Annotated in this window: 374 protein-coding genes, 5 tRNA genes and 2 pseudogenes (1 of these 381 cut by a window edge); 165 read left to right on the top strand and 216 right to left on the bottom strand. The window is 38.7% G+C overall.

What is annotated here, in order from left to right; all coding sequences use genetic code 11:
- Positions 1–155: 155 nt before the first annotated feature.
- Positions 156–228, bottom strand: a tRNA-Thr gene (locus ACSZOX_RS06190).
- A 252-nt stretch (positions 229–480) separates the two neighbouring features.
- On the opposite strand from ACSZOX_RS06190, the gene clpB reads away from it, so the two are divergent.
- A complete protein-coding gene (gene clpB, locus ACSZOX_RS06185) occupies positions 481–3,090 on the top strand; it encodes an ATP-dependent chaperone ClpB (protein WP_437918955.1) in 2,610 nt (869 codons plus the stop codon).
- A 74-nt stretch (positions 3,091–3,164) separates the two neighbouring features.
- Here clpB and ACSZOX_RS06180 read toward each other — a convergent pair whose 3' ends face one another.
- Complete coding sequence (locus ACSZOX_RS06180) at positions 3,165–4,505, bottom strand: PDZ domain-containing protein (protein WP_437918954.1); 1,341 nt, start codon at positions 4,503–4,505, stop codon at positions 3,165–3,167.
- 182 nt (positions 4,506–4,687) lie between these two features.
- Here ACSZOX_RS06180 and ACSZOX_RS06175 point away from each other — a divergent pair, with 182 nt between their 5' ends.
- Both ACSZOX_RS06175 and ACSZOX_RS06170 read left to right on the top strand, forming a co-directional pair.
- Positions 4,688–5,719: a L,D-transpeptidase gene (locus tag ACSZOX_RS06175; RefSeq protein WP_437918953.1), complete on the top strand. Its 1,032-nt coding sequence runs from the start codon at positions 4,688–4,690 to the stop codon at positions 5,717–5,719.
- 74 nt (positions 5,720–5,793) lie between these two features.
- Positions 5,794–6,564: a murein L,D-transpeptidase catalytic domain family protein gene (locus ACSZOX_RS06170; RefSeq protein ID WP_437918952.1), complete on the top strand. Its 771-nt coding sequence runs from the start codon at positions 5,794–5,796 to the stop codon at positions 6,562–6,564.
- 109 nt (positions 6,565–6,673) lie between these two features.
- Here the strand turns inward: ACSZOX_RS06170 and ACSZOX_RS06165 are convergent, their stop codons facing one another.
- The 7 genes from ACSZOX_RS06165 to ACSZOX_RS06135 form a co-directional block, all read right to left on the bottom strand.
- The gene (locus ACSZOX_RS06165) at positions 6,674–8,887 is read right to left on the bottom strand and encodes an NADP-dependent isocitrate dehydrogenase (RefSeq protein WP_437918951.1); all 2,214 of its coding nucleotides are present in this window, start codon (positions 8,885–8,887) and stop codon (positions 6,674–6,676) included.
- Between the two features lie 215 nt (positions 8,888–9,102).
- Positions 9,103–9,741: an NAD(P)H-binding protein gene (locus ACSZOX_RS06160; protein ID WP_437918950.1), complete on the bottom strand. Its 639-nt coding sequence runs from the start codon at positions 9,739–9,741 to the stop codon at positions 9,103–9,105.
- An 11-nt stretch (positions 9,742–9,752) separates the two neighbouring features.
- Positions 9,753–10,796 carry a 2Fe-2S iron-sulfur cluster-binding protein gene (locus tag ACSZOX_RS06155; protein ID WP_437918948.1) on the bottom strand — a complete coding sequence of 348 codons (1,044 nt, stop codon included), beginning with the start codon at positions 10,794–10,796 and terminating at the stop codon, positions 9,753–9,755.
- 113 nt (positions 10,797–10,909) lie between these two features.
- Complete coding sequence (infB, locus tag ACSZOX_RS06150) at positions 10,910–14,020, bottom strand: translation initiation factor IF-2 (RefSeq protein WP_437918947.1); 3,111 nt, start codon at positions 14,018–14,020, stop codon at positions 10,910–10,912.
- A gap of 106 nt (positions 14,021–14,126) precedes the next feature.
- Positions 14,127–15,368 (bottom strand): transcription termination factor NusA, encoded by a 1,242-nt coding sequence (nusA, locus tag ACSZOX_RS06145; protein ID WP_437918946.1) that lies wholly within the window; start codon positions 15,366–15,368, stop codon positions 14,127–14,129.
- A gap of 2 nt (positions 15,369–15,370) precedes the next feature.
- A complete protein-coding gene (rimP, locus tag ACSZOX_RS06140) occupies positions 15,371–15,835 on the bottom strand; it encodes a ribosome assembly cofactor RimP (protein WP_437918945.1) in 465 nt (154 codons plus the stop codon).
- A 102-nt stretch (positions 15,836–15,937) separates the two neighbouring features.
- Positions 15,938–16,711, bottom strand: coding sequence for an XRE family transcriptional regulator (locus ACSZOX_RS06135; RefSeq protein WP_437918944.1), 774 nt, complete (start codon positions 16,709–16,711; stop codon positions 15,938–15,940).
- A gap of 112 nt (positions 16,712–16,823) precedes the next feature.
- On the opposite strand from ACSZOX_RS06135, the gene ACSZOX_RS06130 reads away from it, so the two are divergent.
- Positions 16,824–17,147: a GIY-YIG nuclease family protein gene (locus ACSZOX_RS06130; RefSeq protein WP_437918943.1), complete on the top strand. Its 324-nt coding sequence runs from the start codon at positions 16,824–16,826 to the stop codon at positions 17,145–17,147.
- 64 nt (positions 17,148–17,211) lie between these two features.
- Here ACSZOX_RS06130 and ACSZOX_RS06125 read toward each other — a convergent pair whose 3' ends face one another.
- A complete protein-coding gene (locus ACSZOX_RS06125) occupies positions 17,212–20,352 on the bottom strand; it encodes a DPP IV N-terminal domain-containing protein (protein WP_437918942.1) in 3,141 nt (1,046 codons plus the stop codon).
- Positions 20,353–20,405: 53 nt separating this feature from the next.
- A complete protein-coding gene (locus ACSZOX_RS06120) occupies positions 20,406–22,610 on the bottom strand; it encodes a transglycosylase domain-containing protein (protein ID WP_437918941.1) in 2,205 nt (734 codons plus the stop codon).
- A gap of 357 nt (positions 22,611–22,967) precedes the next feature.
- On the opposite strand from ACSZOX_RS06120, the gene rpoN reads away from it, so the two are divergent.
- A complete protein-coding gene (gene rpoN / locus ACSZOX_RS06115) occupies positions 22,968–24,431 on the top strand; it encodes an RNA polymerase factor sigma-54 (RefSeq protein ID WP_437918940.1) in 1,464 nt (487 codons plus the stop codon).
- 10 nt (positions 24,432–24,441) lie between these two features.
- On the opposite strand, the gene dinB is transcribed toward rpoN, so the two are convergent.
- Positions 24,442–25,524: a DNA polymerase IV gene (gene dinB, locus ACSZOX_RS06110; RefSeq protein WP_437918939.1), complete on the bottom strand. Its 1,083-nt coding sequence runs from the start codon at positions 25,522–25,524 to the stop codon at positions 24,442–24,444.
- A gap of 184 nt (positions 25,525–25,708) precedes the next feature.
- Here dinB and ACSZOX_RS06105 point away from each other — a divergent pair, with 184 nt between their 5' ends.
- From ACSZOX_RS06105 to ACSZOX_RS06090, 4 genes are all read left to right on the top strand, one after another.
- Positions 25,709–26,932, top strand: coding sequence for a porin (locus tag ACSZOX_RS06105; protein ID WP_437918938.1), 1,224 nt, complete (start codon positions 25,709–25,711; stop codon positions 26,930–26,932).
- A 148-nt stretch (positions 26,933–27,080) separates the two neighbouring features.
- Positions 27,081–28,193: a lipid-A-disaccharide synthase gene (lpxB, locus tag ACSZOX_RS06100; RefSeq protein ID WP_437918937.1), complete on the top strand. Its 1,113-nt coding sequence runs from the start codon at positions 27,081–27,083 to the stop codon at positions 28,191–28,193.
- 55 nt (positions 28,194–28,248) lie between these two features.
- Entirely contained in the window at positions 28,249–28,881 is a 633-nt protein-coding gene (locus ACSZOX_RS06095) for a hypothetical protein (RefSeq protein ID WP_437918936.1), read from the top strand.
- Positions 28,882–28,934: 53 nt separating this feature from the next.
- Positions 28,935–29,960: a WD40/YVTN/BNR-like repeat-containing protein gene (locus ACSZOX_RS06090; protein ID WP_437918935.1), complete on the top strand. Its 1,026-nt coding sequence runs from the start codon at positions 28,935–28,937 to the stop codon at positions 29,958–29,960.
- Between the two features lie 43 nt (positions 29,961–30,003).
- Here the strand turns inward: ACSZOX_RS06090 and trxA (ACSZOX_RS06085) are convergent, their stop codons facing one another.
- The gene (gene trxA, locus ACSZOX_RS06085; RefSeq protein ID WP_437918934.1) at positions 30,004–30,321 is read right to left on the bottom strand and encodes a thioredoxin; all 318 of its coding nucleotides are present in this window, start codon (positions 30,319–30,321) and stop codon (positions 30,004–30,006) included.
- A gap of 105 nt (positions 30,322–30,426) precedes the next feature.
- Positions 30,427–34,851 carry a DNA polymerase III subunit alpha gene (dnaE, locus tag ACSZOX_RS06080; protein ID WP_437918933.1) on the bottom strand — a complete coding sequence of 1,475 codons (4,425 nt, stop codon included), beginning with the start codon at positions 34,849–34,851 and terminating at the stop codon, positions 30,427–30,429.
- A 286-nt stretch (positions 34,852–35,137) separates the two neighbouring features.
- Between dnaE and ACSZOX_RS06075 the strand changes: the two genes are divergently transcribed.
- The 12 genes from ACSZOX_RS06075 (at position 35,138) to ACSZOX_RS06020 (ending at position 49,842) form a co-directional block, all read left to right on the top strand.
- Positions 35,138–36,532, top strand: a complete 1,395-nt coding sequence (locus ACSZOX_RS06075; RefSeq protein WP_437918932.1) for an aminopeptidase P family protein — start codon at positions 35,138–35,140, stop codon at positions 36,530–36,532.
- A complete protein-coding gene (locus ACSZOX_RS06070) occupies positions 36,522–38,699 on the top strand; it encodes a DPP IV N-terminal domain-containing protein (protein ID WP_437918931.1) in 2,178 nt (725 codons plus the stop codon). Before ACSZOX_RS06075 ends, ACSZOX_RS06070 begins: the two co-directional genes overlap by 11 nt.
- 57 nt (positions 38,700–38,756) lie before the next feature.
- A complete protein-coding gene (locus ACSZOX_RS06065) occupies positions 38,757–39,278 on the top strand; it encodes a DinB family protein (RefSeq protein ID WP_437918930.1) in 522 nt (173 codons plus the stop codon).
- Positions 39,279–39,374: 96 nt separating this feature from the next.
- On the top strand, positions 39,375–40,250 hold the full coding sequence (locus tag ACSZOX_RS06060) for a carbon-nitrogen hydrolase (RefSeq protein WP_437918929.1): 876 nt from the start codon (positions 39,375–39,377) through the stop codon (positions 40,248–40,250).
- 1 nt (position 40,251) lies between these two features.
- On the top strand, positions 40,252–41,325 hold the full coding sequence (locus ACSZOX_RS06055; RefSeq protein ID WP_437918928.1) for an agmatine deiminase family protein: 1,074 nt from the start codon (positions 40,252–40,254) through the stop codon (positions 41,323–41,325).
- 164 nt (positions 41,326–41,489) lie between these two features.
- The gene (locus tag ACSZOX_RS06050) at positions 41,490–41,705 is read left to right on the top strand and encodes a hypothetical protein (RefSeq protein ID WP_437918926.1); all 216 of its coding nucleotides are present in this window, start codon (positions 41,490–41,492) and stop codon (positions 41,703–41,705) included.
- A 193-nt stretch (positions 41,706–41,898) separates the two neighbouring features.
- A complete protein-coding gene (locus ACSZOX_RS06045) occupies positions 41,899–42,948 on the top strand; it encodes an acyltransferase family protein (protein ID WP_437918925.1) in 1,050 nt (349 codons plus the stop codon).
- A 427-nt stretch (positions 42,949–43,375) separates the two neighbouring features.
- On the top strand, positions 43,376–44,014 hold the full coding sequence (locus ACSZOX_RS06040) for a response regulator (protein WP_437918924.1): 639 nt from the start codon (positions 43,376–43,378) through the stop codon (positions 44,012–44,014).
- Between the two features lie 136 nt (positions 44,015–44,150).
- The gene (locus tag ACSZOX_RS06035; RefSeq protein ID WP_437918923.1) at positions 44,151–44,825 is read left to right on the top strand and encodes a hypothetical protein; all 675 of its coding nucleotides are present in this window, start codon (positions 44,151–44,153) and stop codon (positions 44,823–44,825) included.
- 6 nt (positions 44,826–44,831) lie between these two features.
- A complete protein-coding gene (locus ACSZOX_RS06030; RefSeq protein WP_437918922.1) occupies positions 44,832–46,907 on the top strand; it encodes a hypothetical protein in 2,076 nt (691 codons plus the stop codon).
- Positions 46,908–46,912: 5 nt separating this feature from the next.
- Positions 46,913–48,193, top strand: coding sequence for a hypothetical protein (locus ACSZOX_RS06025; protein ID WP_437918921.1), 1,281 nt, complete (start codon positions 46,913–46,915; stop codon positions 48,191–48,193).
- A 293-nt stretch (positions 48,194–48,486) separates the two neighbouring features.
- A complete protein-coding gene (locus tag ACSZOX_RS06020) occupies positions 48,487–49,842 on the top strand; it encodes an MATE family efflux transporter (protein WP_437918920.1) in 1,356 nt (451 codons plus the stop codon).
- Positions 49,843–49,851: 9 nt separating this feature from the next.
- Here ACSZOX_RS06020 and ACSZOX_RS06015 read toward each other — a convergent pair whose 3' ends face one another.
- A complete protein-coding gene (locus ACSZOX_RS06015) occupies positions 49,852–51,765 on the bottom strand; it encodes an AAA domain-containing protein (protein ID WP_437918919.1) in 1,914 nt (637 codons plus the stop codon).
- A 320-nt stretch (positions 51,766–52,085) separates the two neighbouring features.
- Between ACSZOX_RS06015 and ACSZOX_RS06010 the strand changes: the two genes are divergently transcribed.
- Together ACSZOX_RS06010 and ACSZOX_RS06005 are read left to right on the top strand one after the other, a co-directional pair.
- Positions 52,086–52,262 (top strand): hypothetical protein, encoded by a 177-nt coding sequence (locus ACSZOX_RS06010; protein WP_437918918.1) that lies wholly within the window; start codon positions 52,086–52,088, stop codon positions 52,260–52,262.
- A gap of 208 nt (positions 52,263–52,470) precedes the next feature.
- Positions 52,471–52,992 carry a hypothetical protein gene (locus ACSZOX_RS06005; RefSeq protein WP_437918917.1) on the top strand — a complete coding sequence of 174 codons (522 nt, stop codon included), beginning with the start codon at positions 52,471–52,473 and terminating at the stop codon, positions 52,990–52,992.
- Between the two features lie 144 nt (positions 52,993–53,136).
- On the opposite strand, the gene ACSZOX_RS06000 is transcribed toward ACSZOX_RS06005, so the two are convergent.
- The gene (locus ACSZOX_RS06000) at positions 53,137–54,558 is read right to left on the bottom strand and encodes a PLP-dependent aminotransferase family protein (protein WP_437918916.1); all 1,422 of its coding nucleotides are present in this window, start codon (positions 54,556–54,558) and stop codon (positions 53,137–53,139) included.
- Positions 54,559–54,641: 83 nt separating this feature from the next.
- On the bottom strand, positions 54,642–55,019 hold the full coding sequence (locus tag ACSZOX_RS05995) for a hypothetical protein (RefSeq protein WP_437918915.1): 378 nt from the start codon (positions 55,017–55,019) through the stop codon (positions 54,642–54,644).
- 209 nt (positions 55,020–55,228) lie between these two features.
- On the opposite strand from ACSZOX_RS05995, the gene ACSZOX_RS05990 reads away from it, so the two are divergent.
- On the top strand, positions 55,229–55,615 hold the full coding sequence (locus ACSZOX_RS05990; protein WP_437918914.1) for a hypothetical protein: 387 nt from the start codon (positions 55,229–55,231) through the stop codon (positions 55,613–55,615).
- Between the two features lie 105 nt (positions 55,616–55,720).
- Here the strand turns inward: ACSZOX_RS05990 and ACSZOX_RS05985 are convergent, their stop codons facing one another.
- The gene (locus ACSZOX_RS05985; protein ID WP_437918913.1) at positions 55,721–55,918 is read right to left on the bottom strand and encodes a DUF6965 family protein; all 198 of its coding nucleotides are present in this window, start codon (positions 55,916–55,918) and stop codon (positions 55,721–55,723) included.
- Positions 55,919–55,967: 49 nt separating this feature from the next.
- The gene (locus ACSZOX_RS05980) at positions 55,968–56,690 is read right to left on the bottom strand and encodes a glutamine amidotransferase-related protein (protein WP_437918912.1); all 723 of its coding nucleotides are present in this window, start codon (positions 56,688–56,690) and stop codon (positions 55,968–55,970) included.
- Positions 56,691–56,942: 252 nt separating this feature from the next.
- Here ACSZOX_RS05980 and ACSZOX_RS05975 point away from each other — a divergent pair, with 252 nt between their 5' ends.
- The 4 genes from ACSZOX_RS05975 to ACSZOX_RS05960 are packed head-to-tail and all read left to right on the top strand — an operon-like array spanning position 56,943 to position 59,375.
- On the top strand, positions 56,943–57,407 hold the full coding sequence (locus ACSZOX_RS05975; RefSeq protein WP_437918911.1) for a VOC family protein: 465 nt from the start codon (positions 56,943–56,945) through the stop codon (positions 57,405–57,407).
- Complete coding sequence (locus ACSZOX_RS05970) at positions 57,400–58,044, top strand: alpha/beta hydrolase (protein WP_437918910.1); 645 nt, start codon at positions 57,400–57,402, stop codon at positions 58,042–58,044. Before ACSZOX_RS05975 ends, ACSZOX_RS05970 begins: the two co-directional genes overlap by 8 nt.
- 37 nt (positions 58,045–58,081) lie before the next feature.
- On the top strand, positions 58,082–58,759 hold the full coding sequence (locus tag ACSZOX_RS05965) for a hypothetical protein (protein WP_437918909.1): 678 nt from the start codon (positions 58,082–58,084) through the stop codon (positions 58,757–58,759).
- Between the two features lie 28 nt (positions 58,760–58,787).
- Positions 58,788–59,375 carry a Crp/Fnr family transcriptional regulator gene (locus ACSZOX_RS05960; protein ID WP_437918908.1) on the top strand — a complete coding sequence of 196 codons (588 nt, stop codon included), beginning with the start codon at positions 58,788–58,790 and terminating at the stop codon, positions 59,373–59,375.
- A 73-nt stretch (positions 59,376–59,448) separates the two neighbouring features.
- On the opposite strand, the gene ACSZOX_RS05955 is transcribed toward ACSZOX_RS05960, so the two are convergent.
- From ACSZOX_RS05955 to ACSZOX_RS05940, 4 genes are read right to left on the bottom strand one after another with little or no spacing between them, the layout of a single operon-like run.
- Complete coding sequence (locus ACSZOX_RS05955) at positions 59,449–60,717, bottom strand: TolC family protein (RefSeq protein ID WP_437918906.1); 1,269 nt, start codon at positions 60,715–60,717, stop codon at positions 59,449–59,451.
- Between the two features lie 2 nt (positions 60,718–60,719).
- Entirely contained in the window at positions 60,720–61,853 is a 1,134-nt protein-coding gene (locus ACSZOX_RS05950; protein WP_437918905.1) for an ABC transporter permease, read from the bottom strand.
- 1 nt (position 61,854) lies between these two features.
- Positions 61,855–62,805 carry an HlyD family secretion protein gene (locus tag ACSZOX_RS05945; protein ID WP_437918904.1) on the bottom strand — a complete coding sequence of 317 codons (951 nt, stop codon included), beginning with the start codon at positions 62,803–62,805 and terminating at the stop codon, positions 61,855–61,857.
- Complete coding sequence (locus ACSZOX_RS05940; protein ID WP_437918903.1) at positions 62,786–63,487, bottom strand: ABC transporter ATP-binding protein; 702 nt, start codon at positions 63,485–63,487, stop codon at positions 62,786–62,788. The genes ACSZOX_RS05945 and ACSZOX_RS05940 overlap by 20 nt, the downstream gene beginning before the upstream one ends.
- 217 nt (positions 63,488–63,704) lie before the next feature.
- On the opposite strand from ACSZOX_RS05940, the gene ACSZOX_RS05935 reads away from it, so the two are divergent.
- From ACSZOX_RS05935 to ACSZOX_RS05920, 4 genes are all read left to right on the top strand, one after another.
- A complete protein-coding gene (locus ACSZOX_RS05935; RefSeq protein ID WP_437918902.1) occupies positions 63,705–64,052 on the top strand; it encodes a hypothetical protein in 348 nt (115 codons plus the stop codon).
- A 62-nt stretch (positions 64,053–64,114) separates the two neighbouring features.
- Entirely contained in the window at positions 64,115–65,116 is a 1,002-nt protein-coding gene (locus ACSZOX_RS05930) for an ABC transporter transmembrane domain-containing protein (RefSeq protein WP_437918901.1), read from the top strand.
- Positions 65,106–66,464 (top strand): HlyD family secretion protein, encoded by a 1,359-nt coding sequence (locus tag ACSZOX_RS05925; protein WP_437918900.1) that lies wholly within the window; start codon positions 65,106–65,108, stop codon positions 66,462–66,464. The genes ACSZOX_RS05930 and ACSZOX_RS05925 overlap by 11 nt, the downstream gene beginning before the upstream one ends.
- Positions 66,465–66,474: 10 nt before the next feature.
- A complete protein-coding gene (locus ACSZOX_RS05920) occupies positions 66,475–67,911 on the top strand; it encodes a TolC family protein (RefSeq protein ID WP_437918899.1) in 1,437 nt (478 codons plus the stop codon).
- Positions 67,912–67,984: 73 nt separating this feature from the next.
- Here the strand turns inward: ACSZOX_RS05920 and ACSZOX_RS05915 are convergent, their stop codons facing one another.
- The 3 genes from ACSZOX_RS05915 to ACSZOX_RS05905 form a co-directional block, all read right to left on the bottom strand.
- A complete protein-coding gene (locus tag ACSZOX_RS05915; protein WP_437918898.1) occupies positions 67,985–68,215 on the bottom strand; it encodes a hypothetical protein in 231 nt (76 codons plus the stop codon).
- A 188-nt stretch (positions 68,216–68,403) separates the two neighbouring features.
- Entirely contained in the window at positions 68,404–69,024 is a 621-nt protein-coding gene (locus tag ACSZOX_RS05910) for a hypothetical protein (protein ID WP_437918897.1), read from the bottom strand.
- A gap of 150 nt (positions 69,025–69,174) precedes the next feature.
- The gene (locus ACSZOX_RS05905; RefSeq protein ID WP_437918896.1) at positions 69,175–70,419 is read right to left on the bottom strand and encodes an LVIVD repeat-containing protein; all 1,245 of its coding nucleotides are present in this window, start codon (positions 70,417–70,419) and stop codon (positions 69,175–69,177) included.
- Between the two features lie 377 nt (positions 70,420–70,796).
- On the opposite strand from ACSZOX_RS05905, the gene ACSZOX_RS05900 reads away from it, so the two are divergent.
- Complete coding sequence (locus tag ACSZOX_RS05900; RefSeq protein ID WP_437918895.1) at positions 70,797–71,495, top strand: 3-keto-disaccharide hydrolase; 699 nt, start codon at positions 70,797–70,799, stop codon at positions 71,493–71,495.
- Positions 71,496–71,571: 76 nt separating this feature from the next.
- Here the strand turns inward: ACSZOX_RS05900 and ACSZOX_RS05895 are convergent, their stop codons facing one another.
- Positions 71,572–71,958, bottom strand: coding sequence for a DUF4260 domain-containing protein (locus tag ACSZOX_RS05895; RefSeq protein ID WP_437918894.1), 387 nt, complete (start codon positions 71,956–71,958; stop codon positions 71,572–71,574).
- 55 nt (positions 71,959–72,013) lie between these two features.
- Positions 72,014–72,928: a LysR family transcriptional regulator gene (locus tag ACSZOX_RS05890; RefSeq protein ID WP_437918893.1), complete on the bottom strand. Its 915-nt coding sequence runs from the start codon at positions 72,926–72,928 to the stop codon at positions 72,014–72,016.
- Between the two features lie 127 nt (positions 72,929–73,055).
- On the opposite strand from ACSZOX_RS05890, the gene ACSZOX_RS05885 reads away from it, so the two are divergent.
- Positions 73,056–73,631: a DUF1003 domain-containing protein gene (locus ACSZOX_RS05885; protein ID WP_437918892.1), complete on the top strand. Its 576-nt coding sequence runs from the start codon at positions 73,056–73,058 to the stop codon at positions 73,629–73,631.
- Between the two features lie 713 nt (positions 73,632–74,344).
- Here ACSZOX_RS05885 and ACSZOX_RS05880 read toward each other — a convergent pair.
- On the bottom strand, positions 74,345–74,812 hold the full coding sequence (locus ACSZOX_RS05880; RefSeq protein WP_437918891.1) for an acyl-CoA thioesterase: 468 nt from the start codon (positions 74,810–74,812) through the stop codon (positions 74,345–74,347).
- A 39-nt stretch (positions 74,813–74,851) separates the two neighbouring features.
- Positions 74,852–75,688 (bottom strand): AraC family transcriptional regulator, encoded by an 837-nt coding sequence (locus tag ACSZOX_RS05875; protein ID WP_437918890.1) that lies wholly within the window; start codon positions 75,686–75,688, stop codon positions 74,852–74,854.
- Positions 75,689–75,794: 106 nt separating this feature from the next.
- Here ACSZOX_RS05875 and ACSZOX_RS05870 point away from each other — a divergent pair, with 106 nt between their 5' ends.
- A complete protein-coding gene (locus tag ACSZOX_RS05870) occupies positions 75,795–76,706 on the top strand; it encodes an AEC family transporter (RefSeq protein WP_437918889.1) in 912 nt (303 codons plus the stop codon).
- A 12-nt stretch (positions 76,707–76,718) separates the two neighbouring features.
- On the opposite strand, the gene ACSZOX_RS05865 is transcribed toward ACSZOX_RS05870, so the two are convergent.
- Both ACSZOX_RS05865 and ACSZOX_RS05860 read right to left on the bottom strand, forming a co-directional pair.
- Positions 76,719–78,062 carry a GH1 family beta-glucosidase gene (locus ACSZOX_RS05865; protein ID WP_437918888.1) on the bottom strand — a complete coding sequence of 448 codons (1,344 nt, stop codon included), beginning with the start codon at positions 78,060–78,062 and terminating at the stop codon, positions 76,719–76,721.
- Between the two features lie 457 nt (positions 78,063–78,519).
- Positions 78,520–79,446, bottom strand: coding sequence for an alpha/beta hydrolase (locus ACSZOX_RS05860; protein ID WP_437918887.1), 927 nt, complete (start codon positions 79,444–79,446; stop codon positions 78,520–78,522).
- Positions 79,447–79,712: 266 nt separating this feature from the next.
- Between ACSZOX_RS05860 and ACSZOX_RS05855 the strand changes: the two genes are divergently transcribed.
- The 10 genes from ACSZOX_RS05855 to ACSZOX_RS05810 all read left to right on the top strand — a co-directional run bounded on the left by ACSZOX_RS05855 (position 79,713) and on the right by ACSZOX_RS05810 (position 91,469).
- Positions 79,713–80,087 (top strand): winged helix-turn-helix transcriptional regulator, encoded by a 375-nt coding sequence (locus tag ACSZOX_RS05855; protein ID WP_437918886.1) that lies wholly within the window; start codon positions 79,713–79,715, stop codon positions 80,085–80,087.
- Between the two features lie 28 nt (positions 80,088–80,115).
- Positions 80,116–80,679, top strand: coding sequence for a helix-turn-helix domain-containing protein (locus ACSZOX_RS05850; RefSeq protein ID WP_437918885.1), 564 nt, complete (start codon positions 80,116–80,118; stop codon positions 80,677–80,679).
- Positions 80,680–80,850: 171 nt separating this feature from the next.
- On the top strand, positions 80,851–83,268 hold the full coding sequence (locus ACSZOX_RS05845; RefSeq protein ID WP_437918884.1) for a heavy metal translocating P-type ATPase: 2,418 nt from the start codon (positions 80,851–80,853) through the stop codon (positions 83,266–83,268).
- 293 nt (positions 83,269–83,561) lie between these two features.
- Positions 83,562–83,780, top strand: coding sequence for a heavy-metal-associated domain-containing protein (locus ACSZOX_RS05840; RefSeq protein ID WP_437918882.1), 219 nt, complete (start codon positions 83,562–83,564; stop codon positions 83,778–83,780).
- Between the two features lie 748 nt (positions 83,781–84,528).
- Positions 84,529–84,978, top strand: a complete 450-nt coding sequence (locus tag ACSZOX_RS05835; protein WP_437918881.1) for a DUF3347 domain-containing protein — start codon at positions 84,529–84,531, stop codon at positions 84,976–84,978.
- Positions 84,979–85,138: 160 nt separating this feature from the next.
- Positions 85,139–87,391 (top strand): multicopper oxidase family protein, encoded by a 2,253-nt coding sequence (locus ACSZOX_RS05830; RefSeq protein WP_437918880.1) that lies wholly within the window; start codon positions 85,139–85,141, stop codon positions 87,389–87,391.
- A gap of 2 nt (positions 87,392–87,393) precedes the next feature.
- The gene (locus ACSZOX_RS05825; protein ID WP_437918879.1) at positions 87,394–88,305 is read left to right on the top strand and encodes a helix-turn-helix domain-containing protein; all 912 of its coding nucleotides are present in this window, start codon (positions 87,394–87,396) and stop codon (positions 88,303–88,305) included.
- 398 nt (positions 88,306–88,703) lie between these two features.
- Entirely contained in the window at positions 88,704–89,765 is a 1,062-nt protein-coding gene (locus tag ACSZOX_RS05820; protein ID WP_437918878.1) for a fatty acid desaturase family protein, read from the top strand.
- Between the two features lie 368 nt (positions 89,766–90,133).
- Positions 90,134–91,243 (top strand): DEAD/DEAH box helicase, encoded by a 1,110-nt coding sequence (locus ACSZOX_RS05815; RefSeq protein ID WP_437918877.1) that lies wholly within the window; start codon positions 90,134–90,136, stop codon positions 91,241–91,243.
- A gap of 31 nt (positions 91,244–91,274) precedes the next feature.
- Positions 91,275–91,469: a cold-shock protein gene (locus ACSZOX_RS05810; protein ID WP_437918875.1), complete on the top strand. Its 195-nt coding sequence runs from the start codon at positions 91,275–91,277 to the stop codon at positions 91,467–91,469.
- A 207-nt stretch (positions 91,470–91,676) separates the two neighbouring features.
- Here ACSZOX_RS05810 and ACSZOX_RS05805 read toward each other — a convergent pair whose 3' ends face one another.
- Positions 91,677–92,108 (bottom strand): cold-shock protein, encoded by a 432-nt coding sequence (locus tag ACSZOX_RS05805; protein WP_437918874.1) that lies wholly within the window; start codon positions 92,106–92,108, stop codon positions 91,677–91,679.
- Between the two features lie 434 nt (positions 92,109–92,542).
- Here ACSZOX_RS05805 and ACSZOX_RS05800 point away from each other — a divergent pair, with 434 nt between their 5' ends.
- Positions 92,543–93,013 carry a hypothetical protein gene (locus tag ACSZOX_RS05800; RefSeq protein ID WP_437918873.1) on the top strand — a complete coding sequence of 157 codons (471 nt, stop codon included), beginning with the start codon at positions 92,543–92,545 and terminating at the stop codon, positions 93,011–93,013.
- Positions 93,014–93,422: 409 nt separating this feature from the next.
- Positions 93,423–94,175: an NUDIX hydrolase gene (locus tag ACSZOX_RS05795; protein WP_437918872.1), complete on the top strand. Its 753-nt coding sequence runs from the start codon at positions 93,423–93,425 to the stop codon at positions 94,173–94,175.
- 80 nt (positions 94,176–94,255) lie between these two features.
- Here ACSZOX_RS05795 and ACSZOX_RS05790 read toward each other — a convergent pair whose 3' ends face one another.
- The 4 genes from ACSZOX_RS05790 to ACSZOX_RS05775 all read right to left on the bottom strand — a co-directional run bounded on the left by ACSZOX_RS05790 (position 94,256) and on the right by ACSZOX_RS05775 (position 98,166).
- Entirely contained in the window at positions 94,256–94,804 is a 549-nt protein-coding gene (locus ACSZOX_RS05790; protein ID WP_437918871.1) for an NADPH-dependent FMN reductase, read from the bottom strand.
- A 124-nt stretch (positions 94,805–94,928) separates the two neighbouring features.
- Positions 94,929–95,705: an aldo/keto reductase gene (locus ACSZOX_RS05785; RefSeq protein WP_437918870.1), complete on the bottom strand. Its 777-nt coding sequence runs from the start codon at positions 95,703–95,705 to the stop codon at positions 94,929–94,931.
- Entirely contained in the window at positions 95,705–96,046 is a 342-nt protein-coding gene (locus ACSZOX_RS05780) for an aldo/keto reductase (RefSeq protein WP_437918869.1), read from the bottom strand. Before ACSZOX_RS05780 ends, ACSZOX_RS05785 begins: the two co-directional genes overlap by 1 nt.
- A gap of 227 nt (positions 96,047–96,273) precedes the next feature.
- Complete coding sequence (locus tag ACSZOX_RS05775) at positions 96,274–98,166, bottom strand: glycoside hydrolase family 35 protein (protein WP_437918867.1); 1,893 nt, start codon at positions 98,164–98,166, stop codon at positions 96,274–96,276.
- Between the two features lie 440 nt (positions 98,167–98,606).
- Between ACSZOX_RS05775 and ACSZOX_RS05770 the strand changes: the two genes are divergently transcribed.
- Positions 98,607–98,963: a DUF2200 domain-containing protein gene (locus ACSZOX_RS05770; RefSeq protein WP_437918866.1), complete on the top strand. Its 357-nt coding sequence runs from the start codon at positions 98,607–98,609 to the stop codon at positions 98,961–98,963.
- A gap of 25 nt (positions 98,964–98,988) precedes the next feature.
- Positions 98,989–99,489 (top strand): GNAT family N-acetyltransferase, encoded by a 501-nt coding sequence (locus ACSZOX_RS05765; protein WP_437918865.1) that lies wholly within the window; start codon positions 98,989–98,991, stop codon positions 99,487–99,489.
- A 33-nt stretch (positions 99,490–99,522) separates the two neighbouring features.
- Here ACSZOX_RS05765 and ACSZOX_RS05760 read toward each other — a convergent pair whose 3' ends face one another.
- The 3 genes from ACSZOX_RS05760 to ACSZOX_RS05750 form a co-directional block, all read right to left on the bottom strand.
- On the bottom strand, positions 99,523–100,776 hold the full coding sequence (locus ACSZOX_RS05760; RefSeq protein ID WP_437918864.1) for a Na+/H+ antiporter: 1,254 nt from the start codon (positions 100,774–100,776) through the stop codon (positions 99,523–99,525).
- 92 nt (positions 100,777–100,868) lie between these two features.
- Positions 100,869–102,395, bottom strand: coding sequence for a SulP family inorganic anion transporter (locus ACSZOX_RS05755; RefSeq protein WP_437918863.1), 1,527 nt, complete (start codon positions 102,393–102,395; stop codon positions 100,869–100,871).
- Between the two features lie 287 nt (positions 102,396–102,682).
- A complete protein-coding gene (locus tag ACSZOX_RS05750) occupies positions 102,683–103,756 on the bottom strand; it encodes a glycoside hydrolase family 43 protein (RefSeq protein ID WP_437918862.1) in 1,074 nt (357 codons plus the stop codon).
- A 249-nt stretch (positions 103,757–104,005) separates the two neighbouring features.
- Here ACSZOX_RS05750 and ACSZOX_RS05745 point away from each other — a divergent pair, with 249 nt between their 5' ends.
- The gene (locus tag ACSZOX_RS05745; RefSeq protein ID WP_437918861.1) at positions 104,006–104,926 is read left to right on the top strand and encodes a sensor histidine kinase; all 921 of its coding nucleotides are present in this window, start codon (positions 104,006–104,008) and stop codon (positions 104,924–104,926) included.
- Here the strand turns inward: ACSZOX_RS05745 and ACSZOX_RS05740 are convergent.
- Positions 104,851–105,525 (bottom strand): hypothetical protein, encoded by a 675-nt coding sequence (locus ACSZOX_RS05740; protein ID WP_437918860.1) that lies wholly within the window; start codon positions 105,523–105,525, stop codon positions 104,851–104,853. The two genes, ACSZOX_RS05745 and ACSZOX_RS05740, sit on opposite strands and share 76 nt — an antisense overlap.
- A gap of 394 nt (positions 105,526–105,919) precedes the next feature.
- On the opposite strand from ACSZOX_RS05740, the gene nhaA reads away from it, so the two are divergent.
- Positions 105,920–107,092: a Na+/H+ antiporter NhaA gene (nhaA, locus tag ACSZOX_RS05735; protein WP_437918859.1), complete on the top strand. Its 1,173-nt coding sequence runs from the start codon at positions 105,920–105,922 to the stop codon at positions 107,090–107,092.
- Positions 107,093–107,145: 53 nt separating this feature from the next.
- Here nhaA and ACSZOX_RS05730 read toward each other — a convergent pair whose 3' ends face one another.
- The 16 genes from ACSZOX_RS05730 to ACSZOX_RS05655 all read right to left on the bottom strand — a co-directional run bounded on the left by ACSZOX_RS05730 (position 107,146) and on the right by ACSZOX_RS05655 (position 127,332).
- Positions 107,146–108,495 (bottom strand): sigma-54-dependent transcriptional regulator, encoded by a 1,350-nt coding sequence (locus tag ACSZOX_RS05730; RefSeq protein ID WP_437918858.1) that lies wholly within the window; start codon positions 108,493–108,495, stop codon positions 107,146–107,148.
- Between the two features lie 139 nt (positions 108,496–108,634).
- Positions 108,635–110,368 carry an ATP-binding protein gene (locus ACSZOX_RS05725; protein WP_437918856.1) on the bottom strand — a complete coding sequence of 578 codons (1,734 nt, stop codon included), beginning with the start codon at positions 110,366–110,368 and terminating at the stop codon, positions 108,635–108,637.
- Positions 110,368–111,489 (bottom strand): sensor protein KdpD, encoded by a 1,122-nt coding sequence (locus tag ACSZOX_RS05720; RefSeq protein ID WP_437918855.1) that lies wholly within the window; start codon positions 111,487–111,489, stop codon positions 110,368–110,370. The genes ACSZOX_RS05725 and ACSZOX_RS05720 overlap by 1 nt, the downstream gene beginning before the upstream one ends.
- Before the next feature lie 63 nt (positions 111,490–111,552).
- Positions 111,553–112,635: a porin gene (locus tag ACSZOX_RS05715; RefSeq protein ID WP_437918854.1), complete on the bottom strand. Its 1,083-nt coding sequence runs from the start codon at positions 112,633–112,635 to the stop codon at positions 111,553–111,555.
- A gap of 98 nt (positions 112,636–112,733) precedes the next feature.
- Complete coding sequence (locus ACSZOX_RS05710) at positions 112,734–113,297, bottom strand: K(+)-transporting ATPase subunit C (protein WP_437918853.1); 564 nt, start codon at positions 113,295–113,297, stop codon at positions 112,734–112,736.
- A 60-nt stretch (positions 113,298–113,357) separates the two neighbouring features.
- A complete protein-coding gene (gene kdpB / locus ACSZOX_RS05705) occupies positions 113,358–115,367 on the bottom strand; it encodes a potassium-transporting ATPase subunit KdpB (protein ID WP_437918852.1) in 2,010 nt (669 codons plus the stop codon).
- Between the two features lie 20 nt (positions 115,368–115,387).
- Entirely contained in the window at positions 115,388–117,076 is a 1,689-nt protein-coding gene (gene kdpA / locus ACSZOX_RS05700; protein ID WP_437918851.1) for a potassium-transporting ATPase subunit KdpA, read from the bottom strand.
- Positions 117,077–117,270: 194 nt separating this feature from the next.
- On the bottom strand, positions 117,271–117,348 hold the full coding sequence (locus tag ACSZOX_RS05695; RefSeq protein WP_320186646.1) for a potassium-transporting ATPase subunit F: 78 nt from the start codon (positions 117,346–117,348) through the stop codon (positions 117,271–117,273).
- 80 nt (positions 117,349–117,428) lie between these two features.
- Complete coding sequence (locus tag ACSZOX_RS05690) at positions 117,429–117,767, bottom strand: DUF7674 family protein (RefSeq protein WP_437918850.1); 339 nt, start codon at positions 117,765–117,767, stop codon at positions 117,429–117,431.
- 469 nt (positions 117,768–118,236) lie between these two features.
- The gene (locus ACSZOX_RS05685; protein WP_437918849.1) at positions 118,237–119,250 is read right to left on the bottom strand and encodes a DJ-1/PfpI family protein; all 1,014 of its coding nucleotides are present in this window, start codon (positions 119,248–119,250) and stop codon (positions 118,237–118,239) included.
- An 11-nt stretch (positions 119,251–119,261) separates the two neighbouring features.
- Positions 119,262–121,592 carry a TonB-dependent receptor gene (locus ACSZOX_RS05680; RefSeq protein ID WP_437918848.1) on the bottom strand — a complete coding sequence of 777 codons (2,331 nt, stop codon included), beginning with the start codon at positions 121,590–121,592 and terminating at the stop codon, positions 119,262–119,264.
- A gap of 309 nt (positions 121,593–121,901) precedes the next feature.
- Positions 121,902–122,924, bottom strand: a complete 1,023-nt coding sequence (locus tag ACSZOX_RS05675; protein WP_437918847.1) for a cytochrome-c peroxidase — start codon at positions 122,922–122,924, stop codon at positions 121,902–121,904.
- Between the two features lie 53 nt (positions 122,925–122,977).
- Positions 122,978–123,841 carry an MbnP family protein gene (locus ACSZOX_RS05670; RefSeq protein WP_437918846.1) on the bottom strand — a complete coding sequence of 288 codons (864 nt, stop codon included), beginning with the start codon at positions 123,839–123,841 and terminating at the stop codon, positions 122,978–122,980.
- A 48-nt stretch (positions 123,842–123,889) separates the two neighbouring features.
- Positions 123,890–125,869, bottom strand: a complete 1,980-nt coding sequence (locus tag ACSZOX_RS05665; RefSeq protein WP_437918845.1) for a TonB-dependent receptor — start codon at positions 125,867–125,869, stop codon at positions 123,890–123,892.
- Positions 125,870–125,880: 11 nt separating this feature from the next.
- Positions 125,881–126,807 (bottom strand): hypothetical protein, encoded by a 927-nt coding sequence (locus ACSZOX_RS05660; RefSeq protein ID WP_437918844.1) that lies wholly within the window; start codon positions 126,805–126,807, stop codon positions 125,881–125,883.
- A gap of 153 nt (positions 126,808–126,960) precedes the next feature.
- Complete coding sequence (locus ACSZOX_RS05655; RefSeq protein ID WP_437918843.1) at positions 126,961–127,332, bottom strand: hypothetical protein; 372 nt, start codon at positions 127,330–127,332, stop codon at positions 126,961–126,963.
- Positions 127,333–128,109: 777 nt separating this feature from the next.
- On the opposite strand from ACSZOX_RS05655, the gene ACSZOX_RS05650 reads away from it, so the two are divergent.
- Positions 128,110–128,982: a helix-turn-helix domain-containing protein gene (locus tag ACSZOX_RS05650; RefSeq protein WP_437918842.1), complete on the top strand. Its 873-nt coding sequence runs from the start codon at positions 128,110–128,112 to the stop codon at positions 128,980–128,982.
- Between the two features lie 100 nt (positions 128,983–129,082).
- On the opposite strand, the gene ACSZOX_RS05645 is transcribed toward ACSZOX_RS05650, so the two are convergent.
- Together ACSZOX_RS05645 and ACSZOX_RS05640 are read right to left on the bottom strand one after the other, a co-directional pair.
- Entirely contained in the window at positions 129,083–129,796 is a 714-nt protein-coding gene (locus tag ACSZOX_RS05645; protein WP_437918841.1) for a superoxide dismutase, read from the bottom strand.
- 155 nt (positions 129,797–129,951) lie between these two features.
- On the bottom strand, positions 129,952–130,287 hold the full coding sequence (locus ACSZOX_RS05640) for a winged helix-turn-helix transcriptional regulator (RefSeq protein WP_437918840.1): 336 nt from the start codon (positions 130,285–130,287) through the stop codon (positions 129,952–129,954).
- 247 nt (positions 130,288–130,534) lie between these two features.
- Between ACSZOX_RS05640 and ACSZOX_RS05635 the strand changes: the two genes are divergently transcribed.
- The 4 genes from ACSZOX_RS05635 to ACSZOX_RS05620 all read left to right on the top strand — a co-directional run bounded on the left by ACSZOX_RS05635 (position 130,535) and on the right by ACSZOX_RS05620 (position 132,871).
- A complete protein-coding gene (locus tag ACSZOX_RS05635) occupies positions 130,535–131,173 on the top strand; it encodes a peroxiredoxin-like family protein (protein WP_437918839.1) in 639 nt (212 codons plus the stop codon).
- Positions 131,173–132,042, top strand: a complete 870-nt coding sequence (locus ACSZOX_RS05630; RefSeq protein WP_437918838.1) for a DNA alkylation repair protein — start codon at positions 131,173–131,175, stop codon at positions 132,040–132,042. Before ACSZOX_RS05635 ends, ACSZOX_RS05630 begins: the two co-directional genes overlap by 1 nt.
- Before the next feature lie 65 nt (positions 132,043–132,107).
- A complete protein-coding gene (locus ACSZOX_RS05625) occupies positions 132,108–132,431 on the top strand; it encodes a YnfA family protein (RefSeq protein ID WP_437918837.1) in 324 nt (107 codons plus the stop codon).
- A 95-nt stretch (positions 132,432–132,526) separates the two neighbouring features.
- On the top strand, positions 132,527–132,871 hold the full coding sequence (locus ACSZOX_RS05620) for a HopJ type III effector protein (RefSeq protein ID WP_437918835.1): 345 nt from the start codon (positions 132,527–132,529) through the stop codon (positions 132,869–132,871).
- Positions 132,872–133,009: 138 nt separating this feature from the next.
- Here the strand turns inward: ACSZOX_RS05620 and kdsA are convergent, their stop codons facing one another.
- A complete protein-coding gene (kdsA, locus tag ACSZOX_RS05615; protein ID WP_437918833.1) occupies positions 133,010–133,825 on the bottom strand; it encodes a 3-deoxy-8-phosphooctulonate synthase in 816 nt (271 codons plus the stop codon).
- A 15-nt stretch (positions 133,826–133,840) separates the two neighbouring features.
- The gene (gene recQ / locus ACSZOX_RS05610; protein WP_437918832.1) at positions 133,841–136,030 is read right to left on the bottom strand and encodes a DNA helicase RecQ; all 2,190 of its coding nucleotides are present in this window, start codon (positions 136,028–136,030) and stop codon (positions 133,841–133,843) included.
- A gap of 101 nt (positions 136,031–136,131) precedes the next feature.
- On the opposite strand from recQ, the gene ACSZOX_RS05605 reads away from it, so the two are divergent.
- The 4 genes from ACSZOX_RS05605 to ACSZOX_RS05590 all read left to right on the top strand — a co-directional run bounded on the left by ACSZOX_RS05605 (position 136,132) and on the right by ACSZOX_RS05590 (position 139,337).
- On the top strand, positions 136,132–137,094 hold the full coding sequence (locus tag ACSZOX_RS05605; RefSeq protein ID WP_437918960.1) for a KpsF/GutQ family sugar-phosphate isomerase: 963 nt from the start codon (positions 136,132–136,134) through the stop codon (positions 137,092–137,094).
- A 112-nt stretch (positions 137,095–137,206) separates the two neighbouring features.
- Entirely contained in the window at positions 137,207–137,581 is a 375-nt protein-coding gene (locus ACSZOX_RS05600) for a DUF1573 domain-containing protein (protein WP_437918831.1), read from the top strand.
- A 145-nt stretch (positions 137,582–137,726) separates the two neighbouring features.
- Positions 137,727–138,929, top strand: coding sequence for a pyridoxal phosphate-dependent aminotransferase (locus ACSZOX_RS05595; RefSeq protein ID WP_437918830.1), 1,203 nt, complete (start codon positions 137,727–137,729; stop codon positions 138,927–138,929).
- A gap of 114 nt (positions 138,930–139,043) precedes the next feature.
- Positions 139,044–139,337: a hypothetical protein gene (locus ACSZOX_RS05590; RefSeq protein WP_437918829.1), complete on the top strand. Its 294-nt coding sequence runs from the start codon at positions 139,044–139,046 to the stop codon at positions 139,335–139,337.
- 21 nt (positions 139,338–139,358) lie between these two features.
- Here the strand turns inward: ACSZOX_RS05590 and ACSZOX_RS05585 are convergent, their stop codons facing one another.
- Entirely contained in the window at positions 139,359–139,475 is a 117-nt protein-coding gene (locus ACSZOX_RS05585; protein WP_437918828.1) for a 30S ribosomal protein THX, read from the bottom strand.
- Between the two features lie 97 nt (positions 139,476–139,572).
- Positions 139,573–141,048 carry an IMP dehydrogenase gene (guaB, locus tag ACSZOX_RS05580; RefSeq protein ID WP_437918827.1) on the bottom strand — a complete coding sequence of 492 codons (1,476 nt, stop codon included), beginning with the start codon at positions 141,046–141,048 and terminating at the stop codon, positions 139,573–139,575.
- Between the two features lie 222 nt (positions 141,049–141,270).
- Here guaB and ACSZOX_RS05575 point away from each other — a divergent pair, with 222 nt between their 5' ends.
- The 4 genes from ACSZOX_RS05575 (at position 141,271) to gap (ending at position 146,748) form a co-directional block, all read left to right on the top strand.
- Entirely contained in the window at positions 141,271–141,765 is a 495-nt protein-coding gene (locus tag ACSZOX_RS05575) for a hypothetical protein (protein WP_437918825.1), read from the top strand.
- Between the two features lie 231 nt (positions 141,766–141,996).
- A complete protein-coding gene (gene secDF / locus ACSZOX_RS05570) occupies positions 141,997–144,999 on the top strand; it encodes a protein translocase subunit SecDF (RefSeq protein ID WP_437918824.1) in 3,003 nt (1,000 codons plus the stop codon).
- Positions 145,000–145,135: 136 nt separating this feature from the next.
- Complete coding sequence (locus ACSZOX_RS05565) at positions 145,136–145,744, top strand: redoxin domain-containing protein (protein WP_437918823.1); 609 nt, start codon at positions 145,136–145,138, stop codon at positions 145,742–145,744.
- Positions 145,744–146,748: a type I glyceraldehyde-3-phosphate dehydrogenase gene (gene gap / locus ACSZOX_RS05560; protein ID WP_437918822.1), complete on the top strand. Its 1,005-nt coding sequence runs from the start codon at positions 145,744–145,746 to the stop codon at positions 146,746–146,748. The genes ACSZOX_RS05565 and gap overlap by 1 nt, the downstream gene beginning before the upstream one ends.
- Before the next feature lie 51 nt (positions 146,749–146,799).
- Here the strand turns inward: gap and ACSZOX_RS05555 are convergent, their stop codons facing one another.
- Both ACSZOX_RS05555 and ACSZOX_RS05550 read right to left on the bottom strand, forming a co-directional pair.
- Positions 146,800–147,576 (bottom strand): TIGR02757 family protein, encoded by a 777-nt coding sequence (locus tag ACSZOX_RS05555; RefSeq protein WP_437918821.1) that lies wholly within the window; start codon positions 147,574–147,576, stop codon positions 146,800–146,802.
- Positions 147,576–149,177, bottom strand: coding sequence for a Na+/H+ antiporter (locus ACSZOX_RS05550; protein ID WP_437918820.1), 1,602 nt, complete (start codon positions 149,175–149,177; stop codon positions 147,576–147,578). The genes ACSZOX_RS05555 and ACSZOX_RS05550 overlap by 1 nt, the downstream gene beginning before the upstream one ends.
- Positions 149,178–149,288: 111 nt before the next feature.
- Between ACSZOX_RS05550 and rlmF the strand changes: the two genes are divergently transcribed.
- Positions 149,289–150,197, top strand: coding sequence for a 23S rRNA (adenine(1618)-N(6))-methyltransferase RlmF (gene rlmF / locus ACSZOX_RS05545; RefSeq protein ID WP_437918819.1), 909 nt, complete (start codon positions 149,289–149,291; stop codon positions 150,195–150,197).
- Positions 150,198–150,271: 74 nt separating this feature from the next.
- Here rlmF and glmM read toward each other — a convergent pair whose 3' ends face one another.
- Positions 150,272–151,654 (bottom strand): phosphoglucosamine mutase, encoded by a 1,383-nt coding sequence (gene glmM, locus ACSZOX_RS05540; RefSeq protein WP_437918818.1) that lies wholly within the window; start codon positions 151,652–151,654, stop codon positions 150,272–150,274.
- Between the two features lie 173 nt (positions 151,655–151,827).
- On the opposite strand from glmM, the gene ACSZOX_RS05535 reads away from it, so the two are divergent.
- Positions 151,828–152,427: a phosphatase PAP2 family protein gene (locus tag ACSZOX_RS05535; protein ID WP_437918817.1), complete on the top strand. Its 600-nt coding sequence runs from the start codon at positions 151,828–151,830 to the stop codon at positions 152,425–152,427.
- A gap of 139 nt (positions 152,428–152,566) precedes the next feature.
- Here ACSZOX_RS05535 and ACSZOX_RS05530 read toward each other — a convergent pair whose 3' ends face one another.
- Positions 152,567–153,037 (bottom strand): MarR family winged helix-turn-helix transcriptional regulator, encoded by a 471-nt coding sequence (locus ACSZOX_RS05530; protein ID WP_437918816.1) that lies wholly within the window; start codon positions 153,035–153,037, stop codon positions 152,567–152,569.
- 134 nt (positions 153,038–153,171) lie between these two features.
- Here ACSZOX_RS05530 and ACSZOX_RS05525 point away from each other — a divergent pair, with 134 nt between their 5' ends.
- The 5 genes from ACSZOX_RS05525 (at position 153,172) to ACSZOX_RS05505 (ending at position 158,579) form a co-directional block, all read left to right on the top strand.
- Positions 153,172–153,411, top strand: coding sequence for a FeoA family protein (locus ACSZOX_RS05525; RefSeq protein ID WP_437918815.1), 240 nt, complete (start codon positions 153,172–153,174; stop codon positions 153,409–153,411).
- A gap of 1 nt (position 153,412) precedes the next feature.
- A complete protein-coding gene (feoB, locus tag ACSZOX_RS05520) occupies positions 153,413–155,515 on the top strand; it encodes a ferrous iron transport protein B (protein WP_437918814.1) in 2,103 nt (700 codons plus the stop codon).
- 7 nt (positions 155,516–155,522) lie between these two features.
- A complete protein-coding gene (locus ACSZOX_RS05515) occupies positions 155,523–155,675 on the top strand; it encodes a FeoB-associated Cys-rich membrane protein (RefSeq protein ID WP_437918812.1) in 153 nt (50 codons plus the stop codon).
- 124 nt (positions 155,676–155,799) lie between these two features.
- The gene (locus ACSZOX_RS05510) at positions 155,800–157,116 is read left to right on the top strand and encodes a DUF5103 domain-containing protein (RefSeq protein WP_437918811.1); all 1,317 of its coding nucleotides are present in this window, start codon (positions 155,800–155,802) and stop codon (positions 157,114–157,116) included.
- Between the two features lie 35 nt (positions 157,117–157,151).
- Positions 157,152–158,579, top strand: a complete 1,428-nt coding sequence (locus ACSZOX_RS05505) for an amino acid permease (RefSeq protein WP_437918810.1) — start codon at positions 157,152–157,154, stop codon at positions 158,577–158,579.
- A 79-nt stretch (positions 158,580–158,658) separates the two neighbouring features.
- Here ACSZOX_RS05505 and ACSZOX_RS05500 read toward each other — a convergent pair whose 3' ends face one another.
- Complete coding sequence (locus ACSZOX_RS05500) at positions 158,659–159,516, bottom strand: aminotransferase class IV (protein WP_437918809.1); 858 nt, start codon at positions 159,514–159,516, stop codon at positions 158,659–158,661.
- A gap of 16 nt (positions 159,517–159,532) precedes the next feature.
- Complete coding sequence (locus tag ACSZOX_RS05495; RefSeq protein WP_437918808.1) at positions 159,533–160,570, bottom strand: RluA family pseudouridine synthase; 1,038 nt, start codon at positions 160,568–160,570, stop codon at positions 159,533–159,535.
- Between the two features lie 51 nt (positions 160,571–160,621).
- Between ACSZOX_RS05495 and ACSZOX_RS05490 the strand changes: the two genes are divergently transcribed.
- Positions 160,622–161,509: a 1-aminocyclopropane-1-carboxylate deaminase/D-cysteine desulfhydrase gene (locus tag ACSZOX_RS05490; protein ID WP_437918807.1), complete on the top strand. Its 888-nt coding sequence runs from the start codon at positions 160,622–160,624 to the stop codon at positions 161,507–161,509.
- Between the two features lie 2 nt (positions 161,510–161,511).
- Here the strand turns inward: ACSZOX_RS05490 and ACSZOX_RS05485 are convergent, their stop codons facing one another.
- Positions 161,512–162,153 carry a carbohydrate-binding family 9-like protein gene (locus ACSZOX_RS05485; protein ID WP_437918806.1) on the bottom strand — a complete coding sequence of 214 codons (642 nt, stop codon included), beginning with the start codon at positions 162,151–162,153 and terminating at the stop codon, positions 161,512–161,514.
- A gap of 10 nt (positions 162,154–162,163) precedes the next feature.
- The gene (locus ACSZOX_RS05480; protein ID WP_437918805.1) at positions 162,164–163,276 is read right to left on the bottom strand and encodes a phosphotransferase enzyme family protein; all 1,113 of its coding nucleotides are present in this window, start codon (positions 163,274–163,276) and stop codon (positions 162,164–162,166) included.
- 211 nt (positions 163,277–163,487) lie between these two features.
- Here ACSZOX_RS05480 and ACSZOX_RS05475 point away from each other — a divergent pair, with 211 nt between their 5' ends.
- Complete coding sequence (locus ACSZOX_RS05475; RefSeq protein WP_437918804.1) at positions 163,488–164,816, top strand: hemolysin family protein; 1,329 nt, start codon at positions 163,488–163,490, stop codon at positions 164,814–164,816.
- Between the two features lie 12 nt (positions 164,817–164,828).
- Here the strand turns inward: ACSZOX_RS05475 and trxA (ACSZOX_RS05470) are convergent, their stop codons facing one another.
- Together trxA (ACSZOX_RS05470) and ACSZOX_RS05465 are read right to left on the bottom strand one after the other, a co-directional pair.
- Positions 164,829–165,125, bottom strand: coding sequence for a thioredoxin (trxA, locus tag ACSZOX_RS05470; RefSeq protein WP_437918803.1), 297 nt, complete (start codon positions 165,123–165,125; stop codon positions 164,829–164,831).
- A gap of 40 nt (positions 165,126–165,165) precedes the next feature.
- Positions 165,166–166,017 carry a glycoside hydrolase family 25 protein gene (locus ACSZOX_RS05465; protein WP_437918802.1) on the bottom strand — a complete coding sequence of 284 codons (852 nt, stop codon included), beginning with the start codon at positions 166,015–166,017 and terminating at the stop codon, positions 165,166–165,168.
- 58 nt (positions 166,018–166,075) lie between these two features.
- Between ACSZOX_RS05465 and ACSZOX_RS05460 the strand changes: the two genes are divergently transcribed.
- The 3 genes from ACSZOX_RS05460 (at position 166,076) to ACSZOX_RS05450 (ending at position 167,870) form a co-directional block, all read left to right on the top strand.
- On the top strand, positions 166,076–166,960 hold the full coding sequence (locus ACSZOX_RS05460) for a bestrophin family protein (RefSeq protein WP_437918801.1): 885 nt from the start codon (positions 166,076–166,078) through the stop codon (positions 166,958–166,960).
- A 90-nt stretch (positions 166,961–167,050) separates the two neighbouring features.
- Positions 167,051–167,138, top strand: a tRNA-Ser gene (locus tag ACSZOX_RS05455).
- A gap of 348 nt (positions 167,139–167,486) precedes the next feature.
- Complete coding sequence (locus tag ACSZOX_RS05450) at positions 167,487–167,870, top strand: VOC family protein (protein ID WP_437918800.1); 384 nt, start codon at positions 167,487–167,489, stop codon at positions 167,868–167,870.
- Between the two features lie 334 nt (positions 167,871–168,204).
- On the opposite strand, the gene ACSZOX_RS05445 is transcribed toward ACSZOX_RS05450, so the two are convergent.
- The 4 genes from ACSZOX_RS05445 to ACSZOX_RS05430 all read right to left on the bottom strand — a co-directional run bounded on the left by ACSZOX_RS05445 (position 168,205) and on the right by ACSZOX_RS05430 (position 173,522).
- Positions 168,205–169,494: a hypothetical protein gene (locus ACSZOX_RS05445; RefSeq protein ID WP_437918799.1), complete on the bottom strand. Its 1,290-nt coding sequence runs from the start codon at positions 169,492–169,494 to the stop codon at positions 168,205–168,207.
- 315 nt (positions 169,495–169,809) lie between these two features.
- Positions 169,810–170,430, bottom strand: coding sequence for a response regulator (locus ACSZOX_RS05440; protein ID WP_437918798.1), 621 nt, complete (start codon positions 170,428–170,430; stop codon positions 169,810–169,812).
- A gap of 46 nt (positions 170,431–170,476) precedes the next feature.
- Positions 170,477–172,501, bottom strand: a complete 2,025-nt coding sequence (locus ACSZOX_RS05435) for a tetratricopeptide repeat-containing sensor histidine kinase (RefSeq protein ID WP_437918797.1) — start codon at positions 172,499–172,501, stop codon at positions 170,477–170,479.
- A gap of 43 nt (positions 172,502–172,544) precedes the next feature.
- On the bottom strand, positions 172,545–173,522 hold the full coding sequence (locus tag ACSZOX_RS05430; protein ID WP_437918796.1) for a hypothetical protein: 978 nt from the start codon (positions 173,520–173,522) through the stop codon (positions 172,545–172,547).
- Between the two features lie 831 nt (positions 173,523–174,353).
- Between ACSZOX_RS05430 and ACSZOX_RS05425 the strand changes: the two genes are divergently transcribed.
- Positions 174,354–174,719 carry a response regulator gene (locus tag ACSZOX_RS05425; RefSeq protein WP_437918795.1) on the top strand — a complete coding sequence of 122 codons (366 nt, stop codon included), beginning with the start codon at positions 174,354–174,356 and terminating at the stop codon, positions 174,717–174,719.
- 226 nt (positions 174,720–174,945) lie between these two features.
- Here ACSZOX_RS05425 and ACSZOX_RS05420 read toward each other — a convergent pair whose 3' ends face one another.
- The 4 genes from ACSZOX_RS05420 to ACSZOX_RS05405 all read right to left on the bottom strand — a co-directional run bounded on the left by ACSZOX_RS05420 (position 174,946) and on the right by ACSZOX_RS05405 (position 178,116).
- Positions 174,946–176,028, bottom strand: a complete 1,083-nt coding sequence (locus tag ACSZOX_RS05420) for a TCR/Tet family MFS transporter (protein ID WP_437918959.1) — start codon at positions 176,026–176,028, stop codon at positions 174,946–174,948.
- 10 nt (positions 176,029–176,038) lie between these two features.
- Positions 176,039–176,695, bottom strand: a complete 657-nt coding sequence (locus ACSZOX_RS05415; RefSeq protein ID WP_437918794.1) for an AraC family transcriptional regulator — start codon at positions 176,693–176,695, stop codon at positions 176,039–176,041.
- A gap of 113 nt (positions 176,696–176,808) precedes the next feature.
- Entirely contained in the window at positions 176,809–176,955 is a 147-nt protein-coding gene (locus ACSZOX_RS05410) for a hypothetical protein (protein WP_437918793.1), read from the bottom strand.
- Between the two features lie 75 nt (positions 176,956–177,030).
- On the bottom strand, positions 177,031–178,116 hold the full coding sequence (locus ACSZOX_RS05405; protein ID WP_437918792.1) for an SH3 domain-containing protein: 1,086 nt from the start codon (positions 178,114–178,116) through the stop codon (positions 177,031–177,033).
- Between the two features lie 493 nt (positions 178,117–178,609).
- Here ACSZOX_RS05405 and ACSZOX_RS05400 point away from each other — a divergent pair, with 493 nt between their 5' ends.
- The 3 genes from ACSZOX_RS05400 to ACSZOX_RS05390 all read left to right on the top strand — a co-directional run bounded on the left by ACSZOX_RS05400 (position 178,610) and on the right by ACSZOX_RS05390 (position 179,963).
- The gene (locus tag ACSZOX_RS05400) at positions 178,610–178,783 is read left to right on the top strand and encodes a hypothetical protein (RefSeq protein ID WP_437918791.1); all 174 of its coding nucleotides are present in this window, start codon (positions 178,610–178,612) and stop codon (positions 178,781–178,783) included.
- Positions 178,784–179,039: 256 nt separating this feature from the next.
- On the top strand, positions 179,040–179,492 hold the full coding sequence (locus ACSZOX_RS05395) for a hypothetical protein (protein WP_437918790.1): 453 nt from the start codon (positions 179,040–179,042) through the stop codon (positions 179,490–179,492).
- A gap of 6 nt (positions 179,493–179,498) precedes the next feature.
- Positions 179,499–179,963, top strand: a complete 465-nt coding sequence (locus ACSZOX_RS05390; RefSeq protein WP_437918789.1) for a hypothetical protein — start codon at positions 179,499–179,501, stop codon at positions 179,961–179,963.
- 1,187 nt (positions 179,964–181,150) lie between these two features.
- On the opposite strand, the gene ACSZOX_RS05385 is transcribed toward ACSZOX_RS05390, so the two are convergent.
- The 4 genes from ACSZOX_RS05385 to ACSZOX_RS05370 form a co-directional block, all read right to left on the bottom strand.
- A complete protein-coding gene (locus ACSZOX_RS05385; protein WP_437918788.1) occupies positions 181,151–183,370 on the bottom strand; it encodes a glycosyltransferase in 2,220 nt (739 codons plus the stop codon).
- 254 nt (positions 183,371–183,624) lie between these two features.
- Positions 183,625–183,858, bottom strand: a complete 234-nt coding sequence (locus ACSZOX_RS05380) for a hypothetical protein (RefSeq protein ID WP_437918787.1) — start codon at positions 183,856–183,858, stop codon at positions 183,625–183,627.
- 302 nt (positions 183,859–184,160) lie between these two features.
- On the bottom strand, positions 184,161–184,352 hold the full coding sequence (locus tag ACSZOX_RS05375; protein ID WP_437918786.1) for a cold-shock protein: 192 nt from the start codon (positions 184,350–184,352) through the stop codon (positions 184,161–184,163).
- A 537-nt stretch (positions 184,353–184,889) separates the two neighbouring features.
- Positions 184,890–185,213, bottom strand: coding sequence for a hypothetical protein (locus ACSZOX_RS05370; RefSeq protein WP_437918785.1), 324 nt, complete (start codon positions 185,211–185,213; stop codon positions 184,890–184,892).
- Positions 185,214–185,730: 517 nt separating this feature from the next.
- On the opposite strand from ACSZOX_RS05370, the gene ACSZOX_RS05365 reads away from it, so the two are divergent.
- Both ACSZOX_RS05365 and ACSZOX_RS05360 read left to right on the top strand, forming a co-directional pair.
- Entirely contained in the window at positions 185,731–188,301 is a 2,571-nt protein-coding gene (locus ACSZOX_RS05365) for a phosphatidylglycerol lysyltransferase domain-containing protein (RefSeq protein WP_437918784.1), read from the top strand.
- 79 nt (positions 188,302–188,380) lie between these two features.
- On the top strand, positions 188,381–188,866 hold the full coding sequence (locus tag ACSZOX_RS05360) for a DUF6265 family protein (RefSeq protein WP_437918783.1): 486 nt from the start codon (positions 188,381–188,383) through the stop codon (positions 188,864–188,866).
- A gap of 19 nt (positions 188,867–188,885) precedes the next feature.
- Here ACSZOX_RS05360 and ACSZOX_RS05355 read toward each other — a convergent pair whose 3' ends face one another.
- Positions 188,886–189,329: a hypothetical protein gene (locus ACSZOX_RS05355; RefSeq protein WP_437918782.1), complete on the bottom strand. Its 444-nt coding sequence runs from the start codon at positions 189,327–189,329 to the stop codon at positions 188,886–188,888.
- A 62-nt stretch (positions 189,330–189,391) separates the two neighbouring features.
- Between ACSZOX_RS05355 and ACSZOX_RS05350 the strand changes: the two genes are divergently transcribed.
- A complete protein-coding gene (locus ACSZOX_RS05350; RefSeq protein WP_437918781.1) occupies positions 189,392–190,006 on the top strand; it encodes a TlpA family protein disulfide reductase in 615 nt (204 codons plus the stop codon).
- Between the two features lie 87 nt (positions 190,007–190,093).
- Here ACSZOX_RS05350 and ACSZOX_RS05345 read toward each other — a convergent pair whose 3' ends face one another.
- Entirely contained in the window at positions 190,094–190,801 is a 708-nt protein-coding gene (locus ACSZOX_RS05345; protein ID WP_437918780.1) for a hypothetical protein, read from the bottom strand.
- A gap of 193 nt (positions 190,802–190,994) precedes the next feature.
- Here ACSZOX_RS05345 and ACSZOX_RS05340 point away from each other — a divergent pair, with 193 nt between their 5' ends.
- Complete coding sequence (locus tag ACSZOX_RS05340; RefSeq protein ID WP_437918779.1) at positions 190,995–191,567, top strand: Crp/Fnr family transcriptional regulator; 573 nt, start codon at positions 190,995–190,997, stop codon at positions 191,565–191,567.
- 65 nt (positions 191,568–191,632) lie between these two features.
- Positions 191,633–192,070, top strand: a complete 438-nt coding sequence (locus ACSZOX_RS05335) for a carboxymuconolactone decarboxylase family protein (RefSeq protein ID WP_437918778.1) — start codon at positions 191,633–191,635, stop codon at positions 192,068–192,070.
- Positions 192,071–192,200: 130 nt separating this feature from the next.
- On the opposite strand, the gene ACSZOX_RS05330 is transcribed toward ACSZOX_RS05335, so the two are convergent.
- The 3 genes from ACSZOX_RS05330 to ACSZOX_RS05320 form a co-directional block, all read right to left on the bottom strand.
- A complete protein-coding gene (locus tag ACSZOX_RS05330; RefSeq protein WP_437918777.1) occupies positions 192,201–193,208 on the bottom strand; it encodes an SDR family oxidoreductase in 1,008 nt (335 codons plus the stop codon).
- A gap of 81 nt (positions 193,209–193,289) precedes the next feature.
- Entirely contained in the window at positions 193,290–194,270 is a 981-nt protein-coding gene (locus ACSZOX_RS05325; RefSeq protein ID WP_437918776.1) for an SDR family NAD(P)-dependent oxidoreductase, read from the bottom strand.
- 95 nt (positions 194,271–194,365) lie between these two features.
- Complete coding sequence (locus tag ACSZOX_RS05320) at positions 194,366–195,523, bottom strand: zinc-dependent alcohol dehydrogenase (protein ID WP_437918775.1); 1,158 nt, start codon at positions 195,521–195,523, stop codon at positions 194,366–194,368.
- A gap of 524 nt (positions 195,524–196,047) precedes the next feature.
- Between ACSZOX_RS05320 and ACSZOX_RS05315 the strand changes: the two genes are divergently transcribed.
- Positions 196,048–196,665, top strand: a complete 618-nt coding sequence (locus ACSZOX_RS05315) for a hypothetical protein (protein ID WP_437918774.1) — start codon at positions 196,048–196,050, stop codon at positions 196,663–196,665.
- Positions 196,666–196,755: 90 nt separating this feature from the next.
- Here the strand turns inward: ACSZOX_RS05315 and ACSZOX_RS05310 are convergent, their stop codons facing one another.
- From ACSZOX_RS05310 to ACSZOX_RS05300, 3 genes are all read right to left on the bottom strand, one after another.
- Positions 196,756–196,941, bottom strand: coding sequence for a CsbD family protein (locus tag ACSZOX_RS05310; RefSeq protein ID WP_437918773.1), 186 nt, complete (start codon positions 196,939–196,941; stop codon positions 196,756–196,758).
- Between the two features lie 138 nt (positions 196,942–197,079).
- The gene (locus ACSZOX_RS05305; RefSeq protein ID WP_437918772.1) at positions 197,080–199,218 is read right to left on the bottom strand and encodes a catalase; all 2,139 of its coding nucleotides are present in this window, start codon (positions 199,216–199,218) and stop codon (positions 197,080–197,082) included.
- Between the two features lie 112 nt (positions 199,219–199,330).
- Entirely contained in the window at positions 199,331–199,546 is a 216-nt protein-coding gene (locus tag ACSZOX_RS05300; RefSeq protein WP_437918771.1) for a hypothetical protein, read from the bottom strand.
- Positions 199,547–199,724: 178 nt separating this feature from the next.
- Here ACSZOX_RS05300 and ACSZOX_RS05295 point away from each other — a divergent pair, with 178 nt between their 5' ends.
- Positions 199,725–202,310, top strand: coding sequence for an ATP-binding protein (locus ACSZOX_RS05295; RefSeq protein WP_437918770.1), 2,586 nt, complete (start codon positions 199,725–199,727; stop codon positions 202,308–202,310).
- Here ACSZOX_RS05295 and ACSZOX_RS05290 read toward each other — a convergent pair.
- The 8 genes from ACSZOX_RS05290 to ACSZOX_RS05255 form a co-directional block, all read right to left on the bottom strand.
- A complete protein-coding gene (locus tag ACSZOX_RS05290) occupies positions 202,297–202,734 on the bottom strand; it encodes a hypothetical protein (protein WP_437918769.1) in 438 nt (145 codons plus the stop codon). The genes ACSZOX_RS05295 and ACSZOX_RS05290 overlap by 14 nt on opposite strands.
- 914 nt (positions 202,735–203,648) lie before the next feature.
- The gene (locus tag ACSZOX_RS05285) at positions 203,649–204,284 is read right to left on the bottom strand and encodes a CHAP domain-containing protein (RefSeq protein ID WP_437918768.1); all 636 of its coding nucleotides are present in this window, start codon (positions 204,282–204,284) and stop codon (positions 203,649–203,651) included.
- Positions 204,203–204,574, bottom strand: coding sequence for a hypothetical protein (locus ACSZOX_RS05280; RefSeq protein WP_437918767.1), 372 nt, complete (start codon positions 204,572–204,574; stop codon positions 204,203–204,205). Before ACSZOX_RS05280 ends, ACSZOX_RS05285 begins: the two co-directional genes overlap by 82 nt.
- Before the next feature lie 44 nt (positions 204,575–204,618).
- On the bottom strand, positions 204,619–205,497 hold the full coding sequence (locus ACSZOX_RS05275) for an IS3 family transposase (RefSeq protein WP_437918766.1): 879 nt from the start codon (positions 205,495–205,497) through the stop codon (positions 204,619–204,621).
- Complete coding sequence (locus ACSZOX_RS05270; protein WP_437918765.1) at positions 205,476–205,778, bottom strand: transposase; 303 nt, start codon at positions 205,776–205,778, stop codon at positions 205,476–205,478. The genes ACSZOX_RS05275 and ACSZOX_RS05270 overlap by 22 nt, the downstream gene beginning before the upstream one ends.
- A 16-nt stretch (positions 205,779–205,794) precedes the next feature.
- On the bottom strand, positions 205,795–206,115 hold the full coding sequence (locus ACSZOX_RS05265) for a hypothetical protein (RefSeq protein WP_437918764.1): 321 nt from the start codon (positions 206,113–206,115) through the stop codon (positions 205,795–205,797).
- Positions 206,116–206,191: 76 nt separating this feature from the next.
- Entirely contained in the window at positions 206,192–207,100 is a 909-nt protein-coding gene (locus ACSZOX_RS05260) for a hypothetical protein (protein WP_437918763.1), read from the bottom strand.
- A 122-nt stretch (positions 207,101–207,222) separates the two neighbouring features.
- Complete coding sequence (locus ACSZOX_RS05255) at positions 207,223–207,351, bottom strand: hypothetical protein (protein WP_437918762.1); 129 nt, start codon at positions 207,349–207,351, stop codon at positions 207,223–207,225.
- Positions 207,352–207,652: 301 nt separating this feature from the next.
- On the opposite strand from ACSZOX_RS05255, the gene ACSZOX_RS05250 reads away from it, so the two are divergent.
- Positions 207,653–208,180, top strand: a complete 528-nt coding sequence (locus ACSZOX_RS05250) for a hypothetical protein (protein WP_437918761.1) — start codon at positions 207,653–207,655, stop codon at positions 208,178–208,180.
- A 206-nt stretch (positions 208,181–208,386) separates the two neighbouring features.
- Positions 208,387–208,725 (top strand): hypothetical protein, encoded by a 339-nt coding sequence (locus tag ACSZOX_RS05245; RefSeq protein WP_437918760.1) that lies wholly within the window; start codon positions 208,387–208,389, stop codon positions 208,723–208,725.
- 35 nt (positions 208,726–208,760) lie between these two features.
- Here ACSZOX_RS05245 and ACSZOX_RS05240 read toward each other — a convergent pair whose 3' ends face one another.
- From ACSZOX_RS05240 to ACSZOX_RS05230, 3 genes are all read right to left on the bottom strand, one after another.
- Complete coding sequence (locus tag ACSZOX_RS05240; RefSeq protein WP_437918759.1) at positions 208,761–210,119, bottom strand: RagB/SusD family nutrient uptake outer membrane protein; 1,359 nt, start codon at positions 210,117–210,119, stop codon at positions 208,761–208,763.
- A 174-nt stretch (positions 210,120–210,293) separates the two neighbouring features.
- Complete coding sequence (locus ACSZOX_RS05235; RefSeq protein ID WP_437918758.1) at positions 210,294–213,461, bottom strand: SusC/RagA family TonB-linked outer membrane protein; 3,168 nt, start codon at positions 213,459–213,461, stop codon at positions 210,294–210,296.
- 15 nt (positions 213,462–213,476) lie between these two features.
- Positions 213,477–214,940: a TlpA family protein disulfide reductase gene (locus ACSZOX_RS05230; RefSeq protein ID WP_437918757.1), complete on the bottom strand. Its 1,464-nt coding sequence runs from the start codon at positions 214,938–214,940 to the stop codon at positions 213,477–213,479.
- A 605-nt stretch (positions 214,941–215,545) separates the two neighbouring features.
- On the opposite strand from ACSZOX_RS05230, the gene ACSZOX_RS05225 reads away from it, so the two are divergent.
- From ACSZOX_RS05225 to ACSZOX_RS05215, 3 genes are all read left to right on the top strand, one after another.
- The gene (locus tag ACSZOX_RS05225; protein WP_437918756.1) at positions 215,546–216,073 is read left to right on the top strand and encodes a hypothetical protein; all 528 of its coding nucleotides are present in this window, start codon (positions 215,546–215,548) and stop codon (positions 216,071–216,073) included.
- A gap of 91 nt (positions 216,074–216,164) precedes the next feature.
- On the top strand, positions 216,165–216,548 hold the full coding sequence (locus ACSZOX_RS05220; protein WP_437918755.1) for a hypothetical protein: 384 nt from the start codon (positions 216,165–216,167) through the stop codon (positions 216,546–216,548).
- 45 nt (positions 216,549–216,593) lie between these two features.
- Positions 216,594–217,676, top strand: coding sequence for a DUF4365 domain-containing protein (locus tag ACSZOX_RS05215; RefSeq protein WP_437918754.1), 1,083 nt, complete (start codon positions 216,594–216,596; stop codon positions 217,674–217,676).
- Between the two features lie 24 nt (positions 217,677–217,700).
- Here the strand turns inward: ACSZOX_RS05215 and ACSZOX_RS05210 are convergent, their stop codons facing one another.
- Together ACSZOX_RS05210 and ACSZOX_RS05205 are read right to left on the bottom strand one after the other, a co-directional pair.
- Positions 217,701–218,402, bottom strand: a complete 702-nt coding sequence (locus tag ACSZOX_RS05210; protein WP_437918753.1) for a hypothetical protein — start codon at positions 218,400–218,402, stop codon at positions 217,701–217,703.
- Positions 218,402–221,428 (bottom strand): HsdM family class I SAM-dependent methyltransferase, encoded by a 3,027-nt coding sequence (locus ACSZOX_RS05205; RefSeq protein ID WP_437918752.1) that lies wholly within the window; start codon positions 221,426–221,428, stop codon positions 218,402–218,404. Before ACSZOX_RS05205 ends, ACSZOX_RS05210 begins: the two co-directional genes overlap by 1 nt.
- Before the next feature lie 254 nt (positions 221,429–221,682).
- On the opposite strand from ACSZOX_RS05205, the pseudogene ACSZOX_RS05200 reads away from it, so the two are divergent.
- From ACSZOX_RS05200 to ACSZOX_RS05190, 3 genes and pseudogenes are all read left to right on the top strand, one after another.
- Positions 221,683–222,167 (top strand): annotated as a pseudogene (locus ACSZOX_RS05200) (ATP-binding protein).
- A 45-nt stretch (positions 222,168–222,212) separates the two neighbouring features.
- On the top strand, positions 222,213–223,193 hold the full coding sequence (locus tag ACSZOX_RS05195; protein WP_437918751.1) for an ISL3 family transposase: 981 nt from the start codon (positions 222,213–222,215) through the stop codon (positions 223,191–223,193).
- A complete protein-coding gene (locus tag ACSZOX_RS05190) occupies positions 223,165–224,103 on the top strand; it encodes a hypothetical protein (protein WP_437918750.1) in 939 nt (312 codons plus the stop codon). Before ACSZOX_RS05195 ends, ACSZOX_RS05190 begins: the two co-directional genes overlap by 29 nt.
- Before the next feature lie 265 nt (positions 224,104–224,368).
- Here the strand turns inward: ACSZOX_RS05190 and ACSZOX_RS05185 are convergent, their stop codons facing one another.
- The 8 genes and pseudogenes from ACSZOX_RS05185 to ACSZOX_RS05150 form a co-directional block, all read right to left on the bottom strand.
- A complete protein-coding gene (locus ACSZOX_RS05185; protein ID WP_437918749.1) occupies positions 224,369–225,127 on the bottom strand; it encodes a hypothetical protein in 759 nt (252 codons plus the stop codon).
- A gap of 2 nt (positions 225,128–225,129) precedes the next feature.
- Positions 225,130–225,768, bottom strand: a complete 639-nt coding sequence (locus ACSZOX_RS05180) for a hypothetical protein (protein WP_437918958.1) — start codon at positions 225,766–225,768, stop codon at positions 225,130–225,132.
- Positions 225,759–225,912: pseudogene (locus ACSZOX_RS05175) on the bottom strand (RHS repeat-associated core domain-containing protein); the annotation flags it as partial. The gene ACSZOX_RS05180 and the pseudogene ACSZOX_RS05175, both read right to left, overlap by 10 nt.
- A gap of 265 nt (positions 225,913–226,177) precedes the next feature.
- Positions 226,178–226,549, bottom strand: a complete 372-nt coding sequence (locus ACSZOX_RS05170; protein ID WP_437918748.1) for a hypothetical protein — start codon at positions 226,547–226,549, stop codon at positions 226,178–226,180.
- A gap of 15 nt (positions 226,550–226,564) precedes the next feature.
- Positions 226,565–226,789, bottom strand: coding sequence for a hypothetical protein (locus ACSZOX_RS05165; RefSeq protein ID WP_437918747.1), 225 nt, complete (start codon positions 226,787–226,789; stop codon positions 226,565–226,567).
- A 55-nt stretch (positions 226,790–226,844) separates the two neighbouring features.
- A complete protein-coding gene (locus ACSZOX_RS05160) occupies positions 226,845–227,360 on the bottom strand; it encodes a hypothetical protein (protein ID WP_437918746.1) in 516 nt (171 codons plus the stop codon).
- Positions 227,361–227,363: 3 nt separating this feature from the next.
- Positions 227,364–232,022, bottom strand: coding sequence for a DUF6443 domain-containing protein (locus ACSZOX_RS05155; RefSeq protein ID WP_437918745.1), 4,659 nt, complete (start codon positions 232,020–232,022; stop codon positions 227,364–227,366).
- A gap of 11 nt (positions 232,023–232,033) precedes the next feature.
- Positions 232,034–235,534 (bottom strand): hypothetical protein, encoded by a 3,501-nt coding sequence (locus tag ACSZOX_RS05150; RefSeq protein WP_437918744.1) that lies wholly within the window; start codon positions 235,532–235,534, stop codon positions 232,034–232,036.
- 813 nt (positions 235,535–236,347) lie between these two features.
- Here ACSZOX_RS05150 and ACSZOX_RS05145 point away from each other — a divergent pair.
- On the top strand, positions 236,348–236,692 hold the full coding sequence (locus ACSZOX_RS05145; RefSeq protein WP_437918743.1) for a thermonuclease family protein: 345 nt from the start codon (positions 236,348–236,350) through the stop codon (positions 236,690–236,692).
- Between the two features lie 4 nt (positions 236,693–236,696).
- Here the strand turns inward: ACSZOX_RS05145 and ACSZOX_RS05140 are convergent, their stop codons facing one another.
- The 9 genes from ACSZOX_RS05140 to ACSZOX_RS05100 form a co-directional block, all read right to left on the bottom strand.
- Positions 236,697–237,956, bottom strand: a complete 1,260-nt coding sequence (locus ACSZOX_RS05140; RefSeq protein WP_437918742.1) for a type II toxin-antitoxin system HipA family toxin — start codon at positions 237,954–237,956, stop codon at positions 236,697–236,699.
- A 1-nt stretch (position 237,957) separates the two neighbouring features.
- Positions 237,958–238,239: a helix-turn-helix domain-containing protein gene (locus ACSZOX_RS05135; protein WP_437918741.1), complete on the bottom strand. Its 282-nt coding sequence runs from the start codon at positions 238,237–238,239 to the stop codon at positions 237,958–237,960.
- A gap of 470 nt (positions 238,240–238,709) precedes the next feature.
- Positions 238,710–239,024, bottom strand: a complete 315-nt coding sequence (locus ACSZOX_RS05130) for a hypothetical protein (RefSeq protein WP_437918740.1) — start codon at positions 239,022–239,024, stop codon at positions 238,710–238,712.
- Between the two features lie 25 nt (positions 239,025–239,049).
- Positions 239,050–239,505, bottom strand: a complete 456-nt coding sequence (locus ACSZOX_RS05125) for a hypothetical protein (RefSeq protein ID WP_437918739.1) — start codon at positions 239,503–239,505, stop codon at positions 239,050–239,052.
- A 781-nt stretch (positions 239,506–240,286) separates the two neighbouring features.
- Entirely contained in the window at positions 240,287–240,568 is a 282-nt protein-coding gene (locus ACSZOX_RS05120; protein WP_437918738.1) for an Imm27 family immunity protein, read from the bottom strand.
- Complete coding sequence (locus tag ACSZOX_RS05115) at positions 240,565–240,759, bottom strand: polymorphic toxin type 10 domain-containing protein (RefSeq protein ID WP_437918737.1); 195 nt, start codon at positions 240,757–240,759, stop codon at positions 240,565–240,567. Before ACSZOX_RS05115 ends, ACSZOX_RS05120 begins: the two co-directional genes overlap by 4 nt.
- Positions 240,760–240,819: 60 nt before the next feature.
- Positions 240,820–241,608, bottom strand: a complete 789-nt coding sequence (locus ACSZOX_RS05110) for an ankyrin repeat domain-containing protein (protein WP_437918736.1) — start codon at positions 241,606–241,608, stop codon at positions 240,820–240,822.
- A 513-nt stretch (positions 241,609–242,121) separates the two neighbouring features.
- Positions 242,122–242,571, bottom strand: a complete 450-nt coding sequence (locus ACSZOX_RS05105; RefSeq protein ID WP_437918735.1) for a hypothetical protein — start codon at positions 242,569–242,571, stop codon at positions 242,122–242,124.
- Positions 242,572–242,610: 39 nt separating this feature from the next.
- Entirely contained in the window at positions 242,611–243,036 is a 426-nt protein-coding gene (locus ACSZOX_RS05100) for a hypothetical protein (protein ID WP_437918734.1), read from the bottom strand.
- Between the two features lie 102 nt (positions 243,037–243,138).
- Here ACSZOX_RS05100 and ACSZOX_RS05095 point away from each other — a divergent pair, with 102 nt between their 5' ends.
- Positions 243,139–244,062 (top strand): tetratricopeptide repeat protein, encoded by a 924-nt coding sequence (locus ACSZOX_RS05095; RefSeq protein WP_437918733.1) that lies wholly within the window; start codon positions 243,139–243,141, stop codon positions 244,060–244,062.
- A gap of 271 nt (positions 244,063–244,333) precedes the next feature.
- Here ACSZOX_RS05095 and ACSZOX_RS05090 read toward each other — a convergent pair whose 3' ends face one another.
- The 6 genes from ACSZOX_RS05090 to ACSZOX_RS05065 form a co-directional block, all read right to left on the bottom strand.
- Complete coding sequence (locus ACSZOX_RS05090; protein ID WP_437918732.1) at positions 244,334–244,618, bottom strand: PaaI family thioesterase; 285 nt, start codon at positions 244,616–244,618, stop codon at positions 244,334–244,336.
- Between the two features lie 105 nt (positions 244,619–244,723).
- Positions 244,724–245,134: a DUF2000 family protein gene (locus ACSZOX_RS05085; RefSeq protein ID WP_437918731.1), complete on the bottom strand. Its 411-nt coding sequence runs from the start codon at positions 245,132–245,134 to the stop codon at positions 244,724–244,726.
- Positions 245,134–246,096 (bottom strand): bifunctional helix-turn-helix transcriptional regulator/GNAT family N-acetyltransferase, encoded by a 963-nt coding sequence (locus tag ACSZOX_RS05080; RefSeq protein WP_437918730.1) that lies wholly within the window; start codon positions 246,094–246,096, stop codon positions 245,134–245,136. The genes ACSZOX_RS05085 and ACSZOX_RS05080 overlap by 1 nt, the downstream gene beginning before the upstream one ends.
- A gap of 20 nt (positions 246,097–246,116) precedes the next feature.
- Positions 246,117–246,935, bottom strand: coding sequence for a 3-methyl-2-oxobutanoate hydroxymethyltransferase (gene panB / locus ACSZOX_RS05075; RefSeq protein WP_437918729.1), 819 nt, complete (start codon positions 246,933–246,935; stop codon positions 246,117–246,119).
- A gap of 372 nt (positions 246,936–247,307) precedes the next feature.
- A complete protein-coding gene (locus ACSZOX_RS05070; RefSeq protein ID WP_437918728.1) occupies positions 247,308–248,084 on the bottom strand; it encodes a pentapeptide repeat-containing protein in 777 nt (258 codons plus the stop codon).
- 234 nt (positions 248,085–248,318) lie between these two features.
- Positions 248,319–248,753: a hypothetical protein gene (locus ACSZOX_RS05065; protein WP_437918727.1), complete on the bottom strand. Its 435-nt coding sequence runs from the start codon at positions 248,751–248,753 to the stop codon at positions 248,319–248,321.
- 436 nt (positions 248,754–249,189) lie between these two features.
- On the opposite strand from ACSZOX_RS05065, the gene ACSZOX_RS05060 reads away from it, so the two are divergent.
- From ACSZOX_RS05060 to ACSZOX_RS05025, 8 genes are all read left to right on the top strand, one after another.
- Entirely contained in the window at positions 249,190–249,888 is a 699-nt protein-coding gene (locus ACSZOX_RS05060) for a DUF1963 domain-containing protein (RefSeq protein WP_437918726.1), read from the top strand.
- Positions 249,889–250,165: 277 nt separating this feature from the next.
- Positions 250,166–250,360, top strand: coding sequence for a hypothetical protein (locus ACSZOX_RS05055; RefSeq protein WP_437918725.1), 195 nt, complete (start codon positions 250,166–250,168; stop codon positions 250,358–250,360).
- Positions 250,360–250,806: a hypothetical protein gene (locus tag ACSZOX_RS05050; protein ID WP_437918724.1), complete on the top strand. Its 447-nt coding sequence runs from the start codon at positions 250,360–250,362 to the stop codon at positions 250,804–250,806. The genes ACSZOX_RS05055 and ACSZOX_RS05050 overlap by 1 nt, the downstream gene beginning before the upstream one ends.
- Before the next feature lie 53 nt (positions 250,807–250,859).
- Positions 250,860–251,342: a CPCC family cysteine-rich protein gene (locus ACSZOX_RS05045; RefSeq protein WP_437918723.1), complete on the top strand. Its 483-nt coding sequence runs from the start codon at positions 250,860–250,862 to the stop codon at positions 251,340–251,342.
- A 72-nt stretch (positions 251,343–251,414) separates the two neighbouring features.
- Positions 251,415–251,684, top strand: coding sequence for a hypothetical protein (locus ACSZOX_RS05040; RefSeq protein ID WP_437918722.1), 270 nt, complete (start codon positions 251,415–251,417; stop codon positions 251,682–251,684).
- A gap of 25 nt (positions 251,685–251,709) precedes the next feature.
- Positions 251,710–252,174: a hypothetical protein gene (locus tag ACSZOX_RS05035; protein WP_437918721.1), complete on the top strand. Its 465-nt coding sequence runs from the start codon at positions 251,710–251,712 to the stop codon at positions 252,172–252,174.
- 614 nt (positions 252,175–252,788) lie between these two features.
- Positions 252,789–253,325, top strand: a complete 537-nt coding sequence (locus ACSZOX_RS05030; protein ID WP_437918720.1) for a hypothetical protein — start codon at positions 252,789–252,791, stop codon at positions 253,323–253,325.
- Positions 253,304–254,143 carry a DUF2625 domain-containing protein gene (locus ACSZOX_RS05025; RefSeq protein WP_437918719.1) on the top strand — a complete coding sequence of 280 codons (840 nt, stop codon included), beginning with the start codon at positions 253,304–253,306 and terminating at the stop codon, positions 254,141–254,143. Before ACSZOX_RS05030 ends, ACSZOX_RS05025 begins: the two co-directional genes overlap by 22 nt.
- Positions 254,144–254,222: 79 nt before the next feature.
- Here the strand turns inward: ACSZOX_RS05025 and ACSZOX_RS05020 are convergent, their stop codons facing one another.
- From ACSZOX_RS05020 to ACSZOX_RS05010, 3 genes are all read right to left on the bottom strand, one after another.
- Positions 254,223–254,474 carry a hypothetical protein gene (locus tag ACSZOX_RS05020; RefSeq protein ID WP_437918718.1) on the bottom strand — a complete coding sequence of 84 codons (252 nt, stop codon included), beginning with the start codon at positions 254,472–254,474 and terminating at the stop codon, positions 254,223–254,225.
- A 14-nt stretch (positions 254,475–254,488) separates the two neighbouring features.
- Complete coding sequence (locus tag ACSZOX_RS05015; protein WP_437918717.1) at positions 254,489–254,920, bottom strand: TetR/AcrR family transcriptional regulator; 432 nt, start codon at positions 254,918–254,920, stop codon at positions 254,489–254,491.
- A gap of 65 nt (positions 254,921–254,985) precedes the next feature.
- Positions 254,986–255,801: a universal stress protein gene (locus ACSZOX_RS05010; RefSeq protein ID WP_437918716.1), complete on the bottom strand. Its 816-nt coding sequence runs from the start codon at positions 255,799–255,801 to the stop codon at positions 254,986–254,988.
- 627 nt (positions 255,802–256,428) lie between these two features.
- Between ACSZOX_RS05010 and ACSZOX_RS05005 the strand changes: the two genes are divergently transcribed.
- Genes ACSZOX_RS05005 through ACSZOX_RS04995 form a run of 3 tightly spaced genes read left to right on the top strand, consistent with a single transcriptional unit; the run spans position 256,429 to position 262,166 of the window.
- Entirely contained in the window at positions 256,429–257,577 is a 1,149-nt protein-coding gene (locus tag ACSZOX_RS05005; protein ID WP_437918715.1) for an efflux RND transporter periplasmic adaptor subunit, read from the top strand.
- 18 nt (positions 257,578–257,595) lie between these two features.
- Positions 257,596–260,754, top strand: coding sequence for an efflux RND transporter permease subunit (locus tag ACSZOX_RS05000; protein ID WP_437918714.1), 3,159 nt, complete (start codon positions 257,596–257,598; stop codon positions 260,752–260,754).
- On the top strand, positions 260,754–262,166 hold the full coding sequence (locus ACSZOX_RS04995) for an efflux transporter outer membrane subunit (RefSeq protein WP_437918713.1): 1,413 nt from the start codon (positions 260,754–260,756) through the stop codon (positions 262,164–262,166). Before ACSZOX_RS05000 ends, ACSZOX_RS04995 begins: the two co-directional genes overlap by 1 nt.
- A 165-nt stretch (positions 262,167–262,331) precedes the next feature.
- Here the strand turns inward: ACSZOX_RS04995 and ACSZOX_RS04990 are convergent, their stop codons facing one another.
- The 4 genes from ACSZOX_RS04990 to ACSZOX_RS04975 all read right to left on the bottom strand — a co-directional run bounded on the left by ACSZOX_RS04990 (position 262,332) and on the right by ACSZOX_RS04975 (position 265,717).
- Positions 262,332–263,087 (bottom strand): LytR/AlgR family response regulator transcription factor, encoded by a 756-nt coding sequence (locus ACSZOX_RS04990; RefSeq protein ID WP_437918712.1) that lies wholly within the window; start codon positions 263,085–263,087, stop codon positions 262,332–262,334.
- The gene (locus tag ACSZOX_RS04985) at positions 263,062–264,210 is read right to left on the bottom strand and encodes a sensor histidine kinase (RefSeq protein WP_437918711.1); all 1,149 of its coding nucleotides are present in this window, start codon (positions 264,208–264,210) and stop codon (positions 263,062–263,064) included. The genes ACSZOX_RS04990 and ACSZOX_RS04985 overlap by 26 nt, the downstream gene beginning before the upstream one ends.
- 9 nt (positions 264,211–264,219) lie before the next feature.
- Positions 264,220–264,483 carry a hypothetical protein gene (locus ACSZOX_RS04980; protein ID WP_437918710.1) on the bottom strand — a complete coding sequence of 88 codons (264 nt, stop codon included), beginning with the start codon at positions 264,481–264,483 and terminating at the stop codon, positions 264,220–264,222.
- Between the two features lie 313 nt (positions 264,484–264,796).
- Positions 264,797–265,717 carry a LysR family transcriptional regulator gene (locus ACSZOX_RS04975; protein ID WP_437918709.1) on the bottom strand — a complete coding sequence of 307 codons (921 nt, stop codon included), beginning with the start codon at positions 265,715–265,717 and terminating at the stop codon, positions 264,797–264,799.
- 93 nt (positions 265,718–265,810) lie between these two features.
- Here ACSZOX_RS04975 and ACSZOX_RS04970 point away from each other — a divergent pair, with 93 nt between their 5' ends.
- The 3 genes from ACSZOX_RS04970 to ACSZOX_RS04960 are packed head-to-tail and all read left to right on the top strand — an operon-like array spanning position 265,811 to position 268,028.
- Positions 265,811–266,431, top strand: a complete 621-nt coding sequence (locus ACSZOX_RS04970; protein WP_437918708.1) for an NAD(P)H-dependent oxidoreductase — start codon at positions 265,811–265,813, stop codon at positions 266,429–266,431.
- Between the two features lie 18 nt (positions 266,432–266,449).
- Entirely contained in the window at positions 266,450–267,469 is a 1,020-nt protein-coding gene (locus ACSZOX_RS04965; RefSeq protein ID WP_437918707.1) for a YncE family protein, read from the top strand.
- A gap of 40 nt (positions 267,470–267,509) precedes the next feature.
- Entirely contained in the window at positions 267,510–268,028 is a 519-nt protein-coding gene (locus tag ACSZOX_RS04960) for a hypothetical protein (RefSeq protein ID WP_437918706.1), read from the top strand.
- 132 nt (positions 268,029–268,160) lie between these two features.
- Here ACSZOX_RS04960 and ACSZOX_RS04955 read toward each other — a convergent pair whose 3' ends face one another.
- The 8 genes from ACSZOX_RS04955 to ACSZOX_RS04920 all read right to left on the bottom strand — a co-directional run bounded on the left by ACSZOX_RS04955 (position 268,161) and on the right by ACSZOX_RS04920 (position 277,624).
- On the bottom strand, positions 268,161–270,149 hold the full coding sequence (locus ACSZOX_RS04955; protein WP_437918705.1) for an ATP-binding protein: 1,989 nt from the start codon (positions 270,147–270,149) through the stop codon (positions 268,161–268,163).
- Between the two features lie 237 nt (positions 270,150–270,386).
- The gene (locus ACSZOX_RS04950) at positions 270,387–272,021 is read right to left on the bottom strand and encodes an alpha-L-fucosidase (RefSeq protein ID WP_437918704.1); all 1,635 of its coding nucleotides are present in this window, start codon (positions 272,019–272,021) and stop codon (positions 270,387–270,389) included.
- 369 nt (positions 272,022–272,390) lie between these two features.
- Positions 272,391–273,161 (bottom strand): class I SAM-dependent methyltransferase, encoded by a 771-nt coding sequence (locus ACSZOX_RS04945; protein ID WP_437918703.1) that lies wholly within the window; start codon positions 273,159–273,161, stop codon positions 272,391–272,393.
- Between the two features lie 412 nt (positions 273,162–273,573).
- Complete coding sequence (locus ACSZOX_RS04940; RefSeq protein WP_437918702.1) at positions 273,574–274,053, bottom strand: cupin domain-containing protein; 480 nt, start codon at positions 274,051–274,053, stop codon at positions 273,574–273,576.
- A 22-nt stretch (positions 274,054–274,075) separates the two neighbouring features.
- On the bottom strand, positions 274,076–275,134 hold the full coding sequence (locus ACSZOX_RS04935) for an alpha/beta hydrolase (RefSeq protein WP_437918701.1): 1,059 nt from the start codon (positions 275,132–275,134) through the stop codon (positions 274,076–274,078).
- A 26-nt stretch (positions 275,135–275,160) separates the two neighbouring features.
- Positions 275,161–276,240 (bottom strand): alpha/beta hydrolase, encoded by a 1,080-nt coding sequence (locus ACSZOX_RS04930; RefSeq protein ID WP_437918700.1) that lies wholly within the window; start codon positions 276,238–276,240, stop codon positions 275,161–275,163.
- Between the two features lie 132 nt (positions 276,241–276,372).
- A complete protein-coding gene (locus ACSZOX_RS04925; RefSeq protein ID WP_437918699.1) occupies positions 276,373–277,107 on the bottom strand; it encodes a carboxymuconolactone decarboxylase family protein in 735 nt (244 codons plus the stop codon).
- 85 nt (positions 277,108–277,192) lie between these two features.
- Positions 277,193–277,624, bottom strand: a complete 432-nt coding sequence (locus ACSZOX_RS04920) for a nuclear transport factor 2 family protein (protein WP_437918698.1) — start codon at positions 277,622–277,624, stop codon at positions 277,193–277,195.
- A 278-nt stretch (positions 277,625–277,902) separates the two neighbouring features.
- On the opposite strand from ACSZOX_RS04920, the gene ACSZOX_RS04915 reads away from it, so the two are divergent.
- From ACSZOX_RS04915 to ACSZOX_RS04870, 10 genes are all read left to right on the top strand, one after another.
- The gene (locus tag ACSZOX_RS04915; protein ID WP_437918697.1) at positions 277,903–278,796 is read left to right on the top strand and encodes a helix-turn-helix domain-containing protein; all 894 of its coding nucleotides are present in this window, start codon (positions 277,903–277,905) and stop codon (positions 278,794–278,796) included.
- Between the two features lie 384 nt (positions 278,797–279,180).
- Positions 279,181–280,077 carry a DMT family transporter gene (locus ACSZOX_RS04910; RefSeq protein ID WP_437918696.1) on the top strand — a complete coding sequence of 299 codons (897 nt, stop codon included), beginning with the start codon at positions 279,181–279,183 and terminating at the stop codon, positions 280,075–280,077.
- 279 nt (positions 280,078–280,356) lie between these two features.
- On the top strand, positions 280,357–280,980 hold the full coding sequence (locus tag ACSZOX_RS04905; protein ID WP_437918695.1) for an HD domain-containing protein: 624 nt from the start codon (positions 280,357–280,359) through the stop codon (positions 280,978–280,980).
- Positions 280,981–281,713: 733 nt separating this feature from the next.
- Positions 281,714–282,469, top strand: a complete 756-nt coding sequence (locus tag ACSZOX_RS04900; RefSeq protein ID WP_437918694.1) for an SDR family NAD(P)-dependent oxidoreductase — start codon at positions 281,714–281,716, stop codon at positions 282,467–282,469.
- A gap of 4 nt (positions 282,470–282,473) precedes the next feature.
- Positions 282,474–282,950: a MarR family winged helix-turn-helix transcriptional regulator gene (locus ACSZOX_RS04895; protein WP_437918693.1), complete on the top strand. Its 477-nt coding sequence runs from the start codon at positions 282,474–282,476 to the stop codon at positions 282,948–282,950.
- A gap of 110 nt (positions 282,951–283,060) precedes the next feature.
- Positions 283,061–283,765 carry a helix-turn-helix transcriptional regulator gene (locus tag ACSZOX_RS04890; protein ID WP_437918692.1) on the top strand — a complete coding sequence of 235 codons (705 nt, stop codon included), beginning with the start codon at positions 283,061–283,063 and terminating at the stop codon, positions 283,763–283,765.
- A gap of 69 nt (positions 283,766–283,834) precedes the next feature.
- Positions 283,835–284,464 (top strand): hypothetical protein, encoded by a 630-nt coding sequence (locus ACSZOX_RS04885; RefSeq protein WP_437918691.1) that lies wholly within the window; start codon positions 283,835–283,837, stop codon positions 284,462–284,464.
- Between the two features lie 35 nt (positions 284,465–284,499).
- Positions 284,500–284,946 (top strand): SRPBCC family protein, encoded by a 447-nt coding sequence (locus ACSZOX_RS04880; protein WP_437918690.1) that lies wholly within the window; start codon positions 284,500–284,502, stop codon positions 284,944–284,946.
- Positions 284,947–284,950: 4 nt separating this feature from the next.
- On the top strand, positions 284,951–285,418 hold the full coding sequence (locus ACSZOX_RS04875) for a GyrI-like domain-containing protein (protein WP_437918689.1): 468 nt from the start codon (positions 284,951–284,953) through the stop codon (positions 285,416–285,418).
- A 141-nt stretch (positions 285,419–285,559) separates the two neighbouring features.
- Entirely contained in the window at positions 285,560–285,892 is a 333-nt protein-coding gene (locus tag ACSZOX_RS04870) for a DMT family transporter (RefSeq protein ID WP_437918688.1), read from the top strand.
- Between the two features lie 214 nt (positions 285,893–286,106).
- Here the strand turns inward: ACSZOX_RS04870 and ACSZOX_RS04865 are convergent, their stop codons facing one another.
- Complete coding sequence (locus tag ACSZOX_RS04865) at positions 286,107–286,451, bottom strand: winged helix-turn-helix transcriptional regulator (RefSeq protein ID WP_437918687.1); 345 nt, start codon at positions 286,449–286,451, stop codon at positions 286,107–286,109.
- 113 nt (positions 286,452–286,564) lie between these two features.
- Between ACSZOX_RS04865 and ACSZOX_RS04860 the strand changes: the two genes are divergently transcribed.
- A complete protein-coding gene (locus ACSZOX_RS04860; RefSeq protein WP_437918686.1) occupies positions 286,565–287,629 on the top strand; it encodes an NADH:flavin oxidoreductase in 1,065 nt (354 codons plus the stop codon).
- A gap of 139 nt (positions 287,630–287,768) precedes the next feature.
- Here the strand turns inward: ACSZOX_RS04860 and ACSZOX_RS04855 are convergent, their stop codons facing one another.
- The 11 genes from ACSZOX_RS04855 to ACSZOX_RS04805 all read right to left on the bottom strand — a co-directional run bounded on the left by ACSZOX_RS04855 (position 287,769) and on the right by ACSZOX_RS04805 (position 300,219).
- A complete protein-coding gene (locus ACSZOX_RS04855; protein WP_437918685.1) occupies positions 287,769–288,569 on the bottom strand; it encodes an endonuclease/exonuclease/phosphatase family protein in 801 nt (266 codons plus the stop codon).
- Between the two features lie 7 nt (positions 288,570–288,576).
- Positions 288,577–289,437, bottom strand: a complete 861-nt coding sequence (locus tag ACSZOX_RS04850; protein ID WP_437918684.1) for an endonuclease/exonuclease/phosphatase family protein — start codon at positions 289,435–289,437, stop codon at positions 288,577–288,579.
- 119 nt (positions 289,438–289,556) lie between these two features.
- Entirely contained in the window at positions 289,557–291,158 is a 1,602-nt protein-coding gene (locus ACSZOX_RS04845) for a RagB/SusD family nutrient uptake outer membrane protein (RefSeq protein ID WP_437918683.1), read from the bottom strand.
- Positions 291,159–291,160: 2 nt separating this feature from the next.
- Positions 291,161–294,433, bottom strand: a complete 3,273-nt coding sequence (locus ACSZOX_RS04840) for a SusC/RagA family TonB-linked outer membrane protein (RefSeq protein ID WP_437918682.1) — start codon at positions 294,431–294,433, stop codon at positions 291,161–291,163.
- An 87-nt stretch (positions 294,434–294,520) separates the two neighbouring features.
- A complete protein-coding gene (locus ACSZOX_RS04835; RefSeq protein ID WP_437918681.1) occupies positions 294,521–295,558 on the bottom strand; it encodes a FecR family protein in 1,038 nt (345 codons plus the stop codon).
- A 36-nt stretch (positions 295,559–295,594) separates the two neighbouring features.
- Positions 295,595–296,170 (bottom strand): RNA polymerase sigma factor, encoded by a 576-nt coding sequence (locus ACSZOX_RS04830; RefSeq protein WP_437918680.1) that lies wholly within the window; start codon positions 296,168–296,170, stop codon positions 295,595–295,597.
- Between the two features lie 273 nt (positions 296,171–296,443).
- A complete protein-coding gene (gene yddG / locus ACSZOX_RS04825; protein ID WP_437918679.1) occupies positions 296,444–297,346 on the bottom strand; it encodes an aromatic amino acid DMT transporter YddG in 903 nt (300 codons plus the stop codon).
- Positions 297,347–297,355: 9 nt separating this feature from the next.
- Complete coding sequence (locus ACSZOX_RS04820) at positions 297,356–297,757, bottom strand: type 1 glutamine amidotransferase domain-containing protein (protein WP_437918678.1); 402 nt, start codon at positions 297,755–297,757, stop codon at positions 297,356–297,358.
- Between the two features lie 321 nt (positions 297,758–298,078).
- Positions 298,079–299,005 (bottom strand): hypothetical protein, encoded by a 927-nt coding sequence (locus tag ACSZOX_RS04815; protein WP_437918677.1) that lies wholly within the window; start codon positions 299,003–299,005, stop codon positions 298,079–298,081.
- Between the two features lie 193 nt (positions 299,006–299,198).
- Positions 299,199–299,741 carry a hypothetical protein gene (locus tag ACSZOX_RS04810; RefSeq protein WP_437918676.1) on the bottom strand — a complete coding sequence of 181 codons (543 nt, stop codon included), beginning with the start codon at positions 299,739–299,741 and terminating at the stop codon, positions 299,199–299,201.
- Positions 299,742–299,745: 4 nt separating this feature from the next.
- Complete coding sequence (locus ACSZOX_RS04805; RefSeq protein ID WP_437918675.1) at positions 299,746–300,219, bottom strand: RNA polymerase sigma factor; 474 nt, start codon at positions 300,217–300,219, stop codon at positions 299,746–299,748.
- A 456-nt stretch (positions 300,220–300,675) separates the two neighbouring features.
- Between ACSZOX_RS04805 and ACSZOX_RS04800 the strand changes: the two genes are divergently transcribed.
- Positions 300,676–300,861 (top strand): hypothetical protein, encoded by a 186-nt coding sequence (locus ACSZOX_RS04800; RefSeq protein ID WP_437918674.1) that lies wholly within the window; start codon positions 300,676–300,678, stop codon positions 300,859–300,861.
- 191 nt (positions 300,862–301,052) lie between these two features.
- Here the strand turns inward: ACSZOX_RS04800 and ACSZOX_RS04795 are convergent, their stop codons facing one another.
- Positions 301,053–302,330 carry a DUF4374 domain-containing protein gene (locus ACSZOX_RS04795; RefSeq protein ID WP_437918673.1) on the bottom strand — a complete coding sequence of 426 codons (1,278 nt, stop codon included), beginning with the start codon at positions 302,328–302,330 and terminating at the stop codon, positions 301,053–301,055.
- 13 nt (positions 302,331–302,343) lie between these two features.
- Positions 302,344–304,458, bottom strand: a complete 2,115-nt coding sequence (locus ACSZOX_RS04790; RefSeq protein WP_437918672.1) for a TonB-dependent receptor — start codon at positions 304,456–304,458, stop codon at positions 302,344–302,346.
- A 200-nt stretch (positions 304,459–304,658) separates the two neighbouring features.
- Between ACSZOX_RS04790 and ACSZOX_RS04785 the strand changes: the two genes are divergently transcribed.
- Positions 304,659–305,639, top strand: coding sequence for a helix-turn-helix domain-containing protein (locus ACSZOX_RS04785; RefSeq protein WP_437918671.1), 981 nt, complete (start codon positions 304,659–304,661; stop codon positions 305,637–305,639).
- 10 nt (positions 305,640–305,649) lie between these two features.
- On the opposite strand, the gene ACSZOX_RS04780 is transcribed toward ACSZOX_RS04785, so the two are convergent.
- Together ACSZOX_RS04780 and ACSZOX_RS04775 are read right to left on the bottom strand one after the other, a co-directional pair.
- The gene (locus ACSZOX_RS04780; protein WP_437918670.1) at positions 305,650–307,191 is read right to left on the bottom strand and encodes a PepSY-associated TM helix domain-containing protein; all 1,542 of its coding nucleotides are present in this window, start codon (positions 307,189–307,191) and stop codon (positions 305,650–305,652) included.
- Positions 307,188–307,475, bottom strand: a complete 288-nt coding sequence (locus ACSZOX_RS04775; protein WP_437918669.1) for a hypothetical protein — start codon at positions 307,473–307,475, stop codon at positions 307,188–307,190. Before ACSZOX_RS04775 ends, ACSZOX_RS04780 begins: the two co-directional genes overlap by 4 nt.
- An 899-nt stretch (positions 307,476–308,374) precedes the next feature.
- On the opposite strand from ACSZOX_RS04775, the gene ACSZOX_RS04770 reads away from it, so the two are divergent.
- Positions 308,375–310,168, top strand: coding sequence for a chloride channel protein (locus ACSZOX_RS04770; RefSeq protein ID WP_437918668.1), 1,794 nt, complete (start codon positions 308,375–308,377; stop codon positions 310,166–310,168).
- A 247-nt stretch (positions 310,169–310,415) separates the two neighbouring features.
- Here the strand turns inward: ACSZOX_RS04770 and ACSZOX_RS04765 are convergent, their stop codons facing one another.
- The 3 genes from ACSZOX_RS04765 to ACSZOX_RS04755 form a co-directional block, all read right to left on the bottom strand.
- The gene (locus tag ACSZOX_RS04765) at positions 310,416–310,631 is read right to left on the bottom strand and encodes a tetratricopeptide repeat protein (protein WP_437918667.1); all 216 of its coding nucleotides are present in this window, start codon (positions 310,629–310,631) and stop codon (positions 310,416–310,418) included.
- A 21-nt stretch (positions 310,632–310,652) separates the two neighbouring features.
- A complete protein-coding gene (locus ACSZOX_RS04760; protein ID WP_437918666.1) occupies positions 310,653–311,537 on the bottom strand; it encodes a tetratricopeptide repeat protein in 885 nt (294 codons plus the stop codon).
- A 362-nt stretch (positions 311,538–311,899) separates the two neighbouring features.
- Positions 311,900–313,876, bottom strand: a complete 1,977-nt coding sequence (locus ACSZOX_RS04755) for a beta-N-acetylhexosaminidase family protein (protein WP_437918665.1) — start codon at positions 313,874–313,876, stop codon at positions 311,900–311,902.
- A gap of 386 nt (positions 313,877–314,262) precedes the next feature.
- Here ACSZOX_RS04755 and ACSZOX_RS04750 point away from each other — a divergent pair, with 386 nt between their 5' ends.
- The 3 genes from ACSZOX_RS04750 (at position 314,263) to ACSZOX_RS04740 (ending at position 315,879) form a co-directional block, all read left to right on the top strand.
- On the top strand, positions 314,263–314,727 hold the full coding sequence (locus tag ACSZOX_RS04750) for a hypothetical protein (RefSeq protein WP_437918664.1): 465 nt from the start codon (positions 314,263–314,265) through the stop codon (positions 314,725–314,727).
- A gap of 184 nt (positions 314,728–314,911) precedes the next feature.
- Positions 314,912–315,340, top strand: a complete 429-nt coding sequence (locus ACSZOX_RS04745) for a DUF5367 domain-containing protein (RefSeq protein WP_437918663.1) — start codon at positions 314,912–314,914, stop codon at positions 315,338–315,340.
- Positions 315,341–315,627: 287 nt separating this feature from the next.
- Entirely contained in the window at positions 315,628–315,879 is a 252-nt protein-coding gene (locus tag ACSZOX_RS04740) for an RNA polymerase sigma factor (protein WP_437918662.1), read from the top strand.
- Between the two features lie 310 nt (positions 315,880–316,189).
- On the opposite strand, the gene ACSZOX_RS04735 is transcribed toward ACSZOX_RS04740, so the two are convergent.
- The 6 genes from ACSZOX_RS04735 to ACSZOX_RS04710 form a co-directional block, all read right to left on the bottom strand.
- Positions 316,190–317,362, bottom strand: coding sequence for an NRAMP family divalent metal transporter (locus tag ACSZOX_RS04735; protein ID WP_437918661.1), 1,173 nt, complete (start codon positions 317,360–317,362; stop codon positions 316,190–316,192).
- Positions 317,359–318,117: a LamB/YcsF family protein gene (locus tag ACSZOX_RS04730; RefSeq protein WP_437918660.1), complete on the bottom strand. Its 759-nt coding sequence runs from the start codon at positions 318,115–318,117 to the stop codon at positions 317,359–317,361. The genes ACSZOX_RS04735 and ACSZOX_RS04730 overlap by 4 nt, the downstream gene beginning before the upstream one ends.
- Entirely contained in the window at positions 318,107–319,066 is a 960-nt protein-coding gene (locus ACSZOX_RS04725) for a biotin-dependent carboxyltransferase family protein (protein WP_437918659.1), read from the bottom strand. The genes ACSZOX_RS04730 and ACSZOX_RS04725 overlap by 11 nt, the downstream gene beginning before the upstream one ends.
- On the bottom strand, positions 319,056–319,751 hold the full coding sequence (gene pxpB / locus ACSZOX_RS04720; RefSeq protein ID WP_437918658.1) for a 5-oxoprolinase subunit PxpB: 696 nt from the start codon (positions 319,749–319,751) through the stop codon (positions 319,056–319,058). Before pxpB ends, ACSZOX_RS04725 begins: the two co-directional genes overlap by 11 nt.
- 209 nt (positions 319,752–319,960) lie before the next feature.
- Positions 319,961–321,649, bottom strand: coding sequence for a sodium:solute symporter family protein (locus tag ACSZOX_RS04715; RefSeq protein ID WP_437918657.1), 1,689 nt, complete (start codon positions 321,647–321,649; stop codon positions 319,961–319,963).
- A 36-nt stretch (positions 321,650–321,685) separates the two neighbouring features.
- Positions 321,686–323,959: an FAD-dependent oxidoreductase gene (locus ACSZOX_RS04710; protein ID WP_437918656.1), complete on the bottom strand. Its 2,274-nt coding sequence runs from the start codon at positions 323,957–323,959 to the stop codon at positions 321,686–321,688.
- 166 nt (positions 323,960–324,125) lie between these two features.
- Here ACSZOX_RS04710 and ACSZOX_RS04705 point away from each other — a divergent pair, with 166 nt between their 5' ends.
- The 4 genes from ACSZOX_RS04705 (at position 324,126) to bla (ending at position 328,847) form a co-directional block, all read left to right on the top strand.
- Complete coding sequence (locus ACSZOX_RS04705; RefSeq protein WP_437918655.1) at positions 324,126–325,151, top strand: LacI family DNA-binding transcriptional regulator; 1,026 nt, start codon at positions 324,126–324,128, stop codon at positions 325,149–325,151.
- 283 nt (positions 325,152–325,434) lie between these two features.
- The gene (locus ACSZOX_RS04700; RefSeq protein ID WP_437918654.1) at positions 325,435–326,136 is read left to right on the top strand and encodes a hypothetical protein; all 702 of its coding nucleotides are present in this window, start codon (positions 325,435–325,437) and stop codon (positions 326,134–326,136) included.
- A gap of 309 nt (positions 326,137–326,445) precedes the next feature.
- Positions 326,446–327,573, top strand: a complete 1,128-nt coding sequence (locus ACSZOX_RS04695; protein WP_437918653.1) for a DUF4861 family protein — start codon at positions 326,446–326,448, stop codon at positions 327,571–327,573.
- A gap of 353 nt (positions 327,574–327,926) precedes the next feature.
- Complete coding sequence (gene bla / locus ACSZOX_RS04690) at positions 327,927–328,847, top strand: class A beta-lactamase, subclass A2 (RefSeq protein WP_437918652.1); 921 nt, start codon at positions 327,927–327,929, stop codon at positions 328,845–328,847.
- A gap of 114 nt (positions 328,848–328,961) precedes the next feature.
- Here the strand turns inward: bla and ACSZOX_RS04685 are convergent, their stop codons facing one another.
- From ACSZOX_RS04685 to ACSZOX_RS04670, 4 genes are all read right to left on the bottom strand, one after another.
- Positions 328,962–329,420 (bottom strand): hypothetical protein, encoded by a 459-nt coding sequence (locus ACSZOX_RS04685; protein WP_437918651.1) that lies wholly within the window; start codon positions 329,418–329,420, stop codon positions 328,962–328,964.
- Positions 329,421–329,502: 82 nt separating this feature from the next.
- Positions 329,503–330,750, bottom strand: coding sequence for a hypothetical protein (locus tag ACSZOX_RS04680; protein WP_437918650.1), 1,248 nt, complete (start codon positions 330,748–330,750; stop codon positions 329,503–329,505).
- A 408-nt stretch (positions 330,751–331,158) separates the two neighbouring features.
- A complete protein-coding gene (locus ACSZOX_RS04675) occupies positions 331,159–333,498 on the bottom strand; it encodes a beta-galactosidase (RefSeq protein WP_437918649.1) in 2,340 nt (779 codons plus the stop codon).
- A 346-nt stretch (positions 333,499–333,844) separates the two neighbouring features.
- Positions 333,845–334,588 (bottom strand): DUF2971 domain-containing protein, encoded by a 744-nt coding sequence (locus ACSZOX_RS04670; protein ID WP_437918648.1) that lies wholly within the window; start codon positions 334,586–334,588, stop codon positions 333,845–333,847.
- A gap of 632 nt (positions 334,589–335,220) precedes the next feature.
- Between ACSZOX_RS04670 and ACSZOX_RS04665 the strand changes: the two genes are divergently transcribed.
- From ACSZOX_RS04665 to ACSZOX_RS04655, 3 genes are all read left to right on the top strand, one after another.
- Positions 335,221–335,592 carry a hypothetical protein gene (locus ACSZOX_RS04665; protein WP_437918647.1) on the top strand — a complete coding sequence of 124 codons (372 nt, stop codon included), beginning with the start codon at positions 335,221–335,223 and terminating at the stop codon, positions 335,590–335,592.
- A 21-nt stretch (positions 335,593–335,613) separates the two neighbouring features.
- A complete protein-coding gene (locus tag ACSZOX_RS04660; RefSeq protein ID WP_437918646.1) occupies positions 335,614–336,369 on the top strand; it encodes a hypothetical protein in 756 nt (251 codons plus the stop codon).
- Between the two features lie 1,008 nt (positions 336,370–337,377).
- Positions 337,378–338,934 (top strand): glycosyltransferase family 39 protein, encoded by a 1,557-nt coding sequence (locus tag ACSZOX_RS04655; protein WP_437918645.1) that lies wholly within the window; start codon positions 337,378–337,380, stop codon positions 338,932–338,934.
- A 160-nt stretch (positions 338,935–339,094) separates the two neighbouring features.
- On the opposite strand, the gene ACSZOX_RS04650 is transcribed toward ACSZOX_RS04655, so the two are convergent.
- Entirely contained in the window at positions 339,095–339,436 is a 342-nt protein-coding gene (locus tag ACSZOX_RS04650) for a hypothetical protein (RefSeq protein WP_437918644.1), read from the bottom strand.
- A gap of 145 nt (positions 339,437–339,581) precedes the next feature.
- A complete protein-coding gene (gene mnmE / locus ACSZOX_RS04645; protein WP_437918643.1) occupies positions 339,582–340,958 on the bottom strand; it encodes a tRNA uridine-5-carboxymethylaminomethyl(34) synthesis GTPase MnmE in 1,377 nt (458 codons plus the stop codon).
- A 214-nt stretch (positions 340,959–341,172) separates the two neighbouring features.
- Between mnmE and ppk1 the strand changes: the two genes are divergently transcribed.
- The 4 genes from ppk1 (at position 341,173) to ACSZOX_RS04625 (ending at position 345,870) form a co-directional block, all read left to right on the top strand.
- Positions 341,173–343,242 carry a polyphosphate kinase 1 gene (gene ppk1, locus ACSZOX_RS04640; protein WP_437918642.1) on the top strand — a complete coding sequence of 690 codons (2,070 nt, stop codon included), beginning with the start codon at positions 341,173–341,175 and terminating at the stop codon, positions 343,240–343,242.
- 123 nt (positions 343,243–343,365) lie between these two features.
- Positions 343,366–343,752, top strand: a complete 387-nt coding sequence (locus ACSZOX_RS04635; protein ID WP_437918641.1) for a hypothetical protein — start codon at positions 343,366–343,368, stop codon at positions 343,750–343,752.
- A 135-nt stretch (positions 343,753–343,887) separates the two neighbouring features.
- A complete protein-coding gene (locus ACSZOX_RS04630) occupies positions 343,888–344,832 on the top strand; it encodes a helix-turn-helix transcriptional regulator (protein ID WP_437918640.1) in 945 nt (314 codons plus the stop codon).
- Between the two features lie 78 nt (positions 344,833–344,910).
- Complete coding sequence (locus ACSZOX_RS04625; RefSeq protein WP_437918639.1) at positions 344,911–345,870, top strand: glycoside hydrolase family 43 protein; 960 nt, start codon at positions 344,911–344,913, stop codon at positions 345,868–345,870.
- A gap of 76 nt (positions 345,871–345,946) precedes the next feature.
- Here ACSZOX_RS04625 and ACSZOX_RS04620 read toward each other — a convergent pair whose 3' ends face one another.
- The 4 genes from ACSZOX_RS04620 to ACSZOX_RS04605 form a co-directional block, all read right to left on the bottom strand.
- On the bottom strand, positions 345,947–346,420 hold the full coding sequence (locus ACSZOX_RS04620) for a DinB family protein (RefSeq protein ID WP_437918638.1): 474 nt from the start codon (positions 346,418–346,420) through the stop codon (positions 345,947–345,949).
- Positions 346,421–346,544: 124 nt separating this feature from the next.
- Positions 346,545–347,141: a hypothetical protein gene (locus ACSZOX_RS04615; protein WP_437918637.1), complete on the bottom strand. Its 597-nt coding sequence runs from the start codon at positions 347,139–347,141 to the stop codon at positions 346,545–346,547.
- Between the two features lie 15 nt (positions 347,142–347,156).
- Entirely contained in the window at positions 347,157–347,753 is a 597-nt protein-coding gene (locus ACSZOX_RS04610; protein ID WP_437918636.1) for a DUF502 domain-containing protein, read from the bottom strand.
- A 13-nt stretch (positions 347,754–347,766) separates the two neighbouring features.
- Positions 347,767–350,196 (bottom strand): bifunctional UDP-N-acetylmuramoyl-tripeptide:D-alanyl-D-alanine ligase/alanine racemase, encoded by a 2,430-nt coding sequence (locus ACSZOX_RS04605; RefSeq protein ID WP_437918635.1) that lies wholly within the window; start codon positions 350,194–350,196, stop codon positions 347,767–347,769.
- A gap of 68 nt (positions 350,197–350,264) precedes the next feature.
- Between ACSZOX_RS04605 and ACSZOX_RS04600 the strand changes: the two genes are divergently transcribed.
- Positions 350,265–350,744: a regulatory protein RecX gene (locus ACSZOX_RS04600; RefSeq protein ID WP_437918634.1), complete on the top strand. Its 480-nt coding sequence runs from the start codon at positions 350,265–350,267 to the stop codon at positions 350,742–350,744.
- A gap of 545 nt (positions 350,745–351,289) precedes the next feature.
- A complete protein-coding gene (locus ACSZOX_RS04595) occupies positions 351,290–351,724 on the top strand; it encodes a tail fiber domain-containing protein (protein ID WP_437918633.1) in 435 nt (144 codons plus the stop codon).
- A 78-nt stretch (positions 351,725–351,802) separates the two neighbouring features.
- Here ACSZOX_RS04595 and ACSZOX_RS04590 read toward each other — a convergent pair whose 3' ends face one another.
- Entirely contained in the window at positions 351,803–352,858 is a 1,056-nt protein-coding gene (locus tag ACSZOX_RS04590) for a porin (protein ID WP_437918632.1), read from the bottom strand.
- 466 nt (positions 352,859–353,324) lie between these two features.
- Here ACSZOX_RS04590 and ACSZOX_RS04585 point away from each other — a divergent pair, with 466 nt between their 5' ends.
- The 3 genes from ACSZOX_RS04585 to ACSZOX_RS04575 all read left to right on the top strand — a co-directional run bounded on the left by ACSZOX_RS04585 (position 353,325) and on the right by ACSZOX_RS04575 (position 354,914).
- Positions 353,325–354,629, top strand: coding sequence for an ammonium transporter (locus ACSZOX_RS04585; RefSeq protein WP_437918631.1), 1,305 nt, complete (start codon positions 353,325–353,327; stop codon positions 354,627–354,629).
- 122 nt (positions 354,630–354,751) lie between these two features.
- Positions 354,752–354,824: transfer RNA gene (locus ACSZOX_RS04580), tRNA-Gly, on the top strand.
- 5 nt (positions 354,825–354,829) lie between these two features.
- Positions 354,830–354,914 (top strand) — tRNA-Leu (locus ACSZOX_RS04575).
- A 49-nt stretch (positions 354,915–354,963) separates the two neighbouring features.
- Here ACSZOX_RS04575 and ispE read toward each other — a convergent pair.
- Positions 354,964–355,776, bottom strand: a complete 813-nt coding sequence (gene ispE / locus ACSZOX_RS04570) for a 4-(cytidine 5'-diphospho)-2-C-methyl-D-erythritol kinase (protein WP_437918630.1) — start codon at positions 355,774–355,776, stop codon at positions 354,964–354,966.
- Between the two features lie 101 nt (positions 355,777–355,877).
- On the opposite strand from ispE, the gene ACSZOX_RS04565 reads away from it, so the two are divergent.
- The 7 genes from ACSZOX_RS04565 to bglX all read left to right on the top strand — a co-directional run bounded on the left by ACSZOX_RS04565 (position 355,878) and on the right by bglX (position 370,763).
- Positions 355,878–358,724 carry a triple tyrosine motif-containing protein gene (locus tag ACSZOX_RS04565; protein ID WP_437918629.1) on the top strand — a complete coding sequence of 949 codons (2,847 nt, stop codon included), beginning with the start codon at positions 355,878–355,880 and terminating at the stop codon, positions 358,722–358,724.
- 284 nt (positions 358,725–359,008) lie between these two features.
- Positions 359,009–362,161 carry a SusC/RagA family TonB-linked outer membrane protein gene (locus ACSZOX_RS04560; RefSeq protein ID WP_437918628.1) on the top strand — a complete coding sequence of 1,051 codons (3,153 nt, stop codon included), beginning with the start codon at positions 359,009–359,011 and terminating at the stop codon, positions 362,159–362,161.
- Between the two features lie 18 nt (positions 362,162–362,179).
- Positions 362,180–363,604 carry a RagB/SusD family nutrient uptake outer membrane protein gene (locus tag ACSZOX_RS04555; RefSeq protein ID WP_437918627.1) on the top strand — a complete coding sequence of 475 codons (1,425 nt, stop codon included), beginning with the start codon at positions 362,180–362,182 and terminating at the stop codon, positions 363,602–363,604.
- 64 nt (positions 363,605–363,668) lie between these two features.
- Positions 363,669–365,303 carry a glucoamylase family protein gene (locus tag ACSZOX_RS04550; protein WP_437918626.1) on the top strand — a complete coding sequence of 545 codons (1,635 nt, stop codon included), beginning with the start codon at positions 363,669–363,671 and terminating at the stop codon, positions 365,301–365,303.
- Between the two features lie 3 nt (positions 365,304–365,306).
- Positions 365,307–366,686 carry a glucoamylase family protein gene (locus tag ACSZOX_RS04545; RefSeq protein WP_437918625.1) on the top strand — a complete coding sequence of 460 codons (1,380 nt, stop codon included), beginning with the start codon at positions 365,307–365,309 and terminating at the stop codon, positions 366,684–366,686.
- Between the two features lie 5 nt (positions 366,687–366,691).
- Positions 366,692–368,437: a family 43 glycosylhydrolase gene (locus ACSZOX_RS04540; RefSeq protein WP_437918624.1), complete on the top strand. Its 1,746-nt coding sequence runs from the start codon at positions 366,692–366,694 to the stop codon at positions 368,435–368,437.
- A gap of 43 nt (positions 368,438–368,480) precedes the next feature.
- Entirely contained in the window at positions 368,481–370,763 is a 2,283-nt protein-coding gene (bglX, locus tag ACSZOX_RS04535) for a beta-glucosidase BglX (protein WP_437918623.1), read from the top strand.
- Positions 370,764–370,905: 142 nt separating this feature from the next.
- Here the strand turns inward: bglX and ACSZOX_RS04530 are convergent, their stop codons facing one another.
- Positions 370,906–371,733, bottom strand: a complete 828-nt coding sequence (locus tag ACSZOX_RS04530; protein WP_437918622.1) for an aldo/keto reductase — start codon at positions 371,731–371,733, stop codon at positions 370,906–370,908.
- Positions 371,734–371,871: 138 nt separating this feature from the next.
- On the opposite strand from ACSZOX_RS04530, the gene ACSZOX_RS04525 reads away from it, so the two are divergent.
- Positions 371,872–374,544, top strand: coding sequence for a DNA gyrase/topoisomerase IV subunit A (locus tag ACSZOX_RS04525; protein WP_437918621.1), 2,673 nt, complete (start codon positions 371,872–371,874; stop codon positions 374,542–374,544).
- Positions 374,545–374,641: 97 nt separating this feature from the next.
- Here the strand turns inward: ACSZOX_RS04525 and msrA are convergent, their stop codons facing one another.
- Together msrA and ACSZOX_RS04515 are read right to left on the bottom strand one after the other, a co-directional pair.
- On the bottom strand, positions 374,642–375,157 hold the full coding sequence (gene msrA, locus ACSZOX_RS04520) for a peptide-methionine (S)-S-oxide reductase MsrA (protein WP_437918620.1): 516 nt from the start codon (positions 375,155–375,157) through the stop codon (positions 374,642–374,644).
- 169 nt (positions 375,158–375,326) lie between these two features.
- On the bottom strand, positions 375,327–376,340 hold the full coding sequence (locus ACSZOX_RS04515) for a N(4)-(beta-N-acetylglucosaminyl)-L-asparaginase (protein ID WP_437918619.1): 1,014 nt from the start codon (positions 376,338–376,340) through the stop codon (positions 375,327–375,329).
- Between the two features lie 219 nt (positions 376,341–376,559).
- On the opposite strand from ACSZOX_RS04515, the gene ACSZOX_RS04510 reads away from it, so the two are divergent.
- The 4 genes from ACSZOX_RS04510 (at position 376,560) to ygiD (ending at position 380,627) form a co-directional block, all read left to right on the top strand.
- Entirely contained in the window at positions 376,560–377,777 is a 1,218-nt protein-coding gene (locus tag ACSZOX_RS04510) for an NlpC/P60 family protein (protein ID WP_437918618.1), read from the top strand.
- Positions 377,778–377,787: 10 nt separating this feature from the next.
- Complete coding sequence (locus ACSZOX_RS04505; protein WP_437918617.1) at positions 377,788–378,834, top strand: dipeptide epimerase; 1,047 nt, start codon at positions 377,788–377,790, stop codon at positions 378,832–378,834.
- Between the two features lie 2 nt (positions 378,835–378,836).
- Positions 378,837–379,667 (top strand): helix-turn-helix transcriptional regulator, encoded by an 831-nt coding sequence (locus tag ACSZOX_RS04500; protein ID WP_437918616.1) that lies wholly within the window; start codon positions 378,837–378,839, stop codon positions 379,665–379,667.
- A gap of 78 nt (positions 379,668–379,745) precedes the next feature.
- Positions 379,746–380,627, top strand: coding sequence for a 4,5-DOPA dioxygenase extradiol (ygiD, locus tag ACSZOX_RS04495; RefSeq protein ID WP_437918615.1), 882 nt, complete (start codon positions 379,746–379,748; stop codon positions 380,625–380,627).
- A gap of 72 nt (positions 380,628–380,699) precedes the next feature.
- Here ygiD and ACSZOX_RS04490 read toward each other — a convergent pair whose 3' ends face one another.
- Genes ACSZOX_RS04490 through ACSZOX_RS04480 form a run of 3 tightly spaced genes read right to left on the bottom strand, consistent with a single transcriptional unit; the run spans position 380,700 to position 385,246 of the window.
- Entirely contained in the window at positions 380,700–382,382 is a 1,683-nt protein-coding gene (locus ACSZOX_RS04490) for a sodium/sugar symporter (RefSeq protein ID WP_437918614.1), read from the bottom strand.
- Between the two features lie 48 nt (positions 382,383–382,430).
- Positions 382,431–383,759, bottom strand: coding sequence for a xylose isomerase (gene xylA / locus ACSZOX_RS04485; RefSeq protein WP_437918613.1), 1,329 nt, complete (start codon positions 383,757–383,759; stop codon positions 382,431–382,433).
- Between the two features lie 5 nt (positions 383,760–383,764).
- Positions 383,765–385,246, bottom strand: a complete 1,482-nt coding sequence (locus ACSZOX_RS04480) for a xylulokinase (protein WP_437918612.1) — start codon at positions 385,244–385,246, stop codon at positions 383,765–383,767.
- Between the two features lie 92 nt (positions 385,247–385,338).
- Here ACSZOX_RS04480 and ACSZOX_RS04475 point away from each other — a divergent pair, with 92 nt between their 5' ends.
- Entirely contained in the window at positions 385,339–386,358 is a 1,020-nt protein-coding gene (locus tag ACSZOX_RS04475; protein WP_437918611.1) for a LacI family DNA-binding transcriptional regulator, read from the top strand.
- Positions 386,359–386,376: 18 nt separating this feature from the next.
- On the opposite strand, the gene ACSZOX_RS04470 is transcribed toward ACSZOX_RS04475, so the two are convergent.
- The 3 genes from ACSZOX_RS04470 to ACSZOX_RS04460 form a co-directional block, all read right to left on the bottom strand.
- The gene (locus ACSZOX_RS04470) at positions 386,377–386,634 is read right to left on the bottom strand and encodes a hypothetical protein (protein WP_437918610.1); all 258 of its coding nucleotides are present in this window, start codon (positions 386,632–386,634) and stop codon (positions 386,377–386,379) included.
- Between the two features lie 7 nt (positions 386,635–386,641).
- On the bottom strand, positions 386,642–388,798 hold the full coding sequence (locus ACSZOX_RS04465) for a cation:proton antiporter domain-containing protein (protein ID WP_437918609.1): 2,157 nt from the start codon (positions 388,796–388,798) through the stop codon (positions 386,642–386,644).
- Positions 388,799–388,919: 121 nt separating this feature from the next.
- Positions 388,920–390,134: an ABC transporter permease gene (locus ACSZOX_RS04460; protein ID WP_437918608.1), complete on the bottom strand. Its 1,215-nt coding sequence runs from the start codon at positions 390,132–390,134 to the stop codon at positions 388,920–388,922.
- Positions 390,135–390,224: 90 nt separating this feature from the next.
- Between ACSZOX_RS04460 and fmt the strand changes: the two genes are divergently transcribed.
- Positions 390,225–391,139, top strand: a complete 915-nt coding sequence (gene fmt / locus ACSZOX_RS04455; protein WP_437918607.1) for a methionyl-tRNA formyltransferase — start codon at positions 390,225–390,227, stop codon at positions 391,137–391,139.
- Positions 391,140–391,144: 5 nt separating this feature from the next.
- Here the strand turns inward: fmt and ACSZOX_RS04450 are convergent, their stop codons facing one another.
- On the bottom strand, positions 391,145–391,360 hold the full coding sequence (locus ACSZOX_RS04450) for a helix-turn-helix domain-containing protein (RefSeq protein ID WP_437918606.1): 216 nt from the start codon (positions 391,358–391,360) through the stop codon (positions 391,145–391,147).
- A 346-nt stretch (positions 391,361–391,706) separates the two neighbouring features.
- On the opposite strand from ACSZOX_RS04450, the gene ACSZOX_RS04445 reads away from it, so the two are divergent.
- Positions 391,707–392,567 (top strand): sigma-70 family RNA polymerase sigma factor, encoded by an 861-nt coding sequence (locus ACSZOX_RS04445; RefSeq protein ID WP_274265926.1) that lies wholly within the window; start codon positions 391,707–391,709, stop codon positions 392,565–392,567.
- A gap of 208 nt (positions 392,568–392,775) precedes the next feature.
- On the opposite strand, the gene ACSZOX_RS04440 is transcribed toward ACSZOX_RS04445, so the two are convergent.
- Positions 392,776–395,631: a M16 family metallopeptidase gene (locus ACSZOX_RS04440; protein WP_437918605.1), complete on the bottom strand. Its 2,856-nt coding sequence runs from the start codon at positions 395,629–395,631 to the stop codon at positions 392,776–392,778.
- A 119-nt stretch (positions 395,632–395,750) separates the two neighbouring features.
- On the opposite strand from ACSZOX_RS04440, the gene xerD reads away from it, so the two are divergent.
- The 6 genes from xerD (at position 395,751) to ACSZOX_RS04410 (ending at position 401,513) form a co-directional block, all read left to right on the top strand.
- Positions 395,751–396,659 carry a site-specific tyrosine recombinase XerD gene (gene xerD / locus ACSZOX_RS04435; RefSeq protein WP_437918604.1) on the top strand — a complete coding sequence of 303 codons (909 nt, stop codon included), beginning with the start codon at positions 395,751–395,753 and terminating at the stop codon, positions 396,657–396,659.
- 69 nt (positions 396,660–396,728) lie between these two features.
- Complete coding sequence (locus ACSZOX_RS04430) at positions 396,729–397,043, top strand: hypothetical protein (RefSeq protein WP_437918603.1); 315 nt, start codon at positions 396,729–396,731, stop codon at positions 397,041–397,043.
- Between the two features lie 45 nt (positions 397,044–397,088).
- A complete protein-coding gene (locus tag ACSZOX_RS04425; RefSeq protein WP_437918602.1) occupies positions 397,089–399,413 on the top strand; it encodes a TonB-dependent receptor in 2,325 nt (774 codons plus the stop codon).
- Positions 399,414–399,422: 9 nt separating this feature from the next.
- Positions 399,423–400,052, top strand: coding sequence for a hypothetical protein (locus ACSZOX_RS04420; RefSeq protein WP_437918601.1), 630 nt, complete (start codon positions 399,423–399,425; stop codon positions 400,050–400,052).
- 91 nt (positions 400,053–400,143) lie between these two features.
- Positions 400,144–400,215, top strand: a tRNA-Arg gene (locus ACSZOX_RS04415).
- A 107-nt stretch (positions 400,216–400,322) separates the two neighbouring features.
- Positions 400,323–401,513 carry a tyrosine-type recombinase/integrase gene (locus tag ACSZOX_RS04410; RefSeq protein ID WP_437918600.1) on the top strand — a complete coding sequence of 397 codons (1,191 nt, stop codon included), beginning with the start codon at positions 400,323–400,325 and terminating at the stop codon, positions 401,511–401,513.
- A 115-nt stretch (positions 401,514–401,628) separates the two neighbouring features.
- On the opposite strand, the gene ACSZOX_RS04405 is transcribed toward ACSZOX_RS04410, so the two are convergent.
- The 24 genes from ACSZOX_RS04405 to ACSZOX_RS04290 form a co-directional block, all read right to left on the bottom strand.
- Positions 401,629–402,279, bottom strand: coding sequence for a thymidylate synthase (locus ACSZOX_RS04405; RefSeq protein ID WP_437918599.1), 651 nt, complete (start codon positions 402,277–402,279; stop codon positions 401,629–401,631).
- Between the two features lie 159 nt (positions 402,280–402,438).
- Positions 402,439–403,191, bottom strand: coding sequence for a hypothetical protein (locus ACSZOX_RS04400; RefSeq protein WP_437918598.1), 753 nt, complete (start codon positions 403,189–403,191; stop codon positions 402,439–402,441).
- Positions 403,184–403,474, bottom strand: a complete 291-nt coding sequence (locus tag ACSZOX_RS04395) for a hypothetical protein (RefSeq protein ID WP_437918597.1) — start codon at positions 403,472–403,474, stop codon at positions 403,184–403,186. Before ACSZOX_RS04395 ends, ACSZOX_RS04400 begins: the two co-directional genes overlap by 8 nt.
- Positions 403,474–404,184 (bottom strand): CHAP domain-containing protein, encoded by a 711-nt coding sequence (locus tag ACSZOX_RS04390; RefSeq protein ID WP_437918596.1) that lies wholly within the window; start codon positions 404,182–404,184, stop codon positions 403,474–403,476. The genes ACSZOX_RS04395 and ACSZOX_RS04390 overlap by 1 nt, the downstream gene beginning before the upstream one ends.
- A gap of 81 nt (positions 404,185–404,265) precedes the next feature.
- Positions 404,266–404,823: a hypothetical protein gene (locus ACSZOX_RS04385; RefSeq protein ID WP_437918595.1), complete on the bottom strand. Its 558-nt coding sequence runs from the start codon at positions 404,821–404,823 to the stop codon at positions 404,266–404,268.
- A 20-nt stretch (positions 404,824–404,843) separates the two neighbouring features.
- Positions 404,844–405,014, bottom strand: a complete 171-nt coding sequence (locus ACSZOX_RS04380; protein ID WP_437918594.1) for a hypothetical protein — start codon at positions 405,012–405,014, stop codon at positions 404,844–404,846.
- Positions 405,015–405,098: 84 nt separating this feature from the next.
- Positions 405,099–406,298 carry an AbiH family protein gene (locus ACSZOX_RS04375; protein WP_437918593.1) on the bottom strand — a complete coding sequence of 400 codons (1,200 nt, stop codon included), beginning with the start codon at positions 406,296–406,298 and terminating at the stop codon, positions 405,099–405,101.
- An 89-nt stretch (positions 406,299–406,387) separates the two neighbouring features.
- The gene (locus tag ACSZOX_RS04370; RefSeq protein ID WP_437918592.1) at positions 406,388–407,230 is read right to left on the bottom strand and encodes a hypothetical protein; all 843 of its coding nucleotides are present in this window, start codon (positions 407,228–407,230) and stop codon (positions 406,388–406,390) included.
- A 23-nt stretch (positions 407,231–407,253) separates the two neighbouring features.
- Positions 407,254–409,596: a hypothetical protein gene (locus tag ACSZOX_RS04365; RefSeq protein WP_437918591.1), complete on the bottom strand. Its 2,343-nt coding sequence runs from the start codon at positions 409,594–409,596 to the stop codon at positions 407,254–407,256.
- Positions 409,597–409,605: 9 nt separating this feature from the next.
- Positions 409,606–410,514, bottom strand: a complete 909-nt coding sequence (locus ACSZOX_RS04360) for a hypothetical protein (protein WP_437918590.1) — start codon at positions 410,512–410,514, stop codon at positions 409,606–409,608.
- 4 nt (positions 410,515–410,518) lie between these two features.
- Positions 410,519–413,227: an Ig-like domain-containing protein gene (locus ACSZOX_RS04355; protein ID WP_437918589.1), complete on the bottom strand. Its 2,709-nt coding sequence runs from the start codon at positions 413,225–413,227 to the stop codon at positions 410,519–410,521.
- A complete protein-coding gene (locus tag ACSZOX_RS04350; RefSeq protein WP_437918588.1) occupies positions 413,227–416,949 on the bottom strand; it encodes a hypothetical protein in 3,723 nt (1,240 codons plus the stop codon). Before ACSZOX_RS04350 ends, ACSZOX_RS04355 begins: the two co-directional genes overlap by 1 nt.
- Positions 416,950–417,130: 181 nt before the next feature.
- On the bottom strand, positions 417,131–417,643 hold the full coding sequence (locus tag ACSZOX_RS04345) for a hypothetical protein (RefSeq protein WP_437918587.1): 513 nt from the start codon (positions 417,641–417,643) through the stop codon (positions 417,131–417,133).
- A gap of 35 nt (positions 417,644–417,678) precedes the next feature.
- Entirely contained in the window at positions 417,679–417,963 is a 285-nt protein-coding gene (locus ACSZOX_RS04340; RefSeq protein ID WP_437918586.1) for a hypothetical protein, read from the bottom strand.
- Positions 417,957–418,520, bottom strand: coding sequence for a hypothetical protein (locus ACSZOX_RS04335; protein WP_437918585.1), 564 nt, complete (start codon positions 418,518–418,520; stop codon positions 417,957–417,959). Before ACSZOX_RS04335 ends, ACSZOX_RS04340 begins: the two co-directional genes overlap by 7 nt.
- On the bottom strand, positions 418,517–419,059 hold the full coding sequence (locus tag ACSZOX_RS04330) for a hypothetical protein (protein WP_437918584.1): 543 nt from the start codon (positions 419,057–419,059) through the stop codon (positions 418,517–418,519). The genes ACSZOX_RS04335 and ACSZOX_RS04330 overlap by 4 nt, the downstream gene beginning before the upstream one ends.
- 4 nt (positions 419,060–419,063) lie before the next feature.
- Positions 419,064–420,113 carry a hypothetical protein gene (locus ACSZOX_RS04325; RefSeq protein WP_437918583.1) on the bottom strand — a complete coding sequence of 350 codons (1,050 nt, stop codon included), beginning with the start codon at positions 420,111–420,113 and terminating at the stop codon, positions 419,064–419,066.
- A gap of 87 nt (positions 420,114–420,200) precedes the next feature.
- Entirely contained in the window at positions 420,201–421,241 is a 1,041-nt protein-coding gene (locus ACSZOX_RS04320) for a hypothetical protein (protein WP_437918582.1), read from the bottom strand.
- 27 nt (positions 421,242–421,268) lie between these two features.
- On the bottom strand, positions 421,269–422,150 hold the full coding sequence (locus tag ACSZOX_RS04315; RefSeq protein WP_437918581.1) for a hypothetical protein: 882 nt from the start codon (positions 422,148–422,150) through the stop codon (positions 421,269–421,271).
- Between the two features lie 9 nt (positions 422,151–422,159).
- Positions 422,160–422,351: a hypothetical protein gene (locus ACSZOX_RS04310; protein ID WP_437918580.1), complete on the bottom strand. Its 192-nt coding sequence runs from the start codon at positions 422,349–422,351 to the stop codon at positions 422,160–422,162.
- Positions 422,351–422,950, bottom strand: coding sequence for a hypothetical protein (locus tag ACSZOX_RS04305; RefSeq protein ID WP_437918579.1), 600 nt, complete (start codon positions 422,948–422,950; stop codon positions 422,351–422,353). Before ACSZOX_RS04305 ends, ACSZOX_RS04310 begins: the two co-directional genes overlap by 1 nt.
- A 159-nt stretch (positions 422,951–423,109) precedes the next feature.
- Positions 423,110–424,477 carry a hypothetical protein gene (locus ACSZOX_RS04300; RefSeq protein ID WP_437918578.1) on the bottom strand — a complete coding sequence of 456 codons (1,368 nt, stop codon included), beginning with the start codon at positions 424,475–424,477 and terminating at the stop codon, positions 423,110–423,112.
- Entirely contained in the window at positions 424,477–426,246 is a 1,770-nt protein-coding gene (locus ACSZOX_RS04295; RefSeq protein WP_437918577.1) for a hypothetical protein, read from the bottom strand. Before ACSZOX_RS04295 ends, ACSZOX_RS04300 begins: the two co-directional genes overlap by 1 nt.
- A gap of 54 nt (positions 426,247–426,300) precedes the next feature.
- On the bottom strand, positions 426,301–427,395 hold the 3' portion of the coding sequence (locus ACSZOX_RS04290; protein WP_437918576.1) for a hypothetical protein. The gene runs 438 nt beyond the window's last position; only the last 1,095 of its 1,533 coding nucleotides appear in the window; its start codon lies off the right edge, out of view; the stop codon is at positions 426,301–426,303.

The following is a 427,395-nucleotide window of genomic DNA, read 5'->3' as shown; positions in this document are numbered from 1 at the left end:
TCGTGCATCTCAACAAAATATCAAGCTGCAAATATCTGATTATTTTTTCTCCTCTCCACAACTTTTGAACATGATCCAAACAAAGACGCTACTAATCTTTGCTCAAAACGCAAAAAAGCGGCTTTTTTGTGTAAAAAAACCGCTTTTTAAATATGAGCCTCCTATCGGAATCGAACCAATGACCTACTGATTACAAGTCAGTTGCTCTACCAGCTGAGCTAAGGAGGCCTACGAAACGTATTGTGTTTCTGTGATGCAAATATCAGAACTTATCCCCTATTATGCAAGCCTTCTTTTAAAGAAAAACAGAAATAAGCTGATATACAGCCTAAAAAAATAGCAAAAAGTCATTTTGACACTAAAAAACAAAATAAACTGTCATTTTTTCCGAAAAACAATAAAAAAGCAAAAAGGCATTCAAATTGTTTAGTAAATATTAGAATTGGATAACAAGATTTTAAATTAAACAACTAGACTTATATGAATTTTAATAACTACACTATCAAAGCTCAAGAAGTCATACAAAAAGCTTCTGAAATTGTCCAGGGAAACCAACAACAGGCGATTGAACCAGCTCATATTTTTAAGGCGCTTTTAGCAGTTGACGAACACATTATACCACATCTACTAAAAAAACTGAATGTAAACATCAACTACTTGGCTTCTGAAATCGACAAACAAATAGATGCACTACCAAAAGTAAGCGGAACTAATGTTTATTTAAGCAGCTCTACAAATACGGCTCTACAAAAAGCACAAAGTTACCTTAAAGAATTTCATGACGAATTTATCTCTATAGAACACATTCTATTAGGCTTACTTACAACGAACGATAAAGTAAGTACGCTCTTAAAAGATCAAGGAGTCAACGAAAAAGACCTTAAACTAGCCATAAAAGAATTGCGGGGCAACAACAAGGTAACAGACCAAAATGCCGAAACAACTTATAATTCCTTGGGAAAATATGCTCGAAATCTAAATGAATTTGCGGAATCTGGAAAGCTAGATCCAGTTATAGGAAGAGACGAAGAAATTCGTCGGGTGATGCAAATACTTTCGAGACGAACCAAGAATAACCCTATTTTAGTTGGCGAACCTGGAGTAGGCAAAACAGCTATAGCTGAAGGTATCGCTTACCGAATCATAAAAGGAGATGCACCTGAAAATTTGAAAACGAAAATTGTGTACTCGCTTGATATGGGGGCTCTTATTGCAGGGGCTAAATACAAGGGCGAATTCGAAGAACGTTTGAAATCTGTTGTAAAAGAAGTTTCCGAGAGTGACGGAGAAATAATACTCTTTATTGATGAAATACATACTCTTGTAGGCGCAGGAGGTGGTGAAGGCGCTATGGATGCTGCTAATATATTAAAACCAGCGTTAGCACGTGGGGAATTGAGAGCTATAGGGGCAACAACATTGAATGAATATCAAAAATATTTTGAAAAGGATAAAGCCTTGGAGCGACGCTTTCAAAAGGTGATGGTAAGCGAACCCAATACCCAAGATGCTATATCAATCCTAAGAGGTTTAAAAGAACGATACGAAACACACCATAAAGTAAGGATATTGGATGAATCTATCATTGCTGCTGTAGAGCTTTCCCAACGTTATATCACCGATCGCTTTCTACCAGATAAAGCAATAGATTTGGTGGATGAGGCTGCCTCTAAACTTCGCTTGGAGATGGACTCGGTGCCAGAGAATGTAGACGAATTGGATCGTAGAATCATGCAGTTAGAAATTGAAAGGGAAGCAATAAAACGGGAAAATGATCACAAAAAAGTTAACGAGCTTTCGGAGACAATCGCTAACTTATCCGATGAACGGGACTCACTGAAAGCCGCTTGGCGATCTGAAAAAAGTTTGGTAGACCAAGTAAATCTAGAAATACAAAATATTGAAGATTACAAATTGGAGGCTGATCAAGCTGAAAGAGCAGGAGATTACGGCAAGGTGGCAGAACTCCGTTATGGAAAAATAAAAGAAGCACAAGATCATGTAGAAAAACTAAAAAAGGAACTTGCGGAAAAACAACAAGACAGCCGCATGCTAAAGGAGGAAGTTACTGCTGAGGATATTGCTGATGTTGTTTCTCGTTGGACAGGGATACCTGTGAACAAAATGGTGCAATCTGAGAGAGAAAAACTATTGCGCTTAGAGGATGAGTTGCACAAACGCGTAGCAGGACAAGAAGAAGCTATTGAGGCAATCTCTGATGCTATCAGACGTTCTCGCGCAGGATTAAGCGATGCAAAACGTCCAATAGGTTCATTCATCTTTCTAGGTACTACAGGTGTTGGTAAAACAGAGCTAGCCAAAGCATTAGCGGAATACTTATTTGACGACGAACAAGCTTTGGTTCGAATAGATATGTCTGAATACCAAGAGCGACACGCGGTCTCCAGATTGATCGGAGCGCCTCCAGGCTACGTAGGTTACGATGAAGGTGGGCAATTAACAGAGGCTGTACGTCGTAGACCTTATTCCGTAGTTCTTTTAGACGAAATAGAAAAAGCACATCCAGATGTCTTTAACATCTTGCTACAAGTATTGGATGACGGACATTTAACGGACAATAAGGGGCGAATCGTTAACTTTAAAAACACGATCATTATCATGACCTCAAATACAGGGTCACCCATTATTCAAGAAAATTTCTCACAATTGAATGATGGAAACAGAGATGAAATTGTCGCAAAAACGAAAGATGAAGTATTTGCTTTGTTGCAAAAAACCATTCGTCCAGAATTTTTAAACCGTATCGATGAAGTCATTATGTTTACGCCGCTGAGCCGTACTGAAATTAGCAACATTGTGCGACTGCAGTTCCATCGCATACAAGATCAACTTGCCGAACAGCATATTTTACTTTCAGCTAGCGAAGATGCATTAGATTGGTTAGGTCAACTTGGCTATGACCCTATCTATGGAGCACGTCCTCTAAAAAGAGTAATCCAGAAACGGGTGCTTAATGAACTATCTAAAGAAATACTTTCGGGAAAAGTATCTAAGGATGCAAGTATAGAGCTTGATGTATTTGACGGACAGTTTGTTTTTCTTAATAAAAACGCACTTCCAGACAACTAAGAAAAAATAGTTCCTCCAAAAAAGAAAGAATACAAAGTACAAATCAGAATGTATTTCGATTTGTACTTTGTACTTTAATATGGTATAGGATCAACTAAACGGAAGGTCGTCGTGAAAACTTTTTCATTCCTTTTTAAAGTTAGTTTTAAAGTATCGCCAGGATGAGATTGCAGCTTAGAATTGATTTTAGACAAGGTTAAATTACCAACCTCCATTCCATTAATTTTCAGCAATATATCATCGGCGCATACACCAGCATTAGCTGCTGGTGAGTTTTTCCTCAAACCTGAAATTTTGTAAATAGCTTTCAATACAAATTTATACTGCAGACCGCTGTTCGATAAATTAACCTTTATTTCATTATTTCCCGCCAAAGAAGAACGCTCATTCGGCGAATTAGAAGAAACCGAAACAAGTTCTCTTACCCATTCTATACCATCGTGTTTAATATCGACGCCAGCCATATTCATCAAGAATGGCTTTTTGAAATGCCTATTCTTATCCAAATAAAAAATTCGTCTTTCATAGTCTATTAGGATATGAAAACGTTGAACGACCTGGCTCCCAATCGAACCTACCCTATTTCTAGCCAACTTACTCAAAAAAACAGCATTGGAATCTGGATAAGCTACTATCGGATAGTCTAATGTAAAATCCTCTAAAACCACTTTCCGAATTCGATTTCTCTTCCCATAAATAACACCATTAAACCCTCGCCCTATATATTCTTCCACGTAAGGAGATCGAACAACATGATTTTTCAACACAAAAGGAAACAACATAATCGGATCTGTATTCCCTAGATCCAAAAGCACCTTGCCAGCCATCCACTCGTTGTCTGCCAGCCATCTAACTTGAACGTATGGTCGTTCATTTTCTACCTGCAAATTGGCGGCCCTATATCTCCGTATTATTCTAGTATAATCATATCCTGGTGGAAATAAAGTAATCTTTTCTTTGATGTAGTCTATTTTTACAGCAAAACTATTGAAGAATTTTGAACCTATAATGCCGTTAATTGCCACGCCTATATCACTAGACAAATCAAGGTCTGTAGCATGTATAACATACAGCCAATGTAAAGAGTCGATTGCTACATCTCCAACCTCTACCGTATTTCCTTTCGATAAAATACCTTCAACGCCCCCCTCAGTACCTATACCATGAAAACGCATCTTATTTTGATTTTTTAACATCAAAGAATCGTCTGCTTGAGCAAAAAGAATGGTTTCTTTTACTCCCGTATCAAGTAAAAAAGTCAAGGGAACACCATTTATTTTCACCGGTATCAAGATAATATTATTTACTAATTCAAATTTTAAAGAAAGTGGTCCATCGTCCATCAACTTAAAAAATCCTTGACCATATCCCTGAAAAGAAATACAAATAAACCAAAGGCAGATCAAATGTTTCATTTATAACTGGTACATATACGAAGATAACGATTGTATATAGAAAATAGAAATATGATTACTAAGTAATTATAAACGGCATATGAAGATCTTTATAGCCTGTTTATTTTATCAAATACCTATGAAGTTTTACACTTTTTATGTATGTTTGAGAAAATCAAAGATATAACTTATAGACGTCATATATGAGCGTATACACAAAGCTTCTAGCTCTCTTAATCTGCTTTATATCCGTATGTTGTACCCAAAAGCAGGAAGTTAAAAATGATCCTGAAGCGCAAAAACGTACAGATTCTTTGGAACTTGTGAAAAAAGCTGAGGAGGAAGCTCGCAAGAAACCGAAAACAGCCGAAGACATTACATTAAGCAAGGAACTTTCCTATGACAAACATACGTTAGAGGAGTCTTATCCTTATAAGGATACCTCACGTCATTTTCAAATGGAAAAAATCAAAGAAAAACTAGCCTTAGTTGAGAATTTTCAACGTGTCCCTGCAAACTATGCTGTATTACAAAACTACAAAAACAGAAATCAGGAAGCTCCTCTCGTAAAAAATTATCACAGAAATGAATACACTCGAATTTCGGATTCTTTAGGAAACGAACGCTATCAATCTGCGCCACTGTACGTTGTCGGAGAAACAAAAACGCCTACACTATATGGACGAGACGGATTTCTTGTCAAACTACAAAGTGCAGATACCTTAGATATGGTCAAAGTCGAAGGTATATCATTTGAAGGTGTATTTGAGGTTCCAAAGCGATATGTTAAGAGCTTAGGTGATACCGTGAATTTTCATCATATTGCATTTGTCGATGTCACCAACCAAAATATATTAACCGCAGAGCGTCAGGGCGATTGCAAATGGGTCATAAAAAGTATGAATCCTGCTACAACTGGCAGACATAAACCACCTTATGCCCAAGAAACCCCTACAGGAATGTACGTCATTCAAGAGAAAAAAACTAAAATGTTTTATTATAAAGATGGTACAACTTCTATCGAAGGGTTCGCCCCTTACGCCAGTCGATTCACTAACGGTGCCTACATACACGGAGTTCCCGTTAATAATCCAAAAGGAGCAATTATTGAATATAGTTGGTCACTAGGTACCACACCCAGATCGCATATGTGTGTGAGAAATGCATCTTCTCATGCAAAATTTATCTTCGATTGGGCAAAAAAATTTAATGCACTAGTGATAGTGATCGATTAAATATTTACATTTTTTTAACATTTTGACAATCAATTTATTAATAACTTTGCAGACGGATTAAAGATTTTGTGCTTATGCGTAGTTTATTTTTTGTATTGTTGACGGGGTTATTGGTGAGTTATATACCTACGACTTTAAAAAAACATTTTCCCGACCATCCTTCTAAACCAATTTCAAAAAAAGAAAGAGAACCAATATCCGAAGCAAATTTGTTGTATGACAAAATGAATTTGGGAGAAGTCCTCAAATTCGAGGCTTTTGAGCAAGCTTTGCAAGGTTACCATACTTTACACCCTAAAAAGACAAATATTCTCACGGTAATTGATTTTACCCTACCTTCTACAGAAAAGAGAATGGTTGTTATTGATATGGAAAAAGAGAAAGTACTTTTTAGAACAATTGTTTCACACGGTAGAAATTCAGGCGAGAAGTACGCAAAATCATTCTCTAATAAACACGGATCGTACCAAAGTTCCTTGGGCTTTTTTTTAACAGAGAATACTTATCAAGGAGGCAATGGTTACTCGCTTGTATTGAATGGGCTTGAGAAAGGAATTAATGACCAGGCCAAAGCTCGTGCAGTTGTAATCCATGGAGCTGATTATTGCAGTGAATCTACTATAAAATCTACGGGAAGACTTGGTAGAAGTTATGGATGCCCTGCTTTGCCAAGAGAATTGACAAAACCCATTATTAATGCAATCAAAAATGGATCTTTGTTATACATCTATGCAGATAACCCGCAGTACTTGGCTAAAACGACGGTATTAAATACAATATCCTCAAGGGGGTTACTCGCTCAGCATAATGAAATAATGGGAGATAGTTTGGAAAATCTAAATTAATCTTTTTGAGAAAAAATCTTATACGATAGCAAAAATATTCTAAAACATTTTCAGTAAAAAGGCCAATCGAGTAGATTGGCCTTTTTATTATATTTCGATTATATATTATCTACAATGAATCAATAACATTATTCAATGTTTCTGATGGGCGCATCGCATGACTTGCTAATGCGTCATTTGGAAAATAATATCCACCAACATCTTGTGCATTACCCTGTGCTTCAATCAATTCCTGATTAATTTTAGATTCATTATCAGCTAAGGCCTTTGCTATCGGGGCAAATATCACTGCCAAATCTTGATCTTTAGATTGACCAGCTAATGCTTCAGCCCAATATAATGTTAGATAGAAATGCGATCCTCTGTTATCGATCTGACCGACTTTACGAGCAGGAGACTTATCATTTGCCAGAAACTTCTCGGTAGCGGAATCAAGTGCATCTGCCAAAATTTGTGCTTTTGCATTGTCTTGTGTTTGCGAAAGATGTTCAAAAGAAGCACCTAATGCCAAGAATTCCCCTAATGAATCCCAACGAAGATATCCCTCTTCCAAGAACTGCTCAACATGTTTAGGAGCTGATCCGCCAGCACCTGTTTCAAATAACCCTCCACCATTCATTAAAGGAACAATCGAAAGCATCTTAGCAGATGTGCCTAATTCTAAGATTGGAAATAAATCTGTTAAATAATCACGAAGTACATTTCCTGTTACGGAAATCGTATCCTCCCCTTTGCGAATGCGTTCTACAGAAACTTTCGTAGCTTCTACAGGAGATAAAATGCGAATATCCAAACCTGTGGTATCAAAATTAGGTAGATATGCGTTCACTTTTTTTATAATTTCACGATCGTGAGCGCGATTTTCATCCAACCAAAAGATTGCTGGTGTAGCGGACAAACGAGCACGATTTACAGCTAATTTAACCCAGTCTTGTATAGGAGCATCTTTAGTCTGACACATGCGGAAAATATCGCCTGCTTCTACTACCTGATCCAAAAACAATTTTCCATTTGCATCAACCACGCGAATGGTACCTTTTTCCGAAGCTTGGAAAGTTTTATCGTGCGATCCGTATTCTTCTGCCTTTTGCGCCATAAGGCCCACATTCGGAACAGACCCCATTGTCCTTGGGTCATAAGCTCCATGTTCTTTACAATCAGCTATAACTGCTGCATATACACCAGCATAAGAACGATCGGGAATAATAGCAAAAGTATCTTGTTGTTTTCCCTCTTTATTCCACATTTGGCCTGATGTCCGAATCATAGCCGGCATCGAAGCATCTACGATAACATCAGAAGGAACATGCAGGTTTGTGATACCTTTATCAGAATTGACCATTGCTAAATCAGGTCCATTTTCAATAGCAACTTGAATAGCCGATTTGATATCTTGTTCTTGTGTATGTCCTGCAATTTTAGCGTAGACCTCACCTAGCCCATTATTCTTGTTAATCCCGAGATCAGCAAATAACTGACCATATTTAGCGAAAACGTCTTTAAAGTAAACCTCAACAATAGCACCGAAAATAATAGGATCAGACACCTTCATCATTGTAGCTTTCAAATGAGCCGACAATAAAACACCGGCAGCTTTTGCTTCTTCAATAGCGTCGCCTACGAAAGACTTTAATTTAGCAAAATTTAATACAGAAGTGTCAATCACCTCTCCAGCTTTAAGATTTGCTAATCCTTTAAGCTCTTTTACAGTACCATTTTCGGAAACAAACTCAATTTTGAACTGTGTATCTGTATCTATTGTAACCGATTTCTCTGTCGCATAAAAGTCTCCATCAGTCATCGATACTACTTTCGTCTGGCTTGTAGATGCCCAAGCTCCCATACTATGTGGATTTGCCTTTGCATAGTTCTTAACTGCCTTTGGAGCACGACGGTCTGAATTTCCCTCACGAAGAACTGGATTTACAGCAGATCCTAATATTTTAGCATAAGTAGATTTTACAGCTTCCTCTTCTGCATTTACTGGAGCATCGGGATAATTTGGAACGTTGTAACCTGCTTTCTGCAATTCAGCGATAGCACCCTTAAGTTGCGGAATAGAAGCCGAAATATTAGGCAACTTTATAATGTTAGCCTCGGGCTCTGTAGCCAATTTTCCTAATTCAGCCAAGGCATCACTGGTTTTTTGTTCCGCAGTTAGATGATCAGGGAAATTAGCAAGAATACGTCCTGCCAACGAAATATCTCTCAATTCAACATCGATATCTGCTGTTTTAGCAAAGGCTTGGACAATTGGTAAAAACGAATAAGTTGCCAATAACGGCGCTTCATCTGTTTTCGTGTAGATAATTTTAGATGACATAATTTTCTATTGGAATATTACAAATTTTCTGTGACACCATAAGACCCCTCCAAGGAGATGTCTATTTTTAAATTCGCCTAAAGATAAGCATTTGCAAGCAAAAACGCCATAATTGAGTGAATTATGGCGGTGTCAAAATAATATTTGACAACAATGAATTAGTTTAACGATACTCGTAGGAAAATCGCTCATTTCGTTTCCTAATCCGGATCTATTTACCACTCAAAATAGACTTGAGGAGACGCTATAGATATTCCATGCTGTGAACGAAAAAGAGACTTTACCATAACCGTAGCTAATGCTGAAGTCGTAGTCGCTCTAAATGAAGGAAAAAGCCCCATTCGGTTAATAAACTGCAAAAGCTTTCCAGCAATAATTTCCATCTTCCGTGTCGACTCTGGCCTAATAATAAAACTTGGCTGTATGATATGGATAGACGAAAAATTAAGTGCTTTTATCTTGTCTTCTAACGTGCCCTTCATACGGCTGTAAAAAAATATAGCGTTATGCTTTGCTCCAATCGCAGATAAAAGAATGAAATGTTTAACACCGACCTTCAAAGAAAGTTTAGCGAATTCGAGCTGATAATCGTGATCCACACGCCATTGTGCAGCTTCACTTCCTGCATCAGCTTTGGTAGTCCCTAAGCATGAAAATGAAACATCTGCTTCTACATCTTCCATGTACTCTCCCAAATGTTCGAAATCAACCACAATTTCTTTTAGCTTAGGATGTTTCTGAAAAAAATTCCGACGTACAAATACAGTGACTCGATGAAAACGATTGTCTTCGAGTAATTGATTAACAAGTTCTCTTCCTGTAGCACCTGTAGATCCAATAATTAATGCGTGCATACTCACAAATTTTATAAAACTTTGATTACAGTTCGTTCTGTCAATGGATGAGCGACACAAATTAAGCATCGACCATTCGCTACTTCCCGGTCTGTCAAAACCTCATTATAGTCCATCCTTACACTTCCCTCTACACATTGCGATATACAAGTACTACACATCCCTGATTTGCATGAATAAGGAAGCCTGATTTTATGTTCTAAACCAACGTCTAATATTGTTTTATTATAAGGTATCGTCAATTTGTATTCATGATCTTGGAACTGCAATACAATATCATAGGAAGTCATATCTACAGGTTGCTCTTCATGCTCGTCCTCATCTTCCTCCTCTTCTGGAAAATGGAACGTTTCGCGACGAATATTTTCATCTGGATACCCCATTCCCAACAATGTAAACCGGACTAAATCCATGTAAAAAACAGGTCCACAAGTGTAAAAAATAATATCTCCATGCTCAGGCATATTCTCTTTAACAATGCGAATAAGAAATTCTCTATTAAGGCGAGCATTTAATAGATTCTTTGCGTTAGAGAAAATCCAAACAATCGTAAATCTATCTTTGTATTCTTTTTGCCAGTCTAGTAATTCGTTATAAAAAACAGTTCTTTCGGGCGATCCATTACTATAAACCAACACAACTTTTGTTCGTTTTTCTGCAACTAAAGCTGTTTTCAAAATAGAAAATAATGGGGTTACCCCTACACCCGCTCCGAAAAGAATTAGGGTACGCTCTATTTCATCTTCCGGCTCGTAATAAAATAAGCCCTGCGGCGCCAATACTTCGATACGATCACCAACCCGCATTCGATGATGCAATAATCTCGAAATCTCACCGTTATCGACCCGCTTCACGGTGATTCCGATAGGTTCATCGATATCTGGCGAACTACTAAATGAATAAGAACGCCTCACTTCTCGTTCTCCAAATAAAAAGGAAAGTGTAAGAAATTGTCCAGCTTTATAACGAGGATAATTCCCAGAAAGATCTCTAAATGTTAGTGTTATATTTTCATTAGGTTGGCGAATGATATCAGAGATTTCAAATGTGTACATCCCGTAAAATTAATTTAATTCCAGAGAAAAGTCAAATAGACAACAACTATAGAACAAAAAAATCCTGATAAGTTCTTCGCCTATCAGGATTTCTATACTTTAGAAACTCAGTATTAGAGTTTACGTTTTACTTCTACTTGTTCGTAAGCTTCTACAATATCTCCCACTTGGATATCGTTGAAACGATCGATGTTCAAACCACATTCGTAACCTTGTGCAACTTCTTTAACATCGTCCTTGAAACGTTTTAAAGATGCTAATTTTCCAGTGTGAATAACAACACCATCACGAATCACGCGTATATCATTACTTCTAGTAATCTTACCTTCACGAACCATACAACCCGCAATAGTTCCCACTTTAGAAATTTTGAAAGTTTCTCTAATTTCCACTTCAGCAACTATTTTCTCTTCAAACTTAGGAGCCAACATACCTTCCATAGCTGATTTGAGTTCGTCGATAGCATCATAAATAATCGAATACAAACGAATATCGATCTGCTCTTGCTCAGCAAGTTTTCTAGATCCTTGAGTTGGTCTCACTTGGAAACCGATAATGATTGCATCAGAAGCAGAAGCTAACAAAACATCAGATTCGGAAATTGCCCCTACAGATTTATGGATAATGTTAACCTGTATTTCGGCTGTAGAAAGCTTCAATAAAGAGTCTGACAACGCCTCAATAGAACCATCCACATCACCTTTCACGATTACGTTAAGCTCTTTGAAATTACCAATTGCCAAACGACGTCCAATTTCATCAAGTGTGATATGTTTAGTTGCGCGCATACCTTGTTCACGTTGTAATTGAAGGCGTTTATTTGCAACCTGACGAGCCTCTGATTCACTCTCAAGGACATACAACTTATCACCAGCAGTCGGTGCGCCAGACATACCTAAAATCTGAACAGGTATTGAAGGACCGGCCTCTTTCACACGCTCACCTCGTTCGTTAGTCAATGCCTTAACTTTACCAGAGTGCGATCCCGCAAGGATAGCGTCTCCTACGCGCAATGTTCCACCTTGTACCAAGACCGTAGTAACAATTCCGCGACCTTTATCTAGAGCAGCTTCAATAACAGAACCGACAGCACGTTTCGTTGGATCAGCTTTCAACTCTAATAACTCCGCTTCTAACAAAACCTTCTCCAACAACAACTCCACATTCTCACCTGTTTTTGCAGAAATTTCCTGGGCTTGATATTTTCCGCCCCAATCCTCTACTAAGATGTTCATTGCAGAAAGTTGTTCTCTGATACGATCCGCATTTGCACCAGGTTTGTCAACCTTTGTAAATGCGAAAACAATCGGAGAACCTGCTGCTTGTGCGTGATTAATCGCTTCACGTGTTTGTGGCATGACAGCGTCGTCAGCAGCAATAACAATGATAACAATATCTGTAACCTTAGCACCACGAGCACGCATCGCCGTAAAGGCCTCGTGACCTGGCGTATCTAAAAATGTAATCTTACGACCATCATCCAATTTCACAGCATACGCACCAATATGTTGCGTGATACCTCCGGCTTCGCCTTTAGTAACATTGGCTTTTCTAATATAATCTAATAACGAAGTCTTACCATGATCGACGTGTCCCATCACCGTGACAATAGGGGCACGAGAAATCAAATTCGCTTCATTATCTACCTCTTCCAATTCGGTTACTTCCTCATCTTCAGGTTTAATAAATTCAACTTGATAACCAAACTCATCAGCAACAATAGTCAATGTTTCAGCATCTAGACGTTGGTTAATGGAAACAAACATACCTAAGCTCATACAAGTAGAAATAACTTGTGTCACCTGTACATCCATCAAGTTTGCCAACTCATTCGCCGTTACAAATTCCGTCACGCGCAAAATTTTAGATTGCGCTGCTTCCTCCATTGCTGCTTCCTCTGCAGAAAGAGCTATATCGTCACGTTTCTGACGACGTAATTTAGCACGTTGTGCAAATTTACCCGATTTTCCAGCGCCGCTCAAACGAGCAAGCGTTGCTTTGATTTGATCTTGGATTTCTTTTTCTGAAGGCTCTTCCTTCGGAGTTTCAGGTTGACGGCCTCTTGCTTTATTGTCATGACGACCTTTCCCAAATCTGTCCTGCGAATTGTTTCCTTGGCGATTTTGTTGCTGTCCAGCACCATGTTGTCCGCCAGTACGGTTAAATCCACCACCACGATTATTGTTGTTATTGTTATTATTATTGTTCGTGTTGGTATTATTTCCAGAATTTCTATTATCCCCAGAGTTCCGTTGACCTTCGGTAGCATTTGGATTAACAGGAGCATTAGGATTCTTGTTCGAACGCTTCCGCTTCCGTTTATTGTCGTTATGCGCCGAATTAGACGAAGAAGCTACCGGCTTGCGCTCTACAGGTAATTGAATCTTTCCAATCACCTTAGGGCCCGCTAACGTCTCCGAACGCGCACGTATAACCTCATTTTGTGGTGCCTCTACTACTGAAGGTTTAATTTCTTCGGCTTTCTCCACGGGTTTGGTTTCTGTAATTTCTTTATTCATGTCGGCCTTAGGCTCGTTTTTAATTTCTTCTTTAGGCAGCACCTCTACAACCTTCTTTTCGGCAATAATCTCGACTTTCGGTGCTTCCACTTTAGGCGCTTCAATTACAGGTTTTACCTCTTCCTTTTGTACAGGCTGTGGCTCTTCTACAGGTTTTGTTTCTATAACCTCTTTAACCTCCACAACTGGTTTTACCTCCACAACTGGCGCTGGCTCTTGGATCTTCTCCTCGACAGGTTCTACCTTTTTTGATTTTCCTCTATTTAAACTATCTAAGTCAATTTTCCCAACAACTTTCAAATGGCCTTGACCAACGTCCTCTTTTTTCGGTTGTTCTTCGGGTTCCGTTTTCACTGGCGAAGGAGCTTCTTCAACAGCAGCGGTATTTTTTATTAGAATCTCTTTAGAATCCGTTAGATCTTCTTGAATGTCTTCTTTAGATTCAGAAGGATTTACTCCACCTGTTCCGGCAACTGACTCTTCACGACGAATCTTACCGATAACAATCTGCTTCGCTTCGTCTTTTACGATTTTGTCTCCTTGAAATTCTTTTAGAAGAATAGCATACATATCTGGCGATAACTTAGTGCTCGGCTTTGAATCTACATCAAATCCCTTCTTCACTAAGAAATCTACAGCAGTACCTATCCCTATGTTAAGTTCTTTTGCTGCCTTAAGCAAGTTTACGCTTTTTCCTTCTGTCATCTATTAATTACCTTCTAATATTAAGTACTACAAAAATATGTTTTTTTACACTGAAAAAACAATTTCAAATCAATTGTTTTTTCAGTGCTTTTACTCGTCAGAGATCTTATTCAAACTCTGACCTGAGGATACGTACAATTTCTTGTATTGTATCTTCTTCTAAGTCGGTACGTCTTACAAGCTCCTCTTCTGTTAAAGCTAATACAGACTTGGCTGTATCAAGTCCTACACGTTTAAATTCGTCTATGATCCAGCTATCAATTTCATCTGCAAATTCTTCGATATCCACATCTTCTTCCACCTCATCATTTTCTCTATACACATCTATTTCATAACCCGTCAATTTTCCTGCAAGCTTAATATTATGCCCACCACGTCCTATTGCTAAAGAAACCTGATCAGGCTTTAAATAAACAGCAGCTGTTTTATCATCTTCATCTATTTTAATTGATGAAATACGAGCAGGGCTCAATGCACGAGTGATATAGAGCGAATGATTCGATGTAAAGTTAATCACGTCAATATTCTCATTTCTCAACTCACGCACGATACCGTGAATACGTGATCCCTTCATCCCCACACAGGCTCCAACTGGATCTATTCGGTCGTCATAAGATTCTACAGCAACTTTTGCTCGTTCACCTGGTTCACGAACAATTTTTCTAATTGTAATAAGACCATCAAAAATCTCTGGAACTTCTAATTCAAATAAACGTTGCAAAAATTCAGGTGCAGTACGCGAAATGATAATCTTTGGATTATTATTCATCATGTCCACCTTAAATACTACCGCGCGAATACTATCTCCCTTTTTAAAATAATCTGCTGGTATTTGCTCTGTCTTTGGCAAAATGAGTTCATTTCCATCTTCATCCAATACAAGAATTTCTTTCTTCCATATTTGATAAACTTCACCAATTACTAACTCTCCCTCGCGATCTTTATATTTCTTGAAGACCTCATCTTTCTCAAGTTCTAAGATTTTTGAAACTAGCGTTTGACGTGCTGCCAATATCGCACGACGTCCAAAACTCTCTAAAGTAATTTGTTCAATATAATCATCTCCAACTTCCAAATCAGGATCATATTGATGCGCTTCAGCTAACTCAATTTCAAGATCATCGTCTTCCGAAAAGCCATCTTCCATAACGACACGCGTTCTCCAAATTTCCAAGTCTCCGTTATCAGGGTTTACAATAACGTCAACGTTTTCATCCGTACCAAAACGTTTACGGATCATGCTACGAAATACTTCTTCCAATACCGTAATAACAGTAGGACGATCGATATTTTTAAAATCTTTAAACTCTTGAAAAGAGTCTATCAAATTGATATTGCTGCTGCTCATTTTTACTTAAATGAAATTAACACCTTTGTTTCTTTTATATTCTCCATTGGAACCTCAGATTGTTGTAACACTTCCTTCTTTCCTTTTTCTTTTATTCTTTCATTAATCAGAACACTTGATTCACTTACCTCTAGAAGCTTTCCTTCACGTTTCGTACCATCCAATTGTGTGATGCGAATATCACGTCCTTTATTTTTAGCATATTGTCTATACAATAAAAGAGGTGTATCTATACCAGGAGACGAAACTTCCAAACGATACTTTTTATCAATAACATTCTCTTCTTCCAAATGAAATCCAACATGTCGGCTTACCTTAGCACAGTCTTCAATTGCAATACCGGCATCTCCATCCAATAGAATTTCCAAAATATTGTTATTGTGCATCTTTATGCGAACAATAAACAGATCACTCCTATCTGCAATCTTTTCTTCTACCAATTCGCGAACTCTTTCCTCTATCTGCATATTAAATTTCAATAAGTGAACTAAAAAAGGGGGCATACTATGCCCCCTCTTCTTCAGATAATACAAAGGTACAAATATCTTTGTAAAGAAACAAATATGCTTTTATTTATTATCAACTACGGAGTTAATTGTTTTCTGCATTTGCGCCATCATAGCAGTCAATGTTTCCATTGTAGGCTCAGGACTAGGTTCCGGTAAAACCGTGCTAATGAATGCCTTTGCTTTCCATACTTCCACAATATCTTGCGCCGGCACCCAATAAGGCTCATAAACCTTATTGTCTGACAATAATTTCAATCCCTTATCATCTTTAAACTTAGAAGCTACCCTTTTATAAACCACACCTTCTTCTTTTGAAACTACAACATATGTCTGATTGGGCTTAATGTCGTGCCAATTTTCAACATATTCGCCAACAATAACGCTTCCGGAAGGCAATGGCAACATGGAATCTCCTTTAATCTCAAACGCTCTGTAACTCCCCTGATTAAACATCGGCAACGAAAACTTCGGCAACTCTGCAACATATTCAGGGTCTCCATAGCCATTTAAGTAGCCCGCGCTGGCTTTAACGGGTACCAACTCAATATTTTCTCTTTGTTGACCATCCACCGTCACACTCAATATACGAAGATTTGAAGCATTACTTTTGGGAGTAGGTTTCCATTTTTCATCAATAATATCATGTGCCAATTCGTCCATCGTAAGATCATAAAACTCCGCTATCTTTTTTAGCAACTCATACTTTGGTTCCGCGCGATCCTCTTCATAAGCACCAACAGAAGCTCTTTTTATTTCTATTACATCAGCAAACTGCTGCTGTGTTAAGCCCTTTCTTTTTCTTAAAAATTTCAGGTTCGATGCAATATTTGACATATTTTTTTATTAAAAATTTTTAAATACTAATTTTATTAGTATTATTGTGCCAATAAAATTAGTAAATAAGTTTGGCACCACCAAATTTATTAGTAACAAGCATCATTTTATCATGGAAAGACACTTTGTTTACATTATCACAGACAGCAACAGAACTTATCTAGAAGTTGGTTACTGCAATGACATCCAAACACGTTTACAAGAAATAAGAGATACTTCAAATGTATTATTTAGCGGCACACCTAAATTAACGAATGTCGTATACCTTGAGGAATATCATGCTTTGGATAAGGCTATCAAACAACAACAACAACTCAATTTCTTTACGCGGATGCAAAGGGAAAAACTTATTCGCTTAAAAAATCCAAATTGGCTAAACCTAGGAATCAATACAACTATTCCCGCAAACAAAAAAGTCGTTGTTTACGCCTCTTAAGCGAAACAACGACCTTAACAACCTTTTCCCAACATGAACCTACTGCACAAATCTAAATATTAGACTACCAGCCCGGCATAAAGTTTAAGCCAAATGTCCCAAATTTTGTTCTCGACTTTATAAAAGGTACCGCGTAGTAGGGCTCAATAATCATGGCACCAAATAAGTTGATCCGTAAGGATACCCCTGCACTAAAGATGGGGATACGGTAATTTTCATCGTAACCATATATAGGATTTCCATCCTCGTCATTGATAGGACTTCCATCACTGTTCTTTTGTTGAACAATAGGCTTCTTATCTATACTGCCTACAATTTTGTTTCCGCGACTCCAGGCTAAGCCTCCATCAAAAAACAAATTCAGATCAGAGAATAAAAATCCTGATTTTATAGTCGCAAGCTTCTCCGGGCCTGTAAAAGGCAAACGGAGCTCAAAGTTACCAACCACCACCCTAGACCCCATCAAATCATTAAAAGATAGATCACCCACTTTCTGAGGGTCTAAATTATCGAAACCGCGAACAAAGAAAGGGTAACCAATATAATTTCCCCTTAATTTATTCTCATCCGTACCAGAACGCACATAAGAATAAAGGCGACCAGCAACCGTTATTGGCTTAAATCTCAGGTAACGTCTCAAATCCAACGTATAGGTCGTAAAATTTAAGTCTCCAACATACTGCCCTGCACCAATACGGTATCTATATCCCTCTAAGGGAGCTGCCATACCAAAGACAGATTTATCACCGACAAAGGAAGCACTGGCTTGCTGAACAAACAAAGGATCAAGATTTCCAAAATTCAAGGCATTCGCCTCCTCATTTGATAATTTCTGGCGGTTACCATAAAAATAAGAATTTCGACTCCATTTTTCTGCACGGTAGCCGTATCGAGCTACAGCCCCTCCAATTTCAAACCGATGATACCGATTAAATGGATAGGCAACAAAGGCATCCAGCTGTGTTTCATATTGCCTAATCAAATAATCATTGATAACCACCTCATCCCCATTTCCCAAATCCTCAATTGCATACTGACTAAACCCATACCGATAAGGCACATGGGAAATCGAGCCTCCCCAGTTCCATCGGCTTTTTTGATTCACATAAGCAAACTGCCCCCCAAAATCATAAATCTCTCCATTTATGTTCAAGGTTGTATAAATCTGATTGTACCCCAGTATATCCGAGAAAATTCCAAAAACTCCTCCGGCCATCCCAGCTCCATAACGTGAACCCACAGTCATTCCCACACCAGAGTTTGCTAAATAATCCAATTTAAATTTAGAACGATAAGCAACAGGATTAATCTGTGTATCGCCTATCCGCTCATATACGTTGAAATTTTGCAGATTCGTATTAACCACATTAACGCCTCTATTCAAATGGGGTGGCAACATTGCTGCTGTAAAATCAGAATCCCCAGCATCAACAACCTTGGGCGTAAATTCTGACACACGAGCCTTATAAATATTATATTGATTTCCCCTGAAATAGGAATATACAATATCATCTTTCCTAGAAACACTCATTGCGGGCGAATACTCTGTAATCCCACTAATACCCGTAAAATAATCCGTCATCTGCTCTACGGCTAATGTAGCAAGTGAATAACGGAATAAATTCCGGTAGCCATCGCCATTAGATAAAAAATAGATATATTTCCCGTCGCCTGAAAAATGAGGATTTAGGTTATTGCCCCCTGGAAAAACACGAATGGGATCCACCCGATTTGAGTTAACCTCCAACATTGCTAATCCCATCGGAATATCCACCGCTCTAGAGTCACTTTCATACGCGACTCTATCTGTACTAAATACAATATATTTACCATCCGGCGAAAAGCTAGGTTGAAAATCAGAGTATTTATCGTTCGTCAATTGAAGTAATTCTTTCGTTTTGAGGTTATACGTATAAATATCGCTTTGTCCCTCCTTCAATCCTGAAAATGCAACTGTATTTCCATCTGGAGCGAAGCTGATATTTGTAAACTCCACGATTTTACCCATTGCCTCCACAGCTATAGTCTTCCCTGTGCTGACATCGATTATCATCAATTTATTTTTACCATCGCTAAAAATGCTAAAGGCAAAATGCTTACTGTCTGGCGAAAAATCACCTGCGGATTCTAAATAGCTAAATTCGTCAATATCCTTACTCGTTGTCCTACTGCCCAATTTACGAATAATTTGTCCTGTTTCGGCATCAGCTAGGAACAAATCAATACCGAACAAATCTTTTTCAGACATAAAAGCTACATATTTACCATCAGGAGAAATTGCCGGTGCCACATTCATACGACCACCATTACGCGAAGTGATCAAAGCCTCCCCAATCGGATTTGAAGTTGTGTCTTTATTCAAACTCTTGAAGGTAGCCTCCATGCTATTTCTCCAAAGTGTCGACATCGTTTGTGCGTCATATCCGAATACCCTCTTCATAGCAAACTCGTAGCCATACTTTGCCGTCTCCAAAAACAGCGGCATAATAATCGTATCTCCATATGTCGCACCTACGTAAGCCCAAAAAGCCTGTCCGTAGCGATATGGAAAATAGTTGTAAGACTGCTCCGTTAGTTGCTTTAATGAGGGTATATCATTTCTCGCATATGCATCACGCATCCACATGGCCGTGAATGCATCTTTTTTTCCAATAGAAAGATATTCAGCCATCCCTTCCACCATCCACAATGGGATATTAGCAACACTCTCCAATCGCGTAGTATCTCTTCCTTCCATTAATATCCGGTATTGAAAAGCATGGACCATCTCATGTCCCAATACATGTCGCGTTTGTTGGTTGATCTGCATAATCGGCATCACAACGCGTTGCTTGAAAGCCTCCGTAACGCCGCCCGTCCCTACCGATATCTCACCAGAAATTGCAGTCGTTTGTTGAAATTCGGGATGGTTATTATAAATAATAATAGGATTCTTACGCAAGAAGGTATCTTGAAAAACTTGCTGATGCATTCCATACCATACCTCTGCTTCTTTCGCGAGCCACTGCATAACGCTATCGTTCTTCAGATAGCTATACATCTCGAAGTGAGGCGTTTCCTTTACCTCGAAATCAAGCTTCTTATAGCGCATCTTATTCTGACCAAAATACTGCGCTCTAAGTGAAAACGGAGCAACGAAAACAAACAACAACACAACGATCATCAACTTCGTCTTCACCATGCCAAATATGTGACATGTATTCATAATGTAATAATGTAGTTAGGATAATTTAATGTTAAACTCTCAATTTGCCAAATTTATATTTCGTCCGATTCCGACTCTGTAACCTCAGTTTCAACACCATCTGAAGATATTCCACCTCCTTCAAAAGATTCCAAACTATCTAATTCGTTATTTGCTGTACTGTCAGAAGGTGTTTCAAAAATAATTCGAGGACTAGGACAATTATACGTTTTCTTAATCTCTACCGTAGATTTAGGAAACTCACCTAGTGTAACTCCCAGCTCTGGGTGCTTATACAGCTCTTCCATAAAGCGCGCATAAATTGGCAAAGCCGTTTTTGAACCCTCCCCCGAATGAGAGTTTTTAAAATGTACACTCTGCTCGTCACACCCCACCCAAACGCCTGCAACAAGATCTTTTGTCAACCCCATATACCAACCATCTACATAATCAGACGATGTTCCTGTTTTACCACCGATTTGGTTGTTGTCATCAAATAAATCCCATTCCCATAATGCTTGCGAAGTACCTCCTGGCTCCTCAATCGTACCGCGTAACATATAAGTCATCAACCACGCATCCTCTGGATCAACAACCTGTTTTTCTTTTGTTTCAAAAGAAGCCAACAACTTACCATCTGCATTGTAAATTTTAGACACCAAAATAGGATCCACCTTTTTTCCTGCATTCATAAACGTGGCATAGGCATTGACCATCTCAAACACAGAAACATCATTTGAACCTAATCCTACAGACGGCACAGACTCTAAATGACTTTCAATACCACAGCGATGTGCTGTTTCAACGATCTTATCCCAGCCAACATCACGCGTAATTTGAGCGGTTATCGTATTCAACGAACGTGCCATGGCCCAACGAAGAGACATATTCCGATAAGAAAAATTCCAATCTGCATTTTTAGGCTCCCAAACTTCGTTCTCTCCCTTTTTATTCACAAATTCCAAACGGACGGGCTTATCCTCATAAGTATCGCAGGGGGTTTTTCCGTTTTCTAACGCAGTTAAATAAACAAAAGGCTTAAAGGTAGAGCCAGCTTGCCGCTTTGCTTGATTCACGTGATCAAACTTATAGAATTGATGATTAATGCCTCCTACCCAAACTTTAATATTTCCATTATAGGGATTCATAGCCATTAATCCCGTGTTCAACATCGTTAAATAATGTTTTAAGGAATCCATTGTAGACATTTCAACCTCTTTTTCCCCATCCCAGGTAAAGATGCGCATCTTTTTCGGCTTACTTAAAATCTGAAAAACCTGTGCTTCGTTCTTATACTTTTGCATCAAAGCCGTAAACAGCGGCAATTTCTTTACTCTATCTTCTAAAAAATTAGGCAAAACATTTCCACTTTTATCTCGCCAGGGAAGTTCATTACCCCAAGTGTTATCTAATCGGCGCTGCAGTTCTTTCATTTGCTTTTCGACAACTTCCTCAGCGATAGTTTGCATTCTAGAATCAATGGTTGTATAAATCTTTAGTCCTGCTGTATGTATATCTAATTCGTTATCAGCACTCCATTTCTCCAACCATTTTTCTACCGCCGCGCGCAAATAAGAGTCATTGCTCTCCCGTACTTCTTGATTCGTTAAGTCTAAATTTAAAGCTTCCTTCGAAAGTGATACAACCTGTTCTTTTGTCAAATACCCTTCTTTTTGCATCTGGCCAAGTACGACATTTCTACGTTCCAGAGACCTCTTCGGATTACGCATCGGGTTATACAATGTTGTACCTTTCAGCATACCGATAAGAACTGCCGCTTCTGTTACACGCAAATCTTTCGGATGTTTATTGAAATAACGAATAGCTGCAGATTTGATACCGTAAGCATTATTACTAAAGGAAACGGTATTCAAATACATCGTCACAATTTCATTTTTACTATATTTACTCTCCAACTTATAAGCCGTCATCCATTCTTTGAATTTCGTCACCCCCATTCTCAAAAATGGAATTTTCCCCAATAGCCCCTGCGATTGGTTGTATCGCGTGCGATAGAGATTCTTCGCAAGTTGTTGTGTAATCGTACTAGCCCCTCTTTTATCCCCCCGCAAAGTGGATATCACACCTGAAAAAAGTCCAAAAAAATCAACACCATGATGTTGATAAAACCGTACATCTTCCGTGGCAATAAGTGCTGCCAAAACATTTTCAGAAATACTATCATAGGACACAGGATCACGGTCCTCTTCGAAATATCGACCAATTAATACAGAATCAGCAGTATATAGCTCCGACGAGACATTCAATGTTGGCATCATAATATCCTTTTTCGTTGGAGAATACCCAAACAACCACAAAAAATTGAGTTGAACAGCACACACAAGGATAATAAGGCTATAAATTATAATTAAAAAATAGCGGAGAAATTTGTTTTTAACCCTTCTAAACATACGGTAAAGATGAAAATTGTTTTTCGAAAAACAGTCATTTAAGATAAAAAACACAAAGCTGTTTTTCTAAATTAACGAATTTTAACACTTTATAGATACGAGGCAATCGATGACAACAGATCGCCTTACAAGCAAAAATTATACCTAATCTTTACGAACTCCCATTTACTATTTATTTTCTTGATTTATTTAAGTATTTTTACGTTTGAAAAGATGTATTAGACAATGTTAAAACAAACACTACAGCAAAAGTTACTACAAAAACTTTCGCCACAACAGATACAGTTTATTAAGTTATTACAAGTTCCAACAGTTTCCTTAGATGCAAGAATAAAGGAGGAATTGGAAGAGAATCCAGCTTTGGAAGATGGGAGCTTAACGAATATGAATGATCCTGTTGAAGAATACCCCGATCGTGACCCTGACGAAAGTTATGAAGAGGATTCTTCGGATTTTGAAGAAGAATTCAGTGTTGACGAATATATACAAGAGGATGATTACAGTGATTATTCTTCCAATTATAGTGGTGATGATGATGACGACCGTAAGGAGATACCTATTGCTATACAGGATTCTTTTTTCGAAACATTGCAAAATCAACTTGATCTGCTTGCGCTCTCTAATCAAGATTATTTAATTGGTCAACAACTCATTGGCAGTTTAGACGATGACGGCTATCTCCGCAGACCTATATTATCTTTGATCGATGACCTGGCATTTTCGCAAAATGTAATCGTAGGCGAAAATGAAGTGGAATCTATGTTAAAAGTTATTCAAGATTTCGAACCTGCAGGTATAGGCGCTAGAGATCTTCAGGAATGTTTACTTATACAATTGCGAAAAAAAGACAGCTCCAACCCTATTATTTCTCAAGCAATTAAAGTTGTTGAAAATTTCCTAGAGGAGTTTACGAAAAAACATTACGACAAAATCGAAAAACAGTTAGGGGTCGATTCCGGAGAGTTGAAAGATATTATAAACGAAATACTCAAGCTTAATCCGAAACCAGGCGACTCAGGAGCTGCTGCGGGAAAACAACTGCAAATAATACCAGATTTTCATATCACAAATAACGATAGTGTATTACACTTGACCCTAAATGGGCGTAATGCGCCAGAGTTACGTGTATCACGTTCTTATCAAGAAATGTTCGAACATTACGAAAAAGCGGAAAAGAACGACAAAAAAATGAAAGAGGCTGTACAGTTTGTAAAACAAAAACTGGATTCAGCAAAATGGTTCATTGATGCCATCAAACAACGACAACAAACCCTCCTGAAGACTATGAACGCCATAATGGAATACCAATATGAGTATTTTTTAACGGGCGACGAACGACTTCTTAAACCAATGATTTTAAAAGATATAGCCGATAGAATCGAAATGGATATTTCAACAGTATCAAGGGTTGCAAATTCAAAATATGTGCAAACAGAATTTGGAACTTATCTTCTAAAATCATTTTTCTCCGAAGCTATACAAACAGACTCTGGTGAAGAGGTTTCTAATAAAGAGGTTAAAAAGATTTTAGAAGAGTGTATTGCCAATGAAGATAAAAAGAAGCCATTGGCTGACGAAAAACTAACGGATATTCTTAAAGAAAAAGGCTATTCTATCGCAAGAAGAACTGTTGCGAAATACAGAGAAGCAATGAATATTCCCGTAGCAAGATTAAGAAAGGAGCTATAAGCTCCTTTCTTTAAAACAAATACAGTTGTTTACTTTCTATTTTTTCGAGATCTACGTCATAAAAATTGGATAAGGTGACACCTAGAAGACGTACACGTCGATCCTCTACTTCGATTTTATCAAATAAATCGACCACTTGTTTAAAGATTTCATCGCCCATATCGAAATAATAAGAAGTAGTCTTACTCCGAGTTATTTGCGAAAAATCGGAAAACCTCAATTTTAAAGTCACCGTACGTCCCTGTTTAGTCTTCACCTTTAATCTTTTCTCTAGCTTATGGCACAACGTATTCAACTCTTCTAACATATCCTTGCGGTCCTTGATATCTACAGAAAATGTATCTTCAATCCCTATGGATTTTGAAATACGGTTTGGCTTTACCGGCCGATAATCCTCACCACGTACCATATTAAAGAAGAACTTTCCCGACTTACCAAACTTCCTCGTTAAATCAAACTCGCTAACCAACTTCAAATCAAGTCCCTTATGAATCCCCATTCCTTTCATCTTTTGTGCCGTAACCTTACCAACGCCAAAGAAACGTTCAATAGGTAAGTTTTCTAAAAAAGAGATGACTTTAGAGGGTCCTATGAAAGTCAACCCGTCTGGCTTATTGTAATCTGAAGCGATCTTTGCGATAAATTTATTCACAGAAATTCCTGCTGAAGCAGTCAAATCAAGCTCCTCCTTAATAGCGGATCGAATAGCTTTTGCGATTTCAATAGCAGAGCCTATACCAAGTTTATCTTCCGATACATCAAGAAAAGCTTCATCTAATGAAAGTGGCTCAACCAGATCGGTATAGCGATAAAAAATAGCACGCACCTTCTGTGACACCTCTTTGTAAACATCGAATCTAGGATGACGAAACAGCAGTTGAGGACAAAGTTGGAGAGCTTGTCTTGAAGACATAGCCGAGCGAACACCAAATTTTCTTGCCTCATAACTTGCGGTAGCCACAACACCTCGTCCATCCGGCGATCCACCTACCGCTAGAGGCTGTCCACGTAATTCCGGAAAATCGCGCTGTTCTACAGAAGCATAAAATGCATCCATATCAATATGGATTATCTTCCTTTGTATCGCCTTCATACTGTTTAAAAGAAACTATAAACTTTGTTAAAATTAGTCAAAATAGGATACAAAAGAGAAGCAAGGGTAAACAAATGACTCCTTCTTAAAATAAAAAGGAAGCGGCTTCTGTTTTAGGGAATAGTCGTATCTTTGCGCCATAAAAAAACAACCATATCACACAAGTTATTTACCATAACTGACAATGAAAAGTAAATTAAAATTATTCCTTTCAGCGCTAGGAAGCCTATTTTTAGTCGCATCTTCTTTCGCACAAGAACGAGATGATCGCGCAACCATATTGAATTTCAAGGGTATACAATACCTCAGTAAAGACTCTTTATTCTACACAAATTTTCGGTTTCGAATGCAAAATCGCGCTGGGTTTAGCAACGTCATCGATGGTGAAGACAATGGAAAGTTTGATGCACGAATCCGCAGATTGCGATTGCGCGTAGACGGCTATATTTATACGCCAAAGGTCTCTTACTCCATACAATTGGCCTTCACGCGTTCCGATCAAGATTTTGACGACACAGGAGTTGCCAATATCGTTAGAGATGCAGTTGTTTTTTACAATTTTACCCCTGATTTCTACATTTCATTTGGACAAAATAAACTTCCCGGCAACAGGCAACGTGTAAATTCATCAGGTCAACTACAATTTGCCGATCGGTCGCTAGTAAACAATCACTTCACATTAGATCGTGACTTCGGTGTTTCTTTTAATTTGAGTAAAAAAATTGGTGATATGCCATTCAATGCAAAAGCAGCAATATCGACAGGAGAAGGACGTGTGGCCGCTGGAACAGATGATGGTTTGGCTTATACGGGAAGAATAGAGTTTTTGCCATTGGGTAAATTTACCAATGATGGCGATTATTCTGAGGGCGATCTAGAACGCGAGAAAACGGCAAAACTTTCCATTGGAGGAGGCTACAGTTATAACGATCGCACAACGAGAGAAGGTGGGCAACTGGGGCGATATGTTAAAAATCCTTTCACCTTAAAAACAAGCTTCGCAGATGCGATTTTCAAATACCAGGGATTTGCCTACCAAATTGAATACATGCGACGCGATGTTGACAATCCATTTAATTACGTCGACGACAAACTCAACCAAGTTGATGGTCCAGAAAATGAAGAAACGTACGCTTACAAAGGATGGGGAATAAACCAACAAACCTCCTACCTTCTCAATAAAGGTTATGAAATGGCGGCACGTTATACTTTCGCCAAGCCCCATCAACAGATCCGTTCATTTGAAGATCAGACAGAAGTTATTGAGATAGGACTAACTAAATACGTAAAAGCACACAGGTTAAAACTGCAGCTAAACGCGAACTATACACTTAAAAACGGTGACTTCCAAAATACGAACCAAAAAAATTCTTGGGGAGGCATGCTTCAGGTTGAACTCGGAATATAAAGAAGTATTTCTCGCATCGAATTTAAAATTATCTTCTAAAAAAGAGCCCATGTTAGGGCTCTTTTTCATTTCTATTTATGAACTTCTCCCCCTTTTTGCATCATTTAAATAAAGAATCCCGTATCTTTAGGGTGCACAATTTTAGAATATGAAGTACTATCTTATTGCAGGAGAAACATCAGGCGATTTACATGGCGCAAACCTTATTAAAGCGCTAAAAAAAGAAGACACAGCCGCTTCTTTTCATATTGTAGGTGGTGATCAAATGGCTACTGCATCTGGCGAAAAACCACTAATTCACACCTCTGAAATGGCTTTCATGGGCTTTATTGAGGTTATCAAGAATCTGGGGAAGATCAGCAAAAATCTGAAACGTGTAAAAGAAGATTTATTAAAAAATCGTCCCGACACTGTCATATTGATAGATTTTCCTGGTTTTAACCTTAAAATCGCCGAGTTTGCAAAAAAAAATGGTATAAAGGTGTGCTACTACATCTCTCCAAAAATATGGGCTTGGAATCAAGGACGAGTACATAAAATCAAGAAAATCGTCGATCACATGTTTTGCATTCTTCCATTTGAAGTCGATTTCTATAAAAAATATTACTATAACGTTAATTACGTGGGAAACCCTTTGCTAGATGCCATCGATTCCCATGTGTATAACGAAAACTTCATCCAAGACAATTTATTAAATGAACGTCCTATCATCGCTTTGTTACCAGGAAGTCGACAGATGGAAATCGACAAGTTGCTTCCCGAAATGGTGGACCTTTATTATCTTTTTCCTGCTCACCAATTTGTAGTAGCCGGTGCGCCAAATTTTGACAAATCATATTATAAAAACTTTATTGGAGATTTACCTATTCAAGTCGTTTTCGAACAAACATACGATCTGCTCAAGCATGCCGAGGCGGCGGTTGTAACTAGTGGCACAGCAACATTAGAAACCGCTATTTTAAAAGTCCCACAAGTGGTCGTATATAAAGCAAACAAAATTACGGTTTGGATTGCTAGATTTCTTGTGAAAGTAAAATTCATCTCGCTAGTGAACCTTATCAATGGCTTTCTGTCGGTACGCGAATTGATTCAAGAAGATTGCAATACCAGAACAATTGCAGACGAGTTAGACGATCTCATTAACAAAAATGACCACCGACTAAGCGTCTTAGAAAATTATGATATCTTAGAAAGTAAATTAGGTACACCAGGCGCATCTGAAAAAACAGCGAAGCTAATTGTGGAATATTTAAACCAATAATAATTAAACCTTTAATACGTAAGGCTATTCTAACAAGTAGAAAAATATAAAGCTTATGAAATTACGACATCTATTTTTCATGCTATTGACGACCGTTAGTATGACAGCCTTTGGACAGACTTACGAAGAAAGTATTTCTAAACTTAACCTAAACAAAAAAGAAAAAAAATATTTCAACAACCGGGATTCTGCAATTGTTTTACACATCGATACGTTAATCATGAAAGACAAATCATCTTTGCAATTCATCGGAAAAAAGAATGTACGATTAATTGTTAAACACGCAGAACTTGGTAAAGGTGTTTTTTTTAGTGGTACGGGAAGACAAAATGATGCATCGGATTTCGATATTGACATCAACTTTTCAAAATTAGGCTCCCTTTACGTAATTGCTCGCGGACAAGATGCTATTAATGGCACACGAACCTTTCCAAACGGAAACGGTGGAACAGTCAAACTAACCTATAGTGCAAACGGTATTACCCCGCAAACAACGGACAAAAAGAGTGCTCAGTATTTGTACGTAGATGCATCAGCGGGTGGCAGAACCACAAATCCATCCAGTGATCTTAGTCAAATCTACTCCACTATTGCGCGTTCAGCTCCTGGTTTAAGAGGAGTGCCACAAGGTCAGATATACTCGGGATCGCTCGGTAAAGAAGGAACGATAGATATTCAAAAAAAATAAATATTGATCACGTTAATCGCTTATTTTACTTAGAAAATCCAACAACGATTCCAATGAAATTATTTCCCCTATTGCTTGTTTTATTCAGCACTTTCTTACAAGCAAAATTATCGATTGCACAAAAGATAGAAATCCTTACACAACTTGATCATACGAGTTTTAGAGGCGTTCAAGTTTACAAAAATAATTGCATATGGGTGAGCGGCAATAATGGGACAGTAGGAAAATCAACAGATAAAGGCCACACTTGGTCTTGGGTGTCTCCAAAAGGATACGAAAAATATGACTTCCGAGATATCGAAATTCTGTCTGAAAAAGAGGTTATTATCGTAAGTGCAGGAAGTCCAGCAGTCGTATTAAAGACTATAAATGGCGGGTTGAGTTGGAAAGAAGTTTATCGCGATGATCGTCCCGAAATTTTTTTAGATGGAGTATCTTTTCGAGGGAGCGAAGGTTTCATTATAGGCGATCCTATAGACGGTCTTTTCCAACTATTGCAATCAAAAGATCGAGGTAACACTTGGACCGATGTATCCAACTTTATGTTCCTTATTGCTGATAATGAAGAAGCTGTGTTTGCAGCTAGCGGAACCTCTATTCAATACCTAAATAATAATCTTTGGATAGGAACAGGCGGGGCTTCTGCGAATATTTTTAAAAGAAATGAGAAAGCCCGAACAATGGATAAATACCCATGTCCTATACTTCAGGGAAAATCGAGTCAAGGTATATTTTCAATAGACTTTCTAAACGACAACATTGGTATTGTTGTAGGAGGAGATTATCTAAACGATAAAAATGTCGAAAACACGGTTTTGCTCACTTTCGATGGTGGTAAGAATTGGGAGAATCCAACAAAATCAACCAACGGATTCAAATCATCCGTAAAATACATCAACAGTAAAGTGCTGATAGCAACTGGAACCTCAGGTACAGACATATCCACTGATGGAGGAAACCAATGGAATAACATCTCGTTATTAAGCTTCAACAGCCTAGCAACAGCTAAAAATAGATCAGAAGTATATTTAGTGGGAAGTGATGGTTCTATAGGAAAATTATCACTGGCTAAAAAATAAACAAAAAAAAATAGCTCGTTGAATTCAACGAGCTATTTTTTGATTAAAGCTGTTTGGTTAACTTCTCTACCAACACAGACTTTGGTACAGCGCCAATTTGCTTATCAACAATTTCTCCGTTTTTGAAAAATAACAAAGCAGGAATATTGCGGATACCGTATTTAACAGAAATATCAGGATTGTGATCGACATTTACCTTACCAATCACAGCTTGACCATCATATTCTGTAGCAATTTCGTCCACTACTGGACCAACCATACGACATGGACCACACCATTCTGCCCAAAAATCTATCAAAACGGGTTTATCAGATTTGAGAACAAGTTCCTCAAAATTGCTATCTGTTATTTCTAATGCCATATTAATTATATTTATTTTTTACAATTCTTTAAATTTTCCTATACAAAGATAGAGATTTGACAAAAGATAATCGTCATCGATCATTCATAAAATTTCTATAGCCTATCAATTTAATCTATAATTTATCCCCTCTAGTTTCTCTAAGCCATCTAAAAATTCATTCGTCAAATTTATTTTCAAAGATTTCGCAGGCATCTCTATAGCCAGCTCATCCTGAACATCGAGGATTTTGAATTTCAATTGACAGTTAGATTCCGCTCCTTCTATTTTAGTAGACTCTACCAAATTATGAACTACTTGAACCAATTTATCATCCAATAGGTGAAGAGGCAACTGTATTGTAAATGACTTAGCCATCTTATCCCTAAGATCAGATAATAATTGAATATTTTTCAGCTCAAAACCCCAATTACCAATCTGCTTAAAACGTTCCTGAACCAAGCCTCTAATCTGTACGAAAAATCCCTCTTGTAAATAGCCTTTAAACTTAACATAGTCTTCTCCAAAAACCATGATTTCGAAAGATTCACTGTAATCTTCAATAATAAAGGAACCAAAAGGCTTTCCCGACTTGGCTACTCGATGGTTTGCAACCGCTATTATACCACCAATAACAACTTCTTTATTTTTGATTCGATTAAACTCTAAAAGCACCTCTTCCTCTACCTCACTCGCTTTTACTTTATTGATCAGTTGAAGTTCACTCACATTATTGGAACAAAAATGTTTAATCTCAAATTTATAGTTATCCAAAGGGTGACTCGTAAGGTAAATACCAATGACATCCTTTTCGTATTTCAGTTTTTCTATAAGTCCCCAAGTCGGACAAGGTGCTAAAACAGGCTCAGGCAACTCAGTAGCTGCTGACCCTCCAAACAAACTTGCCTGAGCAGAACTTTCATTTTCTTTTATTCGGTTGCCAAACTTTATAGCCTTCTCCAAACCGGTAGAATTGTCACCATCCGTATAAAAATATTGCGCTCGATGTGTCTCAACAAAACTATCGAAACCGCCAGCATAGGCCAAACTTTCGAAAGCCTTTTTATTTGCAGACCGAAGATCAATTCGTTTTGCCATGTCAAATACAGATTTATACTTCCCTCCTTTTCCTCTAGTCTCTACAATCGTATCCACAGCACCAGCCCCAACTCCCTTCACAGCCCCCATTCCAAAACGAATAGCCCCTTGCTCATTTACAGTAAACTTATAGTGCGATTCATTCACATCAGGCCCTAGCACCAATAATCCCATACGCCGACATTCCTCCATAAAGAAAGTAACTTGCTTAATATCATTCATGTTATTAGACAGTACAGCAGCCATATATTCAGCAGGATAGTGAGCCTTTAAATAAGCTGTTTGATAAGCCACCCAAGCATAACAGGTCGAGTGAGATTTATTAAAAGCATACGATGCAAAGGCCTCCCAGTCTGTCCATATTTTCTCTAATACTTTTGGGGCATGCCCTTTTTCGGCAGCTTGGTTCACAAACTTCGGTTTCATCTTATCAAGAACCGCCTTTTGTTTCTTACCCATAGCTTTCCGCAGAACGTCAGCATCCCCCTTGGAGAATCCTGCAAGCTTCTGAGACAAAAGCATTACTTGCTCCTGATATACAGTGATACCGTAGGTTTCCTTTAGATATTCCTCACAAGCATCTAAGTCATAAGTGATGGGTTCAATTCCGTGTTTACGTTTAATAAATGACGGAATATATTCCATAGGTCCAGGTCGATACAACGCATTCATAGCGATCAAATCCGCAAAAACCGTAGGCTTCAACTCCTTCATATATTTTTGCATACCAGGCGACTCATATTGGAACACACCGATTGTCTCTCCCCGTTGGAATAATTCGTAAGTCAAGACATCATCTATAGGAAATTTGTCTGGATCAAGTTCTACACCATGACGTAGTTTCACATTTGTGACCGTATCCTTAATTAACGTGAGGGTCTTCAATCCTAAGAAGTCCATCTTCAATAAGCCGGCACTCTCGACTACCGAGTTGTCAAACTGCGTGACAAAGAGATCCGAGTCTTTTGCTAAAGAAACTGGAACGAAATTCGTAATGTCATCGGGTGTAATAATCACTCCACAAGCATGTACTCCCGTATTACGCATTGACCCCTCAAGCACTCTCGCTTGTTTTATGGTCTCCGCCTCCAAACCGGCACCATCTGCCAGATTTTTAAGACGGTTGACCGCTTCAATCTCCTCTGTGCGTAAAACCTCCTTCAGTCCTTTCTCATCCATAGCGAAGATCTTATTTAACTTTAAGTTCGGGATAAGTTTCGCAATTTCATTCGCATCTTGTAAGGGCAAGTCTAAAACACGTGCAGTATCCTTTATCGACGACTTAGCAGCCATAGTACCGTACGTGATAATCTGTGCTACCTGCGAGGCTCCATATTTATCAATTACATATTGCATCACCCGTCCACGACCTTCATCGTCAAAATCCACGTCAATATCGGGCATAGACACACGGTCTGGATTCAAAAAACGCTCGAAGAGCAAATCATATTGAATGGGATCTAGATTTGTTATACCAAGACAATAGGCAACAGCCGATCCAGCAGCCGATCCACGTCCTGGACCTACAGATACACCCATACTTCGAGCAGCGGCAATAAAATCCTGAACAATAAGAAAATAACCAGGATAACCTGTACGTTCTATTGTAGCTAATTCGAAATCCAAACGTTCCGTTACTGTCTCATTTATTTCTTCATAACGTTCTTCAGCTCCACGATAAGTCAAATAACGCAAATACGCATTCTCACCTCTTTTCCCTCCATCCTGCTCATCCTCTGCATGTAGAAACTCTTCCGGGATATCAAATTTTGGCAGAAGCACATCGCGATTAAGGGAATAGATTTCGATCTTATCAAGTATCTCCTGAATATTTACAACGGCTTCAGGTAAATCTGCAAATGCTTTCTTCATTTCATCAGCAGATTTAAAATAGTATTCCTGATTAGGTAGTCCAAAACGAAACCCTCGACCACGACCTTTTGGAGTAGATAATTTTTCTCCATCCTTTACACACAGCAAGATGTCATGTGCATGTGCATCCGCTTTGTTTACATAATAGGTATTATTAGTCGCTATCAACTTAACATCATGCTTTCTAGCCAATTGAATTAATGTTTCATTGACACGATCCTCATCTTCCTGACCATGTCGCATTAATTCCATATAAAAGTCTTCGCCAAATTGTTCCTTCCACCATAACAAAGCCTCTTCTGCTTGGCTCTCGCCAATATTTAATACTTTATTAGGAACTTCCCCTTGTAGATTTCCGGAAAGCACAATTAAATTCTCTTTATAACGTTCTACAACAGATCTATCAATACGAGGCACATAATAAAATCCTTCCGTATACGCCGCAGAAGCCATTTTAGCAAGATTATGATATCCCTGTTTATTTTTGGCTAAAAAAACAATTTGGTAACCGTTATCTTTCCTACTTTTATCCTTATAATCTTCGCATACATAAAATTCACCGCCGACAATTGGCTTGATAATACGACCTTGGGCAGGCTCTCCCCGCTCTTCAGCCTCCGCATTCTTCGCCTCAACCTCTTTGTTGTATCCTAAAGCTTTATTCACAAAATGAAATGCTCCCATCATATTACCATGATCCGTCAAGGCAACAGCAGCCATATTCGCTTTAGCGGCTGCATCGACAAGCGCACCTATCGATATAGTAGATTGAAGAACAGAGAATTGAGAGTGGTTATGTAAATGAACAAATTCGGCCGCATCTAACGCTTTTTTTAGCTCTTCATCAACAATTGTTGTTGACGTATCCGTTTTTGTTTTTTTACGGATTTCTTCTGAAGCCGCTTTTAAATTGATATGCTTTAGACCGACAGAAGCTATTAAATCCGGGTTATGTTCTTTGAAATTGACAAAATACCCCGTATCTGTCTGCAGATCTGTTGGCGTAAAAACTTCCCGACGTACCAACTCGAAGAAACACCGGGTTGTTGCTTCAACATCGGCAGTAGCATTGTGTGCTTCAGCAAAAGGAACTCCGAAAAGATATGCATGTAGCTCAGTCAAATTCGGCAATTTATAACGTCCCCCACGTCCACCGGGAAGTTGTAAAAGCTCCGCTGTAACCTCCGTACAAGTATCTAAAATAGGCATTTCCGACATTGGTGAATCCACGTTATATCGAAAAAATTCGCAGCCCATTATATTAATATCAAAACCAATATTCTGACCAACAACAAATTTCGCTTTCGCTAATGCTTCATTAAATTTTACCAATACGTCAACCAAAGGCACACCTTCTTGTTCTGCCAAAGCAGTAGAAATCCCGTGTATTTTCTCGGAATCATACGGGATATTAAATCCGTCCGGTCTAATCAAAAAATCTTGATGCTCAACCAGACGTCCCATCTCATCATGAAGCTGCCAAGCTATTTGTATACATCTAGGCCAGTTATCCGTATCCGTAATAGGTGCATCCCACCGTTTGGGTAAACCTGTTGTCTCTGTATCAAAAATAATATACATGCTATTCCTTTTCTCTTCAAACAAAGTTAAAAATTACATACAGCAATTTTGCAGACAAGTAAGCAAAATATATTCCATAAAGAGATATCACCATGAGCACTAAGCAATAAAAACTTTTACGAGTAAACAGAATGTTCACAATGTAATAAAGATCGCCATTTCGAAACTTCCGTAAAATGTGATTAATGTTCGACAAAATATAAGAAAGCTTTTTTTATCTTTTTTATCACATTTACCGCGGAAATAAAACAAAAAGAATAAATTCACCATTTCAAATACAGTTATTATGTTTTCAGCTCAAACATATGAGAGCCGTCGAGCTCATCTACAAAGAATTGTGTCAAACGGAATTATTTTGCTCCTCGGCAATGCCGACAGCCCGATGAATTTTGAGCACAATATCTACCCTTTTCGTCAGGACAGCACTTTTCTTTATTACTTTGGGATCAAAGAACCCAATCTCGCCGCTATCATTGATATTGAAAATCAAGAAACTATTGTTTTTGGAAACGAGTTAACCATGGATCAGATCGTTTGGATGGGGCGTCAAGAAACAATCCAAGAAAAATGTTTTAATTCAAACGTTACTAAATGTTTACCATTTTCCGATTTAAGTAATTATTTAGAAAATGTAATCAAAAGAAAACAAACTGTCCATTATCTTCCTCCTTACAGATCATCCAACAAGATTTTATTAAGTAATCTTTTAGGAACAAAAATTTCAGCATTAAATCCTTCGGAAAAACTAATTAAAGCTGTCGTTGCGCAACGCTCCATAAAAGAAAAACAAGAAATTATAGAAATTGAAAAGGCGTTACAGACTTCTGTTGATATGCATTTACTCGCCATGAAAATTACGAAAGCGGGCATGAAAGAAAAAGAAATTGCAAATGCAATACAACATCTCGCTGCCGACCAAGGCTGTCCTTTATCCTATCCTCCAATTGTTACCATTCATGGCGAAATATTACACAACTCCTACCAACAGCACACGTTAGAAAAAGGACAACTATTATTAAACGACTCCGGTGCGGAAACAGACATGGGATATGCAGGAGATTTGACCAGAACATTTCCTGTTGGCCCCCGTTTTTCCGAGACCCAACGTGCAGTATATGACATCGTATTAAATTCTTTTACCACAGCTAGAAATCTCCTGCGCCCAGGTATAGCTTTTAAAGATGTGCATATGCAAGCCTGTCAAGCACTAGTAGAAGGGCTAATCGAACTTGGACTAATGCGGGGCAACCCAGAGGAAGCAGTACAAAATCATGCACATACGCTTTTCTTTCAATGCGGACTCGGCCACATGATGGGATTAGACGTACATGACATGGAAGATCTTGGCGAACAATACGTGGGTTATACCACAGAAGAACCAAAAGACACGAATACTTTTGGATTAAAATCATTACGCTTAGGCAGACAGCTCCAAGAAGGGTTTGTTCTTACTGTAGAGCCAGGTATTTATATTATCCCCGACTTAATCGACCAATGGCAAGCAGAAAACAAGCTTAGCAACTTCATAAACTATCAAAAAGTAAATGAGTTCAGGAATTTTGGCGGAATACGAATAGAGGATAATTTTGTCATTACTCCGGATAGTTATCAGCTACTGGGTCCCGAATTACTAAAAACAACAATTGAAATCGAAAACTTTAGATCCCAATATGTTTCTTAAAATCAAACTTTTAAAGAAGATAGCAACAATTTTCATTGTTGTTACTACAACTTCATCTGCACAGGCGCAACTGCAGTGGACAGCAGACGGCATGGGTTATTACGCGTTTACTGATAAAGGCATAGAAGTTATTGATGCACTTCAGCCCGAAAATAGGACACTATTTTTAGGTAATGCCGAATTACGACCAGCAAATGCCAGCCAAGCACTAGAAGTGCAGAGTTTTCAGGTTTCACCTAGCGGAAATAGTCTTTTATTGTTTACAAATACCAAACGTGTATGGCGTGAAAATACGCGCGGAGACTACTGGATATTTGATAAGCAAACCAAGAAACTAACACAATTGGGCAAAGGGCTAACATCGTCTTCGCTCATGTTTGCTAAATATTCACCCGATGGATCGCAGGTAGCTTATGTATCCAAACACAACATCTTTATCGAGAATCTGACCAACCACCAGATCCAAAAAATAACAGATGATGGAACGGATCGTATCATTAATGGTACATTTGACTGGGCATACGAAGAAGAATTTGGCACACAAGACGGATTTAGATGGTCACCCGATGGCTCAAAAATCGCATTTTGGAAACAGGATGCCAGAGATACTCGCAACTTCCTCATGATAAACAATACGGATAGCATCTATTCTTTCACGATCCCCGTAGAATATCCAAAAGTTGGGTTTCCACCATCTCCCACTAGCCTTTGGTTATACGATACTTCAACAAAAAAAACAAGACAAGTGAAAGATCTATTGTCTTCTGTAGACAGCTATATTCCACGCATGGAATGGCTACCAAACTCCGAAGGGCTTATTTTTCAAACGCTTAACAGAAAGCAAAATGAAAGTAGCATCGTGGTTTCTTCCATTCAAACCGGCGAAAGCAAAATAATCTACAAAGAACAGGACGAAGCATGGATAGATATCAAATCAAGATGGAATAATGGTGATCCAAGCGGTTGGGACTGGATCAACGAAAACAAAGAGTTTCTATGGGTCTCCGAAAAAGGAGGATGGAGACAATTGTACGCTATTGATTTAACCGGCAAAGAGCGACTATTAAGCAAAGATGCATTTGATATCATCCAAATAGATCAATTTGACCAAAAACAACAGCTGATATATTTTACAGCTTCACCAAAAAATGCAACACAGCAATATCTGTATAAATTAAGTTTAAAGGGTGGAAAAGCGAGTCGAGTAACGCCAGAAAACTATACAGGGACAACAAGTTATACCATTTCTCCAAATGGGAAAATCGCATTATTTCAGACCGCGAATACAAGTTCTATAGCTGCGAATGCCGTTGTCTCACTTCCTGAGCACAAACAATTGGTTGCTCCGCGTAGGACAATGGAAGCTCCCGTTGATGATGCAAAAACAGAGTTTTTTCAAGTAACCACTATCGACGGAATTACTTTAGACGGTTGGGTAGTGAAACCAAAGAACTTCAATCCTTCAAAAAAGTACCCTATTGTATTCTACGTATACGGAGAGCCTGCTTCACAAACCGTTACGGACAATTTTTACACTGGAAAAAATCGGTTGTACAATGGCGACATGGCAGCCGATGGTTATATCTATGTTTCCTTAGAAAATCGTGGAGCTCCAGCTCCAAAGGGCAGAGCTTGGCGCAAATCCATTTACAAAAATATAGGTATAATCAACATCCGCGATCAAGCGATGGGTGCAAAAGAAGTATTTAAATGGGGGTTTGTAGACACGACACGCGTCGCAGTATGGGGGTGGTCAGGCGGAGGAGCAACTACGCTGAACCTATTAGGACAATATCCTGACATTTACCAAACAGGTATATCTGTTGCTCCGGTCACGGATCAACTTCTTTATGACAATATTTATCAAGAAAGATACATGGGACTTCCACAAGAAAACATGGAAGACTTTGTAAAGGGATCTGCGATAACATACGCAAAAAATGTGAAAGGCAACCTTCTACTGGTACACGGAACGGGAGATGATAATGTACATTACCAAAATGCTGAAGTTTATATCAATGAGCTAATCAAGCATAATATCCCTTTTCAGATGATGTCGTATCCCAATCGAAGTCATTCTATTCACGAAGGCGAAGGAACATCCAAGCATCTTTCACAGATCTATACGATATTTTTAAAACAACATTGTCCTCCGGGGGCAAAATAAAAGAAAGGAGAGGCACAGCCTCTCCTTTTTTATCATTTATGCCTATCTTTAGTTATCATGGCAGACCAACATAATAAATCTGAGGTATGGATGCGCGGACCTATTGCAAATGTTCCTGCATTATTACAGCCCGTTGCACATGCCTTACTTCAGGTAGAAGAAGACATTGTACTTTATACCAACGACATCCAGGAAGAACTTCTTTTTGAACGTCCCGAAGGATTGGCATCTCCAGCATTTCACATACAACATATTGCTGGCGTTATCGACCGCATGTTTACTTATGCTAAAGGAGAAGCATTAACGGAAATCCAATTTAACTATCTAGCGCAGGAAGGACAAAAAGTAGATAACCTAAAAAAAATCGATCTATTAAAGAATCTTCATCTTAGCATTCAACAAGCAATTCAACAGTTGGCTAACACTGCTGAGGACGAATTGACTGCGATACGACACCTTGGGAGACAGAAAATCCCTACCACGCTTTTAGGATTGGTCTTTCATGCCGCAGAACATAGTCAACGTCATGTCGGTCAACTATTGGTTACAGTGAAGTGGTTAACCGCAAAAGCCCTTTAACACCTGTAATTTTACCTTTCTACTACCAGCCATAGTTAAATTTTCGATCCAATAATAGTATCTTTGTCCTTGTAACGAATAAAAACGAGGCTAGTAATGAGAAACGTAAAAGTTGGTGTTGTACAGATGAGCTGCACCGCAAACAAACAAGAAAATCTGGATAAAGCTATTTTGAAAGTGAGAGACGCCGCTGCAAAAGGTGCACAAATTGTCTGTCTGCAAGAGCTTTTCACTTCTTTATATTTTTGTGATGTAGAAGATTATGACAATTTTGACTTAGCGGAATCAATACCGGGACCTTCTACAGATGCCCTTTCTGTTGTAGCAAAAGAACTGGGCGTCGTCATAATCGCCTCCCTGTTCGAAAAGCGTACAGAAGGTCTTTATCACAATACCACAGCCATTTTGGATGCCGACGGAAGCTACCTCGGTAAGTATCGCAAAATGCATATTCCTGACGATCCTGCATTCTATGAAAAATTTTATTTCACACCTGGCGATTTAGGTTATAAAGTATTTCAAACCAAATTTGGCAAAATTGGAATTCTAATCTGTTGGGACCAATGGTATCCTGAGGCATCGAGAATTACTGCACTTATGGGAGCCGAGATCTTATTTTATCCGACGGCAATAGGTTGGGCTACCGATCAAGACGAAGAGACCAATGCCGACCAATACAATGCATGGCAAACCATCCAACGTTCACACGCAGTAGCAAATGGTGTTCCTGTTGTTTCGGTAAATCGTGTAGGCTTTGAGCAAAATGGTGCGATGAAATTTTGGGGAGGAAGCTTTGTTGCCAATGCGCAAGGAAAGTTGCTTTACCTTGCATCGCACGAAGAAGAAGAAACTACGGTCATTGAATTAGATTTAGCGCAGAGCGATTATTTCCGTAAGCACTGGCCTTTCTTACGCGATCGCCGGATTGAAACCTATTCCCCAATTACAAAACGTTTTATTGACGAAGATTAAAATGTCGAAAAATATACCTTTTCAACTTTCTTATTTTGATAATTCGCCTAAAAAATTAGGCTTTTCATTCCCCGCCGAATGGGCAAAGCAAGAAGCAATGTGGCTCAGTTGGCCTCATAAAGAGGCTTCTTGGCCGGGGAAAATTGAAAAAATATACGCACCTTATTGTCAATTCATCAAAGCGGTTGCCGAACATCAAAACGTACGAATCAATGTCCTTGATGAAAAAATGAAAGAGTTTGCACTCGACGAATTGACAAAAGTTGGAGCTAGGCTTGAAAATATAGCCTTTTTCTTTAACCCAACAAACGATGCTTGGTGCCGAGATCACGGGCCTGCATTTTTATTAGCGAAAGACAGTAATCAAAAGGCTGTTGTCGATTGGGGATATAATGCCTGGGGAGGAAAATACCCCCCCTTCGATCTCGATGATGTTGTTCCTACCCGCATAGCTCATCATTTTGACCTACCACTTTTTACGCCAAATATCGTGATGGAAGGTGGATCAGTCGAATTTAACGGTGCAGGAACCATCTTAACGACAACAGCATGCCTGTTGAATGAGAACAGAAACCCCCACCTAAATAAAGAGGAAATAGAAGTATATCTCAAAGAGTTTTACGGACAGGACCAAGTTCTTTGGCTAGAAGATGGTATTGTCGGAGACGATACAGATGGCCACATCGATGACATCACTCGATTTGTCAATGAGAATACCGTTATTACCGTTGTAGAGGAGAATCCCGAAGATGAGAACTACGCCATTCTTCAAAAGAATCTGGAGATATTAAAGACATTTCGTTTGCTAGATGGAAAACCGTTGAATATTGTGGAACTGCCAATGCCCGGCCCAGTTATCTACGAGGATACGCGCTTGCCAGCTTCCTATGCCAATTTTTACATCGCAAACGAAGTTGTAGTTGTTCCAATTTTTAATGATCCGAATGACCAACGTGCATTAGAGATTATACAATCCTGTTTTCCAGAGAGAAAAGTCATCGGAATTGATTCTGTAGACATTATTTGGGGACTGGGAAGTTTCCATTGCTTAAGTCAGCAAGAGCCAATTCTCTAAATTGATTCTATAATACTCCTTGAACCGTCTTATTTGAATATAGAAATAAGACGGTTATTTTTTTAACATCGAAAAACAATTTTCCTAGTTCTTTTATTACCGGTATTTCTTTATTTGAACTTTTATACCGTATTGTGGTTCTCTCCATAAATATGGAGGAAAAAATGAGAATAACAAATATTCAGATCAATGATACAGCAGTTCATAACGAGAACTCGTTGCCAAACATTACCCTTAATCTAGATGTCAATATCGTTTATGAAGGCGATACCAAGGAATTTGAAAGCGCATCAGGAATAGATACCACCACCTTGAAGGATAGCGTTACAAAACGCTTAGTTCAAAAATTGACCAACTTAAATCTCGCAGAAGAAAAATAGAATGTCATTTTTACGTCAGTAAATGAATTTTACGATACGATTTTTACAATATATCCGTTTTTAAAGCATTCATAATTTAGGTTAATAATTGGTTAGTAAAGCCTCCCCTTGCTCCCGCTTGGGGAGGTTTTTCATTTGTCTACAAAAATATTATCTTAGCCCTTAGAATACATGCTCTTATGTCTATAATTTTATGATACAAAGACCACATTTTATTGTGTTAGATGGTTTAAGAGGTATAGCTGCAATAGCGGTAGTTATATTTCATTTTATGGAATGGGTTTTTCCCGATTTCAAGGATAATTTTATTGGACATGGATTCTTGGCTGTAGATTTTTTCTTCTGTTTGTCAGGTTTTGTGATGAGTTACGCCTATGACGAAAAGATAAAAAAAATAGGTTTAAAAAAATTCTTTATTTCTAGACTCATCCGTCTACACCCTCTAGTCTGCATTGGCTCAATACTTGGCATTATTTCCATGATATGGGATCCCTTCAACACAGAGACATCGCGCAGTTTCGGAGAGTTAGCTACCGTTTTCGTATGTTCTCTCTTACTCATTCCATACCCCATTCTTCCAGAAAAATTCTTTAATTTGTTTAGTCTCAATGCACCAGCCTGGTCTCTTTTCTGGGAATATGTTGCAAATATCATTTATGCTATAGGTATCATCAAACTATCCAAAAGATTTCTCTCTCTATTATTCTTTCTGGCAGCATTGTTTTTAATATATATTAGTTATCGAGACGGAAACTTAGCAGGTGGATGGAGCAAAGACAACTGGGAAGTTGGTGGAATACGACTAGCCTACTCATTCTTTGCGGGTCTTTTACTACACCGAAACCAAATGATAATAAAAAATGGAGGAGGGCTTTACCTATCATGTATCTTGTTAGTCATCGCGTTCATCACGCCTTTTTTCACGTCAAACTGGCTTTTTGAATCTTTCATTGTTATCCTATATTTTCCATTTATCATTGCATTGGGAGCGGGAACAACCGTCGAAGGCAAAACCTTATCTATTTCTATAACTTTAGGTAATATTTCCTATCCTTTGTACATGACGCACTATTGGGCAATTTGGATTTTTGGATATTATCTCAAAAGTCCTATTTTCGACAAGCAATTGTTGCCTTTCATCGTATCGCTTGGTTTAATTGCGTTGATTTTTTTCGCTCATTTAGTAAGTCATTACGTCGATGAGCCCATTCGCGATTACCTCCGTAAGAAATATCTGAACTGATGTCGACATACCTTCTTCCTGGTAACTTCATACTAAACAGCAGATTAAATCGTTATTAACATGAAGATTTATATTTCATAATAGATTAAAAATTAGTTTAACAAATCCTGAAGTCCCAGCTTCAGGATTTATTTGTTAAAGAAGCGTTAAATGTAAAAGCAAATTATACTAATGAAGAGTAAGAGACGTTATTTATGTATAATTTCATAATTTAGGTTAATAATTGGTTTGGTAAAATCCTGGAGTTCCCCGCTTCAGGATTTTTTATGGTTGCATAAGCGCCCCTACTTCACGTGTCTTCTATTTAAAATACCCGAAACCGGGGATGGCTATTTTCTATTAATTTAGGATATTTGTTTTGTTATGGATATCCATTATGGATATCCGTTACGGATATATACACAATATCTATTCTACTTTATTAAATATGATAAAAATTGCTATTACTGATGACCACCCCCTATTGCTCGAAGGCTTAAAGAATGTACTAGCACAACAAGATTACTTGCAAGTAGTCGGAGGCTATTCCGATGCACGGTCTATGCTCAACGAACTAGAAAATAAGGAAGTGCATATACTTCTATTAGACATCAATCTACCTGATGCAAATAGCATTGAACTCATAGCACCTCTAAGAAGCAAATATCCAAATATGCACATCATTATATTAAGTGTACATAATGAATATGCTGTTATTAATAGTGTTTTGGAAGAGGGTGCACATGGATACATCCAAAAAAATGCATCCGTAGAAGAAATACTTGCCGGTATTGAAAGCATTATTAGCGGAAAGAAATTTCTTTGCACACAAACGAAGAAGATCGTAGAAAGCAAGACGCAACACGGACTGAACAGTGTACCAAAATTAACACGCAGAGAGAAAGAAATACTTGTTGAGGCTGCAGCAGGGTTAACAACAATTCAAATTGCCGATAAGCTTTTTATTAGCCCGCATACAGTAGAAAGTCATCGAAAAAATCTAATTGAAAAATTTAAATCATCTAACTTAAGCTCCGCTATAAAACTGGCCATAGAGTATGGTTTAATTCGGCAAATCACATCTTAGATTTATCAAAATATTATTTTGTAAAACATAAAATGAATAACCAATAAAATTAGGAAAGGTTTTTGCTTATCGATAAAGCACATCGACATTAGCTTATAAATTTCTAGAATAATAGACATTTGGAATATATTTAAATATGCAGAAAATACATATATTAACTCTTTTTATCATTGGCAGTCTTCTTTTTAGCAGCTGTTTAGATTTCGTAGAGCAGATTGATATGCACAACGATGGTTCTGGTAGTATCAAGGCAACATTAAACCTCAGCAAAAGTCGTACAAAAGTTGCTTCACTGATGAAACTCAAGAATGTAAATGGAATAAAAATCCCTACGGAAGCTTCCATAAAGCAAGAAATGCAAAATGCGGTAAACACGTTAAAAAATACTGCTGGTATAAGCAATGTAAAATACAATTTAGATTTCGACAACTACATTGCGACCCTATCCTGCGATTTTAAAACGATCAATGCATTAAATACATTTAGTAGTACCCTCTCTAAGCAATTTAAAATACAAATCACAAGTTACAACAACTATAGTTTTAATCCTAACACACAAACTTTCGTTCGTAATTATACACATACGACTAATCTCGCGAAGGAGTTTTCAAAAATAGCCAAGGAAGACCAAAAGCTGTTTGAAGATGCATATTATACGAATATCATTCGCTTTCAAAAAGGCGTTAAATCACAAACAAACAACGCGGCGAAGCTTTCCAGTAATAGCCAAGCTGTACTGCTAAAAATCAAAGCAACAGATCTAATTCAAGGATCTTCAAGTTTAGCCAACACCATTACTTTATCGAAATAAATAATCATGTTAACAAGAAAATACATTTTATCTACAGCTTTAGCTTGTGCAACCGCATCCTTTGCTTATAGCCAAGACCTATTACAGCATGTGCCACAAGAAGCAGAACTCGTTCTTGTCGTCAATAACCAAGCGATTGTAAAACATAGCTCATTTGAAAAAATTAATGCTGTACTTCATAAATTAGGTGCATTTGAAGCCTTCAATAGCCAACAGCAGACCAATGCGCAAAACATCAATGATCTAGACATAGCTTATGACAGAAATGCATATGTATATAAAACGGATACCGACAGCGCATATTATGTAGGTATCTGGCTTCCGTTGAAAAACGGACATCACATTGAGCAGATATTCTCAAAAGATTTCACCCTACAGCCAGCAGTGAATAACTTTCAACGTGCAACCTCTGCCGATAAACAAACGCAGTTCGCGTGGAATGCAAATAGTTTATTCATCTTGACCGGTAGTTCAAAAAATGGTTTCTTTTCGGATGACGAAGTTGCTAACCGGTATGGGATAGAACCTGGAATTACAACAGCCGACGATTCATATTGGTACAGCGATACCGCGAGTGCCGTCGCAGATTACGATTACTATGCCGACACAGTCGTCGCTGCAGATAGCTCTTACTACGAGTGGACAGATGACGAACGTGAAGCACAAAGCGCCGATGAAGTAGGCTTCCCACCCCCTGCATTACCTACAATTGTCGATACTGTCAGCACCGATTGGGAAGCCTATTCTTTTGATGATACGTTGGACATCAAGCCAAAAGTTTACGATGAATACGCTGTAGATTCGGCTACTAGTGAGGGATACTACGAAGATTCAGATATCTACGACAGCTATTCAGACGATATGTATCAGGAAGAATTAGCTAGAAATGCCATGAACGACTCTATACAAAAAGCAGCTTTTGCCTCTTGGTTGGCGAATACTGTAGAGAGCCAACTCGTCTCAGAGCAAAACGTATCCTTGCAAAAAGAGATCCTACAATTTGATAAAAATAATACGCTATTGCATCTTTGGGTAAAGGATCTAAACAATTTATACAGAAATATGTTGCCATACGATGTCTTCCGTATGGGATTTGGTATCGATATGAAAAACCTAGACTATGGCTATAAAGATGCAACATTAGACCTCATACAGGACAAGCATACCTTAAAGGTAACCGGAGCTATCACCGTAGATGATGATGTGAAAAATGTGTTTAACCAAGTCTATAAAACAAAAGTAAATAGAAAATTTGCTAAATATATTCCAGAAAAACATCTAGGATACCTGTCCATCAACATCAGCACAGAAGGCTATCTAAAAAGTCTACCAACATTGATGAACAAATGGTATGCACCATTGGTCTATTCTTACAGCGATCTAATCAGTATCGCCGGAACAGCTTTAGACATTGCACTCGATGAAAAAGCATTGGCCAAAGTTATACGCGGTAATCACCTCGTATTCATCAACGACCTTAAAAAAGTAACCACAGAATATATCGACTACGAATATGATGAAGATTACAACTACAAAGAAGTCAAAAAAACCAAGGAAGAGGAAATACCTAACTTTCTTTGGATGCTAACATCAGAAGATCAGCGCATATTCAAAGGGCTATTAGCGTTTGCAGAAAAGAAAAAACAAGCTACGCAGGATAATGGCATTTACAAAATATCAGAGAAACCTACTTCTACACCTTTTTACATTTTATTTAAAGAAGATATCATTTTTGTAGGCAACGATGAAACACAAATCAAACAGATACAGAATAACACATTTGTTGCTAACCGGGATCCTAAAGTCAAAAAAGATATTTTTTCAAATAGCTTAACAGCTACCGTCCACACTTCTGAAATTCCAGAGGTCATCAACAAATTAGGGGTGCCTATCGTAGGGCAATGGCATAATACTGTAAACGAACTCGCCAAATACGGCGACGTAAGTATCAAAGCCAAAGGAATGAAAAAAAATAAAATAAACGGTGAATTTTCCATCGATTTTCCAAAAGAAGAAAATAATGCTCTACAATATCTTCTACAGTACATTATCACGAATGTTGATTCTCAAAAAGGATTTTAGTTTAGATGAAAAAAGCACTGCTCTATATATTCGGAATACTTGCCCTGATTACGATCGGGACAAGTATTTTCTATTGGGTTCGAAAGAAAAATGCCCTTCAACACTATGTATCTGTTGAATCTCAATCCGTTATTGCAGTTTCCCTTGACGATATCGTAATAGACAACATGGACCAACTCTTTCGAGATCGCAAAAACAACGAAGATTTTAATTATCAATTTTCGGATTCATTGTGGTTCGATCTCTGGAATTCAGGACTAAAAATACCTGCTAAGGTCTACTTGTTTAGTATAAAAGATCAAGCTCATACATTCTACAGCATCCAACAGGTTTCTAATCAGAAGAAGTGGAAAGATTTCTTGCATAAATACAGCGAAAAGCCAAAAGAAACGGAAGCTCAAAATGATCCTTCACAAATTATTAACTTAAATAAATATGTATACCTGATTCACAAAAATGATGATGTCATTCTTTGTTTCTCGCTGGATACAGTTGCATTCGATAAGACAATAGAAAACCAGCTACTAAATAAAGAAAACTGGACCGCTGTCAAAGATTTAACCGGTTTTCAGGAAACATATTTTAGCGACCATATCACTTTATGGAACGCCTCTGCAAATCTTAATCTAAAAGCACATATTTCTGGGAAAGACATAAAGATAGCAGGTAGCTGGACTACAAAAAACACTTTTAAACATGATTATCTATCTAGAAGCATAGCTATTCAAGATAAGGCGGTCATCTTTTCTAACAGCTTGCCCCTTTCCGGATTTCCTCTCCTGAAAACGGCTATGCATCAATTTCTTGGCATTGATTCCGCGACCTTAACTACCGAGAATATTGATTATATGGATTTTACAGTGACAAATAGAGAAACACTGCAACCCGATACTATTATAACATACGACTACGATGAAAACTTCAATAGTGTAGAGAAAAAAGAAATTCGCCAAATTCCTGTTCCACTTATTGAGGGTATTTGGAAAGCGGATGAGATGGTGGGCAAAAAATTTCCTAATAAGATATTCTATACGCTCTATCAAAGTTCGCAAAACGGCTTTACCAGCTATTCTACAGATGAAACCTCGTTACAAAAGATATCTTATACTATGAATGAAAACGCAAGTCCGCTACAGTTGTATCTGAATTTTTCAAATTGGCCTGAGGCTTGGTCAATAGGTACTTTACGACATCTTAAAGAAAGTAATCTACATGTAACCATTCAAACAAATCTAGAATCGAGTAATCAAATAGCAATCAAAGGATATATTGGTTATCGTCGTTAAATCGATTACTTAATAGTATTCCGATTACAAAAAGTTCTTTATTGATAAAGAACTTTTTGTAATTATAGATAAATCAAAAATATTTCATCTACAAAAAAATCATCCAACGAAGTATCTATATTTCTATAAAGTCCGGTACGCATTTAAACAATATCAACCTTATCCGTTTAGCGGACATTTTACTCCTTATCACATACCTTGCCCTGATTTCATTCTCCTAGCTTTGTAGAAGTTGAAAAACACCGTAACTAGAGAACAGGATTATATTTAAGATTTTAAGCCCTTAATTTACAATGGATACCAATAAACAGCTTATTTTAAATGGGAACTTAGCAAAAGTGATGTGGACTATGTCGTGGCCAGCAGTTTTAGCTATGGTGCTCTATGGACTGAATAATTTTTTAGATGGAATTTTTGTAGGCCACCTCATCAATAACACAGCCTTAGCTGCTGTTGGTATTGCCTACCCTTTGGCTCAATTAGTTCAAGGTTTCGGTTCCTTGATAGGAACTGGCGTTGGTTCCGCAATAAGCATTTGGATCGGGAGAGAGCAAAAGGAAAAATTAAACAACGTTTTTGGATCAGTCAATTACCTCGCGCTTCTTTTCTCTGTACTAATTACCATTCCTTGCTATATCTTTTCAAAAGAACTCGTTTATATGATGGGGGGACGAGGCGAAATATTGTCATTAGGTATTGATTATTTTAGAGCGACAATATTGGGCAGCTTTTTTTGGATTCATGGACTAGCTCTAAATATGATAATACGATCGGAGGGTCAAATGAAAACAGCTGCTTGGATGATTGCATTGGGTTTGATTGTCGATATCGCATTGAAGCCTCTATTTATAGATACATTCGGCTGGGGAGTATCTGGGGCTGCCTGGGCGACCAACGTATCTATGATAATATATACAGCATTAGGTATATGGTATTACGCTAGTGGAAAGTCATCGTTTAAAACCAAATTCTGGTCATTGAAAAAAGATATGACGGTTCTAAAGGAGACAATTTCCTTAGGTATGCCGGGATTCATTATGATGGTGATGATCGTCGTTCAAAACATTGTTGTTTTCAATTCATTAGCCAAATACGGAACTGAAATAGACATTACCTTTTTCACGGCCGTAAATCGCTTCTACATCTTATTGAATACCCCTCTTTGGGGACTTATGCGTGCCTTGCAGCCGGTCGCAGGTATGAATTATGGAGCTAAACAATATAAACGAACCGTTCGTTCTTATCGCCTATTTTCTCTTACAGGATTGATCATCCTCTCCCCTTTTTGGTTATTTGTTATGTTTTATCCGGGAGATGTCATGTCGATTATGATTCCAAACATTTCATTTAGCCACGAGCAGCTACTGAACTTCCGTGTGTACATGAGTGTTTTACTAGCCCTTCCGTTTGTATTTATGGCTATCGTTTGGTTTCCTTCAATAGAAAATGCTAAACCAGCTACTTTTATCAGTATACTTCGGCAAGTCGTTTTCTATATTCCATTGCTGCTTATTGCCCCTAAATTTTATGGAGTAAACAGTATCTATTATGTAAGCGCTGGCATTGATTGGCTTATCTTTTTTATCATTCTTTATAACGTCAGGAAAAGTGCATCCCAAATGTATAAGTTGCAAAATGCGACCCCATAATCGTGCGAACTAAACTTGAATATTCCATTCCCAGACGCTACGGTATCTATCAATAGACTCTACATAGCGAAGAAAATTCTTATAGAAAGGATGTTGCCCCATCGTACTACTATCCCCTACTACGATCAACTTTTTCTTAGCCCTTGTCATCGCTACATTCATCCGTCGGGTGTCCGCAAGAAATCCAATCTGTAGGTCGGAATTACTTCTTGTCAAACTCAGATAAATAATATCCTTTTCCTGTCCTTGAAATCCATCTATTGTGCTGACACGTATTAAGTAAGCAAATGGTGCTAGTGTATCCTCTGAGGCGATTATCTCTCTCAGCAACAAGACCTGACCTCGATAAGGAGCAATCACGCCAATACTCGGAAAATGTCCGTCTTCATAACTTGTTTTTAATTCGAGCAATAATGAGCAAAGGTGTGCAACCACAAAACGAGCTTCTTCTACATTGTAAATAGCTTTCTCGACAAATGTTTCTTCAAAGCCAGCTCCAGCTGTATCGATAAAGAGGATAGGCTCATCATCACGAGGTAAAGTCCGATCGGATACGGACGTATCCGCGATTAATTTATCTGCGTAAAACACCTGTGATGGATAGCTCATAATTTGTCTATGCATTCGATATTGCACATCCAATAGCGAAACCTGTTCTGGATAATGCCCTACTAATTTTTCGAAAAGCGTATCATAAAGGCCTTCACCGGGCCGGTTACTGGATCTTACCGTAGGTGGAAGCTGGCAATGATCACCCGCCAATACCAATCTATCGGCTTTCAAAATAGGAATCCAGCATGCAGGCTCCAGGGCTTGTGCTGCCTCATCAATGAAAACAGTATTATAATGTCTGTTTCGGATTACATGATGGTTCGCTCCGACCAAAGTTGCCGTAATCACTTGCACTTTATCTAAAATATCTTCCACGATAAAGTCTTGAATACGGTCGATCTCCTTTCTTAATTTACGAGCCTCATCAAATAACGCTTTTCGTTGTTCACGTTCAGTTTTGCCAAAGTTCCGTTTATATTTATGAGCCATCTCGGTATAGGCACGAGCTTGTTTCTCTAAGGACTTGACCTCTTTATTCGCCGAGTGAACATCGACTTTTGCATCCAATGTCAACTTCTGGAGATGCTCCGATACCTTAACAGGATTACCAATTCGAACAACAGCAATACCTATCGCCTCCAATCGCTCGGTTAAAAGATCAACGGCTAAGTTGCTCGGTGCAACAAGCAACAACTGCTTCTTTTCTTTTTTCAGCAACGCTGCGACAGCATGAACCAATGTTGTAGTCTTACCAGTACCTGGTGGACCATGTAAAATTGACAAAGGACTCCCCCTTAATATGTGTTGTATTGCCTTATTTTGACTGGCATTGAGATCCTTATTATCATAAACGCGTTCCTCTTCTCTTTCGTAAATAACTTCTTCTCCCATCAACTGGCGAATAAGTTTTCCCTTCATTTCATCCGAACTAAGCTCATCCGCAAAAACAAGCGCATCGCTCATTTCCTTATAAGAATTTTCATCGAACAACAAATCCACCCCTAATTTGCCTCTTCGACTCCAGTCAGGTAATTCCTCGGTACGAAAAGAAATCCGCATCGTGTCACGATTCACAAACGCGATAACTCCATCAATACGATCTTCGTCCGGAGCATGGTTAGAAAATAAGGAAACAGGCATACCAAATCTAAACTTATGCCCCTCCTCTACATTATTTGTTTTGAGAACCGTTATCGTCAAGTAATCTCCTCTTCCAAGTTCGCTGTTTACAACAGAAATGGGAAACCAGGTCACGCCAAGCGCTCGTCGCTCATTCAGTGAACTTTTTAATAGTAGAGCCTCATGCTCTGCCTTATCGTAGGCATGTTCTTCATCCAGTAAACCAGCGAGTTGTTGAAAATAATCCTTCATTAGCTATCCCCATTTGCGGTAAAAACAAACCTACTCAAAATATTTGATTTGATTGAAGGTCAAAAAACCAATGAGCTAAGACAATAATTTTCACTAAAGCTCATTATTCTGGCGGATTCTTAGGGCATCTTTTATAATGGAGAAAATCAGGTAATCATCCGAGACCACAAATCAATCCATCAAAAATCGAATCAGAATAATCCAGACTAGCCCCCATTAAAAAGAGTTAACTAAAAGATAATTCGTTAAATTAGTTTAAAACATTATTGTATTTCGATATGTTTTTTATATTTGCCGCCAGTTTTAAATAAAACAACAACATGAAAGAATTATTAGAAAAAATCAACTCAGAAATCGAAGCATTCAAAGTAGATGCGGAATTACAATTGGAAAAAGGAAATAAAGCAGCAGGAACAAGAGCCCGCAAATCGACACTTGCACTTGAAAAACTTTTAAAAGACTATCGCAAAGTATCTTTAGAGGAAAGCAAAAAATAGTTTTTATATCATATACAGCCCTACTATTTCGTGGGCTGTATTTTTTTAATATGTTATTGACATTACCTAAAATACCGCAATTAGGATAATTAATAAATCGCAGCACAACACAGTATATAAGCACAAAAAAAATTGAAATAAAAAACCTATGTTCACACTAACGGTATGATTTTAGCTTATTAAATCATAAAGTTTAAACGAGTAACATATGAACAGAAAAATAAAACTAGGTATCGGTGCATTCCTACTTTTCTCTCTCCTTTCCAGCTGCGGAAAAAAAGACACCGTCAGCGGCGATGTGAAATTAAATTCCCTTCAGGTAAAAATCAACGGAAAAGAAAAAAGCTTTTCCAATGTACAGGCTCGATGGGTAGATGGCGGTAATTACCTCGAGATAAATTCAACAGATAATGGAAGTGAATGGGTCAGTATTACCGTATTATCAGAAACAACTCGTGTGTCTACCGGTCAATATAGTTTAGATGACGAAAGTTTATTTACTATTTTGGGTGTTTACTCTTTGACGAATAACCAAGAACAACTAAATTATACAGCAACCCGAGGTACACTTGCTCCAGAAGACGCCTTTAGTCTTAAAATTGATAAAATAAATAATACACATGTCGAAGGATCATTTTCCGCAGTTGCGGTCCGTGTCGAAGGAGCGACAACATTGGATGCTGTAACCCTAACTGATGGAAAATTCAACGTAGATATCGATGCAAATTAAACGTTAATAAACTTAAAAACAACATAATAAAAGACCGATCAGAAAAATTCGATAAATCTAATTTTATGACATTTTTCAAAAAACGTGATCAGCTCTCTCGACAGCTAGTCTAAAATTAGTATAGTCGGTCTTTCTTTATACACATTACACAACCGCTTTTACAATCTGGCCTAATCTCTTCAAATCATACCGCAGCTTGTCATTCCAATCAAGCGCAAAATTCAAGCGCATACAATTGTTGTACCGTTCTTGCAAGGTAAATATACGTCCAGGAGCAAAACTTATGTTTTGTTGTATGGCACGATCATATAAAACCGCAGTATCGACATGCTCAGGAAACTCTAACCAAAGTACGAAGCCGCCTTGAGGCTGTGAAATTTTAGTGCTATCCGGAAAGTATTCCTCAATAGCCTGTTGAAACCTTAAACAGTTTGTATAAAGTTTATTTCTAAAGTCGCGAAGATGATGCTCGTATCGTCCATGCTCCATAAAATCTGCCACAACCTCCTGATACAGAACTGGAGTCGAAAGCGTTTGTAACAGTTTTTGTCGAATAATTTTCTCTTTATACCTTCCAGGCGCAACCCAACCAACACGATACCCAGGCGCTAATGTTTTCGAAATAGAACCGCACCACATAACAATACCAGCTTCATCAAACGCTTTACAAGGCTTTGGCCTTGTGGCTCCAAAAAACAGATTTCCATATAAATCATCCTCAATAAGAGGTATATTATTTGCCGTAAGCATGTCAACTAATTCTTTTTTATGTTGTTCTGGCATGAGGCTACCTAATGGATTACTAAAATTTGCGGTAAAACAACAAACATCAATCTTATGTAAGACCTTTCTTAATGCATCTAATTCTATACCTGTAACTGGATGAGAAGGAATTTCGATAACATTTAGTCCCAATGATTTTGCAATTTGTATTGTACCGAAATACACGGGAGTTTCAATAGCAATTGTATCGCCGGGTTTAGTGACAGCAATCAAACAATTGAAAATGGCATTCATTGCCCCCGAGGTGGTTACTAAATCATCCTCCTTCAAATGCCCTTCAAATAAGATACTCCATTTTGCAATGGTCCTTCTCAAATTTAAGTTGCCCTGAACAGGCTCATATCCCGTCCCTCCATCATGTAATCTCCTAACAGTGTTAACCAATGTTTTATTCAACTTTGCAATCGGCAACATGCTTTCTCCAGGAACTCCTAAGGAAAACTGCGTTATATCACTACGTTTCAATGTATTAAAAACTTTATCAACCAGATCTAAAGAAGGTTGATCTTCCGTCGCAGGATTCAACGCGCTGACCGAAGGAAGCCCAAAGCGCCGAAGAGATGTCTTACTAACATAGTAACCGGATCGAGGTCTAGATTCAATCAGAGATTTACTCTCCAAACTCAAAAAAGCTTGTTTTACCGTATTAATACTTACGTTATACATCTTCTCTATCGAGCGGATAGATGGTAGTTTATCTCCCAACTTTAGGGTCCCAGCTAAAATTTGTTCTTCTAAGAGAGATGCAATCCCTACATACAGCGGTTGTTTTTTCAATGTCATTTCTAGCTCTAATTTAGGAGGCAGTTATGAAATAAAATAATTCATATACCACACAAACATATTATGAAAAAGCTGAATTTGCGCTAAAATTTATTAATCCAAGTTAATAAATCTTCCGTAGCCATAGTTAATTTTTTTATAGTCCCCTGATCATCGCCAAATACGGCATGGAAATTTTTCTCAGCGAAATTCCTAAGTGATATTTGCAATAAAACATCGGGTTGGTCTTCGAGGAGATAGCAACTTAACTCAACCATCCCACGCTTATTAACAGCAGCAGCGGCAAAACCAATAACAGCTTTATTTTGAATTGCAACAGCCATGGGCAAACCAAAGTCTACTCCTACTTTTTTACTCAAATTATCCTCAGTAGATCTTTCTTTATAAAGGTTAATTATCCCCCTCAATTCCGCTACCGAAACCTGTTCGATGCTAAAACCATTATTGATTACTAATGCCATAGACGTTATCTTCTTAAAGTCTGCAAGTTACCAGATCTACCAAGTAGGATACAGACACAGAAAACCTTATTATCTAAGACACAGATTAATCTAAAAAGATCAAATTATCTTACAATGGAGTATAATATCACCAATTTCAGCTAGAGACCCCTTGGTATTTATTTTGTATTTTTACCATGATGCGTAATAAACCTTTCGATTTAATTAGAATGAATTCAGTGGTAAAATTCTCTCTTTTGATGACGATAATTTTATTGCTAGGCTGTGATCCAGTTCGCGTATTCCAAGTAAAAGCATTAAAAGAAGAAAGCGAGTTGTATGTTTATTTAAAGAAAAGTAAAGATATAAGTCTTTTCGGAATACAGACGCACACTTTACGTGTATCTTTAGCTGAAAATCCAGAATACAAGATACACTTTGGGATAGGAAGCTGGACTGAGGCGGAGATTTATCAAGTGCTAACATCCAGTATAGACTCCATAATTATATACCAGAATTTAGAAAAAAAAATGTACAAAAGCCCTAAAGATATCCACAACTACTTAAAATCACAACGTAGGATTTTCCATAAAAATGTCATTCTCATTGAGAAATAGATCAGCGGAACAACAATAAATTTAGTCTCTAAAAAAAATAGGGATTACCCACTCTTAATAACTCCTCCTCTGCATCTGTATCCCTCCTTTGGTATCTATCCAAACCTACTTGGTAGCCTCATAAAACTTTAGAAGCCTTACATAAGCCGGTGATTTTGATAAATCCTTCTTCCACAGGTCCACCATAATAAACTGTATCTTTAAAAACTGATCCACATCCACCACAATTTGATCTTCACTGATTGCAATTGGAGCAATAAACTGTTTCCCAGCAAAAGCCTGCTTTAGTTCTTCGATTGTCATACCGCGAAGTTAGCAAATGTTCTGTAGAGCTATCGACAAAATTTTAAACTCAATGACTATTATTGTAACTTTCGACAAGTCTATCTAGAAATAGGTACAGTATATCATTCATTTGGCTATAATCAAATGTGCGTATGCTGTCGGGGGCTTGAACAAATGCATGTTGTTTGCTAGATTCCTCCAGATCTTCTTCCGAGGTAATCAATAGTTCAACCAATTCGGGAGTAAGCTCCATATGACATTGAAATCCATAAACCAATTTTGAATAACGTACAATTTGACGAGGACATCCTTCACTCTCCGCCAAAACATCGCTTCCGTCTACAAGTCCAGGCATATCATTATGCCAATGTCCCACAAGCAATGGCGAACTGAAACCTCCCATATGCCAATCTTCTTTCCCTTTATCGGTCAAATAAATAGGAAACACACCTATTTCTCGCTGTGGACTCGCTTTATAATCACCTCCCTTTGCCATTCCGATTAGTTGTGCCCCAAGACACACGCCTAGAACAGCCTTGCCCGCATCGATACAAGATCTGATAAATGCAGCTTCTGCATCAGCATCAAAATAGGGAAACTCCTCTTTTGTACTTGCAGGAGACTGCGGTCCCCCCATAACAATTAACAAATCTATGTTATCAACAGTAGGGGGCAGCAAATCGTATTCAAAAATTCTAGTAAAGGAAACGCTATAATCTCGTTTCATTGCCCAAATGAGATAGGCTCCTGGGGCTTCAAATGATTCATGCTGTATAAAGTGAATATGCATTATTTGTTAATTTTAATTTCAGAAAAAACAGATACAGATTTTTATCGAAAATAACGATTCTAATCTGAATTACGCACTAGCAGATTTTATAAATGCGATATGAACATGACAAAAAATATATCTCCGAAATCCCCCACCCTGCCATTATTTTGTAAAAATTGAGAGCGGAAAGGAAAGAGTTTGTACAAAGTTTTCTAATTTGTCTCGCATAGAAATAAATACCTCGTTAAAAGATTCAATTAAAAAGGCAACATGATACAAGGACTTTACGAAACACACATTCAAGTGAGAGATTTAGAAATATTGACAAAGTTTTACACCGAAATATTGGGATTGAAATTTGCCCATCGCGACGAAAACCGTCCTATTGTATTTCTTTGGATTGGGGAAGATAAAAATTACATGTTGGGCCTCTGGGAAGTCACTGAAAATTTTCAACCTAGGCATTTCGCTTTCCGGAGCAGTACCGAGGATATTTTAAATTATTCTAATACTTATCTTACGAAACGTAACCTCAAACCTTATAATTTTTTAAAAAATGAAACACAGACTCCAATGGTATTTGCTTGGATGCCGGCTCTAGCAATTTACTTCAATGATCCTGATGGCAATCAATTAGAGTTTATCTCCATACTTGAAGGTGATCCGAATCCGCAACTGGGTGTAATTTCCTATGAAAACTGGCTGATGAACAAACAAAATAATCCCTTTGAATAGCGAAATTTATATTATCAGTGGACTTGGTGCTGATGAACGAGCCTTCCAAAAACTAGATTTTTCCGGTCTAGATGTTCATTTTATAAAGTGGATTCCACCTTTTTCAAATGAAAGCATGTCCACATATGCTACCCGATTGAAGTCACAAATCCTTACAGAAAACCCTATTCTAATTGGTTTGTCATTTGGAGGAATGTTAGCTGTGGAAATTGCAAAACTAATACCTACAAAAAAAGTAGTACTTATAGCCTCTGCCAAGACACGGTACGAGATCCCGTTTTACTATAAAATTGCAGGATATTTGAGGTTTAATGATCTTGTTCCCCCAAAACTTTTAAAGAAGGCGAATAGCCTTACCTTCTGGCTGTTCGGGGCATCCTCGACAGAAGACAAAGATCTTTTGGCTAAAATACTGTTCGATACCGACGCACAATTTCTTAAATGGGCATTGTGCGCCATCACTAAATGGGATAACAAAACGATCCACACGAACTGCATTCATATTCACGGCACACAGGATCGTATACTCCCTTTCCATAATGCCAATGCAAATATTGCGGTGCAGAATGCCGGCCACCTCATGACATTAAATAAAGCAACTGAAATCAGCGAAATCTTACGCTTATTATTGCAATAAGAAAATTGCTATGGCTAAATTTATGTAATTTTATACCATGAATATATATGTTGTTGGATCAGGCAAATTGGCCACCGCTATTCTTACTGCTTCTATAGAAATAAGTGACTCTCCCATAAGAGCATGGAAAGGAACTCCCAATACCCTCGAAAAATCCGTGCTTATTCACGCTGGATCGGGAAGACAACTTCAGGAATGCCGAAATTTTTGCCAAAAGACCCAGTCCATTTTCATTGAATTAGCTACTGGGCTGGAAACAGCATTTTGGGAAGTAGATTTCCCTATGATTATCTGTCCTAATACATCAATACTGCTCCTCAAGACGCTCCATATGCTAAAAGAAAATGGCTGGAAATTTGCGAATTGCGATATCGAGCTGACAGAATCTCATCAATCCAGCAAATCTACAGAACCTGGTACCGCTTACAAAATTGCTGATTATGTGGGGGTTCCACACACAAAAATTGTATCTATCCGCGATACAAAAATACAAGAAGAAGAATTAAGAATACCAAAAGCTTATCTTCATAAACACGCCTATCATAAGCTTACCATAAAGGATGGCAGTGATGAAATAACATTATCTATTAAAGTTTTAGGACACGACAGCTACGTATCTGGTGTGAAGAAAATTGTGCAAGCGTGCTTAGCTGCTGATAGCCTGGAAAATCGGTCATATGACGTTCTCGAATTAGCCGATATGGGATTACTTTAACGTATGTATATCTGAATTGCCAAATACGATGCAAAAAAAAGCAATAGACAACTTCATAGCGCAAATGTGCGGGTATTCCCCCTTATCACAGGAGACAAAAGAAGCTTTGCTAAATATCTGTACAAAACATGTGTTCAAAAAAAATGATCTTATTCTTCAAGCAGGCAACCTAGCTCGGTATTACTATTTTGTTCATTCAGGACTGTTAGGTTATTATACCAATGACGAAAAGGGAAATACCATCTACAAAATCTTTTTTGAGGAAGATACTTTTTGTGCCTCTACCGCCGCAATCATAGAAGAAAAAACAAGTGAGTTTAATATTATTGCATTAGAAGATACCGAAGTTGTTCAATATCCTGCCAAACCATTTCGTGAACTTGTAAAGAAATTTCATGATTTAGCTTTATTCCAAATTGCATATCTTGAAAAGAATTGGGTTGTAAAAAAAGAACCTTTAGAAATCAACCTGAAGTGGGAAACGGCTAAAGATCGTTATATAAAATTATATGCGAACCAACGTCTATTTAAACGACTCAAACAACATCATATCGCTTCCTTTCTCGGCGTAACTCCTACGCAATTAAGCCGGATTCGTAAAGAATTAAATTTCTGAATCCCTGAACTAGAGACGTCGTTAGTTGCAAGGAACACCTACCTAGCAAATTACATGATCATAAATAGTAAAATTACTCCATCGAAACTTTTAGAAGATCGTAGAGTATATTCCAGACCTCTTGTTGTGCTTGAATATGATCTGTATCGGCTGTATTATATTCTGTAATTAATATCCGTCCTTCTTCATATGCATTCCTAGCGATCTCTTTTTGGCTTAAGGCTAAATTTTCAATTTTCTTATAACTTTCTAACTTCAATTTCGTAGCCGATATTTTCGCACGCTTTTTATCGTTATCAATTTGCCAATTATACTCCGCTTCGTCGAGGTCCAACTTAGCAATACGCGCATTCAACATCGCGCCCCGCAAAGGAGTAGATTTTAAAATATGGGCCGATAGAGGAATCTTCACGGCTATATTGGCGAAGCTATTACCATACCATCTTTCCCGATTGAAGAGGTCAAATTGGTTACTAAAAAATTGAGTGCCATATGCCGCATTAAATGTAATCTCGGGTAATAACTGTCTTTTTATCTGTTGAATTTGCATTGTGGCAATCCTATAATCCAACGACGCTATTTGGCCTTCAAAATCTATTTCATCTTTATCCAAAACAAAAGTCAATATATCCTCTATCCCGGAAGACAATTGAAAAATGGTATCTAAGTTGACATAACGACGCAACTCAAGATGACTTTCTTCCAAAACAGAATAGGCTTCATAACCACGAATCTTTCGACGTTCCATCTCTTGCTCCGCCATCCTATATTGCTGTGCACTGGCTCGTCCGGCGTTAAAGCGCAACTCGGTAACTTTTAAGATATTATTGTAAATCGAACAGTCTTTCAAAGCGGACTGGTATTGCAAGCTGGCTAGCACCGATGCCGCATATGCCAAGGTCGCATTTTTTTTCAGTTGTTGTTCATCTTCTCTGCCTTTAGTTTCTATTTTATCCAACATTAGACGACCTTCTTCTTCAATACCACGCTGCATGGGGTCAAAAATCTTCCACTCCATTTGTACAGCCGATTTTGCAATCCATCTCGTAGAAAAACGAAGTGGAATAATTGCACCATCTGCCGCATTCGCATCAAAAGCAATAGCGGGAACAGGTGTGGTTGGTATAATAGCGTTATATTGATGGGTTAAATCGCCATATATAACTGGAAACCTAGTCAAACGATTTGTTCGATTCTCCTCGCGTTTAACGCCAATTTTCAAAGTCGTCCTCTGGTAATCACGGCTATCCTTAAGATTTTCCCACAGCTCCTGAATGGACATCGCCTGACTAAAGGCTGTTAACGGGAGCAAGAACAACGTGTAAAATAGAAACTTTATCATAACTAAAAAACTGAAGCTGGCTCAACTTTGGATATTCTACGTACCGCAAAAAGAGACCCTCCCACCGATATGACAATGGATAAAAACAACAACATCAAAGAGAAGCCCAAAGATAAATCTATAGCAAGACCACTTTTAGCAACGCCTAATTTAAAACCCCATAACAACAACATAGCCAATCCGTAACCGATCAAAGCAAATAAAAAAGATTGAGTCACGATCAACCGACTTACGTATGTTCCCTTCGCACCAATAGCCTTTAAAGTACCGTAATCTTTTAATCGATCTAAAGCTGCAGAATAGAGTGTGAGGCCAATAATGAAGAAACCGCTCACCATAGCAAACAAAACCAGAGTACCAAAACTCATCCCCATATTCGATGTAATCAAGATCTCTCTAATAGAAGATTCCCGCAGTCGTTGTATATCCCAAGCGCGAAGATTAGGATACAATGCATTGATCTGTTCTATGACCTGTTCCTTCATGCTTTCCTTTGACAATCGCACAATAACTATACTTACTTTTGTTGGCGAAACATTTCCAAAATGACGTGCATTTGCCAAAGTCGTATACATGAGACTTGCACCGAACGCCTGGGCATTATTTGTGATGAGACCTATCTGCGCACTCTTGCCATTAATCTCGATTGATTTTCCCAAACGAATATCCGTTCCCCAATTTTTCGCGTTGTATATTTCTGCAGATACAGCAAAAGGTGCTATCAAGTTTTTAAGTTCGCCCTCACGAATCCTATTACTTACTGGCCCCATCCGAAACATAGGACTTGCAGCCCCTACCAATGTCACAGGAGCTGTCTTTCCATCTAAAAAAGTTGCTTGACCACTTGTTATTACGACAGGACTTGTCCACTCGACGTTGGGAAGACTCGCAATCTCCTGTACCAGTCGTTGATCAATACTATTTATAGCATTTATGTTCTGACTTTGCCCTTCGATAACCCAGATTTCATTATCCCCGACCGGCGCATTATTAATGAGATTTCCCATCAAATTCATCAAAAAAAACAGTAAACTCAACTGTTGACCAATCAAAAAAATGCTGATCACAATAGCTGCTACAATTCCAACACTCTTCGCTCGATCAAATCGAATAAACTTCCATGCCAGTCCAATCATATTAGCGAATTTCTATTATACATTCCAGCTTCGCATTTACCAACAAATGACTCGACTTTTCGGGTTTAACATGAATTCTACGCACACGACGATCTTGAGCCTCATTTGCGTTCTCGTACAGGATCGATTTATTGGTTAAAGTAGGACTTAAGTAGTTAATTACACCTTGTCCAATACTATCTTTGGTGTCCACTCTATAAAATCGAACAGCTTGCCCCACTTGAATTTGATCGGCAAATAATTCGTCAACTTCAGCCTCTATATGTAGCGAATTCACATCCGCAATCTTACCCACATCCGTATAACCAGACAAAGATTGCCCCACGGCCAATTGTAGCTCTGTGATCACCCCCGTGCGAGCAGCTTTGACAATAAGTTCTTTTTGGCTACTCTTCGCTTTCTCCACAACAATCAACTGTTCTTGCTTTTGCTTTTCACCTTTAACAATTTCTTGTCTTATCTCCCCAACTCGCTTTCGTTGCTGATGAAATGAACTTTCATCAGCGTCCATATTTTCTCTCGTTTCTGCCTGATGCATAAAGAGAGTATAAGAGGTATTGAATTTCTTCTGCAAAGAAGCAAGTAAAACTTCCTCTCGAGCCAACTCTTCATTAAAAGCCTGAACCTGCGCTTTAAGGACTTCCAATTGTGCCTCAGCTTGGTTGACATCAAAGCGAATATCGTCCGATTTCAAGATGAACAAATCTTGTCCTTCAATTACGGAGTCCCCTTCTGAAACTAAAATCTGATCTACAATTCCAGTCATTGAGGTTGATAAACTCACCCAGCCATCTTCCGGAGTCACCTTACCAATCGAAACCACAGTTTTTATATCATCGAACGCATGCTGATCGTCCTGTTGCTCTACTTGACGTTTTTCCTGCCTACAGCTCAAACAAAAAAAAGCTATACAACAGATAAACAAAAAGTTACTAATTAGTCTTGTCTTCATCGTTAATTTTGTCCGATACCATCCCTTCTTCCACATAAACAATCTGATCTGCATATTTTTTTAATCTTAAATCATGGCTTACAACGATAACAGCTTTGCCAGCGCGAGCTAGCATTTGCAAGTCACTCATAATCGCTACAGCACTTTTAGCGTCCAAAGATGCGGTGGGTTCATCACATAAAATCATAGATGGGCTAGTTACTAATGATCTTGCAATAGCTACTCTTTGCTTCTGCCCCCCGCTCAACTCCTTTGGTAAACTCCGTGCACGACTCAACAATCCGACATTATCCAAAGCCTTCACAGCCATGTCACGGGCCATTCTTGTTTTTAGTCCTTGCAACAATAATGGTTGCATTACATTCTCCACGGCATTCAACGGATCGAGTAAATTGAATTGCTGAAAAACAAAACCTATCTCCTTCAACCGAATCGAAGCCAATTGATTCTCCGTTAAACCATTTATAATTCTCCCTCTGTAATACATGTTTCCATTGGTTGGATAAATAACCATGCCCAGAATCGACAACAGTGTGGTTTTTCCACTACCAGAAGGTCCCATAATCAATGTTAATCTATGCGTATGAAAAGACAAATCTGTCTTCGATAAGGCAACAATTTTCGTATCTCCAGTTTGGTATATTTTTTCGATACCTTCTAACCGAACAATTTCTTCAGACATTGTTACTGATGTAATATTAAAAAGACCAATTTACTAAAAACTACAGTCTCCAAGAAACAAGATAACGAGTAAAGTTATAATTAACTTCATTTCATTCCCTCTCGAAAATCCTAACACGTAAAATCTTTATGACATATCAAAAAAACAAATGCGTTTTTCACAAAGACTTAACAGTTTGCTGACAGTTTTGTATCATTGTTATCGTTATTTTTGCAAAATGTTGGGTACGTTAAGAAACGGAAACAAATATCTTCTTCAGTTCATAAGTATTTCCCTTTTAATGCTATTAGCATTGAAAACGGGAGGGCTTTTATTCAGCCTGTTTCCGGGAAAACACCAGTTAGTTTCCAACGTAACACTAGACATCGAAGAGTCAGAAAAGGACGAAAATAAAGAAATTGACAAACGATATGGAAAACTCGTTTGCTTAATCACATTCACAGATCATAATATAACACCTGTTGAACGTTATAAAAAGCTCATTCGGAACAAATACCGCATATTTTCTATAGAAGAACACCAGGAGATCATTCCCTCCCCGCCTCCAGACAACATAGTTGTTTAAAGCATTATTTTGTTTATGGTCTAGTTCACTACACCCTTTTTTATCACATTTACTTTTAATTTATGACGCAAAAACAAGGCGGACCTACGCCCTTGCAACGCTTAGTCAAACTTTTACATCCTGAGCGTAAAACCATTAACTACATCTTTCTGTACGCCATTGTAATTGGCGTGTTCAGTTTGACGATCCCTGTCGGTATTACAGCGATATTTAACCTACTGAGCAACGGAGCCATGTATAGTTCCACCTATATACTCATCGCCTTTGTTATTTTCGGAGTAATTATTGCCGGATTTCTTTTAATAGGGCAACTCAGCTTAGTAGAATACTTGGAACAGAAGATTTTCCTAAAATCGGCAGTTGAATTTGCCTACCGTTTACCACGCATTAAGCGCAGCGAATTAAAAGGAGAAAACTTAGTAGAGTTAGTAAACCGATTTTTCGATGTTATTATCATCCAGAAAGGACTTATAAAATTACTCATTGACATTATTGCAGCAGTAGTCACTATCTTTTTTAGTGTCATTCTACTTTCTTTCTATCATCCTGTTTTTTTAACGTTTGGATTAGTGGTTATTATCGCCATTGCATTTATAGTAGTTTTATACTACAGACAGGGTATGAAAACGAGTATCCAAGAATCAGAACACAAATATGAAACAGTAGCTTATTTGGAAAGTGTAGCAGAGAATATTGAAGAATTCCGAAATGATGAGCGTAAAATGCAGGAAGTCATTAAGCATACTGATCGTATCAGTAGTCAATATTTAACTTCAAGAAACCAACATTTTAAGATTTTAAAACGTTTTTTTGCCGGTTCAGTAGTAATACGTACACTACTTTTTGGGGCAATGCTCCTATTAGGATCTTATTTCGTTGTGGAACGTCAAATGACTTTCGGCCAGTTTGTAGCAGCGGAAGTTGTCATTGTCCAGATAGGGTATGCGATTGAAAAGCTATTAACGAATCTCAGCACTATATTCGATATGCTAACCGGAAGTGTCAAATTAGGAACAGTAACAGATCTAGCGTTAGAGGAGGGCGCAACTCCATATGGCGGATAATAGACATACAACCGAGAAAATGCTTACATGGGAGGATCTTTCGGTAGAGGGACGCGAAAAATTATTGAAAGAACGTGGTTCTATTGTTTTGGGTCGTCTTCTTATGATTGCAGCAGTGATCTTTATCTTTATCTTATTTTTACCTTGGCGTCAAACCATCCCTGGAAAGGGTATTGTCACCGCTTTACGCCCCGAGGATCGCCCGCAGACAATACAGAATCAAATAGGTGGCCGAATCGAACGATGGGCTGTCCGTGAAGGAGATGAGGTCAAAAGAGGCGATACGATACTCGTCATCTCTGAAATTTCTCAATCTTATTTTGATCCGGAGTTACCTTTACGTCTTCAAGAACAATTGGACGCCAAACGCAGTAGTGAAGACGCTGCACTACAAAAAATGAAAGCAACGGAGGCACAAATTAATGCACTTGGTAGTGGATTACATTACCAACTCGAGTCTGCTCAAAATAAAGTCCTTCAATCGCAAAACGTCGTTAAAATTGATAGCGCAGATTTACTAGCTACACAGAGCCTGTATGAAACGAGTGTGGCACGTTTGACACGGTACGAACAAGGATATAAAGATGGCCTCTTTTCATTAACAGACATCGAGACAAGACGGTTAAACTTGCAAAACGACCGCGCAAAAGTTGTGAGTGCAGAAAATAAACTCACAAACTCTAGACAAGCGTTAGTAAATGCATCTATAGAGTTGGATAATATCAAGGCTAAATATCAAGAATCCCTAGCTAAAGCACAATCTGATTTAGGATCCGCATTATCTACCAAAGCGTCAGCACAAGGTGATATTGCGAAATTACGCAATGAAATTACGAACATTGATATACGTCGAGGCTTATACGTTGTTCGTGCACCTCAAGACGGATATATTGTAAAAACGCTAAAAGCTGGTATAGGTGAAAACATAAAAGACGGCGAATCTGTGGCTACATTGCAACCAAAAAAGCCATTGTTAGCAGCCGAATTATACGTCAATGCAATAGATGTCCCTCTAATTTTGGACGAAAGCGATACACGTTTACAATTCGAAGGATGGCCTTCTGTCCAATTCTCAGGATGGCCCTCTGTAGCAGTAGGTACTTTTGCCGGTAAAGTGACAGTAATCGATAAAGTAAGCAGTCAGAATGGCCAATATCGTTTATTGGTGAGACCTGCCGATCCCGTTCCTGAGGGAGATGAACCGTGGCCAGTACAATTACGGCTAGGTTCCGGAGTGTATGGTAGAGTTGTTCTAAATTCTGTACCATTATGGTATGAAATATGGCGTCAATTAAATGGTTTCCCTCCTAGTTTAGAGCGAGAACCTAAAGAGGAAACTTTAAAATAAAAGCTATATCATGATGAGACCCTGCTTTTTTCTTATGGCTTGGCTACTTTTAAATTTTTCAATAACGAGTATTGCCCAGGAAAAGAAACAAATAGCACCACAGACAACCTTCACCATAGAAGACCTCGAAGACTTACTCTTGGCTAATCACCCTGTTGTCAAACAGACTGAACTTCTAAGCGAAACTGCAAAAGTTCAAATTGCACAGGCGTTGGGAAAATTTGACCCAACACTGTCTAGCTCATTCCAAAATAAACATTTTGGAGAAACAAGTTATTACAATCAATGGAATAGCGAACTTAAAGTACCGCTTTGGCTTGCGGGTGCAGACTTAAAAGTTGCCTATGATCGTAATGTCGGAACCTATACAAATCCACAATCGAGGACCAATAATGCAGGTTTATCGGCCGTAGGATTAAGTATTCCTTTAGGTCAAGGAATGTTTATCGATAGCCGTCGAAATACGCTTTGGCAGGCCAAAGCAATGCTACATTATGCAGAAGCCGAACAAGTTAAACAAATCAATGCTATATGGTTTCAAGCGGTATCAGACTATTGGAACTGGTACTACGCTTATCGTCAATATTATTTACTAAATGAAGGTGTAGAGCTAGCCGAAACCCGATTCAGAGCAATTAGTGAGCAAACTGAATTAGGAGACAAGCCTGTTATCGACTCTATTGAAGCCGCTATAACAGTAAAAGAGCGAAAAATGGAATTGGCGAAGTATGAAATCGAACTAAAGAATGCGAAATTAGTATTATCCAATCACTTATGGAACGAACAACAAACTCCCGTAGAATTGCCAGATCATGCTATCCCACATCAGGTCGATCAACAGAAACTAATTCCAGATAGCCATCTTTTACTAGAGTTATTGGAACAAGCTCAAGACCAACATCCAGAGCTTCTGAAATTGGAGAGTAAAGATCAACAATTATCAATAGAAGAGCAATATAGAAAGGAAATGCTAAAACCTAAAATGAATCTTTCGGGAACGCTAATTTCCAGTCGACGCAATTTTAGCGAATCTATTCCGGCTTATTATGACTTCAATTGGAGCAACTATAAACTTGGTTTCGAATTTATATTTCCAATATTTCTGAGAGCCGAACGAGGTAAACTCAAAGAAGTACGATTTAAACAGGAAGAACTTCGCTACGAGCAACTTATTGCCAGTAGAAAGATACAAAATGACGTAACCACAAAATACAATGATCTTACTGCTTACAGCAAGCAAATCGAATTACAAATCGAAAATATAAGCAATCAGGAGATACTACTACGTGGTGAATTACAAAAATTTGATCTAGGGGAAACTACGTTATTCATCATCAATAGTCGGGAGAGTAAGCTTATCGATATGCAAATGAAAAGAGAAAGTCTAATAGCTGCTTATCAGAAAGCACTAGCCGAACTATTTTATAAAGCAGGAACTCGATTATAGCTTGAAAAACAAAAACTGTCCATTACATTTTTTTGTGATGGACAGTCTTTAAGTCTCCTACTGAAAAATACACTTACTTCTGCGCGTGCTCCCGAAAAAGCTTCTCAACATCATCAAACCAATTCAATCTATTGCCGTGAATATCTAAATATTGATTATCTCTATATACGACAATAACTTGATCATTAGGCACACATACATACTCTCCAAGTTCTGGATTCGTTTTTACTAAAACACCTTTGACTGAAACTTCCTCTACTGTTGGGACTGAGTATACTGTCCCATTTTGATTTATGGTAAACATAATCGCAAATTAAAATAATCTTTTAACGGCTTTAAGTTGACTTTGAATCACTGTCGCCACAAATATACTATATTTTTTAGCAACACAAATGATAAAAAATCAAAAAACTTACTATTAACTGACTATTAAACAATTATCCTTTTTTTCTGTGCAATGGCATCCTTTCTAAGAAAATACATTGCACATCCCTAAAAACCAAAGCCAAACATGATAGCTACACGGTGTAGAAGGTACTTATTATCTTGCCTGTAATCATATCCCTCCAGCCTATTATCGTCAGCGATTGGCCCCTGTTTCTCGGCTGTGTATGTATAATTTGAAAAATGCGTTTCTCTAAACTGTTGAAATCGATATCCAAGGCTCAACGTCCAAAAGTGATCTCTATGGGGTGATTTCAAGCGTAATCCAAGCTGAGGATTAACGAACAATCCTCCACGATAGCGGTACATTTCATTTTCTATTTTATTCTTTCCGTTCAAAAAAGTAAAATTGTATCCTATATCTAAATCAGAAAAAATAGAAATTCTACGTTTGGGATTGAAGTAGTAACGTCCCTTCGCTGATAAAGGAACTGACCAAAATTTCCGATCTTCATTAACTGGGAAACGACTAACCTCAATAGTTACACCCGTTGCATAATGATCACCTACATGTATACCGTTAAAGCTACGGATTGCTAATCCTGACTCTAAAAAAACTGGCCCATAGGTAATTACACCTATTTCATTATGATTGGTAAATTTAGTGGTTTGTGCCTGGGATATTCCCATATAAACGAGAGTAAAAATGACGTACAATATTTTTTTCATCAGTATAAGGTTTTCTGTAAAGAGAGATCGATATGGTTGACAGCAAGCAGGTGAAATCTTTATACGAGCATATTAAAAAAATGCAAAACGGCTTATTTTTTCCAGACCAACCTGCTCAGGGTAATTCAGCTCAATAATATCAACTTACTTTTAATTGGATTGTCCCACAGAGACACAACTTAATAATTTCAATGCCGACGGAGAGGAATAATCGTATTGACAAACGCCTTCTTCTCCAATTACCACCAAAGATTTAGGACCTACAATAACATCTGTTGCATGCTTATCCTTTAAATGTTGCAACATACCGGTTGTTATATTATTGACATCTGATATTTGAAAGCTTTTCAGCCCAAATTCTCCCTCAGCTAAATAAAGTACCTTATCAGCCAATCCCAAACCATGAGGATTTTGCATTTCGTAAGATTTCACCAACTGTGGTTTTCGAAGATCTGTAATATCAATAACTTCTAATAGATTTTGAGAACCTCCACATAAAGCACCAGTACGCAACGTAACAAAAGCATAATCATCATTAACTACAACGGGATCGCATGCTCGAATATGGCGATACTGCGAAATTAGTTGAGGGGTCTCCGGTTGTAGAATGTCAAAAATGAACATACCTGTATTTGATCCTACAAATAAATTTTCTTTATATGGAAAGATCGTTTCTATCCCCCAACCTAGCGAAATGTCTTTCACAAAAACAGGAGCACTTTTTTCACTAACATTGAAAAGATGAAGCTGCATAAAATCTACTGCGTAAAGATGATTTTTCGCCAACGTAAACCTAGCCATAGAACCTCCCTGACCGTAAGACGAGTTACTATCGTAATAAATTATCTCCGTGTCTTTTTTGATATAGGGTGAATATTCCTTGTAATCCTCATAACTTACCAACGTATCTTTATACCCTGTCAGCACACCATCTAGCCCTCCAGCGTAGAATACTTCAAGATTGGAGTTAATAAGCTTAAAAACATTCTCCTTCCGATCCACCAAAACAGGTCTTTCAGGATTATGAATATCAAAAGTTAATAAATCCATATAACTATCAACATATAACATACCATCGTTAATAGCCATATCTACATTACCAGGAACGTTCAAAAATGATAACGCTACTGGACTTGAAGGATTAGCATTGTTGTATATGTGCACACCTTTCAAAGGTTCATTAATAAATAAAAAATTTTGGTAAAGGTAAATTTTACCCGTTTTTTCTAAAGGCTGCGGAAAAACAACCATCTCATCTTCTTCTAGCCGAAAATTGGACATCGGTTCAAAAACGGGAACTGTTACCTTATAAAGACTATTGGTTTCAATTCTATCACACGACGCCATAAGGCAAACTAAAAGAAAAAATAATGCTAACTTCTCTGTTATTTTCATAATTTAATAGTTGATTGTACTTATTAAAACGCAATACAATAAGCTACGCTACACCTACTATTATTTTTTTTAAAAAAATTGAATAATTCATTTTTTTGAACGATAACTATCAAATATTAATCCGTCAATAAATACGATTCTTATCTTATTTGGAACAAAACATAGCCATTGTATTATCCCAAACAAAGACGCTCCGGTTTACTATTTGGTCAATTTTCAGATCACATCGCTTTTTACTGTCTATCTTTTTCTATTTTTACTTATGGAAATATTCTGCTACATTAGAAAGTAACTAAAATACCATAGACATAATGAAAACTACCGCTTATAAATTTCCAACTTTCAGCTTCATAAGTTCAACGTATTTTGTTTTGATTATGTTAGCTCTGTTTTTTTGTCTTTTGACAACATCTTGTAAGGAGAAAGAAACGGTTCCCAATACATTAACAGACAAAGAAAAAAATGAAGGATGGCAACTATTATTTGACGGAAAGACGCTAAAAAACTGGCATATCTATAATCAAGGAGAAGGACCTTCTTCTTGGCTAGTTAAAAATGGAACATTGTACTGCAATCCTAACAGCGATGCAAAAAAGGGTGATCTAGTAACAAACGAAGAATTCGAAAATTATGAACTTTCATTTGAATGGAAACTTGAAAGTGAAGGAAATAGCGGCGTATTTATTAATGTGATAGAACGGCCTGACATCGATGCAACTTACCATTCTGGCCCAGAATATCAACTATTAGAAGATACACATCCGGATTTTGACAAACCTCTTAAACGTTCAGGTTGTTTATACACTTTTTCACCTCAGAAAAACTTTGTCAACACAAAAAGCAAAGGGCAATGGAATCTTTCTCGTATTATACAAAAAGAGGGCAAGGTTAACTTCTATCTAAATGGGGAAGAAACAGCAGAAATGGACTTCAAATCGCAAAAATGGCAACAACTTGTAAGGAGTAGTAATTTTAAAGATTATCCTGAATTTGGTAAGCATAGTTCAGGTAAAATTGCCCTTCAAGATTGGTCAAGAGGTGTTTCTTTTCAAAATATTAAAATCAAAAAAATCTAGCCATTGACATACGAGCTAGCGAACAACATATAGCATCTCGTCATAGATTGCAATATGTTGGGCTAGTTTATCATATTCATTTCGCTTTATTTTTGCCTATCCAACCTAAGCTTGTGTGCCTAAAATCATCTGAGAACTTCAGTCCGTAACCAAAGATACGATCAAAAGAGGCGTGTCCAAATACCACAATGCCTGCAAAAATTAAAACATCGAACTGCGCAAAATATCCCAAGGAAATTAGCCCAACTGCTATAGCACGATGATGAAAAAGATTGTATACATAGGCCCCAATTTTCGGATTTACCAAGTACCCCAACATAGAAATGTCAGGAGTAAAAAAAAGTAGTACAAGACTCCAGAAAGGCAAACCTAAATTGTAAATAGCCAATCCATATAATGAAGCCACAGTAAAGGAAATTTCCTCTATTCTAAGTGACAAACGCATACCTCTTTCTTTTTCCATAATGTAAATATACTCCCCTACAAATCTAGAGGTTTCATTCGGTATATCACTCCGGTTATCTTGCATCTTCTACATCCCACTTCGCTTTAAAAAGCAGTTGCAGACGCTGGATTTCTTTATCATATATCGTTTTTTTTCTCGTTCCGAAATACAGTGTGTTCTCTAAAGGCACATTTCCTTCCCAGACCAATTGAATATCACCTGCCGCAATTGCATCCCTGCAAAGAAAATCCGGAACAACCGAAAACCCTTTTCCATTACTTAAACAACGAATAATAGAACTGATATTAGGCACTATGTAATTGGGACTAAAATCGGGATGTTGTCCAAAATGCTTGATCCAAAAATTTCTAAGATGCTCCATATCCGCCGCCGTACTATACCATAATTCGTTCTTTAATACATGTATAGCCTCTTGAAATCTACCTTCTCCTAATAAAGTCTTCAATTCCGTAACCTTCGTTTCGTTTCCCGCGATCAATACTACTCGTTCCTTAGAGAACGGCACATATTGCAAATTTTGCTGCGCCCCTTTTTGTGGCGTGACAATTAAATCCAGTAAGCCATTGTCTAAATCTTGTTGCATCTTCGGATAATCGCCGAATTTGATAATCAAATTAAAAGGCAATTCCCTAATATGCTCTTCCAATGTATATTGGAAAGTCTCGAAACACATCCCGACGCTAACAGTAGACCGTTCTTCATTAGAACGTCGCTGAAAATGCTGTTCGCCACTTTCCAACTTTTTTAACGGATCGAAAATAAAATTATAAAGAATTTTCCCTTTTTCTGTCGGTACCATTTTTCTTGCCGAACGGTCAAAAAGTTTATACCCCGTAAATCCCTCTAGCGAATTTAGGTGCAAACTAACACCCGGTTGCGAAATAAATAGCTCCTGAGCAGCCGCAGAGAGCGTCCCCGTTTCATATATCGCTTTAAAAGTCCTCAGCCATTCCAAATTCCAGCGCATATCTATTATTTTTATGATACAAAAATACAATTTAAGTTATTTATTTTAGATATTATTACCAAATGAATAGGACTTTATTGCAAAAATAATTCATTATATTTACTCATACACTTAACTCCACTCTATTATGAACGACAACCAATTTGACAATAATGAGATAAATGAAATGGTTCAACAAAGTGACGAACATATTCGAAAGCTTCATGAAATTGTTCAAAAAACCTTAGAAGAAGAAAAGTTAATCGTCAATAATTTATTGAATCCTCCTGCTGAAATATTAACCCCAGGACAACAGGTCTCCGATAAAGTAGCGCGATTTGGAGGCAGTTGGAAGTTCATTATCATATTTACCGTTCTTTTAGCGTTGTGGATAGTGTACAACAGCTTCGTTGCAAAACAGGATCAATTCGACCCCTATCCTTTTATCTTAATGAATTTAGTGTTGTCTTGCATTGCAGCCTTACAAGCTCCAATTATTATGATGAGTCAAAATCGTCAGGAAGAAAAAGATAGGCAACGCGGAGAAAACGACTATTTAGTGAACTTAAAAGCAGAATTAGAAATCCGAAGTCTTCATCAAAAAATCGACATGCTCCAGGAAGAACAAATTAAACAATTATTCGACTCTCAGGTAGCACACCTCAAATTACTCAATCAAATGGCTGAGAAAATTGAAAAACTAGAAAAGGATGCAAAAGATTAATGGCGAAGTTTTCGAAAAGGCAAAGCATCTAATTCAAGATCTGAAATGGATTCCACTTTATAGAAGTAATCAAACAAATTAAAAAAATATATCCTAAACCTCCCGATATAAGTGTAGGCATATATGCGTGGCATTGTGCGCATCACTTCGCACATATACGACTTGCAAAAAACACTTAGTAGATTATTTTAGGCGAGGTAATAGTCCTCGTCTAAAATAAATCTTTAAAATAAATTAAGAAGTCTTCTGTAACGTATTTGGGTCTGGATATACAAGAATAAAAATCGCCGATGAAAAACCAATGTCGTTGGCACAATGATGTATACAACGGACAGCATCCCCATGCCATAAAAAAAATTTTGTTTAGACGGATTCTTGAGGTAATATCCAATCCAAGTGATAACAATAAGATTCCATGCACACATGGATGTCATCAGAAATACCCTTAACTTTTGTAGTGCAGGGCGAAATTCTTTTTCATTTTCTTTCATTACCTATTCAAATAAAATTCATAAAAATAGACGATATCAAAACCAACCTAGTCATTACAAATGATGAAACATACAGCTCAAAATAAAATGAAGTACTTCTCAATCTCTTTTCTTGTAAACTTATCAAAGTTGCCGTATAACTAACATCGGTTTATATGGATAATAGTTTTTTTTATAGCAAATAAAGTTACAATTTTAATAGAAAATATCTGATAATCAAAATCATAAAAAGGGCTTCATCTCCTCCTCTATTTGTTTGCGCAACGACATCAAGCGCTTCGCATATTGTTCCTGTTGCCTTTCTTCCTCCGTTGAGGGAACCCACAAAGGAACAGGCACAGCTTTGCCATTTTCATCTACAGCAACAAAAACGATAATGCAATGTGTTTTTTTTATAAAATCTGGAGTCTTCAAATTTCTCGAAAACACATTTATGGAAATATGCATACTTGTTGAACCGGTATAAATCACATGAGCTTCTACTTTAACAATTTCACCGATTTTAATGGGTTGATAAAAACGAATTCCTCCAACATACACAGTCACTGAATAATTTCCGCTCCAGGTACTCGCGCAAGCATAACCTGCTTGATCAATCCACTTCATCACACTCCCTCCATGCACATTCCCACCATAGTTCACATCTGAAGGCTCCGAGATAAATTGAAATGTAATTGGATTATTTTCCATAAATACCAGATTAATGTAACATAAAAATACCTACCTAAACTACGATAAATTTCTAATATGTCCAGCTTTATCAGCCTGTATCATCCTATTATAAAAAACAAAAAGATGGCTCGCGTCAGTGAAACCAAATTCCTTTGCAATTTCTTTCATCGTAAAATTTTTGGATTCTATGCGTCTCCTTATCAACGGAAATCGAACTGCGTCTATATATTGTTTCAACCCCATGTCAAAGTTTCTTTTAAAATAAAGACTAAAATAGCTTTCAGCTCTATTAAATATCTTAGCCATCTCTTTTGTACGAAGCCTTTCTGGATGATAGATATTACGGTGAATATAAGATAACAATTCCTGTGATCCCACTGGTGTCATCGAAAGCCCCTCCATTGCATACCCTTTTTTTTCTATAACAAGAGCAAAAATCGAAAGAAATTGCTGCCATACAAACAATGACGTTGGAACATCCTCCCGTGGCTGATATTCTTTAATATTTTCAACAATTCGCATAAGTGCTTGCTTTGATTGGAGAGAAAATTCTATAGAAGTTTCGCGGATTGACCTGTCAGTCAAAATCCTCTCCATATATGTTGAAATTCCCTGAAATCCACGCCGCTCCCAAAATTCAAAATAAGATTCCGTAAACTTAATAGCAAAGAAGCTTGTTTTCTCTAAGATGGTAAAAATATGATGATCCATAGGAGAAACTAAAAAAAGACTGCCTTTTCCATAAGATAGCTTGCGATCATTTAAACTATGAACACCGCCTCCCTCCAAAATATACATCAGTTCAAAGTAGTTTTGACCATGTTCTGGCAGATCAAAAAACTCTTTTTCAAACTCCATAATCCCCATCACCTCAAACTGTTTAAACCTTACCATCTTGTTTTATTTAGAAAATAACCTAAAAATACATATAAATATCAATTTTATACATCAACATGCATCATATCGGTCGATAATTTTGCCTACTGAAAAAACGATAACAATGGTAAATGTCGCCCTCATTATTTTTTGTACACTAGCAGGTATCCTCTTTAAATACTATGGACTTATTGCAAAAGAAGCTTACAAAGGAATTAATGTTTTCATTCTATATATTGCACTGCCAGCGGTATCTTTTAAATACATACCGCAACTTAGCTTGTCTAAGGGCTTAATATTCCCTGCACTATCGTCGCTATTAGTCATGATAGGTGCTTATATTTTTATGTACTGTTATAGTAAATACAAAAAATACAATAGAAGAACAAGGAGTAGTTTGGAAATTGCAAGTGCTTACAGCAATACTTCTTTCATAGGCTTCCCCTTAATCATTGCTTACTACAGTGAACAAGACCTCGGCATTGCGATACTGTGTGACCAAAGTATGTTTTTGCTTCTTTCTACTATTGGTGTGATAAGTGCGCTAAAAGGAAACAAAGGTTCAAAATCGCCGTTAACTCTAAAAGTAGTATTGAAGCGATTTGTGAGTTTCCCACCGGCTATAGCCTGTATACTTGCCATCGTACTCTCATCACTATTCGATATGACGAAAGCCGAGCCTTTCTTCGACAAACTAACAGCTACCGTAGGCCCTTTAGCCCTATTTTCGTTAGGCTTGCAACTCAATATCAAGGGTTGGAAGGAAAGAGTATCCCAAATATCGACTATCTTACTTTACAAGCTCTTATTAGCACCGTTACTCGTATTAATTGCAGCCTTGGTGTTGGATATCGAAGCGAATACTGCACGAATTAGTATTTTCGAAGCTAGTATGCCTACTGTAATTACAGCATCCATAATTGCCGAACAATTCCATTTAAATGATAAACTCATCAATCTTACCATCGGCATGAGTATTGTAGTTGGCTTTTTTACCACGGGTCTATGGACACTGGTTATTAACAGCTTTTTCTAGCTAGCTTTTCCCTCATTTGTATTCCTGCAAAAATTGCGCATACCACCGTCCCGATGATTTTACAATACGGCGTTGGGTTTTAAAATCAACATGTACCAAGCCAAATCTAGGATGATACCCCTCCGCCCATTCAAAGTTGTCGAGAAAAGTCCAGACAAAATACCCTAAAACGTTTACACCATCGTGCTTTGCACGAAAAACTTGTTCAATAGCTCCTTGCAAATACTTCAGTCTTTTGAGATCATCAACCTCATCATTTTCTACTTCATCAGCAAAAGCCGCTCCATTTTCGGTAATAATTAAAGGTGGAATATTCGCATATTCACTGTATTTTTTTAACATGTGATAGATTGATTCGGGATATACTTCCCAATTCATAGCCGTTAATTCTACATTTCGCTCCTTCGCACTCACTATTTTTGCTTGTAGGAAAGGTACGAACATAGAATACCGTATAACTTCCCGGGTGTAGTTCTGGATACCGATAAAGTCCATATCAAATGCTAAGTCTTTTTCATCTTGCTGCTTTATATATTTTTCAATTCGATTAAGCACTTTAATTTCCCCTGTTGGATACCCCAATCCTAGTAGAGGTTCTATGAAAAATCTATTCAGCAGAGTATCTGCTTTTCTAGCAGCAATAACATCCTTCTCACGCAAGCTAAACGGCTCCACATGCGAGCAGGAAAATGTTGTCCCTACCCGACTATCACGTTGTAGAGACTTAATAACACGAGCACCTGAAGCTTGCGATAATGCTGCATGATGGGCTGCTGCTAAAAAATTATCTACTCCTTTTCGCCCAGGTGCATGGACACCAAAAAAGTAACCTGCAGCCGTAAATACTGTAGGTTCATTTAACACCATCCAATTATTGACGCGATCACCAAAATACTTGACACAAACTGAAACATATTCGCGAAACCAATCTTTACTATCCCGGTTTACCCATCCTCCCTTTACCTCAAGCGCATGTGGAAGATCCCAATGATAAAGAGTAATCCAAGGAGTTATCCCCAATTCTAGCGATAAGTCTATTAATCTATTATAAAAATCTATTCCAGCTTGATTTACATGCCCAATCCCATTTGGCAATATCCTGCTCCATGAAATCGAAAAACGATAATGACCTATATTTAAGCTTCGCATTAAATACAAATCATCCAAATAATTATTATAGAAATCACAAGCGATCTCGCCGTGATGGTTTTGAAATATTCTATTTTTTTTCTGGACAAAGACATCCCAAATCGAAGGACCTTTCCCATCTTGATTATGAGCACCTTCTATTTGATAGGCAGCCGTAGACACCCCCCATATGAAATCTTCACCAAAGGCTTCTTTAGTTAAAAGCATTGATTTTTAATGACCTATATTTTAGGAAAAGATACAAAAATCTTCATACAACTGAAAGTTCCTAATTTTTATGAAATCTCAATGGAGAATAGAAAGAACTAAACTGTGTTAAAAACATCCTGAAGACAATCCGTTGGAAAAAATAAATAACTGATTTCATATGTAAATTATTATTTATGAGTGTTAGATTTCATTGGAATAAATGAGCTCGTTTCACTCGGTTTGTTTTTTAAAGATCATACGAAATGCACAACTTATTTTCATTTCTATCTGTATGTTGCAATAGAGAACATTTCATATGTATTTATTTTTATTAAACAGAATTAAATTAAACTCTATAAATAAAGCATTTTCATATGAAGTCAAGATTATCAGGCGGTTAATTTTCTGCAAACAAAAAAGACAATTCTATTTTCTTTCAAACAAATCGATCCTACGAAAACATCTACTTCTCAGTTCACAGATCCAAACAATTTCCGATGAATAAGGCTATTCGAGCTGTCGCATCTTCTACTTCTTTAAAAGCAGCCCCCATATGCATAAATCCGTGAATCATTTCAGCGTAATCAACAACTTCCACTATCGCTCCTGCATTGGCAATTTTTTCCGCTAGTAACTTCCCCTCGTCATGCAATGGATCATGCTCAGCTAACAATACCAATACAGGCGAGATATCTTCAAAAACATCGTTTAAAATCGGTACAGCCCGTGGATCTATGTTATTGCTGTCATCAGACAAATACATGGACCAAGCTTCTATACCACTGGCTTTACTTAAAATTGGGCCGTCAGCATATTTCATCCACGATACTGTATTCAACTTATTATCGGTAGCAGGATAAATCAATACCTGAAACTTTAATTGCTCTTTCATTTTCATGGCAACAGCCAATGCTAAAGCTGCACCCGCACTATCTCCCACTATACCGACCTGATTCCCATCAATATGTAATCTTTGCGCATGCTCCAACAACCACCCCGTTACAACCAAAATATCTTCAATGCCTGCCGGGAAAGGATATTCAGGAGCAAGCCGATAATCAACCAGTATCGTGACTGCCTTTGTCGCATCTGCCAACTTACGGGCAATGGCATCATGAGTTTCCAGGCCTCCAGACATAAACCATCCCCCATGAACATAAATAATTGCTGCTGAATTTCGAGTTTCCAATCCTTCCGGGCGGTAAAGCCGAACCGCTATTTGATGGTTTGCCGCAGGTATATCGAACTCTTCAATAACACGAATCTTAGTTTTCGTCCCACTAAGCTGTCCTGCCATATATTCATAGCCTTTACGCGCTGCGTCGACAGAGTCGCTAGCCCCAAACACTTTGATCTGCTGAACATGGGCATTTACATTTTTTACCTTTTCTGTTAATTTCATATCTTATCGAATATCATAACAATGCCATATCTCCTTTACCATATCGCATCAATTTACTTTACAAAGCTATACGAAAACTACTATTTATCACTGATAAACAACCGAATGTGCGATACAGACATTTTTGTATGTGCTATTTTTAACGTACCATTTTCTAAACCTTTTCAACGAATCAACAGCTGTACTAAAAAACGGAAAGAATTCTTTCTTAGATTTGTTACCAAACAATAACAAGCCAAAACTGAGCTTTCAAGAATAGTTTGAGAATGGGAAAGAGAAAAGAGAATTCAACAAACATGCAAAATGAGAAATACATCATCACATGTGATCTAGCCTACGCTGTTTGTAAAATTGGTGGTCGCTGGAAATTACTTATATTAGGAAAACTCGAAAACGGCAAACTTAGATTTGGTGAAATAAGACAGCAAATCGAAGGAATAACGGAAAGAATGTTAACGTTGCAACTGAAGGAACTTGAAAAAGAAGGATTAATCAAAAGAACGGTGTATGCAGAAATACCATCACGTGTGGATTATGAACTAACAGCAATCGCCAAAGACCTAATCCCTATTTGGAGACAACTGGAAAAATGGGCTGTTAAACATAAATTTGCAGTTGGTTTTAATCAGGAAACAAAATAATACTAAATACATCTAGTAAACCCGACATATGAGGACATTATTCATCAAAAACATGGTTTGCAATCGCTGTATAATGGTTGTACAGAATGAACTAAACAGACTACACTTAGATACAAAGAAGATAGAATTAGGAGCCGTTGAATTTAAAGACGATTTAACAAAAACACAAATAGATACGATAGAACGAGCGCTGAATCCTTTCGGTTTTGAACTTATAGACGATAAAAAAAGTCGGCTTATAGAAAAAATTAAAAATGTTATTATTGAACTCGTACATTATCAGGATAACGAGGTCAAAACAAATCTTTCCGATCTATTAAGCCAAACCCTCAATCACGACTATAATTATCTTTCGAACCTTTTCTCTGAAATAGAGGGCAAAACAATCGAAAAATATTTCATTGCACAAAAAATAGAGAAAGTGAAGGAGCTTTTGGTATACGATGAGCTATCTTTAAGTGAAATAGCGAATCGTTTAAACTATTCGAGTGTTGCGTATTTAAGTAACCAATTCAAAAAAGTGACGGGCCTTACCCCTAGCCATTTCAAACAAATACGTAACGAAAAAAGAAAGCCTTTAGACGAAGTGTAAATCTTACAAATCAATCCCATAATAGTGTAACCCCTTAAACACCTTTTATCTAGAAATTTGTAACATAAGGAAAAAACAAATCGTTCCAATAATATCCTCGCTAGTTTATTGAAAAAGCGAGAGTGGCGAACGTTTTAAATTATCAAGAATAGACATTTTCGATAAAACATTATGGCTACAAATAACGAAAATACGACGATATATATTCCGCTTGAGAATGTGGAAAGTGAACACTGTGCAACGATTATTGACAGAGGACTATCTCAGGTTGAGGGAATAAAACAGCATCATGTAGAACTCAACAATAAACGAGCAGTTATACAAACGAACAATCAAGAAACAGTAGAAAAAGCAATTTATTCCATTCGAAATCTGGGCTATACTGTTCCGACTATAAAAAAAAATTATCCTGTATTAGGCATGAGCTGTGCTTCTTGTGCCAGCAGTGCGGAAAACATTGTAAAATATGAACCTGGTATTATAGATGCATCGGTGAACTTTGCCACAGGCAATTTAACGGTTGAGTACCTCCCCAACATGCTCAGTGCCGCTGAAATCCAGAAAGTCATACAGGAAGGCGGATACGATTTACTGCTTGAAGATGAATCTCAACAGCAACAAACCTTGGAAAGTATGCATGCTGAGAGGTTCGAAAAGTTAAAAAAGAATACAACTTGGGCCGTTCTTCTATCTATCCCGGTGGTGATCATCGGAATGTTTTTCATGAATGTCCCTTACGCAAACGAGATTATGTGGGCGTTTTCAACTCCAGTTGTCCTCTGGTTAGGAAAAGATTTCTTTATTAATGCATGGAAACAGACAAAACATCGTTCTGCTAATATGGACACATTGGTAGCGTTAAGCACTGGAATTGCTTATCTATTTAGTGTGTTTAATATCTTTTTCGCTAATTTCTGGCATGAGAAGGGCATACATGCACATGTTTACTTCGAAGCTGCCTCCGTCGTTATTGCATTCATCTTGCTCGGAAAGTTACTCGAAGAAAAGGCGAAAGGAAATACCTCCACTGCTATCAAAAAATTAATGGGATTGCAGCCGAAAACACTATTAGTTATCCAGCCCGATGGCACAGAGAAGCAGATTCCCATTGCTGATGTAAAAATAAATGATGTTGTTCAAGTCAAACCTGGAGAAAAAATCGCTGTAGACGGGGTCGTCCTATCGGGAAATTCTTATGTGGATGAAAGCATGTTGAGTGGAGAGCCTGTTCCGGTCTTAAAGCAAGCACACGACAAAGTGTTTTCAGGAACAATAAATCAAAAAGGAAGTTTCCAATTTAAAGCGCTTAAAATTGGAAAAGATACGATGCTCGCCCAGATCATTAAAATGGTACAAGATGCACAAGGCAGCAAAGCGCCTGTGCAAAAGATGGTTGATAGAATTGCAGGTGTTTTCGTCCCTTTAGTTATCATCATTGCACTGATAACCTTCGCCTTATGGTTCTTCTTAGGGGGAAATCATAGTTCGGTCCAAGGTTTGCTAGCAGCTATCACCGTTTTGGTTATCGCATGTCCATGCGCGTTAGGTCTAGCGACACCTACAGCTATTATGGTTGGGGTGGGAAAAGGTGCTGAAAATGGTATCCTTATTAAAGATGCAGAAAGCTTAGAGCTGACAAAACACGTCAATGCTATTATTTTAGACAAAACCGGTACAATTACAGCCGGTAAGCCTGAAGTTGCACATATAGAATGGCTCGATAACGACAACAGTGCCCAGAATATCTTGGCAAGCATGGAGCGAAAATCGGAACACCCCTTAGCTGACGCTGTAAGTAGATATTTATCAGAAACATCAAGTGTAACGCTATCAGCGTTCGAAAGCATAACCGGCAAGGGAGTTAAAGTAATTTACAATAACGAACACTATTATATAGGTAACGAGAAGCTTCTATCAGAAAACAAGATCAATATAGCGGTCGAACTCTTGAGATATGGACAGGAATGGGGACAACAATCTAATACAGTAGTTTGGTTTGCAAACAGCAAGCAAACTTTAGCCGTTATTGCCATTTCCGATAAGATAAAAGAGACTTCAGTTACCGCAATAAAAGAGCTACAAGACATGGGGATTGAACTCTACATGCTGACAGGTGACAACAAAGATACAGCAAGCTCCATTGCTCAGAAAACAGGAATAAAACATTATCAAGCAGAGATGTTACCTCAGGACAAGGCTGCTTTTGTAAAGCAATTACAGCAACAGGGAAAAACTGTAGCTATGGTTGGCGATGGAATAAACGACAGTACAGCATTGGCTACTGCTGATGTAAGTATTGCTATGGGTAAAGGAAGTGACATCGCAATGGATGTTGCCAAAATGACGATCATTTCCTCTGATCTGAGCAAAATTCCTCTAGCTATTCGCCTGTCAAAACAAACCGTAGCCACCATCAAACAAAATTTGTTTTGGGCTTTCATATACAATATGATAGGTATTCCGCTAGCTGCAGGCATCTTGTATCCTATTAATGGCTTTCTATTAAATCCCATGATAGCAGGTGCAGCAATGGCTTTAAGCAGTGTCAGTGTAGTAAGCAACAGTTTACGACTAAAATGGAAAAATTAAAGAAGAACATATGTCACTTTCTCAGCATAAAATCAATTGGAACATCACACTTATTGCTATTTCCTTTTTGCTGATCGCGATATCAGTATGTTATCAGCCGAAAAACAGCACACAAAGTATGAAAAGCCAACAAGAAAACCGGTCATTAGAATAGAATTATAGCAACCAAGCACGATGAGCAACGTAACTTTGTGCAAAGCATCTGTAAATATTATAAAAACAACAAATAAAAACACAAAGAATAAAACAATAAATCTTGCGAAATTTGAAAGAACAAATAAAGTCGAATAATCATGGAAAATAAAAATCTTCAATTTAAGACAAACATTAATTGTGGAAATTGTATTGCCAAAGTAAAACCTCATCTAGATAAACTAGAAGGGATTCTTGATTGGAATGTAGACACCGAAAATCAAGACAAAATCCTCACGGTACAATCCGAAAATGTTACAAAAGAAGACGTTATCAACGCAATCAAAAAAACTGGTTTTATTGCGGAACCGTTGGACTAAATACAGATTTTTCTACTGTCAACTATGCACAATAGACAGTAGAAAATTTCTATTTCAATAACAACAACTTATTTTTGAATTCGTGAGTCTCTATAAACCATATATCTTAATAAAAATAACGCTTGTGTTTTTTGCGCTCATTTTGCATTCGAAGACAAGCTATGGCTGTAGCGACCACCATCAAAATATCAAAAGCAACCACAGGAAACTTGACTATGCATCGGAGGAACGAAAAGTTGATCATCTAAAGCAAGCTTCGATTAAACACGCTGAACAACAAGAGGACAAGGTAAACGATGAACACCACTGCTGTCACGCCTGCGGACAAGCCTCTTGTAAATGTTGTATGGCGAGTCAATACGCCTTCCTAATACCGTATCCATATATTCTTCCGAAAAGTTTCACCGAGACTACAGATAAAACTAAAAACTTCTATTTTGACTTAAAAAATATTTCATCAGGACACTTATTTGTCTGGGTTCCTCCAAAAATAAATCGATCTTTCGCTTGATTAAGTTATGGTTTTATTCCTGTCGTATAAGCTTAAATTACATCGGATAAGTATTTGTGGTAAGCTATACGAATAGTAAATTCATGTACTCAAAAAATCACGATAAAGCGCAATAGAACGACACAATAAATCAGAACCAAAGAAAAGACTTTATGCACAGCACTGGATTCGAACACGTATATTCCAGTAAAAGATAGCATTGATATAGTTGGCAACAGACATAAATAAATTATACATATGAAAACATTAGTTTTAGCAGTTATCCTTATAATAACCAACAGTGCGGTTTTTGCACAACAACATACAGAACAATTATTAAACAGTTATTTGACCGTAAAAAATGCATTAATTGCAAGCGATAGCAAAACAGCTTCAAGCGCAATTGCAACTTTTCATGGTATCCTACAAAGTGAACAGAACTTTGAACAAAAATCTGTATTGCTAGAATCCGTCGAAAAATTTAAAAAATCAGGTTCAAATTTAGAAAAGCAACGTGCGTCTTTTAATGCATTATCAACCATTATGTGGACTGTTGTCAAAAATGCACCAAAGAATAGCACATCTCTGTATTACCAGTACTGTCCAATGAAGAAAGCTTATTGGGTAAGTAAAGAAAAAGATATAAAAAATCCATATTATGGATCGAGTATGCTCTCATGTGGCAAGGTCGTGGAAACAAAAAATTAGTTCGAACGAACAACAACATAATTTCCTAAGAAGACAGTCGGTAGCGAACACCCGCCTTAATTTATCAAAGGTCGTTGTCTTTACGTATACACGACTGTCTCTTTAGCCTATTTATTGTGACCTTACTGACAAAAAAATCAGGTATAACTTCTAGGAAGCCATGATAAACAAGAAACAGCTACTCCACATATTTTTTATAGTTTTCACAGCTATTCCGACGACATTCGCACAAAGAAAGGTTCATTACGATCTCTACGTTACCGATACACTTGTAAACTACGCTGGAAAACAAAAGCGCGCTATTGCGGTAAACGGACAGATCCCAATGCCTACCCTCGAATTCACACAAGGTGACACTGCCGAAATCGCAGTACACAATCTATTGAACGAAGCGACATCACTACATTGGCATGGTATATTCCTTCCCAATAAAGAAGACGGTGTGCCTTATCTAACGCAGTTACCTATAGCTGCAGGCAGTACCTATACCTATCGTTTTCCGATCAAACAACACGGCACTCATTGGTACCATTCGCACTCCGGATTACAAGAACAAATCGGGATGTACGGTAGTTTCATCATCCATAAAAAAAAATCAGATAGCACCTTTCGTAAGAATATCGACGATTTACCTCAGATTCCAATTATGCTGAGCGAATGGACAAATTTTAAACCAGAACAGGTTCAACACATGCTTCACGCTGCCAATGATTGGTTTGCCATAAAGAAAGGCGCCACACAGACTTACCTCGAAGCCATCCGTGAAGGCCACTTGAAAACAAAAATCACCAATGAATGGAAACGCATGCTAGCCATGGATGTGAGTGACGTGTATTATGATAAAGTCTTGATGAATGGTGAACACGAATCTTATTTAAAAAGTATTGAAGGAAAACATATTAAAGCCGGTGATAAAATCAAATTAAGGATTTCCAATGGCGGAGCATCCTCCTACTTTTGGTTGAGATACGCCGGTGGAAAAATATCTGTTGTAGCCAGTGATGGCAACGATATCGAACCAATTGAAGTCGACAGACTTCTAATCGCTGTTTCGGAAACCTACGATCTCGTCGTTACAGTTCCCGAAAATGGCCATGCTTATGAATTTCAAGCGACTACAGAAGACCGAACACAAACAACAAGTATTTTTATAGGAGATGGTATCCGACAGTCCATTGACGCTTTGCCCCGACTAAAATATTTTGAAGGAATGAAGATGATGAACGACATGATGAAGATGAACGGAGATCTGGATGATATGGGGATGTCAATGAGCTTAAATCAGATGGATATGAATGGTGTTATGTATCCTGAAGTGTCGGGAGATGATGTTCATCAGCAAAAAAAGACCGTGCAAGCAGATCACAAACACTTGGGTACCATTGAAACACAACGTAAGGAAATCATTACGTTAAACTATGCCATGTTTCGGTCGCCAACAAACACAAAGATTAATCCTCCTGCTCCAGTAAGAGAGATGACATTTACGTTAACGGGTAATATGAATCGATATGTATGGAGTATGGACAATCGTGTACTCGCTGAGTCTGATAAAATTCCGGTAAAAAAAGGGGAAGTTCTTCGAATTACTCTACACAATAATTCCATGATGCGCCACCCTATGCATCTCCATGGGTTTGATTTTAGGTTACTAAATGGACAAGGCGATTATTCTCCATTGAAAAACATCATCGATATAATGCCTATGGAAACTGACACTATAGAATTCAAGGCTGATGAAGAAGGAGATTGGTTTTTCCATTGCCATATTCTTTATCATATGATGGCGGGAATGAATAAAGTTTTTTCTGTTGGAAAATACGATAATCCGATATTATCAGACAGAGAAAAAGCATACCAGCTACTACAGCATGAAAGTAACATGCCTCATTTCACTGCAGAAAATGATTTTGCTACAAACGGAAATGATGGTTCTGCAATGTTTATGAATGCACGATGGAGTCTTGGTACGGAATGGCGACTGGGGTACAATAATATGCATGGTTACGAGGTGGAAACACATTTAGGGCGTTTCATTGGAAAAATGCAGTGGTTAATGCCTTTTATAGGTTTCGACTGGCGTTATCGAAAAATGGGGATGGATGAACACGAGAAAAATATCTTTGGCCAAGCAAATAAAAAAGACAACAGAACAGCCGTTAGTCTAGGCCTTATGTATACCCTACCTATGCTCATCAATATCCAAACAGAAGTTTACCACGACGGCATATTCCGCGTCTCGTTGATGCGCAAAGATATTCCGCTAAGTAAACGCATACGCGGAGGTTTCATGATCAACACCGATCGGGAATATATGGGCGACCTACGCTATATCATTACAAAAAACATGGGAATCCGCGGACATTACGACAGCGACATGGGATTCGGTCTAGGATTATCACTAAATTACTAAGCATGGAAATCAATCGTAATAATCTACAAAACGAAGAATTTATTCCATTCTCAGAAAAAGAGACTGAGATTATCAGCACAGCAGGTGGAATATTTCGTTTTCAAGAAACATCCTTTGATGGCCTTCAGTTTGTTAAGTGTAACTACTCCCTCCTTGAAAAAGAAAAACTGCATATCCATATTGAAAAAGAGGTGTTGGAAATGCACTTCCGCTTGCAGGGTACGAGTCAAATACATCGGAGTAAAAGTCCAATTCATTTGGAACAGGGAAACAATATGTTAACTTATCAACGAGATGATGTGCAAAAAGTGATTCTTAATCCTGTAGAATACGGTACATTTCTAGAAATTCGAATTGGCAAATCACAGTTTGAAAAATTCATGCACGAGGATATCGTCCAAAGTACTCGGAATCTCTTTTCTGGATCTGCACATCAAATCACCCCTACCATGCGACTACTTATTGCTGATATGACAAATAATCGCTATCAGGGAAAAATGAAAGCATTGTTTCTGGAGTCAAAAATGACGGAGCTTTTTCTTCTCCAGTTACAACAAAAAAGCGCTATAAGACCTCAATCAAACACGTTAAAAAAATCCGAGATAGAACTTCTATATGCTATTAAAGAATATATTACGAGAAATAAATATAACTACCTAAGTCTCGACCAACTTTCCAAACAATTTGGCATTAACAAAACAAAACTAATGCGTGGATTCAAAGGTATTTTCGGGCAGACAATCTACCAATATATAGTAGAGCTCAAATTAAACAGCGCAAAATCGATGCTGATCAATGAGGATAAATTTGTCAATGAAGTTGCTTACGAGATCGGTTATAAAAATCCCCAGCATTTTGTTGAGGCATTCAAAAAGAGATTTGGAATATCCCCTGGAAAGCTCAAGTCAAAATAAATTCGTTTAAGCTTGCTGTCCGTATCTTATCACTGTCAAAAACGATCATAAATGATTTAAACACGTATTTACACCTTTTTTTGAATTTGTTTTTCCATCGAACAAAAAAGGCATAGTATTTGATAATTTATCATTAGGTTAATAATTGGTTTGAAAAGCTTCGAGTCGCCCGATTTCGAGGCTTTTCTTTTTTGATCTCTTATTTTCTTGACAACATTTCAACTAAGTAATAGGTTTTTAAACGATTAAAAATAAAGCTCATCTTTAAATCTCCTTTAAACTTTAACAATCATTTAACTTATCGATCTATGCCTTATCATTAATTAAACTTACCTTTGGTGAAGTTGGTCTGTTTATACTAACTTGCAACAATATGTATACTTTTCCATTCGCCTTCGATGAGCCAATCCATAAAATTTAGTAATGTCAATACCGTATTTTCGAAATCTTTGAAACAAAAGATTAACGATCACTTTACCAGTACTCTTCAAAAGAAAACCGGTAATAGAAAAATATTCATCAAAGCAACCATCTTACTCGCCGCTTTTATAATTTTATATGCTGTTCTAGTCTTTGTGCAACCCCACTGGTCTATAAGTATCGTTTTATGCATTCTTTTTGGCTCAAATTTAGCTGCAATCGGATTTAACATCATGCATGACGCGGGACACAACTCGTTCTCTGATAACAAGAATTTAAACACTGTTCTGTCCTACACATTAAATCTATTAGGTGGTAATATATTCTTCTGGAAAATAAAACATAATATAGCACACCATACATATACCAATATCGATGGAGAAGATCATGATATCGAAGTTAAGTTTATGCGTATACATCATGATCAAAAATTAAAAAAACATCACCGTTACCAACGGTTTTATTTCCCTTTATTGTACGGAATTTCCTATCTCGCGTGGATTTTCTATCAGGATTACGAAAAGTATTTCAGACAACGAATGGGAGTAAGTTCTGAACGCTTTAACTTTCCACTTCAAGAGAAGATTATTTTTTGGACAAGCAAAGCACTGCACTTCGGTCTATTCATTATTGTTCCTATTTTGTATGTTGGTTTTTTACCAACATTTATCGGACTTTTAATTGCTGGTATGGTTTGTGGCATGAGCTTAGCGACTGTATTCCAATTGGCCCATGTCGTTTCCGAAACTGAATTTAAAACCATCAATCTTGCAAAAGTTGAAGAAGAGTGGATGATCCATCAAATACAGTCTACAGCCAATTTTGCTACAAGAAACAAAGTATTAACTTGGATACTCGGAGGTTTAAATTTTCAAGTTGAGCACCATCTTTTTCCAAAAATCAGCCATGTACATTATCCTGCCCTTAATCGTATCGTGCAACAAACATGCAAAGAGTACAACATTAAGTATAACGAATATAAATCATTCTGGAGTGCATTTAGATCGCATATCAATGTCATACATTCGTTGTCGAGATAACAACTAACATCTCAAAATTTGAATAATAGAAATAGGTGTTTACAATAAATAATCGAAAAAACTTTCGTTTACCATTAATTTGCTCTACTTTTGCTGTAATACAAGGCTCTGCCTACGCTCCATACTATACTGGTCGATACACGACCACAAGTCATGAAGCATTATCAGTTGCCACTTTAAAGTTATCAACAATATATACAGCATACATTTGCTGAGTGGCATTGAAGTTTTTCGTTTAGTCTCCCTCCGTATATTTCTGTTAACAACAAAGTACATTGTTTTGCCCTAGCAAGTAAGCAATACCTTGTAACATTTTTTATAATCTTCGCTTAAAAAGGGATTATTATAAATGAAAAAGATAAGAAAGAATGAATTTCAACAACATAGGGATAATAGCTCCCATTTTTGATGCTATTAAAGAGATAGGTTACACAGAACCTACAGAAATACAAAAACAAGCCATTCCTATCATATTGTCGGGTAAAGATATTATAGGATGTGCACAAACAGGGACGGGAAAGACAGGCGCATTTGCGCTACCTATTCTTCAGTTGTTAACGTTAGAAACAAAAAAAAATAAAAATCCTCGCGCATTGGTGCTTGTGCCAACAAGAGAATTAGCCCTACAAATTGATCAAAGTGTAGCAGGTTATGCTAAGCATATTGCTGTCCGCCATCTCGCTATCTATGGCGGTGTTTCCGCTCTAAAACAGATTGACCAACTCCAAAAAGGAATTGACATACTTATCGCTACCCCAGGTCGGCTGTTAGATCTTGTGTCGCAGGGTCATATTACGCTTAGCGATATACAATACCTCGTATTAGACGAAGCGGATAATATGCTCGACATGGGCTTTATCCATGATCTGAAACGTATATTAAAACTCGTTCCGCAAAAAAGACAAACACTATTCTTTTCCGCGACCATGCCACAAGCTATTCGTAAGTTGGCGGATAGTATATTGAGTCATCCAGCAGAAATTAACGTAACTCCAGTTTCCTCTACAGCAGAAAAAATAAGTCAATCTGTCTTCTTCATAGAAAAGAAAGAAAAAACGGCACTTTTGACTAAAATATTAAAAAAAGAGAAACAAATTCAAACGCTTATTTTTACGCGAACAAAGCATGGTGCAGACCGATTATCTAAGTCTTTAAGCAAGAGTGGGGTGGTCAGTGCTTGCATTCACGGAAATAAATCGCAGAACGCAAGGCAAAATGCGTTAACTTCTTTTAAAAATGGTACGATTAATGTACTGATAGCAACTGATATTGCAGCACGTGGAATTGACATCAGCGAATTGCCTCAAGTAATTAATTACGATTTGCCGGAGGATTCGGAGACTTATGTGCATCGGATAGGTCGTACGGGGCGTGCTGGAAAAGAAGGAAAAGCCTATTCATTTTGCAGTGAAGAAGAAAAACCACTGTTGATGAAGATACAAAAGCTAATCGGGTTTCAGTTACCCATAACAAAGTAAATAACAATTTATCAATTAATATAATAATACAATGCAAGAAGGAACAGTAAAATTCTTTAACGAGACTAAAGGTTTCGGTTTTATCACACCAAAAAATGGCGGTGCAGATGTTTTTGTACACTCTTCAGGACTTACTAGCCAAGTTCGTGAAAATGATACAGTAACTTACGAAGTAGAAAATGGAAAAAAAGGACTAAATGCAGTCAATGTTCGCGTAGTGCGATAGTTTCATATTCCAAAAAAACCTAAAAGGCGTCTAAAAAGTTTCGTACTAATCTTCACTTCATTTATCAACGACAAAGTCTTTGATGTAATGTAGTCAGAAAATGTCGTTCTTTTTAGACACCTTTTTTTATTTACTATACACTTTTAATGAAAAAACAAAAAGCCACCCTTTCTCGAGCAGCTTTCATTTATCAATAATATTGAAGTTTTATAGTATAATTTCCACCTCGGAAATTTGATTTCCTTGTTTAGATCTTCTCGACTTATACTTGACTTTTTGGTTCAACTTTAATACCATGCCAGCAAGGTTATCATTAAAATAAACTGTTTCTCCAGATTCATTATCACGAATAAAGCCATAGTGACCTGTCTCATTGTAATAAGACACTTTTCCGTACAAGTAATCATCTTCCGAGACCACCGGTCGATGCAAATCTTCTTCTTTAAATTTATAAGTCTGCGTCGGAGGTGTAGACGATATGTTTCCGAATTCATCAACATAGGCAAACATCTCTTCTAAAGATTTCCCCTTATCGTTGTTTGCCTTATTCGACTCACGTCTCTCTTGTTTTTCCTGTTTTTTTTGTAGCTTTTTTTTAGCTGTTTCTTTTTTCTTGAATGTTAGTTGACTTTTCGCCATTAAATAGAATTAATTTTTTATAGTAATTGAAAGGTATAAGTTCTTAAGACAGCGAACACAGCTTGGAGATAAGAAATAGATGCCTCTATGAATAGATCAAAGATACGAATATAAAACGATAAAAGAGAAAAAACGAATGCAATTGCCATTTCCTCCCCATTTGTTAAAGCCGACATTTATGTGTTTTTATTCGTTGCTACTACCGTAATAATGACAGCATTAGTCCATTCTATTCACCACATGAGCTCGAAACATGCCTACATTATGATAGCAATAGCATGCAAATGATAAGTCGACTATTTTTTTTTTCAAATGTACTATTTTACAAAACTGTGGTTTATCGCCTACAGCCAAAATAACTGATAATCGTTATTTTTGATCAAATCAAATACCGTAAAATCCTGAACAAGCTTTCAGCTTATCTATTTAAACTTATGGAAAATATTTTTTTGCGTAGAACCCTTTTTGTTTTCATCCCCCTTTTATTCGTTACCTTTCTCAGTTTTCCACAAGGCAAAATAGCATTTAAAAGTAAAGACAACATCAGCTTATTCTACAGTACGAAAAAAACAACAAAAAACTGGATAAACATCAGTATCAATGCAAGCCCAACAAAAAGCTTATATACCCTGCATGCAGAAAACATGGATGCTCCTGTTTCTTTCGAGATTACCGATGCTTATAAACTAGATGACAGTTACTATGCTATTCCGGTAACGATGTTAGGTTCTAAATTATACTTTATTTTCTCCCGTCAATACAGCAGAGCATTGTTAGTTAGCGATAATAAAAAGACAATCCCTCTAAAAGTTGAATTAACGAAAGTAAGCATAGACGGCAATCAAAAAAGCGAGGGACAAGTGAAATTGGAAAATATGATTTCATTGTTAGAATTATTAATCTAAGTTGCGAAAATTCATGCGGCACTTTTCAGAAATGAGTCTCCCCGTTTCAAGCTATCTTACGTTAAGATTAACAATTTGTTACGTTTCAAATTTTAACAAAAATTAAATAAAAAACATTCTACTTTCGCAGCAAGTTTCGTGATGAAACAACGCGCAGAGTACTCAAATTAGGGAGTTAGGGAAGGTTCGAATCCTTCCTCTGCAACTATATAAAATGTCTTATCTTTTGTTTGCTTTAAGGTTCATTTCAAAAAGAAAAAGTTACCCGACTTCCTTAATGCAGAAACATCTATTTTTAGAGTTGTTACAACGTAAAATTTCAAAAAAAACAAAGCAAATATTTTATTAATCGCAAAATTTAAGGATTTATTATATTTTTGGTATTTAACAGTAATGGCAATACTAAATTATGACAGACTTTAAACAGCAGATTATTCAGGGATCTATAGAAGCCTACAAGAAATATGTGCCACATATTTCCATTGATACAGTGATTTTTGGATTTGAGGAGCATGAGCTACACGTACTGCTTTTAAAAATGAACTACAACCAGCAATGGTTTCTCCCAGGAGGCTACCTACTTAAAGAAGAAAACTTAGAAGAAGCAGCAAATCGCATATTATTTGAAAGATCCGGTGCTGAGAACATTTTTTTGAAAGAATTTGGTGTATTCGGAGATTATGGGCGCACACAAGACGCCTTTAAGGATTTCGACAATAACCTTTGGCACAAACAGAGATTTATTACCATAGGATACTATGCCCTCGTAAATTATCGAACAGTTAAACCCATTCCCGACATTTACAGTGAGCTTTGTCAATGGGTTCCGTTAACCAAACTCAACGAAATTTCTTTGACCATGGATCATAGCAAAATCATCCAAAACGCCTTACAAACATTACGTACGCAGCTCTCCTACCAACCCATTGGTTATAATTTACTTCCTGAAAAATTTACCTTAACCGAATTTCAACGACTCTATGAAATTATATTAGGAAGAACCTTAAATCGCGGTAATTTCTACCGAAAAATTAAAAATCTAGGTATTTTAAAAAAATTAGAAGAACAACGTTCTGGAGGAGCACATCGTCCAGCCGACTACTACATTTTTGAAGAAGACGCATATAACAAAGCTTTAGAAACAGGAATAGATAAATGGTAGAATGCACAATCGACACATCCTACCATCTTTTAAACGATTTTCAACAAATCGTTTTTTTATGACTTTTGTCCAAAGGCAAGCTATTTCAAAGTGGGTTCATCGTCTACTAATGCCTTGAAAGCCTCGATAAAAACCGAAAGATCACGAATCAGTTCCTCATCTGATACCTCTCCCGAAGCACTGAACTTCCCTTTAATACCTTTTATCAATAAGGTTGTATTCGTATTGAATCTCGCCATAAGGGTCTTCATTATCAGCTGAAGCTCCTCATGCCCTTTTTCACCATGTGCTGACGCTGTAATTATTCCTAAGGTCTTATCTGAAAAAATAGTCGTCGATACACTCCATTCAATAACATTCTTTAATCCGCTTGGAATACTAAAAACGTACTCAGGGGTACACATGAGCACCGCATCCGCATCGGAAACATCTTTCCTAAATTTCTGGACAGCGTCGGGAACCTCGCCAACAGACTTTTGCGGATCAAAATGAGGCATTTTCTTTAAATCCTCAACGACAGATACATCGAATAGATGGTTTGTCTGTGCTATGAAATACTGAATGAGTCTTTCATTAGATGATGTTGTACTTGCACTTCCATTAATCACCAGAACCTTTCTTTTTTGCATTTCACTAAAATATGCATTATAAAGAGTCCGACCTATAATTTAGAATAAGATTCGCGCAAATCGCCATCTTAGACTTGTAATAAATATCTAAAGAACCCGATCAAGCCCAAACCTCGTTTTTTATTTATTTTTCAGTTTGTTGTGCAGATGTTCCCGTGTACCGTTCCCCTGTAATTTTTATTCCATTAAGTGCCGTTGTCAGACTCTGCAATTCATCCTTTGAAAATGTATAATATGTTGCTCCCATGTTTTCTTGTAGGTGCGCCAATTTCGTTGTTCCAGGAATAGGTACTATAAATGGTTTCTGTACTAGTAACCAAGCTAAGGCAACCTGCGCCACCGTCATCCCTCTTAAATCACCAAACTCCTTCAACGTATCGATAAGTGGCCAATTCGCTATGACATTTTCAGCTTGATAACGAGGTAAAGAAGGTCTGTTATCATTATTTGCATTGTATCTAGAGCGTTCGTTTAAATATCCGGTAATCATTCCCCTACTTAATGGACTATAAGGTACAAAACCGATACCCAACTCTTCACAAACCTGGATAACATCATTTTCTGGCTGACGCGTCATTAAAGAATACTCACTTTGTAATGCTGTAAGCGGCTGAACAGCATGTGCCTTTCTAATATTCACCTCACCGGCTTCACTTAAACCAAAATATTTCACTTTACCCTCTTGAATAAGATCTTTAACGGTACCTGCAACGTCTTCCATCGGAACAAGCGGATCAACACGGTGTTGATAGAGCAGATCAATATAATCCGTCCGCAAACTTTTCAAGGAATGCTCTACGACAGCCCTTATACGTTCTGGACGACTATCCAATCCATTATGGGGTCTACCATTCCTGAACCCAAATTTGGTCGCTATAACAATTTCCTTTCGAAAAGGCATTAAGCCTCCCCTATTAATTCCTCATTCGAAAGTGGACCATAAGCCTCGGCAGTATCAAAAAAATTCAACCCCATATCGTAAGCTTTCCCGATTAAATGGAACATTACTTTCTTATCCGGCACAAAACTACGGTGGTAACTCATCCCCATACATCCCAAGCCCAGTGAAGAGACTTTTAATGCGGCATTTCCTGTACCTAAGATACGTTGTGTCTTATCGCCCCCTGTTGAAAACTTATCGCTATTTTCCTTTTCAGTCCCAAAAGCACTTGACATTAAAAATGTACTACCTAAAACTGCTGTGGACTTCAAAAATTTTCTACGCATATTATCTTCCATCATTTTACTATTTAACGTTCAAAATAAATTATACCTTTCAAGTCAAAAAGGATAAAGCAAATTTCAGAAGATTGCACTGTATCTCGTTTATACAGATTACTGCATTTCTTACCCTTATTACAGTTTGTAAAAACGAACGCTTGCAGATGTTGATAAATAAAAAACCTACTTTAGGTCACCGATTTAGTTGACTTAAAGTAGGTTTACTTTATACTTCTATTTAAGTACGATTACAAATTTAAGGCATCCAATACTGGCGTCTTAACGGTATGTAAGCTTGTTTGCACCTTTTGATTCATTTGATCAAATACAACGATGGTATTTTTTCCTTGCCGCAAATATACACCAGGAATGAACAACGTTTGTTGAGGCCCCACTTTCCAGTACCTCCCTATATTTATTCCATTCACAAATACCACTCCTTTTCCCCAACTTTCCATATCTAGAAAGGTATCTCCTACTTCAGACAAGTTGAATTCACCCGTATATAAAAAAGGGATATTCTTAGTGTCTCTTACCGCCTTGGTATTGCTTGTTTTAGCACCTTTCAATAACAATCCTAAATCCGTTTCACTATCCATAGGAACTGGCGTACTTATCCAACTTCCAGAGATTTCCACGTCATTAATAAGAACAGGACTAATAATCCCCTTTGTATTATGAATAATTTCAGCCCCATAATTTATTCTACCCATATTTTCTACTACAATTTGAAGCGTTGAATTAAATGGAACATCAATAGGGATTTCAAAGCTATTATCGTAACGATTTAACTCACCTACAGGTTCCCCATCCACATACACCATTGCATAATCACGTAATCCTTCAACCACAAGGTTCCCTTGGATGGGTTGATTAAATTGTCGCGAATAAATAACATAACCAAAAGGATGAGCGAGCTCCTCAAAAGTCAGGGGCTGATCACTTTCCTTTCCTTTCAATTTTGTAACAGCATCAAGCAAATTTATCGATTTAGCTAAAGAAATATTAGAAATTTCAATGACAGGAAGACGAGGAGGAACTTCTGGCACATGGTAATCGACATGTTTAAGCATCAACTCCCGGATAGCATCATATTTTGCTGTACTCCAACCGGCTTCGCTAATAGGCGCATCGTAATCATAACTCGTAAGATCGGGCTGTATACCATGTTGTTTGTTATAATTCGCTCCACTGGTAAATCCAAAATTTGTCCCACCGTGGGCCATGTAGTAATTAAAAGATACCTTATCCTTTAAATAGATTTCAGTCTGTGCCGCAATTTTTTCTACAGAAACCTGAGGAAAAGGCTCAGCCCAATGACTTAACCAGCCGGGATAGAATTCCGCAACCATATAAGGCCCCTGTCCTCCATGATATTGATTAACCGCTTTCTTTAGATTATCAACATTATCCTCTCCGTTAGCCGTTGGTAGTGCCCCTGCTGTAGCACCTCCTTCAAAAAGCCATGTCCCGTCTGATGTAAATAGAGGTACATCAAATCCCGCTTCTTCCAATTGCTTTTTAATTTTAGCGTTATAAGCCCTATGTTCCTCAAGGGGAATATCTTTTCGTTGGCTGACGTAAGAACCGAACTCATTTTCGGCTTGAACCATAATAATAGGTCCGCCTTTTGTAATCTGCAAACTTCCAATCTCTTGCCCTAAGCGTTTTAAATACTTCTCTGTGTAATTTAGAAAAGCAGCATTATCGCGTCTAATTTCTAAGCCAGGAATGTTCTGAAGCCACCAAGGGTATCCGCCAAATTCCCACTCAGCACAAGCATAAGGTCCTGGACGTAAAATAACCATCAATCCCTCTTCTTGTGCTGTACGTACAAAAGCAGCAAGATCGTGGTCTCCAGCAAAATTCCATTGTCCTTCTTTTGCTTCATGAAAATTCCAAAAAACATAAGTAGCCACTGTATTCAATCCCATAGCCTTCAACATCTGTAGCCGATGTCTCCAATATTGATGAGGAATACGCGCATAATGTATTTCTCCGGAATGGATCTGTACCGGCTTACCATCGTACAAGAAATTACCATCGCTAATTTTAAATTGATGCTCCTGCGCTTGTAAATGCACAGAAAAAGCAGAGCCCATAAGAAGACCCGCTAATACCACATGTTTATATATTTTCATTTTCATATACGATTTTAATAGTCAGATCGAACGTGAATCCTGTTTATTTATACGCTTTTTGTCTTTTACAATCATCGATATCTACGTTTTTATTATTCTTTACGAATAGATTCTCCACTAAAAAACGGATAATCAACATTTACCAAAGAGCTATCTTTCAGATATAGGAAATCGGGCTCTCACTTTTTAAAAAAATAAACAATGGTTAACAAAAACGATATAGCAAATTCTCATTCACCCACTGCTTTTAATAGAATTGTAGGCAAAAGTAGTAAAACGTTATAGAAAATAGAGTCATGAAGCTTTTTTTAAATTAGCTTCCTAAGCTCTTTTCACTACTACTACAATTTTCTTGTCTTATGAAAAGTATATAAAAACTAGATAGTATTAAATTGCAATATCAAAAAAGAATAAATTTACACTGTAATAATGCATTGAAGATGAACAAAAATTACGAAAGAGTCTATAAAATGTCTTTTGCCACCGTATATCCTTTATACATACAAAAAGTGGAAAAAAAAGAACGGACAAAAGAAGAAGTCGACAAAATTATATATTGGCTGACAGGGTATGATGAAAAAGCCTTACGTCAATTAATCCATGAAAAAACAAACTTTGAAACATTTTTTGCTCAAGCTCCCCAGTTAAATCCCAATGTTTCAAAAATTACAGGCATCATTTGCGGCTATCGCATAGAGGAAATTGAAGATGAACTCATACGGAAAGTTCGTTACTTAGACAAATTAATAGATGAGCTTGCAAAAGGAAAAAGTATGGAAAAAATTCTAAGAAAATAAAAAAGGATAACAGTAAATTTGCCGCATGAGGCAAGGATTAGTTTTCGAAAAGTATACCGTTAAAGATTTTGCAATTTATTATTCTTTGGTAAAGGATGATGATGTTATGAAATACATTACGGGAAAAGGAATGTCAGAAAATGAAGCGCAACAAAAATTTGATTCCATACTGTCCATTAATGAACAAGAAGATGCACTCGGTTATTTCAAACTTTTAGATCAAAAGGGCTTCTTAATTGGTGATTGCAAACTTGTAAATTATGAAAAAGATCCCGCGGTCTTTGAAATTGGTTATTTACTAAAAAAAGCATATTGGAATAGAGGCTTAGGCACACAGGTATGCGAAAATCTATTAGCACTTGCTACGAAGCTCGACTTTTACAAAGACATTGTAGGCATAATAGATCCTGACAATATTGCATCGAAAAGGTTATTGGAAAAATTTGGCTTCAAAAGCTATTTTATTGGCATAGAAGATCAGCTTCCTACACAAAAATTAAGGTTATTAAGAACTTCAAAAAAATAAACCGAGCATATTTCGGACAATAACTGAAACGTGTCAGTTTTTTGGCTTTGCTATAAATGGCAGCAACAATCCTTGTCCCACAATCGTCAACAATACAACGACCGACGTAATATAAATTATATCATTTTTCATAGGGAAAGGAGCCCCATTATGTAATATATGAGGCAAACCTATAGCCAAGGCTAGCGAAATAATGCCCCGCATGCCCGACCAGCTTATAATCATACTTTCTTGTACACTAAGCAATATAGACTCGGGGATGTTTCGTTTACGCTTTCCATCTTTACCATTTCGAAATGCTTTATATAATCTTCTACGTTGTGTAAATACGCTTAGTGTACGAAGGATCAACGCTGTAAGTGTAATAACAAAACCATACATTCCGTAAATCCATAATTGATCTGTACTCAATTTCTTTACAACAATGGGCAATTCCAACCCGATTAGAATAAAAATTAATCCGTTGAGCAAGAAAGTAATCATATCCCAAATATTTTCTGACTGTACTTTTAAACGTTCAGGAAATCGAACGGCACTGAGTCTCGACAAGCTAAATCCCAAGGTCACCACCGCAATAACACCCGACGTGTGGAAGTGTTCGGCAATCAAGTACAATACAAAAGGAGATAAAAGGACGAGGCTAAGCACAGCAATATTATTTTCGCGCATCAACTTTAACAGAAAGCCAAGAAGCTTCGAAAAGAGAATCCCGATAAAAAATCCGCCCGCCAATAAAATCACAAAAGATAACGTTGCATCCCAGAATACGAAAGCAGTTCCTCCCAAAGCTGCTAACGCAAATTTAAATGCAACCAACGCCGACGCATCATTCAAAAGGCTCTCTCCTTCTAAAACTGTATTCGTCAATGAAGACAATTTCATTCCCTTAGTAATGTTTAAGGCTGCTACAGCATCCGTTGGGGCAAGAATAGCCCCCAGTACAAAGGCAAGAGGCCAAGACATACCTGGAATGACATAGTAAGAGACTACAGCTATACCAAGCGTAGTAATAAATACCAAACTAAAAGCTAATCCCGATATCGTATAAATATTCGCTTTAAATTCTGGCCAATGAATTTTAAAAGAAGCATCATATAACAATGGCGGTAAAAAAAGTAAGAAAACGATTTCAGATTCTATTTCTATAATGGGCATCCCCGGAATATAACCAACCGCGATCCCAGCTAAAATTAAAACAATGGGTGAGGATATTTTGATTTTATCCGCCAACGTGCTTAAAATGACCATTAGCCCCAAAAGCACTAAGATTATCGCATAATTCTCCATATTATGTTGGTTATAGTACCCTACTAAGGTAGATTATCAAATTAGTTTCTGCAAAGTAAATCAATAAGATCAAAAATAGAGAAGCAATTACGTTAGTCTTTAGGAACTACCCTGTAAGTGGGATCTTCAAGAATATCGACTTCGACTATGCCTTTAGCATTATGAATTAATATACGACAATCCTCACTTAGATGCTTAAGCCGAACTTTCTTTCCTAATCTGGTATATTTTTCTGTCAGCTTGTTTAATGCATCGATAGCAGACATATCAACTACCCGACTTTCTTTAAAATCAATAACGACGAGCAAAGGATCTTCTTCGATTTCAAACTTCTCTAAAAAGGCAGTTGTTGACCCAAAAAAAAGTGGACCGTAAATCGCATAATGTTTAACACCATTTTCGTCTAGGTACTTACGCGCCCTTATACGTTTTGCGTTATCCCAAGCAAATACGAGTGCCGAAATAACAACACCTACGAGAACAGCCAAAGCTAAGTTATGAAGTAGGACCGTTATTGCTGCGACAAGCATGCCTACAAAAATATCCGATTTTGGAAATTTGTTTACGATACGTAGGCTCACCCATTGGAAGGTATCGATAGCTACCATCATCATCACACCAACGAGCGCAGCCATCGGAATCTGTTCAATAAATGGTGCGCCAACAAGAATGACCAACATAATCGTGGCCGCACCGATAAATGCAGCCATACGAGTCCGAGCCCCCGCATTTAAATTCACTAACGTTTGTGCTACCATTGCACATCCCCCCATTCCTCCAAAGAAGCCATTCACAATGTTTGCCGTTCCTTGGGCTAATGCTTCCCGATTAGCTTTGCCTTTCGTATTCGTAATTTCATCGACCATATTAAGCGTCAACAATGTCTCAATAAGTCCTACACCTGCCATTACTAAAGCATATGGAAAAATAATCTGCAGCGTTTCAAAAGTCCATGGTACCATGGGAATACTGAAACTTGGAAGCGAACCGCTAACAGAAGCAATATTCACGACTTTTTTAGTGTCGATATCAAATATGTACACCAGAGCGAATACCGCAAGTATAGCTATTAAAGAAGCCGGGATTACTTTGGTAATCTTTGGCACAATGCGCACAATCAATATCGTCAACAACGTGAGCCCAATCATCGTATAAAGTTCATTCCCCCCCATCCATCCTGATCCCGATGATATTTTAAACTGAGCTACCTGTGCCATAAAGATGATAATAGCCAACCCATTTAGGAAACCATACATCACTGGCTGCGGAATCAGGCGAACAAATTTTCCCAATTTAAAAATCCCCACCAACAATTGTAAAACCCCTGCAACAATAACCGCAGCAAATAAATAAGAGACGCCATGTGCCGATGCCAATGCTATTAACACCACAACCGTAGCTCCAGCACCTCCAGAAACCATTCCTGGCCTTCCCCCAAACACAGCGGTAACCATCCCCATTAATACGGCTGCATAAAGCCCTGTTAGAGGCGACAACCCGGCAAGAATAGCAAACGACAACGACTCCGGAATCATGGTCATGGCTACGGTCAAACCCGCAAGGATTTCGTTTTTTATATTGACTGATCGAAAAAACGGTAAACCAACTACTTTTGCCATATTACATCAATAAAAATCTTACGAAAAACAAGAAAAAGAAGAAGATTTTACAACCTCCTTTAGGACATAAGATGTTCATTAGTTAATATTTACACTAGACCAATACCACTTTAACTCCGCCTATTTTCCTGTTTTTTGCGCAAATATACATATAATATGAAATTGTAAAGCCGCTAGCACGCTTAAACAACGGGAACGAATTAAAATGTATAAAGCACCAGAAATAAATGAAAAAAAGTAAAACAAGCGTCTTAGAAAAAAGAATTCATTTGTTGTGTTTACGTTTTTTAGAATTTGATATCAAGCCCCCAATAAGAAACGAGTTGTTTCGCTTCTTTAGCAGTCAAATGAATGACCGAACCATGTTTTGGCGAAGTAAAATTCGTTGTCTTCATTTTCCCCTCGTTGAAACGTCCCAGATTGGTAAAAGTTTTGAAATCGCTCGTTTCGCTAAATCCGAAGTTATGAGGACGAATACTGTAGATATCATACATCAAAACCCATTTCTCTTCCCCAATTCGTTTCCAAATATTAGGTGCTTCACAGGAACCTTCTTCAGGATCATACCAACTCGGATCATATTGATAACCGGTTTGGATTGAATCCGAAACAGCCTGCTTAATCCCTGGTGTTCCATCGTGCGACACATAAAACAAATGAAACTTACCATTCACATCGGTAATATCACCATCGATATAATCCTTGTTATGTTTTGGGTATTGAAAAAGCAGCTTTGGCTCGCTGTCCAATTTGTTGCATTCCTTATTGAGATAAGCATAATAAATTTTGTTTAAACCATTCCTAAAACGCAATGAGAAATACATCATCATTTTTCCGGCACGCGCATCGTAAATAAGTTCTGGTGCCCAAGCACAGCCTATACCTTCCCATCCAGGAAAGGCCTGATCCACCCTCAACAATGTGTGAGACCAATGAATCAGGTCTTTCGACTTCATTAATACAATATTTTTGTTGTTGCCCCAACCAAATTCCCGACCATCGCGCTCCCACTCCGTAGGTCGATAACCTTGCTTTTGCGCATAAATATGCAAGTCCGTCATTGCCATATAAAAATAACCGTCAACGCCCCGCGTAATGTACGGGTCACGGATGCCTTTCTGCTCAGCGATTGTATCCCCTGCAATAATCGGGTTACCATTATTAATATCCGTAAACGTGTAACCATCTTTACTCAAAGCGAAATACAAACCATGCGTCTCATCTTTAAAGTAAACCATAAGATAAGCGGCCATATCTTCCTCTTTTACTGCCGTTGATACCTGCGCGTGTATTGACATAAATGAGGCTACGTAAAAAAGACTGAGCATAAAGATCCGAAGATGCAACATAGAAATTTTCATTGTTATATATCATTAGTTAATTTATCCATTAGAGGAAAAGTACCAAAAGCTGTAATTCGCTTGACGGTTTTCGTAAGTTTCAATACAGTATCTTGGTTAGCGTACTAACAACAAATGTATAAAATACATTTATTATTTCCTATAGATCATTTTACATAATTAACATAAAGATTTTCAGTAAATTAAAAAAAATTAAACTCGAAATAAAATCCAACGAATTTGCTTATGTTTGCAGTATCATAACACACTATGTCAAACATTTCTTCCCAACAGATTATCGTGGCTTTGATCGTTGCCATTGTTGTCAGTAAAATACTTATTGGTATTCTAATCTACCATCTTGTAAAAAGAAAAAAGCAACTAAAAAAAGAACGGGCCATACTAAGCAAGAGAAACCTCCTCATGGAAAAACATCTTCTTGTTATCCGTTCACAGCAAGATGAACTGAAGAGCACGGAGAACCTAAAAATGAAGGTATTATCGATCGCATCGCATGACCTCCGCTCACCTTTTAACGACCTGAATGCCCTTTTCGAGCATTTCGACTTATTAGAGATGAACCCAGAAGGTATAAAAAGATCATTGTCAACTGTCCGTGATCAAATGCGTGCCTCTCAAATGCTACTGGACAATGTTCTTATGTGGACAGTGAATCATATCCGAAATGATCAGGAAGCGTTAAAAGTCCGATTTTCAATTTCAGAACAAATCGAGAATACATTAGCTATTTTTCAAGTTCAAATTCAAGAAAAACAACTACAGATTACTTGCGATCTTTCTGAAGATGATTCCGTTTTGGGGAGTGTCGAAGTATTCAATCTGGTCACCCGTAATATTATCAGCAACGCTATAAAATACAGTAATACATTAAGTGTGATTAAAATTGGGACAAACAAAGAAAATCAATCCGTGACACCGTCTATTTATATTAGAGACCATGGTATTGGAATGGACCAGAATACACTCGAAAAAATACAGCAAGGCGATTACCAGACCAGCAAAAAAGGCACAGAAAACGAAAAAGGATCTGGGGTTGGGTTATCGCTGTGTCATGAACTTATTGGCATGCAGGGTTGGCACATGAACGTAATTAGTCAAATAGGTAGAGGTACGACTTTTGAAGTATTCCTTCCTATTGAAAAGACTAATCTATCCCAAAATCCTACGTGATGCTTTAAATTACATCTGACAGCAATCATAATCGCAACAAAAGCAATTGTCATTGAACCAACACCAGTTGTCGTCGGCACAAAAGCAATTGTCACTGAACCAATACCAGTTGTCACCGACACAAAAGCAACTGTCATTGAACCAGTACCAGTTGTCATCGACACAAAAGCAATTGTCATTGAACCAGTACCAGTTGTCATCGTAACAAAAGCAACTGTCACTGAACCAATACCAGTTGTCATCGACACAAAAGCAACTGTCATTGAACCAGTAACAGTTGTCACCGATACAAAAGCAACTGTCATTGGACCAATACCAGTTGTCATCGCAACAAAAGCAACTGTCATTGAACCAACACCAGTTGTCATCGACACAAAAGCAATTGTCATTGAACCAGTAACAGTTGTCACCGATACAAAAGCAACTGTCATTGAACCAACACCAGTTGTCACCGACACAAAAGCAATTGTCATTGAACAAATACCAGTTGTCATCGACACAAAAGCAACTGTCATTGAACCAATACCAGTTGTCACCGACACAAAAGCAATTGTCATTGAACCAATACCAGTTGTCACCGACACAAAAGCAACTGTCATTGAACCAATACGGCATTGATCTACGATTTCTAATGGAGGAATTCAGCGGTAATGGCTGCAATGTCTCTAATTGAAAACATTTCTTTTCGAGGATCTAACACTTGTATTTTAAGCCTGTGCTATTGGTATTCCCACTCCTCAGCAGTCTCTTCATTTTTTTTGATAAAAATCGCCCAAAACACCTATTTTAGCAAATAACAACGGAAGAGTAATCCGTCAATTTGAATTTCTTTAAATTATAGAAATTTCATAATTTAAAGTATCCTATATCCAAAAAACAAAAAAGTGTTCGAAACTCATCAGAACTACACATTTCAAACGATAAATAATCTAGGGAACTCCCCTCTGACACTATTATTAATAACCTGAAAAAGAACACAAAAGATAGACAAATATGAATAAACTAATTAATCTAAGTGTTTTTAAAAATTTCTTCCAATCCAACAATGCAAGTGGGATTTTACTACTCTTCTGTGTAATCTTGTCAATGGGAATAGCGAATAGTCCCTTTTCTAGCTATCTTCAGCATTTGTTAGATACAGAAATTGGTTATCATTCAGAGTCCCTTCATTTGAGTTACAGCGTATTGTTATGGATCAACGATGGGTTAATGGCAATATTCTTTTTGATGGTGGGTTTGGAAATAAAACGCGAAGTGGTTGAAGGTGAGCTTTCCTCTCCACGTCAGGCATCACTACCCATACTTTGCGCTATTGGGGGAGCTATAGTGCCTGCAATCATTTATTTCATCTTGAATAATGGAACAGAAACCGTACATGGTTGGGGGATTCCCATGGCGACAGATATTGCCTTTGCACTTGCTGTTATCGGTTTGCTTGATAAAAGAGTTCCTGCTAGCTTAAAGATTTTTCTCGCAGCATTGGCTATCGTCGATGATTTGATCGCGATATTGGTTATCGCACTATTTTACTCTAATGGGATAGAAACCTCTTACCTACTCTACGCCGCTGGCGGTATGGTTTTACTTTTTATCATGAATAGGCTCAACGTCCAAAATCCATACTTATATTTAATTCCTGGAATTTTCATATGGTATTTTGTGCATCATTCAGGCATTCATGCTACAATTGCTGGCGTACTTGTAGCAATGACCATACCGACAAATGAGACCGATCAGGAGTCGCCACTGGAAAGACTGGAACATGCCCTCATTAAGCCAGTGAACTTTATTATTATACCTCTTTTTGCCTTCGCCAACACAAATATCTCCCTGGAATACGAGATGTTAGATGGTCTGATTGCGCCGATAGGGTTGGGAATTAGCCTTGGACTACTTTTAGGCAAGCCTATAGGTATTCTCATAATGGCATTTATATGTTCGAAACTTGGAATCAGCACTCTTCCTGAAGGAAGTTCATTTAAACAGCTATTGGGAATTGGATTGTTGGCAGGTATCGGTTTCACGATGTCGATTTTTATTTCTTTGCTATCTTTCGACAACGATCTCTTCATTAAAGAAGCAAAACTATCCATACTGATAACGTCGATACTTGCTGGGATACTTGGTTTTTTTTTCTTAAAAAATTTAAGTAAAAAAACAATTTAGCTTTTGAAACTTCCCGCCGCCAAACCAACACGAAAATGGCGGCGAGGAAATAATCATTTGCCCAAGTTAAACTCTTCGATCTTTCTATATAACGTAGATAAACCAATTTGTAACATTCGTGCGGCCTCTGTCTTATTTCCTTCCGCTAAATCAAGTACTTTCTTTATATGTCGCTTCTCGACGCTGCTGAGTGAAAACACGGAAGAAGATTCATTATTTTTACCAGCATCTTCCAATATCTCATGAGGTAAATCATGAACTTCCAAAGCCTCGGTCTCTGTTAATATTAAACTTCGTTCAATCACATTTTTTAACTCCCTGACGTTTCCTTTCCATTGATACATTTGCAAACAACGGATAAACTCGTCGGAAATAATTGGATTTTTTTTACCAATTTTCGCAGCAAAGCTTGCTGAAAAAATTCCTGCCAGTTCAGGAATGTCCTCTAATCGTTCTCTTAGTGGCGGAAGTAATAATTGAAACGTGGAAAGTCTATAGAATAAATCCATCCTAAAATTGTTTTTTTCTATTTCTTGCTCCAGGTTTCTATTTGTTGCGGCAATGATCCGGACATCTACCTTGCGAGGACGGGTTTCTCCGATCTTCAAATACTCACCAGACTCCAATAACCGTAATAACTTTGCTTGCAAATCTATATTCATTTCTCCGATTTCATCCAAAAAGAGCGTTCCCTTATCCGCTTCTTCTATCAACCCTTTTTTATCGCCTTGGGCACCAGTGAATGATCCTGCACGATAACCAAAAAGCTCACTTTCTAGAAGTTCCCGACTAAAAGCCGAACAATTTATTGCAACGAAAGGTGCATTCTTCCTTCCACTTGCATAATGTAGTCCATTCGCAAAAACCTCTTTCCCCGTTCCGGTTTCTCCCAGTAAAAGTACGGAGGTATCAAGTGGTGCGACTTTTTCCGCCAAAGCTATTGCACGTTTTAACGCTAAAGAATGACCTATTATCTTATCGAAAGAGTACTTTTTATATGTTTTATCCTCTAAATGTGCAACCCTTTTTGCTAAAGCTACTTTTTCCGCGGCTCGATTGATCAAAGGTAAAATCTTATTATTATCATTCCCTTTAGTCAAATAATCGAAGGCTCCGTACTTTATTGCACTCACACTATCTGGAATATTACCATGAGCCGTAAAAAGAATCACCTCAACCAAAGGCTGCGCTTTTTTCAATTCCACAATAAACTCGACACCATTACCATCAGGCAATTTAACATCGCATAAGACCACATCCAATTCCGTATGTGTTATCTTTTTTCGAGCTTCCCCCAAAGACCCTGCCTGTAAAACTTCAAAGCCTTCGCCCTCGACAGAAATTATACGGGCGACTAAAGCTCTCAACTTCTCCTCGTCATCAATAATTAGAACCTTGCTCATTATTATTTAATTTTACTCATTTATACTAATCTATTCTGGTTCAATATTATACTGTTATCAAAATAGCAAACTCAAAACCATATCAAAAGACACGAAAAAAAGAAACCATTGAAATGAATTTAGCATTTCAGTTCATTTTTTAGGCAATCCCCTTCAACAAAAAATAGAACTTACTTCCCGCACCGTAATCACTATGCACACCAATCTGTCCTCCCTGTGCTTCAATAAATTCTTTGCTTATAGACAACCCCAATCCAGTACCACCTTTCTTCGCCCCAGGAATTCTAAAATAGCGTTCAAATATTCTATCTAGATATTTAGGCTCAATTCCCTGTCCGCCATCAATTACAGAAAAAAAAACTTTATCATTTGATCTACGAACTTCAATATTCACTGGTGCATTTTCGTAGGAGTAACGTATAGCATTGGATATAAAGTTAGTTAAAACCCATGCTGTCTTCTCATTATCTGCATAGACGTAATCTAGCCCATCTTCGATATTCACCTGTAAATCAATATTTTTCTGAATGGCAGCGGAACGGTTAGCATTCACCGCGTAATCGATTATAGGTGCAATTTCCGACTGATGTATATTTAGTTGGATGGAACCACTTTCCAGTTGTGCCATGTTGAGTAACTCGCCCGTTATTCCCAATAAACGTTCGGTATCTTCACGAATACCCATCACTAGATCTTGCTGCTCTTGGTTCAAGCTTCCTACACGTTCATTTTCGAGCAGCGTCACCCCCATTTGAATGGAGGCAATTGGTGTCTTAAACTCGTGAGACACTGTTCCTATAAAATTGGTCTTGGCAAGATCCAGTTCTTTAAACGGAGTAATGTTCTTTAATAGCACAACATGTCCTATAAATTCTGGTTCCCGTTCACCTGTCGGCACAATATGAATATCGATTATTTCCTTTTCAAAATAACTTTCTTTGTTGTCTGCATAAATCTTCAACGAAGCATGATCAATCTGCTGTGTATTGTCATTCCCTACAATACCTTGGAACACATTTCGAATAAGATCATTTCCCATGGCTATCTCCTGCACTTTTTGTCCTAAAATCTCGTCAATCTTTAGTCCGGAAATTTTTAATGCTTCATGGTTTGCAAAGATAATCTGCTCGTGCTCATCAAGACCAAAAACGGGATCATGCATCTGCTCGATAATGGCTTCGATACGTTTCTTACTGCGCAAGAGTTTATCAAGTTTGCTTTCCGTGTACTCTTCCAATTTTTCGGCCATCGTATTAAAGGAACGAGCTAGTTCACCAAATTCATCGTGGCGTTCAAAATGTACACGCTCCCGATAATTCTGATTCGCTATCTCCCGAATGCTACCAGTGAGTTCTTTTATAGGATTTGCAATCGCTGGGGGCAAATTGATCAAGAGCGTAAAAGCGATAACGAAGCCCAGCGTTCCAGCAAAAGATATCACTATTATCGCAGTATCGGCACTCTCTTCGGCTATCTTCTCTTTACGACCTATTGACTCCATATTTATATCCATCAGCTCGATCAGATCTCGACGGATGGCACCTTTCACCTCCGAACTACTACTATTCTCCTTTAGTGCGTCAAAATGTTGTGCCAAAACCCCTGTAATCTCTAACTCACCTTCTTCGGTTATATTAGCCTTTTGTTTTTGCAGATATACATCGAAACGAGGGAAAGCCGTGGGGTCATTTGGGAGATCCTCAAGCGTACCGAGCATGCCTCGAACATGTTGAATACTGCTATAATTGGAAGCAAGGATATTGGCCGTATCTTTCTTCAATCTATTGAAATACCAACCACTCAACGCCGACAGTAGGAATATGACCAGGAACAGCATTCCGATGCCCATGGTCAACTTCGTCTTTATTTTCATTACGATAAAATTACCAAATCTATATTATCACTGGATAACTTGTTTAAAAGTGTTCTAAAGGTATCGGTTGCCATAATTACCTTTGCCAAATTCAAATGTGGCTTGCCTATACAGACCGTTGTTATTTTCCTAAGCTCGCATTGCAGCATAATTTCTTTTGCCACTTTTTTTCCCTCTACTTTGATGATCTCTGCACCAAGCTCGGTAGCCAGTTTAAAGTTATTGATCAAATGCCGTTGTTTATCCAAAGCAATTCTATCCACTCTTTCTTGGGGCTGTTGTACATATAACACGTACCAACTGCTATTGTAATACCCTGCAAGTCTAGCCGTTTTACGAATAACTGTTTTTGCTGTCAGCTCATTCGAACTGATACAAGCTAAAAAACGTTCTTTCTTAACAAAGCGATGCTGGATCACTTCAGTTTCAACTTTACGTTGTACTTGAGATGCAACTTCTTTCAAAGCAAGCTCGCGTAACTGCAAAATATGTTCGTTCTTAAAGAAATTCTGGAGTGCCTGCGCTATTTTAGATTGCTCATAGATCTTTCCTTCCTTTAAGCGTGTTATAAGCTCTTCAGCGGTTAGATCGATATTCACTACCTCATCAGCTTGATCGACAACGCTATCTGGAATACGTTCCGACACCACGATACCTGTTATTTCGCGTATTTCCTCATTAAGGCTTTCAATATGTTGAATGTTGACGGCACTAATGACATTGATGCCTGCGTCTAAAATCTCCAAAACATCCTGCCAACGTTTTTCGTTCTTGCTCCCTTCGATATTGGTGTGGGCCAGTTCGTCTACGATAACAACTTCGGGACGTATCCTAATCACGCTCTGTACATCCAGCTCTTCGAGTTCTTTCCCTTTGTAAAACAGTTTTCTCCGCGGTATACAGGGAAGGCCATCCAGTAAGGCATGTGTATCTTTTCGCATATGCGTTTCGATATACGCAATGCGAACATCGATTCCATTACGAAGGAGGCTGTGTGCCTCCTGTAACATGCGAAAAGTTTTGCCTACTCCGGCACTCATGCCGATATAAAGCTTAAACTTTCCACGTCTTGACTTTTTGATAAGATCCAAAAAATGCTCAGGATTCTTTCTTTCGTCCATTATGCTGTTTTGAAATAAAAGTACCCTCCATAATTTGCATGGAGGGTAAATATAAATATACGATTAAAAACGTACCGCTAAAGAAGTAATGGCCAGGGTATTACCCTTTTTCTGTAAGCCATCCCGATCGATAAAGATATTATCCTTGCTGCTCAACGTCTTTACTTCTGTACGCCATACCAAATTCGGCATGATCTTATAATCAAGATTTAGTGAACCTCCAAATGTCTGGAACCCATTTTCTGATGCTGTGACGACAATTACTTGATTTTTATCCTTGTAGTATTCGCCTCTCGCGGCAATGCTGACACGTTCAGTTGGTGAATACTTAGCAATTAAAACCGGAGAATACCACGTATTGTAATCGCTGCTACCCTTCTCTTTTTGCTGTGCACCTATATCAAAACCCGCAGTTAAAGAAAACTCATTGCTTAACGTAAACTGTCCATAAAGATTATGGAAGTAGCGCATCAAACGATTCTCATCAGGCATGTCGTTGCCAATAAACGAGCTGCTATTTAAAGTCACTCGATCACTAGGGCGGAACGTCAATTGATGTCCAAAAGCCGGTGTAGAATTACCCTCGACGCGTTGAATACGTTGCCAGCCATTCATAATAAATAAAGCCATGTCCCATTTACCGTTCGGAGAACCGTAAAAAAGCTTCGCCCCGGTTTCAAAATATGGTGAATTATCTGCAAGCATACTTCTTGTCAACGTAAAACAGTCTGCACCTATAGCACTTTCAAAACCAATATGTGAAGGTAAAATACCTGCGTCGAGCCATAAATTATGGTCTTTCGATAGTTTAAACCCTACATTTGCCTCAAATACATTCTTTAAAACACCAGGCTCTGCGGCATAGTTAGCGTTCATGTAGGAACCAACGCCAATACCTAAATTGGCACGTACATTATCTTTCTGATAATTTACTTTAATCAAGCCAAGGTTGAGGCTGAATTCATTATTCCGGTTATGGCTATAAACAAACCCCGGACGACTGTTATTCTGTGGATTATGAAAATCCTGTTGGTAATAGACCTCTGCATAGCCCGAAATCGTTAACGGGTTGGTTTCTGTTTCTTGTGCACAAAGGCTTCCAGTTACTCCGGACATCACTGCCAAGAGCATCGCAATTTTTCTCATTCTCTTAAAAAATTAGTACGTATATATAGATGGATCGAACTGAGACGACTGCGCACTTGATGTATCAAAAACAAGCACGCAGCGTTCAGTTTTATTATTTAGCTCTTTATTTTATCTAAGGCCAGATTTAGTTGTAATACATTAACACGGGTTGTTCCAAACATGCCCCATAAAGGCGCTTCAACGTGCTGATCAATAACCTTATTGACCACGTCAAGGTCTAGGTTACGAATTTGCGCAATGCGCTGCGCTTGGACTTTTGCCCCCTGCACAGAGATGTGAGGGTCAAGACCACTACCACTTGCCGTCACTAGATCTATCGGGATCTGCGATACAGAAACCCCCGGGTTGTGTGCCAATAGCGTATCGATTCGTGTTTGCACCTCTGCGAGGTAATCCTCATTGAATGGTCCCTTATTGCTGCCCGCCGATCCAGCTGCATTATAGCCTACAGCAGACGGACGCGACCAGAAGTATCTGTCCTGCGTAAAGGATTGACCGATATTGCTATAATATTTTTTACCATCGACCATAACCGTCTGTCCTTCCCCCCCACCCAAAGAAAGTTTGGCAATGCCCCAGACGACAGCCGGATAGATTACTGTAAGCAGTACGATCAACACGATCGTCAACTTTATAGCGGGAAATAAATGTGTTTTCATTTTTTTAGTTTTAGCTTTTGTACGCAATACTCTTGTAATCTAAAAATCCTTTAGAAGCCTCTAGATAAAGATCGAAACGAACATATCGATCACTTTGATCCCCGCAAATGGCGCCAAAACTCCGCCCAGACCGAAGATCAATAGGTTACGACGCAGCAATGCACTTGCACCAATAGGCTTATAATTCACCCCTTTTAGGGCCAATGGTATAAGCATCGGAATAATTATGGCATTAAAAATTACAGCAGACAATATCGCACTCTGTGGACTCTGCAGATTCATAATATTCAATCCCTGTAGAGCAGGAATAGCGGTTATAAAAAGTGCTGGAATGATGGCAAAATACTTGGCAACGTCATTAGCAATACTAAAGGTAGTCAGCGTACCACGTGTCATAAGAAGTTGTTTACCTATTTCAACCACTTCGATCAGTTTGGTTGGGTCGTTGTCTAGATCCACCATATTACCAGCTTCTTTTGCTGCTTGCGTTCCGCTGTTCATCGCTACGCCCACATCGGCCTGTGCAAGTGCGGGCGCATCATTGGTACCATCCCCCATCATGGCTACTAAACGGCCTGAAGATTGCTCTTTTTTGATGTAATTCATTTTATCCTCAGGCTTCGCTTCTGCAATAAAATCATCAACGCCTGCTTTTTCTGCGATATACTTTGCTGTAAGCGGATTGTCTCCGGTTACCATGACTGTTTTGATTCCCATTTTACGCAGGCGTTCGAAACGCTCCTGAATACCGGTCTTGATGATATCCTGCAGTTCGACGACACCAAGTGCTACCTCATTTTCGCAAACTACCAAGGGTGTACCTCCATTTTGGGAGATTACACGAACGGTTTCTTCAATTTCTATTGGAAAACTGTTCCCTGCTGCGAGCACGATGCTCCGTATGGCATCGGTCGCTCCTTTTCGTATCCGCGTTCCAGCAAAGTCAATTCCTGAACTACGCGTTTCTGCCGTGAATTTGATAAACGAAGGATCTTTTACACCGTAACTTAATGGATTGACGCCAGCAAGCTCGATCACAGATTTACCTTCGGGCGTCTCATCAGCCATCGAACTCAATACGGCGGCCTTGGTCAACACCTCCCTATCCACACCATTCGCGGTATGGAACTGGGTAGCCTTGCGATTACCGATCGTGATTGTCCCCGTCTTGTCGAGTAGCAAGACATCGATGTCACCCGCCGTTTCAACGGCACGACCACTTTTCGTTATCACATTGGCACGGAGCGCTCTGTCCATACCTGCAATACCGATCGCCGATAAAAGACCACCGATAGTCGTTGGAATCAAACAGACAAATAACGAAATGAAGGATGCAATCGTGATCGTTACATTTGCGTAATCAGCGAACGGTTTCAATGTTACCGATACAATGATAAAGACCAACGTAAATCCAGCCAATAGGATTGTCAGGGCAATCTCATTAGGCGTCTTCTGGCGGCTTGCACCTTCCACCAGGGCGATCATCTTATCCAAAAAACTTTCACCGGCTTGCGTTGTTACCCGCACAATGATACGATCAGAAAGTACCTTTGTACCACCTGTCACCGAACTTTTATCGCCACCAGATTCCCGTATTACAGGAGCAGATTCTCCAGTAATAGCACTTTCGTCGATCGTAGCCAAACCTTCTATAATCTCACCATCAGAAGGGATCACGTCTCCGGCCTCACAGACAAACACATCGCCCTTTTTGAGCTGTGAAGAAGATACCGTTTGACCGTCCTGCAACCTTGCCGGCGTTTCTTCGCGCGTCTTGCGCAAGCTATCCGCTTGCGCCTTACCACGTGCCTCAGCAATGGCCTCAGCAAAATTGCCAAACAAAAGCGTTAGCAACAGGATGATAAACACCGTAAAGTTGTAGCCTATGCTACCTTGCGACTGCTCGCCAGTTAGAATCCAAAGGCACACTACGGCCATGATCAGGGTGCCCACTTCCACAGTGAACATCACTGGGTTGCGGAACAATATTTTAGGGTTCAGTTTTACAAACGATTGTTTCAACGCCTGCTGAACCATCTCTTTTTGAAACAATGATTGATTCTTGCTCATTTCTTAATTTTTATAGGCTATTAGATCATGGAAAAATATTCGGCTATCGGTCCGAGGGCCAGTGCCGGGAAAAATGAAAGGGCAGCAATGATCACGATTACCGTAAAGATCATCATGCCGAAAGTACCGGTATCGGTCTTTAGTGTACCATTTCCTTCAGGGACATATTTCTTCTGCGCCATGAGGCCAGCTATTGCCACCGGACCAATGATAGGTAGAAAACGGGACAAGATAAGTACGATACCCGTTGTGATATTCCACCAAAGGGTATTATCACCAAGCCCTTCAAATCCACTACCATTATTGGCTGATGCCGAGGTGTATTCGTAGAGTATTTCACTGAAGCCGTGAAAGCCAGGGTTGTTCAGTGTTGAAGCTCCCTGCTCGGGAAAAGCTGTTGCCAAACCGGTGCCGACCAAGATCAGGAAGGGATGTACCAGAGCAATGATCATGGCGATCTTCATCTCTCGTGCTTCTACTTTTTTGCCCAAAAATTCGGGTGTACGCCCCACCATCAAGCCGCTAATGAATACGGCAAGGATGATGTAGATGAAAAAGTTGAGCAGTCCTACGCCGCAACCTCCATAAAAGGCATTGACCATCATGGCCAACATTTGGTTCATGCCCGATAGCGGCATCGTACTGTCGTGCATGGCATTGACCGAGCCGGTAGAGATAACAGTAGTCACGATACTCCAGAAGCCTGAAGCTGCAGCTCCGATACGAGTTTCCTTGCCTTCCATAGCTCCCAAGCTATTATCTACGCCCATTTGCGTGATGGCCGGATTGCCCTTCATCTCCATGAGTACATTCGGAACCGTCAGGATAAGGAAGCCTATCGTCATCACGCCGAAGATGATCCACGATAGCTTCTTTCGACGGATAAAATGTCCAAATGCGAATATCATAGCTAGCGGAACGATCAACTGCCCGATCATCTGCGCTATATTACTGATGTAGCTCGGATTTTCGAGCGGGTGTGCCGAATTTGCTCCATAAAACCCACCACCGTTGGTACCTACGTGTTTAATGGCCACGAAAGCGGCGACGGGCCCTCGGGATACTTCGACCGTATCGCCCTGCAATGTTAACATCGTGTCCTTTCCTTGAAAGGTCATTGGCGAGCCTTCAAAAACGAGGACCAACGCTAAAATAAAAGATAGGGGCAATAATATGCGTGTAGACGATTTCACAAAGTATTCGTAAAAATTACCAAGTCCGGTAACCGTTTTATCCCGGAAAGCACGGAAAAGCACGACCACGGCTGCCATGCCCGTTGCTGCAGAAACAAACTGTAAGAACATCAACCAGAACTGGCCAAGATAGCTCAGCCCGGACTCGCCCGAGTAATGCTGCAGGTCACAATTGACCAAAAAGGATATCGAGGTATTGAAGGCCAAGTCCGCAGACATACTTGGGTTACTATCGGGATTCAAAGGGAGCGATCCCTGCGTCATCAGGATCAGCATGGAAAGGATGAACCAAATTAGGTTAATGGTCAACATGGCCATCATATGCTGTTTCCACCCCATCTCAACATGTGGATCAATGCCACTTACTTTATAGAAAAGCTGTTCTAAGGGGTCAAAGACCTTATCCAAAAATGTACGTTCACCAGCGTACACCTTGGCTATGTATTTACCAAACGGTATCGCCAGGATAACCGAAACGATAAACATGAAAATAATTCCAAAGATTTCTGTATTCATTTTTTAGTTAATTTTTGTGATATAATGCTGAATTATATTGCATTTAAGAGACCGGACGAAGCTATTTGAACTGTCTTTACAAAGAGACCGCTTATGAACTTTCGGGAAATTTCAATAGGGACGGCCAAACCAAAACTTATCCAAACAATTCGCATAAAAAGCTTCCAAACTTTTCCTTTCAAGGGTTCCCTTTTTTAAAATTTCTCCGGTTTGATAAGCACGTAGCAGATATATCCAAAAACTGCCAGTGCCACGATAAATAGTAGTGCCATTTTATTGCTTTATTAATAGATGTTCATTAATTTGTCTTTGATAGATCTCGATAAAGACCTTGGGCATTTTACTGGTCATTTCATGCCAACATGCAAGGTCGGAGCACCGTTGAAAGCTGCCCAATTAAGAGACTTGATAGGCTCTCTTCTTTGGAAATAACCATGAGAAATTCATTTTCTTTAGCGTTGCGCGTATAGCGACTTCCCCCTTGATAGAGCAAATTGACCACTTTGAAAATTATCGGTATACGTTCTTCAGATTGCGTATCTATCCTGGAAAATCCCTGCAAACAGATATCCGCAAGCTTCCGCAACAGGATATAAGACGCCATTTCCTTCTCTTGGTAAAAGTCATTCGGCATATCCGATACAACTTCGGGTATCCACTGGCGAATCATTGACACAATTTTTGTTTCCACGGCTAAATCTTTTCAAAAAATCCCACGGATTTGGCAAGAAGCCAAAAGCAGACCAGACCAGTTATTATCAGTATTATAGCTAACATATTGATATCGTTACTTTTTTATAGATTAAACTTATTTACCTTTTCCTTGTATCATTAACCGTGGTAGAAATATCCCAAGAACTTTTCGAGTTGTCTCCCATTAGATCGCACAGAGATTTCGTAATGCTTTTTTTTTGAAGTTTCCTTTTTCATTTCATATTTGTTTTGGATGGGCATGCCAAAAGCTATTCCATTTTTAAAAAAAAACCCAAAACAATCTGACTAAAAACACTTTACAGCTTTAATCGATTAATTAGCGAAAAGAAAACCTTATCAAAATGACAAGCTTTTTTCTCATTTTGATAATAGATAGGATATAGATATTTGCAAAAAAAAGCGGGAACTGTTGTAGCCCCGCTTCTATTGTGATTATTTTTTACGTTTTATTTCAAATATTCTTCTGGATCATTCTTGAATTTCTCTTTACAAAAAGAAGAGCAAAATCCGTAAGTCTTTCCATGGTAATGTAGTGTATCGGCCAATTCTGCTGAAACAGACATGCCACAAACCAAGTCATCGTAAGTCGTTGCCAAAGTCGTATTATTCGTTGTTCTTTTTACATCTTGTTCCGATTCTTTACGAGTGTTCTTATTTGCTGGTTCCGATTTCTCAAGATCCTCCACCCCTAATCCAATATCAAACATCTCCGTCATCATTTTAACCACAGCTGGATCTGCTTTTTCTTTTGAACCTTTATCTACAGGAGGCTGTGGATCATACTCCATACTCAATTGTACAAATTCAGCATAGGTTTTACCTTTTGCCTCCTTTACCATGGCCAAGCCCATATCCATGCCAGCAGACACCCCTGCCGCTGTCCAATACTTTCCGTCCTTTACCCATCGTTTATTCTGATAATGCGCTCCGTATCTTTTCAACATTTCTTCTGCACGATACCAGTGACTTGTTGCATTTTTACCTTCTAACAATACTGTGGCTCCCAGTATCCAAGCTCCATTACATACACTTGCAGTATAGGTACTGGTTTTATCTATCTTTTTAATCCAATTTAAAACCAAAGAATCTTTAGTCAATTTATAGGTCGCGTCATTTCCGCCAGGAATAATCAATACATCCAAATGGTTAATTTCTGAAAATTCGTGACCTACTTTATAGGTATTTTCTGTACCTTTCACTTCTCCCTTTTTTGCTGCGATAAGAAAACTTTTGACGCCCATAATACTATTGAGCTCTGTCTGTATACCAACAAAATCTAAGTCATTAAAACCATCATATGCAAGAATTCCCACAGAGTCGATTTTTAGCTGATGGTTCTCTTCATGACTTATTCTCGCGGCTAATTCTTCTGTAGTTTCTTGTACTTTTTTTTCAACTTTTGTGGTACATGAAACCAGCACTATAATACTAAACATCAATATTGATACTATCTTTTTCATTTTTATTATTTTTAAAATCTGTAAGTTGACGTAACACCATACATTCTTGGATTTCCCAACATATAAGAACCGTAGCCCCAAGACATATAACGTTTATCATTAAGATTTCTGCCCCATGCTGCTATCTCAAAACGTTCGGCAGTAATACCAGCCCGTGCATTGATAATTCCATAAGCGGACTGATAATATTGATTGACGAAATCCAAATAATAGTTGCCGACGTATTTATATTCAGCTCTTGCGAATAAAGATATGCTCCGCTCATTCTTCGCAAGAGGATAATTATATTGGGTCGCCAGCATACTCAAAAAGTTGGGGTTATTGATGGGGCGATTGTCTTTGTAATCAATAACGGAGGCCGAGGTAAGATCATACATTTCCAATTTTGCATATTTGGCATCTGACCAGGCAGCATTCCATTCTATAGACAGATTGTCTACCGGTACTGCGGCAATTTCAGCTTCAATACCTAAATTATTCATATCTCCCGCGTTGAGTATAAGGTAGTTTACCCCATCGTTTGATGTACTCACTTGTTGATCTTTCTGCTGTAGATAAAATGCAGTAACATTGATTTTTAGTTTGTTGGAGAATAAATTATTCTTGATAGCCACTTCGTAATTATCAGATTTTTCCGGTTTATAATACCTGTAATTGGAGGCCGTTGCCCCCATATTAAAACCACCGACACGGAACCCTTTCGCATACGAGGCATATAAAAGCGAATTTTCTGTGAGCTTGTAGGCCAAAGTCACTTTTGGCGTAAAAGCATTGAATGTTTTGCTATTGGTTTCCAAATCTGTTAAAGGCGTCTGTACACTATTTTTTTCATAGTCGTTGGTTTCGTCCTGCTTTCTTCGCTCCGATTCATAGCGGGCTCCAGCTGTAATATCTAATTTATCTGTTAAACTGTAAGTCGCCTGTCCAAAGAATGCAAGCCCCCAATTTCTGCGTTCATCATAGGTTAAAGTCCTATAAGGAGCGGATGGGTCATATACGGCATAATCTTCATCATAGTACACATCAGTGTTCGTTTTTATTTTTTCTGTAAAGAGATAGGTACCGGCCGTCCATTTGAATTTGTTCGCCCCAGCTGGAGAAGAAAAACGAAACTCCTGTGTAAACTCTCGTGATTTGGTCGCCGTTTTCCCACTAATAAGATTTGCCGATGTAAAATCGTAATCAAAACGGTTTGGAATCCAGATATGATATGCAATTCCAGATGTTATTGAAATGAAATTAAACTTGTCACCAAAATAGTTGGCCGTTGCAGACACATTGGTATTCGTTCTTTTTTCTGTGTTGTCCCAGTTACTATAAGAATTATATCCATTTGTCCAAGCTTCTTCATAGGATGCTGACCAAGGATAAGCTCCCTTGTCTTTATTTTTTTCCGTCTTAGCGTTTACTAACAGTTGCCACTTGTCGTTGAGAATATACTTTAAATTACCATTGATATTAAAAGATCTGTGATGATCGAAATCATCCGTGTTTAGCGTAGGATTACGGTATATACTGCCTCTGCCATTGTATTGCCCAGATACATTGAAATAGAGTCTGTCTTTCAAAATCGGCGTATTCAATCCGAGCGTATAACGTTGTTGCCCATAATTTCCAAAATCAGCCTCTGCGTAGCCATGTACTGAGTTTGTTGGTTTCTTGGTGATAATATTTACCACACCGCTAAAGGCATTTCTACCGTACAGAGCCCCTTGCGGACCACGTAATATTTCGATACGTTCTATATTATTGAAATTTATTGGTGATGAATAAAAATCAAATTGATACACGCCGTCAACATACGTAGCAACAGATTGTTCCGTTGTAAAGCCCATCGTCCCTCGAATATTGAAAAAGTTAGAACCGGAACTGTTGCCATGTTCCAGTACAAAAAGGCTAGGTGCTAGTGCCGATAAATCAGCCACATTCCAAGCTCGGTATTCATTTAACTTCTTTGCACTAAGCACAGAAATCGCAGCAGCCGTTTTTTGCACATCCGTTTCTGTTTTATCACTACCTGATACGACCACTTCCTCCAGCACCCGAGTGTTGTCTTGCAGTTCAATGTCCAATGTTAGCTCTTCACTATTAACGATAACCGCTTTAATTTCCCCCGCACAACCTCTAGCTTCAACCTTAATTTGATACCTTCCCCTATTCAGATGAAGAGAAAATTTTCCTGCATTATCAGAAGTAGTCTGTATTACACTATTTAGTATAGAAATATTGGCGTTAGGAATTACCTCACCTCGCTGCGATTTTATTGTACCTCGGATGTTTTGGGAAAAACCGCTTGTTACCCAAAGGCAGAGTATGAATGTTATGATATTTTTGGAAAACATGTTTTATTTTTTTTATAGAATAGGATTGAGATCGGATATCCATCTCTAACCATCACATGGTCGATGAACGATTGTTCAAATTCCCGAGATAACTATCTTCTAAATAGCATGTGACGAATAAATCACGCACACATATAGGATTATGCTCAGATCATTATCTTATCCGATCGATTGACAGCCATCAAAGTTAGACGATCAGATAATAGAAAACCGTGTTAAAAAATTGACGCATATATTTATCTTCTTCTAGTCGCCAATTAACTCGAATTATATAGGGTAAAAAAAAGCAAATGATGTAAAAAATAATATTTAATCAACGACAAAACTTTCGTCGTTCAATGTATTTAAGAACGATATAATGGCGTCCTTTTCGGATGCTGTTAGCGGTATTCTGTTACCGTTATCTTTTAAAATCGGATCCAGGTTATCTGCTTCCAACACGCCTTCGTCGAAATAGTCCAACACCTCTTTTAATGTCGCAAATTGACCAAAACTACCGTATGGTGCTGTATAACCAATATTTCTTAAAGAAGGTACTCGAAAGCGCATATAATCAGACATTACACCCGTCACCCGTGCGCGTCCTGCCTCTTCCGAGCTACTGTTTAAAGGAAAACCAACATTTCTAAACGTTTGATCCGTAAAAAGTCCTGTACTATGACAACTTGCACATTTCAACTTAAACAGTTGAAAACCCTCCGCTTCTATTGCAGTAAACTCCTCCCCTTCATTTCGCTCCACCCGATCATACTTGCTGTTTGACGATATCAAAGTGTATTCATATTGGGCGATACTTCGGTAGATTCTTTCGGCGCTGATGTTTTCATCACCAAAGGCCTTCTGGAATAAAGATTTATAGCTGGTATCGGCTCCAATTTTACTGATCACCTCCAGGATGGACGAATTCATTTCCTCATGTGTTATAATTGGGACTAACGGCTGCTTTTCCAATTGTAAAATATTACCATCCCAATTGTAAAATTGCATAAATGCCATATTTTGAATTGGCGGGGCATTGCGAAGCCCTTCCCTTCCATAAATCCCAAGTGCTTTAGGATTATTATCCGCAAACGCATGGGACGGATTATGACAACTGGCACAAGAAATTGTATTATTTCCACTTAACCTCTTCTCATTAAACAATTTTTCACCCAGCGCCACCCCGAACTTCGTTGGTAAATTACTGTTCACCGCACTATTCAATGCGGGAAATCCATTTGGAATTTCGATCGGAATCTCGGGATTATCAAACACAAACGAATCCAAATCGTCTGCTCTCTCACAAGATAAAAGAAGTAAAAAAGCGGAAATAATAGCTAATATTTTTTTCACAACAATAAGCAACTAAAAACAGGAGAGCCGCTGACGAAGCTCTCCCGACTCAATTAATTTGCGACGTTGAGGACAGAGAACATCCCAGTAACATCACTAGAACCATCTCCTCCTAGATTATTAACAAATTTCAACATCTGAACAGCTGTATGGATATTAGGAGTAGCATTGTCATCCATACCGGTACCGGTACTCAATGTAATTGTATTTGCCTTTCCACTCAATAACATATCAAAGTCAGCTTTAATAGTAATTACAGGCGAACTTTCTCCTACAATGGCATGTGTGCTAAGATCCAATATAATATCGCGATAGGCGTCTACACCTTGCGTATAGTTCCCTTCACTACCTTCAACCGTACTCCCCGTATGTATTGAAAGCGTTTTATTATCGGTATCGTAAAATCCCTCAATTTTTGTAAAACGATAACCTGTTCCCCACTCCCACATCATCTCGGTATCATTTGCACCTGCTGTAGCGTAAAAAACAGGGAATTTAACCTGATCCAACGTATTGATATCTTGTTTAATACCTAAACCGAACTTAATCTGTTTGTAATCTCCTGATGGTATATCCGTTAGTACATAAGCCAGTGTCGATAGTTTAGATTGGTCCAGCACCGTAGCTCCTTGATCCAAATCATTGACATGATAAGGAAACTCAGTGCCGTCGGCTTTAATCAAGCGGATATTACTAATAACATATTTCAATTCAGAGAAATGGTGTACTTGCCCTTCCGCCGACGTATTCACAGTAGCCGTCGTTGACGTGGCTCCACCGAGTACAATAGTTTGATCTGCAAATGTATTGTTAAACTGCAATGTGACATTGTTAGCCACGGGATTGTCGTTTTTACTGCACGACATCAAGGTAAGTGAACAGATAACTGCTGATCCAAATTTCTTCAAGTTATTCATTGTTAATTCTTTTTAAATTAAAAAATAAAGTAATCGTTAAGTTGTCTTTTAGAATTTTACTTTTAATGACGCAAATAAATTGCGTCCCATTCTGGGGATATTACCCCAATCGGCATAAGTGCTATAATATTCGTTAAATAGATTTTCAGCTCCAATCTGTAATACCGCTTGACATTTTCGTAATTGAAAACCATAATCAGCAGAAATATTCCAAATCGAATAGGCAGGCGTCTGATCTTCACCGTAAGTTGGGCTGTAATTACTCTGCGTCAGATCTCCGTTCCACGAAGTTTGTATGGCAAAATCTTTATGGGTAAAGTGAAGTGCAGTCTGATAACTTAACGGACGGATAAAAGGCAAATTCGTACCAAGTTTATCTTTGCCTCTGGCATAGGTCAACAAACCATCCCAATGCAAGTTGTGCAAGATATGATAACTCCCTTTCATCGAAAAATTAAACAAAGTAGCATAGTCCAATGATGTGTATCCTTTGACACCTACCGACTGATAGTTCATAGGACTTCCTAAACTCAAGATGCTACCGACAATATAATTTTGAATATGAAAGTAATTCGCTTTAGCTTCCAGCGAAAAACGATCCTTCTTATACCCCGCACTGGCATTTAATTCATAAGAAATCTCATTTTTTAATTCTGGATTTCCAATATAATCGTATCGATCAAAACTGTTATAAATATAATAGCCGTAAGCTTCCGATACCGAAGGAGCCCGGTGACCATAGCCTGTTCCTAACGATGCATAGAAATTATTCCATTGCACGTCGTAGCTTGCGTTCACGCTTGGCAATATTCGAGTCTTCTCTTGCGCAGCTCCTGGATAAAAAATCCAATTGAACTCCACATACTTTGAATGATTATAGTTTATCCCTAGGGCTCCTCCAACATGCAATTGACTTTTCGCCGATAGTTGCCAAGCATTATTCATGGATAGTCCTGCATAACGCGTAGTCACCCATGGCCAACTGTAAGCAAACATCGTCCTCTTGCTACGATCTTGCGGATACATTCTCATCTCAGCAATCGACACATTATCATACGCATTCAATTGTATTTCAGAAGAATAAATACCACTTTTCAAATTTATTTTGCTCAAAAGACCATAGGTCGTGCTCCAACCGGGCATATCCATGTGCACCAGATTTTCTGGCCGATTGGTATCGTCCATATAGTGCTCCACAGCGTTAAAGTAGATTTTGGAATCCCAAACTTTGATTAATCCATTTTCAAACAGCCGCTTATACGATAGCGAGGTAATCAATGCTCGTGATAACCACAAATCCATTGGCAATGCCGGGAAGCCCACGTCTTTCGCCTGATCAAAAATAGCGTCAACGCGCAAAGAGGATAGCTCGCTTGTTTTATAAGCCAGCCCTAAGGAGGTATTAAACTTCGTATACTGCGAATGCTTTACTTCCTGATCATTTCCATCCGAATAATTACCGGCTTTGCGAAACGACACACTCGCATCAGCAACGAACTTGGCATCCGAATAAGAGAGGTTTCCTTGGTTAAAAAACTGCTTATTATTAAACTCAAAACCAGTTTTATAGGCTCCATTCCATTCTTTGACCGGACTAAAGGGAGTATTCTTTCTCTTCAAATCAATACTTCCCCCTACGGTAGCCCCATGCATACTTCCAGCCTGTCCAGACGTAATATCTACTCCCGCCAAGTTATTTGTTTCCACATAAGAGGTTATTGGATCCATTTTATCAGTGCACGCACCAAAAATGTGCATTCCATCTATCGTCAATGTAGTACGTTCCGAACTCATATTATTTAAAAGGGGTTCCCAAGCATATGCCCCTCTCTTAATAAAGCTAATTTGCTCAGACGAGGCCAAAAACTCATCAACCGATACCGACATCTTCATATCGGTTTCTATCTTCTTTTTCACAAGCCCACTCACTTTTACCTCTTCTATATGTCGGGTACTATCGGGTTGTACTTGCGCATTCCCTTGCATTGCAACCAAAAAGAGGATTGCAGCTATGCCTATTCTTTTCATCAACATGGATTTTAAAATAAGATATCAAGGTGTAATTCACTTCTCACCCCCTCTACTCCCGGCGTAAAATCATCTGGTACCACCGTCCCCTTTAGGATCTGACCATTCTGATTCAACATAATAAAATTCAGAGTCCAATTTCCTGTCATCGTGTAGTTAACCACCCCATGATATAAACCATCACTTTGCTGCGTCAAATCTTTGTTATTCAACGAAGAATGGTTTCCCATCGAAGGTTCGGGCATACGCGGATCCAGTTGCAGCGTGTAGTTCTCTACCTTGGAATAGGAAAACTGTGTCGGATCAGGAAATGCAGCGGATGATGGTTCGCTAGGCTTATCCATTTTGTATATTCCCGCCAGCAATTCATTTTCAGCCACTTTAGGTTTCTGTGGAGCGACCAATGCTATAACATATTGTTCCTCATCTTTTCCCGTGAACGTGGTCATGTTTAAATTCATATTGGTCTGTTCCTTAACCGTTATATCGGTATTCGTTGTATATGTTTTTCCTTCAACGACAAACCCAACATAAAGGCTCCAAGTGGCCGATGCAGAACTTTCATTCGTAAAAACAGCATATCCAGGGAAATATCCCTTATCCACATCTTCCGTCAAACGGTATTGATGTGGACACGAAGACAGTTCTCCACTACTATCGTTCATAATAGGTAAAAAGGTAAAAGATTCCGCCTTCACTATCTCGTTCGTTAAACTGTTTGTAATCTTCACATGAAGCTCATTGTACCCCTTATACAACGTTCCATTCAATGCATCTACCTGAACCCTGTAATTGCCGCTCGTAAGTGTTAAAGCCTCTTTAAATTCGTAGTATTCAGTAACCACTGTATCGATTTCAGCTTCATAGTCTGTTTTATCTTTCGTACAGGAAGTAACCACAGCACATACAGCTGTGAGAAAAAATAATAGGATTCTCATTCGAGCGTATTGTCTAGTAAAAAATGAAAAATAATAGGTGTCTCGTATCAGAAATTGCAAGTAAACAAAACCGATATAATTGGCAGACCAATCGCAAAATACCTGAATAAATCCATGATATTAATTGCGGCAAACACCAATAAGTTAATACGTTTAGACAATAAAAAAGGGAGGACGAAAAATAGCGTTACAATGTGTATACGCATATAAAGAATCTTTAAAAGAAGTAGAGGTTTCCAGAAAAAGGTCCTCTTGTGGGAGAGAAAATAAGAAGGAAATTTTTTCCTCCATCACGACAAATTGCTCACTGCTGACGACTGCTTCGCGTGCTTCTTTCTCTGCACGTTTTTGGAGTTTCTTCATCAGCACACATTGTCCATTACAATGTAATGCTGGTTTCGATTTATTTTCGCAGAAATTAATATATTCTTGTCGGTGCAGACTGTAATCCATAACAACACCCATCCTATTAAAGATCTGAAATAATACAGTGATCAACAATATATGTGCTACGGCAACTTTCATTTTATTTTTTCCGATACAAAAATAGTATTTGTACAAGAGAATGTATTTCGATTTTCGGACCTATTTTTCTCAATTTTCGCACAAATTCAAGAATTTCATCTTTAATTAAGCTAAAAGCAATATCTTCTGTTGAGATAAAAGGAATATAATTGCATATGAAATGAACTTTCTATAAGTTTGTACCAAATGAAAAGGGCATGTATATACGGTCTCAGCTTGCTGATCTTCTTGCAATCTTGTGTAGGAGGACTTATCATTACCGCATTTTACGCAAATCAAACATACATTGCGAATAACCTGTGTGAGAATAGAGACAAACCTCAACTACATTGTAACGGTCAGTGTATACTTATGCAAAAGCTTCGCAAAGCACAGGAGAATGAAAAAAAAGAGGTAGATGGAAAAATAAAAGAAACATCTTATTTTTTCACATCCCATTCCATACATTTGATAAACAACTCGTTTACCCCTGTATGTGCTCATCTGCCTAATTTCGATATGCGATCCTCCCACTACTCCTTTACGATACATAATCAAGTCCACCGTCCGCCTATTGTATAGCTATATATCGGATATTACGATATCGATTACACGATATTTTGTCCGATGTTCTTACTTCCCTATCTAAGGGATGGCTTCCGCTATTTCACTTTTTAAGTTCCTTCACAAGAGATTTTCAGCGAACAGTGAGGTTACCATAATGAATCAACCAATCTTTAAGAATTGAAATAGTTGCTGCTTATAGCCTATGGTATCTATTTACCTTTTGACACGATAATGCATACGAAAAACGAGAGTATCAACACATTAACATTAAACGATTTGGTCCCTGGTCATCATGGATTTGTTATAAAATCACTGCGTGAACTATTCGGTACAACATCTCCCTACCAAACAGCAAATAAACGTACCTATTATTGCATCATGTACCTAATCGATGGTCCATTAGCATTGCATATTGACCAACGAAGAATTATTTTAAAGCCACAGGAAATCATCGCATTAAACCCGAACTGTGTCATGAAAATCGAGCTAGCTAATTCAACACCTGAAGGTTGGTTAATTCTATTCGAAGAGTCTTTTTTTACACAACGCTACAACGATAATATGCTCTATCATTTCGCATTTTTAAAAGAAGACTTCTCCCAAGCCCTGCCTGTTTCTTCACACGAGCAGAATAATTGGGCAACCGTAATACAGGCTATGCAGAAAGAGTATGAGCAACGTCATGCAGATGCTAAAAATATTCTACGCTCCTATCTCAATATTATATTAGGTACCCTAGAGCGAAATATGCAAGAACAGCCTATAGTATCCCGGCCAAATGAAAAAGAGGAAAAAATTATTGCCTTTGAAAGATTATTAAACGAACATTTTAAAACGCAGCGCTTTCCTTCTTTTTATGCGGACAGGCTTTTTATATCAACAAATTATTTAAACAGACTTTGCCAAGCAAGACGGGGAATTTCTGCTGGGCAAATCATACGGAACCGCATACTACAAGAATCAGAACGATTGCTACTGCATACATTTAAGAATATTTCTGAAATTGCATTTGAGCTCGGATTTGAAAGCGCTCCTTATTTTATTACATTCTTCAAACGGAAACATTTACAAAGTCCTGAAGAATATAGAAAAAAATTTCGGTAATGATTCCACGTGTTTCCCTTAAAAAATTCCCCGAAAGTCTGTGACTTTCGGGGAATCGGGATTAACATCCGCTCCTTTATAAACAGGAATAGCTATTAATCTACTTGCTATCAAAATTTTTCTGAGCTTCGTCCCAATTAACTAAAGCCCACCAATTGGATACATAATCAGGACGTTTATTCTGATATTTTAAATAATATGCATGTTCCCAAACATCGAGTCCAATCACCGGACGCCCCTGTAAAGCGACACCCTTCATCAATGGATTATCCTGGTTTGGTGTTCCACCAACCTTCAATTTTCCATTTTCTACGACTAACCAAGCCCAACCAGATCCAAACTGTTGTGTAGCTGCTTTTGCAAATTCTTCTTTAAGCTTGTCCAAGCTACCGAAATCACGGATTATAGCAGCCGCCAATGATCCTGTTGGTTTGTTATCTGGTTTAGGCGCACGCAGTATACGCCAAAAAAATGCGTGATTATAAGCGCCTCCAGCATTATTACGCAATTTGGAACTATACTTAGTTATATTTGCAAATAACTCCTTTTCATTATTTACTACAACATTTTCCTGTGTTAACGCATCATTCGCATTTTTCACATAAGCACCATAATGAAGATCATGGTGAATTTGCATGGTACGGGCATCAATCACGCTCTCCAAGGCGTCATAGGCATAGGGCAAAGGTTCTTGTTTAAAGCTTAACTTATCAGCAGAAAATAAAACTGATTCCATTCCGTTACTCGCTTTTACAGCAGCCATGCCGGCAACCAAACCCAAGCTATTTTTAATAAAAGATCTTCTGTTCTTCATGTTGACATTTTGTGCTATCAATATACATATTTATTTGACTTAGCTATGTTAAAATAACGACAAACAATATATTGTTACCCTTTCTTGACAAGTAAACCCAAAAGCCGTTATGCTATTGCCTCAGAAAGTATCGCAACACCTTTCCATGCCACCGCTTACATCTTCCTTTCTAACAACGTTGCGCCCCAGTTATTTAAGCCCCAAAGTATCTCCACCAGTTCAAGGCCAATGGGCGTAAGTGTGTACTCTACACGCGGAGGTAATTCATTAAAGCTCTTTTTCTCCAATATACCTGATATTTCCAACTCTTTCAACTGTTGGTTTAACACGCGCCTGTCGACTTTTCCTATACCACGTAAGAATTCACTCGGCCGCTTCTCCCCTTCATTAATCCGCCAAATGATCGGAATTTTCCATTTTCCGCTTATGGCATTAACAGCAAATTCGAGTGGACAAATTTTCTCTTCTATAGTAACTTCTTTCGTTTTCATGTACAATGCTTAATCATTAGCAACAAATAAACGCATTACGCACAAGTGGCCATTTTATACCTTTTAGCATATCGACCGATTGAACTCCCATCAATCGATATCTTTTATCCTAATAAATAAACAAAGTATATTCCTCGCCACAACGTAGCTGGTACAAAAGTGACTTTTTTATCCCCTAGAGACTATTTTATGCGGTATTGCTTTTTCAATATTCGTTTCGAAACTTTGCAAAAATAGAAAACAAAACATGAATAATCTAGAGAAACAAATAGACGAATTGAACAGAAATTTAGCAACCGATCTGCCTGCTCATATCTTGGAAGCCTTTCAGACTTCTATTATCGAACTTAAACAACAACATTTTGAAAAAAAAAGTATCCAAGTGGGTGATAAATTCCCTCAATTTTCCCTCAAAAATACAAAGGGGGAATACCTATCTCTCCAACATCTCCTAAAGAAAGGTAAACTCATTATAGCATTCTTCCGTGGAAGTTGGTGTCCGTATTGCAACTTGGAGTTACAAGAACTGCAACGTCGACTAAATGAATTACAAGAAAAATCTGCCACACTCGTTGCTATAAGCCCTCAAGTAGTCGTAGAAAATACAGCACTTAAGTCAAAGCATCATCTTCAATTCGAAATATTACAAGATCTAGACAACCATTTAAGTAAACAACTGGGCATTGCTTTTACACTTTCACCATCATTTTTACCTCATTACCAATCGCTAGGCATACATCTAGAAACGTATAACGGAAATGACAAAAATGAACTTCCCATACCTGCTGTTTTTATTGTCGAAAAAGACAAAACGATAAGTTATCGTTTTCTAGACAGCGATTATATGAATAGAATAGATATTCAAGCCCTTATCCAACATCTCTAATGACCGAAACTCGAAAAGGAACCCTATCAAGGCAACATATCCCTGTAGACATATTAGAACAACTGAATCAGGGACTTATTCCATCTGCAAATCTGACGGAATGGTTAGCTATAGATCAACGATTGCTATTGGAAAACATCTTAAAATACTGCAATCGCAGCAGCTATTTGAACGCTATTCTAGCGCTCTTGAATAAGCTAGCAAAAACAACGGTTGTACTTACCTGCAAAACTATAGCAAAAGGGTTAAGCGATCAAATAAAACAACGAAAAGACCACGAATTACTCATTATATTATCCACTCATACTGCAGACATGGTCCGCTGTTGGGGAGCTTTTGCCCGCATATATCTTTGCAGCTCCCCTTTACAAGAGGTCTTTGAACAGATTAAACCATTTGCTGACGACCCACATTTTGGTGTGCGTGAAATTAGTTGGATGGCTATTAGAAGTCACATAAACGCCCATCTGGACGAAAGCTTATCCATTCTCTCCCATTGGGCATTAGACGACAGCTCTTATATCCGAAGGTTTGCTACCGAATCCACGCGACCAAGAGGTGTTTGGTGTGAACATATAAAGCAATTGAAAATAGAGCCTGAGCGCGCACTACATCTCTTAAACTTACTAAAGGCCGACGAGTCAAGATATGTGCAAGACAGCGTAGCGAACTGGCTGAACGACGCTGGAAAACACGTCCAGATTTCGTTGTTGCACTCTGCTGTGAGTGGGAAAAACTCCCCACAAACAAAGCGAACAGTTACATTATTAAACGGGCCTTACGCAACATACCATAACGCAAAGATGTCTCAGGTAGTATATCTCAGGAGAGGCTATTTTTTCATAGGACAACAAGTAATTTACACGTAGCGATTCAAACAAAAACATATTTATTAGCTACATTCGTATTCATTAATCTCATTACCCTTAATAATATGTTAAAGTCAATTCCTATTTTTCTTTTAGCAGGCCTCTGCGAAATCGGAGGCGGATACCTTGTTTGGTTATGGTTAAAGGAAGATAAGCCATGGTGGTTTGGGCTACTAGGCGCTGTAGTACTTGCCTTTTATGGTGTAGTTGCCACTTGGCAGACGGAAAACTTTGCACGCGTTTACGCTACCTATGGAGGTATATTCATTGTCCTCTCTATACTTTGGGCTATAAAATTTGATGGATTTAACCCCGACAGATACGATATCATTGGCGCTGGAATTGCATTGATTGGTGTAGCAATCATATATTATGCCCCTAGACATTAACGCTTCGACAAATTATCTAAACACGATAACCGTACATTTTTACGTGAAATCCGGCAATAAATAATAAGTTTGTACGAAAATCAAATTTCAGTTTCATGCAGGACCAAATCAACACATTATTGGATGAGCTCAGAGCAGGCAAGCTTCCATTTAGCCAAGTGATTCACTTTATCGAAGAGCGCTACATTCATTACCCTACAGCATTTAAAAATGGAAATGCACAAAATGAGGAAAATCAAAATCAAGGCAGCGCCAAAGTCTTTGCTTTTGCAAAAATTCATGAACTCTCCAAAGAAAACACCCTACTACTTTTCGCTGAGCATTACCAAGCAGTATTGGATACTCCAACAGCCAACGACCACCAAAATATCCGTCAATTCATGGAATGTGGTTGGGAAGGTATTACATTTAACGGTGAAGCCCTCAAGGCGAAAATATAACGAAACATAAATCAAGTGTCATCTGTTACGGACGAACAAGCATGGTCTTGTACGTAAAAATCGGATCAATCCTTATGTACCCTCTAATAAAAAAGGCTTAGGAAGATTCCTAAGCCTTTTTTAAACCTTATCATTTCATTACAAGATCGCTTCGCGAACACGCACCAGTTTCGCTAATAAACCATCAAGCAAATCCAGATGTAGCATATTGGCGCCATCCGATTTGGCATTAGCGGGATCCGGGTGAGTTTCGATAAATAAGCCATCAGCACCTACAGCAATAGCCGCTTTAGCGATCGTCTCTATCAATGCGGGTTTTCCCCCTGTTACACCAGAAGTCTGGTTGGGTTGTTGAAGCGAATGCGTACAATCCATAACGGTTGGCACACCAAAAGCCCGCATTTCAGGAAGTCCTCTAAAATCAACAATTAAATCTTGATAGCCGAACGAATTTCCACGATCAGTTAAAAAGATTTTTTCATTGCCAGATTCTTTCACCTTATCTACCGCAAATTGCATTGATCCTGCAGATAGAAACTGTCCTTTTTTGATATTCACCACCTTACCCGTTTGCGCGGCAGCGACCAACAATTCCGTTTGTCGACATAAAAAAGCTGGAATCTGTAACACATCGACATATGCCGCAGCCATAGCTGCTTCATGACTTTCGTGGATATCGGTTACCGTTGGTACCCCGAATGTCTTACCCACCTTTTCCAAAACCTTTAGTGCTTTCTCATCTCCAATACCTGTAAAGGAGTCCACTCTCGATCGATTTGCTTTGCGGTAAGACCCCTTAAAAATATAGGGAATATTATATTTATCTGTAATGTTAACAATGCGTTCTGCAATGCGGAGGGCAATGTCTTCTCCCTCTATCGCACATGGGCCAGCCATTAAAAAAAACTGCGAAGAACCACCATTTTTTATTGCCGGCAAATACTGTTGAATCATATATTCTCTTTCTAACTAATTTCCTAATTCCGATATAAATTTGATGCGCATCAGCTGAATATCCTCAAAGGTATAATCTTCTTCTCCCAATTCATTCAAAGCCTCTGCTATAGAATCTACTTCCGCTGTTTTGAAATAGTCGTAAACCTCATCCTGACGATCCCGATCGATCATTTCATCCACAAAATACCCGATATTCAATTTGGTACCTGAATTCACAATAGACTCCACCTCTTTCAATAAATCTTCATAGCTAATCCCTTTAGCCGAAGCAATATCATCTAAACCGATTTTTCGGTCTATATTCTGAATAATTGAAACTTTCAGCGCCGATTTATTAGCCGTACTCTTGACCACAAGATCTTGCGGTCTATCGATGTCATTCTCCTCGACATATTTCTTAATGAGATCAACGAAAGGTGTTCCAAACTTCGTCGCCTTACCTGCACCCACTCCCTGAATTTGTTTTAATTCCTCTAAACTAACGGGATAATGGGTACACATCTCGTCCAATGAAGGATCTTGAAAAATCACGAATGGAGGTAACGATTTTTGCTTTGCCATGCGTTTCCGAAGATCTTTCAGCATCTTAAGCAACTCCGCGTCCAAAGCACCTGTTCCCTGTCCGACTTCCTCTCCTTTATCCTCATCCGCTCTTTCCATAGGACGGTTTAAAATAAATTTTAAAGCGTATGGATTAACGATATATTTTTTACCACTCTCTGTCAGCTGCAAAAGGCCATAATGGTCGATATCCTTTTTTATAAAATCATTCAGCTCAGCCTGTCTAATCAACGACTTCCAGTAATTAACGCCCAACTCCTTGCCTTTTCCAAACAGCGGATGTAAATCATGTTTATACGACGAAATAGGCTGGTTGTTCTGACCGATCATGACGTTGATAATGTGGTGGTCGTCAAATTTCTCACCTTGGCTCTTCAAAAAGTTCAAAACTTCCAATAGAGACTCTTCTGCATCGAAAAAAGTTTTCTGTGTGCGGCAATTATCACACATGTTATTACAACCTGTCTCGTCAAATCGCTCGCCAAAATAATGAAGAATCTGTTTCCGACGACACACCGCTGATTCTGAGTAGTCGATAACCTCTTTCAAGATCTGTGTTCCAATTTCACGTTCAGAAACAGGTTTATCCTTCATAAACTTGGTAAGCTTCTCGATATCTTTCTCCGAATAAAAGGCTAAGCAATATCCTTCACCACCATCACGTCCAGCTCTCCCCGTCTCTTGGTAGTAACCTTCCATTGACTTAGGAATGTCATGGTGGATCACATAACGAACATCTGGCTTATCAATCCCCATTCCGAACGCAATGGTCGCTACGATGACTTCGACGTCCTCCATCAAGAATTTATCCTGAGTGTCTGCTCGTGTCTTTGCATCCAGTCCCGCATGATAAGGCAATGCTTTTATACCGTTGATATTCAACACTTCGGCAATCTCTTCCACCTTCTTACGGCTCAAACAGTAAATTATTCCTGTTTTTCCGGCATTCATGCGAATAAATTTCACAATCTCTTTAACCACGTTTTTCTTCGTACGCACCTCATAATAGAGGTTGGAACGATTAAACGATGACTTAAAAAGCGTTGCATTGTTCATCTGCAGGTTTTTACGGATATCTGATTGCACTTTAGGTGTAGCTGTTGCTGTCAATGCAATAATAGGAATTCCCTCTCCGATGGCATTAATAACCTGGCGAATCTTCCGATATTCGGGGCGGAAATCATGTCCCCATTCGGAGATACAATGCGCCTCATCCACAGCGACAAAAGAAACCTTGGTATGTTTCAAAAACAACGCATTTTCTTCCTTCGCCAAAGATTCGGGTGCCACATACAGTAATTTCGTCTTCCCTTCCGTGACATCCTGTTTTACTTTCGTTATCTCGCTTTTGTTTAAAGAAGAATTTAGGAAATGCGCTATACTGTCATTCCCACCAAACGCTCGCAATTGATCGACTTGGTTCTTCATAAGTGCAATCAATGGAGAGATCACGATAGCCGTTCCCTCGCTCATCAATGCTGGTAATTGATAACATATGGATTTTCCTCCGCCCGTAGGCATAATAACGAACGTATCCTTTCTATTTAGGATATTCGTTATTATTGCTTCTTGATCTCCTTTGAATGTATCGAAGCCGAAAAATTCCTGTAAGTTGTCAAATAGTGATTTTTCTATTTCCATTGACTATAAAACAAAAATTAGATGGACCTTTGACTCTTTTTTGAGTTCTAATAAACGTACTTTTGTAGTTTCGTTAAATAAAATTAGATATTTTTTCTGTGATACACAACATCGATATCAAAAAGACGGCTGTAGAGACCTTAGAGCTTGAAGCATCAGCCGTACAGAATCTGACAAAACTGATTCGCGAAGATTTCGTTCATGTCGTAAACCGGATCTTCGAACTCCAAGGTCGCGTCATCGTTACAGGCGTCGGAAAAAGCGCAATCATCGCACAAAAAATGGTGGCTACATTCAACTCAACCGGAACTCCTGCTATATTTATGCATGCTGCCGATGCAATTCATGGCGACCTCGGAATCATACAAGAACACGATCTTATCATCGCACTTTCCAAGAGTGGCAATACTCCAGAAATCAAGGTACTGATCCCCTTCTTAAGACAACGAGGGAATACATTGGTAGCGTTGGTAGGCAATCTAGATTCCTTCTTAGCCAAACATGCAGATTTCATTCTAGACACCACGGTAGAGCGAGAAGCCTGTCCAAATAATTTAGCACCTACGACCAGTACCACCGCCCAATTAGCTATGGGCGACGCACTAGCTGTCTGCTTACAAACCTGCCGACAATTTTCCGATCAAGATTTTGCCAAATATCATCCAGGAGGTACTTTAGGGAAGCAACTTTACCTCCGTGTATCCGATTTATCGGACAGCAATGGTAAACCCGAAGTTCATCCTCAGGCAAGCATCCGGGAGGTAATCATCACCATAACAAAATTTAGACTTGGAGCTACTGCCGTCATTGATAAAGGCATTATTCTCGGAATTATTACTGACGGTGATATCCGAAGGATGTTGGAAAACCATGAAAATCTTACGGGGTTAACCGCCCAAGATATCATGGCAAAACAGCCAAAGAACATTGAAAAACAAGAACTTGCTGTTGAAGCACTGCATAAAATGCGTCTTCATAATATATCGCAATTATTGGTCACACAGCATGGCATCTATCATGGAATCATCCACATACAGGATCTCTTGAAAGAAGGTATCATTTAAACCTTCTGTAATATTTTTGTTCAAATACAATAAATTACGCCGGAAAGCTTGGAGTTATTCGTAAGTTTGGCTCATATTTTGTTGATTTTTTAGCAGACAAGAAAAGAATAAAATGAAAAAGACGATTGGAATATTAGCAGTTTTAGTAGCGATTATAGGATTCACATCTATGGCATTGGCCATCGGCGAATTCAAATTTGAAAGTGAAACCCATGATTACGGAAGCATTCCGCAAAACAAACCTGCATCGTATGACTTTAAATTCTCCAATACAGGTGATGCTCCGATTATCATCACAGAAGTAAAGCCTTCTTGCGGATGTTCGGTGGCAGAATTCACAAGAACACCAATTAAACCCGGAGAATCAGGCACGATTACGGTAACTTATAATGCGGCAGCGAAAGGCCCTTTCACAAAACAATTCACAGTGAAGTCTAATACGAAAACCCCAGTAAAGACATTGACTGTAAAAGGAAACGTAGAATAATAAAAATCCACATCTAATACATAAAAGCCATCTGTAGATGGCTTTTTTTATTTCTCAACTCGTTAAAGAAACCACGCACAGACGCTGTGCAAACATTTTTCTTTTTCTTAATTTTGCAACACACAAAAAACAAACTACACAAGAGATGCCAAAAATATCACAAAAAGGCCTTGATATGCCAGCTTCCCCCATAAGGAAACTGACACCTTTTGCGGACCAAGCAAAGAAAGATGGAAAGAAAATATACCATCTCAATATCGGCCAACCCGATATTGAAACCCCAGAGGGGATGCTAAACGCATTAAAAAACGTAGATTTTAAAGTTTGGGCCTACACGGCATCCGAAGGAACTGCAACCTACCGAGCCAAATTGGCCTCCTACTATAACAAACGAGCATACAACATTGCGCCAACAGACATCCTTGTAACCAATGGTGGCTCAGAAGGTATCTTGATCGCTATGCAAGCCTGTCTTAACCCTGGTGAGGAGATCATCATCCCTGAACCATTCTATGCCAACTACAACAGCTTTGCCTGCGCTGCTGACATCGTCGTGAAGCCAATTATGTCGCATATTTCCAATGGCTTTGCCTTGCCGGAAATTTCAGTATTCGAAAGCTTAATAACAGAAAAAACAAAAGCTATAGCAATCTGTAACCCTAATAATCCAACAGGTTATTTGTATTCAAGGGAAGAATTGGAAGCTTTGAAAACATTATGCATAAAGCATGACCTTTATCTGTTTTCAGACGAAGCTTATCGCGAATTTTGCTACGATGGACGTGAATTTATTTCACCAATGCATATGGAAGGACTAGAAGAGCATGTCGTCGTATTTGACACGGTATCAAAACGTTATTCGGCTTGTGGCGCCCGTATCGGTTGTTTGATCACAAAAAATAAAACACTCTATCAGGTAGCCCTTAAATTTGCACAGGCTAGACTTAGCCCCTCATTGGAAGGACAAATCGCTGCTGAGGCTGCTGTCGATACTCCAGACAGCTATTTTGAGGCTGTCTCAAAGGAATATACCGCACGTCGCGATACGCTTGTATCGGGACTAAACGCTATCCCAGGTGTATTTTGCCCCAATCCAGGTGGTGCATTCTATGTCGTTGCAAAACTGCCTATAGATAATGCAGACCGTTTTTGCCAGTGGATGCTGGAAAGCTTTTCATACCAGAACCAAACCGTTATGATGGCTCCAGCCACAGGATTTTACAGTACACCTGGTGCAGGCGAAAATGAAGTACGCCTAGCTTATGTACTATGTGAGTCAGATTTGCAAAATGCCTTAGCATGTTTAAAGGAAGCACTAATTGTTTATCCAGGTCGACGCGATAATTAGACAGTATCCCGTTAAAATATGTTAAAGGGGGAAAACACTTGTTTTCCCCCTTTTTCAAAACATTAGTTTCCTCTCAAACGTTATTTAGTTAGTATTAAAGCAAAAATCAACACTATGGATAAATTGAAGAAATTTGATTTAATGGCTAAAATCACACGAGAACTCGAAGATGTCAGAAATAGCCAACAAGCTGTTTTAGAAAAAATTGCTAAGATAGAAGTCGACAATATTGAGCTCGGCGACAAAACTATTGAAAATAAAATCCCTGACATCTATCAACGGACAGCCGATAATTCCGAGGCGATCAAAGAAATCTTGGATTCTTTTCAGGAGAAAACAGATGAGTTTGGAGAGAAAAACAACATCGACAAATTAAGAGAACAGCAAACGATCGCAAATCTCAAATAATACTAAAAAAAGAAGGAGCCTTTAAGCTCCTTCTTTTTCTTTTACCAGTTTTATTCGAGGTCCATTCTTCGGTCTTTTCTTTCCGTGAGACCCCTTAATAATTTTACCTTTTCTTGTTTTTTTATCTCCTTTTCCCATAGTGCTAAGTACTTTGAATTTAAAAAATTAATGTTCATTATGAGCAATTTAATAAAAACAAACCTTAAAACCAAAGGTTTACCATATTTTTTAGAAACTAACCTCTACTGTTGTAGTTCGGAGCCTCTTTCGTAATAGAGATATTATGCGGATGAGATTCACGTAAACCAGCACCTGTAATACGTACAAATTGTGCCTCTTTTAATGTCTCTATATTCGCGGCACCACAATAGCCCATAGAAGCTCTTAGCCCACCAATATATTGATATACCACCTCAGCCAATGTTCCTTTATACGGTACGCGACCAACGATTCCTTCTGGCACTAGCTTCTTAATATCATCCTCTACATCTTGGAAATAGCGATCCTTAGAACCTTTTTCCATCGCCTCCAACGATCCCATACCTCTATAAGACTTAAATTTACGTCCTTCATAGATAATTGTCTCGCCTGGAGCCTCTTCCACACCGGCAAATAACGATCCCGCCATAATCGTGTCAGCACCAGCAGCGATAGCCTTAGCAATATCACCTGTCTGTTTTATACCACCATCGGCAATCAATGGCACCCCAGTTCCTTTTAAGGCTTTTGCCACTTCGTACACCGCATACAACTGTGGTACCCCCACACCTGCAATGATACGTGTCGTACAAATAGAACCAGGTCCAATACCTACTTTTACAGCGTCGGCACCAGCATCAGCGAGCGCTTTAGCAGCCGCTCCCGTAGCAATATTTCCTACGATCACCTGTAATTCTGGAAATGTATTTTTTACTTCTTTCAATTTATCAACCACACCTTTCGAGTGTCCATGCGCTGTATCAATGGTTACAACATCCACACCTGCTTTCACCAATGCGGTAACACGTTCTAGTGTATCAGCGGTAACCCCTACGGCTGCCCCTACTAATAAACGACCATGACTATCTTTAGCCGCATTTGGATAATGCTTATACTTTTGAATATCCTTGAAGGTTATTAAACCTTTCAAGTTACCTTGCGCATCAACAACAGGTAATTTTTCGATTTTTTGATTTTGCAAAATCTCTTCAGCCTGGATTAAATCAGTTCCTTCTGGAGCAACAACCAAGTTTGTTTTTGTCATCAACTCATTGATAGGCTTAGCCATATCTTTTTGGAAACGTAAATCTCTATTTGTTACAATCCCAACAAGCTTACCACTTTCATTCACGATCGGAATGCCTCCAATTCTATGTTCTTTCATAATCTTGAACGCGTCTCCTACAGTAGAGCCTTCGAGCAAGGTTACCGGATCTTGAATCATACCACTTTCAGAACGTTTTACTTTACGCACTTCAGCAGCTTGTTCTTCAATGGACATGTTTTTATGGAGCATACCGATTCCGCCTGCTTGCGCTATTGCGATGGCTAACTCAGCCCCTGTAACAGTATCCATCGCCGCAGACACTAAAGGAATATTTAATTTAATTTTTTTTGTAAGCTTCGTGCTTGTATCAACATCACGAGGTAAGATTTCTGAATAAGCTGGGATCAGTAAAACATCATCATAAGTAAGACCTTCAGCTACGAATTTTTGTGGATCTAATTGCATATGGCAAATATCTTTGGAGTTTCTATTTGCCAGGCAAATTTACGATTTTCAATCAATTTATCAAAAAATAATTCTTTTTTATCAAACAATGACATTGAGATTAAAAAGCAACTTTTATAAATTTCAATACCACTTTCATTTTTTTGGCAAACTATTTGCAAAGTAGGGCATATGAGTGTTATCGATGAGCGATGACTTTATGAAATTATAGATTAAACACACATGAAAAAAGTATTTTTATCCCTACTAGGTTGTACGCTTTTAGTAGGAGGTGTTCAAATTGTAAATGCACAAACGCCTTACAAGACAGCTATTGGTTTAGGAATTGATGTAGGCGACGGACCAACCTTAGTGGGGCCACAAATAAAACATTCGTTTGGCGGGGCAAATGCCGGTAATGCACAAGTACTGTTTGGTGATGATGTCGTTACGTTAGGCGTAGATTATTCATACAACCAACAAATTGCAGGTACAAATGGCCTAGGATGGTATGTAGGTATTGGTCCTCAGTTAAGTTTTGTAGATAGAGATCGCAGTTGGTATGGTGGAGAGGATGAGACTTACTTTGCTATTCGACCAGCCGCAGGTTTGGAATACAAAATCCCCACAGCTCCAATAGGATTTCACTTCGACTGGAAGCCTTGGTGGAATCTTTCACACAATTCAAACTTTGAACCAGCACGCTTCACGTTAGGTTTCAAATTTACCATAAAATAATTCCTTTTTAACAGTTTAAAAAAGGTCTATATCTTATTGATTTAGACCTTTTTTTTTGTTTTATACATATTCAGGAAATAGTAATTATAAATTTTGCTTGCATATCTATTCAATAATGTTTTCTTTCTACAAAATTTTTATACCTTTGCGATTCTTGGCTAGGTATTATTAAGCTAAATCGTACTTAAAAATTAATATAAACTATATCAAACAAATACACGAATACAGACAATGCAGAGTAAAGGGCTGATTAAATTTCTGGTAATAGTGGTGTCAATAGCATGCCTCTATTCCTTATCATTCACATTTGTTACACGAAAAGTAGAACGAGATGCTGCTGAATACGCAAAAGGCGATATGGCCAAAGAAAAAGCGTATTTAGATTCCATGGCAGGTGAAGAGGTTTATAATTTGGGACTTGCAAAGTTCACTTACAGAGAAGCTAAAGCACACGAATTAGCGCTAGGGCTTGACCTAAAAGGTGGAATGAACGTTACCATGGAGATCTCCTTGGACGAGTTGATTAGAAACTTGGCAAATAATCCCAAAGATGACAAATTCAATACGGCTTTGGCGTCTGCTTTGGAAAAGAGCAAATCCGTAAACAAAAGTGTAGTTGATCTTTTTGTCGAAGAGTATAAAGCGTCTGGCGCATCTACTCCTCTAGCAACATTCTTCGCAACAAAAGATAACTCCGCGCTTATTAAAGCGACAAGCTCCGATTCAGAGGTGCGCAATTTCTTGAGTAAAGAATCAGACAATGCTATTCAGAATTCGTACAAAGTATTACGTACGCGTATTGACAAATTCGGTGTTGCATCGCCTAACATTCAAATCCAACAAGGAACGAATCGTATCTTAATCGAACTTCCAGGTGTTAATGATGAAGCTCGTGTGCGTAAACTCCTTCAAGGATCTGCAAAATTAGAGTTTTATCAAACGCACGATAATTTCCAAGTATATCCATTGTTGGAAAACATCAACGGTATCTTGGCCTCTACCATCAAAGCCACAGCAGCAACTGCTCCTGCAAAACAAACGGTAGCAAAAGACTCTGTAGCGACAGATACAACGAAAAATGACGACAATTTATTAGCGAACTTAGGTGCAGCGAAAAAAGATAGTACAGATTCTACAGCTGTTTCTTCAGAGTTAGCATCAAACAACCCATTGTTTGCGATCCTAAACCCTGCTACATATACTGCGGAAAATGGTCAACCAAGCTTAATGCCTGGTCCAATGGTAGGTATTGCAAACTTAAAAGACACAGCGCGTGTAAATGCATACTTGAATCGCCCTGAAGTAAAGTCAACAATTCCTGCGAATCTAAAATTACTTTGGGCTGTAAAACCTGATCAAAAAACACCGAACTTCCTTTCTTTATACGCGATCAAAACCGCTGGTCTAGAAAATGGAGCAGTAATGACAGGAGATGTGATCACGGATGCACGCGACAACTTTGACCAACAGAACCGTCCTGTAGTTTCAATGGAAATGAACACAGACGGTGCACGTCAATGGCGTAAGGTAACTGCTGATGCTGCACAAAATAAAGAAGCAATAGCAATCGTATTAGATGGTGTCGTTTACTCCGCTCCTTCTGTCAATGAAGAGATTCCAAATGGTAGCTCCCAAATTTCAGGAAGCTTTACCATCGAAGACACAAAAGACTTAGCAAACGTATTAAAAGCAGGTCGCCTTCCAGCAACAGCAAAAATCGTAGAAGAAGCTATTGTAGGTCCATCACTTGGTCAAGCAGCTATCGATGCAGGTGTTAACTCTGCTGTCATTGGTATCGTTGTTGTTATGATCTTTATGATTGCCTATTACAACCGTGCAGGTATTGCAGCAAACATCGCTGTTCTATTCAACGTATTCTTCTTAATGGGTATCTTAGCGTCATTAAATGCTGTACTTACCCTACCTGGTATTGCCGGTATCGTATTAACGATGGGTACTGCCGTGGATGCGAACGTACTTATTTACGAACGTATCCGAGAGGAACTTCGCGAAGGAAAAAGTATACGTCAAGCCATTGCAGACGGTTACAAACATGCGATGCCTTCTATCCTTGACTCCCAGATTACGACATTCCTTGTCGGTATGGTTTTGTTCTTCTTTGGTAGTGGTCCAATCTTAGGATTTGCAACAACGTTGATGATCGGTATTATCACGTCCTTGTTTACATCTATCTTTATCTCTCGCTTAATATTTGAATACATGTTGAGCAAAGACATCAAGATTTCTGTATCCTACCCTTGGTCTGCAAAAACACTTCAGAATGCAAATTTCCAATTTATTAAAAAACGGAAGTTATTTTATGCCATATCTGTTGTTGCTGTTGTTATTTCCGTAGCATCAATCTTTACCAAAGGATTCTCATTAGGTGTTGATTTCAAAGGAGGCCGTACTTACACTGTACGTTACGAAAAGCCAGTAGATTTGGAAGATGTTCGCCAAAACTTAGATGCCGTCTTCAACTCGACAACAGAAGTAAAAACATTCGGTAACGAAAATCAAGTACGTGTAACAACAACGTACCATATTGAAGAAACAAGTGATGAAGCGGACAAAGAAGTTTTAACAAAATTAAACGACGGTTTATCTAAAATTTCTGGAAACAAACACGAAATCCTTTCTTCACAAAAAGTAGGACCAAGTATAGCTACAGATATTAAAGATAGAGCAGTTTGGTCTGGTGTATTTTCTATCTTAATTATCGCTGGTTATATCCTTGTACGTTTCCGTAAATGGCAGTATTCGGCTGGAGCAGCTGTAGCTACAGTACACGATGGTGTGATCTTGTTAGGTTTGTTCTCTATTTTGGATGGTTTAGTTCCATTCTCATTAGACATCGACCAACACTTTGTTGCGGCTATTCTTACCGTATTGGGATACTCTGTAAACGACACGGTCGTTGTATTCGACCGTATCCGTGAAGACCTGAATAAACCAGGTGCGCACAGCAAGGATTTTGGCGAAGTGGTTAATCATGCAATAAACACGACATTGAGCCGGACAGTAATCACATCATTAACGATCATCTTCGTATTAGTCGTGTTATTTATCTTCGGTGGTGAAGTAATTAGAGGTTTCTCTTTCGCTATTTTGATCGGTATCGTAGTAGGTACTTATTCATCTATCATTTTAGCAGCACCTGCTGTTTATGACTTAGGAAAAGGAAAACATCTTTCCGAAGAAAAAGCACAAACACCAAAAGTAGTCACTCCTTAATATTAAGGTAAAACTATAAGGCGGAAAGGCTTCTGATTTTTTCAGAAGCCTTTCTTCATTTTATCATCATTTAATCAATTTCTATCGTAGCTTGAAGCAATTTTTCCTAGTTTTGGAGATTAAACATGTAAAACGAATGAAATACTTACTCTCGGGTTTTGCCCTATGTGCACTCACTTATTTTAGCGCCTGTCAATCAAACAGTGGCAATAATTCCTCAACAGAAGTACAACAGTCGGCAGACCATACGGGCCATCAACATGCGACTACTTCAGCCGCTCAACCGGCAGCACAACCAGCTACCCCTCCCCTTGTAAAAGAAGCCGCAGCTACTATTCCTGCGTTCAAATTTTATAAGGTTAAGTCAGGCATAGGCTTCACAAATGCCGATGTTCCTAAGAATAGAACCACAGTATTCATCTTATTTGACCCTAACTGTAGCCACTGTCAACATGAAGCAGGCTTATTGGGAAAAAATTACGCTAAAATAAAAGATATTAATCTTTATTTCGTTTCCATGAATGATCCCGCATTAATGGTTTCCTTCTTAGAAACATTTGCAAAAGAACTTGTTGACAAGCCTAACGTAGAAATATTGTACGACAGAAATCAAGAATTTATTCAAAAGTTTCATGTTCCGTCCCAATTTCCTGCCAACTACGTATACGATTCGAATAACAAGTTAAAAAGCAACTGGGATGGTGAGAAAGATATTGATGTCATACTCGCTGAATACCTTAAATAATGAGGGTTGCTATCAACGGATTCGGTCGAATCGGTCGTAACACATTACGGAACATATACCGAAGAAATCTGCAACAGCAAATAGAGGTCGTTGCTATCAATGACTTGACTGATACAGCTACCTTGGCCCACTTGCTGAAATATGATTCCGTACATGGGCCTTTAGCGCTTGCTGTGGACCATGATGCTGATCATATTTATATCGGCGGATCTCCCATAAAAGTATTCAAAGAAAAGGACCCGATTAACCTCCCTTGGAACGACGAAGGCGTAGCTGTCGTTGTCGAGTCGACAGGCTTGTTCACGACAAAAGAGAAAGCATCCTTACATCTAAAAGCGGGGGCCAAACAAACAATCATTTCGGCTCCCTCACCAGATAAAGATGTGCCGACCATTGTACTAGGTATTAACGATACTTCGTTCGATTGGGAAACAAGCTTGTTTTCCAACGCTTCATGTACCACCAACAATGTCGCTCCGCTGGTCAAAATTTTGGATGAAAATTGGGGAATCAATGATGGATATATCACCACAGTGCATTCCATGACCGGTGATCAGAATTTACATGACGCACCACACCGCGACCTAAGAAGAGCAAGGGCAGCCTCCTCTTCCATCATACCGACCACGACAGGTGCAGCAAAAGCGATCACCAATGTTTTTACACATCTCGAGGGTAAGCTTGGCGGGGCGGGCATTCGCGTTCCGGTATTAAATGGATCCCTAACGGATTTTACCTGTACACTTCGAAAAGCTACTACTGTAGCGGAAATCAATCAGAAATTCAAAGAGGCCGCCGAAGGCGAACTGAAAAATGTATTATTTTACACGGAAGACCCTATCGTCTCCGTTGATATTATTAACAATCCCTATTCTTGTGTATTCGATGCACAGCTAACGTCCATTGTGGGTGGTTTAGTTAAGGTCGTAGGTTGGTACGACAACGAATTTGGATACTCCAACCGGATGGTGGACCTGCTTGAAAAATTAGCATCCATTCGCTAAAAAAAACGGTTGGCTCAAGGAAAGCCAACCGTTTTTTCAAATGACCTAAGCTTAAATTTCACCTTCCACCCCTATACCAAAGAGCGCAAAATCGTATTTAACGGGATCTAGCGGATCGAAAGCCTTTAAATTGTTTGTCAGCTCTACGGCGGTTTTCCAATTGACTTTATCGGAGCTAATCAAACCAAAATGACGTGCCACACGTTCAACGTGCACATCGCAGGGGCAAATCAAATCCTGTGCAGCAATACGGTTCCACAGACCAAAATCCACACCTTTTTTATCCCCACGCACCATCCAACGCAAAAACATATTGAGGCGCTTACAGCTCGACTTTTGTAAAGGAGAACTAATGTGCTTCTTCGTACGTATAGGATGATCCGGTAAAGAAAAAAAATAAGCCTTAAACTCGTTCAATGCACGTTCCATAGAAAACGGTTCCCCATATTGCCTATGTATCAAAAAAGCATCTTCTAATGAACTGAAACGCTCATAGTGGAAGCGTAAAAACGCTACGAAATATAACAAATCGGTATCGTTAAATGTACGATGTTTGAAGCCCAGCAGCTGACGTAAATCGACATCCTGATGTTCCATTACAAAACGGTAAGGCTCACCACCGAACCGATCAATAAGCTCTTTACATTTATTAATGATTGTTTTACGCTGTCCCCATGCTAGAATAGAAGCAAAGAAACCCATAATTTCAATATCTTGCTTCAATGAAAACATATGCGGAATACATATCGGATCGTTCGCAATAAAACCAGGTTGATTAAATAGCTCGACTTTACGATCTAAAAAATCCTTTACATCAAAATCCGCCATTAACCGTGTATTAGGCGTGATTCTTCCAAATCCAGATTATGTTCCATCTGCTTAATGACATCGCTATCAAATTTCTTCTCACTGCGAAAGCGTTCAAGACCAGATCGACGTACCTGTATAAGTTCCAATGCCACTTTAGTATATAATGCTCTTACACCACTTAGGCGAATCTTAGCTTCATCATCCAGTGCATCTTCCGTCGCACGAATACTGCGCTGATATTGTTCCTTTACGCGGGCAATCGTTTCATATTGCTCCATCTCGGTTGTATAATGTTTGTCCAGATACGTAATAGCCTCTTTCGCCAGCGCCAGACGAATAGATTCTATTTGAACTTTTTCTGGAACTTCATGATCCATTTCCTCCAGTCCTACCCACCGAATAATAAACGGTAGAGTTAATCCCTGAAACACCAACGTAACCAGGATCACCACAAATGTGATAAACAAGATCAGATTTCGATGCGGGAATAGCTCACCATTGGCCAAAGTAAGCGGTATTGCCAAAGCCGAAGCCAACGACACCACACCACGCATTCCAGCCCAACCCACTACCAAAGGGAGCTTCCATCCCGGACTGATTTCCTTTCGTCGGATATGTGGAAAAATTAATCGCGGCACAAACGCCGATAAATAAACCATCAAGACACGCAATACAATAACAATCGCACTAATCAGCAAGGCATATTCAATAGCTTCCTCCAAAGAATAGCCGTCCAATCCATTCACAATAACAGGAAGCTCCAGTCCTATTAGAATAAATACAAAACCATTCAATAGAAAACCAGCTGTAGCCCAAACTTCTTTCGTTTGAATACGGGTATGATGATTCATATAATCTTTTGAGCGATACGAAAGAAAAAGCCCTCCACTTACAACAGCAAGCACACCAGACCACTCAAAATGTTCAGCAACGATATACATAATGTAAGGCGCTATCAACGTTATTGGCGTGGTTATACTCGATGATTTTGCGACATAGCGTAAGAAAATATACAAAACATGTGCAATAACAAGGCCTACCACAACCCCCATAATCGCTAAAATGACAAATTCTTGCGCAGCCTCCTGTAAAACAAACGTTCCCGAAATAATCGCCCCTAAAGCAAAACGAAAAACCGTCAACGAAGCTGCATCATTTACCAGACTCTCGCCTTCCAAGATCGTGACACCACGTTTGGGAATACTAACCCCTTTCAACACCGAAGTAGCAGCTACAGCATCAGGAGGAGATATAATTCCGCCCAAGAGAAAACCAAACGCCAATGTAAAGGCGGGAATGATGGCAACAGAAAAGTAAGCAACAGCCAAAGAAGTTACGAATACCAAGCCAAAGCCCATAATAAAGATCGATCGCCGCCATTTTAGAAAATTATCCCACGAAGTATACCAAGCCGCTTCAAAAAGCAATGGAGGCAAAAACACTAAAAAAATGATATTCGGGTCTAAACTCACCCGAGGAGCACCTGGAATCAGCGAAATCAACAATCCACCGATAACTAACAAAATAGGATAAGAAATTTTCAGCCGTTGACTGAGCACAAAGAGCATCGCCATGAAGAAAAACAACAACATGACTAGCAACACATTTGATTCGATCATTTATATAAATACGTTATTTAGTACTGTACATTTTAGAATCGTAAATATAACTAAGTTTCAAGAAAGACAACAATAATAATTGGTACCTTTGTCTACAAAATCAAAGAGTAAATGTCGAAAAACACGCAAAAGAAAAACTTTCACCCTCGTAATATACATGCTTCGGGCTATGATTTAAAAAAATTGTCAGCTGCAAACCCTACGCTAAAACAATATCTTCTAATCACACCTGCAGGAACAGAATCCATTGACTTTGCTAATCCTTTGGCTGTATTAGAGCTGAACAGAAGCTTACTAGCACACCATTATCAAATCAATAACTGGTCTATAGTAAAAAATAGTCTATGTCCTCCGATTCCAGGGAGAACAGATTACGTACATTACTTGGCAGATCTCCTCGCTACTGATCAAGAGGGAAATATTCCGAAGGGAGATAAAGTTCGGATCCTGGATATTGGAACGGGTTCTTCCTGCATTTATCCAATTTTAGGGCAACGCATTTACCAATGGAGCTTTGTCGCTACAGACATTGAAGAAGCTACCTTGCAACACGCACAAAACACGCTAAAATCAAACGCCTCTCTCAAAAGAAATGTTACGCTCCGATTGCAGCCCGATAAAGCACACATATTCAAAGATATCATATTACCCGGTGAACGCTTCGATGCTGTATTGTGTAATCCTCCTTTTTTTAAATCCAGAGAAGATAATTGGCAAAAAACAACAAAAAAATTCAATAACCTACACCGGAATAAAGAACAAGTGCCTGTTCAGAATTTTGGCGGGCATCCCAACGAATTGTGGTGTGAAGGAGGTGAACGTCAATTTATTCGTACAATGATCTATGAAAGCATGGACTATAAGAATCAACTCGGATGGGTAACAACGTTGGTATCTGATAAAGAGAATTTAAAACCACTGATTTCTATACTAGAGTACCATAAAGCAGAAAAAGTAGAAATTATTCCGATGTCGCAAGGCAACAAAACTATACGGATCCTCGCTTGGAAATGGGCTTAAAAAATAGGATCAGGTTTCTAATAAAAAAGGGTAATTAACTACAATTACCCTTTTTTATTACATTGTCTTTATTATTACTTTATAATTTCCTCGATCTCATTCATCATACGCTTCGCAATTGCTTCCGCCGCTTCAGGAGTAGGCCCTTCAGAATAGATTCGGATAATAGGCTCCGTATTAGATTTTCGCAAGTGAACCCATTCCTTTTCAAAATCTATTTTCAGGCCGTCAATGGTCGTACATTTTTCATCTTTATACTTCTCTTGCATTTTGACCAGTAAATCATCAATATCTAAAGTTGGAGTAAGCGTAATCTTATTTTTAGACATAAAATATTGGGGAAGTTCAGCTCTGTAAGTAGACACTTTTTTACCCAATTTTGCCAAATGACTTAAGAAAAGCGCTACGCCAACGAGCGCATCTCGTCCATAATGAGAATCCGGATAAATAACACCTCCATTTCCCTCGCCACCAATCACTGCATTGACCTCTTTCATTTTGGTCACGACATTAACCTCTCCTACTGCCGCGGCATAATAAGTCCCTCCATGCGCTATAGTTACATCACGTAATGCACGAGTAGAAGACAAGTTAGAAACGGTATTCCCTTTGGTATTAGCCAAAATATAGTCGGCTACCGCGACCAGTGTATATTCTTCACCAAACAAGTCGCCATCTTCCATCATAAAAACCAAACGGTCCACATCTGGATCCACTGCAATTCCTAAATCGGCTGCATTGGAAACTACGGCAGCAGATAGATCCGTTAAATGTTCTTTAAGAGGTTCCGGATTATGCGGAAATTCGCCATTAGCCTCACAGTGAATCGGATAAATTGTCTTCACTCCAAGTTGCTCCAACAGTGCAGGAATAAAAATCCCTCCCGAACTATTTACAGCATCCACAGCAATCTTGAAGTTAGCCTTCCGAATAGCTTCCTTATCCACCAATGGCAGCGCCAAAACAGCATCAATATGCTTCTGCAGGTAGCTATTATCTTTATATTCTTTTCCTAATTTACCGACTTCAGCAAAATCAAAGGCCAAACTTTCGCCCAAAGCCAATACCTCTTTCCCCTCCAGATCGCTGATAAACTCCCCTTGGCTATTCAGCAACTTTAAGGCGTTCCATTGTCCTGGATTATGCGAAGCCGTCAGAATAATTCCACCAGCCGCACCTTCCATAGGCACCGCGAGCTCGACAGTAGGTGTCGTAGACAAACCAAGATTAATCACATCAGCTCCAATACTCTGCAACGTTCCAATGACTAAATTGCTAACCATCTCTCCTGAAATCCGTGCATCCCTTCCTACCACTATTTTAGTAGAAGCAGCATCTTTAAGGAGTATCTTTCCAAAAGCCGCTGTAAACTTCACTATATCTATGGGAGTAAGTCCGTCGCCAGCCTTTCCTCCAATTGTTCCACGAATACCTGATATCGATTTAATAAGTGTCATATCCAATTGTTTGAAGCGTAAAAATAGGGTATCCGATCAAATTTTCATACAAAACTTTCAATTTTGCAGCGAAAAGGCTACTTTTGACGCAACTGTGTTTCATTTTGTTAAAACACGATAATATTTATATTTATTAACTACTTTTGGGAGGTATTTAAAGATCTACGGTGTTTATGTTGAACCAACTCATTCATTTTGACCAAGAAATATTTTTGGCCATTAACCAAGGTTTGAGCAATCCATTTTTCGATTGGCTTCTCCCTATCCTTCGCAATCCCTATACTTGGTCCCCACTATACCTTTTTTTGATTATTTTCTTTATCAAACATTATGGTAAAATGGGGATTTTGATTGTCGCTTTTACCTTAGCTAACTTCGGTATATCAGATGCTGTATCCTCACATCTCATCAAGAAAAATGTGAAACGTGTACGTCCATGCAATGATCTTGTATTCAAAAATGAAGTCAATATACGCGTAAGATGTGGTTCAGGATTTAGTTTTACGTCCTCCCATGCCACGAATCATTTTGCTATGGCCTTCTTTTGGATAGCACTATTTCGTCGTCGTTGGAAACACGCCTTATGGCTCTCTATCACTTGGGCATCTCTAATTAGCTTCTCCCAAATTTACGTTGGCGTGCATTATCCTGTAGATGTCATCTGCGGGGCATTGTTGGGCGTTGCAATCGGCTTAGGTGTAGGTTATCTCTTCAAGCGCTTTTTTCCAAACTTCCTCCGTGAAAACCCAGTACCTGAAGTAGCTGCGACATAATCTCCGCAATGTACTGGTTCATTTATCAGCTCTCTTAGCTTTCTGGAATCCGCTTATTTCAAAGACAAAATAAGATAGGTATATTTCGCTATATATAGCCTTGATAAGCAGCAAACTGATCATCAAGGCTATATACAGTCTATTTTTCGTTTTCCGCTATTTCACCGCGGAACTTGTCAAGCAGGCTACTCAATTTAGCCGCCTCTTTCTCATTGATATTTGATGGAAGTACGTCCATCAGCAACATATCGTCCTCCATTTCTTCAAGAAGATCCAACCCTTTTTGGGTAATAAAAAGATCAACAGCACGTTTATCATCCCTATTTTTTGCACGCGAAGCCAATCCCTTGGCCACGATTCGATCGACAAGACGTGAAATATCAGGCGTATTGCTAATCATACGAGACCGTAACAAATTATTTGTTGTCGGTTCTGGTAGTTGTCCCCGTAGAATACGCAAAGCGTTAAACTGTTGCAACGTAATCTTCTTTTTGGCAGCTCTTTTTTCTAAAACAAGACCTAACCAACTCGCTGTAAACAAAACATTTACCGTAGCCCGTTGCCAATCATTCGTGAATTTTTTCACTTTAAGCTCTTCTTCAATTTTCATGGTCAGTTTATATTAAAAACAAAAGTGTGACAACTTAAAGCACCTAGAATAAATCTAAATTGGTTATCTTTGGACGCACACTGCGAAATAATTTTCAACACGAATATAAATTTTATTATTATTTATCACAAAGAATGCAAAAAAGTTTTAGTCTCGACGTCTTGAAAGTGGGTGAAATAGCGCAAATTAGCGAATTAAATGAGGTAGAATTACCTGCAAAATTCTATGAAATGGGATTATTACCTGGTTGTACCATCGAAGTAAAACATAAAGCTCCCTTCAACGGTCCAATTGGTTTACATCTTCATCAGTCAAATGCCATCATAGCCATCCGTAAATCTGAAGCCATCCATATTCTAGTCGAGAAAAAATAACATGAGTAATCCAATAATCGCCCTTTTGGGTAATCCAAATGTAGGGAAGACATCTTTATTCAACCGAATTACCAAACTGCATCAGCATGTGGGCAACTATCCCGGTATCACTGTTGAAAAACGTGAAGGTACCGTAAAAGCCAATGGAAAAACATATACTATTATCGATCTTCCGGGAACTTATACTTTATTCCCAACCTCACTAGATGAGGAAATCGTATATAATACCTTAGCAAATAAAGATAACAAATCGTATCCCGATCTTGTTGTCGTCGTAGCAGAGCCTAACAATATAAAACGCTCTATCGTACTGTATCAACAGGCACGGGAGCTTGGCGTACCGGCTATTTTCGTTGTCAATATGGTCGACGAACTAAAAAGCAAAGGATTGGAGATCGACTATGGCAAACTAGAGGCTTTTTTAAACACTAAAGTATACACAACAGATGCGCGTAGCGGAAAAGGCGTTCAACAGCTTATCCAAGCTTTTGACGAACGTCCTGCGCACTATATAGGCAAATTTAAATTAGACGAAACCTACCACGCCGCATTAGATGATGCTAAAAAGGAATTTCCCCTGCTTACAGAATACCAAACCTGGCATTATTTAACCCAAAGCCATGTATCTTTTCTTTCGGACAAAGAACGTCAGAAACTGAACGATATTCGCCAACAACATGAAATAAAAGGGCACACACTTCAAAAATGGGAATCCGTTGAAAGAAGTGCACAAATCGAGAAGGAATTAAAACAGATTGTTTTCCTCTCCGAAAACCGCCATGTGAATACAACAAATAATATAGATAAGATTTTGCTTCACCCTATTTTGGGATATGTAATTTTCTTTGCTATACTATTTGCTATTTTCCAATTGGTTTTCACCTTGTCGGCACCGATCATGGATTGGATAGACGAAAACTTCTCCGCACTGGTAGATTTTATGTCTAGCACACTCCCTGAGGGGCCAGTTTCCGATTTAATAACCCAAGGCATACTTGCAGGTATCGGCGGTATCGTCATTTTCGTACCCCAAATCGCCATCCTCTTTTTACTCGTATCTTTAATGGAAGAAACCGGTTATATGAGCCGGGTAGTATTCCTGATGGACAGATGGTTACGACCTTATGGATTAAACGGAAAATCCGTCATCCCTTTGATGTCAGGTGTAGGCTGTGCCATTCCAGCTATTATGGCTGCCCGGAATATAGAAAACACAAAAGAACGACTGATCACCATGCTGGTCACTCCATTTATGACCTGTGCCGCACGCCTTCCCATCTATGTCGTACTTATTGCTTTGGTTATTCCAGATGAAAAATTCTATGGTTTTGGTTTACAAGGTCTGGTATTGAACCTGCTCTATATCCTTGGTGTCGTAGCAGCCTTGTTATCGGCATGGGTTTTAAATAAAATCATAAAAACATCCCATAAATCGTTCTTAATATTTGAACTACCGTCATACAAAACGCCAGACTGGAAGAATGTGATCACCAATGTTTGGGATAAAACATCTGGATTTTTGTTTGGTGCAGGTAAGATCATCTTAGCCATGGCTGTGATTCTATGGGTACTAGGAAGCTTCGGTCCTAATGATCAGTTCAGCGATGCCGAACGATATGTAACAGCAGCAAACCCCAACCTATCCGAAGAAGAATTCGCAGAAGAAGTCGGTTCGTTCAAACTGGAACATTCTTTCCTAGGCTATATCGGAATGGGCATAGAGCCAATTGTAGCGCCATTAGGTTACGATTGGAAAATGGGTATTGGACTAATTTCTTCCTTTGCCGCAAGAGAAGTTTTTGTAGGTACCATGGCTACCGTATACAGTTTAGGAGATGAGGTCGATATTGAGGACGATGCACAAAAAGAAACACTATTAAGTCGAATGAAATCGGAAATCAACCGAAATACAGGACAACCGGCATACAATTTTGCTTCAGGATTATCGCTATTATTATTTTATGCATTTGCCATGCAGTGTATGAGTACAATTGCCACAATGAAAAGAGAAACAGGCTCCTGGAAATGGACATTGATACAAACGTTTATGATGACGGGCCTTGCATACGTTGTTGCCTTTATTGTTTATCAGGCATTAAAATAAAACATATATGAGTTTAATCATCCAATACATTATCGTAGCACTTGTCTTTATCGTTGCTTTAGCTTACATCGTCAAGCGTTTTGCTCCATCGAAAGGTAAAAATGCAGGATGTGGTAAAGGTTGCGGATGTGCGATGACAGAAACAGAACAAAAAAAGTAGCCTAGGCTACTTTTTTTGTTATTTGACCTTTACTCTTGACAACTAAGAGTGCTTCAATAAAGGAAACAAATAAAAAAAATCCATTGAAGCATGGATAATATAAGCCTTTTGTTATTTTTACAAGATGAACAAGATAATAGCGACCCGATTATTGACTTTGTTGTTCATGGCAATTACTATTTTCCCTACAAACGCTCAAAAAAAGAAAAGAGAAAAAGTAAGCTTTGAGCAGTCACCAAGACAAACCTTGGTATACGACAACATTGCCTATCTACCTGTTATCCGTAGTGTTCAGTACTATCCTATTGGTAAAGAAAATCAGCTTCCCGTCTATAACCTAGGCAGTAGCGACCAGCTCCAACTTACATTTGACGATCTTCGAGGAGATGTCCGCAACTATTACTTTGGCATAGAACATTGTGACAAAGACTGGACGCCTAGCCGCGTCAATATCCTCGACTACGTTCAGGGCTTCAATGAAGACCGTATTGAAGATTACAGCGCCTCCAAAGGTACCTTTCAAGCTTACACACGTTATTCACTAAAATTTCCATCGGCCAATCTCAAACCAAAATTAGCCGGAAATTACATTCTAAAAGTGTACGAAGATGCCGACAAACAAAGACTCATACTCAGCAGACGCTTTTATGTACTTAATAATCTCGTCAACATTACCGCCGACATTGTCCCCTCGCTCAACGTATCCAAACGACTAAGCAACCAAAAATTAAACATCACCTTAAAAACAGGATTAACCATTCCCAATCCCCAACGCGATTTAAGCATTGTGGTGATGCAAAATCAACGTCCAGATAATTTGATGACCCTACAACAACCCAATTTTTCAGGGAATAACGAGTTCCGCTATACACATAGTGAGACGTTCGATTTCGAGGGGAACAATGAATTCCGTTTTGTTGATCTTCGAAGTTTCCGAATTGCTTCCGAACGTATAAAGAATATACAGATTGATACGACGGTACATGTCAGACTCTATAGTGACGAAGACAATAGTCAGGACACCTATGCCGCTACTTTTGATGAGAATGGTCGTTTTTATCTTCGAAATCGAGATATTGATGATCAAGATACAGACGGCGATTATGCAACGGTTCTCTTTTCTTTACAGACCGAACAAAAAATAAAAGGAAACATCTATCTGGTTGGAGGGTTCAACAGTTACCTACGCCAAGAAGAAAACAAGCTTCAATACGACGATAAAACTAACCTATGGGAAGTTTCGTTGCGTCTGAAACAAGGACTTTATGATTATACCTATGTGTGGGAAGATGAGACTGGAAAAGTACACAGCAGTACGTTTTCGGGCAGCCACTTTCAGACTGGCAACGATTATCAAATACTGATCTATAATCGCAAAATAGGTACGTATTGGGATGAATTAGTAGGCTTTGGAGAAAGAAGCATACACAACAGAAAATAAAAGAACGTATAACATTAACACTATACCCTATCATCTTGGAAACAAATTCTTCAGAAAAAAACAAACTTAAAAGAGGACTAAGTAACAGACATATACAACTCATTGCCTTAGGAGGAGCTATAGGTACGGGATTGTTTCTGGGGATTGGCCAAGCTGCTGTTTTAGCAGGACCTTCCGTTATCTTAGGTTATGCCATCGCCGGTATGATTGCCTTTTTCATTATGCGTCAATTGGGCGAAATGGTCGTTCAAGAACCTGTTTCAGGAAGTTTTAGTTACTTCGCCAACAAATATTGGGGGTCTTTTGCAGGCTATGCTTCTGGCTGGAACTATTGGGTACTTTACCTCTTAGTAAGTATGGCCGAACTGACTGCCATAGGTCATTACGTTCAGTTTTGGTGGCCTGAAATTCCACTATGGGTTTCCAGTCTTTTCTTTTTTGTGGTAATCAATGCACTAAACCTTGCCTCTGTCAAAGTTTATGGTGAAACGGAATTCTGGTTTTCCATCATTAAAGTCGTAGCCATAATAGCAATGATCCTATTCGGAACTTACCTGTTGATCAGCGGCAATGGAGGTGAGCAGGCATCAGTTAACAACCTTACCAATGATGGAGGATTTTTTCCCAAAGGTTGGTTAAGCACATCAGCAGAGGGCTCCTATCAAGGTTTATTAGCGGCATTGGTGATGATTATGTTTTCATTCGGAGGGCTAGAGTTGGTCGGTATCACTGCTGCAGAAGCCGAAAATCCCGAAAAGAATATACCAAAAGCCACCAATCAAGTGCTTTGGCGTATTTTGATTTTCTACATCGGATCTCTCCTTATTCTATTTTCGCTCATGCCCTGGCGGCATATTACCTCCGAAACCAGTCCTTTCGTGGAAGTCTTTGCTAGTCTCAAAGGCATGCAATTCGAGTTGTTCGGTTCCACCTACTATTTCACGAATATCATTGCGAACATACTGAATCTAATTGTGTTAACAGCAGCACTTTCGGTCTACAACAGTTGTGTATACAGTAACTCCCGAATGCTTTTTGGATTGGCTGAACAAGGAAACGCACCAAAGTTTCTCACGAAACTCAACAACAACCATTCGCCTATTTACGCTATACTAGTTTCCGCAGGTCTCGTTGCACTTTGTATTGTAATTAATAAAATCATGCCCGAGAAGGCCTTAGAAGTACTTATGAGCCTTGTCGTTTCCTCTCTTGTCATCAACTGGATCATGATTTCGCTCACACATATCTTCTTCAAGAACAAACTTAATCAACGAAAAGAGACGGCGAAATTTCCAACAATTTTATACCCTATAAGCAACTATTTCGCACTACTTTTCCTCTTAGGTGTATTGGTTATGATGTGGTTCACCGGTTTAAAGATATCTGTAGAGCTCATCCCAATTTGGCTCATCTTACTTTACATCAGTTACCGCCTAGTACAAAGAAATAAAAGCAGACAATAGAAAAAATAAAAAGGGCTTACTTGTTGCTTTTTCGCCTGCAAGTAAGCCCTTACAAATTTGTTGAGATCAGCCCTCGTTATTACTGTTCCTCCGTATATGACCAAGTTTGTAATTTTTCCTGCAGAATTCTGGATATTTTATTAAAATATCTTTTTTGCTTATACCCCATCACCCATTGCACCCCCTGTACTGCATTGGTACAAAAAATTTCATCAGCCTGTTTCATAATTTCCGGACTAATCTGAGCCTCTACTACCGGGATATTCTCATCGGCAGCCATATCCATCACCACCTTACGCATCGTACCAGCTACACAGGCTTCAGTCAGTGCAGGTGTGTATAAAATCTTATCGTAATACACGAAAATATTCGATGTGAGTGCTTCACACAAGTAGCCCTCCTGATTCAACAGAAAGACCTCGTCGTAATCGAATTTCTTTTTATAAATACCCGCCATCACGTAGATAAGCGCATTATTCGATTTCAAATGCGATAGCCCGCTATACGGTTTTTTAAATTCGGTATAGAGATCCACAATAAGCCCCATTTTGCGATCGCGAGAAGACGGAACAATACGAGCTACTTGAATAGTGTAAACAGGTTTATTCGTCTCCGGTGAATAGATTCCTCCACCAGCACGGTATACAATAAGCCGCACACGAGCATGCTGGCCGATCATATTGTTTTTCCGGATAAGCTCTTCTGTTTTGGAGCGGATGAAGAAACTATCAAATTTGATCGCTTCGTCAATCTGTAAGGTATTCATAGCACGCTGCAAGCGTTCGATATGCAAGTCCAAAAAACGTATATCGCCATCTTTCCACAGCATGGTTTCGAAGATACCGTCGCCGTAGCGCAACGCTCGACTCTCGATACTCGCTATATGTTGATTCTCCGGGAAAATTTGCCCGTCAAAATTAAAGTAATGTAATGACATAAGTGTATATCTTCTATTAAGATAGTTCGTCGGTAGTAGAATAGGATCTCCATTTATCCAAAGCAAGCTGGAAATCCTGCGGTAGAGGCACTTCAAATGCTACAGCTTGTTTCGTTTTCGGATGCACAAAGCCTAGCGATTTTGCATGTAGCGCTTGTCTAGGTAATAACTCAAAGCAATTCTGCACAAACTGCTTATACTTATTAAATACCGTGCCCTTCAAAATCTTATCACCTCCGTACGACTCGTCCGAAAACAACGGGTGTCCTATCGACTTCATATGTGCTCGGATCTGATGTGTGCGACCTGTTTCCAGCTCACATTCAATCAACGTCACATACCCCATTCTTTCCAAAACTTTATAATGCGTAACCGACCACTTCCCTCTCTCCTCATCGTCATATATATCCATAATACGACGATCTTTCATATTTCGACCGATATATCCAGAAATCGTGCCATCATTTTTTAAGTCGCCCCATACCAACGCCACATACTTTCGCGTAATCGTATGATCAAAAAACTGCTTCGCTAAGAAGGTCATTGCCCATTCATTTTTAGCAATAACCAATAAGCCCGAAGTATCCTTATCAATACGGTGGACCAAGCCCGGCCGTCCTGTATTTCCCGGAAGTGTTGGTAGTTGATTTAAATGGTATGTCAACGCATTCACCAAGGTCCCTGTATAGTTATTGTATCCCGGGTGAACAACCATCCCTGCCTCCTTATTAACCAATAATACGTCATCATCTTCGTAAAGAATATGCAACGGAATATTTTCAGGATATACTTCGGTATCACGAGGTGGATCAGGAAGCACCATCGTTACCACATCCAAAGGTTTAATCTTATAACTGGCCTTTACTATTTTACCATTTACCAAAACCGATTCCGCATCAATGGCATTTTGAATTCGGTTTCTTGATGTATTTTCCACCCTGTTCATCAAGAACTTATCCAACCTAAGCAAGGCCTGTCCTTTAGGTGCTTCTATGCGCAAATGCTCAAAAAGCTCTCTCTCTTCTTGTTCTTGAAAATCTATTTCTTCAGCCATCACGCAAAAGTATTGAAATCCTTTAAAATCTACTAACTTTGACAACATAATATGTTCAAATTTGATTTTTATAGTCCGGAAGAAGAAATTATATTGCCTCTCTACCAAGAAAAGCAAGTACGCGTGTTTGTCAAACGTGATGACCTTATACATCCCTACATATCAGGAAACAAATGGCGCAAACTCAAATACACGCTCGAAGAGGCTAAAAAACAAGGCAAAAAATTGTTGATCACATTTGGTGGAGCATTTTCAAACCACCTATTGGCCACAGCCTGTACGGGCGCAAAATTTGGTTTCACAACCCATGCTTTTGTACGAGGTGAAGAAGTAGAAAACCCTGTATTACAACTATGTAAACTATTTGGAATGCAGCTACAGTTCACCGATAGACAAGCCTATAGAGACAAGCAAGCCCTATTTCAAAAACACTTTGGCCAAGTTCCAGAAGCCTATTTCATTGACGAAGGAGGAGCAGGAACAACTGCCTTAAGGGGTTGCAGCGAACTCGTAGCCGAGCTCCAACAAAGCTACGATCACATGTTTTGTGCCTGTGGCACAGGAACAACAGCAGCGGGTATTTGGGAAGGAATTCAACAATACAGCCCAACAACCCAGCTACAGGCGGTTCCTGTTTTAAAAGGAGGGCAATTCGTTCGAGATGAAATGGAAAGTCTAGGTATTAAACAAGTAGATCAGATAAAATTCCATTATGACTATCATTTTGGAGGTTATGCAAAGACCACTGCAGAATTAATAACCTTTATCCAATCGTATACACAAGCTACGGGCATACTGATAGAACCTATCTATACCGGAAAGCTATTTTTTGCACTTCACGATCAACTGGAAAAAAATCAAATTGCCGCAGGCTCCAAAATCCTTGTCATTCACACCGGTGGACTTACAGGACTATTGGGGATGCTCCATAAATTTTAAGGCTATTCAAACCCAATTTCGGCGAAAAATTCAGGTAGATGAAAGTTAGGCTTTGGGGATTCAATAGCTGCCCAGGAAAGAAAATGCGGTTCAGGCAAGGTGTCTCCACATTTATAGAAGTTCCCATGTACCGATAGTCCCTGCAGCGAAGCTATTGCAGTATATTCGAAAACTGCTATAGGAATTGTCCAGATACTCCCCCAGCTCTTAGCACCAGCTTGAGAGGTAACAGTCGTCGCAACAGCCACCTCCTCGATTCGCTCTGCGGACAAACGTGTTCGCTCGGCACGAATAGTAGACCCGTAAGCTATTAATCCCGTTCCAAGCACATTAAATTCCAAGTTGTAATAATGAGCGCCAGCATCAAAAGAAATAAAAAACTCCACGCAACTGTCTTCATAAACAGCCTCATTAGAACGTACATGCTGTGCCTTCACAAATTTCTCTTCGACACTAAAGTGGATAAATATATGCTGATTGTCATGCGCTATCTGGAAGTTGACCAAGGGACGATAAGGGTAATCATTCGGCCAATTCACTTGCGCCAGACTGTACCAAGGCAAGGACGCCAACTGCATTTGCAACCTATGATAGTTAACCACCGTTCGATCTACTGCCATTTGAGGCACACTTAATTTACTCATATATTTAATATTAACTATCCAAGCTCTTTTGCAACAACGATTCCAACAGTCCCTGTTGTCGTTCCATTTCGTCTACTAATTTAAGCTGCACCTTCGTTCGAACCAAATTATGCGTAGGATAATTTATTTTATAATAAGTATCCCCGTTTAAATAATCCGTCAAAAATCGAACAGCTTGCATAAAAGGGAGAAGAAAAACACCATCTAACAACGAATCAAGCTCCGGCTGCGTCAAAAATTCCTTCGCCTGATTCAAATAGCCCACCGCAAAAGCCTCATATAATGAAAGATTCAACCTTACTTTTGCCAAATCCTGCTCATCTTCTGCGGCCTTATTAATTATCGTCCGGATCGCATCCCCAAAATCATAGGCGACCACCCCTGGCATCACCGTATCCAAATCAATCACACATTGAATCTGATCTTGTTGATTAAGTAATATGTTATTAAACTTTGTATCATTATGTGTTATACGCAAAGGAATAGTCCCATTCTCTATACCTACCCGTATTCGACGCATCCGGCTTTCCCTTTCAAAAATATACGTCAACAACGATTCTACAGCAACCTTTCTTTGCTTCACATCTGCCGCCATAGCTTTCCTCAGATTATTCATACGGAAATCGATATTATGAAAATCAGGCAAGACTTCGACCAATCCGCGAGCGTCCAAATCAGCCAATAATTTTTGAAACTCACCAAAAGCCTGACCAGCGGCAGCAGCCTGTTGCGTTGTTTCCACAATATCATAGGTCTTTGTTCCCTCCAACAAAAGAAACAGCCGCCAATAAGCCCCATTTTCATCCACATGATAGGCTTTTCCATCTAACGTAGAGAGCAAGGTAAGTGTATGGCTTTCCAGCCACTCCAAGCCTCGGTACGCAAGTTTAGCTTTGAGATGAGCGATAACCAAGCTCGTATTGTGCATCAAACCGTCCACATTCGGGAATATCGTATGATTAATGCGCTGCAAAAGATACTTCTTCCCTTCTCTTTGACCCGTTGTCACCCTAAAAGTGTCATTTATATGCCCTGAACCAAAAGGTTCAACAAGCTCGATATCTCCCTCTATTTCAAAGTGATCGGCTGCATTTAAAATACTTTTACTAAGCGTATTAAACATAAAGAAAATAAAAAGATAAAACGTAATTTGCTGATTCAGGCGGCAATATCATGAAATAATATCAAAGAGAAAAGCTTTCCGCGCACACAAACGATTGTTCTTTTTCCCTACAAGAGAAAGTTGAGCTAATTTTAAAAAATAACGCAGGTTTTTTCCAGAATAGTTCCCTTCCCAAAAAAGAATTCGTATTTTAGGATTCAAAACGCATTCTATGCTCACCGAGATTATCATAATTTTAGCCTTAATCCTATTAAACGGTATTTTATCCGCTTCAGAAATATCCATTGTATCCAGTAGAAAGGCCAGATTACAAGCCGCAGCTGAAAAAAACAACAATTCAGCTAAAATCGCATTAAAATTAAAAGACAATCCAAACCAATTTCTATCTACGGTGCAGATCGGTATTACGTTAATTGGGATATTAACCGGTTTTTTTAGTGGCGGAACCATATCGACCTATTTAAGCCAGGTCTTTAGCCAAGTTGCATTCTTAGCGCCTTATAGCGATCAACTGTCGGTAATACTCGTTGTCCTCATCACAACATACCTTTCGTTAGTGATAGGCGAACTTGTGCCCAAAAGGATAGGAATGGCTATCCCCGAAACCTATGCCTCGTTTATTGCGGCCCCCATGCAAGTTCTTAGCAAAATCGTCCGTCCTTTCGTTTGGCTTTTAAGTGTATCCACAGACGCAATTGTTCAACTATTGAATATCAAAGTCTCCAAAAACACCGTTACCGAAGAAGAAATCAAAGCCTTAGTAGACGAAGGCGTAGACAGTGGCGTCATTGAAAACTTCGAACACGATTTCATGGACAGGCTTCTGGTTTTGGGCGATAAACGCGCAATCAACCTTATGGTTCACCGCTCCGACATCGACTGCATCGATCTCCAAAACTCCTTCGAAGAGAACAAGGCCATTCTCCGAGGATCTGAACACACCGAATTTCCTGTTGTCGACGGAGGCTTCGATCAAGTCAAAGGTGTCATACATGTCAAAACCTTTTTAAAGAAATACATAGACGACGAGGCCATACATTTAGAAGAATTGGTACAGCCTATCCCTTTTGTCAATGAAAACACTTACGCCTATAACGTACTCAATGTTTTCAAAAATGCAAAAGCCCAACTGGCGGTTGTAATTGATGAATACGGTATCCCACAAGGAATTGTGTCGATCAAGGATATTGTGCGCACGCTGTTTGGTGAAATGGATGCTGATGATATGCAGCGTACAGACGCCCATATCCGAAAGCGCGAAGACGGGTCATTTCTTGTTGACGGAAGAATACAGCTGAGTGACTTTCTCAGCTATTTTCAAATCTACCTTTCCGAAGATGAGGAAGAGGAAATCAATAATATCACTACCCTAGGCGGACTTGTATTTCTCACGCTAGACCATGTCCCTGAGGAAGGGGAATATATTCACTTTAAAAACTACAAACTGGAAGTGATCGATATGGATGGACACCGCATTGACAAAGTACTCATTAGCAAATTGCCCGTGTTGACCAATAATATCACGGAAAATGAAGACTAATGCCGGTTTGGTCTAACGGAACGATGTGACAGTAGCCACAAGATCCTGTAGGGGAAGCACACCACTTTGCCGCCATACCTGTTCACCTGCTTTGAATAAGATCATTGTCGGCACCCCTTGTACACGATAGCTAGATGCCAAAGCATTGTTCTTATCCACATCAATTTTCACGATGGAAATCTCCTCCCCAAAATGGGTCTTTAAGTCCTGAAGGATGGGAGCCAGCATTTGACAAGGACCACACCAAGTCGCCGAAAAATCCACCAAAACCAGTGGATGTTTTTTTATGATTTCATTAAATGTTGCCATATTCTACTAAACATTATTCTGAGGTAAAAGTTCTTCTCAATTAATAAGGAATCGCCAGCTCTTCCAAATCCTCTATATCACCTTTAAACATATTTAAATCAACGTTCCCTACGATTCCACTCACGGCTCCCCGTTCTGAAAACTGCCAAAAATCCCAATGCTTTTTGGGTTTATCGACCCAAAAATTATAATTCGCTATCCACAGCACATAATCCGAAAATTCCTTTTCAAGAAAGTCTGTAAAATAGCTATCGCCAGAATACAATATCGGTTTGATCCCGTAGTGCCCTTCCACTTCATCCAACCAGCGCTTCAACCCTACCTTTAGTGAATCCATAGGCTGTCTACGAGGACGTTCTTCGATATCCAATACCGGTGGTAAATCCCCAGGTTTTAACTTCACCGTACGAATAAAATTACGGGCCTGTTTTTTCGAATTTTCATTCGGTCGGAAATAATGGTAAGCCCCCCGCAACTTCGTACGGCTCTGCGCAGCATCCCAATTTTCATCAAAACGGCGATCCACGCCACGTTCCCCCATCGTCGCACGGATAAAGACAAAATCTAACGGCACCTCATCGTGAATGGTGTTCACCTCAATCCAGTTGATTCTACCCTGATACTGCGAAATATCTATACCGTAGATATAGTCATCATGTCTCGCCATCAACTCCAAGTTACGCAAGCCATGTTCATTAGCTGTATGTGTTTCCCCATGATCTTCGCCGTATACCCACTTTTTAATGGAATAAGAAAGATCCGTACGCCAAACAATAATTCCTCCCAACAACACAACAACAGCAGGGATAACAATACTCCATACGAGAAACTTACGATTTTCGTCGGGCACAGTTTTCGGCTTTCTCTTGACAGTTCTCTTGGATTTTGCCATATTGCGGTGAAAATAGCGAATTATTTTTTATTAGCAATTTAAAACATAAAACTTCCATATGCGCGTCTACAACTCCAAGGAATGGTTCACAGCCACGGTCTTTTTCCACCGCAGCGACACCTTCCGCAAGCTCACCCCTTTTCTTATTCTTATGGCGTTGTATTCATGGGGAATAGCCTATTGGGAGTTAGAATACCTCAAGCTATCTGAAAAAAGCTGGATTAAGAACATTACAATGGTACACAGTCTATTGGGTTTTGTACTCTCATTGCTGTTGGTATTCCGCACGAACACGGCCTACGACCGCTGGTGGGAAGCCCGAAAGCAATGGGGCACACTGACAAACGTCAGCCGCACCTTGGCCTACAAACTCAACAGCTTTATCGATGAAGAAGACAAAGTAAGCCGTAGTTTCTACCGCAAAGCCATACCGATGTATGCAGAGACCCTGTTCAACTTTTTACGCAGTGATTACACCAAATTCATGCTCGATGAGAGGGAACATCCCGAGTTGAAAAAGCTAGACGAAAAAAAGCATGGACCAAACCAAGTTGCTTCATTAATTTTCAAGAAAACAAATGCACTTTACAAAGCACAGCAGATATCCGGCGAGCAGTTTATAATTCTGAATGATGAATTACAAAGTTTGACGAATATATGTGGAGCCTGCGAACGTATCAAAAATACCCCGATTCCCCTTAGCTACAGTGCATTTATTAAAAAATTCGTAATCGCATACTCCGTCACACTTCCGATTGGCTATGTTTTCTCCATGGGCTATTTTGTAATCGCAGCGGTGCCATTCATATTTTACGTGCTTGCCTCGTTGGAGCTGATTGGAGAGTCAATCGAAGAACCATTCGGCGTAGATGCAGACGATTTACCTATAGACAAGATCAGTTTCAATATAAAAAAGCACGTTCATGAAGTGCTAGAACCCTAATAAAAAAATAATCTACCTCATTTTCAACAGGTAAAAGCATAGGACAAAAATAAGTTTTGCAGAACAGCTCAGAATTTCTACTTTTGTCGCGGAGAGTTGGCAGAGTGGTCGAATGCGGCAGTCTTGAAAACTGTTGACTGTAACAGGTCCGGGGGTTCGAATCCCTCACTCTCCGCCAAACAAAAGCAGCTTTTTTAGCTGCTTTTGTTGTTTATAGAACGGCTAAATTTGAACCGAAGCGCGGACCGGGGTTCGATCCAAGGACGGTTCAGGGATAAGGTGTAGAACTATGCGGCTGAACCAATCCCTCACTCTCCGCAAAAAATAAAGCCCAATAACATTCGGGTTCTGTTTTTTACACGGATTTCCAAACGTATTTTTAAGAGTAGATCTGAAAAGGATGCCATGGGAATGGATTATACGATTTTACATCTGCCATACGAAAGAAAATATGAATATTATATCCAATCAAGGTTATCATCCTTGGGAAGAAGAATCAAGAATATATCAGATCGCACTCTAAAATATGACAAATCAAAAAACAAATCCAGTCGTTTATTTTGAAATACCCGTCAACGATATGCGACGAGCTATTACCTTTTACCAAACGGTATTTGGTTTCACCTTCGAACAGGAAGAATTGGATGGTTATGATATGGCATTCTTTCCGCTCAACGACAATCAGCCCGGCATCACAGGAGCACTCGCCAAAGGCGATGTGTACCAACCCTCTCACCAAGGGGCGATACTGTATTTTTATACAGAAGACATCGACAGCGCATTGGAAAATGCCTCTCGTTTAGGATCACAAATATTGTATCCCAAAACAATCAATACAGATCATGGTTTTGCTGTCGCCGAAATCGAAGACAGCGAAGGAAACAGAATTGCTCTGCGACAGACTATTTAACGACAGGATTTTATATAAAAAAGAATGACACAAAAAAGCCCCTATCGATCTAAAATAGAGATCTTAGGAAAAAAGGCACAGTTTTTTATAAATTATGCGAACAACAGAACCGGCTTAGGTTCGCCCCCGACAGATTAACAATGAAGCGGTCATCCTTCAAAATCACCACAATAATGATCTTTAAAAAGAAGTAAAGCCTCTTTGGGGTAAAGTATCTGGGGACAGTCTTTTGTTGTTTAATTCGAGTTTTTTTCCATATTATCCTAGGTGACAGATAAACTTGCCAAATCTTTCTTTTGCCGTACTTCCTATGCACATGTAAACGATGGTATCATTAGCAGTTGTAATAAGGTTCAGGAATACGAACTTTTTTATGCGTTAGCTGTTGCAATTCCTTTTCAAATTGGTCAAAGTAATGCGTATTTTCCGTATAGACATATAGATCACTACCTGTTTTAAGATGCACCATAAAGTCGGCATATCCTGGACCTTTTGCGGGTAATATATTTTGAAACGTAAAATGATCAATCGCTTCAACATCTAAGATCAGCGCCGTATCCGTTCCTACAAATCCAATTTTGTTATTCAGACGATCTATCCAAATACCACTTTTTCCTTTTAATAAATCTTTTACTTCTGCAGGAATATGTTTGATATTGCCATTATCTAGGTGACTAATGTTAATATCTAGTTTTTTGTGCAAAGGAAGAATCGCAGAAATTTCCATTTGCTCTTCGTATGCTTCATTATCCAAGAAATGGTCGTAGGCGCGTGTATTGTAAAAATGAAGCGATGTACTGCCATCATCGTAACTATATTCATCGTACGTATAGCAAATAGATGCCTCTATGCCTTTTGCAAAATTAAACCGCAGATAACATTGGTCATTTCTTTCATACCCATATTCGTCGACATCTATCTCTTCGTTAAGCCATAGTTTTCGTAGTTGTTGATAGCTTCTATCGGTATTTGTATCATCGTATAGATTGATGAAATATTCTTGTATAGGACGATTTGAGAGTGTATTTTCTACGTACAATTCAAATCCTTGAATCACGATTTGTTCGATACGAACAGGATACTTAAATCGCAAATATCTAGCTCCAAAATCTGTAAAGTAGCTTTCTACCAAACCCGATGCTTCCAACTCATCATGTGTCGTATCCCAAGAGAGCATCCGTTTGGGTTCTGCATAAACTTCATAACCAAAATCTGCATCAAATCGCTCTTCGTCGAGTATTTGATAGTTTTGAACCATTTTCTTGGTCCAAATTTTCACTTTTTCATCCTCTTTTTTTTCTCTACAAACCCTTAAAAAAGTGTCGTCATCAAAACTAAAACGATGAGATAGATCGTGATACACCTTCTCAAAACCTTGTAATTCTGTGGAGATATAGTGTTGATGATCGGCAAAAACAAACAAGTAAGGAACTCCTCCCAAAACTTGCACATAAGCATATTTTAGTGTTCTAAGATCTGCTTTTTCTATACCACCTATGTCTTTATAAAAAAGCGTATTTACTTCTATCCAAATTTCTTCTTTCGTATCTATAGTTTTCATTCTTTTATGCTGATACTTTGGTGCTTTCATCCATTCTTTGAGATATTTTAAAACCTCAATCATGCTGTAGTCTGGTTTTAAACTCTTCTAAAGTGGTAATTTAATTATCAAAAAAAGAAATAGCAAGTCTGATGCCGAAACACATGTTTGTATTCAAGAAAAAATTTCATTAAATCTTTTCTATTATATTTTCTTATCGATTTTAGTTGACTTCCTTCATTTACTAAATGGAAAGTCATTTTTTTCACTTTGTTGACATCCCCTTATCAAGGTGATAAAAAAGTATACTAAAACGACGAACAGAATCTCCTTTATCGGCTATATTTTGGCACAAAATATACCTAATCGATCCAATAGCAATCCACAAAAACGACTATTTTAAATAAATTTCATTTCCGTTGCTTTATGAATTAAGGATGCCGAATTGCTTACGTTGAATTTTTGCAATAAATTTCTTCGGTGACTTTCCACGGTAAGTGGGCTGATAAACATGAGCTCCGCAATCTGTGGAGTCGTCTTTCCGTTTGCCATGAATTGCAGTACTTCTTGTTCTCTTTGCGTAATTTTGGGAACGGTGCTGTCAAATCCCTTCATAATCGACTCCACGTCTGCACTGAGGATACTAGCACCTTCCATGACGTCTTGAATGGCACAGATCAGCTCGCTGGCAGAAACATTTTTAAGTAAATACCCTGATGCACCTGCATCGAGCATACGCTGTACAATACTACCTTCGCTGACATTGCTAATGGCTATCACCTGCGTGTTTGGGTACATTTTTTTTATAGCCACCGTAGCATCGATCCCGTTCATATCCGGCATATTGATGTCCACCAACACAACATCTACCCTGTTGCTTTGAAGAAATTGCAGAGCCGCCGTTGCCTTGTCGAACGAATCCAATAATTTTATCTGCGGATGATCCCGAAGGATAAACTCAAAGCCGTTTAAAACCAGAGGATGATCGTCTATGATCATTACTGAAATCATCGTATTCATAGCTGTCTTGTTTTTAATTGTTCATGAGCTTACTATTTTCCGTGATTTAGCGGGTTGGTATCTGGATATGAAAAGAAGATCCCTTGCCAGGGTTGCTGTCTATTTCGAAAAAACCATTAAGTAAAGCCACACGGTTACGGATATTTTCCAGCCCCATTCCACTATTTTCGTCCCCTTGGATGCCTGCTACAAACCCTTTGCCATTGTCTTCTACCGATAGGTACAACACATCCCCCTCTTCAGCACACTGCACCCATATTTGAGCAGCTTCGCTGTGTTTCAGTGCATTGGTCAACAGCTCCTGCACAATACGGTATACCGCAATCATCAAGGGGTGAGGATAATTCTCTTTTAACGCAGCAGAATGGAAATCAATCATTACGGCGGGCTGCGTTAATCCCTTGCATAAATCTTGCAACGCATCGCGAAGACCACGGTACAGGAGTGTATCTGGCATCAGATTGCGCGAAATACGACGGAGTTCATTTACAGAACGGTCATGCTGTTGAATAATCGACTGTAGATTGCTAATCGTAGAAGCATCTACTCGATTCCCTTTCAAGGCGTCTGTTACAGCCGAAAGTTTCATTTTCACATTCGCTAGCATCCCTCCCAATCCATCATGCAGATCTCTGGCTACTCGAATCCGTTCTCGTTCCTCACCTTGCAACATCGCGTTGTAGAGATTTAACTTTGTTTCCTGCTGATGAGATTTCAATTCCTCCTTTAGCAACAGTTCTTTTTGTGCTAAGATTTTTTTCTTGTTTTTTTGCGTATAATACCAGCCAAAACCAATCAAAAACAGCAAGATGCATACCGCAATAGCAACCATCGTCAACGTACGGGATTTCTGTAAGGCAATCGATTGTTCCTGATGTTGGGATTTAATCTGCAATAGTTCCTTTTCCTTTTCTGTATTTTGGTATTTCTGCTCCAATTCCAATATATACGTCCTATTATGATCTGCAAATAAACTGTCAGATACATCCTTGTATGCTTCATACCAATGGATCGCCTCTTTGTATTGGTTGAGTTCAGTAGCGGTGGTTGCAAGATCGTGGTAGACCATTTGTTTATTGGCAAAAGAGGCCGATTTTTCAATGTAGGGAAGCAGTTCCAATAGTTTGTTCTTCGCCTCTTGCTGTCGTTTATTCTGTTGATAGGCTTTAAACTGATCGTAAAGCAGCGCGGCAATAGATGCATCATTGTTTATTTTTTTTGCAAAAGCCAATCCTTCAGAAAAATGTTCTTCCGCTTTTGCAAAATTTTTCATAGCAGCATGATAACTGCCTGCTACCGTATGGTAATTGGGCATGTAAGCAGAATTGGGAACAACCGTAGCTGTAAAGGCAGCCGCATCTAACATCCTTTTAGACCGATGATAATCCTTATCATACAAAGCGTTTCTTGCTGCATTGACATACAGCGTTAATTTCTCCTCCGATGCGTTATTTTTATTGCGCAGTAGATCCAACGCTTTATCGTAGTATTGATTGGCTTTATCGTATTCCTGGAGATTCATCAGGTTTATCGCTACGTTTTGATAATTGTTCCCGAGAAGCGTACTATCTTTCGCCTGCTGGGCCAGCGGAATAACCTTGTCCAGTAAAATCTCCACATACTCATGGGCCTTGCCTTCACGTTGCAAAAGAGCGCCATAACTGCCCCAAAGACGCGCTCGGTAACGGTAGGCCTTTGGTATTTGATCAGTTTTAACATCTTCTAGTAGGCGATCAGCTTCCATATACAAGTCTTTGGCCTTATTCGGTTCCTTGTCAAAATAAACGGAAGCACGATAAAACGCTATTAACCCCTGATAATAAACTGCTTGTCTTTTTTCTTTTAATAGATTTTCCGCTTCAGCGATATAATGAAAAGCTTTAGAGCTGTCGTGATCAGACCAGAAGAAACTTAAATCCAATAAGGCAACAGCTTTATCTTCCCGATTTCCGATCTGCTTCGCAGCCTTATACAGACTGTCGCTGTAATGGGATAGCTGACTTTCAGTCTGCCCATACGCATGGGTTGATAGGACTAAAAAATATAGAACTATAAAATGGAATATTCTCAAAATACGTAATCATTTATCTATAAGTCACGGGAATATACGAAAATTATCGCCATACCATTTGACCTCCACCCGACTCAATCTTATCTTTTCCTTTCCAGATAACAGGAATCACTCCGGGAGAATTGGGTTCATTTGGATCTACATTGTACTGCTCACCGTCGTTGGGAATAATCTTCAAGTACCACGAATAGCCAAAAACTCCAGTTTGACGGTAATGGCTTCCAACAAGTAGATATTTTCCATCTGGCGAGAATAGCGGAACGGATTCGTTGAAATTACTGGTTGTCACTTGTTTCAAATTGGAGCCATCGATATTCATCGTATGCACGTGGTTTGCAATCTGCATCGCAAGCTGGGTGCCTGCTTGATTTACAGCCAGCTCGCCCCAATCCTGATAATTCATTTCTTTGACTAAGCTCCCTGAATTATATGGCGGTGCAAGGCGGATAATATACTTTCCATGCGTGAGGATAAAATGATTATTTGGCAACCACAATACGCTTACATTAAACTCGATAGGCTCTCCGTTGATATTTGTAATTCGGGTAACAAATTCTCCATTTCTTTTTAAGATGGTAATACCATCTTCCTCATCATTGGACGTTACTGCGATCAACGTATTATCGGGTGATAGGTAACCTTTGCAATAAGAATTGCCTGCAGGACTGTTATAAATAAACTCTTCAACAACATTGCCGTTATTGATGTCGCTGATCGTAAATCGAACATCATATTGCCCGATCGTACTCGCGTTGACCACGGTTAATTTCCATTTACCATCCCTTGAAACGTCAATGTTATTAAGCTTGCTGTCATCCGGTATAAAAGAACTGCCTGTCCCATCCGGTAAACTTATCTTCAGTATACCTTCGCTAGCCCAGTTGTAATAGATCGTTCCTTTCAAGTCAGCAGGGTACATTCCGTTGACTCCCCCCACATCGTTACCATCATCTTTAGAACAGGCCACAAAAAATAGAAAACACAAAATGCAAAGCCCGATTGTTGTCCTGATTTTTTCCATATGGATTATGTTTTATTACTCAACTATCAAAATTAATAGGGAACGAGAAACTTATCAATCCACGAAAACTAGGGTTTTTAGAAATGAGCTTGGGAAAATGTGGTAAAAGCCAATCCCCCATTTCCCGCAAGCAAATCAAGTCCGACGACAGGCGGGCTCTGTTATTTGTAGGTATTTCAAAATCTTTTTGAAGAAATAGTATAAAAAAAACAACGAGCGGAGCAGATTACTTTATTTGATTTAGCCTCGAAGTACGTATTTGCAACAGCCTTCGCATAAAAGCATAATATTCTTGAATCTGTAATAATGTTGATACTTCTTCATAGTAACCGAAGGCAATTTCGCTAGGTGTTAGCTCAAAATAAGTCTTTGTAATCCAACGATAAAATCATGTAGATTTCTTAAAGGAAATCAATGACAGAAGTGGTTTACGCAGATATTTATAGAACTGTTTGAATGCGAAAGATACAAACACCGTTAAAAAATTGGCTACTACACCAGTGTATCCGATTTTGGCAACAACAATCGTACATACGCTGTTTACGACAAAAAAATAAAATTATCACAGTATTCGCAATTAGAGGTGTGCAAAAAGAAACTAGCATAAAGAAGACTTTGAGGTCATTGATCAGCTATGCGAAAACAAAGGCATTTCATTCTACAATATAACTTACTATATTAAAAAGTTGGCCGAATTATTGCTGTAATTTAAAAAGCTCAAGACATAGTTTGCTGTAATTCTTTCTCTTTTCGTATTAAACCATAATATATACAGAAATTCGAAGTTTTCATTCATTGCCCAGGGTAGAAGGAAAATTTAATCTCTCGAGAATGGTATATAAAAATGATGTAATGGTATGCGATGATAATTTTGCAATATTGCATGTTATAGAATTAATTCTTCAATCGCACGATATTGAAGTAAGATCCTGTATAAATAGTTCAACTTTAATAACCGAAATTACTAAGGAATGTCCCAAATTATTAATAATTGACCTTTGGATGCCTAAAATGTCAGGTGATTATATCGTACGAAAACTAAGAAATAATCCAGATTTTAATGATCTGATAATTTTATGTATGTCCGCAAGCCTAGATGGTAGAGACGTCGCTACGAAATCCGGAGCTGACATATTCATTTCCAAACCTTTTGACATGGAAGATCTGATAAACGTTGTTAACAATGTAATGAAATAGATTAATGAATTATAAAGATTATACTAAGTAGTTCTAGATTTCATTTTCTTGTGATCCTTTTTTGAAAGTATCTCTTTATACAATTATGGATAGAAACGAAATACTGTTGTAAACCTATTTCATATAGATGAAATAGATCAGAAGTCGCAAATAGTCTTAAAAAAACTATTCGATTCTACGCTCTAATCTCTTAATAGCATACTTATTTATACACAAAAATCACCGTCTATTGTCTTTCTCTTTTTCGTTTGAAAATAAAATAGACAATTATCAGGCTTGAGAACATCAGTATGGATGCCAGTACGAATGGCGCACCCGAAAATTGAAAAGCTACATCCTTTTGTGTAAAATAGGAAAACAAACCCGTCATGACAGGCGGACCGACGATTGAAGTAGCGCTCACTAAGCTGCTCAATGTTCCCTGAAGCTCCCCCTGTTCATTTGAGGGCACATTTTTAGTCATAACAGATTGGAACGCGGGGCCGCATAGCCCCCCAAGGCTATAAGGAAGAAGAAAGGCAAACATCATCCAGCCCTGCCCAGCAAAGGCAAACAGCAACAAGCCTAGCGCATAAAAGAAAAGACCGTAATATATATTCTTCTTTTCGCCAAATCTAGGCATTGTCCAACGGATAAGAAAAGCCTGTACCAATCCCAATAGTAGCCCTAGAAATCCAAGCGAAATCCCCACCATTCGTCCATCCCAACCAAACTCATACATCGTAAAAAAATGCCAATTGCTCTGTACCGCGTGCAGTCCTATATAAGTCAATAACATAGCTGCCATTATACCCGATATCTGGGGATGTCTTCCTAAAAACTTAAATAATCCTATCGGGTTTGCACGCTGCCAACTAAACTCCCGACGCTTTTCCTTATCCAGACTTTCGGGCAGTATAAAATATCCGTACAAGAAGTTTAACAGACACAGTCCCGCCGCTACGTAGAACGGCACTCGAGCGCCATAATGCCCAAGAACCCCGCCAAGTACAGGGCCGATAACAAAGCCAAGTCCAAAAGCAGCTCCGATCATCCCAAAATTCTTTGCTCGATCTTCATCCGTAGATATATCAGCAATATAGGCACTTGCTGTCGACATGCTAGCACCAGTCAAACCGGCAATAACCCGACCTACAAAAAGCCAACCGATAGCAGGCACTAGTGCCAAAAAGATATAATCTAAAGCAAAGGCGAACAGGGAAATTAAGATAATAGGCCGCCTACCATACTTATCGCTAAGATTACCAACGATGGGTGAGCAGATAAACTGGGTAAAAGCATATGCAAAAGCAAGCCATCCACCATATATCGCCGCCTGACTAATATACCCACTGCAAGACCGACTTACCGGTATGTTGTTTTAGAAAAGTAGAAAGATATTGCGGCGTCAGATGTAGCTTATCCGCGTAGAAACTCACCGTACGCTCCGCATGTGCATACTTTGAAATCAACACATAAAACTCGTCAATAAGTTCATGCGTACGGCTTTGTACCACACTGTTCTTTTCCGGCCGCACAGCGTATTTCTCCGCGATCATCGATACCAGCGCTGCAACTAGATATTGTAGCATTTCTGTTTTTTTACGACTTGTTGTTTTCTTATAAAAACGTTCCAATAGACGTATTAAATCCTCTTGGAGATTTACTTCTTCTGCCGAAGGCCTAATGATCGGTTGCCAACGTACATAATCATTCATCACAAGCTCCCGCATCATAGTGAATCCAGAGATGAAGTCTGACGAAAGTCCGACAGTTACAATCTCGGCATCGGGACTTAATGATTTGGTATCTATCATGAGCTGCGGTTGCAAAACAGCAATATCTCCAGCCGTAACTTCATATTCCAAAAAGTGAAGCTGTACCTTCATCGTTCCGCGCATCAAAAAACCCAAAAGTAAACCATCAAAAAGACGGCTATTGGGTTGAATTTCGAGATCCGGGCTACCTCCCTGTCGAAAAATGACTATCCAGTCCATTTTGGTAGACGGATCTATATTATAAAGCTTATGAATATTCTCTAGAGTCAGGTGTAACGCCATTATAAATTCCGTTGAGCAAGTATTTAAATTTCACAGCATAGGCCATGATCTCAGTTTTGATCAATATACTCTATTGCCTTTCTGATCCACATATCCCCTCCTCCTTCCACATCCTCTACTTTCTGTACAATAGGAATATCAATTTTTACCCCTACCCGTTGATTAAGTCCCCAATTCGGATAAAATGCACCCGCCATAGTATATACAAATCTTATTCCCCGCGGCAAAAAAGAATTTTCGGTCTGCGGTAATTTAGCGTCCCAATGGAGGTACTACACTATTTTAATTCTCATATACTGGCATTTATCATTCAATTTTCCGTCAGCCCCCCAGAAAGCATTAGCGTGGTTCGCTGCCAAATAAAAATAACCATCAGCCCCCCAAAACATAGCAGCCTGCTGTTCATTCGGCATCCAGTTTTTAAAGCTCGCATCCATAACCTTGTTCAGCTTATTATCAGCAACAGTATAAAGCTCCAAATCAGCCGTAATCTCGTAAGGGTTTGCATAAATACACAGTACATACTTCCTGTCCGGTGAAACATAGGGATAGTCCACAAAGATATTCGTTTCTTCACCACTGGTCTTATCAACAAAGCGATAGTCAGCGCTTTCCCAATAGGATCCCATAATAAGGTAGTGATTCAAAAATGCTATTTGCCCCACATACTGAAACTCCTGAATATCAGCTTCCGCATCAGGCTTATCAACATAGGTTACCGTTTTTTTATCGCAAACCAACTCAATGACACCATTAGTCTTTCTATGCGCGGCAGTATCCGCCAGTAGAAAATTCACAGCAGTACTCTTCTTACTGTCAAATAGCGCCTTATTGATTAGTTCCAACTGAACATGTTCGGTAAGCTGTTTTCCATTTTCATAGGTTTCGGTTTTTTGATTTGCGCTCAGTAAAGAAACAATATTAAGATCCGAAGGAATGAGTGTTATCTCATCGATTGCGCCCGTTTGACTTTTTAACACATACACCTTCTCCCAACCATTACTTTCGATCTCCTTACCATCTTTCGAAAATTTTCGGGTAACTCTATCCCTTACCCCAAGCCATTGCTCCGTCTCTTCAATAACATCCAAACGGGTTCCGAACGCATAAACCCCTAGAGATTTCGCCTCCTTATTGGCCTGCTGCTTCATTGCTGTTCCATTTCGGTCGATGACATACACCGTTCCAATCACTTCCGTCTGATCATAATCGATCGGGTTGCCCATATTGTCATCCATTGGCGTTACCGTATCAGCAAGTGAATCCTGAACAACATGCGTTCTCGTTTGTGCATTGTTGTTACAGCTAAAAAATACAAAAAGCGATGCCAGATAGACAAAATAGTTCAATTTCTTCATAAAGAGTATTATTAACATACCCGGAATTTACATTTCAGCGGCTTTCGAAACTAAGAATGTGCCATCTTGAGAACAAGATTAAACTGCAAAAATCAAACTTACAAAGTCACAATAACAACCTTATTATGAACAATTTAATAAAGATATTTTTACTTCCCAAAGCATCCTGCCCAAAACCGGATATTTTTAAAAATAGAAAAATCTAACGATACTTACAGAAGGAATACAGCATATTTTTAGAATAAATTTAAACAGGAAAATCCTCTTAGCAGCAATACAAGAATAGAAAACCTATATTTCCACCATTCAACAACCGTTACAATCCAGTTTGTAGCTTAGCCAACCAACTACATATGTGCTAAACAAAAACAGCAACGTAGGTCACCTCTTCGATAATCGGATGTACACGCTCCAGCGTACAGCAAGTACCTGACAAACAGGCTACCCTAAACATCTACCTCATAGCCGCACAACACAGTAACTCCTATGAAGTATGGAAAAAATGAGATCTCCCCAAGAGCCTACCGCAGCGCAGACAACTGAACTTGAAAAATCAGGGAAACTCGCTTGTACCGAAACAAAAAAAGTAACCTTAGTCGATGGGAAGATAACGGTGCCAATCGAACTAGCAAGACAGGCCGTGGCTTTGGTCAAAATAGACTGGTAATCATCTCATAAAAAAATGAAAAAAAAATCGATTTTTGGAAAAACCAAGAATCGATTTTTTTTCACGAACAACATGCACGACTAAGTGCTATATCAAGTCTACAATGATTTAAAACCCCAATTAAATCAGGACTGTACAGGATGCCAAAGCAAAAAAATAAATCTATATTCACTGCACGTAACCAATGAGCGCAGGGAAAAGTGCGGCAATCTAGCTTATTATTTAGTCATTATTATAAACCTTTAAACAAAAATTAATGAGAAAAATCATGCTTAGTATGGTACTTTTATGGATCAGTGCCACTGCATTCGGACAAAGTATGGATTGGAGCTTCCTTGCTTCAAATCCCGGTGTTACCTATGTCGATAATACCAAATTAAGTTTCACCAGCACAGATGGTCTATTGAAAGTAGAGTATGAACTCGTAAAATCGATCAATGGCGACAACATTCTGTATTACGACATACAAGTGAGCCCGCTGTCCGGCGACCCCGTAACATCACTCGAATATCATGGCTACAGCGAAGGTTCTATTTATGAACCCACTGAACTAACAACACTTTGGGATAATTACGAAGGCTCACCTTTATCAGGCAGTGTCATACTCCCTCAGAATGACCCAGAAACTTTAAATCTTGTCGTCAATGTTACCACATCATCGAACATAAATCAGTATTTCGGACTTTTTACTACTTATTACCCCAATTAAAACAGCATGAAAAAAATAATTTTTAGCATCCTCCTTTTATGGATCAGCACGACCGCTTTTGGACAGACTATCGACTGGTCAGACTTCCACTTTTCAGCTCCTCCGGGAGGAACACTGTACCACGATAACAGCACACTCTATTACGACTCCGGAGATGGAAAACTCAGTTTTACATACGAACTATTACATGATGGAAGAACATTAAATTATGAAATAAACGTCAATGTACCTACATCTTCTTCCAACTACTGGTTTTACAGCGGAGCATACGAAGACGATTACATGGGCGCTCAGTTCTGGAACCTCGATTATCCTAGCTATGCACTAGGCACACAAACCTTTTCTGGCAGTATCTATTTGGACTACACAGCACCCACTCCTGTAGGATTTCATACCGGAATAGAAACAACAAGCGGAGCATGGGAATCATGGGGCGGACTCGTCTTTGCTACTTACTATCCACCCAACTAAAGATTGTTCATGTTGGTAACAGTTACAAAGACGGCCAATTGGCCGTCTTTGCTATTTAAAAATAACAGCCCTAGAAACAGCACTCCTTTATTATGATGGTTCAAAACACGTAAACAATGTCATTTATCTATTTGACAACAACGAATACCTGGCATCTGCCCTCCTTTTCAAATCGAGTCCTTCAACTCTGGGCGAAGATGTTGCAGAATTCTACTTAGAACGATACGATCTATTAGGCAGAAGCAACAACGTATACTATTTCACGGGAAGGGATCTTGAAACCCTCGTCGGTATCACCATTGACAGCAAACTCGGATTAATAGGCTCATATGAAAACAACACACTCAGAAGTAGATCAATCTCAAGCCAAAAAGGATTTTAGCACAAAAAGGGCGTTTCAAAAATTGAATATCTTAATAAATACATCGATTAATCTAAAAGAGCGCCTCTGTTGTCTGAGACGCTCTATATTATTTCTGACAACGAACCATTACGTTAGGGTTTATCCGACATCACTACCAATGATCTGAAAAACCGCTCCTTGCTTTAACATCAATACATCTTATCATTGAAGATTTCTTAACGAAAGTACGCTAACGACACTTTGGGTCCCTGTAAATCGCAACCTATCATATTATATAACTTATACTCGAATAGAAGAAATGTAATCCGTTGAAAAAAATCGTTTATTAAAACGAAAATTAGATCTATTTCTAAAATAAAAAAGTTAAGAGCGGCTGTTACAAAAACCTGATACCAGCAAAACATTCAGGAATATCTGTATAATATATCACTTCTTTTTCTTACTAAACACATTTACCGTATCTTTTGACGGCGTATCTTTCTCTTTTTGATAGGAAGATTGCGTTTTTTCTTTTGTGCTTTTTACTTTTTTCTGATCTTTGCTCATGATGAATAGATTTAAATTTAATGGTCTAATTTTCTTCAACGTCGTCCTTACATTGAAAATTGGTAAGCAAACATAGGGAACCGACGCATATTATTCGTTTTTGAAGGTCCAGAATGCTACGTGCTTTAAAGAGAAAGGGATTATATCCGATCTAAAAAATAAAACCTATCGTTTTATTTCTATATAATCCGCCCAAAGGGTTAAGTAAATGCGGATATTCTTTTTAAAGGTACAAATAATAATTGATATTCAAATAATTACACCTGCTCCTACATTGCTAGTTTTCTTTTCGTTGAGTGTAAGAACACATAATTAACCTGGCCATAAGATAGCTCACCGTAGATTCTGCACCTTGATTAATATTAACAGCATTTTCCTCCAAGCCATCGAAGCATCCGCCAGTTATGGGATTGTAAACTATTTGTCTAATATTGTTACGACCTAGAAACCAATCGAATGCAACATTCAATAATTCCCGATAGCGGTAATTGTCACTTTCCCTATAAAAGCGGTCAAGTGCTATTATAGTATATGCAACATCAATAGGTTGCTCTCCCCCTAGAGCGTTATTAAGTGGCTTATCGCGGTATGCCCATCCTTTGTTAGAAATTACCCGTATTCCGTCAACTCGTACAATCCGCTCAAGCAGAAAATCAAATGATTTATAGGCAATAATCTTATACGTTGACTTTCCAGTAACCTCATAAGCACAAAGCATAGCCTCCGGAATTGCACTGTTAGCATAAGTAAGGTATGATTCATACCAATTCCACTCTTCTCTGCTTTCATGATTAAACATAGCTGCTAGCCTATCAGCAAATACTTCGACATACTTGTCGTAATCAGCTTTCTTACTACAACTCAATCCTTTAATAATAAAGGCCATGGCCCTTGGAGAATTATAACGTAGAAAGTTAACTGAGGAACGTTCCGTGAGGTCTGAAGCAAGTTTAGTCAATGCCTCAGGCAGTATATCCGACATTCCCAAAAGTTCTCCCAGCGCCCAAATGGCACGTCCATTCGCATCTTCTAGGTTCTCCTCCTGGTTCTTCGCGAGAAAATTGCCAAACTTATCTACATAGTTCAAAAATGTTCCATCTTCTTGCAAACAGCGCGCAATGAAACAAAGGTATTTGTCTATTACGGCAAGATCCTCGTACGACTCAAAAAGCTTATAATGATGTAACATTGCTATAAGTGCACGAGCATTGTCATCGAGAGTATAGCCACTTTCCAGATTAGGGGAACAGATATGAGCGAATTGCACAAGACCAATATCTGTAGTCATTCGGAAAATATGATCCAAATTTATTGGGGGAAAGGAATAAATTATATCCCGTTGCCCACCAACAAGATTTTCAAATATATCTACATGTGCCACAGCCACATTCTGCCAAGAAGTGGTCACCATATTTCGAAGATTAATATGACGAATTGTTTCCAATTGCTTCGTATCATCCAGAATTTGATTCACTGCACTAGCCAACTGTAGAGGAGCATCAAAATCTATCATGATACCCATATCTGCATTTAAAACTTCAAGAGCATGCGGTATAGGTGTTGACACAATTGGACACCCTGTACTCAGTGCATAGGAAAATGTACCGCTTACAGCCTGCCATGGATCTTTAGAAGTAAAAAGATAAACATCTGTAACCAGCAAATAAGAAAGCAAATCTTCTGTCGCCAAAAATTCATTTACAAAGCGGACATGCCCTGAAATACCATAAGTCTCTACTAAACCTTCAAGCAACGTTCTGTACCGCTCACCTTCTTGTTGCAACAATGTCGGATGTGTCATTCCTAATATAAGAAATATAACTTCAGGAGTTTTTTTTATAATTTCAGGCAAAGCTTCCAATGTAGTCTCGATACTTTTCCCTGGTCCCAAAAGACCAAAAGTGCTAAGCACCTTTTTACCAACAAGGTCATATCGATGAAGAATATCATTCTTATCCGTCGCCGGAGCTAGATGTGTGCCATGTGGGACGATAATAACTTTATCTGGATTGATATGATAGTCATTAACAAGGAGTCGAGCTGAATCTTTAGTCATCACAATCACTTTGGTACAAGCATTCACTATAGCCTGTACTTCCTCCAGCATTTCTTTGCTTGGAGCAGGAAGTACCGTATGGAATGTCAAAATGATATCTTTTCTTATTTGACACAGCCATTCATAAAAAAAATCTTGTTGCCCTCGGAATAGACCAAACTCATGTTGAATAAAAAGCAAATCAATGTCCGCAGATGAATTCAAATGCACCAACAAGTCATTAAATGAATCCTCCTCTGAGATGTTAAGAACGTAGTCATGGACAAAATCATAGACGAATTTGTTAGCTTCGTTTTCAATTGGAACAGGGATCAGTTCGTATGCATGGAGAAACTTATCAGAGATCGCCGTCATGAGATCTGTAGTATACGTTGCAATTCCACAGGCGCGTGGCGGAAAAGTAGACAGGAATACTATACCTTTTTTTTGTGTAATTGTCATCTGTTATGTTAGATTAATATCCTGAAAACAAACATCCTGCATCTTCACAAGACCTAGCTACTTAGGGATATTTATAAATAGATAAAATAAGAATCACCGAATATCAAAATTGACAATCTTGACAAGATTCATAAAAAAATAAACTTGTCCCCTATTTAAAAACAAGGGAAAGTAAATGGATAAAAAGTAAGATTAATGTAATACACTTTATCCTTCGATCAAGACATAAAATATGCTAAACAAAACTTTCAATTCTATAGATGGTCGAACACTGGAATATCAAGTTTTCTGAACTTATCCCTAACATAAAATAATTCTTCTTCAGAAATAATTTCACCATACTGCATTGAGCGTGATCGCTTAACAGTAAAAAAATATTCAAAAAGTTCCTCTTCTGTTTTATCTTTTACTTCAGGAAACTGACTTTCCAAAAGCTCTCGGACTTGGTCAATATAAATCAAGACCTGCGACTTGCTAATTGCTTTCATATGTAAATAATTATTTATAAGTGTTAGATTTCATTGGAATAAATGAGCTCGTTTCACTCGGTTTGCAATCATGGACATTTCATATTTTGTATCGGAAATCAAATGTTATAAATCATAATTTCAAGAACAGTAATGCAAAAAGTGAAAAGGCACTCGTGTCTTAAAAGCGTAGAATAAGCAGCTAGTATCAGGAGTGTAGTTAAGTCTAGATATGGAGCTGCTAATGTAGAAAAATAGAGGCGGGTGAACGAAAAAGCCGTTCAAAACGGAGAACGGCTTTTTACACTATTTGCAAGAAAATTTTAGATCAACTTAACATTTACTGCGTTCGGGCCTTTCTGTCCCTCTTCTACATCGAAGGATACATGGTCGTTCTCACGAATATCCTCTGTAAGTCCCGTGGAATGTACAAAGATCTCGCGACCTCCCTCCGTTGGAGTAATAAATCCGAAACCCTTAGTTTCATTAAAAAATTTCACGACACCTTCTTTCATGATGATTAAATAAATAAAAAAAATAATTAACTGATGTAAACATACGATAAATTATTTAATAAAAAGTTATAAAACATTTTATTACTCAGCAATGACATATAAAAAAGATGGAGAAAATACCACTCTACTTTCATGTTCATTAAGATATTATCAACATATTTTCGTTTTACTCATTAAATTGAAATACGACAACCTCTAAGCATACAAGTAAAAGCACTTCATTTACACTCGTTTCAAAACCTTATAGTGACTACATTTCCGCGCAGAATTATCGAATAATTATTTTATTCACCTGAATATCTTCTTTAGCAAAACAAGGCTGTAGAAAATAAAATACATTTTTTATTATTTTTTCTAAAACAATTAGTGACCTTCATTGTTATCAACTAAGCTTATGAAAATTATACTTTGGGGAGTCCTCGTGCGGAGTGGTAGGGGGATTTTTTCACCCCACTACGCTGATTCATATTAATCCTGAAAAACAAACTTCTAATATTCTCAACGAGTAAACTTAGGTAAAAAATAGATCAAGAGTTCTTATTTTTCGAAACGGAACGTATCAAAACTATCTCGAAAATGACCCAAAAGAACTTCCACAAACTTACTTAATACAAAAGCCTTCATATCTTCATTAGGTACATACCCACCTCTCCAATGCCGCGTAGAAATCAATAAATTGTCCGTTCCGATCTCCGGTACCAATAATACTTTCTCCGACCATAGTTTAGGCGTGTAGTTATAGCAGATGCCTCCATTATCTCGATCGATTACCGTCCATGTGTGCAGTTCTCCCGATCTCATCGCGGGCGTTATCTTATTGTACAAATTCAAAGCGTCAATAGTAAAGATTGCTAACTTCATACCGTTAAAAGTGTAATAATAAACTAAAATATAAAAATAAAGTATATTAATAAACAATAAACGTAGAAATAAATTTCTTCGTATGGATAGAAAGCGGTGAACTATTCAATGAGCTACCCTTCAGCCGTTTATTTTTAGCAAACAGTTACAGCAAGACAACATCTTATCGGATTTTAAACATGGAGATTCAAGGATAATTATCAACAAAAAAAGCCCCCTTACAGTCGGGCGACGGCAAGGGGCTACAAACCAATTATTAACCTAAAACAAATATAGGTTTTTTATTCAAATTATTTTGCAAAAATTAAAAAAAGAATTTGTTATCCGATTTTTTCTATTCGGACAACCTTTAAACGATGGTGTGAGATAAGATTTGCTCATAAGCAATATTCCATGCAAACATTCTATCAACACTATTGTTTTATTGCTGTTATTGTAAGAACTTAACCGCATGAAAACCAATATATTTAAGCATACTATAGAGACGTAAATCGCACGCTAAATCCTCATTAACCTTATGAAACTGCATTTAAAAGCCAATAATTATTATTTCAAAGAGATTCTAGCCTTTCTATTCCTTATTCTAGCAGCTTATTTTTTCCGTAAACAGTATGCAGAAGTTGCCAATGCAAGGAAAGTAATCGAGCAAGCACAACCGCTGTATGTCGTTATAGGATTACTTGTTACGCTGATATACATTCTTTTACAAGCCTTTATGTATATCTATTCCTTTAAAGCTGTGCGCTCCCCTATCCGGTTGACAGAAGCCTTGCGCCTTTTTCTCAAACGGAACCTTGTCAGCGTGTTTCTTCCCGGAGGCGGTGTCACTTCGCTCGCTTTTTTTACAGAAGAAATCGAGCGCAAAGGAATCAGTAAAAACAAAATAGGCTTTGCTTCCTACATATTTGGCATGGCAGGCATTGCCTCTCTCGCTTTTGTAGCCTTGCCTGTCATTGCCTATCTAAGTCTTACAAAGAGTGCCTCATCAAGTACATGGACAGCACTCATCGGTTTATGTAGTTTAATCGTCTTACTTATTTTAGCAACCTACTCGTTTATACAAAAAGGATTTGTGTACAAATTACTCTACCGTATTAGTCCACAGTTTGAAGTATTAGCAAACGAAATCAGGCAGGGAAAATTTCAAAAGCGCCCCTTAATTTACACTTTTGCTTGCTCTATTGGCGTTGAAGTAGTCGGCATCTTACACCTGTATATTGCCATGCAGGCACTAGGCGTACCAGCTTCTGTCGAAAGTTGTGCAGCTGGTTACATCATTGCGACCCTATTTTTTGCGATATCACCATTTTTGAGAGGCTTAGGTGCCGTAGAAATATCATTAATATTGGTACTTCAATCTTATGGTATGTCGCAAGTCGAAGCCCTATCGGTAACCTTACTCTATCGGGTATTTGAATTTTGGCTCCCCTTACTGGCGGGCATCGCCGCCTTTTTCTTCGTCCGAGGGAACATCATCTTACGATTGCTCCCCGGGGTTTTACTGGCGCTACTGGGCTTCGTCAATATTATTTCGGTACTCACCCCTCCCTTCAGAGATCGCGTGCGTCTTCTCGAAAACTTTCTTCCCTTAGATCTTATACATTTTTCATCCGTTGCCGTATTAATTTTAGGCATCCTATTGCTATGCTGTGCTGCTTTTCTCGTGCGCGGATTACGTAACGCATGGTGGCTGGCCCTACTGTTCGCAAGCTTAAGTTTCGTTGGAAACATCACCAAAGGAATTGATTACGAAGAAGCTTCCTTGGCTTTATTTACTATAATCGTCTTAGTATTCACCCGCAATAACTATCGATTAAAGGGCGACCCGCACTTGCAAAATTTTGGGATACAAACCTCCCTTTTTATTTTGCTAGCTGTATTGGTCTACGGAACCATTGGATTTTACTTGCTAGACAAGAAGGATTTTAACGTAGACTTCTCCTTCTGGGAATCGATCAAAAGCACTTTTCGAAGTTTTATTTTACTCGATCCAGATCCCGAACCAGTCACACGCTTTGGGCTAGGTTTTGTACGTTCGATCAATTTCCTCGGCGGAATATCGTTAGCCTTACTCGTCTATGTATTTATTAAGCCCTTTATTTTCCACGTCACACCCTTGGAACAAGAACGCGCGCAAGCCATGCAACTGTTGCAACGCTTTGGCCGAACAGCCGATGATTACTTTAAAACCTATCCCGACAAAGCGTACTTCTTCAGCAAAACAACAAGTGGATTTATTGCCTATAAAACATCTGGTGGTTTTGCTATCGTTCTTGGCGAACCCGTTTGTACAGACGATCAACAAATCATTCAGCAAGTCATAGCCGAGTTCGAACGTTTCTGCTTCGATAATGGCTTAAAAACAGCCTATTACAAAATAGCCGAAGATAGGCTATCCATTTTTCAATCTATCGGAAAAAAAGCATTACCACTGGGCCAAGAGGCACGCCTGCATCTGCCTTCGTTTTCGCTGGAAGGCAAAGAGCGAAAGTCGCTCCGAAATGCGCTCAACGCACTGCAGAAAAAGGGATACAGTGCGGTCGTTCATGCTGCCCCTATCAAAGATGGACTCCTTCAAAAACTAAAACACGTGTCTGACGAGTGGTTAACAAGCATGGAGCGAAAAGAAATTATTTTTTCATCAGGCATGTTTGATTGGGAGGAACTCAAAACACAAACAATAATCTGTATTGAAAATACAGATGAAAAAGTCGTTGCTTTTTTGAATATTATACCCGACTACGCGCCAGATGAAGGAACCTACGATCTAATCCGAAAAACCGAAGATGCACCGGCAGGTGTCATGGATGCGTTAATCGTTGCTATTATCGCCGAGCTCCAGTTGAGCGAAAAACAATACCTCAACATGGGCATGGCAGCCATGTCTGGAATCGACAAACCGCAAGGATTGCCTGAATGGGTGATGAAATTTGCATACGAACGCTTAAGGCAATTCAGGCATTACCAAGGGCTCTACGATTTTAAAGATAAATTTGGACCGCAATGGGAAACAAAATACTTGATCTATGAAAATCATTATGACCTAGCCTCCTTGCCCTTGATTCTTTCGAAGATCATGAAGCCATAATTAAAAAACAAAAAGCACTATAAATAAAGCATTTATAGTCACCGTTTTTTGTATATTTAAGATATTAAACAGTAATACTATGAAAAGTGTCGCTATTCTATTCGTCTCCCTATTGATTTTGTCTTGTAACCAAGCAAAAAAAACGAACCAGACTGAAAATACAGCATCAACTACCGAAAACAATGAAAGTTTAGATTGGCTGGTCGGCAATTGGAAAAGAAGCAACGAGGAAGCCGGCAAAGAAACATATGAATATTGGAAAAAAATCAATCCAACCCAATATTCAGGAATTGGATTTACGTTGCAAAAAGGCGACACAATAAGTCAAGAAAAAATGGATATCATCGAATCTGATGGAAAATGGAACCTGTTTGTAAAAATGCCAGCTGAAAAAGAAGCCACAAAATTTATGCTCATTGAACTGAAAAAGAATGGATTCACTTGTGTAAACGACTCTATAGACTTTCCGAACAACATTCAATATTGGATGGAAGGAGAAAAGTTAAAAGCCAAAATTTCTAACGAAGAAATGGAGATCCCCTTTGATTTCGTGAGAATAAACTAAACAGTGTGTCTACGCTCCCTTACTGAGTTTCCATTTTATCCGGCAAGAAAGTATAGTCTACACTATCGAAGCTAACCGTGCCGGGTTCATGGTAAGGAATACCTAGGTACACTTTCTCTACTCCCCTTCCGCGCAAGAGCGAATCTCCACGGACAAGCAAAGCAATAGCTCTCCTTTTCTTGTGTCTGCTCCCAAATGGCAAATAATAAAAATCGCCTAAGAGCGTATCTGCAATAATTTTTCCCTGCACTTTTCCAGAATCGATCACATGCCCCGGTTTCCTTATTATTAAACTCCCGAAAAAGCTCTTGTCATACAACGTTAAACGGAGTAAAGCGGTATCGCGATTATGAATGGCTGTATATGAATTACTCGATCGATCATTGTTCGTACCGCAGCTTTCTATTCCTATTGCGAATAAAAAAAATAGGAAGAAGATAAAACGAGTTCTGATTATTAACATGTATGTTTTATTTTTAATCCGTTTTAAATTTAATCAGGATAAACGAATATCAAATCAAGATTATGGCAAATACTAATGAAAAGAAGGATGTAGCCAAAGGACTTTGGCAATACATCCGGAAAAATAGTTTAACTGTACTGCTCGTCATCTTTACAGGAGTAATGCTCCTTAGCCCCGAAGCAAAATCATTCGTGCTGCGGCAATTAATAAAAACAGGAATTTTTAATACCAGCATCGATAAAGAAGTAGATCGTCAGATTTCTGCACCTATTGATTTTGATTTTATCGACGAAAACGGGAACCATCGCAATACATCTTCCTGCAGAGGAAAAGTTGTCTTTATCAATTTCTGGGCATCCTGGTGTCCGCCCTGTCGTGCAGAATTTCCGTCGATCGAAAAGCTTTATTCCACCGTTAAAGATGACCCGGATATTTTCTTTTTGACTATCAACGAAGACAGCAACCTTTCATTGGCAAAAGCGTATCTCAACAAAGAAAAATTTACCGTGCCTCTTTATACCACACACGGTCCTGTTCCAGAAGAGATATACTCGGGACGATTACCGACAACTGTTATATTGGATAAAAAAGGAAACATCAGACTTCAGCATACACGTTTGGCAAATTATGGTACAGAGAAGTTTATCGAACAACTGAAAGCATTGGCAGCGGAATGAAGAAAAGTAAAGCTCAGCGGCTTAAATTGGCCATAGAAAAATGGCCTCCTCCTATAAACTTCAAATGAGGAGGCCATTTTTTATCCATTAATGATCATGCCCTTCTTCGGCATGCACTTCAAATTTTAAGGTTAGTACATTCTCACCGGCAAAAGCCTCTTCATAATCTTCGCGGTTCCAATCCACTCGTTCGATCGATGCCTTAACGCCTGCATCAAGCTTGCGAAGCACAAATACCAGTTCTTTAGCTCCTTCATTTTGATGGCCAATAGTAAAGTAAGATAATACCCCCGTCATTTCGTATTTACCATCTATCGCAGTACCGTCAGCATAAGTGACCTCACGAGGTTGAAAAATAGCCCCCGTTTCATCTGTGGTATTCGGATTAAGAATAAAATTTCCGCCAACTATAAAAGCTTTGTACTGATCCGCAGCAGCCTTATTGGCTATAAACTCGTTCTGAATTTCCTTTCCGTTATAATCCCAGACTTTCAGTTCCATCTTGTATACAGCATCCGCTTCCAGATGCAAATGACCATTTTCTGTCGCATTTCCGGCATCGTCAAAAGAAACCACAATTTTCTCGCCCTCCGTACCGGCATCAAGTCCGTGGAAGTGATCCCCATGTGCTTCAACAGTCTCGCCACTAACTTCAGTAAACGTAATTTGAGAACGTTGAATACCCTCCTTTTGTGGTTCCACAGCATCATCACTACTACAAGAAGAAAGTGAAGTAGCCGTAAATCCAACAATCATCATCGCTAATAACGCTTTACTCATTTTTCTAATTTTCATTTTACTTTGATTTTTATAATAGATGTTAATTTGATTCTTTAGAAATGTGCGACCTATTCAAACGCAACAACATTGCAAATATAAACTATTTAAATATAAATGCAACAAAATAGCATTTATATTTAATTTCTATTTTTCGAATTATCAGCTTCCCTTCCGCAAACAATTTCCCTTGTTTTTATATCTTCGTCTTATGGAAGTCTTAGCACATCACATCCAAAAGTTTATACAGGTTTCGGAAGAAGAACTCGCGGAAATCGTTCAATATTTTAAACGATTGCATGTTTCTAAGAAAAAAAATCTGATCGTCGAAGGTGAAATCTGTAAGCATATTTACTTTGTGAGCAAGGGTTTGCTGCGTAAATTTTTCATCAATGACAAAGGCATTGAACGTACCACCGAATTTGCATTGGAGAGTTGGTGGATGATGGATGTACTTGCGTTTAAGCATACCAGTACAACTGAATTCCATATCCAAGCGGTAGAGGACTGTGAAATACTCGCGATAACAGGCGAGAACTATAAGCTTCTCCTCAAACAGCATCCATCCATGGAGCAATATTTTAGACTAATTTTTGAGAAAGCGTATGGTGCAATGCAAATGCGTATAAAATTTCTTTACGACTTTTCCAGGGAAGAGTTGTACCACCATTTCCGCGCGCAACAACCTGAATTTTTACAACGCGTGCCACAGTATCTGATCGCTTCCTATCTTGGTTTTACACCAGAATATCTCAGCGAGATAAGAAAGAAAAACATTTCTTAAACCCGTTTAAGTTTTTTAGCCATCAGGCCGTGTAGCTTTGGAATATAAATCAAAACGATCACACAATGCAAACACGATTAGACATCAACACCGCTGATCCGAAAGCCTTAAAGGCAATGTATGCGCTCGAAACTTACCTCGCGAGCAGCGAACTTTCAACCACTTTGAAAGAACTCATCAAAATCAGATCTTCCCAAATTAACAACTGTGCTTTTTGTATTAACATGCATACCACAGACGCGATCAAAAACGGAGAGACAGCCCAACGTATCTTTCTGCTGAGCGCATGGAAAGAAGTCGCCGATCTGTATACCGAAGAAGAGCAGGTTGCGCTAACCATGACCGAGGAAATTACCCTTATTGCCAACAATGGATTAAGCGATGCGACCTATCAAAAAGCATGCAGCTTATTTTCAGAAACACAAATTGCACAAATTATCATGGCTATTGCCACCATCAATGCCTGGAACAGGATTGCCGTCAGTACGCATAAACCCATTTAACAATCGTTCTTTCAAGATCATCCTGTTATTGCCGGTAGCAAAAAAGAGGATGATCTTGAAAATGCTTTACAGCAGCTGATTTGGCCGCATCAGACAATCGATCGAGTATATAAATAAGGAATCAAGTAGTTTATGGATGTCCTCCGCCACCTGCAGCACCATAGATTTGGCCTGTTGAAAAACTAGCTCCATTGTCGGCCAATTGCACGAAAATTGAAGCCAGCTCCGCAGGCTGCCCCGCGCGCTGCAAGGGTGAATCGCCGCCGAAGTTTTCCAGTTTATCCTGCTCTTGACCACCACATACTTGCAATGCCGTCCACACAGGCCCCGGTGCTACACCGTTTACCCGAATACCTTTAGGTCCCAATTGCTTGGCAAGTGATTTTACATAAGCCACATTTGCCGCCTTGGTCTGCGCATAATCAAATAAATTCTCGCCAGGGTCATAGGCTTGCACAGATGCCGTCGCAATGATCGACGATCCTGCTGGCAGATGGGGCAATGCAGCCTTTGTAATCCAAAAAAGTGCATAAATGTTGGTCTTCATTGTGGCATCGAAACTATCATCACTAATGTCTAAAATTGATGGATTACTTTTTTGGTAGCCCGCATTGTTTACCAGTAAATCAAGTCCCCCTAGTTCCGCGACCGTTCTTTCGACAAGTTCCTTACAGAAATTCTTGTCCGTAATATCCCCTGGCACAGCAACCGCCTTTCGTCCTGCTTCTTTGATCAGGGCAATAACCTCTTTTGCATCCGGCTCTTCTGCCGGGAGGTAATTGATGACCACATCAGCCCCTTCCCTTGCGTAAGCGATAGCAGCGGCACGCCCTATGCCCGAATCGCCCCCAGTAATAAGGGCTTTACGTCCTGTCAGACGTCCGCTTCCCTTATAGGATTTTTCGCCATGATCGGGCAGTGGATCCATTTTGGAAGCCAAACCGGGGTGTGGCTGCTTTTGCTTTGGATAAGGCGGTTGAGGATATTTGTCCACTGGATTTTCCAATACATTTATATTTCTATTGGTCGAAACGTTAGCTTCTGTCCCTATCGCTGGAGCAACCACCAACGTAGCCACAGTTGTTCCCATGCCTTTAAGTGCCTGTCTTCTACTCATGATACTATTTTCTTTTTTCATATGTAAATTATCTGTTTTTTTATGGCCATATGCATCTTATTCTATAGATCCCTATTCTCTCGTTTGTGTGCTGCCTATACTTTAAATCTGGTTGTATTTCCGGGCCGCATTGTCGGATGACAATGATAGTAGATTACGACTAAGCGGCGACTCACTTTCATATCCTTTTTTTACCGTGGTATCTTGGCTACGAGGCAGCAGGCGATTTGCCAAATTTAGGGCGCTTCCCAGCAAGTCGGGGCAAAAGGCTTGCAGCGCAAGAGCAAGTTTGGCGGTATGCGTGAGAACAATTTCGGATTTGCCGGATTCGACCCCATCCACAATCTGCTTAGCAGCGTGGGCTACGCTCTGCGAAAGGAAGGGAAGAGAATCTACAATCTTAAACCAAGCGTATTCAAGCTTATGTTGTCCCTTTAGAAAGATATTTCTAGGGCTCCCTGTACGCATTAAATTAGGAACTACTGTTGTCACCCGTATACCTGCAGGAGCGAGTTCCGTTGCCAAGCCTTGACTTAAACCCATCAGTGCAAATTTACTCACGCTATAAGGTAACATATGAGGTACGGCAATCTTACCGCCTATCGACGCAATGTTTACAATTTGTCCGGCAGAACGTGAGACAAAATGCCGTGAGATCGCTTCTGCACAATAGAGGGCTGACCAACAATTTGCCTCCATCACGTGCTTATAATCTTCGACATCCATTACTTCATGTGGCCCAACCAACATCGTCCCGGCGTTATTTACAAGTACGTCGACCCGGCCATAGTATTCGATTACCTTGTTCATCACTATGTCTACCTGCTTTCGGTCGCTGACATCGGCTTGATGAATAAAAACATCTGCCCCCATCTGGACAAGGGATTGCATGGCTATTTCCAAATGCTCCGCACTTCTACCACAAAGTGCTAGAGCAGATCCCCTTTTAGCGAATTCCTGTGCTAAAGCAAATCCAAGACCGCGTCCGCCACCGGTAATAAGTACAACTTTTCCTCGGAGGGTCATTCGATCATGCCGCCTACGTACAGCTTTAAAAGCTGCTGTCGTCAACGCCCCTACCATTGCAATTTTTAAAATTTTCCCTAATCCCATTATTATGTTGTTTTTTCAAATCAAAATAACAGTGATATCGTTACGTCGATAGCCTGTGTCTTAGTTTACGGCTTGAGTACGACCTTAACGCAATCATCCTTCTTTTTATCAAATATTTCGTATCCATGTTCTGCCTCCGATAGCGGAAGACTGTGCGTAATGATATCATCGAGGACGACCTTGTCATCATTGACAAGTGCTATCAGTTTATCTATATAGTTTAAAACCGGTGCCTGCCCCTGTTTTATTGTAAGCCCTTTATCGAAAATACGATGTAACGGAAAATTATCGTATGGAGAGCCATAGACGCCCACAATAGATACCGTCCCCATTCGACGCACCGCTTTGAAGCACATATCCAATACCTTCATCGATCCCACCTCAAAATTGACGGTGGCCTTCACCTTATCAAAAAAGCCCCGCTCGGGTTCAAAGCCTACTGCATCGACACAGACATCCGCGCCGCGTCCTCTTGTCATTTCTCGAATCGCCTCAACCACATCCACATCACGGGGATTCAACGTATCCACATTGTTCACAGCTTTGGCTTTAGCCAACCGATAATCTAGCGGGTCTATTGCAATCACACGCCCAGCGCCATTTAACCAAGCGGCTTTCTGAGCCATAAGCCCGACGGGGCCCGACCCGAAAATAGCGACTACCTCGCCTCCTTTCAGCTGTGCCCAATCAATTGCCGACCATCCCGTTGGAAAAATATCCGTCAAAAAAAGCGCTTGTTCATCGCTCAGATGATCTGGTACAATGCGTGGACTGATATCGGCATAAGGAACGCGAACATATTCAGCCTGTCCTCCTGAATAACCGCCATAAAGATCCGTGTAGCCAAATAGAGCTGCACCTTTTTGATCCAGCAGGTCGCCATTCGGGCCATAGTGTTTGTAATTGGAATGTTCACAGGCAGGAGATGCATCGTGCGTACAGAAAAAGCATGTCCCACAAGCTATAGGAAAAGGAACGACAACGCGATCTCCTTTTTTCAAGTTTGTAATCTCTGCACCTACTTCTTCCACAATTCCCATAAACTCATGCCCCATAATAAGATCCTCCTTTTGTGGTACAGCCCCGTTGAAGATGTGCAGATCGGAGCCGCAAATTGCGGTCGCTGTAACCTTTAAAATAACGTCGCGAGCATCGAGAAGTTTAGGATCTTCGACATTATCTACACTGATATGCCCGGGCTTATGGAATACTGCTGCTTTCATAGTTATTATTTTTTTTATAAAACATCACTGCCATTATTTATGGAGCATTTTAACGCTGCAGAGCGATTTTTAACAAGAACGGGATAGTTGCAGCTTTTGTTTCAGCGAGCCAAAAAGCCTAAATAAGATACAAAAAAGTGGTATGGCTTAGTTTTAACGAAAACGGGCTTAGAGACCTCAATAAAAGGCTTTTGAGGAGTGGATCCTTAAACGAAAAAATACCTACTTCGAAAAGTTATTACGGTAAATGATCTAATAGCCGAAATTCAGCAGCTTTCGTATTTCGCGCCTGCAATCAGAAACACGCGCCCTTGCCCAATAAATTATACGTGATTCGTGCGCGGAATTTACCCGTTTATATCTTTACTACTGTTTTATTCTTCGCTTGGTGGTATTTCACACATTATTTCACACAGAACAGCTAACGACATTATCTTACTACAATCGCATTATCCATTTTGTTAAAAATAAATTAGTTCCCAAAACTATTTTTTAACAGAGGCTTTCTTTAATAAAAGTACAGCATGGAAAAATTTCAAATTCCCCAACAACAAGATGGGAAACAATTGGACTTACGTGCAGTTGAACATTATGAGAGTGAAGCAGCTACCACAGCTGCTTACCAGCAAGCGAGAAACAGATTGCTGGACGTAAATAATTGGCATATCGTTGCCGGAAGTGCAACAAGTGCAAGGTTTACACTATGCGATGGATTTGCCAATGAAATTACAGGAAATGCCCGCATAGGAGATTACGTTAAGATCGATATTCCAGGACCCGGAAGTTTTCTCGGCGATGGATTTGATTGGGTTAGGATTACCCTACTTGAGGAACTTAAAGATGCTATACGAATAACCCTGCAACCTACAGCAATGCCTAAAACAACAGCAGTCCCCGAGAAAATGGAACAAAACATTTCGGCACATTTTTTTAATAGGCAAGCAAGCAGTACATTCACGCTATGTGTTCAAGAACACAAATTAATTGTGCGATATTATGGTCGCAATGAACAGATCAACCTTCAAAGCACAAATATCTTGGAAAAAATAAGAAATAGCGCTGTTGGTGTAGCTGCGAAATTAGGTTTTTCCTCCCCGCAATGGGAAAAACTAACCAAAGGATTTTTACGACATGATACGTAACAAAAGTGCACAAAAAAACTGGAGCGTATGGTGTTACGTTATCTCCAGTTCTATCAGTTAAACTTAGAATCAATTTAAAGATCATTAAATTTAAAGATCATTCAGCCAGCTGTTGACCTCATCTTTAGTTTTTCCCGTCTTTTTTTGCAACTTGCCCAGTAATTCCTCTTCCTTGCCTTCGGCATACAAGAGATCATCGTCTGTTAAGTCGGCATATTGCTGTTTGACTTTTCCTTTAATTTCGTTCCAACGACCTTTCCAAGTTAATTCACTCATTATAAAACTCCTTTCTTTTACTAAAGAACGAGCGAAACAACAAATGGTTCAAAGGAAAGTTGTATTATTTTAAATTCTTAAAAAAACAAGTATCATAGTCTACTAACCATAGTGCTCCTGTATTAGCTAAGCTTTTTGCTACACCGCAATTTTAACAGTATGCGGCTCACGCTCCCAATTTCTATGCATCGCCAATGCCTTGATAAAATCCTTAGGACTCCCGTCTGTAAAGACCGCTTTATCATCCAAAAAATCCTTTGCTACCGAAAGGTCTCGTAGTTTTACAGCCTTGCCGAGGAATGCTATCGTCTTACAGTGCTTTATTGCCTCATTGATAAACTTAATTGTTTTTCCTTGTTCAGCAAGTGATGCAACACTTTTCTCCCCGCAAGGAATAAAAACAGCATCATAGAATACACTTTCCGTCGTAGAAAGTTGGGCATCGACCTTATGTTTCATACCTTGGCTACACGAGATTATCCCACCACTTGGCGATACTATTTTCACGGATGCACCTTCAGCCTCGAGTGCCTTTTTAAACTTTTCAAAGCCCTTCATATCAAAACCGTGATCAACTAAAACCGCAACCTGACGGCTTGCTATCGGAGAAGGTTTTTCTTTATCCTGGCTGAGCGCTGCTGAACGTTCTAGGTAGTTTTTCAGCTTGCCTGGTTGCTGCGTAGACGGATCTTCATCCGCCCCAATATTCATATTCATTGGTCCTTCTATTTTTTTAGGAATTGCAAGTCCAATGTTATCCGATACACGTTTAGCGAGAGAACTGTCGATGTGGTTAAGCAGATACAGCATGCGTGATTTGATGGCATCTATTTGACACTTTCCTAGTTCAAAAGAGTATGCGCCGATCAGGTGTTCTTTTTCCCAAGCAGATAAACTTCGATAAAATAAGGCTGGTTGAGAAAAATGGTCTTTAAAACTTGCAGATCTCGCGCGTACTTTCTTACTGTCTACACGTTCTTCGTAGCTATTAAAGCCCCCGTCGGCGATCTTCGATAGAAATGGACAGCCACCACCAATGCTATTGGGATGGTAAGCCGCTTTACCTTTGTTTATCGTCGTCCGCATCTGCGCATCACGCTGGTTGTTATTCACCTCTGCAATTGATCTATTAATCGGCAATTCGTGAAAGTTTGGACTTCCCAACCGCGATAGCTGTGTGTCCGTATACGAAAAAAGTCGGCCCTGTAACAAGGGGTCGTTCGTAAAGTCGATGCCCGGAACGATATGTCCTGGGTGGAAAGCAACTTGTTCTGTCTCGGCGAAGAAATTGTCAGGGTTACGATCCAGCGTCATCTTGCCTACGATACGCACAGGAACCAATTCCTCAGGAATAAGCTTTGTCGCATCCAGTAGATCGAATTCAAAACGATGTTCGTCCTCTTCTGGAATAATCTGTAGCCCGAGTTCCCAGGTAGGGAAGTGTCCTTGTTCGATAGCTTCCCAAAGGTCCCGCCGATGGAAGTCAGGATCTGCACCGTTTATCTTCACCGCTTCGTCCCAAGTGACCGAATGTACGCCCAAATCAGGCTTCCAATGAAACCTTACGAAATGGGATTCTCCATGGTTATTAAGCAACCTAAATGTATGAATGCCGAACCCCTCCATCATACGCAAACTACGCGGTATTGCGCGATCGCTCATTGCCCACATATGGTTGTGCAGCGTCTCCGTAGCCAAGCTTACAAAATCATAAAAAGTATCATGTGCGGAAGCCGCTTGCGGGATTTCATTATCGGGTTCAGGTTTCACCGAGTGGATGAGATCCGGAAACTTCATGGCATCCTGAATGAAAAATACCGGTGTATTGTTGCCCACTAGATCAAATATACCTTCATCGGTATAAAATTTTACAGCAAAGCCCCGTATATCGCGAGCTAGATCTGCAGAACCTTTGCTGCCTGCTACGGTAGAAAATCGAACGAAAACAGGTGTTTTCTGCCCCACCTTTGTAAATAGACCTGCCCTTGTATAGGCACTCAAATCTTCGTAAAGTTCGAAAAAACCGTGTGCAGCGCTTCCTCGTGCATGTACAATACGCTCTGGAATGCGTTCGTGATCAAAATGCGTAATCTTTTCGCGCAGGATGAAATCCTCTAGTAAACTTGCCCCACGTTCACCAGCTTTGAGCGAATTGGCGTCGTTGTTGATCTTGACTCCCTGATCGGTAGTCATTGGTTTATCCGAGGAATCAAGTGTATTACGCACGAGATCTTTTTGTTTGGCGCTTTGGTTGGAAGTTGGCATATCCTTTTTCATGATGAAACTCTGTTTAAGATTTTCAAAAGAACAGCCTCTTCACAATATAGTTCACCGTATAAGCAATTTAGAATGATTCAAGAACATTCGGTGAAATCAGATATACGCTCACCTATTTTCCAGTTTTTTTCTCTTTTGGTCTATCTGTTGGATCATTAGGCATATCATTCAATTGTTCCGCCTGTGGGTCCACGCCCGCCTCTGCATCGGCATCTTTCGTTTTTTCGGTTTTTTCGACTACCGATCCGAGTTCTTTATACGTATTGCCTTTCCGCTTTTTGTCTTTCTCTCCTATACCGTTCAATTCATTTTCTACTTTTGTTGCCATACTATCTGAATTATTTATATGTTGATGGAACAATATGTGCGACAAATAGTTCATTTTCAAATCCTACCTAAACTCAATAAATCGTTTACTAAAAGCCATGCTCCAAACATTATGTTGCATTTTGACATTATATAATAGATACAAATTCTTAGTTGAGCCAAAAAATTCGATGTAAGGAATGGAAAAGACAATACCGAGCAAATATCTAGAACATAGTCCTGTCGCAGTCTGTTTAGTAAGTCTGCCAAATTTGACCATTACGTACAAAAATCAGAAGTTTATCGAGTTTTTAAAAATTACGGGGCTCAACCTAGAACTTTCATCTTTCACTACATTTTTGCAGTTGGTTGCGCCAAACGATATAGCGCGGTCTTTACAGGCTATACTAACAGGCAGCAGCTTCGAGATAAAAAATTTGCCTGTTAGCGTTGAGGACAATTATGCCATTGCAGGCTTCAACGTTAGCATAACTATTCCTTCTTGTTCCCCCCATTCGCGCGATTCGCTAGCTATCTGGGTTGAATGCGAACGGTTACCACTGCCGGACATGTCTAAAAAGGGAAGTAACAATCCCAAAACCTATTCATCTCATTTTAAACCAACAACTTTTGTAAATAGTTTTCTCAATGAATTAAAAGATGTACATCCCGCTCGCAGCGTTACAAAAGAACAATTGCAAGCGCAGTTTGCCAATTGTTTGTATTCTGTTTCCAAGACAGACCTGGAATATATCAGCGAGTTGTCTACAGCCATCAGCAATTTGCCTATAGGGGTTGCCATACTGAGTTCAAGGGAGATGGTGCTACAGATGGCTAACAAATATATGTTGACATTATGGGACAAGGACGAGCGTGCAATCGGTCAGCGTCTAATAGATTATCTGCCTGAAATGCGCTATCAAGCGTTTCCAAAAATACTCGATGAGGTGTATCTTAAAAAAACCACTTATCACAGTACAGATGCACCGGTGGAACTTATTCGAGACGGAAGCAAAGAACTTGTCTATATGGATTTTTCTTACACAGCAATATTGGATGAAAATGACGAGACTACTTATATATTGGTCATGGCAGAGAATGTTACTGCGCGAACACTTGGAAAAATGAGACAACAGCAGTTACTTGACGACTACAACAAGGCTAACGAAAATTTACGTCTTGCGAATCAAGAAATTAAGAGTTCTCAAAAGGCTATATCCACGCTGAACGCGGAACTCACAGCAGTCAATGAGGAACAACACGCAACCAATACCAAACTTCATCATTCACAAACCAGACTATCTAAAACTATTGAAGAGCTCAAAGCTAGTACTGTCCGTTTCGAGCAATTGGTAAGAGAAGCTTCCATAGGCATACTTGTTTTTCAGCGTACAGATCGCAGAGTAACGGTCGTTAATGCCGAGCTCGCTCAAATATTTCTGACCACGCCCAATAAACTTTCAAATCAGAATTTAGAAAGCGAACTTCCTGAACTGTACAGAAAAATTAACCCTTTTCTAAATGATCTGGCAGACCTAAACTCGAAAAAAGAGCTGTACAATGAATACCTTTCATTTGAAGTCGAAGGAGTTAAACAAAGTCGCTACCTGAATCTGGTTGTTCAGAAACATTACAGTACCGACACCGAAAATAGCGATATACTGGTTCTTTGCCACGATGTAACAAATGAGGTAAAAGATCGATTAAAGATACAACAAGCTGAGGCGATTGCAAGCTTATCTATAGAAACCGCCAACATGGGAATCTATCGTATAGCTGTAGATAGTATGGAGATGAGCTGTTCGGAACGTTTTAAGGAGATTTATGGTTTCCCATTAGAAATAGAGTTAAGCTACAATCAGACCATTAAGCAGATACTGCCAGAACATCGGGAGCGGGTTCGACAAAAGATTGTAGAATGTATTACACAAAGAGAAAAATACGTCATCGAATATCCCATACAGAGATTCAATGACCATGAAGTCCGTTGGATCAAAGCTTATAGTGGCCTATTTAAAACCGATATTGAACATACAGCAGTATTTAGTGGCGTAATAATAGATATCACCGAGCAAAAACAGGATGATCAGCGAAAGAACGATTTTATTGCAATGGTAAGTCATGAACTGAAGACGCCATTAACATCAATCAGTGCATACCTTCAACTACTCAGAAAAAATGCGGAGCGGAATAGTGAATTAACCTGTGTCGACATGTCTCAAAAAGCAATTGCACAAGTTCATAAAATGACCAAGATGATTAATGGCTTCCTGAATGTATCTAGACTGGAATCGGGAAAGATCCATATGGAGCACAGTGAATTTGAGATAGACTCTTTACTAGACGATTTAACGCAAGAGCTTCAATCTATTTTGCTGACACATAAAATCGAGCTTTCAATTACGGAAGCGAAAACGGTCTATGCAGATAAGGACAAAATAGCACAGGTTGTAAACAATCTGATAACTAATGCTGCGAAATACTCAAAATCGGGGACCAAAATCGGCATCAACTGCAAATGTGATGATACCGACATTATCATTAGCGTTAGTGATGAAGGAATGGGTATATCTAAAAATGATTTGAGCAATATCTTTAAACGTTATTACAGAGTGAATGACAACACCGAACGTAACATTTCGGGATTCGGAATTGGTTTATATTTATGTTATGAAATCGTAACGCGTCACCAAGGGAAAATATGGGCGGAAAGTAAACTTGGTAAGGGTAGTAAATTTTCCTTTAGTATACCTTTATTAAAACGCGAACTCATTAAAAAAACTTAAGCTTACGCCACAGCATTGTGCAAATCACTATTAATAGTAAACCGATCCCAATGTATAAATACCAACTTCTAATGCGCACCGTCTTGCTGCTAAGGAATGATTCGTAATCTTCTTCTTGCTTCAACAGCTTTTCTGATTCCGCAACCGTTTCTTGTAAATCCGATGAACGTGTTACGCTTTCTTCCATCCATAAGTGCCCAGAAGCTGCGCGTAAACCGCTATCGGGATGGTATGTAAATGATGTATCTGTCCAGAAAAACCAACGGCGGTTTAAACTGTCTTTTTGCATCCACTGGTATGTGTGCTGCACTGTTTTGCTTTCTTCCGTTAGGGCATTGCTTCTACTCTCCTGCTGTACTTTTTCTTTGTAGGTTCTACAGGATAATAATAGTAGGATTATTAGTGTTATTGTGATTGTTTTCATAAGGTTTTTATTTAAATAAAAATGTTTCGCTCGAATTTGGCTTTTTTAAAGGCAAACTCGAACGAAACAAGCCGCCTGCAGGGCACTAAATAAAGTGGTTGCCCCTTGAGCCGGAGCAAGCTTCTTTTTTGTCCTTTGCCAGGACAGGGCATTACTTTTTTCTTCATAAAGTGGTTGCCCCTCGAGCCGGGGCAGGGCTCATCCTTTTTTTCCCAAAAAAAGGATGCAAACCGACCGTAGGGAGCTCATGAATACAAAAAAACAAACACGAATTCATAAAAAATCGTCGCTGGAAACCTTTGCAGGATAAGGATGTAAGTTTTCTTGCCCCTCGAGCCGGGGCTGGGCTCATCCTTTTTTTCCCAAAAAAAGGATGCAAAAAAAAATCGTCGCTGGAAACCTTTGCAGGATAAGTCTGTGCTAAGGCAAAATTCTACATATTGCAAAGCTTTCAAGGCGACATTGATCGTTAAGGATTTGTAGTGCAACTGTTTTTCCTTTACGAATTAACGACTTTACAACTTCACGAATCAACGACTTCACGACTTTAAAATCGGTTTCAAGGCGTTATTTCTTGTACAATTGTTTTTCCTTTACGAATTAACGACTTTACAACTTCACGACTTTACGAATTCACGACTTTACGAATCAACGACTTTACAACTTCACGACTTTACAAAAAATGTAACCTTATAACTCCTCCATCACTCTGTAACTAATATCAACGACTTTACAACTTCACGACTTCACGACTTCACGAATCAACGACTTCACGACTTTACAAAAATGTAACCTTATAACTCCTCCATCACTTCGTAACTAATGTCAACAACTTTACGAATTCACGACTTCACGACTTTGCAAAAATGTAACCTCGTAACTCTTCTATCACTCTGTAACTAATATCTTCGTAACTAATTCAAAATCCAATCTGATAATGCGTATACTGTTGCTAAATGTCGGCGTTTGGATTGTACTTGGTTGTTGACGTTGCCTTCGATGCTGATGATGTACTTGTCGGTTGTGGTTTTGATGAGGCCGACGTGGTTGATCCGCTTGGCGCTGCTGCTGTAGATGCCGAAGAGATCGGCCGGCTTTGGTGACGACGTGTCGCATCCCGATCTGCTTGTACAATAGGATCGCGCTGTGGGAAAGAGTGCCGGGCTCCAGGGGTTCTTCGGTTGGTTAAGGCCCGATTCCCCATAACACCAACAGACGAAAGCCGCACACCATGCGTGGCCTTTGCCAAGCCCGGTATAGCGGAGGTACTCTTCTACCCGATCGCCATCGTTGTTGCCGGTTTTCTCTTTTACGCCTAGTTCCTGTTCGGCAAGGACAACGATACGTTGGCGGAGATCGGGTATCGGCTCATCAACCGATACCACAACCACCGTACTTTCCAAAGCATTGGCCTGTTCCCCTTCGAGCTGCAAAACGTTTTCTGCATCGAGCATGTCGCTTTCGTTACTTAGAAAACGATCGCCAAAGCCCACAAAGAGGCAAATACCGATAAGAAGAACACCGAAAAATAAAGAATAGCCTGTTGCCATGATGTCAATTGATTAAAGTGGTAATTAAATTCGTTGCGGAAAGTCTTGAAGGGCTGCCAGAGAATCTCCTGCAACCATAGGCTACAGAAAATAGCAGCGATGCCCAGCAATAGGCCCAAGGCAAAAACCGATAGGATACCGATATCCAGAACGCCGGCGGTAGGATCCACAAACTGTAAGACCGTACCCGTAAAAAGGAATACCCCGACCAGCATTAGCAAAGCAATGCCGACCTTATGTTTCCCCGATAATTCCAAGGCTATGGAATTATAACAAAAAAGTGGAGACATTTTTCAGTATTTAGGTTAGGTTGATTTTTCCTAACCCTATAACCCTAAGCGACCTGATCCAACAGCAATTTTTCATACTGGGCAGGTGTTAAATACCCGAGAGCTGAATGGAGCCTTTTCCTGTTATACCAACTTTCAATATACTCGAATACGGCCAGTGAAGCTTGTCTTCGGTCAAGATATTCATGATGATATATCCATTCGGATTTAATCGATTTGAAAAAGCTTTCCATCGGGGCGTTGTCCCAGCAATTCCCTTTCCTACTCATGCTTTGCAGTACGGGATATTTCTTCAGTAGAGCCTTAAATTCATCACATGCGTATTGCACACCACGATCCGAATGAAAGAGCAAAGTCCCCTTCGCTTTACGGTTTGCCATCGCCATTTTAAAAGCGGGTATTACCGTCTGATCGGCCTTCATGCCATCACTCAAAGACCACCCGATGATCTTCCTGTCGGCAAGGTCCATCACCGTAGTGAGATACAGCCATCCCTGCCGGGTTGCGATGTAGGTCATGTCACTTACCCACTTCCTGCCCGTTTCCGCTGCACTGAAATCCCTGTCAAGGTGATTCTTGCATATACGGTAACCGTGTGAGGAATCTGTTGTGCATACCCGGTATTTTTTTCTGGTGATACTTTTCAACCCTATCTTTTTCATCAACCTGGCCACCCTTGGCTGTGATACCTGTATGCCATTGTTTCCCAGATGTCTGGTGATCCTTGGGCTGCCATAAACACCCCGGCTTTCCTGGTAAACCTCCCGTATCTTGACCGTTAGCACTTCATTTTCCATCGCTCGCCTTGACAATGGACGTTTGACCCATTTATAATAACCACTATTGCTTACCTGTAGCATGTTACACATCTTCTCAACTGGATACTTATTCAGGTTGGAGGCTATGAACCTGAATCGTTCCAATCTCCCTTGGAGAAGATGCTGACCGCCTTTTTTAGGATGTCACGTTCCATTCTGGCCTCCTTCAGCTCTTTTTCAAGACGACGTATCTTCTGCTCCTCTTCGCTCAAACCAGGCTTATCTAGGATAATATGTCCCCCGTTATAGCGTGGGTCGTTCCGCCATTTGCTCAATAAACTCGGATCCATCTCCAGTTCCCTTGCTGCTGCCTTTACTGAGCCTTTGACCGTAGAAAGCTCAACGGCCATCTTTTTGAATTGTTCGTCAAATACTCGATTTCCCATAGTTAAACAAATTTAATTATTCATCATTAAATCTGTCTCTACTCAAATGTACTAACTCCACAAAGTAGCTGGTGCTTAAAAGGATAAAGAAAATCAGTGGAAGCGCAAGCAACAGGTTTGGTTTCGAATACGGATCGATCAATTCAAACGCAAAGAACCAAATGAAGAAACAAACCAGATATGGCACGGTAAACGCGATAAAGGAACAGACTGTGAAACGATCCAAAACGCTCCACAACATCGCAAATAGGGAAAGCACAACAAGGGACACTCCGATAAATAGGCGCTGCCAAGTATGCAATTTCTCTGTTCGCCAATTTTTAACAGTGAATGACATAGCAAAAGAATAAACTAAATGTATACGACAGCTCAGGTTTAATAAACTGTCGAGGTGGGGAAATTACAAATTATTTCTACAAAGGAGATAGAATTTCAAAAAATTGTCTATTTGACATATCTAAGAAAAAACGCCTATTACCCACTAAAAAAGGCATCACCCATACCGGATTTGTGAGATCCAGCTGCTTAGGGACTATGTATTCCTTTTGATAGCAATGTAGCAAAGACCAATTCTCCCAAGCCGTCCAATCTCTGCCAATAATTGCTGGAAAACCTGTCCGTATTGCATCAGCACATTGTTTCGCATAATGACCTTTTACAGATTTTGCGTCAGGATAAAATTGATTATGTATGGCAACCTGCCAATTTCCATTTTGAGCGCGATCCTCCATGTAGACGATTGCCACTGGAATACCGAAACGCTCAGCGAATAAAAACAAATTATTTCTAAAATACACATGCCCATGAAAGAGCTTGACATGTAAAAGATTTGCAGAATGCTTTTTCTGACCTTCATCAGCGTCCAGGAACACCAACACCCACCGTTTTTCTGCTTCGATTGCCGTAATTATCTGTTTCAATACAGTAGGCTTATCCGCTTCCATACAAGAAAAATTATCCAGCGAAATGTTATTTGCCAGAAGTTCCTCTGCATACCAGCTCTTTTCACGCGCAATGACCTTAGACGATGCGACAAGTCCGATCTTATACCCGGCAGCAATAAGCAAACGTGGCAATAAGCGATACGGGCCTGTATGGAAGGTAATCAACAGACCAGCCTCTCCGTCAAGGATTTTCTCCGGCATACCTTTTTTCAAAACTGCCAAATTACAAGCATCATAAAATCGAATATACTCCCTTTTCTTTTGCTGCCAATCCGCAAAGGCAGCACGCAAATCATCCAAATTCAGGCGAGGGAAATACTGTAGCACATTCGCATACCAAAGGGCACGCTGCATATTTTCTTTATTTTCAGGTTGCATAATATCTAGTTGTTGTTTAGTAATTATAGGTATCCGAAGGCCTAGGTTTGTTGCATGCATACCTTCGGAACACACATTTTGGTTAGACTACCCCCAATCGTAAAACAACGAGGTGGGTGCGCTTAGGGGATAGTTACCCAGCACTTGTCGTCATCAAGGAAATCATCCAATATTCCTTCATCTCCTTCAAGATCCATGAGACTTTGGCCTATAAAAGCCATTCCATCTGCAATTTCAAACGTAGTATCCATGCTTTATTTTATTCAATTGGCCCGTAACCAAACGAGTCGGACCACTCTCGTCAAACCGTACGATTTTTACCGTAAAACAATCAGCTGATGAGCAAATATTGAATATTTCAAGCAAAGAATAAATTTGAAGTAAACTTAGCCGAAAGGGCTATTTCGATGGAAAATAAAATAAAAACTAAAAGCAATATGACCGTTTGTCAACCGTTTCTATCGAATCGTACATCCAATCCGTCATTTTTATACGGAAGAAAGAAACAAAAAAAGAACATCTATATTTCCGGCTTACACAAGCCTAGAAACTATGAATGAAGAGAACGCTTTTTTAGCGACCTACCTGACCTCCATTTTTCCGGAGTGGAAAAAGGAAGTCCCCTTGTTACCGACCTATTTTGAAGAGATCCAGCTCGAACGTGGAGAACCTCTTCCAAGCCAAAGGGGCGATATTTACTTTGTGCAGCGAGGAACGATCGGTAAATACCTCAAAAATATTCCACAACGCTACATACAGGCCAACCAATTGATCATCGTTCCCTTGATTGCAAAACCTCCCCTTTTCAAAGCACTGGAGGATAGTACAATTCTGCTATTGCCACTCCCCGTACGCTACCAAATTGCGCGACAATACCCTTGTATGATTGAAGTCTATGACCATCTTCGAGCTAAGCAGGAAAAAGACGTCGATTTCCGCACGAGTATTTTAGAGATGCCAAGAACACAACGTTTGAAAGCTTTCCGCTCAAAATTCGAACGTCTCGATGTCTTACTTCCCCGGATCGAGCTTGCACAGTTTTTAGGAATTAGTCGCGAATACCTACGAAAGATATTCTAACAAGGACTACCGAACACATTATTTAGCCAACGGCTTGCAGCATTTTGCCAATCTGTAACGCTTCACAGATTCTAATTTTGAAAATGAGAGCTGACAGCGACAATTAAAGACAGGTTCCCCCGGGAGGAACAAACCGGTAACGTTACGTTACAGCTGTTGCTGCGGACTCGCTCATAAATAATCAGTTCATTAAAAAACAAAACGTTATGAAAAGAAAAAAAATGTTGTTTGTATTGGCTGCTGCGCTACTTCTAGGAAGCGGTGCTTATGCCCTATCTGGCGAGGATGTAAAAGAGAACACTCCAAAAGCAACTCTTGCCGATCAAAACTGGGTATTCACACAAGCTGTATCCAGTGACCCGATGAACCCGGAAAACTATGCTGAAGGTTCGACGACGCACTGTACAGGTGTCTTGAACCTTTGTGGTATTAAAGCCCCAGCAGATGAAAACGGTAATCCGATAATCGAACCAAACAGTCCTTTGGCACAACGTATTCAAAACAAAGATACCAGCCAAGGCGACGTATTTCTGAGAAACGATTAAGAAAGGGAGTGCATTACGCACTCCTTTCTTTTGCCCTATGGATTCTGCGTTATACCACTCAGCGCAATCACCTGATCAGGAATCTTGAATACGTAGCGATCATCGTTGGGCTCCAACTCATACACCGTATTCCCCAATTTCCTCCTTATTACCGTGGTGCGCGATTCATCAAGATTCAATCTTTTGAGGTCCATCCAGCGCAAGCCCGATCGAAAGCAAAGCTCCTTACGCCTTTCCAATAGTACAAGATCAAGCGCCAGTTGCTGATCCATTGTGGATAGCGCAACAAATTCGCTGCTACGAATGCGCTTGGCCAATAATCTATTTAAGGTGGATATTCCGTCCTGTACATCTCCCACTCTAATCTGTGCCTCGGCAAGTATCAGGTACACTTCATCGCGAGCGATTCCTGAAAACGAAGTCAGAATAATATTCCCCGCATAATCACCATAAAATCCCATTACACCTGCTGCATTTTTTCGAAAAAATAAACTTTTACGCATATCATTAGCTGCATATAGGTCATATAAAGAAGAATCGACCTGTGCCCTACTCATGAGCAACATCGCCGAATAATCACCTTTCGTTGCGTGAAAAATCACCTCGCTATTCAGTTCGGGAAACTGCGTTGTCGTCGCCGTAGCGTTCAGTGTATTATAATCGATCAGTACTTCACTGATCTTTAAACAAGAATCAGCATAGCGAGCCGCCGCCGCATAATCCTGCGTCAACAAATACAACCTGGCCAGAGCCGCAAATGCAGCCTCCCGTGTAGGTAATGTTTTTTCTTTGGTCGTCGAGGGCAGTAAAGCTGAGGCTTTTAGCAGTATTTCCTCGATGTGCAGGTAGGTTTCTTCCAGAGATGCCCGTGTAATCCGTTCATTGATATCCGAGCTGTAACGCAGCGGAATACCTAATTTACCCGAATTATGCTCTCGTTCGTAAGCCGGAGCATAGATCAACGCCAGAGGTAGCAGGCTGAATGCCTTAAAAAAATAAGCCGTTCCCTTTACTGCAGCCCTATCACTTTCTGTCCAACTCAGGAGATCCGCCTTATCTATACCGTCGAGCACCACATTAGCATCGTAGATACGCGTATAGTTCTGCGACCAATTGTTCTGATGAGCAGGCTGGTTCTGCCAAGTGTACGCATTTCTACCAGTCTCGTCCACTGCATTATAATCTTGCTCACTGAGGTAAAAGTAATCCGAAGCATAATCGTAGCAAAACGGATAATTACTATTCATACGCGACTCATTTTGAACAATCGCTTTATAGTCGTCCAATGTTTCAAGTATGGCCAAGGAGCTTAGCGGTTTCTCGTCTAAAAAATCCTTGCAACCCGGTAGTAGGAACGTGAGTCCCAAAAGAATGCTATTATATTTTATGTTCATATGTAAATTATCTGATTTTTAAAGGCCATATGGAATATCCATGTGTGTTTCTGTTTTGTCTAAAATGAATATTTCATATGTAAATAATTTGACTTTTAAAGGCCATATGGAATGTCCTGATTATTTTCATCCGTGTTTGTGTGAAGCACTCGTGGACATTTCATAAGTCTATTTTTAGAATTGTACATTAAGACCCAGTGCATAGGACCTCGCGATTGGAATATTTGCTCCATACTGGGGATCAAGATCTACCTTACTCTTTTTCCAAAGTATGACATTCAGGTTGTTGCAATAAAAGCGGAATGTCGCTCCTTTTACACCATACCCGATCCATCTCGGGCTATAGGAAAAACTTAGATCCTGTAGCCTGATATGACTAGCATCCTCCACCGTTGCATCCGACAGACGATAAAAATTGTCGCGGGAAGTACTCGCGGGATATACAACAGAAGGTACCGTGGTATGCGCCTCATCACCGGGGTTCTGCCAGCGTTTCTCATAATCACCGTGGGTCTGGACAAAACTGGTACTCATCAGCTGTGTATAAAGCACGGTCCCCCGACGGTAGAAATATGCAAATTTACCACTGATATTCACCGATAAGGAAAATCCACGGTAGGCAACCGTATTCCGCAAATTACCAAAGAACCGTGGCACCACCGTTCCGTGGTATACCAGATCATCCAGCGTAATCTTTGAGGAATTCGTCAGGCTGGCATAGTCTTCACTTAGTTCACCATCCACCAAGCCTAACGGTGCGCCCGTTTCCGGATTCAGCCCCATAAAGCGATAGGAAAACAGGGCATTCATGGGGTATTCCACGGCCGGTGGAATATAATACTCCCCCGCTGTCAGCGAGAGTGTTTCCCTATTGATCTTTTTCAGCTTGTCCTCATTCCATGAAGCCAATAGGTTCACATTCCATTTCCATGCCCTATCGATCAGATTTGCCCCCAAGCTAAGGTCGATCCCTTCCGTCCGTAAATTTCCACTATTTCGGGTGAAGGACGACATGCCCAATGTGGGATCAGCATCCTCCGCCGTTATTAAATCAGTCGCATTCTTGCGGTAATAATCAAACGACAAGGTCAGCTTATTTTTTAGAAATGCAGCATCCATACCGATGTTCCACTGCGCCACATCCTCCCAGCGAAGGTCCGGATTCGGAGCATTCTGTAAATAAGCATAAGGTAAGCGGGCCAGCGTACTCAATGAACTGTTATAACTTATCGTAGCCACGGCCGGCACAGCATTATTAACATTGCCACTATGCCCGAAAGACGAGCGTACAATAAGTTGGTTTACGTATTCAGAGCGAAAAAAAGGCTCCTGATGCACCGTCCATTTCAAGCCTGCCGACCAAAGTGGCTTCCACTTGTCGTTGGTCTGTACGCCGAACAAGTTTGAAGCATCACGGCGCGCCGAAAGCGATAAGGTATAACGCTGCAGATAACTGTAGGCGGCATTCGAGAAAAAGGACAACGTCCGGTTATCCGACGAGGCAAAGTTGTCCACATAAGGAATAGCCAGTGTACCGGCCAGTTTATCATATATCTGGTAGCGCGTCACATAATCCACCGAACTGTTTGTTTTCAACTTGTCGTTGTATCCATAAGTCCGATAATAGGAATCATCGGTATCGATCTTACGAACTTCAGCACCCGCCATCGCTGTCAACGTATGCCCCATACCCCAAGAGCGGTCTATATTCAGCTGTGCGCGCACATTGTGTGCCCCCATTGTAGAATTTCCAAGATCCAATATCCCACCCTTTGGGATGCGGTAGGTTACAGCCCCGTTGGTTATCGTGCTAAACCTATTGATCAGATCTCTGGTAAAAAACAGATCCTCGCTTTGGTAGTTGAAGCTCTTTCCAAATTCCCGTTCAAACTGGTAACGCAGATCCAGATTCACGACCGATGAAATAGCGTAACGCATACCTAGATTCATCCGCAGGTTACTGTTCCCCGACCAATTGTCGCGCTGCTCGATCTCTTTCAACGGATAATAGCGCCAATCCATCAAAAGACCGCCTCCTGCTGTATCAATATAGTTGTAACGGTAGGAACGGTCCACCGCAAGCGCATTGCCATCATCATCCGCCAAACGGGCATAAGGATAAATATTGGTAAGCTCACCCGGGTTGTTTGTCGTAGTCTTGCTGTGCACAAAGTTGACATCGAACTGCAGGCTCAGTTTATCCGTAGCCTGAAAAGTATTCATGGACCGCAAGTTAACCCTATCAAAAGCATTTCCGCGGGATGTGCTGAGATTTCTGTCCAGCCCCGTCGAAAACAAATAGCCAAAGCGATCATTACCAGCATTCAGACTCAGGAAATATTGCTGATTAAATCCCGTGCGGTACAAATACTTTTTGTAATCGTCACGTATGTCGTACTGCTTAAGATCCTCGATCTGCGCCAATGCATCCGTCTCGTCCATTTTACCCTTACGCACAGCATCCAGCAGTTCGACAACCGGTGAAATCATCGGGCGCGTTGTCGTATTGTTCAGATTGGTATTGTACGCCCCTTTCTCAAACAAGAATTTTTCATTTTCAATGTAGTCAGCACTGGATATCCGCGGCACATAAAAAACATCAGGCCTCTCAATCCAAGTTAAATTCGACGAAAAGTCGATCTTCGAGGGGCGATTTCGGTTCCCCTTTTTTGTAGTGATCACCAGCACACCATTTCCAGCCTTCGCGCCCCAGATTGCCGAAGCAGAAGCATCTTTCAACAAGGTTACATTTGCCACATCGAGCGGATTGATAGATTCAAGGTCACCTTCATACGGAAAATTATCCAGTACGATCAGCGGCTTGGTGAGGTCAGAAGAAAGTGTACTCAGGCCACGGATCTGAAGATTGTTCATCGCCCCTTTCCTACGATCAAATGTAAGGCCGGCAGCTAAGCCATCCAACATGGGTAGTATCGTCGTGCCGATCTGTCTGTCCAAAAGATCCCTCTCGATAGACTCGAAAGCCCCCGTTGTCTGGTAGCGCGCAACATGCTGATAACCGGTTGAAACCTCCACCTGTTCAATCTCGATAGCTTTAGGCTTCATCCAAAGTATAATTTCCGCTACCGTTGGTTGGAGTACCGTATCAAGCTGTTGCCATTGCGCATGTAGCAGGCGCAGGGAAAAAGGCGAGTTATCTAGCCGTTGTAGCAGAAACAGACCATTCGCGTCCGTAGTCCCCTTCGCATGCCCATCTATCCAGACCGTGACCTCGGAAATAGGTTTGTTCCCGTCCGACACCTTTAATTGAGTAACAAAAGGTTGGGCCTTACTACTTAAACACAGTAGAAAGCCAAAGAAAAAAGTTAAGCTATATTTCATGTAAATAATTGGGGGTTAATAACGATTTGATTGATAAGGAGAAAGAACCAGCACATCCAGAGATCGGAGTCCCTCTTCCAGAATGAAGTTTTGTCGATACAACGCATCCCTAAACGCAGCAAAATCCTTACAGTCGTCGGGAAGGTCGATATCCAATAATGCCGTAATGCCCGTTTCATCAATGACAGCACGACCGGGAAAGCTCTGCTTGAGCAAATCGAGTACATCTTTGATACGGCACCTTTGCATATAATTCGCATTGCCATTTGCCGATAAGGGGGCTTTTATACGCTCTCGCGTGTTGCGATCGTATACCGTCCCATCGGTAACGAGCATGCCCTGCTTCTTATTGGATAATATAGTTTCGAGCTTACCATTATACTTTAACAGATAGACAGGTACCGTACGTTTATCCACAAAGGACCGCACGGCAAGAAAAAAATCAAGGTCATTCTTCATGCGCAGCTTCAGCGCCTGTCCATCGTAGCTTGCAGGAACGCTCGCCTCATAGCAAAAAAGGTTGCGTTGGCACCAATCCAGGTACTGCGGGTTGGTGCTCTCACGGCTAGCGGATGTAAAGTCGAGATCAAAATCGAATAAGGTATCGGCGACAACGAGTCCTGTCGTCGTAAGCACCTCGTCAAAGCACCCGGTCAAGCGGTAGAGCATTGCAATAGGATAATTGCTGTAATGGACGTGGCGGCTCTGTAAAACAGTGTCAAGTCGCGTAGCAGCCGAAGATTCCTGTTGCTTAAAGCCCGAGAACTTCGAAAAGAAGGTTTTCTTTTCATCTCCATTTGGAACATTTTTGTCATGGGCATCAGCTCGTGGCGGATTGGCTATTATGTTGGATAGATAAAGGCTATCCACAAGGATAGATGGCGGTATATCGACCACAATTCCATCACGGATAATCACCAAATGGGGTAAGGCCGTGTGTGGAAAATAGGCTTTCAACAGCTTATCTCCGACGACCGAATTCAAATGAGGCCAGAGTTTTTGGAGTTTCTCATTTTTTGTTATACCAAAATATCTAGCAACCTTATCTGCATCCTCATAGGTTACGGGGATAAGTTCCATCTCACTGCTGTTTGCTTCAGCTAGTCTGTGCAGGTTAGGAAGACGCGCCAGACAAGTGGTGCACCATGTTGCCCAAAAGTCGAGTACGATTAGCTTTTTCGAGCTGTAATCGCCCAGACGTATCGTTTTGTTCCCAGAAGCACTTTGTATCAGCGTGTGTGCAAAATCCCACAGTGCTGTGGGGATAGAATCCCCGATTTGAAGCGGCTGTATGTTCAGCTGCCCATCGGCCCCGCTGTCCCTGCGGGGCTCCTGAGCTTGCAACTGATTACTAAACAACAAAACGAAACATACCCCGAAGCAGAACAATGTCCGGCTCCGGTTATTTTTTGATTTGAATAGGTGGGATAGCCATTCCAATAGGCACAGTCCTCTCCCACCCTTGTAAAAATTGTTCATTTTTCGAGGTTTTAAGGGTGTGGTCCAGAGGTTCTGCTATTTTCTATTCTTCGCTATATCTCCTTTGTGGCTAAACCTAGCTTAGGCCACACACAGTTAGTAAAATGTTGTTGGAAATGATGCGAACGATACTAGGTTTCATAACTGGTTTTATGATTCGGTGTTGCACTGTCGCATCTTTAGAAAAGCCATAGTGGCTGTTTGCAACCACCTAGTCGGGCGGAGAAATTAAATTTTTGTAGAGTTTTTCTTTTTTGGTTTTCATTGCTCGTTATAAATTAACGAGTCTTTTTGGTATGCTCTGGCCTTTGATACATGTGGGCCTGCACACCGTCGTCACAATAAAGTTTCTCACGCCTTACACGACACGGATTTACAGCAGAGCCCACATCTATCTGATATGCAAATATAGCATAAAAGTATAGACATGGGTGTTTAATCTGCTGCCTTGCGTCGTGGCGTGAGAATTGTGACGGCAAGACTCTTAGTTTTAAACACCTAATTGACCCGTGGGTCAATTTCCAATACAAACATACAGAAAACAAATTACAAAAAAAGAATAAAATGTCACTTTTTGTAATTTACTTACTCTTCACTTTTGGGTAATGAGTAATATCGATAGAAAATTCATTACACAAAATATTCTTAACCTTATTGACTTTAGTGGGGTTGCTGATATAGATTTTGCTAATCTCATAGAGAAGTCAGCTAGAACTATCGTTCGAATACGAAAAGGAGAAGCCCTATTCACTATCGAAGATATTAATATCGCGACAGAATTTTTTGATAAATCATTGATCGAATTGAACACTAAAAATATTCAATTTGAAGATAACTTTCGTAATAATCTTAAGGCGACACACAAATCTCACACATCATTTTACACAGTACTAGACAAACGCCAAGCTATCACGTATGCAATAACTTATTACTTATTGAAGAATGACGAGTTTTGTACATCTGGGCTAACCGTTGACAAAATTAGTGAGTTTTTAAATTTATTTGGCTGGGATTACTCAAGTTCGTACATATCCAGTGCAATGAATAGAAATAAGAAATTAATAAATATTGTTGGTACAAAGATCATCGACGGCAATGAAGTAAATATTTATAAAGCGAAACCACAAAAATAATGTTTGGTACAAATTCACAAATATATTCCGTCAAATTTTTGATTGTGATTTGCAAGCGATAGTTCCGAATATCAATCAACATCCTAGCTATTTGATAAACATATCAGAGGCATTAGATGAAGCGGATAATACCATCTACCGCGCAGAGAGAAGATTCTACGATGGCACCATCGAATTTATAGCTACCTTCGGCACAGAAGAAAAGGATTTACGACTTGAATTTGCAGATCTTACTGAATTAGTCCCTGAACAAGAAGTGCAAGAATGGGCACTTGCAAAAATTAAGTCTGGCTACTTTGATGTTGCAAAAAATGGACTAGAAATCTTCGAAACTTGTACATTTGATTTAAAAGGAACTGTTCGCCCTTTGTATCTGGCGAAGGCACTAAAGAGTTGTAATGGCACAAAAGGACTCCCAAAACTGAATAAAAAGAAGGATGGAAATGGGAGGTTTGTTTATGGATTGACGTTATAGCTCAAGCATGGCCAACAGATATTTTTACATGAAATTCTTACAAGCATGAGCACTAAAAGAAAAGAAAGCAAACGTACAGAGTTTCTAGGTGTAAACCATATTGCCCAACTTGTCAATCATTCAAACTGCATATTTAACAAAATAGACGAATCGAACGATCAAGGACTCGATGCGTACATCGAATTTATCGAAAACGAATCGGCGACAGGGCTATGTATTGGTGTACAAATAAAATCGGGCGATTCATACCAATCTTCTGATAAAAGGCATGCAGTAATTACAGCGGACTTCAATCATTTTGAATACTGGAAGAATCATATTTTACCTCTCGCAGGTATTGTATACATTCCTGAGGATGATTCAGCGTATTGGGTTGATTTATCTGATCATCTCAAAGATAATGATCTATCAGGTCCATACACCGTCCGATTGTCGAAGGAAAATATCCTAACTCCCGACACTTTTCAAAACTTCTACGAACATTTCAGTCCATATAGATACAAGTACAATTCGGATTGGAATTTTGGCAAAGCCTTAAAGGGATTGGTGCCCTCCAATAATGCAAATACGAGAATCGAATCCATCAAATCCCTATTCCATTTTCACAGAAATGAAATCGAAAGCTGGTACTATCTAATAAATCAATTTTCAATTGAAAATAATTTCGATATCGAGAATTTGCTTATTTACATCATGCGGCACTTAATCAGCCATGGCGATATCTACTGGCACGATGGGAATATCGTTAATGAATCTATAAGGAAGAATTCGAAGCGGATAATAGCAGAGAATTTTGCGATAAATGAGATAGCCAAGCTACTTCGACACATAGATGAAAACGGCATTATCAGGGGTAGTATAGGTCAAAATATTTATCCTATTATCGATCTCGTGCCGGACAAAGTTGAAATCCTTAAAAAAATCATACTTAACGAATTTACTGATGACGATTCGCGAGCTTGGGCGGGTATCATATTAATAAATGAATTCCAATTCGATGATTTAGATAGAGCAATAAATTTTGCCGAGAGTATGATTAATAATTTCCCAAATTCGGAGCATAGAGAGCAATTTGAATTAATCCGTGATAGTTTAAAACATGATGGGTTTGTAGATTTTAGGGGATAAAAGACTATAGATTCAACTTTAATATTACTTAGAAATGTCTATCCAGAAGTGCCTAAGGTTAATTTCGTCACCAAAAACCCTAACAGAAGTAGACAAATAGCTTGATAAAGTTTCATTTTCACTATCAGGCACTAGAATATCTTTTGCGGCCCAAGTCAATGTAGCATTATTTGGGGTCGAGATCTGCTCTTGTATCCACGTATTGACTTTAACGAACCAATGCTTAGGAGTATCGCTTTGGACATACCCAATAATTCCGGCGTGAACAACATCTTTACCATGACGGCCATTTTTAAACCGTTCGATTCCACCCGAATTTTTCAAACATTTATCTCCATCATATTCTCCACAAACATATTCTTTCTCGCGCTTGGATGGTAATGTGGAGTTTAAGCGTTTTGCCTCAAATTTTATTAGCGAAGGGGAATCGTCGTCTTCGATATTATTTTCCTGCGCAAAAGCATAAGTACCAAAAACCGCAAAATCCGTTGACGTATTTTCTTTATCACTCTCTAGGTTTTGGTGATGAAAATGAAAAGAATATTCAGTAGGTTTTCTTGAATTTAGGGATTTACACAAGCGATTAGTGATGGTGTTTTCATTCTCGTCATTTTTAGCCTTAAAGCTCAACAAAATCGAGGAGACATAACTGTAGATAGTAGTAATTATAGTATTGTCCGGGGCACTACTAAGCGTTCCATATGTATTGTCCGACATTTCTCCCATTACTTACCCTGTTTATATAGATCCAGAAAAGTCTCGTCCGCATCTCTGACCGCAATGGAAGGAAGCCAATATCTTTTTTGATTTGGCTTATATAAAAAGATCACGTTCTTGTGGTAAACTTTCACAATACGGTTAATCCAAAGATTATGACCCTTTTTGGCATTGATCAATGTTTTTAATTTTCCCTCAACACCTTCTATAGAAGTAGGGATTTCGATCTCTGGTTTATCCCCTAGAATAAAGGGATAGGCTATAAACTCTTTACCAACTATTGGAGTAAGTGATTTAAAGTTTTGATAAATAGAATTAAGCACTTTGCAATAAAGTTCGCCAAATTTTTCTAATGTTTGCGTGCCTGCTATTGATTCTAAAATCACACTTTTTTCACCCGCTTTTCTAAACTCTGAATAATACAATGAAATGTCTGAGAGTAATTCTTTTTCAATAGAATCAAATTGAATTTCCTTTTCGGGATATGGAAGAGAGAGAATATCGTTTTTTAGAACAACACCTTCTCTTGTAGTTATAATACGACCGCTCAATAACCACAGTAATGCAGAATACGCAGAATTATTCTTATAACGTTTTTCAATTTTTTTTAGCAATTCGACATCGTCCTCTGGTGAATGAATTCCTATGATTTCATGTCTAAAGGTTAAATAGTCATCTCTAAACTCAATCGGAATAGAAGATACACCTGATTGCTCTTTTATTAAAATATGAGGAGGTTGAAAAACTTCTTTATTCGTTTTTGAAGCTCTATAGAAATGCTCAATCTCACATTTTCTAATCGACTCAATACCATTCTCTTTGAAACCATCTGTTTCAACAAAATTATATCCAGTTATCCAATCTGCTTTGTGTTTTTCTTCTAATAAGTCGAGTTCTTCGCCTTCTGCTGTTGTTACATTGTCTTTATTTGAGAGTTCTTGTATCCGTTTAATTGGTTTTGAGGTAGGTGATTCTATCCAACCTTCAGCAACTTTCCACCCATTATTTTCAACCATTTCGTCCAAATATTGGCCCAATGTTCGTTGTTCCGCAACTTTATCTAATAGTTGATGTAAACGTCCGCCTCCCATAAAATTAGCCTGCCATACCCTTGCTTTACTCAATGATGTCTTATGAGTTATTTTATAAATATCATAATGGTCTATTTCGAAATCAATCTTTTCTCCCGAGGCTTTTGTTCTTCTGAAAATGTAGTGATAAGTAGTTTTGTTATCCGGTTTTGTTTTTTCGGAAAATACAGAAACTACAGCAGGTTTAGCACTTGAACTACTACCTACAAAGAGCTTTGCTCGTAATGGTGTAAAGTCAAATATTCCCTTAAAGTGATATTGTCCGAAAAGGTATTTTCTAAATTCATGGGTATTAGTATTGTATAAAACCGGACCAGAAGGTAAAATCAAACAACAGTTACCTCTATCTTGCAATAATTTGAATGATTGCTCTAAGAATAATAATGCTATTTGATTATCCGGAACATCTGGACGCAATGTGTTGATACTTTTTTCTTGTTTATCAACACGTTCTGCCCATTCAGTAAATTCTGAATTGAAGGGGGGATTCCCAATAACAAGCTGAAAATCGTCACTAAGCTTCTGTTCGTTAAGTGTTTTGAAAAAGTCACCTTGCAAAAGATTACTACCGACTAAATTGTCAAAGTGAACATTCCGCCAAATTTCTTTGGGAGATAGTGCGTCTAACAGTGCTAGTCCCAAGCTAAAGTAGGATAATGTTACAGCCTCACTCTCTAAGTCGCAACCAAAAATATTATTTTTCAGTAGTTGCTTTAACTCTTCAATATTTTCTTTTTTCGGCTTGGACCAACTGTTCCTCACCCTCCACCACTGAATCATTCTTTTGAATGCTCCGACAAGAAAAATTCCAGAACCACAAGCCGGATCGATGACCTTAAAGTCTTCTTTGGCCTCTTTTAGAGGCATACATTGGTCTATAAGGAACTGAACCAAATAAGGAGGGGTATAGACAACTCCTTTTTTCTTTTGTCCTTTTTCATCAGTCAAAAAGTCCTCATAGATATGACTGATCAATTCTATCGGAAGATAGTTAAATTGATAAAGTCTCCATAATGACATTTGTCCAATACCATGTTTCCCTTTGGATGCAAAATCAACATCGCCCTTAACGAAATGTTGGAAAAGCGTGAGATCTATTTCGTTTTTAAGCTTCTCACATTCTTTATCGTTTAAATAAAATATTTGACCATTGAAATGCTCTTTGCTCGAAAGTGCCTGAAGCATTTTTGTAAATGTATCCGCATCTCCAAGTACCCCTTCAAGAGTTGGATTATTAGGATTATAGGAATTGTAGAATTCTTTTGGGTTCAATGCTCCATTACCTTCATCATCTTTACGTTCTTCAAGATACTTAATTAGTATAAGCATCATCAAAACTCTTTTGACAAGCGCAGCATTGTCATCTCCAACTCTGGAAATAATATTTGCTTTAACTTTTTTCAGCTGGATTAGTAATTGCTCATAAGCACCTTCTTCGTATTTGAAATCCTTTCCGGCATTTGAATCCCAAAACAGACCCGAATCAAACTGCCGGACATTATATTCGTCTAGCTTTTGGCTTACCTCACTTAATAAATCAATAAAATCGTGCGGCGAAGTAGTAAAATCTTCTCCTTTATCATCCCATTTAGGCTTTTTAGCACAATTATAAACCAGTATTTTGCTCTTGTCAAAGATAAAGCAAAAAGGCACTACGCCAGCATTCCAAAGTTTATGATGAATTTCTGCACCACTAATACTTTCAGAGGTGAAATCAGAAGAATCATAAATATAAATTTGTGGTTTCGGCGGTCGGGCGTCATTGTAAAATCTAAAATAAACAGCTTTAGCTCCAAACTCAAGCGCATACTCAAGCGCAATATACAAATCAGGGTCTGTTTCGTTCATTCGGTCTGAGACAAAGCGAATACTAGAGGATAATTGAAGATCCATTCCAAGCTTTCCTAAAGCCGAATCAAAACTGATGCTTGTTGCAGTTTCCATTATTTTTGCAAAATACAGTTAATATTTCGGGATACCAAAAACTAATTAATAGCGCCTACCTATGTCCTTAGCACCCTTGATATTAACCAGCTTAGAACTCTGCAAGAATCAAGTTGACTTACGAATCCCTGCAAAAAGTTCATTAGATCATTTACATACAAACTGGTCGGAATAATACCTTTAGCTCTATATTCAGGTGGAACAATAACATAAAACCCTCTGCGAACCACAGCGAAAGAAATCTGGACAAAAACATGTTTGCGCGTCTTGGTACCCTTGACTTTGTGCAACGGAAAGAAAACATCATCATCTGCGGCGCCTCCGGCACAGGAAAAAGTTATCTATCGCAAGCACTCGGGCATCAGGCCTGTCTCACAGGAATAAAAACACTCTACAGCGTAACGGCCAGAATCATTAAGCGGTTGAAATTGAGCAAAGTCGACGGCACATATCTCAAGGAGCTGGAAAAACTGAACAAGGCGAACTGTTGATACTGGATGACTTTGGCCTACAGGCTTTCGATAATCAGGACCGGGAGACTTTGATGGACATCATAGACGATCGACATGGCAAAAGATCAACCATCATATCTTCACAGATACCGGTATCCGCCTGGTATGAAATCATCGGTGGTGAAGGAACTATTGCTGACGCAATACTGGACAGAATCGTAAACTCCTCACACAGGATAGACCTGAAAGGTGAATCCCTAAGAAAAGGAATATTGAAACACGAATAACGACATCTTTTTTATATAATTGTATGATCTTTTAAGTGGCACGGTTTGACCGAAATCACTGGCATCGTCACTGGTTCTTCCCCACTTTTGGTGGTAATACCATCATATTTGTCTTCCATTAGCGTTCATATTTTAATGAATGCATCAAAACTTGTTTTTTCGGACGATGGTGATAACTTCAGGATTATATCAGTAGATAACCAGCAAGATGTACTGGTAGTTTATGTGCAGAGTACTACCCGAAGTGCTGTCTGCCCAAACTGCTGCATCACTTCGAAAAGAATCCACAGCTATTACACCCGCAAGATCGCAGATCTTCCTGTCTTTGGTAAAACTTCCAGAATTATTCTTCGCTCTCGTAAATTTTATTGTCATCAACACGAATGTCCGTTCAAAATATTCACCGAGAGGTTCGAGAGTCATTTCAGGCCATATAAACGGAGGACTGAGCGTCTGGAAAGTAAGATCAGACAACTTGGGCTTCTTGCCGGAGGAAGGCCTGCTCAGCGGATTTGTACCATATTGTCGATACCCACGAGCGATACGACTGTACTACGGTTGATTGAAAAAAGCGATTTTTCACCAGCAAAAGGTGTAACCGCCATTGGCGTAGACGATTGGGCTTACAAAAAAAGGAAAAGTTACGGTAGTATTTTGGTCAATCTCCACACAGGGAAAGTGATAGATCTATTACCAGACCGTGAACAGGAGACATTGCGTAAATGGCTACAGGAACGTCCAGAGATTGAAGTAATGAGCCGGGATAGATACAGTAACTATCAAAAAGCTATTACTTTGGGTGCTCCCCAATCTATCCAGGTCACCGATCGTTGGCACTTGTTGAAAAATTTAAGTGAGGCGGTACAGAAAGTTTTGATCAGGCATTACAGCAAAGCCACAGCTTTGTTGGCCAATAAGCAGTTACGGGTTGACGATCAACAAATAGCTGAAAATCAAAGCACACTATCTGAAAACAAAAGCTCTCCGGATTCAGCTCATGGCGGGATCCCAAATAGAAGCTCTTAATAGATTAGCAGAAACAAAATTCAATTTGCTGATTCTAGATATGATTTTACCCTTACGAGCTGGAGACAATGCTTTAGAGCCCGATGGCGGACAGAATGTAATTGATGAACTCGATACAAACTATCTCGACTATCTTATGCCTGATCACATTATAGCACTAACAGAATATGAGGATGCAAAATCAAAATTTGAGAATTATAACATAGAAGTAGTAACATTTAAGTTCGACAATAAAAATCTAGCTTGGGAAACTGGAGTTCTACGAACATTAGGAAGGTTAATACGAAAAGATGTCAAAATAATTTATTGTGAGGGAAAAAACCATGAGTTATTAGGACTTTTAAAATTAAATGGATATTCATTTATAGGTAAAAATGATTGTAGAGCAGTTTTCCAGTGTGCAATTCACGAAAAACATAATCTAGCTTTACGAGATAAGGATTTCTTGACTAGTAAGGAAGTCCAGACTCTCAAAAGCAAGCACCCGAACTATTTAGTTATAGATATGTATTGCTTTGAAAATCTCCTTTTTCATCCCGATAACATCTTTGAAGCCTATCCCGAATTTCCTAAAGATCTTTACATAAAAGATTTGATTTCACAAAAAAAAGCAAAGATATTTAATATTGTTCAAGATTACAAAATGGCTAGAAAAGGATATGAAGAATTTAAAGATCAAATAAATGGCATAAAAGAAGATGCAAATTTTGAAACCGATATTGTCAATGCACTACAATCTGATGAAGTTGAAATGTTCTATCCATATCTAGATATGGCCGGAAAAAAAGATAAGGCTTTTAATAAAAGTTATAACAAATCTTTTCTTCAAAAATATAATCTATCAAAAGAATCTCTTGTTGATACAGACTGGTTTAAGAGTAAAATTGTTTCAATTCTGCCAAAAATATAAATCACGTTACAACTAGATAAGTAATTAAGTCCGAATCCCGCCCTCTCCTCCAAGACAGATTTTCAAAGCTTTCAAAAGAGCTTAAAAATAGATCAAAAACCTGCAAAACAATGATTTGCAGGCTTTTTTTCTTTTATGGGGATATCGCAAAATTTGCAAAAATACCCATAATTTCTGTGGCACATTTGTAGACTTACCTGTTTTTGATCATCTACAGGCAATACTCAAATAAAACAACAACGCCCAATCCGATTGAAGACTGCGATTATCTCAATTTGTTCACAAAATCATCAATCGAAATAAAATCATTATCATATTCTAATCCGTTATTAAATACTGAGCATTCAAACACTCCTTTTTTTATATCCTCCATAACAAATTTAAATTTGGGTCTATCGTGGAACTCAGTAATAATAATTTCCCTTTCATTAATCAAAACATTCTTAAATAGTTTAGAGAAAAACAATTCATCAGGTAATGTACGTAAAACGAAACCTGTAGCTAGATCTGATTTTGTTGTCAAATCTTTTACGTTCATCTCTAGTTTAAACTCTTCTTCATTAAATATGCATTTCAAAATAACTTCAATATTATGCTCTTTGCTTTTATTTTTCTTATAGAGCCACTCATTTTTATAACCTTTTTTACGGAAATCATTATGTAACATAATTAATTCATGAAGAGGGATTTTCTTAAACTCATTACAAAGGTAATAGCCTTCTTCAAGCAAATTTAAAGCATATTCATATCTTATAATTCCTTTATTATTTTCGTAGTAGTCAATATCAAGTGGCACATATGCCTGCAAAACTGAATTACTCAAATTATCTTTTATTTTAACTTTGTCTAACGATGATACAATAGAAATCATGTTAAAAGAATCACTACTTTCCAAATTATACTTTCTAATCTCACGAGACAAAAAGTTAGAAATAAACCTATATCTAAGATTAAATTTTAAAGCGAATTTTGTATCAATTTGTGATTCGTTGTTTATATGTAATGCAATATATCTTATTTTCATATTCACGGTCGTTTATGTCTGGTAGGATCTAATTGATCCAACAATTTCTTAGCATCCTTACTCTCATAATCTAGCGCCTTTAATCTAGCGCCCTTACCTTCAGGAATTCTATTCACAATTTCAGAAACATACTTACCAGGCGTTTCGTCCTCTTTGTTCCACTTATTTGCTTGCGACTGACCTCTGTATGATTTACCATCTTTTGTTTCTTTACCACTACTTATACCTGTTTTAACTCTCTTATTGTCAAACCATGTGTCTAAGATATTATAATTATGCTGAGCCTTGTCACTTAATTTAGAGTTTGCATGTATAATTTCTTTTACCTCTCTACTCGCACTACCTTTACTTTCTGTAGTAGAAAGTAAGGTATTCCCATCGACTATTTTTCCAGAAGACACTGCTGCAAGATCAAGTCCTGTACTTATTAGTTCTTCAGCGACATCCTCTATCGTATTCAATTGTACAGAATACAATTCTGTTTCAAAGGTTTCACTACCATCAACAGTTCTGTAACGCATGCGACTATCCGAACCTATAGCTCGAGCAGCAGTATTATATATGGCATGTTCAGTATCTTTCCATGCGGTATAGATTAATCTTGCAAAAAGAAAAGGATCATTAGGATCATCTGGCCCCATACCATCCGGATCTATAAAACGTATCGGATTGTCAAAAGCATAATTGTAGGGGCTATGCCTCCGCATCGTCTCCGCCAATGGATCCACCACATTCCATCTACCTATCTCCGGGTCATAGAACCTTGCTCCGTAGTCGTACTGGCTTCCACGACTTTTTCGTAGTCCGCCCGATTCTGTGGCAGCTGCAAAACGCCTTTCTCAAAGAACTTCACCTACCCAAAGAAGCGGTTTGTTTGGTTTGCACAAGCGGTATTTTACGGTTGACCCGTCCATCTGTTACAGCAAATGTAGCCTCCAAAGGATCCGGCCCGTAAAGATCGAATTGACCATTATTAGCCAAGCAGAAAGCCCTATATAAAAAAGCTCAAATAAAAAAATAAACGTAGCTTAAAATTTAAAGGAGTATTCGCTAAGATAAAGGAAATATTTGCTCTATGTTATTTAATTTGCTTAAAATTATCTTATCACATGGTATTATTCCTATCAAATCTTCTCCAGCAGAAAGCTCATAAGGATCAAATATCACAATTAGATTGACTTCTTCCAAATCACTTTCTATTAAATAGAGCTCAATATTATCTTCTCTTGCATCATAGTTTTGTCCAGACAGAATTGAGTTTAATTCGCATTGATAAATAGCATTTTTTATTATTTCAAACCCATCAGATGTATACTTAAAACCACCTAAATAAAAAGCTCTCTTAACCTTATCAAGAAAAGGTTTTCTTTTATTTATCGCTTTTAATTTCTCGTAAAAGGGATTGCTTTTTTTCCTAAACATAATCAAATATTACAGCTATTTTTTTATAACCTCTTGAATTTTATCATAAAGCTCATCTGCAACTCCTCCCCCAACAAGCCCTCCTCCAATCGCACCAACTACTCCTCCAATTATTATACCAAGAACCGCTCCTCCGCCACCAAAAAGCGCGCCAACACCAGTCTCTATTTTGACCCCAGCCTCCTCCCCCCATAACAGCTCCAACCTCGTGAGTAGCCGCTCTTCTAAGCTTATGCACAATAAATAAGCCCAATCCGGTGAAAGATTGGGCTGGATCGTATTAAGTCAATATCCATTAAAACAAGTGATCAAGATCGACCATCCTTTTCCATATATTCGAGTTCTCTTTTCCTCGCCATAGAGTAACATAGTTTGAAACACTTGCCCTCATCAATTCGACATAAGGGAGTTTTTTAAAGCCAAATAATGCCGGTAAATGGTAGGAGATATCGCTCTTTGGTTTCTTAACAACATCCCAGTAAACTTCACCTTTATACTTATTTATGATGTAATCAGATAGTACAATAGAAGTATCTGCAGCAAAAGCATACCCTGCGTTAGTTAACCTGAGCACACCTCCATCATCTTTAAAAGAGAATTCTTCGTTATTCAAGGTTTCGTATATTCTCTCACACAAAACTTCAATATTCAGCGCACCCCTCTCAATAGATAAATATTCTAAATATCGAGCCGATCTTTCATCTTTCACAGACATAAACCAGTTGAAATATTCTTTAGCATCTTTTAAAGACCAATCAAAATTCTTGGTCGAAAAAAACTTCTCTGGAGGTATAAAAAGTGGATATGACATAATTTAATTATGAATAAAAATACTAAAATCATTTTTACGGAGCAATTCCTCTAATTGTTTTGTGGGACCAGTTCCTGTTTTACCAGGAAAGAAGTGCCATTCAACACTCTTAACACCACTTGTAGAATCTTTGATAAGTGCTGCATCCTTCGAAACCTGATCTTTTACCCTGCTAGAAGCGGCAGTACGCCCTACTTTTGACTCCTGAGCCGTCACATCTACAAAATTATCGACCACTCTTTTCCCTTCTGTAGTATTAAAAGTTTTCTGAGGAGTTCCGCCGAAAAGATTATTCAAAAAGTCTTCTCCAACTTTCCCCGCCGCCTTATTCTCTTTCAAAACATCTCCGGCAGTCTTTACTACCGACGAGGTAGTTCCTGGAGTTTTACCAAAAATCAATCCATTTCCTCCTCCGCCTGGATACGAAGCTGCTATGGTTAGTGCCGCCACTCCTGCTGCTACGTGTTTATTCCCCTCAACTTCCACACGCGTTCCTACCCTTCCCTGATCAGTATAAGAAAACTGAATTTCCTGTACAGGCTCATCGGTAAAAAATGATCGCGCGTAAGACGTCAATGTTCTAACAGCTGATGTGGCTCCGTCAAGTGTTGAATAATACATGTTTTCAACAAGCGACATCCCGTTTCCGAACGGATCATTCGGATCATCTGGCCACATCCCGTCAGGATCAATAAACCGTATCGGATTATTTAACGCATAGGTATATGGAGACCATCTTCTTCCTTGTTCCGCCAGCGGATCCACGACGTTCCATCTTCCGATCTCCGCATCATAAAACCTTGCACCATAATCCAGCTGGTCACCAAGTTCCGTCTGAACTTCTTTACCGTTATAAAGATACTTATTATTCCCGCCTGTTACAAGAGCCCTTGTCTTTCCAAACGGGTAATAGTCCTGCTGCTGTACGATATCCACTGTAGTAGCCGAAGCCGCCCCCCGTTTAATAACCGCCCGTACATTACCCAGATGATCTTTGAGATTGTAATGGTAGCTATACGTGCCGCTGCTGTTCTGCAAGTAACCTTCTTCCGTCAAGATCATATCGATTGTACTACTTCCCGTACCGGTCTTACTGTATTCGATTCCACCGATGTAGTCACGTTGGGTTACCGTTGTGCCTACCGTCGCTGTCTTACGCAGTTTTGCGCCCCTAGCATCGTAGAGATACGCTACACTTGTACCCGTTCTATTTGCTGTCTTCGGCAGGTTCAGGTGATTGTAGGTAAAGGTAGTCGCAAGGCGGTCTTTCATCGCATTGCCGTTCGCATCGTATGTATAGGTATTCGTGTTACCCGATAAGCTGGCCAAACGGTTACTCTTGCCGCTATTGTTATACGTATAGGTCGTCGAAGTTGTTGTCGTCGTGTTCCCTGTATTACGGGCCAGTGTCTTGATATTACCCATATCATCGTAGGTCAATGCCTCGATCATCACTGTCGTACCCGAGCTTGTACCGTTCGCCAACCGGTTAAGCTTATCGTAGCTGTAGTTGAACGTACTACTTGTCGTTGCCGCATGCCCCCAGAGCTGCTGCGCAATATTACCATTGAATTGCGGTGCGGTAAGCTGCACTCCCGCTGTATTGACATTGTAGTTCAGCAGTTCGGTAAACTGGGTAGCAGATATATTCGTTGCCCAGCCGCGTTCATTATAGCCGTAACTTACCGTGGTCAGGAAGTTCGTTCCGCTGTTCTCGCTATGGATCCCCTTCGTTTTGAGCTGACCGATCTCATTGTAGACAAGCCGGCTCTGCAGGACCTCTGTCTGGCTATTGATCTTCTTCTTTGTGTCCTTCAACCGACCCACATGGTCGTAGCTATTCGTAGTCAGGATCGTCGTCGTGCTACCTGAACTGGGAATATGCTCACGCTGAGATGTCAATAATTCACCGACAAAACTATACGTATTCGTCACCCTGTCCGTACCGCTCAAATGGTTCTGCGCAATAGACTGGATCAGTCTCCCTCGTTTATCATAATAGTTCACCGTAAGCAGCGGTGCACTACCGTCATCCTGGCTTACCTTCGTGCCTGTCAAAAGCCCTGTTACCATATATGTACTGTCCAGTCCAGAGGTAGCGGGCAGTACAGTCGAGGTCTTAAAGGCGTAATCATCATAGTAGTTCACCGTGTATTCCGCTATTTGGGCGGATGTCGTTGGAAAGCTCACATTGGTATAAGAAGCCGTTCCAACACGACTCTCCCATTGGCTACTCACGGCGTCAGCAAGTGCCTGCACCTGTTTGCGCGTAATCTGCCCACTTGTCGTATTGGTATAGATCCCCGTAGAGGCCACTCTGTCAAATGCATCATACTTCGTATAGTTCCACTTTCTAGCTACTCGTTGCACCGAATCCTGTGTCAGGATGGGCTGGTCATTCTTGTTGTAGACTATATATTCCCAGCCCTTCCCAGGGATCTTCTTCTCCACCAATCGACGCCTGCCGTCGTAACGGTAGGCATACACCAGCTCATTGAAATCCGTATTATTATCTGTGACTGTTGTAGCTGTATATCCTGGTGGAACCACATAACGCAGGTCTCCGAAATCATCATATACATAGTACGTGTTCAGCGCTTTGCTATCGCTTTCCCAAATACGCTTGAGAACGACACGGCCTTCAAAATCCTTAAATTCCTCTGCAGTACCTGTACGGGTCGGATTATCAGGATCCGTACTGCTGTTAACCCAGTTCTCATCCTTGATAACCGTTTTATGGAGCTTGCCAGCTGCATAGTACGTCGTACCGCTTGCCCCCGTGGCCGTGATCTGCCATAGGCGTACTTCATCTGACTTATTCGTTCCATAGTCCGAAACCAGGGTATGACCCGTCGTCGAGGCTGTAGTTACCGAACTGCGTGTAACTGCAGGCTGCCAGGCCGATCCCGGAGCTCCCTGCTCCAGCACTCGGTTCAACGGACTGTTCTCGAAAACTGTAACAGAATACGGATAATCCGTTTTATTCACATGGCTGTCCCAGCCCGTACTTTTGTAATAATTCAACTGGTTGGTCTTCGCAGAGGTCTTGTAACTGCCATCATTGCCTGTCTGCTCGGCATAAGGAAGGTATTTTATAGATTCCCTCCCTAAGCCATCGTACTCGATGTACTGGACAATATCTTTCTTATCATTTGCCCCTGCCTGCCATTGGACCGTCTGCGAGGGACGTCCCAGACCATCAATATATTGAATGTCAACGTTAACATCTTCCACAGGTTTGCCATCCAAGGAAGCCGCTGTAAGATAGCCCAGGTTGCGAGGTGTACGGGTAACAATATAGTTCTGACCGGCACTCAGGTTCAATCCCCCATCGTTAGATATAGTGAAAGTGACAGTTGCCGTTGATGTTCCGCCGCTGTTACGTGCCGTTACCGTATAGCTCTGCTGTGCAAGCGTCGTGCTCACCTTGCCCGTTATTCTTCCCGTCGAAATGTCAAATGTAAGCCCTGTTGGAAGTGCAGGGCTGATCGTATATGCAGCCTGTATAGTTACCTTCTTGATCTGGTTAACTGCATTTTCAGTGAGATAATATTTGCCATCGGGTCCTATGGATAGACCAAAAGGATTCGTGAACATTCCACTGGTGGAAATTGTGGTCACTTTTCCCGAAGGCGAAAGAAATTTCAGCCCACTGTTCGTCTGGTCCACAAAGTAAATATTTCCCTTGTTTACTATGAGGTTGTTTACCTGGAATTTGGCTGCTGTACCGATTCCATCCTGATTGCCCGACGTACCTCCTGCTATAGTGGTCACATCATTGCCACTTATCCTACGCACCGCATTATTGGTACGGTCCGCTACATACAGATCTCCGTTGCTATCAAAGGATAAAGCGATCGGATAGTTGAACCGTGCATTCAGGAGTGTACCGTCCAATAGACCGGCTGTCCCACTGCCGGCAACTGTTGTTACTACACCGGCCGTTGTAATCTTACGGATCTTATGGTTATAGGCATCTGCTACATACAGATTTCCCGAAGCATCGAAAGCCAATCCCATCGGGTAGTTGAACGATGCGGCTGTCCCCGTCCCATTGGCAGAACCTATGGAACCGCTTCCCGCAAAGGTTGTCACAACCCCGGCAGGGGTTATCTTACGGATACGGTGGTTCTGCTGATCGGAAACAAAAATATTTCCCGATGCATCCATCGCCAGAAAACTCGGATGTTTAAAACGCGCAGTACTACCGGTGCCGTTAACGTAACCCGAAACTGTACTATTTCCCCCCGCTAACACTGTCTGCGTACCGGAAGAAGTACGCTGCATAATAGTATGGTATCCTGCATTCGCTATATATAAGGTATTGTCCGATTTCAGCACCGTATTGAGCGGATTGTAATAACCGGTGATCGTCTGGTCAACAGTTACGCCAAAGGACGCTCCTCCTCCATTATCGGTAGGGGACCAATCTATCTGTTGATCAACGCCAAATATACGCGGGGAACCATAGCTTATGGAAGGCGCCAGCACATATATATTGTCATTGACAATCGGCGTTGTTGACACCGTTGAATTGGTCTGGACAGACAATGAAGACATCTGGCCCGAAAGGTGCGCGTTCAACGTATCGCTCTGTGCGAATAAACCTATAGGGATAACACCCAGATATATCAGAATAGAACTAAAAATGGATTTCTTCACGATCAGGCTGTTTATGGTTTATAATTATACTGGTAATTTCTCAAAATATTGCTATCAAAGTCCAGAACCTCCCTTAGCCGCTGAAAGCTATCATATTGGTAATATTCCGTAATACCACGGGGATCTGTTTTACTTGTCATACCAACTAACGGTTGGTAGGTATATATATAAACCTGAGCTTGTGGAAGGTTGTTTTTTAGTGGAGCAACGAATGTTTTTATCTCCTGTAAAGTAGGACTGTACTTCTGCGAAAAATTTGAAATGGTACTACTTCCAAGAACCGCTTCAACCTGAATATAGCTTGCATTGATAATCTTTACAATAGGATACTGATCCCCATAGCTCCAAAGGTAAACTTCGCTACTCCCGTTCTTTTTCACAATACCTGAAGGATTAAACAGACCGTCATATTTATTAACGGTCAATTCAACTTCATAGCCGCCCGAACCATACTTCTTAGATACATACTCGGGAGCAATGACACCGTTCCAATTTTTATACCCATTGAAATTCCCAGATACGAGTTTATTCCCTTTATATTGTAGCTCTTCGATAACCGGACTTACCATATTATGATCTACAGCCATCTTATTATAGATATTATCCGTTAAAAAATCAGTAGCGTACTTATATTCTGTCCTGGCTATCGAACCATCTGAAGCGGTTCTGGTGACAGCGATCGGACCAGAATGCTGTGCAAGCGAATACTGGTATCCGGTGACAGTCCGTGAAAGTTCCGTCCCGAAATAGTTAACTGTTGAATCTTTGAGCAGAACAGGATAATACGGAAAAGTAGTGATGAATTCCGGTTCTAGTTGCCCCTTTCCAAAGAAAACTAAATCATTGCCATAAAGTTCTCCTCTAATCTTTTGATATATTGCTTTAATTGGCAATAGTAATGCTACTGAAGATCGGTCAGTCAATGGAGACATATTATAACTTAGATGCTGCCTGCTCTTGATCGTGCCATTTTCGTCGTATAGTTCTTTTTGAGTAAGGAGTCCCCGTAAAGATGAGTAGTCCGTCTGCAGATTGGTACGGATAGGATAGGAAAGATATTGCCTTACACTGTAAACATCCCCAAGGTGCGATGCCAGATTGACTGCCGGAATTTTTCCTGATGTATAATGGTAAACGGTTCTTCCATTTCCTTCTTCCCATTCCGTGACTCTGGCATATCCTACATGAACCCCGGAATGCGATTGAACATTTACATTTCCCGTATAATTAACATTAAAAAAAAGGGCTCGCTCTTTTGCTTCCATTCCCCCTAAAAGATAACCTGCTGTAGTAATATTCTGGAACCCCATTAATGAAGGAAATACGAGATCAATCGGTGTCTCCAAAACCCCCGAACTAGCACCGGAATCCCAGTCATAGGTATAGTGCTTCGATTTGACAACGTTGTTCTGATCGGTATATTTGATATTCTTTATCCTGATACCACCACTGTTGAAGATATCCCCCTTCTTATACGCAAATTTATAGGAAACTGTCAGATTGCTCTGGAAAGAGGCGGGACCAACAATGAACGATTCCATTTTGTAGCGGCCTTCCCCTAAAGAAAGAGAGATAGTACCTCCCGAAACTGTATTGCGAAGCAGCTGCTGAAAATGGTCTTCGTTGACGGGACTGCCGATCGCTGTCACTAGATCAAACTCTCTCTGAAATACCTGAAGATCAAAACTGTTGGTCACAGAGTTAAACTTATATATTGTACAACGCCCAAAAATGCCAGCGGATTGGTACTGAACATAAGCATTGTAGTCTGCCCAGGTGAGCTGTGCAGAATTTGTCGGAAAACCTATGATATGGTTTATGCCCACGGTTTGATCTTCATGAACAGTAAACTCTTTGGTCTTGTAGTCACTCCCAGATGTGGTCGACACGGAAGAGATAGTCCTACTCACCAGTGAATCCAACTGTAACTGCATCGCATCATCGTTCCGAACATTCTCTTGAAAGCCATTGGGAGCATATCCAACATACGAATAGGTATTCCCTTCATATTCAAATTCGGCGGAGCCTCCCGTGGGATAACGAACCTTCTTTAGTGAACGCAGCTGTGCATACTTAGCATCTGGATTCCGGAAGGCACTATTCCTGTATTGAAGTCCATAGCTGTAAAGTTCTGCCTGTCCGGTTTCGGAAAGCCTGCTGGAATTATAAACTTTAAAAAACGGATCTTCAGGCTCATAGTCTTCTCCATTGTAGTAGCCCCAAAAATCCTTTCCTACCTTATAACCTATAGCCTGGTTCAGATTATGGAAGAGGCTCTTACCGTGTAGTGTTTCGTAATAGTCAAAGCTATATGTTTTACCGTTAACCTGCACAGAAGACAACTTGCTGAGGCCTTCAATCTGGCTATTACCCAAAAAATTCACTATTTTATAACCTTCGAAACTACCGAAAGAAAATTTAACATCGCTTACCTTCTTTTGATCGTTCACCACCTTAATACTATCCAAAAATGTACGCATCAACAGATCCGAAGGATCTGAGTGCGAGTAAAAATGTACGGTATCTTTATTATGAATAATCTTAGATAGGTACTGATTAATGGAAAAAGCCTCCGATGCAGGTGTAGAATGCTGTCCAAAAGTGCTCAGCACATATCTCTGCCAGGTCGCCGGTTCTCCCCAATAAAACTCTAACACGTCAATACCGTTGATATAAACTCTTCTTTCCGCCTTTGAATCATCAAATATCTTGACACGATCCGAGTAATTGTAGTAATTGAACGAAGATGTACCTGATTGGTACTGATAAAGCTGTTTATACACAAAACTTATCTTATCTTGGTTAACACTATTGGTTATGGAAGTTAAATACCAGCTACTTACATAGGGGTATTCGCCTCCATTTCTACCTGTCACATTTCTCGTCTCCGCAGTCGCAAATAAATAAACCAATCCGTTTCCATCGGTGACCTTAAACGTTTTGTTTGGCTGATATTCTATTTTTAAATTATCGTGTGATAGCTTCAGAATATTACCGTTATTATCGAATGTGAATTTTCCTGAAAATTCGTTAAAACTGTAATGATAGATGTCATACTGTGTATCTACAGTTTCGTTTCCAGAATAATCCAGACAAGAAAAAAACGATGAACTGTTGTAAATATCATAATCTGTGTTAATGTTAAATGCAGAACTCCAACTACCTGAAGCAAGCGGCAGATTGGAGCGCACAAAATCACTAAAAGTAAAATTTCCATTTACATAGTCGTCGGGATATCCCTTAACAGATCTTACTATAGCTCCACCTACCTTTAAGGACCACCCCAATCCCACCCATGTGGGCATATCCGTATCCTTTATACCTGAAGCATTATAGTCAATACTGATATCTATGTTTTTTACGGATAGATCAAATGATCCCAAAGGAACAGAAACTCCCACAACACCTGTATAATTCGAAACGGGAATTTCAGAGAATTTTAAAAGTGCTTCGGTGTTCGGTGAGAGAAACTGCGGAGGACTGACCTGCGCAAATGATGATGTTCTAAACAAAAACAGCATGCTAAGACATATAAAACACAATATATGCTGCAAACAAAAAATTATCTTCCTTCTGAAATAGAAAGCTAACGAATTCATAGGGTCCAATTTTGGAATTGTATCTATCACAATTATTTTTTTAATCAATTAAAAAAAGGAAAGTTTCTTTTTTCGAAATATTCAATACCGCTACACATTCAGAGGATTGATATCTACACTCCTGAAAAAATAGGCTATCACAACTAAATACATTTGTAAAAAGCGTTGAAACGTCAACCCACGATATTATACCATAGTAATATCCAAAACCATAATGTATGATACAGGATATAAATGTTATGGAATTATCTGGGCACGGGACGCTAGACAGATGAAAACAATATTTTATTCATAATTATCAAAAGGCTAATATGTTTCTGCTAAAATAGAAAAAAAGTCAACACAAAAAAAATAAATTCAAACATTTGATAAAAACAGATATTGTTTACCACGACTGGATCATCTGTGACATAGCTTAAGGCAATATGAATATTAAAGATGGTTCCAATTGCTTCGAATTAGATACACTTAAAATCCATACTATTTATTGTATGATTCGATTTTAGCGACCTCTTCAATATCCCGAATGCTGTCCTGCAATACGATCGTCTAGTGGACACTTTCTTTTTGAAGCTCTAGGGGTGACTTTATCTTTCGCTACAGCAGAACAAAAATGTATGAGTAATTTATTTTGAAATCGTCGCCGTATCTAGAAGAATATAAATAGGAAATTGACTCAATCAATTAAAAAAGAATATAGTAAACTAATAATAAGGCTAATTTTTAATGTTCCAAACAAAGCTTCTACATGTTTTCTGGATAGTTTTATTAGCATCCAACACTAGTTATGCTCAAATTGTGTTGAAAGGTCAGGTTATCAAGATAACAGATGGTGATACCACAACCCTCTTAGATAATTTAAATAAGCAGTATCGAATAATATTATATGGTATTTATTGCCCAGAGACAGGTCAAGATTTTGGAACAGTTGCTAGAAAGTTTACCTCTGATCTATTCTTTACAAAAACAGTTACCGTAGAAGTTAAAGATATCGATCGATATTCTAGACAAGTTGGAATTGTATGGGTTGATCGAGAAACCAACAATAAAAAAGTTCAATTATACTTATAAAAAACTAATCTATTTCTGTTCGAAATGCAGATCTCATTAATTCCTGTTCAGCCCTTGAAACACCTATTTCTTTGGCAATAAATTCCCAATCTTTTACAGCGGTCAAAACTTCAGCTATAATACTTTCCACTTGACGATCATTCAACCGAAAATATTCACCTACACCTTTTGCTAGCTCAAAATCCAAAGCATTATTATGCATATCGATATTCAGTACTAGTCCATCCTTGTCAATAGAGGGATTGAGGTCGTAGGCTGGTGACAACTGCCAGCCTTCATCATTCAAAATAAATCCATGATTACGAAGATGGTCATCTGTATTAGAGACAGCAATATTGAACACGATTCTTCGCCACAATTGAGCCAAATTTTCATCGACATGACAACCATTATCTTGGATAAATTCAACGATATCCAAATAGCTTGCTGGATTATCTCTAATTGTATCTTCGTTATTTCCTGTCATGGTCATAGCTGATGAAAAATGAATTCGATCTGTTCCGACTCTATCAAATCGTTTAGTGAAGAAAGTATGATATTGACCATTAACTTTTTCTAGGCGACATTCTGCCATTTCAACACCAGCATTGACCGCTAACTTGTAGGTTAAAAATTCCCATACAGCTTTATCTATGGTATCATTTTTTGAAGGGAACTTCGCTATCCATAATTCATTATTTTCATCCACAATATTAGCTTTTGGTCTAGCACCTCCTAAAGATGAACCTGGAGCAATGAGCAATTTTAACCATTTATTAATAGCTTCATTTTCTTCATCGTTTTCATAATGAACGACGGCTTGTTGCAATTCACGAACCGTTGACCATGGCGGAGTAGATTTCTCCGTGTCATTATCCAAAAAATCACCATCAGGATCAAACTTGAAACGAAAAGCCCCCATTCGGGTTTCGTCATAAACACCTAAAAGAAAATCGATATCATATAAGGTTTTGGCTTTCGTTCCATTTAGCTTAGCAAGTTGAGCTTCTCTACGCTTCATCAACGTACGTCCCCATGTATCAGGCATACTGTCCAGAAAAACACCAAAATTTTCTTTATTATTTGGAAATTGTTGTCCCGAGTAAAATTGAATATCAGGATCAATTAAGCGTTGTTCCTTTCTCTTTAACCACTCTTTATCATACTCAAAACTAAAGGCTTTACGACCTTTAGCTTGATGAGCCGACAAAATACCGACCAATGTTGGTTGTGATAAACCTATCCAATCCGCATAAACGTATATATCTGTTTTATTTACCGCCATCTTACAACAAATCTAAGTCCTGAAGTTTACGTCCGAAAACATCGTCTGCTGCTAATTTTAAAAAATCATCTTGCAGACCTAAGACACGTAATACATTGAAATACGCTCCCATAGCGACACTTGTATCACCCTTTTCTACTAGATACAACGTAGATCGTGCTATACCTGCTCGCTCTGCTACTTGTACAGCAGTCAAGTTACGGCGTTTCCGTGCAAGTTTGATATTCTCGCCCATCTGTTCCAATATAACTTTAAACTTGGGTAACACAGGTTGCTTTCTCATAAAACGATTGTTATTTCAAACAAAAATAGCAATTATGTCTGAAATAACGAACAAATCTAAAAATCAAACAAACTTCTTACTCGATCCACTATGCAATTCTTCCACGTACCAAAATCTTTATTTGCTGGAATTTGTAATACATAGCAATATTTATCATCGAAGCCCGATTGGTCTTTATGATAGAATTGTCCTGCTATTAGATCTCGTTCCCCAGGATAAAGTAGCACGACTTTATTTGCTTCAAAATACTCATGAGAATTAGTCTATTCATCTTCTTTCAATTTTTGTAAACATAGTCTATTGGAATCTCAAATAACTCATCTCGATTTATCTCTGAAGCGTTATCATATATTTCTTTAAGTTTTCCATATACAAAAGTGTAAGGAGATGAAAACAATGAATGACAGTTGAAATTATGTAACATAAAGTACCTTGAAAAGTATTTTCTATGATACTTTTTACTTTCCCATTTAGCCCCATAACCATCTATACCTCCAGCTATCCATAATACCTCCTATTGTATCACCAATTACTCCTGTTGCACTGTCAAAATTTGAATAACTATAAGAATTAGTAAAAAGAACAGGCGCATAAAAAGCAAAAAAAATCAACAATATGGCAATTACTAATAACATTGTGATCAACATATTAGGCTTATGCTCCTTGATAGGATTATTTTTATTTGTAAAAATAAATCTTTTATTAAACCTAGAAAAAAGTCCAAATGTAATCGCTATAAAAGTTGAAAGAATTAAAATCCAAAAAATTATTTGAGGAATGATCATTTTACGAGAAATGCCTGGCGTTTTGTTATTTGTCGCTCTGTTTAACTAAAGTGTAACCACCATTGATAAAATCTTTATAGTCAGAATCATAAATTACTAAATCAAGTCTCTTTTTTATTCCTTTTTCAAGTGCAAAAGCAACTTTTATCTTTTCAATCGCATATTGATATGCACTATCACATTCATATTCTCTATAATCATTGGGATTATTATGATCTTCCCTCAATGAACCCTCAGGTATCTCACCGTCCACTAAAATTAATTCAGGTGTTCCGTTCAATTTTACAGAGGTTTTGATATTATACAGTTTAAAATCATAGATTACTTCATCTTTTGAATAAATCGTCATTTTATAATCGTTGTTCAAATATACAACAGTATCCTGGTCGATTTTACTGCTAAATATATCTTGTCCGGATTTTGGTTGTTTATTACAACAACTAACTGTAGTAACTGCTATTATTATAAATAAGCTTTTCATTTTGTTGCTATTTTATCGTGATGTTGCATTTGTTAATGAGCGCCTTTTAGATAGTTTAAATAAGCAGTATCGAATAAGGTTGTACGGCATTGATTACCCAGCTCTGGCTTTGTATAAGCTTGATATTTAGCTTGTTTTTTCCTGATAATAGGCATTCTGAAATATACTCTAGACCATATTTGAAGACGGATTTGCACTTCGTCCGAGCTTCTTGATGAAAATTTATATTGCCATTTCTCAAAAGGGATTTCACCTTAATTGATTTTTGTATTTAAGACCGTACAAATATTTGTAAGGGATGAGTGATACGAATAAAATTAAACCGGTAAAAATAAAACGAGTTTTGTAAAAATTAAAAAAATCCGAGAGATAGAATTGGTCATATTTTAGATCGTATAATAGATCTATCTTATCTCCTGAAGCATATTTATAGCATCTTTCATACGAAAGCCCCAACGAATACTCTTTATTGTTAAAAGAGACCTTAATACCTGAAGCCATCCTTGGTGCTGCCGTACATGAAGTATTGACTATTGTTACCTTTTTGAGGTTCCTTACATCCGCCAAATATTTGTATCGAAAATAATGGAACATTGAGAAAATGAAATAGCATGAAACAACAGTTATAGCTAGCAATTGATTTCTGTTGTACATATATATTTAATTAGATATTTCTGGCTCACCAGCTGTAACAATTGGTGTAGGTTTTTTAAATAAAGCATGGGAGTGTAAAGCTGGCTTAGCATGACATTATAAATTAAATTGCAGGTCAATATATTCGTTATAATTTATATCTTTTTCTCACCAAATCATTAGCTATGTTTTTCAAAACGGGAGCTCCTGCTCCCGCGATCTCATTATCTGGATAAGATAGTTCCCAATATCTTAAATCCTTGGGATCTTGAAATAATCGAATCCAACCACTATCGTCCGAAGCAATTTCTCTTAAATAATTATTTATCAGAAAAAATATCCGTTCACTTACATCGTCAAATTCAATAGCTGAATTTACAAATTTTGTTCCTCCTATAAGCTTAAATTCATTCGATTTGATTGCTATCATCTTACAATTTTTTTCGTTGCACCTAATGGAATTGTCTGGTTCGGAATCGTAAATTCTCTAGCGCCACCAGCTGTTCTTCCAAATCCCACAAAGCTAGGGTTAGATCGGTTAATGGGAGATGAAAGACCAACTGCAGGTGTGTCAAATTCAATTACTTTAATATACCCGAGTTCAAACAGCAGCTCATCCATCTGCCAGTCATGAAGTGAATCGGTAATTTCATCACGTAATGAACTTACCGAAATAAGGCTCTACCTATTTCCCTGTAAATAAGAAATAATTTCACTCCTCATACGATCGTTCTTCGAACCTTTTTCATATTTATTATCCATTAAAGATTCTTCTACAGTCATTTCTATCCGTGGAGTTTCAGCATAAGCTTGGATAATACAGCAATATTTAGGGATTTTTATCTTCCTGTCGATAATAAGATACCTGAGGGTCTCTAGATTATTAAACATGATTGCATAGGAAAGCGGACCTATTCCTTCTCGATAGTCATAGTTATTGATATCAGCCCGGTTATCCACAAGCAACTTAACCAGTTCTAAACAATCGCCTTTACAAGCTTCAAGTAAAGGCGTATTAAGTGACTGATAATCTGCGTTTAGAAATTGTTTAGGCACACTATCATTAACATTTCCTTTATACGCAATAAGGGTTTCCAGAACATCAAGGTCACAGACTCGTCGTCTATAGATATGATTGCATGCCAAAAGCATCGGAGTTAAGACATCACCTCCAGCTTTCCCAGTTCTTATATTTGGATCTGCACCTGCTTCCAATAGAAATTTTACAGACTCTTCTAAGTTATTCGCAATCGCCAACATCAATAGTGTGCGTCCATGAATCGGTTCCCTTATATCCGGTGAAATATTCGAGGTACTTAGTATTTCTTTAATCTTTTTTTCCGACTGATCTCTAACAGCATTTGCAAGCTTCTCGCCAGGAGTTCCTTTGAAAAGATCGAAATCAAAACCGGGTAAAGGTGGTTCACAACTGTAGCATAAAAAAATAATTATTACTAGAAAATATCTCATATTCTTCTTATTTTTTTTCCAAACTCTTAATCATACTCATAATACTATGCCCGTTTACTTTACTCTCTCATCCATAAGGTGAAACCATTTTTATGTTCCCTAGCCCTCTGGCAAAATAGTTGCATCCTGAGCAATTGTCAACGGATCGGTTTTCAATTGGTAAGCAGTTATTTTATCCCAATTACCAAATGCAGATCCAAGTCCACCATACATAAATATGATAGTTCTAATCGACCATCATTTTAACCAGTTTAGCAAAATTAGGTATTAAAGTTTTCAAAATTTACGTAAAATCCGCTACCGTGAGTTCCTGGAATGTCTGATGTCCCCATTCTAGAAACTCTCGCACCGTCAGCAGAAACTTACCTGACACTCCACGGAACCAACTCCTTATATCCTTTCACCTAAAAATTGTCCTCCAAACTCCAAGGCTCTACTTGATGATGCTTTCATTCCATCTTTTAACCCTAATTCTGAGAAAGTCTTAAAGTCCGTATTAGCGGCTCTTCTTTATCATACCTTTTTGTAGAATTCAGGATGCTTATTCCTCCAATACTTTTCAAATTCTTCAATCCTTAACTCATAACTATCCCCACTAAAAAAATCATTTATTAATATGTAGTTTTCGTGTATCACGGTAGATATATGGTCAATTTGTTTTTTATAACATTCTTCTACATCTTTTTCGTTTCGGAAGTAATCAGACTTAGGTGTTTTTTCAGCACCTTGGGTCAAGTATTCCAACAAATTAAAGAGATTGATTTCGTGATCAGGTTTATTTATCTTATATACTGAGACATAAAATTCTCGGAAGTACTTTTCAATTTTAATCACAAAGTTGCTTGAACTATACTCCACCACATAGGATTGTCCTTCATTTGATTCTCTTTTTTTTCGAAAACTATGAAGTTCTACAAGGGTTTTAAAAAACGCATAGGTGTACTTTATAAAATGTTGCTCCATATTTCCATATTATTTTTAAGCTAAGAAAACATCCAATCTTTATTCTTGTACAAATACGCACTTTATTCCAATACTTTCGTACGCTTTACCGAAAAAAAGGTCGCTAGTTGTATTAGTTTCCGGATTTTCCTGCAACAAATACATATTGGTCAGGTCAACAAATACTAATTCACATTTTGTCGGATCAACGATAAAGGAAGTATCGACATCATTGAAAATTACGTTAACTCGCTGTTTATCTGAAATTTTTAGTAATTTCTTAAAGTGAGGATACCTAGAATCTTTTTCTTTTAAGATCGTGTCAACAAAAATTTCATGTTCTCCGTTAACCTGTAATTCTATACTATCTAATTTATACACGAAATCTGTTCGAACCACCAACCATACTGAAGGTGCACTACTGTTACATGCAATAAAATTACAAATGCCCGATATAAGTATTGTTACATAAATATATTTCACCATTTATAACAAAACACTTACTTATTACAAAGTATGACAAAAATCCGAATATAAAAATAAGCTAAAAATTTTCTATCTTTTTGGCATAAAAAAACGACTACCAAAATGAGAAACAGTAACCTGACACTACTAATACTCTGTTTAACTATATTAACTGCTTGTGCACAAAATAAAAAGGAAAATAAGTTTATCACATGGGACGACTTTGTTGACGGATTTGGAAAAGAAATGGTTTCTGCCGAGGACGTTTTTAATAATATGGCAGAGAATGGACTTAAGGAGAACACTATGACCAAAATGGATTTTACTTTTGTATCAGACAAAAAAGAAAATCTAGTAAAGCTGGGTGAATTCCTTAAAACTCATTATCTATACTCGGTTCAAGAGCTGAAAAAAAATGATGAACTCTGGGAAATAAATGGCGAAACGAATGAGTTTCCAATAACAGCAGACAATTTACTATATTGGGGATTAGATATGTACAAGCGTGGTTATGAATTTGATGCTGCAATTGACGCTTATGGAGGACTATTTGACCCAAAGTCTGCTAAATATCCGGACTTAGATACATCAAAATCTGACTATTACTTTGACAGAGGAGTTGATTGCTATAACAATGGCGATTTAAGTGGTGCCATATTTAATTGGAGTTTGACAATAGCCATTGATCCCGAAGAGCCCAGCGCGTATTACTCAAGAGCAGTTGTTAAAAATGAGCTTTATGCTTGGAAATCCGCACTTAAAGATTACGATAAAGCAATCGAAATTGCACCGAAGTTTTCAAAAGCATTAGTAAATAGAGGCGGTCTTAAAGATGAAAATGGAGACTATCAAGGTGCAATTGCAGATTATCATACAGTCCTCCAACTTGACAATGCTGACGTAGAAGATAAACAACAGGCATATTTTAATTTGGGCAATACTTATCTGAATCTAAAGGATGAAAAGAGAGCTTGTGAAAACTGGAATAAAGCTCTTGAACTTGGAGCGGATTATGCAAAAGACAGAATTAATGAACATTGCAAATAAGAGATCATATAGTACTCACATCCCCCCTATTCACAATCATCGTCTTTAATGTCAGCTTTTATTTTTTGAAACTTTTTGCCAAGTACACTGTAAAAGCTAGTTGTAATTTTAAAAAGATGTAAATCGATATATTTGGTCGAAGAGGAATAATGAAATTTACAAAATACTATTCTATAAGCGAAAAGCAACGCTACAATGATTAATATACAGCAATCATTGTAGCGGTCATTTTGGCGATGAGTTTTTCTTTACTACTATCATAAACATATCCTTAACAAATGGTTAGTTTTCGACCTGCTTGCAGAACCTTACCAATTGCAATAAGCTTATCCGTACTTGCAGGTTTCATAAAGTTAACTTTAAATTCTACAGTCAAGACATTTGCATTTTCCGCCATGGTAGTTAATGCAGCATAACCGCAAGCGCTATCTACAATAGTTGTCAAAACGCCTGCATGAAAAAAGCCATTATGCTGGGTTAGGCCTTCTGAATAAGCACAATTAATCTGCACTTGTCCCTTCTCGACCTCCACTAATTGCGCATTTAGAGTTTTCATTATTCCCTGTTTTACAAAACTCTTGTTTATTCTATCGTACATAAATTTCTCATTTAATGATATGTATAGATTTGAAAATTAATTTAATTTATTGAGTTGGTAAGCCTAATCATGAAATTTCAGTCCGTCAAGTGCCTTATCTACTTTTTTATTCTCACCATAAACTATAATACCAACTAGATCAAGTTCATCAACATTTTTACTGGCAATTTCAATCACATTCTCTTCTCCTGATCGAGTTGCAAATAATGGTCGCGTATAAATTCCGATCGCTAAATCTCTATCGCTTGCACGTTTAAAGGCTCGCTTAAGTTTTTCAGAATTATCTGCTTTATACACCAAAGTTGGATTTTTTATAAAAGGTAAAAACCTTCTTCCATCTGCGGTTACGAATTCTTCGCCATGTACTTCAGGAAAAGATAAGGCAACGCTACCCGCGAGAAAAGAAACCACATTCATTTTTTGCCAAGGCAAAAGGTCGTCCAAAATAACGACTGCTACTTTTGTATGGTACATTATGACTTTTTTAGGTTCAACTCCATCTGAATATTGCATCGTTTGTATGGTGTGGTATGACCTACTATTTTTTGAAACCCTAATTTATAGTATAAATTGATTGCTGGTTTGAGCACAGTGTTGCTTTCAAGATAAATTTTTGAAGCCCCCAATTCTTTGGCTTTATTCACAATGGCATTTCCCAACAAAAAACCAATATTTTTTCCCTGTGCTTTAGGTGAAACCGCCATCTTGGCCATTTCGAAATCATAGTTTTTGTCCTGCATTTTAATCAAGGCACAAACACCTAAAGGTTCGCCCTGATATAACGCTACCAATATTTGTCCACCCTTATTAAGAATATATTCTTCGGGGTGGTCCAGGGCCTTGTAATCGGCTTCTTCCATCTCAAAATAAGAAGAAATCCATTCTTCATTCAAGGATTTGAAAGTAGATTGATATTTAGGCTCATAGTCTACGATTTCAACATCTTTGCTTTCGCGCATTTTTTTTTCTTCCTGAACCCGCTTGAACATAGATTTTTGTTCTAAAAGAAATTCCCATTCTGCTAACGCTTCCCAAAGGTTATGTGTAGCTTCTGCGATAATTCCATCAATGGCTACGTCAATGTCGGCACATTGTATCTTTATTATTTTGTAGGCTAATTCCTGTCCTTTTTCCGTCAATCCCACAACATTTCTACGTTTATCCTCTGATTTTAAATTATCTTTGACCAATCCTCCTTTTGCCATTTCCTTAATAATTTTTGTAACTGATGGCTGGGAGTGTCCTATTTCGGTTGCTATTTCTGTAATAGTTTTTTTTCCGTCTTCTGATAAAACAAAAAATACAGGAAACCATTTTGGTGAAAAATCCACATCGTAGAGCTCATATATTTTTGCCGCATCTTCCGTAACTCTTGCTGTTAGTAGACGTAATCTACTCCCCAATGCCATTTTGCCTGTTCTGTTGAATAAATCCATATTTTAGTTTTTACGATATCTTAATAGCTCTCTTTTTCACTGGGAAAATTCTTTGTTTTTACATCACTGATATAATGCTTTGTTGCTTCTGTCATTATGGTATGCAAATCTGCATAACGTCTTAAAAATTTGGGTGAAAAATCTTTGTTCATACCCATTACGTCTTGTATAACCAAGACCTGTCCATCTGTTTCTACACCTGCACCTATACCGATTGTAGGAATACTTATTTGTTTCGAAATTTGGGAAGCAAGTTTTGCTGGGATTTTTTCAAGCAATATGCCGAATGCTCCTAATTCTTCCATTAAAAGACAATCTTCAATAAGTTTCTTTGCTTCCGCCTCTTCTTTTCCTCGGATTGCATACGTTCCATATTTGTTGATAGATTGGGGCATTAGTCCTAAATGTGCCATCACGGGAATGCCTGCATCAATTATTTTTTTTACATCTTCTTTTATCTCTGCACCTCCTTCTATTTTAATGGCATCTGCTCCTGTCTCTTGCATCATCCGTATTGCGGCGTCGAGCGATTTTAAGGGATTTCCCGATACTGTACCAAAGGGCATATCGGCTATAACCAAGGATCTTTTAGTTCCGTTTACTACAGATTTTGTATAATAGATCATCTGATCAAGTGTAATGCCCAAAGTGGTTGGATTACCGACCATTGTATTGGAGGCGCTATCACCAACTAATATCACATCAATCCCTGCCTCATCTATTATTTTTGCTGTTGTGTAATCATAGGCTGTTAGTACAGTTATCTTTTCACCTTGTTGCTTCATTTTTTTGAGTTGAAGCACAGTTATCTTTTTTCTATCTTCTGTATGAACTGACATTTGTTTTTTCTATTTGGATAATTTTTCCCTTACTTCTTGCATTAGTTCTGCGTTAAGATTTTTTCTTACTATGCTCACTATATGGTTATTTTCAAATAATCAATTACATAACCAGTTATACAAACTTAGTAAAAATACTTTCCCTTCCAAAAATATCTTCTGCTTTTACAGATTCAATGCTATTGTCCGACTTTAATATGCGATAAACGGCGAAAAATCTTCCGACTTTTAAATGGTTCACGAGAGATTTCAGTGAAGTCTAAAGGAATATTAAAATAATTGTACGCTATCCATAGACAGTGCACAAAAAATCTAATTTGACAATTAAGTGCTAAAAAGTTGATTATTGCTTTCCATTTGAAACTAAGGATACTACACAGCTAATTTCCTTAAAATTTCAACAATTTTACCATCTCTTTCTGCATTTAAGGATGGATAAAATATCCCCAAATTAACCGTAACCAAAGGCATCATATGATTATCAGGTTTAAAAAACAAACTATCTACCAGTCTTTTACAAAAGGTCAGAGATTCAATATCTGAAAAAATTCTTTCTGATTCTGATAAAAAGGACTCGAAAAAACGTTTAGGATCTTTTATAATTAAAAAATTTTCCTGTTTAGGAAAAATAACTCTAGATAGGTCTATCCCTCTGGAAAAAGTAACATCTTTAAATAGCGAATCTGTGAAATCAATAACTGGGGTCGTTAGATCCTTAGGTTGTTTTTTGAACAAAAAATCTCTCTTATACAGATTAGCCGAGTAAGGTATTCCGTAAAACCATGCTGATAATATTTCTCCCTCAAATACGATCTTTTTGAAAGAAGTACCATCAAATGTAGTTTCTTTAATTCTATTCCTCAAAAATGACGATGCCTCCAATCGAATAGAGCCAATAATTACCTTCGACAAGTCACTTGATTCAAATAGACAGCCCTTCCAGACGCCAACCCCTTGGAACATTGCCGAATTAAAATTGCAATTGATAAATTGACAATCATAAAAACTACAATTTTTAAATTTTGACCCGCATATTTTTTTGTCTTTAACTACACATTTTGAGAAAGTACATTTTATAAATTGATTATCCTCAAAATCGACAAACTCTAGATCTTTTTGTTCAATATTTTTTCCTTCAAAAATTTCCATACCAATGTCGCCCTAATTTTCTATACTGACAATTCCCCAGGATTTTCATTAAAAACTGTATCAATAATTCTTTTTTTCGAAGTATAAACACTCACATACTGTATGTCAGAAAAATTAACATAGTAACTGGTTATAATACATCGATATGCTAACTTTATCATTTTCAACCCTTAAACATGACTAAAAAAGAGAAAACACAAAAAAAAGAAGTATCCAATTTCTTTTTATTGAAAATCAAGATAGATGAGAAAAAATTGTAATAATTCCAATAACCAAAGAAATTATTAAAAACACGAATAGAACTGAACATCCAATTTTTTCGACCCAGTTTTTCCATCCCTCCTCAGTTGATTCAGATTCTTCTTCAATACGCATTTGAGGAGATTCAATAAATTCAAGATTAATTTCAGAGTGCTTATAAATCCATACGTTCTCGCTTGGGCTAAGTTCTATTCTCTCGTATGCATTCTCTTTTTCCTGTTCAGCCAGATCATGAGCTGCACACAATAATTGATAAGCAAACAGATTTAATCCTTCCTTATTTGCTTTTATAAAGTATTTTTCCTTCCTAGAGTCACTGCAATCAAGGAAAATACCATAACAGCCCACCTTAGTTGCCTCATCTATTTTTAAACTTTCTTTCAAAGAATCTAAAGTGTTCTTCTCCATTTAGATATTATTTTTATTACAAAGTAGAGCCATACCATAATAAACCGGTTAATAAGCATAAGGTACGTTAAATGATATTATAATATTATAAAAGATAAATATACATTTTTTTACGTCGACCGCTTTACTTTGTACCCAAATAGCTGGATAAGTATAAAAATAGACTTATCGGGTTGATAAGGGATAAATGATTATTTGAACACATGAGGAAAGGGCGAAACACCTTTTATCCCTACCGTAATATGATTAAAAGATTTTTAAGTATATTAGATCTAAAAGAATAACTCATGAACAACAACCGAAAATCTATACGCTTAAAAGGTTATGACGACAATCAAATAGGCGCATAATCCTAACAAAATAAGCAAGTCACAACAATGTCTTAGAGCAAGCCCTGGACTTGCATGTTGATCTAAAATTTCCAAAAAGAATCACAATGGATGAAATAGCAAAAATAAAGCAACGAATCGTAAGAAAAGCTGTAGAATTTGAAACGGGCGGATTTAAACCAACTAATTCTACTTCTGAAAGTTGGATAGGTAAAGTTTATCTCTATAAAACTGATGAAGAAATTCCAAAAGACAAAGACGGAAATCTAATGATTCCTTTAATCCAACTTTGTTTGGACGATATTGAAACCATTCCCAAAGTATTATCAGAAACAAGAGTCATAACTGTTTTTATATCAGAAGAACTGCCTATGGATTTAGCTTCGAATGGAAATAATTGGCTAATAAGAGAATATACAAAATCGGATAAGCTGATAATAAAAGACTTGAACAATCCTATTTCAGGGTTAAAACCATTTCCATTAAAACCGATAAAGATTGAAGAAGACTATCCTGTTTGGGATGGGGGCGGTTTGACAAGTGAAATGGAGGATGAAATTATAAAACTGGAAAAATCAGGTGTTATAGAAGATTATTATGATATAGTTGAGAATCAATATGGACACAAACTTGGTGGTTATCCGAGTTTTTGCCAACCAGGAGTTTATTTTGGGGATGATTTCGAATTTGTTTTTCAAGTTGCATCTGATGATAAAGTAGGCCTGAATATAGTTGATAGTGGGACGATATTTTTCGCTAAAAATTTAAAAACAGGAGATTGGAATTTTTATTGTGATTTTTATTAAAAAAATAGAACAGTATGCGAGCAATAAAACAGCTTAAATCCTAAACTCGGTTTATTTCTTAGATCTATTTACCATTGAACATCAATACCGTAAGACAACCTCCAAGTAGCACAGAAGATAAACCTGTTAAAATAATTGAAGGGTATACAAACTGGCGGATAAAGCGAATAGGCTTCAAAAAATGAAACGCAAGTATAAAGATAGATAGGCGGAAGATTTTGTATATTAGTTTCGCTAACGTAATTGGTTCGCAAAAATCATAAAATATCCTGCAACAATGACAGACCAAGAAATAATAAAAGCAATTAGTAAAGTTGACGGATTGGGAGGGATGACAGTTAATGAACGACTTTTTGTCTGCGGACTTATGAATGAATTTGATAAAGCACTAACTGATGATAGAAGTAAAGCCAAGAAAATATTAGATTTTTTAGGGCTTGATAAACCTTCAATTGACAAAATAGTAAGATAATGGAGTTATCGAACAACAACGCCAAGACGTTATTGCTTGACACACATCAAGACATAGAAGAATATGCTGACACTTTGGTTACTAATATTCTTGACAAAAAGGAGTTTGATTTTTTGACTTATCCGCCAAATTGTGGTTTGACAGAATTAGAAATTGAGGAACTTAAAAAGCTTGGCAACAATGAAAACTTAAAAAATGCTTTAAGAAAAGTTATTGCGGACAATTCAGCAGCTATCGTATTCAACATGCTAAACTTATTTGACGGAACTGGCTTTCCAAAAAATGACAATGAAGATTGGACTGGACTAAAAATTATAGATGAAGAACCTAACGAAAATTCCGAACCGGTTGGAGATTGGTTACATGATAAATTTTATGAAACATATTGGGACTGGAAGAAAATTAGAGGTGACAAAAATTGGAAATTAGACACCCACGAAGAATAAAAATCTGTGTTAATCAATAAGCTCTGCTGAGTGAGGTTAAGAAACAACAAAAAATGAAAAATCAAGAAAGTTATATCGACAATCTTAAAGAACGAAGAGATTTTTTTCATAATAACTTTGAATTAAAAATAGGTCTACAAAGAGCAGATGTTAATAGTACAGAAGTTTTAAAAAACTCTTGTCCGGTTTGTGGTTACTTTACATTAGACGAAAGAAATTCGTTTGAAATTTGTGCTATATGTTTTTGGGAAGACGATGGTGCTGATGATTTTGAAGTAAATGAAGAAAGCGGGCCAAATCATATGACATTAAAAGAAGGGCGAATAATTTTTCAAGAAGCTAAAAGAAAGCTCTTCACTAAAAATATAGAGAGTAATATCCTAATTGACACTTTGAAAATCAAATTTATGAACCTCGATAATTTAATTAAACAGAACAATTTGGAAGAGTCAGAAATAATAAAATTACACAACGAAATCATAAACTTATTGAAAAAAAATAAAGTTTATGGACTCGAAAAACTATTTGATAAATAAAAGCCGAGTACAAAAGCCTCGACATTCGATCTTCGATTGCACTTTTACACGAATTATAAACTGACGACATTTATGACAAGATACATCCTAGTATTTCTTTTGAGCTTAAGTTTAACTATTTCAATTGGACAAACATTTAATGAAAAGTACGGACAACCTATAATTACATTAATTGAAACTGCCCCTTGGCTTATGGTGATAGGATCTGATGTTCCAACTTTCGTCCTGTATGAAAATGGACAAATTATCTATAAGAAAGTAATTAACAAAAAATGGGAATATTTTGAAGTAATCAATAACCAAGTATCATCCAATCAAAAACGGGCAAAATTCACTAAATAATATTATAACCAAAAAACAAGACTATATGACACGTATTCTTTATTTAATTGTTTTTCTTCTAATCAATTGCTATTCGTATGGACAAATGATAATGAATGCCGAAGGCATTAAACCAGATAATATTTGTAATCCAAACACGGTATATTTTTTGACAGGGCTTAACGCAAAAGAAGTTAAAGCCAAACCTATACAATCTATTGAACTAATTCAGAAGAAGTTAAACGAAACAATATCATTTGCAAAAGAAAACCCTTCTTTTGAAGGTAAAGCCTCTATCCAATTTGCTGTTAATTGTAAAGGAGAAGTTGGTGGTGGATTTCACGTTGTAACAAAATCAGGCAATGAAAGTCTTGACACAGAATTAGTTGATTTTTTCAAAACAATAACAGAATGGAATGCCGGAAAGATTAGTAAAAAGAAAACTGTAGATAGTTGGTATATGTGGCGGTTAGAAATTAAAGATGGGGGTGTAGTTATATTGAATAGATAAGCACTAACTATAATAACTAAGAACACTAATCCTTGCTGAATTTCTTAATGTAAAAATCAACAGCGGATAATTGTGAATTACTTCAATGGTTTGACAAATTGGTCATTCCCTTCAAAGAAAATACTAACGGTTGACGATAAACAAAGAATAAAAAATAATATTGTTAACTGGGCGACAAAGACAAAAAATGAAATCGAATTTGACGACTGAAAGAAGAACCGCTCCTCCATGGTACGTTTAAAATGGTAGTTTCGATTGTCAGAGGTTTTAAAATTGGTGTTACAAAATTTATATGTGAGAATACCAACATACATCATGTTTGGCAACGCAACTATTACGAACATATCATCAGAAATGGAGAAGACTTTGACCGTATCGTTAATTATATCAAAGAAAAACCAATAAATTGGAAATAGAATGAGGCTTTTAAATTATGATCCTCTCCTATCTTTCTGGAAAGGCGGTACCGTATACCATTAAGATAAAGGCGAAAGATGTTTTGTCTCTACATAGATGGTACAAAATGATTTAAAAGATATACAAGCTAGTGAAGAGGGAGTTCTGCTATTTTGGGAGTATTTTTTATGTATATTGATTTTCAACAAGACAATTAAATGGGATTTGGTTTTAATTTATTTTTTCTTTTCATATTTATTCCATTGACAGGAATTCTATTAATAACATGGTTACTGTCGAAAAAGAAAATATTCGGTAAAACACTTGGACTAATTTTGCTTGGAATATCAGGAATTGTATTTCTGTCTAGGACAATGCATTGGTTAACAGCGAAAACAGAGCTAAAGAAAAAAGACTACTACGGAGAATATGTAATTAATCGGGCATATTTCCCTGGCCGACAAGCAGATTGGCAATATGATAACTTTAGGTTAGAAATTAATGACAACGACTCAATTTATTTTTACGTTACGGACAAAGAAAAAATACTAAAAACGTATCGTGGGACAATCACAGCGACTATACCTTACAACTCAGCAAGACTAATAATTAATATGGAACAGCCAACTCACCATATTTTGACAAGTAATCCTACAGTCTATCGAAGTCCTTGGAGCTTTTATTTGGTATTTTACTCACCGAAATTTCACAATGTATATTTCAAGAAAGATAAATGGAAACCAATAGACAAATAGACCGATTCTCAAACGAAATTTTCATGAACTTAAAGCTGTTAACTATCTTACACGTTAGCATATACAAATGCTTATCCGTTGCAATGATTTTACAATTTCGTATGAGATTGAGAGCCGTAATTGCAACATTACTTTTGCTTTCTAACTTTGCTTTTGGGCAGACACAAATGCGACAGATAAATGAACTCATAGACAAAAATGAAGATGCAATAAATCTGATAAAAGAGTGGAAAAATGACGCAAGAAATAAAGTTCAAATCTTAGAGAACGATTCGTTAAAATCCAAAGAAGCATTATTTAACACACAAGTTTCAACACGTTCTCCAATGGGTGCGATAATTTTTCATACCGGAGGAATTTTGATCGACGATGGATGGATCAGAATCTACGGTTCGGGAAGTGATAAAGTAAATCGAAATTTACCAAATTGGAATAAAGGTAAAACTTTTCAGAATTTTGGAGACAGACCAGGTCATCTGATTATTGCTGATGATGCCGTAGGTGGATTTTTCTTGTTAAATGGTGGAGATTTAGGAAATGATTTGGGCAAAATTTACTACATGTCTCCTGACAATTTAAAACTTGAACAACTAGACCTAACATATACGGATTTTATCTACTTCTGCTTTAATGGTAAAATAAATGATTTTTATAAGAACTTACGTTGGGATAGTTGGAAAAATGACTTGAAAACATTGAACACGAATGAAGCATTTGTTTTTTATCCATATTTATGGACAAAAGAAGGAAAGAATATAAATAAAGTTCAAAAAAATAAGGTAAGCGTCGAAGAAATTTACACACTCAGAACGCAATAATCATAACAGAAATACTATTACAGTATCGTGCTAAATATACATCCTCAAGTTATACAGCCATAAGATAATGGATTGGGATTTATCCTGATTGATCCACAAATTGTGAAGAGACAAAACGGACTTGAAGACCTTTCAATTTTACTAAATTTAAAATTAGCTCCTCACTACGGTCATCTGTTTTTAAAGACATTGTAAAACGATGATCTGCTAAATCAATAGAAATCAGTTCAAGGTCATCTATATGTCGCTTTAGATACTCCATAATTTCTTTACGTCTCAATATCAAATTCTTGCATATTGAAAAAACTAGAATATGCGCAATTGTTGCCATAAATTTTACTTATGCTATTCTATCACTTTACTTTTGGAAATAAATACAGAGAAAAAGCGAAGGCGCTCATATTCTTCAATCTCCGCCACCTCGATTTTTAATTGATTTATCCTCTTGGACATATTATTACTATCCTCTCTATACCGCTGTAATAATTTACTTTCGTCAGTAAACTCCTTGCGATAAAATTGCAGTTGCTTTAGCAATTCTTCATGATCATCGGTAGGTGTTGTATTTTCCCAAATATGTGTATAGCACTTTTCTATCTCCTGCCGAAGGACCAACTGTAACAGGCCATTTAGTCCCCCAAAATATCGCCAGAGCAGACTTCTAGAGATATTTGTGTTTTCAGTAAGATGATCGATCTTCAATTTTACAAAACCATACTTCTCTATGGTCGGTATAACTTCGTCCAGGCTTTTGTGGACAAATTCGGCTATGTTCATAATTGATTATTCTTTGTGGTTTAACATAGTTTATTATGGTTAAGAAAAAGCTACCTCGATTTTATTCAGGATTTTAGATGGATCGAAAGCAAAGGAACTTCAGACTCGGAAGCCATAGTACGCGTCAGGCTTTTATGGATCATCGAACTCCAAAATCCGTATTTATATGGAACCATAACAAGAATATCAGCTTGTGAGGATTCCAGTTCTTGCTCTATCGCCTTTATCACCACCTCAGCATGCACATCAACAAAAGAATGTTCGACCCCTTCCAAAGAATTCAGGATACTCTCCATGCTATTTGGAGCAATCAATTTGTCCGCAAATTTCCTTACGTGAAAGACTTCCACTTTAGCGCCAAAGTTCTGCGCAAAATTTCGAACGTTTTCCAAGATATTCTTATGAACTCCTCGAAGAACATCGCATGCAAAAAGAATCTTTTTGATTTCCTTGTAACGTAAATGTGAGGGGATACTAAGTACGGGCGTCTGCAATTTGTTGATGAGCATCGTTGTCGTATTTCCCAATAGATCTTGTTCAAAGCTCTTTTCGGCCATTCCAATAACCACCATTTCGGCATTGAAGGCCTTGATGCAGTTTTCTAGCTGTTCTAATAAGTTTCCTGATGCTAAGTATGGAATTGCTTTCAATCCATAATTCGAAGAAATACTTTTCGCTATATCACCTAATTTTTCTTTTCGAATATTGGTTAGCCTATCAACCTCCTGCGCGGGTAGCCTTGCGTGCTGTACATGGATGGAGGTGGAAAAATAGTTAAAAATTACAATCTGGTAATTCTTTCCGAACAATGCTTCCGTGGCATAAATGAGCGCATTATCTGCCGCGTTGGAGAAATTGGTAGCTACTATTATAGTTTGCATATATAAATTGTATTTGTTGTAGAATTGCGTAACGAGATCATTTAGAAGGAATCACGGTACCTAGACGTTTTTTAGTCTCCGTGATCAGAAAGTCATTCATGCCAATAGTGTATGTCTAAAATCGACTCCCTCTTGAAAGCATACTTCCATTTTCTCACCGGTTTAGGAATGAGATTTCAATTTTTTGTGCTTTTGCGAATAACCCTATCGTAAATAACGCGCTTGCTAAGATTAATTTTTTCATGTTCATCGTACTAAATTACTTCCTCGAGTGGCTACAAAATTATTAAAGCTGATGTTGTTCTGAGTGAAGAAACTTACTCAACTGGCAATAATCGACGTTGAAATCGAAACGTCTTCATACTGAAACGGAACAATATAATTCTATTACCGCATGTATTCAACTAAATGGCGATTGCTAGTAACCTTAGGCATGTCAGCATTTTTTCACCCTACAATAATTACGATAAGAAATGGGGAATCCTGATATAAAATAGATTCCAGCGATGCTGATTCAGCAAGGAGCGGTATCGCTTCAGAAGCCATTTTCACCAGTTCAGTCACTAATAGCTTTTAGAATAGATCCATTCTGTGGTCTTTTGTGCTGAAATTTTAATTATATAAAAAATGGTAAAGCAAGGAATCAAAGCAAGTAAAACTTTCAATCTATTCGTCGCCGTATTTGCTTTCGGCTTAATGCTTAGCTCATGTGGAGAAGAGAGAGGAGAAGAAGCTACTGGACAGCACGCAATTAATGCAGATTTTATACTATTAAAGGAATCACCAACCACTATAGTAGAGACCTATCCTGGAACCATTGAAGGAAAAGTCAATGTAGACATCAGAGCGCAGGTGTCCGGTTATTTGGAAGCAATTTATGTAAAGGAAGGCGATTACGTCAATAAAGGACAATCATTGTTCAAGATTAAAAGTGAGGTATTTAACGAACAAGTAAATAATAGCAAGGCCTTACTAGAAGCAGCAATCGCAGCGCAGGCCAATGCACAAATCGAACTGGAAAAGATCCGACCACTGGTACAGGGTAAAGTTGTTTCTGACCTCCAGCTAAAGACCGCTCAGGCACAATACGATGCTGCGAGTGCGCAGGTCGCACAGGCAAAATCTGCTGTCAGTTCTTCAAAGTTGAACGCAGATTTTGCGGTAATCAAAGCCCCTGTTAGTGGATACATCGGCCGTATCCCTAGTCGGGTGGGAAACTTGGTGACCCCATCCGATGTCAATGCTTTGACAAACTTGTCTGAAATAGATCAGGTATTTGTCTACTTCAACCTCAATGAATCTGATTTTCTACGCTTTATGCAAGCGAGGAAGACGGATGAGGGCATGAATACTGTAGAAATTATTATGGCTGATGGAAGAAAATATGATCAGAAGGGACAAGTGGAAATTGCTAGCGGAAATATAGATCGGAATACAGGAACAATTTCCTTAAAGGCGGTTTTCCCGAATCCTGATAAGATCTTACGCTCAGGCGGTGCAGCTCGAATAGTGCTTACAAAGAGCTTAGAGCACGCGATTAGCTTACCAATGGCAGCAGTCAAGGATATCCAAGACAGATTTTTTGTCTATGCACTAGCGGATAGCAATAAAATTGCGATGACACCAATAGAGATTGATGGGAGATCAGGATCTAATTACATTGTAAAATCAGGTATCAAATCGGGCGATAAAATCGCGGTGAACAGTATTGACCAGCTGGCTGACGGTACAGTGGTCAAGCCAACGATTAGTAACCAAGATACATTACAAAACTAATATTTAGCGAATTATCACATGTTAAAAAAGATTATAGATAGACCAGTAATGGCAACCGTCATTTCGGTTGTGTTATTGATTTTGGGTTTTATTGGACTGCTTAGGCTTCCGGTAACGCGATTTCCGGATATTTCTCCACCGACGGTTATGGTATCAGGGAGTTATCCAGGGGGAAATAGTGAGGCTGTCATCCGTTCTGTGGTTACTCCACTTGAAGAACAGATCAATGGTGTGGAAAATATGCAGTACATCAAATCGACTGCGAGTAACGACGGATCTTTTTCCATCAGCATAATCTTCAAGCAAGGAGTCAATCCCGATCAGGCGGCAGTAAACGTGCAGAACAGAGTGCAGCAAGCCACTCCGATTCTTCCACAGGAAGTGATCCGGATGGGACTTACCACGTCTAAGCAACAGAATAGTATGATCATGATTTTTAACGTCTTTACAGAAGACAACAAAAAATATGACGAACTATTTTTACAAAACTATGTAAACATCAATGTAATTCCGCAAATCAAGCGGGTACCAGGTGTTGGTCAGGCACAGGTTTTTGGACAAAAAGATTATTCCATGCGGGTATGGTTAAATCCGCAAAAAATGGCTTCGTATGGTCTTGAGCCTGCAGATGTGACGTCGGCAATTGGCAATCAAAGTATCGAGGTTGCTCCTGGCAAGCTTGGCGAGGAATCAAACGCAGCACTGGAATATGTTATGCGATATAAGGGCAAGAAAAATCAACCCCATGAATACGAAAATATTGTTGTAAAACGAGATGGAGCGCTGTTGGTACGTCTTAAAGATGTAGCACGGATTGAGTTTGGTTCGCTCAGTTATAGTGGGAACTCGACAATGGACGGTAAAAATTCAGTAACTGTAGCGATACTGCAAACTACCGGATCAAATGCCAACGATATTGAAATTGGTGTTCGCGATGTACTGAAAAACGCCTCGAAGAATTTCCCTCCTGGAGTTAATTACACGAGTCTAATGAGTACAAAAGACAGACTCGATGAAGCAACAGGACAGGTAAAATCGACATTAATCGAAGCGTTCATTTTGGTATTTATCGTCGTATTTCTTTTTCTACAGGATTTCAGGTCTACTATTATACCAGCTATTGCCGTACCGGTAGCAATCGTCGGGACATTTTTCTTTTTACTTGCTTTCGGCTTTACCATCAATGTCCTTACGCTCTTTGCACTGGTATTGGCAATCGGTATTGTTGTAGATGATGCGATCGTTGTGGTAGAAGCCGTACACAGTAAAATGGAAGGTACCAATATGACGGGAAAAGAGGCAACACACAGTGCAATGGGGGAAATTACCGGTGCTGTAATTTCGATTACGTTGGTGATGTCGGCGGTGTTTATTCCGATCGGCTTTATGACTGGCTCAGCTGGTATTTTCTACAAGCAGTTTGCCTACACACTTGCCATCGCTATCATTATTTCGGCGATCAACGCTTTGACCCTAACGCCTGCTCTTTGTGCACTTCTACTTAAAAATAATCATGCAGATGGGCATGATCATATACAGGAAGGAAAAAAAGGATTTGGTAAACGTTTCTTCACAGCTTTTAATGTCGGTTTTGATAATCTCACGGGTAAATATATTAACGGTCTAAAATTCCTTTTTGCAAGAAAATGGCTGGGAGCGTCATTGATCGTGCTGATTACGGCTATTGCTGGATGGCTAATGATGAGTACCCCGAAAAGCTTTGTTCCTATGGAGGATGATTCGTTCATCATTTACAGCTTAAGTATGCCTCCTGGTACGGCATTGGATCGTACGACGGCAGCAGCAGCACGTGTTGACGAAATCTTAAAAAAGAATGAAGCGGTCCTATCAAGTTCGACAATTACAGGCTTTAATATTCTCGCAAATAGTGCCAGTCCCGCGTATGGTATGGGCTTCATCAAATTGAAGGACAAAAAAGATCGCGGTGAAATAAAGGATATTGATGAGGTCCTTGCAAATTTAACCACTGATTTTGCAGATATTAAAGAAGCAACAGTGATGGCTTTTCGGAGTCCTCCTGTCGAAGGATATGGTGTAACAAGTGGTGCTGAAATTGTTCTTCAGGATAAAACTGGAAAATCACCAGAAAATTTGAAAAAGATGTCCGATCAGGTTATTGGTCAAATCATGCAGCAGCCCGGGGTACAATATGCATATACAACTTTCCGTACTGATTTTCCACAGCTAGAACTTGAGGTGGACGAGGATAAGGCTCTACAGATGGGCGTTGAGGTAAGTGGAATGATGAATGTGATTCAGTCCTACTTCGCCGGAGATCAATCGATGAACTTCACGCGCTTTGGGAAATTCTACCGAGTAAGCGTGAAAGCGGATGGTATATTTAGAACAGATGAATCTGCCTTTAACGAGATCTTTGTACGAAATGACAAGAGCCAAATGGTTCCCGTTAAATCTATGGTAACGCTGCATAAAGTCTACGGTCCAGAATCCTTGAACAGATATAACCTTTTCAACGCGCTTACCATTAGTGTTGTGCCATTACCTGGTGCCAGTAATGGAGATATCATGGAAAATCTAGAAAAAAATGTACTTAGTAAATTGCCGTCAGATTTTGGCTATGAGTGGACAGGCTTGAGCTTAGAAGAGAAATCTGCGGGAAATCAGACTATTATTATCCTATCATTGTGTTTGATGTTCGTATACTTTTTGTTGGCGGCCCAATACGAAAGCTACCTATTGCCTCTAGCTGTACTTCTGTCAATTCCAACAGGGATTGTGGGCGCATTTGCATCAATCAAAGCAATTGGCCTTGATAATAACATCTATGTGCAGGTAGGACTTATTATGCTGGTAGGTTTACTCGCCAAGAACGCAATTTTGATCATTGAATTTGCCGTACAGCGTAGAGCTTCAGGTTATTCAATTATGGAATCTGCGATTGAGGGAGCTAAATCGCGTTTACGTCCTATCATCATGACCTCCTTGGCGTTCATTGTAGGGATGGTCCCATTGATGGTAGCAACAGGAGGATCTGCTATGGGTAACAAATCAATAAGTACCGGTGCGGCTATGGGAATGCTCACTGGAGTAATACTAGGTGTGTTTGTCATACCTATTCTATACATACTCTTTCAGTATTTACAGGAAAAAGTATCTGGTAAAAATAAAAATCAAAAAATTCAACGTGCTGAGTAATGACATTAACAATAAATAACATGCTCTACGGTTTGGGAGTGGCAGCCTTGCTGTCCTCCTGTTCTGTAGGAAAAAAATATAGCCGTCCGGAACTGGACATACCACAAAACTATAGGAATACGACTGTGGTTACTGGAGATACGGTCAACCTTCCTTGGAAGACATTTTTTAAGGACCCATTCCTTATCAAACTCATTGACAAGGCATTGGAACGGAATAAGGATATTTCGGTAGCAATGCTTAATCTCCAGCAATTGGATCTATCTTATAGGCAGGCGAAGTTGGGACTTCTCCCATCTGCCGATTTAACGATCTCAGCGGCAAGGAATTATTTATCAAAAACCTCGTTAAACGGGTCGCTAAGTGAGCAATTTACTGGCGAAAATTTTCTTGATGACTACTCGGCTACTTTAACAGTATCTTGGGAAGCAGACATTTGGGGCAAAGTGTCCATGCAGAAAGAATCTGCCCGTGCGAACTTTTTTATGCAGCATGAAAACCTTTCTGCCCTGAGAACACGTATCATTACGCAGGTCGCGCAGGCCTATTACAACTTGGTTACATTAGACGAACAGCTTAAAGTAGCTGCCAAAAACACCGAACTTAGTGATGCCACTTTGCAGGTCATAAAGCTTCAGTTTCAGTCTGCCCAGACCAATTCTTTAGCTGTTGATCAAGCGGAAGCTCAAAAAAAGACGGCCGAACTACTCATTCCATTGGCAAAGCAAAACATCGCCGTGCAAGAAAATGCACTTAGCATTCTTTGTGGCGAATTTCCAACCGCTATACAGCGAGCTGAGCGACTGGAAGAAACCCCATTTGAAGAAAGCTTTCCTGTGGGCGTACCTGCGGATATGTTAAGTCGACGGCCAGATGTACGTGCAGCGGAGTACGCTGTCGTGGTAGCAAATGCAGGTACAGGCTTAGCAAAAGCACAAATGTATCCCTCTTTAAAGCTGACACCATCTATTGGGACAAATTCCTTTCAATTCAATAATTGGTTTGATCTTCCTGGATCATTGGTGAAAAATTTGGCTGGAAACATTGCCCAACCTATTTTTCAAAATAAACGACTCAAAACGGCATATGAAGTTGCTAAAATTGAACAACAAAAAACGGCCGAACAGTTTCGTCTATCTGTGATGAATGCCGTTGCAGAGGTATCTGACGCACTGGCTAAAAGACAATACGCAGACCAACGTGTGTTACTCGTTGAACAGAAGAAAGAATCTTTGCAAAAAGCAGTTAACGACGCGATGCTTTTATATAAAAGTGGTATGGCTACATACCTAGAGGTTATAACGGCACAAAATAACTCGTTACAGAACGATTTGGAAGCTATATCCATTCAAAAGGAACGATTGGATGCGTCTACTGATCTCTATCGATCGCTAGGTGGAGGAGTCGAATAATCAACCGCTAGGTAATTATTATAAGGGTAGATCGGTTCTGAAAGGGGCCGATCCTTTTTTTATGCGGTGCAATTGGCATGAACTTACTAAGATTTCATGCAGAAATAACATAAGAAACAGGTAAAATTAAAAAAATAGCTTGCGGCGAAGTGAGGTATAATAGTGCTATGAATCCAACCAATCTTTAAGCAGATTAGATTTCTCACGACTGACAATAATTTCAAAATCAGCTTTATGCAAGACTACTTTAAGTTTTCGATTGAAGTAATGAACGAGTTGGCTTACCGCATCTACATGAATAATAAATTGACGGTTTGCCCTAAAGAATATGCTTGGATCGAGCTGCTTTTCCAAATCATCCAAACTTATATTTAACACAACGTCCTTTCCGTTCTGCAATCTTGCCTTGGTTAGCTTCATGTCTGTATAAATACAGCATATCTCGCCTGTTAAAATGGTTTGAAATCCATCACGAAATGGAACCAAAAACCTTGAACGATAATTTTTGGGCTTAACATAGGCAAGTAACTTTTCCAATGACTCTTGACTGTTACTCAACATGCCATATTCCTGAACTTTATCTAATGCAATTCTTAACTCTTCCTTTTCGACTGGCTTCAAAATATAGTCAACACTATTGTATTTAAATGCCTGAACAGCATATTCATCATAAGCGGTTGTAAAAACAATAGGACAGTCAATTGCCACCTTTTCAAATATGTCAAAACTAATCCCATCTGAAAGCCGAATGTCCATGAGGACAAGATCGGGATCTCCAAATTCCCTAAACCAAACCACGGCGTCGCTCACGCTATCCAAAACGGCCTTAATTTCAGCCCTAGGATAGAGTTCTCCGATTAAGCGTTTAAGCCGATCAGCATTTGGTTTTTCATCCTCAACAATTACTATTCTTTCTATCATATGGCAGTAATTTTATAGATACCTTAAATAAATTATCACTTTTAAAAACCATTGGCTCATCACTTCCTAAAAGTTTAAACCGATTAATAATATTGTTCAATCCTATTCCTGTCGAGCTAATCTCGGCATTTTCAATAGGAGAACATGTATTTTCTACGAAAAGGAGACCTTGTGAGGGATTGGAAATCGTAATGATCAATGGATTCTTGCGGTTGGTTTTATTGTGCTTGATAGCATTTTCTATCAACAATTGCAAAGTTAGCGGAGGTATATACATTGCCTTACTATGCTCTTGAACGTCGATAACAAAATTGACTCCATCACCTACCCGATTCTCTATAAGAAAGATGTAAGCATAAAGAAACTTGATTTCTTCCTCCAGTGATATCATATTTTTTTTACTGTTTACCAATAAAAAGCGATAAACCTTTGCAAAGTTCTCGGCGTACTCAAATCCTAGTTGCTGATTTTCTAAAATAAGCTCTGATAAAACACTCAAGTTGTTAAAAATAAAATGTGGATCGAGTTGTAATTTCAACGAATTGAGTTCAGCCTGTATAGAGGCTTGCCGTAATTCTGCTGCTTGCAACTTGTGACGTGACATTTCCATGGACGTCTCTATCCAATTATTAATGAGATAGCTTACGGTGTTGACAGAAATTATCATGAACGAAATCAGTAAACTAATTACTATCCATTGCAGGATTCCTCTTATTTCTTCAATCGAGGGCACCGAATTGTACACGGAAGAATCGGAGTAGATCAGGGCACAGCAGAGCATATTCATCATAATCAAGATCACAACCGCGCTAAAGTTTAAAATGATTTCTAGAGTTAAGCGTTTAGTCTTGTTCCGCGTCCACGGCACTCGTTGATTAAGTTTGCGATGGATAAAAATACTTGACTCAGAGATAAGCAAGCAGAACATAAAAGTGATCACCCATTCCGTAATTACTTCATACAGATTACGATCAAAATAACCAATCCAAAAAGCGTTGTAGGGGTCTATGACATAACTAACAAGATAAAATAACGTGAAAGCAAAGCATACCAAAAGCATCCGCTTTAAGCGGGTCGGCAAAGGTCCGACCGATTTTTGCTCCTTTAATTGTATCTCATCCATCTCAGTTAATTACATCAAGCATAGCACTTTACGACCATCAACAGTTGTTTTATTGATAAATAACATCGCTTTCACCCCAAGGTACATCAATATTTTCAACTCTTCAAACACATCTTTAATTTGGAGTTCATCCACGACAAGGACATCCACATCTTGATAGATCAGCTCGGATAAAGCATCCAACAGACAATCAAAACTTCTGACAGTTTGATAATTTGTTAAGTCATGCTGACCCTCATCCACTTTTCCTACAAAAAATAAATCCATCTCCATTTCCTGTTTTTACAAAAATCGAAGATATATTACTTTATGACGATATTTTTTGTCTCAATCCGCACTATTCAGTGCTGAAGATGCCTTATCGTGAACTGAAATGAATTAACAAAATCAGACTATATGGATGCAACAACTCAAATACAAGTTGCAGCTATGTAATAATTTTGTGGTAGAAAAGTAACTTTTTTCGACCTCGACATAGTTAAAGCTTGGAAAAACATCTTAAATTCTAATTTCAGCACTTAATATTATTTTAAAATATAAAACATAGCGCTTAGCTATTTATAGGTTTATACCAAAAAAGGCGGCTTTAACTGCTGTATTTTTTACGACTGTCCTGATATTCGGAAGCGAGTGTCTCCTTTAAAAATTTGATCTGCTCGGTGTACAAACTTTTTTTTCTTGTTCCAAAATACATCGTATTTGTAACGTCCTTTACCCCTTTCCAGAGAATTTTTATATCATCTTTAGCAAAAGCATCACGACATATAAAATCAGGGATAACCGCCAAACCCTTACCTACAGAAAGACAGCGGATGATTGAAAATTTATTTGGAACGATAAAATTAGGTACAAATTCAGGCATGATTCCAAAATTAGCTTCCCAAAATTGGTTTAACAACTTCATATCAGAGGCTGTATTATACCAGATCTGCTGCTGAAACCAATCACGCATAGCCTTTGGATCTTTTTTATCCAATACTTCCCACACGCTTAGATCGGTATTTTTTCCACAGACCACCATGAGTGTTTCAGTTGCAAAGGCTTCAAATTCTAAAATATTGTCCTCTTTTGGCTTTGTAGTCAGGATAAGATCTGCTCCGCCATTTTCAAGTAGCTCGGTCAGTTTCCCATTTTCTCCGAACTGCATGATCAGATTAAAATCAATATACGGTATATGCTGTTCAAGTGCCTGTTGAAATGTTTCGACACACATCCCAACACTTATCGTAGGCCGATCTGCTCCAGACTTTCGTCTGAAACGCCCCTGAATTTCTTCAAGAACATTTAAAGAATGTTGCATCTGCTGATACAACAAATGGCCTCTTTCCGTGGGTACCATCTTTCGGGCTTTCCGCTCAAATAAGGGATAGCCTGTATAGGTCTCCAATGAATTGAGATGTATCCCCACACCTGGCTGTGAAACAAATAACTGTTTCGCCGCACCGCTCAGTGTACCCGTTTCATAAATTGCCTTAAAAGTTCTGAACCATTCCAAACTAGCATTCATATATAAATATTTTTATAGTTATACAAAAATACTATTATTTTTATTTAACAAAAACCCTACATAATTTTGCATATAGATTTTTAACATACTGAAATGCAAAATATATTGATTATAAATGCCGGGATGAAATTCGCCCATTCTGGGGGGCAGCTCAATGAAACGATCACTTCGTGGGACAGATCATTCTTTAATACGGAAAATGGCTTTGCGCTCAGAATCACCGAAACCGGAGATAGAGATTATGCTATTGAAGAAGAAATAGAAAAATTTCTTTGGGCTGACACCATTATCTATCATTTTCCTATCTGGTGGATGTATATCCCATTTTCATTGAAAGAATACATTGATAGGGTATTTACTGCAGGGCATCGAAAAGGAATGTATTACAGTGATGGAAGAAAAGCCGACAATCCTACGCGTAACTACGGAACAGGCGGTCTGTTGCAGGATAAACATTATATGGTAACAACCACATGGAATGCTCCGGAGGATGCTTTTATCATTCCAGAGGAATTCTTTCATGGCAGAAGCGTTGATGACGGCGTACTGTTTCCTTTTCATAGGATGAACGCATTCTGTGGACTTCAGCAAATGCCCAGCAAACACTTCCACGATGTAGAAAAGAATGGATCTGCAGAATTGGTCGAAAAATTTAAACAGGAATACCTGCTCCATTTAGTGTCCATTTTCAAAAAAGAGGATGTTATTGTATAAAAAAAGAAAACAACAGTTATGATGCCTATAAAGAATTTACTGCTACTGGTATTTTGTGTTTCCAATATAACAATCTTTGCACAGCAACATTACATATTGGCGCTCTCAAAGGGAGAACAGAAACTTGTAGTCATCGATTATACAACATTGGACGTTATCAAGAAAATTCCGGTAGGCGATGATCCGCACGAAATTGTAACCAGTAGCAATGGCACTAAAGCTTATGTTTCAATTCCGCTCATGAACGCTGGCGGACATGAAATAAACGTGATTAACCTTAAAACGCTTGAACCTGAACAAAGCATCGATACAAGACCTTTTACCATTCCACATGGGTTGGTTTTTAGGAATGATTCACTGTGGTATACCGCTCAGGGATCCAAAAATGTGGTCATCTATGACCTCAAACAAAACAGACCTGTTAAGGCTCTGGGGACGGGACAGGAATTTACCCACCTAATTTACCTGACAAAAGACGGCAAGACTTTCTACACGACCAATGTTGAAAGTGGCACACTAAGCATCTATGAGAATAAGGAAATTCCGCCATATATGCCCCCCACAGGTGTATTGCCAACAGGTGCAAAGCCTAGAAATGAGTGGCGGCAGACCTTAGTGGATATTGGTCTTGGAGCTGAGGGGTTCGACGTATCCCCAGATGAAAAAGAACTGTGGACCGTTAGACCGGATGGAAAAATTGTGATAGTTGATCTCGAGAAAGAAGAGATCAAATACGAGATCAACACATCGGTACAGGGGCTTCATCGTTTAAAGATCACGGCAGATGGTAAAACAGTGTGTATTGTCAGTGTAAAAACCGGGGATCTACTCTTTTACAACAGAAAGACTTTGCAATTGGAAAAGCAGATGCAAGTTGGACAAGGAGCTGGAATCTATATTGACAATGACAATAGGATGTTTATTTCCTGTACCCCAAATAATTATGTTTCTGTCTTAGACCTGTTGACAAGACAGGAAATCAAACGTTTGCCCATCCAACGCCCTGATGGTATAACATCAGTAACGATTGCGAAATAATAATATCATTATTCAATTACAGAAAAAGTAAATAAAGAACATGCAAAATTCAATCAATTGGCCAAGAGAATATCTTCCAGGTTTGACAGATAATTACTGCTCTAATGAGATCATTGTAAAAGATTTATCAGCAGAAGAGGTCTGGCCATATCTTAACAATCCATTTGCCTGGCCAAAATATTATGCGAATTCATCTGATATAGAATTTGACGGTAATGGCGGACCTGAATTCACCGCAGATTCACGCTTCCGATTTAAAACATTCGGGTTTCCAATAGAAGCTGAAATAACTGAATTTGTACCTCCTGTAGATGGTAGACCAGTCAGAATTTCTTGGCACGGATGGGCTGAAGGGAATGAGGAAACAAGATTGGATGTTATCCACGCATGGCTTATTGAAAACCTTGACGGCGGTAGAGTGCGTATCCTGACCCAAGAATCACAGATCGGAAAACCCGCCAGGGAACTGGCTGTGCAAAACCCCAATCCAATGATCAATGGCCATCAGGACTGGCTGGAAGGTCTAATAAAAGCGGCAAAGACTAAACTTGAAATATGATTACTCTCAAGTTTAGTTATTACAATACATTAACTGACCAAGAAACTCATTTTCTTTTTTTGGCATTCCGATTTCATTCCGAAAACAAAGAGATATCTAAAAATATTAAGCGATAATTATCGATACCGATGACTATTCTGGTTGGTACTGCAAAGGTAAAGTAAGTTTAAAAGTTGTGCCCTTCTCTCCACTGCACTCGACGACTATTGAACCTTTATGCAGTTCCATGATTTCTCGGCATAGATATAGACCGATTCCAAAACCCGAGATAGATCCCATCTTTGCGCTCTCGACCCGGTAGTAACGATCAAATATTTTGTGCTGATCTTCCATCCCAATTCCCATGCCTTCATCTGATACACGAACGTTAAAGATATTATTGTCGGCTGCCGAATAGCTCAGCACAACGCTGGATCCAACTGGCGAATACTTTATGGCGTTCCCCACCAGATTGTGAATGACGAGTGAAATCTTTTCACGATCGGCATAAAGATCTATATTTTCTGATAGCTCAAAGATTACCTGGTGGCTTTGGATCATGTGCGACATCTCTTCTTGAAGTTCGGAAAACAGTGTTTTAAAATTAAAGTAGTTTCTATTTAAAACCATTTTACCTGCATCTAGCCTAGAAATATTGAGAAACCCATTGATCATCATGGTCATAGTGCCCACTTGACGAAGCGATTTATCCAATGCATTTTTAGGATCATAGTCCTCTGAAAGAACAATTCCACGCTGCATCAGCTGGAGATATGCTTTTAGAGATGTCAAGGGAGTCTTAAGTTCATGACTCACCATACCGATAAAATCATCCTTTCTCTGTTCATCTTTCTTCTGTTCGGTAATATCGCGTAGTGTTCCATTTAAACTTACCGCATTCCCCCTACTGTCATACAAAACCTGTCCAGTTGCCTGTACTAATCTGGCATTGGCTTCTTGGGGAGCCTTAATACGGTATTCAATAGCATATTCGCCCGTCGACTCCGCACTAAGAGCATGATTGATCGCAGCTACAACCCGCTGCCGATCATCATCAATGATTACTTCAAGTGCCTGTGAGAGATCAATTTGCCCTCGGGATCGTAGACCAAACCATGCATGCAGGAGTTGATTCCCCGAAAAGAGATTTGTAGCCGGCTCATAGTAAAAAGTAGCGAGTTGGCCGGCATCAATCGCCAACGCCAGCATATGCTGATCTTTTTCATTTTCTCTACGTGCAATTACTTGCTCGGTAATATCTTCCAATATCACCAGCACACCAGTGACCTCACCTTCTCCTGAAAAAATAGGCTGGTAAATAGAATTTACAATGGCCTTTCTTAAACCACCTTCATGGTAAAGACTAACCGCGAACTCCTTATTTGTCTTTCGCACTCCTGAGGAATAGACCTTATCAAGCCAATCATAGACAGGCTGCCCTTTCAATTCAGGTCGCGCTATACGGTGTGGCAGCCCTATAACGTCACTACCCTCCCGACCCCATATCTGCAGAATAGCATGATTTGCAATCTCTATAACATGTTCAGGGCCTTTAAGCATGGCAATTCCCACGGGTGCCTGTTCGATAATCGTACGTACATGTTCACGGCTTTCCGAAAGAAGCATCATGGAAGCTAATAAATCCTGATTTTTAGCGTTGAGATTTTCCAATGTCATAGACATCTGTTCTTTCAGCAGCTTTTCAGTCTTCTCCCTCTCATTCAGGCTTTGTAGATATTCTTTTTCAGAAGTAACTTCACGTGCTGTATTCAGTATACAGCGCGTTTCACCATTTTCACTGAGGATCGCCTTATATTCATAATCGTAATATCCAATCTTCCGAATTCCATCGTGGATAAGCTCTGCAGGTGCTCCAGTAACGGCATAGCTTTGCGATGTATTCCAAACTGTTTGCAGAATAGATAAAAAAGGTTGATCGATAAGCTCAGGGATTGCCTCTAGTAAAGGCTTACCCACAACCGAAGCATCTTTTCCCCAAAGTGCTAACATACCCTTATTTGCAAACTGAATGATCATGTTTTCCTCTGCATAAATAGCTGTCGGCTCTGGAGAAAATTGCAAGGCCTGTAACATAAAATTGTCTTCCATTCGCTTGTACTGAGGTGCTGGTATGGTGATCATGAATACTCAAAGATATATAAATTCCTATATAGATTATATACCATAAAAGCTCAAATAATAATATTAGGCACAAAGAAAGAGACACTATTTTTTCAAAATTTTCATAGTATATCGTTTAAATATCAGCGCTCAAAGCTGTAATAATAGGATTTCCATTTACTTTACTGTCTCTTCCTTAAGGTGAAACTTTACCACATGTATCGGTCACTTATCAATGAACAACTAGAATGTTAATGACTATGATATCTTAAACACAAAGGCTATATCATTTCTTTTCGAATGCTTGGGAAGAGTTATTTCCAGATACGCCGAATGTTGTGTAAAACCTAAGCTATCTGCACGACCTAGCATCACTATTTTACTTATTTTTTTTCGCTTGGCATTCGCTTTTCCAAGCGATTTAATAAGGACCTTTTCCTGATCAGGAACTCCCAATATTATGGCAAACAAATCCTTACCTTTTGTCGTGAAACGTATATCTTCCGCAGTGAAAGGTTTACCTTTTCCCTCGTTAAATCCCTGTGCATTTAATTCAGGCGCATTTTCCTGTGCAGGTCCTTCTCCGAAAACATGCCAAGGTCTGCTTCCTATAACAGCCTCTGAATTGACCTGCATCCAATCGGCAATTCCCTCAACTACTCGGCGTGCTTTATCATCTAAAGACCCATCACCGCGCAGTGGCACGCTTAAGAGTAGATTACCATTTTTGCTCACCACATCTACCAACATATGGATCACGGTCTTTGCTGATTTATAACGGTTACTATCATATATCCTCCGATCATAATGCCAAGCACCTATACAAGTACATGTTTGCCATGGTTCGGGTTCTATCCTGTTGCTTTGCCCACGTTCAATATCCCAGACCATACATTTACGTTGCTGTTCATTGAGAATTTTACCATTTATTACGGCCTGCAGTTTACCACCATTCCATTTTTGGTTCTCGTTATAGAAATGTGCTGCGATCTCCAATCCTACATCGCTTATAGGCCATAGTGGGAGCGCTGTATCGTCAAAATATACAATATCGGGACGATAATTATCAATAAGCTCTATTGTTCTATCCCTGAAATTTTCACAATAAGCCCGGGTGGGAACATTAACTCCTGTACTGACGTCCCAGTGCCATTGCTTGTGAATACTATGTCCATCCTCACTACTCTTGCTCAGAGGATGATTCTGTGCATAAAGATTCTGTGGGTCTAGTCCTTGCCACCATCGTCCTTTACCATCTGATTCGGTCAATTTACCGTCAAATGGAATGCCTTTGAATGGCCCATTTTTATCCGATCGCTGGGCTGTTTCATACCATGTCCAAGCATGTGCAGCATGTACGCTTACGCCAAATCGCATACCTCTTTTTTTTGCCGCTCTCTCCCATCCAGCTACGATATCCTTCTTCGGGCCAACTTTTGTGCTGTTCCATTGCTGATGACTACTAGCATACAGATCCAAATTATCGTGATGGTTGGCAAGTGCCATAAAATATTGGGCACCGGTACGGGCATAGAGATCCATTAAGCTGTCTGCATCCCATTGTTCTGCTTTCCATTGGTTTATAACATCTTTGAAACCAAACTCCGAAGGATGTCCATAAGTTTTTACATGGTAGTTATATTGATCAGATCCCTCTTCGTACATCCCCCTAGCATACCAATCGCCACGTTCGGGCTGACATTGTGGCCCCCAATGTGCCCAAATGCCAAACTTAGCATCGCGGAACCACTCGGGAACGCGATACCTCTCTAACGAAGCCCAATCCGGACTAAACGGTACCTTTGCCCAATCCCCTTGACCATACGAAAATTTACTTAAATAAAGCGCTGGAATAGCTGTTCCCAACATTTTAATAACTGTTCTCCTATTCATACCAATTCTTTTATTTAAAATCCGTTGAACAAACACAGTTGCTAGACCTGACAACTTGAGAGTGGCTCTACGGTTTATAAATGGGTTATCATTACACTAACAAATGTAAGATGTTCACCTAAAAACAACGCCTACGTTATCGACTAAAAATTGCACATTATCGACTTCGCAACAATTGAAAGAACGAGATATAAAACTGTATAGTAACCTTCTATACCTAAAAGGGATAAAATATAAAGAAGCCTTAACCAACTTATATAGTTAAAGTTTTGTACATATAAACTAATCTTACAATACTAAAGTATACATTTTACAATCGAGTATAAAAGCCAAACGAAATGTCTTTTATCGATCAAAACAGAAAATTAGCTATACCTTTTTACAAATAATTATAGGTTGATAATACCCTGTTTGTTCTGGCATTAACCAGGTTATACCATCGAATTGGGCTTCCTGGAATATAGCAGTTAGATGATCTCTTTTATATGCTCTATATAATGTTTTTCGCAAATATGTATCAAGTTTTTCTTCTTCATTTTTTATAGTGAAGTGATTGACAGTGTAGATGTCATCTTTTATCCAGTCCCACACTTGAAAAGAAATACTTCTTCGATTTTCGATATCTTTAACTGTAGGTTGTGTACTAAGTGGCTTATCTTCAAGAATTTTATCATAATCCCTGATACTACCTATGAAAAGACCACCTACATTCATTTTTGCCCAAATATTCTTTGCTGTCAACAACATCTCATTGCGATCTAATAAATGAGGTAAAGCATTATCACACGCTATGACAACGTCGAAAACACCCTCCACATCTTTATCAATTGTTCTGAAATCTGCGACTTTAAATGAGATAACAACATTATGCTTATCTGCTTCTACTTTTGCTCTATCAATAGCTTTAGCACTAATGTCGGTACCGTAAACTTTATAGCCTATCGATGCAAGCCCGATTGACTGGGTTCCAATCCCACAAGCACAATCTAAAACCGTTAAAGCATCTGAATTCGCATATCTCTTTATAATTTCGTCTAAAATCAATGCTTGTTGTTTGATTGCTTCTTCCCAACTATCAAAAATTAAATGATAATCCTCAGATAATTCGTCATAAAATTTTACATTAAGGTCTTTACTCATATTACTACAATGCTCAGATTTGGAAATTAACATTATGCAAATGTACGTCACAAATATATTCTTGTAACTAAGTAAAAGAGCAAAAATATTATTCACTCTCGGTTATAATGGGAATAAACAAAAATTAATAAATTTATAACTCGAACGATGCCTTAAGGAATAAGCCTAACTATTTTAGTTAGTGCACTGAAATTCTTAAATGAGACAAAATATCTTCCACAACTTTATCTTAAAAAAAGATGGGAACTCAAGGTTAGCCTATATTCAAAAAAAAACACCAAACGAATGAATGCAAAAAGAATCAGCCCTACCACGTTATGCTGTATGCTATCAGGTCTCATTTTAGTTGGACGTCGGAACTTTCCATAAGACATTATTCTCTTAATTCTATCTATTTACCATAAGGATTTGATCATTGTTTGTATTCTCTATCGGTTACTTCATTTAGCCAAACCGTTTCGCCTTTTTCGCGTCCTGTTATAGCAACTTGGACAAAGGCGGTATCAGCACTTGCACCGTGCCAATGCGGAACATCCGCCGGGCATTTTATCGCATCGCCTTTGCGGAGTATCTGCTTTGGTTTTCCTTTTTCCTGATAATAACCTACACCGTCAATCACCAACAATATCTGCCCTGCAGGGTGGGTATGCCACTTGCTTCTTGCTCCGGGTTCAAAGGTTACATTGCCAACGGATATAGAATTAAGACTATCTGCGTCTATAAGTGATTGCAGGTACGCTGTTCCTGTGAAATTAGCATTGGTTATTTTTTCGCCCTGCGGAAATACAAGATTGCTTTGTTTTTGAGTTTTTTCCATTTCCTTGTTACCGTTGCATGCTGCCAACCACATAACCGATAGCAGCAAACCATATTTTAAATATTCCTTCACCATTTCTATAAAGTTTATGTTACGACTATAAATTCGCCTGATAGAAGTTAAGCAATTTGCTTAGGATCTCTGAGACATATTCAGACTTCCAATAAGTCTGTATATGCGTTGCCCCCTCTACCAAAAACAATTCCTTGTTCTTGGCATTTACCGCTTTGATGAATGCTTCATCGGTCATATATTTTGTATCAGCTTTGCTGCCTGCAATCATCAGCAACGGTTGGTTGATCAATTCAATCTGATCGGTAGCGTCCCAAGTCATCAAATCCATTAAACTGCTTGTGGTGTACAAAAAGGTTGAGTTTGGATGTGCGTGGGTTCTATAATAGTATTCAAATCCCTCACGGTATAAATCAGCCGCCGTTTTGGCGATTTCTTCGTCGCTGATACTCGCCACACCTGACAATGGACTTTTACCACTTGTAGCTTCCTGAGCCCGTGCATCAGATGCTTGTTTGATTCGTAGCGGAATAGTGTTCAGCTGGGAATTTTGAAAACCATTACGTCTTACTTCTCCTGAATTGAACATACTTAATGTAGCTACCGCTTTGATACGCTTGTCAGATTGTGCGGCTTTCAACGTGTATCCTCCACCGCCACAAATACCCAATACACCTAAACGATTAGCGTCGACGCCGGGATATTGCGTAATGTAATCTGCTGCTGCACGAATATCTTCAATGCGGTATTGAGGTTTATCGGTATGACGAGGTTCGCCACCGCTTGCCCCTTGATAGGCTGCATCGAAAGCAATAGTGATATAACCCGCCTCAGACAATTGCTGTGCATATAGTCCTGCCGTCTGTTCTTTTACGCCGCCGTTGGGGTGTGCCACGACTATTGCTCCATATTTCTTTGAAACATCATAGCCCGCAGGTGTATAGACGTTAGCTTTTATATCAAATCCGTTCAGCTTATAGGTTACGGGATGGATGTTTACCAGACCTTTTTCATTTTTGGTTATAGCTCCATCATATACCAACGTAAAAGGATTTTGTTCAGCCTTTTGATGATATTGCGCGTAAACTGTATCTACTGCAAATGTTGTCATAGCCACTGCTACTATTGAAGTCAACTTTTTCATTTTTGTAATAATTTTATGTTTTACCACTATTTATCCAGTCCTTTCTCTTTCAACCAGTCAGCCATAAGGTCGGCCACCTGTACATTGTTCAGGTCAGACATTAAAAAGTGTGTATTGCCATTTATGCCAATTGCTGGAAGGTGTACTACTTTGGCATCGCCTCCATGCTTGTTGATGCATGTTGCCCATAGCTGTGCCATTTCAAGGCCTGAACGCCAGTGATCTTTGTTCCATACTGTAGTCGGTTCTTTGGCAATATTGTCGCCATAGTAAATAACGATAGGTTTGTCCGTCAGCTTTTCAAAATCGGCTAATGGAATTTCCACAGCACTTAACGCACCGAAAAGGCCTGTTGAATTTATAGGATTTGGAAGTTCTCCTTTAGGAAATACAAATCCGCTATAAGGTTCGTAAGCTACCACTGCTTTAACTGCATCATTTTTTATTGCCGTAAGCCAACCAATCCCACACCCCTGCGAGTGGGTAATCAGAATACCTTTTCCGATTTTGTCAAATAATTGTGATACCGCATCAGTAACAACATAGGCATCAAAAGCACCGGTATTTGGGGTCATTTGCCTGTAAAACTGTTCCAAGGAGGCTTTGTCTTTAGGGAACTGCACATCTGGGAAGTAATCGGGATAATTTCCTATCCTGAATTGTGTAAACCAAAATTGTTCGTCCGCAATAGCCCTGATTGTCGCATCAACGGTACTTTTACCCGCTTCGCCACGTCGTGGCTGGTCGAGCAGATACACGCCAAAACCTTTTCTCAAGAAGATGTTTTGGAAGCCCTCACGTCCGTCAGGCGTAGTTTCCCACGTTTTTTTAGACTGTCCTGCTCCGTGTAAAAACACCAATGGTAATTTTTTTGCTTTTGGCGGAATCTGATAGAAAACATACGCGTGGTCGCCGTGCAGCGTTTGCCCGTCGGATTTGAGGGCATTAGCTACCTCAAAGTTTCCTGATGTAGTCAATATTGTGCCACCTATTGCAAAACTACACTGCGTTTCAATAACCAATGGTTTTCGTTTGCTTTTTTTGTTTTGAGCATGTACACCTCCTATCATGGCTATCGTTATTAGTAAAAGTGTGATCTGTTTCATTGCTGTATCATTTATTTTCCAACTCTTGACTTTACTTATGCAGGATAACTTCTTCCGAGATCATAATGTTATCTTCGTTTTATTTACTCTGTTTAGCTTATCAGATCCTAAGATAAAGTTTCTGCTCCTGCTTCAGACTCCTTTAAGCACTTTGTCCAGGATCTTTTGTGTTGATTTTGCTTCATTTTTTCCGATTCTTGATTTCAATACCTCAACGTATTGCCGCAACTGCTCCGGTGTTAAGCCTACATTGAGACAGATAGTCAAATGGCTTTTTAGCATCGGCTCTGCATTGCCAATGGCAGCTATCACAGAAACTGTTACCAGTTCTCTTTGGACATAGCTTAATACATCTCTTTCAAAAATGTCTGCAAACAAATGCTCTTTTAAAAACGTGTCTATGGCTGGAGCAAATGCCGAATAGCCGGAAAGCGTTTCAGGCTGCGGCGTTTTTGTTAGTTCGCCTAAAATCTTTTTCCCACGCTCATACTTGAGCCCAATTTCATTAATCGTCGAAGCCTCCTTGCCAACCTGATCACTAATACCATTGGCTTTTCGTTCTTTCATGACTTCCATAAAGGTTTGCAAGCCTCTGATGCTGCGTGGAAAACCACAATAAGCATATGTGTGTATCAATGCTTCTTTTATTTCATTCACGGTAAGCCCGTTTTCAAGCCCTATATTTAAGGTTACTTTCAGCTTATCCAAATCGCCTATTGCGGTGGATGCGGAAATGGCTATCAAGCTTCGCTCTTGCGGGCTTAGATTTTTTTCTGTTGTTGCCATTTGCTGTGCTTTAATCTGGGTTGTAAACAAGAAAATGGAAATTATTATTGCTATAAGAACTCTGATTTTCAATCGCTTCATTTTCATTCTATTTATATTATAAATTTCGGAACATAAAAAAGAATTGACTTATACTTATTACCTTTTCACTTACCAAAATCACGGATCACAGTAATTTTGTAAATGACAATGACAGTAATACCCAGATATTATCCTCTTTTTGATACACTTCTGTAACCATAAATGGGTTGATAACTTCATTGTTGCCAACGACCGCCAGAAGTGTAATCTTGTTCAGGAGAATGGCTGTATTTCCGACGATATTTACAGAGATATCGTGTATATCTGCTTTTTTGTACCAGATGCCACCGCTTTTGATCACCTCTATTTCACGGTCCTTACCCCAAGCTCCTCCCATATGGACGAATACAGACTTTTCGTGAAATATTGTTTTTAGCTTATCTACATTTTTATCGGCCATCAACTGCCACTTGTCTTTAGAAAGTTCAATGACTTCCTCCTCTTGCGAGGTCCCTTGTGAAAATGCCGACGGTATTCCCATAACGAGTAAGAATAGTCCGAAAATAATTGTTTTCATATTGATCGCTGTTTAAGTGATTATTATCCGTTCAGGGTTTATATTTGATTGCATGGTTGCATTTATTTCTTCCTGTGCTATTTATCATACTTTCACATAAATTGCATCGTGATATAATTATCTCAATTTATTCATATTGCAAAATTCTTGGTAATTATCGATTTGTTATTTATACTGGTTACTGTTTTACTTACCAATATTACTGACTGACAATCTACTGGTTAAAAGCAGGCTATTGATTTAGTAAATTTGTATTGTTTGATTAAAATAATAAGGCAATGGATGGTATCCTGAATTTCAGCACAATAAGGGAGTATAATGTTTTTAACAACAATGAAACGCTGCACCCGTTGGTAAATGTGGTTAATTTAAATAAAGCAGCACCCCGCAAACTTAAACGTCTGCGTTATGAGTTCTACACCGTGTTCTTTAAACAGATTTATTGCGGCGATTTGCGCTATGGACTAAATAATTACGATTACGAGGAGGGCACGCTGATATTTCTTGCACCAGGGCAGGTAATCGGCGAAAATGGAGAAGATTATTATCAACCGCAGGGAATTGCTCTTGTATTCCATCCTGACTTGCTATTGGGCACATCGCTCGGCAAAAGTATAGACGACTATCATTTTTTCTCTTATGCAGTAAATGAAGCACTGCATCTTTCGGAGCAGGAAAGAAAAATCATATTGGATTGTATAGCTAAAATAGAATATGAACTCCAACACGCAATAGACAAACACAGTAAACAGCTTATTGTGAACAATATTGAACTGTTTTTGAACTACTGCACCCGTTTTTATGACCGGCAATTTATAACAAGGGAGAATATTAACAAAGGTATTTTGGAACGGTTTGAAAATTTGCTAAACAGCTATTTTTCATCCGATAAGCCTTTCAGCATAGGTTTGCCGTCTGTAGCTTACTGCGCGGAGGAATTGAATTTGTCGGCCAATTATTTCGGAGACCTCGTAAAAAAAGAAACAGGCGTATCTCCACAGGAATATATTCAATCTAAGATTATCAACACCGCAAAAAACCGAATTTTTGATACTGGTAAATCCATTAGCGAAATTGCATACGAATTGGGATTTAAATATCCACAACATTTTACACGCCTTTTTAAACAAAAAACAGGTATAACGCCTGTTGAATATCGGAATTTGAATTGAGTTGTATAGATTGTTGTATTTACAGTTAAAATTGCAGAAATAGAAGCTAAAATCGAACAGACCAAACAAATCTGACAACTGGTTTTGACATCACTTTACCCTTCAATACTTTAGATTCAAAACTACTCTATGTGGATAAGACAATGTAATAAAACAATACTTTTAATATCATAAACCTAAATAAATTTGTCGATTTTTAAGATGCGACGGACCGTGAAAATTATTTCCTTTTTTTCTTTAAATGCTTTAATTTTGTCGGAGATAAGAACATTTAGAATATAATATCCTGACATTAGAGAAGAAATAGAGGGGATATAATATTGTCTTTTGTAATCCAGCATTACATACTCTAATAGTATAATGTATAGTTATCACTATTGTAGTATGGAAAAAAAACGTTTCTATTTAATCCTCTTAATCATCGGCACTGCTTTTTGGGGCATATCATTCTCTTTTGTAAAAGTTGGGATAGGCAGCAGTTCTCCGTTTGTATTTCTCACCTATAAATTTTTGTTGGCTGGTCTTTGTCTGATGCTGATCTTCCACAAGAAGTTGAAATATATTTCAATTAGCACCTTAAAAATAAGTATTTTTATTGGATCACCTCTGCTCCTTGGGACTATTCTACAAACAATAGGGCTTAAATATACAACAGTATCCAATTCAGCATTTATTACGGGCCTGGATGTACTTTTGATTCCGATACTAAAGTTTCTAGTCTATAAGCGAAAAGTAGAACCCAAAATCTGGATTGCTTGTGGCATCGCGCTAGTTGGATTATTCCTTATAGCCTTGCAGGACAGTCTGTCTCTGAATATTGGAGATATATGGACTATCGCCTGTGCTTTTGGTTTTGCCTTATATGTTTTACAGGTAGGACGTTTTTCTAATGAGAAAAATCCAATTCCTGCTGTTATTATGTTAATGCTATTTTGTGGAATAGGTTGTTTTCTTTGTGCCATTTTCGACAATTCTTCAGTTTGGGTTCCTACTTCTTTAGATTTTTGGAAAGGAATACTGTTTGCTGCAATTCCCGCCACCGCATATATGTATACCGTTCAAAATATTGGACAACGTTATATTGCAGAGGAGAAAGTCGCTCTGACTTATTTATGTGAACCAATTTTTGCAACAACTGCTGGATTTCTGCTACTAAATGAGGAATTGACAATCAGGACTATAACAGGAGGTTTGTTGATTATTTTTGGAATGCTCATCGCAGAGCTAAATTTTAAAAAAAGACGAAAAAGAAAAATCACAAAAGCGAATGGTACTAGGTAATTGAATCGACGAATACAAGACTTCGACTGGCTTTTTTAGATCGCCAATTAAATGCACATATATTGATATGACTAAATAAAAAACTAGAAATAGCAGCTTTTGACTTACACATGCTACTCAAAAAGCATCGAACTATACCTAAATATGTTCCCGTTTCTTTTGTCTATACAGTAACAGACAGACTTTTCTTCCATAGCTCCGTGAAAAGCTTGCGCAAAGATCGTAAGTTTGTGTTCTTTCATCTTGAAGAATAATGTTATGCATGTAGATACTATAAGAATGAAGGCAAATTATGTAAACTGTCTTCTAGAGTACTGCTCGGACGTCGACCTTGTGGAAACTTGTTGGCAACAAGTAATGGATGCTTACAGTGCCCCCCAACGCTTCTATCATAACTTGGAACACCTTCAAAATTTCAGCAATAAGCTTGATTTTTGCAAAAATAAACTCAAAGATTACCCCTCTTTTTTTCTAGCGATGATCTATCATGATATCGTTTATTTTATGAAAGATGGTAGTAACGAAACAAAAAGTGCAGAAGTGGCGGCTGTACATTTGAAAAAACTTGGCTACCCTGTCGAAGGTATTGACCACATCGTACAATTGATTGAGGCGACAAAAACGCATGCCGCATCTATGAATGCTGATGTTAATTATTTTTTAGACGCTGATATGTCCATCTTAGGATCAGATGCTGCCTATTACGATCAATACGCAATAAACATCTGGAAAGAATATGAGCTGTCTCCTCAATTCCCACAAGGACGCAAGCGTGTACTTCAACATTTTTTGGCTATGGATAGAATTTTTAAAACCGATCTGTTTTTTCAGAGATACGAGCAGAACGCTCGGCGAAATATAGAACGAAAAATTGGAAAGCTAGCAAATATTAACTGCTGGTAAATATCTTTCTAAAATGGACTAACGGTTGTCCAATATTGCTATTTTTCTCTACGGAGATTTTATTTTTCCATTTTTAAATAGTTGCTTAACCTTTGTATTTTATGCGTGAATATTTTCGCTCGGAGGTATATGTGTTAAATTTTGTCTTTTGCGAATAGTTAATAATCCATCCAAGTATTGCTGGATAATAAAATTCGCCCGTTACTTTCCATTCATTTCTCTATTAATTACAAATTGATAATCGAATAAAGTCCTTCCATCAATATTGATTACTTTATTTTTAGTTTTTTCGAATATATTCTTGAATAAATCGATATGTTAATTAAAAAAAGATGAGAGCAATTGAACCAGTCGCAATCAGGATTGAGATTCTTCTTTGTTCTTCTCTATGTTTATTAAAAAATCCATGATTCATTTTAGAAATGATATCTCGTGATATTCCCAAAGAAACCCTGCTACTTCTCTTAAAATTAGCAACTTACAAATAAAAAAGCGAATGTACCCTAAATTCGCTCGGTAAAAGTCAGTACGTTGATTTGAACATTCTTGTTGAAAAGTTCTTTATTTCAACGCTAGCCGTACGATAAACAACAATATATTGATATTTCGATTGACTAACTCTATGACTAAAATTTTAAGTTTTGATAAACTTTTGTCAAATTTTAGATCGTCAGAACATAATCAATGACTAATCATTAAGTTTGTTTATACAGAAATTTAAAAACAGATTAAAATGAAAAGATTTGAAAACAAAGTAGCTTTTATAACTGGTGGCAACTCCGGAATAGGAAAAGCCTCCGCTATTTTGATCGCTAGCGAAGGCGCGAAAGTGGTCATTGCAGACATCAAAGAAAATCTGGAAACACTGGAAGAAATTAGAAAAGAAGGTGCCGAAGTACAATTTATCCAATGTGACGTTTCAAAAGCTGAAGATATGGAGCGTGCAGTTAAAGAAACCGTTGATAGATATGGTAGTCTAGATGTTGCGTTCAACAACGCAGGAATTACAGATAAAGGCATGAGCCCTATCCATGAAAAGAGCATTGAAGAATGGCAAAGCGTACAAAACATTAATTTGAACGGTGTATTCTTTGGGTTAAAATATCAGGTCGCTCAAATGAGACTGCAAGAAAACGGTGGTTCAATTGTAAATATGGGTTCATTAGACAGCGTAACTGCGACCGGAAATATTGCGTCTTATACTTCTGCTAAGCATGCGGTTATCGGCCTCACAAAATCGGCAGCGTTGGAAAATGCGACCCAGAAAATTCGTGTTAATGCACTAGGACCTGGTTATATTGCAACACCAATGCTTCTTTCCGGCGGTTTGGACGAACAAACATTAACTTATATGAAGTCCCTCCACCCCATGAATCGTTTAGGTAAACCTGAAGAAATTGCAAAAGCTTTCTTATTTTTGGCTTCAGAAGACGCTAGCTTTATTACGGGAGTTTATTTGCCCGTAGATGGAGGCTATTTAATTAAATAAAAATATGAAAGAAGGGAATCAAGACGAGATACCTTTGAGAAGAATTCTGGGAATTGAATTCGTAAGCACTTTTTATGGTGTTTATGACAATTCCCAGCTGTTCTTTAACCGATATAATCTTACCTCTCAGCAGTACAACGTACTTAGTATTTTGTACGAAAATGATGAACCTTTATCAACGGCAGCTATTCTTCATTTAATGGTAGAAAAAAATGCCGGCGTTTCTCGTCTTGTCGATCGTCTTGTTTTGAAGGGATATGTGGAAAAAAAAATCAATCAATCCGATAAAAGGTTAATCGATGTTTTTTTGACCGAACAAGGAAGAATTCAATGTAAACTTGTCAGTGAAAATTTAAATGATGTGGATCTCGTTTTTAAAAATCTAGATGATGACGATGTTCAAGATATGTTGAAATTACTTCGTAAAATTAAAGGGAACGATTTATTAACTAAACAAGAAAATAATACAAAAATTCCATAACCATATCTAGATCATCCCAGCAAGCACATCTTACTTCATAAAATTGGTAAAAACAAGAAACATGCAGTTAGCGTTTTGCTGATAATATATGGACTATACAACTACTCCTTATGAATGGTAACGATACCAAAAGACTGTCACGATTGACCGCAATCTTAACACAGTTACAAACAAAACGACTCTTAACAGCGAACGAATTGGCAGAGAGATTTTCGATCAGTAAACGAACCGTTTATAGAGATATCAAAGCATTAGAGCAAGCTGGTGTTCCTGTTTTGACTGAAGAAGGAAAGGGATATACATTAATGGAAGGTTATCGAATTCCGCCAATCATGTTTTCCGAAACCGAAGCCAATGCGCTAATTACTGCCGAACAATTGGTCTTAAAAAATAAAGATGAATCTTTTGTAAAGGATTATATAAGTGCGATTAACAAAATAAAATCCGTATTACGAAGCAATACGAAAAGCAAGGCGAACTTACTTTCTGAACGCACTCGCTCAGGACAAAACTGGGAAGGGAACCGTACCAGTAATAGTTTGTCGTTACTTCAACTGGCTTTAACAAACTTTAATTTGGTCGATATTACTTATTATTCACCAGATAACGATCAAACTACAGAAAGAACTGTCGAACCTTTCGCTATTTACACAACTCAGGAAAATTGGTTACTGATTGCCCTTTGCCGATTAAGAAAAGATTACCGAGCTTTCCGTTTGGATCGTATCCAAAGCTTAAATGTTAAAAATGAAACATTTGAGCCTCATAAACTAACCTTCCAAGAATATATTGAAATGGTGAACAAAAATTGTTAAATACCCTTGCCATATAGCTGTCACAGCACCATTCTAATTTTGTATCCATAATAATTTAATAGAATAAATATGATTAGGATAAGTAGTAAGGTTGCGAAGGCAATGGAGTTCACTCGCTTTAGAAAAAAAGCCGATGTTACTGATGATGCTCTTTTAGCTGCTGCATTAGCATTTGAAAAGGCTATTGCTTCTCAGCAAGGATTAATTTTCCATAGCTTGGTTCGCAATTACGATAATGAATATGCAAATGTTCTTTTTAGCGAATCAATACAAATTTTGAAGGATTTAGAATCTAATTTCGGAAACCTGCCCTCCGTAAAGGAATTTTTCCAGTTGATAGAAATGTCTTCTGTAAAAGTAGAATACCACAACATCAAAAAAGAAAATTTTTTAATTCCAACTGATTTCTCGTGTATTGAAAAGGGAACATTCTCCCTTCATAATACTGATGATATTTCAAAATTGAAGCAGATTTCCGAAGATATTGAAAACGAATATCTAAATAGGTTTGACAACAGCAGAGGTCATTTTATTGGGCAATTGGGGCCTAACTTATTTTCAGAAGTAACTATCGGTAAGACTCTGGCACAGACCAAGCAAATTTGTATGGGTTATTTTAATGATCCTTTTTGCACGAAGCTATTGGCTCTTGCTGATAAGGAAACCATGGAACTTGACTTTTGGTACGTAATTGCCTAAAACAACAGAAGTTTGACAATTTAAATACAGATAATATGAATGAAAATATCATAATCAGGAAATTAAGTTTAAATGCACAAACGTCGGAGGTCTGGAACGCTTTAATAACGCCCTCTGAAACAAAAAAATACATGTTCAATTGTGAGGCACATTCCGATTGGCAAGTAGGTAGCGAAATTACTTGGAAAGGTAATTTTCAAGGTTATGAAAGTGGAGAGCGTGGAGAGATTTTGGAAATAGAAACGAATAAGCGTCTAAAGTATTCTTCGATTGACCCCAACTTTGGAATCGAAATCAAGCCTGAAAACTACCTTCATATTTCCTATAATTTAGATGAGAAAGATGAAAAAACAATACTAACTACAACTATAGAAAATTTCAATGGGGATCCTAAAAGATTGGAACATGCTGCGAAAGGTTGGGACAATTTTGTTTTGCCAGGAATCGAGAATTTGTTTAACAAATCACAGCCAATTTTATAACAAAATGATTAAGCAAGCTCTTCAAGAATTTCATATAGTTGGAATTTCAACAAGAACAATAAACGCAAATGGGCAATCTGCAATAGATATTGAAGCGTTATGGCAACATTTCTGGGAGCAAAAAATTCAAGACAAGATACCCAATAAAACTAGTGGTGATATTTATGCTGTTTACACGGAATATGAAACGGATTTTACAGGAGAATACACTACAATTATTGGTTTGCCAGTCAATTCGCTCGATGATGTTCCAGAAGGAATGGTTGGGCTTACCATTGAAACAACTGTTTATCATAAGATTGTCTCTAGGGGAAAAATGCCCGAAGCTATTGGAAATACCTGGTTCGCAATATGGGCGGATAGGGAATTAGACTCAAAGCGAGCCTACAAGGCTGATTTTACTATTCATGGACAAAAGTATGATAACGGAGCCGAGGCTGAAGTGGAAACTTACCTCTCCGTAAGGGAATAAAGAATATTTGTACCTACAACACAAAAGCCGACATTTAAAGGTTGGCTTTTGTATATTTAATAATTTGAATGATTACAACTTACATTGACTAACTGGCTTTTGATAGAAAAAAACGAGTATTTTTGTACAAATAAGATTCTGATGAAAAATTACCTTTTTCTTGCCGCTGCTATTATCTGTGAAACCCTAGCTACGTCATTTTTAAAAAAGACGGAACAGTTTACCAAAATCGTCCCTACAGCCATTTTTGTAGTCGCTATGGCTTCCTCTTTTTATCTATTAACATTCGCTTTAAGGGGAATTCCAATCGGTATTGCTTATGCTATTTGGTCTGCCGTCGGTATTGTTTTAATATCCTTGGTGGGATATTTAGTTTATGATCAAAAACTTGATATTCCGGCGATTATTGGAATAACGTTCATTATTGTAGGCGTTGTCATTATTAACCTGTTCTCCAAATCGACTAGTCATTAAAAAATTTATCGGTAAGAAGTTGTAACTAGCTAATAAACATCATGCCGATAACGATAATATAGATTAGTTAAAGAAATTCCATCTACATCCCCCCCCCTCAACACACCACTGTCTGCTCGAAGGGTAGTACCACTGTTGCTACAGAAAGTGGGCTAGGTAAATACGTAGCAAGATTGGCTATTAATTATCGTTTTTACTTTTGAACGCACTTCGATTAGCGTTCCATCAGTTCCACCGACTCTTCACGGTATTCATCGCTCCATTGCGCAAGTTGGCACATAATTGGAATAAGTGCCTTTCCCTTTTTTGTCAACGAATATTCAACCCTTGGTGGTATCTCTCTAAACTCTTCTCGTTGCAATACACCGTCCTCTTCCAATTCCTTCAAAGAACTAGTAAGCACCTTACGAGATATTCCTTCGATCATAACGGCTAATTGGCCAAATCGAAGTGTGCGTTCACCTAGCATGTATATAATAATAGGTTTCCACCTCGTTCCTAAAATCCCCATCGATCTGGTCATCGAGCATGAACACTCTCTTAATTCGGATCTATTCATCTTATCTTTTTCGCTAAAAGTTACACAAAGGTAACTACTTTATATTATAAATAGTTACAATAAGTAACTATTATGGTTACATTTGTATACTAATAACAAATAAAACAATATACATGAGCACACAATCTTTATTTACTCCATTCAAATACAAAAACTTAACGCTTAAAAATCGGTTTGCTATGGCTCCTATGACACGAGCCTTTGCTACAGATGGTATTCCCGGACCAGATATAAAAGGTTATTATGAAAGACGTGCAACAGGAGAAGTGGGTTTGATCCTTACAGAAGGCACGGTGGTGAATAGACCCTCATCAAAAAATATAGAAAGCATTCCTGATTTTTATGGGGAAGAAGCCTTGGCCGGTTGGAAAAATGTAGTGGAAGCTGTTCACAACAAAAACGGTAAAATTGCGCCACAAATTTGGCATGTTGGCAACACACCCTATCAATGGACACCACCAGCTCCTTTTGAAAGTCCGGAAACAATGACTGTTGAAGATATCGAAGCGACAATAAAAGCTTTTGCAGATGCAGCAAAAGCAGCAAAAGCTTTAGGTTTTGATGCATTGGAAATACATGGCGCTCACGGCTACCTGATAGATCAATTCTTTTGGGATGGCACTAACAACCGAACAGATGAATTTGGAGGAAAAACTATAAAAGAACGTTCAAGATTTGCGATCGAAGTGGTGAAAGCCATGCGCGCTGCTGTCGGAGAAGAATTCGTGATCATCCTACGTTTATCGCAATGGAAACAACAGGACTACACAGTTAAACTCGCACAAACTCCAAAAGAACTCGAAGATTGGATTTTACCTTTGGTTGATGCCGGAGTGGATATTTTCCACGGAAGCCAGCGTCGGTATTGGGAACCTGAATTTGAAGGCAGTGACTTGAATTTTGCAGGTTGGTTGAAAAAAATATCCGGACAACCGACCATAACAGTGGGCTCTGTAGGACTTAGCAAGGATTTTTCTGACGTGTTCACTAATCAAGAATCTACCTCCGCTCCTGCGCATTTGGATGAGTTAGTGAGACGTTTTGATCGCGGAGATTTCGATATAGTTGCTGTTGGAAGAGCCGTACTACAAGATCCGAATTGGGTTTATAAGATTCGTCAAAGCAAGTTTGACGAACTAAATACGTTTGAGGCAAAAAGTTTAGCCACCCTATCCTAGTCTCAAACACCACTTTAGTTTCCTATTACTATCGTGTGTGAACAACAAATTGAAAACGATTTATTACATTTTATAGTAAAAAAGGCTTTCCTGAATCGACTAAATACAGGAAAGCCTTTCTATCATTTATTAAAAAGTTCTAATCTGTGCTTTGATAAATTACAACCACAGGAAGATGATCAGATGCATATTGCCCAGTCATTGCCACCGCTGAAAGTACATTGTATTTCTTTACCGCAAGTTTGTTTGCTACAATCAAATCTATACTTTTAGTTGGATTTCTTACCGGATATGAATTAGGACAACCATTCACGCAAGACAAGCTATACTCCTGTTGCAACAAAATCATTTCTGTTGTGTTACGCTCAGCATTGTAATCCCCTCCTATAAAAAGCGGAGCCGCCTCGGTGAGACTCAATCCATTTAAAAACTCAGCTTGTGCCGTACGATTTGGTACATTAAGATCCAGATGAGTAGAGCCAAACTCAATTGTTTTTCCATCCGGAAGCCTGACAGTAGCCAATGCAACACTTCTTTTCTCACCGGGAATGGGCATTGGAAGCTCCACTCTTCTTTTGTTTATCAGCGGATACTTGCTTAATATTGCAACCCCATATTCTCCCCCTTGGTAATCAATTGATTTTGAAAAGTGGTATTCCATCCCTAACAACTCCGCCAATTGTTCTGCCTGATTGATGTTCCCCGATCGAGGTACATTCACATCAATTTCCTGTAAAGCAACCAACTCTGCATTACTTTGCTTAATAACAGCAGCAATATGCTCTAGATTAACTACCTCAGAATTTGCTGGGGCCCCATGATGGACATTATAAGTCAACATAACTATTTTCGACTTTTCTTGTAGCAATTCATTTTCTTCAGTACTGCTGCAGCACGTAATCGTAAGTAGCAACAGGATAGCTAATGATATATTTTTCATTATTTTATTATTCTTTAAGTTTCAATTTAAACTCGGCCGTCATTGGCAAAAAGGTATTACTTGATTTCGGGAAGGCTTCGTATTTTGAAATACTGATGCTACTGGCGCCGTCCTGAAAAGTGATATAGTCATATATTCCTGTAGGATTTGCTTTTGGCGAGTTCAGTGGGCAGCCATTCCCTAAACAAGCAAAAGTATACGAACCTTTTAGGTAGGTCAGCACCTGTCCATTATCCTTTTCCTGTTCATTAAAATTTCCTACTAAAATAATAGGATCAGACAAACGTTCTGTAGCATTTAAAAGATCGACAACCTGCAAATTCCGATTATTAACGTTCGACGGATCAAGTTCAGTCCCGGCAAAATAAAGCCCTTGATTGGGGGCAACTTCTACTTTAATCATCACCAAGCTGCGAAGCTCAGCATTATTGCCTTCTTCACGGCGTAACAATTGTGCGCTCTTTTCCACAATCGGAAACTTCGAAAGCACTGCGTTTCCAAATCCACCTGTTTGGTAATCAAAATTCTTTTTAAAGAACAATTCCATTTTTAAAGCATCTGCTATCGCTTGCGGACGATTTACTTTCTCTGCTCGGGTAGTTGCACTATCTACCTGCCTAAGAAACAGCAAATCAGGATCATATTCTTTGATCGCTTCTAGCATAGGCTCAAAATCCGCTGCCGTGCTCACACGCATATTCACGGACATCACCTTAAAACTTTTGCTTGGTGTGTCTTCGGGCACTTCAGGCTCTTCTGTTTCACGTTCAGGCAAAACGTCCCAATTTCCAGGGTCATAAGATTTACGACACGACTGCTGCACAAACAGCAAAGAAATCATCATTATCAACCAACTAATTTTTTTCATCTGTATAAATATATTTTTCAATGGTCTCGAAACAGTCTAATCCATTCATTACCATGTGCTCACTGTTTCTCCAGCACATATGTAACTCAGGTTTAATGTTTTAAGATCGTTTCATCGATTTAATAATTTGGATTTTGGATCATATTAGGATTTGCAATAAGTTCGACTTCGGGAATAGGCCAAAGACCTTCCCGGGCAGAATCATACTTTCTCGTCTGCACACGCACCAATTCACCTGTTGTTGGATTGGTAGCTCCATACACATCACCATTCATCACAGCAGCATCTATCTGCCAACGGCGGATATCAAAATAGCGGCCGCCTTCAAAGGCCATTTCTGCTTGTCGTTCTCTACGGATCAATTCTCGCATCTTTTGCTGGCTATTATATGTCCCGGTATTGACATGGGGCATTCCAGCACGTGCTCGCACTTCGTTAATAGCATTGATAGACTCTGTACTATTCCATTCTCCTACTTCAATAAGTGCCTCAGCATAATTCAATAAAATTTCAGCATAGCGTATAATCATAAAATCAAGATTGCCACTTTTGGACTGTCGATCACGCGAATCAACATATTTCTTAATCCAGAAACCTGTCGCAGTAGATTTAGTTTCGCCGATACGGTCACTAGGATTATAGAAAGGATCGAGCTTGTATTGTCCTTGAAAGTTCTCGTTCGGAACAAAAAGCGATGCTGAAAGGCGTGGATCACGGTTATTATTATGGTTTGGATTGCGCTGATAAATCAACAATGAATCCCGACCAAGCTCTTGTATTGTTTTTCCTTGTTTCGTTTCATAGTTGTTCACGACCGTATTGGTTGGTGATAAATAAGTTTCTCCACCTATACCAAAAGGTGCAAAGGTAGTCCACGCATTGGCGCAGCCGTTCTCCTTATAGAAAATACGCTCATCGTTCAGCTCGCCAGTATAACTAAAAAGCTCGCCATAGCTAGCCGATACATTCGTACTATTTACCCATAACTTATAAACTTTGGAATCTATCACTTTCTTAGATGCCTGTTTAACCAACTCGTAGTCTTTCTTAAAAAGTCCCATTCGGGACAAAAGCGACCAACATACACCGCTGGACATCCGCCAACGATCAGCATTTACATAAGTTGCTGGCAGAAGATTAGCACATTCCATCAACTCCGTCACAATGTAATTGTAAACATCATCCGCAGCTGTGCGTTTTTGGATATTTTCTTCAGGTGTCAATGATTTTTCAAGTAGTGGAATATCACCAAACAACATCAATAGCTCCAAGTGATAATAAGCCCTTAGAGCACGAGCTTCCAGTTTCATGCGATCGCGTAGCGCAGCGTCCATAAAAACGCGATCCACGTTTTCTAAAAATCGGTTAGCCCGACGGATACAGATGTAATCATCTTGCCAAATGGATGCCGATACCCCCCAACGGCTTGTTGCCAAACCACGTGTAAAGCTATCGTAGTCTCCTTTAAAATCACCACGGTGCACTGCCTCATCTGAAAGTCCTGCATAATACATTATATTTCGACCTGAAGAACCTCCTGGAATCCCAACATATACTGATGCAAGTGCATTATAAGCATCCGTTTCGGTTTTCCACCAAAGTTCATCCGTTACTCCAGTAGGGCTATCAATCGTTAGAAATTTATCGCAAGAAGTTGCCAGAGTGCAAAAAAGCAAAAAAGCAAACATCTGTAACTTATAGATATTTTTGAAAGTATACATAACTAAAAATTAGCAGTTAAACCAAATGTAAAAGTCTTCATAATCGCATAAGTATACGAGCCCCCCTGAGACTCGGGATCGGCCAGTTTCACATCCGTAAACAACAGTGGGTTTTGGGCATTTAGGTATATTCGCGTGTTCTTTATGCCATAGCGATTTAAAAAAGCAGGATTTAAGCGATAGCCCATCTGAATAAATTTCACACGTAAGTAACGAGCGTTAAACAACCAGAAGTCGCTACGCAGCACATTTGTAGCTGGGTTTGCCAAAATTCTAGGATAGATAGCATCCTGATGATTTTCATTCCAAGTATTCGCAGCTCGATAAGTCGTCGGAATACCACCAGAAGCACTTAGATTAATTGGATGCCATAAATACCCTGCGGATTTACCTCCGAGGTTTCCAGAATAATCATGATTTCCAGCTCCTTGAAGTAGAAATTCCAGATCAAAATTTTTATAAGACAAACTGAAGTTTGCAAAATAGTTCACCCGTGGCGTGGGATCACCAATAACCTGTTGATCATCTTCGTTGATCACGCCATCCTCATTGAGATCGACATACTTAATATCCCCAGGCCCCTGTCCAGCAACGATAGGTACCTTAGCCGTTGTCTTATCACTTTCGAAATCCGAAAATTGCAGTATACCGTTCGAAACATAACCGTAAAAACTCTTTATTGCGCTCCCAGCCTCGTTGATTTCGATACCGTTGATGTATGGCCCTCCCAGAAGATCGGTGATTTTATTCTTATTGTATGTAAAGCCTGGCCTGATCGAGAAACTGAAATTTTCCCCGACCTTATCGTTATAATTCAGTGATAACTCGTATCCCCTATTGCTGACTTCACCTGCGTTCATTGGCGCAGAACCAATAGAACCAGAAGGTGCTACTGCCGGATTTAAAATGACATCCTTTGTACGTTTATCGTAATAATCAAACGTAATTCCAAGTTTTCCATCAAACACCGACATATCCATCCCCAAATCAGTAATATGCACCTTCTCCCAGCTGATATCCGGATTTCCCCACACACTTTCAGTACCATTACTTGTGTTAATTAAATTCTGATATCGATAGAGCCCTATATTTTCATTTCCCAACAATCCATAAGATCCACGGATTTTCAAATTACTAATGGCATTGAAGTTGAAAAAATCTTCATTATGAATGTTCCAGCCTACAGCAATCGAAGGAAAATAGCCGAACTTATTCCCTGGTCCAAATTTCGAAGAACCGTCGCCACGGAATGAAACTTCTGCAAGATAGCGATCGCCATACGCATAATTCACTTTAGCATAAGCAGAAGCTAACGCCGAAATATCCCAGTAGCCGTTATTAAATTTCTCCATAGATACCCCCGCCATTGCATATACATTATGCTTTCCAAAATCCCTACTGTAGTCCAAAGCACCACTAATGTACAAATAGGTGTCCCTCAACTCCGAATAAGCATTACGTTGGACTGTCCATGTTTGCACCAATTGCTTGGTATAATAATCGAAAAAATAAAAGTTATCCCGATTTTGCTTATATACATCACTATTTAACCGGTAGCTAAATTGCCCACGAAAATTCAAATGATCAGTTATAGACCATTTCGGTTGCAAATTAATGGTAGCCTGATCATATTGGTAACCGATGGTTCCTCCCACTTCGGCATAAGCAATCGGATTGACAATATCAGCGTAACGTCCATATATTGTCGGCCAGCCCTCCTCTGTAGGATATTTTGGAAGCACTGTAGGCGGGAGTCTATACAAATCATCCAACAAACGACTACCACCATTGGTTATAGGTCTATTGGGATATAAAGTGTTTCGTCTTACTCCTAATACATCAAGATTCACCACAAATTTCTTTGATAATGAAACAGAAGTATTCGCCCTGATGTTGTAACGGCTCATATTATTAAGCGGAATCATACCTTGTTGATTCATGTAATTCCCTGTGATGGCAAAACGTGCCACATCATTACCGCCACTGATCGACATCGAATGTGAAGTAAGCGGTGAGTACTCACGTATCAACTCCTTCGTCCAGTTCGTATTTGGATAATTTATAGGATCTTCACCTGATTCTGTTTTAGATATCTGTTCGTCTGTGTATAAAATTTCACCTCCAGAAGCCACCTGCGCATAGTTATACATACGCATGTAAGTAGGCGCGTCTACAAATTCAGGAAGTACTGTTGGTGTCTGAACACCATAATATCCATCATAAAGAACATTGATTTGCCCGGCTTTTCCTCGTTTGGTGGTGACAACAATAACACCATTTGCTGCGCGCGCACCATATATAGCTGCCGCCGCTGCATCTTTCAATATGGTTACACTCTCAATAGTTACAGGGTCAATATGGTTCATGTCCATAGGAACACCATCCACTAATACCAAAGGATCTGCATTATTTAAGGTTGAAATACCTCGTATTTTGATACTCGCAGCATCCCCTCCAGGAAGACCAGAACCTTGCTGTACAGACAGTCCAGTCACCCCGCCTTGCAATGCCTGCGAAAGATTAGTAATAGGCTTCTGCGCAATATTCGCTTCAACATCCAAACTCGCCACCGAACTCGCTATATGTTTTTTCTGCATCTCGGTCATCCCGACTACCACAACCTCATCTAAATCAGAAATATTTTCCTGCAACGATAAGGTTAAGTTGTTATCATCCTTATTTACCAACATTTCTTTAGGCTGAAAGCCAACAATAGAAAATACTAGTCTGCTTCCTTTTGTTACCGACACTTGGTAATACCCTGCTTCATCCGACATAGCCAAAACATTACCTCCCTTAACAGATATACTCACACCTTGAAGAGGTACTGGAGGCTCGCTTGAGCTAAAAACTCTCCCTCTTATACTCACTTTCTCCTGTTTACTGATCGCAGCAGTCAACTCGGGCAATTTTTCTTTTGAAGGTACAATGGTAAGCTGTCCCTCAGACAAACGGTAATCTAATTGGTATTTTGGTAAAACCTCGTCTAGCAATACCCCTAATTCTTTATGACGTGCCACAACACTAATTCTTTTATTGAACACCTGATTCTCAGAATAGAGCAAAGCTACATCGACCTGTTTTTGCAATTCTTGAAAAAACTGTTTTAATGATTTATTCTTTAATTCAATACTAACCCGTTGCGGATAGGCCACGGCGGCGACCGAAATAAACAATCCGGTAAGGATAACAGATGTGATTTTCATGACATAGTTGATTTGTAACGGCACAGGCCATTGTTTAGCTCGTTTTTGCCGAGCTAGCTTTTTTTTCATAATTTTGAACGAATTTAAGTTGAATGAACTATTTAATTTAAAGTCTGTAAGGGGGAGTGCCAGCTCCCCTTTACTTCCATCTTTTGTCTATCTTTTAATGATATATACCTCCTTGTTTTTCTGTATAAATTTATAATCTGTTAACTCATAAATACTTTTCAGCGAGCTGATCATATCCACATCAATGTTCAACCGACCAGAGTATCGTACATCAGTTCCATAAAGAGTTTTATCAGCAATAATTTTCACGTTATATATTCGTTCCAGCTTGCGCATTAGTTCAGCAAAATTGACTTGGTCGAATGCAAGTTGTTTTTTAGTCCAAAGAATATCTGTACCTTGAGAATTTTTATCCACAATAAGTTGCGCCTTTTCCCTGTTAAAACTTACCCGTTGTCCAGGATACATCCGAACAGAAGTAAATAGATTTTGGGGGCTATTAAATTCGACGGTACCACTAAGCAAGTCTATTGTACTTGCCTCCTCCTCTTCATAAGCTGCCAAATTAAAAGTCGTGCCCAGCACGTTCACATTGGCATACTTGGTTTTAACCGTAAATGAAGCTCCGGTGTGTTTTACATCGAAGTAGCCTTCTCCATTGAGATACACTTCCCGTGCTTTTCCGTTCATATCGCTAGCAAACGTAAGGTATGATCCTGCATTCAGCCAGACTGTCGAACCATCCGGCAAAGCGAATTCCTGCCGCTTACCTTCCGGAATAAACAGCGTGATATATTCCCTATGATCGGTCAATCCGTTATTCGCTGTCATGACTGCACTATGTTGGATGTCCTCCGTCTGTAGAATCTGTTTGACCGCTATCTCATTATTTTTAAGGTTTACCTCCGCAAGCTGTATACTATCTTGTCCCTGAAAGATTAACTCATTCTTTTTAGCAATAGCAATCAAATCCAATCTCTCGGATGAGAAGATAGGGTAAAACAAGAAACCGAGCATAACAATGAGAATGGCAGCAGCTGCAGACAGCAAAGTCAAGTACCGAAATCTTCTTCTCCTTTGTACATCAGATAAGATGCGTTCAAACAGGATATCCTTTTCTGCTGCCGACAATGTTTCGTCCTCTTGAACATCGAACGCCTTTTTAAACCTTGCTTTTTTATCCACGATAGAAGCTTTATTTATTATATAGAGCAACAAACTCTAAAACATAGACGCTTTTACGAGAAAAAAATAAAAATTTATGAGAATGAGGAATTCCGCTGGAGCAAGCTCCGACTTAAGTTGTTTTAAAGCCCTATAAGACAGTGTTCGACAAGACTCCACACTAACTTGCATAAGGTCAGAAATTTGTTCATAATCAAAATCCATGTAGTATTTTAAGAACAGTACTTCTTTTTGTCTTTTAGGCAAAAGATCTATTTTCTCTTTCAATAAGGTGAAATTAAGATCCTGTTCTTCCCTTTCTATCCATTGGAGTTCATGACTTGCCGTCCAAAGAAGATCCTCAGGCAATTGAGAAATTTCAACCGTTTGGTGATTATACTTGGTTTTCAATAATTGGCGCCTTAGGGAAGAAAACAAATAATACTTTACCTGTACGTCCTTAGCAATTTTGGTATTGTTAAAAAGACGGATAAAAAGGTCATGGATACAATCCAGTACTAGCTCTCGGTCCGCGTGAAACTTTACGCCATAGGCAAACAAGTCATCTATATGTTCGCGATATATTTGTTCAAAAGCCTTTTCATTACCACCAATAAAGTCACGCCAAGACATATTTATTTGATTTGAATCATCTGCCGATGCCAAAGTTGCAACCTTAGTTTTAAATATATGTAAATTCGATATGAAGTTAACGTATACATTTAGTTAGAAAGATGTCAATTGTTAAACAAGAACGTCAAATAATTTCCAAGTTACTCCTTAGCTTTACACCTTGCATCCAAAAAAACAACTCAATTACCTAAGCCTCTATGCTTAAGTGTAAAAACAATCGTGCGCCGTTGCTGGAGCAACGGCGCACGATTGTTTTGGTATAAACACCCTATTTTATTCAGGTGTAGCTAGACGACTTCTCGTTGCAAGCCAACAGAGGATAGACCCCATACAAACCATCAAAGCCCCTTGCCAAAACGAAAGCCCTAACGGGATAGCTAACACAAAAGAGGAAAGTGCTGAAGACATTACTGGAATGAAATAAGACGCTCCAGCCAATATTGTTACATTACCTTGCAAGATACCGATATTCCATGCGGCATAACTAAGTCCCATTGCGCAGGCAGCCAATAGTAGAAACAACACGGATGACATATTAAATTGCATGTCGACAACATTCCCCAGCGCAAAATATTTAATCCATAACACCAAGGCAACCAACATAAAGAAAAAAGTCATTCCATTTACCCCTTTAGCAATACGTACAGTAACTACACAATATACAGCCCATAAAATAGCACCCAAAAATGCGAGCCCGTAACTCAAAGGGTTTGTCTGAATATTGCTAAGCATTTCGGAAATATTAAATCCTTCTTCACCTCCAAGTACCCATACTATGCCCAACATCGAAATCACAACTCCTGGAAAAATTAGCCAATTTGCCTTCTTCGCGGTAAAAATAACCGTAGCAATCATGGTGAATGTCGGCCAAAGGTAATTTACCATTCCAACTTCAACAGCCTGCCTCGCATTTGTAGAATACCCTATTGATAAGGCTAAACAAAGTTCATAAGAAACCATTAGCAAAGCACCTATAAATAGGTATTTTCTTGGGAATTTAGTTAAAGGTACCCATTTGATCGTCAATAACTGAACAGCAGAAGCCAGCGTATAAATCAACGCTGCACCTGCTGTTGCACCAAAAGAATAACTAACCTCCTTGATGAGTCCAACAATCGAACTCCATAATAAAATGGCGCAGAAGCCAATGGCGGTCGCTTTCGTTTCTTTGGTCATTTTTATTAATTATATATTTTGTAATTCATTTAAGATAGCCTCCCCTACACCTTTGGCCGAAAAAGGATTCTGACCTGTTATCAATCGCTGATCTACAGTTACATGGGATTGCCAGATCCCTGTCCCTTCCCATATCGCACCACGCTCAATCAGTTTAGATTCAATAAGAAAGGGCACAATATCTTCCAATTTCATATCGATCTCTTCCTCATTATTGAAGGAATTTACTTTCTTACCGTTCACAATATACTTACCATTACTTAGCTTTACATTTACCAAGCCAGATGGTCCATGACAAACAGCTCCCACAACAACACCATTTTCATAAATCGTAGTTATTATATCCTGAATCTGCTTATTATCGGGCAAATCCCAAACAGTTCCGTGTCCGCCCACATAATATATTGCCACAAAAGCGATAAGACAGCCTTCCGCTACCCAATATTCACTATTTATCAGATCCCTTACTGTACAAGCAGTTGATATTTCTTTGCATGCTTATTTCTTAAAAAATGAAAATAGATACTCAAACTCATCATCCGTACAAGAAACAATTTCATCAATATGTTGTCTGAATAAAGTGTTTATCATTCTTTTGCCTTTTGAAAATCAATAGTACGCAAAAATCTAATTATGCAAAGCATGTTTATTCATTTAATATATGCACATCAATCACCTGCAATTGTCACTCTAACGACTTACAGCAACTTTTTTATTACTAGAGCATCCCACTCAGGTTTTCAACCCACCTCCCAGAATACCATTTTCGATTAAGGTATTGTATTGCTCATTATCGTGCGTACAGAGGACTATTAAATCTTTATTCTCGTACATCAACCTATTTAGCCATTTATATTGTGCCAAAAGTTGAAACTCATTTTCGTTTACCCAAGAAGCGTTTTTCATTCGCTGTGATCTGATATTTTCCATAGACCAACCGCTATCCACCGAATGTATAAACTCACGGCCATCTTCTAGTTTGAAATACAAACTTTTAGAATCTACGGTATGCCCAGGTGTCTTCAAAATAACTACGCCGGGGGCAAGTGGATAACAAGTATCAAAATCTACTACGTTAAATCTACTCACATTCTCCTGCGAAATGGATACAGTAGGTTTATGTGGTTTATTGACCATAAGTTGAGCGGTATCTCTTGTTAGCCAAACTTTAGACGCGACATCTGCAAAATGAGATGTACGGACGATTCCTCCTACATGATCTGCATGGTAATGTGTTAACACAATCATATTTGCTGAAAGCATCGCTTTTTGAACCATCTCATAATTTTCCGGATAATACGGCTCTTCGGTTTTGCCAAATGTACGGTGCGTCTCTAAGTCCATCCCCGTATCCAACAATATAGATCCTTTACGAAATTCCAGTTGGTATACCGTACGAGCCAATGTCATATTTCTAAAAGGATCCTCTCCCTTCACAACAACACTAGCTGGTCTGATGGTATCTGCAACTTTGATGACATTAACCCTAATCGGCAGATCGCCCACAATGGCAGAAGATAAACGCCGTAAGTTTTCCAACTTAGGTAGCATAATATTTACGTAGCTGTCCGTATATTGTTTTGCCTCTGCAGATGAAATCCGAAAAGAAGCTGCTGCTCCTAAAATAGTTGACCATGTAATAAATTCTCTTCGTTTCATATGCTTTGTCTTTTAGTCTTACCTATCAAAGATCCTTTAAAATCACTTTTCCACTGTTGTAAAAAACATAAAAAGCATTGTAGAAAAACAACAAAATTCTTAATCTGCTTTTAAGATATTGATACATCTTCTATGCTTGGAATCTTTCTTTGATAGCTGCAAAGCTATTCTCTTGGCACACTTCATTTCGATATCAATAAAACGCTGTTATCGTCTTTTTCAAACTTTTCAGTCGTGTTTTCCATATCATCGACAAAACAGCAAACTGGATCAGAAAACAGGAGATAGCAATAATTAAAAAGAGTAATTTGTTAGCATTTAAGCTGATTCCGTAGGTTAAAAACAGTAGAAGTCCCACTAAATAAATCTGTCTTGAAACTATAGAGACTATAGCATAAACTTTAACCTTTGACAGAAAATTGCGTAACGATTTTTGAATATTATCCCCATATATAAGGTTCTTTGACAATCGGTAGCCCATCAAATTATGAACAAAAGGCAATAGAATTGAAAAAATAAGCGATAAGTTAATCCATAACGGCTTTACAGCGCCATCGAGCATAGAGTAATATACAGCTATAAAAATAAGCCATCCTGTTATTTCAATAGCGAGTTGTTTTCTCAAAGCTTTCAATACGGGGTGTTTATTCTCTGAGAGCATATTTCGAATTTCGATGGCCGAAATTGAGGGAGTTTTCACAGCATCCCAGGTTGATTTTAATTGATTAAATTCCATGTTATTAAAATATTATTTTTTGGATTTTTGTCTTTATCCTATTTAATTTAACACCTACATAATTTTCACTAATTCCTATGATATCAGCTATTTGTTTATAGCTTAAATCTTCAAGATAAAGCGTTATTATAGCTTTATCGCCATCACTAAGTTGCTTTAATGCTACAAACAAGCGCTCTTGCCGTAAAACCAGATCTTCATTAGGCGTTTCGTCCGGAAAGTCTGGCAACAGAGGAAGATATTCTACTCCATGTCTTTTTTTTCGAAAAGCAGCTATAGCTGTATTTAATGCTATGCGATAAACCCATGTACTTATTTTTGACTCGTTCTTAAACGTGTAGCGTGATTTCCAAAGTTGAAAGGTAATCTCCTGGAAAAGATCTTCCCGATCCTCTTTTATATCACGATACAGCTGACATATTTTGTAAATTATTCCCTGATGCTCTTTAATAAGTTGTAAAAATTGTGATTCATCCATATTTATTCTTTATTAGAGCGAAGTATTTATCTTCCTACCGCTACGAGAAAGGTTATTGAACCTTAGATGTTTTGTTGAAAAGTAAATTTACATTCACTTTTTCACCGTGAAATTCGAAATTGAATCGCTAAATACGCATTTAGCAATTTGATACGTCTATCATCAAAGGTTGCTCAAACCTTTGATGATAGACGCTTAACAATACCTGGGAAAGAAATTTGATATATAGGTTCATATTTTATTTTTTCATATAGGTAGTACAACTTGAAAAAAACTTACAGATAAGGCCTATTATTTTACACTATATTATTTTACATTAATTCAATAATATAAATAAAAAATATCAAAAAAACATATAACAGCTGATTAACAAGCATTTATTAAATAAAAATTATAACTATTTAACGTAATGTAAGTTTTCATTTAATCATACAACTAATGATATAAACTAAAAAAATGAAACAACTATTATTCATGATTTCTCTTTCACTAATTGCCTGCAATCATCCATCATCTCCAGAAGGAAGATCGAAATTGCGAGATAAGAAAATGCAAGAAGAAATCGATCACTTAAAAGATCAAAACCGAGCCATGCTTGACAGCATTTCATTGATTAACAAAAAAATAAAACAACTAAAATAACGGAAAATCGTACCAATATAGAATTGATTATAGCACCAAAGAAAAGCTGCTTGTGGAGAAATAAAAAGTGGAAGATATCGGCTAGCGATTCTCCCACTTTTAAGCATTTTCGCCAATGAACTAAAGGCAAATTGATTGTGACGATAAACGTTATTTAGGTATTTTTCTTTGCCTAAGATTTAAAACCAAGGCTATTCCGAAACAGGAACCCAATTTATCGAGCGGATGATATTTTGACCTTCTACGGTCAATCCTACTTTAGCAGTTGCTGTTTCGGCATCGAACTTAAACACCTGAGAAACAAAACCTTCATCCGTATAGGTGATAATACCTACATAACCTGTTTTGCCATCCTTCGGCGAATAATTACCACTATATTCGGTGATTCCCAATATAGTCGCAGGATCAGGTGTTCCGGTTACCCATTTGAAGGATTGTGTGTATACGTTGGCAATGGCAAATTTCTTAGCATTGTTAGCGTAGGTATTGTGCGTATCCGACATCATCAGCAAAAAGTTACCTTTACCCAAATAAAGCTTTCTAAACACATAATTGTTGTCCGAGATGTTGGAAATATTAAAGAAGTAACTATTATCATAGTCCGTTGTTCCTTTAGCAATTTTCATGATCCCGACTGGCTTAGTCGACTTCTGCCCGTTACTAGACCCATTGTCAGTTCCCAAGGACATACCTATAGCATACACATCTCCCTGCTCGTCCACTTCGATTGCATCCGTAAAATACGCTCCGACTGCACCTGTGCGATTGTCTCGGATTACCTTTTCAAAAGTCATATCTGGATAAGAATAAACCGCAATCCAAGAGCTATCACGGTAGCTCGTCGCAAAGGATCTTGCTGTCTTAATGGATACAAAAGGAAGGAAAACCTTATCGCCAACCTGCTTCACACTTGTAAAAAGTGCCATTTCACCATTTCCAGATAAAGTGTTTGTATTAATCTGACCTTGGCTTACGATCTCTAAGGAGTTCGTATTTACACGATACCAATTGGAGATACTTTGCGTAGGCTCCCAGGCATTCTTAATCATGAGTATATCTTCACCCACTGCGCCAAATGCTGTCATGGTTTCAGTCTGGAAGTTAGATATCTTTTTCAGCTGTGCATTGGTATCCATCGTATATGCAGTCACCGACCCCGGATTTCCCTGTCCGAACAAAAGGCTGAAAAATTTGTTGTTGGCAATTACGTAATTTCTGTTTACTCCATCCTGCTCCAATCCTGTTCCTGTTGTCACCAACGTACCAGAATCGAGTGTATTCGTTGTATAGAGCAAGTCGGCTCCATTGCCAAAAATGTAAGACATATATGGCAATGCAGTCACCACAAAACGTCCGTCTTGCACGGTTTCTTCTACTGGAGGTTCTATTTGCTGATCATCCTTCTTACTACAGGCTGTAAAAATCAATGCTGCCAAGAACAAGCTGCCAATTAAATTATTCGTTTTCATATCTATGTTTTATTTAAATTTTATTGTAGTCAATGAAATAGCGTAATTTGAGGTAGACCCCACGACCGGGCTTCTGCAAACTAAAATTATCATACAAGCGTCTATTGGTTAAATTTTTACACTCTAATGCTATATTATATTTGCCATCAGCAAGCGTATAGGCTATGTGTGCATCCTGTGCTAACTGCATTGGTGTACTGCGCATAGTGGCAGGGTTTGCACTCCCTTCAGGATACAGGAAAAATTGATGAACGTAAAGCAAGTTATAAGTCAATACCAACCTATTCCCCGCACCAGCGACATTGTTAAAGAAAACCGATGCATCTGCATTCCCAAATAGATAAGGTATATTTGGAATGCGATTGTTGTACGACTCGCTTTCCAGCAAAATACCACCCGGTAAATCTGGGAGATAACGTTGCCTGTCCCTAATATTTTGATATGTCAAGTTTGCGCCAAGTGTAAAACGGTTGGCATATCCATAACGTACCTCCGACTCTAATCCTAAGTTAGAAACTGCAGACAGATTCTTTGCGACTAACCTGTTATTTTGATTTACGGTATAAAAAATATAATCTTGGGCATGAAAATATACCCCATTAAGGTTTATGTAAACATGGTGCAGATTTGCAAAATGTCTATTTAATGCAATACCGAGATTTATATTATCGCTCTTTTCGGGCCGTACATTCCAATTTGGCTCTCCATTGATCAGATCACCAAAAAAATCGTCATATTCAGGCATTCGGTTTGTTTTCTCATAAGAAAACTTAAGCTGCATATCAGGGGATACGAAAAATGTCGTTGCAAGCCCATAACCAAATCGATGCCTATCTACTCTGGCATCTCGATAAGTCGTGTCTGTGGGATTTGCGATATCCGTTTCGATCAAAGTTGTAAAAGCTCGTTGATAGAGATACTTTGCAAACACAGAACTGTGCCATCGCTCATTTGGTGTATATTGATAGCTTACACCCAAGATATTTTTATGCGTTTGCTGTGGCAATTTATAGCGACGTTCTTCAGGAAAAAGCATATTGCCCCCCTTACGGTTGAAGCTATTCCAAACATTATTGATTGCAAAAGCATGCTGTAGGTTAACTGCATAACTGGCACTAGCAGCTACATTAGCGAGGTTGTTTCTATATTTCAACAGTTGATGAGCGCGCTCGCCCCCCGCCCCTGCATACTTTATGAAATCGCCTAGCCAACCGTAACGCGCAAATACGGTATCGATATTTTGTTCCTGCCCCAAGTTATAGTTCGCATGAAGCAATACATCTAGGCCCTGTAGTCCTAGGTCTTTTTTACGGTAGCGTAGCGTCGGCATTACAATATTACCTCGCGTATGCCAAGCACCAAATACAGCATCCATTCGGGCACCGGTCTGAATCTCTTTGTAGTTCTTACCTAAAGTCATTCCCACTAACAATTCGTCAGCCCAATGCTTGTCTAAAAAACCAACCTGTGCAATCAATGTTTCATTGTGAAAAGTATCATGAAAACGTCTAACCGTGGTATCCGGATAATATTTCCCTGTTCGGATGTCCGCAGCGTCGAGGGTTACCTTATAGTCATTATCTGAATAATTCTGGAAGGCATTTAGCTGCAGGGTCAATCCTTTTTTGGATGTTATCGCCGCATTGACATTTGTTCGGTGTGTATTAAAGGATCCATAAGAATACCCCACATCGATAAAATTTCGTCTCTTATTTCCCGTTATAATGTTCACGGCACCACCTAAAGCGTCACTTCCCAACCATATGGGCACGACGCCTTTATATACTTCTACGCGTTCAGCAATATTTATGGGAATATTGTTGATCTGAAAAGATGTTCCAAAATTATCAATCGGCACGCCATCTAGAAAGAATTTCACCCGTTTGCCCGAAAACCCGTTTATCGAAAAGTCAAAGTCTGAACCTACTCCACCGGTTTCGCGCAAGCGAGCTCCCGGTATCCTATCTAACACATGGGCAATATCCAAAGTTGTATTGTGTAGTTTTTTTGCCTCTATTGCTGTAACGTTGTATGGTAGTCTGTTAGCCAGTTGCGTTGTGGAGAATCCCAACACGCTTACCGTTTCGATACCAGTTGTATCTTTTTTCTGTGCGATAGTATCGGACACTACAGTTTGTGCTAATATTGCAGACCAAAATATGGAAAGGGCCAACACAGCACATATTTTTCGGAAGATTAGGTAAGTAATCAAGTAAAATTTTTATTTATATTAATTATAAACTATTTTTGAATGGCCAAACATAGCCGTTTTATCGGCCGAAATTTTATGGAATTGGAAGTATTATTTATGCAAAAAGAAGTATCGCTATGATCCAGACCATTCGAAATACAGACTTTGAATATTTTAGTGCTTCAAAAAAAGAGCATGCGATAGAGGTAAAGGATAAAAATTGGATTGACAGCTTATTTGCGATACCTACTGGCAAAATATATTTTGCCGAGCAGCGACTAAACAACGATTTGTCCATCGTACAGGGAAGCTACAATTTGGACGAACATACCAGCATAGACGGAGTGGGTGAAGGGGCATTACTGGAAATCCAGTTCAACCTCTCTCAACACGATATACATTACAACAATTACCTCGGAAACGATCAGATATCACCAGCCCAGTCCGGAAACATAGTATACTTATCTGGTACAGATAATGCTGCGAAGATTCACTTTGAGAAAAAAATCAGTTACAATACCTTCGATATTCATCTTCCGATTCACCTGCTAGATGCATATGCGGGTGAGTCCAAGTTAATGGATACTTTTATTGAAAGCATACAAGGCGATTACAGCTCAATGTTGACCCCACGACGTATGCCGATCGATCCTAAGATCGTCAACACCATTGCTGATATAAAGGCCTGTCCTTATGAGGGGCTCTCTCGCAAAATCTATCTTGAATCAAAGGTCTACGAAATCATCGCCTATCTCATGCATAACGGTGAGAAGAAAGCATCTACAGTAAAACTAGGCAAAGATGATCGAGACCGTATTCACTATGCTGCACATTTACTCCGCGAACAGTTAGATTTGCCCATGACGATAATAGAACTGTCTCGTCATGTAGGTGTAAACCAAACCAAGTTGAAAAGCGGATTCCGGGAAATGTTTGGCACAAGCGTTTTTGGATATCTGCAGGAAATCAAGATGCATCATGCAAAACAAGCACTTCTAGACACAGATATTTCTATTCAAGAAATCGGCTATAAACTCGGTTATCAAAACACTTCTAACTTCAGTATTGCATTCAAGAAATTTCACGGTTGCTCTCCTATCAAAATGCGTGGTCGATAAACTACTCTGTCTAAACATCTTTTCGGCGTAAAGTGTAGAAGACTGAAAAAAGACTGAAGATCCCGGTTAGTAACCAGCTGCTGTCCACCATCGAGACATAAGGATGCTCTAGTGCGGATAGCCACAACCAATCGCCTGTATTCCAACCATTAGAAAGCGGTACCAAGAGCGCAGAGAAACCACCTAATAATAAACAAGTAATAAATATTTGCCGTTCATTTCGCAAAAAATAACAAAAGACGGCTATGAATAACCAACTTAGAAAGAAAATACTATTCACCTTATGTACATGCATGGTCCCTCGGGGTATCCATTGTTCTGCACTGAATAACAATGCTGTTGCAGGATACAGTGCTAAACAAACCGCCAGGTAAACCATAGTCACTCGATGATGAAAACGCCTCTGCCTATCGGTATAACTAGGTTTATTACGAGCTTCCTTCCACATCATCACACCGCTGATAATCACGAAACATGTAAACATAGCTAAAAGGAAGTAAATCATTTTAAGCATCCATCCACCAAACGAAGCGAAGTGTATCTTACTAATCCCCTGCAATAAGGATTGTTGGTAATTCTTTTCTCCTGGAGGCAGATGTAACTTATAGGCTCCTGTAGACAAATCCGCAACAATCAAACCGTCAGCGTTGAAAGATGTTCGATTCACTAAATCTATTGTCAGCACAGCGTTATCATGTCCAGGATTAATTATTTCTAAGTAGGAAACATCACATTGTGGATATTCCATGTGTACATTATCCAAGATTTTTTGAATAGGTATGTTCTTAGCTTGAATGGCTTCATCTTCATGGGCATGAAAGGCTTCTGGCGGGTAGATCATCGTCACTAGTTTATCTTGATCGCCACCGAATAGTACGAACACAGCTGGAGCAAGGATAAAAACACTCAAAAGATAAAAAGCACCCGTAATAGCATACATCAGTTGAAATGGCAATCCTATTACGCCAAAGACAGTATGAGCATTGGTCCAAAATTGTTTCCGAAGATCTTTGAAAGAGAATGCAAAAAACTTTGTTCGTATATTGCGCCAATGTATCAGAAGTCCGGTTATTACCGCGAAGGCAAAAAAAAGTGAAACAAAACCTGCAATGTATCGTCCAATGTACCAAGGTATCTGATCTAGAAAATGTAATCTGTATAACGTCTCGCCAGTTGTAGATATTTCGCCAGCATCCATGTCCCACAATTTATCCGTTTTGGCATTATAGCCGTAGGTCTTATAACCACCAACTTCATCGGACAGATAAAACGTATAGATCGGTTTCTCTAGTGTAGGCAGAACCACGCGTAATTCATGAATCTCCGTTTCTGGAGAAGTTGTTGCAACAAGTCGTAACATCAATTCCTCATAATCTATTTCTTCGGCATTCTCAATACGCGCATCGGGATCTTCCCACTGATACAATTCTTGTTTATACAATGCTATAGCTCCCGCAAAGAAGATGATATAAAGCACCGCGCTTATCACTATTCCACTAACCGTATGCGTGTGGAAAAGAATATTAAAGTGACGTGCAGACAAGCGTTTCATAATGTACCTCCTTGATAGGCAATAAGCAACATAATCAAAGTTAACAAAATGTAATACCCCCATACCCGCCAGCCATTTGTAGCCAAGAACGCCACGACCATAAAGATCGTCCATAATAAGAAGCCAAAAAAAGCACCCGACACAAGCAGATTCAAACCTAAATCGGGAATTCGAGCCATTGCGAGATGAATAGCAGTAGATAACATGTATCCACCAAAAAGTCCTGCTGTAATTTTCAGCGTGCGTTGTCCTGTACTACTGAGATATTTATCTTTTGCCGGCATATTAAAGAGATAAAAATAGACTGAGGATACAGAATACATGAAAAAAAACAAAAACCGTCAAACGTAGTGCCGTTGGGGAATTAACAATTATGATGAGCAAAGAAAACACGAGCATTAAAATTCCCAGGAAAAATAAAAGACCTGTGGTAATGCCATTTACAAAACAAAGAAGTACTACGGATATTAACCATACTGCCCAACTCCAATAATTGACATATCGAAGCTGAATCAGAGACCTTTTAGCGAGTGGCCAGTAACGAGATTTTCTGTACTGTACCCATGCTCCTAAGAATGATAAATAAATAGCGATGCTCGTCATACTCCAATAAAATTCGTGCTAAAAATATCCATTATTACGATGCTGTATTTATGCGTGCCGACGTATTACTTATGAATATGGAATTATCAACACTCATGCCATATGGCAAAGATTACAGGATAGTGTCTCGAAACATGCTGTCACAATTTCTTATGATCACAATGGTATCCTGTTTAGTCCATCAAACGATCGTCCAATCAATAACGTAGCTATTTCGGAAGAATTAGAAGAAATGCTTGAACTTCTTCCTCGATATTTTAAATTTCCATGGTGATCATTTAAAAAATCTATTTGAGAATCGAAAAAAAGCCTACCTGAAGTCTCAACCTCATTAGCATATCTAGTGATCTCAAAGAGTTTCTATTGGTCCTGCCCCTCCATCTCTTGAAAAAATTATCGAGAAATTGAACATATGTACCTATATCATGATTACGTCATTTTAAAACACGAAAAAAGGATAGTCTTCAAAAACAAACAAATGTAACAACAATGTTATTTCATATTTTAAGACTCGGCATTCATTAAGGAAACCATACATTTGCCAAAAATTAAGTTTTTCAAATCTTCAAAAAAAAATGCCATGTTTAGAAGATTATATCAGCAGATAGATCGATTAAATAAATGGAGAATAAAAAAAATCTCAAATAGAAATTTTTTAATTGTCGTTGCATTAATTGTCGGTCTAATCGGTGGTTTAGCTGCTGCACTTTTGAAAGGTCTTACTCACTCGATAGCGGCCTTTCTACAAAACGATGTGCAATCGCAGTATAAGGTGTATTTTTATTTACTTTTCCCTCTATTTGGTATCTTACTAAGTGTGATCTATGTACGTCGCGTTATCGGAAAAGGTAAATTTGAACATGGAATTACTCCAATAATTTATGCTATTTCGCGCCAATCAAGTAAGATTGAATCACATAACATTTATTCACAGATAATTACAAGTGCAATTACAGTAGGCTTTGGAGGATCCGCAGGGTTAGAAGCTCCCATTGCTTATAGTGGCTCTGCGATTGGATCAAATATCGGCCGTTTTTTCGGGCTCAATTATCGTGAAGTAACCTTATTGTTGGCTTGCGGTGCTGCGGCTGGGATCTCAGGAGCTTTTAATAGTCCCGTTGCAGGCATGATATTCGCAATTGAGATCTTATTACCCGAGTTTTCCATCCCTGCATTTATTCCCCTTCTTATATCTGCTGCCACCGCATCCGTAATTTCCAGATTGATCTATAGCGAACAACTGTTTCATTTGGTTACCGATAGTTGGGAGTTTGAAGCCCTATTTTTCTATTTATTACTAGCTATCGTTATAGGCGGATTTTCTATTTATTTTGCAAGACTTTCCACTTGGTTCAAGCGCATATATTCGGGCATATCAAATCCTTATCGAAAGGTATGGTTCAGCGGGATTAGCTTAGGTATCCTCATCTTTGTCTTTCCTGCTCTATATGGGGAAGGATATATGACGATACAGCAAATTCTTAATGGACGATATCCAGAGATACTTACTAATAGTATTTTTGCGTCTTATAATCACGTGGGTTGGTTTGTTGTGATATTTACAATAGTAACGGTCTTCGCGAAGTCCTTTGCTTCATTGATTACCTTAAACAGTGGTGGAAATGGCGGTGTATTTGGTCCAAGTTTAGTCATGGGAGGCTTGATTGGATTCGCCTTTTCTTATGGGCTCAATCTTACAGGACTAGTGGAGTTAAATGTGGCTAATTTTACCGTAGCAGGTATGGCCGCCGCATTAAGTGGGATTATGCATGCTCCTTTAACAGGGATTTTTTTGATTGCCGAAATAACTGGCGGCTACGCTTTAATGGTGCCATTAATGATCGTTACGGCGATAGCCTATTTTATTAATAGAGCGGTACAAAAACATTCAATCTACACAAAAGTGCTTGCAGAAAGCGGTGATTTACTTTCCCTTGAGGACAAAGACAGAACGGTACTCAGTATGATGAAACTTCGACATTTATTGGAAAACAATTTCACGATACTAAGACCTGAAGAAGTGCCTAAAGATCGAAGTCATGAGATTATTCACTCTAAACGTAATATTTTCCCCGTTGTTGAAGAAAATGGAATTTTACTAGGTATAATTTACAGCGAGCAGCTCCTCGAAATCCTACTTGGCGAAAATGAAGAAAGTAAAGATAGAACTATGCGCGAATTGGTGCAAAAGCCAGTTGACACTATTCTCATGGAAACCAATATGGAAATCGTAATGCAAAAGATGAATAGAGAAGATGTCTGGATTTTGCCTGTATTGGATGAAAAAGGAAATTATATGGGGTTCATTTCCAAATCAGCTGTCTTTAACAAATATCGAGCGTTGTTAATGCGACAAGCATCATACCTGAATTAATATGATGTTTCGGTTAAAGAAGAAATAAGCAGCAAGATTTCTTCCCAACTTTAAGAAATCTTGCTTTTGTTACGATAAGTATCATAAAATATTAATCAGTACTGTAATACATTAAAGGGATAATCGCCGTAAAGATATTAGACAACTTCTTTTCAACTTTGATAACTTTTTATTACAAACAGAAAATGTTTTTGTAGATATACAAAAAACTACTGAAACAAAACGATAAACCAATCTTACGAAGCTCTTAATCGCTGATCTGCTTCGCTCTTGTTCGATCGGCCTCAGCAAGAGCTCTATTGCCATTTTTTTCATAGGCTGTACTTCGGTATTCCAAAGCAACGCTATCGTTCGGATTCAGTTCAATAGCTTTTGTATACTCTTTAATAGCACTATCATACTTTTCCATATAAAACCAGACTCTACCACGATTACGATAGTTCTCTGCATTTGACGGCTCCAATACGACGGTCTTATCGAAATCCTACATGGCCTTTTCATAGTCTCCGTTCAATGCATAGGCCTTTCCGCGCTCAGCGTAATTAGTCGACTCGTTCTCAGGGCTTAAATAAATTGCTTTGGAATAGTCAGCAATCGCAGATTGGAAATCACTTTTTAAAACATAAATGGCACCGCGATTAGCATAATGTTCAACTTGGGTACTATCTAACGTAATGATGGTATTAAAATCTGCAAGTGCCATGTCATAATAACTTTCCAACATCATGTATGCCCCCGCTCTAATCTTATAAGCTTGTAAATCTTCTCTATCCAATTCAATAGCTTTGGTAGCATCTATTATGCAATTTTCAGGGTTTTTCATGAAAAAGTATGCTGTAGCACGATTCCGATACGCACGCTGATTTCTAGGATCAAGGGCGATTATTTTATTACAATCGTCAACTACCAACTGAAATTTTCCTTTATTCATATAAGCTTCCTGCCGGTTGGTATAAGAATTTATCGCGTCTGGAGCTAACGCTATCGCCTTAGTAAAATCAGCTATTGCTCGATCGAATTCCTCTTGCTTACGATATACCATCCCCCTAATATTGTAGGTTTCTGGGATTTTAGCATTGAACTGAAGAGATTTATTTACGGCTTCCAAAGCATGGTTATAGTCCCCGGTTAACAGGTATGCATAGCCCAAAGCATTGTATGCCGAATCGGAGGGATATTTATTAGCTATTTTCTCAAAGTTGCTAATTGCCGCATCATAATCACCATTATTGAATAGATCCCTGCCTATTTCAAGATTGGTTCCTGTTTGTTTAGTTTCCACAGTGCTACCATCCTGAGCCTGCGTAGAAAATGTTATCAAAAATAAGCAAATGAATAGCAATACATGTTTTTTTATTATCGGTTGCATAGGCGACATCTTTTATTTCTTTTTTAAGTTACTAAAAATAAAAACCACATGCTAACCTTTTTCTAGTTTTAGCTCCTTGTTACTTGCTAAACGAGACCATAAATATCCTTTCTTTTGATTTCCATTATCTCCCCGATTCAACGATAAATAATGCTCTAACAATATATAAATTAGGATAAATACAGCTATTCTCTGAACTTAGTATATGAATGTTTGAGCTAAATAAACAAAGTCCCCTCATAGATCATTGTATTCTTCGAAGGCTAACAATGATTTATGAAGGGACCTGAAACGTAACCTTGGGAATCGATTACGGCAGATTATCTTTAAGATTTTCGATAGATGTTTTTACCTGAAAAAAATCAAAAGGAAATTAAACTTGGTGCAATTGCAATAAAACGATCCAATACTCCATCAGCAATCTTAACAGAACCTTCGAAACGGGTAGCACCAGGTACAGATTGAATCGCTGATGCTTCGGCAGCAAGCTTTTTCGCTTCTTCAAAATAACGACCTGCTTCAGAGTCAGACTGACTAGCCGCTTTAAGTCCAGCTGCTGTAGATTCTAAGGCTTTTCCCCATAAAGACATAGCATCTAACCATGGCCACGCTTCAGTAATAAATGCCGTATCAACAATACCATAACGAATAATTTCTGGTGAATGGGCAAAATTAGCGGCATGCTCAGCAAGCTGAGCAATTGCTTGATTTCTGCTTGCAGGATTTCCATTAGCGATAGCATCTTCCACGTTGTCGAGTAAAGCTTTTAAACTGGGAGCTTGTGCTTGCCAAGGATGGGTACCAAAAGTAGGTGCTAGACGCTGAGTATCGAAAAAGGTCAACAAAGCTTCGCTCACGGATTTATTCCAACCCGCAAGCTCGCGCGCGGCAAATTTCCAAGTCCGCTCAGCATCATATCCCTTGTCGTTCCAAGCAAAGGCTACGACCCCAGTAACTGCAATACGACTTGCTATTTCTTGATTCATCGGATTAGAAACTATACCTGAAAGTTCTTTAGACAAGCCGGCTTCGCGTCGTATGTAAGGTGCCAATAATAATCTCCCGCTCGATTCTTGATAATCGTTGACGGGATAATTATCCCACAGAAATGTCTTGCGGCCGAATGCTTTCGTTGCAGCCTGAGCATCTGAAATTGAAATAGCGGGAGGTACGACATCTGTTCCTGTCCATTGCACAACGATACTCGGATTAAGATGCTTGCGTAGAGCAGCTTTGTAAGGACTTTCCTTTGCATCATAGTACTCCGTCGGCACCATAATCAATGGAGGAGCAACTGGATCAATCTCTTTCATACTAGCCTGTACAGCATTTAGTAAATGAGCTTGTGCACGAGCAGCAGCTTCTGCACCCGAAGGTCCAAACGTAATCGAATCTAGTTCACAATTCCATTTGGTATATTCAATATCGTCCAGCGCAACATAGAAACTATGAATACCTACAGCACGGAGTGCGCTGAACTTTCTTAAAAGGGCCTGAAGATCATCCGGATCTGCAAAACAAACCGTTGGCCCAGGGGAAATTGCATATACAAAGTTGATATGGTTACTCTGGGCAACTTTTGCAAGTTTCTCTAACTCTTTCAAAGTCGCTGTTGGGTATGGATCACGCCAACGATCACGCGCATAAGGATCATCTTTTGGACTATAAATAAATGTATTTGCTTTTACAGTAGCCAGAAAGTGGATATGCTTTTCTCGTTCCTTCATAGACCAAGGTTTTCCATAAAAACCTTCGATCGTTCCTCTGATCGGCAATGCGGGATGGTCGTTAATAACAATCGCCGGTAAAACTGCTCTATTAACCAGCTGCCGGAAAGTCTGTACAGCGTAGAACAAACCATCTGCATCTTTACCTACCAGCGTAAGAAGTGCCCCCTTATATGTGAGCTTACTTGCAATAGTATATCCGTTCGTGTTTGTGTCTAACGTATTCGTGATTTGCTTAAGTGCATCAACTACATAAGGCTCTTCTTGGGTACCTATCACAATGTAGATCCCATCGATAATTTTAGGTATTTTTTTTACTGTTTTTATCGTTTGTACTCCAGCATCTTTTAATACTTTTGTCAGCAGTGATTGTGTTTCACTACCGACCATTGCAGGAGAAACCAGAAAAACAGATTGCCCCAACATAAAACTCCCCTTTCCAAGTTCAATGGATACAGGTGTCGGAAAAATAGAAGGCAAGGTTGACGGATCAGGCAACGAAGAGCTCTTCGTTAAAAATGTGTCCTTAGCCGATTGAGCTGGGCTTATACTTACGCATAACAGCGGCATCGTAACAACGGCGAGTAGTAACTTTTTAAAATTATTTGTCATAGCAATCAAAATTAAAAAAATATCTAGGTGATCTGCAAGAAAGTGAACAGAACATTCTCTTCGTATCGATTAATTTACTTTTGGCTTTTTTATCCTACTAAATCATTTTAGTATGAAAGTGTTATTTATAAACGATATCGCAGATAAATAGGGATTTCTATACGAAAACTACGATCAGCATTCTCAACGAGAATTACGAAAAGAAATTCATTTCCTACAGCATGAAGGGTATTATGATTCTCTTTTTTGAAAACAGCATTGGTCTTTAAGCACCACAATTGATTTGGGCAATAGAATATAATTCAATATCTTTAGCGAAATATAGTTCGCTCAATGAACGTAGCTATTAGGCTAAATCAATTCCAATAATGAATTTTGAAGTGAAGATGACACAAATATTTCGTTACCGTGTTTTCACCATGTTTATGGTGACTTTCTCCTTATCATCATGTTTAAAAGACGAATCTACTGTCCCAATTGTGATAATAGATCCATCGCCTTGGTATAGCTATTCTTCTGTTTGGAATGAGGTTGCTCAAAAAAAGGGAGACAATGAATTTATTTCGATTGAAAATAGTAATACTTTTTCACTTTCGTGGGACTATGTCGATAGTACGAAATCTACAATAATTGGAAAATACACTTATATCCCGACAAACTTCTTCTATAAAATCGATACGACAGGACACTTCTTAGCAAAAAACAACAGTATGTTCTTCATACGTGCTTCCACTTACAAACTCGATACTATAGCCACATTTCTCTATCGTATCGAAAATAATACGTTAACGCTACGGGACACTTCTGTATCCCCAAATATGGAAATCACCTATAAAGCGGAGAATAACTAATATCAATTAAAACTCATCTAATAAATATATTATACGAATCACAAAAGAGTTTCATAAAACAACAGATCTCTTCTCCAGATAGTCGATAAATATCCGCATACAACCATATCCATATTTCGATGACGAAATACGGAATTCCCCCTAGATACTTATGTTTAATATATTAAAAGATTAATAAATAATAATGAAAACACATAAAGAAAACTACCTACTTCCTAGTTTTATCGTTGGCTTTTTGGTTTGGCTTTTAGCTACCGCATTGTTTAGGATTGCAGGGCACCACTTTTTTATTGTCGACGATGTGTACGTAATGGTCGTTTTATATAGTATCCTAATACCATCATTAGGCTTCATTTCGACTTCGGTTTTCAATCGGTTTAAGCTAGATAATCTAAAAAGTATAAAATCGGCAACCCTTATGGTTTTACCGGGAATGATACTGGATACAATATGTATACAGTTTTTTGAAAAGCTATTCCCTAATATGCCTGAAATTTACAGTAAAACTTTTGGTTCATGGCTCATGTTTGCATACGCTGTTGTATTAATTTGCGGGCTTTTTAGAAAAAACAAGCAGATAAAAATTGAGTATAGTCAACCAAGTTTCAAATAATTCGCTATAATAATTTACCTCATCCACTACAGCATCAAGTGTCTTCCTGTTTTAAAGCAGAAAACAGCATGCTTCTACATCACTGTGGCTGTAAAGTTTTATTTTCTCATTATTTCTGTAACGAATCGTATCTTTTTCTTACTTACTGCCTAAAAGAAATAGAAACAGATTAATCTTACAAGAAATGAAAAATCTATTGAATTTTGCATGGGAATTTACCCGCTCAACCTCAAGCCTTTATTTAATAAAAGAACAGAAAATCTATCAAATAAAACAATGAACAACAAGTGGATAAGAAAGAAAAACAATTTCTGAAATTGATAACGTCTCATAAAGGTATTCTTCACAAAGTAGGAAGAATATATATGGACACCATATCTGATCGCGAAGATCTTCATCAAGAGATTATCATCCAACTTTGGAAATCCTACGAGAGTTTTAAAGGTGACAGTGAATTTTCTTCGTGGATGTATCGTGTGGCAGTGAATACAGCAATCTCTTACTACAAGAAGGAAAAACGACTGGCTGCTATGATGTAGCAGCCTTCTAAAATGAAAATCACGAAACGAAATCGTAATAAGGAGATACCAAGATTCTTTTTTTTATTCAGGCTAATTATTTGGATAACAAAAACAACTACTGTTTCAGACCAACTAACAAAAGAAACTCATACTGCCTAAGATCCTGTAAGATTCGACGGCTCTACAAAAGCTTACAGCACGGTTGAAAATACTGATATCGCTTTTTCCGTTTTAGGTGATAGCTTAATTTTGTTTAGTCAGAATATGATAAATTTGACGAAGCAGGATACAGCTGCATAATAACATGTCAAAACAGTAAGTGTAATCCTTATAAAAACGAAAACAACACCTTGATACTCATGTACGCCATTACCGCAACAATTAATACACCAATGAGCGTTAAAAAAATCGGTTGCTTGTAATCTCCTACAATACGAGGGCTGTAAGCAGCAAAAAGCATAACGCTTAATGAAATAGGCAATATAATACCGTTGACAGCACCAGCTATGATCAACAGATTGACAGGCTTCCCTATCAAAGCAAAAATGACTGTTGAGATTACTATAAATGCTATTATTATCCGATTTTCATTTTTAGCAATTCTAGGATTGAAAGATTTTATAAAGGACACAGAGGTATACGCCGAACCAATAATAGAAGTGACAGAAGCAGCAAACATCACCAGTCCAAAGAGCCTATACCCAAAGTTTCCGGCTGCCAATTTAAATACCGATGCAGTCGGATTCCCACTATCGATCATCAGCCCTTGACCAATAACACCAAGGGAAGCTAAAAAGAGAAAAATTCGAATAAGAGATGCCACACTGATTCCCATTACAGCGCTGTTGCTAACTTTCGACAAAGCAGCGGCACCAGTAACACCCGCATCAATTAACCGATGTCCTCCTGCAAAAGTGATATATCCACCGACTGTCCCTCCCACCAAGGTGATAATAGCCATAAAATCAACCTGTAGCGGTACAACAGTTCTCAGTGCAGCTTGGGTAATCGGAGGTTTGGAGACTACACTAATATAGATTATTGCCAGAATCATCACTGCCCCCATAATTTGTGTAAATCTATCCATTGCTTTACCAGCTTGTCTATTTACAAAAATTCCAATTGAGATAGCGGAAGCGATAATTGCCCCAGTTTTAACGTCTATACCCAACAGGGCCTCCAGTCCGAGGCCAGCACCTCCAATATTACCTATATTAAAAGCTAATCCACCTGCTATGATCAAAAGCGAAATAAATCCACCAAGTCCCGGCACCAGTACATTCGCAATATCCTGCGCTCTTTTTTCTGAAACTGCTATTATTCTCCAGATGTTTAATTGGACACCAATATCAATTAGGATTGAGATCAATATTACAAAACCAAAGCTAGCGCCGAGGGAAGTTGTAAAAACCGTAGTCTGCGTGAGAAATCCAGGCCCTACTGCTGAAGTGGCCATTAAAAGCGCTGCGCCGATCAGTGCCGAATTATTTTTAGTTTTCATCCGATCTCTATTTTTTCTTGCTTTAATGTTGTTGCAATTGCTCGAGCCAGTTCAACAGCCGCCATATTATCACCGTGCAAACATATAGTGTCTGCATGGATTTCTATCTCATGTCCATCAAAAGATTCGACCTTGCCAAACTTCACCATTTTTAAAACTTGATCAATAACAAGATTTTGATCACGGATAATAGCGTGATGCAGCGACCTCGGCGTTAAACTACCATCTTGTTGATAGCTACGATCTGCAAATACTTCACTGAATACCTGTAAACCAATACTCCGGGCTTCCTTGACGAGCAGGCTACCAGAAAGACCATATAAAATCAAATCTGGGTCAAAGGAATAAACAGCCTGACAAATAGCCTTTGCCAGAAGGCTATCCTTTGCGGCCATATTATACAGCGCGCCATGAGGTTTTACATGGTTAAGTTTTGTTCCAAGACTTTTAGCACAGCCTGCTAACGCCGCTATCTGATAAACCGTCAGATCATAGACTTCTTTCGGCGTAACTTGAATTTCTCGTCTACCAAATCCGTCCTTATCATTTAACCCCGGATGAGCACCAATTTTCACATTATGCTGTAGTGCTAATTCTATCGTTTTCATAATCGTCGAGGGATCTCCTGCATGTAAACCACAAGCTATATTTGCTGACGAAATATAAGGGAGAATCTGCTCATCATTGCCGAACGTCCACTGTCCGAAGCCTTCTCCCAGATCACAGTTCAAGTCTACACTTAATTTACTTTCCATACTTAATTGCTATTGCTCTTTTTAATTGGCTGATTTGCTTATGCTGTAACCGCACTAGTAACTGCGCCTCTTCTAGAGTAATCATTTCAAATTGGATCTTCTCGTGAGGCATTTTTTGTACAATAATTGGTATGTCAATACTAGCAACCTGCGCTATAACTGGATATCCGCCAGTTGTCGGCCTATCAGACAAGAGAATAATCGGTGTTCCCTCAGGAGGAACCTGAATTGTCCCTAAGGTAACTGCAGACGATAGAATTTCTTTCTTGATTTTTCTGGTCAAAGGTGAAGAAAGTAACCTGTATCCCATTCTATTTGAGTTTACGTCCACTGTAAATATACTCGAAAAAAAAGCATTGAGACTATCTCCGTCAAATTGATCAATATGTGGGCCTTTGATTACACGCACAATTTTGGATGCTATATTTGCATAAACTTTTGGACTTATATGCCAATTAAATTGTCTTTTTTCACATGAATAAGGAGAACGAAAACCAATCGTATCTTGATTTTCCAAGGCTCGTCCCAGCAAACCTCCGATCTTTGCAGGAAGATAAGTCGATCGACTTTGCATCACCAAGGGAATGTCGAGTCCTCCATAAAAACAGATGTAACATCTGCAGCCATACCTCAACTTCCCAAACGTCAACCGAGAGCCCGCTTTTACAAACAACGGCTTCCACATGACAACAGGCAAATCATCGATTCTAGGAGACAAGTCTCCTCCCGTTAATGCGATAAGTTGGTCAGTACGAAACATTAAGGCAGGTCCAATCACTGTACATTCAAGTCCAGCTTCGTTTTCAGGATTTCCAAGTAGTATATTACCTAAGCGTAAGGCCAAAAGATCCATAGCGCCACCCACTACCATCCCATACCGCTGGTAACCAAGCCTTCCCAAGTCCTGTACCGTTGTTAACATTCCGCTCTTTATAACGCTAATTCCCATTTTCTGCAGACTTGATACGTAAAAACTCTTCCTTACTAATAGCAACAAACCGTAAGGTATCTCCTGCCGAAAGCAGCGACGGTTTCTCGCGTCTGATATCGAATAAATTTAAAGGTGTTTGACCTATAATCTGCCATCCTCCTGGTGTATCCAACGGATAAACTCCCGTTTGTTCTCCTGCGATCCCTACCGACCCCGCATTTATTCTTAAACGGGGCGCTTCTCTTCGTGGTGTTGACAATCTTTTATCCATCCCTCCTAAGTAAGGAAATCCAGGTACAAAACCTATCATGTAAACCAAATACTCTTTATCAGTGTGCAGTGTTATGATCTGACTTCTATCCAAACCAGTATAACGCTCCACTTCGTCTAAATCCTGACCGTCATACCAAACAGGAATAATCTTCACAGTCTTCGTTTCATTCTCGAGATCAGCAACTTTCGCCAAAAAATCTTCCAGACAGGCACATAACTCTGTGTAAGTTAGCAATTCAGGATCATAATAGATCGTAATAGTCGTAAATGCTGGAACATATTCCAAAAGTCCTACGATTTCGATATGATCTAAATCTCGACATATCCCCTGTATACGGGAATTAATGTCTGTAGAGATAACATCCCCCAAATCGAGCACCAAAGCTGCATCTCCCAAAGGATAATATTTTATCAAATTCGACAGTACCATTCGTCAGTTCATTCAGATTATACTACCAATATAGTACAAATTTATCGACGATCGTATCCTAAACTCAAGTAAGCTATTTGCCCGTGAGCACTTTTCAAAACAACTTATGGGCAAATAAAATTTATCTGTTGCTAGAATCAATACCAAGCAAAAAGCGCAAACGTTTCCAATTTTTGAAAACGTTTGCAAAGAGCAACAGCATGTTAGTTTTACACGCTTTTACCCTTATTTTTTAAAGCAATGAGTATAATAAAACCTCCGATGAGTACGGTGGATCCAACAATAATTACCGGAACTGAAAAAGCAACTGAAGCCAAACCTAACAAAACAATTCCAAGGCCTACTACACAAATAGAAATAGCAATAACCTTTATTCCGAAGCGGTTTTGTTCATTGGCGGTGAAATCGGCATTTTCATTACTAGTATCCTTCACTTCGCGAACTATTAAACGGTTAGCTTTAATCGCTAAGGCTTTTTCTGATTTAAAACCGCAGGATTTATACCACAGTTCAGCCATCAAAAGCAAGAGCAGAGGAATTCCCATACCGAAAGTAGCTTCCCAGGTTCTATCCAGCTTAATTCCTGTTAATATTGGATTAAGGATCTTCAAATAAAGGTTAATGAGCAAAGCCGACAGCGTTATCAGAACAACAGATCTGCCCGTTTGGCGATCAGAAAAAAGAGACCATAGCAAGGGGGTAAAAAGTGCCCCACCTGCAATAGAGGCGGTACTTAAAACTACTTCCACGATTCCACCCGCACTAGGGATCCAAAGTGCAACTACGATCGTGGCCGCGCCAAACAGCAATGTAAAGATTCGCGCCACCAAAATAACTTCCTTTTCCGACGCTTTAGGTCTCATCAAATGGTGGTAAATATCTTGTGCAAAAACTGTTGCCGCCATATTAATTGTCGTATTCGCTTTACTAGAGGTAGCTGAGACCATCCCAGCCAGAACCAATCCGATCAGACCTGCTGGCATGACCGACTGTATCAACCTCATATAGGCATCTTCTGCCTCCAAACCTTGTAAATCAGGATTAATAACTCTATAAATCATAGGTGGGACCATCCATATAATCGGACAAACCAAATAAAGAATGGTAAAAATTCCGGCAACCTTTCTCGATTGTTTTTCGTTGCTAACGCTCGTATAGCGCTGTACATAGGACCAATTCCCACCGATATAAAATGTCTGGTATACAATAAATGCCAACATAAATCCATAGGTGTACTCTTCATTTACAAGGGTAAAGAAACCATCTGGAGTCTTATCAAACAAATTATTAACTCCTCCTATTTCTTGGAAAGAAATAGGTATAACGATTAATACAGCGGCCGTTAATATCACAAATTGAACAACGTCCGTTACCAAAACCGCCCAAAGTCCACCTGCCGCTGTATACAAGGCAATAATAGCCCCAATGATCAATACACATATTTCTAATGATAGGCCAGACGCAACGTGCACCATCTTCCCAACAGGATAAAGTACCGCAGCAGTAGTGAAAAGACTTAGAAGCAATGTAAGGTAGGTATAAAACTGTTTTTCAGATGCACCAAAACGTTTTCCAACATATTCTGCCGCTGTGGCTACACCTGTTTTTTTCCATTTTGAAGCTATAAAAAGCATGACTAAAAACCCACTTATCGCCATAGTCATCTGTATTGTATTCGCGACAAGACCATTTTTATAAGCTATCGATCCCCAAACTACGAAAGTTCCTGCTGAGAAATAGCTGATGAAAAGTGACAATCCATTAATCCACCAGGGGGTTTCTGCACCAGCTTCAAAAAATGCTTGCCCGTTTTTGTTTCCAACCCTCGTAAAGGTCAGCCCTATGGCGAAAATAAGTAGGGCAAATACGCCCATAACAATAAAGTCCAGATTCGACATGTTATCTATTTATCAAATTTATTTAGATTTTAACGACTAGTAGCAATGTACAGAAAATATAGCTGCCGGAACATATATAGACGGATGTTCCACTACTACCGTTAGTCTTTCCGTTATAACCGCATTTTCGAACTTGATCTCATTACGCGTTTGATAATTAGCATTCATCGCGTAAATCTCCGTGCCCTGATCATCGTAAATTTTGTAATTTCTAATGCAGAAGGGCATTATTCTTTCTGGGTGTCCCATCAATACGGATTCCATAGGATGATCGAAATCGGAATCAAAAGAAAACACTATCGTGTTGATGCTTTTTTTTCCGTCAAATGATATTATTAATGTTGGATTGGTATCTGCAGGATCAGCGACCCAAGCATTAGGTTTCGTTACAGGTCTGTCTACACCATTCTTGAGATTATCAACAGAGAACACATCTAGGCTTTCTGCAATACGCATAGCAATGTTCTCACCAGAAGGTCTCCTTTGTGGGCACCAGAATTCAAATTCGTCCACGCCAGATCCCGGTGTAGGTACCTGTCTTCCATAATTAGAAACTGCCTTATTGACCAAATTAAAAACAGAAAGCATACCCGTTACCCTTTGGTTAGTATAGCCCAATTTAATATCTTCATTTGTTCGGAAAACAACAAATACGTACGCTTCGTCGGTTACATAAGTGTCAAAGTCCAAATCTACGTAGCCGCTTTCGACAATATTTATTTTTTTTGTACTTAGCAAAATATCTGGCGTAAAGTTTCCTCTTCGACTACTCGACCAAAGTTCACAGGTCAACAAAGTCGGTTTTTCCGATTCCAAAGGGATCTTAAATGTGGGCACCTTCCCTGCTTTAAGAGGTACGAGTTGCGCCGCGGCTATTGAAAGATCTTTCCAAGAATGAATTTCGTGGAAACCAGAAAACTCAAAAGTTGACGAAGCTTGGATCTCACTATACTGAACTAAATCAGTATCTTCTTTTAAGAATACCCCTGGAATATGTTGGCCCACTTTCATCAGCTCTTTCTGAAGTTGCCCAATATGTCCCTGTTGTAACAATTCCCTCGGCATGACATTATGTTTGTTACAAAGTGATGCCGCGATTCCAACAGCTTGCGCCGCATATGCAGCGGTAGCCATCACCCTTGTTGCTCCAAATGCAATATGGGAAACACTAATAATGCGCCCTGCTAGAAATAGGTTATCAATGTTCCTACTATACATGCTCCTGTAAGGGATATGAAAAATCCCTTTACTATGCCATTGATTACACCCAGGTCTCTCAGAAAAAACGCCATCTGCTGGATGAAGATCTATAGACCAGCCGCCATAAGCTACCGCATCTTCATGCGCTATTTGTTTAATCAAATCATGCTGGGTCATGATATAATCTCCTTCAAACCTTCTACTTTCTCTCTTTCCTGGTATAGTACCTACCCACTCCAATGTTAGAGTTTCTGCTTCTGGAAAATTTCCTGAATTTTTGATGTAATTCCAGACGCCATAGATCACTTTCCACAATTCCCATTTAATGGTTTCCGTTTGATGAACGGTATCTAGCCTTCCTCCGTATTCTACCCACCACAACCGACAACCATAATCTTGTGCATTAAAACTGCGATAACGTGGTATTTCTGTAATATCTTCCAATGCGAATTTTGGGGCTTCGAACTTTACCGGCTTTCCAGTGTCCTTACTATAGAAATAAAGTGAATGCCCCAACAACTCCCCATACTCGGCCGATGGAGCCATCGGTTCGTCGAATTCCTCTTGTTTCTCTGCTCCCATTCTAAACGCCGCTCCAGCTAAAAAACCGACAATCCCATCACCCGAAGCATCGCAAAACAAAGGAGCCTTCAAGATGTACTCCGTTGAGTTTTGACTGCAAAATGCTTTAAGTAAACGTATTTTCTCTGCACTTTCTTTCTCTAAACTGTATACAACTGTATTCAAAAGCAATGTAATGTTAGACTCATTTTTGACTTTATCCAAAAGTAAAATATCTAGAATCAAGGGGTTCCCCTCAGGATTTTTATAGGTATTTTCTACAAGAATCTCGTCGATTACACCTCCTTCACGCGCCCACCTATTGTTATTTCCCATATGTGAAGTTGCTCCTAGAATCCAGAGCCTAACTTCGCTGGAAGAATTACCGCCGAGCACTGGTCTATCCTGAACCAGAACAACTTTAGTTCCAGCTCTTGCAGCTGTTATTGCAGCACATACTCCGGCTAGTCCTCCTCCAGTTATTATCAAATCTGCATTCAATTCTTGAGTATGCAGCTTTCTATCAAATGCAACGTCCTGTCTAATCATGAAAATGTTTTGAGATGTTTTATAATTTGCACTAAATTATCTGATATCTCCAACAATAAAGTGCTGTTGGATGCCTTATTTCTTTTGGAAACGCTCCCAAAAATTGCAAACGTTTCCAAAGTGCGGATTCGACCTATTTTTATGCTTTTTTTTGTAACTTAGGAATATGAAGAGTCATCAAGTAACCATTATAGACCTCGCTGCAGAACTGAATATTTCCATTTCTACCGTATCCCGTGCGCTTTCCGGACACCCTAACGTCAAAGCTGAAACGCGTCGTGCCGTTCTGGAATTGGCGGAGAAACTTGACTATCAGCGCAATCAGATGTCTATAAGCTTTATGACCAGCAAAACAAAGACGATTGGTATAATTGTCCCAGAATTCACTTCATCATTTTTCTCACAATTGGTTACGGAAGCGCAAAATGAAGCGAGTCGAAATGGCTATATGGTGCTTATATGCCAAAGTAATGAAAACTATAATATTGAGGTTGCCAATACACAATTGATGAGGAATAGAGTCGATGGGGTCATGATGTCTATAACCAAGGAAACAAAAAATTTCGATCATCTACACACCTTACACAAACGAGGAATCCCTATTGTTTTATTTAACCGGGTTTGTGATGAAATTATGGCTCCAAAAGTTATAATCGATGATTACGATGCAGCCTTTAAAGCCGTGGAGCATTTGATTACAACAGGAAAAAAAAGAATAGCACATTTAGCTGGCCCTCCTTCTTTAAATGTCAGCAAAAAGAGACTCAATGGCTATATAGATGCATTAAAAAAAAACAATATCCCAATCGATGAAAGTCTAATTATTTCGTACGATCTCAACGTAGACACTGTAAAAACGCACATTAAACAATTATTAGCTTTAGAAAACCCTCCTGACGGAATCTTTGCAATTAATGATCCAGCGGCAATCGAGTCTATACAAACTCTTAAACAAGTGGGAAAAAAAATACCCGATGAGATTGCTGTAGTAGGTTTTAGTGATGACATTGTTTCTAAATACATAGAACCGGGGTTAACAACCGTTGCACAGCCTGTCGCCGAAATGGCTGTAACATCAGTTCAATTATTGCTAGAACTTGTAAATACAGATCCTGCTGATTGGAAAAGAGTAATCAAGGTTTTAAATACAGAACTCATAATAAGAGAGTCTACGATGAGCAAAAAATCTTAATTTAAAAAATTAATTTTTGAAATCGACACATCATATTTTCATTCACGAAAAGCGAATTTAGATTTCTTAATCCAATTTTTTAGATCTATTCATACGAATGTAAGTATCCTAAATTTTAATTGATCCCTGAGCCTGTTTACGAACTTAAATGTAGTTAGCAGCCCTAGAGAAAAATATTATAGAGTAACCTAATTAGCTAAATAGCATAAAAAAAACGTTCATTTACAATGACTTTGCTTTTTTTCCATATATTTACGCCTGCCTATAAACTAACAATTAAAAGATGAGAAGAAATACCCTGTACTACCTATCAATGGTAATATTTGTTTTAGCATGTTCCAAGTCCGAGCCAAAATCGTATGAATACTATAACAATTTAGTTAACGAAAAATATGAAGAAATAAATACGCTTATCCAATCCGTTTCTTGTACAAATATTGATGAATTTGAAATTGTTAGAATACAACGTTATTACCTCGTCCACCCATCGATAAGAACAGTTTTTGATAAACTTCAGACAGAATTAGCGCAACTCGAAAAAGAAAAAAGTATAGCTTATGTCAGAGAGGGCTGGATAGGGGGCGACACCTCTCCAACGATACCGAACCATCCTGTAAAGAAAATTTGCGAGAATGGGAAACCTAGACTACTCTACGTAAACGACCTCTCTATAGAGGAAATTGATGCAGAACTACCTAACAGATATGAGAAGATAAAGACTTTTTATAAAGACGTTTCATGTACCGACGCAAATCAATGGATAGGCCGTTACCTTGTTTCAGCCAATTGTAATATGGAAGTTGTTGCCATCCATGAGACAGTTCAAAATGAGGAAGTCGTTGCAAAAATTGACCTATACAATCTCATGATGATAAAGAAATTACGTTCAGAAAAGCAGGAGTGTATCGGATCCATATACGACAAATTCTTCGAAAGTAAAACCGTACAATGTGAAAATGGCAAGCCTGTAGTATCATCAGAATAATGCTGATGCTATTTTATGATCTAACGGGTAATCCTATCAAAGATTCGATGCTGCAAATATGGAGTGCCATTAGTTGCGCATTATTTGAGATAGATCATACTGACTTTAAGACATATCTAACAATCTAAATAAGGAGACCTCGACTTCTTTAGCATGAGATTAAAATTCGTTTCTGTAGTCATCACGCACGCCGTTTTATATCGTATTTCTTTACTTGATATCAAAAAACATGTGTATTTTAGTAGCCTAACGAACGAGGTACGTAGGCCTAATCCCAGTAAACATTGATATAGCTTTAAAAATCAAATAATGATCAACAATAAAAGTTTCACTATTTTACTCGCATGCTGCTCATCCCTACTTGTGAGCAATGCACAACATATTACAGTATATAATCCCTTAAGTTTTGAAAGAACAGAGATAATTTCTATTCCGTTTCAAGATTTTACAACTAATTTCAATGTAGATTCTGTGTTTAGTATTTATCAAAACGAAACCGATAATATTATCCCACACCAAATTGAGAAACTTGGAGACACGAAGCCAAAAAATGTACTGCTACAGGTAAAAATAAAACCAAAGTCAAAAATTGTGCTGAATGTAAAAAGCACGATACAGACCAGTGTGAATAAAACTTTTGCGAGACAGGTACCGGAACGTTTTCAAGATTTCGCATGGGAAAACGATGTTGTGGCATTTCGATTTTACGGAAAGGCATTAGAAGGAAAACCTGACGATGCGCATGGTCTTGACTTTTGGGCAAAGCGAACTGAAAACCTAATTATCGACAAGTGGTATGCAAAAGGAGACTATCATCGGGATTATGGCGAAGGCCTCGATTATTACAGTGTAGGCAAAACACTTGGAGCCGGGGATATCGGAGCATTTTTCGATAACGACGTACAGTATACAAAGCATTACCGTACTTACACGATATTAGACGCCGGCCCAATAAGAACTACGTTCAAATTAACATACGATAAGGATATTATAAATAATCAAAAGATAACAGTAGAAAAAACAGTATCTCTCGATGCTGGCGAACAGTTTAATAAAATTACCGTAGATGTAATTAACGAGCAAAATGACCAAACGCCTATGGTCATCGGACTTTCGAGACGTTCTGAAGACCAACCTCAGGTATCATATGATTCTCGAAAAGGCTGGCTTTCTTATTGGGAACCTGACATTAATAACCATGGGCATACTGGCACGGCACTCATTTCGAACAGTAAAAATGCTCGTTTTATACTTGATAGAAAGGAACAATACCTAATCCCTTTAACAAGTCGCAATGGTCAATCTTTAACTTATTATAATGGAGCCGCGTGGGATCATGCTGGATTGATAACAAACGCTGAAAGTTGGAAAACATACGTAGAGCAGAAAGCATTACGATTAAAACAGCCGCTCAAAGTTAAATTGGTTTCCAGATAATCAGGTGTGCTAACTTCAAAAAAATACGTACGGGTAAACTGAAGGAAAACGAGCAGAACGATAATTTGTTTTTTTAAGGTCATATGGAATGTTCAGGTTATTTTCATTTGTGTTTTGCAATCGTGGATTTCATATAATTTTTCTCGATTAGAAAGTCTAAATATGTATATGAGAAAACGAAGCTAGACTATGAAAATGGATTTTATTAAAAGAGCTCCCCTATTCGTATTATTATTGTTTTTTAGCTTGATTTCCTGTGAGCATCAGTTAAAAAATAATGAGAACAATCAATCCCACGAAACAAGCCGAGTATCTTTATAATTTAACACAATACTACAGCATTAAAGAAACGAATGAACATGAAAGTAATCGCCCAATTAGCTATTTTGATACCGTTGATCTTTTCAAGTTGCAAAACGCCAGTTCAAGACATGGGTTTGCTACGAAATAAAATACAGCAAATCATATCAGAAAAAAAGGCCGTCGTTGGCGTTTCGATTATTGGCAACAAAGGCAAAGACACCCTTTCTTTCAACGGCGACAGAAAATTCCCTATGCAAAGTGTCTTTAAATCCCACATTGCACTTGCTGTTTTGTCCGAAGTCGACAAAGGAAAGCTGTCGTTAAATCAGGAGTTGGTGATAACCAAAGATGATCTTTTGCCTTTAGGCTTTTGGAGTCCACTTCGAGATGAAAATCCTGATGGGGGACGTTTTACGATAGCAAGGTTAATTCAATATGCAGTTTCCGATAGCGACAATAATGCTTGCGATATTTTAATAAAACTTATTGGCACACCGAAAATGGTAGAAGCATATATTAAAAAGAATGGTATCCAAGATATAGCGATTACTTTCAACGAGGAGGGAATGCAATCAAAATGGGAAAATATGTTCCAAAATTGGACCACACCAAAAGCTGCAAGCAAAACCCTTCAATTGTTTTACGAGAATGAAAATAACCTACTCTCAGAAGCAAGTCATGATTTTTTTTGGAAAACAAACATAGAAACAACTACTGGAGAAAAACGCATTAAAGGACAATTGCCTAGTGATATCGTTGTGGCGCACAAGACCGGTTGGTCAGGAACAAATAAAGAAACTGGTGTTACAGATGCTGTAAACGATATTGGAATAGTATTTTTACCAAATGGAGAATATTTTATCGTCAGCATATTTATATCTGAATCAATCGAAAACATTGAAACTAACGAGAAAATTATAGCAGATATAGCAAAAGCGGTGTACGACTTTTATACGATGACCGATAAATAGGATATTGTATGTAAGATTTTTTTGATAGCCCATACTTGCACTTATAAGAGATTCTACCGATAACCGACGATCTAGTCTTCTACAAGTATACAGTAATTAAAAATTTTGCTTCATCTATGATGCTATGGAAAATTCATTTTTTATGGCCTGCGATAATGCCTCGGGATTTGACGTACCGATACGTACAGTTTTCTTTTTTTCTTTTCCGTACCGAATCCGGACGGCTTGATTTCCCTGTATATTATACAGCATACCATCGCTTGTAAAGCGTATCCCCCATCCACTTATCCAGCTTGTCCTGACTTCATGAACCTCTATAATATCCGAAGGTTTAATTCGAATGCAGATCAATCCTATACCGTAAATAAGTCGGATTGTCTGATCACTCACAACAACGCGAAGTCGGTAAAAGGATAACAGGACAAGAAGTAGAATAGAGCCGAGAACGATAAATCCCGGTGTGTCTATGGGATTATTTCCGTACCCACGGACGTAACTAACAATAAATATAAGCAAAACCAATGCAGTTAAAGCGGTAGTTTTCCATCCATATTGCGTTGTTTGATAGTTCATATTTTAAATAACTTTAATGAAATTATTATGATAAGATAAGATGTCTTTAAGGTTTGAAATTGTAACAGCTGAACAAAACCTGTCATCTAAGCGCCTGCAATGTCCGGACTTCATCTTCGTGATCATTTTCATAAATCTTATAAAACCAAGGAATTCCAAGATTGCCTTCTTGCACTCTTACCTCAATATCAGTAACACCTTCCGTCACATCGTTACCTAAAAAGTTCAAATCAAGCAATTTTTCACCTAATTGTTCATTTTCAAAAGCAACATATTGAAATACTGAATGGAAAATGGTAAGCTGATACTTGGAAGTTACTATGCCTCTCTCCCATCGATACCCTTGTATATTTCCAGCCATGTTCCCTACCTTCAGAAAAGAAATAAAGTAAACAGATAGTAAACTAAATACGATAGCATATAGGGGGATGCTTAGTTTCAATGGCACACCCCTCTTCCGATTATCCACAAACAAACGTATGAATGACGTAGCGAATGCGCTAAAAATAAGTCCCCATTTAATAAAATAGAGCTCGTTCATGACGTAAGTATTTGAAAACATAGTTATACCAAAGTAAAGTACCGAAAACACCGTACAGATCGCAATGATAAATGCTTTGTTAGGAGAAAAGAGATTCCAACTTTGGATTAGCGTGTGCAACTGGATGCCTATTCCTAAACAAATGATAATCAACATAACGAAATCCGTATATAGAAATTGACCGATTAAGGAAAAAAATAGTACGCCAGTAACAAGGAGTGTAATGATAAATCCCAAAAATAACTTGTTCCCTTTATTGTTTGACAGATGCTGGTAATATTGCGTTACTGTCTGATCGTACATTCTATCCATAACCTCTTCTTTAAGATAGAATTCAGAAAAGTCTTCTGTTTTCAGATAAGCCAAATGCGAGTCGATCAGCGCTCTTTTGTTGGTTAACCAAGAACTCAATCTATAGTTCTTAGCAACTTTCTCTGCCGGATTATTTATTAATAACAGATTATAACTTTCCATTGCTAAGATGTCTCCATTACTCCAATTAAATTTTCGCTGTACTTGTTTTATATCCTTCACCACGCAGCCATCTTTTGTAACAATAGCTTTCCAAGAAAAGATGTATATCAAATAATTTAACAGCAAATATGAAAAAATACTTCCCACCACTATTTTTAAAGTACACAGAATCCATCCCAATATATCTAAGCTTTTGTTATTCACTAAGTTGATCGTTGTTATTGCAATGAAGTGAAAAATTAAAAATAACAAGAGGATTATAGCTACACGGTAGGCTATGGAATAACGAAGGGTATGTACTTTCTCAATGGTCATAATTTAAAAGGCAACATTCAAATTTCAGATTGTAATTCAATGGTTATTTCAAATATACGATTTTACTTTTTATTTCAACCTTTTTTTAAGTATTTAAAAACAATAATACATAAAATATTAAAAATGAAAAACATACCATCGAATTAAAAACAAATACACCTTTAATAAACATTGCAAAAAAAAGAAGTATATCGATCCTACTCTATATCGTATTAACTATCAGAATTGTATCAATCTTATGTTAGAATATGAACTGAATAGTCCTGAGACTGACATTCTACAAAGGCATCTATAAACTGGAAGCTAACTTTGATAAAAAACAAAAGACAGCTAGTAATTACAAAGAATGTAACGACTAGCTGTCTGCAAGTGATTATTAGAAAATCAAGTTGATTCTGCCGACTACGGCTAGAACTTAAATTTTGCGGTTTTCATAAAAATGCGGTAATCTTTAATCATCCCAGGTTTGTCTGCTTCTGCGCGTGGGAGATACGAAAAACCAGAAATGAATTTCTCTTCCCCGATGTCTATAATCAACTGATGTGGATAGGGGTCGCTTTTCGAAGAGTATCGTGTATGCCAAAAAGTAGACTCTTGCAAATCGAATACATTACTGGCCAGATTGTTTACAGCCTCTGTTTCTTCGCTGTCTGCATAAACTACCTTCCATTTATCACGAGATATAGGTTTGCCATCTTCGCCAAGCAATTCCAGCTCCGCCATCGAAGCATAACTATCAGCAGCATGAGAATTTAGAGCGTCAAAGCAGAAATATCGTATTTTTTCTCCTTTATCAAAATGAATATGTTGCCAACCATTTCCTGAACGGAAAGAGCCTCGGTGATAAACCTTTTCTTTGGAAAGGTCTAGTTCTTGTCCCGCTAGACGATGAGTATTTGGATTACTGAGGTTCAATTGATCCAAAATTGGGGTACGTAGGCCCTGAATTGCAGCTTCTTTTGGAGATGCTAAATCGAAGATAATAATCTCGTTTTCGCCCTCCTTCAACCAGCAGCCTGGCATGTATAAAGTCTGTTGCGGTCCAATCTCCCAATATCGGCCTAGTGCATGACCATTTACCCAAACCATTCCTTTCGACCAGGTACTCATATCTAAAAACGTATCTCCCGTTCTATCTAGCATGAACGTCCCCTTATAGTAAGCGGCTACATTTTTAACAACGTTACCTTTTTTATATTTTTTATTCTTAACAAAAGAATGATCTACCGGAAAACTATATACCTGCCAGTCCTTTAACTCTTCAGAACGGTCTCCCACTCTTAATTCCACCTTCTCTGTAATTCCTTTCCAATCGTATATGCCTTTACCAAAATTCATACGTCCCATAGGTTCTACCAATATATCCAGGACATCACCTTCTTTTACAGGAGGAATTTCAGCGGTACTTTCCCCCTTCATCCTATCCAAGGTAGCTACCAACTTACGATTAATAAAAACCAATGCCCAATCATGCGCTTCAGTAATCACCAACAAATGCTTCTCCGAATTCTTAGTCAATTTGGTACGGTACATAATACTCCCCCACCCCTGATCAAAAAATTCCATGGATTTAATGTTTTCGCTGTACTGCGGCTCGGGTAGATTATCAAATAGGGACGCTACTTGAGCAAGCTTAAACTTCGGTATACTTACCGTAGAAATTGAGTCAGGTACATCCCCTAACACCTCACCTTCAAGAAGATAATTTTTCAATAAATTCCGGACCTCCCAGAACTTCGGTGTAACTTTACCCGACTCGCTGATTGGAGCATCATAATCGTACGATGTAGAAGTTGGCGAGAAATTAGGGAAATTAGCTCCTGCCCAATGTCCAAAACTCGTTCCGCCATGTGCCATATATAGACTAAAGGAAATATTTTTCTCCATCATTTCGCCCATTCCCTTAATAAGCTCAGCAGCACTGCGGGTTTCGTGCTTTGCTCCCCAGTGATCGAACCATCCAGACCAAAATTCGCTACACATTAACGGAATATTGGGACGCAATTCTTTCAATTTCTTAAACTGAGCATCAATATTTGCTCCTGTCCCGAAGTTGATCGTCCATAAAAGATCATCCAGTCCATTATTTTGAAAATTAGAACTCCAATCACACTGAAAAAGAGGAACATCTGTAAAACCAGCCTTTTTCACGACATCTCTTATTGCAGAAATATATTCTTTGTCCGTATCGTAGGAGCCATATTCATTTTCAACTTGTACCATAAGGATATTTCCACCTCTAGTAATCTGAAGTGATGAAAGCTGTTTACCGACTTCATTCATAAATACACCTACACGTTCCATAAAATACGGATCTTTTTTACGCAGCGCTATATCTTTCTTCTTTAACAACCACCAGGGTAATCCACCCATTTCCCACTCGGCACATACATAGGGACCAGGACGTACAATAACATACATTCCATTTTTCTCCGCTAAACGACAAAATGCCGCAATATCCTTTTGTCCGCTGAAATCGAATTTCCCCTCCACCATCTCATGGTAATTCCAAAATACATACAAACATATGGTATTCATACCCATAGCTTTTGCCATTTTAATACGATGTTCCCAATAAGGTTTAGGTATTCTTGGATAATGGATCTCAGCAGCTCTTACAACAAAGGGCTTACCATTTAGCAAAAAGGTATTGTCTCCAATTTCAAATTTGGTTACAGTTGATGTTTGTGCATCTCCCTTTTCGAAAAGGAAAAACAACATCAACATCAGAAAGATGTACTTCTTCATATAAAATTAAATGTGTATCAAAATCGGGTCAGTATATATATTAAATAGCCGTTCGTTCTGTTTTAAATTTATCATGTGATAAATAAGAATTTTGAGCATTTTTTTGGCGACATCAATGTAATAGATAAATATAATAAATGTCGTGAAAACGCTTAAAAAAATTTTAAACTATATTTTTTTGATAACGATTAAAGTAACTACGATAGTTACCTTTTAAAAGCTTTAGATCTCAACAGATTAAATATATAACAAAAAATTATATATGTTTTTTTCCAAAGCTAGCTCCAGAATTCGAAGCTATTAAACAGACAATATAGAATAGATGCTAACAGGATTTACGTTCGTGTCAGATTTTTCTTCTTTCCAACAGCTTAGGTTCCGATCTATATATTTGATAAAATTTTATTCCCATAGGTAACAGCGCTTTCATCACATGTACAATGAGCTTATTAGAAGCTTTTTCACCGAAAGTGATTGATTTCAGACATTTTCTGTCGTAGTTAAAAAGTCCATCTTCACTCGTCGTTATTCGCCATTCGCGCTCGTCAGACTTCACTTTGTTCGCATGAAAAAGAAAATTGTTTATGTTTTTCTGTATCGGTCTAAAAATAGAAAAGTTTTCGACTTTCTCCGCATATCTTACCTGCTCCATGCGCGAACTAGCAATAGGAACAATTCCTTTAGCCGATCGAAGACCAAAGTCTTTCACTTTGTAAATTTCATACTCTATGCAGTACCCCTTATGCTCGGCACCATAATTTTCCCACATCAGATCATAACTGTAATTATCTGATAGAGCATACACGCCGCTATTTAAAGCTGTTTTTCGAGCGTCTGCATGGGCATGATTTATCGTATTCTTATCATATGCCTTTTTGAGTTTAAGGAAACCGAATACATTCCATGAATCAACGTCGTTCATTGACGTATCCTCGCCGTTAGCGAGTTGCTCAATAGCGCCCTTAATATTTGCTAATTTTGAAAAGTACACTTCATTATTTTGGATCATTTGAAGATCTCGATCGAATAAGCGTAGCCCATCAAGGGAATCCAAGTCGATATTTCCCCTGTACTTGTATAGCTTTGGCATGTTATGTAATTTCCTGATGTAATAATCCCATAAAACGAGATGACTTTCGTTAACGATTCCATTATTTATTCACACAATATTTACAACAAAAACGAAGACTACCGTCCTACTTACGTCGTAAAAACTTATTGGTGTGAAGTGGCCATAATTCAATAAAAAGACGTAATAAATATCTCTGTTTTGATAATAAATATTCTTCATTATCAAAACAAACACAACATACACCTACTTTCACTAAGCAGGTCTGAAAATAAAATATTTTTATGATTTATCGTAAAACATTAACACTTATTGACAATATTCAACCAAATAAAGTTAATTACTTCCTTAAACAACTTATTTTTAACTATAAAACAATCACATCTAATACATTCACATGTCGATATAAAATAAGATAGTCTTTCGGTATAGAAAAATAAAATAACTTAGCAGATCTTTCCATACGGTTTGATGCGGCTCTGTGCCTTGCACAATTTATGGCTAAAACAAATCAACAATCGAATTATAAATTGGCATAGACAAATTGTAAATCTTATTTACAATTTTCATGCTATAGTTGTTTATTGCTTAACTATTCTATATTCGGATATGTAGGTATACTTGTAAATGAGCTAGACACAACATCAGGTAAAATGAAACATACAGCAATTCAACGATATAAACTTCTATTTATTAACTTGTGCGGGTTCTTTTGTTCCTGCCACAGTAGTCCATTATACTACTACGGACAAGTGCTAGACGAAAACAATACACCTATCGAAAGCGTTTATATCTCCAAATTGTATGACGACATTGGAGTTGTAACCGATAAACGAGGGTATTTTAAAATGGATAGATCCGCCGACAGACTTGACGATCTAATCTTTAGCAAGGAAGGCTATATTACGGATACAATTCCTTCCGTTTGGCGTCAGAATGGCGAAGCTATAAGGTATAACTTTATCAACCACGACACGACGTTTGTCAAATTAATAAAAAAGAAAAAACAGCCTAATGAAATGTGACCAACGTAAAAAGAATGAATTATGAGAGCATTGATCTTCACCATCTATATTATTTTATGTATTTGCGAGATATGCAAGGGGCAATTGATTCCCTTCGCTGTTATAGCAGATCCAGATGGCTATACGAATGTCCGACTCGGAGAAAATCGAGCGATAGTGGATCGTTTGACCACAAACCAAATCTTTGCTCTGCGTGGGCCAGTAGATGACGATGGCTGGCAAGATTGGTATTGGATTGATTATCCAGACTACAGCATAGCTACTAAAGCTTTTGAAAAATATATTCATAAAACTAAAGCAGGCATGTTGCATCAAAGCCGTATAAAACCAATAACATCCCTACCGCAATGGCAGAAAAAACATGTCGCGAAAAAAAATCTATTAATTTGTCGTAATGCAAAAAACACCATTCATATTGAGATACGTTATGCACCTTTTAAACCAGATGATCATCGATATACGAAAAATGAACAAGGTGCTATCTTAAAAATAGACGGTAGTGAGGCTTGGGGAATCGATGGCTACTTATACGATGATATGAAAATAATAACATCTATCACATTGAACATTGGTAGCTATTCTTATACATTTCCAAAAGAAGCCGTTAAAAATTTACTGATGCCCAATACGAATCTCACTAACTTTGGAGTTTCTGAAGGTAGCAATGGCGTTTTCTTTCTATATATGAGCAACAGCGATGGTGCTGGCGGCTACGATGTTGTATGGACAATTAGCAACGAAAAATGTACGGATCAATTCCTTTACCGCAACTTCTAGCATTTACGTTCAGAGTCAGTCTTGTGCAAAAAGGTTCGGTTCTTGAATTGCTATTAAATTTAGAAAGACAGAAAAATTAGATAGAATATGCATACGCTAGCTATCATTCCTACATTTGGAAGATCTAGCGATATGTTTTTTCCACCCCGTACTTTGAACAACCTACTCGCTGGTTTGTGGATGGATAATCGGTATTCGGAGTTTCTTATAACAAACACCCTATAATCTTCGTCAAATGTTCGGCCGTCGATGTACATTTATGATACTCCCGTTATACAGTTTGGTTACTTTAGTAAAGAAATAGTATAACGACAGTAAGAAAAAAGTAAAGCGACGACCGAAGAAAGGGCGAAGTTAGTCCGAAGAAAGGTAGAACAAAGGCAGAACAACAACCGAAGAAACACCAAGTAAAATCCCGTGTTTTTTACGAAAAAAGGACGGTCAATTTTGGTTCCTTTTAAGTACCCATAAAGTACCCTTTTAGTTCCAGTTAAGTACTTTTCACTTAGTACTACATCAGTACTTGAACAGTACTTAACAGGTACTTGAGAAATAAGGGGTACTTAAATTGGAATTATCTTTCGCAGGTAGCCTATTTTAACTTACTATTTTTCCAATCCTTCGGGTAAGAAACAAAACGTTCTTCTTCGGTTGTTCTTTGTTCTAAAACTCTGCACCAAAAAAGCATGAAAATAGCAGCAGAATAGGATTCGTATTAACAGCCGTACATCCTTGATTTTCGAAAAAACAAAAATGTTATACGATTTTTAAAATTGTATATAAAACTTATATTTTGTTCCTTAGCACAAGATATTAAGAAAGTACACATGGAAATTATTCCAACAAATGTGTGACCAATTTATCGTTACGTATAATTATGCAATAACATTTCAACATGCTCATCATCAAAACATAGAGAAGAATTAAGACTATAACACACATTCAATATATAAACAAAAATATATTCAACAGCTGCATTAGGAATCTTAAAACTCGCATTACTAAAAAATGTATAACAGGTATCCATTTATAAAAAAACATATTATTCTAGTGGGTTTTATTCTTCTAAAATTCATCGTTCAGTACCAGTTAATTAGTCCAATATATGATTTACATCGAGATGAGTTCTTACACTTAGATCAGGCGAATCATTTAGCCTGGGGATATTTATCTGTTCCGCCATTGACATCTTGGCTTTCTTATCTCATTAAAGTTTTGGGAAATTCCGTCTTTTGGATAAAATTTTTTCCTGCACTTTTTGGAGCGCTGACCATTATTGTTGTTTGGAAAACTATAGAAGAACTTAAAGGAAACCTTTTTGCGTTGACTTTTGGTACTGCCTGTGTTACTTTTTCGGTCCTATTCCGTTTAAATACGTTATATCAGCCTAACTCTCTAGATGTTCTTTCTTGGACTTTGATCTATTATTTTATTATAAGGTATATCAACAGCGAGCATAATAGGTGGTTATATTTTATAGCAGTCGCATTCGGATTGGGATTTTTAAACAAATACAATATATCGTTTCTAATTCTGGGAATTATCCCAGCAGTTATAGCCGTTCCAGAACGTAAAGTACTTTTCAATAGAAAATTTTATTATAGCGTTCTCATCGTATTTTTAATCATCCTCCCCAATTTGATCTGGCAATACAACAATAATTTTCCGGTTGCATTTCATTTTAAAGAACTTGCGGAGACCCAACTCGTCAATGTCAGTCGATGGAACTTTATCAGATCTCAATTTCTATTTTTTTTCGGCACTTTTCCTGTAATTGGGTTTGGCCTCTATGCTTTGTTACGTGATCAAGCATTTAGAAAATATCGCTTATTCTTTGTTTCATTTTTTATAACTCTCGGTATCTTTCTGTTCCTAAAAGCCAAAGATTATTATGCAATTGGCATATATCCTATTTACTTCGCCTTTGGCTCAGTATATGTTTCTTCTTTTCTAAAAAACAAAGTGGGAATAATTTTAAAACCTTTTTTAATCACACTCCCTTTTGTCTTCTTTATTCCTGTCTATATGCTGACATTCCCCAATAATAGTCCACAATATTTTGTAGATCATCCCGAAAAATTCCGTGCAATCGGAATGTTGACGTGGGAGGATGGTAAAGAGCATCAGCTCCCACAAGATTTTGCTGATATGTTGGGGTGGCAAGAACTCGCTCAAAAAGTAGATCATATCTACAGTAAAATTCCAGACCCCCAAAATACGCTCGTACTGTGCGATAACTATGGACAAGCAGGAGCAATAAACTATTATTCCAAGCAGGGAATCCGTGCAGTAACTTTTAATGCTGATTACCTCAATTGGTTTGATTTCAAAAATGAATTTCGCAACTTGATTCGTGTAAAAAATTCTTGGGAAAGCGATATCGAGATGGATGAAACCGGTCCTTACTTCGTGCAATCTATACGCTCAGATTCTATAACTAATAGTTACGCCAGAGAATATGGAACTACGATATTTACGTTTATCAATGCAAAAATTGATATTAATAAGCGCGTTAAGATCGAGGTGGAGCAAGAACAACGTCGACATATGTTGCCTGTTAAATAACTATTTATATAGCCACAAAATGAGAATTGGGGCTGTCGTACGAGTTCGAAGTGTACTGCCAAAACTTCATGATCCGAGTTTTCAAAAGCGTGCGGAAAAAGGCAGAAAGACTGTAAACATCTGGTAGATCTATTCTATGAGGTTGCTAGTATTAAGCATGCTACTCAAACTTAATCACTTCCACCTTTATTGAAAAGTCATCGGTAGTTTTTTCATTAACTTGCCTATCAAGTTCCGAAAAAACCACTGCATCCGCACCAATTTTTTTTGCTTTCTCTATGACCGACTGTTTTGTTCTCGCTTGACCAGATGCTGAACTTGTCGTTGGAGCATTCATATGACCTATTACTTTATAAGGTTGTTTGATATCTTTAGTAGAATAAAACGTTTGCACACTATTTGTCGGAGAATATTTTTCACCCAAATACACAGGTGCATATAATGAACACGCCGATAGCAAAAGAACCAAACTTGAGAGGATAAACTGAATAGATAGTTTCATATAAAGCTAATTTTAAGATGAAGACCTTACTGCAATCATATCGATTATGTACATGTTTAAGGTTATTTCCGCTGAAATATTAACGACTAAATTAGCATTTTTTTCAACAAAGAAAACAACACCATTTAGTAATAGAATTCATTCATCACTTTCCGATACAGAATTTAGAAAATATGTTTTCTAATAAATCATCGGTGGTTACGCTGCCTGTAATGGTACCTAGATGATGCAAGGCTTGTCGAATGTCCAAAGCTAAAAAATCAGATGTAATAGGATTGTCGATACCAAATAGTACTTTATCAAGAGATTCTTGTGTTTTTTGTAAAGATTCTACATGTCGAATATTAGTCACCATAACATCGTCGGCTTGAATATTAGATAAGTTGACTTGATTTAAAAGTTCTTCCTTCAACTCTTCGATACCTACCCCATCACGCGCGGAGATGTAAATAGGCTCTAGCGGCGTATATTCCTCTCGGGCTATATCAGAAAGGAGATCAGCTTTATTTATCAACGTGACAAACGGAATGCCCAACTCTTTTACTTCCGCGATCTGCTCTTGAACGGCTTCAATCTTATCTTGAATTGGATCGAAAAGATAAATAATTAATCGAGCCTGCTTCATCTTTTCACGTGTGCGCTCTACTCCCTTAGCCTCTATCACATCCATCGTCTCCCGAATCCCAGCTGTGTCAATAAAACGAAACAGAATTCCGTTGATATTAATCTCATCCTCCACAGTATCCCGTGTCGTCCCTGCAATATCGGATACAATTGCCCTTTCCTCGTTCAATAATGCATTCAACAACGTAGACTTTCCCACATTAGGTTTTCCGGCAATGACAATAGGAACGCCATTTTTTAGAACATTTCCCTGTTCAAAGGACGAAATCAAACGTCCCACAACTTTATATATGCTTTGCACTAAAATTTTTAATTGATCCCTATTGGCAAACTCAACATCTTCCTCTGAGAAATCTAACTCTAGCTCTATCAACGAAGCGAAATGAACCAAATCTTCACGCAGCTTTTTAAGCTGATTAGAGAAACCACCACGCATTTGTTGCATAGCGATTTGATGCGAAGCGGCAGAATTGGATGCAATCAAATCGGCTACTGCTTCCGCCTGTGATAAATCTAAACCTCCATTCAAAAATGCGCGTAACGTAAACTCTCCTGCTTTAGCTGCGCGGGCACCTTGTTTCAAAAGAAGATTGATGATACGTTCAATGATATAACGTGAATTATGCGTAGAGATCTCAACCACGTTCTCTTTCGTGTAAGAGTTGGGTCCTTGAAATAACGAAACCAACACTTCATCTATAATTTCATCGTGATCACGAATCGTCCCAAAGTGAATAGTATGGGAGGATTGTTCCAAAAGATTTTTACCACGAAAAACCCGATTAGCAATTTCTATGGCATCGGCACCTGACAAACGAATAACGGCAATAGCACCGTTCACCCCAGGGGAAGTGGCCAACGCCACAATTGTATCTTGTGAATCCAAAGCTGCAGACATAGTACAAATGTACACTTTAGAATTCATTTCATTAAAAAACATTACTCGTACATCGATAAAGGGGAGTTCATCAGTATAAAAAACACATGATTATGAAATCTTTGACATCTTGTAACGCGCTACATTAAGTTAACATCTTATTAATTTTTTCTTTATATTTAAGACATATACTGGGTCTATATTTAAAGCAATCAAGTAAGTGGCAAACAAAAAAATGATAAAGAAAATTATCCCTCGGGATATCAGCTGGTTAAGCTTTAATGGACGCGTATTGCAAGAAGCTGCCGATGAAGATGTACCCCTATCCGAACGTATCAAGTTCTTGGGCATCTTCTCTAATAATATGGATGAGTTCTTTCGTGTACGGGTAGCTGGTTTAAAACGAGCAATGCTTTTTAGCGAAAAAGAAGCGAAGGAAATCTTTTTTGAAACACCTCAAACCATCCTCGAAGAACTTAATGATTTAATAATTAAACAACAGAAAAAATTTGATAGTGTCTGGGGTAAAATCCAGACAGAGATGGCAAAGCAAAAAGTGTTTATAAAAACCGATCTGGAATTAGACGAAGAACAACAACAATTTGTGAAGTCGTATTACCAAGAAGAGGTAGAGTCCAACGTGATCCCACTCCTATTGGATGACACACGTCCAATGCCGTATTTGAGAGATAAAAGTCTCTATCTCGGTATAGCTATGCGCAAAACGGACTGGGAATATGAAACACGTTTCGCCATTATTGAGATTCCCGCACGTAGAAATGGTCGGTTTTTACTCTTGCCTTCTCCAAAAGGAGAAAAACATGTCATGCTTCTTGAAGATGTCATTAAGTTTAATCTTCCTTATATCTTCTCTTATTTTGGCTTTGATACGTTTAGGGCGAACGCTTTCAAAATTACGAAAGATGCCGAATTTGATATTGATAATGACATCAATACCTCTTTAGTTGAAAAAATAGAAAAAGGGATTAAGAATAGACGCAAAGGCAAGCCTACCCGTTTTGTTTTTGATAAAGATATGGATTCGTCTCTTGTCGAATTTTTAATAAGAAAATTAAATCTTTCTAAAAAAGACAGTATTATTCCTGGGCAGAAAATCCATAATTTCAAACATTTCATGGACTTCCCAAAAGTTTTTAAGTCCGAGAGTCGACCAAAGGAGAGAACATCATTTGAGCACCCTGATTTTGCTGGCCATCAACGTGTAAGTGATGTCATACTTAAGAAGGATGTGCTATTATCTTTCCCTTACCATACGTTTCTACCTGTTATCGATCTCGTTCGTGAAGCAGCAATGGATCCTGATGTGCGCTCGATACAAGTTACGATCTACAGGATGGCCGAGAATTCAAAAATTGCAAATGCTTTAGTGAATGCCGCTCGTAATGGGAAGGAAGTTACGGTTATGCTTGAACTTCGTGCGAGATTTGACGAAGAGCATAATCTGGAATGGAAAGAACGCTTTGAAATGGAAGGAATAAAAGTTCTTTTGGGTATTCCAGATAAAAAAGTGCATGCCAAACTATGTATTATTAAGAAGAGAGCACAGAACAAAACGTTGCAATACGGTTTTGTAAGTACAGGAAATATAAATGAAAAAACAGCCCGAATATATGGTGACTACTGCTTAATGACGAGCAATAGAATGGTGATGGCAGATATCAATAAAATTTTCGCCGCGCTAAAAAAACCTAAAATGGCTATTTCAGAAAGTTTAAAAACCTGTAAAAGCTTACTGGTATGCCCTACCGATATGCGGAAGGCCCTGGTTGAACATATCAACAAAGAAATTTTCGAGGCATTAGCGGGCAAAAAGGCACATCTTATTGTAAAGATAAACTCCCTTAGCGATAAAATTCTCATACGCAAACTTTACGAAGCAGCTGATGCTGGCGTAAAAGTTGAAATGATTGTTCGTGGGATTTACTGTGCAGTAAATCAAAAAAGATTTAAAGAACCTATCCGAGCGATCAGTATTGTAGACGAATACCTCGAGCATGCACGCGTTATGTATTTCTATGCCGCGGGTAAGGAGATTGTTTACATTTCTTCGGCTGATTGGATGACGAGAAACTTAGACCATCGGATTGAAGCAGCGGTACGTATCAGCAATAAAAAGATCAAGAATGAATTGATTGATATGTTGGAAATTCAATTAAAAGATAATGTGAAAGCCCGGGTTTTAAACAATGAACTTGATAATATTTATGTCAGTAATAATAAGTCTCCGCAGCGTTCACAAGTTGAGTTGTATAAATACTTAAGAAAGAAAACCAAGCACGAATAAGCCGAAAAATAAGCTACGGTAAATAACGTTTTTATATTAATACCGTATTAAATTGAAGTTAATCCATCGTAATGGCATTCCTATTGTCATATTCCTGTGAGAATTTGATAATAATAGATCATTATGAAAAAGACTTTTAAAATTTTAAGTGTACTATTTCTTGCTGTAACAATTTTTAATAGCTGTAGCAAAGATGACGATCCTGCAGATAATATATTATTTGCAGACAAGTACAGTGGTTCAATCAGTTATTCAACCACAGATGACGATGAAGATGTTGCCGTTAGTGAAGGTAGTGTAACAGTGACAAAAATCGGCGACACTTACAACTTCGCATTCTCCAATGGTATTCCAAACATTAATGGTGTGGAATTTGAAAAACGAGGTGACAACTATTACTGGAATATCGGTGGTGAAGCTAGTAGCTACATCAAGATTGATGCAGATGAGCTTTTCATTGCGTATATCAAAGATGGAAAAACGTGGTATGCAGACTGCGACCGCGATTAATTACTGTTTATCTTTATTTAAGAGCTCTTGTGAAGACAAGGGCTCTTTTTGTTTTACTCATTTCTACCAAGAATTTTAGAAACTTGACGATTAGAATTCGACGAAATCATGAACGTTTTTGTGGTATCTTTACATATGGATATTACAAAACGGTTTGATAGGATTATTGCAATTTACTTTCAATTACAGGCAAGGCCAATAGTAAAGGCCCAGGATCTGGCACACCGATTTGATGTGAGTCTTCGAACAATCTATAGAGACATGCGCGCTCTTGAGCAAGCTGGCATCCCTATTTACGGCGAAGCCGGCACAGGGTATTCTCTAACAGAAGGCTACAAACTTCCGCCCGCTAGTTTCACACAAGAAGAAATTCTAAGCCTAGCTGCTTCAGAAAAATTAATGCAAAAATTTGTCGATCCGGAGCTATTCCGCCACTTCAATACTGCCATTAATAAAATACGATCCTATCTAAGGCATAGTGACAAAACCAGCATGATACCATTAGAAGAAAATATTCTCATGAACCAGGTGTCTTCACTCTTTAATGATTGTGTACCGGATGCCTTATCTATTCTATTTGAAAGCATTTCAAAAAAAAGAATCATTGAAATTGAATATCTTGCCATGCTTCAAGATGAGTCTAACCATCGACAAATTGAGCCGGTAGGTATATTCCACGAAGGAAACTTTTGGTATTTTATAGCCTATTGCCATCTTCGGCAAGATTATAGACAATTCCGGATCGACAGAATTCAAAAAATCAAAAGAACAGAACACCCTTACAAGAATTCCCATAAGCCGTTAAACCATTATCTGCAACAAAAAGAAAAACTGCCAACGACAAAGGTGTTGATTGAAGTAGATAAAGAGTTTGCACGCTATCTCCAATGGGAAAGAACTTATCACGGATTTGTATGCGAAAGAATCAAAGATGAAACCGTGGAAATGACTTTCGAAGCAAGAAACGTAGGAAGCGAGTTTGCCCGTTGGTATTTAATGTTTGCCGACCATGCTAAAATTATAGAACCACCGGCTTTGAAGGAAAGGGTACGACAGCTTATTGCTGCGATTCAGCTCTAAGTTAACAAAACAATTTTCAAGTCACATCCGAATTGCTAAAAGGTTTTTGTATCTTTAGGAATCATGCTAACTAAAACTATGAAAAAAACAACATTTCTATCATGCTTTTTAGGCCTTTTTTGTAGTAGCCAAATCTTGGCACAACAAAACCCCGTAATTCCAGGTTGGTATGCAGATCCGGAGGGTATTATCTACAACAATGAATACTGGATTTTCCCCACTTATTCTGCCGCTTACGAACAACAAGTTTTCTTTGACGCATTTTCTTCAAAAGATTTAGTAAGTTGGAACAAACACCCTAGGGTAATTGATACGGTAGCTGTGAAGTGGGCGAAAAAAGCGATGTGGGCGCCCAGCGTCATTGAAAAAGATGGAAAATACTATCTATTTTTTGGGGCCAACGATGTACACGAAGGTGAAGTGGGAGGAATAGGAGTTTCTATTGCTGATAGACCAGAAGGTCCATACAAAGATTTGTTAGGAAAACCTTTAATCAATGAGATTGTCAATGGTGCCCAACCTATAGACCAATTTGTATTCAAAGACAAAGATGGGCAATACTATATGTTTTACGGTGGTTGGCGACATTGCAACGTCGTGAAATTAAGCCCTGATTTCAAAAGCCTAGTACCATTTCCAGACGGCGATATCTACAAAGAAATAACTCCTGAAAATTATGTAGAGGGTCCATTTATGTTTATACGCGATAACAAATACTATTTCATGTGGTCGGAAGGAGGTTGGACAGGTCCTGACTATAAGGTGGCATATGCTATTGCAGATAGCCCCTTTGGCCCCTTTAAGCGGATTGGTACTATACTTGAACAAGATCCTCAAATTGCAACAGGTGCTGGACATCATTCTGTCATCAAAGTTCCTAATGAGGAACGATATTATATGATCTATCACCGTAGGCCACTGGGCAAAACTGGTGCCAGTGAGCGGGAAACTTGTATTGATGAAATGAACTTTGATGATGAAGGTTTTATTAAACCTGTTAAAATGACCTTTAAAGGAGTTAAGTACCTCTTGGATTAGTCAAATTTATCTTACTTTTTTTGGTGTCCGACTTCCGTTTATCACATAGGTAAATCGAACACCAAAAAATCATATCTTAATATCTATCCCAAAAGAAAGGAGGTTCAACGCCCAAAGCTCTAAGATAAACAAAACCTTGTGCCCTATGGTGAATTTCATTATCTACGAAATATAATAGATTGCTATAAATAGGAAATTTGTATTCACCAAAAAGATTAAAATCTTCATGAAAATCTGCTAGAGGAATCCGATTGTAGAGATCGATTATCTTAGGTGTATGCTCATCCCACCGCGCTAACAGATCTGCCTTATTTTTTATGCCAAGTGCATGATTATACTGTTCTTCTGTTTTATCGACTATCCCCCGAAGTCCCGGTTCGGCAATCGAAAGCAATTCCATTACTAATTCAGAAAAAGTACGCATGCCACCTATTGAGAACTCAAAAAGTTCTTTTTCTGGAAATTTCTCGATCGTTTTACGGGTTAGTGTACGATGTCCTAACCAATGTTGCAAAAACTCTTCTTTTGACAAAACTACTGCTGTGTTCATATAAATTGATTTTAATTTTTTTACATTAACCAATTAAAACATTAAAAGCTCTAATCTTACGTCAAAAGTAAATCCAATTTTGACAACAGTCTGTCAGCAACAAAAAAATAATATGCTTTATCTTTTACCAATCAATTTGCAAGTTCGTTTTAAATAAATTGCTGTTGCTATTGAAAAACAAAGAATGCTTGTCAGGAAATAAGAACAACAGGCGATTTTTATACCTCGATATTGCGGCAACATCCTGTTGGGAGGATACATGGTGGTTCACCCGATTACTAACCTCTAGAAACAGGCTTTTTTCAGAGCTTCGTATTTTTATTTTTAAGGGATATTTTTCCATCCGATTATACCCCAGATGTAGGGCATTTAATACCAGAGGAAATAAAATTAAAGGGGGAACAGTCTTTTCATATGCCAACTTAACGTCAAACCGTAAAAATGGATATTCATTGGCGCTTTTAAGATACAATGCTATATATTCTTCCAACAGCCGAATCTCTTCTTTCACAGGCAAGTACATTTCCTTCTCTAAAAGAACTAGCTTACGAATAAACGTATCGTAACCTTCCGAATGCTGTCCTTCAGACTGCTCACTAATTTGCTGTGCGAGATTTCGATCCATTCTACACTCCTGAAAACTCAGTTCTGCTTCAAGTTCGATCTTTACCAAATCGACTTCAATTTTACTACCAAATATCTTATCTAAAAACGCTCCCATATGCATTCATTCGTACTAATCGATTCCACTAACCCCTCCAGAGACAACCAACTTCATCGCATCCGTTGCGCTCATATTCAACCGTTCCACATGTGCAGCTTTTACGACTACGACCTGACCCGCAACAGAATAAGAATAGGGAAAGTAAACAATAACCTCGTCGGGAAGACCTATTTTATGCAGATCACGTTGGGTGAGAAAACCTATTTTCTTTAATCCTGTTTCATTCACAACAACCAATACCGGTTCATTAAATTTTTTGGCATCACCAACAAAAGCTTCTGTAAAATCCTTGATCGAAGAATACAATGTATTAAATAGAGGAATTTTATTAATCGAACGTTTCAACCAAGCCCGAATGGGAGCCGTAACCAAATTAGTAAAAACCAAACCCACTAAAATTAAGACAATAAGTACCGTTAAAATACCAATACCCGGTATGTAAAGCGGATGACCTTGTTCATCTTCTAAAAAATGTCCGGTAAGATTCAACGCATTGTCTAAAGACGCTACAGACCAAACAATAAGAAAGACGGCTCCAGCCACAGGAACGATAACCAATGCCCCTTTTATCAAATAGTATAGTAACCTCTGTGTAACTTTTTTTATCATGTTTTTCTTTAAATTAACCATAAAAGTATACCCTCTTCACCCGTGAAGATATATTCACCAATAGTTCGTAAGGAATTGTATCAATTGCTTTCGCTGCTTCCATCAGATCTGGAAACACAAACACCTCATCTTCTTCTCGTGCCGCAACGTCCGTCACATCTAACATACACATATCCATACAGATAGACCCCACAGTAGATACGCGTTGCCCATTTAAGAGCATGGAGCCTACTCCATTTCCGAAACGCCTGCTATAACCATCGGCGTAGCCAATTTTCACCGTGGCTATTCGGCTGACACGCTTCAGAACTCCTTTCCGATCGTATCCCACGGTCTCTCCAGCATCAAGCTCTTTTATCTGTGTTATTGTGGTTTTCAACGTACTTACTGTATCAAGTCCCAACCGATGATCCATATCTACCCCATAAAGTCCTATCCCTAGTCTGACCATATCAAAATAAGCATTTGGCCAGTTTACAATGGCTGACGTATTTGCGATATGACGCAAGACGCGATATCCAATACCATTTTCCAAGTGATCAACCGATTTCGTAAAAACGTCGATCTGTTGCAACGTGAAAGAATCATGCTCAGAATTTCCTGAGGCTACCAAATGAGAAAACACACTTTTGACTTGAACTTCTTTAGCTTCCACCAATATTGTTGATAATCTTTCTACTTCTGTAGGTAAAAAACCTAAGCGATGCATTCCTGTATCAATTTTGACGTGAATAGGAAACTTCGTTATCTTTCTTGCACGAAGATAACTCACGAAACTATTTAAAATACGAAAGCTATATATTTCAGGTTCGAGTTTGTATAACACTAAATTATCGAAAACCTGCTCATCGGGACTCAATACCATAACTGGCAACTCTATTCCATTCTGTCTTAACTCAACACCTTCGTCAGCAAAAGCAACCGTGAGATAATCAACTTTATTAAATTGAAGCAGATTTGCAACCTCATAGCTCCCACTTCCATAAGAAAAAGCCTTCACCATTGCCATCAACTTGACCGAGGTCGGCAACAAGGATCTATAACGCTGTAAATTTCTTTCTAAAGCTGCCAAATTAATTTCCAACACCGTTTCGTGTGACTTTGCAGACAGCATTTGACTAACGTCCTCGAGATGAAAAATTCGGCTGCCTTTAATTAAAATACTTTCGTTGTCGAAAGTAATGTGCTCGAGATTGGTTAAAAGCTCTTCAGTGGATTCAAAAAGTAGTGTAGGCACGTCAAGATGCGCCTTGAGAAAAGCTAATGATCTTCCTACTAGAATAACACGTGATAACCCTTGTCGCTGCAAAAGTTTTAGAAGTTTCTCGCGGAAACGGTCGTCCAAACCTTCCAGATCGGACAAAATCAATGTCTTCTTTTTATGCTGCTGCTGTTGATGAAGAAAATCAAGTGCGATTTGCAAAGAAGCTAAATCATTTGAGTATGTATCATCTATTATAGAACAATTATACTTGCCCGTTTTTAATTGCAGCCGCATATCTAGAGGCTGCAATCGCTGTAGTTTATGTGTTATGGCATCTAAAGAATAGCCAAAAAAAAGAAGCGTCGTTAAGCATGTTAAACTATTTTCGATTGAAGCACGATCTTGAAAAGGTAAGTCAAAGGTGGCGATCTCGGTGCGGTATTCCAATTGTATTGCTGTTCCGCTACCTATGGAATCCTCCATTTTTAAAATCCGAACATCATCGTCTACACTATCACCAAAACTAAAAGCCACATGTTTGGAATCCAAGAATTCACGTATCGGATAAAGAGAAGAGAAGATGATATGTTTTGTTTGTTTAAATAACTTTAATTTTTCTTTTAATTTCAATTCCTTTGATACAAAACCGCTCGAATGCGCCAATCCAATATTGGTAAATATACCTATGTCGGGTTTGATCATCGCTTCTAGCCTTTCCATTTCTTCGGGCAAGCTTATACCGGCTTCTATTATTGCACAATCATAATCATCGGTAAGGTTCCATAACGCTAATGCAACCCCCAATTGCGAATTATAACTATTGGGACTTTGATACACTTTTTTATCGGGCAACAAAAGTTGTGTCAACCATTCTTTTACGACCGTTTTTCCATTACTGCCGGTAATACCGATGATAGGCTTATCAAACTGACTCCGATGGTATGCAGCAAGCTGCTGCATTGCAAACAGGACATTATTGACAAAAATAAAATTTGCATTTTCATACCCTACTGTATCAATATCATTTCGAGAAACGACAAAAGACCGTACACCTTTTTTGTAAGCATCCTCGATAAAATCATGGCCATCACGAACACTTGTTAGCGCGAAAAACAAACTTGTTGTTCCTGATCTAATTTTTCGGGTGTCGTAGGCTAAGTCATAAATTTCCTGTGAGTCGTTAAAAATATAACTACGTTCGTAATCAATATGGGTGAGAATAGATGCTATTGTATACATAGAAATTTGCTAGAAACAAATTTCATCAATATTTTCAATAAGTGTATCATTTTTTGAAGATTTGCATAATGAACGAAGAAAATAATCAAAGGAAAACTTTAACATATCTACAAGCTAAAGTGAAAGCCGAGAGCTACTGTGCCTACCAGGAAAGGGCGCAACAAGAGGTTAGAGATAAGCTCTATTCTTGGGGATTACATCAGAATGAAACCGAAAATATTATCGCGGCTTTGATTGAAGAAAATTTCCTAAATGAAGAAAGATTTGCAAAAGCATACGCTTTAGGAAAATTTAGAATGAAAGGTTGGGGGAAAATCAAGATAAGACAGCATTTAAAAGCAAAAAAAATAACAGAACCCCTCCTAAAAATCGCGTTACGCGAGATTGATCCGGATGAATATGAAAAAAAACTCACGGAAACCATCGATAAAAAAACTATTCACAACACAAATAAGCTTTCTCTAAATGAGAAAGCAAAATTAATTCGATTTTTACAAACAAAAGGCTTCGAAAACGATCTTATTTTTGACAAAACAGAGAAATTATAACATCAAATACAATCATTTAAAACCTTATTAAACAGACAGAAAAGATCAACAAAACCTTGTATACTTCGTCTTAAAGTCCTATATTTGAAAAAAATAAATATATTGTATATCGCCACACGGTATACGAACAAAAATCAAGGGAAGTAATAAATTTATTTTTTAAATAGGAATGAGAAACAAAGGAGTCGTAGTTATTTTATACTTCATATTAGGTATTTTTTTATCTAGCAACTGCTTCCTTTCTTTTCATGTTGATCATAGCAAATTCGACACAGAACAAACAGACGATACCTCTAACGAAAAAGAGGAACCCGAAACTAAGCGTTCCTTTGACGATGAAGTTTTTCTAGTCAACACAGTAAACCATCCATTCATCAGCTTTAGGATATCAAAGGTTACACCTACACAAACCGAAGAACTACCGCATGTAAGTTTAAGCTTGCACTACCCTCCTCCAAACGTAGTTTAACTATTTCTATTTCATTGTCCAATAGTTTATATTGAACAATTAGCATCACATCTTATTTTAATTAGTATATACTATTATGAAAAAATTTTTCATCAACGGCCTATACAGCCTTTTGATTATGACTGGATTTTCATTCAGCAGTTTTGCTCAACAAAAAAATGTAGACGAACAAGATTTAAAAATCAATGTTACTAAAATAGCAAACTCGACAGAGCAACTAAAAAATTTAGAACCCATTGCTTTCAACTACAATACAGAGAAGTTTAAAAATTTAGCTTTGCCTGCCGGAGACCAATACGGATTTTTAGCAAGCAATGTCGAAAACACTTTTCCAGCACTTGTACAAACTTCTTCCAAAGTATACACCGAAGGAAAAAACACTTCGAAAGTAGCGAAATACGAAGAAGTCGATAAGGAAAGTCTTATACCGATGCTTGTCGCCGCAATAAAAGAGCAACAAGAACAAATCGAAGCGTTGAAAAAGGAAATCGAAGAAATCAAAACGAAATAACGTATAAAACAATCAGGCCTCATCAAAGATGAGGCCTGAATTTTGAAATAAATTATTAAAACCTAAAAACAATAAACATTAAAAAGCGTAAACCAATGCTATAGAAGCCTGTGTAGCTTGTTTAGTACCTGTTAACCCGTCTTTTTTCAAAAAAGCAGACTGATTATTGTTGTCTAACCGAATTTCAGGAATAATGGTAAGACCTCCGTGCTTTAAATTAGCCGAAAGCGTAAAAGCAGTCGTTTGCGCACCTTCCTCAGGATCCATACCCTCCAGCTCTACATCTTTTGTTTTGAAGTATTCCGCACGAACGCCGAATCCGATATTCTCTGTCACATTAAAACGTGGATACAAGGCCACCCCACTGTAGCCCCCCATATCCGATTGACGAGAATAATCAGCAGCATTCAAACCCAAGCTGAATTTATCTGAAACACTATAGCTCGCAACCAAATCCACCAATGTACCTGAGCTGTAGTTATCTGCAGCACCATCTGAAGACCCTGTCAAGAAGTTTAAATAAGCACTAAAGCCCTCCATTGGCGTCAAAGAAAGTTGCGCCCCAAAGTGAGACAACCCATTAAAATCTTGATAAACATTCCAATCATTAAAAAGACCCGCCATCAAGGAAACTTTGTCAGAAAAAGCATAGGTAGCTTTGATCCCCGCATTCTGAAAAGGGCCAGCACCAAATAAATAAGAATCAGAATAGTGAAAGTTAGCTACGGGAGATATAACCTCATAGCCTACAAAAGTCCCCATATAACCTGCCGTCATACTGAATTTATCCGTAAAGTTATAAGACGCATACAGGTTTTGAATATGAAAGGAATTTCCTTCGTTTAATTCATTTTGATCACCATTTGGAATCGTATAATACTGTCCCCTAGGACCAAAAGCCAGTTCTCCTACAAAGGTAGCCTTACCTGTAGATTTCTTTAACCCCAAACCCAACATCCCAAGAGATAATGAATTTTGGTCTTGAGCGAAATACCCTGGGATATTTGATCTTTTCGCAAAATCATATTTCCAATAAGCATCAGCGTAACCGGAAATTTCCAAAGGAGTACTTTCTTGAGCCATCAAAGAAACACTAGTCATTGAAATTGCGAGTATTGATAAAAATTTTCTCATAATCAGTTCAGTTTATTTTTTAAAATTTAGATAGTAGTTAATTTTTAAAATAAAAAACCAAGAACAAATTCAAGAAAACAAAGAACGTTTATTGTAAATTATTTTTTCTTTATAAAGAACTACCTGAAAATAACTAAAAAAGAAAGAAAATCTGAATTTACACTTCGTTTTTTCAATTTTACACACAAATAATGAAATTAAAAACGAAGATTACAAGAAAAAAAATCAAAAAAAGTTAAAAAGAAATCAAAATATGTAAATTAAAAACAATAAAAATCAACTAAACACCACAAACAAGCCTATTTTTTATATTTTTTTTAAAAAAAATTATTTTTTTTATACATAATAACAAAATATATTACAATATTTGCAATGAAAAGACTAATCAAGAAGATAAATCAAAAGAAAACAAAGAAAAAAATCAAAGAATTAAAAAAGTTTATTACTAACTAATCCAGATTAAAAAATGAAAAAGATTCTCCCATTTGGAGCCTTGGCCATCGCAGCGATCCTTGCACTAATCGCCCCATCTACCGAAGTTACAACGGTAGCAGAAAGCACCATCGACACAGGAGATACAGCCTGGTTATTAATGTCGGCTGCTCTTGTTTTACTCATGACCCCGGGCCTAGCCTTCTTCTATGGAGGTATGGTTAGAAAAAAGAATGTTATCTCAACTATGCTACAAAGCTTTGTGTGTATGGGACTTATCACAATTATTTGGGTCGTTTTTGGATTCAGCTTGGCTTTTGGGGAAGACATTGGAGGAATCATAGGTAACCCATCAACATTCTACATGATGAAAGGCATGCTAGGTAACACGAGCTGGGCAGCATTACCTACGGTTCCAATTGCTCTATTCGCAATGTTCCAACTAAAATTTGCAGTTATTACACCTGCACTTATAACAGGAGCATTTGCAGAACGCATCAAATTCAATTCTTACTTAATTTTCATCACTCTTTTTGTGATTTTGATCTACGCTCCTTTAGCTCATGCGACTTGGCATCCAGAAGGAATTCTTGCAAAAATGGGTGTATTAGATTTTGCCGGAGGTACGGTAGTGCATATGTCAGCAGGATGGGCCGCGCTAGCATCAGCACTTTATCTTGGCAAACGTAAAGAACAAGAACACACACCTTCAAGAATTAGCTATGTCATATTAGGAACAGGTTTACTTTGGTTCGGTTGGTTCGGATTTAATGCTGGTTCAGCCGGCGGAGCAAATGAACTTGCTGCTTCTGCTTTTGCAACAACAACAACAGCCTCAGCGGCGGCGGCCATGGCTTGGATCTTCTTCGATATTCTTAAAGGCAAAAAGCCATCAGCTATGGGCGCTTGTATCGGTGCAGTCGTAGGACTTGTTGCCATAACCCCAGCAGCTGGCTTTGTAACGATACCTCACTCTTTAATTATTGGAGTTGTCGCAGCAGTAATCAGTAACTTATTGGTAATCTGGCGCACGAAAAAAGGAATCGATGACACCTTAGATGTTTTCCCTTGTCACGGTGTAGGCGGTATGGTCGGCATGTTGCTTACAGGTGTTTTCGCACATAGCTCGGTAAACAGCGTTGTCACAACAAACGGCTTGTTCTTTGGAGAAACTGGCTTATTTACAGCGCATCTTATTGCATTAGTAGGCGCATCTGCCTTTGCATTCCTAGGTGCCCTCTTATTATTGAAAATAACAGATTTACTTGCACCACTACGTGTAAGCGAAAAAGACGAAGTCCTTGGTCTAGACGCAAGTCAGCACGACGAAGAACTATAAATACTCTTGTTTTTAACTGTTGCCCGGATACCTTGGTTGTTCGGTACCGGGCAACGTTAAAAATATTTTTCGTTTTTTATTTTGACACTTTATTAAATTCTTCTATATTTGCACCACGTTAAGCGAAAGTAGCTCAGTTGGTAGAGCACAACCTTGCCAAGGTTGGGGTCGCGAGTTCGAATCTCGTCTTTCGCTCAGTTGCCTAGGTGGTGGAACTGGTAGACACGCAGGACTTAAAATCCTGTTCCTGTTAAAGGAGTGCGGGTTCGATTCCCGCCCTAGGTACGGCAAAAAAAGCTCATCAATTGATGAGCTTTTTTATTTTAACCTAATTTTATAAACGGATAGGATAATATACATCACCAAAAGTCTTTAAAGCAGACAAGTCTACTTCACGCGCAAAAATACCATAGACAGCCGAACCAGATCCTGACATTGATGCATATAAGGCACCAGCCTCATACAAGGCAATTTTCGCATCTCTAATCACAGGATACTTCTCAAATAAAGAGTCCTCGAAATCATTTTTAACATGAAACTTCCATTCCTGCACTGGCAATCGAAGTAATTCCATCAAATCCTCTTCCGCAGAACACGGAATAACCCCAGAATACGCTTCTGCTGTAGATACATGAATTGCAGGCTTAATCAAAACTAAGTATTTGCTAGACAAATCAAGATCAATAGCAGAAAAAGTCGTACCAATCCCCTCTCCATACACAGGCGTATTCTGTATAAAGAATGGACAATCAGCCCCTAATTTCCCAGCATATGCTTCCAATTTGGAAAATGTTAACCCTAATGTAAATCGCTCGTTCAACATCTTCAATACAGCCGCAGCATCTGAAGAACCGCCGCCTAAGCCAGCTCCAAAAGGTATACGCTTATGTAAGTGCAAACCCACAGCAGGCAAATCAAATTCTTGTTTCAATAAACGGTAGGCTCTTAAACATAAATTATTATCATCAAGCGGCAAACGCATCCCTGTTATCATCAAAGAAGTATCCCCTTCTTTTTTCTCGTGCATTTCGATAATGTCGTATAATGGAAATGGATAAAAAACAGTTTGTAAATCATGATAGCCATCTGGCCGCTTCCCTATAATATTCAGGCCAACATTTATTTTAGCATTTGCGTAAGAAATCATAGCGCAATATAAAACAATCCCCTGATTGTTCCGGTTAAGAATAAGATTTTGTTTTAACGTAGGGTAGTTTGTAAATTGCGTCTTCGGAAGATTTGAACGCTATGACTCGTATATTTATTTTGTTTGCCATAATTGTGCTCCACCAATCGATCTTTGCACAACGTATTTCCTCTATAGGTAATCCTTATGTGCAAAATTATACAAAGTCACAATATAAAGCAGGAAATCAAAATTGGAGCATCACACAGGGAAAAGATGGTGTTATTTATGCGGCCAATAACAATGGATTAATGACTTATGACGGAGCTTATTGGGATCTCCATCCGCTAAGCAATCGAAATTTTGTACGCAGTGTAGCCATAGCACCAAACGGAGATATCTACATCGGTGGCAAAGAAGAATTTGGTTATTTCACGAAAGAAAATGGGACATTAAAATACCACAAACTTTCTCAACTTGTCGACAGTAAAATACTGGAAAATGACGAAATATGGAAAATTCTCTTCATAGGAAAAACGGTGATATTTCAGTCTTTTTCAAAATTCTACAGTTACGAAAACGGAAAGATTCAGGTAAACTACGGACAGGGAGAACCCCTACTTTTCGCACATCAAATCAAAGACCGAATCTGGATAGAGAAAATTCCCTCAGGTCTTCAACAATGGACAAGTAAGGGTTTCACGCCTTTAGCCAATCAGCTTTCGAATGTACTAACAATCCTTCCATTTGAAAGCAACCAGCACCTTGTAGGAACTGCTAAAAATGGATTATACCTACTTTCTGATGATGGTATAGCGATGCCTTGGAAGCCTGATTTAGCCGTTACAAAACTATTAAAAGAAGCCCAACTAAATAATGGATTGAAAGTAAATGATGACGTTTTTGCATTTGGAACGATTAAAAATGGAATTTTCATCATAGACAAAGACGGCCATCTTCTACAACACATCCATAAACGCAATGGCCTTCAGAACAACACGGTATTAAGTTTAACTTTAGATAAACAAGGAAATATCTGGGCAGGATTAGACAATGGTATCGATCGCATAGAAATCAACTCTCCTTTTTATTACTTCAATGATATTTTTGGCGAACTAGGCACTGTTTACGCAATACAGGTCTTTGATAACAAAATTTACCTTGGAACAAACCAAGGATTGTTTTACAGTAATTGGTCAGAAGGAAATGACCAACAAAGCCTACATATGCAATTTGTACCTGGATCACAGGGGCAAGTATGGTCTCTCGACATTTTTGACAACCAACTCTTATGCGGACATAATGATGGTACATATTTGGTAAAAGGCACTTCCGTAACTAAAATATCCAATTGGACTGGCGGCTGGGCTAACATACAAATCAAATCTTCGCCACAACTTTTCCTACAAGGAAACTACACAGGGTTAGCGACCTTCCAGAATGAAGGAGCATGGAAATTTAGACAAAAACTTGATCAACCTAAAGCAGCCGTTATCAAGGTATCACAGAAAGACAATGATACTTTTTGGGTCGTATTAAACAATGCCATACAACTTGCAACATTCACGGACGATTATAAAAAAATACAGCTTAAAAACACATTTCTTTTTTCCAAAGACTTCCCTAATATCCAACGCATTAATCCATCTTCCGTGGAAGGCAATGCTATTTTTACGACGGATAAAGGAATATTTATTTATGACAACGTATTATCAATATTCAAACCTTACGAAGAACTAAACAAAGCATTGGGAAGCTATGCAAAGTCAAGTCGTGTCAAGCCACTTGGCGATAACGCATACATATTTGCCCATGAGGGACATTTTGCAAAAGTTACTTTTCGTCAAAATCAATTACAGATCGATTCATCGACTTTTAATATACTACAAGACATCGTAATGAAAAACTACGAGGTGGTGCAACATGTCGGACGTAAACTGCTTTTTGGCCTAGATAACGGCATTGCAATATACGACAGTAACTTTAATCAAAATGAAAAACTCACACCTCCGCTTATTAAGGGGTTTCAAGATATATCTGCCGCTCAAGATTCCCTTCGTTACATCAATCTCCTTAGCGGCATACCCAACAGACAAAATAGTATACGGATATTATTTTCTTCTCCCTGGTTCACCAAAAGCCCCTTGAAGTACCAATACATCCTAGAAGGATATCAAAGTGATTGGTCACTTCCCCTCGAGACCCCTTATATTGATTTCACTAACCTAGGCTGGGGTAACTATACATTCAAAGTAAGGGCAATCACCGCAACAGGCGAAATATCAGAAACAACGGAAATTAGATTCCATATCCTCGCACCTTGGTATCTGCAGTGGCATGCATTAATTATTTATCTGATTGCTGGATTTTTTTCATTCTTTGTTGCTCGCAAACTAATCATTGATAAAATAACCAAGGATAAGCTTCATATCCAAAAGAAGCTACAGAGGCGTCAAGAAGAAATTCTACGCAGAGAAACCGAGCAGAATGAAAAGAAGTTAGTTGAATTGAAAAATGAGCAGCTAGAACAAGAACTCGAACTAAAAAATCGTGAACTGGCCAATGCAGCAACCAATATCGTGTATAAAAACGAACTCCTCAACAACCTACATGAGGAGCTGCTAAATGTAAAAGATCGGGATGGAAAAAAACTCTCCAACGATCAATTGCAAAAGGTGAACAAACTTATTGATAATGCAAGAAGTGACGAACGCGATTGGGACTTGTTCGAGAAAAGCTTTAACGAATCTCATGAAAACTTCTTTAAAAAACTAAAAACCGAATACCCTTCTCTTTCACCAAACGACCTAAAGTTATGTGCCTACCTTCGGCTAAACATGTCGAGTAAAGATATTGCCTCTCTTTTGAATATCAGCACCAGAGGTGTGGAGATTAGACGATACCGTTTACGTAAAAAATTCAATCTTCCAACCGAAAAAAACCTGAGTGAATTTCTTCTTGAACTGTAAAACACTACATCATCACCACTACAACATAATAGTGTACCAAATACACTAACAAAAAATATTTGAGCAATCACTCACACAACATAATAAACTGTAAATCAAATTATTTACACAAAAATAAATATGGATTTGTAGCAGCAATTTTAGTTTGAAGTAGTAATGTGAAATCAAATAATTTCCTCTCGAAACGAATACATCACATCTTTGTTATAATTATAAACACTGTGTTAACGCAACCAGTTATTGTTTCATAACTAATACAAAGTAATACTAAACAAACTAGTCCTATGAGGAAGTTATTTACACTCTTATTGTTCTTAACCTCTACCCTCTTCTATGGGTATGCGCAGGTTAAAACTGTCACCGGCACAGTCAAAGACAGCGAATCGCTTTTTGTACTTCCCGGCGTGACTGTCATCTCTAGCAGCGGGCAAAATGCGCAGACCGACGCGACGGGAAAGTTCTCACTTCAGGCGAATTCGAGCGATTCCCTAACTTTCCGTTTTATCGGTTATACTGCCCAAACAATCGTTGTTGGAAGCCAAACCAATTTGAACGTCCTACTGATGAATGAAGACCGCTCCTTAGAAGAGGTTGTGGTAATTGGTTACGGTACGCAAAAAAAGGCTGATTTAACGGGAGCTATCTCTTCAGTAAAAGCTGACGAAATCGCAAAACAACCGGCGATGTCTGCCATGCAATCTGTTCAAGGTAAGGTTTCTGGCTTAAATATCGTCGCCTCGGAAGCACCTGGAACCGCTCCAAATGTTATTATTCGCGGTATGGGTACGGCATTGGGGGGAAGGGCTCCATTATATGTTGTAGATGGTATGCCCGTCATGAATATAAATAATATTAACCCTACAGACATCGAATCTATGGACATATTAAAAGATGCTTCATCGGCGTCTATCTATGGACTACGTGCAGCTAACGGCGTTATTATTATCACCACAAAAAAAGGGAAAGCGGGCACTTTTAAAATCAATTATGAAAATTTTTCTGGTATCAAGAATGTTTTAAACCGTGTTAAAATGGCGAATGGCCAACAATACGCACAGTATGTTAACGAAAACCTAGAAACAATTGGCGCAAATTACAGTATCAACGAAAGTGGACAACCGTATGAAACAGATTGGTATGATGAATTATTGCAAACAGGATCTGTTTTTAACAATACTATAAATCTTTCTGGCGGATCAGAGCGTGTTGATTATTTCTTAAGTGCAAATAATTATACGGAAAACGGTGTTTTGGAAGGTTCTAAATTCAAAAGAAACACCGTTCGTAATAACAATACCTACAAATTTTTAGAGGGGAAATTAAAATTCAACCAAACCTTAAATCTAACTGTTACAGAAAATACGCCAAAACCTTTCAGTGCATTTAACTCTGCCTACAGACAATCGCCTTTGGTACCGGTGATGTATCCTAACGGACGCTATGGAACACCGTTCATAAATAAAACCACCGGTGTTGTAACCTATGAAGGAGCGTCTGGCGATGAAATCGGTGCATTAAATTCTATCGGCAATCCAGTATACGAAGCAGCACGCTATAATGAACTACAAAAAAGTACTATTTTACAAGGAGGATTTGAAGGTGAATATAAAATTACCGATTTCTTAAAATTCACCTCGCGCGTGGGAGCAACTAAGTATTTTTACAAAGGCAGAACCTTTACAGATATTCGTGATGCCTGGTTGAATGCAGACCCAACACGAACTGAGGCTCAGTTTAATGATTTCAAAACAAACAACCCAACATCAACAACCTATGCAAATAACTCTTTAAATGTAAGTCAAAACGAGACCTTACGCTGGGTTTGGGAAAATTTCTTAAACTTCCAAAAGAGCTTTGGTAAACATAATGTTGAGGCTACTTTGGGTATGTCTCGAGAAAAATTTAACATCGGAAATAGTTTTTCTGCATTAGGATATGATGTGCCTTCCAAGGAACAGTATTGGAATGTTAATTTAGCAAATAGCTCTAACATAGATTACGCAAAAACAGTAGAACAAACTTATTTTACAGAAAATGCTTTAGCTTCTTATTTCGGTCGAGTTCAATATAACTACGACAGCAGATACTATTTAACTGCTACAATGAGAAGAGACGGATCTAGTGCATTCAAATCAAGCGGTAAATTTTGGGATACTTTCCCATCTTTTGGTGCCGGTTGGACGATAAGTAATGAAAAATTCATTCAAGATGCAGAATGGCTTAACTTTTTAAAAATCCGCGGAAATTGGGGAATTTTAGGTAATCAAGATGTACCTTTAAATACATCACAAATTCTTACGTCTCCCAGTTCATCGACCTATAATTATGTATTTGGTCCAAATCAAGCACTAGTTTATGGTGCTGCTTTTGGAACTCCAGCAGCAAATATTGGCTGGGAAAAAACACAAGAAACTGGTTTCGGTATGGATTTCACGATTTTGAACAACCAACTATCGGGATCTGTTGACTATTACCACAAATTAAATACAAATGCTATCCTAAATGTTACTCCAACTTTAAATTCAGCAAATGCTCAAAACTTCTTCGATCACGGTGCAAAAGTTTTAAATCAGGGTATTGAGGCTATGTTGACCTGGAACAAAAGGGTGAATGATGATTTTAATTATTCTGTTGGTGTCAACTATTCTTACAATAAAAATAAAGTTACAGAAGTTAAGGCTGCATATGATGGTGCAACAGGCGGAAGCTTATCCAATGGCCAGATTACGAAACAACTACGCGTTGGACAACCACTGTATGGTTGGTGGATGTGGGAAACTGAAGGCGTATGGCAAAGCCAAGAAGAAATAGCAAATACAGAAAATGCAAAATATGGCACGCCACTACCTGGTCATTTACGTTACAAAGATCAAAATGATGATGGTGTGATTGATAACCGTGATAAAGTTTTTCTAGGTTCCTACATACCGACTTCAACTTACGGAATTAATCTTGGTATGAATTACAAAGCTTTTGATTTTTCTGTTTATGGTTATGGTGTTTGGGGGAACAAAATCTACAATGCACTTAAAGGGACACGTATTGATGGTGGAGAGAACATTACTGCCGAAACATTCAACCAACGTTGGACTGGTGCGGGATCGACAAACGAACACCCAGGCGCAGCAAGAGACTCTTATGCGTCTAGCTATTACCTAGAGTCTGGTGCTTATTTCCGCATCAATAACATCACACTGGGCTATACATTCGATAAACTGTATTCACCAACTTCTAAATTACGCATCTATTTATCAGCACAGAACCCATTTATGTTCACCAAATACTCTGGCTTTTCTCCAGAAATATCAGGAATTTCAGAGAATGCCAATGCTGCTGATCGTCAAGACGTTGGCGGACCTTCGGGCACATCGGGAATTGAGCTATCAGCCTATCCAACAACGAGAAACTTTTTGTTCGGACTTAACTTACAATTTTAACGACCAAACGATATTATCATGAAATTCAAAACTCTAAATATAGCATTACTAGTTGCAGCTGGCTTTTTAATGCAGGGCTGCACGAAAGACTTTCTTGACGTCAAGTCACAGGAAGTTGTTGAGGCAGGCGATTCCGAAGAAGTCTTTGAGCCGGAGGCTTTGGTCAACGGTGTATACGGAATGTTTACGGATTGGAATTATGCCTTCTCTTTCTTAGGTATCACTGAAATTCTATCGGACAACGCTGATAAAGGAAGTTCGGCTACAGATACAGGTGGAGACAAAGATATCTTAGATAACCTGACGTACACCGCTACCGCCGGTTCTTTCGCAGCTTTGTGGGAACACTGGTACAAATCCATAGGAAGAGCAACGCAAGCGATCGAATACACAGAAAGCTACGGTCTAACGGATGAGGCTTATAAAAACAGATTGATCGGCGAAGCGCGTTTTTTACGTGCTCTTAATTACTTTTACCTAGTTAGAGGCTGGGGAGATATTCCTTTGCAACATATTGATTTAATTGAAAGAAAGCCTACTACTGAGGTATATGCTTTCATCGAAGAAGATTTACTTTTTGCGATTGAACACCTGCCACTAAAATCGGCCTACGCATCCAAAGATCTGGGTCGTGCAACCAAAGGTGCAGCACAAGGTTTATTGGCAAAAGTATACTTGTATCAAAGCAAATGGCAAGAAGCTGCTACTATGGCACAGAATGTCTTAAACTCAGGCGAATACGGATTAGAGGCAGACTACGCAACTATTTGGCGTGCTTCTACAGAGAACGGCACGGAATCATTATTTGAATTCCAAGCACGTGGCGAAACCATTGCACATGGTATACAACAGTATTCACAAACACAAGGAGCTCGTGGTACTTCGGGATGGGGATGGGGATTCAACGTACCCTCTCAAAACTTACTTAGTGCATTTGAAAATGAAGGGGATGATGTTCGTAAAAATGCAACGATCATTTTCCGTGGTGAGATAATGTATGATGGTCGTGAGGTGAGCAGTGCTGTAGAGAACCCTATGTACAACGAGAAAGCATATTCTTCAGCAAATGCAGGTGCAGATGACACAGACAAAAATCTACGATACCTAAGACTGGGTGAAATCTACCTTATACTAGCAGAAGCACAAAATGAATTAGGCAATTCAAGTGCCGCCTTACAGAATCTAAACATCGTTCGTGAACGTGTCGATTTGCCTGATGCATCAACAACAGATCAAACCCTTTTAAGACAAGCGATTTGGAAAGAAAGACGCCTTGAACTGGCTTTTGAACACGATAGATGGTTCGATTTGGTTCGTACAAAACAAGCTGCCACCGCTATGGCTGCCGCTGGCAAATCATTCCAAGACAAACACTATTTATTCCCAATCCCAGATAATCAACTTATTCAGACACCTGAAATGGTTCAAAACACGGGTTGGTAACACTAAACAACGAAAGGCCCCCGCAATGAGTTTCATTGCGGGAGGTTTTTTTCCTTTTTCTACTATGAATAGATTTATATTTAGCTTAGTAGCTATCTTCATGCTCACTGCATGCAAAAAAGAGACTGATTCTGAAAATACCGGAACGACCTCTTTCAAACTATCGCAAATCCAGGTCGATAATATCACTTTTTCTGGCACAGTTAAGAACGTCAGCTTAAGTCCAAACTTTCTTATCAGCTTTGAAAAAGCTGTAAGTGAGCAAAGTATTAATAGTTATGTCGAGATATTTTCGACAAGTAACATCAAAGTCGCTTTAAAAGCAACTTTATCGACAGATAAAAAGTCCGTCACCATACAAACGTCAACAGATTTAACTCCGTTTACGACTTATTCTCTCATCGTGAGAAGCTCCCTCCTCGCCGAGGACGGAAATAAAATAGACAAAGAGTATAGTTACCTCTTTACCACTGGGATAGACAATAACGACAAGTTTGAACGCATAAGTACTGACGAACTTCTCACTAAAATACAACAGCAAACCTTTAAATATTTTTGGGATATAGCCCACCCTAGCTACGGAATGATCCGTGAACGCGATGGTTCCGGTGAAACCGTCACTACTGGGGGAACAGGATTTGGTATCATGGCCATTCTCGTAGGAATTGAACGTGGATTTATTACGAGAGAGCAAGGTTTAGAAAGAACGAAAAAAATTGTGTCCTTTTTTAAATTGGCCGACCGATACCACGGTGCATTTTCCCATTGGTATAATGGCAGTACGGGAAAAACACAGCCATTCAGCGACAAAGATAATGGTGCAGATCTTGTCGAAACATCCCTCCTATTTCAGGGACTCATCACCGCGAAATCCTTCTTTAACGACACAGAACTCAGTAATGATATCACAGGCCTCTACAATGCCGTTGAATGGAATTTCTTTAAAAATGAACAACAGGTTTTATTCTGGCACTGGAGTCCAGATTACAACTGGGATATGAATCTTAAGATTACGGGTTGGAACGAAGCATTAATTACTTATGTACTGGCTGCTGGTTCATCAACTTATGGGATAGACCTAGCCGATTACGAACAAGGATGGGCAGCGAACGGCGCCATAAAAAACGGAGCGAGTTATTATAGCATACAACTTCCATTGGGTACCGCCAATGGCGGACCGTTATTCTTGTCACAATACAGTTTTCTAGGCTTGAATCCTACAGGTTTGCAGGATCAATACGCCTCCTATGAGCAACAAGTCAAGAATCACACATTAATAAATCGTGCTTACTGTATTGCAAATCCGCAGAACTTTGCTGGGTATAGTGCGGATTGCTGGGGACTAACTGCTAGCGACGATATAAATGGTTACATGGCACATTCGCCATCAAACGATAATGGTGTCATTTCTCCGACAGCAGCACTTAGTGCTATCCCATACACCCCTGAAGAATCTCTTCAAGCCATGGAATTTTTCTACTATAAGCTTGGTGACAAAATTTGGGGGGAATATGGTTTCAAAGATGCATTTTCAATCCATGAGCCGTGGTTCGCAACGAGCTATTTAGCTATAGACCAAGGCCCTATTATCATAGGAATAGAAAACTATCGCACAGGACTACTGTGGAAATATTTCATGCAGAGCACTGAGGTAAAAAATGCCTTGCAAAAGCTAAAATTCACTTCTCCTAATATTTAATTGATGAAACTTACTTATTTGACAATTACAGCCCTTATCGGCTTATATACGACAAGCTGCTCCTCTCCTACAGGAAAAGATAAAGATAGCACAACGCAGCAAGATACTTCTGAGGCCAACAGCTATGATAACGATAGTCTACTCAACCTCGTACAAAAGCAAACCTTTCAATACTTTTGGGACGGAGCTGAGCCTAATTCTGGCCTTTCACGCGAACGTATTCATTTAGATGGTGACTATCCTCAAAATGATCAAAATGTGGTCACAATTGGCGGAAGTGGATTTGGCTTAATGTCTATTTTGATTGGTATTCACAACAATTATATCACGAAAGATGAAGGCCGTGCTCATATAAAACGTTCATTAAATTTCTTAGACAGTGTAGATCGATTTAAAGGTGCCTGGTCGCACTGGTATTTTGGAGACACGGGTAAAGCGAAAGCATTTAGCCAAAATGATGACGGAGGCGACATTGTAGAAACGGCATTCATGGCGGAAGCCTTGATTTGTATTCGGGAATTCTATAAGGATGGAACTGAAATGGATAAAGAGATCGCTGCAAAAGCAGACACGTTATGGCGAGGAATTGATTGGAATTTCTACCGCAATGGCAAGGATTTATTATACTGGCATTGGAGCCCGAAGCATGGCTGGGGAATGAACCATGCTATTCAAGGCTTTGATGAATGTATGATTGCATATATCATGGCAGCTTCTTCGCCTACCTATCCTATCCCAGCCTCTACCTACCACAAAGGATGGGCACGTAGCGGTGCAATTAAGTCAACCACTGAAAAATATGGCATTCCGACCATACTAAAGCATAACGCAAAAGAAGGAGAAATTGGACCTTTATTCTGGGCTCATTATTCTTTTTTGGGTTTAAATCCGAAAGGGTTATCGGATCAATATGCGAACTACGAAGACGTCGTGACCAATCACACTAAAATTAACATAGCATATGCAAACGCGAATCCCAAAAATTTTAAAGGATACGGTGCAAACAAAGGCTGGGGTTGGACAGCTAGCTATTCTACGAACGGCTATAATGCCCATCATCCAGACAACGATCCTACAGGTGTAATATCACCGACTGCAGCACTTTCATCTATGCCTTATACTCCAAAAGAGAGCCTACAGTTTATGCACTATTTGAAAGATAGTATTGGTGATAAAATTTTCGGAAAATATGGATTCTACGATGCTTATAGTGAATCAGAGAACTGGTTTCCGCAACGTTATCTTGCGATAGACCAAGGACCTATTGTTGTCATGATTCAAAATTACAAAGATGCTTTCATCTGGAATTTATTTATGCAAGCTCCCGATGTACAAGAAGGATTAAAAAAATTAGGTTTTTCAAGTCGCTATATTAAAGAATAAAAAGTATGCGCTATATTCTTATTACTGCGTTGATTTTTTTGGTTAAAATGAGCTTTTCCCAATCGAAAAGCAATGTTAAGACCTATTGCAATCCTATTAATATAGATTATGGCTATACCCCTATTCCTACTTTCTCCGAATGGGGACGTCACCGTACAACAGCAGACCCTGTAATAGTTAACTATAAGAATGACTACTACCTGTTTAGCACAAATCAATGGGGTTATTGGTGGAGCCCAAATATGCATGATTGGACTTTTAATGCTAAAAAATTCCTGCGACCTTGGAATGGCGATGTCTATGATGAGCTGTGCGCGCCGGCTGTAGGTGTATTGGGTGATACCATGTTGGTATTTGGAAGTACTTATACCGATAAGTTCAGCATATGGATGAGCACCGACCCGAAAGCAAATGAATGGAAACCTTTGGTCGATAGTTTCGAAATTGGCGGTTGGGATCCCGATTTTTTCACGGATACAGACGGCCGCTTTTATATGTACAATGGAAGTAGTAACAAGTTTCCGCTGTATGGAATTGAACTTGACCGAAAAACCATGAAACCGAAGGGTACACGGAAAGAACTACTCTATCTGGAAGACTGGCGATATGGATGGCAACGTTTTGGAGAATATAACGACAACACCTTCTTAGACCCTTTTCTTGAAGGAGCGCATATGACTAAACACAACAACAAATATTATTTTCAGTTTGCTGGTCCAGGAACAGAGTTTAGCGGTTACGCAGACGGAGTTGCAATAGGTGAAACCCCACTAGGTCCTTTCGAAAAACAATCTGACCCATTGAGCTACAAACCAGGGGGATTTGCGAGAGGTGCAGGACATGGATCTACATTCAAAGATAAACGTGGTCAATACTGGCATGTCTCGACTATTGTGTTAGGTGTAAAAAACAATTTTGAAAGACGACTAGGCATTTGGCCAACTTATTTTGACAAAGATGATGTGATGTACACAAACACTGCATTCGGTGATTATCCGCATTACTTGCCCGACACAGAACATCCTGGACAATTTACAGGTTGGATGCTCTTGAATTACAAAAAGCCCGTCACCGTTTCCTCTACTTTAGGGAGTTTTTCACCAAATAACGCGGTGGACGAGAGTATGAAAACATATTGGAGCGCGACTAGCGCTGCACCTGGTGAATGGATTACAACAGATCTTGGATCAATCTCTACAGTTCATGCGATTCAGATAAACTATGCAGATCAAGATGTTGATAATAGCTTTCTAGGAAAAATCAATAATATTTTCCATCAATATAAATTATATACTTCCATTGATGGAAAAAAGTGGAATATATTAGTCAACAAAAGCGAAAATAAAACCGACGTTCCCCACGAATATGTAGAATTAAAACAGGCTGTTCAGGCGAGATTTATCAAATTAGAAAATATACACATGCCATCTGGCAAATTTGCAATAAGTGGACTCCGTGTTTTTGGCTATGGAAGAGGAAATCGTCCACATCCGGTGAAGCAATTCACGATTATGCGTACAGAAAAGGACAAACGGAGCGCTTGGATAAAATGGAACCCTGTATCCGATGCATATGCCTATAATATATATACAGGAATAGCTCCCGACAAACTATACAATTGCGTCATCGTGCACGATGCCAATGATTATTATTACAAAGCGATGGACAGCCAAAAAGCCTATTATTTTACGATTGAAGCTATAAATGAAAACGGTATATCTACTCGATTTCCTATTGTAAAGGTCGACTAGTAGATGAACATTAAATACATGCCTTAAGAAACAAATGATGAATATGAAGAAGATAGCAATATGGATGCTGAGTGTCGCAACGACCTGCAGCGTGAGTGTCAATGCCCAGAACAACACGAAAATGGATGACTTCATTTCGGGGTTAATGAGCAAAATGACCGTCGACGAAAAGATTGGTCAATTAAATTTAGTAACAGGGGGTGAAGCAGTAACTGGTTCGGCTGTGTCTACCGGAGTAGAGACAAAAATTAAAGAGGGTAACATTGGTGGAATCTTCAGCATGTCTTCGCCAAAGAAAATTCGTGCGGCACAAGAGCTGGCGGTTAAACACTCACGATTGGGAATTCCGATTATTTTTGGAATGGACGTCATTCATGGTTATAAAACACTGTTTCCCATACCCTTAGGACTTGCTGCCACATGGGATATGAATCTTATTCGTGAATCCGCTCGTATTGCCGCTGTAGAAGCAACAGCAGATGGACTAAATTGGACATTCTCCCCTATGGTTGACATCTCGCGAGATCCACGTTGGGGGCGCATTTCCGAAGGTAGCGGTGAAGATACTTACTTAAGCTCCAAAATTGCTGCCGAAATGGTCAAAGGCTATCAAGGGAATGACCTCGCTGCAAACAATACACTTATGGCGTGTGTAAAACATTTTGCACTTTATGGCGCTGCCGAATCTGGGAGAGATTACAATACAACAGATATGAGTTTACACCGCATGTATAATGAGTATCTCCCCCCTTATAAAGCAGCAATAGATGCGGGAGCAGGAACAGTTATGGCTTCTTTCAATGATATCAATGGTGTGCCAGCGACTGCAAACAAGTGGTTAATGACTGATCTACTCCGAAATCAATGGGGATTTAAAGGTATGGTCGTTACAGATTATACAGGAATAAATGAACTCGTCGATCATGGATTAGGAGATTTACAGACTGTATCTGCACTAGCATTAAAAGCTGGTATCCATATGGATATGGTTGGAGAAGGCTTCCTCACAACGTTAAAAAAATCTTTGGATGAAGGAGAAGTAACGCAAACGGAAATCGATGAAGCTTGCCGATTGATACTTGTTGCAAAATATAAGCTCGGTTTATTTGAAGATCCGTATCGTTATTGCGATGAAAAACGTGCTCAGCATAATATTTTAACAAAAGCTCATTTAGAGAAATCCCGTGAAATTGCTGCTAAATCCTTTGTTCTACTAAAGAATGCAAATCAGACTTTACCTTTGAAAAAGAGTGGTACAGTGGCACTTGTTGGCCCGCTTGCAAATACAGGAGCGAACATGCCAGGTACATGGAGTGTTAGTGCCGATCTGGCTAACACCCCTAGTCTATTAGAGGGCATGCGTGCAGCGTTAGGTAATAAGGTAAAAATTGTACATCACTTAGGTGCAAACTTGATGTCCGACGCCCAATACCAAGAACGTGCCACTATGTTTGGTCGTACAATTACTCGTGACGAGAGATCCGAAGACGAAATTATCGCAGAAGCTGTGAAGACAGCGAATACAGCCGATGTCATTGTTGCTGCACTCGGCGAATCTTCAGAAATGAGCGGCGAAAGCTCTAGCCGTACAAGTCTAGATATTCCAGATACACAAAAACGCTTGCTTGAAGCTTTATTAAAAACAGGAAAACCTGTCGTTTTAGTTTTATTTGCTGGCCGTCCATTGACTTTAACTTGGGAAAATGAACATGTACCAGCTATATTGAATGTTTGGTTTGGAGGAACAGAAACGGGAAAAGCAGTAGCCGATGTTTTGTTTGGAGATGTAAATCCATCAGGAAAACTTCCAGCTACATTTCCTCAGAATGTAGGGCAGATTCCACTTTATTATGGGGCAAAAACAACAGGTCGGCCTCTTGCGGAGGGCGCATGGTTCCAAAAGTTCCGTTCCAACTATATTGATGTTAGTAATGAACCGCTTTATCCATTTGGGTATGGATTAAGCTACAGTTCATTTGCATATGGAGATATCCTATTGAGTAAAAACACAATGACTGCAGCAGATAAAATTACCGCAACTGTGCAAGTAAAAAACACAGGTAATTACGATGGCGAAGATGTTGTTCAACTTTATTTACGTGACGTTTATGCTTCTGTGACCCGTCCAATAAAAGAACTCAAAGGATTTCAAAAGGTATTTCTAAAAAAAGGAGAAGTTCGTAACATCAGCTTCGAGATAAGTATAGAAGATCTCAAATTTTATGATAACAGTCTTCAATTTGTTGCAGAACCCGGAGATTTCAAATTGTATGTTGGACCAAATTCAAGGGATGTCAAAGAAACTCAATTTACGTTGTTGAAGTAGCAACATAAATTAGGTGGGTTAGTTTGTGGCCGCTCTTATCCTCGAGAGCGGCTTTTTTGTTGAATGAGAAAACTAAAAACCGCCATATACCTCTCAGCATATGGCGGTTTAAGGATATTTCGATCTATTAGATCATTTTAACTTAAAATGTTATTTCATCTGGATTAAGTCCAGAAAACCCATTTAACGGCATTGATTTAATAGTATCCACATCCTCACTGCGAATGACAAATCGCTCAAAATGTAAGTTATTATGTATATTAACTGGATTTGTCGATTTAGGCAGTACAACTAAATTCTCCTGTAAAGCAAATTGTATACAAAGTGAAGCCACACTGACACCATAAAAAGCGGCTAAACCACGCAAGGTTTCGTCTTCCAAAAGACGACCGGAACCTATAGGACTCCATGCTTCAACAACAATATTGTGTTCCGTACAGAAGTCTACCGTATCCCCTTGTAAATACCCCGGATGAAACTCGATCTGATTAACCATAGGCTTAACATTCTCAATTTCTAGGATATCTTTAACATGATGTTTTAAAAAATTACTAAGCCCTATTGCTCTAACCTTACCTTTTGCATATAGCTCTTCAAGCGCTCGCCAGGTATCTGCATTTTCTTGCTTAGCATTTTCTCTATTTTCATTTGCAGGCCAATGAATCAAGTAAAGATCCAAATAATCTGTCTGTAAACGTTCCAAAGACTCTTCAAATGCTTTAAGTGTTGCCTCATAACCTCGATCGCTGTTCCACACTTTAGACGTAATAAATAAAGATGAACGATCGACACCATTTGAACGAATTGCATTCCCGATTTCCTTCTCGTTGCCGTAAATTGCCGCCGTATCAATATGTACATATCCAGCCTTAAGGGCCAACTCAATCACGGCTTCAACATTCTCAGTCAATTGCCAAGTTCCAAAACCTATGGAAGGTATCTCTACACCGTTATAAAGTTTCTTTACCATATTTATTTTTTAAGGCTTAAAACTAGGCTATTTTGTAGGTATCGCCAATTATAAACTAGAAAAATGACTGAATTTTGTTATTTTTACCTGCTTTCACAGCAACATACTGTATCGAAACAAAGCTATTTTTGTCGTCCAATGAGCGAAGAAACAAACTTTCCTGAAGAAAATCAGGACCCAAATTTACCAGGTCAAGAACACGATTCTAATGTCACTACGATTCCGCTTTCGGGATTATATGAAAATTGGTTTCTCGACTACGCTTCATATGTTATTTTAGATAGAGCGGTACCGCATATAAATGATGGTTTTAAGCCTGTACAACGTCGAATTCTTCATTCCTTGAAAGAGATGGATGACGGTAGATACAATAAGGCGGCAAACGTCATAGGTAATACGATGAAATATCACCCGCACGGTGATGCATCAATAGGCGATGCCATGGTGCAATTGGGGCAAAAAAATATACTTATTGATTGTCAAGGGAACTGGGGGGATCCTATCACTGGAGATTCAGCAGCAGCGCCACGTTATATTGAAGGAAGACTTTCAAAATTTGCCAATGAAGTTGTATTTAACCCAGATACCACAGAATGGCAATTAAGTTATGATGGGAGAAATAAGGAACCCGTCACATTACCTGTTAAATTTCCATTGTTATTAGCACAAGGCGCTGAGGGTATCGCAGTCGGTTTAGCGACGAAGATTATGCCGCACAACTTTATCGAACTTATTGACGGTTCCATACAAGTTTTAAAAGGGGAACGCCCGAATATTGTACCTGACTTTCCTACAGGAGGCTTGGCAGATATCTCTAATTATAATGAGGGCCGCAGAGGAGGCAAAATCCGGGTGCGCGCAAAAATCGAAGAACGCGACAAAAAAACACTGGCAATCACAGAGATACCTTATGGTACAACAACCGGAGGCCTAATTGAAAGTGTTGTCACAGCAAATGAAAAAGGGAAAATAAAAATAAAGAAAATAGAAGATAACACCGCAAAGGATGTTGAAATCATCGTACATCTCGCTTCGGGAATATCACCTGATGTGACCATCGATGCATTGTATGCATTTACCGCCTGTGAAACATCTATCTCTCCCAATACCTGTGTTATTATAGATAATAAGCCACACTTTCTCAGTGTGAATGATATTTTAATTGAAAACACAAATCAAACGAGAGCACTGTTAAAGCAAGAGTTGGAAATTAAGCTTCATGAACTTCAAGAAAAAATTTTCTTTAGCTCCTTGTTAAAGATATTCATTCAGGAAGGCATGTATAAACACCCTCAATATGAAAATGCTGGTGATTTCGAAACTGTGGTGATCGTGTTGAATGGTTTATTTGCTCCGTTCTTCCACCTTTTCTATCGCCAAATTCAGGCTGAGGACTACAAGCGCCTGATTGATAAACCAATGAGCAGTATTACTCGATTTGACGTTTCGAAAGCCGACGAACAAATGAAAGCCTTGGAAGAGGATATACAAGTCGTCAAAAAGAATTTGCAATCTTTAACGGAATATACGATCAATTGGTTTGAGCATCTTCGTAGCAAATATGCTAAAGGCAGAGAACGTAAAACAGAACTTCGTATTTTTGATAAAGTAGAGGCATCTCAGGTAGCATTAGCCAATGCAAAATTATACGTCAACCGAGAAGAAGGTTTTATAGGTACCGGCATGCGAAAAGATGAATTCGTTTCCGAATGTTCAGATATCGACGATGTCATTGTTTTTCGTTCCGATGGCAAGTATTCTGTCACGAAAGTACAAGATAAAGTGTTTGTAGGAAAGGGCATTATCCATATTGCCGTTTTCAAAAAAGGAGACGAACGCACCATTTATAACGCGGTTTATAGTGATGGTTCTACTGGAACAAGCTATGTCAAACGATTTGCCGTAACAGGAGTAACTCGGGACAAAGAGTATGACATATCGAAAGGAAGTAAAGGTTCAAAATTGTTGTATTTCACGGCCAATCCAAATGGCGAAGCAGAAGTTATCAATATCCAATTAAAACCGCATTCTAAGTTGCGTAAGCTAACTTTTGATCAAGATTTTGCAGAAATTGCGATCAAAGGCCGCGGGTCACAAGGAAATATCGTATCCAAATTTCCAATTAAAAAGATCACGTTTAAAAATGCTGGTGTATCGACACTATCAGGTCGGAAGATCTGGTTCGATGAAGTTCTTCGTCGTCTAAATGCAGATGAAAGAGGACGTTTTTTAGGCGAGTTTGATGGTGATGATAAAATATTACTCGTATATCAGGATGGATCTTTTGAGTTTTCTAGCTTCAACTTGAGCAATCATTTTGACAGCAGCTTTTTACGTATGGAAAAATATCATCCAGACCATGTGTATACGGCAATACACCAAGATGGAAAGTCTGGTGCATATTACGTCAAGCGATTTAAGTTTGATGAGCAGCCGTTGGGAAAAAGAATATCTTTTATCAACGATACTCCGGGGTCTAAACTCGTCATTTTAACTAATGGAGAGTCTCCTATCGTAAAAATGAATCTTCTAAAAGGGAAAACACAAACTCCTGAAACGGTAGAACAACCTTTAGACGAGTTGATTGATTTAAAGGGAATAAAAGCACAAGGAAATAGATTGTCTTTCCATACGGTAAAAGACATACTATTATTGACAGAAGAAATAGATCTCGCTAAAAAACAAGATAAAATAGTAGATGACGAATCTCTTCCATCCGAAGAGAAAACAGAAACAGATGTGATATTGCCCCCGCCATCTTCAGATCAAGAAAATGACCTAGATGATAGTTCACAAGGGTCTCTATTTTAGGGCAGTTTAGATCTTTAAATAATATCCAACGACAAAAGGACAATCGATGAGATTGTCCTTTTGTTGGTTTAATGCATTACCTTAATGAGATAATTAATTAACCTTGGTAACTTTTTAAAAATTTCTGCAATTTAGGAGCTATAACTGCTGCACAAAATGGGTTTCCCGGGTTTTGATTAAAATAATCGTGATGGTAATCTTCTGCTTCCCAAAACGTAACCGCAGGTTCCACAGCCGTAACAATAGGATCCTCAAATGCATCCGCTTCCTTTAATCCTTCAATAAACTTTGCTGTAACTTCCTTTTGATCCACATCATGATAGAAGACCACAGAACGATATTGCGTTCCCACATCATTTCCTTGTCTATTTAAAGTTGTTGGATCATGTGTTTTAAAAAATACCTTTAATAAATCAGCAAAACTTACTTTGCTTTCATCAAAATCAAGTTGTACAACCTCTACATGATCTGTATCTCCGTTACAGACTTCTTTATAAGTAGGGTTGGATGTTTTTCCGCCCATGTACCCAGGGAATACGCTATTGACTCCATTGGTATTTTGGAATATTACCTCGGTACACCAAAAACACCCACCTCCAAACGTCGCTTTCATAAAAATCTACGTATAAATGAACACTAAAAATTAAGGAATAAAACAATGGATATGATTTATCCTATTCTTCCTGCTTAACAAATGTAATAAACAAAAAGGATACTCATGTTGAGCTCAAGTCACATTATAAACTTGCTTCCTAAAAAATTCGAAAGAGCGAATTGTTACATTAAAAAATATGCTTCCCTTTGATGATTAAATCTTGTTTTTCAGCATTACAAACAGCATACGTGAAACCCGATTGCAATGCGTAGGAACCATATTCGCCTTTTTTATTAATCGCTAGAAACCCTACCTGAATCTCTTTGGCTATCTCAGGTTTTTTCTTCACGATTCGCTCCACAGCCTCCTTGCATGCAGCTTCTGGTGAATATCCCTGCCTCATCAACTCGACAACAAGAAAACTACCAACCGTACGGATAACTTCCTCACCTACGCCTGTAGAGGTAGCGCCACCAATCTCGTTATCAACATATAGCCCCGCTCCAATTATAGGACTATCCCCTACACGTCCACGCATTTTAAAGGCCATACCGCTTGTCGTGCAAGCTCCAGAAATATTCCCGTTTACATCCATGGCCAACATACCTATTGTATCATGATTATATTGATTTCCTGGAAGACGATCTGTATTGAACGATTTGTTTTCAATGTTCATGATCGGTTTATACTTTTTCTCTTTCAACCATTCTTTCCATGCGGCCTCTGAAGAAGGAATCAATAAATTTTCCCTTTGAAATCCCTGTTCAATAGCAAATTGCAATGCGCCTTCTCCGACAAGCATGACATGAGGTGTTTTTTCCATCACTAATCTCGCCACAGATATAGGATGAGCAATCTGTTCAAGTCCAGCTACCGAACCACAATTACCAAATTCATCCATAATACAGGCATCAAGAGTGACATGTCCATCACGATCAGGGTATCCTCCCTTCCCCACTGTAGGGTTGGATAAATCAGCTTCGGCGACTTTAACTCCTTGCTCAACAGCATCCAATGCTCTTCCGTCTTTTTTCAATACTTCCCATGCAGCTTTATTAGCTGCCACACCAAAATCCCATGTAGAAATAACAATAGGTGTCTTCGGTTTTGTATTTCGGGGACCAGCTACAAGTTCTTGAATTGATCCTGCAGCTACAGCTCCAACAATCGATTGCTTAATAAATTGTCGTCTTGAACTCATAATGATTCTTTTAGGATGTTTAATTGTGCAATTATACGAAAAAATCACACATGCAATATCACAGACAACTAAAACGTTTAAATACTTTAACAAATTGCAAAGCCAAAGCTATAGAATATGCGCTTTAATACCAAAAGGAAACATAAACAAACAAAAAAACGCAAAACAATTTAATTTTACACAACAATTAAACTATATTCGCTTAGTAAGGAGGCAGAAATGAATTTTTTTTATTGGAGAGTTGCATGTTTATTCCTTTTTTGGGGTTATCATCTCATCACACTAGCACAAACCGATTCCAGCTTGTATTTTAAATTACAGGAGATCTTAGAAGAAAAACGCATAGAATTCGTTATAGATAAACGGAATGAGGTACTCGAATTGTCAAGTGCAGATGTCCTGCATAATATTTACCGTATACGCACAACCTCACAAACCATTAAAACAAATCTGGAAAAATCACTTCTTTCTCTAAATGGTTCCTTTATTGTAAACACTCTGCCAGATACCTCTGCTACTTTTACAAAGGGGCTTGTCAATCTATCGGTAGCTAACTTGCGCACAAAGCCATCACACGCAGCTGAAATGGCGACACAGTTACTCTTGGGCAACCAAGTCGATATCTTGCAGCAAGAAGATGGAAACTATCGTGTTCGTACTCCCGAAGGATATATAGCTTGGGTACCTACTTCATCCATTGTACCTCTCACAGATTTACAAATTATAAACTGGAAAACAGCGAAGAGAGTTATATATACGGCAGAGTTCGGTCGTTCTTACTCACAGCCGAATCTCAAAAGCCAACGTATATCTGATTTGGTATATGGGAACATCTTGAAGTTAGAAAGCGAGGAAAAAGACTTTTATCGAGTATCGTACCCAGATAATCGGGTTGCTTATCTCGCTAAAGATGAAGCAATACTTTTCGACAATTGGTTAACCAGCAGAGAGCCTTCTGCCGAAAATATTATAGCGAGTGCCAAAACCATGTTGGGACTTCCTTATCTTTGGGGAGGAACATCTGTAAAAGGAGTTGACTGCAGTGGCTTTACCAAAACGTCTTATTTTATGAATGGTTACATTATTCCTCGAGACGCGTCACAGCAGGTTCAATTTGGACTGCCGGTAGATATTCTGGATGCAGATGGGAATTTTTCTCCGGAGAAAGCATTAAATAATCTACAGCCCGCCGATTTACTATTTTTTGCAGCTGGCAAAAATAAGAATAATCCTGCGCGCGTGACACACGTGGCGCTCTACATCGGAAATGGCATTTTTATACATGCTGCAGGAACGGTACGTATTAATAGTATGTTAAAAGACAGTGCAAACTATGATGATTTCCAGACACGGACTGTTGTAGCAGCACGCCGTTATTTAAAGGTTAACGATTCTGCTATTCAGCCTATTGCCAAGAGCGATTATTACATCAATTAAAGAATACACAATGAGTTGGTCAACTAAAACCATGGGAAAATTTACATTAAGCTACCGTCCATTTACACTAGAGATGCGTCATGTATTTACTGTAGCCTCATTCAGTCGAACAACCACTCCTGTTGTACTTATACAGCTAACTTTTGACGGCATAACAGGATACGGAGAAGCAAGCATGCCCCCTTATCTCGGTGAAACACAGGAATCGGTAATTGCCTTTCTAAATAAGGTCGACCTTTCCTTGTTTGACTCTCCTTTTCAAACCGAAGAGATACTTTCCTATATAGACGCCATAGCATTAAAAAATACTGCGGCAAAAGCGGCTATTGATATTGCTCTTCATGATTTATTAGGTAAACTCATGGGACAACCTTTTTTTAAAATTTGGGGGTTAAATCCCAATAACATCCCTCCGACGTCTTATACTATAGGTATAGATACAAAGGAGATGATCCATAAAAAGGTGAAAGAAGCCGAAGCATTTAAAATACTCAAGGTAAAACTGGGACTAGACACCGACAAAATGATTATAGATACTATTCGATCGGTAACCGACGTGCCACTTTGTGCGGATGTGAATCAGGGATGGAAAAACAAAGAAGAAGCATTAGAAATGACGCATTGGTTAGCAGAAAAGAATGTAGTTTTCTTGGAACAGCCTATGCCGAAGGAACAGATAGATGACATGGCCTGGCTAACGGAACGTTCTCCTATTCCGACCATTGCAGATGAAGGATGCCAACGCTATAACGACATTTTATCGCTACAGGGTGCTTACAGCGGCATAAACATCAAACTTATGAAATGCACGGGGATGCGCGAGGCTAAAAAGATGGCTGAATTGGCCCGGGCTTTAAATATGAAAGTCATGTTGGGTTGTATGACCGAAACTTCTTGTGCCATTTCCGCGGCTGCTCAACTTGCTCCTTTGGTAGATTGGGCTGATCTCGACGGTGCTTTGTTAATAGGAAATGATATCTTCGATGGGATGCATGTCAAGAATGGTATGTGCGTACTCCCAGACCGTCCAGGCATTGGCATCATTGCAAAACAATAACAATGACCGAGTTATTTAAGATATATCAGATCGATTTAGCGGAAGCTGAGCGTATTTCTACATCAAAAAATGAAATTCATCATCACGATTTTGAGGAACTGATTATCGGTGTAACTGGTCGCGTGCAACATTTTATAGACTACCGCTCTGCATTTTATGACGCTCCATTTGTCGTATTTGTCTCCAAAGGAAAAATGCATCGTATAGAACCCTTATCTCAAAATGGAGAATGCGAATTTTGGGTGATTCGATTCAAGAGTGAGTTTATTCCGGAAACGACCTTTAGCCTCTACGGGAGTTACCATGAAAATGCAAATATAAGTTTTCAACGTACGCCCTGCTTTGATCGCCTTCTTATCCTCTGCGAGTTAATGTATGCCGAAATGAAACAATCTCACCCCGATTTAGCTGTTGTCAAAAATCTACTTAGCACACTTTTTACAATGATCGAATCAGAACGTAAAAAACAACATCCAGAAATAGACTCTTTAGTCACTACACAAAATGTTACCTTCCGTAACTTCTTATCTATATTGGAGGAGAATTTCCGGAGACCAGAAGGAGTTGTTTTCTATGCGGAAAAACTTTTCATGAGTGCACGAAATCTAAACCTCATATGTCAAAATATTATGCAGCAATCCGTTTCTGAAATTATAGAAACCCGAAAAATGATAGAAGCAAAAAATTTGTTGATAAGAACAGAACGCCCTATAGCTGATATTGGTTACGAATTAGGTTATCGAGATAAAGCTCATTTCTCACAAACATTCAAAAAGAAAGCAGGACAGACTGCAAGCGAATTTAGAGATGAAATGCGGGGTTTAATTTCCTAAATAGCCTATTTTTTTTCCGATTTATCATAACGTCATCATCAAATTAGTTCCGATTTTTGTATAAAAAAGGAATATACAATGACAAGAAAAGACTTTATTCAAGTCGCTTCTGTATTACCATTAGCTGGAGCGGCTGTAAAATTAAGCACATTAAACAGGTTTCTAGATAACACCAGATTAACGGCGAAAATGCCTGTTCTCTTTTTGGGGCATGGAAGTCCGATGAATGCTATAGAAGAAAATCAATTTGTAGAAGGTTTTCGCCAAGTTGGAGATGAAATAGAGAAACCTGTAGCAATTTTGGTCATTTCTGCACATTGGGAAACACGCGGTACTTTTGTCACTGCGATGGAACAACCACAGACCATACATGATTTCGGCGGTTTTCCTCAAGCTTTATTTGACGTTCAGTATCCAGCTCCAGGGAGTCCCGATTTAGCGAAAGCTACACAAAAAATAGTAACCCATACAGAAGTACACCTAGATGATAAATGGGGGTTAGACCACGGTGCCTGGTCTGTTGTTAAACACCTATATCCAGACGCGGACGTCCCCGTGATCCAGATGAGTATTGATTATACTCAACCTCCAAGTTACCATTATAATCTCGCAAAAGAATTAGCAACGTTAAGGCACCGCGGCGTTTTGATTATCGGAAGTGGCAACATGGTTCATAATCTTCGTATGGTCTCTTGGCAACATTTGAATGCTATATACGGATTTGATTGGGCGATAGAAGCCAATGAAAAAATGAAATCATTTATTCTACAACAGAACCATCAAGCTTTAATAGACTTTAGAAACCAAGGACATGCTTTCGATCTAGCCATCCCCACACCAGAACATTATCTTCCTTTGATTTATAGTTTAGCCCTACAGAATGAAAAAGACGAAATCTTCTTATTTAATGATAGTCCAGTTGCAGGTGCGCTTTCGATGACCTCGGTTAAAATTGGTTAATTAAAACATATAGAACATAAAAAGGAGTTTGCTTATTACAAACTCCTTTTTCCTATTTTGTATACTCAATTACTACCAATAAACCGCATATAAAACCGCTGTTGCTATTGCAACCAACAACGCACCCAGCACAAAGCCAGGGTGGGCTTTAAACATCTTCGTATCAACATCCAGTCCATTTGGCACCACACCTCTTGTATTTTCGATTTTACTTATAACGTACATACCGATGATACAAATGATAAATACGAATCCCATGCGATCAAGGAATGGAATTTCAAAAACACCACTCGTAGGATTCAACACGGAGAATCCCGTTGAACTTAAAAAAGATAGGTCAATTATGTTTGGTAAAAATTTGAAAAGAACAGACAGTAAAAAACCACCAACGGTTGCAAAAAGAGCCGCATTCGAAGTTGTTTTCTTCCAAAAGAAACCAAGGATAAACATTGAAAATATTCCTGGAGAAACAAATCCAGTGTATTCTTGTATGTATTGAAAACCACCTTTCTTATCTATACCTAAATGTGGTGCAATAAGAACAGCAAGAATCATAGACACAATGATTGTTAATTTACCTGTATTCACCAACTGTTTTTCACTCGCGGACTTATTAAATACTTTTTGATAGATATCCAACGAAAAAATAGTCGCTATACTATTCGCTTTTCCTGCCAAAGAAGCTACTACAGCAGCAGTTAAAGCTGCAAAAGACAACCCCTTTAAACCAGAAGGAAGAAGATTCAATAATACGGGATAAGCCCTATCTGGATTCACTTCACCTCCTTGCAACATTTCAGTTTGAAAAAGGCCATCTTTCCAAAGCACGTAAGCCGCAATTCCAGGTAATACTACAATGATAGGCATTAGAAGTTTTAAAAAAGCAGCGAATAATAACCCATTTCGAGCGGTCTTCAAATCAGCTCCCAAAGCACGCTGTGTAATATACTGATTACATCCCCAATAGTTCAGATTGACAATCCACATCCCTCCCAATAAAACAGAAAGTCCAGGTAAATCTAAATAATTCTCATTGTCTGTTTTCAAAATCATATGAAAATGTTCAGATGCCTTATCAACCATGATGCCATAGCCTTTAAGGACCCCTTCACCGCCATAATGTTGAGAAACTAAATCTAACGCTAAATAGGTCGTTGCAAGACCACCTAAAATCAAAAAGAAAACCTGAATAACATCCGTATAACCAATCACTTTCATACCGCCCAAGGTGATAATAACAGCAAACACGGCAATAGCATACATACAAAGTTCCAAACTAAAACCCGATATACTACTTACTGCAAGTGCTCCAAGGTATAAAATAGAAGTTAGATTGACTACAACATATAGCATCAACCAAAAGACGGCCATAATCATTGCAACAGTACCATTGTAACGTTTATTTAAAAACTGAGGCATTGTAAAGATCTTATTCTTTAAATACACCGGTATAAAAAACACAGCAACGATAATCAAAGTAATGGCAGCCATCCATTCGTAAGTAGCAATGGCTAGGCCCATCTTAAATCCGGAGCCGCTCATTCCTATAAATTGTTCTGCCGAAATATTGGAGGCTATCAAAGAGGCTCCAATAGCCCACCATGTTAAGGAACCTTCTGCTAAAAAATAATCTTTAGAATCACCTCCAACGACACGGGATCTCTTCCTATTATAGACCCAAATACCGTAAGTTGCGACGATGACAAAGTAGACCAGAAAGACCAAATAGTCTTGGGTAGATAGAATGTTATTCATTGTGGTTTATATGATTAGAATTGCTAAGGTAGTAAAAGAAATCAAAAACTAAATAAATCTGTTAATCAAATTTTCAAGATATTCTTGTTTACCACTAATCATCGCTGGTTCACCATATTCCGCAGCGTAGTCACGAAGATTTTCTAATGTTAATTTACCATTTTCGTAATCGGCACCTAAGCCACTATCAAAACTCGCATAACGTTCACTACGGATCTTTTTGTAATCAGATTTTTGCAAAATATTATCAGCGATTATTAATGCTCTAGCAAAATTATCCATACCGCCAATATGCGCGTGGAACAAATCTTCAGGATCGGTGGAATTTCTACGAATTTTCGCATCAAAATTGACGCCACCACCTTGCAAACCTCCTGCTTCCAAAATAATCAATAAAGATTCTGTTAACTCATTCAGGTCATTAGGAAATTGATCTGTATCCCATCCATTTTGATAATCACCGCGGTTAGCATCTATCGATCCCAATAGCCCTGCATCGGCAGCAACCTGTAACTCGTGTTGAAATGTATGACCTGCTAAAGTTGCGTGGTTAACTTCTAGATTTAACTTAAAGTCATTCAACAAGTCATACCTTTGTAAAAAGCCTATAACAGTGGCTGCATCATAATCATATTGATGTTTAGTTGGCTCACAGGGTTTTGGCTCTATAAAAAATGTACCTTTAAAGCCATTCTTACGAGCGTAATCTTTAGCCATATGTAAGAATTTTGCTAAGTGCTCCTGTTCACGCTTCATGTTAGTGTTTAACAATGACATATACCCTTCTCGACCTCCCCAAAAAACATAGTTTTCTCCACCTAGGGCTATTGTCGCATCCAATGCTGCCTTTACTTGAGCTCCGCCATGTGCCAACACATGAAAATCGGGATTCGTAGATGCGCCATTCATATAGCGATGATGACTAAATAAATTGGCCGTACCCCATAATAACTTAATTCCGCTTTCTTTCTGTTTCTCCTGTGCTAAAGCGACAATTTGTTGTAAGTTCCGTTCATTTTCAACTACACTGTCTGTAAAGTCTACCAAATCTACATCGTGAAAGCAATAATACGGCAACTGCATTTTCGTCATGAACTCGAATGCGGCATCCATTTTATCCTTCGCACGATCTAAAATGTCAGTTTTCTTATCCCAAGGAAAAAACAATGTCGGACCACCGAAGGGATCAGATCCATTTCCGTTAAAAGAATGCCAATATGCACATGCAAATTTAAAATGCTCTGCCATTGTTTTTCCTGCTACCACGCGGGAGGCATCATACCAACGAAAAGCAAGTGGATTATCGGACTCTTTACCTTCAAACTTGATCTGTCCTACGTTCTTAAAATACTCCTGATTTCCTAATAAAATTTCCATTATATTTAATTTGATAATTTTTGTTCTAACTTCTTTTTCCAATTTTCATACAGCTCATCATAGCGTTCTAAATGAAGAGGTTCGATGACTTTTTTCCTTGTAAGACCTGAAAAAGCCTCTTCACGCTCTGAAAATAAATTTGCTCCCAAGCCTGCACCTAACGCTGCACCAACACTACCATCATTATCATAAAGTTCGACAGGTACATTAGTTACCCCCGCGAAAGATTCTTGAAAAACCGAACTTAAAAATAGATTGGCATTTCCAGCCTTTATTACTTGAGGATAAATGCCATTTTCCTTTAAAATATCGAGTCCGTAACGAAATGCAAAGGAAATACCTTCTTGAGCAGCCCGCCACAGATGAGCTTGACCATGTCTAACAAAATCCAATCCTTCTATGTGGGCATGAACCATTTTATCATTTAACATGCGTTCCGCACCATTACCAAAAGGAAGAACAAAAATCCCTTCTGCTCCTATTGGTATAGCCGCCGCCTGTTCATTTATTTGAGAGTAATCATATGCTGAAGCCGTCATTCTTTTTATCCAACTATTCTGAATGCCAGTTCCATTTATACATAAAAGAACACCTAAATTATTCTGGGACGGTTTATGATTAACATGGGCAAACGTATTAACACGAGATTGCTTATCGTAGGCCAATTGATCTGTGACTGCATAAATCACACCTGAGGTTCCAGCAGTAGCTGCAACCTCACCAGCCTCAAAAACATTCAATGACAAAGCATTATTAGGCTGATCACCGGCCTTATAACTGACTATAACCTGTGGAGACAAGCCTAATTCATCAGCAATATTCCGTTGGATAGTTCCGTAATTAGAAAAAACGGGGAAAATATCGGGCACTAGGGCCGAATCAATGCCATATTGAGATAACAACGTTTTTGATAAATTATTTTCCTTGAAATTCCAAAGAATTCCCTCGGAAATTGAACTCACATTCGAATTGATTTCACCAGTAAGACACATCCCCAAGTAATCGCCGGGTAACATGAATTTGAAAATCTTCGCATAGATCTCAGGCTCGTTTCTCTTCACCCAGGCTAGCTTTGACGCTGTAAAATTACCGGGAGCGTTTAAATGGGTGGTTAAAAAATCAGTATTCTGCAACTCTTCCATCGCTGCTTTACCAATCTCTACAGCTCTGCTATCACACCAAATAATAGCATTCCTTAACGGGCGTTTATCAGCACCGACCAACACAAGACCATGCATTTGATAAGCAACACCGATTGCCACAATATCCTTTGGATCATATAATCCAAAACTATTCGCTTTCTTTATAGCTGTCTTTGTAAAAGACCACCATTTATCTGGATCTTGTTCCGCCCACCCTTGTTGAACCGATAGAATTTCAGCTTCCGTTTCAGGGTATTGTACTGCCACAATTCGCTTCTTCGTTTGTGCATCCACAACAGAAACTTTAATCGAAGACGTTCCTAAGTCTATTCCTAATAACAACATATATTAAATTGGTTATTTATTATGCAACCGATTGCATAAAATTATCTATAATATTTTATATTTACAACATATATTTTCTAATTTGATTTACATTGGCAAAAAAGACTACCATTTACGACATTGCAAGAGAACTGAATATTACCGTTTCTACGGTATCAAGAGCATTAAATAATATATCCACTATCAGTGAAGCTACACGAGAATCCGTAATAGAGACTGCCAAAAAGCTAAACTACAGACCGAACAAAATAGCCTCTTCTCTTACCTCGGGTAAGACATATATCATTGGTATACTGCTCCCTAGTGCACAGATTCAATTTTTTGCATCTGTGATACATGCTTTAGAAAAATACCTGAAAGCTTTTGGATATAGTATACTCCTCTATCAGACGAACGAATCATTAGAATCGGAAAAAAATGGAATTAGCACTTTGCTTGAGGCGCAAGTAGACGGTATTATCGCTTCGATGTCCTTAGAAACGCAGGATGTGTCTCATTTCGAAAAAGTAAAAGAGGAAGGCAAACCACTCATTATTTTTGACCGGACACATGATAACTTACAAAGTCCTGTGGTAAAAATGAACGATGAGTACGCAGGTTATCTTGTAACAAAACATTTATTAGATAAGGGCTACAAAAAAATCGCTTACATCACCACCAAACATAAAATCAAAATCTTTCGGGAACGTTTTGAGGGGTATCAACGCGCATTACAAGAAGCTGGAATAAAAGAAAATTCAAGCTATGCTTTGTTCGGTGACCTAACTGTCGATGGCGGATATGACGGCACACACCAATTGCTAAAATTGAAAGATCGTCCCGATGCCATTATAGGAGGAGACGACTATGTAGCACTAGGTATAATTAAAGCCTTACACGAACATAAAATCACCCCACCAACAATAGGTGTTATCGGGTTTGCAAATCAAAATTTTTCGGAACACATTATTCCAAGTCTTTCCACTATTGATCAACAGGCAATCAAAATGGGCAAAGAATGTGCTAAGATGTTTTTAAAAATTATCGAACGCAACCCTCTTCACGATACGGAAATAGAACCCGTCATATTAGATCCTATTCTACTTGCTCGAGAATCTACCGATAAAAAATAAAAAGAAGCCAATGGTTGCTTAAAGTAACAAGACTTTCCATGCCATATCCACTTCACCTAAAGCTACGAGTTCTTTGGCTTTTAGTTGAAGATGGGTATTACGTGTATTTTCGTCACCAATGAACGATTGCAAGAGTTCTCTCACTTCGGGAAGAGTTCTAATTTCGTCTATTTCATCTTCTTGTGGAAGACTCTCGACTTGACTAAGTATTCTACGGTCATCATCTGAAAGAATTGTAGAATACCGTATGAAGCTAGGCAGCATCGTTATATCCATATAAAAATTATCTATCTTTATTAAACATGTTGCCTATCTCACGACTGATTTTTCGAAATATTGGAGCCGTCTGCACATCCTCATAATCGTCTATATGTTGATTTTCTCGTCTACTCGGAAAAATTAGTATAACATTTTGTTGTTGAAAATACCGCCCGACTCTTTTCGCCAAACCGTCAAAAGAATCGCGATAAGAAACCTCTCCATAGCGCGAAGAAACAAAGACCAATAAAGCATCTGCATTGCTGAAAGTTGCCAATCCGAAGATATTATCCCAATCATCATAGTTTCTAAAAGAGTAAGGTACACTGGATTGTACAAGTTCTAGAACACCCTGAATAGCCACTTCCGTACGCGCATTGCTGATAAATACCAATGGCAAGGATAATTCTCTTCCCAATTTTACGATCTTCTCCATCCAGTACTCAAACCCCATTTCTGACTCTGCTAAAGGTGGTACAAAAATTAAAATAGATTTATGGGATAAAAAGGGAGCATTTAGTCGACACATAAATAAGCTTGCATCTGTACGATTCAATATACTTTCTGTCTTCTCACCTACAATCTTCTCAACGAAAGAAGTAGCGCTTGGCCACCCCAATATTAAACAATCTGCAAATAACTCTTTCGACGTGCGTCCAATACCACTTGCAATGTTATAATCCAATGTTGTGATAAGCTCGACCTCAGTTTCAGAGCCAGAAGCATACTTCGCCATATTATCCAAATTCTTTCTTGCACTTATCGCATTACGTTCAGCCTGCTCATTATCAGCAACAACACTTAGAATATGGAGCGGATGATGAGATTTCTTCGATTTAATCAGTGTCGCAAAATCTAAAATCCGTTCCATATTGGCAAGATTAGCGATTGGTATCAATAACAGTTCTTCATGTTCGGGCACGCGTTCTATACGCTCGTCGTCTTGAAGTCCCTCCATGACGATCCGTTTAGAAGCATTCTCCGTAACCATAGAGGCTATAATACAGGTAATCAATATCAATACGATGGTTCCGTTCAATACGTTTTCGTCGATTATTTCCTTTTCATACCCCACCATAATAATAGCAAGAGTGGCAGCAGCATGCGCATTACTCAGACCAAAAATAAGGTTACGTTGATTTTTAGAATACTTGAAAAGTAATCTTGTCGCTGTCGCAGCTAAAAATTTCCCAGTTACCGCCACAATCGTCAATGTGCCCGCAATAATCAGCGCCATCGGGCCTCGGGTTAACACACTAATATCAACGATCATACCAACAGATATTAAGAAAAATGGAATAAAAATCGCATTTCCTATAAATTCGATCCTATTCATCAAGGCTGAAGAATGTGGAATTAATTTATTTAAAGCGAGGCCCGCTAAAAATGCACCAATAATTGGTTCCAACCCTGCTATTTCAGCAAGAAAAGCAGCAAAGAATACAACAGCAAGAACAAAAATATAATGTCCCGTCTTTTCACTTTCTATTTTTTGAAAGAACCATTTGGCAATGCGTGGAATAACCCCAAACATGATAAATAGAAACAATGCAAAAGACAGGGCTAATGTCACCCAGAATTGCTCGTTAATTTCCCCCTGTGCCGCTCCGGTTATGATGGCAAGTATAATTAAGACCGTCGTATCTGTTAAAATCGTCCCTCCGATTGTTATAGCTACGGCTTCATTCTTGGAAATACCATGACTATTAATTATCGGATAGGAAACCAGTGTATGGGTAGCAAACATACTCGCTATCAAAACACTAGGCAATAAAGAATAACCTAAGAAATAATAACAAACGGGAAATCCTATACTTATAGGAATAATAAATGTTAGAAAGCCAAAGATTATACTTTTATTTTTAGTCTTTTTAAATTCGTTCATATCAAGTTCCAATCCAGCGATAAACATGATATAAAGTAATCCAATTGTGGAAAAAAGATCAATAGCATCCACCCCATTTCCTCTTAAAGTGTCTTTATCGATCTTAGCCAACCAATTTAAACCATGCGGACCAAACAGCAAGCCAAAAAGGATTAATCCGATAATTCCAGGAACTTTAATAGGTCTTAGAATAATTGGAGAAATTAAAATAATGGTCAAAATTATGGTAAAAACAAGAACAGGGTTTGTTATAGGTTTTGAAAATGCTTCGGAAATATGATGCAAGAATTTGTCCATACAGTTGTTTTACGTCGATCTGATTTGCTAAAAAAATACATGGAAAATTACGCAAATTTTCGAGTACTTCCTAATTACATCGCTAGGCTTGTAGTTTGTTTCTACAATCCTTACAAAGCTCTTACTTAAACTGTATCGTTTTTATTGGCGATATACGGCTGATAAGCATTGCAGGAACAAATAACGCTAGTAACCCTATCAAAGCTACAGCAATATTTAAGAAAACAACCTCATACCAATAGATGGAAAGCGGAACATATTCTATATAATAAGTTGAGGGATCAAGAACAAAGAAATGTGTTTGTGTCTGGAATAAATAGAGTGCGATGGCGATTGCATTGCCTACAACGAGACCAATTCCAATAAGATAAAGTGATCCGTATAGAAAAACCCGACGAATTCCCGAATTGGTGTACCCTAAAGCTTTTAATATTCCAATCATGGATGATCGTTCCAATATACTAATCAACAGAGAAGACACCATATTAATCACAGCAACGAGCACCATCAACACGAAAATGACATTATCGTTCATATCGAGCATATTAAGCCAATTAAAAATATCAGGCAGCTGTTCAACGATATTGGTAGCATCAAGCTCAATTGGCAATATTTCCCGAACATCATCAGTCATTTTATCCAAATCTTCAAAAGATGATATACGTAGTTGATAAGCCCCTACTTCGTTATCATCAAGGTCATTTAATCTTCTTATGAGATCTAATGAACCGATAACATAGGTCTTATCCAATTCCTCCGAGTGTGTTGTATATATTCCTTTAATAGTAAAAGGACGCTTCCGAATCGGTTGCTGCACAAAATACATGACGAGTTTATCACCGATATCCAGTCCTAATCGATTTGCAAGGAATTCAGAGATAATTAATTGGGTATTCGGTTCAGCTGAAAAATCAAGTGTATCTCCCTTAACAATATTACGCTGTAAATACTTCTGATTATATGTTTTATCTACACCTTTCAGGAGTACCCCTTCGGTTTCCCCTTTCACGTTCATTATTCCGGCCTTAGTTGCGAAGGGGGTAATTTCAGTAATTCCTTTCGTTTGTTTTATCGCTTTAAGTTCACTTTCCGAAAGGGCTATCGGTGTATTTTCGTAAGATGCGTTTAGATCATTTTTCGTGATAACGATATCACCAAAAAAACCACGTTGCTTTTCGATAATTTCTGTCTTAAACCCTTTTAAGATGGCTACTGACAGAATAATTGCCGATATAGCTAAAGCCAACGCTCCAATGGTTACACGTATAATAAGCTTCGAAAATGTTCGATGCCCTTCAAATATAATCCGCTTCGCAAGGAAATAAGGGAAATTCAAGCTGAAAATTAATTTGTACCTTCGCAAAGGTAACAAATTTTGTCACTTGGCGATATTGTAGAAAAATAACTTAGAAAAAAATAACAAAATATGCGTATAATATTTATGGGAACCCCAGATTTTGCAGTGGCATCATTAGAAGCTCTTTTAAACGCTGGAGAGGATGTTGTTGCAGTAGTTACAACACCAGATAAACCAGCTGGACGAGGACAAAAACTGCACGAGTCTCCTGTTAAAAAATACGCAGTTTCTAAAAATATTCCTGTACTACAACCCGAAAAACTCCGTGCCCCTCAGTTCGTAGAGCAACTTTCTGCCTACAAGGCGGACCTGCAAGTGGTTGTTGCTTTTCGCATGCTACCAGAAGTTGTCTGGAATATGCCAGTAAAAGGCACAATAAATGTACATGCTTCACTTTTGCCACAATACAGAGGAGCCGCCCCTATCAATCATGCAATTATAAATGGTGAAACCCGTTCGGGCGTGACAACTTTTCTTTTACAGCACGAAATTGATACTGGTGCCATCCTCTTTGCAAAAGAAGTTGCTATAGGTCTCTCGGATACAGCTGGCATATTACATGACAAATTAATGTATGCCGGAGCAGAAGTACTACTAGAAACTGTTGCTGCGCTTCGAAATAATACGGCGATTCCAATACCACAAGAGGAATTAACTGCCAGCGCCGTAAAAATGGCACCAAAAATATTCAAAGAAGACTGCCAAATTGACTGGAATCAATCAACAGATCAAGTGTATAATAAAATACGTGGATTGAGCCCCTACCCGACTGCGTTTACCCTAATGAACGGTAAAGTTCTTAAAATATTTGAAACAGAGAAAGGCACAAAATCCGCAACGCCCCCTGGAACATTCGATACCGATGGAAAGAATTATATAAGTTTTTCAACGCAAGATGGCACTCTCTTACTGAAATCTATACAGATAGAAGGCAAGCGAAGAATGGATATACAAGAGTTTCTCCGTGGATATCGCTTCGATTAACATATTCAATTTTCCTTTTCGTCCACATATTCAATAATATCCCCTGGCTGGCAGTTTAATGCTTTGCATAACGCTTCCAGGGTACTTAAACGTATAGCTTTCGATTTCTCGTTCTTGATGATCGAAAGGTTAGACAAGGTTATTCCCACTTTTTGACTGAGTTCATTTAAGGAAACCTTTTTCTTAGACATAATATTATCTAAATGAATTCTAATAGCCATAATTGATAGATTTTTAATAGTAAACCACCTTAATAGTAACAATAATATTATACATTTGTTTTATCGAATATCAAAAATTAAAAACAACCAGTTCACGAAACCTTTTAATAATAAACATGTTACAACGTCAATATTTTTCAGGTCATAAAAAACAAATTCATTTTTTGTTCGTTTAATTCTAAAACGGGAAAAGGTTTGGAATAATTTTTGCTAGTAAAAAGCAACTAAAACTCTTTTCTTAACTACCTCATACAGAGTGATTAATTTACACGCAGATGAAGGTATTTTCGGTAGAATTTATTATTTTTGCAGACATTTCAAAAGAGAAAGGTATTTATTACATTAAATGAGACAGCTCAAAATTACACAATCCATTACCAATCGTGAATCACAGTCGTTAGACAAGTATTTGCACGAGATTGGTAAAGTAGACTTAATTACCGCGGAAGAAGAAGTAATATTGGCACAACGCATTCGCGAAGGTGACCAAGTGGCTTTGGAGAAATTGACAAAAACCAATTTACGTTTCGTTGTTTCTGTAGCAAAACAATACCAGAATCAAGGACTCACCTTAGGTGACCTGATCAACGAGGGCAATTTAGGCTTAATTAAAGCAGCAAAACGTTTCGACGAAACAAAAGGGTTTAAATTTATTTCTTACGCTGTATGGTGGATTCGTCAGTCTATTTTGCAAGCTATTGCTGAACAGTCGCGTATAGTACGTTTGCCTTTGAACCAAGTAGGTTCTTTGAGTAAAATCAGCAAAGCTTTCTCCAAATTAGAGCAGGAATATGAGCGCGAACCTTCTCCAGAAGAGCTAGCAGATATTTTGGAAACTACAGTAGACAAAGTATCCGATACACTTAGCAATTCCGGAAGACATGTATCTATGGATGCTCCTTTTGTACAAGGTGAAGAAAATACATTATTAGATGTATTAGAAAATGCAGATCCAGATACAGATAGTCTATTGATCGATGAATCTTTATCAGAGGAAATCAAACGTTCTTTAGCAACTCTGACAGAGAGAGAGCGTGAAATTATCGTTCTATTTTTTGGACTAGGAACAAACCATCAATTATCATTAGAGGAGATTGGTGAAAAGTTCAATCTAACAAGAGAGCGTGTACGTCAGATCAAAGACAAGGCGCTACAACGTCTTCGCCACACTTCACGTAGCAAAATTTTAAAATCTTATTTAGGCTAATAATTTAGTCTTCTATCAAATGCGCAACCTAAAAGTTGCGCATTTTTTTTACTTCTCATTTGGCTTTTTATTAAAACATTACAAATCAATCGCTGCACCACAAATCATGGATCAACTAAAACATTCCCTACTTCTCTTTGAGGTAATCGAATAAAGACCTCTTTAACTATACATCTGCTAAAGAAGTCTTAAAAAAACCTTTGTTCTGCTATTTCGCGTCTTCAGGCAGCAAAACAAATTTAAATAGCTTATCTTCTTTCAAATATTTATCGGCTACTTTTTTTACCGATTCAACAGAAATTTTATCTAGATCATTCAAATAGCGCACAATGTAAGTTGGATCTTCTGCACGTTGATATGCACCTGACAACTGACTAAGCCAAAAGCGATTTTCCTTAAGGGAGAGCTCTAATTGACGTCTTTGTTCAATTTTAAATTTATCTAAATCGGTAGACGACGGTCCTTCCTTCTTAATCTTACCAATTTCTTCTAAAGTAGATTGAATAAGACTCTCATACTTATCTATCCCTGTACCAAAGGAAACTGTAAAACCATACCTACTTTTTGGAAATTTGCTGGTCGAAGCTCGAGCAGCCGTCCCATACACCCCACTTTCTTCCTCACGTAATCGCTCAATAAGTTTAATTGTCAACACACTTTCCAGTGCATCCATATTCAGGTTTTCTGTTTCATTATATTTATAATCTCCATAATAGCTCAATACTACAGTTGCTTTCTGTTCCTTTCCTTTACGCACCGTATATTCGAAGCCCCTATTAGGTTCATAAAGTCCTAAATCTTTAGCCTGTTCCGTTCTGTTTTTAACAGGCAAAGAAGCCAGGTACTTTTCCAGATAAGGCCTAATTTCGGCTTCTGTAAACGATCCAACAATAGTAAATACAAAATCGGAAGCATCGGCAAATCTTTCTTTATAAATAGCTAAAGCACGCTGCTGATTTATTTTATCAATAGCATCTACGCTTATCGGTGAGCGACGAATACTATGGTTATAAAGGTTATCCATAACAGTTTTACTAAACACAAAATTCGGGTCACTGTCACGATTTTTAATCATCGAGCGTGTTTTTGTAATCGTACTTTGAAAAACATCGTCCTCAATACGAGGTTCCGTAAAATAGCCATAAATCATTTCGAATGCCGTCTGAAGCCCCTCTTTATCTGTATAGCCTGACAAGCCTTCACTGCGTTCACTGAGATAGGGACTGACATTTAAATTTTTACCACTCATGTATTTTTGCAACTCAATTGTGTTAAGTTGACCTACACCACTACTATTGACCAAATCTGCAGCCTGCGCTGCCGAGTAATAGTCCGAATCGCTGTATAAAGAAGTTCCGCCTAGACTAAATGTATTGATTAATATTTCATCATTTTTAAATGTTGTTGGCTTTAACACAACCTTCACACCGTTACTCAACATCAACTCCTTAGCATCGACAGCTGAAATATCTTTAACGGCACGTATTGTTCCAGCAATTGGCTCTATCGATAATAGTGGCAAATCAGAAACTTTATCTTCATAAGCTACAATTTGCTCCGACTTTACTACAGAAAACCAATTGTCCACCAAAGACTCATCCGGCAGATTCTTTTTTTCGTTATCTGGAGCCATTATGATAACATCCCGGTTATTATCTACATAAAACTCATCTCCAACCGCATTGACCTCCTTTAGCGTCAAGGTAGGAAGTAACTGTTTATATAATTTGTAGGCGTCTTCATTACTTAATGCAGGCTCTTCTTCTAAGAAATAATTCAGATACCTATTCACATAACTATCTGATTTTTTCTTGTCCCTCTCGATAAAGGCAATCTCATTACCTTTACGGACATTTGCAATGGCGCGTTGAAACTCCGTATTGGTAAATCCAAAACGCTCTGCACGTTCGAGTTCTCGTATTAATGCTTTAAAACCGTTTTCAAACTCATTAGGTTTAGCTACAAAAAAAGCATTATAAGCATCTAGCCCTCCAAGAAAACCACCTATGCTCACACTTGCTTGAACAAACGGAGGATTAGCAGATTGACCTAATTCGCTTAAACGAGCATTAATCATGCTATTATATACTGACTTCAAAAGTGTTCTTCTAAAATCCTTCACTGTCTTGATCTTCTCTTCTGTATGTTTAATGGTGATTTGACCAACAGTATAGGTCATCTCGGGGTCGGTAACCGCAATAAATTGATTCTTATTTAGTAAAGGAACTCGGTGCGCGACGCGCTTAGGCGCGTCAACAGGCCGTTTCAAATCTCCAAACAGCTCCTTTACTTTGGCTTCCATCTCTGACACATCCACATCCCCAACTATAATAAGCGCCTGAAGATCCGGTCTGTACCAATCTTGATGAAATTTACGAAGAACTTCATAAGGGAAATTTTTAATATTATCTTCCGTACCTATAGGGAGCCTACTAGCATATAGAGAACCATTCAACATAACAGGCAGGTATTTGTCACGCATACGCTGAGCTGCACCACGACCTCCACGCATCTCCTCCAACACAATTCCACGCTCCTTATCAATCTCATCTGCAGCCAATAATGCATCTTGAGCCCAATCACGCATAACCTGCAAACCATTCTGCAGTAAAAGTGGGTCATCTGACGGGATTGGCAGCTGATATACCGTTTGATCGAAACCCGTATAGGCATTTAAATCACTCCCAAAGCGAACACCAGCTTTTTGAAGGTAATCAACTAATTCATTTTTGGGAAAATGCTTTAATCCGTTGAAGTTCATATGTTCCAAAAAATGAGCTAGTCCAACCTGCGTCTGGGTTTCTAGAATTGACCCCACTTTTGTGGCTAAATACATTGTAACCCTATCTTTAGGTTCTGTATTTCTTCGGATAAAATATTGAAATCCATTCTCCAATCGCCCTGCTATAACTTCTCCATCAAAAGGCAGTGGAGCGCCCCACAATAGCGTATCGGTTCTAAGCAGCATACGGGATTCATTCCGCATAGAAGTTGCCTGCACAAGTCCAGATTGAAACAAAGTAGGCAACAGAAATGCAATAGCAATTGGTTTTAATATATTCATGAGCAATCTTGTATTAAATGGTCTTTATTTATCGTGTAAACCTACAAAATTCCAATAAATTCTAGCTATCCATCCTTACTATTTAATTCTTTATTGAAAGGAATTCTTAGATTTGTATTATGAACTGGGCATCTGCGAAACCGGACTTCAAACGCTACCTACAACTTGAGCGTAACCTTTCCAACAATTCTATCGAAGCTTACTTAAATGACATACATAAATTGGAGTCCTACTGCTCTTACAAAAACATTGCGTTTGAAGATATCAATACAAAAACTTTGCAGCAATTCCTTCTTTTCATCAATGATTTTAACATCTCGCCATTTACACAAGCAAGATTACTATCAGGTTTAAAAACCTTCTTCAGTTTCCTTCAAATAGAATACGATAAAAAAGATAATCCTGCAGAACTTATAGAATCTCCTCGCTTAAGCCGAAAGATCCCCAGTGTATTAAATGTTCAAGAAATAGACAACCTTATCGCAGCAATTGACGTATCAACGACAGAGGGAGCACGTAATCGTGCTATGTTGGAAATTCTATACGGCTGCGGATTACGTGTGTCTGAACTCGTCTCATTAAAATTATCAAATTTGCACCTCCAAGTAGAATTTATCAAAGTGGAAGGCAAAGGAAACAAAGAACGATTAGTACCAATTGGTCAACAGGCTATCAAACACTTACAGTTATACCTGCAAGAAATTCGACCACAATTTCCTCAAAAAAAACAAGCTGAAGACATTGTTTTTCTCAACAGGCGAGGCGCACAATTAACAAGAGTCATGGTATTCATCATCATCAAAGACCTCGCGAAGAAGATTGGTTTAGAAAAACCGATAAGCCCCCACACTTTCCGCCATAGTTTTGCTTCGCACCTCGTCGAAGGTGGTGCTGATCTTCGCGCAATACAAGATATGTTGGGCCACGAAAGCATTACGACAACAGAGATTTACACGCATATAGATACAGATTATCTCCAATCCGTTATCACGCAGTATCACCCAAGAGCAAAGAACAAACGCAACTAAGTTTATTTAAAATTGCAATAATGTTGCAACAATAAGAGATATGTTATATCTTTGCCCAAGTTATCAGGGATGAAAGTATTGAGATATGTGTTTTTAATATTGGGACTTACAGGACTACTCTTCGCGAGTAGCCTCCAATACACACATGACACAAGCCACAGTCACGATACTTCATCGCATCAACACGAACACCCTACAAAAGAAACTTGTGCATTATGCTGGTTTATCTCTAGCCAACTCATGCAGGAACTTCGTTTAGAACCGCTCCTCCCAGAGATTCTCACTATTTCAGTGTATGCTGACAATCAGTTTCCACTTTCTACGGTGTACAAAAGTAATTTTCTTTCTCAAAAGAGTAACAAAGATCCTCCCTCCATTTATTAACACTGGTTACAAAATTTTTCTCAAAAATATTCAGTTTTAAAGGAGATGCAGAATAAATGCTTCGGACTGACAAGTCTTATCCTACTATTAGGACAGCTTGTTTTAGCCCAAAACCACTGTGCTATGAAAGTTAGTGGACATGTAATTGACACAAATGGCACCTCCCTACAGGGCGTTGTCATTCGTTTAGGAAAAAGTAAAACGACAGCTACAGATCGTGAAGGCTATTTTGAATTTGCCACTTTGTGTGCAGGGAAATACACCTTGCTACTCTCCCATTTGGGTTACGCGAATCAAACGCTCTCATTTTCTTTAAATCGAGATACCATTTTACCACTAACACTCAAGCATGATGCTATCCACATACAGGACATAGAGATTATTGGTCAAGAGTCACAGAACCTATCCAGTAGCACCCATCGCCTTTCTATGCAGGATATACAAGAAAATAAAGGTAAAACACTCGCTGAATCATTAACAGATATCTCAGGTGTATCTAGTATAGGGATGGGAAATAGTATCGTAAAACCTGTAATCAACGGACTTCACAGCAACCGCATTCTCATTTTAAACCATGGCATAAGACAAGAAGGCCAACAATGGGGAGCTGAACATGCGCCGGAAATTGATCCATTTACAGCGGGCCGACTTGAGGTAATCAAAGGAGCTCAGGGAGTTCGTTATGGAGCCGACGCATTAGGAGGCGTCGTTGTCATAACCCCCACACCTATTGATACCAACAAAACGTTGAAAGGTAATGTCGATCTCGTGGGTCAAAGTAACGGTAGAGGGGGGAGCTTGAATGCTTTATTGGAAGGCAAAGTATCGTCTATTCCAAATTTAGGATGGCGCATCCAGGGGTCAGGCAAAAAGTTAGGTAATTACAAATCAGCAAAATATTACCTAGGAAACACTGGAGTTGAAGAACTTAACTACAGTGGAACATTGACTTATAAGACTGGTCGAAATCAGTTTGAAGCATACTACAGTCATTTCGGCACTACGCTAGGGATTTTTGAGGGAGCTCACATTGGAACTGTAGAAGATATACAGGCACGAATTGATCATGGTCGCCCCTTCGAGGAATACGACTTTGAATATACGATAAAAGCTCCTCGACAACGGGTATCGCATGACCTCGCGAAAGCAACATGGAAACGTAATCTTTCAAACGATCAACTTCTAGAAATACAATATGGTTTTCAACGAAACCATCGTAGAGAATATGATCTAAGGCGAGTAGAATCGGACGACATTCCAATGGCGGACATGGTGTTAACGACACAAACATTAGATGCAACATGGAAAAGTGGTAATAATGCAGTAGGTATACAGTCGTTAGCACAAGTCAACAATAACACACCTGGAACAGGTACAACACCGATCATACCAAATTTCGACAGTTATACCTTGGGGCTTTTTGGAATACGTCAATTTCATATCGGTCGCTTACATGCAGAAGCTGGTGCACGCTATGACTTTAAATACCTTGACGTTGCTGGATACCGCTACAAACGTGATGAAATAAATGATGACGCAAGTATTGCGCAATATCTATTAACCGATACTAGACGCTTTCATAACGCTTCTGGAACCCTTGGTATACTCTACCATTTACGACCTAACCTAAGTTGGAAAAGTAATATAGGCTTAGCTTGGCGGGCACCTTCGGCAAACGAACTCTACAGTGACGGAGTCCATCATGGTAGTGCGACCTACGAATTAGGGAATCAAGACCTTCGTAGCGAAAAAGGGCTTAAATGGATGAATTCGTTTATTTTAAGCGAAAAACAACTCCACATCACTCTAGACGTCTATGCACAAATGCTTTATGATTATATATATGCTCAACCGAACCCAGACTCTGTAAGACAGACTATCCGAGGCACATTTCCTCTTTTTGTCTACGAGCAGCATGATGCGCTCTTCTACGGTGCAGATATGCGGTTGACGTACGATTTTTGCGAGAATTTTGGTTACGAATTGAACACATCTATCATACGCGCCCGAAATTTAGACCTCCAACGCTACCTACCCTATATTCCTGCAGATCGTCTGCAGCAAGCGGTTCATTGGAAATGGTTTGGACAAACAGAACAACAAAGTTACCTGAAAGTTGCCCATAGGTATGTCGCGAGACAAACACGCTATGAAGCCAACTCAGATTATACTTCACCACCTCCAGCTTATCATCTTATCGATTTTGTAGCCAGTAAACAAATTAAAACCGAAAAAGACCGACAGCTAATTTTACTGCTATCGGTAGAAAACATATTCAATAAAGAATATAAAGATTATATGGACCGTTTACGTTATTTCACACATCAAATGGGCCGTAATATTAATTTAAAAATATCTTATCAATTTTAATTAAACATCATGAAAAAAATAAGCCTATCCATTTTATTTATAAGCGCACTCATTTTTGCATCCTCTTGTTCAAAAAATGATCCCACACCTGAAGAAGATCAAGAAGAAGTTGGCACAGCAAAACTTATTTTCACAGAAGTTGAGCGCGAATCACATGGCGACCACTACCATTACAATGATATTGAAAATGCAGAGACAGACACAGTTGAATTTTCAGGATCTACATTACTTCCTCCTGTAGGTGCTCATCTTCACTTGGAAGTTGGCAAAACATATAGACTTGAACTAGTGGCCACAGACTTTGCAGGAAGAGAAACACAACAAACCTTTATCTCTCGTGCCGATATCCATCAGGCTTTTATCTTAAATGCGCCGGAAAATAGCTTAAGTTATGTATATGCAGATAAAGATGCTGATGGCAACAGCGTTAATGTCGGTGTGACAGGATATTTAACCGTAGATAAAACAGCTGACAGCTTCGTTTTTCGCTATGTATTACGCCACCTCAACGAAGGAGTAAAATCCAAAATAACAGCAGCAGACTGGAACAATACAAACTTTACTCAATTTACGGGTGAGAACGATCTAGATCTTAAAGTAGAAGTTCATTTGGTTGAAGAAGATACGCATGACCATTAATCGTCCGTATTAGAGACTCTTAGCACGTGTAAAAATAATATTTCAATAATCTTTATGAAGTAAGATAAAAAGTATTATTTTTGCACGCGAAGTCTTCGTAGTTCAATGGATAGAATTTCAGATTCCGGTTCTGACGATGTGGGTTCGACCCCCGCCGAGGACACAAAAAATACCGCTTTTAACATTGTTAAAAGCGGTATTTTAGTTTTAGGTGTAAAAGCAGCACCAAAAACAGCACCTAGTTTTAATAAGTTAAAACGAAAGCGATTTATGGCAAAACCTGTTTATAAAAACGTACGTATTATTAGGGCATCATCTGGAGACTGGAGGGTCGTATACGAGTATGAATTCCCAGATAAACCTGGAAACTATAAAAGGTTCTATGTAAGGGACGGCATAAATTACGTTCATGATTCTGATGAAAAGGAGAAAGCGGCCCAAGAATTAAAGAAAGATATAGAGGTTGCTTTGAAAAATGGATTCAACCCATTTTTAGCTTCAACGAAGATGGAGACCTCCCTTAGAACCGAGGAAAACAGAATAATATCTTCGCACCCATCTGCATGGACAATGCAAGAAGCAATTGACAACTTTTTAGCCTATTGCGAAAACATAAATCTCAAGAAAACAACACTTAAGAAGTACAAATCTCAAACTAAAATATTCATCGAGTGGTATAATAATCTCAATATTAACAAACTAGCCTCAGAAATCGACGAAGGAACTATGCAAAGCTTTCTGGACTACGGCGTAAAGTTCAACAAATGGTCCCCTCGTACATACAACAACTACATCGATGATCTGTCTGTTTTATTTGCCCGCTGCGAAAAGTTAGAAAAAAGGAAAAATAAGGAGATAAAATACCTATATGACCCATATTTTCTAGAAAAGAAGCGAACTCATGCCGAGAGAAATAGATATTACACTCCAGCTGTTGCCTCACTTATAAAAAATGCCGTCAAGGATGATATTGAATTGTTTAGGTATATAAAATGGATTTTCTATTCCTGCATGCGACCAAAGGAAATTCATCTCCTGCAAATACATCATATAGACTTAGATTCTCGACAAATTAAGGTAGCGGGCTCAATAGGAAAAACCGGAGACCGGTTTGTTCCAATCTGCGATGAACTCCACGAACTGATAGCTGAAATGAAACTAGATCAGTATCCGTTAGACTACTTCGTTTTCGGGAGACATAAGAAAACTTCAGACAAAGTAGTGGGTGACGATTACTTCAGGAACAAGTTTCGTCCTTACAAGATAAAATTAAAACTGGACGAGAATTACACGCTCTATTCATGGAAGCACACAAGAGTAATTTCATTGATCAGTGCAGGATTTGATGACAATCAAGTTATGACACTTACTGGACATCGTGACCGAGCGGGATTTGAGGCCTATAAACGGGAGCTGGTAGTAGATAATTCGTCGATGAAAGGAAAGACAATAGATTTTTAGTAGCTCAAAGTCATCGTCAAAAAATCATATATTCGACAAGAATGAGCGACCTGTAGAACTAACAAGAAGATTTGATCATTTGATAGATAAAGCCAGCAGTTGAGCTGGCTTTTCATTAAACATTAAGTTCAAATTTCACGCTTTGCCCATCACCTTGCAGCAATTTACGTGTAGGTTCTAGATTGTTTTCATATACATGAACATTTCCCAAAAACAGAGTAATCGATTTCAACGGCAAATCGATCTGTCTGCTGATAAGATACAAGTGATAGATGTCAGCCGGCAGGCCTAAGGAACCGTCTGAACTTCTCTGGTGGGCAGAAATAACTAATTTACCCCGATCTATCTGAAATTGTATCAAACTAAGACAGGGATGCTGATTACTCTCTACATCATTTCTCCCCAAAAAAAGAACATAATTTTTTGAAGGTCGCTTCTCTTTGTTTATCCGTTTTATCAACTCAGGCAGCTGTTCGAAATAAGTAGGATATGAGTTAACTAAAATAGGTCCACAGTAGTCCCACCAGGTAATGCCGTGTTCACGATATTTTTCTGTCAATCGCTCGCCTGATGTAAAAAGCTGCAGCTCGTCTTTTAGCTTTTTCCGGGCAACACTGTGTCCTTCAAAAATCTCTAGTAAATCGCCCGGGCGTAGGCGCAATGTGTAGTTCAGTAAATAAGTAATGTTTCCCTTTTTATTCTGCTGAACCTTACCTTTTTCAAGTATTTTCCTTAAAACTGAATGATATTTATTTTTCGCTTCCATAGTCTTTATATTATATTTGTACCTCTCACAACGTCAAAATGCACAAATTGCCAGCAAGAGCTTTAGCCTCCAGCATGGTGCTTTGTGCATTTTCTTTTTGAAGTTGTGAGAGACGAATAAAAGACTGGAGGCTTTTTTAACCTTTCCTAGAACAGTTTTCTAAAATTCCAATAAATTAAACCTTCCCGTAATGATTGGACGCCAGGACTTATCATCAAAATTATAAATATATCCCCCGCCCACCCTAAATCTTCCTAGTTTAATTTGCCCATCAAGACCAACATTTAAACCTTTAAAGTAAAGCCCTAGCGCATTGACATCTACTTTAAAGGAAGGTGAGTTTGCTTCAATCTTGACTCGTTTTATTCCATTTATAGTAGCTCTCGGATCACTTATCCAGAAATCAATATAATGCTTCTTCTTAGAGAGAAAATTCTTCTTCTTCCAATATTCTGCATAGTTGACGTCCGCATTATAACTAAAATTGAAGTAGCCCGGCTTTGAAGAATCTTTCGATAGCACATGTTCGATGCTGGCATATTTATCCGTATATCGATATGATGTGTCACCTACAAGTATAGGTATAAGTACTGTATCTCTTATTGTAGTATTGATACTTGTATAGGAAATCAATTGCTTATCTTTCAGCTTGAGCAATTTCTTCACGCTATCAACCTCATTACGGCTATTACTGTTCAATTGACGAAGGCTGCGCACCTCATTTTGCAGAGCTTCCATTACGGCATGATCAAAGCCCTTTTCATCAATACTTTTCGACACCTCCTTTACTTTAAGATCTACATACTCCCTAGATTCTTTAGGAATGACTTCTGGTCGATCTTCACTCTTTGGCGATAAAAAAAAATAAATAAGAGTCAGCACCAAAAATGCTATAATTATATTTTTAATCATTAGTAGGCCCTCCTTTCAGGCTATCTATTTGTACCTCTTTTTTAACGAGTTCATCCTTTAATCCCTTTTCCTTGGCCTCTTGGAAAAGAATTGTCGCTGTATATTCATCAAGTTTGGATTCCAGACTCGTGGTTCGTTGCTTTAAATATTTTATCTGATCATTTAGACTAGCTATATATAAAAAACCGATGCCATAAGCTACAGAAGTAACTATTATCAACAGTATGGTTGTAGGATGTTTTATCCACTGACTTAGCGTGAATCTATTTACAGGGTTTTCCATTAGCTGTATCTTAAAAAACCTTTATTAATGGAAGAAATCAAACGTCTGCGCTTAAAAACACCTTGACCTTCACGATCCTCTGTAGGTAGGGATGGATCAGCGCTTGTGTTTCCCTCTACTGTAACAATATATCTCCCGTCCACCCCGGTGACAACACCAGCATGGCCAAGACCTTTGCCAAAATCCATAACGAATACATCCCCTGGAACCGGAGAAAGTCCTTTAGGTAACTGATATTTAAGGGACTTATTCCAATTATCAAGTACTCCAGCCGTCTTCGCTACTGGATTACTTATACCTAAAGACTTCGAAGCTTTCTCAAATCCCCAGAAAACAAAAGCCTGACACCAAGCATAACCTTTACCCAGACCTACGGATTTAAGATATGCCTCAACCTCTTCCCCATCGTTTTTACCGGTTTTCTCTTTGACACCAACTTGGTCAATAAGAATATCTATTACGCCATTAAGGAGATTATTATTTGGTCGATTACCAACAGTCTCATCGGCGAGCTCCGACCAAGTAAGTGGCCCAACCAATCCGTCTTGAATGAGGCCTGATTGTTTTTGAAACCGTTTCACAACGATTTCAGTAGAAGCCCCAAAAAAGTTATTATTTTCATCCAGTTCAGTACCTAAACGCTGATTTAATAACTTCTTTAATTCTTTAACACTATCGTGGGTTGTATTTTTCTTTAATATAATATTCATCGGGTATGCCATAAATAAAAAGCCCCAACACCTCATTAAGAGATGTTGGGGTAAATAAAAAAATGAGTAAAAAAGCTACTTCTAAAAAGCGATCGGCGATTTAGTCCGTTCAGGATCTAATAATGCAGAATAGCTTATGGCGTATTCATGATTAATAATGTCAGTATCGCCAGAACCGTGACTGGCACCTGGATCAACAAATACATCTATTCCATCGTTTCCGCCATAGAGTAATCCATCGATGGTACCGTACCAGATCTTGATATCACCACCACACTGAAGTTTACGCATTGCATCATGGTTCACCTCATTGGTATTGTCTACCCGGAAAGTGATCGTTCTCGATCGCCCGACAACTTTGGTACGACGACCAGAAACAGCTACCGTATTAGCAGTAGGTTTTGGTATCTCGCCGATACCTTTTAGAAATCGGATATCGTGACCTTCGACTGTAGGATCATTCCCAAGGCGAGCAGCCCATTCTGTGGGAGTCTTCCAATCGGTGAAAGATGGGGCATCTGGGGTGGTGATGTAGAGCCATGCGATTTGTGCAGCATTAGCCTCTTCGTTACAATTATCAAAATCGAACTTTGGAGCCTCTACTTCTTCGCAAGTTTCAGGACAAGTTATAATAGCCATTTTTATATTAATTTAATAATTTATGCTTGCTCAAGTGCTTCGATACGCGAAGTGAGATCGTCCAACACTTCTTGCAAACCCTCAATATCAGCTATTGATATAGGCGCTGTATCTTCTCCCGATTCTAATGCAGCAAGACGTTTTTTAAGTTCATCTATCTGCAACTGCTTATTACCACGTTCTAAACTCATATTAATATAATATTTATTAAAACAAATATATTAATATATTTTATTAAAATATAGATACAGCCATTCTTATTATAGGCCAATAAACTATTTCATTGATAAACTAGTATCAAACGGCTTTACCACATTTCGCATTTTAACCTTATCAGAAAAATTTCGAGCAACATTATAGGCTGTTTTTATGTACGAATCCATACCTCTGTAATGAAAAATATTGATCGACTTACAGTTCTCATGCTCAAAAATCATCTTGAGAAGCGTCCTGTCCGTAATACTACAGGAGTGTCCCAAAATATAAATCTCATAAGGTATAGGTCCATTTATAAATGCGAGCAATTCCTGGTATCGATTGTTTCTAAAGTAGTTAAAACTTTTCATACACTGAAGCCACTCGTCCCCACATTCACGCTCTACCTCTTCATAAAATCCATTCGCCTCATCGCCAACTCCAAAAACTATTTCGTCTATATGGTCATCTAGATTCCCATGTATATAATTTGTAGACATATTTGGATAAAACTTTCCGTACTCAGCTTTTAAATCAGACACCATGGTTCCCGCAGTAGTGTGTGTTGTATAATTAAAATTTAGTATCATCATCCCAGCATTTTTTTGAATGGTTTCTTCTCCTCTCAAATGGCTGGCTAATATTTTATCGAACCAATTGTATCTATTTCCTTCTGGAATGTTTTGACCGTTTAAATATTGAATCAATCTCGTTTTTAAACAATTTATTGATTCATTCACCGATATAATTTTTTCAACAGAGATCATATAACGAGTATATTCTTTAAGAGATGCTCCTTCAGGCTTTTCTTCATCTTTAACATACTTGAGCTCATTGCGAACTATCCGATAGATTTGATCTTCAATTCCACTCCACCTATCATCAAAACATATCGTCAATATATTTCTCACAAATGAATTTTTCGGGTATATTCTTAAGGTATTACCAATACTCGTGTCCATTGAAAAATAATTTTTGTCGAACTTGATATGTTCTGATTTTGCCAATAATTTCAGTAAACTTTTATTTTCTAGCGAATCGGAAAGATCTAGCTCCGCTTTAAGAAGCTTTGGGTCATTTCCAATAAAAAATTGAGAATTGTAACTAAGAGCAAGACAGCCATCGCTAAAATATCCTTCTTCCGACTTTTTTGCCGATTCAAATACTTCCCTGAGGTACCACTTAATAAAATCAAGGTAGCTAGTTTTCAATCCGTGTCCCAGATCAAATCCATTACCAATAAGAAATAGTTTGCTATTGTACTTGGGGTCTTCAGTCATATTAATTGATTTGTCACGAATATAAGAAAAAAAGAAGATTTAACCTATTGGGGCTAATTCGGACAGGTTAATGCTTCTTTTTTCTTTTTCTATATGTTATATGACACAAGATTTATAAGTGCCGCATTGACAATCGAAGCTTCCTCTAACGTGAAGCCCTCTCCGAAGCCCAATACGCGAGCATTCCTTAGCCCAATTTGATTAGCGATCGTGGCCGAGGTCGAACCCAGCGATCCTATCCAGGAAACCGCAGTCTGACTAAAAGAAGCCTGTATAGCCTGTAAGGATGTCTGCCCATTGATGATTATACGGTTTTGCGTAGCTTCGCTGATCCCTTGCAGCCCAGTTGCCGTGTAGGCCAAAAAATCACGCTCATCGGTAACCGTATAACTAACGTTTTGGTTATTGGTACCATCCGACTTCTGTATACTCATACGGCTCGCCCCGATAACGGACAAGTTTCCCTGCCCTATATGTGTGACAAGTTTGTTGACGCTCGCGTAATCCGGAAATTTGTCAACAATACCAAAAGGAGACAAAGTGTAGATCAACCGACCCGTTACATTGATCCGTATGTTATCGCCCGGGGAACCCGATGAATATACCTGCGATAATTTACCATCGGACAGGCTCCAATATTGGGCGAAATTCGCCGATGCGGCAACGAGATTGTGAGAACCTGTGCAAACATTGATCAGAGCCTCAGACAATGTCGAAGAGAAAATCGGAAGTAACAAGCTGTTTGCCGCGAATTTGTTCCATATCGTTCCCCCTATCCCTCCGATCTCATCAACAAACGTCTGAAATGCCGATTTCTGAGATAATGTTATTTCTGAATAAACACTTAAAAGGGCATTCACCTCTGAACTTACGTAGGGTACCTTACCTAGTCCTGTGCCTGAATAATCAGCACCAATTACTGCTATTTGCATATTTTTAAAATCTAAATCTTTATTTAATTAATTGACCACGCCAACCAGCTATACAGCTGATAGGCAATACTTCTTAACTGGATCGCAGATAAATGGACCGTATCACTCCCCGAAACTACTTTTGCAGCCATCTCTATCTCGTTTAGATCGTATGTGAGACATTCTACATAACCGGCAGAAACAGGAGACTGGGTAAAAAATACCGGGATATAATTTATCTGTTTTAAAAGCGACAGCGCTCCCAGTGCATTCATAAGGGCTCCATTATAGTTTGCCATCGTCGCATTGCCCTCAAACTGGGATTGCAGACCGTATTCCTGCCACCGCTGCGGATAGAAAACGCCCGGACGACGCGGAACATATGAACCTATCTTGCAGGACGGAAGCTCAGAGGCGACAGTATCAACCAATTGCTGACTGAAATATACCATATTGGTAAGACCGACGGCCACATCGTTCGTCCCAAGGCCTTCAACAAAATGAGAGGGCGTACAGACATCGTAGGCATTGACATCCGTAACAAGATATCCCGTGCCGTTCCCTAACACAAGTCTATTTCCACTGTCGTCCATTGTTCTATAGCGTTCTAGATATTTTGTTATCGAAAAAGCATTCCTATTTATCCATTCATGATCCCCTGTATATGCCTGTGCCCTGGAAATGTCGTAAAACGGATTATGGGAGATTGCAGGATCATAACATACACCTCCGTCACAGCTTGCTATCCCACCGCTTCCGAACAGGAAAACTTCCATCTTCGCATCCTCGGTAACCGAACTATAAGAGGTTACAGAAGTGGTAAATCCCCATTTTGCCTTCAATGCCGTCCATAACTGTTCATTGTAGTCAGGTTTATAGCGACCCACAGGAGTATTACAGATATTGAAATGTTGCGACATTGAATAAGCGGTATAGGGCTGTCCCGCCACCGTACTATCAAACGGCGTTTTAGTAGCTAATCCGGCGAGATAATACATCGCTTCTGCTCCTAAAAAAGTATAGGCATCTTCGAAAGCGGTTCCGTCAAGCCGTACCCATCTGGGGTAGTTCAGGTAATTGTATGTCGCCCATCCGCTCCGACCTTCGGAAAACGACTTACACGCAAGGGTACTTCCTTTATAGGCCAGGTTTACAGTAGCGGAATTCCTTGTTCCGACCATTAGGGGATCTATACTACCTATATCGGCATTATCCATCAATCCGAATTGCCGGATAAAGTTTGCAATTGTACCTGAAACAGAACCGGCACTCTGATTCTGATTAACAATACTGTCTGACAACAGCATCATCCTTATATTAGCACCTTGTAGATTCGAACGATTGGATCGAACATAATCGACAGAAAAGCTTTTTGTCTTATACCCCGTAAACGATAGTTCGAAGGTCTTAGATGTTGTTGTAACCGGTTCGCTCTGCTGTCCGGGATTCTGTAGGATGGCTTTTTTTGATTCCGAAATTAACAGCGGAAGCTTACCCGTAAACAGTGCCTCGGGATAAAGATCCGTAAAGTATTGCCTCGTGCTACCGTACATGCCGAAAACATAGTCAGGTGAAACGAAGGTATAGTCGAGATCTTCTCTCTCAAGATCCAGCAGTCCTTTAGCCCTGTTGAAGTTAGCGGCGAAGTTCTGTATATTCTGAAAAAATGAAATTTCCCCGGCGGTCGATATTTTTAAGGACACGTTGCCTGAACTATCTTTAATGTAGAAAGATCCTTCCCCATCAATTTCAAAATTAGCCGACAACGTCTCAAACTGATCCAGGGAAGTAAAATTACCAAGATCGATAATCTCACCGTTAAGTTCGATCCGGAATACCTTCAATGTCGCATCGGCCGTCAACATAAGACCTATGTTCTGGTTCTCATCTACGAAGTAAAGATTACCAAGCTCATCGACCCTGATGTTGTCCGTCAGAACTTTTGTCCTGTCAAAACTGGCCACTCCGCCCGTTACATCAATATCACTTTTAGCAACTAATCCAGATACATCCACTTCCGGCAACTCCGTCTCTACCTTATCCAAAACCCCAATTCCATCCCAAAGAAGCATTACCAATTTACCCGATACATCTACAACGACATTCCCAGGTTGATAAGTTCCAGATTCTGTCGCCATGTATACACCCGCGGGTGCTGCACCTTCTCCGGACAAAAAAGGAAAAGCAGCACCAGCCTTTGAAACTTTCAAATCGTTATCCTGATAGGACAATTGCGAAAAGGACAGCGATCCATTTCCAATTTTTGTCCTGATACGACTACCAAAACGCACAAAAGCAACCTCACCATCTCCCAAAATGGTATCACGTTGTAACCAAGCAGATTCGGTTCCGATGTTACGGATCACCCTAGCATTAATCTTTCTCATGTTATTTCCTTACGATATATCTTGCTGTTCCACAAATGAATCGTACGCATCTCCGGTCGCGCCCTGGTCTATTATAACCTCCTCAACATCTTGCGGCCTGATATCAATCCCGCAGGCAGTATTATAATAATATCGGCCCTGCTGAAAGTTAACGACCAGATGCCAAAAGGGAATCCCTTCAATCTGCGCCTCTTCTAAAGCAATATTTTTAATACTGCCTTCTCGTAAGTTTTTAGGGGTATATATTCTCACCTCTCGGTGTATGGCCATAAATGCAATGGCCTCGTAGATGTAATTCGGCACAACACCAAGATCGATGTCGTACGTAATGTTTACTTTCCTGGAAATATCGACAATTTCTCCAAACCCATCCTCCTCACTATCGATTACCACCACGGGCAAACCTTTGGTTATAAAGGTATCAACAAAAAACCAAAATTTAAAGCCAAAATCAGTACCATAATACACCGGATCAACATTATGGTCTTCAGTCCATTCCAAAATCAGATACGTATCAGTATCCGATACCGGAGAAAACACTTCAGAAAAATATTCACCATGTTCAGTCTCTATTTTAAGGAAGTACTGATCTCCACATAGAATATATATATCATCGCCATTCACATCCACTAATGGACTGTCCGCTCCCCAGAGATAATAGTTATATTCCTGCTCTGGCAACGGCACAAACTTAAATTGCTCGATAGACAATCCAATCACATGTGTGCCATCAATGCGCAGGATATTTACATCTCTGATTGTCTCGTCAACATCAAACCGAATCTGGAAAGGAATCAATCGATTATTTTCCACCAACAACCGGAACAAATTCCTTTCATGACCCGGATGAAAACGCGACTGCTTTTCGATATCGTCATAAAAAGCAAGAGGCTGTGGTAATTCGTCAAATAGTAGCATCTTTTTATGTAATTATTGTGTAAGATGGGTCTGAAACAAGAACAAAAGTATTCGTAAACCTTTCCTGGAAACCTCCACTACAAGCATAAAGCTCCTTATCCAAAACATAATCGTCAAACAGCAGCCTTTCGCTCCCTGTTGTAATAGGATAAGAAGTTGTATTTTGAGAAGTATAATTGTAAACCTGGTCAACATAGGTCCGCTGTAACTTCACCTGCATGTTATAGCCATCCATATCCAATGGAATAGTCCCTTGCGCATCGGAAAAGACCTTTAATGTTATATCTGCAATACGTTGCATACCCAGATTCTGCTCATAACCTAAACCGCACTGTCCATGAATATTCTCATATCTGGAATCGATCACCAAGCGGACGTATACCGGTTCTGGCTCGAATACATTTACTGTGGTGATACCGGTCGCCTGATTTGAATAATTATCCCGAATTGTATATTCAAATGTATCTAGCCCGACAAAGTCATTTGCTGCCAGATAATTAAAACTACCATTCGCACCGATCACAACAGTGCCCCCTTCTGCTGTTGCTTTCGTTTCCGATATAACCGTCAGTGCTGTCGCAGCCGTATCATTTACGATAAGAGCACCGACGCCTTTTGATAGTTCTAGATTTTTGGCTATCCTGTGGGTAGTCCCGTTTGCCACTGGCACAGATGTTCCCGAATTGACCGTAATAGTAACCAAAGCAGAGTTGGATATCTCTCCCAGGTTATCCCTTACAGTATATCGGAAAAGAGCCGTTCCAGTGAATCCGGCTTCGGGAGTAAATCGAACTTTAAAATCATCCAGAATCTGCACAACCCCGCGGTACTGCCAGGTTATTACAAGTGTAGAAGGAATAATGACCCCGTCACCATCCGTATCATTGGCTAAAATATCTATAACAACACCGGTATTGATAAATGTTTCGGCTGTATCGTTTTTTGCAACAGGGGGAGTATTTTCTTCCAGCTTCCCTTCAGCAGGAAACGCAACGATCATTTCTATCTGCTCTCTGAATAAGTTAAATGTAGCAGAGCGTAGTATACCATTGTTGCCAAGAGCAGTTGTTATCAGCCCCTCCTTGTCAAAATCAGAATCGCAACACATTCGATATTTTATCTGCTCCTGAATCTTCATCGGCTTGACAGATAAAGCCACGGTATCGACACCGTTCATTTTAAAATTTAGCATGTACCTGTTATACCGCCAATAGTCCCGGTGCAAATGCGACCAGGATAAACTGTTGTTTAGGTCATTCCCTCCTCGTATCGTAGATTCCCTTAAAATTGAATTCAAAGAGTCACAGGCCATTAAAACAAACCCATCATCGGAAACATTTTTATTTTCAGAATCAGAATTCTCTAGACAGTACATAACATCTGTCGTGATATTTTTTACATCATAAGAATCCTGATCTTTCTCCTTCCCTGCAATTGGATTCGTATAAATAATCGGAAGGGCAGAAAAATCACCAGATAAAGTGACATCCATCCAACTGAATTCCTCCTTTTTAGGAATCTCATCGTTGTCGTACGAATACTGCCGCTTGCCCTCGTTCAGAGCCTTGCTTTCTCCTGTCGTTACATTCAGTCCCTGTCCCCGATTTTTGTAGGATACATGCTCAATTTTAAATTTCCCATCATCTGTAATTTCCCATTCAAGTTGGAAAATATTACACACATCCTCGAGAAGATCATTTAAGGAAATTTCAGCCTTTGTGGCTACATTAGATGTAAAAGGCCTCTTTACAGTTGACTTTTGAAACAACACCAGGTTTCTAACCTTAGATGTTAGTCCTGTAACGTAGTTAATACTCGACTCATTTACCGGATTCCATTGAAAAAAATCCGATTCCAGGGTGAGTTCCGGACAGACATTACTTAAAAGTACCTCAAAAGATCTTCTTAAAGTAAACCCACGATCAATATTAGCAGAGAGAACTTTATATGACCATCCTAGGTCATAGGGTCTGGAGCTATTATAAGCCTCTTGCTGATAATCATACAAAACCGCTCTTCGCGCATACATACCCGCTCCTAAGGATATCCAACCGTCCTGCAAAAGAGCATCGGTACCGTAAACCTCTTCCCTTACCCAGGTCACATTGTATACCCCTTGAGAATCGATCACTTCCAGCCCGTTGCTATTTGAGAAACTGGCAGGCGCCTGATACTGCAATTTCTCCTTTGTCCATCCTTTGGTTTCAGGATCTGACTCTCCAGGAAAAAGATTTACAATATCATTTGGGCCGAAAGTTAGATAAAAAGATTTTCTAACAATAGTATTTGTACCTGCAACAGCTGACACGCTGACCTTAGGATAAACAGCACTTAGAAGATTCATAACGTCATCTTTTCCCAGATCAAAGCATTCGTACTTGCTTTGCTTAACAATTGAAAGAGAAACGGTGCATTTATCTAAATTCCATTCTCCTGAATTTAAAGAGATATACCCTTCAAACCATTCCTCATTCCACGAACCGTTACAATATTTATGAATATTTATTGTCAAAAGATCAAAACGATATACAGTCAATTCTAAATCATACAACCATTTAAAATCCTCTCCCCTCAACGTAATCGATCCCTCTAGGGACCTGGAAAAATCTGATCTATTAGATTCCTTTTCAAAGGTAAACTCAAGTGATCCCTCGTTTGATGGAGAAACTTGCCTTGTTCCGGATCTGCCTGTTATGTAATACCTGTACTTCATTAGTCTTTTTTCTTTTTTATTCTTCTGACAATGTTTCCCTGTTGTTCTATACGATAATCTTTCGTTTCAGTAACAGTTTTTCGACGCCGCTCTATTTCTAACATCATTCTATTAGAGATAGCAATATCTTGTAAACTTTCTGAGCCAGCAATTGATATCATGGCTTCTTTGTACTCTTGTTCGCGTTCTTGTTGCTGCTGTGCGATAACAACAACCTTAGCCGTCTGCTCATGAACATGACTAAAGTCAACAACACCGACTGCGTCTTTAAATTCCCCAGCAAATCTCGCTACGGCGCCAAAGTCATCACGATTGATAGCGTCCATCAATGGTAAATACTTCTTACTGTCTTTATTAATAGCAAAAAATCCCTCCCCTCCTTCTACCTCTGCAACACGCTGACCGGTTTTCTCATTATACACTCCCAGTCCCCCTTGCTCATGGCTTGGGCCATCAAGCAGGAATGTTCCACCATGACGGTATTTAGGAACACTTGATTGTGTTGAATTAATCTGATTTTTCATAGCAATAAATGATGCAATCATACCAGCAACTGCTACAGTTGCTGTAATTATCCCCACGATTCCCCATTTACTGTCAGAAGCGTACGTGTTTGCAACAGCTAAAATCATTTGAGAAGTTTGCAAAATGTTATTCATCGCCACCTGTGCCATCTGTATCTTAGCCTGCTGTTTCTGTATCTCTTCCTGTTGTTTTATATCTGCGTCACGCTGTTCTTGGAGGGCTTCCAACTCCTTCTTCTTTGCATCTACGTTATTCGCATAACCTTGCTCTTGCAAACTAAGTTCACGATCAAGCTCTCTCTCAACTTCCGAAATCTGATCATTAAGTTTATCTATTTGTTTTTGCTTAGCGTCTATCTGTCTCTGCAGAGAAGTTTCCCAAGCTGATGCAATTTGATCAAATGTCTTAGTAAAAGAATCAACAAGCATATCAGATTCTTTTTCTGACATTTCAAAACCAAGAAATTCCATAAGACTCTTCTGCTTGCTAGAAGTCTTAGTTGCCGATTCTATTTCCCGATTGGCACTTGCAATGAAAGCTTTGAGGTTTTCAATTTCCACTTTATTCTCTTCTCCTCCAAGTTTCTCTAATAATTCCAATCGGGCGTTTGCTCCGTCGAGGAGAATAGATAGCTTCATCGCCTCTCGAAGCTTAGCCACCTCTTCCTCATTTCGCCCCTCAATCTTCGTCTGTTCCAACCGAGCAATAGCAAGAGATTCACTCTTATCAATAGATTCTAACCCATATTTGGTATTAATTTCATCTATCGCACGCTGCTTTTGCTGAGTAAGATCAATCTCAGTACCATAAGCCTCTCTATAAGCTTTTAATATTTCTTCAAATCTTTTATCAATTTCTAGAAGTTCAAGATCTTTATTCTGATTATTTATCTCAAGTAATACCCTATCAGCCTCTTGCTGGTTTTTCACCAACTCATCAAAATATTTAACATCTATTCCGATCATCTTTACAATGTGATCATCAAGTAGCTGTTCTCGTAATTTAGCCTGAGCAGATTGTAGTTTTGTTTTATCGGTATGATTCCCCTTGAAATCTTCTAGTTCACGATCAAGAGCTATTAATTGCTGTTTATAGCGTAGTTCTTCCTCTTGCTTTTCTCTAGAGGCACCATCTTGTATTTGTGCAATAATAAGAGCCTGCTTATCTGCTTCCATATCGACCAATCGGCGATTAAACTCTTTAATACGTTCAACTTCCTTTTCTCCTTCTCGAGCCGCTTTGTCCCTTAGCTTCTTTGCTTCATCGGCAGCCTTTTTTGCATCGTCCGCACGTTCTTTAGCAACCCTCGCCTCAAACACTTTGAATTCCTGTAGTGCATCCTCTTGGCCTTCTTTAGTCGCGGACGCAATGGCCAATGCTGTCGACTGGATCGCGCGCTCGAGCTCGATGGTTTTTTCGCCAGCAGCTTGACGGATTTCCAATTCTTTTTCTAGAGCAACTTTCTGGGCTTCTAATTTTTTCAGGTGGGCGGCGTCGTTTTGGCGCTGGATTTCGCTGTTGAATCCTTCGGTGTAAGTTTTCACCACATTCATGCTATTGATGAATGATTCAACAGCTGCCTTAGGACCGTCGGTAAGCAGGACATAGAAAGTTTTGATAGGGTTTATCAGCCACTGAAGGACAGCGTTTCCGACCCCCATAGCAATAGCCTTGATCTTATCTACAGTCTGCCCCCACTTCTCGGTTGTTGCAGAACTCAGCTTCATGGACGCGGTCAGCTTATCCCAATTAGCGACCAGTGCTCCAATCGCTAAAACAATCAGCCCTATTCCGGTCGCAGCTAACGCGATCCTAAAAGCTTTCAATGCTCCGGTCGAGGTACCTACAACAACAGTATACGCCGCCTGTGTCGCCGTCAATGCCTTATTGGCTACTGATTCCCGGTTCTTTAGCTGTACCTGAATCTCCTGTAGTCCCTGAAGAACCGCGATTCCTGCTGCTAGTTTGGCTGTAACTTTTTCAAGATCCTCACTTTCGACACCGAACAAAGCCATAGAACCTTGAGCAAGATTAAATCCAGCAGTGACAAGTGAAGCTGTTTCTATAAGAGTATCGAGACCTCTTGTCTGCGAAGACGTTTTCTCCAGCTCATCATTGACAGACTTTATAGCCTGACGGATTTCAGTAGCGCGATCAATAAGGTCATCATATTCTTTAGTGTCTACCTTTCCTTCTAATCGCATTTTGGCAAGCTGCTGGACGGTTTCCTCCAGTTCGGTGTTGAGTGATTTCACTTTTTCAGCAGCTTCTGGGATAAGCTTGTTACCCAGTTCATCAAACCCTTCTTTTCCTGCATTTTGCACGCGCTTAAGCTGCTCTTGCGTATTCTCGATTTCTTTATTGATACGAACGATTTCTTGTGGATTTCCTTCACCTTTAAGCGCGTCCTGAAAATATTTCAGGCGATCAGTCAACTGGTCCCAAGAAAGCGTGGTAATGTCAGCAGCCTCGGCATTACGCCCAAGCATAGAGTTGGCCTGTTCGATGTCTTTCGTCAGGTTTTGGAAAAGCTCGGAAGAAGAATCCATACCCTCCATCTTCTCTGAAACAAAATCAATGAGCACCCCCAACTGTTCCGATTCTGTTGCTGCATTATTGATCGAGTTGCCTAATTTTTCCATTTCAGAATCAGAAAATGATCCCATAATGGAGTCCGACAGTTTATCGATCATATTACTTGTCTCCTGAAGATTATTGTTCAATGGGGTAACGGCCTTTGCTGCGTCATCGTAATGCTTAACGATCCTATCACGAAGACGTTCCATCTCTTTGGCCAGAACCATAACCTGTGTCGGATCCGTAGCTTCCGCAAGTGCTTTTTTTGTATAATCTAGATTCTTCGTGTATTTCTCAATCAGCTTGCTCTGTGTCTCATTCAGCTTGATATTCTCAGTTTGACGTTTCGCTAGATCGTCCATCACGGAAACAGCAATTTTTTCAGCACGCACACGGTCCTCTGCTGCTTTCTTCGCAGCGATAGCAGATCTGGCCTCCTCTTGGATCGACTTGCTTGCAGCTTCCGCCCCTGAGGCAATCTCTTTATTCATTTGAGCGATCGCTTCACTCGCTTCCTTATTTGCTTTCCGAAGAGCCTCCGCCCTACCAATCAATTCATCGAATTTTTTAAGGCCGTCACCTAAATCAATCCCGAAAGGAATATTATATCCATCACTCATTTTTTAGCAGCTTTTAATTTTAGTGCTTCCATTTTCTTTTGAAATCGCTCATATAAACGCCAGAACTCCATTCCCGGGGTCGCTTTAAGAGAATCGTAGTCTTTAATCCCTGCCTCCGACATAGCTAACCACAGATCAATCCAATATTTTCTTTGCTTTAATATCTCCGCCTTGATATGGATTACTTTGCCTTTTGAGTGATCACTTCTTTTTCCATAGCTTCCATCTTTGCCAAAGATTCTTGGGAAAGCTTGCTCGAGATCTCTTTTATAAGCCCGGAAAAAGCGAGGGCCAATTGAAAAAAAGGCCCCACTGTATAGCCCTCCTCCCGCCAGTCATTGATCTTGTTGGAAATCATATCATCCGAAATTTTGGTTCGATCCTCATTTTCTTCATTAATGAATAGCGTACACATCTTTAAAGAAGTGTTCTGCCGATCCATCAATTTTATCAAGCCGTTCTGCATATTATTTGCCAGTACTGCGATGTCAGAGAATTTAAGTTCGTTGGCCAATTGCGTCACCTGTTTCCAATTAGCAAACATTTCGGCCTGAGACACCCCATATTGCAATTCAAGAGCCAACTCTTCATACTTTGCATATCTATCGATAGAGATATCTCCAGGCTCGATATAATAGAGCTTTCCGTTTGCCTTAAATGTTTTTTCCTGTATGTTGATCGACTTCAAATCCATAGCATAAAATTAATATATTATTTTATAATATTATTTTATTTGTATTTAGCAACAAGAAAAATAGCTCCACAAATTGAATACGGAATAAACCAGCCTCCGCCGTGGTACAGAGAAAACACGAACGAACTCCATAATGCCAATTGGCCAGAGAAACAAAGGACACAAAGGCCCAATGGCTGAGCGATCATTTTAGGGAGTCGCTCCAGGATCTTACCATACCAGTTCAGCACATCTTCGTACAACAAGATAGTACTGACCACATGCCCGATCACCGAACAGCAGAAGGAAATAATCGTATAGTAAATAAAAAATGTTAGCATATCTCGGGTTCTGTTAATGGTTCTAAACAATCGCTATTGAGCCGGAATGAGCATTTAAGCTTTAAGGCAAAGAAATCATATGGAGGCATAAGATACTGGGTCTGTGTCTCACTATAATTATATTTTGAGAATATCGCAGCATCTCTTGCCGGGATACTCGCCACATTTACTTTTAACCTAGAAACAGGAGATTCATTGATAAATGATTTCAGAGCTCCTGTAATATCCGCCAAAGCATTCGCAGATACCGCATCGACTTCTTTCGCTATCTTTTTCGGGCAAAACCAACAGACCAAGGTAAGATCAGAGGTCCAGTCATTATTACCGTCGCTCTTGATGCCGCCGTCTTCGAGGTAGAACAATCCTTTGATCTGATCATCTGGCACCATAGCATCGAGCGCCTTCAACTCACCAACATTTACTTCAACAGGAAATTTGACGATTTTTCCGGTGTCGTTGGCTTCCTTAGTTATCGTCTGCACCAATCCAGCTACGCGATCAAAATAAGGAAGTGTCGAAAGCCGGTCTTTTATTATTTTCGCGATTAATACATTCATAATTTATATTTCTTAATCTTATCATCCATTTGCTTTTGAGCATGTTCGAACAGTAATTCTTTCTCCTGATCATTAGGAGCTAAAAAATTACCGTATCGTGCAAAACCAAAGCGTAACTTTTCAAAAGACTCATGTTCATTGGCCCCTAGATATGCTGACACTAAAGGCCCGTTAACTACGGTATCAACTATAGTAAGGTTTTTGAGGGTTCTACCCGAAAAAGTATAATCGACATGATTTGTTTGACGTCCCTGTGATTCACGGACATCTTTCCACGCGACAGACTCTCCTGATTTCTTCTTTTTCTTGATCATACGATCAAATCCGCTATTCAACCGAGCGTATGAACTTTTTTCAACCAGGTAGGCTGGAACTCCTTTTTCTGAATAGCTTGCTCCAGGTATACCTTCAGATTGTACACGTTTAACGACAACGCCTTTATGAGTCAAGGCCATTGATTGAGACACTTCTTTCGCATCTTCAACCAAGCCGTCACGCATAGCCTTTAGGCGATCAATCAATATTCCTAAATCCTCCATAAATCTATCTGATCAACGTCTTCATAATTCTGTTGTCATGGCAGACAATACAGTCACTGACCTGTGCTAATGGCTTGGTCTGCGAAAGCCAAACGATACGGTCCTCAAATTCCTTCCTAAAATGGTTTCTCGTGCCGTACAAATGCTCTTTGGACATCATCGTAAATCGATTGATATTAGGCGAAGACAAAAGATCCTCAATTAACAATTCCTGTGACTTGTACGCAATAGCATGCGCAACGGTATTGCTGTCGTCCAGCTTCAGTATATTACATACCATAGACTTGGTAACGCAGGCGATTTCAGCATCCAAAAAGAACCCATTTGCATTATCACTGCCTTTAGCCAGGGGCAATGCTTCGATATCGGACGAGCTAACGCCTTCGGCCTTGAGATACGACCTCAATATCCTATCCATTCTACCGCAATTACATCCTGCTTTGTTGTCTCGTGGATTGCCGTGGGTAATCGTGTTGTACACAACAAAATATTCGTGCGCTTCCCCTGAAGATGAGGTAAAAGGGAGCTCCAAAGCTTTATCGAAACTATACACCGATCTCATGTTGGCAATGGTTGGAATCGTGATCGTATCGACCAGTTCCGCGCTATCGTCGGTAAACTTCAATATAGAGACCTCAACATCCTGCTCCCGTGAGATGATCAAGCCAATCTGTTTAATTACCAACTTCGCTCCGCGAATTGGATTCAACGCAAGCTTCAGACCGGCAAACTGTTTTAACCCTGTCAAGGTCTTTAAGTGCGCTGTCTTTCCAATGCGACCACTGAAATCTTCATAAGCTTTCCTTGAATCAGTCGTCTGATAGGCCGCAATGATCTGTTCAATGAACATATCCTTTGCTCGTTTGATCGCTTGCTTTGCCTTATCAACGAAGGTCTGACAGTCTATCTTTTCTAAGGCAGTCATTTTTAAACCACCTTCGACTTCATCCAGGTATATGCCAGAGATGCTAACCTGGTCATCGGCGGAAATATCCGCCGCTAAACACTCGCACTCTGTGCGAGATATCCCAATAATATTATCTAAACATTCCATAGTTACTTAAAAAAAGAGAGGGAGCCTTGCCCCCTCCCGATCTACATACACCTAATAAGCCTACCCCTAAGCTTACAAGATCTTTTATTAGGCAACCTTTTTAAATAAAAGTGTACCCGTGATTTCCTCGTTACAACGAATTGGATTGTCCCACATTCCCGCGCGAAGTTTATAGTTCCACGCATGCCAGATCTTACCGTTCACACAAGTTTGCTTATACGTCACGTCGTAACGAACGCCTGGTAAATAATTTGACGGCACAGAATAACGCGTTACCGACGGATTCTTGATCTCTCGAGGATCTTCAGGAAAACGATTTGCAGTACCGATTGCCACAGAACCTGGATCCAGCACGATAGATACATTAGCCATATCGTTTGCAGAGAAACCAAACAGATCATTACGATAGCTTAGATCTCCATACATGGAAGCCGCAGCCTTACCATCATCATTGCCAAGGTACTTCTGTGCACGATAGTTGTCCTGAAATAGGTTGCCGCCATCGATCATCAACAAAGAAGAAAACTTATTCATTACACCTGCCTGTTGCAGGTATGGAAAGAACCCTTCAGCAGTGAAGTTTGCTGCTGCGATCTCTGTGTAACCACCGTTATTCGTACCAATAGTACCTACTCCCGCATACTGATTGACACCTCCATACGTCAACAGACGAGCGGCAATCTTTTGATTGAACTTATTGATCAGATTACGCTCCATACCAAGAACCCCGATCGCAATAGCTTCTTCCATATTGATGAAGTTACCACGGAATTTTTCTTCGTTGACCATGAAGGAATCCTCAATGAACATGTCAAGCTCTTTCAGCTCTGACTTGCTCTCAGGTTCCAAACCGGTAACGTCACAAGAGTCGTCGTCACCCACCGGATCCTCTGTCTCTGTTTCATCACGTACACTGTTGCTACAGAAATCCACCCAATTGATAGAAACGCTTCTATCCAGGGCTTCATTAGTGATCGGCGTCACCTCTGCAGTTTGTTGCTCCAGAATAATTTTAGCGGTCGCTAAATCTGGATTGTAATCACGATTCTTTACCTTATCGTGCCACATAGACTCCATACGGAGTTGTAGTTCTACTAATGATGTAGGTGAGAAATCTCCTGCTGCCATTTTTAATTTAAATTTTCAAGTAAACAACTATGCCTGTTGTTGTTGCCAGGCCTCCTTAATAGCTGTCCTTTCCTCTAAAGAGATATCACGGTTATTAATCACTTTGCGATACTCTTCCTCTGTTTTAGGGACAGTAATAGAGCCCTTGAACTCATTTTTGTTGCTTTCACTTCCTCTCGGTTTGCTTTGCTTAAAATCGAAATGCGTTGAAGCAGTATTTTTTACCAATTGATCGAAGTCAACGAGATTACCGTGGGCGTCAGCCAGTGCTTTCCCTTCTTTCTTCACGATAAAAGATCCGTCTTCTGCCGTGTCGTAATCATACCCCTCAAGCTCTTTCAAAAGTGTATTCTTTTGATTAGCGGCTACAGTTTTATTTTCCGACAATACAGGATTAAGAGCTTCAAAAACTTCAAGAGCCTTAGCCTTGACCGATGATAGCGTACGCTCACGATTGAACTTAGTTTCTGCCTCCTTAACGGCGCTAGAAACTTTAGTTTCAACATCTTTGTTGGTGTCGTCAAGCTTCTTCTGTAACTGGATATACAACGGTGATTTTTTAATATCGTCATCCGTCAATCCATTCTTGCCTGCTTCGCGATCCAATGCATGAACAGCCTTAATCAGGTCAATGCCTTTAATAGATTCATCCGACAGATTAAATTCTGTGCGAACTTGCTTCTCGAGATCCTTCAAGCTTTCCGATTTACCTTTTTTATGGCCATCATTGAAAGCGTCGGTTTTCAAAGTGCCGATACGGCCTTTGTCTTTCTCTAGAATAGTAGCGAGCTCTGCTTGAGCATCGAAATCCTCTCCATCTGCCTTTTCAAGAAGAGCAGCAACTTCATCATCTGACACTTTATAAACGGTCGTCAGCAATCCCGCCAGTAGTAATGAAATTCCTTTCATAGAATTATGTTATTTTGATTCAGAAATAACTTTTGATTCTTTTTGCTTGGAAGCGGGAACGGCCGAAACCTCCGCTTCTTTGGAAGAGACGGTCGTCCAGACCTTAGCGATCATAGGGTTCTCCTGAATCACCTCCCATTCACGAGACGTCACCTCTTTGGTTACGCCCGTTTTTTTATTCTTGATCGTGATATTTGCCATTATTTTGCTTCTTTAGGAGCTCCAACCTTTTGTTTCCAACCGCCCTTGCCTTTTGGCATATTATTCCATGCCAAAACAGGAAATTCGCGCTCGATTCCATCTTTCACAGCAGTAACAACAGCAGTAGTTTTCTTTTCAGGCACAACAGTTGATTCTGACTTTTTGAACTCTTCTATCTTGGCCTCCAGCGTAGTTATTACTCCAGATTTATTTTCGTTAAGCTTAGAAACAGTATCAAAACTTTCTTGCAGGACTTCCTTTTCCTGCAAGAGGGTGTCATAATCCTCTTTCAATGAATTAAATTCAGTAGAGAGACCTTCATATTTAATATTAAGATCTGCCTTTTCACTGATTGCATCTTTTAGAAGCTCAATTTCTTGATTCTTTTGATCAAGAACTAGGTTCAGCTCTGCAATTTTGGCGGTTGATTCAAGATTTGCCTCAATGAGGTCTGCAAGACTAAGTTCTTCTTTTTTTGCCTCACCATCATTTTTTGATGCGTTCTTAACGTCCTTTTCAACAATTGTCTCTTTGGATACTGCGCCTTGTAAAGCATCTTGCTGTGCTCCTTTCTGGCTTTTATCTGTCGTTCCTGCCATGGTCAAAATATTAATTTAAAAATATTTAATACAAATATATTATTATTTAGTATTGACAAAGTATTATTTTTCAAATAAGTTGTACCTTTGCAATAAGGATTCTACCTGAAAAGGAGCTTCCTTGCCACAAAGCCATAGTTTTTTCTATGGCTTTGTCTTTTAAAATATCCTTCTTACAGCCGTTCCCTCCAATATCCATACTTCATCAATTTCATTAGGAGATAGAGACGAATTATTTCTCGCCTTGATAACCCGTTTTATGTAAGCATCTGTCAGGTCTGGTTTATCTATTATGATACGTGAAGACTGAGCACTACCGCCGTTCAACATGTTACGCAAAGCGTTCTTTGGATTTGATGTTATAAATCCTTCATGTTCGTATGATAATCCGTCGATGTATAAGTCAGGATTTTTTCTTTCGTACTTTGAACCTTTTAGACCACCATAAACCTCATTATACAGTGGGTTAAGATGATTTTTTATTTTTGGTTTGATCTCAACCTTATGTCCCATACGCGCGAAAGCATTAGCGGCATTGAAAACCCTTCCATAATCCGGCATATTTACATCGACTAGATCAGAGGTGATGACCTCCCCGCCATTGGCAAATCGCTTCAGTGCAAACGGCTTGTACACTTGATCATCTTGGCCATATCCCAAAGCCTTGGCCATATCTTCTGTAATATAATGAATGGAATGTCGACAGCCGTATCCCCCACGGTGGATCAGCGGATCGTATCCCGGGGGCTTAGCTTTATTGTCCGGCTCATCGATCCAGCTCTTTGTATCATCAACAGAAAACACCCTGCCGTTTTTGCGTATGCAGAACGCCCGGGAATTTTTTATCAAACCGCCATTGTAAATAAAATACTTTAATTGAAGTTCGTCCGAAAACATTTTCCCCTGCATTGCATCCATCTGGGAATAGGTATCATAAGCATAATTTCGGTAGAATCGTGAGAAGGCACCCATCTTTCCTTCCGATCCTTTTATCATATCATTTAATCCTACCTTAAATGTTTCGAAGCCCGTACGCGAATAAACACCTCTGGTAACAAAATCCTTAATCTGCGCAGTCACCTCTTTACTCTCAAACAGCCCTTGCATATAGCCATCACGGACCAATGTACCATCTTCATTGAACCCTAACCGGGCGAAAGCAAGATCTTTTACCATTTGCCCTGTCGGTTTAAATCCCTTATCGCCCATTTTCCCGTAATAAACAGTATTTTCTAGTGTGATATGAGATACATCTGTAAACATCTTCGTCACAACCTCGGTAAAAACAGCGTTCCGCAAGGATTCTGTGATATTGTTCAGCCTTGAAATTACCTTCTGATTTTTTGAATTTCTAAGCAATTGGCCGTTTTCCGACTCCAGTTGGGCAATTAGTTCAGCCAATAATTCATTGGCAAACTCAACTTCCTTCTGCTTCACCAAGCTTTCAAGGATCTGCATAGCTTCCTCAATCCAGTCGGCCTTCTGAGAGATACGTTTAATCAATCGCCTTGCTTCTCTCCTGGTCATTATGATAAGGCGTTAAATGTTGGCTGCGCAGGAGTCAATTCTTTTACCAATAAATCACGGTATCCCATTATGATACCCTCTTGCTGATCTGCATTCATTGTCCAGAATCCTATATGTTCTTTTTCGGCCTGCAAAAACAAGCTATCAAAGTTGGCATAAAGCACCTTGGTTCTAAATGGAACTAAATCGGAAAAAATAAGCGTGTCAATTTCATCCGATGTCTTACCGGGAAATGGAAACATACGTTCTTTGATCTGGTACTTGGCGAACTCTTCCGGCTGATCAACAAAAGTCTGCTCTGCCAGATCCGCCGAAAGTTTTGCACGCATGAACGAAGGTGCATTGCTTTCGTTTGCCTCTTTCAAATCCCCCACCAGCTGGGCTATAGTTTTTAATTTAAAATCGCTTGGGTAACGAATATCGATGATCAGGTCTTCGGGATTGGCCTCTACGATTTCCGCGACATTCTGAACGGTAGAGGACCAAAGTGCCATTATCTTTTCGGCAAATGGATTCAATGTATCATAAACATTATCCATATCCTGATCTCTTTCTGTTGCCGTCGCTACCGTAGTCTTCTTGATCAGCGACAAGGTATTGAAAACAGCAGCATGGATCTTTTGTTCGTATTTATCGATGATATCTTCCTGGAACTTTAAAAGGTCAATCGGCGGGTGCTTATACACCATAAGTTTATCAAGATCAACCATATCGTCAGCGTGCTTAGGAAGAGGCATAACAATCGCATCCTGAGCCGAAGTGTGAAAGATGTACCCTGAACCCCTGCAAGATTCACACGTGCCCCCCTCAGTATTTAGACCTGCTCGGCACGGATCATTTGGAACCCCAGGACACGGCTGTACGTACTGAAACTTTTGCGGGAATGCGTGTTGCGTCTGCGACAGATCAGCTTCGGATATTCTGCGCAAAATCTTCTTGAACCAGGAGACAGCTGAATGAAACGGATTAACATACGTAGCCTCATTAGTGCGTTGATCACCAACATAGCCAATAGCCGTTGCTGTAGCCACATCCAACAAAGTTTCGTGATACCTTACCGCATAACGATTTCCACTCTTACCACTGGACCAGATTTCCTCATTAGCCTGGACAATGTATTTGTCAGGCACACGTTCAAAAACAAGTACAAAGCCAATGCCGTATAGGGTAAACTTATACCCTTTCTTCTTCAGGTCATCCTCTTTGTATTCGATCTGCTTACGGTCGAGCAAAAACTGCAGTTTATTATTTTTGTATTTGAAGTTGATGGCCTGCTCGCAAGACACTTCGTAAGGATAAGGCGTCGCGCGTGCATGGTTATGGTCGAAAGCGTCCCACTCAAGAACTACAAAGGCGTTTGGATCTAAGAATGTGAGTGATTTAAATCGCGTCTGAAGCCAGTAGTCAAGCCCGCTATTTTGATTTTCGGAGCTATAGAACTGCATGATCTTATCGGTTAGGATATCCAGAGCCAGCTCGTCCCGAGATTCGATACGCTTGACAAGTGGATCCGTACGTAATACCTTTTCGAATGGATTGATCAAAGTGCTGCATATCGCGTCGGTAGTTGACACTGTAAGCTTTACCCGTTGGTCAAACGCGGCTTTATCCTCACGCAATTGAAACTGAAGAAGAAAATCCTCAATACCTTGACCTGTAACCAATGCCGTGTATAGCTTTCTTAATTCATTTACGCGCTTGTAATTGGGGTGCTTGGTGTCGTTTTCGATAGCATCGATGATGATGTTTCTTGCCTCGTCAATATTCATCCGAAAAATATTTTTAACAAATATAATATTATAAATAATTGATATATTATTATTTTAATCAAATATATCCTCTAAAGCAGAACATATAAGATATTCCGCCGCATCTGTGGTGTGCCCGTATTTCTGATAGGTAACCCCCGTTTCAGGAACTCTTACCACTTCCTTCAACTTGCCCTCTGGTCCTAGCTTGAGGTAGGTAAAGTCCTTGATCAACTCTGGACATCCCTCTTTGTCTATTTCGATCAGCACAAAATGAATCCCCCCCTTGAATATCTCCTGTATAAACTTCCGTCTCTTCAGTACAGATGGGTTTCGTCTCATAGTTCGGTCGGAGCCCGGAAAGATAAGGTTCGCCAGCTCATCTTCTACGTCATCAAAGATTCTGTATTCCCCTTTTCCTGGAACGCGGTTATGGCCCGAAGCATCCCCATAGAAAAACACGGTATCACATTTTGGAAAGTCGGCCTTAAACGCCTGCACGACACCTTTAACGGTATTGAGTGGCGACTTGAGACAATACTCCTTGAAAAAACTAATCTTCCGGACCTGCACCATACGTCTTCCCGGTTCCATTTCCTCAAACAACTGGTTGTCCTTATCCGCATACATCACCCGACTTCTTATTTGAGCAGCCAACATAGTCATATAGGGCATTACGTTGAAATCGAAGGTAAGATGCACAAGTGTATTTGGATCGTAAGGCACGTACTTCGCGTGACGCAGACGATCAAACTCATCATAGAACTCGCCTCCACTTTGCGAGAAAGGATATCCGAAAACAAACTTTAAGGCATCGCCTTTACTTAGCGTCTTGATACGGTTATCGATATAGTTCTTCGGTAGATTATGCGCGTTGTGGTGCGTCGAATAGATCACGATAGCCTTGTTGTCGACCTCCTTGTAAAAGAAGTCGGGAAAGCTCGTTATCTTCTCTAGAATCTCATCATCGAACTGCTGAAGACTGAACATCTCAATGAGCCATTCAGGTGTGGCCACAGCTGGAGAGGTATTGATACAAACAGGATTGAAAGGAGTGCCTTCAAATTCCAAATCATCTGAATAGACAAGGTTACCGTCTTGGTCGACGTACAGCCCAGGCTGTGACATACGGCCTAAGATAACCGATGTTAAAGCTATCTCTTTCGTGTC

It is taken from the genome of Sphingobacterium sp. LRF_L2 (assembly GCF_965644235.1).
In the GTDB taxonomy this organism is placed as follows: Bacteria; Bacteroidota; Bacteroidia; order Sphingobacteriales; family Sphingobacteriaceae; genus Sphingobacterium.
Note: the sequence above shows the minus strand (reverse complement) of the source record. Positions and strands in the feature narration are given on the sequence as shown.

Bases quoted from the DNA above. Each gene is read 5' to 3' on its own strand.
- clpB (WP_437918955.1), top strand. From the start codon at position 481: ATGAATTTTAATAACTACACTATCAAAGCTCAAGAAGTCATACAAAAA.
- ACSZOX_RS06180 (WP_437918954.1), bottom strand. From the start codon at position 4,505: ATGAAACATTTGATCTGCCTTTGGTTTATTTGTATTTCTTTTCAGGGA.
- ACSZOX_RS06175 (WP_437918953.1), top strand. From the start codon at position 4,688: ATGAGCGTATACACAAAGCTTCTAGCTCTCTTAATCTGCTTTATATCC.
- ACSZOX_RS06170 (WP_437918952.1), top strand. From the start codon at position 5,794: ATGCGTAGTTTATTTTTTGTATTGTTGACGGGGTTATTGGTGAGTTAT.
- ACSZOX_RS06165 (WP_437918951.1), bottom strand. From the start codon at position 8,887: ATGTCATCTAAAATTATCTACACGAAAACAGATGAAGCGCCGTTATTG.
- ACSZOX_RS06160 (WP_437918950.1), bottom strand. From the start codon at position 9,741: ATGCACGCATTAATTATTGGATCTACAGGTGCTACAGGAAGAGAACTT.
- ACSZOX_RS06155 (WP_437918948.1), bottom strand. From the start codon at position 10,796: ATGTACACATTTGAAATCTCTGATATCATTCGCCAACCTAATGAAAAT.
- infB (WP_437918947.1), bottom strand. From the start codon at position 14,020: ATGACAGAAGGAAAAAGCGTAAACTTGCTTAAGGCAGCAAAAGAACTT.
- nusA (WP_437918946.1), bottom strand. From the start codon at position 15,368: ATGAGCAGCAGCAATATCAATTTGATAGACTCTTTTCAAGAGTTTAAA.
- rimP (WP_437918945.1), bottom strand. From the start codon at position 15,835: ATGCAGATAGAGGAAAGAGTTCGCGAATTGGTAGAAGAAAAGATTGCA.
- ACSZOX_RS06135 (WP_437918944.1), bottom strand. From the start codon at position 16,711: ATGTCAAATATTGCATCGAACCTGAAATTTTTAAGAAAAAGAAAGGGC.
- ACSZOX_RS06130 (WP_437918943.1), top strand. From the start codon at position 16,824: ATGGAAAGACACTTTGTTTACATTATCACAGACAGCAACAGAACTTAT.
- ACSZOX_RS06125 (WP_437918942.1), bottom strand. From the start codon at position 20,352: ATGAATACATGTCACATATTTGGCATGGTGAAGACGAAGTTGATGATC.
- ACSZOX_RS06120 (WP_437918941.1), bottom strand. From the start codon at position 22,610: ATGATGCCAACATTGAATGTCTCGTCGGAGCTATATACTGCTGATTCT.
- rpoN (WP_437918940.1), top strand. From the start codon at position 22,968: ATGTTAAAACAAACACTACAGCAAAAGTTACTACAAAAACTTTCGCCA.
- dinB (WP_437918939.1), bottom strand. From the start codon at position 25,524: ATGAAGGCGATACAAAGGAAGATAATCCATATTGATATGGATGCATTT.
- ACSZOX_RS06105 (WP_437918938.1), top strand. From the start codon at position 25,709: ATGAAAAGTAAATTAAAATTATTCCTTTCAGCGCTAGGAAGCCTATTT.
- lpxB (WP_437918937.1), top strand. From the start codon at position 27,081: ATGAAGTACTATCTTATTGCAGGAGAAACATCAGGCGATTTACATGGC.
- ACSZOX_RS06095 (WP_437918936.1), top strand. From the start codon at position 28,249: ATGAAATTACGACATCTATTTTTCATGCTATTGACGACCGTTAGTATG.
- ACSZOX_RS06090 (WP_437918935.1), top strand. From the start codon at position 28,935: ATGAAATTATTTCCCCTATTGCTTGTTTTATTCAGCACTTTCTTACAA.
- trxA (WP_437918934.1), bottom strand. From the start codon at position 30,321: ATGGCATTAGAAATAACAGATAGCAATTTTGAGGAACTTGTTCTCAAA.
- dnaE (WP_437918933.1), bottom strand. From the start codon at position 34,851: ATGTATATTATTTTTGATACAGAGACAACAGGTTTACCCAAACGGTGG.
- ACSZOX_RS06075 (WP_437918932.1), top strand. From the start codon at position 35,138: ATGTTTTCAGCTCAAACATATGAGAGCCGTCGAGCTCATCTACAAAGA.
- ACSZOX_RS06070 (WP_437918931.1), top strand. From the start codon at position 36,522: ATGTTTCTTAAAATCAAACTTTTAAAGAAGATAGCAACAATTTTCATT.
- ACSZOX_RS06065 (WP_437918930.1), top strand. From the start codon at position 38,757: ATGGCAGACCAACATAATAAATCTGAGGTATGGATGCGCGGACCTATT.
- ACSZOX_RS06060 (WP_437918929.1), top strand. From the start codon at position 39,375: ATGAGAAACGTAAAAGTTGGTGTTGTACAGATGAGCTGCACCGCAAAC.
- ACSZOX_RS06055 (WP_437918928.1), top strand. From the start codon at position 40,252: ATGTCGAAAAATATACCTTTTCAACTTTCTTATTTTGATAATTCGCCT.
- ACSZOX_RS06050 (WP_437918926.1), top strand. From the start codon at position 41,490: ATGAGAATAACAAATATTCAGATCAATGATACAGCAGTTCATAACGAG.
- ACSZOX_RS06045 (WP_437918925.1), top strand. From the start codon at position 41,899: ATGATACAAAGACCACATTTTATTGTGTTAGATGGTTTAAGAGGTATA.
- ACSZOX_RS06040 (WP_437918924.1), top strand. From the start codon at position 43,376: ATGATAAAAATTGCTATTACTGATGACCACCCCCTATTGCTCGAAGGC.
- ACSZOX_RS06035 (WP_437918923.1), top strand. From the start codon at position 44,151: ATGCAGAAAATACATATATTAACTCTTTTTATCATTGGCAGTCTTCTT.
- ACSZOX_RS06030 (WP_437918922.1), top strand. From the start codon at position 44,832: ATGTTAACAAGAAAATACATTTTATCTACAGCTTTAGCTTGTGCAACC.
- ACSZOX_RS06025 (WP_437918921.1), top strand. From the start codon at position 46,913: ATGAAAAAAGCACTGCTCTATATATTCGGAATACTTGCCCTGATTACG.
- ACSZOX_RS06020 (WP_437918920.1), top strand. From the start codon at position 48,487: ATGGATACCAATAAACAGCTTATTTTAAATGGGAACTTAGCAAAAGTG.
- ACSZOX_RS06015 (WP_437918919.1), bottom strand. From the start codon at position 51,765: ATGAAGGATTATTTTCAACAACTCGCTGGTTTACTGGATGAAGAACAT.
- ACSZOX_RS06010 (WP_437918918.1), top strand. From the start codon at position 52,086: ATGAAAGAATTATTAGAAAAAATCAACTCAGAAATCGAAGCATTCAAA.
- ACSZOX_RS06005 (WP_437918917.1), top strand. From the start codon at position 52,471: ATGAACAGAAAAATAAAACTAGGTATCGGTGCATTCCTACTTTTCTCT.
- ACSZOX_RS06000 (WP_437918916.1), bottom strand. From the start codon at position 54,558: ATGACATTGAAAAAACAACCGCTGTATGTAGGGATTGCATCTCTCTTA.
- ACSZOX_RS05995 (WP_437918915.1), bottom strand. From the start codon at position 55,019: ATGGCATTAGTAATCAATAATGGTTTTAGCATCGAACAGGTTTCGGTA.
- ACSZOX_RS05990 (WP_437918914.1), top strand. From the start codon at position 55,229: ATGAATTCAGTGGTAAAATTCTCTCTTTTGATGACGATAATTTTATTG.
- ACSZOX_RS05985 (WP_437918913.1), bottom strand. From the start codon at position 55,918: ATGACAATCGAAGAACTAAAGCAGGCTTTTGCTGGGAAACAGTTTATT.
- ACSZOX_RS05980 (WP_437918912.1), bottom strand. From the start codon at position 56,690: ATGCATATTCACTTTATACAGCATGAATCATTTGAAGCCCCAGGAGCC.
- ACSZOX_RS05975 (WP_437918911.1), top strand. From the start codon at position 56,943: ATGATACAAGGACTTTACGAAACACACATTCAAGTGAGAGATTTAGAA.
- ACSZOX_RS05965 (WP_437918909.1), top strand. From the start codon at position 58,082: ATGAATATATATGTTGTTGGATCAGGCAAATTGGCCACCGCTATTCTT.
- ACSZOX_RS05960 (WP_437918908.1), top strand. From the start codon at position 58,788: ATGCAAAAAAAAGCAATAGACAACTTCATAGCGCAAATGTGCGGGTAT.
- ACSZOX_RS05955 (WP_437918906.1), bottom strand. From the start codon at position 60,717: ATGATAAAGTTTCTATTTTACACGTTGTTCTTGCTCCCGTTAACAGCC.
- ACSZOX_RS05950 (WP_437918905.1), bottom strand. From the start codon at position 61,853: ATGATTGGACTGGCATGGAAGTTTATTCGATTTGATCGAGCGAAGAGT.
- ACSZOX_RS05945 (WP_437918904.1), bottom strand. From the start codon at position 62,805: ATGAAGACAAGACTAATTAGTAACTTTTTGTTTATCTGTTGTATAGCT.
- ACSZOX_RS05940 (WP_437918903.1), bottom strand. From the start codon at position 63,487: ATGTCTGAAGAAATTGTTCGGTTAGAAGGTATCGAAAAAATATACCAA.
- ACSZOX_RS05935 (WP_437918902.1), top strand. From the start codon at position 63,705: ATGTTGGGTACGTTAAGAAACGGAAACAAATATCTTCTTCAGTTCATA.
- ACSZOX_RS05930 (WP_437918901.1), top strand. From the start codon at position 64,115: ATGACGCAAAAACAAGGCGGACCTACGCCCTTGCAACGCTTAGTCAAA.
- ACSZOX_RS05925 (WP_437918900.1), top strand. From the start codon at position 65,106: ATGGCGGATAATAGACATACAACCGAGAAAATGCTTACATGGGAGGAT.
- ACSZOX_RS05920 (WP_437918899.1), top strand. From the start codon at position 66,475: ATGATGAGACCCTGCTTTTTTCTTATGGCTTGGCTACTTTTAAATTTT.
- ACSZOX_RS05915 (WP_437918898.1), bottom strand. From the start codon at position 68,215: ATGTTTACCATAAATCAAAATGGGACAGTATACTCAGTCCCAACAGTA.
- ACSZOX_RS05910 (WP_437918897.1), bottom strand. From the start codon at position 69,024: ATGAAAAAAATATTGTACGTCATTTTTACTCTCGTTTATATGGGAATA.
- ACSZOX_RS05905 (WP_437918896.1), bottom strand. From the start codon at position 70,419: ATGAAAATAACAGAGAAGTTAGCATTATTTTTTCTTTTAGTTTGCCTT.
- ACSZOX_RS05900 (WP_437918895.1), top strand. From the start codon at position 70,797: ATGTTAGCTCTGTTTTTTTGTCTTTTGACAACATCTTGTAAGGAGAAA.
- ACSZOX_RS05895 (WP_437918894.1), bottom strand. From the start codon at position 71,958: ATGGAAAAAGAAAGAGGTATGCGTTTGTCACTTAGAATAGAGGAAATT.
- ACSZOX_RS05890 (WP_437918893.1), bottom strand. From the start codon at position 72,928: ATGCGCTGGAATTTGGAATGGCTGAGGACTTTTAAAGCGATATATGAA.
- ACSZOX_RS05885 (WP_437918892.1), top strand. From the start codon at position 73,056: ATGAACGACAACCAATTTGACAATAATGAGATAAATGAAATGGTTCAA.
- ACSZOX_RS05880 (WP_437918891.1), bottom strand. From the start codon at position 74,812: ATGGAAAATAATCCAATTACATTTCAATTTATCTCGGAGCCTTCAGAT.
- ACSZOX_RS05875 (WP_437918890.1), bottom strand. From the start codon at position 75,688: ATGGTAAGGTTTAAACAGTTTGAGGTGATGGGGATTATGGAGTTTGAA.
- ACSZOX_RS05870 (WP_437918889.1), top strand. From the start codon at position 75,795: ATGGTAAATGTCGCCCTCATTATTTTTTGTACACTAGCAGGTATCCTC.
- ACSZOX_RS05865 (WP_437918888.1), bottom strand. From the start codon at position 78,062: ATGCTTTTAACTAAAGAAGCCTTTGGTGAAGATTTCATATGGGGGGTG.
- ACSZOX_RS05860 (WP_437918887.1), bottom strand. From the start codon at position 79,446: ATGAAATTAACAGAAAAGGTAAAAAATGTAAATGCCCATGTTCAGCAG.
- ACSZOX_RS05855 (WP_437918886.1), top strand. From the start codon at position 79,713: ATGGGAAAGAGAAAAGAGAATTCAACAAACATGCAAAATGAGAAATAC.
- ACSZOX_RS05850 (WP_437918885.1), top strand. From the start codon at position 80,116: ATGAGGACATTATTCATCAAAAACATGGTTTGCAATCGCTGTATAATG.
- ACSZOX_RS05845 (WP_437918884.1), top strand. From the start codon at position 80,851: ATGGCTACAAATAACGAAAATACGACGATATATATTCCGCTTGAGAAT.
- ACSZOX_RS05840 (WP_437918882.1), top strand. From the start codon at position 83,562: ATGGAAAATAAAAATCTTCAATTTAAGACAAACATTAATTGTGGAAAT.
- ACSZOX_RS05835 (WP_437918881.1), top strand. From the start codon at position 84,529: ATGAAAACATTAGTTTTAGCAGTTATCCTTATAATAACCAACAGTGCG.
- ACSZOX_RS05830 (WP_437918880.1), top strand. From the start codon at position 85,139: ATGATAAACAAGAAACAGCTACTCCACATATTTTTTATAGTTTTCACA.
- ACSZOX_RS05825 (WP_437918879.1), top strand. From the start codon at position 87,394: ATGGAAATCAATCGTAATAATCTACAAAACGAAGAATTTATTCCATTC.
- ACSZOX_RS05820 (WP_437918878.1), top strand. From the start codon at position 88,704: ATGAGCCAATCCATAAAATTTAGTAATGTCAATACCGTATTTTCGAAA.
- ACSZOX_RS05815 (WP_437918877.1), top strand. From the start codon at position 90,134: ATGAATTTCAACAACATAGGGATAATAGCTCCCATTTTTGATGCTATT.
- ACSZOX_RS05810 (WP_437918875.1), top strand. From the start codon at position 91,275: ATGCAAGAAGGAACAGTAAAATTCTTTAACGAGACTAAAGGTTTCGGT.
- ACSZOX_RS05805 (WP_437918874.1), bottom strand. From the start codon at position 92,108: ATGGCGAAAAGTCAACTAACATTCAAGAAAAAAGAAACAGCTAAAAAA.
- ACSZOX_RS05800 (WP_437918873.1), top strand. From the start codon at position 92,543: ATGGAAAATATTTTTTTGCGTAGAACCCTTTTTGTTTTCATCCCCCTT.
- ACSZOX_RS05795 (WP_437918872.1), top strand. From the start codon at position 93,423: ATGACAGACTTTAAACAGCAGATTATTCAGGGATCTATAGAAGCCTAC.
- ACSZOX_RS05790 (WP_437918871.1), bottom strand. From the start codon at position 94,804: ATGCAAAAAAGAAAGGTTCTGGTGATTAATGGAAGTGCAAGTACAACA.
- ACSZOX_RS05785 (WP_437918870.1), bottom strand. From the start codon at position 95,705: ATGCCTTTTCGAAAGGAAATTGTTATAGCGACCAAATTTGGGTTCAGG.
- ACSZOX_RS05780 (WP_437918869.1), bottom strand. From the start codon at position 96,046: ATGATGGAAGATAATATGCGTAGAAAATTTTTGAAGTCCACAGCAGTT.
- ACSZOX_RS05775 (WP_437918867.1), bottom strand. From the start codon at position 98,166: ATGAAAATATATAAACATGTGGTATTAGCGGGTCTTCTTATGGGCTCT.
- ACSZOX_RS05770 (WP_437918866.1), top strand. From the start codon at position 98,607: ATGAACAAAAATTACGAAAGAGTCTATAAAATGTCTTTTGCCACCGTA.
- ACSZOX_RS05765 (WP_437918865.1), top strand. From the start codon at position 98,989: ATGAGGCAAGGATTAGTTTTCGAAAAGTATACCGTTAAAGATTTTGCA.
- ACSZOX_RS05760 (WP_437918864.1), bottom strand. From the start codon at position 100,776: ATGGAGAATTATGCGATAATCTTAGTGCTTTTGGGGCTAATGGTCATT.
- ACSZOX_RS05755 (WP_437918863.1), bottom strand. From the start codon at position 102,395: ATGGCAAAAGTAGTTGGTTTACCGTTTTTTCGATCAGTCAATATAAAA.
- ACSZOX_RS05750 (WP_437918862.1), bottom strand. From the start codon at position 103,756: ATGAAAATTTCTATGTTGCATCTTCGGATCTTTATGCTCAGTCTTTTT.
- ACSZOX_RS05745 (WP_437918861.1), top strand. From the start codon at position 104,006: ATGTCAAACATTTCTTCCCAACAGATTATCGTGGCTTTGATCGTTGCC.
- ACSZOX_RS05740 (WP_437918860.1), bottom strand. From the start codon at position 105,525: ATGACAGTTGCTTTTGTGTCGGTGACAACTGGTATTGGTTCAATGACA.
- nhaA (WP_437918859.1), top strand. From the start codon at position 105,920: ATGAATAAACTAATTAATCTAAGTGTTTTTAAAAATTTCTTCCAATCC.
- ACSZOX_RS05730 (WP_437918858.1), bottom strand. From the start codon at position 108,495: ATGAGCAAGGTTCTAATTATTGATGACGAGGAGAAGTTGAGAGCTTTA.
- ACSZOX_RS05725 (WP_437918856.1), bottom strand. From the start codon at position 110,368: ATGAAAATAAAGACGAAGTTGACCATGGGCATCGGAATGCTGTTCCTG.
- ACSZOX_RS05720 (WP_437918855.1), bottom strand. From the start codon at position 111,489: ATGGACGAAAGAAAGAATCCTGAGCATTTTTTGGATCTTATCAAAAAG.
- ACSZOX_RS05715 (WP_437918854.1), bottom strand. From the start codon at position 112,635: ATGAGAAAAATTGCGATGCTCTTGGCAGTGATGTCCGGAGTAACTGGA.
- ACSZOX_RS05710 (WP_437918853.1), bottom strand. From the start codon at position 113,297: ATGAAAACACATTTATTTCCCGCTATAAAGTTGACGATCGTGTTGATC.
- kdpB (WP_437918852.1), bottom strand. From the start codon at position 115,367: ATGAGCAAGAATCAATCATTGTTTCAAAAAGAGATGGTTCAGCAGGCG.
- kdpA (WP_437918851.1), bottom strand. From the start codon at position 117,076: ATGAATACAGAAATCTTTGGAATTATTTTCATGTTTATCGTTTCGGTT.
- ACSZOX_RS05695 (WP_320186646.1), bottom strand. From the start codon at position 117,348: ATGGCACTACTATTTATCGTGGCACTGGCAGTTTTTGGATATATCTGC.
- ACSZOX_RS05685 (WP_437918849.1), bottom strand. From the start codon at position 119,250: ATGAAAAAGATAGTATCAATATTGATGTTTAGTATTATAGTGCTGGTT.
- ACSZOX_RS05680 (WP_437918848.1), bottom strand. From the start codon at position 121,592: ATGTTTTCCAAAAATATCATAACATTCATACTCTGCCTTTGGGTAACA.
- ACSZOX_RS05670 (WP_437918846.1), bottom strand. From the start codon at position 123,841: ATGAATAACTTGAAGAAATTTGGATCAGCAGTTATCTGTTCACTTACC.
- ACSZOX_RS05665 (WP_437918845.1), bottom strand. From the start codon at position 125,869: ATGAAAAGAATAGGCATAGCTGCAATCCTCTTTTTGGTTGCAATGCAA.
- ACSZOX_RS05660 (WP_437918844.1), bottom strand. From the start codon at position 126,807: ATGAGAATCCTATTATTTTTTCTCACAGCTGTATGTGCTGTGGTTACT.
- ACSZOX_RS05655 (WP_437918843.1), bottom strand. From the start codon at position 127,332: ATGAAAGTTGCCGTAGCACATATATTGTTGATCACTGTATTATTTCAG.
- ACSZOX_RS05650 (WP_437918842.1), top strand. From the start codon at position 128,110: ATGCATACGAAAAACGAGAGTATCAACACATTAACATTAAACGATTTG.
- ACSZOX_RS05645 (WP_437918841.1), bottom strand. From the start codon at position 129,796: ATGAAGAACAGAAGATCTTTTATTAAAAATAGCTTGGGTTTGGTTGCC.
- ACSZOX_RS05640 (WP_437918840.1), bottom strand. From the start codon at position 130,287: ATGAAAACGAAAGAAGTTACTATAGAAGAGAAAATTTGTCCACTCGAA.
- ACSZOX_RS05635 (WP_437918839.1), top strand. From the start codon at position 130,535: ATGAATAATCTAGAGAAACAAATAGACGAATTGAACAGAAATTTAGCA.
- ACSZOX_RS05630 (WP_437918838.1), top strand. From the start codon at position 131,173: ATGACCGAAACTCGAAAAGGAACCCTATCAAGGCAACATATCCCTGTA.
- ACSZOX_RS05625 (WP_437918837.1), top strand. From the start codon at position 132,108: ATGTTAAAGTCAATTCCTATTTTTCTTTTAGCAGGCCTCTGCGAAATC.
- ACSZOX_RS05620 (WP_437918835.1), top strand. From the start codon at position 132,527: ATGCAGGACCAAATCAACACATTATTGGATGAGCTCAGAGCAGGCAAG.
- kdsA (WP_437918833.1), bottom strand. From the start codon at position 133,825: ATGATTCAACAGTATTTGCCGGCAATAAAAAATGGTGGTTCTTCGCAG.
- recQ (WP_437918832.1), bottom strand. From the start codon at position 136,030: ATGGAAATAGAAAAATCACTATTTGACAACTTACAGGAATTTTTCGGC.
- ACSZOX_RS05600 (WP_437918831.1), top strand. From the start codon at position 137,207: ATGAAAAAGACGATTGGAATATTAGCAGTTTTAGTAGCGATTATAGGA.
- ACSZOX_RS05595 (WP_437918830.1), top strand. From the start codon at position 137,727: ATGCCAAAAATATCACAAAAAGGCCTTGATATGCCAGCTTCCCCCATA.
- ACSZOX_RS05590 (WP_437918829.1), top strand. From the start codon at position 139,044: ATGGATAAATTGAAGAAATTTGATTTAATGGCTAAAATCACACGAGAA.
- ACSZOX_RS05585 (WP_437918828.1), bottom strand. From the start codon at position 139,475: ATGGGAAAAGGAGATAAAAAAACAAGAAAAGGTAAAATTATTAAGGGG.
- guaB (WP_437918827.1), bottom strand. From the start codon at position 141,048: ATGCAATTAGATCCACAAAAATTCGTAGCTGAAGGTCTTACTTATGAT.
- ACSZOX_RS05575 (WP_437918825.1), top strand. From the start codon at position 141,271: ATGAAAAAAGTATTTTTATCCCTACTAGGTTGTACGCTTTTAGTAGGA.
- secDF (WP_437918824.1), top strand. From the start codon at position 141,997: ATGCAGAGTAAAGGGCTGATTAAATTTCTGGTAATAGTGGTGTCAATA.
- ACSZOX_RS05565 (WP_437918823.1), top strand. From the start codon at position 145,136: ATGAAATACTTACTCTCGGGTTTTGCCCTATGTGCACTCACTTATTTT.
- gap (WP_437918822.1), top strand. From the start codon at position 145,744: ATGAGGGTTGCTATCAACGGATTCGGTCGAATCGGTCGTAACACATTA.
- ACSZOX_RS05555 (WP_437918821.1), bottom strand. From the start codon at position 147,576: ATGGCGGATTTTGATGTAAAGGATTTTTTAGATCGTAAAGTCGAGCTA.
- ACSZOX_RS05550 (WP_437918820.1), bottom strand. From the start codon at position 149,177: ATGATCGAATCAAATGTGTTGCTAGTCATGTTGTTGTTTTTCTTCATG.
- rlmF (WP_437918819.1), top strand. From the start codon at position 149,289: ATGTCGAAAAACACGCAAAAGAAAAACTTTCACCCTCGTAATATACAT.
- glmM (WP_437918818.1), bottom strand. From the start codon at position 151,654: ATGACACTTATTAAATCGATATCAGGTATTCGTGGAACAATTGGAGGA.
- ACSZOX_RS05535 (WP_437918817.1), top strand. From the start codon at position 151,828: ATGTTGAACCAACTCATTCATTTTGACCAAGAAATATTTTTGGCCATT.
- ACSZOX_RS05530 (WP_437918816.1), bottom strand. From the start codon at position 153,037: ATGAAAATTGAAGAAGAGCTTAAAGTGAAAAAATTCACGAATGATTGG.
- ACSZOX_RS05525 (WP_437918815.1), top strand. From the start codon at position 153,172: ATGCAAAAAAGTTTTAGTCTCGACGTCTTGAAAGTGGGTGAAATAGCG.
- feoB (WP_437918814.1), top strand. From the start codon at position 153,413: ATGAGTAATCCAATAATCGCCCTTTTGGGTAATCCAAATGTAGGGAAG.
- ACSZOX_RS05515 (WP_437918812.1), top strand. From the start codon at position 155,523: ATGAGTTTAATCATCCAATACATTATCGTAGCACTTGTCTTTATCGTT.
- ACSZOX_RS05510 (WP_437918811.1), top strand. From the start codon at position 155,800: ATGAACAAGATAATAGCGACCCGATTATTGACTTTGTTGTTCATGGCA.
- ACSZOX_RS05500 (WP_437918809.1), bottom strand. From the start codon at position 159,516: ATGTCATTACATTACTTTAATTTTGACGGGCAAATTTTCCCGGAGAAT.
- ACSZOX_RS05495 (WP_437918808.1), bottom strand. From the start codon at position 160,570: ATGGCTGAAGAAATAGATTTTCAAGAACAAGAAGAGAGAGAGCTTTTT.
- ACSZOX_RS05490 (WP_437918807.1), top strand. From the start codon at position 160,622: ATGTTCAAATTTGATTTTTATAGTCCGGAAGAAGAAATTATATTGCCT.
- ACSZOX_RS05485 (WP_437918806.1), bottom strand. From the start codon at position 162,153: ATGAGTAAATTAAGTGTGCCTCAAATGGCAGTAGATCGAACGGTGGTT.
- ACSZOX_RS05480 (WP_437918805.1), bottom strand. From the start codon at position 163,276: ATGTTTAATACGCTTAGTAAAAGTATTTTAAATGCAGCCGATCACTTT.
- ACSZOX_RS05475 (WP_437918804.1), top strand. From the start codon at position 163,488: ATGCTCACCGAGATTATCATAATTTTAGCCTTAATCCTATTAAACGGT.
- trxA (WP_437918803.1), bottom strand. From the start codon at position 165,125: ATGGCAACATTTAATGAAATCATAAAAAAACATCCACTGGTTTTGGTG.
- ACSZOX_RS05465 (WP_437918802.1), bottom strand. From the start codon at position 166,017: ATGGCAAAATCCAAGAGAACTGTCAAGAGAAAGCCGAAAACTGTGCCC.
- ACSZOX_RS05460 (WP_437918801.1), top strand. From the start codon at position 166,076: ATGCGCGTCTACAACTCCAAGGAATGGTTCACAGCCACGGTCTTTTTC.
- ACSZOX_RS05450 (WP_437918800.1), top strand. From the start codon at position 167,487: ATGACAAATCAAAAAACAAATCCAGTCGTTTATTTTGAAATACCCGTC.
- ACSZOX_RS05445 (WP_437918799.1), bottom strand. From the start codon at position 169,494: ATGATTGAGGTTTTAAAATATCTCAAAGAATGGATGAAAGCACCAAAG.
- ACSZOX_RS05440 (WP_437918798.1), bottom strand. From the start codon at position 170,430: ATGAATACGATGATTTCAGTAATGATCATAGACGATCATCCTCTGGTT.
- ACSZOX_RS05430 (WP_437918796.1), bottom strand. From the start codon at position 173,522: ATGGAAAAAATCAGGACAACAATCGGGCTTTGCATTTTGTGTTTTCTA.
- ACSZOX_RS05425 (WP_437918795.1), top strand. From the start codon at position 174,354: ATGGTATATAAAAATGATGTAATGGTATGCGATGATAATTTTGCAATA.
- ACSZOX_RS05415 (WP_437918794.1), bottom strand. From the start codon at position 176,695: ATGGACTGGATAGTCATTTTTCGACAGGGAGGTAGCCCGGATCTCGAA.
- ACSZOX_RS05410 (WP_437918793.1), bottom strand. From the start codon at position 176,955: ATGGCGGGTGCATTTTATCCGAATTGGGGACTTAATCAACGGGTAGGG.
- ACSZOX_RS05405 (WP_437918792.1), bottom strand. From the start codon at position 178,116: ATGAAGAAATTGAACTATTTTGTCTATCTGGCATCGCTTTTTGTATTT.
- ACSZOX_RS05400 (WP_437918791.1), top strand. From the start codon at position 178,610: ATGGAAAAAATGAGATCTCCCCAAGAGCCTACCGCAGCGCAGACAACT.
- ACSZOX_RS05395 (WP_437918790.1), top strand. From the start codon at position 179,040: ATGAGAAAAATCATGCTTAGTATGGTACTTTTATGGATCAGTGCCACT.
- ACSZOX_RS05390 (WP_437918789.1), top strand. From the start codon at position 179,499: ATGAAAAAAATAATTTTTAGCATCCTCCTTTTATGGATCAGCACGACC.
- ACSZOX_RS05385 (WP_437918788.1), bottom strand. From the start codon at position 183,370: ATGACAATTACACAAAAAAAAGGTATAGTATTCCTGTCTACTTTTCCG.
- ACSZOX_RS05380 (WP_437918787.1), bottom strand. From the start codon at position 183,858: ATGAAAGCAATTAGCAAGTCGCAGGTCTTGATTTATATTGACCAAGTC.
- ACSZOX_RS05375 (WP_437918786.1), bottom strand. From the start codon at position 184,352: ATGAAAGAAGGTGTCGTGAAATTTTTTAATGAAACTAAGGGTTTCGGA.
- ACSZOX_RS05370 (WP_437918785.1), bottom strand. From the start codon at position 185,213: ATGAAGTTAGCAATCTTTACTATTGACGCTTTGAATTTGTACAATAAG.
- ACSZOX_RS05365 (WP_437918784.1), top strand. From the start codon at position 185,731: ATGAAACTGCATTTAAAAGCCAATAATTATTATTTCAAAGAGATTCTA.
- ACSZOX_RS05360 (WP_437918783.1), top strand. From the start codon at position 188,381: ATGAAAAGTGTCGCTATTCTATTCGTCTCCCTATTGATTTTGTCTTGT.
- ACSZOX_RS05355 (WP_437918782.1), bottom strand. From the start codon at position 189,329: ATGTTAATAATCAGAACTCGTTTTATCTTCTTCCTATTTTTTTTATTC.
- ACSZOX_RS05350 (WP_437918781.1), top strand. From the start codon at position 189,392: ATGGCAAATACTAATGAAAAGAAGGATGTAGCCAAAGGACTTTGGCAA.
- ACSZOX_RS05345 (WP_437918780.1), bottom strand. From the start codon at position 190,801: ATGAAAATTAGAAAAATGAGTAAAGCGTTATTAGCGATGATGATTGTT.
- ACSZOX_RS05340 (WP_437918779.1), top strand. From the start codon at position 190,995: ATGGAAGTCTTAGCACATCACATCCAAAAGTTTATACAGGTTTCGGAA.
- ACSZOX_RS05335 (WP_437918778.1), top strand. From the start codon at position 191,633: ATGCAAACACGATTAGACATCAACACCGCTGATCCGAAAGCCTTAAAG.
- ACSZOX_RS05330 (WP_437918777.1), bottom strand. From the start codon at position 193,208: ATGAAAAAAGAAAATAGTATCATGAGTAGAAGACAGGCACTTAAAGGC.
- ACSZOX_RS05325 (WP_437918776.1), bottom strand. From the start codon at position 194,270: ATGGTAGGGGCGTTGACGACAGCAGCTTTTAAAGCTGTACGTAGGCGG.
- ACSZOX_RS05320 (WP_437918775.1), bottom strand. From the start codon at position 195,523: ATGAAAGCAGCAGTATTCCATAAGCCCGGGCATATCAGTGTAGATAAT.
- ACSZOX_RS05315 (WP_437918774.1), top strand. From the start codon at position 196,048: ATGGAAAAATTTCAAATTCCCCAACAACAAGATGGGAAACAATTGGAC.
- ACSZOX_RS05310 (WP_437918773.1), bottom strand. From the start codon at position 196,941: ATGAGTGAATTAACTTGGAAAGGTCGTTGGAACGAAATTAAAGGAAAA.
- ACSZOX_RS05305 (WP_437918772.1), bottom strand. From the start codon at position 199,218: ATGAAAAAGGATATGCCAACTTCCAACCAAAGCGCCAAACAAAAAGAT.
- ACSZOX_RS05300 (WP_437918771.1), bottom strand. From the start codon at position 199,546: ATGGCAACAAAAGTAGAAAATGAATTGAACGGTATAGGAGAGAAAGAC.
- ACSZOX_RS05295 (WP_437918770.1), top strand. From the start codon at position 199,725: ATGGAAAAGACAATACCGAGCAAATATCTAGAACATAGTCCTGTCGCA.
- ACSZOX_RS05290 (WP_437918769.1), bottom strand. From the start codon at position 202,734: ATGAAAACAATCACAATAACACTAATAATCCTACTATTATTATCCTGT.
- ACSZOX_RS05285 (WP_437918768.1), bottom strand. From the start codon at position 204,284: ATGGCAACAGGCTATTCTTTATTTTTCGGTGTTCTTCTTATCGGTATT.
- ACSZOX_RS05280 (WP_437918767.1), bottom strand. From the start codon at position 204,574: ATGTCTCCACTTTTTTGTTATAATTCCATAGCCTTGGAATTATCGGGG.
- ACSZOX_RS05270 (WP_437918765.1), bottom strand. From the start codon at position 205,778: ATGGGAAATCGAGTATTTGACGAACAATTCAAAAAGATGGCCGTTGAG.
- ACSZOX_RS05265 (WP_437918764.1), bottom strand. From the start codon at position 206,115: ATGTCATTCACTGTTAAAAATTGGCGAACAGAGAAATTGCATACTTGG.
- ACSZOX_RS05260 (WP_437918763.1), bottom strand. From the start codon at position 207,100: ATGCAACCTGAAAATAAAGAAAATATGCAGCGTGCCCTTTGGTATGCG.
- ACSZOX_RS05255 (WP_437918762.1), bottom strand. From the start codon at position 207,351: ATGGATACTACGTTTGAAATTGCAGATGGAATGGCTTTTATAGGCCAA.
- ACSZOX_RS05250 (WP_437918761.1), top strand. From the start codon at position 207,653: ATGAATGAAGAGAACGCTTTTTTAGCGACCTACCTGACCTCCATTTTT.
- ACSZOX_RS05245 (WP_437918760.1), top strand. From the start codon at position 208,387: ATGAAAAGAAAAAAAATGTTGTTTGTATTGGCTGCTGCGCTACTTCTA.
- ACSZOX_RS05240 (WP_437918759.1), bottom strand. From the start codon at position 210,119: ATGAACATAAAATATAATAGCATTCTTTTGGGACTCACGTTCCTACTA.
- ACSZOX_RS05235 (WP_437918758.1), bottom strand. From the start codon at position 213,461: ATGAAATATAGCTTAACTTTTTTCTTTGGCTTTCTACTGTGTTTAAGT.
- ACSZOX_RS05230 (WP_437918757.1), bottom strand. From the start codon at position 214,940: ATGAACAATTTTTACAAGGGTGGGAGAGGACTGTGCCTATTGGAATGG.
- ACSZOX_RS05225 (WP_437918756.1), top strand. From the start codon at position 215,546: ATGAGTAATATCGATAGAAAATTCATTACACAAAATATTCTTAACCTT.
- ACSZOX_RS05215 (WP_437918754.1), top strand. From the start codon at position 216,594: ATGAGCACTAAAAGAAAAGAAAGCAAACGTACAGAGTTTCTAGGTGTA.
- ACSZOX_RS05210 (WP_437918753.1), bottom strand. From the start codon at position 218,402: ATGGGAGAAATGTCGGACAATACATATGGAACGCTTAGTAGTGCCCCG.
- ACSZOX_RS05205 (WP_437918752.1), bottom strand. From the start codon at position 221,428: ATGGAAACTGCAACAAGCATCAGTTTTGATTCGGCTTTAGGAAAGCTT.
- ACSZOX_RS05190 (WP_437918750.1), top strand. From the start codon at position 223,165: ATGGCGGGATCCCAAATAGAAGCTCTTAATAGATTAGCAGAAACAAAA.
- ACSZOX_RS05185 (WP_437918749.1), bottom strand. From the start codon at position 225,127: ATGAAAATAAGATATATTGCATTACATATAAACAACGAATCACAAATT.
- ACSZOX_RS05180 (WP_437918958.1), bottom strand. From the start codon at position 225,768: ATGGGGCCAGATGATCCTAATGATCCTTTTCTTTTTGCAAGATTAATC.
- ACSZOX_RS05170 (WP_437918748.1), bottom strand. From the start codon at position 226,549: ATGTTTAGGAAAAAAAGCAATCCCTTTTACGAGAAATTAAAAGCGATA.
- ACSZOX_RS05160 (WP_437918746.1), bottom strand. From the start codon at position 227,360: ATGTCATATCCACTTTTTATACCTCCAGAGAAGTTTTTTTCGACCAAG.
- ACSZOX_RS05145 (WP_437918743.1), top strand. From the start codon at position 236,348: ATGTTCCAAACAAAGCTTCTACATGTTTTCTGGATAGTTTTATTAGCA.
- ACSZOX_RS05140 (WP_437918742.1), bottom strand. From the start codon at position 237,956: ATGGCGGTAAATAAAACAGATATATACGTTTATGCGGATTGGATAGGT.
- ACSZOX_RS05135 (WP_437918741.1), bottom strand. From the start codon at position 238,239: ATGAGAAAGCAACCTGTGTTACCCAAGTTTAAAGTTATATTGGAACAG.
- ACSZOX_RS05130 (WP_437918740.1), bottom strand. From the start codon at position 239,024: ATGATCATTCCTCAAATAATTTTTTGGATTTTAATTCTTTCAACTTTT.
- ACSZOX_RS05125 (WP_437918739.1), bottom strand. From the start codon at position 239,505: ATGAAAAGCTTATTTATAATAATAGCAGTTACTACAGTTAGTTGTTGT.
- ACSZOX_RS05120 (WP_437918738.1), bottom strand. From the start codon at position 240,568: ATGATAGCAATCAAATCGAATGAATTTAAGCTTATAGGAGGAACAAAA.
- ACSZOX_RS05115 (WP_437918737.1), bottom strand. From the start codon at position 240,759: ATGGATGAGCTGCTGTTTGAACTCGGGTATATTAAAGTAATTGAATTT.
- ACSZOX_RS05110 (WP_437918736.1), bottom strand. From the start codon at position 241,608: ATGAGATATTTTCTAGTAATAATTATTTTTTTATGCTACAGTTGTGAA.
- ACSZOX_RS05105 (WP_437918735.1), bottom strand. From the start codon at position 242,571: ATGGAGCAACATTTTATAAAGTACACCTATGCGTTTTTTAAAACCCTT.
- ACSZOX_RS05100 (WP_437918734.1), bottom strand. From the start codon at position 243,036: ATGGTGAAATATATTTATGTAACAATACTTATATCGGGCATTTGTAAT.
- ACSZOX_RS05095 (WP_437918733.1), top strand. From the start codon at position 243,139: ATGAGAAACAGTAACCTGACACTACTAATACTCTGTTTAACTATATTA.
- ACSZOX_RS05090 (WP_437918732.1), bottom strand. From the start codon at position 244,618: ATGAAAACTCTAAATGCGCAATTAGTGGAGGTCGAGAAGGGACAAGTG.
- ACSZOX_RS05085 (WP_437918731.1), bottom strand. From the start codon at position 245,134: ATGTACCATACAAAAGTAGCAGTCGTTATTTTGGACGACCTTTTGCCT.
- ACSZOX_RS05080 (WP_437918730.1), bottom strand. From the start codon at position 246,096: ATGGATTTATTCAACAGAACAGGCAAAATGGCATTGGGGAGTAGATTA.
- panB (WP_437918729.1), bottom strand. From the start codon at position 246,935: ATGTCAGTTCATACAGAAGATAGAAAAAAGATAACTGTGCTTCAACTC.
- ACSZOX_RS05070 (WP_437918728.1), bottom strand. From the start codon at position 248,084: ATGGAAATTTTTGAAGGAAAAAATATTGAACAAAAAGATCTAGAGTTT.
- ACSZOX_RS05065 (WP_437918727.1), bottom strand. From the start codon at position 248,753: ATGGAGAAGAACACTTTAGATTCTTTGAAAGAAAGTTTAAAAATAGAT.
- ACSZOX_RS05060 (WP_437918726.1), top strand. From the start codon at position 249,190: ATGGATGAAATAGCAAAAATAAAGCAACGAATCGTAAGAAAAGCTGTA.
- ACSZOX_RS05055 (WP_437918725.1), top strand. From the start codon at position 250,166: ATGACAGACCAAGAAATAATAAAAGCAATTAGTAAAGTTGACGGATTG.
- ACSZOX_RS05050 (WP_437918724.1), top strand. From the start codon at position 250,360: ATGGAGTTATCGAACAACAACGCCAAGACGTTATTGCTTGACACACAT.
- ACSZOX_RS05045 (WP_437918723.1), top strand. From the start codon at position 250,860: ATGAAAAATCAAGAAAGTTATATCGACAATCTTAAAGAACGAAGAGAT.
- ACSZOX_RS05040 (WP_437918722.1), top strand. From the start codon at position 251,415: ATGACAAGATACATCCTAGTATTTCTTTTGAGCTTAAGTTTAACTATT.
- ACSZOX_RS05035 (WP_437918721.1), top strand. From the start codon at position 251,710: ATGACACGTATTCTTTATTTAATTGTTTTTCTTCTAATCAATTGCTAT.
- ACSZOX_RS05030 (WP_437918720.1), top strand. From the start codon at position 252,789: ATGGGATTTGGTTTTAATTTATTTTTTCTTTTCATATTTATTCCATTG.
- ACSZOX_RS05025 (WP_437918719.1), top strand. From the start codon at position 253,304: ATGGAAACCAATAGACAAATAGACCGATTCTCAAACGAAATTTTCATG.
- ACSZOX_RS05020 (WP_437918718.1), bottom strand. From the start codon at position 254,474: ATGGCAACAATTGCGCATATTCTAGTTTTTTCAATATGCAAGAATTTG.
- ACSZOX_RS05015 (WP_437918717.1), bottom strand. From the start codon at position 254,920: ATGAACATAGCCGAATTTGTCCACAAAAGCCTGGACGAAGTTATACCG.
- ACSZOX_RS05010 (WP_437918716.1), bottom strand. From the start codon at position 255,801: ATGCAAACTATAATAGTAGCTACCAATTTCTCCAACGCGGCAGATAAT.
- ACSZOX_RS05005 (WP_437918715.1), top strand. From the start codon at position 256,429: ATGGTAAAGCAAGGAATCAAAGCAAGTAAAACTTTCAATCTATTCGTC.
- ACSZOX_RS05000 (WP_437918714.1), top strand. From the start codon at position 257,596: ATGTTAAAAAAGATTATAGATAGACCAGTAATGGCAACCGTCATTTCG.
- ACSZOX_RS04995 (WP_437918713.1), top strand. From the start codon at position 260,754: ATGACATTAACAATAAATAACATGCTCTACGGTTTGGGAGTGGCAGCC.
- ACSZOX_RS04990 (WP_437918712.1), bottom strand. From the start codon at position 263,087: ATGATAGAAAGAATAGTAATTGTTGAGGATGAAAAACCAAATGCTGAT.
- ACSZOX_RS04985 (WP_437918711.1), bottom strand. From the start codon at position 264,210: ATGGATGAGATACAATTAAAGGAGCAAAAATCGGTCGGACCTTTGCCG.
- ACSZOX_RS04980 (WP_437918710.1), bottom strand. From the start codon at position 264,483: ATGGAGATGGATTTATTTTTTGTAGGAAAAGTGGATGAGGGTCAGCAT.
- ACSZOX_RS04975 (WP_437918709.1), bottom strand. From the start codon at position 265,717: ATGAATGCTAGTTTGGAATGGTTCAGAACTTTTAAGGCAATTTATGAA.
- ACSZOX_RS04970 (WP_437918708.1), top strand. From the start codon at position 265,811: ATGCAAAATATATTGATTATAAATGCCGGGATGAAATTCGCCCATTCT.
- ACSZOX_RS04965 (WP_437918707.1), top strand. From the start codon at position 266,450: ATGATGCCTATAAAGAATTTACTGCTACTGGTATTTTGTGTTTCCAAT.
- ACSZOX_RS04960 (WP_437918706.1), top strand. From the start codon at position 267,510: ATGCAAAATTCAATCAATTGGCCAAGAGAATATCTTCCAGGTTTGACA.
- ACSZOX_RS04955 (WP_437918705.1), bottom strand. From the start codon at position 270,149: ATGATCACCATACCAGCACCTCAGTACAAGCGAATGGAAGACAATTTT.
- ACSZOX_RS04950 (WP_437918704.1), bottom strand. From the start codon at position 272,021: ATGAATAGGAGAACAGTTATTAAAATGTTGGGAACAGCTATTCCAGCG.
- ACSZOX_RS04945 (WP_437918703.1), bottom strand. From the start codon at position 273,161: ATGAGTAAAGACCTTAATGTAAAATTTTATGACGAATTATCTGAGGAT.
- ACSZOX_RS04940 (WP_437918702.1), bottom strand. From the start codon at position 274,053: ATGGTGAAGGAATATTTAAAATATGGTTTGCTGCTATCGGTTATGTGG.
- ACSZOX_RS04935 (WP_437918701.1), bottom strand. From the start codon at position 275,134: ATGAAAAAGTTGACTTCAATAGTAGCAGTGGCTATGACAACATTTGCA.
- ACSZOX_RS04930 (WP_437918700.1), bottom strand. From the start codon at position 276,240: ATGAAACAGATCACACTTTTACTAATAACGATAGCCATGATAGGAGGT.
- ACSZOX_RS04925 (WP_437918699.1), bottom strand. From the start codon at position 277,107: ATGAAGCGATTGAAAATCAGAGTTCTTATAGCAATAATAATTTCCATT.
- ACSZOX_RS04920 (WP_437918698.1), bottom strand. From the start codon at position 277,624: ATGAAAACAATTATTTTCGGACTATTCTTACTCGTTATGGGAATACCG.
- ACSZOX_RS04915 (WP_437918697.1), top strand. From the start codon at position 277,903: ATGGATGGTATCCTGAATTTCAGCACAATAAGGGAGTATAATGTTTTT.
- ACSZOX_RS04910 (WP_437918696.1), top strand. From the start codon at position 279,181: ATGGAAAAAAAACGTTTCTATTTAATCCTCTTAATCATCGGCACTGCT.
- ACSZOX_RS04905 (WP_437918695.1), top strand. From the start codon at position 280,357: ATGAAGGCAAATTATGTAAACTGTCTTCTAGAGTACTGCTCGGACGTC.
- ACSZOX_RS04900 (WP_437918694.1), top strand. From the start codon at position 281,714: ATGAAAAGATTTGAAAACAAAGTAGCTTTTATAACTGGTGGCAACTCC.
- ACSZOX_RS04895 (WP_437918693.1), top strand. From the start codon at position 282,474: ATGAAAGAAGGGAATCAAGACGAGATACCTTTGAGAAGAATTCTGGGA.
- ACSZOX_RS04890 (WP_437918692.1), top strand. From the start codon at position 283,061: ATGAATGGTAACGATACCAAAAGACTGTCACGATTGACCGCAATCTTA.
- ACSZOX_RS04885 (WP_437918691.1), top strand. From the start codon at position 283,835: ATGATTAGGATAAGTAGTAAGGTTGCGAAGGCAATGGAGTTCACTCGC.
- ACSZOX_RS04880 (WP_437918690.1), top strand. From the start codon at position 284,500: ATGAATGAAAATATCATAATCAGGAAATTAAGTTTAAATGCACAAACG.
- ACSZOX_RS04875 (WP_437918689.1), top strand. From the start codon at position 284,951: ATGATTAAGCAAGCTCTTCAAGAATTTCATATAGTTGGAATTTCAACA.
- ACSZOX_RS04870 (WP_437918688.1), top strand. From the start codon at position 285,560: ATGAAAAATTACCTTTTTCTTGCCGCTGCTATTATCTGTGAAACCCTA.
- ACSZOX_RS04865 (WP_437918687.1), bottom strand. From the start codon at position 286,451: ATGAATAGATCCGAATTAAGAGAGTGTTCATGCTCGATGACCAGATCG.
- ACSZOX_RS04860 (WP_437918686.1), top strand. From the start codon at position 286,565: ATGAGCACACAATCTTTATTTACTCCATTCAAATACAAAAACTTAACG.
- ACSZOX_RS04855 (WP_437918685.1), bottom strand. From the start codon at position 288,569: ATGAAAAATATATCATTAGCTATCCTGTTGCTACTTACGATTACGTGC.
- ACSZOX_RS04850 (WP_437918684.1), bottom strand. From the start codon at position 289,437: ATGAAAAAAATTAGTTGGTTGATAATGATGATTTCTTTGCTGTTTGTG.
- ACSZOX_RS04845 (WP_437918683.1), bottom strand. From the start codon at position 291,158: ATGTATACTTTCAAAAATATCTATAAGTTACAGATGTTTGCTTTTTTG.
- ACSZOX_RS04840 (WP_437918682.1), bottom strand. From the start codon at position 294,433: ATGAAAAAAAAGCTAGCTCGGCAAAAACGAGCTAAACAATGGCCTGTG.
- ACSZOX_RS04830 (WP_437918680.1), bottom strand. From the start codon at position 296,170: ATGTCTTGGCGTGACTTTATTGGTGGTAATGAAAAGGCTTTTGAACAA.
- yddG (WP_437918679.1), bottom strand. From the start codon at position 297,346: ATGACCAAAGAAACGAAAGCGACCGCCATTGGCTTCTGCGCCATTTTA.
- ACSZOX_RS04815 (WP_437918677.1), bottom strand. From the start codon at position 299,005: ATGAAACGAAGAGAATTTATTACATGGTCAACTATTTTAGGAGCAGCA.
- ACSZOX_RS04810 (WP_437918676.1), bottom strand. From the start codon at position 299,741: ATGGAATTTAATCAATTAAAATCAACCTGGGATGCTGTGAAAACTCCC.
- ACSZOX_RS04805 (WP_437918675.1), bottom strand. From the start codon at position 300,219: ATGGATGAATCACAATTTTTACAACTTATTAAAGAGCATCAGGGAATA.
- ACSZOX_RS04800 (WP_437918674.1), top strand. From the start codon at position 300,676: ATGAAACAACTATTATTCATGATTTCTCTTTCACTAATTGCCTGCAAT.
- ACSZOX_RS04795 (WP_437918673.1), bottom strand. From the start codon at position 302,330: ATGAAAACGAATAATTTAATTGGCAGCTTGTTCTTGGCAGCATTGATT.
- ACSZOX_RS04785 (WP_437918671.1), top strand. From the start codon at position 304,659: ATGATCCAGACCATTCGAAATACAGACTTTGAATATTTTAGTGCTTCA.
- ACSZOX_RS04780 (WP_437918670.1), bottom strand. From the start codon at position 307,191: ATGAAACGCTTGTCTGCACGTCACTTTAATATTCTTTTCCACACGCAT.
- ACSZOX_RS04775 (WP_437918669.1), bottom strand. From the start codon at position 307,475: ATGCCGGCAAAAGATAAATATCTCAGTAGTACAGGACAACGCACGCTG.
- ACSZOX_RS04770 (WP_437918668.1), top strand. From the start codon at position 308,375: ATGTTTAGAAGATTATATCAGCAGATAGATCGATTAAATAAATGGAGA.
- ACSZOX_RS04760 (WP_437918666.1), bottom strand. From the start codon at position 311,537: ATGCAACCGATAATAAAAAAACATGTATTGCTATTCATTTGCTTATTT.
- ACSZOX_RS04755 (WP_437918665.1), bottom strand. From the start codon at position 313,876: ATGACAAATAATTTTAAAAAGTTACTACTCGCCGTTGTTACGATGCCG.
- ACSZOX_RS04750 (WP_437918664.1), top strand. From the start codon at position 314,263: ATGACACAAATATTTCGTTACCGTGTTTTCACCATGTTTATGGTGACT.
- ACSZOX_RS04745 (WP_437918663.1), top strand. From the start codon at position 314,912: ATGAAAACACATAAAGAAAACTACCTACTTCCTAGTTTTATCGTTGGC.
- ACSZOX_RS04735 (WP_437918661.1), bottom strand. From the start codon at position 317,362: ATGAAAACTAAAAATAATTCGGCACTGATCGGCGCAGCGCTTTTAATG.
- ACSZOX_RS04730 (WP_437918660.1), bottom strand. From the start codon at position 318,117: ATGGAAAGTAAATTAAGTGTAGACTTGAACTGTGATCTGGGAGAAGGC.
- ACSZOX_RS04725 (WP_437918659.1), bottom strand. From the start codon at position 319,066: ATGGGAATTAGCGTTATAAAGAGCGGAATGTTAACAACGGTACAGGAC.
- pxpB (WP_437918658.1), bottom strand. From the start codon at position 319,751: ATGGTACTGTCGAATTTGATAAAATATTATCCTTTGGGAGATGCAGCT.
- ACSZOX_RS04715 (WP_437918657.1), bottom strand. From the start codon at position 321,649: ATGTCGAATCTGGACTTTATTGTTATGGGCGTATTTGCCCTACTTATT.
- ACSZOX_RS04710 (WP_437918656.1), bottom strand. From the start codon at position 323,959: ATGATTAGACAGGACGTTGCATTTGATAGAAAGCTGCATACTCAAGAA.
- ACSZOX_RS04705 (WP_437918655.1), top strand. From the start codon at position 324,126: ATGAAGAGTCATCAAGTAACCATTATAGACCTCGCTGCAGAACTGAAT.
- ACSZOX_RS04700 (WP_437918654.1), top strand. From the start codon at position 325,435: ATGAGAAGAAATACCCTGTACTACCTATCAATGGTAATATTTGTTTTA.
- ACSZOX_RS04695 (WP_437918653.1), top strand. From the start codon at position 326,446: ATGATCAACAATAAAAGTTTCACTATTTTACTCGCATGCTGCTCATCC.
- bla (WP_437918652.1), top strand. From the start codon at position 327,927: ATGAACATGAAAGTAATCGCCCAATTAGCTATTTTGATACCGTTGATC.
- ACSZOX_RS04685 (WP_437918651.1), bottom strand. From the start codon at position 329,420: ATGAACTATCAAACAACGCAATATGGATGGAAAACTACCGCTTTAACT.
- ACSZOX_RS04680 (WP_437918650.1), bottom strand. From the start codon at position 330,750: ATGACCATTGAGAAAGTACATACCCTTCGTTATTCCATAGCCTACCGT.
- ACSZOX_RS04675 (WP_437918649.1), bottom strand. From the start codon at position 333,498: ATGAAGAAGTACATCTTTCTGATGTTGATGTTGTTTTTCCTTTTCGAA.
- ACSZOX_RS04670 (WP_437918648.1), bottom strand. From the start codon at position 334,588: ATGCCAAAGCTATACAAGTACAGGGGAAATATCGACTTGGATTCCCTT.
- ACSZOX_RS04665 (WP_437918647.1), top strand. From the start codon at position 335,221: ATGAAACATACAGCAATTCAACGATATAAACTTCTATTTATTAACTTG.
- ACSZOX_RS04660 (WP_437918646.1), top strand. From the start codon at position 335,614: ATGAGAGCATTGATCTTCACCATCTATATTATTTTATGTATTTGCGAG.
- ACSZOX_RS04655 (WP_437918645.1), top strand. From the start codon at position 337,378: ATGTATAACAGGTATCCATTTATAAAAAAACATATTATTCTAGTGGGT.
- ACSZOX_RS04650 (WP_437918644.1), bottom strand. From the start codon at position 339,436: ATGAAACTATCTATTCAGTTTATCCTCTCAAGTTTGGTTCTTTTGCTA.
- mnmE (WP_437918643.1), bottom strand. From the start codon at position 340,958: ATGTCTGCAGCTTTGGATTCACAAGATACAATTGTGGCGTTGGCCACT.
- ppk1 (WP_437918642.1), top strand. From the start codon at position 341,173: ATGATAAAGAAAATTATCCCTCGGGATATCAGCTGGTTAAGCTTTAAT.
- ACSZOX_RS04635 (WP_437918641.1), top strand. From the start codon at position 343,366: ATGAAAAAGACTTTTAAAATTTTAAGTGTACTATTTCTTGCTGTAACA.
- ACSZOX_RS04630 (WP_437918640.1), top strand. From the start codon at position 343,888: ATGGATATTACAAAACGGTTTGATAGGATTATTGCAATTTACTTTCAA.
- ACSZOX_RS04625 (WP_437918639.1), top strand. From the start codon at position 344,911: ATGAAAAAAACAACATTTCTATCATGCTTTTTAGGCCTTTTTTGTAGT.
- ACSZOX_RS04620 (WP_437918638.1), bottom strand. From the start codon at position 346,420: ATGAACACAGCAGTAGTTTTGTCAAAAGAAGAGTTTTTGCAACATTGG.
- ACSZOX_RS04615 (WP_437918637.1), bottom strand. From the start codon at position 347,141: ATGGGAGCGTTTTTAGATAAGATATTTGGTAGTAAAATTGAAGTCGAT.
- ACSZOX_RS04610 (WP_437918636.1), bottom strand. From the start codon at position 347,753: ATGATAAAAAAAGTTACACAGAGGTTACTATACTATTTGATAAAAGGG.
- ACSZOX_RS04605 (WP_437918635.1), bottom strand. From the start codon at position 350,196: ATGTATACAATAGCATCTATTCTCACCCATATTGATTACGAACGTAGT.
- ACSZOX_RS04600 (WP_437918634.1), top strand. From the start codon at position 350,265: ATGAACGAAGAAAATAATCAAAGGAAAACTTTAACATATCTACAAGCT.
- ACSZOX_RS04595 (WP_437918633.1), top strand. From the start codon at position 351,290: ATGAAAAAATTTTTCATCAACGGCCTATACAGCCTTTTGATTATGACT.
- ACSZOX_RS04590 (WP_437918632.1), bottom strand. From the start codon at position 352,858: ATGAGAAAATTTTTATCAATACTCGCAATTTCAATGACTAGTGTTTCT.
- ACSZOX_RS04585 (WP_437918631.1), top strand. From the start codon at position 353,325: ATGAAAAAGATTCTCCCATTTGGAGCCTTGGCCATCGCAGCGATCCTT.
- ispE (WP_437918630.1), bottom strand. From the start codon at position 355,776: ATGATTTCTTACGCAAATGCTAAAATAAATGTTGGCCTGAATATTATA.
- ACSZOX_RS04565 (WP_437918629.1), top strand. From the start codon at position 355,878: ATGACTCGTATATTTATTTTGTTTGCCATAATTGTGCTCCACCAATCG.
- ACSZOX_RS04560 (WP_437918628.1), top strand. From the start codon at position 359,009: ATGAGGAAGTTATTTACACTCTTATTGTTCTTAACCTCTACCCTCTTC.
- ACSZOX_RS04555 (WP_437918627.1), top strand. From the start codon at position 362,180: ATGAAATTCAAAACTCTAAATATAGCATTACTAGTTGCAGCTGGCTTT.
- ACSZOX_RS04550 (WP_437918626.1), top strand. From the start codon at position 363,669: ATGAATAGATTTATATTTAGCTTAGTAGCTATCTTCATGCTCACTGCA.
- ACSZOX_RS04545 (WP_437918625.1), top strand. From the start codon at position 365,307: ATGAAACTTACTTATTTGACAATTACAGCCCTTATCGGCTTATATACG.
- ACSZOX_RS04540 (WP_437918624.1), top strand. From the start codon at position 366,692: ATGCGCTATATTCTTATTACTGCGTTGATTTTTTTGGTTAAAATGAGC.
- bglX (WP_437918623.1), top strand. From the start codon at position 368,481: ATGAAGAAGATAGCAATATGGATGCTGAGTGTCGCAACGACCTGCAGC.
- ACSZOX_RS04530 (WP_437918622.1), bottom strand. From the start codon at position 371,733: ATGGTAAAGAAACTTTATAACGGTGTAGAGATACCTTCCATAGGTTTT.
- ACSZOX_RS04525 (WP_437918621.1), top strand. From the start codon at position 371,872: ATGAGCGAAGAAACAAACTTTCCTGAAGAAAATCAGGACCCAAATTTA.
- msrA (WP_437918620.1), bottom strand. From the start codon at position 375,157: ATGAAAGCGACGTTTGGAGGTGGGTGTTTTTGGTGTACCGAGGTAATA.
- ACSZOX_RS04515 (WP_437918619.1), bottom strand. From the start codon at position 376,340: ATGAGTTCAAGACGACAATTTATTAAGCAATCGATTGTTGGAGCTGTA.
- ACSZOX_RS04510 (WP_437918618.1), top strand. From the start codon at position 376,560: ATGAATTTTTTTTATTGGAGAGTTGCATGTTTATTCCTTTTTTGGGGT.
- ACSZOX_RS04505 (WP_437918617.1), top strand. From the start codon at position 377,788: ATGAGTTGGTCAACTAAAACCATGGGAAAATTTACATTAAGCTACCGT.
- ACSZOX_RS04500 (WP_437918616.1), top strand. From the start codon at position 378,837: ATGACCGAGTTATTTAAGATATATCAGATCGATTTAGCGGAAGCTGAG.
- ygiD (WP_437918615.1), top strand. From the start codon at position 379,746: ATGACAAGAAAAGACTTTATTCAAGTCGCTTCTGTATTACCATTAGCT.
- ACSZOX_RS04490 (WP_437918614.1), bottom strand. From the start codon at position 382,382: ATGAATAACATTCTATCTACCCAAGACTATTTGGTCTTTCTGGTCTAC.
- xylA (WP_437918613.1), bottom strand. From the start codon at position 383,759: ATGGAAATTTTATTAGGAAATCAGGAGTATTTTAAGAACGTAGGACAG.
- ACSZOX_RS04480 (WP_437918612.1), bottom strand. From the start codon at position 385,246: ATGTTGTTATTAGGAATAGACTTAGGAACGTCTTCGATTAAAGTTTCT.
- ACSZOX_RS04470 (WP_437918610.1), bottom strand. From the start codon at position 386,634: ATGGATATAACGATGCTGCCTAGCTTCATACGGTATTCTACAATTCTT.
- ACSZOX_RS04465 (WP_437918609.1), bottom strand. From the start codon at position 388,798: ATGGACAAATTCTTGCATCATATTTCCGAAGCATTTTCAAAACCTATA.
- fmt (WP_437918607.1), top strand. From the start codon at position 390,225: ATGCGTATAATATTTATGGGAACCCCAGATTTTGCAGTGGCATCATTA.
- ACSZOX_RS04450 (WP_437918606.1), bottom strand. From the start codon at position 391,360: ATGGCTATTAGAATTCATTTAGATAATATTATGTCTAAGAAAAAGGTT.
- ACSZOX_RS04445 (WP_274265926.1), top strand. From the start codon at position 391,707: ATGAGACAGCTCAAAATTACACAATCCATTACCAATCGTGAATCACAG.
- ACSZOX_RS04440 (WP_437918605.1), bottom strand. From the start codon at position 395,631: ATGAATATATTAAAACCAATTGCTATTGCATTTCTGTTGCCTACTTTG.
- xerD (WP_437918604.1), top strand. From the start codon at position 395,751: ATGAACTGGGCATCTGCGAAACCGGACTTCAAACGCTACCTACAACTT.
- ACSZOX_RS04430 (WP_437918603.1), top strand. From the start codon at position 396,729: ATGAAAGTATTGAGATATGTGTTTTTAATATTGGGACTTACAGGACTA.
- ACSZOX_RS04425 (WP_437918602.1), top strand. From the start codon at position 397,089: ATGCAGAATAAATGCTTCGGACTGACAAGTCTTATCCTACTATTAGGA.
- ACSZOX_RS04420 (WP_437918601.1), top strand. From the start codon at position 399,423: ATGAAAAAAATAAGCCTATCCATTTTATTTATAAGCGCACTCATTTTT.
- ACSZOX_RS04410 (WP_437918600.1), top strand. From the start codon at position 400,323: ATGGCAAAACCTGTTTATAAAAACGTACGTATTATTAGGGCATCATCT.
- ACSZOX_RS04405 (WP_437918599.1), bottom strand. From the start codon at position 402,279: ATGGAAGCGAAAAATAAATATCATTCAGTTTTAAGGAAAATACTTGAA.
- ACSZOX_RS04400 (WP_437918598.1), bottom strand. From the start codon at position 403,191: ATGATTAAAAATATAATTATAGCATTTTTGGTGCTGACTCTTATTTAT.
- ACSZOX_RS04395 (WP_437918597.1), bottom strand. From the start codon at position 403,474: ATGGAAAACCCTGTAAATAGATTCACGCTAAGTCAGTGGATAAAACAT.
- ACSZOX_RS04390 (WP_437918596.1), bottom strand. From the start codon at position 404,184: ATGAATATTATATTAAAGAAAAATACAACCCACGATAGTGTTAAAGAA.
- ACSZOX_RS04385 (WP_437918595.1), bottom strand. From the start codon at position 404,823: ATGGCTATTATAACTTGTCCTGAAACTTGCGAAGAAGTAGAGGCTCCA.
- ACSZOX_RS04380 (WP_437918594.1), bottom strand. From the start codon at position 405,014: ATGAGTTTAGAACGTGGTAATAAGCAGTTGCAGATAGATGAACTTAAA.
- ACSZOX_RS04375 (WP_437918593.1), bottom strand. From the start codon at position 406,298: ATGACTGAAGACCCCAAGTACAATAGCAAACTATTTCTTATTGGTAAT.
- ACSZOX_RS04370 (WP_437918592.1), bottom strand. From the start codon at position 407,230: ATGCAAATAGCAGTAATTGGTGCTGATTATTCAGGCACAGGACTAGGT.
- ACSZOX_RS04365 (WP_437918591.1), bottom strand. From the start codon at position 409,596: ATGAGAAAGATTAATGCTAGGGTGATCCGTAACATCGGAACCGAATCT.
- ACSZOX_RS04360 (WP_437918590.1), bottom strand. From the start codon at position 410,514: ATGCTACTATTTGACGAATTACCACAGCCTCTTGCTTTTTATGACGAT.
- ACSZOX_RS04355 (WP_437918589.1), bottom strand. From the start codon at position 413,227: ATGAAGTACAGGTATTACATAACAGGCAGATCCGGAACAAGGCAAGTT.
- ACSZOX_RS04350 (WP_437918588.1), bottom strand. From the start codon at position 416,949: ATGAGTGATGGATATAATATTCCTTTCGGGATTGATTTAGGTGACGGC.
- ACSZOX_RS04345 (WP_437918587.1), bottom strand. From the start codon at position 417,643: ATGGATTTGAAGTCGATCAACATACAGGAAAAAACATTTAAGGCAAAC.
- ACSZOX_RS04340 (WP_437918586.1), bottom strand. From the start codon at position 417,963: ATGCTAACATTTTTTATTTACTATACGATTATTTCCTTCTGCTGTTCG.
- ACSZOX_RS04335 (WP_437918585.1), bottom strand. From the start codon at position 418,520: ATGAATGTATTAATCGCGAAAATAATAAAAGACCGGCTTTCGACACTT.
- ACSZOX_RS04330 (WP_437918584.1), bottom strand. From the start codon at position 419,059: ATGGAGGATTTAGGAATATTGATTGATCGCCTAAAGGCTATGCGTGAC.
- ACSZOX_RS04325 (WP_437918583.1), bottom strand. From the start codon at position 420,113: ATGGAATGTTTAGATAATATTATTGGGATATCTCGCACAGAGTGCGAG.
- ACSZOX_RS04320 (WP_437918582.1), bottom strand. From the start codon at position 421,241: ATGGCAGCAGGAGATTTCTCACCTACATCATTAGTAGAACTACAACTC.
- ACSZOX_RS04315 (WP_437918581.1), bottom strand. From the start codon at position 422,150: ATGAAAGGAATTTCATTACTACTGGCGGGATTGCTGACGACCGTTTAT.
- ACSZOX_RS04310 (WP_437918580.1), bottom strand. From the start codon at position 422,351: ATGGCAAATATCACGATCAAGAATAAAAAAACGGGCGTAACCAAAGAG.
- ACSZOX_RS04305 (WP_437918579.1), bottom strand. From the start codon at position 422,950: ATGGCAGGAACGACAGATAAAAGCCAGAAAGGAGCACAGCAAGATGCT.
- ACSZOX_RS04300 (WP_437918578.1), bottom strand. From the start codon at position 424,477: ATGACCAGGAGAGAAGCAAGGCGATTGATTAAACGTATCTCTCAGAAG.
- ACSZOX_RS04295 (WP_437918577.1), bottom strand. From the start codon at position 426,246: ATGAATATTGACGAGGCAAGAAACATCATCATCGATGCTATCGAAAAC.